Source organism: Streptomyces globisporus C-1027 (assembly GCF_000261345.2).
GTDB classification, from domain to species: Bacteria; Actinomycetota; Actinomycetes; order Streptomycetales; family Streptomycetaceae; genus Streptomyces; species Streptomyces pakalii.
Map to the genome: position 1 here is coordinate 2965356 of NZ_CP013738.1, position 461373 is coordinate 3426728.

Genomic DNA, 461373 nt, shown 5'->3' on the forward strand with positions numbered 1-461373 from the left:
CGGAGGGTCTTCCTCGGGCAGACGGACGGGCTGCCCCGGCCGGTGCCGTTCTCGGCCCGCCGGACGCCCGCGGCCCTGCCCGCGCAGGACGGGGCCGGGGCGGCCGTCGGGGGCTGACCCCCGGCCCGTGCACCGGGGTCGGCCCAGCGCCCACCCGGGTCCGCTCAGCGTTCCAGGAACGCGAACAGCTCCTCCCAGCGGCGCAGGGTCTCCGGTTCGGAGAACCGCTGGACGCCGGAGCGGGCCCGCGCGCCCATCGCGTCGCGCAGCCGGGGGTTGCCGGTGAGCCGCAGCAGCCGGTCGGCGAGCGCGGCGACGTCCCCGGCGGGGGCCAGGAGCCCGTCCTCGCCGTCCCGGACGATCTCCCGCACCCCGGGCGCGCAGTCGAAGGCGGCGCACGGCACGCCGCCGGCCATCGCCTCCAGCAGCGCGAGCGGGAAGCCCTCGCCCCGGGAGGACTGGACGAAGACGGAGGCGTCCGCGAGGGCCCGCTCCACGTCGTCGGTGCGGCCCATCCACTCCACGGAGCCGTCGAGGCCGAGGCCCGTGCACTGTGCCTTCAGCGCGGCCTCGTCCTCGCCCGCCCCGTACACGCGCAGCGTCCAGTCGGGGCGGGCGGGGGCGACCAGGGCCCAGGTGTCCAGGAGCAGGTCGATGCCCTTCTGGTCGCTGAGGCGGCCGATGCTCGCGACGGTCTTCGCGGTGCGCGGGGAGGGCACGAGCGGGAGGCGGGAGAGGGCGTTGGGCAGGAAGCCGACGTTGTTCATGCCGTCCCCGGCCCACCGGTCGGCGTCCTCCTCGGTGAGGACGAGCCAGTGGTCGAGGTCCTTGTAGTGGTTCTTGATCCAGCGGTAGCGGTGGCTCGCGCGGGAGTAGTCGTAGGACTCGTGGCTCATCCCGATGACGCGCAGCCCGGTGGTGTCGGCCTCCCCGACCCACTCCATCGCCCAGACCTGGGTGACGATGACGACCGCGCCGGGCCGGGCGGTGGCGAAGAGCTCCGAGAGCCGTCCGACGGCCTGCTTCTTCGCGGCCACCCGGGCGGCCTCCTTGCGCCGGGTGGGGATGCGGAAGCGGTCACGGACGCCGTGGGGTGTCCAGGGGGTCGGGGGGTGGGCGGGGTAGAGGGCGGTGACGGGGTGTTCGGGCTGCCGGGGCAGCGTCATCTTGAGGTCGGAGGCGTGGATGCCGACGGTGTGGACCCGGTGGCCCTGGTCCGCGAAGAGGCGGGCGGTCTGGTGCATCCAGGCGGTGACGCCGCCGAGTTCGTCGGTGCTGTTGGAGACGATGAAGATGTCGCGGCTCATCGGCCGGCCCCCCGGTCGTGGTCGGTGGTGTGGCGGACGCCCCGGGAAGCGGCGGGCCCGAAGACGGCGGCGACGGCGGCGCGGGCCGCGTCGCCCTGGTCGTAGGCGCCGAACCGCTCGGCGAAGGCCCGGCGTCGATCGGCGTACCGGGTGTCGGACTTCTTCAGTTCCACGAGGGCGGCGAACAGTTCGTCCTGGGTCGCGGTCACCGGCCCCGGGGCCTGTTCCCGCAGGTCGAAGTAGCTGCCGCGCTCGGCCGCGTACGCCTCCAGGTCGGGGGCGAACAGCACGACGGGCCGGTCGAGGAGGGCGAAGTCGAACATGATGGAGGAGTAGTCGGTCACCAACACATCGGTGAGGGCCAGGAGTTCGCTGACATCGTGGTGGCGGGAGACGTCGACGACGGTGCCGGGCGGGCAGACCGGCAGCCGGGCCGACTCCAGGTAGTGGGCGCGGACGAGCAGGGTGTGGGTGTCACCGAACCGCTCGGCGAACTCCCGTACGTCCAGCAGGAGTCGGGTCCTGCGCTGCTTTCCGGGGCCGCCCCGGAACGTCGGGGCGTAGAGCACGGTCTTCTTGTGGTCGTCGAGCCCGAGCGCCCCGGCGAGCGGCGGGCGCGGCAGCCTTCCCTCGGTCTCGGCCCGGGTGCGCTCCGCGATCAGGGCGTCGTTGCGCGGGTAGCCGGTGCGCAGGAGCTTTTCCTCGGGCAGCCGGTAGGCGCGGGCGAGAGTGGTCACGTCGCGCTCGGAGCGGACGAGGAAGTGGTCGAAGCGGTCGACGGCCTGCTGGAGCCGTTCGCGCTGCGGGGCGTTCTGGAGCCGTACGCGGGTCTCGTCGAAGCCCATCCGTTTGTACGCGGAGCCGTGCCAGGTCTGGAGGTACGTGGTGTGGCCGGGCTTGCGCAGATGCTGCGGGAAGCCCTGGTTGTCGACCCAGTACTCGGCGCGGGCCAGCGCCCACAGGTAGCGCCAGGACCAGCGGCGTACGAGACGGGCGTCGTCCGGGAATCCGGCCGGGGACGGGTCGTAGGACCAGGTGGCGTGGAGCTTCAGGCCCTGGCGGCGGATCTCCTCGTACAGGGCGCGCGGGCTGTCGCCGTAGCAGGTGCCCATGTGGCTCTCGAAGACGACGGAGCCCCGGCGCACGGGGAGGCGGGTGAGCCAGGTGTTGTAGGCGGGGGCCTTGAAGCCGCGGGAGCGGTAGCGCTCCAGGCGCTTGCGCAGGGCGCGGACGAGGAGCTTGGCCTTGCGGGCGGGCCGGAAGCGGGTGGCGTAGCGGACCAGGCGGTGAGCAGTGCGGGCCGGGCGGCGGCGGGCGGCCAGCCGGAGGGCGAAGTGGTCCTTGAGCGTGATGTAGGGCTCCCAGGTGTCCCCGGCGAGCCGCCCGAGCCGGGGCCGCGCGGCGAAGCGGACCGCTCCGGCCACCTGGTCCTGCGGGGCGAACAGGTCGCTGACGCACCGGACCCCGTCGGCCTCCACGGTCAGCCGCGCGTCCCACGCCGTGTCGCGGACGCCGACGGGGCGCAGGCGGCGCGAGACGTCGGCCCGCGCGCGCCAGGTGATCCCGTTCGCGTCGTGCCGGACCACCTCGGCGGGGAACGCGACGGCGCGCGCCCCGCCCCGGGCCCGGAACTCCAGGGTGGCGGTGAGGGGGGCGCCGGGGCGGGGCCCGGTGGGCCCGGGCAGCACGAGTCGGCCTTCGAGGAGCAGACGGCTCCCGTCGGCGGCGGTGCAGCGGGTGAGCCGGTTCATCAGCCGCATCTCACCGAACCGGCGGTAGTGGTGGCCGAGTTCGGTGATGTCGGCGACGGGCTCCTCCGCCTCCCCGCCCCAGCCGACCCGCCCGTCCGCGCCCGTCGTCAGCGGCGCGCACACGGTGGCGGGCCGGCTCAGCGCGTAGGCCGCGGCCAGGATCCCCTCGGTGTCGCCCCGGCCCAGCAGAGTCACGGCGACCCGCTCCAGCGGCGGCAGGTCCGGCGGGACGGGCCCGGTCAGCGTGCGGGCGGCAGCGGCGGCGACCCGGTCGCGGCGGGCTGCGGGCAGAGCGGGGAAGGACCGGACCAGCGGCACCAGATGGTCCCGGTGGAACGCCGTCTCCCGCTCCTCGCGCAGCTCGGGCAGCCCGCGCGCGAGGAGGGTGTTGGCGACCCGGCGGTGGGCCTCGACCAGGGCGACGAGGTCGCGGGCCCGGTCGGGAACGGCCCGGCCGGTCACGACGAGCCGGCGGACCAGGGCGATCCGGCCGACCGACGCGGCGGCGAGCGGGCCGAACAGGATCTCGCCGTGCGCCAGGTCCTCCTCGTACCGCAGCCCGTGCCGCCTGGCGGCCTCGCGACGCAGACAGAATCCGGTCACCAGGGCGTCCCGGACGACGAGTTGGGGGGCTTCGGTGAAGCGGGTGAGGGTGCGGGAGCGGGCGAACAGCTCGCCCTGCCAGGACGGCTCCCGCTCCTTGCCGGCCTCGTCGGTGATCCGGCTCCAGCGGCCGGCGACGAGGTCGGCGCGGCTGGTCTCGCCCGCCTGCCAGAGGTTGCGGCAGGCGTGCTTCTGGAGCCGTTCGCCGGTGCCGAGGACCAGGACGTACCGGCCGCTCGCCGCGTCGAGACCGGCGTTGCGCAGGGCGCCGGTGGTGCGGGCGGCCGGGTCGGCGTGGACGAGGCGGACCCGCTCGGGCGCGCGGGCGGCGAGGGCGCGGGCGGCGGTGCGGACGGCCGGGTCGGCGGCGGAGGCGAGGACGACGAGGGCCTCGGAGCCGTGCATCGACTGACCGAGGACGGACTCCACGGAGGCGCGCAGGGCGTCGGCCCCGCCCGGGCCCTCGCCGTCCCCGCCGCCGGTGATCACACACGTGAAGTCGCTCATGCCCGCTCCCCCTCGACAGCCCCGTCGCTCTTGAGCATCCGGTCCACGACCCGGGCGGCGGCGGTCCCGTCGTCGAGGTCGCAGAACGCCTCCCGGAACCGCTCGTACGCCTCCCGGTGTCCGGCGGTGGCGGCGGCCGGGTCACGGAGCGCGGCCACGATCCCGGCGGAGTCGGGGATCAGGGGCCCGGGGGCGCGGTGCTCGAAGTCGAAGCAGAAGCCGCGCAGGGTGTCGCGGTAGTGGGCCAGGTCGTAGGTGTGGAAGAGCATCGGGCGGCCGGTCTGCGCGAAGTCGAACATGATCGAGGAGTAGTCGGTGACCAGCACGTCGCTGATCAGAAGGAGTTCGGCGGCGTCCGGGTGGCGGGAGACGTCCCGGACGAAGTCGGTGTCGGGCACGCTGCCGCCGACGAGGTAGTGCCGCCGGACCAGCAGGACGTGGTCGTCGCCGAGGGTCTCGCGGGCCTGCGCCAGGTCGAGGTGGAGGTCGGGGGCGTACTTCCCGCCCTTCCGGGGCTGGTCCTCGCGCCAGGTCGGGGCGTACAGGACCACGCGCCGCCCCTCCGGGATCGCGAGCCGTTCCCGTACGGCGGCGGCGACCTTGGCCCGGTCGGGGGCGTACAGCAGGTCGTTGCGCGGGTAGCCGCACTCCAGGACCTCGCCGCCGTAGCCGAAGGCGCGGCGCAGGACGGGGGTGGAGAAGCTGTTCGGGGAGACGAGCACGCTCCACTGGGCGGACCGGCGTTCCATGGAGGCCATGTACGCGGCGTCGGCGTGCGGGCTGCCCGCGAGGTCGCGGCCGATGCGCTTGAGGGGGGTGCCGTGCCAGGTCTGGACGACGCACTGGCCCTCGGCCCGCTCGAACCACTCGGGAAGGTGGGTGTTGGTGACGATCCAGCGGCTGCGGGCCAGCGCCTGGTACCACTCGGCGCTGTGCAGGGCGACGGGCCGGACGCCGTCGGGCACGGCCGTCTGCTGGTCACGGACGACCCACAGGTGCTCGATGTCCCCTTCCCTGGAGGCGAGTTCGCGGTGGATCGCGCGGGGCGAGTCGGAGAACTGGCGGCCGTCGTAGCTGGAGTAGAGGACGGCGGGGCGCGTCGCGGCCGGGGCGACGGCACGGACCACGGCATACCGCTCGCGCCGGACGCGCTGCCCGTACGGCCCCCGGTCGACGGCCGGGAGGGCGCTGCCGGACTCCAGGACGAGCCGGTCGTGGTAGCGCCGCTGGAGGGTGAAGTCCCTGTGGTTCTGCCTCTGTTGCTGGGGCAGGGTGCTGTGCAAGGGGGTACTCAGCCGGAGCGGCCGGTACGCCTCCGGGTCCCGCTCCCCCGGTGCGCGCAGGAAGAGGTACCAGCGCCCCTCGCCGAGCGGCAGCGCTCCGCCGGGCCCTTCGACGGTGGCGGGTGCGACCACGGCCCGGAAGCCGTCGCCCTCGCCCCGCTCCACGTCGACGACGGCCTCCTCCTGGTGGCCGCTGTGGCGCAGGACGAGTTCGCGGCCGGTGCCCGTGGGCTCGGGGAAGGCTCCTTCGAGAACCAGTTCGCCCGTTCCCTTCCAGACGGCGGAGGTGACGACGGGCTGGACGGCCCGGTCGGTGAGGACGAGGTCGCCCGAGGGGTTGGGAGCCGCGTACACCTCGCGTCCGCCGGGCAGTGCGTAGCGCCCGTCCTGACCGTCGGACGGGGACGCGACGGTCAACGGCTTCCCCTCACCGATGAGTTGAACGCCCCAGATCTCGTCCTGTCCTCGGAACGCGCTGAGCGGGATGTCCGCCGCCCGGGAGCCGAGCGAGCCGCGCAGGGCGAACTCCCGGGTCTCCTTGGTGCGCCACTCGGTGAGCCGGAGTGCGACAGGACCGGAGTCCCCGAGGACCTTCACCTCCAGGCGCACGGCGTCCTCGACCGCCGACTGCCCGGTGAGGACGGCGGCGACGCGTTCGGTACGCAGTTCCAGCTTGTTGCCGGACAGGACGGGGACGATCCGGGTCCGCTCGTCGGTGTACGTCACGGCGGGCGGGGCCGGGGTGCCGACGAGCCGCATGGGGCCCCGGCGCGGGCGCCCCGCGCCGACGACGACGGCCTCCAGCTTCCAGGTCGTACGGCCGCCGCTTGCTTTCCCGGCGAGCCTGCGCGGGTCGACGACGGCGGTGAACCCGGCACGGTCGTACCGGTGCAGGGAGCGGCCGGACCGGGCGGTGGCCTCGTCGCCACCGACGGGGCGCAGCCGCAACGGGACGATCCGCTTCCCGGACCGCAGCCAGCCGAGGCGCGGGGCCCCGCCGGGGGCGTTGCGCACATAGGCGTACCCGGTCAGACGCAGCAGCCCGTCCCGCCAGACGACCTCGGTGAGGTGGGCGTGGACGGGCAGATCGGCGGGGGTGAGCGCGGTCGCGGCGGGCGGCAGCGGGTCGCGGACGGCGGGGTGGTGAGCGCGGGGTCGGAGCAGCCCGCGGACGTGGAAGGTGTCCCGGTCCTTCTTCTCGTCGGCGAGGAGGGTGAGGAGTTCGGGGAGCCGGCGTTCGCGGATGAGCTGCCACTTGACCCGCAGATGCAGGGGCAGCGAGGCGAAGACGTCGGGTTCGACGGTGGAGGCGAACGCGCCGGCGTGCTCCAGGAAGGCTTCGTGGAACTCCGCGTCGCCGTCCGGCAGGGCCTCGATGAACAGCCACAGGTCACCGGAGAGCGCGTGGGCGTCGTAGCGGCGCTTGGCCTCGGCGGCGTCGGCCGTCCCTCCCGCTTCGGCCGCCCCTCCCCCTTCGGCCGCACCTTCTTCGGATGCCCGCTCGGCGAGGAAGTTGCTGACGGTGGTCACGGCGGTGACCCGGTCGCGGATGCCTCGGGGGACGGCCCGCCGGGTGGTGATCGAGCCGTCGCGGTCGCGCCAGTGGTAGACGGGTTCCTCGACGACGTCGACCGAGCGGGCCAGGAAGTGGGCGGGGAGGACGACGGCGATGTCCTCGTACAGCACGCCGGTCGGGAAGGCGAAGGCGTGCTCGTCCCAGAAGGTGCGACGGAAGACCTTGTTGCAGGCGATGCGGTCGCCGAGCAGGATCCAGTCCCGGGTGACATGGGTGGCCGGGCGGGCCTTCTCCATCGGCTTGCGGAACATCGGGGACTGTTCGAGCTCCCCGTTGGCCCGCAGCCGCAGGACGTTGCCGGTGGCGAAGTCGGAGCCGGACCGGTCGAGTTCGGCGAGCATCCGGGCATACGCACCCGGCGGGACCACGTCGTCGCTGTCGACGAACGTCAGGAACTCCGCACCGGGATGGGCCTCGCGGACCCCGGCGTTGCGGGCCGCGCCGAGCCCGGCGTTCTCCTGCCGGAACAGCCGGAAACGGGGATCGCGTTCGGTGAACTCCTGCGCCAGCGCCGGTCCGTTGTCCGTGGAGCCGTCGTCGACGAGGACGACCTCCAGGTCCGGCATGGTCTGCTCGGCGAGCGAGGACAGGCAGGCACCGAGGTACTCCTCGACGTTGTAGAGGGGGACGACGACGGTGAGACGGGGTGCCATCGCGGCGCACGATCCTTCCGGGGACTGGGGCTTCGGGGCGTGGAGGGGCCGCCGGGGGCCATGGGGTACAACCCGTGCCGTGGTGACCGGTCACCCGAGGGGGTCCGTTCGGGTGACGGGAGGGGCGGAGTCGGGCGCCCGGGGGGCGCGCCGGTGACGCGTTCGAGCCCCGCACCGGGGAGGGCACGGGGCTCGGCACGACTGCGGAGGGCGCGGGTCAGGGCTTGACGGCGATCCGGCCCTCGTCCATGCGGAGCAGGAGGAGCCGCTCACCGGTCTTCTCCAGGAACTCGTCCACCGCCTGCCGGGATCCCTGCCAGTAGCCGTAGTCGTCGATCAGGAGGACCCCGCCCGGGACCAACCGGTCGTACAGGTGCTCCAGTTCATGCTTGGTGGAGGCGTACCAGTCGGTGTCCAGGCGCAGGATCGAGATCTGCTCCGGAGCCTGCCCGGGGACGGTGTCCTCGACCCGGCCCTGCACGTAGTGCACGCGCTCCTGGGGATAGGGCACGTTCTCGAAGCCCGCCTTGACATCCTCCAGGGACGCAACCGCCCAGATCGGCCGGTCCTTGCCCTGGGCGTCCAGCAGTTCCTGGGCCGGCCGGCCGTCGCGCCGCAGGTCCTCGGCGGTCGGCGGGGTCATCCCCTCGTACGTGTCGAAGAGGTAGAGGTCGCGCTCGGTCTCCCCGACGGACAGCAGGGTCCGGGCGCACGCCTGCATCGAACCGCCGCGCCAGACACCGCACTCGACGATGTCGCCGGGGATGTCGTGCCGGGCGATGTACCGGGTGGCGAGGATGAAGGCGTTGAGCCGCTCCGGCGAGGTCATCGAGTACGGCTTGACCGCGCGGATGATGTCCTTCGCCTCGTCGTCGTAGTCCGCCGGGAACGCGAGGGCGGGCTTCTTCGCCTTGGGCTTCGGGGCGGGTGCGGGGGCCGCCGCCGGGGCGGCCGGGGCCGGGGCGGGACCGGCGGGGGCGGTGCGGGCGGCGGGCACCGTGACACGCCTGAGCTGGTATCCGGTGAGCTGCTGAAGGACGCCGTTGACGGCGTTGCGCCAAGCCATGCCCCGGGACAGTACGCGCGGTTTGCGGCTCATGTCACTTTTCGTCAACCTGCCATTGATTCCGGCGGGGTTCCGGGGGCGGACGCCGGAGGGGACACGAAGGCCGACGCGGATGCGGGCTCGGATGCGGGCTCGGACGCGGGCTCAGGTACGGGAACGGGGGCGGCGGCGGGCCTGCCGCACCGGTCGCGGCCGTCGACCGGCCGGGGCAGCGGGACACCGTCCACGCCGCCGACCCGGTTCGCCCACCACACCGCCGACTCCCGGACGACGAACATCGTCAGCCGGGGATAGCGGCGCGGCTTGCGGAAGACACCGACGGAGTCGCCCCAGTAGGCGGCCTTCTTGTCGATGGCCCGGTAGTCGTGCCAGATACCCTTCTGCGGCGGGAAGTCGGTGTAGGCCTCGACCAGTTCGAGCCGGGAGTGGGCGGCGAGGGCGCGGAATCCGTCGGGGTAGTAGCGCCAGCAGTCCTGCGCGTCGTGGACATGGCCGCGCGAGGGTGCGGTGATGAACGCGTGTCCGCCGGGCTTCAGGATCCGGGCGATCTCCAGCATCGAGGCCCAGAAGAACGGGATGTGCTCGAACGCCTGCCCGGAGAGGACGACATCGGCGCTGTTGGAGCGGGCGGGGATGCGGTACGGCTTCTTCATCACCGCGTCGACGTTGGGGCCGTCCTGCACGTCGACCCCGAAGTAGTCGGTGGAGTGCCCCGCGAGGAGCGCCCGGTGGGTACGGGTCTGCTTGCCGGAGATGCGCGACCCCAGGTCGACGACCCGGTACGCGCCCTTGCCGGAGGCAGGCCCTTCGACGGGCAGGTACTCCTGGATGCAGAGTTCCATCTGCTCGTAGGCGGACCGGTGCATGGACGTCTCCCAACCTGGCGGTGTGCGTGAGCTGTCGGAATCAACGACTGGGCGGGGCAAAGGGGACGGCGAAGAACCGCCGTACGACCCGTTCCGCCGCGTGCCCGTCGTCGTACGGGCAGAACCGCTCCCGGAACGCGGTGCGCAGCGCGGCCGACGCGGGCGAGCGCCACTCCCCCGCACGGAACACCTCGACCAGCTCGTCGGAGGTGGCGGTGACGGCGCCCGGGGTGTCGCCGGGCCGGCCGGAGAGCAGGTCGAAGTACGTGCCGCGCGTGGTCCGGTAGGTGTCCCAGTCGGGGGCGTGGACGACGATCGGGCGGTCCAGGCAGGCGTAGTCGAACGCCAGCGAGGAGTAGTCGGTGATCAACGCGTCGGCGGCCAGGCAGAGTTCTTCGACCCGGGGATGCGCGGTGACGTCCAGGACACGTCCGGTCGGCGCGCTCCCGAGCCCGGCGGACCGGCCGTAGAAGTAGTGAGCGCGCACCAACACCACGTACTCAGAACCCAGTTCACGGGCCAGGCGCTCGGGGTCGAGGTCGGGGACGAAGCCCTCGCGGTAGTCGCGGTGGGTCGGGGCGTAGAGGAGTGCGGTCTGGTCCGCGTGGATGCCGAGTTCGGCGCGGATCTTCGCGATGTCCTCGGCGGTGGCGGTGAAGTAGACGTCGTTGCGGGGGTAGCCGAGGTCGAGCCGCTGGTACGAGCCCGGGTAGACGCGGTCCCACACCTCGGTGCTGTGCGGGTTGGCGGAGAGGCTGAAGTCCCACTGGCCCACGTGCGCGAGGATCTTGGCGAAGTCCGCCTTCCGGGCCAGCTCGGGGTAGGCCCGCTGGTCCAGGCCCATCGTCTTCAGCGGGGTGCCGTGGTGGGTCTGGAGGTAGCGCTGACCGGGGCGTTTGGTGAACCCGCCGGGGAAACTGGAGTTGTTGACCAGGTAGGTGGCGGTGGCCATCGCCCGCCAGTAGGGGCGCGAGCCCTCGATGACGTACGGCACGCCCGGGGGCATCCGGTCGCGGTGCCGGGAGGAGACGGCCCACACACCCCTGATGTGCGGGGCGAGTTCGCGGGCCTTGGCGTGGATCGCGGCCGGGTTGCAGGCGACGCCCCGGTTCCAGTACGCGCCGTAGACGGCGAGGTTCGGGTCGAGCGGGCGGCGGAGGTCGGTGCGGTAGGCGGCCCGCATGACCTGCCTGCGGACGTACCGCTTCACGGAAGCTCGGGAGGGCATGGCAGCCGAGCGTAGTCCCGGGGGCGGGGAACGGACGGCCCGAGTTCACCCGTTCGGGTCAGCGGCGGTGACCCCGGGACCCGGCCTCTGTTGACCAGGACATGAAGCCACCGCTCCTCAGCGTCGTCATCCCCGTCCACAACGTCGAGGACTACTTGGAGGACTGCCTGCGGTCGGTGGCGGAGCAGACCCTCGACGCGATCGAGGTGGTGATGGTCGACGACGGTTCGACGGACGCGAGCGGCCGGATCGCGGCGGAGTTCGCCGCCCGGGACGAGCGTTTCCGCCTGGTGAGGCAGCCGAACGCGGGCCTGAGTGCCGCCCGCAACACCGGCGTCCGGCACACCACGCCCACCGTGCCCTACCTGGCGTTCGCGGACAGCGACGACATCGTCGTTCACGACGCGTACGAGCGGATGACGGCCGCGCTGGAGTCGAGCGGCTCCGATCTGGTGACCGGCAACGTGTGGCGGCTGACCGGGCAGGGGCGGCAGCAGGCCTGGCAGTACCGCTGGCTGACGGGCCCCCGGTCGCGTACGCACATCACCCGGGACCCGCGGCTGCTGGCCGACCGGGTGGCGTGGAACAAGGTGTTCCGCCGGTCCTTCTGGGACGCGCACGGCTTCGCCTTCCCCGAGGGCAGGCTGTACGAGGACACCCCGGTGATGATCCCCGCGCACTATCTAGCGGGCTCGGTCGACGTCCTCGCAGAGCATGTCTACTACTGGCGGGTGCGGGAGGGCTCGATCACCCGGCGGCGTACGGACGTCACGGGCGTACGGGACCGGATCGCCGCGTGCGAGCAGGTCAGCGCGTTCCTGGGCGGCCGGGACGCGGCGCAGCGGCGGGCGTACGACGCGTCCTGCCTCCGCGACGACTTCGGGTACTTCCTGGACGGCCTGCCGATGGGCGGCGAGGCGTACCGGGCGGCGTTCCTGGAGGGCGCGGGGGCCTTCGTCGACCGGGCGGGCCCTGAGGTGCTGGAAGGTCTGCCGGTGGAGCTGCGCATCAAGTGGCAGCTGGTACGGGAGCGACGCCTGGCGGACCTGCTGGCGGTCCTCGCCTTCGAACGGGCCAACGGGACGGGCACGTTCGCCGTGGAGGGCCTCCCGGGGCGACGGCGGGCGGTGTACCCCGGCGTGCGCGGCGCGAGCGCCCGGCTCGCGCGCACGGACATCCCGGCGGTCGCGCGGCTCCTGGAGGCGCGGTGGGGCGCGGACGGGAAGCTGCGGCTGCGTGGGTACGCGTATCTGCGCAACCTCCCCGCCGGGTCGGCGCACCGGCGGCTGACGGTGGGCATGGTCCGGGCGGAGCGGGGACGAGCGGTGCGGCCGGTGCCGGTGCGGTCCGTTCCCGCACCCGAGGCGACGGTGAACTCCGGTCAGGAGCTGCACGGCTACGACCACGCGGGCTTCGAGATGGTCCTCGACCCGGACAGGCTGCCCGCGACGGCGGAGGGCGGCGGCTGGCTGGTGGGCCTGGTGCTCGCCGTCCCCGGAACGGTCCGCCGGGTCGCGGTGCGCGCGCAGGACGCGGGGGCGGACCAGCCGCTGGTCCAGGACCCGGGCGACGGGCGGCGGGCGGTGCTGGACTTCCGGGGCGGCCGGCTCCGGCTGACGGTGTCGCGGCTGCGGGCCCGGGCCGAGGGACACCGGACGGCCGCTGCCGGGACGGCGGGGGCCTCGCTGGAGATCACGGGCCGGCTCTTCGACGGGCCGGCGAGGGCCACGGCGGTGGTGCTGACCCGCGAGGACGGCGAGGAGTACTCCTGTGAGGTGGCGTACGGGGAGGGCTCCGGGCCGGAGACGGGCGCGCCCGGTCCCGCCGGGGGCAGGTCTGGCTCCGACGGTCGCGCGACCGGGCCCGACGGCGGCGTACCCGGGCCCGACGGACTCGCTTTCACCGTGCGTGTGCCGCTCGCCGAACTCGCCGCCGTGCCGCCCGCCGTGCACCGGGCCCCCCGTGAGGTCGAGGCGGCGGACGGGGCGCGGTGGCAGGTCCGGCTGCTGCTCGACGACGGCACCCGCGTACCGCTGCCCGCAGCCCCGGACCTGCCGCCACCCGCGTACGCGGACGCGGCGGGCGACCTGGTGCTGGACCTGGCGGGGCCGCCGTACGTGGACCGGGTGGACCCCACTCCGGAGGGGGGGCTGCGGATCTCGGGTACGTACGCCCTGGCGGCCCGGGAGGCAGGGACGGGAACGGCGAACGGATCCGGCGCCCGTCTCGTCCTGCGCCACGAGACGCTGCACGAGGTGGTCCCGGTCGCGGAGGCTGAGGTGGTCGATGCGACCGACGCGACCGGCACCCCGGGTACCCCGGGCACCCGCCCCGCCCTCCGCTTCTCCACACTCATCGCCCCACCGCTCCCGGAGGGCCGCTGGGAGGTCCGCCTGGACGGCCGCCCCGTTCGCGTCCCCGGCTCCGCCACCGCGCAGCTCCCCTGCGGCGGGGGCGAGAACGCGCTGCGCCTGGAGCGGCGGCACGGCGACCGGCTGTCCGTCGTCGCTCCGCCCGACCTCCCGGCCGCTGGGCGGAGCGCGTACAGCAGGCGGCTCCTGCGCGCCGCGCACCACCCCGGCCCGCGCACGCCCGGCGCGCCCTCCTCCGACCGGCGCACGCCCATCACGCCCCGCACATCGCGCACGCTCCCGCTCCGCGACACCGTCCTCTACACGGGCGGTGACTCCCCGCGCGCCGTCCACGCCGAACTCGTGCGCCGGGGCACGGATGCCGAGCATCTGTGGGTCACCGGTACCACCCCCGGCCGCACCACCCACGTCCCGCCCGGCGCGCGGGCGGTCCCCCTGCACAGCGCCGCCTGGTACGAGGCGCTGGCCCGCTCCCGCCGGATCGTCACGGACGAGCAGCTGCCCGTCTGGTTCGAGCGGCGGCCCGGGCAGACGGTCGTCCAGACCTGGCACGGCACCCCGCTCGGCCGGTTCGGCTCCGGCCTGGCGGACTCCCTCTACGCCGACCACCAGCACCTCGCCACCCTGCCGCAGCGGTCGGCCCAGTGGTCGGTACTGATCTCCCCGAGCCGCTTCGCCACCCCGTTGCTGCGCCGGTCGCTCGCGTACGAGGGCGAGGTGCTGGAGGCCGGATCGCCCGCCAACGACGTGCTGTGCGCCCCCGACCGGGACAAGACCGCCGAGGAGATCCGGCGCACGCTCGGCGTACCGGAGGAGCACCGCGTCGTGCTGTACGCCCCGACCTACCGCGACCACCTGGCCCATCCCCCGTCCGCCTCCCCCGACCGCACGGCCCCCGGCCCGTACCGCTGGGACCCGGCGCTCGACCCGCACGCCCTGGCCCGGGCGCTCGGCCCCGGCCACACGGTGCTGGTGCGCCGCCACCCCCGGGTCACCGGCAGCGTCCCGGCCGGCCCCGGCGTGCTCGACGTCTCCCACCACCCGGGGGCGGCGGGTCTGCTCCTGATCGCCGACGTGCTGGTGACGGACTACGCAGGGCTGATGTTCGACTTCGCGCTGACGGGCCGGCCGATGCTCTTCCACACGTACGACCTGGAGCACTACCGCGACACCGTGCGCGGCTTCTGCCTGGACTTCGAGACCCGGGCGCCGGGGCCTCTGCTGGTCACGACGGACGAGGTGGCCCAGGCCCTGCGGGACACGGGCGCGTCGGCGGCCCGCCACGCGGACGCGTACGAGAGCTTCCGCCGCGACTACTGCGACCTGGACGACGGCGGCGCGGCGGCCCGGGTCGCGGACCGGCTGCTGGCGGACGCGGAACAGGCCTGAGCCCTCCCGCGCCCGCCGCACGGAACACCCCGGAATCCCCCGGACGAGTGGCGGCGGGGAGAACGGGCCCGCCGCACGGAACCCATGAGGTGTGCCCCTCTTCTCCGCTGCCTCCGCCGCGTCCTCCGCCGCCGACGTCCCGCCCGCCGCGACCACGGGCGACGGGGCCGAGAAGGCCGCCCGGCCGCCCCTGTGGCTGCCGTCCCCGTACCTGGTGCTGGGCGGCCTGCTGTGGGCGGTGCTGTCCGCGGCGGCCTGGCAGGCTCCGCTGTGCTGCGAGGCCGGGCTCCAGGCGGCGGTCGTCGAACGGCTGCGGGTGAACCTGCTGCACCCGGCGTTCCCGATGACCGACCTGCCCGCCGTGTCGAGCGCCCACTACTCCCCGTACGCACTGCTCCAGGGTCTCGCCGCCCGCGCCACCGAACTCTCCGGCCCGTCCGTCGTGGCACTGGCCGCGTCGGTGAACCTGCTGCTCCTGCTCACCGGGATCGGCCGGCTGACCCGCCTGCTGACCCCGAACCGCTGGGTTCCGGTGCTCCTGCTCGTACCGCTGGGCCTGATCCACTGGGCGGACCCGGCCCGCTGGAGCGCGCCGACCACGTTCGCGGTCGCGGTCACCCTGCATCTGTGGGCGTGGACCGGCCGCGTGGCCGCCCGGGTGGCCGAGCGCGGCGATCCGGCACCCCGCCGGTCGCCCCGGTGGTTCGAGTCGGCCGGGATCGGGGTGCTGCTCGGGCTCGTCCTGCTGGTCCACCCGCAGACGGCGATCGGCGCGGCGATCGGGTGCCTCGCGCTGATCGCGTTCCGGACCCGGACCCGGATCCGGCCGACCGTGTGGCGGTGGGCGTTCGCCGCGGTGTGCGCGGTGACCGTGGCGGCGCTGTGGCCGTACTACAACGGGCTCACCGCCCAGCGCGCCCCCATCGACAGCCTGACCACAGCGCCTCCGGCGGCCGAGGGCGCGAAAGCGGCCGGGGAGCCGTACGCCTGGGCGACCGCGTACGTGCCCCGGGGCGAGGTGGTCCTGACGGACAGCCGTCCGGCGATGTACGCACTGGCCGGCCACGGGGCCTACGTGCTGGCCGACGCCCTGCCGGACGCGGGGCTCGCGACGACGGAGCGGCGGGACAGGAGCCGCGCGGTGGCCGCCTATCTCGACAAGTCGACCCCGCAGGACCGCCGGGACGGGATCACTGCCCGGTACGGGGTGCGGTGGCTGCTGCTGACCCGGAACCAGCAGCTGCCGGAGAACGCGACGGTGCTGGCGTTCAGCCCGCGCACGGGCGAGGTGCTGGCACGGGTGGCGGCGGGCTGAGGACTCTCAGCCGGGGTAGCGGAGTGCGGCGACCGCCGAGGCGGCCAGATCGTCCAGGTAGCCCTTGGGGAGCTCGCCCCGGACGACGACGAGCCGCCAGTACAGCGGGCCGACGATCAGATCGAGCGCCCGGTCCGGATCGCTGCCCTCCGGCAGCTCCCCCCGGGCCACCGCCTCCCGCACCACGACGGCGGCGACGCCCTGCTGCTGGTCGAGGAGGGCGGCCTTGATCGCCTCGGAGATCTCCGGATTGCGGGCCGCCTCGACCAGCAGGTCCGGGATGACCTGCGAGGCGACCGGGTGGCGCAGGGCGTACGCGGCCAGCTCCAGGACGGCGCGCACGTCCCCGTACAGCGAACCGGTGGCCGGGGCGGGCATCCCCTGGGCGGCGACGGCCGCGACCAGGTCGAGGACGAGCGCCAGCTTGGACTTCCAGCGGCGGTAGACGGCGGTCTTGCCGACGCCCGCGCGCCGGGCGATGCCCTCGATGGACATCCGGGCGAACCCCACCGCGGCGAGCTCCTCGAAGACGGCGGCGCGAATGGCGTCGGTCACGTCCTCCCGCAGGACGGCGGCTCCTGCGGGGGCGCGGCGGCGGGTTCCCCGTTCGGTGGTCATGGCCCGCAGCATAGTCGGCCGCGACGGAACGGTTGCGTTGCGACGTACAAGCGTCCTACTCTCAGCGTTACGACGATACGGTCCCGTCCCAACGAGGGCGTCCCTACGGGACCGTACCGTCCCGCCCTCCCCCCATCGCCCCATCGGTGTCGAAAGCGGTCGATCGTTGAGCCAGACAGCAGCCCCGCCCCCGGTGACCGTCCCCTCCGAGGACACCCCGGCCACCGCCGTCCCCACCTACGCCCCCGGTGAGCTGGCGGCCCTGGCCGCCCGGCACGGCCTGAAGGTCAGCGGCGCCCGGCCGTCGCTGCCCGCGTACGTCCGGCAGCTCTGGGGGCGCCGGCACTTCATCACGGCGTTCGCGACGGCCAAGCTGACGGCCCAGTACAGCCAGGCGAAGCTCGGCCAGATCTGGCAGATCATGACGCCGCTGCTGAACGCCACGGTCTACTACTTCATCTTCGGCGTCCTGATGAACACCAAGCACGGGGTGGAGGACTTCGTCCCGTTCCTGGTCACCGGGGTCTTCATCTGGACGTTCACCAGCAGCTCGATCACCGCGGGCACGCGGGCGATCAGCGGCAACATCGGCCTGGTGCGGGCCCTGCACTTCCCGCGCGCCTCGCTGCCGGTGGCGCTGGCGCTCCAGCAGCTCCAGCAGCTGCTGTTCTCGCTCGGCGCGCTGACCCTGATCCTGCTGGCGTTCGGCCAGTACCCGCGTCCGACCTGGCTGCTGGCCGTCCCGGCGCTGGCGCTCCAGGCGCTGTTCAACACCGGCCTGTCGATGGCCATGGCCCGCCTGACGGCGAAGACCCCGGACATCGCCCAGCTGACCCCGTTCGTGCTGCGGACCTGGATGTACTCGTCCGGCGTGATGTGGAGCCTGGACCACCTGCTGGCCGGCGACCGGGTGCCGCGGGCGGTGCTGCTGGTGCTGGAGTACAACCCGGCGGCGCTCTTCATCAACCTCATGCGGTACGCGCTCATCGACAGCTACACGTGGGACCAGTTGCCGCCCCTGGCCTGGGCGGCGGCGGCCGGCTGGGCGCTGCTGTGCGGGGTGGCGGGATTCGTGTACTTCTGGAAGGCCGAGGAGACGTACGGACGTGGCTGAGGACAGGAACGCCCCCGGGGACCACCGGGTCCCGACGGTCGTCGTCGACGACGTCCACATCACGTACACGGTCAACGGCGCGCGCACGGGCAGAGGCAGCGCGACCTCGGCGCTCAGCCGGCTCACCTCGCGCCGCCGCGCCCCCGGCGCACGCCAGGTGCACGCCGTGAAAGGGGTCAGCTTCGCCGCGTACAAGGGCGAGGCGATCGGCCTGATCGGCTCCAACGGCTCGGGCAAGTCGACCCTGCTCAAGGCGGTCGCGGGCCTGCTCCCGCCGACCCGGGGCAAGGTCCACACCCAGGGCCAGCCGTCGCTGCTCGGCGTGAACGCGGCGCTGATGGGCGACCTGACCGGCGAGCGCAACGTGGTGCTGGGCGGGCTGGCGATGGGCATGACCCGCGAGCAGATCCGCGCACGCTACGACGAGATCGTCGACTTCTCCGGCATCAACGAGAAGGGCGACTTCATCACGCTGCCGATGCGGACGTACTCCTCGGGCATGGGCGCGCGGCTGCGCTTCTCCATCGCGGCCGCCAAGAGCCACGACGTCCTCCTGATCGACGAGGCACTGTCCACGGGCGACGCGAAGTTCCAGCGCCGCAGCAAGGACCGCATCAAGGAACTGCGCGCGGAGGCGGGCACGGTCTTCCTGGTCAGCCACAGCAACAAGTCGATCACCGAAACCTGCGACCGCGCACTGTGGCTGGAGGCAGGCACGCTGAGAATGGACGGCCCGGCAAAGGAGGTGGTGAAGGCCTACGAGGCCTTCACCAAGCGCAAGTAACCGCCCCCGCCCGGCGTTTGAGGGCGCCTTTCCCCACCTCGCCCCGCACCATCTCCCAGCCCGCCCGGCCACACCCAGCCGACCTGGCCACCATCAGCCCGCCCGGCCCCTTCCAGCCCGCCCGGCGTTTGAGGGCACCTTTCCCGGGCGCGCCATCCGACCCAACCCCGGCCACTTCAAGCCCGCCCGGCGATTGAGGGCATCTTTCCCAGCCCGTCCGGCGCTTGAGGACATCTGTTCAGCCCGTCCGGCGCTTGAGGACGCCCCCACGCCGAGGGGCCGGCACCCACCAGGTACCGGCCCCTCAGACGTACAACAACCAACCCCTACGCGTGCGTACGCAACAACGTCCGCATCGTCCGCATGGCCACCGACAGATTCGCCAGATCGAACGCGTCCGACCCCTGGATCTCCTCCAGCGTCGACCGCGACCGAGCCAGGATCGCCGCGTTCTTCTCCTCCCACGCCCGGAACCGCTCTTCCGGCGTGGACGACCCGTTCCCCACGCTCAGCACGTCCGACGTGAGCGCCGCGTGCGCCGCGTACAGGTCCTCGCGGATGGAGGCGCGGGCCATCGACTGCCAGCGGTCGGCCCGCGGCAGCTCGATGATCCGGTCCATCAGCTGCGTGATCCGCAGCCGGTCCGCGAGGTCGTAGTAGACCTCGGCGACCTCCAGCGGATCCCGCCCCGTACGGTCGGCGATCGCCACGATGTCCAGCGCCGGGAAGGCGGAGGAGAACCCGGCCACCCGGGCCGCCAGCTCGTCCGGAACGCCCGCGGCGGTCAGCTCGTCGAGGATCGAGTGGTACCAGTCCAGATCGGCACCGCGCACCAGCTTGGGCAGCTCGTCCCAGACCCGCGCGACCCCGTCCCGGAACCCTTCGATGGTCTCGGCGATGGCGACGGGCTGCGGCCGGTTGCCCAGCAGCCAGCGCGAACCGCGCTCGACCAGCCGCCGCGAGTGCAGCCGGATCCGGGTCTGGACGTCGGCGGCGACCTTGTTGTCGAGCGCCTCGACCGCGTCCCACACCTCCGAGAGACCGAAGATCTCACGGGCGGTGAACTGGGCCCGGACGATCTCCTCGATCGACGCCCCGGTCTCCTCCCGCAGCCGGTGCAGGAAGGTCGAACCGGCGGTGTTGACCGTGTCGTTGACCAGGACCGTCGTGATGATCTCGCGCCGCAGCGCGTGCCCGTCGACCGCCTCGGGGAACCGCTCACGCAGCGCGCTCGGGAAGTAGGCGTGCACCAGCTTCTGCAGGTGCGGGTCGTCCGGCAGGACGGTAAAAATCAGCTCGTCCGCCGTCGTGATCTTCGTGTAGGCGAGCAGGACGGCCAGCTCGGGCTGGCTGAGTCCCTTCTCGTTGCTGAGCAGCTCCCGGATGTGCCGGTCGGCGGGCAGGAACTCCAGCGCCCGGTCCAGCGCGCCGTCGCGCTCCAGCCGGCGCATGAAGCGCTGCTGGGCGTGGAGCAGCGAGGGCGCCTGCGCGGAGGCGTTGGAGAGGGCGACGTTCTGCGCGTAGTTGTTGCGCAGGACGAGCGCGCCAACCTCGTCGGTCATGTCGGCGAGCAGCTTGTTGCGCTGCTTGACGGTCATGTCGCCGTCCCGGACCAGACCGTTGAGCAGGATCTTGATGTTCACCTCGTGGTCGGAGGTGTCCACCCCGGCGCTGTTGTCGATCGCGTCGGTGTTGATCCGGCCGCCGTTGCGGGCGAACTCGATCCGGCCGAGCTGGGTGGCGCCGAGGTTGCCGCCCTCGCCGACGACCTTGGCCCGCAGGTCCTCGCCGTTGACGCGGATCGCGTCGTTGGCCTTGTCGCCGACGTCGGCGTTCGACTCGGCGACGGCCTTGATGTACGTGCCGATGCCGCCGTTCCACACCAGGTCGACGGGCGACTTGAGGATGGTCTGCATCAGGTCGGCGGGCGTCATCTTGCTCACCGACGCGTCGATGCCGAGCGCCTCGCGGATGTGGGCGTTGAGCGGGATCGACTTGGCGCTGCGCGGGTGGATGCCGCCGCCCGCCGACAGCAGGTCGGTGTCGTAGTCGGCCCAGGAGCTGCGCGGCAGGTCGAACAGGCGGCGCCGCTCGGCGTACGAGGTGGCGGCGTCCGGGTTCGGGTCGATGAAGATGTGCCGGTGGTCGAAGGCGGCGACCAGGCGGATGTGCTCGGAGAGCAGCATGCCGTTGCCGAAGACGTCACCGGACATGTCACCGACACCGACGACGGTGAAGTCCTCAGTCTGGGTGTCGTGGCCCAGCTCCCGGAAGTGCCGCTTGACGGACTCCCAGGCGCCCCGGGCGGTGATGCCCATGCCCTTGTGGTCGTAGCCGGCCGAACCGCCGGAGGCGAACGCGTCGCCGAGCCAGAAGTTGTAGGCGACGGCGACCTCGTTGGCGATGTCGGAGAAGCTCGCGGTGCCCTTGTCGGCGGCGACGACGAGGTACGTGTCGTCCTCGTCGTGGCGGACGACGTCGGTGGGCGGCACGACCTCGCCGGCGACCATGTTGTCGGTGATGTCGAGCAGCGCGGAGATGAAGGTGCGGTAGGCGGCGATGCCTTCGGCGAACCAGGCGTCGCGGTCCACGGACGGGTCCGGGAGCTGCTTGGCGACGAAGCCGCCCTTGGCGCCGACGGGCACGATGACGGTGTTCTTCACCATCTGCGCCTTGACCAGGCCGAGGATCTCCGTACGGAAGTCCTCGCGCCGGTCCGACCAGCGCAGCCCGCCGCGGGCGACCTTGCCGAAGCGCAGGTGGACGCCCTCCACGCGCGGCGAGTAGACCCAGATCTCGTACGCCGGCCGGGGCGCGGGCAGGTCCGGGATGGCCTGCGGGTCGAACTTCATCGACACGTAGGAGTGCGGCGCGCCGTCCTCCGTGTGCTGGAAGAAGTTGGTGCGCAGGGTGGCCTTGATGACGGTGAGGAAGGACCGCAGGATCCGGTCCTCGTCGAGCGAGGCGACCTGGTCCAGGGCCCCGTCCAGCTCCTCCAGGAGCCCGTCGGTCAGCTCGGTGCCGGCGCTCTGGCGCCCGGGCGACATCCGGGCCTCGAAGAGCGAGACGAGCAGCCGGGTGGTGTGGACGTTGTTGCGGAGCGTGGACTCCATGTAGTCCTGGCTGAAGGTCGAACCGGCCTGCCGCAGGTACTTCGCGTAGGCGCGCAGCACCATGGCCTGACGCCAGTTCAACCCGGCGCCGAGGACCAGCGCGTTGAAGCCGTCGTTCTCCGCCTCGCCCTTCCAGACGGCGGCGAAGGCCTCCTGGAAGCGGGCGCGGGCATCGTCGGCCAGGTAGCCGCCGTTGCCGTTGACCAGGGGCATCCGCAGCCCGAAGTCGTAGATCCAGGCGTGGGTACGGTCCGCGCAGCGCAGCTCGTACGGCCGCTCGTCGACGACCTCGACACCGAGCTGCTGGAGCGCCGGGAGGACGGCGGAGAGGGAGACCTGCTCGCCGGTCCGGTAGATCTTGAAGCGGCGCTCTCCGGGGCCCGCGCCGACGGGCTCGTACAGGCTGAGGGCGAAGTCCTTCTCACCCTCCCGGAGGGTTTCGAGGTGGACCAGGTCGGATACGGCGGCGCGCGGCGAGTGGTCCGCCTTGTAGCCCTCGGGGAACGAGTGGCCGTACTGGCGCTGGAGTTCGGCGCCGCGCTCCTCGCCCAGCTCCGCGGTGAGCGCCTCCTGGAAGCCGTCGGCCCAGGAGCGGGCGGCCTCGACGAGGCGGGCCTCGATCCGGTCGGCGTCGGCGTCGGTGAGGTGCGGCAGCTCGGTACCGGCGGGGACCCGGATGACGAAGTGCAGCCGGGAGAGGATCGACTCGGTGTTCCAGGCGGTGAAGTCGACGCTGTTGCCGCCGAGCTCCTCCTTGAGGATGTCGATCAGCCGCAGGCGCACGGCGGTGGTGTAGCGGTCGCGCGGCAGGTAGACGATCGCGGAGTAGTAGCGTCCGTACTCGTCCTGACGCAGGTAGAGCCGCAGCCGGCGGCGCTCCTGGAGGTAGAGGACGGAGGTCGCGATGGCGCGGAGCTGGTCGACGGGCGTCTGGAACAGCTCGTCGCGCGGGTAGGTCTCCAGGATCTGGAGCAGGTCGCGCCCGTCATGGCTGTTGTACGAGAAGCCGGCGCCCTCGACGACCTCGGCGACCTTGCGGCGGATGACGGGCACCCGGCGCACGGACTCGGTGTAGGCGGCGGAGGAGAACAGGCCGAGGAAGCGCCGCTCGCCGACGACGTTGCCCTTGGCGTCGAACTTCTTCACGCCGACGTAGTCGAGGTAGCTGGGGCGGTGCACGGTGGCCCGGCTGTTGGCCTTCGTCAGGACGAGGAGCTTGTGCTCGCGGGCCTTGGCGCGGACGTCGGCGGGCAGCCGGTCGAAGGACGGGCTGACCGGGTGGGCCTCGTCCTCGCTGTGCTGCGGGTCGGAGCGCAGGATGCCGAGTCCGGTGCCGGGGACGGCGGCGAGCGCGTCGCTGTCCTTCAGCTCGTACTCGCGGTAGCCGAGGAAGGTGAAGTGGTCGGCGGCCAGCCAGCGCAGCAGCTCGCGGGCCTCCTCGACCTCCTCGTCGGCGAGGTCGTCGAGCGGCTCGCCCGGCAGGTCGTCGGCGATCCGGAGGGCGGCGTCGCGCATCTTCCCCCAGTCCTCGACGGTCTCCCGTACGTCGGACAGGACGCGCAGCAGGTCGGCGGTGATCTGCTGGAGGTCGGCGCGGTCGGTCTCGCGGTCGATCTCGACGTGGATCCACGACTCGACGAGCGCGTCGTGCGGCAGCTCGGCCTTGGCGTCCTTGGACTTCTTCCGGCCCTGGGCGGCGTTCGGGGTGCCGGGGCCGCCGGAGAGGACCTCGATGAGCTTGCCGGCGACATCGCGGCGGACGATGACCTGCGGGTGAATCACGAGGTGGATGCCGCGGTCCTGGCGGGACAGCTCGTTGGTGACGGAGTCCACGAGGAAGGGCATGTCGTCGGTGACGACCTCGACGACGGAGTGGCTGCACGCCCAGCCGTTCTCCTCGACGGTCGGGGTGTGCACCCGGACGTTCGCGGTGCCCTGCGGGCGGTTCTCGGCCAGCCGGTAGTGCGAGGCGGCCGCGCCGAAGACGTCGACCGGGTCGCGGCCGCTGAGGTCTTCCGGAGCCGTATGCAGGTAGTAGCGCTGGAGGTAGGCGAGCACCGAGTCCTGACCGGCGGAGGCGCCCGCGTCGGCCCTGGCGTCGGAGACCCGCGCCCGGGGGGCACCTCCCGGGCCACCGACACCACCGCCCGGACCGTTGTCAGCTACCTTGGCGGCCCCTGCGAGCAGCTCGGCCTTGGCTTCGTCCAGCTTGGTCTGCATGTCCTCTGGCTCCTGTCGCGCGCCGTTGCGTGACGTAGGTGAGAAAAGCGACGTACCGCCACGACGCGGGGTTTCCGGTCTGGGTCGACGCTATGCCGCTTCGAGAGTTCCCCGTGACCACATGAGCCATTTTTGACGGCCGGTCCGGAGTCGGGAGATCGCGGATCGCCCGGGTGCTGTGGCACTCCGGGCGGCGGCCGGGGGCTTCGCTGCCCCCGAGGCGTATCGCGCTGATCACGGCACCAGGCTATCTCTCCCGCACCCCACCGCGTCATGAGCTGCTTGTGTACAAAAGAAACCCCCGAACTTTGACACTCTGGACAGTGCGTCGCGCCGCCTTGGCGAACCCCCGGAAGCGGGGCAATCTGTGGATAACGCCCGAAATCAGGCCCCGGCGGACCCGCGAGCCGTCCCGACCCGGCCTGCCGGGGCCGATCGCCCCCGAGGAGTCCGCCATGCCGCAGAAGATCCTCATCGTCACCGGCGACGCCGCCGAGTCGCTCGAAGTGCTCTACCCGTACCAGCGGCTGCTGGAGGAGGGGTACGAGGTCGACATCGCGGCCCCCGAGCGCAAGACGCTCCGCTTCGTGGTCCATGACTTCGAGCCCGGCTTCGACACGTACACGGAGAAGCCCGGCTACACCTGGCCCGCCGACCTGTCCTTCTCCGAGGTCGACCCCGGGGCCTACATCGCCCTGGTGATCCCCGGCGGCCGGGCCCCCGAGTACCTCCGCAACAACGCCGAGCTGCGGAAGATCGTCGGCGCCTTCTTCTCCGCGGACCGCCCGGTGGCCCAGATCTGCCACGGCCCCCTGATCACCGCCGCCACCGGCAACCTCAGTGGCCGCGCGGTCACGGCGTACCCGGCCCTGGAACCGGACATGCAGAGCGCGGGCGCGACGTTCCAGGACACGGAGGCGGTGGTGGACGGCCCCCTGGTCTCATCGCGGGCCTGGCCGGACCACGCGGCCTGGATGAGGGAGTTCCTGAGGGTGCTCCGCTCAAGCCGACCGGGCACCCCTTCAAACCCGCCGAGCACACCATCCAGCTCGTCCGGCACCCCTTCAAGCCCGTCCGGCGCTTGAGGACATCTTTCCCACCGGGAAGCGCCGCACCTTCAAGCCCGCCCGAGCACACCATCCAGCCCGTCCGGCGATTGAGGACATCTTTGGGCTCAGCCACACCCCGGCCCGCAGGGGCACATTCCCACCCCGTCCGGGCAACTCCCCAGCCCGTCCGGCGCTTGAGGACCGGGGCCCGGGGCAGCGCCCCGAAAACCCGCACCACCGCACCACCGCACCGCCCCCGAAACCGCTACGCGGCGAACGTCTCCGCCAACGCCACCGCCTCCCCCAGACTGTCCACCACCGGCACCCCCGCCCCCTCCAGACTGCTCCGGCTGTGCGACCCCCCGGTGTACAGCACCGCCCGCGCCCCCACATGCGCCGCCGCCACGGCATCGTCCAGCGCATCCCCGATGACCACGACGTTCTCCGGCGAGAACCCGTCCACGCCGCCCTCCCCGGCCAGCGCGCCGAAGTGCCGCTCCATGTGCAGCGCCTTGCTCCCGCCGGACGGCCCCGTACGCCCCTCGACGCGGACGAACCGCGGCTCGATCCCGTACCCCCGCACCACCGGAACCAGCTGCTCGTGCCCGTACATGCTCAGGAGCGACTGACTGCGCCCGGCCCGCTGCCACTCGTGCAGCAGCTCCTCCGCCCCGGCGGTGAGCCCGCAGGCCACCCGCTGCTCCGTGTAGTACCGGTGGAAGACGCCGTCCATCCGCTCCCATTCGGCCTCCGTGGGCAGCCGTCCCAGGAACCGCTCGTAGAACCGGGGTATGGGGATGGTGTACATCTCCCGGTACTGCTCCAGCGTGATCGGCGCCAGCTCGACCTCCGCGAACGCGGCGTTCGTCGCCTGGATGACGGCATGCGTGTCGTCGAGCAGCGTGCCGTTCCAGTCCCAGACCAGATGTGTGCGTGTCGTCCCGGAAGCCATACAGAGAAAAATACCCGCCGGGTCCGACAGCCCCGCCGGCTCGGCGCGAGCCCGGCCCGCCTCAGCGGATGAGCTGCGGAATCTCCTGGACGCCGAACCACAGCAGCTCGTGGTCCTCGGCCCCGTCCACGGTGAACTGCGCATCGTCGTCGCCGAGGTCCGCCGCCCCCAGGGCCGCCGCCGCGGCGGCCACGTCCTTCTCCGCGTCGTCGGCGTCCACGTGCACCGCCGCCGCCTTGGCCAGCGGCAGCGCGGCGGCGATCCGCACCTCGCCGAGCGACGCCGCGCTCAGCCCGTTGTCCGGGTCGGCGACGGCGGCCCCGTCCGGTACGTCGACGGCGACGACGACCCGGCGGCGCACCTCGTCCGGATTCCCGGCGATCATCCGGAGCGAGGCGGCGGCGGCCCGGTTGAGCGCCGCGTACTCCAGCTCCTCGATGTCGTCGGAGACGTACCACTCCCGCAGCCCGGGGGTGACCGCGTAGGCGGTCAGCGGTCCGGGGCCGACCTCGCCCGCACCGTGCGCCGCTGCGAGACCGGAGAGGGTCAGGGGGACGTACACGCGCATGGCAGGCCGCTTTCGTAGGGGGAACCGTCCTCAGGATACGTGGGAGCGTCCCCTTTCGGGTTTCGGCAACCGGGGGCCTCCGTCCACGGCCGACGCCCCGTCACCCCCGCCGTAGGCCTTGTCCCGCAAGGGCCGAGCCACGGATAGGTGAAACAGCCCGCGCCGGATCGGCGCCAGGAGGCCCCTTGCGTCGCTGACGACCGCCCCCGTAGAAGATCCCCAACACAAGTTACCGCCCGGTAGAAGCCGGGCCCGGTCAACGGGGGCGTTTGATCATGAGCATGGACAGGACGAGGCCCGCAGGACGACGCGACCAGAGCGGCCCCCGATCGGCACCGGGCGGTCCCCGGTCGGCGTCGACCGGTCCGCGGTCGACACCGAGCGGCCCGCGGCCAACACCGGGCGGTCCCCGGTCGGTGCCGCCGCAGCGGTCGCGCAGGCTCCAGCCCCACCGGCCGCTGCGCCCGCACCAGTGGTTCGCCGAGCGTCTGCTCGCGGTCCTCAGCGGCCAGCGCCCGGTGCACTGGATGCTCGGCCACACCATCGGCGAGGCCTACGACCAGCTCGCCGAGCTGGCCCCCAGCACCCCGCTGCGGGCCACCCACGGCAGCCGCCCGGTCCTCCGCCACTGCCGAGGGGCCCAGCCCGCCACCGGGGTGGTCGAGGCGTTCGCCAGCATCGCCGCGGGCGACCGGGTGCGGGCGATGGCGTTCCGGCTGGAACAGGGCGCCGACCAGCGCTGGCGCTGTGCCGCCGTGGAGCTGGGCGGCGAACGCCTCACGGCCGGTGCCCCGGGCCCCCGGTGACCCGGTGGACGCGGCAGGGGCCGGACACCACGTGGTGTCCGGCCCCTGCCGGGGTACTGCCCTTGCTGCTACTTCTTGCGACGGCGACCGCCGCCACCGCTCTTCTGGGCCTTGCGGCGCTCCGCACGCGTCAGGCCGTCAACCGACCGCGTGGCGCCGGAGGCATCGTCGTTGGCGAGCTCGCCCTCGACGACACCGCCCTCGCCGTCCACCGTGGGAGCGGAGAAGTGGAGGCGGTCCGGCCGCTGCGGGGCCTCCAGACCCTTGGCCCGGATCTGCGGGGCAGCGGCGGCACCCTCCTTCTCCAGGGAGGGACGCTCGGCGCCGTCCTGCACCGGAACCTCCTCGACCTGCTGCTCGACCTGGACCTCCAGGTTGAACAGGTAGCCGACGGACTCCTCCTTGATGCCCTCCATCATGGCGTTGAACATGTCGAAGCCCTCGCGCTGGTACTCGACCAGCGGGTCCTTCTGCGCCATGGCCCGCAGGCCGATGCCCTCCTGGAGGTAGTCCATCTCGTAGAGGTGCTCGCGCCACTTGCGGTCGAGCACCGAGAGGACCACGCGGCGCTCCAGCTCACGCATGATGTCGGAGCCGAGGGTGTTCTCGCGCTCCTCGTACTGCTCGTGGATGTCGTTCTTGACCGACTCGGCGATGAACTCGGCGGTGACGCCCGCCAGGTCCCCGGCCGCCTCCTCCAGCTCCTCGACGGTGACCTTCACCGGGTAGAGCTGCTTGAAGGCGCCCCACAGCCGGTCCAGGTCCCACTCCTCGGCGAAGCCCTCGGCGGTCTCCTGCCGGATGTAGTCGTCGATCGTGTCGTCCATGAAGTGCCGGATCTGCTCCTGGAGGTCCTCGCCCTCCAGGACGCGGCGGCGCTCGCCGTAGATGACCTCGCGCTGCCGGTTGAGCACCTCGTCGTACTTCAGGACGTTCTTACGCGTCTCGAAGTTCTGCTGCTCGACCTGCGACTGGGCGGAGGCGATGGCACGGGTGACCATCTTGTTCTCGATCGGGACGTCGTCCGGGACGTTCGCCATCGACATGACACGCTCGACCATCTGGGCCTTGAACAGGCGCATCAGGTCGTCGCCCAGCGACAGGTAGAAACGGGACTCGCCCGGGTCGCCCTGACGGCCGGAACGACCGCGCAGCTGGTTGTCGATACGGCGCGACTCGTGGCGCTCGGTGCCCAGCACGTAGAGCCCGCCGAGCTCCTTGACCTCTTCGAACTCCGCCTTCACGGCCTGCTCGGCCGCCTCCAGCGCGGCGGGCAGCGCGGCCGCCCACTCCTCGACGTTCTCCACCGGGTCGAGGCCGCGCTGGCGCAGCTCCGCCTCGGCGAGGTCGTCCGGGTTGCCGCCGAGCTTGATGTCGGTGCCTCGTCCGGCCATGTTCGTCGCGACGGTGACGGCGCCCTTGCGGCCCGCCTGGGCGACGATCGTCGCCTCCCGGTCGTGCTGCTTGGCGTTGAGGACCTCGTGCTGGACGCCGCGCTTGGAGAGCTGCTGCGAGAGGTACTCGGACTTCTCGACCGAGGTGGTGCCGACCAGGATCGGCTGGCCCTTCTCGTGCTTCTCCGCGATGTCGTCGACGACCGCGGCGAACTTCGCGACCTCGGTGCGGTAGATCAGGTCCGACTGGTCGGCGCGGACCATCGGCCGGTTCGTCGGGATCGGCACCACGCCGAGCTTGTAGATCTGGTGGAACTCGGCGGCCTCGGTCATCGCCGTACCGGTCATGCCGGAGAGCTTGTCGTAGAGGCGGAAGAAGTTCTGCAGGGTGATCGTGGCGAGGGTCTGGTTCTCGTCCTTGATGTCCACCCCTTCCTTCGCCTCGATCGCCTGGTGCATGCCCTCGTTGTAGCGGCGGCCGGCGAGGATACGGCCGGTGTGCTCGTCGACGATCATGACTTCGCCGTCGATGACGACGTAGTCCTTGTCCTTCTTGAACAGTTCCTTCGCCTTGATGGCGTTGTTCAGATAACCGACGAGCGGGGTGTTCACCGACTCGTAGAGGTTGTCGATGCCGAGCCAGTCCTCGACCTTGGCGACGCCGGACTCGTGGATGGCCACGGTCCGCTTCTTCTCGTCGACCTCGTAGTCGCCGGTCTCCTCGATGCCCTTGAGCTGGTTGCCCGCCTCGCCCTTGGTGAGGCGCGTGACCAGCTTGGCGAAGTCGCCGTACCACTTGGTGGCCTGGTCGGCCGGGCCGGAGATGATCAGCGGCGTACGGGCCTCGTCGACGAGGATCGAGTCGACCTCGTCGACCACGGCGAAGTTGTGGCCGCGCTGGACGAGCTCGTCCTTGGACCACGCCATGTTGTCGCGGAGGTAGTCGAAGCCGAACTCGTTGTTCGTGCCGTACGTGATGTCGCAGGCGTACTGCTCGCGGCGCTGGGCCGGGGTCATGTTGGCGACGATGCAGCCGACGGACAGCCCCAGGAACTTGTGGACCCGGCCCATCAGCTCGGAGTCACGCGTCGCGAGGTAGTCGTTGACCGTGATCAGGTGCACGCCCTTGCCGGAGAGCGCGTTCAGATACGTGGGCAGGGTGCCGACGAGGGTCTTGCCCTCACCGGTCTTCATCTCGGCGACATAGCCGAGGTGCAGGGCGGCTCCACCCATGATCTGTACGTCGTAGTGGCGCTGCCCGAGGACTCGCTTGGCGGCCTCGCGGATCGTGGCGAACGCTTCGGGAAGCAGGTCGTCCAGGCTCTCGCCGTCCGCGTACCGTTCCTTGTACTCGTCGGTGAGCGCCCGCAGCTCGGCGTCGGAGAGGTTGACGAAGTCCTCTTCGATGGAGCTGACCTGGTCCGCGATGCGGTGCAGTTTGCGCAGGATCTTGCCTTCGCCTGCACGCATGAGCTTGTTGAAGACGGACACTGAGGCTGGTCTCCTTGCCGGTCGGGCCTGGCACTGGGTCGTGTAATGGACTCTGGCGCGGGCACGGCAGGTGGGCCCCACCGCAACGGCCATCGTAAGCGAGGACACCACCGCGTCGGGAGGGCTGCCGTCGCGTGGACCTCGCCGCACCCTTATAGGACAACGGTCCAGAGGTGCGGAAGGTGCCGGGAAGCCCGAAAGTGCTCGCATCACGGCGGCCTGCTCACGAGAATCGGCCCATGGAGCCGATCACCCTCACCACGGAACGCCTGGTCCTGCGGCCCTTCGGCCCGCAGGACACCCACCGGGTGCACGCCGCCTGTCAGGACCCGGACATCCAGCGCTGGACGGTGATCCCCTCCCCGTACCGCCTCACCGACGCGGAACTGTTCACCACGCAGCTCGCCCCGGCGGGCTGGCGGGACGACTCCGCCTACGGCTTCGCCCTGACCCTGCGGGGGAACGGGACACTCGTCGGGGCGCTCGGCATCGACCGCCGCAGCCGTCCGGGGACGTACGAGGTCGGCTACTGGTCCACCAAGGAGCACCGCGGCAACGGCTACGCCACCGAGGCGGTGCTCGGCTCCGCCCGCTGGGCCTTCGTCTCGCTCGGGGCGGACCGGCTGGAGTGGCGGGCCGAGATCGGCAATCTCGCCTCGCGGGCCGTCGCCCTGCGGGCGGGGTTCCGGCTGGAGGGCGAACAGAGGTCCGGGCTGCTCAACAAAGGCGTGCGGCGTGACGCCTGGACGGCGGCCCTGCTCCCGTCCGACCTCGGGCTCGCGGGCACCCACCCGTACGTCCCCGGACGGCACGCGCCCCGGCCCGACGGAGCCCCGGGTTCCGTACGCCGGCCCGCCTGACCACCGTGGCCCCAGGGGCGGATTCCGGGGGCCGGACTGTCAGTGGCGCCGTCTAGGGTTCGACGTATGACGCCTGTGCCTCCTCCCGCAGTCGAACTCTCCGCCGACCAGGCCCGCCGCATCGCCCTGCGCGCTCAGGGCTTCCTGGGGGCCCCGGACCGCCGGGCAGGGGTGCCGGGGGTGCTGCGCCACCTCGGCGCGGTCCAGTTGGACACGATCTCGGTGCTGGCCCGCTCGCACGAGCTGATCCCCTACGCCCGGCTCGGCTCGGTGGGCCGCCGGACGGTGGAGGACGCCTACTGGTCGGGCGGCCGCACCTTCGAGTACTGGTCGCACGCCGCGTGCATCCTGCCCGTCGAGGAGTGGCCGCACTTCGCGTTCCGCCGCCGCGCCTACCGCTCCCGCCCGCACTGGCACCACGATCTGCCCGACGGCGTGTACGACACCGTGATCAAGCAGCTGCGCGACGAGGGCCCGCTGACGGCCACCGAGCTGGGCGGCGCGAAGAACGGCGGCGAGTGGTGGGACTGGTCGGCGTCCAAGGTCGCCGTCGAGCGGGCCCTGATGTACGGCGAGGTGGTGTGCACCGAGCGGCGCGGCTGGAAGCGGATCTACGACCTGGCCGAGCGGGCCATTCCGGACACCGTGCTGCACGACGAGCTGAGCGACGCCGAGTGCCGGCGACGGCTGGTCGCGCTGGCGGGCAGGTCCCTGGGGGTCGGCACCCGTAGCGACATCGCCGACTACCACCGGCTGAAGGGCGAGGAGTTCGACGCGGTGGTGGCGGACTCGGGGCTGGTCCCGGTCGTGGTGGAGGGCTGGACGAAGCCCGCCTGGGCGGACCCGGAGGCCCTCGCCAAGGAGCCGCGCGGCCGCCATCGTACGACGCTGCTGTCGCCGTTCGACTCCCTGATCTGGGAGCGGGCGCGCACGGAGCGGATCTTCGACTTCACGCATCGGCTGGAGGCCTACGTGCCCAGGCAGAAGCGGATCCACGGCTATTTCGCGATGCCCTTGCTGGCGGGCGGGAAGCTCCAGGGCCGGGTCGACCCGGCGCGTGAGGGGACCACGCTGGTCGCCAAGCAGGCATCGTTGGCCGGCCCGAAGGCGGTGGCCCCGATGGCGGAGGCACTGGTGGAGGCGGCGGCCTGGGTGGGCTGCACGGACATCCGGGTCGACCGGGTGGACGCGCCGGAGCTGCGCGAGCCGCTCCGGACGGAGATCGGCCACGCGTTCCGGCGCGCCTTTGGCTGACCGGCTACCGGCTACCGGATCTCCAGGATCTTCTCGCGCATGGCATAGACCACGGCTTCCATCCGGGAGTGCAGCTGCAGTTTCTCCAGGATATTGCGGACGTGGTTCTTCACCGTGTTCTCGGAAATGAACAACTCCTTGGCGATATCCCGGTTGTTCATGCCGGTCGCCACGAGCTTCAGCACCTCCAGCTCACGCTCGGTGAGCCGGGGCGCCGGCACGAGCCGCCGCTCGTCGGTGCGCTGGATCATCGATTTGAACTCGGTGAGCAGCTTGGAGGCCATGGAGGGACTGATCTGGGACTGGCCGTCGGCGACCGCGCGAATGGCCGTGGCGACCTCGTCGGTGGAGATCTCCTTGAGGAGATAGCCGGTCGCGCCCGCCTTGATCGCCTCGTAGAGGTCGGCCTCCTCGTCGCTGATCGTCAGCATGATGATCTTCGCGCTGGGGGCCACCTCCTTGATGGCGGTGCAGGCCTCGATGCCGCCGCGCTTGGGCATCCGGACATCCATCAGAACGATGTCGGGCAGCAGGTCGGCGGCCTTGTCGACCGCCTCGGAGCCGTCCCCTGCCTCGCCGATGACCTGGATGTCCTCCTCCTGCGCGAGGACGATCTCCAAGCCCCTGCGGAAGAGCGCGTGGTCATCGACCACGAGGACCCTGATGGGCTCCCTGCGTGAAGCGCCGTCCACGTCCGCGCCGGTGTACGCACCAGCGTCGTCGTCGGAGTCGTTCGCATCACGCACGGGCCCGAAGGTGTCCGCCATCGTTCCTCCCCCTGAAGGCCACGGCCCAAGTGTCGGTCGTTCGCCAACGGCACCTCACGGAACACCGATTGGCTCGGTCCGCCATGATTCCATGCCCCGGCCCCGGCAGGGTGGTCCTGTGCCCGTGCGCGGGTGCCCCCGGTGGCGTGAAAACGCCCCGGGGGCACCCGCGCGATGTGGCCTCAGCCGGCGAGTGCACCGCCCGCGCCGCCTGCCTCGTCCGCGGCGAGCGGGTCGGTCCTCAGGTGGATGACGCCGTAGTCGTAGGCGTGTCGCCGGTAGACGACGCTGGGCTCCTTCGTCTCGGAGTCGACGAACAAGTAGAAGTCGTGGCCGACCAGTTCCATCTCGTAGAGCGCCTGGTCGAGCGACATGGGTGCGGCGGTGTGGGTCTTCTCGCGCATCACGAGCGGCCCTTCGCCCTGCACTTCGAGCGAGCCGATCTTCGTGGTGGGGACGGGCGCCGGCGACTGGTCACCGACCAGCTCACCGTCCTCGTCGAACGAAGCGACGCCGGGGACGACGTCCCCGACCTCGGCAGCAGACAGACGGCCGTTGCCACGGCGGCTGTAGCGCTTGTCGTGCTGCTTGCGCAGCCGGGCCTCCAGCTTTCCGGTGGCCAGATCAAGCGCTGCGTAGGGGTCGCCCGCCGCCGCTTCCGCCCGGATGACCGGTCCACGCGAGTGGAGTGTGATCTCCACCCGGTCGGAGCGGTCGGCCTGACGGGGATTCGGCTCCTTGGACACCTCGACGTCGACGCTGATCACCTTGCCGTCGAACTTCTGGATCTTGTCCAGCTTCAGCTTCTCGGCCACGTGCTTGCGGAACCGCTCGGGCACCTCGGTCTTGCGGCCCTTGACGACGATGTCCACGCAGAACTCCGTTCCCGGATCGCCCCGCTCGATGGCGGAGCATCTCCCTTTTGCACCAGGCCCCGGAGATCCCCAGGGCCTCGGACTCGGTGGCTTTCGCCTCCTCCTCCCCCGCCGGAGGGATCGCAATCCCACCGACTTTGCGTGCCTCTCTTACCGGTGAGTTACCTGCCCGAAAGCTGATGGTGCATTCATCGAGGTCCGGCCTTCACCGTTCCTCACAACCGAACATAGCCTGCGCACCCAGGTATCGGCACCCGCTACTGGCGCGTACCTCCGTTCAGGGGGTACTGGCCTCTCATTACCTGCAACGATGCAGATTCTCGGTCAGTTCCGGTTTATTTCGAAGGCGGAGGGAGAAGCTGCGACAACCGCCGCTCGGCACCCTCCGTGCACGGCAGGCTCCCGGTCGGTGCGGCACCCCTCTCCGACGGCCCGTGCCGCCTCCGCCAGCGTCGATCCCGTCGTCAACAGATCGTCGACCAGGATCACCCGGTCGTGACGGAGGAGTCCGCGCCGGAGGAGGCGCACCCCCGCCTCCGTGAGCTCCAGTGCGCCGGCCAGGTTCGCCCGCCGCTGCCGCGCCCCGAGCCCCGACTGGTCGGCGACCGTGCGCCGCTGCCGGAGCAGCGGGAGCACCCGGGCCGGCAGACCCGCACGCCGCAGCTCGCGCGCGGCCGTGACGGCGATCCTGCGCACCGGATCATGGCCACGGGCGGCGGTCGCGGAACGCGCGGAGGGCACGGGGACCAGAAGCAGAGGCACCGCGACCCTCGGAGACCCTGATCCACCGGGCGTCGCCGCAGCGCCCAGCTGCCCCGTCCCGGCCCGTACGCAACCCGCCAGAGCCCGTCCGAGCGCACCTGCCAGCCCGAGTGCCCCGCGCTCCTTGTGGGCCAGCAGAACCGCACGTACGGCGTTCTCGTACGGCGCGGCCGCATACACCGCCGGAAGCCCCGGCGGCCCGGGCGAGGGGCGGACCCGGCGGGCGGGCCCGCCGAACAGCGCGGCCCCGCAGGCCGCGCACAACTCGGTGGGCGGTCTGCCGCAGCCGGCACAGGCCACCGGCAGAATCAGACCGGACAGTTCCTGCCACACGCTCCGCATGACCCCACTGTTCCGCGCCCGCCGGAACCGGACCACCCCTGTGGAAAACCCCGGGAACCCGGCCGGAGAGCCGGCGCTCGACCCGGACTCCCGGGCGGCGAATCACCGGCTCCCGGATCAGCCGGGGTAGACCAACGCCTTGCCCTTCTTGAGGACCGTCTGCCAGTTGTCCCCCGGCGAGAGCTTCACGATGCCGTCGTCGACGGTCTCCGCCATCAGCGGAAGCTGTTCGTCGTCCGCCGCGGCGACCGACTGGACCTGGTTGACCCCGGGGAGCGCCCCCGAGGCCGACGTGGACCCGTCAGCCTGCACGTAACGCACCTGCTGGACGCCCCCCTCCTCCTTGCCGACCACCACCAGACGGCTCCGTCCCGACCAGGAGATGGCCGAAACGTCCGCGAGCTGCGGTGCGGCCTGGCGCAGATCCTCGACCGAGATCTCGGGCGCCACGGAGGACCCCCGGCGCTCGACCCGGCCGATGTTCAGCGTCGTACGGCCGTCCTTTGTCAGCAGCAGAGCGATCCGCACGCCGTCCGCGGACATCCGGAGCTCCTCGATCCGGGCGCCGTCGAGGCCGGGCACCCGGACCTCCTGGGGCTCGCCCGTGCCGTCGGCCAGCCGCAGCAGCCTGGGTCCCGCCGGATCACGGTCGGCGACCCACAGGTCGCCGCGGCCGTCCCAGCTCGGCGGCGACAGCCGGTCCGCGGCCTTCTTCGCCCCGCTGGTGACGAGGGGCTCGGCCAGTTCGCCCTCCGTCTCCAGGGAGGAGACGTAGAGGTTCTGCCCGGAGGAGGAGACCGCGGCGGCCCGTTCCTCGTCCCGGGCCACCCCGACGGATCCCATCGGGACGGTGCCCGCTCCCAGCGGACCGGTCACGGGCTCGGGGGTCCCGGTGTCGCCCGTGGCGCCGAGGACCCGCTCCACCTGGCCCTTGTCGTTGATGAAGTACTGGCTGTCGTCCCCTTCGGAACCACGGTCGGCGGAGAACTCCGGCGCGTCGTCGGCGTCCAGCGCGCAGAGCCGGCCCTGGCCGCCCTCCAGCTCCACCCGCTCGACCCGGGCCGAGGTCAGGTCCCGGAGCGTGAACAGCACCTGCGCGGCCATCATCCGGCAGGCACTCCGGCCCGCCGTGTCGGCCTTCTGGTTGAGCGGCACCTTCAGGACGTTCTGATCGTCCGGCGCCAGCGCGGTGACGCCCTTGCGCAGGGCGGTCCCCGTCGGGAACCGGGAATCGACGACGGGCCGCAGCCAGTTCGTCGGCCCGGCCAGCAGGGTCCTGACGGTCTGCGTCGCGGTGTCCATCCGCGTGACGGGATCCGTACGGTTGCGTACGTAGACGGGGTCGGCGACGAGCGTCGACCGGCCGTTCGTGGCCCCGGTGGCGTAGTAGTACTTGTTCACGGAGCGGTAGAGCCGCTTGAAGTCGGACTGCCCGAGGACCAGGCCGTCCGGCACGACGTCGATGCGCCACTCCTTCTTGCCCTCCGCCACCTGTTCCAGCACCAGGTGCAGGGGCTGGGCGTAGGCGGTGGGTGCGAGCGGCTGGTAGGAGCTCTGGGCGTCGACCGTCGCGACCTTGTCGCCGGTCAGCGTGTAGGTCGTCTCCCGGTCCCGGGTGGCCCGGTTGTCCTCGTCGTGGAGCAGGGGGCCGCTGCGATTGGGGGCCTGGGCCAGCACCGTGGTGGTCCCGCCCGGCTGCCAGGTGCGCCGGGCGTCCGCGCTCAGATATTTCCGGGTGGTCGCGAACGCGGGATCGTCACTGGTCATCGACTCCAGGAAGCCGTCGACGATCTCGCTGGGCGGCGCGCCTTCCCGGGGTGCCACCGCATACACCTGCACCTGGGAGTCCCCGGGCTGCGAGGCGTCGACCGCCTTGACGTCCCCGGTCACCGGCATCGATCCGCAGCCGGCCAGCACGACGACGCCGCAGCCGAGCAGCACGGATATCCGCACCGCCCGCCCGTGGCCGCCCTGACGGCGGTCAGTACCCACGAGTGGTGTCCTCCTGGTCGGAATTCTGTACGCCGTTGCCCACGCCACCGGGACGTTCCGGGGCCTGGCGTGCCACGACGCGTGCACCGTTGCCGGGCAGCGCGGCGGGGTGCACCGACGAGGGCGCGCCGTTACGGACGGCGGGGCCGCGACCGGGCACGGGCAGCGGGGAACGGCCGGCCGCGCCGGGCTGGGGCGGGACGGACATCAGGCGGTGATCGCCCGACGTCCCCGACCCGGCCTCGTCGCGCTCCCGGTCCTCCCGGTTGCGCCGCGAGTCCTCGGGCTCCAGCGGTATCGGCGAACCGCGCAGGGGCTCGTCCGCCGTACGCGGCAGGGTCAGCCGGAACTGGGAGCCGCCGCCGGGCTCGCCCCAGGCCTGGAGCCAGCCGCCGTGCAGCCGGGCGTCCTCGACCGCGATGGAGAGGCCGAGACCGGTCCCGCCGGTCGTCCGGGCGCGCGCCGGGTCGGCACGCCAGAACCGGTTGAAGACCCGGGTCGCCTCGCCGGGCTTGAGCCCGACCCCGTAGTCCCGGACGGCCACGGCGACCGCGCCCTGTGCGACGCCCATCCGCACCACGACGTCCCGGCCCTCGCCGTGCTCGACGGCGTTGACGACGAGGTTGCGCAGGACGCGTTCGACGCGGCGGGCATCGGCCTCGGCGATCACGGGCTGGTCGTCGCCGACGACCAGGATCCGGGTGCCCTTGCGCTCGGCGAGCGGCTCGGCGCCGCCGATCACCCGGTGCACCACGGTCCGCAGGTCTATCGGCTCGGCCTCCAGGGCCGCGGCGCCCGCGTCGAAGCGGCTGATCTCCAGCAGATCGGCGAGCAGCGACTCGAACCGGTCGAGCTGGTCGCCCAGCAGCTCGGCGGAGCGTGCGGTGACGGGGTCGAAGTCGGCGCGGGCCTCGTGGATGACATCGGCGGCCATCCGCACGGTCGTGAGGGGGGTCCGCAGCTCGTGCGAGACGTCGGAGACGAAACGCCGCTGCATCCGGGAGAGCTCCTCCAACTGCTGGATCTTCAGCTGGAGGTTCTGGGCCATCTTGTTGAAGGCCTCGCCGAGCCGGGCGATGTCGTCCTCGCCGGTGACCTTCATCCGTTCCTGGAGCTTGCCCGCGGAGAGCCGCTCGGCGATACCGGCCGCCATCCGCACCGGGGTGACGACCTGCCGCACCACGAACCAGGCGATGGCCCCGAGCAGCACGACGACGAACAGCCCGGCGGTCGCCAGGGTCGTCTTGACCAGGGTCAGGGACTTCTCCTCCTGCGTGAGCGGGAAGAGGTAGTACAGCTCGTAGGGCTGCTGATCGATGTCGTAGAGCCGCTTGCCGACGACGAGCCCCGGTTGCGACGCGTTGCCGTACGAGTACCGGATCAGGGAGTACGTCTGGTAGGCGCCCTGCCCCTTGCTCACGTTCTGCCGCAGGCGTTCGGGCACGCTGGACGCCTCGACGCTGCCGGAACCGCGCGCGGCACGGCTGCCCGCCCCCTCGGTCACGGAGTCGGCGCTGAGCGCCACCACGTTGAAGGCGTTCTTGCCGCCGCTGGCGAGCTGGTCGACGAGCTCGGTACGCCAGGAGGTGCTCCCGGTCATGCCGTCGGCGCCCTCGCTCCCCTGGCCGCCGGGGGCGAGGGGAGCGTTCGCCTTCTCCTGGGCGGCAGCGAAACCACCGGCGGCCTGGGTCTGGGCGGCCTTGCCCTTGGCGTCGAGCAGGCCGTTGCGCACCTGGCCGATGACGACGAAGCCGAGCAGCAGCACGACCCCGATCGACATCAGGAGAGTGCCCGCGACCACGCGGAGCTGCAGATTTCGCCGCCACAACCGGACGGCGGGCAGCAACGGACGGCGCACCCACCGCATCAGCAACCGCGGTACGGGCCCGCCGGGCGTCCGGTCCTCGAACAACCGGCCGCCCTGCAGGAAACGGCTCATACGTGACGCCTTCCGACCCGAGCCGGCAGCCCGCTCCGTACGGACTCCCGGCTCACCGGGCCCCGGAGCAGCGCTGCCTCGGGCCATCTCAGCTCGGTCCGGCCTTGTAGCCGACGCCTCGGACCGTCACCACGATCTCCGGCCGTTCCGGGTCCTTCTCGACCTTGGAACGCAGACGCTGGACATGAACATTCACCAGGCGGGTGTCGGCCGCGTGGCGGTAACCCCACACCTGCTCCAGCAGGACCTCACGGGTGAAGACCTGCCACGGCTTGCGGGCGAGCGCGACCAGCAGGTCGAACTCCAGCGGAGTCAGGGCGATCGACTGCCCCTCCCGCTTCACGGAGTGGCCGGCCACGTCGATGACCAGGTCACCGATGGTCAGCTGCTCCGGCGCGGGCTCTTCGGACCGCCGCAGACGTGCCCTGATCCGGGCGACCAACTCCTTAGGTTTGAACGGCTTGACGATGTAGTCGTCGGCCCCGGACTCCAGGCCGACCACGACATCGACGGTGTCGCTCTTGGCAGTGAGCATGACGATCGGCACACCGGACTCGGCCCTGATCAGCCTGCACACCTCGATGCCGTCCCTACCGGGCAGCATGAGGTCGAGCAGCACCAGGTCCGGCTTGGCCTCACGAAATGCGGCCAGTGCCTTGTCGCCGTCCGCTACGAACGACGGCTCGAAACCTTCTCCACGCAGCACAATCCCGAGCATCTCGGCCAGTGCGGTGTCGTCGTCGACGACAAGGACGCGTCCCTTCATAATCGACATCATCCCATTAGCTAATCGTTACCTGCGATGACCTGGCACACAGCTCGGCCAGTCCGACCCCCGTGACCGGGGAAATTGCCCCCTCCTCGGTGACGATCGCCGTGATCAGTTCCGGCGGTGTGACATCGAAGGCCGGGTTGTACGCCGGAGCTCCGAGGGGTGCGACGACGATCCCGCCTCCACCGGTGGCCGATACACCTTGTGGCGATGTGAGCTCCGTCACTTCTTGCCCGGAACGCTGCTCGACGACGATCGATGTGCCGTCCGGGGTCTCCAGATCCACGGTCGTCGTCGGGGCCACCACGATGAAGGGCACGTGGTGGTACTTCGCGAGCACGGCCAGCGGGTAGCTCCCCACCTTGTTGGCCACCGAGCCGTCCGCGGCGATGCGGTCGGCGCCTATGAGCACCGCGTCGACCTCCCCCGCCGCGAACAGGGATCCCGCCGCGTTGTCGGTGAGCAGGCTGTAGGCCAGCCCGTTCCGCGCCGCCTCGAACGCGGTCAGCCGCGCCCCCTGGAGCAGCGGCCGTGTCTCGTCCACCCACAGCCGTCGCAGCCGCCCCTGCCGGTGCACCCGCAACGCCACCGCGAACGCCGTCCCCTCACCCCCCGAGACCAGCGCCCCGGTATTGCAGTGGGTCAGCAGCTGGTACGCCCGGCCCGGCAGCAGCTCCTCCAGCAGCGCCTCCCCGTACTCGGCCATACGCCTGCTGGCCTGGGCATCCTCCCGGTGCAGCGTCCGCGCCTCCGCCAGCGCCGCCGCGGCGGCCGCCTCGTCGCCCTCTCCCTTCCCGGAGGCCGCCCAGTAGGCCGCCGCCACCCGCCGCACCCCGTATCCGAGGTTCACCGCGGTGGGCCGCGCCCCCTCCAGCAGTCCCGCCGCCTCCGCGACGTCGAAGCCCCTCGCCGCCGCGAGCGCCACCCCGTACCCCCCGGCGATCCCGAGCAACGGAGCCCCGCGCACCGCCAGCGTCTGGATCGCCCGCACGAGCGCGGGCACATCGGTGCACACCAGCTCGACCTCCTCGGCGGGCAGCCGCGTCTGGTCGAGAAGCACCAGCACAGGGCCTTCCGGAGGCTCGTCCCAGCGGAGTACGGAAAGCGCGGAGGGCTCGAAGCCCACCGATGATTGCGCGTCCTGATCAGCCATCTGTCCAGTCTGCCCGGTGAGCCACCCGCATATGAAGGTGCGAACGAGAAGGAGCGGCTGGTCCGCCCCGGACCAGCGCGTGGCACGATGGCTGCCAACCTGCCGCCCCGATGAGCGGTCAGGACGGTGAAGGAGCGAGAATGAACGACTCTCCGGGCTGGGCGTCGCCCGGATCTGCCCCCTCCGACGGCAAGGAGAAGGCGATCCCCCGCCCCTCCGACCCGCAGGACGGAAGCGGCCCGACGGGACAGTGGTCCCCCGAGCAGCCGCCCCCCGGGCAGTGGTCCCCACCGAGCAACCCCGGCGGCGGCCCCGGAACCCGGCCGCCCGCACCCGGCTGGGGCGGCGGCCCGCAGCGGCAGGGCTGGGCAGGACCGCCCCCGGCCGCAAAGCCCGGAGTCATCCCGCTGCGCCCGCTGAGCCTCGGCGAGATCCTCGACGGCTCGGTGTCCGCCCTGCGCGCCCACTGGCGGACGGCACTCGGCTTCAGCCTCACGATCTCGGTGGTCACCCAGATCGCCGCCATCCTCATGCAGCGCTACCTGCTGCCGGAACCGACCTCCATCGACCCGAACGCCACCGGCGCCGAGGCCCTGCGCCAGACCGCCGACTCGGCCCGATCGACGCTGCTCTCCCTGGCTCCGGTCTCCCTCCTCTCGATGATCGCCACGCTCTTCACGGCGTCGGTCGTCACCGTGATCATCAGCCGCTCCGTGCTGGGCCGCCCCACCACGCTCGCCGACTCCTGGGCCGAAGCCCGCCCCCGCGTCCTCCCCCTGCTCGGGCTGACCGTGCTGGTCGCCGTGATCATGGCCTCCGTCATGGCCGTGGGCATCGGCCCCGGCCTGTTGCTCGGCTCCGAGGCCGGAGCAGCCCTCGCCTTCCTCGGCTTCGCGGCCGCCTGCGTCGTCATGCTCTGGCTGAACGTCAGCTTCGCCCTCGCCGCCCCCGCACTGATGCTGGAACGGCAGAGCATCGTGGCCGCGCTGCGCAGGTCGGCGAAGCTGGTCCGGGGCGCCTGGTGGCGCACCTTCGGGATCCTCGCCCTGACCTATCTGCTGACCTTCCTGCTGACGTTCCTGGTCTCCATCCCGTTCGGCATCATCGCGGTCATCGCCGACGGAACCGACGTCAGCGACCTCTTCGGCGGTACCGCCCCCTCCGTCGGCTGGCCCTTCCTGATCGTCACCGGCATCGGCGAAGTGATCGTCTCGACGTTGATCTACCCCTTCGTCGCCGGTGTGATGGCCCTCCTCTACATGGACCAGCGCATCCGCCGCGAAGCCCTGGACCTCGACCTCGCACGGGCCGCCGGCCTGCCCGGCTACGGCGACAACACAAACAGGAGCTGATGCGGTGTCGGGGGCGGGGGGCATCACCGGAGCACAGCAGGACATCGCAGCGGGCGACATACCCGTGGACACGCCACGTCTCCCCGCACGGGAGGCGGCCGAGAGCGAACTGTCCAAGCCGATGTACCACGAGAACGACCCGAACTTCCTCCAGCGCGCCCTGAACCAGTTCTGGGACTGGGTCGCCGGAGTGTTCGACGCCGCCGCGGGAGCCGCCCCCGGCGGCCCGGCCGGACTCGCCGTCCTGGTCGTCATCGTCATCGGCCTCGCCGCCGCCCTCTGGTGGCGGCTCGGCACCCCGCAACGCTCCACGCGGAGCACGGACGCGCTGTTCGACAGCACAGGCCCCCGCAGCGCGGCCCAGCACCGCGCCGCCGCCGAAGCACACGCCGCGGCCCTGCGCTGGACCGAAGCCGTCCAGGAACGAATGCGCGCCATCGTCCGGTCCCTGGAGGAGCGTGCCCTGCTCGACCCCCGCCCCGGCCGCACCGCGGACGAAGCCGCAGCCGAAGCGGGCCGCACCCTCCCCGAGCACACGGCCCGGCTGCGCGCCGCCGCCCGGAGCTTCGACGACGTGACATACGGGGGCCGCACAGCGGGCCAGTCGGCATACCTGTCCCTGCGCACCCTCGACCTCGAACTCGACGAGGCGAAGCCGCTGCTGCCCGGAACCTCCCGAGGAGCCACCGGATGACCGCGGCGACCACCGCTTCGCCCACCTCGACCGCGCCCTCCCCCGGCCAGGTCTGGACCCGCGCCCGAGGCATCCTGGCCGTCGTCCTCATCCTCGTCGTCGCCGGCATCACGTTCGCCGCCGTACGCTCCGGCACGGACCACGGGCAGCTCGACCCCCGCTCCGCGGACCCCAAGGGCAGCCGTGCCGTCGCCGAACTCCTCAAGGCACGCGGCATATCCGTCGCCGTTGCCACCACTCTCGACGAGGCCACCGCCGCGACAGGACCCGACACCACCCTCCTGGTCACCGGCCCCAACCTCCTGACCCGGTCGCAACAGCTCCGGCTGGACGAAGCGGCCTCCGCCTCCGCGGGACGCACCCTGCTGGTCGCCCCGGGACCGGGAGCCACGCACCGGGTCGCCCCAGGAATCCGCGCCGAGTCGCACCAGGCCGTCAATGCTCTCGCCCCGGCGTGCGAGCTCCCCGCCGCCCGGCGGGCCGGCACAGCGGACATGGGCGGAACCCGCTACACGACGCAGGACCCCACCGCCGTCGCCTGCTACCCGAGCGCAGGCCTCCCCAGCCTCATCGTCCTCCCGACCGGAGCGGGCGGCGACACCGTCGTCCTCGGCTCCCCCGACATCCTCCACAACGAACGCCTCGACAAGCAGGGCAACGCCTCGCTCGCCCTGCAACTCCTCGGTTCCCGTCCTCATCTCGTCTGGTACCTCCCCTCTCTCACCGATCCATCCGCAACAACCGATGACGGCGCCCCCGGCGACGGGAACGAAAAACAGTCGGAAGACGGAGCGAGGGACGACGCGGCCGACGAGAGCAGCTTCCTCGACCTCGTCCCCTCCGGCTGGCTGTGGGGAACGCTTCAACTCGCCCTCGCCGCCGTCCTCGCCGCCGTCTGGCGGGCCCGCCGACTGGGCCCCCTGGTCACAGAACGACTGCCGGTGGCCATCCGCGCATCCGAATCCGCCGAAGGCCGCTCCCTGCTCTACCGCAAGGCCAACGCCCGCGACCGGGCGGCCGATGCCCTCCGAGCCGCCAGCCGCACACGCCTCGCTCCGCTCGCCGGTGTGCCCGCCCGTGACGCGCACACCCCCGATGTCCTCCTCCCCGCCGTGTCCGCACGCGTCACCGCCCCGGACCGCGACCTCAGCACCCTGCTCTTCGGTACGGCTCCCTCCACCGACGCCGCCCTGGTCCTCCTCGCAGATCAACTCGACGCCCTCGAAAGAGAGGTACGCACTTCATGAGCGCCCCGACCCCCGAGCCGGCAGAGCCCACGGCGCCCGCGGCAGCCCCCGTGATGCCCACGGATTCGGAGCCGTCCGACAGCGCCCGCGCCTCCTTGGAGGCTCTGCGCTCCGAGATCGCCAAGGCCGTGGTCGGGCAGGACCCTGCCGTCACCGGACTCGTCGTCGCGCTGCTCTGCCGAGGTCACGTACTCCTCGAAGGCGTGCCCGGAGTCGCCAAGACCCTGCTGGTCCGTGCACTCGCCGCTTCCCTCGAACTCGACACCAAGCGCGTCCAGTTCACCCCCGACCTGATGCCCAGCGACGTCACGGGTTCACTGGTCTACGACGCACGCACCGCCGAGTTCTCCTTCCAGCCCGGCCCGGTCTTCACCAACCTGCTGATCGCCGACGAGATCAACCGCACCCCTCCCAAGACCCAGTCGTCCCTTCTGGAGGCGATGGAGGAACGGCAAGTGACCGTCGACGGAACGCCGCGTCCCCTGCCCGACCCGTTCCTTGTCGCCGCGACCCAGAACCCCGTCGAGTACGAAGGCACCTACCCCCTCCCCGAAGCCCAACTGGACCGGTTCCTGCTCAAACTGACGGTTCCGCTGCCCTCGCGACAGGACGAGATCGACGTCCTCACGCGTCACGCCGACGGCTTCAACCCCCGCGACCTGAAGGCCGCCGGAATAAAGCCCGTCGCCGGCCCAGCCGATCTGGAAGCGGCACGCGAAGCTGTCGCGAAGACGACCGTCTCCCCCGAGATCGCCGGCTATGTCGTGGATATCTGCCGTGCCACGCGTGATTCCCCCTCACTCGCCCTCGGTGTCTCCCCCCGAGGTACCACCGCACTGCTGTCGACCGCCCGTGCCTGGGCCTGGCTGACCGGCCGGGACTATGTCATCCCGGACGATGTGAAGGCCTTGGCGCTCCCCACGCTCCGCCATCGCATCCAACTGCGGCCCGAGGCGGAAATGGAAGGAGTCACTTCCGACTCCGTCATCGCCTCAGTGCTCGCCCACGTCCCCGTACCCCGATGAGGCGGTGACCATGGCCCTCACCGGACGTACCGCGCTGCTGGCCGCCCTGGGGTCACTCCCCGTAGGCATCCTCGCTCCCAGCTGGACCGGGTTGCTGGCGGTCAACGCACCGCTCTCACTGGCAATTCTGTGCGACTACGCCCTGGCCGCGCCAGTGCGCACGCTTCGATTCACCCGATCCGGGGATACAACTGTTCGACTCGGTGACGCGGCCGAAGTGCAACTGACGGTGACCAACACCTCGCGCCGACGTCTGCGCGCCCAGCTGCGGGACGCCTGGCCCCCCAGCAGCTGGGCCTCGGGCACCGAACGCCGCTCTTCCCGTCACACCCTGACGGTCCCGGCCGGGGAACAGCGGCGCTTGGTCACCGTTCTGCGCCCCACGCGTCGCGGCGACCGGCAGGCGGAACGCATCACGGTCCGCTCGTACGGCCCGCTCGGCCTCGCCGCACGCCAAGGGCAGCACCGGGCGCCTTGGACCGTGCGGGTCCTGCCTCCGTTCACCAGCCGCAAGCATCTGCCTTCCCGGCTCGCCCGGCTCCGGGAACTGGACGGTCGCACCAGCGTTCTGACACGCGGTGACGGCACGGAGTTCGACAGCCTGCGGACTTACGTACCCGGGGACGACACCCGCTCCATCGACTGGCGCGCCACCGCACGCCAGTCGGCCGTAGCGGTCCGGACCTGGCGCCCCGAGCGCGATCGGCACATCCTGCTCGTCCTCGACACCGGACGAACGTCGGCGGGGCGAGTCGGGGACGTCCCCCGCCTGGACGCCTCGATGGACGCCACGCTCCTGCTCACCGCGCTCGCCATGCGGGCAGGCGACCGAGTCAGCCTCCTCGCCTACGACCGCCAGGTCCGGGCCCGCGTCCAAGGCCGAACAGCCTCGGGCAACGTCCTGGCCACCGTCATCAACACGCTGGCGACGCTGGAACCCGAGCTCATCGAAACGGACGCCCGTGGCCTGAGCAACGCCGCACTCACCGACGCCCCGCGCGGTTCGCTGATCGTTCTCCTCACGACACTGGAGGCCGCCCCCATCGAGGAGGGGCTTCTCCCGGTGTTGCCTCAGCTCACCCAGCGCCACACCGTTCTCGTGGCTGCGGTCTCCGACCCTCGGATCGAGGAAATGGCCAACGCACGGGGAACAGTGGACTCGGTGTACGACGCGGCAGCCGCCGGACAGGCCCAGGCGGACCGTCGCCGCACGGCAGACAGGCTTCGGCGCCATGGCGCCGTCGTCGTGGACGCAAACCCGGGCCAGCTCGCTCCCGCGCTGGCTGATACGTACTTGGCTCTGAAGGCCGCAGGTCCCTCAGGGTCCGGAACGCAGAAAAGCCCCGCACCACAAGGGCACGGGGCTTTCCCCAAAGATTGTTCGGCGGCGTCCTACTCTCCCACAGGGTCCCCCCTGCAGTACCATCGGCGCTGAAAGGCTTAGCTTCCGGGTTCGGAATGTAACCGGGCGTTTCCCTAACGCAATGACCACCGAAACACTATGAAACTATGAACACCGGGCAAAATCACGGCTGTTCGTTATTTCAGAACTAACACAGTGGACGCGAGCAACTGAGGACAAGCCCTCGGCCTATTAGTACCAGTCAGCTCCACCCGTTACCGGGCTTCCACATCTGGCCTATCAACCCAGTCGTCTACTGGGAGCCTTAACCCCTCAAGAGGGTGGGAATACTCATCTCGAAGCAGGCTTCCCGCTTAGATGCTTTCAGCGGTTATCCTTTCCGAACGTAGCCAACCAGCCATGCCCTTGGCAGGACAACTGGCACACCAGAGGTTCGTCCGTCCCGGTCCTCTCGTACTAGGGACAGCCCTTCTCAATATTCCTACGCGCACAGCGGATAGGGACCGAACTGTCTCACGACGTTCTAAACCCAGCTCGCGTACCGCTTTAATGGGCGAACAGCCCAACCCTTGGGACCGACTCCAGCCCCAGGATGCGACGAGCCGACATCGAGGTGCCAAACCATCCCGTCGATATGGACTCTTGGGGAAGATCAGCCTGTTATCCCCGGGGTACCTTTTATCCGTTGAGCGACAGCGCTTCCACAAGCCACTGCCGGATCACTAGTCCCGACTTTCGTCCCTGCTCGACCCGTCGGTCTCACAGTCAAGCTCCCTTGTGCACTTACACTCAACACCTGATTACCAACCAGGCTGAGGGAACCTTTGGGCGCCTCCGTTACTCTTTAGGAGGCAACCGCCCCAGTTAAACTACCCATCAGACACTGTCCCTGATCCGGATCACGGACCCAGGTTAGACATCCAGCACGACCAGAGTGGTATTTCAACGACGACTCCACAACCACTGGCGTGGCCGCTTCAAAGTCTCCCACCTATCCTACACAAGCCGAACCGAACACCAATATCAAACTATAGTAAAGGTCCCGGGGTCTTTCCGTCCTGCTGCGCGAAACGAGCATCTTTACTCGTAGTGCAATTTCACCGGGCCTATGGTTGAGACAGTCGAGAAGTCGTTACGCCATTCGTGCAGGTCGGAACTTACCCGACAAGGAATTTCGCTACCTTAGGATGGTTATAGTTACCACCGCCGTTTACTGGCGCTTAAGTTCTCAGCTTCGCCACCCCGAAAGGCAGCTAACCGGTCCCCTTAACGTTCCAGCACCGGGCAGGCGTCAGTCCGTATACATCGCCTTACGGCTTCGCACGGACCTGTGTTTTTAGTAAACAGTCGCTTCTCGCTGGTCTCTGCGGCCACCCCCAGCTCAAGCAGCAAGTGCTATCACCGGTGATGGCCCCCCTTCTCCCGAAGTTACGGGGGCATTTTGCCGAGTTCCTTAACCATAGTTCACCCGAACGCCTCGGTATTCTCTACCTGACCACCTGAGTCGGTTTAGGGTACGGGCCGCCATGAAACTCGCTAGAGGCTTTTCTCGACAGCATAGGATCATCCACTTCACCACAATCGGCTCGGCATCAGGTCTCAGACTATATGCACGACGGATTTGCCTACCGTGCGTCCTACACCCTTACCCCGGGACAACCACCGCCCGGGCTGGACTACCTTCCTGCGTCACCCCATCGCTTACCTACTACAAGTCTGGTTCATCGGCTCCACCACTACCCTCAACTCCGAAGAGATCGGGCCGGCTTCACGGACTTAGCATCGCCTGATTCAGTACTGGGCGTTTCAAAGCGGGTACCGGAATATCAACCGGTTGTCCATCGACTACGCCTGTCGGCCTCGCCTTAGGTCCCGACTTACCCTGGGCAGATCAGCTTGACCCAGGAACCCTTAGTCAATCGGCGCACACGTTTCTCACGTGTGTATCGCTACTCATGCCTGCATTCTCACTCGTGAACCGTCCACAACTCGCTTCCGCGGCTGCTTCACCCGGCACACGACGCTCCCCTACCCATCCGTACTCCCGTTGGGGATATATGTACGAATGACACGACTTCGGCGGTACGCTTGAGCCCCGCTACATTGTCGGCGCGGAATCACTTGACCAGTGAGCTATTACGCACTCTTTCAAGGGTGGCTGCTTCTAAGCCAACCTCCTGGTTGTCTCTGCGACTCCACATCCTTTCCCACTTAGCGTACGCTTAGGGGCCTTAGTCGATGCTCTGGGCTGTTTCCCTCTCGACCATGGAGCTTATCCCCCACAGTCTCACTGCCGCGCTCTCACTTACCGGCATTCGGAGTTTGGCTAAGGTCAGTAACCCGGTAGGGCCCATCGCCTATCCAGTGCTCTACCTCCGGCAAGAAACACACGACGCTGCACCTAAATGCATTTCGGGGAGAACCAGCTATCACGGAGTTTGATTGGCCTTTCACCCCTAACCACAGGTCATCCCCCAGGTTTTCAACCCTGGTGGGTTCGGTCCTCCACGAAGTCTTACCTCCGCTTCAACCTGCCCATGGCTAGATCACTCCGCTTCGGGTCTAGAGCGTGCAACTCAAACGCCCTGTTCGGACTCGCTTTCGCTACGGCTTCCCCACACGGGTTAACCTCGCTACACACCGCTAACTCGCAGGCTCATTCTTCAAAAGGCACGCAGTCACGACTGACAGCACAAGTGCTGCCAGCGACGCTCCCACGGCTTGTAGGCACACGGTTTCAGGTACTATTTCACTCCGCTCCCGCGGTACTTTTCACCATTCCCTCACGGTACTATCCGCTATCGGTCACCAGGGAATATTTAGGCTTAGCGGGTGGTCCCGCCAGATTCACACGGGATTTCTCGGGCCCCGTGCTACTTGGGTGTCTCTCAAACGAGCCGTTAATGTTTCAGCTACGGGGGTCTTACCCTCTACGCCGGACCTTTCGCATGTCCTTCGCCTACATCAACGGTTTCTGACTCGTCTCACAGCCGGCAGACTATGAAAAAGAGATCCCACAACCCCGCATGCGCAACCCCTGCCGGGTATCACACGCATACGGTTTGGCCTCATCCAGTTTCGCTCGCCACTACTCCCGGAATCACGGTTGTTTTCTCTTCCTGAGGGTACTGAGATGTTTCACTTCCCCTCGTTCCCTCCACACTGCCTATGTGTTCAGCAGCGGGTGACAGCCCATGACGACTGCCGGGTTTCCCCATTCGGAAACCCCCGGATCAAAGCTTGGTTGACAGCTCCCCGGGGACTATCGTGGCCTCCCACGTCCTTCATCGGTTCCTGGTGCCAAGGCATCCACCGTGCGCCCTTAAAAACTTGGCCACAGATGCTCGCGTCCACTGTGCAGTTCTCAAACAACGACCAGCCACCCACCACCCCGTCCTTGCAGACGAGTTCACTGGGGCCGGATCAGAAGGACAGCCACATTCGGCCGCACCCTCAGATACCCAACAACGTGCCCGGCCCGATGCCCCGTTCACCACGTTCCACGCCGAAGCAGTACTAGTAGTGACCAGATCATCGTGCCGAATAGTCAACGTTCCACCCATGAGCAACCAGCACCGGACATTCGCCGATGTACTGGCCTCTGACCAAACCGAAGCCTGGTAAGAAGTGCTCCTTAGAAAGGAGGTGATCCAGCCGCACCTTCCGGTACGGCTACCTTGTTACGACTTCGTCCCAATCGCCAGTCCCACCTTCGACAGCTCCCTCCCACAAGGGGTTGGGCCACCGGCTTCGGGTGTTACCGACTTTCGTGACGTGACGGGCGGTGTGTACAAGGCCCGGGAACGTATTCACCGCAGCAATGCTGATCTGCGATTACTAGCAACTCCGACTTCATGGGGTCGAGTTGCAGACCCCAATCCGAACTGAGACCGGCTTTTTGAGATTCGCTCCGCCTCGCGGCATCGCAGCTCATTGTACCGGCCATTGTAGCACGTGTGCAGCCCAAGACATAAGGGGCATGATGACTTGACGTCGTCCCCACCTTCCTCCGAGTTGACCCCGGCAGTCTCCTGTGAGTCCCCATCACCCCGAAGGGCATGCTGGCAACACAGAACAAGGGTTGCGCTCGTTGCGGGACTTAACCCAACATCTCACGACACGAGCTGACGACAGCCATGCACCACCTGTATACCGACCACAAGGGGGGCACCATCTCTGATGCTTTCCGGTATATGTCAAGCCTTGGTAAGGTTCTTCGCGTTGCGTCGAATTAAGCCACATGCTCCGCTGCTTGTGCGGGCCCCCGTCAATTCCTTTGAGTTTTAGCCTTGCGGCCGTACTCCCCAGGCGGGGAACTTAATGCGTTAGCTGCGGCACCGACGACGTGGAATGTCGCCAACACCTAGTTCCCAACGTTTACGGCGTGGACTACCAGGGTATCTAATCCTGTTCGCTCCCCACGCTTTCGCTCCTCAGCGTCAGTAATGGCCCAGAGATCCGCCTTCGCCACCGGTGTTCCTCCTGATATCTGCGCATTTCACCGCTACACCAGGAATTCCGATCTCCCCTACCACACTCTAGCTAGCCCGTATCGAATGCAGACCCGGGGTTAAGCCCCGGGCTTTCACATCCGACGTGACAAGCCGCCTACGAGCTCTTTACGCCCAATAATTCCGGACAACGCTTGCGCCCTACGTATTACCGCGGCTGCTGGCACGTAGTTAGCCGGCGCTTCTTCTGCAGGTACCGTCACTTTCGCTTCTTCCCTGCTGAAAGAGGTTTACAACCCGAAGGCCGTCATCCCTCACGCGGCGTCGCTGCATCAGGCTTTCGCCCATTGTGCAATATTCCCCACTGCTGCCTCCCGTAGGAGTCTGGGCCGTGTCTCAGTCCCAGTGTGGCCGGTCGCCCTCTCAGGCCGGCTACCCGTCGTCGCCTTGGTAGGCCATTACCCCACCAACAAGCTGATAGGCCGCGGGCTCATCCTTCACCGCCGGAGCTTTCAACCCCGTCCCATGCGGGACAGAGTGTTATCCGGTATTAGACCCCGTTTCCAGGGCTTGTCCCAGAGTGAAGGGCAGATTGCCCACGTGTTACTCACCCGTTCGCCACTAATCCACCCCGAAGGGCTTCATCGTTCGACTTGCATGTGTTAAGCACGCCGCCAGCGTTCGTCCTGAGCCAGGATCAAACTCTCCGTGAATGTTTACCCGTAATCGGGTGCACACACACGAGAGCGGAACAACCGGTCGGAATAAGACCCGTTGTTCACAGCGTCCTCGCTGTGTATTTCAAAAGGAACCGCGTCCCAGCGTGATGCTGGAGACGGGGTATCAACATATCTGGCGTTGACTTTTGGCACGCTGTTGAGTTCTCAAGGAACGGACGCTTCCTTCGGTCCCGTATCACCGGGGCCCTCCGGGCGCTTCCCTTCGTCTTTACTTCTTTATCCTGCTGTCTTGCGTTTCCGACTCTATCAGACTCTTTCGCGTCCGATTCCCGGTCGAAGCGGGCCCTTCAGTTTCGCTTTCCAGGTCCTTCGCTTTCGCGTTTTCCCTTTCCGGCGGTTCCAACTTTACCAGACTCTTTTTCGTTCCGTTTCCGGTCCGAATTCGATTTCCGGTGGCCTATGGAGTGGCCTTGCCTTTCAGCGGACCCAACTTTATCAGAATCTCGCGGGGCAAACGAACAACCCGGGCGATTCGATAAAGGAGAATCATGCGGCCCGGCGGAGTTAACGAGAACCCCTGCACGAGCGGAGCAGACAATATGCGCTCATCCCGAACTTGTCCAGTCCGAGGCAACCGTTCAAATCTACCTCCCCACATCTGCCGTGTCAACGGGTTTTGTGGGCGAGGAGGACACTAGCAGCTCGGCAGGGGTGAAAGCACATCGGTGGTCAGGCTGCGGTGGGAAGTTCGGCGCTGCGTTCGACCGCTGCGAGGTCTCCCGTGTCGCCGGCGCGGGCCGCGCGGCCGCCCAGGATGTAGACGTACGCGAGAAAGGCCAGCTCAGCGGCGACGCCGATGGTGATCCGAGCCCAGGTCGGGAGACCGGACGGCGTCACGAAGCCCTCGATGAGCCCGGAGACGAACAGGACCAGGGCCAGGCCGATGGCCATGCCCAGTGCGGCGCGGCCCTGCTGGGCCAGGGCGGTACGGCGTGACAGAGGGCCCGGGTCGATCACCGCCCAGCCGAGGCGTAGCCCCGTGCCCGCTGCGACGAACACCGCTGTCAGTTCGAGCAGGCCATGGGGCAGCACCAGGCCGAGGAAGACGTCGAGCCGGCCCGCGGAGGACATGAGGCCTATGCCGACGCCGAGGTTCAGCATGTTGAGGAAGAGAATCCAGATCACCGGTATGCAGAGGAACGCTCCCAGGACCAGGCACAGGGCCGCGGCCTGCGCGTTGTTCGTCCATACCTGGGCCGCGAACGACGCCGCCGGATGGCTGGAGTAGTAGGTCTCGTACTCCCCGCCCGGCCGGGTCATCGCGCGGAGGTCTTCCGGTGCCGCGATCGCGGCCTGCACCTCGGGGTGCGTACCGATCCACCACCCCAGCAGTGCCGCCACCACGGTCGAGAGCACCGCGGTGGGCACCCACCAGTGGCGCGAGCGGTAGACCGCGGCGGGAAATCCCGCGGTGAGGAACCGGGCCGCGTCCCGCCAGGAAGCCTTACGGGTTCCCGTCACGGTCGATCGGGCGCGGGCCACGAGCTGGGTGAGGCGTCCGGTGAGGAGCGGGTCGGAGCTGCTCGACTGGATTAGGGAGAGGTGCGTCGCCGTGCGCTGGTAGAGAACGACCAGTTCGTCCGCTTCCGCACCCGTGAGGCGGCGCCCTCGGCGCAGGAGGTGTTCCAGGCGGTCCCACTCCGTGCGGTGGGCGGTGACGAAGACGTCGAGGTCCATGGGCGTCTGTTGCTCCAGGCAAAGGGGCGTACGGGTCCGTACTGCTGCGGCGCGCTGGCGGTCAGCTTGGCAGACTGGGCCCGGCTGGGGCAGGGAAGGTCGGCGAAGGGTGGGGCCCGATGAGTGAGTTGGTGACCGGTGACGCGGTCGTACTGGGCTTGAGGCCCGCTCGGCTGCCCAGCCGGGCCCTGGCCTCTGCCATCGATCTGGCGGTGACGTTCGTCGTCTTCATCCTGGTCTCGGTGGTGTTGGGAATCGCTTCCGCCGCCCTGGACGAGGCCGCCGTCGCGGCGATCGGGGTCGCCTCGTTCCTGCTGGTCCTGATCGGTGGGCCCGTCGCGGTGGAGACGTTGAGCCGTGGCCGCTCACTGGGGAAGCTGGCCTGCGGACTGCGGGTGGTGCGGGACGACGGCGGGCCGATCCGGTTCCGGCACGCGCTCGTCCGTGGAGCCATGGGGCTCGTCGAGATCCTCCTGACCTTCGGTGCCGTGGCCTCCATCGCGTCCCTGGTGTCGGCGCGGGGGCGCCGGATCGGTGACGTGTTCGCCGGAACGCTGGTGATCCGGGAGCGCGTCGCCGCGACGGGCCGGTCCGTCGCCGTTCCGCCTCCCCCGCCGTGGCTGGTCGGCCGGTTCGCGGAGCTGGATCTGTCGGGCGTACCGGACGAGCTCTGGTCCGCGGTACGGCAGTACCTGACGCGGATGCAGCAGCTGGATCCCGGCGTGGGGCGGTCGATCGCGGAACGGCTGGCCGGTGAGCTGGTCGCGCGGACGGGGGCCGCCGCGCCGCAGGGTGTTCCCGCGGCCGCGTTTCTGGCCGCGGTGGTGCATGAGCGGCAGTCCCGGGATGTGCGGCGCGTGTTCGCCGGGCCTCGGGCCGGGGGGTACGCCGAGGGCCCCGTTGTCCCTGTGAACCCCGTTGTCCCTGCGACCCCCGTTGTCGCCGTGGCCCCTGTGGCCCCTCCAGCCGCTGGGGCCCGTTCCCAGGCTGGGGGCGGTGGCGCCGGTGATGACGAGCAGCGGCGCGGGGGCGGTTCCTCGGCGGGGTTCGCTCCGCCCCGCTAGTCGGCGTCCGGCCGGTCCGTGTCCGGCTCGTCGAGGTCAGCCCCGTAGGCCCGCGGGGACGGGGGTGTCTCCAGGTGTTCGAGCTCGATGCCGGGCGCCGCGAGGACCACGTCGCCGGCGATGTGGACGGTGTGCTGCTCCCCGGTGTCCAGGGCGCTGACCTGGTATTCGTCCACGATCAGGGGGCCGTTGTCAGTGGGGTGCGCTTCACTGTTCATCAGGGTCCAGGACTGGTCGACGGTCCTGGGTGCGAGGACCGGGTCCGTGAAGGTGACCACGCGGACGCGGGTCGTGGGGGAGGCGGGGGTGAGGCGCAGGAGACGGGTCATGGCGATGAGGAATGCGGGGGACGTGCCGGCGAAGGCGTGGGCGCGGACGTTGCCTTCGGTGGCGTGGCTGCCGGTGGGATCGGTCCGGACCCAGGTGACCCCTTCCAGGGCCGCTCCTCGTACCTGCCAGCTCGCGGCATGGAGTTCGAGGCGGATGGGCCGGCCCAGCTCGTCCAGGGCGAGGTCGACGGAGCCGAGGTGGTCTCCGGAGGGGGATGTGGTCTGGGAGACGTAGCGCCAGCCGGAGGGGCCGGGGGCGCAGTGGAAGTGTTCTTCGCCGAGGGAGGTGTGATCGTGAAGGTCGTGGAGCGAATACCTGCCGCGGGGCATGGGGTCCTTCGGGTTCCTCGGGCTGTGCGGGGGCGGTAACGGGAGCAGGCCCCCGGCACGGGGGTGCGGGGGCCTGCACTCGGACTGCTACGGGTCTGCTGCGGACGGCGGGGCATCTGCTGCGGAACTGCTGCTGGATGCCGTGACGCCGCTCGGCGTTCGGAAGGCCGGCCTTCCGAACGCCGCGAGTGGATCAGTAGCGGTAGTGGTCGGGCTTGTACGGGCCCTCTACCTCGACACCGATGTACGCCGCCTGCTCGGGGCGCAGGGTCGTGAGCTTGACGCCCAGGGCGTCGAGGTGGAGGCGGGCGACCTTCTCGTCCAGGTGCTTGGGCAGCACGTACACGTCGGTCGGGTACTCCTGGGGCTTCGTGAACAGCTCGATCTGCGCGAGGGTCTGGTCGGCGAAGCTGTTGGACATCACGAAGGACGGGTGTCCGGTCGCGTTGCCCAGGTTCAGCAGGCGGCCCTCGGACAGGACGATGAGGACCTTGCCGTCGGAGAACGTCCAGGTGTGGACCTGGGGCTTGACCTCGTCCTTGACGATGCCGTCGATCTGGGCGAGACCGGCCATGTCGATCTCGTTGTCGAAGTGGCCGATGTTCCCGACGATGGCCTGGTGCTTCATCCGGGCCATGTCCTTGGCCATGATGATGTCCTTGTTGCCCGTCGTGGTGATGAAGATGTCGGCCGTCTCCACGACGTCGTCCAGCGTGGCGACCTGGTAGCCGTCCATCGCCGCCTGGAGCGCGCAGATCGGGTCGATCTCCGTGATGATCACGCGGGCGCCCTGGCCGCGCAGGGACTCCGCGCAGCCCTTGCCCACGTCGCCGTAGCCGAAGACGACGGCGGTCTTGCCGCCGATGAGGACGTCGGTGGCGCGGTTGATGCCGTCGATGAGGGAGTGGCGGCAGCCGTACTTGTTGTCGAACTTGGACTTGGTCACCGCGTCGTTCACGTTGATCGCGGGGAACAGGAGGGAGCCGTCACGGTGCATCTCGTACAGGCGGTGGACGCCCGTCGTCGTCTCCTCGGTGACACCGCGGATCTCGGACGCGAGCTGGGTCCACTTCTGCGGGGCATCGCCGAGGGTGCGGTTCAGCAGGGTGAGGATGTGGGCGTACTCCTCGCTGTCCGCGGTCGACGGGTCCGGGGCGGCACCGGCCTTCTCGAACTCAACGCCCTTGTGGACGAGGAGGGTGGCGTCGCCACCGTCGTCGAGGATCATGTTCGGGCCGCCGGTCGGGGTGTTCGGCCAGGTCAGCGCCTGCTCCGTGCACCACCAGTACTCCTCCAGGGTCTCGCCCTTCCAGGCGAAGACCGGGACGCCCGCGGGGGCTTCCGGGGTGCCGTTCGGGCCGACCGCGATGGCGGCGGCGGCGTGGTCCTGGGTGGAGAAGATGTTGCAGGAGGCCCAGCGGACCTCGGCGCCCAGGGCGACGAGGGTCTCGATGAGCACGGCGGTCTGCACGGTCATGTGCAGCGAGCCGGTGATCCGGGCGCCGGCCAGCGGCTGGGCGGCGGCGAACTCCTTGCGGATCGACATCAGACCGGGCATCTCGTGCTCGGCGAGCGTGATCTCCTTGCGCCCGAACGGGGCGAGGGAGAGGTCGGCGACCTTGAAGTCCTGGCGGTTGGTGATCGTCGTCATAACGGGCTGCTCCTCGTGATGGGTCGAGGGTGGGCTGTCTCTGGGCTGACTCTGCGGCGCGGCGGGCACAGGAATGCCCGGGCGGATTCGCAGTGCAGTCCGTCGGAGGCCCTCTGTCCCTCGCCCGGCTCGCTGGTGCCAGCCGGTCGACCGCCATCAGCAGCGACGTCTGTTTTCCGTATCCGAATCTACACCGAACGGCCCAGTGGACCCCAGCCCGTTCGGAGAGAGGGGCATGTGTGAGGGGTCACCGGGCCGATCGGGGCTGGTGTGCGGTGGGTCAGTGGCCGGAATCGCTCGGGGTCTCGGCCGGGCCATCGAGTGTCTTGCCCGGGTTGGTTCCGGTCCCGGCGGCCTCAGCGTTGTAGATGTCCGGCTCCAGGTAGATGACCCGGGCGATCGGGACCGCGTCGCGGATGCGGTTCTCGGCGGCGTTGATGGCCTCGGCGACCTCGGCGGCGGTCTCGTCGTGCCGGACGGCGATCTTGGCGGCGACCAGCAGCTCCTCGGGGCCGAGGTGCAGGGTCCGCATGTGGATGATGCCGGTGACGGTGTCACCGTCCACCACGGCCGCCTTGATCTTCTGGACGTTCTCGATGCCGGCGGACTCGCCGAGCAGGAGGGACTTCGTCTCGACGGCCAGGACGATCGCGATGAGGATCAGCAGGATGCCGATGCAGAGGGTGCCGATGCCGTCCCAGACGCCGTTGCCGGTGGCGAGGGCGAGGCCGACGCCGCCGAGCGCCAGGATCAGACCGACGAGGGCGCCGAGGTCCTCCAGCAGGACAACCGGGAGCTCGGGGGCCTTGGATCGGCGGACGAACTCGGTCCAGGAGCGGTCGCCCCGGGTGAGGTTGGACTCCTTGATCGCCGTACGGAAGGAGAAGATCTCGGCGATGATCGCGAAGACCAGGACCCCGACGGGCCAGTACCAGGCCTCGATCTCGTGCGGGTGCTTGATCTTCTCGTAGCCCTCGTACACGGCGAACATGCCACCGACCGAGAAGAGGACGATGGAGACGAGGAACGCGTAGATGTAGCGCTCGCGGCCGTAGCCGAAGGGGTGTTCAGGGGTCGCTTCGCGCTTCGCCCTCTTGCCGCCGAGCAGCAGGAGTCCCTGGTTGCCCGAGTCGGCGAGCGAGTGGACGCTCTCCGCGAGCATCGACGAGGACCCACTGAAGAGGAACGCTACGAATTTGGCCACGGCGATCGAGAGGTTGGCGGCGAGTGCCGCCACGATCGCCTTGGTTCCGCCTGACGCGCTCATGAGTGCGTGGTGTCCCTTCGTCGGTGCGCGGCATGTGCCGTCGCGGTGAGGCGGCACATTGTTGCAGCCGCCCGGACGGCCCGTGGGTCAGGCCGCCACGGTGGCCCGGAAGAGTGTGCCCGGTCCCGTCGCCTCGACACGCTCGTCGGCCGGGACGTAGGCCGACTCCCCCGGCTTCAGGGTGATTTCGCCGACGGTGACCGTGCCCGCCGTGCAGAGCAGGATCTGGGGGGTGGGGGCGGTGAGGTCGGTGGGGGCCGCGCCGGACGCGAGGGTGTAGCGGGACAGGGCGAACTCGTCGACCGGGGTCTCGTAGAGTTCCTCGCCCGACGGGGCCGCTTCCGGGCGCAGCACGCCGGGCTCGGTGGCCTCGAAGCGGACGATGCGCAGGAGTTCGGGGACGTCGATGTGCTTGGGGGTCAGGCCGCAGCGCAGCACGTTGTCCGAGTTGGCCATGATCTCGACGCCGAGGCCGTCGAGATAGGCGTGCGGGACGCCCGCCCCGAGGAACAGGGCTTCGCCGGGCTGGAGTTCGACGTAGTTCAGCAGCATCGCGGCGAGGACCCCGGGGTCGCCGGGGAAGTGGTGGGCGATGCGGGCGTACGGGGCGTGGGCGCCGCCGAGGCGTTCGGCGGCGGCCGCCGCCGTCGTCACGGTCTCGGTCATCTCCGCCGGGTCCGCGCCGAGGATGGCTGTGAGCACCTCACGGAGGGCTGCTTCCTCGGGGTGGGCGCGGAGGAGGTCCACGTACGGCTTGAGGGAGTCGACTCCCAGCGCCTCCATCGCGTCCGCCGCCTCGGTGGGCGGGCGGAAGCCGCACAGCCCGGCGAAGGGGGTGAGGGCGCAGATCAGTTCGGGCTTGTGGTTGGCGTCCTTGTACGTGCGGTGGGGGGCGTCGATCGGGACGCCTCGGGCCTCCTCGTCGGCGTAACCCTCGCGGGCCTGGTCCAGGTCGGGGTGGACCTGTACGGAGAGGGGGGCGCCGGCGGCGAGAAGCTTCAGGAGGAAGGGGAGGCGAGGCCCGAACCGGGCGACGGTCGGTGCGCCGAGCTCGCCTTCCGGGTCGGCGTCGATGGCCTCGGTGAGGGCGAGTTCGATCTCGCCGGACGCGGTGGTACGGGTGATACGTGAGGGCGCTCCGGGGTGGGCTCCCATCCACATCTCGGCCTGCGGTTCGCCGGTGGGTGCGATGCCGAGCAGGGCGGGGATGGCCGTGGTGGACCCCCAGGCGTAGGGGCGCACGGTGTTGGACAGCCGGTCCATGGAGTCGTCCTCGGGTGGGGCTGGGCGGGTGGGCGGTTCAAGCTCACACCAGGGGTATCAGTGGTGCGTGAGGCCCTGGCGTCGGTGGGGTGGCCGTGGGGTGAGGGGCGGGTGGGGCCTGTGGGGCTTGCCTTGTCGGGTGGAGTCGGAGACCCCGGGCCCGTCGCGCCTCGTCCGGTGGGGCTTGCCCCTCCTGTGGTCCGTTTCAGGGCTGGGGTGCCGACGCCAGCGAGAGGTAGACCGCCGCGAAGTCGGTGATCGCGAGCAGTTCGGCCAGGTTCTCCAGTTCGCCGCCCTCCTCCGGCTCCAGCTCGCTGACGGGTGTGTCGTGACCGAGCGCCAGTTCCCTGGCCGCCGGGTAGGCGCTGAGGCCTCCCGTCGGGCGGTCCCGGAGCAGGACGACCCGGGCGCGCAGCGTCTCGCCCTCCTCGACCCGGTCACGGAAGAAGTCGTCGGGGTCCGCGCCGGCCGCGAAGTCCCCGGCGAGCAGCGTGCCGTGCGAGGGCAGCGCCTCGGGCAGTTGCGCGGCCAGGGCGGGGCGGCCCGCCAGTTCGGACAGTACGGCGGCGAAGCGGCGGCCGCCGGGCCCCGCCGCTTCGCCCTCCGTCCACAGCAGCGGCAGGCTGTCGGCGAGCTCCGCGGCGAGCGTCTTGGCCGGGTTGCTGTACGTGGCGATGGCCGGGCCGCAGCGTTCCGCGGTGCGGTCCAGGCGGTCAGCCACCTTCTGCAGGTCCTCGGGGGTCGCGGTCACCAGGCCGACCCGGTCCAGGAGCGCCAGCAGAGGGGTGAGCAGCGCCCACAGCGTGCCGGGGCCGGCGGCCGAGGTCTCGGCGTCGTACTCGCCGTGCGGGGCGGCCGCCATCGCGACGACCAGGCCGTGCACCCCGTCGACCGCCTCGCGCAGCGGTGAGCGGGTGGGGGCGACGGCGACGACGGTGCAGCCGCGGCGGTAGGCCTGCTCGGCGAGCAGGGCGAGGCCCGGTTCGGAGCCGTCGGCGGTCGCGATGAGGAGCAGGTCCACGGATCCGGCCCAGCCGGGCAGGGCCCAGCGGAGGGCGCCGGGGGCGGGGGCGACGCCCGTGGGGTGGATGCGGGTGACGGGGGCGGCCGCGCCCGCCAGTGCGCCGATCAGGTCGGCGACCCCGGAGGCGGCGGTGCCCGGTCCCGCGACGAGGACGGCGCGGGGGCGGCCCTCGGGGGTCAGGCCGCCGATGCCCGCCTCGGCGGCGTGCCGGGCGGCGGTACGGACCCGGGCGCCGGCTTCGGCTGCGCCGCGCAGTAGATCGCGGCGGTCGGCTCGGGCCAGGGCTTCCGGGGCGTCGAGCAAGGACTCGTCGAGCATGGCGGTGGGCCTCCGATCACCGGGTGGGGTGCGGGCTGCTGGTACGGGGGTGGGGCGCCCTCGCCTGGCTCGGCCTTGCCTGGCTCGGCCTGGCTCGGCCTGGCTCGGAGCCGAGGCGGTTCGCCTCTCCGGCGGCCCGCTGCCGCCCCGTCGTCCCGTACGGGTGTCGCTCGCCGTCAGGCGGGGCGGCGGGCCTCGTCGACGAGGAGGACCGGGATGCCGTCCCGGACCGGGTAGGCCAGGCCGCAGTCGTCGCCCGTGCAGACCAGTTCGGGGCTGTCGGCCGCCGAACGGTCGTCGAGCGGGGAGTGGCAGGCCGGGCAGGCCAGGATCTCCAGGAGGCCGGCTTCGAGCGCCATGGGGTGAGTCCCTTCGAGCATGCGAGTTCCGATCCGCGTGGATCAGGCGTCGTCAGCCTACCGCTGGGGTGGTGGGGGCGCGGCCTGGCCCGGGGGAGGAAACGGGGGATGGGGCGGGGATGGCGTGGGGTCCGGGTGGGCGGGGGCCTGGGCGTGGGGTGGGCGGGGCCTGGGGGTGGGGTGGCGGGGTGGGGGCGGCGCCTGCGGCGGGCTTCTCCCCCGCCCGGCCCCTTCCCGTAACCGGGGCTCCGCCCCGGACCCCGCTCTTGTCCTCAAGCGCCGGACGGGCTGGATTTCGGGGCTCCGCCCGGACCCGGCTCCTCAAACGCCGGAGCGGCTACAAAGGCCCCCGGATCAAGCCCAGGACCTCGTCCCGTACCGCCGTCATCGTCTTCTCGTCCCCCGCCTCCACGTTCAGGCGCAGCAGCGGTTCCGTGTTCGAGGCTCGGAGGTTGAACCACCAGTCGGGGGCCGTCACCGTGAGGCCGTCCAGGTCGTCGAAGGTGATGTCCTCGCGGGTGCCGTACGCCTTCCTGACCTTGGTCAGGCTGGCGGTCTGGTCGGCGACGGTGGAGTTGATCTCGCCGGAGCCGGTGTAGCGGTCGTACTCCGCGACCAGCTCGGAGAGCGGCTTCTGCTGGCCGCCGAGTGCGGCGAGTACGTGGAGGGCGGCGAGCATGCCCGTATCGGCGTTCCAGAAGTCGCGGAAGTAGTAGTGCGCCGAGTGCTCGCCACCGAAGATCGCGCCGTGCTCGGCCATCTCCGCCTTGATGAACGAGTGGCCGACCCGGGTACGGACCGGGGTGCCGCCGTTCTCGCGGACCACCTCGGGGACGGACGAGGAGGTGATCAGGTTGTGGATGACGATGCCCCGGCCACCGTTGCGGACCAGTTCGCGGGCGGCCACCAGGGCGGTGATCGCGGACGGTGACACGCCCGCGCCCCGCTCGTCGACCACGAAGCAGCGGTCCGCGTCGCCGTCGAAGGCGAGGCCCAGGTCGGCGCCCTCGGCGAGCACCCGGGCCTGGAGGTCGACGATGTTCCTGGGGTCGAGGGGGTTGGCCTCGTGGTGGGGGAAGGTGCCGTCCAGCTCGAAGTACATCGGTACGAGGTCGAGTGGGAGGCCCTCGAAGACCGTGGGGACCGTGTGGCCGCCCATGCCGTTGCCCGCGTCCACCACGACCTTCAGGGGGCGGATCGCGGTCAGGTCGACCAGGCCGAGGAGGTGGGCCGCGTAGTCGGTGAGGGTGTCGCGTTCCGTGATCGTGCCGGGGGCCGCGGCGGCGGCCGGCCTCGGGGCGCCTTCCGACCACTGCTCGACCAGGGTGCGGATCTCCGCCAGGCCGGTGTCCTGGCCGACCGGGGCCGCGCCCGCCCGGCACATCTTGATGCCGTTGTACTGCGCCGGGTTGTGCGAGGCCGTGAACATCGCCCCGGGGAGGTCCAGCGCCCCCGACGCGTAGTAGAGCTGGTCCGTCGAGCAGAGGCCGATGAGCGTGACGTCCGCGCCCCTGGCCGCCGCGCCCCGGGCGAACGCGCGGGAGAGACCGGGTGAGGTCGGGCGCATGTCGTGGCCGATCACGATCGCGTCGGCGGCCGTGACCTGGACGAACGCGGATCCGAAGAGTTCGGCCAGCGACTCGTCCCACTGGTCGGGCACCACTCCGCGCACGTCGTACGCCTTCACGAGCTGCGACAGATCAGCAACCACGGCCGGTCCTCCTGGGGTCTTTGCGGACCGCCCAAACTACCGGGCTGGTAGAGCCTGAGGAGACGGGCTCAGGAGTCCGGGGAGCGCAGCACCCTCAGGTGGCCCCGGCGGGCCACCTCCACCGGGTCGGCCGAGCGCCGTCCCCGGCCTCCGCCGTCCGGGCCCCGGTCGTGCGGGCGTGCCGCCTCGCGGACCGCGTTGGCCAGTGCTTCGAGGTCGTCGCCGCTCGGGTGCGCCGGGGCGGAGCCGTCGGAGAGCCGCACCACTTCCCAGCCCCGTGGCGCGGTGAGCCGCTCACTGTGTTCGGCACACAGGTCGTAGCAGTGGGGCTCGGCGTAGGTGGCGAGCGGGCCGAGGACCGCAGTCGAATCGGCATAGACGTACGTCAGTGTCGCGACGGCAGGGCGGCCGCACGCGGTGCGCGAACAGCGACGTACAGGGCTCACGATGTTGGACGGTACCGCACTCTTGAGCGGGCCGCGACGACTCCCCCTCGGGTCACCCCACCGTGTCGCCCTGTGACCTGCGGCACAGCGAGGCTTCCGGCGGCTACCCTGACCTGCGCCGCGGCAAGGGCCTTGTGATCGCCGGCCGGTCGCGCCGGCCGCGGGCGAGGTGGATCGCGGTGTCAGGAGCACGGCCAATGATCGGATGACGGGCCTGAAACGGGCTCAACCTTGGCCGAAATGTTCAACTGTGGACATCCGGAAGCGGGGTGCCCGCCTCCCCTCCTGAGGCCGTTGCCCGCTCCGTCCCCAGCGGGTGCGGAACGTCGGCACGGCCGCGTCGTCCCGCCGATCGTCTCGGTCCCCGGAGCGTTACGCTGCGTCGGTGATGGACAGCCCCGTACCTCCCCACCCGTTCGAGCCGCGGCCCCGGCGCCGTGACCGTCATGGCCGCGGTATGCGCGGGCCGGTCGCACCGCCGCAGGTGCCGCTGTCGGCCAGCCGGGGCGAGACCTTCCGTGATCTGGTCCAGGACTCGGTGGAGCGGCTGGAGCGGCGCTGGCCCCAGCTGGCCGAGGTCGACTTCGTCGTCCTCGATGTGCCCGGCACTCCGGAGGAGGTCGTTCCGCTCGGCAGCGCGGTCTCCGCGGAGAAGGGGCGGCCCGCCCAGATCGTCGTCTACCGGCGGCCCGTCGAGATCCGCACCAAGAGCCGCGACGAGCGCGCCCTGCTCGTGCACGAGGTCGTCGTCGAGCAGGTCGCCGAGCTGCTGGGGCTGGCCCCCGAGTCGGTCGACCCCCGGTACGGGCAGGACTGACCCCCCGGAGCCCGGGCCCCGGTACGGGCAGGACTGGCCCCCGGGAGCCCGGGCCCCGGGTAAGGGTCAGGACTCCCCTGGGGCCCGGGTGCGGCCCGGCCCCTGGGGCCCGGCTGCGGCCCGCCGCCGGACGCGCCCTCAGTCGTCCAGGACCGACAGGTCCTGGCGCGCCGACGGGACCTCGACCATGCCCCGGTCGTCGGGGAGCGTCTGCACCGTGAACATCTGGACGCCGTCCGAGGCGAGCGCCAGGGAGCGCGACGCGTGGACCGGACCGCCCGAGGTCGTCTCGACGGTCAGGGCGTAGGAGCCCTTGAGGCCTTCCGGGGCCTTCGGGGTGACGGCGAGGGTCGTACCGGCCTTGACCGTGTACGTCTCGACCGCCGGTTCGCCGCCGCCGCTGCCCGCCGACGCGGTGACCTTCACCTTCGCCGTGGCGCCCGGCGCGGTCAGCGACAGCGTCGAGCCCTTGGCCCGGTTGTCCGGGACGGTCGCCCGGGCGCCGACGGGCCCGGTGGCGGGGATGTAGGCGATCTCCTGCTTGTCGCCCTTGCCCCGGACCACGCGCAGCGCGGCCACGATCGGGGTCGCCTGGTCCTTGCGGACGGGGGTCAGGCGCAGGGAGCCGGGCTCGCCGCGGGTGAGGTCCTTGAGGTCGGCGGAGGCCGTCATCGAGGACTTGATGTGCAGGGTGGCGTTGCCGGCCGGGGAGAACCTCGCGTTCTTCCCCATGAGCTGGACCTTCACGTCCGCGTCGTCCTCGCCGGGCGCGAACGCCACCAGCTGTACGGAGGTCGCGTCGGCCGGGATGCCCGGCATCACGAGCGTGCCGGAGGGATCTTCGGACGCGGTGATCCAGTCGCTGCCCGCGCTGTCGTCGGCGCTCATGACGACCGCGCCGATCCGCCCCGAGCGGGTGGTGACGTGGGCGGTCAGCTGGTCGACGGCCTCGGCGGTGAGGGTGGACAGCAGGACGGCGACGCTGGAGCGGGCGGGCACGGTGATGCCGTCGCCGACGTCGGACTTGAGGGCGCCCTCGGGGCCGTACAGCTCGATGTCGGCCACGGCGCCGGTGTCGTCGGGGTTGGTGAGGTGGATGTAGTCCTGGCGGGACTTGGCGGTGCTCGCGCCCGGGAACCAGAAGTCGGTGTCGGGGGCGGTGCAGGTGACCCCGAGGAGCCCGCGGGAGCCGCCCGCGGTGACCTCGGTGGTCTGCTGTGCGGTCCAGCCGGGGGCCAGCTTGCCGGTGGCCGTGCCGACGAGGGCCGGGGCACTGGATCCGTTCGCCTCGGCGACGACCGGCTGTCCGGGCTCCTTCACGGCGAGGACCGGCTTCTCGGCCTTCGCCTTGGCCTTCTTCGCCGCTTCCTCGGCCTTCTTGGCCTTCTTCGGGTCGGTCTCGTCCTCGTCGCCCACGACCGGCAGCGCCGGCTTCAGCTCGGCGGCGCCCTTGGCCTCGGCGCCCTCGCCCGCCGGGGTGAACGCGGTGTACTGCGTCTCGGCGAGCTCGGAGTTGCTGGGCGCCGGGCAGACCAGGCCGGCCCGCTCGACCGGCAGCAGCGCGGCGGACTTCGCGGTGGATTCGGCCGGGGCGCCGGGCGCGGTGACCGTGGCGAATCCGGTGACGGCGGCCAGGACGGCGGCGCCCGCGATCAGGGACAGGTGGGTGGACTTCACTCGGACTCGCCTCGCGATGCGTTACCGGTCTGCCACGGGGCCTGACCCGGGGCCGGGGGGTCGGTCTGTTCGCCGTTCTCGGTGTACGGGTGCTGGTGCTGCTGCCCGCCGATGTACCGGCCGTACTCGTCGTACACGCCCTGGTTGTCGTACGCGGCGTTGTCGTACGCGGCGTTCTGGCCGTTGTACGCGCCCTGGTCGTCGTACTGCTGCGCGTACGGGTCCTGGACTCCGTAGCCGCCCTGGTAGCCGGCGCCCTGATGGCCCTGCTGCTGCTGTTGCTGTTGCTGTTGCTGTTGGGCGTACGGGTCCGGCTGCTGGTACGTCGCGTAGTAGTCGGCCGTCGGCTGCTGCTGCCCGTCCCACTGTGCGTACGCGTCGTACTGCTGCGGGACCTCCTGCTGCTGCGGGACCGCCGCATAGCCGCCGGTGGCCTCCTGCGGGTCGTGCGCCGGGGGGTTCTCGGCGTACGGGTCGGCGGTCTGCTGCGCCGGGATGTACTCCCCCGGGTCCACGGCCCGCGACGGGTCGTCGTTCCCGGTCTCCTCGGCGGCCGCCGCTTCGGCCTGGGCCGCGGCGCGCAGCCTGCGGGCGCGGCGGCCCTCGCCGTCGACCGGCTCGGCGGCGACGGCGAGCGCCTCGTCGGGCAGGTCGTCGTCGATCTCCCGGCGGCGGCCCGGCAGGGCCATCACCACCAGGACCACCAGCAGCCCGATCTGGGCCCAGATCCACGCGGTGTGGGTGATCGGGGCGTCGTGGGTGAGGTCCAGACGGCCGCCGTTCGCGGGCAGTTCGAAGCCCTGGGCCCAGCCGTCGACGGTCTTGCGGGGCAGCGGCTTGCCGTCCAGCGTGGCCGTCCAGCCCGGGTCGGCGGCGTCCGCGATCCGCAGCACGCGGCCCGCCTCGCCGGACGGGATCTCGGAGTGGGCCTCGACGGCGGCCGAGCCGACCGCGATGTGCTCGCCCTCGCCGGAGGCCGGGGTGATCATGACGCGGGCGACCGGGCGGTCCACCCGCCACAGGGCGCTGCCGTCGAGCTGGCTGAGGCGGCTGAGGCCGGGGGTCGAGTCGAGGACCCGGCTCATCTCGCGCGGTGCTCCGTCCCGGACGAGGACGTAGCGGATCGCGAAGCCGCTGAGCTGGCCGCCCTGGTCGGCGCCGGAGCCGGCGACGAGGTTGGCGACGACCTTGTCGAGGTGGCTGTTGCTGCCGCCCGCCTCGGTCAGTTCGCCGTCGCCGAGCCGGGCGCCCGAGCCGCGGACCAGGCTGTACGAGACGGTGTCGGGCGAGGTGCCGCCGAGGATGAGGGTGCGGGGCTGGTCGCGGGTGGTGCTCTCCTCCGCGACGAAGGCGGGGACCTGCACGGGGTCGCGGCGCTCCAGCGGGCCGTCGGCGCCGCCGATCATCCAGCCGGCCGCGGCCAGGACCGGGGCCAGTCCGGCGGCCAGCGCGATCAGGACGGCCACGGGCTGGCGCCAGCCGAAGCTCTGCTCGGCGACCCGGATGCGGGCCCCGTCCGCGCCGACCAGGGCGGCGGCGATCAGGGCGGTGCCGTAGACGAGGGTGGCGGGCCCGGCCCAGGTGGATCCGTTGGCGACGGCGGCGAAGAGGAAGCCGGTGAGCGCGACGCCCCAGGCGGTCCGGACGGCGAACTGCCGCTCCTCGCGCAGCAGGGCGGCGAGCGCGGCCAGCACGATGCCGAGCAGCAGGATGCCGCCCGCCGCGCCGGGGCCGCCGGGGCTGATGCCGAGCAGGTCGAGGCCCGTGGCCTCTCCCGTACCGGTGTCCAGGCCCGCTTCGGCCAGGAGCGCGGACGGGTTCGTCAGGAGGCTCAGCGACCAGGGGGCGAGGACCAGGACCGGGGTGGCGACGGCGGCGACGAAGCGGAGCGCGTACGCCGTGATGTCGCCGCGCCGCAGCACGAGCACGCCGAGGCCGAGGACCACGGCGAGCGGCCAGACGATCGGGGTGAACGCCATGGTGACGGTCAGCAGCAGCGTGTACGCCCAGGTGGCGCGCCAGCTGCCGCGCTCCCCGGCCGCGCTGTCGGCGCGCAGCCCGTGGGCGGCGACGCCCGCGCGGGCGATCAGCGGGAGGAGGACGAGCAGGACGGCGGTGCCGAGGCGGCCGGTGGCCAGGGCGCCGGTCGCGGCGGGCAGGAAGGCGTACGCGACGCTCGCCCAGGCGCGCAGCAGCCGGGAGGGGAGCAGCGGGCGGGAGGCGAAGTAGGCGGTGGCCCCGGCCAGCGGGATCGAGCAGACCAGCAGCACGCTGACGGCGAGCCCGGTCGAGCCGAGGAAGAGGGCCGACAGGGCGGCGAGCAGGGCGAGGTAGGGCGGCGCGGTCTGGGTGCCGCCGGTGCCCACCGTGTGCCAGGCGTCCGCGTACCGGTCCCAGAGCGAGCCGAGCTCGGCGGGGACGGGCAGCAGCGCGCCGCCCGCCAGTGCGCCGCCACCGAGCAGGTTGCGGCAGGCGACGAGCGAGACGACGAGGAGCAGGGCGAAGAGGACGGGCCCCGGTTTGCGGCCGATGCGCTTGAGGCGGGCGAACTGGTCGACTTCGAGGAAGTCGGCGTCGTCGCCGCCGGGGCCGGACTCGACGGCTCCGTGGCGCGAGCCGCCCGCGTCGGAGTCCGTACGGCCGCCGAAGTTGCCCGCGACCTGGTCGACGGTGGCCCGGACGGTGGCGCCGGGCGGCGGGAACAGGGCGCGCAGCTCGGCGGCGTCGACGACGCCCTTTCCGCGGTTGCGGCGGGCGGCGAGGATGCGGCCGGGGCGCAGCAGGGTGGCGAGCAGTCCGGTGACCTCGTCGAGAGCTTGGCCCGGCACCTTGCCGACGAGGTAGGCGAGGGTACGCAGGAGGGTGCCGACGACGAGCCGGAGAAGGACCCAGGGCAGGGCCTTGCCGCGGGCGTTGACGAGCATCGTGTAGACCGCGCCCGCCTTGTCGACGCGGTGCGGGCTGGCGACGGAGCGGCCGGCGCAGTCGATGGGGCGGCGTTCGCGGGCGGATGCCTCGGCGTGCCGCAGGACGGCGTCCGGGGCGACGAGGACCCGGTGTCCTGCCAGGTGGGCGCGCCAGCAGAGGTCGACGTCGTCGCGCATCAGGGGGAGCCTGCGGTCGAAGCCGCCGAGCTCCTCGTAGACGTCGCGGCGGATGAGCATGCCGGCGGAGGAGACGGAGAGGACGGTACGGACCTGGTCGTGCTGGCCCTGGTCCTGCTCGCGGCGGTCCAGGCCGGTCCAGCGGCGTCCGCTGTTGGCGATGGAGACGCCGACTTCGAGGAGCTGCTTGCGGTCGTACCAGCCGCGCAGCTTGGGGCCGACGATCGTGGCGTGCTTGTCGGTGTCGACGACGCGCAGCATCGCGGCGAGCGCGTCGGGCTCGGGTGCGCAGTCGTCGTGCAGCAGCCAGAGCCACTGGACCGGTTCGCCGTGGGGCAGCTCGGGGAGGTCGTAGTTCTCGTCGACCCAGGTCCGGGCCTGCGGGTCCCAGCCGCTGGGGCGCTTGAGGTACGGCAGGTCGTCCGGGGTGAGGATCCCGGCCGTGCGGGCCGCCTCGTCGACGGCCGTGCCGAAGCTCGTACGGCGTGCGAGGTGCAGGACGCGTTCGTCGCCGAGCGCCTCGGTGACGAGGCGGGCCGAGTCGTCGGCGCTTCCGGTGTCGGCGGCGATGACGTTCTGTACGGGGCGTTCCTGCCCGAGCAGCCCGGCCAGCACGTCGGGCAGCCAGCGGGCGCCGTCGTGGGAGACGAGCACGGCGGTGACGACGTGCCGGGGGAACTCTGGGGCGGCGGCGGCCGCGTTCGGCGCCGCCGAGTGGCTGTGCACGGACATCGGGGTACGGGCCCTCCGGCCGGGTCCGGGGGCGTCCCCGGGGGCTGCATCGGTGTACACGCGCGCCCCGGCGGGGCGTTGGCGCGTCTCGGACGGGGCCCCACACTAACGGTACGGACAGGTGGCGGGGGTCCGAGCCGGTGAAGGGGACGGGCCCGGACCTGCCGACGGCCCGTCCACCGGCCCCGGGGGGAGGGGGCGGTGGACGGGCCGTCGGAGATGATCGGAGGGGCGGCTTCGGCCGGTCTGCCGGATGGCGGGCGGCGGCGCAGCCGGATGGTCAGATGGCGGCCTTCTTGAGGCGTCGCCGTTCCCGCTCGGAGAGCCCGCCCCAGATGCCGAAGCGTTCGTCGTTGGAGAGGGCGTACTCGAGGCATTCCGAGCGCACCTCGCAGGCGAGGCAGACCTTCTTGGCCTCGCGGGTGGATCCGCCCTTCTCGGGAAAGAAGGACTCGGGATCGGTCTGGGCGCACAGTGCGCGCTCCTGCCAGCCGAGTTCCTCGTCCGCGTCCTCGACCAGCAGTTGCTGGAACAGCTCGGTCATGTGCGCCCCTCGTCTGTCTCTTGCGTCCCGTGATGCAGCCTTTTGCGGCTGAACGACACGAGTGAAATTACAAATCTGTAGCTCTGGGGCAGTCAAGCGAGGATCTGCTATTGGCCCAGGGATTCACTCTGCGGAACCAAGCGTATGCGGTAAGTGTTCAAATCAGCAAAAATCTGACATATGCCGCAGGCCCCACAGACCCGCCCCCTCTCTGGATGAAGACGAACGGGGTGGGCCTTGTGTTGCGATTCGATCACCGAAGCGACCAAGATCACAGTCAGGTCACGGAGCGTCAGCCGCGTTTGAGGGCACGGATGATGCGCCACATGTCCCCGCCCCTGGATGCATAAACCTTTCTCCCGATCCGAAGACCGGAAGGGGTGAAAGATTGCCCCCAAATCGGGCATTGGGTTGACAGCGGACGGCCGAGCCGGTCTCCTTGACCCCATGCCAGCGACCCCAGCCATGCACGTCACCCACATCCGTGGGTTCCGTAGCGCTGTCCAGGCTCGCTGTTGCTGTTCCAGCTGTCACAGCTGTTGATGCCGTAGCGCTCCAGCTCTGAATCCAGCCTCTCCGGCTCTCCGGTCGAGCGTTCTCTTTGTTCCGCTCCTCCCCGCAGCCATCGTGACTCCCCGCACGTGCAGCCCCCCATGCCGAGGAACCACCGCAGCAATGAACAGCGACAGCGACCTTCAGATCGCCGGCGACATCCTCGAGGTCCAGCACCTCCTGCAGCCCGCCCGCGAGCACCCCTCCACCGTCTCCGAGTTCGTCGGCCTCGCGCGCTCCATCGCGGCCGACCGTGCACGATGGGCGGACATCGTGCAGTACGACTCCGCATCCCGCTGGTACCACCGCCTGCACCAGGGCCCCGGCTACGAGGTGTGGCTGCTCAGCTGGGTGCCCGGACAGGGCAGCGGGCGGCACGACCACGGCCTCTCCGCCAGCGTCCTGACGGTGCTGGAAGGCGAGTTGACGGAGCACACCGAGCGCGGGACGCGGTCCCTCGGCGCGGGTGCGCAGCGGTCCTTCGCCCCGGGGTACGTCCACGAAGTGGTCAACGATTCGCTCGAACCGGCCGTGAGTCTGCACGTCTACTACCCGGGCCTGACCGAGATGCCGATGCACCCGAGCCAAAGCGCCCCGACGGCCGTGGGCGCCGTACCCGCCTGACAAACTGCTGTGCATGCGCATTGTTGTTCTGGCCGGTGGCATCGGCGGTGCCCGCTTCCTTCGCGGCCTCAAGCAGGCCGCGCCCGACGCGGACATCACGGTGATCGGCAACACGGGTGATGACATCCATCTGTTCGGGCTGAAGGTCTGTCCCGACCTCGACACCGTGATGTACACCCTCGGCGGTGGCATCAACGAGGAGCAGGGCTGGGGGCGCACCGACGAGACCTTCCGGGTCAAGGAGGAGCTCGCGGCCTACGGCGTGGGCCCCGAGTGGTTCGGTCTCGGCGACCGCGACTTCGCGACCCACATCGTCCGTACGCAGATGCTCGGCGCGGGCTACCCCCTGAGCGCGGTCACCGAGGCGCTCTGCGCCCGCTGGCAGCCGGGCGTGCGGCTGCTCCCCATGTCCGACGACCGGGTCGAGACACATGTCGCCGTCGAGATGGACGGCGAGAGCAAGGCGATCCACTTCCAGGAGTACTGGGTGAAGCTGCGCGCCTCCGTCGAGGCGCGGGCGATCGTGCCGGTCGGGGCGGAGCAGGCCAAGCCGGCTCCGGGGGTGCTGGAGGCCATCGGCGCCGCCGATGTCATCGTCTTCCCGCCGTCGAACCCGGTGGTGTCCGTCGGCACGATCCTCGCCGTGCCCGGGATCCGCGAGGCCATCGCCGAGGCGGGTGTGCCGGTCGTCGGCCTCTCCCCCATCGTCGGGGACGCGCCCGTGCGCGGGATGGCGGACAAGGTGCTCGCCGCGGTGGGCGTCGAGTCGACGGCCTCAGCCGTGGCCCGGCACTACGGGTCGGGGCTGCTGGACGGGTGGCTGGTGGACACGGTGGACGCGGGTGCGGTCGACGAGGTGGAGGCGGCGGGGATCCGCTGCCGGGCGGTGCCGCTGATGATGACGGACGTGGACGCGACCGCGGAGATGGCCCGGCAGGCGCTGGCTCTGGCCGAGGAGGTCCGGGCGTGAGGGCGGTCTCCGAGGGCGGGGGCGGTGAAGGCGTGAGTGCGGTCTCTGGGGGCGGGGGCGTCGGCTCTTCGGCTGGGGGCGGGGGCTCGGTCGGGGCCGGTGAGGGCGTGGGCGGGTCGCCCGGGGCCGTGCCTTCTTTCCGTGTGTGGGCCGTGGGCGGGATGCCCGAGGTGCGAGGCGGTGACGATCTCGCCAAGCTGATCGCCGCCGCCGAGCCGGGGCTGGTCGACGGGGACGTCCTGCTCGTCACCTCGAAGATCGTCTCCAAGGCCGAGGGCCGGATCGTCGAGGCCGCGGACCGCGAGGCCGCCATCGACGCCGAGACCGTACGGGTCGTCGCCCGGCGCGGGACGCTGCGGATCGTGGAGAACCGGCAGGGTCTTGTCATGGCCGCCGCCGGGGTCGACGCGTCCAACACACCCGCCGGGACCGTGCTCCTGCTGCCCGAGGACCCCGACGCCTCCGCCCGAACCATCCGGGACGGGCTGCGGGACATCCTCGGCGTCGAGGTCGGCGTCGTCGTCACGGACACCTTCGGGCGGCCCTGGCGCAACGGGCTGACCGACGTCGCGATCGGTGCGGCCGGGGTGCGGGTGCTGGACGACCTGCGGGGCGGGACGGACGCGTACGGCAATCCGCTCAGCGCCACGGTCGTGGCCACGGCGGACGAGCTGGCCTCGGCCGGGGACCTGGTCAAGGGCAAGGCGGAGGGGCTGCCGGTGGCGGTGGTCCGGGGGTTGTCGCATGTGGTCGCCTCTGCCGGGGACGATGAGCCCGGTGCTCGGGCATTGGTGCGGAGTGCCGCCGATGACATGTTCCGGCTGGGTACGTCCGAGGCCGTGCGGGAAGCGGTGACGCTGCGGCGTACGGTGCGCGAGTTCAGCGACGAGCCGGTGGATCCGGGGGCGGTGCGGCGCGCCGTGGCGGCTGCCGTCACCGCGCCCGCGCCTCATCACACGACGCCGTGGCGGTTCGTGCTGCTGGAGTCCGCCGAGTCGCGGACGCGGTTGCTCGACGCGATGCGGGAGGCGTGGATCGAGGATCTGCGGCGCGACGGGAAGAGCGAGGAGTCGATCGCCAAGCGGGTGCGGCGCGGGGACGTGCTGCGCAACGCGCCGTATCTGGTGGTGCCGTGCCTGGTGATGGACGGCTCCCATACGTACGGGGACGAGCGGCGGGACACCGCGGAGCGCGAGATGTTCGTGGTCGCGGCGGGGGCCGGGGTGCAGAACTTCCTGGTGGCGCTGGCGGGTGAGCGGCTGGGGTCGGCGTGGGTGTCCTCGACGATGTTCTGCCGGCCGGTGGTGCGGGAGGTGCTCTCGCTGCCGTCGTCGTGGGATCCGTTGGGGGCGGTGGCTGTGGGGCATGGGGTGGGGGTGCCTCGGGAGCGGGCTGTTCGGTCGGCGGAGGCGTTTCTCACCGTGCGGTGAGGTGGTGGGGGCCCGGGGGGGGTGCCGCTGCGCGGAGCTTGTCCCCTCCCCGCCCCTTCCCGAACCGGGGCTCCGCCCCGGGCCCCGGTCTGTCCTCAAGCGCCGGACGGGCTGGATCTCGGGGCTCCGCCCCGGACCCCGCTCCTCAAACGCCGGAGGGGCTGGAATTACCCGGAGACGCCGACGCAGCGCCGGAGGGCTGGGAGTTGCCGGAGACGCGGGGAGTGGCCGAAGGCTGGGAGTGCCCGGAGACGCTGGAGAAGGCGCCGGAGGGGCTTGAAACAGGCCCTACAGGTTCACAATGTTGCCCGGCTGCATCCTCGGGGCTCTGCGGGCCGGGATGCGGCCCGAGAGCAGGATCAGGCGCGTCGCTCGGTGGCGTTGGCCCTCGTAGGGGGTCAGCAGCCTCAGCATCTCCTCGTCGTCCGCGTCGCGGTTGTCCGCCAGGGCGTGGCCGACGATGCCGGGGAGGTGCAGGTCGCCGACCGTCACCGCGTCCGCCGCGCCGTTCGAGCGCTGGAGGGTCTCCGCCGCCGTCCAGGGGCCGATTCCGGGGATCAGCTGGAGGCGGGTCAGCGCCTCGGGCAGCGGCATCGTCGCGGCTTCTTCCAGGCGGCGGGCCACGCGTACGGCTCGCAGGATCGTCGACGAGCGCTTGGCGTCGACGTTCGCCTTGTGCCATTCCCAGGACGGGATCATCGCCCAGCCGCGCGGGTCCGGCATGACGTGCAGGCCCAGGTCGGCGGTGGGGCCGGGGGCGGGGGTGCCGAAGCGGCGGACCAGGTGGCGCCAGGCGCGGTACGCCTCGTCCGTGGTGACCTTCTGCTCCAGGACCGAGGGGATCAGCGACTCCAGCACCAGGCCCGTGCGCAGCAGGCGCAGGCCCGGGCGGCGGTGCCGGGTCAGGACCAGCAGGCGGTGGCGCGGGACGAACGCGTCCGGGTCGTCCTCCGCGCCCAGGAGCGCCGGCAGGCCCTCCAGCAGCCAGTGCGCGCCGGGGCCCCACGCCGCCGCCGCGATCCGGTCGCCGCGGTGCGCGATGCGCAGGGTGCCGGGGCCCGCGGGCGTGCGGGTCGCCCGCCAGAACGTGCCGTCCCCCACCATCCGGAACGTCGGGTCCGCCGGGCCCCGGCGCAGCGGGCCCAGCACCAGGCGGAGGTCCAGGGGGGCCGGTGGCGTCCACTCCCGGGTCAGGGGTGGTCCTTCGGGCGAGGCCGGGGCGGAGGCGGAGGCGGACTCCCTGCGGGACGCGGCAGCCCCGGACGCGGCAGCCCGCGACGCCGCAGCCCGGTCAGCAGCGGCCTGGTGCGGCAGCGCTGCCCGCGTGGTGCGGGGGGCGAATCGTCCTGCCACGAAGCCTCGGTGTCCCTGGGTGCTCGTCGGTGCGGGAGGGCTGCTGCTCCTCACACGGCTCTGTCGAGGGTACGGGCAGGCGGGGGCTACTGGTCCGAGGAGAAGCGGACCGAGCCGTCCGGCAGTGTCGCGCCGCACCAGATCCTGATCCCGTCGCGCAGTTCGTTGTCCGCGCCCACCTGGGCGCCGTCGCCGATCACCGCGCCCGCCAGGACCGTACGGCCGCCGATCCGCGCGCCCGCCCCGACCAGGGAGTCCGTGATGACCGCGTTCGGTTCGACGATCGCGTTCTCCAGGATCGTCGAGCCCTCTATCCTCGCGCCCGCGCCGATCACCGCTCCGGCGCCGACCACCGTACCGCCGGTGAGCTTGGCGTCCGGGGCCACGGAGGCGGTCGGCAGGACCAGGCGGTCGCCGCTGCGGCCGGGGACCGCCGGGGACGGGGCGCGGCCGAGGACGAGGTCGGCGGAGCCGCGCACGAAGGCACCGGGGGTGCCGAGGTCCAGCCAGTACGTGGAGTCGACCATGCCCTGGAGATGGGCGCCGGAGGCGAGCAGTCCGGGGAAGGTCTCGCGTTCGACGGAGACGGGGCGGCCGGAGGGGATCGTGTCGATGACCGAGCGCCGGAAGATGTACGCCCCGGCGTTGATCTGGTCGGTGACGATCTCCTCCGGCGTCTGCGGCTTCTCCAGGAAGGCGGTGACCCGGCCCGTCGCGTCGGTCGGCACGAGGCCGAAGGCGCGCGGGTCCTCCACCCGGGTCAGGTGGAGGGAGACATCCGCCCCGGAGACGGTGTGCGAGGTGACCAGGGCCCGGATGTCGAGCCCGGTCAGGATGTCGCCGTTGAAGATCAGGACCGGTTCGTCCGGCCCCGAGGACAGCTTCGGCGCGACATTGCGGATGGCTCCGCCGGTACCGAGCGGCTCCTGCTCGGTGACGTACTCGATGTGCAGACCGAGCGAGGAGCCGTCGCCGAAGTACGGCTCGAAGACCTCGGCCAGGTAGGACGTGGCGAGCACGATGTGCTCCACCCCGGCCGCCCTGGCCCGTGCCAGCTGGTGGGTGAGGAAGGGGACCCCCGCCGCCGGGACCATCGGCTTCGGGGTGTGCACCGTGAGCGGACGCAGCCGGGTTCCCTTGCCCCCGACCAGGAGGATCGCTTCTTTTGCCTCTGTCACAGCACCGTCTCTGCTTCCTGCTGGGGCGTGGCCTCGTATGTGACTGGTCAGTTAAGCAGACCGGTCCGGCCCCGTCCGGTCAGCGGCCCTGCAGTTTGGCGGAGCTGGTCCTGGCCTTGCCGAGCTTCTTGTAGAGACGCGCTCCGGGGCATTCGGTTGCGAAGCCGTCCCGGTGGCCCGAGATGACGTTCATCTTGACCTTCGCGCCCGCCTTGTACTTGTTGCTTCCGCCGGAGGTGAGCGTCACCTTGCCCTTGGGGTTGGCGCCGAACAGGCCCAGTTTCCAGGCGGTGAGCTTGGAGACCGCGGTCACCGCCGCGGCGGGCGGGTTGGTGGAGGAGTAGGAGCCGAGGACCGCGATGCCCATGGTGTTGGAGTTGAAGCCCAGGGTGTGCGCTCCGAGGACCGCCTTGGTGACACCGCCGGCCCGGCCCTCGTAGATGTTGCCGCACTTGTCGACGGCGAAGTTGTAGCCGAAGTCACGCCAGCCGCTGCTCTTGACGTGGTAGCGGTAGATGGAGCGGAGCACCGAGGGCGCCTGCTTGCAGGTGTAGTTGTTCCCGGTCGCACTGTGGTGCACGAAGGCCGCCTTGACGGTCTTGGTGTACGCGAACTGGCGCTCGCGGAGCTTCTCGTCCGCGCCCCAGCCCTTACGGGTGATGATCCCCGGGCGGGGTCCGATGTACGGCTTCGCCCCAGGCGCGACGTTCGCCGCCTCCTCCGTCTCCGCCTTGGTCAGCGCGGGGATGACGGACGCGCCGAGCGGTGCCAGCTCCGCGTTGACGGCCGAGGCCGCCTCGGACTCGGCCGTGAGCACCTCCGGCACGACCACCGGTGTCGTCGTGGGCGGGGACGGGTTGAGCGCGAACGCCGCCGTGGTGGCGGTCCGGCCGACGGGGGCGGCCCGGGCGGGCTCGGGGGCCGCTTCCCCGACGGGCCCGGGTGCGGGGTCCGGGCCCGGGTCGACGAGTTCGAGGCGCAGCCCGTCGGGAAGCGGTGCGGCGTCGGAGCGGTTCTGCGGATCGGCCGGCTCCGGCTGTACGCGTACCTCCACGCCGTCCGATGCGCCGACCCAGAGCGGGGCGGTCGCGCCGCGCACCGCGCCGGAGGACCGCTCGTCGCTGCCGAGGTCGGCGGCGTGTTCGGCGTTGTGGGTCTCGACGTCCTGCCAGTCCGACCAGCTCGCGGAGCCGGCCGCGCGGGTGCGGACCTGGACCGTGCCGTGGAGTTCGGCCTCCGCGTCGTCCCAGACCACCCCCACGAGGGAGAACGGCCGGGCCGTCCGGCGCTCCAGCCCCTGGCCGGCCGTCGCCGAGCCCATGGACCGGTCGGACGGTGCGGCGAGGGGCTCCAGGGGCAGGGACTGCGTCGAGCCCGCGGACTCGGCGGCGGGGAGTTGGGCGGCCCGTACCGACGGCGGGCCGGCTCCCGGTGATTCAGGAGGCAGGGCCGAGGCGGAGTGCGGGGGCGGGGCGGACAGGGCGGGGGCGGCGAGCGGCAGAGTGAGGGCCGCCGCGCAGGTGACGCCGACTGAGATGACCAATAGTGCACGCATACGGACGATATTGAACATAAGGTGACGACTCCGGCTACCCGGACACCGGCCGCCTCATGACGCACCGTCTGCCGAACCGGTGTACGTGACACCCGTTCAGCCCGCCCGGCACCGCGCCCCCGCGTACGCTTGCGCGGATGAACTCCAGCGACCGCACCCCCGCCGACCTGCTGCGATCCGCGCTCTCCGCGGACCCGGCCCGCCCCCTGGTCACCTTCTACGACGACGCCACCGGAGAACGCGTCGAACTGTCGGTGGCCACCTTCGCCAATTGGGTGGCCAAGACCGCCAATCTGCTCCAGGGCGACCTGGCCGCGGAGCCCGGCGACCGGCTCGCCCTGCTGCTGCCCGCGCACTGGCAGTCCGCGGTCTGGCTGCTCGCCTGTTCCTCCGTCGGGGTCGTCGCCGACGTCCAGGGCAACCCGGCCGCCGCCGACCTCGTCGTGACCGGCCCGGACACCCTGGAGCGGGCGCGGGCCTGCCGGGGCGAGCGCGTCGCCCTTGCTCTGCGTCCGCTGGGTGGCCGGTTCCCGCAGGCGCCCGAGGGGTTCGCGGACTACGCGGTGGAGGTGCCGAGCCAGGGCGACCGCTTCGCGCCCTTCGCCCCGGTGGACGCCGACGCCCCCGCGCTGGCCGTGGGCGGGGCCGAGCTGACGGGTGCGCAGCTCGTCGCCCGGGCCCGCGAGGACGCCGACGCCCTCGGCCTCGTACCGGGATCCCGGCTGCTCACCGGGCGGACGTACGACACCTGGGAGGGGCTGAGCACCGGGCTCTTCGCACCTCTGGCGGCGGGCGGGTCCGTGGTGCTGTGCCGTCACATCGGGCAGCTCGACGCGGACGGTCTCGCCAAGCGGGTCGAGAGCGAGCGCGTCACCAACACGGCGGTATGACAAGCGCGCTGAGGTCCACCCGTCCGGCCCACAGCGGGCCGAGTCCTCGGTGAACGGCGCGGGAGCGGGTAGATGATCGAGCGGTACAGACCACTCTCCTGGCCGTGCACAACCAAGCGCGAGTTTCAGCCGTCTACTCCTGCGACCGGCGGCCCCTCGCGCCGCCGAACGTGAAGGATGGACGCAGACGTGACCGACAGTGCTGGCCCGCCGTCCGACCCGGACCGCCCGGCCGAGGACAAACCGCAGGACAGGTCACGGGACAGATCGCGGGAAGGGGCCGGGCGACCCGAGGACGAGGCCCCCGGCGGCACGACGTCCGAAGGCCCGTCCCCCGAGGGCCCCGCCCCCGAGGACGGTCCGCCTCAGGACGACGCTCCGCAGGAGGAGAGCCCGGCCGCCCCGGAGACCGGTGAAGCCGCCGCGGAGACCGGTGAGGGCGACAGCACCGAGGACGGCCCTGCCGAGTCCGAGCCGAAGGCCGGGTCCCAGACCGGGCCCAAGGCCGCGGCGGGCGCCGACGGTGTGCGGACCTGGGCCGATCAGCCCAAGGACGGCATCGTCGCCGCCCGCAAGAGCCACTGGCTGCGCTGGACCGCGCTCGCCGCCGCGTTCCTCGTGCTGGTCGCCGCGGGGGTCGGCTGGTGGATGTACAAGAAGCTCGACGGGAACATCACCACCGACACGAGCGCCGCCGCCGAACTCAAGACGTACGAGAAGGAGCGGCCGACCCCGGTCGTCATGGACGCCCAGAACATCCTGCTCATCGGCTCCGACAGCCGGGCCGGGGACAACCGCAAGTACGGGCGGGACGACGGCGGCAGCCAGCGCTCCGACACCACGATCCTGCTGCACCTCGCGGCGGACCGGAAGAGCGCGACGGCCGTGTCGATCCCCCGCGACCTGATGGTGGAGATCCCCAGCTGCAGCACCGGGGACGACAAGAAGACGCGGGAGCAGTTCACCCAGTTCAACACGGCGTTCGAGCTCGGCGGCACCGCGTGCACGATCCGGACCGTGGAGCGGATGACCGGCATCCGTATCGACCACCACATGGTCGTCGACTTCAACGGCTTCAAGGACATGGTCGACGCGGTGGACGGGGTCGAGATCTGCCTCAAGGAGCCGATCGACGACAAGGACGCCCACCTGGAGCTCCCGGCCGGCCGGCAGAAGCTGAACGGCGAGCAGGCCCTCGGTTACGTACGGGCGCGCAAGTCCATCGGCAACGGCAGCGACACCGAACGCATGGAGCGCCAGCAGCAGTTCCTCGGCGCCCTCGTCAACAAGATGCAGAGCAACGGCGTCCTGCTGAACCCGACCCGGCTCTACCCGGTGCTGGACGCGGCCACCAAGTCGCTGACCACCGACCCGGGCCTCGACTCGCTGCGCGACCTCTACGACCTGGTGCGCGGGATGCGCGACGTACCGACCGAGCAGGTGCAGTTCCTGACCGTGCCCCGGCAGCCGTACCGTAACAACCCCAACCGGGATGAACTCGTCGAACCGGACGCGGGAGACCTGTTCAAGCAACTCCGCGAGGACAAGCCCGTCGCCGTGGTCCCGGCCGACGAACTCGAAGAGGCGGAACGGGACAAGGAAAGCGGACAGGACGGAAAGCCGGACGACGCCGGGTCCGAGAGTCCGACGCCCACACCCACCTATTCGGGGTCGAGTGCGGCGGACGACCTGTGCAAGCAGTAAAGCAATTGCCAAGACACAGAACATAATCGGCGCGGAATGGGAAGTATGCCCGGTTGTAAGGGGCGTGGAATGTGTCACGCACGTCGCTCGACCTGGAATCGGCCGGATAGTGTGACGCGATCCGGTGCTTCCGGCCGTCAGGTCGTGCACTGCTGGAGCGAAGGAACGAGCGCCCTGCCGGGGGAGGGCGCCTCGCGTGGCACCGACGGAGGACGCAGGCAACCGTGGACGCGCACAGTCGTGGACGGGCGGACGATATCGACCCCGCCGACCAGTGGGTACTCAATCCGCACACCGGTAATTACGAATTGCGACTGGACGACTCCGCTGGGGCGTCGAGCGGCAGTTCCGCGCGTACGGCGACGGCCGAGGGAACCGGCCGCCGGGAGTCCCGGACCGGTTCGTCCCGCGAGGGCTCGGGTCGCCGTGCGGCCGGTTCTCGCGGGGCCGCCACGGACGGGACGCGCCGCGAGGTGCCGGGCCAGCGCAGCCGCCGCAGCTCCCAGGGGGGCCGTGGGGCCGCCGAGCCCCCCGCGTCCGGCCGCCGGAAGCGCAAGCCCCAGAAGTCGCGCAAGAAGAAGGCGCTGCTGTGGACGGGTGGCGTGACGGCGTTCATCGTGGTGGCCACCTCGATCGGCGCGTACGCCTTGTACCAGAAGTTCAACGGGAACATCGACTCCATCGACGTCGGCGACGCCGGAAGCAAGAACGTCGTCACCGACGGCCCGATGAACATCCTGATCATCGGGACCGACAAGCGCACCGGCAAGGGCAACGAGGGGTACGGCGACAAGGGCAGCGAGGGCCACGCCGACACCACCATCCTGTTCCACGTCTCCGAGGACCGGACCAACGCGACGGCGATGAGCATCCCGCGCGACCTGATGACCGAGATTCCCGAGTGCGAGGGGAAGGACGCGGACGGCGCCGAGGTCACCATCCCCGGCACCCCGAACGAGCGCTTCAACACGAGCCTCGGCCAGGCCGGCCGTAACCCCGGCTGCACGATGAAGACGGTCGAGAACATCACCGGCCTCAAGCCCGACCACTTCATGATGGTCGACTTCAACGCGGTCAAGGAGCTGACCACCGCGGTCGGCGGCGTCGAGGTCTGCATGGCCAAGCCGGTCGACGACCCGAAGTCCCATCTGAAGCTGCCGCAGGGCAAGTCGGAGGTTCAGGGCGAGCAGGCGCTGGCCCTCCTGCGTACCCGGCACAGCTTCGGCAACGAGAGCGACCTCGACCGGATCAAGGTGCAGCAGCAGTTCCTCGCCTCGATGATCCGCGAGATGAAGTCGAGCGACACCCTGACCAACCCGAAGAAGCTCTACAAGCTGGCCGACGCCGCCACCAACGCGCTGACCGTCGACTCGGCCATCGCCGACGCGCAGAAGCTGATGACGCTCGCCCAGGAGATCTCCAAGGTCGACACGAAGAACATCACCTTCCTCACGATGCCGGTGGTGGACAACCCGGCCGAGCCGACGCCCGTCACCGTGGTCGTGGACCCGGTCAAGGGCGAGCAGCTCTTCGCGATGATGCGCTCCGACACCTCGCTGACCGAGGTGAAGAAGAAGGAGAAGGACGCCAAGAGCAAGCAGGCGGCCCTGCTCAAGGGGCCGAAGGCCGATCCCGCCGACGTACGGGTCGACGTCCTCAACGGCGGCGAGATCCCCGGTGCGGCCGGTTCGACCGTCACCTGGCTGCAGAACGAGCAGGGGGTGCTGAAGTCCACCAACAAGGCCAACGCACCCGAGAAGATCAAGAAGACGACACTGGAGTACGCGCCCAACCAGGCCGATCAGGCCCGGGCGCTCGCCGAGATGATGGGGCTTCCCGCAACGGCCATGAAGCAGGGCACCGCCGACGCCGAAGGGCTGGAGGCGATGGTGCTCACGCTGGGGGCGGACTTCAAGGGCGCGGGCCAGCTCATCACCGGACCGGCGAAGGCTCCGGAGGGCGTCGAGCAGTCGAGCGCCGACAAGGCGGTATGCGCCAAGTGACACCGGGTCACCGCGCCACAGCGGAAATCTGAACAGCATGGGGGGTCCGGTGGGACGGAGCAGCATGCCCGGGGAGGAGACGCGATCACGCGTCCGCCGCGGCGATCGGCTCGGCGGGGAGGAAGCCCGGGGTGACGCCCGGGACGCGGAGGGCGGTGACGCGTCCGGGAGCGGTGAGCGCGGCCGCCGGGCCGAGGACCACCGGCGCGGCGCATCGGCCGGCGGGCGGGGCCGCAGCGTCCGCCGCGCGCCCAAGAGCGGCAGGCGGCGCGTCCTGCGCTGGAGCGCCTCCGTGCTCGCCGTGGTCATACTCGGCACCGGCGGCGCCGGTTATCTCTACTACGAGCACCTCAACGGCAACATCAAGAAAGAGGATCTGACCCTCGGCGACAAGCAGATGGCCGATCACAAGGCCAACGCCGCCGGGCAGACCCCGCTCAACATCCTGCTCATCGGTTCCGACGCCCGGGACTCCAAGGCCAACCAGAAGCTGGGCGGCGCGAAGGAGACCTTCGGCGGGACACCGCTCGCCGATGTGCAGATGCTGCTCCATCTCTCCGCGGACCGCAGCAACCTCTCCGTCATCAGCATGCCGCGCGACACCATGCTGAAGATGCCCAAGTGCACGGCCCCGGACGGCGAGGTCTTCCCGGCCAGCACCCGCGACGTACAGACCAACGAGAGCCTGGGGCGCGGCGGTCCGGGGTGCACGGTGGCCACCTGGTACGAGCTGACCGGCATCCGGATCGACCACTTCATGATGATCGACTTCGCCGGTGTGGTGTCGATGGCCGACGCCATCGGCGGTGTCCCGGTCTGTGTCGACGCCAACATCCACTCGCGCAGCGCCGACGGCAAGGGCTCCGGGCTGAAGCTGGAGAAGGGCACCACGTCCATCAAGGGCGAGCAGGCCCTCCAGTGGCTGCGCACCCGGTACGGCTTCGAGGACAACACCGACCTGGGGCGGGCCAAGGCCCAGCACCAGTACATGAACTCGATGGTGCGTGAGCTGCGCAAGGGCACCAAGCTCACCGACCCGGCGAAGCTGATGAACCTCGCCGAGGCCGCCACCGACGCTCTCACGGTCGACAAGGGGCTGGACACGGTCAAGAAGCTCTACGACCTGGCCGAGGAGTTCAAGAAGGTCCCGACGAAGCGCATCACGATGTCGACCATGCCGAACGTGTACGGCACCGGCGTCAACAGCGGCCGGGTGTACCCGAAGGCGGGCGACGCCGAGCAGCTGTTCCGGATGGTGCGGGACGACGTACCGCTGGACGGCAAGGCCTCCAGGCGGAAGAAGCCGGAGGAGCCCAAGGACCCGTCCGCGCCGGTCGGCGAGATCGCCGTCTCCGTACGGAACGGGACCGCGACCGACGCGCTCGGACCGGCGTCGGGGCGGGCCGGCGAGGTGGCGGACCGGCTGAAGGACGCGGGATTCGGGCGGACCGGTGTCGACTCGAACAACGTGACCGGGGTGGCGCGCACGGCGATCCTGTATCCGAGCGCGGATCTGGAGGGCGACGCCCAGGCGGTCGCCAAGGCGCTCGGGGTTCCGCTGGCGCAGGTGAAGCGGTCCACCGATGTGTCGGGTATCGCGCTCGCGGTGGGCGCGGACTGGCGCGAGGACGGGGCCTACCCGGTGTCCAAGGGCACGGAGAAGACCCCGGATTCGGCGGGCGCCCTCAACGGGGACGACGAGAAGGCCTGCATGAAGGTCAACCCGAACTACACCTGGTGACGCCGTAACGGCACGCACACGCGACGAAGGGCCCCGACGCCGAGCGTCGGGGCCCTTCCGTCTGCCTGAAGTGGTCCGGCATCTGCCTGAAGTGGTCCGGCTCAGACGGTCTCGCTGCTGCCGGTCATCGCCGGGCGGCGGCTCGCGATGACCCGCTTGGCCAGGGAACGGGGGCTGGTGAGGAAGCCGAAGCCCCAGCACATGTGCATGGTCGCCAGCGCCACCGGGATCTGGGCGCGGGCCTTCAGCGAGAGGCCCTTGCCCGCGGGCAGCGATCCGGCGACGATCGCGGCGAGGTAGCCGCCGGGGACGACCAGCGCCCACGGGGTGACGGCCGCGCCGAGGACCAGGCCCGCCGCGATGGCGACGACGGCGGTCGGCGGGGCCAGGTAGCGGAGGTTGATCGAGCCGGCGTGGTAGCGGGCGACGACGTGGCGCCAGCGGCCGTAGTCCTTGTACTGCTTGGCGAGCGCCTTCACCGTGGGGCGCGGGCGGTACTGGACCTTCAGCTCGGGCGAGAACCAGATCAGCCCGCCGGCCTCGCGGATGCGGAAGTTCAGCTCCCAGTCCTGGGCGCGGATGAACTCGACGTTGTAGCCGTCCGCCCGCTCCAGGGCCTCGCGGCGGAAGACGCCGAGGTAGACGGTCTCGGCCGGGCCCGCCTGGCCGCCGGTGTGGAAGGCCGCGTTGCCGACGCCGATCTTCGAGGTCATCGCGGCGGCGACGGCGTCCTCCCAGGCGTTCTCGCCCTCGGCGTGCATGATGCCGCCGACGTTCTGCGCGCCGGTCTCCTCCAGGAGGCGGACGGCGGTCGCGATGTAGTTCGGCGAGAGCATGCCGTGGCCGTCGACCCGGACGACGACCGGGTGGCGGGAGGCCTTGATCGCCGCGTTGAGGGCGGCGGGGGTGCGACCGGTGGGGTTGGGCACCGTGTGGACGCGGGGGTCCTCGGCGACCAGCTCGGCGGCGATCTCGTCCGTCCGGTCGGCGGAGGGGCCGAGCGCGATCACGACCTCCATCTCACCGGGGTACTCCTGCTCCAGGATGTGCCGGACCGAGTTCCTGAGATGGCGTTCCTCGTTGAGCACCGGCATGATCACGGAGACGGCGGGGTACTGCGCGGCAGACATGTGGTCCTCGGGGGGTCCTCGGGGGCGCCGGGGGGGGTTCCGCGCCGCGGGCGGCGGGCACCCCGGGAGGCGGCGGTATTCGGCCGCCACGTTACCTCGAACGGGGGACGCCGGTGCGCGCCGCCGGGTCGCGGGCGGGGACGGAGATCGTATGGGCCTACCGTGCGATGGTCCCCTTGCACCGCAGAGGTGTCTCCCTTGCACCCCGGAGGTGTCTCCCCCCGTGCCCCCACCGCAGCGACCGCAACGCCCCCCGCAGCGCCCGCCGCACCCCCGCACCACTCCCCCGCGGCGCCGTCCGCCGCAGGGCACCCGGCCGGTCCGGCCCCGGAAGCAGGACGAGCGGCCGCGCTGGGGCATGCGGGTGGCCACCGGTCTCTCGGTGCTGGTGCTGGGGGCGGGTGGGATCGGTCACGCCGTGGTGAGCAGCCTGGAGGGCGGGATCGGCCGGGTCGATCCGTTCCAGAACATGAAGAACCGCCCCGAGGGGGGCCACGGCACGAATCTGCTGCTCGTCGGCACGGACGGCCGGGACACGATCACCAAGGCCGAGAAGCAGAAGTACAAGCTCGGCGGCGCGCCCTGCCACTGCACCGACACGATCATGCTGGTCCATCTGTCGGCCGACCGGCAGCGGGCGAGCGTGGTCAGCCTCCCCCGGGACAGTTACGCCGAGATGCCCGCCCACACCGACCGCACCACGGGCAAGCACCACGCGAGCCACCCGGTGAAGCTGAACGCCGCGTACGCGGAGGGCGGGCCCACGCTGACCGTGCGGACCGTCGAGAACATGACCAAGATCAAGATCGACCACTATCTGGAGGTCGACTTCACCAGCTTCATGAAGACGGTCGACGCGGTGGGCGGGGTGAAGATCTGCACGGCGCGGCCGATGAAGGACTCGTACACCGGGCTGAACCTCCCCGCGGGCACGCATGAGCTGGACGGCGGGCAGGCGCTCCAGTACGTCCGCTCGCGCCATGTGGACGTGGCCTCCGACCTGGGCCGGATGGAGCGCCAGCAGAAGTTCATGGCGGCGCTGATCAAGCAGGCGACGAGCAGCGGGGTGCTGCTGAACCCGGTGAAGTTCCAGCAGGTCTCCGGGTCGGTGCTCGGTTCGGTCCGGGCCGACAAGGGCTTCGGTACGGAGCAGATGCTGGCGCTCGGCAAGGCGATGAAGGACTTCGGTCCCGCCTCGTCGGAGTTCGCGTCCGTGCCCATCGGCAACCCCAGCTTCCCGGTCAAGGGCATCGGCTCGACGGTGCAGTGGGACGCGGGGAAGGCGAAGAAGCTGTTCCAGGCCCTGCGTGAGGACAAGCCGCTGGCCCCGGCGAAGCCGAAGCCTGCGGCGGGGCCGCAGCAGCCGCCCGCGAAGCTGGTCGACGTGGCGCCGAAGGACGTGAAGGTGCAGGTCTACAACGGGACCCCGAAGGACGGCCTCGGCCGGACCGTGGACGAGGCACTGCGCGCGACCGGCTTCACCACGACCGAGGCCCCGCTCAACGGGGAGGTGCGGGAGCTGAAGCGGACGCTCGTGGAGTACGACCCGCGCTGGGACCGGTCGGCGAAGTCCCTGGCCACGGCGCTGCCCGGGAGCGAGCTGAAGGCGGTGAAGGGCCAGGGCCCGCAGATGAAGGTGACGGTGGGCGCGGACTTCACGAAGGTGCAGCGGGTGAAGGCGGAGATCCGTCAGACGGGCGAGTTCTCCACGGTGACGGGCGACGAGGTGGTGTGCCCGTAGGGCGGTGCGCGTGCGGGCGGCGCGCGTGCGGGCGGTGGACGGCGCGCGTGCGGGCGGTGCGCGTGCGGGCGGGCGGTGCGCGTGCGGGCGGGCGGTGCGCGTGCGGGCGGTGGCCCTGTGGGTGCTGTGGGGCACCGCCCGTACGCGTGACTAGTCGTCGATGCCCTCGGCGGCGCGCTTCTCGCGCAGTTCCTTGATCGCGCGGCGGCGGGCGAGCCGGTGGGTGCGCCGGATCTGCGCCTCCTGGTAGCGCCGGTTGTCGCGCTCGGTCTCGGGCATCACCGGCGGCACGCGGCGCGGCTTGCCGTCCCCGTCGACGGCGGCGAAGACCAGATAGGCGCTGCCGACCTGCTGGGCGGGGGTGGACTCGTTCCAGCGTTCGGCCATGACCCGGACGCCGACCTCCATGGAGGACCGGCCGGTCCAGTTGACCTGGGCCTTCACATGGACGAGGTCACCGACGCGGACGGGCTCCAGGAAGACCATCTCGTCCATCGACGCGGTCACGGCGGGCCCTCCGGAGTGCCGGCCGGCCACCGCACCCGCGGCGTCGTCGACCAGTTTCATGATCACGCCACCGTGCACCGTGCCGAGGAGGTTGGTGTCGCTGCCGGTCATGATGTGGCTGAGCGTGGTCCGGGATGCCGCGGTCGGCTTGCCCGGAATCTCGCTATCCGCACGGTTGGCCGGATCTGTTACGCCGGTGGCCTGATCTGTCATACCGTCCACCTTATGCGGGGTCCGCGATCCCGCAGAATGCATCAGGTTCGCAACAGCCCTGGTGCAATTTCCCTTACACCCTGTAATTGCTGTGGGCTGGGGCGGCACACTGATCGGATGAACGATTGGCCCGATCGACGGACCGGTGACCGCAGCGAGCACTACGGGCGGGGCAGCGACAGCCCCCAGCCCGAGGGCGCCCGGTCGATGCCGCACATCCAGCGCCGCCCGGCCCGGCCCCGCACCCCGCAGCGGCCGCAGGTACCGCCGCAGAGCCAGGGGTACGACGACCGCTACCAGGACAGCGGGTACCAGGACGGCGGCTACGGCAACAGCCCCGAGCCCGGCTACGACAGCGGCTACAACACGGGCCAGGTCTACGGATCGGGCAGCGGCGGCTCCGACGGCCGGGGCGGCGGTGGCCGGCGCGGCGGCGGTGACGGAGGTTACGTCCAGGGCCGCCCGGCCCCGGACTGGCGCCGCCGGATCAAGCTCGGCGCGCTGACCCTGGTGGTCGTGGTGCTCGCGGTCTCGATCTCGACGTACTTCTGGGCCGACTCGAAGCTGAAGCGCGAGGTGGACCTCTCCAAGGTCATCGAGCGGCCGGAGTCCGGCGACGGTACGAACTACCTGATCGTCGGGTCCGACAGCCGCGAGGGCATGTCGGCCGAGGAGAAGAAGCGGCTGCGCACGGGGTCCGCCGAGGGCAAGCGCACCGACTCGATGATGATCCTGCACGACGGCTCGAACGGCCCGACGCTGATCTCGCTGCCGCGCGACTCGAACGTCGAGATCCCGACGTTCGTGGGGTCCGAGTCCGGGAAGAAGTTCCCGGGCACCGGCCGGCAGGTGAAGCTGAACGCGGCTTACGCCGAGGACGGCCCCGAACTCCTCGTCCGTACGGTCGAGTTCAACACGGGCCTGCACATCGACCACTACGTCGAGATCGGCTTCGGCGGCTTCGCGAAGATCGTGGACGCGATCGGCGGGGTCGAGATGGACATCCCGAAGGCGTTCAAGGACAAGAAGTCCGGGGCCGACTTCCAGGCGGGCAAGCAGACGCTGAACGGCGAGCAGTCCCTCGCCTTCGTCCGGACCCGTTACGCGTTCGCGGGCAGCGACCTGGACCGTACGAAGAACCAGCAGAAGTTCCTCGCGGCGCTGGCGAGCCAGACGGCGACCCCGTCCACGATCATCAACCCGTTCAAGCTGTATCCGACGATGGGTGCGGGCCTGGACACGCTGATCGTGGACAAGGACATGTCTCTCTGGGCGCTGGGCAACATGTTCTTCGCGATGAAGGGCGTCACGGGCGGCGAGGGTACGTCGATGAACATGCCGATCTCGGGCAGCGTCGGCGGCAACCTGGTCTGGGACAAGGCGAAGGTGAAGCAGCTGGTGCAGCAGCTCAACAACGACGAGAAGGTCACGGTCAAGGGCAACTGAGGCCGTTCACCCAGCCGTTGGGGGCGCCGGGCGATTGCCGCCCGGCGCCCTTTCGCCGTCCGTGGGCGCCGCTGCGTGCTACGTGCCGTGGGTGATGTTCCCGTGCTCGTCCATGAGGGGGTGGATCTGGGACGGGCCGTACTGGTCGACGTCGGACGGGCGTGACTTCTCCGGCCCGTCGGGCCCGATGCGCATCATGCGCTCCACCCGGACGACCTCGAACCGCTTTCCGCGCACGATGAGTTCGTTGGCCCGGCGGCGTCCCATGAACTTCTTCGCGGCCCGCTCGTTGACCGCCGCCTCCTTCGCGTCCACCTTCATCCACGAGGGCACCTCCGGCATGCCAGGGAGGTCCGGCAGCTCGGGAAAGGGCCGGGTGAGGTGGTCGACGAGGGCGCGCCGGGCGCCCTGCGGGGTCGAGTACTGCCCGGTCACCATCGACCAGGACATCTCCTTGCGCTGCACCACCCGGAACGTCGTCGGGAGGAGCACGACCCCCGGGTGGGTGGTCAACGCCCTTTGGGAATCGGCCCGTACGTCGGCGGGGAAGCGGTCCGCGGTGTAGGAGAGCTGGAGCAGCCCGGCCCGGCCGATCCCCTCGCTCAGCCCGACGGCGGCCGCGTGGTCGACCACGAAGCCGTCGGTGCGGCAGGGTTCGGTGGCGTCCAGGTCCCAGCCGTCGTCGTCCGGGTCGGTGGCCCGGGGCGGCTCAAGGCGCCCGTCGCCGATCCGGGCGAACTCGTCGGCGCGCACGACCCGGTAGCGCACACCGCACGCCGACACCTCGTCGGTCTTCTCGGTCTCCAGCCGCGCCACGGCCGCCAGCAGCGACCGCCGCTCCGCCCGGTCCTCGGTCTCGTCCCTCGCCTTGAACCAGAGGTGCGAATTCAGCTCGTCCCGGACCATCTGCGGGAACCCGGTGTCGAGTTCACCCATCAGCCGCCAGCGCGGCCGGTCCCCGCGCCGCTGCTCGGCGAGCCCGAACAGCGGCCCGCGAACGACGATGTTCGGATACCTGCGGACCGAGGCGAACGCATCCGCCTCGGTGACCTCGAAGACCGGGTCGTCGCGGTGGGTGACGTTGATCGTGAGGTGATCCGGCGACTTCCCCGAGTGATCGTCCATGTACTCAGTGTGCCGAAGGGGGTTGCCGGTGTCAGGGTTTCCGGGGTTTCCGAGGCAAAGGCGGGTGCCTCAGCTGCCGGAGGCGTACGGGAGGAAGTCGGCCCACGCAGCGGGGGTGAAGCCGAGCGGCGGTTGGGCGAGGTCCTTGGAGTCGCGGACGTGCACGGTGTTGCGAGCGGCGGCGACCTCGACGCATTCGGGGCCGTCATTACTGCTGTAGCTGCTCTTGAACCACTCCAGAGCGGAGGTGTCACCGCTCGGGGTCATGCGCGTCATGTCTCTCCCAGCACTTTCTCGATGAAGGCCGTCGATTCCCGTGGGCTGAGACCCTGAGCCCGGACGAGACCGAGCCGTTGCTCCAGGATCCGAATCTCTTTGGGGTCGAACGTCAGGCGGTTGAACAACTGCCCCTCCCAGTGTCCCACCGCAGTACCGTCCTTGAACTTGAGGAGCTGAAGCTGACCGCCCATGCCCGCATGGTCCTCACGGTCGGTCGGCATCACCTGGATCTCGACATTCCGTAACTGTCCGATCTCCAGCAGGTGTTCGAGCTGACGTCGCAGGACGGCGCGCCCGCCGAGGGGCCGCCGGATCGTCACCTCCTCCTGGACGAAGGTGAGCATGGTCAGGGGCTTTCGCTGGAAGATCTCCTGACGTGCCATGCGCGCGGCGACGTACCGTTCAATCTCGTCGGCACCGAAGGCCGGCCGCCGCATCTCGTAGAGCGCGCGGGCGTATTCGGCGGTCTGGAGCAGCCCGTGGACGTTGTGATTTCCGTACGCGCCGAGCTCAACCGCTTCCCGCTCCAGCTTGGCGAGATCCTTCACCTTCTTCGGGTACCGGGCCTCCGCCACGTCCTTCTTCATCGCGGAGATCTTGCCGCCCGCCCCGACGGCCACGTCCGTCGCGTCCAGGAACTCCGGTTTGGGGATGCGCCGTCCGCCCTCGACCTTGTAGACGAGGTCCTCGCCGTACCCGATCATCGAGCCCAGTTCGGCGGCGCGCAGCCCGGCGGCCTCCCGCCAGAGTCTGATCTGCCGCCCCACGGTGGCGATCACCGCGCTGGAATCGTCAGCCGGATCGATGTCGAGGTCGAGATCGGGCTCAGGCTCGGGTACGGGTACGCCTTCGTCAGCAGCCATGGTGGGCAGCGTAGGGACGGCGGGGCGGGCCGAGGGGCGGATCGCCGCAAATCCACCCGAACTCGCTGCTCACACCGGGGCGTGACGCCTCACGACCCGGTACCGGCCCACCGGATCGTGGCCGACCGCGACGCGGTGGGGCACGACATCAACTACTAAAAGAACCAAGAGAAATAACCCAACCCCACCCCACCTGATCCCGGTGGTCAGCTGCGGGGAAGGCCGGTCACTCACACGGGTGAGATTCACGAACTGAGCTGGATTTTGGCCGGGTTGGCAGGCATATGCTCACGCTGACCCAACACCCAGACATGAGACGGCCCCCGCCGGGACGGCAATCCCGAGCGAGGACCTGACCACCAAGGAAGAAACAGCTTCCCGATGGATACCCAGCACGATATCGCCCTGACCCATGCCCTGGCCGCAATTCCCGGGCCCGTCCCGCCCTCCGGCGTCCTTCACGCCGTGATCCCGCACACGAGCCGGTTCACGGTCGTCGGCAACCACCTCGCCCAGCACGCCGAGCTGTCCCTCGTCGCGATCGGGATCGGCGTCCACATCCAGTCGCTGCCGGCCGGGTCCAAGGTCGGCATCAAGGCGCTCGCGGCCCGCTTCCCCGAGGGCGAGGTGAAGATCGCCTGCGCCCTCCGCGAGTTGGAGGCCCACGGCTACCTGCACCGGACCCGCGTGAGGCTACCGAAGGGCAGGGTGGCCACCCGCACGGTGTTCTGCAACCAGCCGGGGGCGGTGCTGCGGGGCGGCGGGGTGGTACCCGTGGTGAGCCCTGCGGTGCGCAGCACCGGGCCCGCGCTCGCTCCCGTACGGGAACACCTCCGCGTACCGGAGCCGGTGCCGGTGGCGGTGCCGGAGCCCACCGCCGTACCGGAGCCCGTCCCCGTACCGGAAGCACCGCACGCCCCGGTCCGCTTACCGTTGCGAACCGCGCCCACCCAGCCGCGTAGGCCGCTCCCCCACCCCCAGGCGCTCACCCCGGAGCTGCGGCAGGCCGCAGCCGCGCTCCTCGCCGATCTGCGGCGTCACGCGGGGGAGCTGGTGCTCTCGGAGGACGCCGTCGAGGAGCTGGTGCCCGGGGTGGCCGCCTGGCTCGAACGCGACGCGACCACCGACACGATCCGGCGCACCCTCGCGGCCGATCTCCCGCAGCCGCTGAAGCACCCGGCGAGGCTCCTCAGGCACCGCCTCACGGCCCTCCTGCCACCCCCGCTCCCCGGCATCCACGACCTGGCGCCACCGCGCCGTGCGCCGGTCACCCCGTTCCAGACCTGCGACGGCTGCGAACGGGCCTTCCGCTCCCACGACCCGGGCCACTGCCGCGACTGCCGGGCCCGGTACGGGGAGGCGGCCTAGTGGGCAGGGCACGGTCAGCCGACGCAGCCGTACCGCTCGGCGAGCCTGGTGGCCACTTCCCGCATCACGGTCGCGTTGTTGGGCAGCGCAGTGTCCGGCCCTGCCGGACCAGATGTGGCGCTCGGCGTGGTCGAACGGGGTGGTCAGGGCGGCCCCTGCGGTCGCCTCGGTCACAGCGTGGTCCCCTTCGGTTCGAGTTCGGCGAAGTCCTCGTGCAGGGCGTCGAGATGGCGGCCGGTCGGTGCGCCGGCCGCGTCCAGCTCCGCCAGCCGCCAGCCGGGCAGTTTCGCCTCGACCTCGGCGGGGAGCGAGCCGTCCGCCGGGTCCGCGAGGGCGTAGAGCACGCCGAACGCGGTCTCCCTGGCGACCTCGCGGGCCAGCGCGCCGAGGTCCTCGGGGGTGAGCCCGGCCGCGAGGGCGCGATCGACGGCGTCGGCCGCCGCCCCGTCGGCGCGGTAGGCGTCCACCCACTGCGGGGCGGCCGTGGCCCAGGCGTCGACGTCCTGCCACACCGTCCGCAGCAGGCGGTAGCGGGCGAGCTGCGGCAGTCCCTCCTCGGCCTCGGACTCCGCCCAGTCCCGGGCGTCGGCGTCCGCCCCCAGGGCGCTGAAGAGGGCGGTTAGCCTGTCGAGTTCGGTCGCTTCGGTCATGGGGAGGGAGGCTACCGGCCGGGAGCGGGACAACGGTCGGCGTGGTTCGGGGGCCTGGGACCGATGAGTTTCCGCCTGGCACGCGGTCAGTACATCCGTAAGAGTGAGAAGCGACGCCGGGCGCCGAACGAGACCCGCCACGACACGCCCAGGAGACCTGATGCGCACCCTGATCAGCACCGCCTTCGTTTCGCTCGACGGTGTCATGGAGGCGCCGGGCGGGGAGCCCGGCTACCGGAACTCGGGGTGGACGTTCAAGGACATCGAGTTCCTGCCGGAGGCGTACGAGCTCAAGGCCCGGGAGCAGGACGAGGCTGCGGCCCTGATGATGGGCAGGGCCAGCTACGAGGCGTTCAGCCCGGTGTGGCCGGGCATGGAGGAGTTCACCGGGTACAAGGCGATGCCGAAGTACATCGTCTCCACCAAGCTGACCGACGGTGGCCTGGTCTCCGACTGGGGCGAGACGACGATCCTGCGGTCGCTCGACGAGGTCGCCGCCCTCAAGGAGACCGAGGGCGGCCCGATCATCGTCCACGGCAGCACCGAGCTGAACCGGAACCTCGCGGACGCCGACCTGATCGACCGGTACCACCTGCTGGTCTTCCCGCTCCTGCTCGGCGCGGGCAAGCGCCTGTTCAGCGCGACGGACAAGGACCAGCAGAAGCTGAAGCTCGTCGAGCACGAGGCGTACGCGAACGGCATCCAGAAGAACGTCTTCGAGGTCGTCCGCTGACCCGTCGGGGCGGGACGGACCGTCAGCCGGCGCGTACCCCTCGTAGGACGGTCTCCGCCACCTCGGTGGGCAGGACACCGGTCGTGTCCACCACCTGAGCCTCCCGGCGGAGCCACGGCAGGGCCCGCTCGTAGTCGCTCAGGTGGTCCAGACGCCACTGCCGGGCCCCTGCGCCATCGGGCTTGGTGTCGGTCTCGATGCGGTCGACGAGGGTGTCCCGGTCGGTGTGGAGCAGGAAGTGGTGCACGGGGATACCGGCCCGGGTCAGGCCGTCGTGGACCTCCTGCCAGTACGCCTCGACCAGCACGGTCTGGGTCACCACCAGCGTGCCGCCCACATGGTCGAGCACCTGCCGCGCGGTCTCCACGACCAGGCCCCGCCAGGGCGGGAAGTCCTGGAAGTCCTTCTCCGGCGCTCCCAGAACGTGCCGGAGCATCCAGCCGACCGTCTCGGTGTCGAAGAGCCGGGAGTCCGGGAGGAGCGAGGTCACCTCCTTCGCGGTGGTGGTCTTGCCCGCACCGAAGGTTCCGTTCAGCCAGATGATCATCGGCCCACCCTAGGGGGTGACGGGAAGCGGGATCCGGTCAATCCGCCGGCGAACTCCGCGGGCATGCACCCGAGTTCAGCCGTACCGTGGGCTGTCCGAGGATGCTCGCGGCCGATGAGAATCCGCGCCGCGTGGTCCAAGCCGGCCGCGACCGGCCGGCCCGTCCGCGCGGGGACCGACGACGCGACGGCCCCCGGCGGAGCCGCCGGGGGCCGTACAAGAGACGCGCGCGAAGGGCCGTTACGGCAGGTTGCGCGCCATCACGATGCGCTGGACCTGGTTCGTGCCCTCGTAGATCTGGGTGATCTTGGCGTCGCGCATCATGCGCTCCACCGGGTAGTCCCGCGTGTAGCCGTAGCCGCCGAGCAGCTGGACGGCGTCCGTGGTGACCTCCATCGCGACGTCCGAGGCGAAGCACTTGGCCGCCGCACCCTGGAAGGTCAGGTCGGCGTCACCCCGCTCCGACTTGGCGGCGGCCGCGTACGTGAGCTGGCGGGCGGCCTCGATCTTCATCGCCATGTCCGCGAGCATGAACTGGATGCCCTGGAAATCCGCGATCGGCTTGCCGAACTGCTTGCGCTCCTGGACGTAGCCCTTGGCGTAGTCCAGCGCGCCCTGGGCGATGCCGAGGGCCTGGGCCGCGATCGTGATGCGGGTGTGGTCCAGGGTCTTCATCGCGGTGGCGAAGCCCGTGCCCTCCTCGCCGATCATGCGGTCCGCAGGGATGCGCACGTTGTCGAGGTAGACCTCGCGGGTCGGGGAGCCCTTGATGCCGAGCTTCTTCTCCGGGGCGCCGAAGGAGACGCCCTCGTCGGACTTCTCGACGACGAACGCCGAGATGCCCTTGGAGCGCTTGGTCGGGTCGGTGACCGCCATGACCGTGTAGTACTCGGAGACGCCCGCGTTGGTGATCCAGCGCTTCACGCCGTTGAGCACCCAGAAGTCGCCGTCGCGCACGGCCTTCGTCTTCATGCCCGCCGCGTCGGAGCCGGCGTCCGGCTCCGAGAGGGCGTACGAGAACATCGCGTCGCCCTTGGCGAGCGGGCCCAGGTACTTGGCCTTCAGCTCCTCGGAGCCCGAGAGGATCACCGGGAGCGAGCCGAGCTTGTTCACGGCCGGGATCAGGGAGGAGGAGGCGCAGACGCGGGCCACCTCCTCGATCACGATGACCGTGGCGAGCGCGTCCGCGCCGGCCCCGCCGTACTCCTCCGGGACGTGGACGGCGGCGAGGTCCGACGAGACCAGGGCGTCCAGCGCCTCCTGCGGGAAGCGGCTCTCCTCGTCGACCGCGGCGGCGAAGGGGGCGATCTTCGACTCGGCGAGCGCGCGGATCGTCTCGCGGAGCATGTCGTGCTCCTCGGCCGGACGGTACAGGTCGAAATCGGTCGAACCCGCCAAGACGCTCACTCCCCAGATGCTAACTACCGTTAAGTAACTCAATTTTAGTGCGCGGACCGCCCGGCGGCATACGTGACGAGCACGTGAGCTTGCCGACAGGGGTGGGGCATGGGGGAGGTACCGGGCATATCGAGCGGTGAATTCCGGCCTCCGGGTCCCCGACTATGCTCGGTCCGCACGTCCGTCCGTACCTTCCAGGAGCACCCCATGGCCCTCAGGATCACAGTGATCGGCACCGGCTATCTCGGCGCCACCCATGCCGCGGCCATGGCCGAGCTGGGCTTCGAGGTCCTGGGGCTCGACATCGTGCCGGAGAAGATCGAGCTGCTGTCCACCGGACGTGTGCCGATGTACGAGCCGGGGCTCGAAGAGATGCTTCAGCGGCATGTCGCGGGCATCGAGGGATCCAGCGGGCGGCTGCGCTTCACCACCTCCTGGGAGGAGGTCGCGGAGTTCGGCGACGTCCACTTCGTCTGTGTGAACACTCCGCAGAAGCACGGCGAGTACGCGTGCGACATGAGCTATGTGGACAGCGCCTTCGACGCGCTCGCCCCGCATCTGACCCGGCCCGCCCTGGTCGTCGGCAAGTCGACCGTCCCCGTGGGCTCCGCCGCCCGTCTCGCGGACCGGCTCTCCGAGCTGGCTCCCGTGGGGGACGGGGCCGAGCTGGCCTGGAACCCGGAGTTCCTCCGCGAGGGCTTCGCCGTGAAGGACACCCTCCACCCCGACCGGATCGTCGTGGGCGTCACGAGCGAGAACGCCGAGAAGCTGCTCCGCGAGGTGTACGCCGTACCGGTCGCCGAGGGCTCGCCGTTCGTCGTGACCGACTTCCCGACCGCCGAGCTGGTGAAGACCTCCGCCAACTCCTTCCTCGCCACCAAGATCTCCTTCATCAACGCGATGGCCGAGGTCTGCGAGGCCGCCGACGGGGACGTCGTGAAGCTCGCCGAGGCCATCGGGCACGACGACCGGATCGGTAAGAAGTTCCTGCGGGCCGGGATCGGCTTCGGCGGCGGCTGCCTGCCCAAGGACATCCGCGCCTTCATGGCGCGCGCCGGCGAGCTGGGCGCCGACCAGGCGCTCACCTTCCTCCGCGAGGTCGACTCCATCAACATGCGACGCCGCGGCCACATGGTGGAGCTCGCCCGCGAGGCCGTGGGCGGCGGCTCGTTCCTCGGCACCCGGGTGGCGGTGCTGGGCGCCACGTTCAAGCCCGACTCCGACGACGTACGCGACTCCCCCGCGCTCAACGTCGCCGGGCAGATCCACCTCCAGGGCGGCCAGGTGACCGTGTTCGACCCGAAGGGGATGGACAACGCCCGGCGGCTGTTCCCGACCCTCGGTTACGCGGACTCGGCGCTGGAGGCCGTGCGCGGCGCGGACGTGGTGCTGCACCTGACGGAGTGGCGCGAGTTCCGCGAGCTGGACCCGGGCGAGCTGGGCGAGGTGGCCTCCCGCCGGATCATCCTGGACGGGCGCAACGCCCTGGACAGCGCGGTGTGGCGCGAGGCGGGGTGGACGTACCGGGCGATGGGCCGTCCGAAGGCCTAGGACGTGACCGGCGGATCGTGACAGGGTCCGCGACGCCTGGCACTTCCCCGAGCTCTCGGCTTCGCTCGAGCAGGGGAGGCCCCATCCCTCGCCGCGTTGCCGGACACGCCCTGGCCCGTCCCGCCGGCTCGCCCCCGATATCCGTCCGACAGCGGCTCTGCGGCTTCGGCCCCGCTTCCGGCGGACAGGCTGAGCCCATGGACGACTCGCGCGACTGGATCAGCACCCCGCTCACCGCCGACCTCGTGCGCGGCGCGCTCGAACTGGAGCACACCGGGCGCGGCGGTCTCCTCCCCCACCGGCTGCCCGCCCGAGCCCGGTCCGGCGGCGACGAGCAGGTGGTGCAGGCGGAGTCGCAGCCCTCGGGGGTGCGCGTGGTCTTCCGTACCCGGGCCACCGCCGTGGAGCTGGACGTCCTGCGCACGGTGACGGTCCACCGGGGCCTCCCGCCCCTGCCGGACGGCGCGTACGACCTGTACGTCGACGGCGAGCCGGCCGGCCGGGCCTCGGCGAGCGGCGGCAACGTGCTGATGGTCGACCTGTCCGACGGGTCGCGGGAGCTGTTCCCCGGCAGCGTCGGGGCCGTGTCCTTCACGGGGCTGCCCGCGCGGGAGAAGACCGTCGAGATCTGGCTGCCGTACACGGAGACCACCGAGCTGATCGGGCTGCGCACCGACGCGACCGTGGCCGCCCCGGAGCCGGGCGGGCGGCCGGTCTGGCTGCATCACGGCAGTTCCATCAGCCAGGGCTCCTCGGCCGACAGCTCCGCCACCGCCTGGCCCGCCCTGGCCGCAGCGGCGGGAGGCGTGGAGCTGGTCAACCTCTCGCTGGCGGGCAGCGCGCTCCTCGACCCGTTCACCGCGTACGCCCTGCGGGACACCCCCGCCGACCTGATCAGCGTCAAGATCGGCATCAATCTCGTCAACCGCGACGCGATGGGGCTGAGCGACTTCGGCCCGGCCGTCCACGGATTCCTCGACACCGTCCGCGACGGGCATCCCACCGCGCCGCTGCTCGTCGTCTCGCCCATCCTCTGCCCCGCGCAGGAGGACACCCCGGGGCCCGCCGCCCCGGACGTCTCCGACGGGCGGGTGGCGTTCACGGCGCTGGGAGACCCGGCCGACGCGGCCCGCGGCAAGCTGACGCTGCGCGTCGTACGGGAGGAGCTGGCGAGGATCGTGGCGGAGCGGGCGGCGTCGGACCCGTACCTCTTCCACCTGGACGGCCTCACCCTGTACGGCGAGGCCGACCACGCCGAGCTGCCGCTGCCCGACCGGCTGCACCCGGACGCCGCCGCCCACCGTCGCATGGGCGAGCGCTTCGGGGCGTTCGCCTTCGGTCCGGGGGGTCCGTTCGCGGGGGCGGCTGAGCGCCCCTGAAGCCCCGCCCAGGTGTCTGGGACCGGCTCCGGGTGTCAGGCGGCTGAGGCCCGCTCCGCGCCCGGACCCGTCCGGCGTCGATCACCCGGGCCCCACGCACGCGGGCCGGCCGCTGGGTGGAGCGGGCGGCCGGCCCGTGGTGCCCGGCCGGAGCGGCCGGGGGCGTGAGGCGATCAGTTGCCGATGCCGGAGCTGCCCACGCCGGTGTTGCCGATGCCGGAGCTGCCGAGGCCCGAGTTGCCGTGGCCGTGGCTGCCGACGCCCGTGTTGCCGATACCGGCGTTGCCCCAGCCCCAGTTGCCGAGGCCGGCGTTGCCGATGCCGCCGTTGAAGCCGCCCGCGTTGCCCAGGCCCATGTTCTCGATGCCCGCGTTGCCGACGCCCTTGTTCCCGATGCCCGCGTTGCCCACACCGTCGGCGGCGGCCACGCCCGCGCCGCCGATGGCCAGTACGGCCGCGGCACCGAGCGCGGTCGTGATGCGGAGAAGATTCGTGCGCATCGTTGCGTACCTCCTGTTGGGGGGATTCCTGCCCGCTATCCCTAACACGAGGTTGCTTCGGATATGGGGATGATTGCCCGAATCTTCCGTGTCGTCGGCGAGGGTGCCCGGGTCAGCGCGTCGGCTGCCCGTCCAGCTCGGCGATCGTGGCGTGGGACGGGCCGCGCCCGCTCTGCTCGTCGCGGGCCACGGCTTCCGCGTCGCGCAGCACCCGTACGGCGTTCTGCCAGGTCAGCTTGGCGAGGTCACCCTCGGACCAGTTGCGTCGCAGCAGCTCGGCGATCAGGTTCGGGTAGCCGGAGACGTCCTCCAGGCCGCGCGGGGTGAACGCCGTGCCGTCGTAGTCGCCGCCGATGCCGATGTGGTCGATGCCCGCGACCGCGCGCATGTGGTCGAGGTGGTCCGCGATGGTGGCGACGGTGGCCTCGGGGCGCGGGTGGGCCGCCTCGAAGTCCTCGTGGATGCGCATCGCGACCGGGGTGGTGTCGAGGTGGTGCAGGCCGTGCTCGCGCATGTTGCGGTCGGCGGCCAGGGTCCAGGCGACGGCCTCGGGCAGCACGAACTTCGGGACGAAGGTCGCCATCGCGACGCCCCCGTTGGCCGGGAGGGCCGCCAGCACGTCGTCGGGGATGTTGCGCGGGTGATCGCAGACGGCGCGGGCCGAGGAGTGCGAGAAGATCACCGGCGCGGTGCTGGTGGCGAGCGCGTCGCGCATGACGCCGTCGGCGACGTGGCTGAGGTCGACGAGCATGCCGACGCGGTTCATCTCGCGGACGACCTCGTGGCCGAAGGCGGAGAGCCCGCCGAGGCGCGGCAGGTCGGTCGCGCTGTCGGCCCAGTCGATGTTGTCGTTGTGGGTGAGCGTCATGTAGCGGACACCCAGGTCGTACAGGGCGCGCAGGGTGCCCAGCGAGTTGTTGATGGAGTGGCCGCCCTCGGCGCCCATCAGGGAGGCGATCCGGCCCTCGGCGCGGGCCTTCTCCAGGTCGTCGGCGGTGAGCGCCCGGCGCAGATGCGTCGGGTAGCGGGCGATCAGCTCCCCGACGACGTCGATCTGTTCCAGGGTGGCGCTGACCGCCGCGTCGCCGGTCAGGTCGGTGCGGACGTACACGGACCAGAACTGGCCGCCTACCCCGCCGGCCCGCAGCCGGTTCAGGTCGGTGTGGAGCAGGCCGCGCTGGTCGGCGGCGATGTCCCGCGCGTCGAGGTCGTAGCCGACCTGTTCGCGCAGGGCCCAGGGGAGGTCGTTGTGACCGTCGACGACGGGGTGGGCGGCGAGGAGCTCGCGGGCGCGCTGCACGTAGTCCATCGGCCGGCCCCTACTTTCCGAAGCCGAAGGAGTCGGAGCCCTGGACCTTGGAGCGCAGGCGCTTGCCCTTCTCCGTGGCCTGGGCGTTCAGATCCTGCAGGAACTCGCCCATCCGCTCCTGGAGCGCCGGGTCGGAAGCGGCCAGGATGCGGGCGGCCAGCAGGCCCGCGTTGCGCGCTCCGCCGACGGAGACGGTGGCGACGGGGACACCCGCGGGCATCTGGACGATGGAGAGCAGGCTGTCCATGCCGTCCAGGTACTTCAGCGGCACCGGAACGCCGATGACCGGCAGCGGGGTGACCGAGGCCAGCATCCCGGGCAGGTGGGCGGCTCCGCCCGCGCCCGCGATGACCGCCTTCAGGCCGCGGCCCGCGGCCTCCTCGCCGTACGCGATCATCTCGCGCGGCATCCGGTGGGCGGAGACGACGTCGACCTCGTACGGGATCTCGAACTCGTCGAGCGCCTTGGCCGCCGCCTCCATGACGGGCCAGTCGGAGTCCGAGCCCATCACGATGCCGACGAGAGGGGCGACGGGGGATCCGGTGCCGGGGGAAGTCATTCGGTGATCGTTCCTCGCAGGTAGTCGGCCGCGTGCCGGGCGCGCTCCCGCACGTCCGCCAGATCGTCGCCGTAGGTGTTGACGTGTCCGACCTTGCGGCCGGGCTTCACGTCCTTGCCGTACATGTGGATCTTGAGCTGCGGGTCGCGGGCCATGCAGTGCAGGTAGCCCTGGTACATGTCCGGGTAGTCGCCGCCGAGGACGTTGCACATGACCGTCCAGGGCGCGCGGGGGCGCGGGTCGCCGAGCGGGAGGTCGAGGACCGCCCGGACGTGGTTGGCGAACTGCGAGGTGATCGCGCCGTCCTGGGTCCAGTGGCCGGAGTTGTGCGGGCGCATCGCCAGTTCGTTGACGAGAATGCGGCCGTCACGGGTCTCGAACAGCTCGACGGCGAGGTGTCCGACGACGTCCAGCTCGGCGGCGATGCGCAGCGCGAGCTGCTGGGCCTCGCCGGCCAGCTCCTCGGAGAGGTCCGGGGCGGGGGCGATCACCGTGTCGCAGACACCGTCGACCTGGATGGACTCGACGACCGGGTAGGCGACGGCCTGGCCGTGCGGCGAGCGGACGATGTTGGCCGCCAGCTCCCGGACGAAGTCGACCTTCTCCTCCGCGAGGACCGGGACCCCGGCGCGGAACGGGTCGGCGGCGTCCGCCTCGGAGCGGACCACCCACACGCCCTTGCCGTCGTACCCGCCGCGCACGGTCTTGAGGATGACGGGGAAGCCGCCGACCTCCTCGGCGAACGCGGCGGCGTCCGCCGGGTCGCTCACAATGCGGTTACGGGGGCAGGGGGCGCCGATCTCCGCGAGCCTGGCGCGCATCACCCCCTTGTCCTGGGCGTGGACCAGGGCATCGGGGCCGGGGCGCACGGGGATGCCGTCCGCCTCCAGGGCGCGCAGATGCTCGGTCGGCACATGCTCGTGATCGAAGGTGATCACGTCGCAGCCGCGCGCGAAGGCGCGCAGGGTGTCCAGGTCGCGATAGTCGCCGATGACGACCTCGCTCACCACCTGGGCCGCCGAGTCCTGGGGGGTGTCACTGAGCAGCTTGAATTTCAGGCCGAGGGGGATACCCGCCTCGTGGGTCATGCGGGCGAGCTGACCGCCGCCGACCATGCCGACTACCGGGAACGTCACGTGTCCAGGGTATCCGCCACGCCGGTGGTCCCCGGACGGCCGTAAGGATGGCCGCTCCTCCGCCGCCCTCGCGGACTCACGGGCGTCACACGGGTGGGCTGGTTAGCATGGCCGGGTTGACGGAACCGTCGACGCCATCGAACGGACGGACTGAGCGATCACCATGAGCGAACGGGGCGCACTGCGGGCCCGGCTTGATCTGCTGGCCCGGGAGGTCGCCAAGTTCGGCGCGGTCGGTGCGGTGGGACTGCTGGTCAACATCGCCGTCTTCAACCTGCTCCGGCACACCACCGACCTCCAGGTCGTCCGGGCGAGCGTGCTGGCCACCTTCGTCGCCATCCTCTGCAACTACGTGGGCTTCCGTTACTGGACCTACCGGGACCGCGACAAGACCGGCCGGACCCGCGAGCTGACGCTCTTCCTGCTGTTCAGCGCGGCGGGCGCGGTGATCGAGAACGGCGTTCTGTACCTGGCGACGTACGGCTTCGACTGGAACAGCCCGGTCCAGAGCAACATCTTCAAGATCCTGGGCATCGGGATCGCGACCCTCTTCCGCTTCTGGTCCTACCGGACGTGGGTCTTCAAGGCCCTCCCCGCCGAGCCCTCTCCCGCCGAGGAGGCCGCACGCCCTGCGGAGCGGTTTCTGGAACAGCGGCGGCCGACGGAGACGGTAGAGCCGGATCCCGTGCGGAACTGACCCGTCGCGTCTCCCCGTACGGACTCGTCTCCTTCACCGAACTGACGTGCCGCGTCCGTTTTACGGAACTGACGCGCCGCGTCCGTCGTTGTTCAGCGCACCGGGCGCTCAGGAGTCTTACGGTCGACCGGGACGCGGCTGAGGAAGAGCGCGAAGACCGCCGGGTGCTGCTGGAGCAGTTCCAGCCGCCCGCCGTCCGCCTCCGCGAGGTCGCGGGCGACGGCCAGGCCGATGCCGGTGGAGTTGCGGCCGCTGATGGCCCGCTCGAAGATCCGCGCCCCCAGTTCGGCGGGGACGCCGGGGCCCTCGTCGGTGACCTCGACGACCACCTGGTTGCCGGTGACCCGGGTGCGCAGGGCGACGGTGCCGCCGCCGTGCATGAGGGAGTTCTCGATCAGCGCCGCCAGGACCTGGGCGACCGCGCCCGGGGTGCCGACGGCCCGCAGCCCGTGCTTGCCGGAGCAGACGAGGGCCCGGCCCGTGGAGCGGTAGGCGGGGCGCCACTCCTCGATCTGCTGTTTGATGACCTCGTCGAGGTCGAAGACGACGGCGGAGCCGGTGCGCGGGTCGCGGGAGTTCGTCAGGAGCCGCTCGACGACGTCGGTGAGGCGCTCGACCTGGGTGAGGGCGATGTTCGCCTCCTCCTTGACCGTCTCGGGGTCGTCGGTGACCGAGATCTCCTCGATCCGCATGGAGAGCGCCGTCAGCGGTGTCCGCAGCTGGTGCGAGGCGTCCGCGGCCAGTCGGCGTTCGGCGGTCAGCATCCGGGCGATCCGCTCGGCGGAGGAGTCCAGGACGTCGGCGACCCGGTCCAGCTCGGGCACCCCGTACCGCTTGTGGCGCGGGCGGGGGTCCCCGGAGCCGAGGCGTTCGGCGGTCTCGGCGAGGTCGGTGAGCGGGGAGGCCAGCCGGTTGGCCTGGCGTACGGCGAGGAGCACGGCCGAGACGATCGCCAGCAGCGCCACCGCGCCGATGATCAGGAGGGTGCGCCCGACCTCACGGGTGACGGACGAGCGGGACTCCTCGACGGTGACCTTCTCGCCCCCCTCCCCGGTCTCGGTGGCGCGCAGGACGGAGCCGGTCGGGCGATCGCCGACGGAGATGGGCTCGCGGCCGGGGATCTCGATCAGCGCGAACCGGGCCGGGTCGATCTGCTCGGCCAGCACGCCGGAGTTGATGGCCTCCTCCCCCAGCAGCCGGCTCTCGACCACGCTGATCAGCCGGAGCGCCTCGGACTCGACGCTCTCCTGGGCGCTCGCGCTGATGGTGCGGGTCTCGACGATCACCAGCGAGACGCCGAAGACGGCGATGACGACGAGCACCACGGCGAGCGTGGAGTTGATCAGCCGACGGCGCATGGCCGCCGGTCGCGTACGTCGTCAGGATGTGTGAGGCAGTCCATGGGAGCTTCGTACGTCAGCTCTTCTCGAACCGGAAGCCGACGCCCCGGACGGTGGCGATGTAGCGCGGATTGGCTGCGTCGTCGCCGAGCTTCTTGCGCAGCCAGGAGATGTGCATGTCGAGGGTCTTGGTGGAGGACCACCAGGTGGTGTCCCAGACCTCGCGCATCAGCTGGTCGCGGGTGACGACCCGGCCGGCGTCCCGGACGAGGACCCGCAGCAGGTCGAACTCCTTTGCGGTGAGCTGGAGTTCCTCCTCGCCCATCCAGGCACGGTGCGACTCGACGTCGATCCTGACGCCGTGGGTGGCGGGCTGCGGCACGGGCTCGGAGGCGCCGCGGCGCAGCAGGGCGCGGACCCGGGCGAGCAGTTCGGCGAGCCGGAACGGCTTGGTGACGTAGTCGTCGGCGCCCGCGTCCAGGCCGACGACCGTGTCGACCTCGTCCGCGCGGGCGGTCAGCACCAGGATCGGGATGGTGTGGCCGCCGGCCCGGAGCCTGCGGGCGACTTCGAGACCGTCCATCCCGGGCAGCCCCAGGTCGAGGACGACCAGGTCGATACCGCCCTGGAGTCCAGCGTCCAGCGCGGTCGGACCGTCCTGGCGGACCTCGACCTCGTAACCCTCCCGACGCAGTGCGCGGGCCAGTGGCTCCGAGATGGATGCGTCGTCCTCGGCGAGCAGTACACGGGTCATGGACTGATGGTAGTCCGGCCGGGGGCCCCGGAGTGAGGCCCACGACGTCACCTGCGGGTCAGCGCCACAAAGAGGAAAGGGACCTTTGAATATGGGAGTCTGGTTCCGTCAGGGCCTGTGATCCATCTCTCAAGTCCTTCCATATCCCGCCGTGTCGTGTCGTATGGTGTCCCGACGCCTGTTGCACTACTCAAGGACCTTTGGGCAGCCATGAGCGCCAAGGGTCCCTTTTGTGTGCGGGGCCGGTTTTCCGCCGGCCCGTTCTGAGTGAATGACCTGTGAGCCGGGCCCGGAGCGCGAGGACGCGCCCCCGGGTGTGGATCCCGACGCGGTTCTTCCCCGCTCCACCGCCGAGCCCCGCCAGGAGCGCGGTCGCACGGAGCACGTCCCCCTCAGGCGTGGGGACGGGGCACGCCGCGCCGGTGCCGGCTGCCCCCCACCGGGCGCGTACCGCTCACGAGGCGGCGCGTCCCGACCAGCAAGGATCGACCATGGCGTCCAGCCTGACGAAGGATTCGCCCAGCTCCGGCGAGAAGACCTTCTTCGGCCACCCCCGCGGCCTGGCCACACTCTTCATGACGGAGATGTGGGAGCGCTTCAGCTACTACGGCATGCGGGCACTGCTTCCGCTCTACCTGATCGCGCCCGGCGGGCTCGACATGAACGCCGGCACGGCGACCGCGATCTACTCGGTCTACCTGTCGCTGGTGTACCTGCTCGCGATGCCCGGCGGCTGGTTCGGCGACCGGGTCTGGGGCCCGCGCAAGACCGTCGCCATCGCGGGCGGCGTCATCATGCTCGGCCACCTGACCCTGGCCCTGCCCTCCGAGGGCACGTTCTTCGCCGGTCTCGGCCTGGTGGCCATCGGATCCGGTCTGCTGAAGTCCAACATCTCCACGATGGTCGGCCACCTCTACGACGGCCCGGAGGACCCGCGCCGCGACGGTGGCTTCACGATCTTCTACATGGGCATCAACATGGGCGCCTTCGCGGCTCCCCTGGTGATCGGCACCGTCGGCGAGAACGTCAACTGGCACCTCGGCTTCGCCCTCGCCGCGCTCGGCATGGGCCTCGGTGTGGTCCAGTTCCTCATCGGCACCCGCCACCTGAACGAGCGCAGCCTCGTCGTCCCGAAGCCGCTCTCCAAGGACGAGCGCGCCGCCACGCTCCGCAAGTCGATGATCTGGCTGGGCGTCGCCGCCGTCTTCTACATCGGCACGGTCGTCACCGGCGTCTACACGCTGAACTGGCTGCTGGTCCCGATCACCATCGCGGGCCTGGTCATTCCGGTCATGGTCCTGACGCGGATCAAGCGCGACAAGGAGCTCAGCGCCTCCGAGCAGTCGAAGATGACCGGATACATCTGGTTCTTCGTGGCCGCGGCCATCTTCTGGATGATCTACGACCAGGGCGGATCGACGCTCTCGATCTTCGCCGAGTCCTCGGCCGAGAACAGCGTCTTCGGCTGGGACTTCCCGGTCTCCTGGTACCAGTCGGTCAACCCGGTCCTGATCATGGCGCTCGCGCCGGTCTTCGCCGCCTTCTGGCTCGCCCTGAACCGGCGCGGCAAGGAGCCGAGCACGATCGTGAAGTTCAGCTCCGGCCTCGTTCTGGTCGGTGCCTCGTTCTTCGTCTTCCTGATGCCGCTGACCATCGCGGGCGACGGCCACAAGGCTGCCGCGATGTGGCTGGTCGCGATCTACTTCATCCAGACCGTGGCCGAGCTGACGCTCTCCCCGGTCGGCCTCTCCGTCACCACGAAGATGGCTCCGGAGAAGTACGCCAGCCAGATGATGGGTGTCTGGTTCCTCGCCGTCACCGCCGGTGACTGCACCACGGGTCTGCTCTCGCTGGCCGGTGTGGAGCTCAACGGCACCGGGGTCGTGGCCCTGGAGGCGACGCTCGCCGTCGCCGCCGGTATCGCGATCTTCATGTACCGCGGCAAGGTCAAGCAGCTCATGGGTGAAGTCCGCTGACGGACGCCCCGTAGGGCCTGCAAGGCCCTGAGAGGTCCCGCGCACGGAGTACGGCGGAGGGCCGCCGCACCGGAGATGTCCGGTGCGGCGGCCCTCCGCTCTTTCTCCGGACCGGCCGGGCCGCTCAGCGCATGCCGCGCAGCTTCCGCCACGGGGTGAACGCGAACACCGCGCCGCCCAGCAGGATCGCCGTGCCGGCGACCAGGCCGAGTGCTCTCAGCGCGCCGCCGTCCTCGGCCCCGGTGGCGGCCAGGCCGCCGCCCGAGTCCGTGCCGCCGCCGGACGCCGCGGCTCCGCCGGAGCCTGCCGCGCCGCCGCTCCCGCTGCCGCCGGACGCGCCGCCCGGCTGGGCGGAGGTGTCCAGCTCCAGGGAGACGGCCACATCGGCGGGCGGGGTGCAGGTGGTCGTCGTACCGGCGGCCATCACCGTCAGGACGCCGGGGCTGAGCGTGGACTTCCCGCTCGCGCCGGGCTTGTACGTGCCGGTGAGATCCGGGATCTCGATCGGGGCGCCGGTCTTGATGACCTCCTTGTTCAGCGGCCCCTCGACCTTGACCGTGCCCTGGTCCGCCCCGCCGAGCTTGACGTCCATGGACGGCTTGACCTGGTTGGCGGGAATGTCGATCGGGCTGTCCATCACGGACTTGCTGAACTTCACCGTCAGGTCGTAGTCGCCGCCGTTCTTCCTGGCGCTGATACGGACCGGTGAGGTGGCGTCCTTGTCCCCGATGGGGGTCTTGCACGCGTAGGCGACGGACACCTCCTTGCCGGGGAAGTCGGTCTCGCCGCCCCCGCCGCCGGTGCTGCCGCCGTCACCGCCCCCGGACGTGGTGCCTCCGGAGTCCGATCCGCCGCTGTCCGAACCGCCCGTCGTCGTGCCGCCGGAGTCCGTGCCGCCGGTGGTGGCGCCTCCGCTGTCCGTGCCGCCCGTGGTGGTGCCTCCGCTGTCCGTGCCGCCGGTGGTGGAACCGCCGCCCTCGGTGACCTTGATCGTGGCGCCCGGCCGCACCTCCTCCTTCGGCGCGCACTTGGTGTCCGTGGAGATCGGCTTGGACACGTTGATGTTGTACGCGCCCGGGGTCAGCGTGATCTCCCCGGCCTTCTCCAGCTTCAGCGTGCCCTTCATGTCGGGCAGCACCATCGGACTGTTCTTGGGGATCGGCGGGTTCTGCCGGGGGCCCTCCAGCTTCAGTTCGCCGCTCGCCGCACCGCCCAGGGTGACGGTTCCGGTCGGCTTGACCGTGTCCGCCCCCAGGTCCAGCACGTCCGGGTTCTTGGACGCGGCCTCGACCGTCTTCCAGACGACCTCGATCTCGTCGCCCACCTTCGCCTCGGCCGGAACGGTCAGCTCCACCTTCGTGGTGCCCTGCACGGCGGGCAGTCCCGAGATCGGCGGCGGGACACACTCCGTCGCGTAACTGACCTCGGCGGCCTGGGCCGGGCTCGCGGCCATCAGGATGCCCGCGCCGCCGAGCATCAGCGCGACTCCTGCCGCGCTCATCCTCCGTTGCGTTCTCACGCTTGTCCCTTCGTCGTGGGTCGGGGTCGGTTCTCTGACGGTGCGGAATCCGGGGTGAACCACGGCAGCACGGCCGTGGTCGCGTTCGTGTTCGTGTCCGTGGTTGCGTTTCGCTTCGTCTTCGTCTTCGCGATGACGGCGGGGGTCGCGGTCGGCCTCCGCAGGCGGTGCGCGCCGGCGGGGCGGGGCCGGACCTTGTCCACGACCGCCATGCCGATACGGAAGACCGCCGCCGGGACGACGAGGCAGAGCAGGACCCAGAAGAGCGTGACGCCCCAGGGCCGGCCCACCCCCCACGGCTGCTCGGCCAGCACCTTGTCCCCGTACCGCAAGGAGACCTGGTAGTCGCCGTGCGCGCCCGCGGACAGCTCGACCGGCAGCTCGATCCGCGCCTTGCCGCCGGGCGCGACCGTGCCGCGCCACTGGCGTTCCTCCCACTGCGGCGCGTAGACGCCGTGCGCGGTGCCGATCTCGAAGACGGGATCCTCGACCGGGTCCGACCCGAGATTGCCCACGGTGAGGACGAGCCGACGGGCGGGCGGGGCTCCGAACCAGGTGAGCAGGGAGCTGTCGCCCTCCAGCCTGGTGGTGGCCAGCACCGCGAGCTTCCCGTCGCCGCCCTGCCGCGGCAGATCCGCCGCGGGATGGCCCGCTACCGTGAACACCGCGTCGGCCAGGGCCTGTTCACCCGTCACCGTGGCCACGTGCACCACGCAGGGGCAGGGTTTCGGCGGTTCGGTCACCGGCAGCTTCTTGCTGAAGGCGCCCTTCCTGTCGGTCGTGACGGCACGGCCGTCGGCGTTGGCGCAGGAGTTGGTACCGCCGATGACGCCGCGCTCCGGCGTCGACTGGCCGCAGATCAGCAGCATCAGCAGCGCGTCGGGCCGCCAGCCGCTGCCGCTGACGGTGATCTCCCCGCCCTTGCCCGCCTCCTTCTTGGACAGGCTGACGGCGGGGTCGCCGTCGGCCGCCCGCGCGCCCGGCGCGCTGAGGACGAACAGGGCGGAGAGGGTGGAGAGGAGGGCGAGGAGCGCCAGGACGGCGGTCAGGGACAGGGGGCCGGTCGGCCGGGTGGAGCGGGGGGCTTCGGGTCCGGGCTGCCGGGTCACGTCTTCGCTCCCGCCTTCAGCAACGGTTCGGTGTCCACCGGGGGTTGCGCCTCGACCGGAGGTCCGGCCTGCTCCGGGGGCTCCGGCCGCACGGCAGGCGTCGCGTCCGGAGGCGGTTGCGGGGCCGCGCGCCCGGCACGCCGCCGTCGGTACACGCCGGAGGCGAGCGCGGCCAGGCCGCCGAGGACCAGCAGCCCGACGCCGACGGCCGGGGCCACCGGGAGGTACGTCGCCGAGGCCTCGGCCTCGTCCCGGGCGCCCCCCGAAGCGGTGACCCGCAGCCGTACGGTGACCGCGTCCAGCGCCGGGGCGTCGGGCCAGGGTTCGGTCCGCTCGACCCTCCGGCCGGGGGCCAGCTCCAGCGGCAGAGGCCGTTCCGGGCGGTCCAGCAGCGTGCCGAACACCCCCTCGGCGCGCACCGCCAGCCGTGGCCTCAGCATCGCGTTGCCCCGGTTGACCAGGGCGTACCGGATGGTCCCGCCGGACACCTGGACGTCCTCGACGCCGAGCGCCGCCAGCGTCGGGCCGACCGTCCGGACCCGGACCGGTACGCGGATCTCCTCGCCCCCGCCGGTGGCCACAGCCTCCCCGGAGGAGTCGCCGGGCACCGCGTTGTGCGGCACGGTGAGGGCGAGCGGCACGTCGGCGCGGGTCCGGGCCGGGACGGTGACCGTGTCCTCGGCGAACCTCATCCAGCCCCCGGCCCGGCCGTCGCCCCGGAGGCGTACGGTCAGCGGGGCCCGGCCGGAGTTGGTCACCGTGAGGCGGTCCTGGAGGACCGTGCCGGGCGTGCCCTCCAGGTAGACGTACGGCCGGGCGTCCCGGTCGGTGCCGCCGGCGGGCCGCGCCGTCCAGTCGGGCGGAGGGTCGTCGGCGGCGGCCGGCTGCACGAGCCCGCACAGCAGCGCGGCGAGCGCCGCCGTCAGAACGGGCAGCGCCCGGCGGCGCGGGGTGGGTGGCGACATGGGGGCTCCTTTGCCTTCCGGCGGCGATGGCGCTGCCGTGCGGGCCGTGATCAGCCTGCGGAGCGCTGTCCGCGCCGGGTCAGCCAGAGCACTCCGGCCGCTCCGGTCAGCAGCACGGTGCCGCCGAGCGTGCCGAGCGCCGCGGCCGAGTCCAGCGGGCCGGTGCGGGGCAGTTCGCCGCCGCCCGAGGCGCCTCCCGAAGCGCCTCCCGAGGCACCGCCGGTGGAGCCGCCGCCGGTGGAGCCGCCGCCCGACGAACCGCCCGCCCCCTGGACGTCGAGTTCGAGGGACGGTCCCGGGCTGTTCTTGGGCGTGCAGGTGGTGGTCGTACCTAGGGCCTTGATGGTGAGGACCCCGGCGGTGAAGGTGACCTTGCCGCTCTTCTTCGGGGTGTACGTCCCCGACAAGTCGCTGATCCTGATGGGGGTGTTGGCCGGAATCGCCTCGGCGTTCGCCGGGCCGGAGACCTGGACCTTGCCCGTCTCCGCGCCGCCCAGTTCGATCACGGCGCTCGGGTTCATGGCCCCCTTCCCCAGCTCGACCGGGCTGGAGGAGACGCCCTTCTGGAAGGACATGGTGAGCTTGTGGCCACCACCGCTCTTGACGCTCTTGATGTCGATGGGCGAGACCGCGCCCTTGGGCCCGATGGGCGTCACGCACTGGTAGTTGACGTCCACGACCTCGGCGTACGCGGCGGGCGCGCCCGCCACCACGATCGGGCCCGCCAGCGCGGCCGCCAGCGCGAGAGTTGTCCGCTTGTGGTTCGGCACCTCGTGTTCCCCTCTTGCCGGACGCCGCCGCGCGCCACGAACCGTACGGGCACACATTGCTGACGGCACATCAGATTGGGCGCTCAAGGTACGCCCGGGGCCTGATGGAGGGAAGACAAAGAGCGCGCCGATCCGGCGCGCTCTTCGGTGGTGCGGAGATCAGGGGGCGAGGGATGCGGCTAGGCGGGAGCGGCGAGCTCCGCCCAGACGGTCTTGCCCGCGGCCTCCGGCGTACGCAGCACACCCCAGTCGAGGCAGAGGCGCTGCACGATGAACATGCCGTGGCCTCCGGGCCGGCCAGCGCGGTGCGGCGTACGGGGTGCGGGCTGCCCCGCCCCCCGGTCGACGACCTCCACCCGCAGCCCCTTGGGGGTGCGGCCGATCCGGAGCTCCTCGGGGCCCTCCGCGTGCAGGCAGGCGTTGGTCACCAGCTCGGAGACGACCAGCAGGACGTCCTCGGCGGCGGCCCTGCGGTCCGCGGTGGACGCCGGGAGCCAGCCCCAGTCGTGCAGCGCCTGCCGGGCGAAGTCCCGAGCCGTCGGAACGATGCCGCTGGCCTGTGCGAGCGAGAGCGTGCGCCACTGCCGCCCGTCCGGGTCGGTCGAGGCTGCGCCCGCTTCGTCCGGCTCGCGACCGAGGTCGCCCGGCGGATGCTGCCGGGTGGTGCTCATCAGCGCTTCACCTCACCGATCCGCCATGTCGCCATGTCGCCCTTGAACAGATAGTGGTCAGTCATCGAGGGTGCCGGTCCCCTTGCGGGGCGCCGACGGGGTGTCTCCTGCCCTGCCATGTCGCAACAACACCCACTTGAAGCACACGATCGCGTGAGACAGCCGACATCAGGGGCACACGCGGTCGCGCGGCCGTGCCGGGGTCAGGTGGCCAGGGCCTCTTCGAGCGTGGCGTGGACGGTGAAGACCGCGTCCGCACCGGTGATCTCGAACACCCTCGCCACGACGGGCAGCATTCCGGCCAGATGAACGCTCCCCCCGGCCGCCTCCGCCTTGAGGCGGGCGCCGAGCAGCACGTTCAGCCCGGTGGAGTCGCAGAAATCCAGCCGGGAGCAGTCGACCACCAGGCGTGACCGCCCCTGCTCGACCGCACCCTCCAGAGGCTCGCGCAGCAGATCCGCGGTGTGGTGATCGAGCTCACCCACCGGGGTCACCACCTCGCTGCGCCCCTCGGTCCGGGCCTCGACCTGAAGCCGACCCCGGTTCGCACTGCCGACCGTCCCGCGGTCCATGCCTGTCCCTCTTCGCCGTTCGTCACTGTGCGCGTCACTGCCTGTGCGGCTGCATGCATAGCTACCGCCGACGTGCGCAAAACATTACGCGTTTCCCACGCCACACGGTAGTCGGAGACCTCAACAAAGCGGACATATGGCGGCAATTGGCGCTTGTCACTGCTGGTCAAGACCGGGTATGGGTAGAGGGACACCAGAAATGCGACCGGCTTTGGAGGCGCCGCTTCACCGCAAGAACACGTATGGGCATCGGCAGCCATATGCCGAGAACGATGGAGGAGAAGCATGTCACCCCGGCTCGACGTAGCGCGTACCCAGGACGCGTCGTCGGCATGTCCTCAGGGACCGACCAATTCCGACTCCCCCGCCGCGAGCGCCGTCCCCGGCCCGCGCGCAAGCACCACCAGCACGACCAGCACCACCTCAGACTTCTCCGGCGCTTCCGGCGAGGGCCTCGAAGGGCTCGAAGGGCTTCCCGAGATCCCGCCCTACGCCGAAGTGGGCGCTCTGGACGCCAGGGCCCTGTCGAAGACGCTCTTCGAGCGGCTGGAGTCCCTCGAAGAGGGCACCCACGAGTACGCGTACGTCCGCAACACCCTCGTCGAGCTGAATCTCGCGCTCGTCAAGTTCGCCGCCTCCCGGTTCCGCTCCCGCAGCGAGCCGATGGAGGACATCGTCCAGGTCGGCACCATCGGCCTGATCAAGGCGATCGACCGGTTCGAGCTGAGCCGCGGTGTGGAGTTCCCGACCTTCGCGATGCCGACGATCGTCGGTGAGATCAAGCGCTTCTTCCGTGACACCAGCTGGTCCGTGCGCGTACCGCGCCGGCTCCAGGAGCTGCGGCTCGACCTGGCGAAGGCGGGCGACGAGCTCTCCCAGCAGCTGGACCGCGCGCCCACCGTGGCGGAGCTGTCCGAGCGTCTCGGCATCACCCCGGACGAGGTCGTCGAGGGCATGTCCGCGAGCAACGCGTACACCGCGAGCTCGCTGGACGCCAAGCCCGAGGAGGACGACGGCGAGGGCGCCCTCGCGGACCGCATCGGTTACGAGGACCACGGGCTCGAAGGCATCGAGTACGTCGAGTCGCTGAAGCCGCTGATCGCCGCGCTGCCCGCGCGGGACCGGATGATCCTCTCGCTCCGCTTCGTCAGCAACATGACGCAGTCGGAGATCGGCGAGGAGCTGAACATCTCGCAGATGCACGTCTCCCGGCTGCTCTCCCGCACGCTGACCAAGCTCCGCAAGGGTCTGACCCTGGAGGAGTGACCCCGGTCGGCCCACCGCCCCTCCTCGGGGCTTCACGGGCCGTCGAGCACCGCGGAAGGACCCGCCCCGGATCGCCGGGAGCGGGTCCTTCCGCGTGCCGGGCGGTGCCCCGGCTCGGAGGGCCGGTTACTCATGCGCGCTGAGTACGCCACCGGAGGCGTCCGGTGGCCGCGGGCTCCTAGCGTTCGATCATGAACACGCCCCGGCCCCAGCTCCGCCCCTGGTACCGCACGGCACCCCGTCGGCGCCTCCTGCGCCGTCTTCCCGCATCCCGCGCCGCCCGCGCCCTCTTCGTCCTCTGCGCGACGCTGCTCGTGGCGGTGACGGTCGCCGCGCTCGCCTGGCTGTGGTTCGGGACGCCGTATCCGCAGTCCGACCCCGACCGCATCGCCGTCCGGCTCAAGGGCCAGGCCCAGCGTGCCTACGAGGAGGCCGCGCTGCCCGGCCGGCCCGGGGTGGAGCTCGGCCGGGTGGAGACGGGGACGTGCTACTACCGAGGCCTGCGGAGCGTGACCCACATCGACCGGGGCCGGTCGGACGTCAGAAGCTTCGGCCTGGACTGGCAGGTGACGGCGGTCCCGGAGGACGTCGCCCGGTCCGGCCTGCAGCGGATGCGGGCGCGGCTGGAAGCCGAAGGCTGGACCCTCGTCGACACCGGCGTGGACGACCGGCCCGGCTTCCGCTTCCGCAACCCGGCGGGCGAGGACGACGTCCAGCAGGTGCAGCACGTCGACGCGCGCTGGTACCGGGAGACGGGAACGTACGCCGTCAGCGCCTACGCGGGCTGCGGGAAGCTCCCCGACGGCTTCGACGAGTACACCTGGCCGGAGCGCGACTGGGCCCCGGCGCCGGCCACCGGGGCGCGCGTCACACCACCCGCTCCCCGCTCCGCCACACCGCGCTGACCAGCGGGACGCCCGGGCGGTAGGCGAGGTGGACGTGGCTCGGGGCGTCGAGGAGGACCAGGTCGGCGCGGGCGCCGGGGGTGATACGGCCGATGTCGGTACGGCGCAGGGCCGCGGCTCCGCCCGCGGTGGCGGACCAGATCGCCTCGTCCGGGGTCATCCCCATGTCGCGCACGGCCAGCGCGAGGCAGAACGGCATGGACGAGGTGAACGACGAGCCGGGGTTGCAGTCCGTGGAGAGCGCGACGGTCGCCCCGGCGTCGAGGAGGCGGCGGGCGTCCGGCCAGGTGGCGCGGGTGGAGAACTCCGCCCCCGGGAGCAGCGTGGCGACCGTGCTGCCCTGGCCGAGCGCGTCGACGTCCGCGTCGGTGAGGTGGGTGCAGTGGTCGGCCGACGCGGCGTCGAGCTCGACGGCGAGCTGGACACCGGGGCCGTAGCTCAGCTGGTTGGCGTGGATACGCGGGTGCAGCCCCTTGGCACGGCCCGCCGTGAGGATGGCGCGTGCCTGGTCGCCGTCGAAGGCGCCCTGCTCGCAGAACACGTCGATCCAGCGGGCGTGCGGGGCGCAGGCCTCCAGCATCGGGCCGGTGACCAGGTCGACGTATCCGGCGGGGTCGTCGGCGTAGTCGGGGGACACGATATGAGCGCCGAGGTAGGTGACCTCGTCGGTGTGACGGCCCGCGATGCGCAGGGCGCGGGCCTCGTCCTCGACGGTGAGGCCGTAGCCGGACTTGGTCTCGAAGGTGGTGGTGCCCTGGCGCAGGGCCTCGGCGAGGTAGCGGGCGACGTTGGCGGACAGCTCCTCGTCGGTGGCGGCACGGGTGGCGGCGACGGTGGTGCGGATGCCGCCCGCGCGGTAGGGCTGCCCGGACATGCGGGCGTTGAACTCCTCGGTGCGGTCGCCCGCGAAGACCAGGTGGGAGTGGGAGTCGACGAAGCCCGGGATCACCGCGCGGCCGGCCGCGTCGAGGACGTTGTCAGTGGCGGGTGCTTTGCTGGATTCACCGGTCCAGACGATGCGGTCGCCCTCGATGACGACGGCCGCGTCCTGGATCAGGCCCAGGGGGGTCCCGTTGCCGAGGGAGGGGTTATTGGTGACCAGGCTGGCGATGTGGGTGACGGCGGTGGTCGTCATCTGGAGAGTGTTCTCCTTGCGTTCCGGGGGGTCTGGGGGTTCCGGGGGTGCCCGGGGTTCCGGAGGTTCCCGGGGTTCCGGAGGTTCCCGGGGTTCCGGAGGTGCGGGGCGGTCGCGTCCGGTGGTCAGCCGTGCAGGGCGGCGATGGCTGTCGCGAGCGCCCGGGGCACGTCCTCGATCTGTGTGTGACGGCCGTCCCGGACGATGTGCCGCCCCGCCACAACCGTGTGCCGCACATCAGCGGCGGAGGCGGCGAATACGGCGGTCTCCGCTGCCAGCCGGGGCACCGGTCCTGCCGTCCTGACGGAGTCCAGGGCGACCGTCGTCAGATCGGCGGGGGCGCCCGGCTCCAGCACGCCCGCGTCGGGGCGGCCCAGCGCGGCGTGCCCGTCGGCGGAGGCGGCCCTCAGCAGGGCGGCGGCCGTCCAGTGGCCCCGGATGTGGGTGCGCAGCCGCTCGTTGAGCTCCATCGCCCGCGCCTCTTCGAAGAGGTCGATCACGGCGTGGCTGTCGCTGCCCAGCGAGAGCGGCGACCCCGCCTTCTGGAGGGCGGTGGCGGGGCCGATGCCGTCGGCCAGGTCGCGTTCGGTGGTGGGGCACATGCAGGTGCCCGTCGCCGAGGAGCCCAGCAGCTCGATGTCCGCCTCGGTCAGGTGCGTGTTGTGGATGCCGGTGGTGCGCGGGCCGAGGACCCCGTGGTCGGCCAGCAGCCGGGTGGGGGTGCGGCCGTGGGCGGCCCGGCAGGCGTCGTTCTCCGCCGCCTGCTCGGAGAGGTGGACGTGGAGCGGGGCCTCCCGCTCCTCCGCCCAGGCGGCGACGGTGGCCAGCTGGTCCGCCGGGACCGCCCGGACGGAATGGATCGCCGCGCCGATCAGCGTGTGGTCGTCGCCCTTGAGGAGGGAGGCGCGCTCGGCCCAGGCCTCGGCGGTGGTGTCGGAGAAGCGCAGCTGGTGCCGGTTGGGCCGCTCGCCGAATCCGGCGGCGAGATAGGCGGTGTCCAGCAGGGTGATCCGGATCCCGGCCTCGGCGGCGGCCGCGATGAGCGCCTCGCCCATGGCGTTCGGGTTGGCGTAGGGGGTGCCGCCGGGGGCGTGGTGCAGATAGTGGAATTCGCCGACGGAGGTGATGCCGGCCAGGGCCATTTCGGCGTACGTGGCGCGGGCCAGGTCGAAGTAGGTGTCCGGGGTGAGCTGGGACGCCGTGCGGTACATCAGCTCGCGCCAGGTCCAGAAGGTCCCGGTGCCCACCTGGACGGTGGCGCGCAGGGTCCGGTGGAAGGCGTGGGAGTGGGTGTTGGCGAGGCCGGGGAGGGTCAGGCCGCGCAGCGCGGTCGCGCCGGGCGGCGGCGCCTCGACCCCGGTCCTGATCCCGGCGATGCGGCCGTCCGCGACGTCCAGGGTGACGCCCGGCTCGACGTGCGTGCCGAGCCAGGCATGGTCCATCCAGTAGGTCGCGGTGACGGGCGCGCCCGCCGTCCGTTGTGTCAGCTGCACGCGAGACCTTCCAGTACGTCGGCGAGTGCCTCGACCCCGGCCGTGCAGTCGTCCTCGGCGGCGTGCTCGGCGGGTGAGTGCGAGATGCCGGTGGGGTTCCGTACGAAGAGCATGGCGGTGGGCACCGAGGCGGACAAAATACCCGCATCGTGGCCCGCGCCGGTGCCGAGGACGGGCACGGGCCGCCCCGTGTCGCCGACGCCTTCGAGGATCTTGGCCAGCTCGTCGCGCAGGGCGTGCTCGAACTCGACGACGGGCGTGAACGATTCGCGTACGACGTCGAGGTCGATCCCGGCCCGTTCGGCGTACTCCCGGGCGGCGCGCTCGACGCCGGTGACGACGGCGTCCAGGGTGGCCTGGTCGGCGGCGCGGGAGTCGAGCCAGCCGCGGACGAGGGAGGGGATGGCGTTGACTCCGTTGGGCTCGACCGCGATCTTGCCGAAGGTGGCGAGCGCGCCGGTCAGTTCGGCCTCGCGGCGGGCGGCGAGCACGGTCTCGGCGTACGTGAGCATCGGGTCGCGGCGGTCGACGAGCCGGGTGGTGCCCGCGTGGTTGGCCTCGCCCCGGAAGTCGAACCGCCAGCGGCCGTGCGGCCAGATGGCGGAGGCGATGCCGACGGGGTCGCCGGTCAGGTCGAGGGCGCGGCCCTGCTCGACGTGGAGTTCGACGAACGCGCCGATCCGGGCGAGCCGTTCCGGGTCGGGGCCGATGGTCCCGGGGTCGTATCCGGCCGCCTCCATGGCGGCGGGCAGGGTGGTCCCGTCCGCGTCCCGCAGGCGGTGGGCGTCGGCGACGGTGAGCTGTCCGGCGGCGAGCCGGGACCCGACGCAGGCCAGTCCGAAGCGGGCGCCCTCCTCGTCACCGAAGTTGGTGATGGCCAGCGGCCGGGTGAACTCCACTTCCCTGCGGCGGAGTTCGTCGAGCGCGGCGAAGGAGGACACCACCCCGAGCGGGCCGTCGAAGGCCCCGCCGTCCGGGACCGAGTCCAGATGGGAGCCGGTGACGACGGCGTCCCCGGCCAGGGGGTCGCCGAGCCAGGCCCACTGGTTGCCGTTGCGGTCGGTCTCGTACGCGAGCCCGCGCGCCTCGGCCTGCGCACGGAACCAGGCCCGGCAGTCGAGGTCCGCCGCCGACCAGGCGTAGCGCCGGTAGCCGCCGCTGTCGGGGTGGCGCCCGACGGGAGCCAGCTCCCGCCACATCGCGAGAAAGGAGTCACCGGCCCGCCACGGCTGGCGTCCCGGACCGGGCGGAGTGGGCCCGGCCGCTGCGGCCGGGCCCTGCCCCGAGGTGCCCGTGGGCATCAGTTGCCCTCCGTCATGGGTACGCGCACGCCCTTGTCCGCGGCGACGGACTCCGCGATGTCGTAGCCGGCGTCGACGTGGCGGATGACGCCCATACCGGGGTCGTTCGTCAGGACACGGCGGATCTTCTCACCCGCGAGCTTCGTGCCGTCGGCGACGGAGACCTGGCCCGCGTGGATGGAGCGGCCCATGCCGACGCCGCCGCCGTGGTGGAGGGAGACCCAGGAGGCGCCGGAGGCGACGTTGACCATGGCGTTGAGCAGCGGCCAGTCGGCGATGGCGTCGGAGCCGTCGAGCATGGCCTCGGTCTCGCGGTACGGGGAGGCGACCGAGCCGCAGTCGAGGTGGTCGCGGCCGATGGCCAGCGGGGCGGCCAGTTCGCCGCTCGCGACCATGTCGTTGAAGCGCTCGCCGGCCTTGTCGCGCTCGCCGTAGCCGAGCCAGCAGATGCGGGCGGGCAGGCCCTGGAAGTGGACGCGCTCGCCGGCCATCTTGATCCAGCGGTGCAGCGACTCGTTCTCCGGGAAGAGCTCCAGCATCGCCTTGTCGGTCTTGTGGATGTCGGAGGCCTCGCCGGAGAGGGCCGCCCAGCGGAAGGGGCCCTTGCCTTCGCAGAAGAGGGGGCGGATGTAAGCGGGGACGAAGCCGGGGAAGTCGAAGGCCCGGTCGTACCCGGCGAGCTGGGCCTCGCCGCGGATGGAGTTGCCGTAGTCGAAGACCTCGGCGCCGGCGTCCATGAAGCCGACCATGGCCTCGACGTGGCGGGCCATCGACTCGCGGGCGCGCTGGGTGAAGTCGGCGGGCTTCTCGGCGGCGAGGTCGGCCATGTCGTCGAAGTCGACGCCGAGCGGCAGGTAGGCCAGCGGGTCGTGGGCGCTGGTCTGGTCGGTGACGATGTCGATCGGCGCGCCCTCGGCGAGCATCCGGGGCAGCAGCTCGGCCGCGTTGCCGAGGAGGCCGATGGAGAGAGGCTTCCGCTGGTCACGGGCTTCGACGGCGAGTTGGAGGGCGTGCTCCAGACTGTCGGCCTTCACGTCCAGGTAGCGGTGCTCGATGCGGCGCTCGATGGCGCGCGGGTCGACGTCGATGCAGATCGCGACGCCGTCGTTCATGGTGACGGCGAGCGGCTGGGCGCCGCCCATGCCGCCGAGACCGGCGGTCAGGGTGATCGTCCCGGCCAGCGTCCCGCCGAACTTCTTCGCGGCGACGGCGGCGAAGGTCTCGTAGGTGCCCTGGAGGATGCCCTGGGTGCCGATGTAGATCCAGGACCCGGCGGTCATCTGGCCGTACATGGTCAGGCCCAGCTGCTCCAGGCGGCGGAACTCCTCCCAGTTGGCCCAGTCTCCGACCAGGTTGGAGTTGGCGATGAGCACGCGCGGCGCCCACTCGTGGGTCTGCATGACGCCGACCGGCCGCCCGGACTGGACGAGCATCGTCTCGTCCTGCTTGAGCGTCTCCAGCGTGCGGACCATCGCGTCGAACGAGCGCCAGTCGCGGGCCGCCTTGCCGGTGCCGCCGTAGACGACGAGCTTGTCGGGGTGCTCGGCGACCTCGGGGTCGAGGTTGTTCTGCAGCATGCGCAGGGCGGCTTCCTGCTGCCATCCCAGGGCGGTCAGCGCGCTCCCGCGCGGTGCCCGTACGGGGCGGGGTCCTGACATGGCGGTGCCTCCTCGCGACGGTGGACATCTATTCACATCCTGATGCTCTGAATAGTCGTAGTCAACAGGTGCGGTTCGCGTCGTGATCGGGCAGACGTTCTCCCTACCGAGGAGGAGGCCGGATCCGAGGGAGGATCCGGCCGCATCCCAGGCCGGACCGGAGGCACCGATGAGCACTCCCGACACACCCGTACCGTCGGAACCTGAGGGCCCCAAAGGCCACGGGGACCGGACGAAACCCGGCGGCGAGCCCCCGCTCAAGCGCGCGCTGGGCCCCAAGCTGCTGATCCTCTTCGTCATCGGCGACATCCTCGGCACCGGCATCTACGCCACCACCGGAGACGTGGCGGGCAAGGTCGGCGGCGCGCTCTGGCTGCCGTTCGCGATCGGCTTCGCCGTCGCGCTGCTGACGGCGGCCTCGTACGTGGAGCTGGTCGGCAAGTACCCGAAGGCGGCCGGGGCCGCGCTCTACACCCAGAAGGCGTTCAAGGTCCCCTTCCTCACCTTCGTCGTCGCCTTCATGGTCATGTGCTCCGGCCTCTCCTCGGCGAGCGCGGCGGCACGGGCGTTCGGCGGCGACTACCTGGGCGAGTTCACCGACGCGGTGCCGCCGACCCTGATCGCGATCCTGTTCATCCTCGCCCTCGCCGCGATCAACCTGCGCGGGGTCGCCGAGTCGGTCAAGGCGAACGTCGTCCTGACCCTGGTCGAGGTCAGCGGGCTCGCGGTGATCCTCGCGATCGGCGCGTACGCCGTGTTCAGCGGCGAGGGCGAACCCTCCCGGCTGACCCAGATCGAGACCGGCGGCACCGGATACGCCCTGCTCACCGGCGTCCTCGGCGCCACCGCACTCGGCTTCTTCGCGTTCGTAGGGTTCGAGGACTCGGTCAACATGGCCGAGGAGACCAAGAACCCCGCCCGCAACTTCCCCCACGCCATCTTCATCGGCGTGGGCGTCACCGGCACCATCTACGTCCTGGTCGCCCTGATCTCCTCGCTCCTGGTCGACTCCGAGACCCTGTCGGGATCCAGCGGCCCACTGCTGGAGGTGGTGAAGGCCGGGGGCGTCGATTTCCCGCCGAAACTCTTCGCGCTGATCGCCCTGTTCGCCGTCACCAACTCGGCGCTGATCAACATCATGATGGCCTCGCGGCTCTGCTACGGCATGGCCAACGAGCGCATCCTGCCGCCCACGATGGGCAAGGTGCTGTCCGGCCGGCGCACCCCCTGGGTCGGGATCGTCTTCGTCTCCGCCCTGGCGATCGGCCTGGTCTCCACCGGCGAGATCGAGGGGCTCGGCGACACCACCTCGTTCCTGCTGCTCTGCGTCTTCGCCGTGGTCAACATCGCCGTACTGGTGCTGCGCAGGGACCCGGTGGACCACCACCACTTCCGTACGCCCACCGCGCTTCCGGTGCTCGGCGCGCTCACCTCGCTGATCCTGGCGAGCCCGCTCGCCGACCGGGGCTCCGACGTCTACGTACGCGCCGGGATCCTGCTGCTCATCGGGATCGGGCTGTGGGTGCTCAACAAGGTGGTGATGACCGCCCGCGAGAAGTCCGGCGCCGACGCCCCCTGACCGGGCGTCACCGCACCTGTCAGCCACCACTTTTCGGCCGCTCCTTTACACCCCGGAGGGCATGTACCAAAGGAAAATGCCAGAACCTCCACCAGCCCTGAGCACGTTGCGTAGCCTCTGCGTTACAGCCGTACGCCACGTCGGGAGGGGAGATCCGCGTGCCCGGAATCGACGAGTGCCTGCTCGAAGTCATGAGGCTGCCCGGTGCCCGGGGCGCCTCGGTGGTCGACTGGACGAGCGGTCTCGCCCTCGGCACCATCGGGGACTCCCCCAACGGCGACCACGAGGCGACCGCCGCCGAGACGGCGGAGGTCGCCCGGATGACCGCCGAACAGCCCGCCTTCGCCCGCCTCGGCGGGGAGGGCGAACGGTCCGCGGAGTCACCGAGCACCCCGGTCGAGGACGTCATCGTCACCACCCATGACGGATACCACATGCTCCGATTCGTGGAGACGGCATTCGACAGCAGCGTCTTCCTCCATCTCTGGCTGGACCGCTCGGCGGGCAATCTCGCGCTCGCCCGGATGCGGCTGGGCGAACTGGCCGAGCGGCTGGTGCTGGCATGAGCGCGATAGCCGCCGACCCCGACGCACCGGAGACGGACCGGCTCCCGGTCCTCTCCCCGATGCTCCAGCGCCTGGCCGCCGAGCGCGCCACCGGCGCCCTGATGCGCGACCGCGGCACGCTCTACCTCGCCGACGGCCAGGTGGTACACGCCGAGAGCCCCGCCACCCCCGGTATCGACGTCCTGCTCACCACCGGCGGAACCCTGCGGCACGAGGGCTGGTGGGACGCCGTGGCGCAGGCCGGGGCGGGCCACCGGGTCGGCCGCTATCTCGTGGACAGCGGTCATGTGCCGGGCGGCGCACTGGAGTTGTGCCATCTGGGCGCGCTGTACGACGCCGCGTTCTTCGCGCTCGCCCCGACCGGGACGCCGGCCCGCTTCCGTTACGGGGTGGCGCACTGGATCGGTCCGGTGCGGCCCGTCCCGGTCGCCGCCGTGGAGCGCGAGACGCTGCGCAGACGGGAGTTCCTGGACCGGATCTGGCCCGACCCCGCCTGCGACAGCGCCCCGCTGCTGCGGACGGCGCACGGAACGGACGCCCCGGTCCCAACCCGGCAGCGCCGGCTCCTGGAGCTGGTCGACGGGGTCCGGACGGCCTCGGACATCGCGCAGGCGCTGGGCCGTTCGGCGTTCCACATCCTGGTCGACCTGCGGCGCCTCGCGGCGGCCGGCCTGGTCGAGGCGGTCCGCGCCCAGCCCCTGCCGGCCGCCGAGGCCCCCGGCCGGATCACGCTCCCCGAGGTGACGGCCGACCCCGATATCGCCCTGCTGCGCCGACTCCGAGACGCATTGGAGGCCCTGTGATACGCGCGCTCAGACAGCGTGCCGGGAGGAGACAGCCGATGGTGCCCGAGGCCGAAACACGTGATGTCCTCGACGAGCTCCAGCGGTTACGCGCCCGGGTCCCGCTGCTCTCCGGGGCACTGGCCGCCTCCACCGACGGGCTCGTCCTGGCCCACGACACCCCGGGCGTCGAGGCGGAGGGCGTCGCCGCCCTCACCGCGGCCGCCCTCGGTGTCTCCATCCGCATGACCGACGCCACCGGCCGGGGCGGCTTCCGGGAACTCCTGGTCCGCGGCGGCAGCGGCTACATCGCCACCTACGCCGCGGGCTCCTCCGCCGTCCTGACCCTGCTGGCCGAGGACCGCATCAACGTCGGCCGGCTCCATCTGGAGGGCCGCCGCGCGGGCGCCCGGATCGGCGAACTCGTCGACGCCGCGCTGGAGCGGGTCGAGCGCCCCGCCACCACCCCCCGCGCCGCGCCGCCGCGCCCCGCCACCGCACCCAACCGCGCCCTGCCGCAACGCCCCACGTAACGCGCCCTCGCGCAGCGGTCGCCCGATTCCCCCCACCCGTACCGCCACAACCACCGGGACTCAGCCATCACGCAGAAGCCCGAGCACCAGCCCGCACGGAAACCGGCCCAGCGGCCGGCACAGAAACGGACCCGGTCACCGCGACCGGCCAGGGAAAGGAAACGAGCCTCCATGGCGAACACCGAAGCGACACTGAAGGAAGCGATGAGCTCGATCGAGGGCGCCACGGGTGCCGCCCTCGTCGACTACACCAGCGGCATGGCCCTGGGCACGCTGGGCGGCGGCAAGGACTTCAACCTGGAGGTCGCCGCCGCGGGCAACACCGACGTGATCCGCGCCAAGCTCCGCACCATGGAGCACCTGGGGCTCAAGGAGGAGATCGAGGACATCCTCATCACCCTGAACACCCAGTACCACCTGATCCGGCTGCTCAAGACCCGTGGCGGCAACGGCCTGTTCCTCTACCTGGTGCTGGACGCCAGCCGGGCGAACCTGGCCATGGCCCGCCACCAGCTGAAGAAGATCGAGGCCGAGCTGGAGGTCTGACACGTTCGGGGCGGCGCGAGGCCGGGGCTCTCACTCCACGAACAGACCGCGCGCCGCCGCCCGTACGTCGAACTCCTCCAACCGCGCCTGGGCGTCCGGGAGTCCGTCGCACATCGCCTCCAGCAGCACCCGGCCGAGCAGCATCGGCGCACAGACGGTGTCGAAGGAGAGCCCGGAGCCGATGGCCGCCGGGAGCAGCAGATCGCTGTGCTTGGCGACGGGCGCGAACGCGGAGTCGGCGACCGTCACGACGGTCAGCCCCTGGTCCCGGGCGTACGCGAGCGCGTCCACGCTCTCCTTGGGGTGGCGCGGCAGCGCGAAGCACATCAGGGCGGTGGCCCCGGCCCGGCGGGCGGAGTCGATCCGGTCGGCCAGCATGCTGCCGCCCTCGTCGAGCACCCGGACGTCGGGGTGCACCTTGGCGGCGAAGTAGCCGAAGCCGCGCGCCTGCGAGGAGGCGGCGCGCAGTCCGAGCACCGGCAGGGGCCGGGAGCCGGCGAGCAGCCGACCGGCCCGCTCGACGGGCGCGGGGTCGGCGAGCACGTCGGAGAGGTGCTGAAGGTTCTCGATCTCGGCGCGGACGGCCTGCTGGTACTCGTTGTACCGCTCCCCCGTCTCCTCCTGCTCCGGGTCGGCGGGGGCGACCTCGCGCAGGTGCCTGCGCAGCGCCGGATAGCCGTCGAAGCCGAGGGCGACGGCGAAGCGGGTGACGGAGGGCTGGCTGACCCCGGCCAGCTCGGCCAGCTCGACGCTGGAGAGGAACGGCGCGTCGGCTGCCCGGCGGACCATGCAGTGCGCGATGCGCCGCTGGGTGGGCGTGAGCCGGTGGCCCTCGAAGAGCCGCTGCAACCGTGCGGCGGGGCTGCTCCCGCTCATGGTGTCCCCTTGCTGGATCTTGCTGGATCCGTCGCGCCCGACCGGCGCCGACCATTCTATTCAGCCAGGAAGGTCGCTGTATGTCCATATGCAGGAGCCCGGTAAGGGGGGTTAGCCCCAGGGAATTCGAGGGCTAACCCTACTGTCACGGGGGCCTGGACTCCGTACCGTCATCCGTATGGAAGCCCGTGACCACGAGCTCAAGAAGGAGCTCGCCGCCACCCTCCAGGCCCGCGGCGAGCTAGGTGCGGAGTACGAGTCCGTGCTCATCGAATCGTTCCTGGAGAAGGTCGAGCAGCGCCTCGACACCACCCTCGACCGCCGGGTCCGCCGCCAGCTCGCCGAGCAGCAGATGACCCATGCCCGAGGCGCGCGTCCGGCGCAGCCGGAGACCTTCGGGGAGCGGCACGCGCTGGGGATCGTCTCGCTGATCCTGGCGGTCCCGCTGTCCGCGATCGGCGTCGTGAACGCCGGGATGGGAGGGCTGGTGGTGGCCTGGCTCGGCATCGTCGGCGTCAACGCGTTCCAAGCGGCGCGGGGCGGGGGGCTGTTCGGCCGCCAGGACGAACGGACGTCGTCCGACTGGAAGGACTGAGCCCGGCAAGGAGTCGAGAAGGCCTGAGCCCGGCGCAGGGGCGGAGAAGGGCCGAGCCGGAAGGTTATGTCGCGGGGACCGCCGCACCCCCGGTCACCCGGGGGGCGGGACGACGGCGGTCCCCGCGAGGGACGCGGTCCGGGTCAGGGCCGGTTGCTCGCGTCCGGGCGACGGTGGAGGTCCGGGAGCCGCTCCGTAGTCCGGTGTCGCCGTTCTGGGTGCCGGCGGGTTTCCCTGCCGACACCCACCAATGTGCCGGAGCCGTGTTAAGCGGGTGCTGCGTGGACGTGACGCGCTCGTACCGTTTTCGCGAAGCCCCGCGCCCGGCTTCTCCACGGCCCCGTACCGGACTCTCGGATGCCCCGCGCCCGGCTTCTCCACGGCCCCGCACCGGACTCTCGGATGCCCCGCGCCCGGCTCGCCCGAGGCCCGTCGCCCGGCCCTGGGAGAGCCGGGCGACGGAGATGCCTTGTCAGGCCTTCGCCGTGCCCGCGTCCTTGGCGAGGAACGCCAGCAGGTCCTGCCGGCTCACGACGCCCTTCGGCTTGCCCTCGACGAGCACGATCGCGGCGTCGGCCCCGTCCGTGCCGCTGAGCACGGCCATCAGGTCCTCGACCGGTTCGCCGGAGCCGACCTGCGGCAGCGGGGCCGACATGTGCTTCTCCAGCGGGTCGCTCAGCGAGGCGCGCTGGGTGAACAGCGCGTCGAGCAGCTGCCGCTCCACGACGGAGCCGATGACCTCGGCGGCCATCACGTCCGGGTGGCCGGCGCCCGGCTTCACGATCGGCATCTGGGAGACGCCGTACTCGCGCAGCACGTCGATGGCCTCGCCGACGGTCTCCTCCGGGTGCATGTGGACGAGGGAGGGCATCGGGCCCTCCTTGAAGTCCAGGACCGCGCCGACGTTGGCGGAGGTGCCGGAGTCCTCCAGGAAGCCGTAGTCGGCCATCCACTCGTCGTTGAAGATCTTGCTCAGGTAGCCGCGCCCGCTGTCGGGGAGCAGCACCACGACGACATCGTCGGGGCCGAGCCGCTTGGCGACCTCCAGGGCGCCGACGACCGCCATGCCGCAGGAGCCGCCGACGAGGAGGCCCTCCTCCTTGGCGAGGCGGCGGGTCATCTGGAAGGAGTCCTTGTCGGACACCGCGACGATCTCGTCGGTGACGTTGCGGTCGTAGGCGCTCGGCCAGAAGTCCTCGCCGACGCCCTCGACCAGATACGGCCGCCCGGAGCCGCCGGAGTAGACCGAGCCCTCCGGGTCCGCGCCGATGACCTGGACCGCGCCGTCGCTGATCTCCTTGAGGTAGCGGCCGGTGCCGCTGATCGTGCCGCCGGTGCCGACGCCCGCGACGAAGTGGGTGATCTTCCCCTCCGTCTGCTCCCACAGCTCGGGACCGGTGGTCTCGTAGTGCGAGCGCGGGTTGTTCGGGTTGGAGTACTGGTCGGGCTTCCAGGCGCCCGGCGTCTCGGTGACCAGCCGGTCGGAGACGTTGTAGTACGAGTCCGGGTGCTCGGGGTCAACGGCGGTGGGGCAGACGACGACCTCGGCGCCGTACGCCCGCAGCACGTTGATCTTGTCCGTGGACACCTTGTCCGGGCAGACGAAGATGCACTTGTAGCCCTTCTGCTGCGCGACGATGGCGAGGCCGACGCCGGTGTTGCCGCTGGTCGGCTCGACGATCGTGCCGCCGGGCTTCAGCTCCCCGCTCTGCTCGGCCGCCTCGATCATGCGCAGCGCGATGCGGTCCTTCACGGACCCGCCGGGGTTGAAGTACTCGACCTTGGCCAGGACGGTCGCCTGGATACCTGCCGTGACGTTGCGCAGCCTCACCAGCGGGGTGTTGCCGACAAGACTGATCATCGAATCGTGGAATTGCACCGTGTACTCCGGGATCTCCGAGATGGTCCGGCCCAGAGTATGCGTACGGGACGCACTGTGCGTACGGGAAGGAGTACGCGGAGCCCCGAGCGGGGCAAGTAGGTACGTGTACAGCTGTACGGCGAGGAGGAGGTGGACCGGACTGTGTCGAGAGCAAGGGTGGCACGGCGGATCGCGGCGGGCGCGGCTTACGGCGGTGGCAGCATCGGGTTGATCGGTGCGGCGGCCGTGGGCGTGTTCCTGGCGGAGGTCCAGCTCGCGAAGAGGCAGGTCGGCGGCGGGACGGCGCCGGTTCCGCCGAGCGCGGACGGGCGGTACGGAGTGGCGTTCGCCGGGCCGAACGACGCGATGCGGCTCGGGATGCTCGGGGATTCGACGGCCGCGGGCCAGGGGGTGCGGCGGGCCGGGCAGACCCCGGGCGCCCTGCTGGCCTCGGGTCTCGCGGCGGTGGCCGAGCGGCCGGTGGATCTGCGGAACGTGGCCCTGCCCGGGGCCCGGTCGGACGATCTGGAGCGGCAGGTGTCGCTGCTGCTCGCGGATCCGGCGCGGGTCCCGGACGTCTGCGTGATCATGATCGGGGCGAACGACGTCACCCACCGGATGCCCGCGCCCCAGTCGGTGCGCTGTCTGACGACGGCGGTGCGCAGGCTGCGGACGGCGGGGGCTGAGGTGGTCGTCGGGACCTGCCCGGACCTGGGCACGATCGAGCCGGTCTACCAGCCGCTGCGCTGGCTGGCCCGGCGGGTGAGCCGGCAGCTGGCGGCGGCGCAGACGATCGGTGTGGTGGAGCAGGGCGGGCGCACCGTGTCGCTGGGCGACCTGCTGGGCCCCGAGTTCGCGGCGAACCCGCGCGAACTGTTCGGCCCGGACAACTACCACCCCTCCGCCGAGGGGTACGCCACGGCGGCCATGGCGGTGCTGCCCACGCTGTGCGCGGTGCTGGGCCTGTGGCCGGAGACCGACCGGCTGGACGGCGCCCGGCGCGAGGACATCCTCCCGGTGGCGAAGGCCGCGTCCCAGGCGGCCCGGGAGGCCGGTACGGAGGTCACGGGGGCGCGCGCGCCCTGGGCCCTCCTCAAGCACCGCAGGCGGCGGCGTCTGCCCGCCTCCACGGAACCCACCCCGCACGCCCACCCGGACGCGGCCCACGGGCACGCGTAGCGGGTGGGGTCACCCGGCAGGCCATGCTGAGCAAGCGCTTAGAAAAGAGTCCCGCATCACACGGCCTGCCGGGTGACCCCGGCGATACGTCCGGGTAACTTCCTGAGGAGTTCCGCCTGTCCACCCCGACGTGCAGTTGTACAGCCTCACAGCCCGTACAGCCTTCCAGCCCCTTGGAGCCGCGTGATGCCCGAAGCCGTGATCGTCTCTGCCGCCCGTTCGCCGATCGGCCGCGCCTTCAAGGGGTCCCTGAAGGACCTGCGCGCGGACGACCTGACCGCCACGATCATCCAGACCGCGCTGGCCAAGGTCCCCGAGCTGGACCCGAAGGACATCGACGACCTGATGCTGGGCTGCGGTCTGCCCGGCGGCGAGCAGGGCAACAACCTGGGCCGCATCATCGCCGTACAGATGGGGATGGACCACCTTCCCGGCTGTACGGTCACCCGCTACTGCTCCTCCTCGCTGCAGACCAGCAGGATGGCGCTGCACGCGATCAAGGCGGGCGAGGGCGACGTCTTCATCTCGGCCGGTGTCGAGATGGTGTCCCGCTTCACCAAGGGCAACTCCGACAGCCTGCCGGACACGCACAACCCGCTGTTCGCCGAGGCCGAGGCCCGCACCGCGGCGCGCGCCGAGGAGTCCGGCGCGAGCTGGCACGACCCGCGCGAGGACGGCCTCGTCCCGGACGCGTACATCTCGATGGGGCAGACGGCGGAGAACCTGGCCCGGGCCAAGGGCGTCACCCGTCAGGACATGGACGAGTTCGGCGTACGGTCGCAGAACCTCGCCGAGGAAGCCCTGAAGAACGGCTTCTGGGAGCGGGAGATCACCCCGGTCACCACCCCCGACGGCACGGTCGTCTCCAAGGACGACGGCCCGCGCGCGGGCGTCACGCTGGAGGGCGTGCAGGGCCTGAAGCCGGTGTTCCGCCCCGACGGCCTGGTCACCGCGGGCAACTGCTGCCCGCTCAACGACGGCGCGGCCGCCCTGGTGATCATGTCCGACACCAAGGCGCGCGAGCTGGGCCTGACCCCGCTGGCCCGGATCGTCTCCACCGGCGTCTCCGGCCTCTCCCCCGAGATCATGGGCTACGGCCCGGTCGAGGCCAGCAAGCAGGCGCTGAAGCGGGCCGGCCTGACCATCGACGACATCGACCTCGCCGAGATCAACGAGGCGTTCGCCGCCCAGGTCATCCCCTCCTACCGGGACCTCGGCCTGCCGCTGGACAAGGTCAACGTCAACGGCGGCGCGATCGCGGTCGGCCACCCCTTCGGCATGACCGGCGCACGCATCACCGGCACGCTGATCAACAGCCTCCAGTTCCACGACAAGCAGTTCGGCCTGGAGACCATGTGCGTGGGCGGCGGCCAGGGCATGGCGATGGTCATCGAGCGGCTGAGCTGAGCCGCAGCGGAGGGTAGGGGTCGCGCGAGGTACGAGTGCGGCACCTGCCCGCAGCGGAGGCGAAGCTCAGCGCGACCACAGGCACGAGCGGCTGAGCTGAGCCTTCTCGCGTGCCGCGCGGCGGGGGTTTCGAACCCCGTCGAGCCCCGACCGTGACCGAATCTCCCCCAGGATGTGATCTGCGTCCCGGGGGAGAGTCGTTTCCGCAGGTCAGGACGGTTTGAGGCTAAACATCGGACCGAAAGACCTGTCCATTTCGTGACGTAATGCACTGACAGCCCGTACCGGTACAGGCCAAGCTGATGTAGGAAGTCGGGGGTATCGATTGAGACCGGGAGTATGTCAGTGAGCGCCATGTCATTTGCCCTGTTGCTGACCACCGCCGCTGCCACGGCCGTCGGCGCCGCCGCACTGCACGCCGCTCACGGGCTGCGCAAGCAGGTCGTGGCGCTGCGTACGGAGCTGGCCGCGAGCCACATACCCGGCGCCTCGGTGCCACCGCAGAGCCGCAGTACGGCCACTCCCGCCGAGGAGATACGCGCGGCCGTCGCCGACGCGCTCGCCGAGGAGCGGGAGCGCGAGCTGGCCGAGGCGCGCGCCTTCTGGGCGGCCCAGGAAGCCCGTGACGCCGCCGACGCGCCGTCCCTGCTGGGCGGTCTGCCCGGCCTGGGCGACGACGCCCCGTACTACCTGCCCCGGCAGGCCGACTTCGCCGGCCTGGAGTCGATGGACCTGGAGGCGGCCGAGGCGATGGAGGAGCTCGTCGAGCTGAGCGAGCGGACCCTCGCGGAGCACGAGGTCGGTGAGCTGACCGATCTGCCGACAGACCTGCAGACGGAGCTGTCGACGGACCTGGCGACCGGGCTTCCGGAGACCTCGGAGTTCCCCGAGGACTCCCCCGAGCTGGCCGCCGCCCGCCGCCGCCACCCCTCGCACCCGGACTTCGTCCCCGTACAGACGCCGGTCGTCACCGACCACGAGCGCACCGTGAACCGTCTCGAGGAGCTGGCCGACACCGCGACCGAGCTGACCGATGTGCGGCCCGGCCCGCTGGGCACGCTCGATGTGTACGTCTTCGCCGACGGCACCACGCTCTGCATGACCCCGGGCCACCGCGAGACCGCCGAGCGGCTCGCGGACGCGCTGCGGGCGGGCCGGCAGCCGGTCCTGCTGGGCGGTTCGGGCGTCTCGGGCGCCTACGCGCTGACCTTCTCCTGCGGCGAGGACAACGTGTACATCCTCGCCGACCGCGTCATCGCCTCGTTCTGACCGCCGGGCGCGGGCCGCTCGAACGCGCACCCGCGCCGCTCACGCGAAAGCCCGCGCCACCGCTTCGTCGACATACCGCACGGCCTCGTCCAGCTCCTGGGACGGGGCCGTTTCCAGTGCCACGGCCAGGTCCCGACCGGCGACGGCGAGCTGGTCGCCCACCGCGAACATCCCGGCGTGCGGCAGCTCCCGCGGCTCGGCGCCCGGGCTCTCCAGCCGCTGGGCCCGTACGGCGAGCTCCCGGGCGGCGGCCAGCGCCTCGGCTGCCGCACCGCGCTGGAGGCGGCTCTGCGGGGCCGAACGCAGCCGGTCGGCGAAACGGTCCACGGCCAGGATCAGGGGCGTCGTATCGAGCACCCGGCCGACCCTACGCGCCCCTCCCGCACCCCCGCCAACGCCCCGATCCTCGTCGAGCCCCCGCACCCGCACCCGCACCCGCACCCGCACCCGCACCCGCACCGCGAACGCGGAACGGCCCGCAGGCGTGGTGCCTGCGGGCCGTTCCGGTGCTACGGGGTACTGCGGGTACTACGGGGTCGCTCAGTCGTCGCCGCTGAGGATCGCGACCAGGCGCAGCATCTCGATGTAGATCCACACCAGGGTCACGGTGAGGCCGAACGCGGCCAGCCACTCCTCCTCGCGGGGAGCGCCGTACGCGATGCCGTCCTCGACCTGCTTGAAGTTCAGGGCGAGGATGGCCGCGCCGATGACGATGGCCACGATGCCGAAGACGACGCCGAGGGCGCCGCTGCGGAAGCCGAGGCCGTCACCGCCGCCGAAGACGGCGAACAGGAGGTTGACCATCATCAGCAGCATGAAGCCGATGGCGGCCGCCATCACGAAGCCGTAGAAGCGGCGCGTGACCCGGATCAGACCGGTGCGGTAGGCGATCAGCACACCGGCGAAGACCGCCATGGTGCCGAGCACCGCCTGCATCGCGGCGCCGGGGGCGACGTACATGCTGACGATGTTGCTGACGATGCCGAGGAAGACACCCTCGAACGCCGCGTACGTCAGGATCAGCGCGGGCGAGGGCCGGCGCTTGAACGAGTTGACCAGCGACAGCACGAAGCCGATGAGCGCGGCGCCGATGGCCACGCCGTAGGCGCTGCCCAGGTTCGCCTGGTCGACCGGCATGATCCACCACGCGGCCGCAGCCGCCAGGATCACGGTGCCGAGCGTCATCGCCGTGCGCGTCACGACGCCGTCGATGGTCATCGCGTCGGTACGGGCGGGCGCCTGCGGGGCGCCCTGCATGTCCGTCTGCGCGTAGGGGTTGGTGGCGTACGGGTTGGCGGCGGTGCCCTGTGCGTACGGGTTGCCCGTCGCGGGGGCCCCGGCCTGCGGCGCCGCGTTGAAGCCCGCGTGGCCGTTGTCGCGGCTGAACCCCCGTCGCGAGAAGACCGGGTTGCTGCTCCTCATCTCACTCCTCCATGGCCACACTGCGTGGCCTTGCCACAAGAGTAATGGGTAGGCAAAGGAATCACCCTAGTGCCCGGGGAGGATCTTTCCGGCATCCGTGCCGGAGCGCCCGTCGGGGACCGGTCCGGGTTCCGAGGCGGTTCGACGGTCACGGCCGGCGGCGGTACGGCGGTCACGGTACGGGCCGTCCGGGTCACGCAGCGTGCGGCGCGTGGTGCCCGGAGCCGGACTCGAACCGGCACGCCCCCGAGGGGCAGCGAGGTTTAAGCTCGCCGTGTCTACGTTCCACCATCCGGGCGTGCCGCGCGGCTCCGCGTCTGGCTACCGACCCTATCCGGGGCTGTCCCTCGATCAGCGGAACAGTGGCGCGATGTTGTCTTATTTTATTGACCGCTTGAGGGTCCGTCAGCACATCGGGCCGGGCTGACCACACGCCCGCGGCCGATCCTGGGCGGTGTGCGCGCCGTCATGGAATGACGGAAAGTCGCCGCACTCGTACGGCCCAACGCGCCAGGTCCGCGCCACGCCTCGCCAGGGCGTCCGCCACCCTCGGCTCCGACGGCGCTCCGACCTCGGGCCCGGCACCGCTCCGCGACCGCCCGGCAGCCGCCGCGACCGGCCCCTCGTCCACGCTCCGCACACTCACGCTGCGTCACCGGCCGGCCGGCGGCGTCCGGGGGTGGTAGGACACCGCTCAGGGTCGTGTCATACCCGAGGAGGACGGAGCCACGCCCTCGATGCGACTCAAGACGGCCCCGGGAACGGGCATCGGGGGTGACGACCAGGGGCAGTCGGGCCGTAAGGATGGAGTAAGTCCCCCAGGCATGGCGTCAACGCCCGCATCGGCATGACCCAGGCACCCGCACCACCCGAACCAGGAGCGTCCCAGTGACCACCACCCCCACCGTTCACCGCGCCACCGCGGTGGCTGCCCGCGCCACGGAGCTGTCGAAGGTCTACGGCGAGGGCGAGACGCAGGTCGTCGCCCTGGACCGGGTGACCGTGGACTTCCCGCAGGGCGAGTTCACCGCGATCATGGGCCCCTCGGGCTCCGGCAAGTCGACGCTGATGCACTGCGTCGCCGGGCTCGACAGCTTCAGCAGCGGCTCGGTGCGGATCGGCGACACCGAGCTGTCCACGCTGAAGGACAAGCAGCTCACCCAGTTGCGCCGGGACAAGATCGGCTTCATCTTCCAGGCGTTCAACCTGCTTCCGACGCTCACCGCGCTGGAGAACATCACCCTGCCGATGGACATCGCGGGCCGTAAGCCGGACGCCGCGTGGCTCCAGAAGGTGATCGACATGGTCGGTCTCTCGGAGCGGCTGAAGCACCGCCCGACCGAGCTCTCCGGCGGTCAGCAGCAGCGCGTCGCCGTGGCCCGCGCCCTGGCCGCCCAGCCCGAGATCATCTTCGGTGACGAGCCGACCGGAAACCTGGACTCCCGCTCCGGCGCCGAGGTGCTGGGCTTCCTGCGCAACTCGGTGCGCGAGCTGGGCCAGACCGTGGTGATGGTGACGCACGACCCGGTGGCCGCCTCCTACGCGGACCGGGTCATCTTCCTCGCGGACGGCGCGGTCGTCGACCAGATGATGCACCCGACCGCCGACGGCGTCCTCGACCGGATGAAGGCGTTCGACGCGAAGGGCCGCACCAGCTGACGCCCGCGGCCGGTCACCGCGACCGGCCGCCGCACGGCTGACGCGTACGGCCGCCGAACCCGGCCCCGTACCCGTGCGCCCCGCCCTCCCCTTCCGGAACCCATCCCAGGACACAGACATGTTCCGTACCGCCCTGCGCAATGTGCTCGCGCACAAGGCCAGGCTGCTGATGACCGTGCTCGCCGTCATGCTCGGCGTAGCGTTCGTCTCCGGCACGCTGGTCTTCACCGACACCCTCGGCAACGCTTTCCGCAACCAGTCCGCCAAGAGCTACGACAACGTCGCCGTCTCCATCGAGACCTACGCCGGCGACGACGAGAAGACCCCCGGCATCGACGACGCCACCCTGGAGAAGATCCGGGGCCTGGACGGCGTGGCCTCCGCCACCGGCCGCGTCGACGGCTTCGCCGGGGTCGCCGACCCCGACGGCAAGCTGATCGGCAACGGCTGGTCCAACACCGGTGCGAACTTCGCCCCCGGCAAGGACGGCAAGGACGCCCAGTACACCTTCGTCGAGGGCTCGGGCCCGGCGAAGAACGGCTCGGTCGCGCTCGACAAGGACACCGCGAGCAAGGGCAAGTACAAGGTCGGCGACCCGGTGCGGGTCGCGACCAACGGCCCGGTGAAGGAGTACACCCTCTCGGGGATCTTCACCACCGAGGACGGCGCGGTCAACGCGGGCGGCAGCCTCGTGCTGTTCGACACCCCGACCGCCCAGAAGCTCTACCTGAAGCCCGGTCTCTTCCAGAACGCCACGGTCAGCGCGGCGGGCGGGGTCTCCGACCAGAAGCTGCTGGACGAGATCGAGCCGCTGCTGCCCGAGGACGCCACCGCGCAGACCGGCAAGGCGCTGGCCGACCAGCAGGCCAAGGACATCGAGTCCGGCCTGACCAGCCTCAACACCATGCTGCTGGCCTTCGCCGGCATCGCGCTCTTCGTCGGCATCTTCCTCATCGCCAACACCTTCACGATGCTGATCGCCCAGCGGACCCGTGAGCTGGCCCTGATGCGGGCCATCGGCGCCACCCGCCGCCAGGTGAAGCGCTCGGTGCTGCTGGAGGCCGCCTTCGTCGGCGTCCTCGCCTCCGTCATCGGCTTCCTCCTCGGTCTCGGCCTCGCCACCGGTCTGCGCTCCGCGATGGGCGTCATGGGCGGCAAGATCCCGGCCGGTCCGCTGGTCGTCTCGCCCACCGCCGTGATCTCCGCCTTCGCGGTCGGCGTCCTGATCACCGTGCTGGCCGCCTGGCTGCCCGCCCGCCGGGCCTCGAAGATCGCCCCGGTCGCCGCGATGAGCAGCGTCCACGCCACCGCCTCCGTCAAGTCCCTCGTCGTACGGAACTCGATCGGCGGCGTGATCACCCTGCTGGGCTCCGCCGGCATCGTCGGCGGTGCCGCGACCGGTGGCACCGGCGGTCGGCAGCTGGTCGCCGCGGGCGCGTTCTTCGCTCTGATCGGCGTCATCATCCTGATCCCGCTGCTCTCCCGCCCGGTGATCGCACTGGTCCGGCCGCTGCTGAAGAAGCTCTTCGGCGTCTCCGGGAAGCTGGCCTCGCAGAACGCGGTCCGCAACCCGCGGCGCACCGGAGCCACCGCCTCCGCGCTGGCCATCGGGCTCACCCTGGTCACCGGCATCTCGGTGCTCGGCGTCACGCTCGGCCAGGCCATCGACAAGATGACCACGGACAACATCAAGGCCGACTACCTGATCTCGATGGCCAGCGGCGACTCGCTCGACGAGTCCGCGCTCACGGCCCTGTCGAAGGCCGACGGCGTCGCCGCGCTCTCCCCGCAGCAGGCGTCCTCGCTCCAGGTCGACGGTAAGTACCACTCGGCCTCCGGCGTCACCCCGGGTGACGTGGAGAAGGTCTTCGCGCTGACGACCGAGTCCGGTTCGCTGGCCTCGCTCAAGGACGGCCAGGTCGCGGTCGGCTCCAAGACCGCGAAGTCGAACGGCTGGAAGACCGGCGACACCCTTCCGGTGACGTTCGAGGACGAGAAGAAGGGCGAGGTGACGATCGGGGCGACGTACAAGCAGAACGAGTTCCTCTCGCCCTTCGTCCTCCCGAAGGAGCTGGCCGACCGGCACAGCGCCTCCACCCGCCCGGAGATCCGCGAGATCTGGATCAAGGCGGACGGCGGCGCGAGCAAGGCCAACGAGCAGTCCATCGTGGACGCGCTCGGCGACAACCCGGCGATGAGCGTCATGGACCGGCAGGACATCCGTGACATGTTCGGCGGCTTCATCAACACCGCCCTGAACATCATGTACGGGCTGCTCGCCATGGCCCTGCTGATCGCGGTCCTCGGGGTCGTCAACACCCTCGCGATGTCGGTGTTCGAGCGGCAGCAGGAGATCGGGATGCTCCGCGCGATCGGCCTCGACCGGGGCCGCGTGAAGCGGATGATCCGTCTGGAGGCCGTCGTCATCTCGGTCTTCGGCGCGGTGATCGGGGTCGGCCTCGGGGTCTTCCTCGGCTGGGCGATCGGCCGGACCCTGTCCTCCGACATCCCCGGCTACGCCCTGGTCATCCCGTGGGACCGGCTCGGCGTCTTCCTGCTCCTGGCCGGCCTGGTGGGCGTCCTCGCCTCGCTGTGGCCCGCCCGCAGCGCCGCGAAGCTCAACATGCTGACGGCGATCAAGACGGAGTAGCCACAGGTCCCGGGTGCGGGACAACAGGGGACGACGAGGGGCCGGTGCACCGCTGGGGAGCGGAGCACCGGCCCCTCGCCCGTGCCGTACGCGTACGGGTCAGGCGTCCGTGTCCGTGTCCTCGGCGGTCTCCGTCCACGCGCGGGCGCGCAGCGGCAGCCGGGAGCCGCCGCCGTCCAGCGGGCGCACCGCGAGGATCTGGTTGACGCCGATCTTGTTGTGCTCGAAGGAGAGCGCCGAGGCCGCCATGTAGAGCCGCCAGACCCGGGCCCGGCCCGGGGAGGTGGCGCGTACCGCCTGCTCCCAGTGCCGCTCCAGGTTGGCCACCCACTGGCGCAGGGTCAGCGCGTAGTGCTCGCGCAGCGCCTCGACGTCCCGGGCCTCGAAGCCGGCCTCCTCCAGGGTGGCCAGGGTGCGGCCGACCGGGGCGAGTTCGCCGTCGGGGAAGACGTAGGCGTCGATGAACGCGTCGATGTGGTACGCGTCCTCGTCCCGTTCGGGGCGGCGGGCGATCTGGTGGTTCAGGAGGCGGCCGCCGGGCTTGAGGAGGGCGTAGAGGTCCTCGGCGTACTCGCGGTAGCGGACCGAGCCGACGTGCTCGGCCATGCCGATGGAGGAGATCGCGTCGTACGGGCCGTCGCGGACGTCCCGGTAGTCCTGGACGCGGATCTCGATCCGGTCGGTCAGGCCCTCCTCGGCGATGCGCTTACGGGCGTGGGCGGCCTGTTCCCGGGAGAGGGTGATGCCGGTGCCCCGGGCCCCGTAGTGGCGGGCGGCGTGGATGGCCATCGAGCCCCAGCCGCAGCCGACGTCCAGGAGCCGGTCGCCCTCCTTCAGGCCGAGCTTGCGGCAGACCAGGTCGAGCTTGTCGCGCTGGGCCTCCTCCAGGGTTCCGCCGTCCTGCCAGTAGGCGCAGGAATAGACCATGGAGGGACCGAGCACCAGGGCGTAGAAGTCGTTGCCGACGTCGTAGTGGTGGCTGATGGCCTCCTTGTCCCGGCGTCTGGTGTGCAGCGGGCCGGTGCGGCGGCGCACCTCCTCGGCGGGCGGGGCGGGCGGCGGCCAGGGCCCGGCGAGGCCGAGGAGGCCGCGGGCGAAGGCGCGGACCTTCGGGTCGCGGACCGGGGGGACGGCGTCCTTGGCGTCGGCGCCGCGGTCCCAGAGCAGCCCGGCGATCCGGTCGAGGACCTCGTACAGATCGCCCTCGACGTCGATCTCCCCGGCCACCCAGGCGCGGGCCAGGCCCAGTTCGCCGGGCTTCCACAGGAGGCGGCGCAGGGCGCGGCGGTGGCGGATCACGAGGGCCGGGGCGTCGGGCGGCCCCGACTCGCTGCCGTCCCAGGCCCGGATCCGGACCGGCAGGGGTTCCGAGAGCAACTCCTCGGCGAGAGCGGTCAGCCGCGACGCGGCGTCTGCCATGGCGCACACCTCCGTGGTGTTTCCCCGACAAGCACAGCAAGCACAAGATCGACGAGCACTGGCAACAGACATGCTCGCAACCCCGCCGCGACACCCCGGGCGCCGTCGCGAGGTACACCTGCGTCAACTCTTCCCGCACACTCCGTCATCCCGCTACCGGGCAACGAACGGGCAAAGTGCGTGTATGCCCCACCCACATCGGCGGGGCCGGGCCACCACCGCCCGCCGGGCCCCGGCCCGGACCCGCGCCCGGGTACGCCGAAGGGGCCGTCCGCACCACGGATGGCGGACGGCCCCTTCGGGCGTCGTACGGAGCGCTCCTCGCGGAGCGGGTCACCGGAGGGTCAGGAGGCCTTGGCCTTCTCGCCCTCGGGCTTGGCGGCGGCCGGAGCCGGGGCCGGCTTGGCGGCCTCGTAGAACTCCTCGCGCGGCGTCTCCATGGCGCCGAGCGAGACGACCTCGCGCTTGAGGAACATCGCCAGCGTCCAGTCGGCGAAGATCCGGATCTTGCGGTTCCAGGTCGGCATGGCCATGCCGTGGTAGCCGCGGTGCATGTACCAGGCGAGACGGCCCTTGAGCTTGATCTTCACCTTGCCCATGACGATCATCGCGACGCCCTTGTGCAGGCCGAGACCGGCGACCGCACCCTTGTTGGCGTGGCTGTACTCCTTCTGCGGGAAGCCCCGCATGCCGGAGATCACGTTGTCGCCGAGGACCTTCGCCTGACGCAGCGCGTGCTGGGCGTTGGGCGGGCACCAGGCGTTCGGGTTGCCGGCGCGGCGGCCGACCATGTCCGGCACCTGGGCGTTGTCGCCCGCGGCCCAGATGTAGTCGGTGCCCTGCACCTGGAGCTTCTCCGAGGTGTCCACGTGGCCGCGGGGGCCGAGCGGCAGGCCGAAGCGGGCCAGCGCCGGGTTCGGCTTCACACCGGCGGTCCACACGATGGTGCTGGAGTCGACCTCCAGGCCGTTCTTCAGGACCACGTGGCCGTCGACGCAGGAGTCCATCGAGGTGGAGAGGTAGATCTCCACACCGCGGCTCTCCAGGTGCTCCTTGCCGTAGGTGCCCAGCTTCGGGCCGACCTCGGGAAGGATCTTGTCGGCGGCGTCGACGAGGATGAAGCGCATGTCCTCGCGCTTCACGCTGGTGTAGTACTTCGCCGCGTCGCGGGCCATGTCCTCGACCTCGCCGATGGTCTCCGCGCCGGCGAAGCCGCCGCCCACGAAGACGAACGTCAGCGCCTTGCGGCGGACGTCCTCGTCGGTCGTGGAGTCGGCCTTGTCCAGCTGCTCCAGGACGTGGTTGCGCAGGCCGATGGCCTCCTCGACGCCCTTCATGCCGATGCCCTGCTCGGCGAGGCCGGGGATCGGGAAGGTGCGGGAGACCGCGCCCATCGCGATGACCAGGTAGTCGAAGGGCAGCTCGTAGGCCTCGCCGACGAGCGGCGCGACCGTGGCGACCTTGCGGTCCTGGTCGATGGTCGTGACACGACCGGTGAGAACCTCAGCCTTGGGCAGCACGCGTCGCAGCGGGACGACGACATGCCGAGGCGAGATGCTGCCGGCGGCAGCTTCGGGGAGGAAGGGCTGGTACGTCATGTACGACCGCGGGTCGACGACCGTGACGGTCGCCTCTCCGTATCGCATCTTCTTCAGAATGCGACGAGCTGCGTACAGGCCTACGTACCCACCGCCTACAACGAGGATCCTGGGACGCTCCGTGGTGCTCATGCCATCGAGTATCCACCCCGCCCCAGGGGGGTGCTCGTGAGCCCCTTCACAAGGATTGACCGACCCTCTGCTACACTTCGCCGCCCGCGTGACCCAGGTCATGGGCACGAAAGGGAACCACGACACCGCGGGAAACGTTGTTCACCGCTTGTGAGCTGGACCTTGGCCCTTCGGGCGGGGTGAAGCACCCCCCTCTTTCACCCGGCCGTAACACCCCGGGAACGCGCCCGCGACGCTCCCCCAGAACCTCGGGAGTGCCCCACAGGGGCGTACGGGGCACGAACTGCGCCCGACAGAGGCCAATTCCTTGTGAAGAAGTTCACGAACTTTCTCGCCGCGTGTCCCGGAAGGGGTCCCCCGAGCGGCCCACCGAAGCCGGTGGGCGGCTCAAAGGTGCAGGTGACGAAGCGATTGAGCGGGGGCGGTCAGACGGCCGCACTCCACGCGATCCCGTCCAGGATGTCGTGTTCGCTCACGACGACCTCGTGGGCTCCCGTCCGCTCCATCACCGCGAGCAGGACGAGCGCCCCGGCGCCGATCACGTCGATCCGGCCCGGGTGCATCACGGGGATCGCGGCGCGCTCCTCGTGCTTCGAGCGCAGCAGGTGCTCGGTGATCGCGCGGACCTGGCCCCGGGAGACCCGGGAGTGGTGGATGGCACCGGAGTCGTACTCCGCCAGCTCCAGCGCGATCCCGGCGACCGTGGTGACGGTGCCCGCGAGGCCGACGAGCGTGCCCGCGCCGGTGAGCGGCACGGTCCTCTCGGCGACGTCGAGGGCGGCGTCGATGTCCGCACGGATCGCGGCGGCGCGCTCGTGGCTCGGCGGGTCCACGACGGCCCCGTCCACGACGAGGTGACGCTCCGTCATCCGTACGCAGCCGATGTCGACGGACCGGGCCGCCTCCACCTCGTCCGAGCCGAGGACGAACTCGGTGGAGCCGCCGCCGATGTCGACGACCAGATACGGCTTCGTCAGACGGTCGCTGCCGGCCAGCTCCTTGGTGGCCCCGTCGAAGGAGAGCTGGGCCTCCTGGTCGCCGGTGATCACCTCGGGCTCGACGCCCAGGATGTCCCGCACCCCGGCCACGAAGTCGGCGCTGTTCTCGGCGTCGCGGGAGGCGGAGGTGGCGACGAAGCGGACCCGTTCCGCGCCCAGCTCCTCGATCACGGCGGCGTACTCACGGCAGGCCGCGAACGTCCGCTCCAGCGCCTCGGGGGCGAGCCGGCCGGTCCGGTCGACGCCCTGGCCGAGGCGGACGATCGTCATCCGCCGGTCCAGCTCGGTGAAGGAGCCGGTGGCGGGGTCCACGTCGGCGACCAGCAGCCGGATGGAGTTGGTGCCGCAGTCGACGGCGGCGACCCGGGTCATGCGCCCTTCCCGTCGGCGGGGCCGTCGAGCGGGCGGAAGGCGAAGTGGCCCTCGTCGCTCTCGTCGACCGTCCAGCCGTCGCCCTCGCCCGTCGGCGCGCACGGCGCGACGCAGGGGCCCTTGGCCCACCACTCGGGCAGCATCGCGATGGCCTCGTCGCCCAGCGGGTTCACGCCGGGCCCGGCTGCCAGCGAGTGGCCCACCAGGACGTGCAGGCACTTCACCCGGTCCGGCATGCCGCCCGCGCTCGGGAAGCCCTCCAGGACCTCGATGGCGTCGCGGCGGGTGATGTAGTCCTCGTGGGCGGCCCGGTAGGCCTTCGCCAGCTCCGGGTCGGTCCCCAGACGGGCCGTCATCTCCTTCATGACCCCGTTGGCCTCCAGCGTGCCGATCGCCGAGGCCGCCCGGGGGCAGGTCAGGTAGTACGTCGTCGGGAACGGCGTGCCGTCCTCCAGACGGGGCTGGGTCTCCACCACGTCCGGGTTGCCGCACGGGCAGCGGTGCGCGATGGCGCGCAGACCGCGCGGCGGGCGGCCGAGCTGCTGCTCGAACGCGGCGATGTCCGCGTCGGTGGGCTGGGTGGACTCGGTCTGCGGAGGGGGCGTTTCCATGCCTGCCTTGGTTCTGCTCGAAGCTCGTAAAGGGGGGTCGCGGGTCGGTCAGCCGCGGTCGTCACGGTCGGCGCTGTCCACGCCGTCCCAGAGGTTGGAGTGCCAGGGACGGTCGCTCGCACCGGGCTCCGACCGACGGTCCTTCGCCGCGTCGGGGTCGGCCACGGTGTAGCCGGTCTCCCCGGGAAGGACGTAATGGAGGTGCTGGCGGGCCAGGCGCATGATGTACGCGTCGTCCTGGAGCCGCGCCTTCTCGTCCCGCAGCTCCTCGGTGCGCCGCTCGGCCTCCTGCGAGAGCCGTTCCTGCTCGGCGATCTCGTCGCGCTGGGAGACGTACTGCCGCATCGGGTAGGCGAGCGCCACCACCAGGGAGCAGACGACCAGCGCCAGGAACGCGGCCCGGCCGGTGAGCCGGGAGCGGCGGGCCTGGCGGCGGTTCTGCGACCGGTACACACGGGCCGCGGTCTGCTCGCCGAGCAGCCGCAGCCTGGTCGCGGTGGAGAACCGGTCACGGTCCTTGCCGGCCATGTCTCCCCGCCTCCCCGTCACATACGTCCGTCCCCGCACACGGTACGGGACCGGGTGCGGGGACGGGCGGAGGCCACCGACTTGGCGCTGCGGGTCAGCCCTTGAAGCGCGGGAAGGCGGAGCGGCCCGCGTACACCGCGGCGTCGTCGAGGATCTCCTCGATGCGCAGCAGCTGGTTGTACTTGGCGACGCGGTCCGAGCGGGCCGGGGCGCCGGTCTTGATCTGGCCGCAGTTCACGGCGACGGCGAGATCGGCGATGGTGACGTCCTCGGTCTCGCCGGAGCGGTGCGACATCATGCACTTGAAGCCGTTGCGCTGGGCCAGCTCGACGGCGTCCAGGGTCTCGGTCAGCGAACCGATCTGGTTGACCTTGACGAGCAGGGCGTTGGCGGAGCCCTCCTCGATGCCACGGGCCAGGCGCTCGGGGTTGGTGACGAAGAGGTCGTCGCCGACGATCTGCACCTTGGCGCCGATGCGGTCGGTGATGACCTTCCAGCCGGCCCAGTCGTCCTCGTACAGCGGGTCCTCGATGGAGACCAGCGGGTACGCGGAGACGAGCTCCTCGTAGTACTCGGTCATCTCGGCGGCCGAGCGGGACTTGCCCTCGAACTCGTAGACGCCGTCCTTGTAGAACTCGGACGCGGCGACGTCGAGCGCGAGCGCGATGTCGCGGCCCGGGACGTAACCCGCCTCCTTGATGGCCTCGACGATGAGGTCCAGGGCGGCGCGGTTGGACTCCAGGTTCGGGGCGAAGCCGCCCTCGTCGCCGAGTCCGGTGGACAGGCCCTTGGTCTTCAGGACCTTCTTCAGCGTGTGGTAGATCTCCGCGCCCCAGCGCAGGGCCTCGGAGAAGGACTCCGCGCCGATCGGGGCGATCATGAACTCCTGGATGTCCACGTTGGAGTCGGCGTGCGACCCGCCGTTCAGGATGTTCATCATCGGAACGGGCAGCAGGTGCGCGTTCGGGCCGCCGAGGTAGCGGAAGAGCGGCAGGTCGGACGCCTCGGAGGCGGCGTGCGCGACGGCCAGCGAGACGCCGAGGATGGCGTTCGCACCGAGCGAGGCCTTGTTCTCGGTGGCGTCCAGGTCGAACATCGCCTGGTCGATGAGGCGCTGCTCGGTGGCGTCGTACCCGACGAGCTCCGGGCCGATCTGCTCGATGACGGCGAGGACGGCCTTCTCGACGCCCTTGCCCTGGTAGCGGTTGGGGTCACCGTCGCGAAGCTCGATGGCCTCGAACGCACCGGTGGAGGCGCCGGACGGAACGGCAGCACGGCCCGTGCTGCCGTCGTCGAGGCCGACCTCGACCTCGACCGTGGGGTTGCCCCGGGAGTCGAGGATTTCCCTGGCTACGACGACGTCGATGGACGGCACGAGGCATCTCCTTCTGGGATCTGACACTGGTTGTGCAGGGTCACTGTGGCCTTGCGACCCGAGCCTATCCGGCCCGGCCGCGTCCGTCGGCCGCCCGCCCGCCTCCTGGGACGAAAAAGGACCCAAGGGCCTGCATATCGGGGCAGAACTCTAGAAATCTACTGAGCGGTAACAACAAGAGGTGAACGCATACGGGCCCCCGGACGCGCGCCGGCCACGAAGAACCCGGCCCGGCGCGCTGGGGGGAAGAGCGCGCCGGGCCGGGAAGCCGTGCGAGGGAGAGTGCCGCCGGACACCCTCCCCCCGGGGAGGAGAGACGGCGATTACTTCAGGTGGAGCTGCTGACCCGGGAAGATCAGGTTCGCGTCCTCGACGATGTCGTCGTTGAGCTTGAAGAGCTTGCTCCAGCCGCCCTTGACGTCTTCCTTCTGAGCGATCTTGCTCAGGGTGTCGCCGGCCTTGACCTTGTACTCGCCGTCGCCCTTCTTGACCTTGTCGCCGGTCGGGGTGGTGACGGTCTTCTTGCTCTCGGCCTTGGGGGCCTCGCGCTGCTCGCTGCGCGTGGTGGGCCGCTCGGCCTCACGCTCGGGCTGCGCCTGCTCGGGCTTGCTCTCGGCCTGGCCGGAGCCGCCGGGGTTCACGCCCGGGTCCACACCGTCGTTGGTGAGGCCGCCGGCACCGGCGCAGGCCCAGGCGCCCGGGCCCTGCAGGTCGAGAAGCTTCTCGGCGGTGGCGATCTGCTGGTCCTTGGAGGCCAGATCGGCGCGCGAGGCGTACTGCGTACCGCCGGCGGCGGCCCAGCTGGACTGCGAGAACTGCAGTCCGCCGTAGTAGCCGTTGCCGGTGTTGATGGACCAGTTGCCGCCGGACTCGCACTGGGCGACGGCGTCCCAGGTCTCGACGGAGGCGGCGGAAGCGTTGGTCGCGCCCATCAGCGGGACGGCGACGGCGGCACCGGTGACACCCGCGAGGGTGGCGATACGGGCGGCCTTGGACGGGCGGCGGTGCTTGCCCTTGCTGTTCAGCAGCATGGAACGAATCTCCTCACCGACGCCTACGAGGTGAGCTGTCGGGTTCGGGCTGATGAGTTGCCCGGCCGTGCGACCTTGCGCACGGCTTCACCCCTAGCCGGTCCCGTACACCCCCTGGAGGGGCTGTGCGGACCCGGCGGCTTACCTGGGTCCCCCGCTCCTGCCTACGGCGCTTACGCGTCTGTTCCCTTCGACCGACGGCAGGATTCGGCGTGACGGTCGACGGGGCCCGCGGTGCGAGCGGCTTAGACCGTAAACACAGGCAACCCCGACATTCAAAGATGGACATAGGGGGCAATCAGCCCGAACTCGCGGCGGCCCGTGGGCCGTTTCCGCAGGTCGGGGGCGATGTGTACGAATGGGCCGGAAGGGGTGCGCGAGTTGAAGCAAAGAGACCCATGTCTCACTTACGCAAAGTGGACATAGGTCTCTTAACTGCCTCTATTTTCGGGGCATTTTCCCGAATTGGTTCAGTTGGCGGCAGGCGCCTCGGCGGACTCCTCGGCAGGCTCTTCGGCACCTTCGGGCGCGGCCTGGTCCAGGCCCAGATCCAGGTTCTGGCCGGGCAGGATCAGGTCCGGGTCTGAGCCCAGGAGGTCCTTGTTGGCCTCGTAGAGACCGGTCCAGCCGTCGGGGAGTTCCTGGGCGTCGGCGATGGCCCAGAGGTTGTCGCCAGGCTGCACCGTGTACGCGCCGCCGGTCGCCGCGCCGCCGTCCCGGGCGTCGCCGTCGCGCGAGGCGTGCCGGCCGGATCCGCGCGGGCCGTCCTCCTGGCCCGCTCCGGCCTCCTCGGGCGCGGGGGTGCCGCGGTGCTTGCCGCCCTTGCCCTTCGAGGGGTCGGTGGCGTCGGGGGCCTCGGAGGAGGGCGGAGTGGAGGGCGTCACCGAGGAGTCGGGGGTTTCGCCGCCCTTCTCCGCGTCAGCGCTGTCACCCTTGTCCGCCGGGTCACCCTTCTCACCCTTGCCGCTCTCGTCACCCTTGCCGGACTCATCGGCTTCACCGGACTTGCCGGATTCATCCGCTTCGTCGGGTGCGTCTGCTTCGTCGGTCGGGGTGGTCGTCGGGTCGGGTGCGGGCGAGGTGCCCGGGTCGACGCCCGGCAGGCTGCCGTCCACCGCGAGACCCGAGATCACCGCACAGCTCGGCCACGCCTTGGGGCCCTGGTCGTCCAGGACCTTCTCGGCGACGGAGATCTGCTGCGACCGGCTGGCGAGGTCGGCGCGGGACGCGAACTCCGTACCGCCGTAGGCCGACCAGGTCTCCTGCGACAACTGGAGCCCGCCGTAGTAGCCGTTGCCGAGGTCGGCGCTCCACATTCCGCCGCTCTCGCACTCCGCGACCCGGTCCCAGGTGGTGGCCTCGGCAGCGGTCGCGCCGCTCGCCCCGAGCAGCGGGATGGCGATGGCCGATCCCGTCACCCCTGCGGCGACGACGATGGCGGGTGCCTGGCGAGGGCGGCGGTGTCTGCCGTTCGCGGAGCCCATGGGTATGCCTTCCGTGCGACTGACAAGCGAGTGACCTGAGCGCCGCGCAGCGGAATTCCGTGCTTGCGTCGGCGCACAAGTGACGCGTGAGCAAGGTGCGACCGACGCGTCGAACCGTGAACCTAGCGGGACTCGAACGTGTGTCACAAGTCGATGCAGCGCAGATCACGTGAAAGTCACAGAGTTGACAGCCTGTCACTTTCTTCGGAACGGATTCCCGGTTCGAACGCGACCGGAAGGGTGCGCAGTCCGCGCATGATGAGCCCGCCGCGCCAGCGCAAATCGGTCGCTTCCTCGGCAAGTCGCAGGTCAGGAAGGCGCTTCAGGAGCGTGGCCAGCGCGGTCTGCCCTTCGAGCCGGGCCAGCGGCGCCCCCAGGCAGTAGTGGATGCCGTGCCCGTAACCGAGGTGCTGATTGTCACTCCGCGCAAGGTCCAGAACGTCCGGATCCGTGAACCGCTCCGGATCCCGGTCGGCGGCCGCGAGCACGACCAGGACAGGGTCCCCGGCGGCGATCTCCTCGCCGCCCAGGGTCAGCGGCTCGGTGGCATACCGCCAGGTCGCCATCTCGACCGGCCCGTCGAACCGGAGGAGTTCCTCGATCCCGGTGGCCAGCAGGCCGCTCTCCCCCGCGTGCAGAGAGGCTTGCAGCGCGGCCCGCTGCTCGGGGTGGCGCAGCAGGGCGTAGGTGCCGTTCCCGATCAGGTTCACGGTCGTCTCGAAGCCGGCGAAGAGGAGGATGAACGCCATCGCGGCCGCCTCGTTCTCCGTGAGGTGCTCGCCGTGGTCGCTGGCCCGGATCAGCCCGGAGATCAGGTCGTCGCCGGGATTCTCCCTTTTACGGTGGATGAGTTCGGCGAGATAGCCGCGCATCTTCTTCACCGACCGGGCGACCCCGCCGCGCGGCCCGCCCCCGTGCCGGATCATCATGCCCGCCCAGTCCCGGAAGTCGTCCTGGTCCTCGCGGGGGACGCCGAGCAGGTCGCAGATGGCGTAGATGGGGAGGGGGAAGGCGAAGTCATGGATCAGATCAGCCTTCCCCTCCTCGATGAAGCCGTCGATGAGCTGGTCCGTCAGCTCCTGCACGCGGGGCGCGAACTCCGCGACCCGGCGCGGGGTGAACGCCTTGGACACGAGCCGGCGCAGCCGGGTGTGGTCCGGCGGGTCGATATTGAGCAGATGCGTCATCAGCTCCGCCTTGCGCTCCCCCGGGATCCCCGTCTTCCCCTTGGCGTGCGGCGACTCGGCGTGGTTGGCGGGGTTCTTGGAGAGCCTCGCGTCGGCGAGCGCCTGCCGGGCATCCCCGTACCGGGTCACGAGCCAGGCCTCGACCCCGCTGGGCAGCGCGGTGCGGTGCACGGGGCGGTGCTCGCGGAGCCAGGCGTAGGCGGGGTAGGGGTCGGTGGCGAACTCCCAGGTGAAGAGTTCGGGGGCGGGGGCCGCCCCCTCGGGGGTGGTGGCGCTGTGGGGGCAGGCCGGGGTGTCGTTCACGCGCCCTCCGCCGCCAGGATCGCGTCCCGGTACGCCCGGGCCGCCGCGCGCAGCGCGGCCTCCGGGTCGGTGCCGTTCGCCTCGGCCTGTACGGCGAGGGCGAGGAGGTCGTAGCCGATGGAGTCGCCGGTGGGGTCTCCCGTGGGCAGGGGGACGTCGAGGGCGGCTGCGCGGACCCGGCTGCCGAGTTTCGCGGCGAGGGCCAGGCCGGGCTGGCCGAGGGGGACGCCTTCGGTGACCGAGGTGCGCTGCTTCTCGATCGCCTTGGTGCGCAGCCAGTGCGCGTGGACGTCCTCGGGGGTCTCGGCGGTCTCGTCGCCGAAGACGTGCGGGTGGCGGTGGATCAGCTTCTCGACGAGGCCGCCCGCGACGTCGTCGATGGCAAAGGGCTCCTCGGGGTCCTCCTCGGCGATGCGCGCGTGGAAGACGACCTGGAGCAGGACGTCGCCCAGCTCCTCGCGGAGTTCGTCCCGGTCGCCGTCCTCGATCGCCTCGACCAGTTCGTACGCCTCCTCGATGGCGTACTTGGCGAGGCCCCGGTGCGTCTTCTGCGAGGTCCAGGGGCAGGCGCGGCGGATCCGGTCCATGACCTGGACCAGGTCGAGGAGGCGGGCGCCGGGGAGGTCGTAGGAGCCGGGGAGCAGTTCCAGGTCCGGCATGGCGACCCGGCCCGAGCCGCCCAGGCGGGCCAGGCCGTCGGTGAGGGGGGCGTTGCCCTCGCCGCCGGTCAGGACGACGACCGTCCGGCCGCCCGCGCAGTCCGCGACCAGTTCGTCCGCGGAGGGCGTGACGTGTTCGACGCGTACGCCCGCCTCGCGGAGGTAGGGCAGCTGCGGCTGGTCCGGGTCAGCGGTGAGGACCCGGTCGGCGGCGTGCAGGGTCTGCCAGGCCGGCCAGGACAGCAGGCCGGGGGCGACCCGGTGGCTGGCGGTGAGCAGGACGATGCGGCCGGGGTCGGCGGGGGTCTCGACGGAGGTGTCGGGGGCTTCGGCGTTCACCCTGCGAACCTACCCCCGGCTCCGCGAGCGGCCGACGGGCCGCCCTGCGCAGCCCGGGCCGGTCAGGCCTCCGTCGGCTGCTCGGGGGTGAACTCGGTGCGCTGGGTGATCCAGGGCGCGCTGTAGTTGCCGAGCTGCATCTTCTGGTCGTCCCAGGTGCCGAAGCGCGGGTTGACGTCGATGTCGAGGGCCTTCGACGCCTTGGTGAGGGCCTCGCCGACGACCTGCTGGCCGGCGGGCGTGCCCAGGTCCGCGCCGAGTGCCCGGGCCAGCTTCGGCAGCTGGACCTCCTGGCGCATGTCGGCGTCGATCTGGTCCGGGGCCACCCAGCGCTGCTGGAGCATCATCGCCTCGAACTGCTCCTCGCCGCCCTGCTGGGCGCGGCTGGCCTGCCGCATCTCCTGGATCTCCTTGCGGGAGACCGTGACCCCCGCGTCCTCGGCGGCGCGGTCGAGGATCCGGCCGAAGATCAGCCCGTGCAGCTTGGCGCGGTTGAGCTGGCCCGACTTGTTCACCAGCTGGGCGGCCTGCGGGGAGCTCTCCTGGGCGGTGCGGACCTCCGCGGCCCGCTCCTGGACCGCCGACACCTCGATCCGCTCGCCGCCCACGACGGCCGCGGCACCGGGGTGGGCCTGGTTGCCGCAGGCAGACAGGAGCGGCGCGGCGACGAGCGTTGCGGCGAGGACGGAGAGCGCGGTGCGACGACGGCGGTGCAAAGGAGCCTCCCGGGGAGAGTTTGTGCATCGGTGCACAAAGCCTTGCGGTGATCGATGTTAGGCAGTGGATGTGGCCTGTGCCACTGATTCGACCAACGATTCGGGAGGAGTTGGGGATGTGGTCCGCGAAGGGCGGTGCTCCGGGGGCCGCTGTCAGCCGCCGCGGACGTCCCGCTGGTGGCTGAGGAGGCGGCGCAGGTCCAGGGGCAGCGGGTGGTGCGGCCCGTAGGTGCGCTCGGCGTCGTACAGCAGCGCCTGGAGCTGGGCCCGGCCCGCGGTGTGGTCGCCGACCGCCAGGAGCAGCTGTCCGATGCGGTGCCGGATGTCGAGGGCGCGGCCGGGGTCGGAGGTGATCGGCCCGTAGGCGTTCTCGTAGTACGGGAGGACCGCGCGGTACTCGACCAGCGCTGCCCCGGCCTCGCCGAGCTGTTCCAGGCACTGGGCCGCGTCGTAACGGAACTGGAGGGCCTGGCTGTCGGCCGGGCCCGCCTCGGCGGTGCGGTCCTCGGCGAGACGGCGCAGTTCGGGCAGGGCGCGGCGGTACTGCCCGTCGTCCATGAGCGTCGCGGCGTACTGCTTGCGCAGGATGCGGACGACCGGTGAGTGCTCGCCGTGCTCGGCCGCGGCGGCCGGGAGGGTGGCGCCGAGGACGTCCACGGCCTGGGTGATCCGGCCCTCGCCGAGCAGCTTCTTCACCTCGTCCACGGCCCGCGCGACGTCCAGCCGGCCGGGCGGCGGGGTGGTGGGGCGGGCGGGGGTGGCCTGGGCCGGGGAGGGGAAGGCGGCCGGGGGCCGGGTGAAGGACGGCGGGCCGCCGAGGGTGGGCCGCGTCGCGGCCAGGACCGGCGGCGGCGCGGCGAAGGTGGCGGGGGCGGGCACGGGGGCCGGGGTGGCGGCCCGGTCCGGCCAGGGGGCGTGCGGCCGCAGGAACGGGCGGGTCGGGTCGAGCGGCCCGGCGGGTGTCCCGTGCTTCGGCAGCAGCGGGGCCAGTTCCTCGTACACCTCCTGGGCGGAGGCGGGCCTGTCCTGCGGGTCCTTGGCGAGCAGCCGCAGGACGAGGGCCTCCAGCGCGACGGGCACCTCGGGGCGCTTCTGCCGGACCGGGACCGGGGCCTCGTAGAGGTGGCGGTGCAGGACGCCCAGCGCGGTGGAGCCGGCGAACGGCACGTCACCGCTGAGGAGTTCGTGCAGGAGGACCCCGAGGGCGTACAGGTCGGTGTACGGGCCGACCGCGCCGCCCATCGCCTGCTCGGGGGCCATGTAGGCCGGGGACCCGATGGGCGAACCGGTGTGGGTGAGGCGGGTGGTGTCGGTGTCGAGGACGGAGGCGACGCCGAGGTCGAGGACGGTGACGGTGCCGTCGGGGCGGACCATCACGTTCCGGGGCTTGAGGTCGCGGTGGACGATCGGCACGGCGTGCACCGCGCAGAGGACCGCGCAGAGCTGGGCGGCGACCGCGACGGCCCACGGCCAGGGGTAGGGGTCCTGCTCGGCCAGATGGTCGGCGAGGTCGGCGCCCTCGACGTACTGCATGACGAGGTAGAGGTCGTCGCCGTCGCTGCCCGCGTCGTGGACGGTGACCAGGCCCGGGTGGTCGACCTGGGCGGTGACCCGGCACTCGCGGACGAACCGGCGGCGCAGTTCGTCGGCCGCGTCGCTGCCGGTGGGCCCGGCGACCCGGTCGGGGCGCAGCAGCTTCACGGCGACGCGGCGGTCCAGGCGCCGGTCGTACGCCGTCCACACCTGGCCCATGCCGCCCTGGCCGAGGATGGCCGCCAGCTCGTAGCGGTCGGCGATGGTCCGCCCGCTCACCGGCCCTCGCCGTCCCTGCTGTCCCTGTTCTCCTTGCGGAGGTAGTCGCTCAGCTCGTCCAGCTCGGCGCGGACCTGGTCGAGGCGCTGGGGCGCGGGCGTGGGGGTGGGCGGGGTGGTCGGCGCGGTGTACGGGTTGGGCTGCTGGTGCTGCTGGTGCTGGTGCTGCTGGTGCTGCTGAGGTTGGGGCTGCTGGTGCTGTTGGTGCGGAGCGACGTGCTGTTGCTGGTACGGGAGCGGGGGCGCCGGGTGCCCGGGCGTGCCGTACGGGGCCGGGGCGCCGAGGGTGTTGTAGTGCCGTATCTCCGCGTACAGGTAGTACGTGATCACCCCGGCCAGCAGACCGAGGATCCAGAGCATCATGAACAGCGCGGCCGCGTCCGACATCTGGTCGGGGTCGTCCGGGGTGGCCATGATGAAGGCGAACAGCCCGATGTTGAGGGCGATCACGACCACCAGCAGGAACCAGTCGCGCGGCCTGCGGGTGACGATCGCGAGCCGCAGCATCGGCGCCCAGCCCAGCAGGCCGCAGCTCAGCACGGTCAGCGCCACGAGGATCACGCGCACCGTCGTGAGCGTCGCCGGGGACGGCCGCGATGTCGTCGGCTGCTGCGGCATGGGGCCGTAGCCGTGCATGTGCTGCTCCTGGGAGGCGTATGTCGGACGTGTGGGGTGAGCGTATACACCTCCCCCGACCGGCTGTCCCCGGTTGCCCCCAAGGTTGTCCGCACCGTTGTGTACGGCGGTCGTCCCCGGCCGGCCGCCGCGGCCGGGGGGCCCGGCGCGGTCACCTCATCCGGGCGTGACGGTGCCGTCCGTCAGGCCGTCGCACATCCCCTGGACCAGCCGGGCGGCGGTGGACGAGTAACTGTTCACGAGGGGGTTCCGCGGCCGAAGTCGACCTCGGCCGCGGGCAGGACGCGCACCCGGCGCCCCGGGAAACGGAGGTTCCGGTAGATCTCGTTGTGGTGCGCGACGGACACCTCCGGTGCGGCGTACCGGCCGGAGGCGGCGGGCCGGACGGACGTGGTGTGCCCGTCCGCGGCGAGCACCACGTCGTACCCCCGGCTCAACGCCTGCCGGGCCGTGGATTCGACGCAGATCTCGGTGGCGAACCCGGTGCCGACGACCTCGGTCACCCCTCGGGCGCGCAGGACGGCGTCCAGCTCCGTGCCGAGGAAGCTGTCGGGGGCGGCCTTGGGTACGACGGTGTCCCCGGCGACGGGGGCCAGTTCGGGCACGATCCGCCACCCGTCGGTCCCCGGTTCCAGCTCCTCGTCCTGCTGCTGCGCGAACACCACCGGGGCCCCGGCCGCCCTGGCCCGCGCCTGGAGACCGGCGACGGCCGCGACGGTGGCGGACGCGCGGTGCGCGATCGCGACGAGGGTGTTCTGCATGTCGATGACGAGGAGGGCGGGGGCGGGCGGCGTCCCGGAAGCGGGGTCCACCGTCACAGCCGGTGCCGTACCCATACGTTGGGCTCGACGTACACCGCGTACCCGTGGGCGAGCGCGCAGTGAACCGGGACGAGCGCCCCCGGCACCTCCACCGGACCGTCCGTGTCGAACGGAAGACCGGTCCATTCCCGCCACTGCGCGAGCGAACCGCTCACCGTCATCGACACGGTGGCAACCGAGTCGACCGTCCCGCCCGCCCGGGCGTGGACCCGCAGCCAGGGGTCCTCGGGCAGCCCGTCATCGGCCCGGGTCAGCCGGGCGTACTGCTCCATCGGCAGGCCGGACTGAAGGTGCTTGCCACTCGGCCGCACCGGGGCGACGACCTCCCGGAAGCCGTGCCGCCGCGCGTTGTCCCGCATCGCGGCGAGCATCCGGCCCGATATGCCCTTGCCCTGGTGGCCGGTGGCCACCGTGATCTCGATCGCGCCGACCGTGTCGGGCCTGCGCCCGCGCCGCAGGTCGGCGAAGGCCCACAGCAGCATCCGGTCCCAGCCGCCGACGGGCAGTTCACCGCGACCGGGCGCGTCCAGCACGAAGGGCACGCTGTAGGCGCGGGCGACCACGGCACCCTCGGAGTCGGTGGCGACCAGCACGTACTGGGGGAACTCGACGGCGATCCGGGCGAAGTTGGCCCAGCCGACGATGTCCTCCAGCACGAACTCCGGCCAGGTGTCCGGCATTTCGTCCAGGGCACCGGCGAGCTCGGGACGCTCGGCGAGGGTGGTGATGTTCAGCTCCATACGCGCGACCTTAGGCAGCCGGCACCGCTCCGACCAGCGAATATCGGCGTGGGCCGCCGCGCTCCGGAGGCGGCGGACGGCCCCGGCTACCCTCTCGCCGCATGACGAGAACACCACCACCGGTCTCCCCCGTACGTATCCGCCCCTGCCTGGCCGCGGACCTCGACGTGCTGGAGCGGCACATGCCCTCGCCCGGCCGGACCCGGCGGCACGCGGCCCGGTTCGAACGTCAGGAGCAGGGGCTCACCGCCTTCCTGACCGCCTGGGCCGACGACGTACCCGTGGGAACGGCGCAGATCCTGTGGCAGGGCTGCGCGGCCCCGGAAGTACAGGCCCGCTTCCCCGGCTGCCCCGAGCTGAACGGGCTCGGGATCTGGCCACCGGAGCTGCGGTCCCGGGGCATCGGCACGGCGTTGATCCGGGCGGTGGAGGAGCGGGTCCGGGCCGCCGGCCACCCCCTGATCGGCCTGGGGGTGGACGACGACAACCACGGGGCGGCCGCGCTCTACCTGCGGATCGGCTACCGGGAGACCGGCTGCCGCTACCTGGACCGGTACGCGTATCTCGACGACGACGGCGTCCGGCACGAGGTCGCGGACCCGGCCCGCTTCCTGGTCAAGGAGCTGGCCGGACGCGCTTCCGGGCCGACGTGATCCGGCCGGAACCGTGAGGTGTGCATGCCGCGTCCCCACCCGTGACTTTCCACCCCGCGCGCCACCCGGGCGTCACCCGTCGAGGCCCCGTCGAGGAGCAGAACCATGACCCAGCCCGGCAGTACGCCGAACCGCCCCCGGAGAGGCGCCGGATGCCTGCAGAGCCTGCTGGTGCTCGCGGTGATCCTCGGCCTGGGCTACGGCGCGTCCAAGATCTTCGGTGACGAGTCGCCGAAGTCGAAGGGGTCGTCCTCGTCGTCCTCCTCGTCCGCCTCGGACGGCAAGGGCGGATCGTGGGCGATCGGTGACTGCGGGGGCCCGGACCCGGAGAACAAGCCGGACGGCTACCGCGCCTTCGACTGCGACGAGGCGGGCGCGACCTTCAAGGCCCTGAAGATCGAGGACGCGAGCTTCCTGCCCAACGCGATCCAGTGCCCGGCCGGAACGGACCTGATCATCCAGGTCTCCCGGGTCTTCGGCTCCGGCGACGACAAGAAGGGCGGCGGCATCCCGACCAACACCGTCTGCGGCCGGAACCTGACGGGCGACCACCCCGGCGACGCGGGCGCCGGCGGCGGCCAGCTCGTCGAGGGCGACTGCATCTCGGTGACGGCCAAGGAGATCGCCTGCGCCTCGGCCGGGGCGAACGACTTCAAGGTCCTCGGCCTCGTCAAGGAGAAGGCGGAGTGCCCGGCGGCGACCACGGAGCCGATGGAGCTGATGATGGCGATGGGCCGTCCGTACGACGTCATCTGCGGCGGCAAGGTCTGATCGGGCGCTTCCGGGGCCCGCTCAGCCGCCGCACTGGGTGAGCATGGCCCGCTTGTCGGCCGTCGTGACCGGGAGTTCGTATTTCAGCGAGACCTGGGCGAACCGCACCGCGTAGGAGCAGCGGACCGGCTTGTACGGCGGCAGCCAGGAGGCGGGGCCGGAGTCACGCTTGGCGTTGTTGGCGGGGCCGTCCACCGGGATCAGGTTGAGCGGGTCGTTGGCGATCTGCTCGCGCTTGGACTCGTTCCAGCGGGCGGCGCCCATCTGCCAGTTGTAGGACAGCGGCATCACATGGTCGATCTGCACCTTGGTCGCCTGCTGTTTGCGCCAGTCGATGGTCTCGCCGGTGTAGGGGTCCTGGAGCGTCATCGCCATGACGACGCAGTCGGAGCCCGCCTTGTGCTCGATGCCCTTGCCGTCGCGGGCGAGCAGGTCGTTGCGGGTGTCGCAGCCGTTGCGGGCGAGCGGGATGCCGTCGACGCCGTCCTTCCAGGCGTAGCCGAACTTGTCCCGCTCGTAGCCGGTCTTCGGGCCGCGCCCCTTGGTGGCCACCTTCTCGATGAGCTGCCGGGCGGCGGCCCGGTCGGTGTCGCTGGTGAGGGGCGCCAGGCCCGGCTTCGTACCGTCCGGGTTGTCGAGCGGGCTGGCGCCGAAGCCCTCGGCGGACTGCGCGCCGCCGTTGGTCCCGCCGCTCGTGCCACCGCCGTCGGCGGAGAGCTCGTCGGGGTCGCAGCCCGCCAGGGCGAGCACGACGAGGGCGCCGACGGCGGGCAGGGCCGCTGCTCGGTGCGTACGGCGGCGGTGCGTACGGGGAGCTGTCACGGGGAGCCGTCCTGAAGGTGAGGGGAGCGGGCGCTGAGGATCCTATGGGCGCCTTCCCCGTCGGAGTGGCTTCCATGACTGCAAGGCCTCTGGAACACGTCGACTGCAAGGTCTCCGGAACACGTCTCCTGCAAGGCCTCTAGAACACGTCGCCCAGGGTCTCCAGGAGACGGGCGATGTTCGCCTCGTCGCGGCGGTAGTAGGTCCACTTGCCCCGCCGCGTGGCGACCACCAGCCCCGCCTGCCGCAGTGTCGCCAGGTACTGCGAGGTGGTCGACTGTCCGAGCCCCGCACGCTGCTGGATGTCGCTCACGCAGACGCCGATCTCGACGTCGGCGGGCTCCTGCCCCGGGAAGCTCATCGGGTCCTTGAGCCACACCAGCATCTGGCGGCGGGCCGGGTTGGACAGGGCCCGGAACACCGCCAGCAACTCCGTCTCCGAGAACACCAGGCGATCGTAACCCAATCACATATTGGCAATTCGCGATATGACGATATACTGTTGCGGCATGTCGACTTCGATGCGTGTGATGGAACTCGTCCACTTCGGCGACGCGGACACCACGTTCGCCGCCCGGGAGCTGCCGAGGCCCGCTCCGGGCCCCGGCCAGGTGCTGGTGCGTGTGCAGGCCACGTCCGTGAACCCTCTCGACCTGCAGACCCGGCGTGGCGACTACCGCGACGAGGTGGCTCTGCCGGCGGTGATCGGCAACGACGTGTCTGGCGTAGTCGTCGGGGCCGGCCCCGGGGCGGACGACTTCCGGCCGGGCGACGAGGTCTGGTATCTGGCGCCGGTGTTCGCCGGGCAGGGGACGTACGCCGAGTTCCACGTGGTCGACCAGGCCCTGGTCGCCCGCAAGCCCGAGGGGCTGTCGCACGTCGAGGCCGCCGGTCTCGCGCTCGTGGGCGTGACGGCGTGGGAGGCGCTGGTGGAACGAGCCGGGGTGCAGGCCGGGGAACGGGTCCTGGTGCACGGCGGAGCGGGTGGGGTCGGCTCGGCCGCCATCCAGGTCGCCCACGCGCTGGGCGCGGAGGTGGTGACCACCGCGCGGGCGAAGGACCACGAGTTCGTCACCGGTCTGGGAGCCGACACCGTGATCGACTTCTCGGCCGGTGACTATGTTCCGCGGGTCCGTGAGCTGGGTGGGGTGAACGTCGTGCTGGACACGGTGGGCAGGGACACCCTCACCCGCAGCCCGGAGGTCCTCGCCGACCGGGGCCGCGTGGTGTCCATCGTGGACACCCCCGAGCCACAGAACCTGCTCGCCGCGTGGGGGGTGAACGCGACCTACCACTTCCTCTTCGTCAGCCCCGGCCGGGCGAAGCTCGACGCCCTCAGCCGGCTGATCGACCGGGGCGAACTCCGGCCGGACATCGGTGCGGTGCTCCCGCTGGCCGACATCGCGGAGGCGCACACGCTGCTGGAGGGCGGTTCCGCCGGCGAGGGCCGCCGACGCCCCCGCGGCAAGATCGCCATCGCCGTCGGGCCCGAGCTCGGATGAGCCACGCCCGAGCCCCCCTCCCCCGGCCTCGGGGGGCTCGCCCTTTACGGGACGCGGGTCACACCTTCCCGATGCCGAGGGTGTTCTCGGACGGCAGCAGCCCCGAACCGACGGCCTCCAGCCACGGCTCCCCCAGCAGCTCCACCAGCCGCTCGCGCCCCGGCGCCCCCAACGCCCGCCAGGGCGCGGCGGCCTCCTCGTCGGTGCGCAGCTCCACCTTCGCGCGGAGCTCGCGTCCCGCGTCCGTGGCCGCGCCGTCCGCCGCCAGCAACCCGCGCTCCTGGAGCCGCAGCCGGGCAGCGCCCCACTCCTCCGCGCCCCACCCCCGGCTCGCGAACACCTCGGCGGGGGCCGCGCCGACCGCCGCGAAGGAGACCAGCGACTCGACCGGGTCGAGGCCGGCTCCGGTCAGGGCGGCGATGTGCCCGTCGCCCCGGTGTTCACGCAGGACGGTCGCCGCCTGCCAGAGCGTCAAGTGCGGGGCGTCGGGCCAGGGCAGGGCGGAATTGGCCACTCCGAGGCCACCGGGGACCCCTGGGGCCGCCGCCTCCGCCGCACGGCGGGCCAGGGCGGCGGCCTCGGCGAATCCCGCCCCCTCCACCCGGTCGCCGAACAGCGCCCGGTAGGTCCGGTCGACCGCCCGCAGCCGGGCCGCGAGCACGGCGTCCGGGTCGGCGACCGCCCAGCCGGCCGGGACATGGCGGTTCACCACCCTCGGGGCGAAGCTGTGGAACGTCCGCACCACCTCGTCCGCGCCCGCCGCCCCCAGCGGAGCCGCCCGCCAGGCGAAGTAGCTCGCCCAGCGCTCCTCGGTGTCGTACCCCAGCGCGGCGGCCTCCTCGAAGGCCGCGGGGGCGTAGTACAGGACGGCGTGCAGGGGCTCCATGAGGTGCCACATCTGCCGCACGCGCGCCGGTTCTCCGGTCATGATCTCCGCCTCTCCCGGACTCCCCGGACGGGAATCACACATCTAGCCAATGCCTAGATCTAACCTCCAGCATGGTCCGCACCGCCGGAACTTGTCAATGCCTAGATGCCGGGTAGGGTGCTGCCCATGACCAGCGAACGTGAGCGCACCTACCACCACGGCGATCTGCGGCGCGCCATCCTGACCGCCGCCCTCGACGTCATCGCGACCGAGGGCCCCGCCGCCCTGAGCCTGCGCGACCTGGCCCGCCGGGCCGGCGTCTCGCACGCCGCGCCCGCGCACCACTTCAAGGACCGCACGGGCCTGCTGACCGCCGTGGCCGCCGAGGGGTACGCCCTGTTCGCCGACGCGCTGGCCGGGGCGCCGGATCTACGGGAGCGGGGCGTGGCGTACGTACGGTTCGCGGCGACGCACCCCGCGCACTTCCAGGTGATGTTCCAGCCGGACCTGCACCGCGCCGACGACCCGGACCTGCTGGCCGCCCGCGCCCGGGCGACCGAGGCGTTGCGCTCCGGCGTGGCGGGCCTCCCCCCGGCCGGCCGGGGGGAGGACGACCGGCTCACAGGGGTGGCCGCGTGGTCGCTGGCCCACGGCTTCGCGACGCTGCTGCTCACCGGCAACCTGGCGGACGCGATGGAGGGCCGGGACCCGGAGGAGGCGTTCCGGTCGCTCACCGCGTTGGTCTTCGCGCCGGAGGACGATCGCGGCCGCTGACAGGCACGGCCCAGGCTGCCCCGCTGGCGTTTCCTGAGCGAGGAACGAGCTTCCGCGGCCTAGGCGTCCGCGAACCAGGAACGGCCCTCGGCCCAGCGGGCCACCCATCCCGCGAAACCGGGCGTGCCCGGCATCACGAGCGTGCCCGGCCGGGTGCCGAACGGTATCGCGCCGAACTCATCGATCAGCCAGACGTGACCGCGTTGCGGGCCCGTGGTGATCAGGTGCCAGTACATGCCGCAACCGTCCGTACCCAGCAGCAGGGAGCCGTGGTCGTACACCGCTTCCACCCGGGTGTCGAACTCCTCGTCCGACAGCTCCTCCCCGCCCGCGTCCTCTTCCTCTCCCCCTTCCCACTGCCATGTCTCCGTGAGCGGAAAAGGCTGGGCGAGCAGGCGCTCGGCGCGGCCATCACCCCAGTCCGAGGGCGCTTGCGCCAGGGGCAGCAGACCGTAGTCGGGCGGTCCCGCGCGCAGTCCGTCGCTGATCTCCGCCACGCAGGTGCGGTACGGCTCCGGGAGCACGATGCCGTGTTGCGCCTCGAACGACCGCACCGCCTCCCAACCGGCCGGCGGTGCCGCATCGGCGTGGGACGCGAAGATCTCGCGGAGGGCGGCCGCCTCCGACGGGGCGCAGGTTTCCGTGTTCATGCCGGTCATCATCCAGGACAGGGGAGAGGCGGCGTCCCGTACCTGCGGCCGGGGCACATCGGGCCCCGCCGGGTGAGCAAACCCGGCGGGGCCCGGTCGTTCGCGAGCCCTGGGGAGCTTAGGCCCCCGGGGCTCGGCCGTTCGCAGAGCTCCTGGGACCTACGACCCCAGGATCGTCGTCAGGAACTCCCCCGTCCACGCCAGCAGTTCGCGGCCGATGACCGGCTTGCCGCCGATCTTGCCCGTCGTCGGGCGCGGGACCAGGATCTGGTGGGCGGCCGGCTTGATGACCGTCTTGGGGTGCAGGCGCTTCAGGCGCAGTTCCTGGGACTCGCGCAGTTCCACCGGGGCGAAGCGGATGTTGGAGCCCTGGAGGACGACCTCGCCGACTCCGCAGGCGCGGGCCAGCATGCGCAGGCCCGCCACCAGGAGGAGGTTCTCGACCGGTTCGGGCAACGGGCCGTAGCGGTCGGTGAGTTCCTCGCGGACCGCGCGGATGTCGTCCTCCGAGGAGGCCGAGGCGATCGCGCGGTACGCCTGGAGGCGCAGGCGCTCGCCGGGGGCGTAGTCGTGCGGGACGTGCGCGTCGACCGGGAGCTCGATCTTGACCTCCAGCGGGGGCTCCTCCTGCTCGCCGCCCTCCATCTGGGCCCGGTAGTCGGCGACGGCCTCGCCGACCATGCGGACGTACAGGTCGAAGCCGACGCCCGCGATGTGGCCGGACTGCTCGCCGCCGAGCAGGTTGCCCGCGCCGCGGATCTCCAGGTCCTTCATCGCCACGTACATGCCCGCGCCCATCTCCGTGTGCTGGGCGATCGTGGCCAGGCGCTCGTGGGCCGTCTCGGTCAGGGGCTTCTCGGGCGGGTAGAGGAAGTAGGCGTAGCCACGGTCGCGGCCCCGGCCCACCCGGCCGCGCAGCTGGTGGAGTTGGGAGAGGCCGAAGTTGTCGCCGCGCTCCACGATCAGGGTGTTGGCGTTGGAGATGTCGATGCCGGACTCGACGATCGTCGTGGAGACCAGGACGTCGAACTTCTTCTCCCAGAAATCCACCACCACCTGTTCCAGGGCCTGTTCGGACATCTGGCCGTGTGCTGTCGCGATGCGCGCCTCGGGGACGATCTCGCGGAGGCGGGCGGCCGCCCGGTCGATGGACTCGACCCGGTTGTGGATGTAGAAGACCTGCCCCTCGCGCAGCAGTTCACGGCGGATCGCCGCGCCGATCTGCTTCTCCTCGTACGGGCCGACGAAGGTGAGGACCGGGTGGCGCTCCTCCGGCGGGGTGGTGATCGTGGACATCTCGCGGATGCCGGTGACCGCCATTTCGAGCGTACGGGGAATGGGCGTCGCGGACATCGTGAGGACGTCGACGTTGGCGCGGAGCTTCTTCAGCTGCTCCTTGTGCTCGACGCCGAACCGCTGCTCCTCGTCCACGATGACCAGGCCGAGGTCCTTGAACTTCGTCTCGGAGGAGAACAGGCGGTGCGTGCCGATGACCAGGTCGACCGCGCCGTCCTTCAGGCCTTCCAGGGTTGCCTTGGATTCTGATTCCGACTGGAAGCGGCTCAGGGCGCGGACGTTGACCGGGAATTGGGAGTACCGCTCGGTGAACGTGCCGTAGTGCTGCTGGACGAGGAGCGTCGTGGGGACCAGGACCGCCACCTGCTTGCCGTCCTGGACCGCCTTGAACGCCGCCCGGACCGCGATCTCCGTCTTGCCGTAGCCGACGTCGCCGCAGATCAGCCGGTCCATCGGGACCGTCTTCTCCATGTCCTCCTTGACCTCGGCGATCGTGGAGAGCTGGTCGGGCGTCTCCGCGTACGGGAAGGCGTCCTCCAGCTCCCGCTGCCACGGGGTGTCCGCGCCGAAGGCGTGGCCGGGGGCCGCCATGCGCGCGCTGTACAGCTTGATCAGGTCGGCGGCGATCTCCTTGACCGCCTTCTTCGCCCGCTGCTTCGTCTTCGTCCAGTCCGCGCCGCCGAGCCGGTGCAGCGTCGGGGCCTCGCCGCCGACGTACTTGGTGACCTGCTCCAGCTGGTCGGTCGGGATGTAGAGGCGGTCGCCGGGCTGGCCCCGCTTGGCCGGGGCGTACTCGACGAGCAGATACTCGCGGGTCGCGCCCTGGACCGTGCGCTGCACCATCTCCACGTACCGGCCGACACCGTGCTGCTCGTGGACGATGTAGTCGCCGACCTCCAGCGTCAGCGGGTCGATCGTCTTCCTGCGGCGGGCCGGCATCCGGCCCAGGTCCTTGGTGGCCGTGCGCTGGCCGGTCAGGTCGGTCTCGGTGAGCACCGCCAGCTTCAGCGCCGGGTCGACGAAGCCCTGCTCGATCGCCCCGCAGGAGACGTGGACCAGGGACGGGGTGATCTCCGTCAGGTCCGCGTCGAGGCGGGCCGGGATGCCCTCGCCGCTCAGCACCTCGACCGTACGGGAGGCGAGCCCCTGGCCCTCCGTGACGTACACCGTGCGCCAGCCGTCGGCCAGCCAGCCCTTGGTGTCGGCGAGCGCCCGGGCGGTGTCGCCCCGGTACGCCTCGGGGGCGTGCATGGAGAGCTGGAGGGTGTCGTCGTCGTGGTCGGCGGCGTCGGCCGCGAACGGCGAGACCGTCCACCACATCATGCCCAGCTCGCGGGCCCGGTCCCGGACGTCCGCGATGCCCCACAGGGAGGCCGCGCCCACGTCGATCGGGGCCTCGCCGCCGCCCGCGCTCGCCGCCCACGACGCCTGGAGGAACTCCTGGCTGGTGGCGACCAGGTCGGCCGCCCGCGTCCGCACCCGCTCCGGGTCGCAGACGATCGTCATCGCGTCCTTCGGCAGGACGTCGAGCAGCAGCTCCATGTCGTCGACGAGGACCGGGGCCAGCGACTCCATGCCCTCGACCGCGATGCCCTCCGCGATCTTGCCGAGCAGTTCGCCCAGCTCCGGGTGGGCCTCGGCGAGCGCGGCGGCCCGCTCGCGGACCTGGTCGGTCAGCAGCAGCTCGCGGCAGGGCGGGGCCCACAGCCCGTGCGCGGCGACCTCCAGCGACCGCTGGTCGGCGATCTTGAAGTAGCGGATCTCCTCGACCTCGTCGCCCCAGAACTCCACCCGGAGGGGGTGCTCCTCGGTCGGCGGGAAGACGTCCAGGATCCCGCCGCGTACGGCGAACTCACCGCGCTTCTCGACCAGTTCCACCCGGGAGTACGCGGCGGCCGCCAGCGCGTCCACCACCTCCCCCAGGTCCGCGCTCTGTCCGCCCGAAAGGCTCACCGGCTCCAGGTCGCCGAGCCCCTTGACCTGCGGCTGGAGCACGGAGCGGATCGGGGCGACGACGACCGAGACCGGGCCGGTCTCCGGGTCGTCCGCGCGGGGGTGCGCCAGGCGGCGCAGCACGGCGAGGCGGCGGCCCACGGTGTCCGAGCGGGGCGAGAGCCGCTCGTGCGGCAGGGTCTCCCACGAGGGGTACTCCGCGACCCTGTCCGGCGGCAGCAGCGTGCGCAGGGCCGCGGCCAGGTCCTCGGCCTCGCGGCCCGTGGCGGTGACGGCCAGCACGGTCCGGCCGGTCTGCCGGGCCAGCGCGGCCAGGGCGAACGGGCGCGCGCCGGGCGGGCCGACCAGGTCGACATGGGCCCGGTGCCCGTCCCCGGCGGCCTTCACCGCCTCGGCGAGCGCCGGGTCCGTAACGACGACATCCAGCAGACCGTGCAGGCTCATGAAGTTTCCGTCCGGGATCAGATCAGCGGTGGCTCGGTCGTTGCCGGCTGCCGGCCGGGCAACGCGAAGGACCCGACACGTGGGACGCGCCGGGGGTTCCAGGTTACGACCCGGGGGTGACAGCCGCGCCCGCAACCGGCCGGGAGGCCCCGGCCGCCCGTCGTGCCGGGCCCGCCGCTCGTCGACGGTCGCGCACCGTTCATCTCCGTATCGCACACAGTTGTGCCGGGGATCCTCACAGGAGTGAGCGCAGCGTCTAGTCTTTGCCCGACCCTTGCACATCAGGGTGTTCCGAGAGCGTCACACAGGCAGTACCGAGCACGGGTGGAGCGAGCAGCGGCCCGGGGCGGGCGGCGCGGGGCGGTCCCCCTCGGTGCACGGCCCCGCGGCATCAGCCATCGGGGGCGTACGTGGGCGAGAACGAGATGTCTGTCTTCGGGGTCCCGGAGGCCGAGGAAGAGATCTACCGGCACTTCCTGCGCAACCCCGGAACCCGCACCGACGACCTCCACCTCCTGCTGCACTCCCGGCCGGGCGAGACCCGGGCCCGGATCGCCCGGCTCCAGAAGCTGGGGCTGCTGCACACCGAGGACGCGGAGCGGCGGATCTTCCCGGCGGACCCCGAGGTGGCGCTCGCCCGGCTGGTGGACGTCCGGCTGGCCGCGCTCCATCAGGAGCTGCAGCGCGTCACCCGGTCGCGGCACGTCATTGATGGTCTACGCGCGGAGCAGGGGGCCCGTTCACCCCATCCGCAGGGCATCGAGCAGCTGGAGGGGCTCGCCCAGATCCGTAACCGGATCGACGACCTCGCGTTCTTCGCCCGGGACGAGATCCTGTCCGTGGAGCCGTACGCCCGGCTGTCGGCGGAGAACATCGCCCGGTCCCGCCCGCTGGACCTGCGCTGCCTGCGGCGCGGGGTGCGGATCCGCAACGTCGTCTCCAGCACGGCGCTCCAGGACCCGCCGACCGCCGCCTATCTGCGGGAGCTGGCCGAGCACGGGGCGGCGATCCGGGTGACGCCGGACACCACGGAGCGGCTGCTCGTCTACGACCGCCGGGCGGCGCTCGTCCCGCTGGACCCGCGCGACACCGCGCGGGGTGCGCTCCTGGCCCATCGCAGCGGCCTGGTCTCCAACATCATCTCCCTGTTCGAACGGATCTGGGACCAGGCCGACGACCTGTCCCGGGCCGTCGGCGGCGCGGAGAGCGGTGAGGGCGCGGCCGCCCCCCGGCCCTCCGGCATCGAGCGCCGCGTGCTGGTGTCGATGTGCACGGTGGGCAAGGACGAGGCGGGCGCGCGGGAGCTGGGGGTGTCGGTGCGGACCTACCGGCGGCATGTCGCCGACCTGATGCAGACGCTCGGCGCGGCGAGCCGGGCGCAGGCCGCGCTGCTGGCCCGCGAACGCGGCTGGATCTGACCGCCGGGGGCTCCTGGGCCCGGTGGGCCCGGCCCCTGATCGGCTGGACACCCCCTACGCCTGCGGCTCCTCCGCCCAGCCGCGCAGGGCCGTGTCCGCCAGGACGCGGGACACCGCCCGCCGCACCGCCGACGCGTCCGTCGCCCCGGCCAGCTCGAACCGCAGCACCACCCGGTCCTGCCCCACCTCGGGGTGGCAGGCCCAGTGCCCCGGGAGCAGTCCCAGCAGCCGTACGACGGTGGTCCACCCGGTCGGGGCCGCGCGGTCGTGGCGTACGACGACGACGTCGGTGACCCCGGCCCGGGTCGTCCGGGCGGTCCGGGCGGTCCGGCGAGCCGTCATGACGCCGTCCCCCGGCCCCCGGCGGCCGCCCGCTCCAGCACCTGCCGGGCCGCCGTCGCCAGGGCGGTGATGCCGACGGGCAGGGCGGCCCTGACGTCGGGGGCGAAGCCGGGTGCGTGGTTGGGCGGTACGGGCTCACCTCCGGCGCGGGCCGCCCGCCAGGGGCCGGCTCCGGTGGTCCCGAGCATCCAGTACGCGGCCGGGACCCCGCCCGCCGCGAAGTGCGGGAAGTCCTCGGTGGCCGCCGACCCGGCGAGGTCCAGCACCCGGGCGGGGCCCAGGAGCGCCTCGTGGACCCGGCGCACCCGGGCCGTGAGCGCCGGGTCGGGGCACAGGGCGGGCGAGCGGGCGGTGACGGTGAACGCGGGTGGGCGTGGGGCTCCGGAGGCGGCGGCCTCGGCCCGGACGGCCCGTTCGGCGGCGGCCACCAGCCGGTCGAGCGCCGGTTCCGTGAACGCCCGGATGGTGAGGGAGAGTTCGGCGTGGTCGGGGGTGATGTTGCCGCGCTCGCCGGCCCGTACCGAGCCCACGGTGAGCACGGCCTGTTCGGCGGGCACGGTCTCCTCGGCCACCACGGTGCGCAGCCGCAGCACGGTGGCGGCGGCCATCAGGACCGGGTCGAGGTTGAGGTGCGGGGTGGCCGCGTGCCCTCCCCGGCCGTGCAGGACCGCCTCGACGGCGATGCTGCCCGCCATCAGGGGCGGCCCGTCGGCCGGTGCGTGGGCGAGGGTCCCGGCGGGGAGCGGGACGGCGTGCTGGGCGAGGACCGCGTCGGGGACGCCGAACCGCTCGTACAGCCTGCCGTCCTCCAGCAGGGACCGGGCTCCGCTCAGCGTCTCCTCCTCGGGCTGCCCGACGACGAGGACGGTGCCCCGCCAGCCGTCCCGGGAGGCGGCGAGGAGCTCCACCGCGCCGGTGACCGCAGCGATGTGCAGGTCGTGGCCGCAGGCGTGCATGACGCCGGGCACGGTGCTGGCGTAGGGGAGTCCGGTGGCCTCGGTGACGGGCAGCGCGTCGAGTTCGGTGCGCAGCAGCACGGTGGGGCCGGGGCCGTTGCGCAGGACCCCGACGAGTCCGTGGCCGCCGCCCACGGACCGGGTGACCGTACAGCCGTGTTCCGCGAGCCGGGCGGCGAGGCGGTCGGCGGTGCGGTGTTCGTGGCCGGAGAGTTCGGGGTGGGCGTGCAGGTCGAGGTAGAGCTCGACGGCGGAGCGGAGCAGGGGGCGCGGCAGGGGCCCGGACGCGGGGGCCGTGCTCACCGGGGTCCCGGCCGCATCCCTTCCACCCGCCGTGCGGCCGTCGCCCGACGCCGTTCCGTTCCCCGCGCGCCCGTCCCCGTGCCTGTCGTCGTCCGCGTTCTCCGTCGCTCCCGCCGCTGTGACCACCGCGCACCTCATCTCTGCTCAACGAGCCTGCTCCGTACGGCTGTCACGTGCCGCGCCGTCGCCCTGTCACCGGATGTCAGCGATGTGACAGCGAAACCGCGGCCGATCTGACAGCGGCCGCCCCTGCAATGGGTCCAGCACCCGGGCACCGGACCGGATCGGCCGGCCGGACCCCCACGGGACCAGGGAGACCGCCATGACCCCCAAGACCGAACTCGCCACCCTCGCCGACGAGATCCTGGAGCTGGAGTCGGAGACCTTCGAGATCTCGGACTACTCCGACGCCTCCGAGGTCGTCCTCGCCGGTTCCACGTCGTGTTCCTCGACGTCGACCTGCTCCAGCACCACCAGCACCACCTCCTGCAGCGCCTGAGACCGCTGCTCGGCCCGCCCGTGCGCCGGCCCCCTCCGTCGGTCGGAGGGGGCTGTCGTACGTGGTGCGCGGGCCGGTCACGGGAACGGGTGCGGGACGGCCTTGATCTCCGCCTCCGGCAGGTCGTCGGCCCGCCGGCCCGCCGCCCGCGGCGCGGTCCGCAGCCGGGGCATGTGCAAAGCCCGCTGTCTGCTCCAGCCGAAGTCCAGCGGCAGCAGCCCGGGGACGACGGTGGAGACGGTGTGCAGGCCCATCCGGTGCTGCTCCGGCGTGGTCTGGTCGACGGCGATGACGTCGTACCCCGCCCCCGTCAACCGGTCCCGCAGCAGCCGCAGATCGTCCAGCAGATCGCCGGTGCGGGGGCGCAGCGGCTCCCAGTCGGCGAACACCTCCGTCAGCGGGAGCACGGCGACCGGATCCAGGTACTCGGCGGCGTGCCGGGCCATCGACGGCAGCCCGTAGAGCTGGGCGTGGTCCTTGAGATGCCGGACCTTGGTGAAGTCCCTTTCCATCTCCTCCAGTTCGGACCGGCGTTCGGCCACCTGGTAGGGCAGGTGCGGGATGTAGGTGAGCACTTCGGACAGGGCCGCCTCCACCGTGTCCGCCGGGTCGAAGCCGGCCGCCGCGCTGAAGGACAGCGTGCCGGGGCCGCCGTCCCTGCGGACCGCGAGGGCGGTGACGACGGGGACCGCCAGATCCATCCGGGTGTCGAAGGCGTGCACGTCGTAGCCGTGCAGGGCCGCCCGGTCGAGCATCGAGCGGACGGCGGGGGTGGTCGCGCCGGTGAGGTCGATCCCGGTGAGGCGCGCCCGGCCGTACCAGGCGAGGAGGAAGGCGTCCCGTTCGACGAGTTCGAGGAGGCCGAAGAGGATCGCCTCCTCCAGGCTGCCGCCGGTGGCGCAGCCGTTGGAGCATTCGAAGACGAAGTTGTCCGCGTCGACACCCGCGCTGTAGTGGGCGAGCCGGGCCGGGACGAGGATGGGAGCGTCGGCGCGCAGGGAGTGGCCCCAGACCCACGGGATCGGCCGGTCCGGGTCGAAGGGGCTGACCAGGGGGTCGGTGGCGTACGTCTGCGGGGTGTAGAAGCCGCAGTCGGCCGGGTTCAGGGCCTGGCCGGTGAGGTTGCGGTAGCTGTCGACGACCGGGGTCGTGCCGCGTCGGCGGTGGGTGCCCGCGTACCGCTCAAGGCCCTCCAGGTGGGCGAGGGTGCGGCTGGTGGCGTACCGGTTGGCCTGGCCGCTCCACGTGACGTCGTTGAGACCGGCGTAGCCGCGCACGAAGTGGGTTCCGGCGACCGGGGCGGTGGTGGTGGACGTGGGGTTGATCCAGACGTCGGAACCGAGCGCGCCGCAGACCGGGTTGGCGAGGGCGGCGGTCGGCAGCGGGTAGGAGTCGAGCGTGCGCAGGCGGTACGTGCCGGGGTCCGGCTTGGGGGCGGAGGCCAGGGTCATACGGGCGGCCTCCGCCGTGTCCGGGACCTCGTGGACGCAGGCGGGGCACAGGGGTTCGGGCAGCAGCGGGAAGGTGGCCGTGGCGAGGGTGACCAGGTCGACCCGGGTGACCTGGGGAAGCGCCCGGTCGGCGGGGGTGGCGGCGGAGCCCTCGGGGCACGTGGGTGCCTCGGGGCCGGCGGAGGGGGCAGAGCCGACGGGGCCCTCGGGGCCGGGTAGCCCCGGCCCGCTGCGCAGGCCCGTGAAGACCGCGCTGTACGTCGCCCACACCGCGTCCACCGCGTACTCCGTGAGCACCGGCCAGTCCACGGCCCCCTGCGGCTCGTACCCCAGTTCCAGGGCCTCCCGCTCCGAGCGGCTGCGCAGCCGCTGCCAGCGCATCGCCAGGCACTGACCGCAGACGGCGGTATCGGGCGCGCCGCCCCAGGGGCCGATCAGGACGGCCCGGGAGGTCAGCTGCACGGTGGCGGCGGGCCGGGTGCCCGCGTACGGGTCCGGGTGGCCGAAGCCGAGGACGTCGGCGGCCCCGAGGGGGACCACGTACGGCGCGGGCGGGCCGCCCTCACCGGGCACCTCCGCGTGGCGTGCCGACAGCGCGGACTGGAGCCGGGCGCGCGCCGCGTCCAGCGGGGCCGGGGCGGTGGCCGTCGTCATGACTTGTCGCTCCAGCGGAAGGTCTTCAGCGCCACCGCGCCGAGGACGAGGGCGAATCCGGCGAGGACGGCGCACGCGACGCCGATGTCGGCCGGGGAGCCGCCGCCGGTCAGCGCGCCGGAGACCCCGTCGTTGAGGTAGCGCAGGGGAAGGATCCGGGAGAGGGTCTGCATCCAGCCGGGCATGGCGTCCAGCGGGAAGAACGAGCCGGACAGGAACGCCATGGGAATCATCAGGCAGTTGGCGACGGCGGCGACCGCTTCGGGGGTCTTCGCATAGCTGCCGACGATGACGCCGAGCGCGAGGAACGCGGTGATGCCGAGCACCAGCACGGGCAGGACGAGCGGCCAGCGGCCGTCCAGCTCAAGACCGAAGGACGGCAGCAGGGCCACGGCGACGAAGAGGGCCGCCTGGACGGCCCCGATGGCCAGGGCCAGGACGTAACGGGAGGCGAGGACGGCGGAGACCGGGGTGGGCGTCATCCGGATCAGCCGGAGGATGTCGTCGCGCCGCCACTGCATGAGGACGAACCCGACGCCGAAGACGGCGGCGTTGGCGACGCCCCAGGACAGCACACCGGGCGCGATGTAGTTGATGTAGGGCTTGCCGCTCTCCTCGACGGTCTGGCCGTGGAAGATCAGCCCGAAGACGACGAGGAAGATCAGCGGGAAGGCGAAGGTGAAGAAGAGGGTGGTGCGGTCGCGGGTGTAGGCCCGGTACCCGGCCTGGCTCAGCGCGGTGTAGGCGCTCATGGGGTGTCTCCGTATCGCTGGATCGCTGGATCGATGCGCGTGGATGGGGCGGGTCTTCCGGGGGCCGGAGCTTCCGGGGTGCGGATCTTCCGGGGGTTACGGCTGTGGGGCGCCGGTGCCGGTGCCGGTGAGCTCCAGGTACACGTCCTCCAGGCTCGCCGTCCTGGTCTGTACGCCCTGGAGCCCCGTGATCGCGTCGACGGCTGCCAGGACCCGGCCCGCGGCGAGGGTCTCCAGCACGAGCGAGCCGCCTTCCTCGGTCACCCGGTCCACATCCGCGATGGCACGGGCCTGTTCGGGGGTGAGGCGGCCGGCCGGGACCAGCAGCCGGGTGGTCGGGGTGGCGGCGGCGATCAGCCGGCCGGGGCTGTCCAGCGCGGCGACCCTGCCCGCGACCATGATGGCGACCCGGTCGCAGAGCGCCTCGGCCTCGTCCAGGTGGTGGGTGGTGTAGACGATGGTGCGGCCCTGGCCCTTGAGGTCGCGCAGGACCTGCCAGAGCGAGCGGCGGGCCTGCGGGTCGAGGGCGGCGGTCGGCTCGTCCAGGAAGATCAGTTCGGGTTCGTGGACCAGGGCGGAGGCGATGGCGAGCCGCTGCCGCTGGCCGCCGGAGAGGTCGTCGACCCGGGTGTCGCCCTGCTCGGTGAGGCCGACGGAGGCGAGCGTGCGCTCGGCGGCCGCCGGGTCGCACCGGTAGAGGGCGGCCATGGTGGCCAGGTGTTCGCGGGCGGTCAGGCGGACGAAGAACGCGGAGGCCTGGGTCTGCACGCCGAGCCGGGGCAGCAGGGCGGTGTTGCGCGGCCAGGGGCTCTCCCCCAGGACCGCCACCGTGCCGGAGTCGGCCCGCCGCTGGCCCTCCATGATCTCGACGAGGGTCGTCTTGCCCGCCCCGTTGGGCCCGAGCAGCCCGAAGAACTCCCCGCGTTCGACGGTCAGCGAGACCCCGTCGACGGCCCGGGTGGCCCCGTACGTCTTGCGGACCTCGGTCAGGGCGACGGCGGGCCCGGCGGACGGACCTGCCGGGCGGTCCTGCGGAGGGCGGGGGGCGGTGGACGTCATGGGACTCTCCTCGATGGGGAACAGCGGGCCCGGGGCGGGCACTTCAGGCGGTCAGCAGGTGGTGGGCGCCCGCGACGACCACCGCGACGGCGGTGGCCAGGACGAGAACCGTGGCCGAGGCGTAGACGGGGTAGGCGATCCGGGCCCGGCGCGGGTAGGCGGCCGCTTCCGGGGAGCGGCGCAGGGCGAGCCGCAGGTAGCCGCCCGCGGAGGCGGCGAGGCCGGTGGCCCCGGCGAGCTGGCACGCGATCCTGTAGCCGTCCAGCGGGGGCAGCGGCACGAGCATGGTGAACGCCTGGACGCTGCCGAGGAGCAGGAGGGCGGCGAACGCCTCGTGCGTCGCGTCGTCGAGCGGGGCGAACAGCCACAGCGCGCAGAACGGGAGCAGGAAGACCAGGTTCATCACCGCACCGGCGGCGGCCGTGGCGATGCGGTGCCGGCGGGTGCCGAGGTAGAGGTAGTCGTCGACCGTGCAGTACATGATGACGGCGGGCAGCCGCCACCGCAGCCCGATCTCGGCGACCCGCCCGCCGTGGTGCCGGGCCACCACGCCGTGCGCCAGCTCATGGAGGGCGGTGCTCACCCAGAGCAGGACCGCCGTACCGGTCAGCAGGACCGGGTTGGCCACCAACCCCCGCACCGCGAGCAGCAGTTCGCCGGACCGGGCGACGACCACCGCCTCCATGGCGAGGACGAGGGCCAGCAGCGGCACCAGGGCCGCGGGCGCGAGCAGGAAGCCGAAGACCCGGTGGAGGCGGGCGGTCGTGGCGTCGGCGTCGGCCACCAGGGGGAGGGAGCCGCGCAGGAGGGTGCGCCTGTCCGGCCGCGCGGAGGTGGGGGCCTGGGGGGTGGTGGCCTGCGGGACGGGCCTCGGCTCGGGGGCGCCGGCCAGCAGGCCCTTCGCGCCCAGCAGGGCCAGGAGCCGCTGCCAGTGGGCGTCGCCCAGCCGCCGCCCGTACTCCCCCGCGTACGCCTCGCCGATCTCCGCGAGGCTCCGCTCCCCGTCCATACGGGCGATGAGGAAGTGCTCCTTGACCCCGACCTTGAAGGAGTTCCCGGTCTCGGCGTCCTTGATCAGGTGGACGGTCGCGGCCCCGTCCAGCAGCGGATCGCTGAGCAGCACGCGGGGCCGCAGCGCGGGGCGGTAGGCGGCGAGCGCCTCGGGGGCCGCGCTCACGGGGTCTCCTTGAGGACCCGGCCCAGGACGTGGCTGAGGTAGGCCTCGTCGCGGATGGTGACGTGCAGCCGGTTGTTGGTCATGTGCATGTACGGGGAGAGCAGCAGGGGCAGCGCCACCGCCGGGTCGGTGACCCGCTCGTCCCGCTCACCGTCCCAGGACCGGAACACCAGGTCCCCGTCGACGGCCAGTTTCCGGGCCCGGTCCCGCAGTTCGGCGCAGTGCTCGGCCCAGTCCGCCAGGGACCCGGGCAGCGAGCGGGCGCTCCCGGGCGGTGCCGTGGCGGCCCGCACCCGCGCGAACCGGTCCCGCAGCCCGTCCGCCGTTCGGGCGTAGTTGGTGTCGTACTCCTCGGTGCCGATGAAGCCGGTGCCGGGGAACGCCCGGTGCCAGAACGTGTAGTAGTCGTCCAGGTATTGGGCCAGCTCCGCCCGTTCCGGCAGGAAAGTGGACGACATCACCATCATCAGCTGGGCCGCCGTGCCGAGCAGTACGGTGCGCAGGTGGAGGTTCTTGGTGGCGAGGGCGTCGATCACCAGGTCGCTGGAGTGCCGGAAGTGCCACTCGGCCAGCTCGGTCCCGGCGGGCCCGCCGTACTTCCCGAACTCCGGCTCGTACGGCTCCCGGTGGCGGGAGTTGTTGGGGCGCAGGTTCATCCGGCCCTGCGCGTCCGTGTAGTGGCCGCGCTCGCTGCCGGGGAACTCGATCTCGAAGAGGGTGTTGTAGAAGTCGTTGAGGAACCCGGAGTCGACCTCGTACAGCGCGGGCCGCTCGGCCAGAAACGCGTCCACGGCCCGCTCGGTGCGGCGGGCGACCTCCGGCTCGGCGGCGGTCGTCGACGGCTTCAGGCGCAGCCGGACGTGGGGGCCCTCCAACCAGTAGTTGATGAAGAAGTACCCGGCGAGCAGGCCGTCCGCCTCCAGCTCCGCGACCAGCGGGCGGACGCAGTTCAGCAGGAAGGGGCGGGGGTTGGCGGCGTAGAAGACGTGGGTGGCCTGCCAGGCGCCGGCCGTTCCGGCCGTTCCGGTCGCTCCGGTCGCTCCGGTCGTGAGCGGTGTCATGAGGTGGTCCTCCTGTGGACGGGTACGGCCGTCTCCACGGCCAGTTCGGCGACATGGCGGCCGCGGCCCGAGACGGTGGGCAGCGCGTCCTCGTCGGGCAGCATCTCCCGGAACACGACCCGTGCGTCGGGGGACTTGATCAGCGCCTCGAAGGCGGACAGCGACAGCGGGCTGTCGAAGTCGAGGTACTGCGGCTTGGCCCCGGTCGCGCCCCGGGCACCGGTGTCCGACACGGTCGCGAAGACCCGGTCGGGCAGCCCGTGGGCCCGCCGGAAGGCGTGCCAGTCCAGGAACCAGCCGTCCTCCGGTGCGCCCGGCCGGTGCAGCGGCAGGACGGCGGCCGGGGCGCTCCAGCTGCGCCGGCTCAGGACGAGCGAGCCGTGCCGCACCCGGGGCCGCCCGGTGACCCCGCCGCGCGGCTCGCCCTCGGGGACGCCCGCCCACACGTTGAGCGGGGCCATCGAGGTCGGGGAGAGGAGGAGCAGGGTGCGGGGCAGTTCGGGCAGGGCGAGGGGGACCAGGTAGCCGAGGTAGACGGGGATCACCTCGCGGTCCAGGCGGGCCGAGCGCAGGGCGAGCCGGTCGGCCTCGGGGTCGTGCACGAGGTGGAGGTCGTCCAGGTCGATCCTGAACTCCTCTTCCAGCGTGCCGCGTTCGCCGGGGCAGACGATCTCGTACGGGGTGAGCCTGCCGTGCAGGTTGAGGTTGCTGGTGACCGGGCCGCCGGTGACCTCGGCGAGCACGGCCCCTTCGGGCACGAGCGTTCCCGTGTGCGCGAGGAGCTGTTCACCGAGGCCGTCGAAGAGCTGGGTGAACCGGCTGAACGGGAACGACACCCCGCCGTAGGACCGGTTGAGGACGACGAGCGGGTCGCCCGGGCGGTCGGCGATCTGGACGTGGTGGCTCATCGGGGCGAAGTCGGCCGGGGGGATGTCGAGTTCGCCGGCGACCGCGTCCAGGAACGCGTCGTCGAGCCACACCTCGGCCGCCCCCGGCTCCGCCGCCTCCCACAGGGCGGACATCCGGGCGGTGAAGGTGCGGCGCGCGGCGTCGAGGGCGCGCAGCCGGGGCAGGCCGAGCCAGTTGACCTCCGGGACGTAGGTGCCGTCGGCGTCGTACGGGGTGCGGGAGGCGGTGAACGTCATGTACTGGTCGAAGAAGTCCTCGTGGAAGTCGTGGACCAGCTTCAGCAGGTCGTCGCAGCGGCCCCCGCGTCCGTAACGCGCCAGGAAGAAGCCCTGGAAGGTAATCCGCTGCGGGAGGGTGAGGTCGAGGGCGGGCAGCACCCGCTCGATGGCCGCCAGCGGCCCGGCGGCCAGCTCGCGCCAGGCGTCGGGGTCCAGGGTGACGCCTGTGCCGACGCCGCCCGGCGCGCCGCCCGAGGCCGGGCCCCCCGAGGCAGGGTCGCCCAGTGCCGGGGCGCCCCGGTCCGCCGCTCGCCCCGGCCCCGCCGCCGCGTCCTCGTACAGCAGCGTCTGCGGGACCTTCGCGCGCGCGACCCCCAGCTCCTCCTCCTGCACCTCCCGCAGCCCGGCCCGCACGGCTGCCAGCAGGGCGCGCCGCTCGTCCGGGGCCGCGTCGGCGAAGCGGGCCGCGTGGGCGGCGGTCTCCTCCAGCCGGTCCGCGAGCCGGCCGGCCCAGGGGCGGTCCAGGCCACGCAGCGCGGCCTGGAAGGCCCGGAGCGGGTCGGTGTCGTGGACCTCGGTCCGCAGACACGGCACCTGGACCATGCCGACGTCCAGGAGCGCCCCGAGGTACTGCTCGCACTCCTCGCGCGCCGCTCCCCGGTCCTCTTCCAGCCAGGCCGCCAGCTCGCCGTACCGGATCGTGCCGCGTTCCTCGAACAGGCCGAGCAGCCGTTCCAGGGTGCCGCTGCGGCGCAGGAAGAACAGCCGGTCCTTCACGGCGTCGAAGGTGACGGCGGTGTCGTCGTCCCCCGCCGTGACCCAGCGCCGGACGTAGCGGACCCGGTCGTCGTCACGGCCCCAGCCGGAGGCCAGGGCGAGCGGCAGATCGGCCCGGCGCACCGGGTCGGCGATCACCGCGTCGGCGAGCCGGCCGAGCGCCACGACGTTCAGCCGGACCTGCGTCCGCCACTCCTCCCCGACCCGCACACGCAGGCCGTCCGAGCCGCCGAGGACGCCGGGGGCGACACCGGTGAAGGTGGAGAAGGGGCTGGTCTTGCACGCGGTCCGGTAGACGTAGGAGAGCAGCGAACGTTCGATCTTGCGCTGTTTGCGATCCGGCCGCGCCCCGGGGCGGGACGCCTTCTCCCGGTAGGCGTCGAGCTGGGCGTCCAGGGTCGGCGAGGCGAGCAGCAGCCCTTTGCGCAGCCGCTCGTGACCCGCGATCCGGGCCAGCTCGGTGCGGGTGCGACCGGTCTCGTCCGCCAACAGGGCGGCCCCCGCGTCCCGCTGCTCGGCGAGGGCGCGCCGGCCGGTCAGCCAGTCGGCGAGGGCCCGGGCGGCGGCCGGGTCGAGGGCGCGGACCCGGGTCAGGGCGTCCTCGGCGGCGACGGGGTCCGGCAGCCGGTTGTTGAAGACGTCGCGGCGCAGCTTCAGCAGGGCGCGGCGCAGCGGTTCGTCGTCGCTGCCGCCGATCAGCCCGTGCAGCTGGTCGGCGGCCTTCCCGGCGAGCAGGGCCAGCTGTCCGGTGGTGTCGAGGACGTCGTCGGCCCAGCGGCGGCTGTCGGGGCAGCGCAGGGCCCGGACCTCGTCGACCGGGAGCCCCGCGACGCGCAGCATGAACGCGGGCGCGGGGGCTGGGGAGTTCGCGGTGTCGGTCATCGTTGTCCCCCGGCTCAGGCGATCTCGTAGCGGAAGTCGGCGGGGGCGGGGCGCTCGTTGCCGATCATCATGATCAGCAGGGGTGCCTCGCCCGCCCCTTCGAGTCCCAGCTCCTCGATGTAGGAGATGTTGTCGAAGCCGAGGGCGACCCCGCAGCCGAGCTCCACGGCCGCGGCGGCGGTGTAGACGGACTGGGCGACAGCCCCGATGGTGGCGTTGACCAGCCGGTATCCCCGGTCGCCGACGGCGTCGAGGACGGCGGTGGTACGGACGGTCGGCACGAGAACGGCCCCGGCCTGCTCCAGGTTGTAGTTGGCGAGGAAGTAGTTCCGCTGGAGGAACTCCCCCGGCCGCCCCTCCTTCACCCGTCGCAGGCTCCGCCGCCCGGGATCGTAGACGTACGAACCGGGCTCGACGCCCTCGACATGGTTCACGAACGCGTACAGCTGCGCCAGCCGGACGTCACCGGTGTCGCCGCCGAGCCGTGACCCGGCCGAGGCGGCGGCCAGACAGGCGGCCAACTGGTCCGCGGTGACCGGCTTCTGGGCGTCGAACCGGCCGAAGCTGCTGCGGCGGGCGCGCAGCGCGGTGCGCACGTCGGCGTCCAGGGGCCGGGCGGGCGGCAGCGCCGCCTCCGGGAGTTCCGGGTCGACGGGGTGGGCGGCGGCGGGCCGGAGGGCGTCCGGGGCGGGGCGGGCGGTGGCGTCGGCCGAGGTGGCCGCCTGCATGCGCAGCAACGCGTCGAAGGTGAGGACGGTACGGGAGCGCTCGGCGTCCGCCCGCCGGACGGAGACGGGCGCGGAGACGCCTGGCCGTTCCGAACCCACCTGCCTACCGGCCCACTTGAGCGGAACGACGGCGAAGATCCCCTCCCGCGCCGGGTCCACGCCGAGCAGGGCGGCCAGGCGTTCCTCGTCGAACCAGAGGGCCGGCTCGACGGCCAGGCCCCGGGCGGCCGCCCACATCCGCCAGGTCTGGACGCAGGCCCCGAGGTCCATGGAGACGGCGTGGAAGGAGAAGCTGTTGTATTTGAAGGAGTTCTGCCAGTACTTGATGCCGAGCACCAGGTACTGGTCGGTCCCGGGACCCGGCGCGCCGTCGCCCAGGGCCTCGCGCACCTGTCCGGAGACATCGCCCGTGAGCAGCCGTTGCATGGTGTGGTGCCGGGTGGAGTAGTAGTGCACCCCCGGCGGTACGGGGGCGCTCGGCCCGGACACCCAGTGGATGCTGACCGGGTAGAGCCCGCCGCCGGAGGCGGAGCCGCGCGACCAGTTGGCCAGCGGATAGAAGGGCAGGGCGTTCAGGTCGGTGTTCGCCTGGACGCCGAGGCGGCGGCCGGTCAGACCGTACGAGTCGCGGAGCATGCCGGAGAGCGACACGAGGTCGAACTCACTCTCCGCCGGTGCCCCTTCGGGGAACAGACCCCGGTCGAGCGTCGCCCCGGCCGGATAGGGGGCGTCGGGCAGCGGGAAGCCGTCCGCGCCCGGGTGGTACTTCGCCTTGCGCGGGCCGTCCTGCCAGTTCGGTACGTAGTCGGCGGGGTCCATCGGGACCCGGCCGCGGTGCATGATCGCGGCGGCGTATTCATGGGCGTATCCCATGGCGGGCTCCTTGGTCACGGCAGGAGGGGGAAGGGAAGAAACGGGCATGGGATCGGTCAGGGAATCGGTCACGGGGATCCGTCATGGGAGTCCGCCTCGGGAATCCGTCTCGGGAATCCGTCACGGGAACGGGTGCGGGGCCGGGTTGAGACCGGCGTCGGTGAGGTCCGCCGTCCGCAGTCCCGCCTCGCGCAGGGCGGTACGGAGCCGGGGCATGCCCAGGGCGCGCTGGCGGGTCCAGCCGAAGTCGATCGGCAGCAGTCCGGGCACGAGCACGCTCACCGTGGTCAGCCCGAGATCCCGCTGTTCCGGCATGGTCTGGTCGACGACCACCACGTCGAACCCGGCGGCGGCCACGGCGTCCACACACCGGCGGAGGTCCTCGCGCAGATCGTCGGAGACGGGAAGGACCGGCCGGGCGCCGGGCCCGTCCCCGTACAGCTCGCTGAAGGTGCGGGCCGGTCGGCGTACGGAACCCGGCGCGCCGAGCAGGAAGTCCGCATGGTCGCCCATCTCGGGGATCCCGTACGCCAGCGGATGGTCGTGCAGCGCCTCGACCTTGGCGAAGTCGGTGGCCATGGCGCGCAGCCGCTCCTCGTCCCGCTGGGTGCGGCCCTGAAGGTTGACGGCGTCGGTGGCGATCTCGCAGAGCGCCCCGGCGAGGGCCGCCTCCGGGTCGAGCCCGGCCCCCGCGCCGAAGCACATCCGGCCGGGCCCGCCGTCGGGGCGGACGGCGACCCCGGTGACGACGGGGATCGGGAAGGTGATCCGGGTGTCGAAGAACCGCGCCTCGTATCCGTACATCTCCAGCCGGTCCACCATGTGCCGGGTGGCGGGGCGGCGGCTGGTGCGCGGGTCGATCTCGGGCAGCGCGGCCCGCCCGTACCAGGAGAGCAGGAAAGCGTCCCGTTCCACGACCTCCATCAGCCCGAAGTAGACAGCCTCCTCCAACGCACCGCCCGAGGCACAGCCGTTGGAGCTCTCCTGAACGAACCGGTTCTCCAGGCCCGGCGCGTGGTAGTACGTGAGCACCTCGGGGACCAGGACGGTGTGTCCGTCCCGCAGCGACCAGCCGCGCACCCAGGGGATCTCCCGGTCCGGGGTGAAGGGCCGCACCCGGGGGTTGGCCCGGTGGAAAGCGTCGGAGTAGAGGCCGCAGACGCGCGGGTCCACGACGGCCCGGCCCTCGGCGCGCAGGGCGTCCAGGGAGGCGTGCACCTGGGCGTGTCTGGCCCGGGGCCGCATCCCCGCGTACCGCTCCAGGCCCTCCAGCACTCCGATGCGCACACTGTCGGCGAAGGTGTCGGCGTGCCCGCCCCAGAACGTCTCGCGCAGATACGGTCCCGAGCGCAGGGAGAAGCAGCCGATGGTGGCGGAGGTGGACGTGGAGGAGACGTCCTGGACGACGGAGGGGCCGAGCGACCCGCAGACGGGGTTGGCGTACGGCTCGACGGGCAGTTCGTAGTCCCGGAGGTCCCGGACCCGGAAGCCGCCGGGCCGCAGCTTGGGCGCGGGCTTCAGGGCGAGGGGCGGCGGCCTCCTCGCTGTCGGGTTCGGGCTGCCCGCAGCGGGGGCACTCCGGGTCGGGTACGAGCGGGTAGTGGCGGACGGCCAGGGTCTGGAGGTCGACGAGATGGACGGCGGGGAAGGCCCCGGTGTCCGGTCCGCCGCCGGCCAGCCGGGCGGCGATCACCCCGGCGACGGCCTCAGCCGCGAACGGGGTGACGTACGGGGAAGGGCCCGCCGCCCGGGTCCCGGAACCGAGCTCCAGCGCCTCGCGCAGGGCGACGGACCGCACGGCCTGCCACCGGCGCTCCAGGCAGCGGGCGCAGGGGCGTCGGTCGGTGCCGGGCGGCGTCGGCAGGGGGCCGACGACGGCGTGCCGCCCGTAGTGGCGCACGGGCACGGCATCGGTCCGGGGCACCTCCCCGTCTGCCGCGAACGCGTCGTGTACGCCCAGGGGTTGGACGTCCAGCGGCGTGGTGACCGCCGCCGCCCTTCGGTGCCGGGCCAGCGCCTGCCGCAGCAGCTCCGCGAGCAGCCGGGTGGACTCCCCCAGCACGGGAGCGTCCGGTGCGTCGGGCCCGCCCGGCGTGCCGGGTACGTCGGGTACGTCGGGTCCATCGGCCGTGTCGGGCGCGTTGGCCACGTCGGGCGCATTGGCCGCGTCGGGCCCGTTGGCCGCGTCGGGCCCGTTGGCCGCGTCGGGCCTGTCCGGCCCGTCGGGCACCTTGGGCGCGCCCCGCAACGTCTCAACGGCCATCGGTGCCGCCCTCGCCGTCCACCGTGAGCAGCACCCGGGCCGTGGCGATGGAGCCGGAGCGCAGGTCCGCCGGGGTCGTCGGCACGTACAGGGCGTCGCGCCCGGCGGACGCCAGCGCCTCCAGCACCGCGTCGAACGAGGTCTCCGCCGTGTCCGCCACGACGGACCCGCCGCCCACCGCGATCGCGCCGGGGGCCAGGTCGGCCACCAGCGGGTCGCCGGGGTCGACCGCCGCCTCCGGGTCCTCGGCGGCGAGCTGGACCTGCCCGAGCAGGTCGCGCAGGGCGGCGGCGGCCGCCGTACGCCGGGACAACCCGGCCCCGACCGCCCAACGCGCACCGCCGACAGGCCCGTTCGCCTCGCGGGCCAGCACCACGTGGGCCGTGCTGCGGGCCGCTTCACCCAGGTCGAGGAGGTCCACGGCGATGTCCAGGTTGGCGGCGGACTTCAGCAGGAACACCAGCTCCGGGTCGTCGCCGCCGACCGCCAACGGGCTCACCGTGGTGCTGCCCCGGACCGCGCGGAGCAGGGCGTCGTGGGCGAGCGCGGACAGCAGTCCCCGGCCCGCCGCCTCCGCCGCGCTGCCGCCCGCCCCGGCTCCGGCGGTGGTCGCCAGGTGCACCCGGTCGCGGTTGTACGGCCCGAACGGGCGCAGGGCGGCGGCCGGTACGCGTACCGGGTCCTTGCCGATCAGGGAGGTCGCCACCGCCCAGGCGGCGGGCACGGCCCCGGTGCCGCCGCCGGTCGTCAGGGCGTCGGGCCCCAGCGTCCGCAGCTCCCGCGCAGCAGCGCCGCCCCGGTCACCGGCCTCGGTTCCCTGGACACCTGTCGGCGGAACCATGTGCTCCACATACGTCTCGGCCGCCGCGTACAGCGCCCGGGTCCGTGCCCCGGCCAGGTGGTGCACGTCGAACGCGGCGATCCGGCGGCGCGCCCCGCCCCCGAGGGCCACCTCGACCCGGCTGAGTTTCAGCGGGGTCTGGGTCAGCTCCTCGTCGTCGTAGCGGCGGAAGGTCCCGGTGTGCGGGCGGACCAGCGCGGTGCTGATCCGGTTCAGCTCCTCGACCAGCTCCTCCGCGTCCCGGGCGGTCTCCACGGTCGCGGTGACGGGCAGGGCGAGGGCCTCGGGCAGGGCGGCGGGACCGTCGGCGTCCTCGGCGGGGAGCGCGGAACAGCGGGTGCAACGGGGGTGGGGCCGGACCGGTTCGGCGATCACGTCCAGCGATTCCAGGTCCTGGACGAGGATCTGGCCGGCCGTCTCGGCGGGCAGCGCTCCGGTGGTCAGGCGGAAGACCTCGTAGCCGACGAGGTTGCCGACCATCGCGGCGACCGGCCCGGACAGGGCGGCCCCGTCGGACGGTACGGCCCCCGCCGCCTCGCTCCACAGCTCGGCCGCCGTGCCGGGGTCGACGTTGCCGCCCAGGCGCAGCAGGGCGCAGGACCAGCAGCCGGTGGAGCCGGCGGTGGAGAGCGGGCCGACGACCAGGCGTCGGCCGAACAGCCAGGCGGGGATGAGCGTCACACCCTCGGGCACTCCGGCGGCCAGCAGCCGGTGCGTGCGCGCCCCGGCCCCGGCTCCGCTGACGACGACGATGTCGTAGCCGTCCAGGTCGGCCCAGCCCGCGTCCGGCCCGGCGGTGACCGGGTCGACGCGCGCCCCGTTGGCGGCGGCCTCGGCTATGACGTCGTCGGAGGCCGCCGGCGCGCCGATGCTCGCGCATCCGTTGCGCACCAGGCTCAGCGCGCACCAGCGGGCCGTCTCGTCGTCACCGAGGACGGCGACACGGGTGGCGCGGTAGCGGGCGAAGCGGGCGGGGGCGTCGTCGGTGTAGTGGTCGACGTAGGCGATCTGGGCGGCGAACCGTTCGGCGGTCTCCGGGTCGACCGCGTCCCCGGCGGTGTCGGCCTCGGGGATGTCCCGGGCGAAGCCGCGCGCGTACAGCGTCTTGACCAGTTCGGCGGCCATCGCCCGCTGCGCGGGCCCGAACCCGGCGCAGAGTTCGGCCATGCGGTGCTGGCCGGTGAGGTGCGGGACGACGAGGGAGGCGAAGCGGTAGGCGGTGCGGCCGGTGAGGTGGAAGCCGCCGTCGGCGTTGTGGAACAGCACCCCGCCGGGGGTCTCGGTGAACAGCACGTCACGGCGGATACGCGGCCGGGTGCCGGCGAGCGCGTCGAACGCCGTCCTCGTGGGGGGCTCCGCGGCCGTGCTGGTCGCGGTGGTCGCGGGCCTCGCGGTGGTATCCGTCGTCTCCGTCGTCGCGGACGTCGGTGCGGGCGTGGCGGGTGCGGCGGATGTGACAGGGGCGGCGGGGGCAGCGCTCTCGGCCATGGGGATCACACCTTCTCTGTGCGGCGGTCGCGGATCCGGGCGGTTCTTCGTACGTGGGCGCGGAGCAGATCGTGGATGCGGTACGGGCCCGGCGGGCCGTCCTCCAGCAGTCCGGCGTCGGCGAGTTGTTCCCGCACGGCTTCGGGAACGGGTCCCTCGTCGTCGGGGCCCCGGTCGTCGAGCAGCGTCGGGGGGCCCTGCGCGAGGTGGGTGAACGCCTCGGACAGCCGGGGATCGAGCCGGCCGAGCGCCCGGTCGAAGAGGCCGGACACCGAGTGGTCCGGGGAGTCGGTCAGGGTGAGCCGGGCGAGCGGGTCGTCGCCCAGCCAGTCGGCGGCGTCGGCGAGCCGCAGGCCCGGCCGGGTGAGCAGCCGGGCGGTGAGGATGCGCAGGGCGGCCGGGAAGTGGCCGCACGCGGCGGCGAGCCGGTGGGCGGCACGGGGTTCGGCCTCCACCCGCTCGGCGCCCAGGGCGGTCAGCAGCAGGGCGTACGACTCGGCCTCGGTGAAGGTCGTCAGGCGCTGCACCCAGCCGCCGTGGGTCGCGATGAGTCCGCCGAGGCCCATCCGGCTGGTGACCACGACGGCGGGGCCCGGCCCGGCTCCTGCTTCCCCGCGCAGCGTGAGCAGGGGGCGCACCTGGTCGGCGTCGACCACATCGTCGAGGATCAGCAGCGCGCGCCCGTCGCCGGCCGCCCCGAGCGCGGCGGCCACGTCGGCCACCACCTCATCGGCCGGGCGGGGTTCGCCGTCCGCGCGGGTCATCCGGACGAGCAACTGCCCGGCGGGGAAGGCGTCCCGGGCGAGCCGGGCGGCGTGCTGGGCGAGCGCCGACTTTCCGATGCCGGGTGCCCCGGAGACCAGGACGGTGAGGGGCCGGTGGTCCTCGGGGCCGGGGGGCGGGGGTGCGGTGAGGCGGGCGGTCAGGGCGGCGGCCTCGGCGGCCCGCCCGGTGAAGTGCGGGACGGCGGGGACGGGTTCGATGCGGGGAGCGGCGACCGGGGCGAAGGTCGTCCCGGCGGCGGGAGCGGGTGCGGGTGCGGCGACCGGGGTGGCGCCCTGGGCCGGGACCGGGGGGCCACCCTGCGGCAGGACCGGCGTAGGGCCCGGCGCCACGACGCCCGAAGCGGCCTGGGGCGTCACGGGCGAAGCGCCTTGGGCCGTGACGGGCGAAACGCCCTGGGCCGTGCCGGTCGCGGCGCCCGGGCCCGTGGCGGATGCCGCGCCCTGGGCCGGGGCGGACGCGGCGTCCGAGACCGTTGAGGGCGTCACGGCCGAGACCATTGAGGGCGCCGCGTCCGGGACCGTGATCGGCCGGGCGGCCGGGAGGGCGGCGGTCTCGCCCCGGATGACGCGGGGCGCCGCCGGTCCTGCCGGACCGAGGTCCTCGCCGCGCAGGACGGCCAGTTCGAGCCGGCGCAGGGAGGGCGAGGGGTCCACGCCCAGCTCCTCCAGCAGGAACCCCTTGACCCTGCGGTATTCGGCGAGGGCCTGCGACTGGCGTCCGCTGCGGTAGAGGGCCTCGATGAGCTGTTCGTGGAACCGTTCGTGGCCCGGGTGGACGCGCGTAGCGGTCCACAGGTCGACCAGCGCCTCGCCGCAGCGCCCGAGCCCCAGCAGCAGGTCGCAGACCCGCTCGACCGCGCGCAGCCGTTCCTCCGCGAGCCGGGGCACCTCGTCGCGGTGCAGGACGACGGACCGGACGTTGGCGAGCAGCGCACCCTGCCAGAGTGAGAGGGCGTCCCTGAGCGCACAGAGCTCCGCCTCGGGGTCCCGGTCCAGGCCGGCGGCCCGGCGCACCCGGTCGCGGAAACCGAGGAGATCCAGGGTGGACGGTGCGGCGGTGATCCGGTAGCCGCCGGGCACCGCGTCGATGGCGGTGGTGACGCCGTGCTTGGAGAACAGCCGGCGAAGCCGCAGCACACAGGTCTGGAGGGCCGCCCTGGCGGTGGCCGGCTGCTCCTCACCCCATATCGCGCGCTGCAAGTACTCGGCGGAGACCGGAGAGTTGGCGTGCAGGAGCAGCGCGGCGAGCAGGTTCGCGGGCTTGGAGGACTGAAGGACGACGGTGTCGGGACCGTCGGCGAGGGCGAGCGGCCCCAGAAGCTGGAACCGCATCCCGGGAGGCGTCCCCGGCATGCCTCCCGCCACGGCTGCTGGGCTCGACACGTCTAGTCCCAGCCGTTGACCAGCTTGCACATCTGGACGGGCGGCGATTCCGGGGGCAGTTGGCCGATGACCCCCGCCAGCTCCGTACAGATGACGCGGGCGATCTCGTCGGCGACGGGCGGAGGGCCGGCCGGGGTGGTGGCCGATGCGGGGCCGGTGGAGAAGGTGAGGGCGGCGAGGGCGATGCCGGTGACGAGGGCGGCGGCTCTGGCCGGGCGGCGCTGCTTCTGCGCAAGCGGAGACCTTGACACGTGTTCCCCTTCGACGGTGGCGTCGGAGCCGGGGGTCGTCCCGGCACGGGAGACGATGCCAGCGCGGAACGCGCCACAAGAGAGGCCGTGATGTCAGCTTGCTGCACGGGGGCCCGCCGCCCTGTGCAGCAAGCTGACACGGTCCTCCGTGACCGACGGCCCGGGGCGGGGAACGGGCTCGGCCCCGGGGCGTTTGGAGGAACGTCCCGGGGCCTGCCCGTCATCCTACGGTGACGCCCTCGGGCTCACCCCCCGCCGGGCGGGTGCGGGCTCACCCGTCCGTCGCGATGGCGTTCAGGACGTTCATGCGACCTGCCCGGAAGGCCGGGACGAGGGCGGCGAACAGTCCGACGAGGGCGGAGCAGGCGAAGACCGTGAGGATCGTCGGCCACGGGATCTCCAGGACCTCAAGGCCCTCCAGCGCCAGCAGCTTCTGGGCCGCGGTGCCCCAGCCCATGCCGAGTCCGAGTCCGAGCAGCGCCCCGAAGAGGGCGATGACCACGGACTCCAGCCGGATCATGCGGCGCAGCTGGCGGCGGGAGAGCCCGATGGCGCGCATCAGGCCGATCTCACGGGTCCGTTCGACGACGGACAGGGCGAGGGTGTTCACCACACCGAGGACCGCGACGATGATCGCCAGGGCGAGCAGGCCGTACACGATGTTCAGCAGCTGTCCGATCTGGTCCTTCAGCTGTTCCTTGAAGTCTGCCTGGTTCTGGACCTTGTAGACCGGGTAGTCGGCGATGGCGCTCTTGAGGGCCGCGTACGCCTCCTTCTCCTTGCCCTCCTCGGCCTTGGCGAACATGACCACGTTCTGCGGCATCCGGTCGGCCGGGACGTAGGACGCCGCCGTCGTGAGGTTGGTGTACATCGCGCCGCGGTCGATGTTGGTGTCGTCGGAGGTGATGGCCGCGACCTTGAGCTTCGCGGTCTCGCCCGCCTTGAAGGCGACGGTGATCGTGTCGCCGACCTTGATCCCGTGCCGCTCGGCGTACTCGTCGCCGACGGACATGGCGTCCTTGCCGTACGCCTTCGCGAGGTCACCCGAGATGACCGTCCGGCGGACGTCCTTCTGGTACGTCGGGTCGGCGGCGGTGATCCCCTCGTCCTCCGTCCTGCCGTTCGGCGAGGTGACCTTCGCCTTGACGAAGGTGTAGTCGGTCATGTGCTCCAGGCCGGGGACGGCGCGCACGGCGTCGGCGGCCTGGGGCACGATCGGGCGGCCGGTGCTGCCGTCCTGGACGATGAAGTCCGCGCCGACCGACTTGTCGAGCTCCTCGGTGGCCGAGGCCACCATGGAGGACCCGACGACGGACAGGCAGGCCACCAGGGCGAGCCCGATCATCAGGGCCGCGCCGGTAGCTCCCGTACGCCGGGGGTTGCGCAGGGCGTTGCGCTCGGCCAGCCGGCCGACCGGGCCGAAGAGCCGCAGGACGACGACGCTCAGCCCGCGCACCACGACGCCGGCCAGGAGCGGGCCGATCACGATGAAGCCGATGAGGGTCAGCAGCACGCCGAGGGCGAGGAACATGGAGCCCTCGGTGGCCTTGTCCGCCTGGGTCGTCGCCCACAGGGCCGCGCCGCCCGCAGCCGTCAGGAAGAGGCCGATACCGGCCCTGACCCAGCCGGAGCGGCCGTCGGCGGGGGTTCCGGCGTCGCGCAGGGCGGCCATCGGGGAGACCTTGCCGGCCCGGCGGGCCGGGATGTACGCGGCGAGGACGGTGACGACGATGCCGAGCACGAGGCCGATCGTGGGCGTCGTCCAGGCGACGGTGAGGTCCTCGGTGGAGAGCGTCATACCCACGGCGCTCATCATCTTCATCAGCCCGACGGCGAGGCCGACGCCGGCCGCGACGCCGAGCAGGGAGCCGACGATGCCGAGGAGGACGGCCTCCAGGAGCACGGACCGGTTGACCTGCTTGCGGCTGGAGCCGATGGCCCGCATCAGGCCGATCTCGCGGGTGCGCTGGGCGACCAGCATCGAGAAGGTGTTGACGATGAGGAAGATGCCGACGAGGAAGGCGATTCCGGCGAAGCCGAGCATCGCGTACTTCATGACGTCCAGGAAGGCGCCCATGTCGTCCTTGTTGGCGTCGGCGGCCTCCTGCTGGGTCTGGAGCTTGTACGCGGCGTTGCCGTCGAGGGCGGCGGCCACGTTCTTCTTGAGCTGGGTGTCGCTGACGCCGCTCTCGGCCGTCACCAGGATCTGGGTGAAGACGCCCGGGGCGCCCAGCAGGTGCTTCTGCGCGGTGGCGGTGTCGAGATAGACGACGGTCGCGCCCGGGTTGGTGGCGGTGAAGGACGCGATGCCGCTGATCTTCGCCTTGAGGTCACCGGTGGCGGCGATGGTGCGCAGCTCGTCGCCGATCGTGAGCTTGTGCTTCTTGGCGGTGTCGGCGTCGACCATCACCTCGGTGGGACCGCGGGGTGCGTGCCCGGAGGTGATCTCCATCGAACGCAGGTCGTTCTTGGTCCAGTTGCTCGCGATCGTGGGGGCGCCGGTGTCGGAACCCATGTTCTTGTTGTCGCTGTTGACGACGGTGACCGCCATGGAGAAGGCGGAGCCCTCGGCCCGCTCCACCCCGTCGGCCTTCTCGACCTGCTGCACCACCGAGGCGGGCATCGAGACGGGCTTGCCGTTGTCGGGCTGCTCGCCTTCGTCGTCCGAGCCCTTCGGACTGACGGTGACATCGGGCGAGGAGATGGTGAAGAGCTTGTCGAACGTGGTGTTCATCGTGTCGGTGAAGACGAGCGTGCCGCAGACGAACGCCACGGACAGCAGCACCGCCACGGCGGAGAGAGCCATCCGGCCCTTGTGCGCGAAGAAGTTGCGCACCGAGGTCTTCCAGACAGTCATGACGTCCGCCCACGTGCGTCGAAGTGCTTCATCCGGTCGAGGACCTGCTCGGCGGTCGGGTTCTGCATCTCGTCGACGATGGAACCGTCGGCGAGATACAGCACCCGGTCCGCGTAGGAGGCCGCGACGGGGTCGTGGGTGACCATGACGATGGTCTGGCCCAGCTCGTCGACCGACCTGCGGAGGAAGGAGAGGACTTCGGCCCCGGCGCGGGAGTCCAGGTTTCCGGTGGGCTCGTCGCCGAAGATGATCTCCGGCCGGGCGGCGAGCGCCCGGGCGACGGCGACGCGCTGCTGCTGACCGCCGGAGAGCTGGGTGGGTCGGTGCTTGAGACGCTCGGCAAGCCCGACCGTCTCCACGACCTGCTGGAGCCAGGCGGCGTCGGGCTTGCGGCCGGCAATGTCCATCGGCAGCGTGATGTTCTCGAGCGCGTTGAGCGTCGGGAGCAGGTTGAACGCCTGGAAGATGAACCCGATCCGGTCGCGCCGGAGCTGGGTGAGCTTCTTGTCCTTGAGCTTGGTGATCTCGGTCTCGTCGAGGAAGATCTCGCCCGCCGTCACCGTGTCGAGCCCGGCCAGGCAGTGCATCAGGGTCGACTTGCCGGAGCCGGACGGGCCCATGATCGCCGTGAACTGCCCGCGGGCGATGTCCACATCGACATGGTCGAGCGCGACGACCCGGGTCTCGCCGGTGCCGTAGGCCTTCACTACCTGTCGCGCCCGTGCCGCGACGGCCGTACGCCCTCCAGTGCCCCCGTGCCTGGGAATGGTCACAGCCGTTGTCACGGTTTTTCTCCTATGTCGTTCGATGACTGGACGTCGCTGGGTACGTTCCGAGTCTGCGTTCCGGACCGTCCCCCGCGCGATGGTGCTCAGCGCAGTCTTCAGGTGGGGTTTTCCCCACCCACCCCCCTGCGGTGAGCCGTAGCGGCGACGTAAGAAAAGGTTAAGGAGAGGCCCCCCGCCGCCACGTCCTCCGCCGGGAGGAACGGGCCCTGGCCACTATGAGGGGGCGCCCCCTAGGGGAACTCGTCCCTCGGACGGAGACGGGTCAGGGGCTCCCCCTCGGCGCCCCTGGATGAGACAGTGCCACCGGAGATACGTGCATAGGGAAGGAATCTGGTGGGCGGCACGGACGGCAGAAGCGACGCGAACGCGGGCGGCTCGGACGCAGGCAGCACGGGCCGGGAGGGCGGCGAATCGGCCCGTGCGGCCCGCGGCGGCGACAAGGCTGCGGCGCCGCCGCCCGCCGTCACCACCCCCCGGGGCCGCCGCCCCGTCGTGGCGGCGCTCATGCTCGGGATGGCGCTGGCCGCCATCGACGGCACCATCGTCTCCACCGCCGTCCCCCAGATCGTCGGCGACCTCGGCGGGCTCACCGTCTTCTCCTGGCTCTTCTCCGGCTATCTGCTCGCCGTCACCGTCACGCTCCCCCTGTACGGGAAGCTCTCCGACACCTTCGGCCGCAAGCCGGTCCTGATCGCCGGGATCATCCTGTTCCTGGTCGGCTCGGTCCTCTGCGCGGCCGCGTGGAACATGGCCGCGCTGATCGCCTTCCGTATCGTCCAGGGGCTGGGCGGCGGCGCGCTCCAGGGCACGGTGCAGACCATCGCGGCCGACCTCTACCCGCTCAAGGAACGCCCGCGCATCCAGGCGAAGTTGTCCACCGTGTGGGCCACATCGGCGGTCGCCGGTCCGGTGGTCGGCGGACTGCTCGCCGGGTACGCGGACTGGCGGTGGATCTTCCTGATCAACCTCCCGGTCGGGGCCGTCGCCCTCTGGCTGGTCGTCCGCCACCTCCACGAGCCCTCCCGCCCGCGTCCGGCCACCCGGCCCCGGGTCGACTGGGCGGGCGCGCTCGCCGTCTTCGCGACCGGCAGCCTGCTGCTCACGGCGCTCGTGCAGGGCGGGGTGGCCTGGCCCTGGCTCTCGGCGCCCTCGCTCGGCCTGCTCGGGGCGAGCGCGGTGCTGGCCGCGCTCACCGTGGTCATCGAACGGCGGGCGGCGGAGCCGATCATCCCGGGCTGGGTATGGCGGCGCCGCACGATCGCCTCGGTCAACCTGGCGCTCGGCGCGATGGGGCTGCTGATGGTCGCGCCGACCGTCTTCCTGCCCACGTACGCCCAGTCGGTGCTGGGCCTCGGCCCGATCGCCGCCGGGTTCGTGCTCTCGGTGATGACGCTGAGCTGGCCGGTGTCGGCGGCGCTGTCCGACCGGGTCTACAACCGCATCGGCTTCCGGCGGACCGCGATGATCGGCATGAGCGCGGCGCTGCTGATCCTGCTGGCCTTCCCGCTCCTCCCCTACCCCGGCGAGCCCTGGCATCCGGCCCTCCTGATGCTGCTGCTCGGCGCGGCCCTCGGCCTGTTCCAACTCCCTTTGATCGTGGGCGTGCAGTCGACGGTCGGCTGGGCGGAGCGCGGTACGACGACGGCGTCGGTCCTCTTCTGCCGCCAGGTGGGCCAGAGCATCGGCGCGGCGCTCTTCGGGGCCGTCGCCAACGGTGTCCTGGCGGCCCGCCTCCTGGACGCCCCGGTGGACGGCCTCCCCGGCGACCTGGACGCGGTGACCCGCGCGCTGGAGGACCCGGGCGCGTTCTCCGCGGCGGCGACGGACCACGTGCGCCGGGCGGTGGACGCGGCGGTGGACTACGTCTACATCGGGGCGGCCGGAGCCGCGGCCCTGGCCCTGCTCGCCCTGATCACGCTGGCCCCGCGCCGCTTCCCGGTCATCACGGAGCCGACGGAGGCGGCCGGGACCGCCGGGGCGCCGGGCCGGCAGGACGCCGCTTCCTAGGGCGTGCCGTAGCGGCGGCGAGCACTCCACTTGATAGGCAAGTCGCTACTTGCCTATCGTGGAGTCATGGCGGACGATGTCTTCAAGGCCCTGGCCGATCCCACGCGGCGGCTCATCCTCGACGAGCTGACCGACCGGAGCGGTCAGACGCTGTTCGAGATATGCGGACGGCTGGTGACCAGGCACGGCCTCGGGCTGTCCCGGCAGGCGGTCAGCCAGCATCTGGCCGTCCTGGAGACGGCGGGCCTGGTCAGCACGCGCCGCGAGGGCCGCTACAAGTTCCACGACCTGAACACCGAACCCCTTGAGCACATCGTCACGCGATGGCTCGCTCAGCCTGATCAAGAAGGCAGGACCCCATGAGGATCAACCTGACCAGCGTCTTCGTCGACGACCAGGAGAAGGCCCTGCGCTTCTACACGGACGTCCTCGGCTTCGTGAAGAAGCACGACGTCCCGCTCGGCGGCGAGGACCGCTGGCTGACCGTGGTCTCGCCGGAGGACCCCGACGGCACCGAACTCCTCCTGGAGCCGAACAAGCACCCGGCCGTGAGGCCGTACACGACGGCCCTGGTCGAGGACGGCATCCCGGCCATCGCCTTCGCCGTGGACGACGTACGGGCGGAGTTCGGCCGGCTCAGCAAGCTCGGCGTCCGCTTCACCCAGGAGCCGACGGAGATGGGCCCCGTCACCACCGCCGTCCTGGACGACACCTGCGGCAACCTGATCCAGATCATGCAGAGCGCGTAGGGCGGGCGCCTTCACGCCCCGCCCTGAGGCCTCGCGGCCGCCACCTCCGCCCACACGATCTTCCCGATCGGGTTCCGGGGCTCCCACCCCCACTTCGTCGCCAGGCACTCCACAAGGAAGAGGCCACGCCCCGACTCCTGGTCCTCCGGGGGCAGCGTCGCGTGCTCGGGCGTCCGGCCGAGTACGGCGTCCGAGACCTCGATACGGAAACGGCTCGCCGGGCCTTCGTAATCCACCCGCACATGGAAGTTCCGCCCCCGCAACCGCCCGTGGCACACCGCGTTGGCGGCCAGCTCCGCCACCACCAGGGCCACCGAGCACGACGCGTCCGTCATCGGCCCGAACCCCCAGTACCCCAGCTGCCGCACCACCGTGCGGCGGGCGAGCCGTGCTCCCCGGGGCGTCGACGGGAACTGCCGCGACAGGCTCCCGTAGCCGTTGGCGGTCAGCCCGAAGCGGCGCGGGAGGGGTGGGGGCTCCTCCTGCCCGTCGGCACTGTTCGCCGCTGTCGTCCTCTTCCCGGTCATGCCGACCATCCGTTCACTCGACTCCTCTCACGTCACCCACACGTGCGGGTTCCGTGACTTTCCGTACTCAAGAGTCGGCCGTGCGTCCTAGCCTCGGAAGGTGACAGCGCCTTACCCCGCAGGCCGTAAGAATCGGAAGTAGCCCCATGGCCAGAGCAATTGACCCGCAGTCCTCCATGGCGGCCCTCTTCGGATCACGCCTGCGCAAGCTCCGCGTCGCGGCCGGACTCACCCAGGCCGAGGTGGGCTCACTCGCCCACGTGGTCAGCAGCCGCATCGCCCAACTGGAGCGGGCGACCGGCGCGAAGCCCACACTGGAGCTGACCCGGGTCCTGGACAAGGAGCTGGTGGCGGACGACTTACTGATCGACCTCTGGCCGTACGTGTACCGGGAGGCGTTCCCGGACTGGTCGCGGGCGTTCATCGCGTACTCCGCCCGCGCGGCTGTGATCCGCCAGTACGCCTCGCACGCCGTGCCCGGTCTGCTGCAGACACCGGAGTACGCGCGAGCGTTGCTGAGCGTGGGCCACACGCTGCGGGACGCCGAGTATCTGGAGGAACGCCTCGCGGCCCGGCTCGACCGACAGGTGCGGCTGATCGGCCCGGACCGGCCGGAGCTGTGGATCATTCTCGACGAGGCCGTGCTGCGTCGGCCGGTCGGCGGATCCGCCGTGATGCGCGGCCAGTTGGAGAAGCTGCTCAGGATGGCCGAGGAGCCCAACGTCACGATCCAGGTGCTGCCGTTCAACCAGGGCGCGCACGGTTCGTTGGGCGGTTCCCTCACCGTGCTGGTGATGCCGGACGGCACCGACGTCGCCTACACGGAGGGCGCGCACTACGGCCAGTTGACCGAGGAACCGGACGAGGTCGAACGGTTCGTTCTCACTTACGATCAGCTCAGGGCGATGGCGCTGCCGCCGCTGATGTCACTCGCCTTGATCCGATCCGTACTGGAGGCCGATTACCGTGCAGCGAGTGTCCCGTCCCGATCTGACCGCCGCCGCCTGGCGCAGCAGCAGCTACAGCAACCAGGAGGGCGGCGACTGCGTGCAGGTGGCGGACGGATTCCCCGGCGTCGTCCCGGTGCGTGACAGCAAGAACCCCACCGGCCCCGCCCTCGTCGTCCCCACCGCCGCCTGGAGCGCGTTCATCGCCGGGGTCGTCACCGACTGACGCGTGGCGCGCGGCGTGACACCCCCGCGCGCATCGGCATCACTCCATTTACTGGTGTCACTGGGCATTTACCGTCGGCATATTGGCCGAAAAGAATTCCTCGGGCTCCCAGACATCGCCGCTTCGCGGCATAACGCTGGACCGACCGGCGGGTGTCGCGCATATGCCCCGGCCATTCCCCCGGGGCTCATTCCGGCCCGATGCCGGTCAACGCGGCGCGCTGCCTCGCGATTACCACAACAGCCGGAGCCCGCTGGCCACTTCCCGACAAAATCACTCTGCCTACGGACTATGCCGCTCACCGGATCAACCGCCGCACGAGCAATGTCTACGATGTGGTCAACCCCTGACAGGAAAGGCTGCTTCCGCTTTTCTCCGATTCGCCAGGTGAACTGCACCTTCTCGGAGCGGCCGCACACCTTCTGCTCGGTAGAACTGTCGGTAGAACTGAGGGACCGCATCCATGCCAGAACCCGTACCAGCCAGTCAGCGGCGGAGGCCGATGAACGCGTCCGGGGCGGCGACGGCGCCGCTTGTGGCCGTGCTGTCCGTACTCGCCGTCGCCGGAGCCGTGGCCGTGTTCCTCGCCCCGTCCGGGGCGCGCGGCTGGGCGGTGGCGGTGGTGGTGACCGCCTGGGTGGTCCTGGCCGTCACGCTCGCCGTGGCGCACACCCTCGCCCGGCGGACCCAGCGCGCGGCCTCGGCCCGCAACGCCGAGGCCGAACGGCTCAAGACCTCGCTGACCGCACTCGAAGCGGACACCGCCCACACCGCCGACGTGGCCCTGCCCGCACTGCTCCAGCTGGTACGCGGCGGAGTACCGGCCAACGAGGCCCTCGGCCGCGTCCCGCTCCCGCGCGGGCCGCGTCAGCGCAAGCTGCTGCACGCCCTCGCGGCCACGGTCGAGGGGCAGGAGCAGCAGACCGCCGCCCTGCGCACCGAGAGCACGCGGATCCACGACGAGCTGGGCAGGGAGAACGCCCGGCTCCGCGACGAGTTGCGCGCCCTGACCTCCGAGGTCGAACGCTTCACCCGCGAGACCTTGCCGAGCGTGGCCGCCCGGCTCCGTGAGGGCGAGTCCGGCGCCGCGGTGCAGGCCGAGGTGTACCTCCCGGACCAGCCGCTGCTGCGCGCGTCCGTCGAGGCGGTGCTCCGGGAGCTCGCGCTCAGCGAACGCCGCGCCCTCGCCGCGCAGACCGCGTCCGCCAAGGCGCTCAGCCGCGTCCAGGCCAAGTCCGTCAGCATGCTCGCCGACCTGCGCACCATGCAGGAACGTCACGGCGAAGAGGTGTTCGGCGATCTGCTGAAACTGGACCACAGCACCTCGCAGCTCGGCCTGATGACGGACCGCCTCGCCCTGCTGATGGGCGGCCGGCCCAGCCGCGCCTGGAACAGGCCGATCGTCATGGAGAGCATCCTGCGGGGCGCGGTCGGCCGGATCGCCGCCTATCAGCGGGTCCGGCTGCACTGCTCGTCGAAGGTCGCCATCTCCGGCTTCGCCGCCGAAGGCGTCATGCACCTCCTCGCCGAACTGATGGACAACGCCGCCAACTTCTCGCCGCCCATCGACGAGGTGCACGTCTACGTCGAGGAGCGCGGCACCGGCATCGTCGTCACCATCGAGGACAGCGGCCTGAAGATGGCCGAAGCGGCGATGCGGCGGGCCGCGGACTCCGTCGCCGGACGGCTGACGGACCTCGCGGCCCTCCAGGGCACGCGCCTCGGCCTCGCCGTGGTGGGGCGGCTCGCGCTCAAGCACCGGATCAGCGTCAACTACCGGCCGTCCTCGCGCGGTGGCACCGGCGTGGTCGTCCTGCTGCCGAGGCATCTGATCGCCCAGGAGTCCCGCGAGAGCCATGCGGTCGTCCCGAGCCTCCGGGAAGCCGCGGCAGCCGCGACGCCGGCGCCCGCGCCCACGGCCGTACCCGCTCCCGCCCCCACGGGCACGCTCACGCCGGAACCCCTGTCGCCGGAACCCGCGACACCGGTGCCCGCGCCTGTGACGCCGCCACCCGCGCCCGTACCCGCGACGCCCTCCCTGCCGGAAGCCGTCGCCCCCGCCGCGCCGATGCCGGCCCCCGCTCCAGCCGCTCCCGACCCCCTCGTCGCCCGCCCCCGTGAGCCGCAGCAGCCCGCGACCCGCCCGGCGGCGGCCTCCACCCCCGGCGGCCTCCCCGTCCGCACGCCCGGCCGGACCATGGGCGAGGCGGAGCGCGAGCGCGGCCGGCACCGTGGCGCGCCCGCTCCCGCCTCCGCGGCGAACCCGCGGGGCGACACACCGCGGGCCACCCCGCCCCGCACCGCGGGCCAGCAGTTCGGCGCCTTCCAGCGCGGCCGGCGGCCCCAGAGCAACGCGGCGGCAGCGGAGCAGCCGGACGCCGGGACCGTACCGCCGCCGTCCGCCGCACCGTAGCCAGGAACGCCATCCACAGGGTGTCCGGGGCCACCGGACGCGCTCGCTCGAACATCCGAGATTGGAGGTACGGGCCGTCGGCCGGATCCCGGCGCCACGGTCCCGTCACTCATCATGCAGACAACGGACAACAGCCTCACCTGGCTCCTGCAGAGGCTGCTGGAGCAGACCCCCGGCACGCGGCACGCCCTGGCCCTGTCCCGCGACGGGCTCAAGCTCTGCTGGAGCGAGCACCTCACCCTCGACCAGGCCGACCAGCTGGCGGCCATCTGCTCGGGCATGCAGGCGCTGGCGCAGGGCGCCTCCATCGAGTTCGGCGACGGTTCCGGCGGCGTACGGCACTCGATGACCGAGTTCCACGGCGGCCTGCTGTTCATCGTCGAGGCCGGTGAGGGCGCGCATCTGGCCGTCGTCGCCACGGAGGAGGCCGACCCCAGCATCGTGGGCAACCAGATGACGCAGATGGTCGATCAGATCGGTGAACACCTGCGCGCCGCACCGCGCGGCACGGTACCGGGGAGCGCTTCTCCGGGACGTACGTCGCCGGGGAGTCCCTCGTGACGCCCCGGCGACCCGTCGACACCGGAGCCCCCGACCGGCTCTACACGGTCACCGGCGGACGCAGCCGCGCCGCGGACTCCTTCGACCTGGTGACCCTGGTGGTCAGCGAGTCCCGGCCGACCCCCGGCATGCAGTCCGAACACGCGCGGATCCTCGACCTGTGCAGCCACCCGACCGCCGTCGTCGAGATCGCCGCCGAACTCTCCCTCCCGGTCACCGTGGTCCGCATCCTGCTCGACGACCTCCACGTCATGGGCCGGATCACCGCCCGTCACCCCCGCGTGGCCACCTCGCACTCCGAACTCCCCGACTCCGAACTGCTGAAGGAGGTGCTCCATGGTCTCCGGAAGCTGTGAGCTGCCCGCCCAGCGCACCCCGCTGTCCGACGCGGCCGAGACCGGCCTGAAGATAGTCGTCGTCGGAGGGTTCGGCGTCGGCAAGACCACGCTCGTCCGCTCGGTGAGCGAGATCCGGCCGCTGAACACCGAAGAGGTCATGACCCAGGCCGGTGTCGGCGTCGACGAGACGAGCGGCGTCGACGGCAAGACGACCACCACGGTCGCCTTCGACTTCGGCCGCATCAGCCTCAACGAGCGCATCGTGCTGTACCTGTTCGGCGCCCCGGGGCAGGAGCGCTTCTGGTTCCTGTGGGACCGGCTGTTCTCCGGCACGCTCGGCGCGGTCGTCCTCGTGGACACCCGCCGGATGGACGACTCCTGGTACGCGATCGACCGGCTGGAACACCACGGCACCCCGTTCGTGGTGGCGGTCAACCGCTTCGACGACGACGTCGCCCACCCCCTCGAAGAGATCCGTCAGGCCCTGGCCCTGCCCGAGCACATCCCGATGATCGACTGCGACGCCCGGGTCCGGACCTCCAGCAAGAACGTCCTGATCACGCTCGTCGACCATCTGCGCACGATGGCCATCGCCCGGGAGACGACACCATGAGCACCTCCAGCCCGTCCTTCGATCCTTCCTTCGGCTCCCCCCTCGATCCGGGCACCTCCGCCCCCTCCGGCTGCCCGGTCGCCCCCGGTGCCGTACGGCTGTCCGGCTCCTCCTACCAGCAGACGCCCACGGAGCTCTACCGCTCGCTGCGGCGGGAGCACGGCGCGGTGGCGCCGGTCCTGCTCGACGGTGACGTACCGGCCTGGCTGGTCCTCGGGTACGCCGAACTCTCCTACGTCACCACGCACGACGAGCTGTTCGCACGGGACTCGCGCCGCTGGAACCAGTGGGACAGCATTCCGCCGGACTGGCCCCTGCTGCCGTTCGTCGGCTACCAGCCGTCGGTCCTCTTCACGGAGGGCGACGAGCACCGCCGCAGGGCCGGTGTCATCACCGAAGCCCTGGAGGGCGTCGACCAGTTCGAGCTGGCCCGCGACTGCCGGCGCATCGCCGAGCGGCTCATCGCGGACTTCGCCGGGAGCGGCCGGACGGAGCTGATGAGCAGTTACGTCCATGCCCTGCCGATGCGGGTTGTGGTCCAGATGTGCGGGATGCCGGTGTCGGGCTCGGACACCCAGCAGTTGGTGGACGACCTGCGGATCTCGCTCGACGCCGGCGAGGGCGACGACCCGGTGGCGGCCTACGGGCGCGTCGGCGACCGGCTGCGTCAACTGGTCAAGGACAAGCGGGCGGTACCCGGACCCGACATCACCTCCCGCATGGTGACGCACGGCGCGGGGCTCACCGACGAGGAGATCGTCCAGGACCTGATCTCGGTGATCGCCGCCGCCCAGCAGCCCACCTCCAACTGGATCTGCAACACGCTGCGGCTGCTGCTGACGGACGAACGCTTCGCGGTGAACGTCTCCGGCGGCAGGCTCAGCGTCGGCGAGGCGCTCAACGAGGTGCTGTGGCTGGACACCCCGACGCAGAACTTCATCGGCCGCTGGGCCGTACGGGACACCCAGCTCGGCGGCCGGCACATCCGGGCGGGCGACTGCCTGGTCCTGGGGATCGCCGCCGCCAACACCGACCCGGAGATCTGGCCGGAGGCGTACGTCGGGGCCGAGAACTCCGCGCACCTGTCGTTCAGCGGCGGCGAGCACCGCTGCCCCTACCCCGCACCGCTGCTGGCCGACGTGATGGCCCGTACGGCGGTGGAGACGCTGCTGGAACAGCTGCCGGACCTGATGCTGGCGGTGGAACCGGCGGAGCTGACGTGGCGGCCCTCGATCTGGATGCGCGGACTGTCGGCGCTGCCGGTGCAGTTCAGCCCGATGGCGCAGTAGTGGGGACCGGGGCCGGGAACCCTTCCGGGAGGCCGGGGCGAGCGGCCGGGCCGGGAAGCGTTCCCCGGCCCGGCCGCCCGGGTACGACGGCGTGCCGTCAGCCGGACACCGGTGTGAAAAGCACCGGCAGGCTCTTCGGCCCCCGGGTGAACACGCCGTTCTCGACCGGGTCGAAGCCGTCGGCCAGCCGCAGATCGGGCATGGCGTCCAGCAACTGGCCCACGCCGGTCTCGACTTCGGACCTGGCCAGCAGGGCACCCACGCAGAAGTGCCGGCCGAGCGCGAAGGCGAGATGGTCGGCCGCCGCCGAGAACGCGTTCGTGGCAGTCAGGTCCTCGCGGAAGATGTCGAAGACATCGGGGTCGCGGTAGCGGTCCTCGTCACGGTTGGCGGAGCCGATCAGGCAGGTCACCGTGGAGCCCGCCGGTACGGTGCCGCCGCTCAACTCCACGTCCGTCGCCGAATGGCGCATGATCATGTGGACCGGCGGGGTGTAGCGCAGCGTCTCGGCGAAGGCGCGGGCTATCAGGCTCCGGTCGGCGCGGACCGCCGCCAACTGCTCCGGGTGCGTGAGCAGGTTGGCGAAGATACCGGCGATGGCCTTGTCGGTGGTCTCCCCGCCCGCCGCCAGCAGCAGACTGCAGAACGCCTTGACGTCCTCGTCGCTCATCCGGACCCCGTCGACCTCCGCGGTGCAGAGCGTCGACAGCAGATCCTCGCCCGGCGACTCCCGCCGTTCGCGGATGATCGGCAGCATGTACTCGGCGAACTCGACGCGCGTACGTTCACCGGCCCGCGCCACGTCCTGATCGCCGGAGAGATTACCGAGAAAGGCGATGACGGCCGTATACCAACCGTGAAAACGCTCATAGTCGGACTTGTCCAGACCGAGCATGTCCGCAATGACGTTCACGGGAAATCGGGTGGCGTAGTGGGCCACCAGATCGACGGAACCGGAGTCGCGGAACCGGTCGATCAATTCGCGCGAATTGCGCTCGATGACCGGTAAGAACTTGTCCCGCAGGTCGGCACCCCGGAAGGCGGGCGCGACGAGGGCCCGGCGTACGGCGTGCTCGCGCCCGCTGAGCTGGAGAATCGTCCGCCCGTGCACGGGCTCGATCTGCCAGTCGTAGTTCTCGGTGGTGAACTCACCGGCCTTGTCCTTGAAGACGCGCTCCACGTCCTCGTAGCGCGAGACGATGTAACTCTTCGTGGCCTCGTGCCACAGGAGCGGCGCGTCCTGCCGCATCCGGCGATACGCCGCATACGGGTCTCTCTCGAACTCTGGCGACAGAATGTCCGGTGCTCGGACGGTCATGACCACTCCCTTGCAAGCAGAACGGGAAACTGCGAGGTGCATGACTTATTCAGCTCGTACCGGCGGATATATGCAAGAGCCATGGGTCGCGAAATCCCCGAGCCGGTACGGCATCCCGGCCGCTACGATCTCCGGCTGTGACGCATGACCGTGAGCGGACCGGGCCCGCGTGGGGGACCTTCCTGGAACTGGCGGATCCCGCCGACGGCCCCCTGCACACACGGCTGGCCCGCGCTCTGCGGGCCGCCGTCACCGGCGGGCGGCTCTCCGTGGGCAGCACCCTGCCCCCGAGCCGTGTCCTCGCGGCGGATCTGCGGTGCTCCCGCTGGGTGGTGACCGAGGCCTACGCCCAACTCGTCGCCGAGGGCTACTTCGAGGCCCGCAGCGGCTCGGCCACCCGGGTGCGGGCGCACGCCGGTGTCACCGCGCCCCCGGACGCGGGTGCGGGCGGATCGCGCTGGACGCCCCGGTTCGACCTGCTGCCGGGCGTCCCCGACCTGCGCGCGTTCCCGCGCAAACGCTGGGCTGACATGGTCCGGGCCGCCACCACCGAACTGACCTGGGACGAGCTGGGCTACCCCGATGCGGCGGGACTGCCGAGGCTGCGCCGGCAGCTCGCCTCCTACCTCGCGCGCGGGCGCGGAGCCCGTGTGGAGCCGGACCACCTCGTCGTCTGCGCGGGCACGTTGGACGGTGTCCTGCGGCTGTGCCGGGCGCTGCGGGCCGCCGGGCACACCCGGGTCGCGGTCGAGGACCCCGGCTGGACCCAGCTGCGCCTGACCGTGGCGGCGGCGGGCCTGACACCGGTGCCGGTCGCGGTGGACGAACAGGGTTTGCGGGTCGACCAGTTGCGCCGGGAGACAGACGTACGCGCGGTGATCGTGGCCCCGGCACACCAGTTCCCCACCGGCGTCGTCCTCGCGCCCACCCGCCGCGCGGAACTGGCCGACTGGGCCCGGGAGGTGGACGGCCTGATCATGGAGGACGACTACGACGCCGAGTTCCGCTACGACCGCCACCCCGTGGGCGCCCTTCAGGGCATGGCGCCGGACCATGTCGCCCTGCTCGGTTCGCTGAGCAAGACGCTCTCCCCCGCCGTACGGCTGGGCTGGGTCGCCGCTCCCGGCCGCTGGACCGGGGCCCTCGTCGCCCGGGACACCGGAGGCGCCCCGCCCCCCGTCATCGATCAGGACGCCTTCTCCCGCTTCGTCACCTCCGGCGCCTACGACCGGCACCTGCGCGCCTCCCGGCTGCGCTACAAACGCCGCCGCGACCATCTCCTGCGCGAACTCGCGGCGCACCTGCCCGAAGCGGCCGTCGGCGGGGCGGCCGCCGGATTCCATCTGCTGCTCCCCCTGCGCGACTGCCCGGCGGGCGACGTGGTGAAGGAGGCGGCCGGTCACGACGTACGCCTGGCGAGCCTGGACGACTACCGGATGGCGCCGGAGGACCCCGGGCCGGGCCCCTCGGTCTCGACCCTCGTCGTCGGCTACGGGAACCTCACCGACCGGGCGGTGCCGGAAGCGGTCCGGCGCCTGGCCCAGGCCGTGGAACGCGTACGGGACGGCCGGTCGGCCACGCCCGGGGTCAGTCGGCCTGACCGGAGTCCGCCGAGTCCAGGCGGGCCTTCAGCTCCTCCGGCAGCCGCAGTTCCGCCGCTCCCAGCACCTCGTCCAGCTGCTCGACCGAGCTGACGCCCACGATCGGGATGACCGGCGGGTCACCGGCCATCAGCCAGGCCAGCACCACCTGGTTCGGCGTCGCCCCCAGTTCACCGGCCACCTCGCCGAGCACCGCGAGCCGCCGCGCGCTGCCCGGGTGGTCGTACGCCTCCGGCAGCGGCTTGTCCGCCCGGGTGTACGCGCCCGAGATCAGCGCCGAGTAGGCCATCAGCGTCAGGTCGGACTCGGCCCGCAGATAGTCGAGCAGCTCCGGCGTGACGTGCACGTGCGCGCTCTCCGGCAGGCTCAGGTCGAAGCGCGGCTGGAGGTAGGAGTAGCGCTGCTGGACGCAGGTGTAGGGCGTCAGCCCGCCCGCGCGGGCCACGGCGCGCGCCCGCTCCGTCCGCCAGGTGGCGTGGTTCGAGCAGCCGAGAACGGTCGCCTTGCCGTCCTTGACCAGGGAGTCGAGGGCCTCGACCGTCTCCTCCAACGGGACGGTCCGGTCCTCGAGATGCGACCAGTACACGTCGATGCGGTCCGTGCCCAGGCGGCGCAGGCTGTCCTCGGCGGCCTTGGTGACGACCGCCCCCGACAGCCCCTCGGCCGTCTCCAGGCCGGTGCCGGGCACCGTGGGCCGCGCCCCCGCCTTGGTGGAGATCAGCACCTCGTCGCGCACGCCCCGGTCGGCGAGCCAGCGGCCGATGATCGCCTCGCTCTCGTCCCCGGTGCCGCCGGGAACCCAGAACGCGTAGGCGTTGGCGGTGTCGAGGAGGTTGCCGCCCGCCTCGACGAACCGGTCCAGGATGGCGAAGGACGTCTTCTCGTCCACCGTGGTGCCGAACGGCAGCGTGCCCAGGGCCAGAGCGCTGGCCAGGGGGCCGGTGGACCCTCCGATACGACGTCGCAGCATGCGGAACTCCTCAACAAGTGGGCTGTCGTGCCCTCCTGGACGTTTCTCCGGGAGGAACGATCACCACCGTAGGCCGCGAACGGATCGGTATCCCGGGCCAATGGGACGCCGGAAAACCGGACCGCTTTGCCGCGCCCGCGCGCTCGGTCACTCGGGGCGCTCGCCCGGGGCGCCCGGTCACCCGGGGCCGCCTGGTGCGCTCGGGCGCTCAGGCCCCCTCGTGCTCGTTCTCGTGCCCGTCCCCGTCCCCGCCCTCGTTGCCGTCGCCGTTCGACGTCACCCGCCCCGTCAGCGCCGCCAGCGAGCTGCGGACGTGCGCCATGTGCGCCTGGACCTCCTCGCGGCCCTCCTCGTGCTCCCGCAGGATCCGCTCCGTCTCCCGGACCACCCGCTCCTCCCGGAACCGCGCCTCGGCCAGCAGCTCCGCCGCCCGCGCCTCCGCGTCCTCCTGGCCGTGCCGGGCGGCCTCCTGGGTGGCGGCGAGGTGCCGGCCCGCCTCCGTGAGCAGCGCCTCGGCCCGCTCGGTCAACTCCGTGTGCCGGGCCTCCAACGCGGCTTCCTCTGCGGCCAGTTCGGCCTCGGCCGCCTTGAGGCGCTCCGCGTGCTCCTGCTCCTGGTGGGCCAGCACGCTCGCCGTACGGTCACGGGTCGCCGCCATCGCCGACGCGGCGGCCTCCCGCACCTCCTCGGCGTCCTGCCGGGCCGCCGCCAGCAGCCCTTCCGCCTCCCGGACCGCCGCGGCCACCCGCTCCTCCGCCGCCCGGTCCGCCGCCGCACGCACCGCCTCGCCCGCCTCGCGCGCCGCGTCCCCGGCGGCCCGTCCCGCCGTCTCCGCCTCGTCCCGCAGCGCCTGGCCCGCCGCCACGGCCTCGGCCTCCAGCGCCTGGGCCTCACCCTCGGCCAGGGCCAGGATCCGCTGCGCCCGCTCCCCCAGCTCGGCGTAGTCCTGCACAGGCAGCGTCGCCACGGTCTCGGCCAGCCGGGCCGCTTCGGCGTGCAGCTCCTCCGCCCGGCCGGTCAGCCGCGCGATCTCGGCGAGCGCCCCGTCACGCTCGGCCGTCAGGGCGGCCACCCTGCGGTCCACCTGGTCCGGGCGGTAGCCCTTCCCCCGGACACCGACGACGTCGAACGCGGACACCGGTCCAGCACTCATCCCTGAAGCCCTCTCTACGACCCACCGGCACGCACCGCCGCACCACGACACCCCGCGATACGTCAAGGATGCGGCAATTGGTGCCGGAAGTCGGAATCGATCAGCGCCATTCCGGCCGGAAGCGACCGGCATCACAGATCCGGCCGAACCGGCACACAGCGAAGCGCCCGAACCCGGGAAGGGTTCGGGCGCTTCGGCCGGACCATGAAGCCGGGCCGCCGGACCGGGCCGGCAGACCGGGTCAGATCAGATCAAGCCGTCCCACATCTGCTCCAGCAGCACCGACCACCAGCTCTCCGGCGACGCCAGCGCCGCCGGGTCCAGCGCCACCAGCTGTGCCTGGAAGTCGACGGTCCAGCGGCCCGCCTGCTCCGGGTTCAGCCCGTACCGCAGCCGCCACATCCGGCCCAGCAGCGCCATCGACCGCACGAACTCGGGCAGCCCCGTGTTCACGAACTGCGGTGGCACCGGCTGCCCGCCGGGGCCCGCCTCCACCGGCACGGCCACGATGTTCGCCGTCCCGTACTGCACACAGATCGCCCGGCCGAAGTCCGTACCCATCACCAGGTACGACCCCGCGTCCGGCGCCGGCTGCACCTGCCGCTGCGCGGCCAGCTCGGCCAGCGTCGGCACCACCGGCTGCCCCGGCTGCGCCCAGAAGAACGGCCCGAAATCGGCGGGCAGCCCCGCCCACACCAGGGTGCGCGCGACGATCTCCGGCACGCCCTGACGGGACACCGCCCGCTGGTCGAACCGGAGAATGCCCTGCGGACCGAACGCCTGCGCCAGCTCCTCGGCGATCGCCTCCGGCGGCAGCGCGGGCGCGGGCGGCATCTGCGGCAGCGGCGCCCGCACCGGCGCGGGCCGCGCCGGGCCGTCCGCCACCTGGTGCAGCTCGCCCTGGTGCGTCAGCAGATGCTGCATGCCCTGCTGGCGGCTGGCGTGATCCGTCCCGTACGGAGCGACGCTGGTGATCCGCACCTGCGGCCAGGTCTCCCGGATCATCCGCGCGCAGTACCCGCCCGGCAGCTCGCAGGACTCCAGCTCCGTGTGGAGCTCGATGACCTGCTGCGGCGGCACGTTCATCGCCCGCAGCTCGTGCAGCATCTGCCACTCGGGGTGCGGGGTGCCCGGCGCCGAACGGCGGATCAGCTGCTGCTCGCTGCCGTCCGGAGCCCGGAACCGCAGCACGGCCTGGTAGCCGGGGCCCACGGTCGGCTGACCGGTGGGCTGCTGCGGATAGCCGTACGCGGGAGGCGGCGGGGTGTGCCCACCGGGCGGCGGACCGGGAGGACCGGGCGGACCGGGAGGACCCGGCGGCTGCGGTACGGGACCGGGACCACCCACTGAACCGCCCGGGGCTCCGGGCGGACCGGGCGGGCCGACCTGGCCCGGACCCGCGAACATCGTCTCGGCGTGGTGCACCCCGCCACCCGGAGGCGGCGTGGAACCCGGCGGCGGACCGGGAGGCCCGGGGGGCTGCGGAGCACCCGGGGCACCGGGCGGGCCCGGCGGCCTGGGCGCGCCCGGGACGCCCGCGCCGATGCTGCTCCCGTCGGCGAGCATCGTCGCGGCATGGTGCACCCCGCCGCCCGAGGGCGGCGTGGAACCGGGGGCCGCGGGCGGGCCGGGCGGAGCGGGCGGCGGGGTGGCACCCGGCGGCGGTCCGGGCGGGCCCGGCGGGGTGGCGCCGGGCGGGCCGAGCTGCGAGACGAGCTGCGTCGGGACGTACCCACCCGCCGGGGCGCCGGGCGCACCCGGACCCGAAGGCGGCGGGGTCGCGCCGGGAGGCATGCCGGGAACCCCCGGGGCACCGGGCGGCGGCGGGGTCGACGGACCGCCCCCACGCGCCCCGCGCGGCGGCACCACGGCCTTGCTGGTGGCCGCGTCGGCGATGTCACCGGCCCCGTCCGACGCACCCTGCTCCGGCCGGAGCGCCGGGGCCACCTGCGTACGCGGCAGCTGGCTGCCACCCGACATGAGCGCGGTGGGCGCCTCCGCCGGAACGACCGGCGGCGGGGCCTCCTCGTCGTCCGTCCCCGACAGCGGCGGTGCGAACACCGTCGCGGGCAGCGGGACCGCCGCGTCGTCGGAGTCGGAATTGGTGTCCGTACCGGCCCACGGGGTCGCCCCGGCGGGCACACCGTCGGAAGCCGTGGGCTCGTAGGCCGCACCACCGTCGGCGGCGGGCCAGGAGGGAGCGGAGGGCGGCGTCGCGTCCGCGGCGACGGGACCGGGAACGGGGGTCTGACCCGACGCCGGTACGGAAGGGGACGGGGCCGAGGGCGAAGACGGGGCCTGCGACGGGACCGAGGGCGAAGACGCAGACGGCACCGGGGGCGTGGGCTGCGACGGGGCCGCGGACGCCGGCGACGACGGGGACGGCTCAGCCGCCTCCGCATCCGCAGCCGTATCCCGGCGCTCCGCGCGGTGATCCGGAATCCCCAGCTTGTCCGCCGCCTCCTGGAGCCACTCCGGCGGCGTCAGCAGGAACGACGTCTGGTTCAGATCCACCCGCTGCGGCGGCTCCGGAGCAGCGGCGGGCGCACCCGCCGGAGTCCCGTACTCCTCCTCGTACCGCCGGATCACCTCACCCACCGGCAGCCCCGGCCACAGCGTCGCCTCACCGCTGTCCCGGGCGATCACCAGCCGCTGACGGCCCCCGTCCGAGACGGGACCCTCCGGCCGGTCCTCGGCCCACACCACGAATCCGAGGTCGAACTCACGGACGCGCACCTCACGGTGCTGATACGCGGGCAGGTCACCGTTGACCCACTCGTCCGCCCGATCCTGTGCCTGCGCGAACGTCACCACCGCGCTCACCCCTCCACCGGGACGGCGCGCGCGAAGCCGCCGTCCACCATCAGGTTCGCCACGGTCTCCAGCTCCGGCGGGTTGCCCGCCAGCCGCTCCAGGAAGGCGTCGAAGTCCGTGCCGCAGGGCAGCAGCAGCCGCTCCACACGCTCCTGGACGCTCCAGCCGTCCTGGTCCCGGGCGTCGTCGTACGGGCAGAACCACACCGAACCGATGTCCTGGCCGCGTACCTTCACGGCGAGAATCCCGCCCTGGACGAACGCGACGCCCAGGTAGTCCTTGGTGAAGTGGTCCCGCAGACACTTGTTCACGTACACCAGGTCGTTCATCGCGGCCTCGTCACGCACCGTGAAGAACGGCTGGTCCACCAGCAGCCCCAGTTCCGCGTCCAGCGCCGCGCCCACGGGGGCCGAACCGCCGGCCGCCTTGAGGAAGGAGCGGTACGCGCCGGGCAGCCGGTAGCCGAGGTCCTCCTCGACGCCCTGGACCTGCTGCTCGGTCACCGCGCCAGCGCCCTTGGGCAGCCGGAAGTGCGCCGGACGGGTCTCCTGCAACGGGCGGGTGCCACGCCGGTCCTGGTCGACGTCCGTACCCGCGAGGCCGCCGTGATGACGCAGCAGCGCCTTCACCTCGACCGGCACCAGCTCCATCCGCCGGCCGCCGGGCACGTGGTGCCACGTCCAGCCGTGCGGGGTCGCCACCGCGGGAATCGTGTCCCACAGGTCGTGTCCGCTCGCCGCCATCGCCGCGTTCGCCGACACGTAGTCGGTCAGGCGCAGCTCGTCGATGCCGAAGCCCGGAGGCGGGTCGGCGATCTCGGCCGCGGCGCGCGCGTACGGCGAGAGAACCGGGTGGCCGTTCCCGTCCATCCGCACCCCACCGGGGTGCCGGGACGCCCGGACCGGATCCGGGAAATTCACGACCTGCCCGGCATAGGCGGCGTTCGGTGGCGCGGCTTGCTGCCCGAGCCGACCTGTCGTCATGGCTGATGCCCCCTGCTGCGTCCGGTGTTCCGCACAGCCTAAGCGGTGGGGCAACAGGGGGTCCCGCCCCGCCGTTTCCGTCACGAACGGTCACAGGCGTGTGACGGTGAGGGGGCAGTTTCGCACCTTCGGGCGACACGCAGACACGTTTCCCCCACCCAGCTTCCCCACCACCCGGCACATTTGGCAGGCTGTCCCCGCAACTCGGGGGATTGCAGGGAGGGACGTCAGCACGATGCATTCCACACAAACCGTCACATCAGGGGATCCGCGCCTCAGCTGGAGCGACACCGAGACCAGCCGTACGCCCCGACTGATCCACCGCCGCGACGGGATCCTCCCCGCCGTGGCCGCCGCGCTGTCCGTCCGCGGCGAGACGCTGACCTGCACCGCGGGCAAGGGGGACCAGCCGCCGGTGCTGCACCCGCTCGTCCAGGACTTCCTCGACACCCTCACCAGCGGCCAGCGCGAACGCTTCACGGGCCGCTGCCCCGAAGCGATACTGCTCTCCCGTCAGCTCACCGCCGCCGAGACCGGGCGCTCCAAACGGGCCCAGCGAAAACCCCTGACCAACGGGGAGGCGCGGCGCGCGCTCAAGCACGCACGGATCACCGCCCGGCGGATCCGCGAGGACGGCGACCCGCTGCACGGCAGCTACGCACCGCCCTGCCGGTCCTGTTCCGTCCTCCTGTCCCACTTCGGCGTACGCCCCGTCGACCTGACCTCCACCGGCGCCGCGACCACCGCCGAGAAGGGCTGACCGCCCACCGATGCACGACCGCCAGCAGCACACCTCCACCACCCGCTTCTCCGTCGCCGTCGATGCCGCCCTGCGCGAGGCGGGCTGGCAGCCCGGGCGCTGGGACATCCGCCAGGCGGAGGAATGGGCCGACGCCCTGCGCTCCCACGCCTCCCCGGCCGGCCACCGGCACGCCGTGTTCCCGGCGGCGGTCGAGGCGTGGGCGGAGTTCGGCGGCCTCCGCATCACCGCGTCCGCGCCGGGCCGGCACATCGCGCCCACGGCGGTACGGATCGACCCCCTGAGCGGGCTCCATCTGGCCCGCACGCTCGGGGACCTGGGCCGGGCCCTGGAGACCGAGGTCAGCCCGCTGGGGGCGGAGGGCGAGGAGCAGGCGGTGCTGGCGATCGATACGGAGGGGCGGGTGTACAGCATCGACCACACCGGCGACTGGTTCCTGGGCCGGGACATCGACGAGGCGCTGTCCACGCTGGTCACGGGCACGCAACCGCCGCGCCTGACGTCGGCCTGAGCCAACTCCAGCCCGCCCGCCCGACTTCCGGCCCGCCCCGGCCAATCCCAGCCCGTCCGGCGCTTGAAGGCGAACCCATCCCAGCCCGTCCGGCGTTTGAGGACGGAACCGTGGCTCGGGACGAACCCGGCACCATCACTCACCGCCACACGAGGGGTCGCCGCTCCCCACCACGAGGGTTTCCGTCCTCAATCGCCGGACGGGCTGAGAAGGCTGGCCCTCAATCGCCGGACGGGCTGGAGAGAGTGGGCCCGCCCTCACGCGCCGCACGGGCTGAAAGCCAGGCGCACGGGCTGAAAGGCCAGGCGGCACAGGCTGGAAAGCCAGGCGCACGGGCTGAAAGGCCAGGCGGCACAGGCCGAAAGCCAGGCGCACGGGCTGAAAGGGCCAGGCGCCGCGGGCTCAAGCGGCGGGCACCACCGGGAGCACCGCCGACACGCGGAAGCCCCCCGCCTCCGTCGGGCCGGAGACGAACACACCCCCCAGCCCCAGCACCCGCTCCCGCATCCCCACCAATCCGTTCCCCCCGCTCGGCAACCCCGCATCCGCCACCGCCGCGTCCGACGGGCCGTTCTCCACCTGCATCGCGACCTCGGCCTCCCGATGCGCGAGCCGCACCCACGTCTTCGCGCCCGCCGCATGCTTGTGCACGTTCGTCAGCGCCTCCTGCACCACCCGGTACGCCGTCTGCTCCACCTCCGGCGGATACGGCCGCAGGTCTCCGTGGACCGTCAGCTCCACCACCATCCCCGCCTGCCGGGACTGCGCCACCAGCGCCTCCAGCTCGTGCAGCCGGGGCCCGTCCTCCGTCGCGGCGGAGACGGCGGCCACCGCGGCCGCCTGCCGTACCGACGCCAGCGGAACCCCGCCCGCCGCGGCCGGCGCGGTCAGCGCCTCCCCCGTCCGCAGCACCCCGAGCATCTCGCGCAGCTCCGTCAGCGCCTGCCGGCCCATGTCCCCGACCAGCGCCGCGTTGCGCACGGCCTTCGCCGGATCCTTCGGGGCGACGGCCTGGAGCGCGGCAGCGTGCACCACCATCAGGCTCACCCGGTGGGCGACCACGTCATGCATCTCCCGGGCGATCCGGGTCCGCTCCTCCGTACGCGCCCACTCGGCCCGCTCCTCGGCCCGGTCCGCGAGCAGGGACAGCTCCCGCTCCAGCGAATCGGCCCGCTCCCGCAGGCTCTCCATCAGACGGCGCCTGGCCCCTATGTAGAGGCCGAGGAGCACGGACGGGGCCGTGAGCCCCACCGCCATGAAGACGGACATCAGGGGGACGTACCAGTCCCCCGGCCCGAAGTCGGCCTGCTCGGCCACGCTCTGCCGCAGCCGTACGTACGTGATGATGAACGTCCCCACCAGCGCCATGCTCGCGAGCACGACGGTGATCCGGCGCGGCACCTCGGAGGCGGCCAGCGTGTACAGGCCGACCAGGGCCATCAGGAAGCCCATCTCGGCGGGCGTCATCGCGATCGTCAGCAGCACCACGACGATCGGCCACCGCCGGCGCACCAGCAGCACCGAACCCGCCAGAAGCCCGAACACCACGCCCACCGGCACCGGAATCCCGATGTTCCGGGCGAACTCCACCCCCTCCAGGCCACACTCCAGCGCCGATACCAGCGCCAGTCCCACGTCCAGGGCGACACTCCGTCGCCGCTCCCACCACCAGTAGCCGCGGGTGGTCGATCCCGCCGCCTCCCGGTCTGCCCCCGTTGCGGTCATGGCATCCAGCCTACGGGCGGACGCATCTCAATTCCGGGTGACCGGCAACAGCTCACTTCGGGTGACCGGCGACAGCACGTTCCGCGGTCGAACAAGGAGCGCCGGACAGGAGCGACGACAGAAGCGCCGCACTCCGTCTCCCTTCTGTCGTCGCGTAGAAGGCGCTTGGTACGGCATAGTGTTGGGTGCCGATCCGGCGAACCGATCCAATGTCCGGTTTAGCCGTTATTGATCCCCCATGGTGTAATCAGGCAGCACTGCGGTTTTTGGTACCGTCTGTTCAGGTTCGAATCCTGATGGGGGAGCTTCGGCACGCGGGCCCCGACCTCACCGGTCGGGGCCCGCCCCCGTTTCCCGTGGAAACACCCCCGGTATCCTGCGGATGACCACCACCCGAAGCCGAAGGGCACATCCGTGAGCGCAACCAGCCCGGCAGCCGTCGTCGTCCTCGCAGCGGGTGAGGGCACCCGCATGAAGTCGAAGACCCCCAAGGTTCTGCACGAGATCTCCGGGCGCTCGCTCGTCGGACATGTCGTCGCCGCCGCCCGCGAGCTGGACCCCCAGCACCTCGTCGTGGTCGTCGGCCACGCCAGTGAGCAGGTCACCGCGCATCTGAACGGCGGCGACGCCCCCGTGCGCACCGCCTTCCAGGCCGAGCAGAACGGCACCGGGCACGCCGTCCGCATGGGGCTCGAAGAACTCGGCGGGGCCGTCGACGGGACCGTGATCGTCGTGTGCGGCGACACCCCGCTGCTCTCCGGCGAGACGCTCGGCGCACTCGCCGCCACCCACTCCGCCGACGCCAACGCGGTGACCGTCCTGACCGCCGAGGTCCCGGACTCCACCGGCTACGGGCGCATCGTGCGCGACCCCGCCACCGGCGCGGTCACCGAGATCGTCGAGCACAAGGACGCCACCGACGAGCAGCGGGCGATCCGCGAGATCAACTCCGGGGTGTTCGCGTTCGACGGGCGGCTGCTGGGCGACGCCCTGGGCAAGGTGCGTACCGACAACAGCCAGGGCGAGGAGTACCTCACCGACGTGCTGTCCATCCTCCGCGAGGCCGGGCACCGCGTCGGCGCGTCCGTGGCGGGCGACCACCGCGAGATCCTCGGCATCAACAACCGGCTCCAGCTCGCCGAGGCCCGCCGGCTGCTGAACGAGCGGCTGCTGGAGCGGGCGATGCTCGCCGGCGTGACGATCGTCGACCCGGCGTCCACGCTGATCGACGCGACCGTGACGTACGAGCGGGACGCGCTCGTGCACCCGGGAACGCAGCTGCTCGGCTCCACGCATCTCGCCGAGGACTCCGAGGTGGGGCCCAACTCGCGGATCGAGGACACCCACGTCGGCGCCGGCGCCCGCGTCGACAACACCGTGACGCTCTCGGCCGAGATCGGGCCCGGGGCGGCCGTCGGCCCGTACGCCTACCTGCGGCCGGGGACCCGGCTGGGGGTCAAGGCCAAGGCCGGTACGTACGTGGAGATGAAGAACGCCACGATCGGGGAGGGGACGAAGGTCCCGCACCTGAGCTACGTCGGCGACGCGACCATCGGCGACCACACCAACATCGGTGCGGCGAGCGTCTTCGTGAACTACGACGGGGTGGCCAAGCACCACACGACGATCGGCTCCCACTGCCGCACCGGTTCGGACAATATGTTTGTGGCACCGGTCACGGTCGGGGACGGGGTCTACACCGCCGCCGGGTCGGTCATCACGAAGGACGTCCCCTCCGGTTCGCTGGCCGTGGCGCGGGGCCAGCAGCGGAATATCGAGGGTTGGGTGGCCCGGAAGCGTCCGGGCAGCGCCGCCGCGCAGGCCGCTCAGGCGTCGTCGCAGGAGCCCGACGGGCAAAGCTGACCGGAAACAGGTGCGCCGGTGACGGCGTACCGTGATAGATGCTCACCCCATTTCGGCTGGCTCGTTGCACATCGGGACCTATGCGTGCAGCGCCAGATACACGTCTGAGGAGACTGTGCTGTGACCGGGATCAAGACGACCGGCGAGAAGAAACTGATGCTCTTCTCCGGCCGCGCCCACCCCGAGCTGGCCGAGGAGGTCGCCCATCAGCTGGGAGTCGGTCTCGTGCCGACGAAGGCCTTCGATTTCGCCAACGGTGAGATCTATGTGCGGTTCCAGGAGTCGGCACGTGGCGCGGACTGCTTCCTGATCCAGAGCCACACGGCTCCGATCAACAAGTGGATCATGGAGCAGCTGATCATGCTGGACGCGCTGAAGCGCGCGTCCGCCCGCTCGATCACGGTGATCGTGCCGTTCTACGGGTACGCCCGCCAGGACAAGAAGCACAAGGGCCGCGAGCCGATCTCGGCCCGTCTGGTGGCGGACCTGATGAAGACGGCGGGTGCGGACCGGATCCTCACCGTCGACCTGCACACGGACCAGATCCAGGGCTTCTTCGACGGCCCGGTGGACCACCTGTTCGCGCTGCCGATCCTGGCGGACTACGTGGGTGCGAAGGTCGACCGCTCCAAGCTGACGATCGTCTCCCCGGACGCGGGCCGCGTGCGGGTCGCCGACCGCTGGTGCGACCGGCTGGACGCCCCGCTGGCGATCGTGCACAAGCGCCGCGACAAGGACGTGCCGAACCAGGTCTCCGTCCACGAGGTCGTCGGTAACGTCGAGGGCCGGGTCTGTGTGCTGGTCGACGACATGATCGACACCGGTGGCACGATCTGCGCCGCCGCGGACGCCCTGTTCGCGCACGGCGCGGAGGACGTCATCGTGACGGCGACGCACGGCGTGCTGTCGGGTCCGGCGGCCGACCGGCTGAAGAACTCGAAGGTGAGCGAGTTCGTGTTCACGGACACGCTGCCGACGCCGGGCGAGCTGGAGCTGGACAAGATCACGGTGCTCTCGATCGCGCCGACGATCGCGCGTGCGGTGCGTGAGGTGTTCGAGGACGGTTCGGTGACGAGCCTCTTCGAGGAGCAGGGCTGAAAGAAGCAGGGTTGAGAGAGGCAGGACCGGCCGCCTGAGCGGTCCCTGTTGATCCACTTTGGGGTGCGGCCTCCCCGCCGGGTAGACTCAGCGAGTTGCTCGGCGAGGGAGGCCGTACCCGTGTGTACGGCGGTCCGTTATCGACGCGCTCTTCGTAGCAGGCCTGTCGTGGGCCGGGTGACCGATCGTGTTCCGTCTTCCGACGGCTCACCCCACTGACGAGGAGTGCAACCATGGCTGAGATCAAGCTCGCCACCGAGGTCCGTACCGAGTTCGGCAAGGGCGCCGCCCGCCGTGTCCGCCGCGCCGACCGTGTTCCCGGTGTCGTCTACGGCCACGGCGCCGAGCCCGTCCACGTCACGCTGCCGGGCCACGAGCTGCTGCTCGCCCTGCGTACGGCCAACGTGCTGATCGGTCTGAAGCTCGACGGCAAGGACACGCTGGTCATCCCGAAGGCCGTGCAGCGTCACCCCCTCAAGGGCACCATCGAGCACGTCGACCTGCTCACCGTGAAGCGCGGCGAGAAGGTCCAGGTCGAGATCGCGGTGCACGCCGACGGTGACCTGGCGCCGGGCGCCAACCTGCTGGAGTTCGTCCAGGCGACCCTGCTGGTCGAGGCCGAGGCCACCCACATCCCCGAGTCCGTCACGGTCTCCGTCGCGGGCCTGGACGCCGGTGACTCGATCGTCGCCAAGGACATCGAGCTGCCCAAGGGCGCCACGCTGGCCGGCGACGAGGACGCCATCGTGATCCAGGTCGTCGCCGCGCAGGCCGAGGAGCCGGCCGACGACGAGGCCGCCGAGGGCGAGGCCGCCGAGGGCGCCGAGGCCTGAGCCTCTCCCCTCACCGTTCCACCTGCTTGACTGACGGGGCGGTGGTTCCCTTCCCGGGAGCCGCCGCCCCGTTTGCCTGTGCCGTAAGCCGTATGTGAGGAGACCGAGCGCTGATGTCCGACGCCACCGACCCCTGGCTCATCGTGGGCCTGGGCAATCCGGGACCCGACTACGCGGCGAACCGGCACAACGTCGGGTTCATGGTCGCCGATCTGCTGGCGACCCGGATCGGCGGGAAGTTCAAGCGGGCGCAGAAGGCGCAGGCGCAGGTCGTGGAGGGGCGGATCGGTCCGCCGGGTCCGGCGAGCCGGCGGGTGGTGCTGGTGAAGCCGATGTCGTACATGAATCTGTCGGGCGGTCCGGTGACGGCGCTGCGCGACTTCTACAAGGTGCCGACGGACCATGTCGTCGCGGTCCACGACGAGTTGGACGTCGACTACGGTTCGCTGCGGCTGAAGCTGGGCGGCGGGGACAACGGGCACAACGGGCTGAAGTCGATGACGAAGGCGATGGGTCCGGACTACCACCGGGTGCGGTTCGGGATCGGGCGGCCGCCGGGGCGGATGCAGGTCGCGGACTTCGTGCTGAAGGACTTCTCGTCGACGGAGCGCAAGGAGCTGGAGTTCCTGGTGGACCGGTCGGCGGACGCGGTGGAGTGTCTGCTGGCGGAGGGTCTGGAGCGCGCGCAGAGCGCGTACAACTCCTGAGCGAGGGATGCCCCTCCCCCGCCACGTACAACTCCCGAGCGAAGGGTGCCCCTCCCCCCGCCGCGTACAACTCCTGACATTCCTGGTGCTGCTGGGGCGTTTTTCGGCCATAGGTTGACCGCGGGTACGGGTCTGGCCAAGGATCTGCCCCCATGAAGCGGAGCTCTTCCCACCGGGCGGCGGCAGCGGGGCGGCGGGTGGCCCTGGGGCTGGTCGTCCTGGTGCTGCTGGTCGCGGGTGCCTGGGCGTCGTGGGACGCCGCGCACCACATCATTCTGGCCAAGGGCCGTGACCACGGGACCGTGACGGTCACGGAATGCGGCGAGGAGAAGTGCACCGGGTCGTTCACACCCGACTCGGTGTCGCGGGAGCGCCCGCGGGTGACCGTGGACCGGTCCGTCGCGGCGCGTGAGGGGGATCGTTTCCCCGTGGTGGTGAAGCCCGGTTCCGATGCGGTCGTCCGCACGGGGTTGCCGGGCTTTCTGCATGCCTGGGTGCCGCTCGCCGGTGCGCTGGTGCTGGCCGCGTTCGTGATCGGCGGCGGGCTGCGGATGGCGCGGACGGCGTGGGGTGCGGGAACGGCGGGGGCGGCCCTGCTGGTGGCGACGTTCGTCGCGCTGTAGCAGGACCGCCCGTTCGACTACGCGGTGCTCAGCCGGTGTTGCGCAGGCCTGCCGCGACGCCGTTGACGGTGAGCAGCAGGGCGCGGGAGAGCAGCGGGTCGGGCTCCTCGCCGCGCTCGGCTGCCTGGCGCTGGCGGGCGAGCAGGGAGACCTGGAGGTAGGAGATCGGGTCCAGGTAGGCGTCGCGGATGGAGAAGGTCTGCTGGAGCACCGGGTTGGTGTCGAGCAGCTTCTCGCCGCCGGTGATCCGCAGGACTTCCCGCACGGTGAGGGCGTGTTCGGCCTCGATGCCGTCGAAGACGTGCTTCAGCTCGTCGGGGACGAGCGTGTCGACGTAGTGGCGGGCGATGCGCAGGTCGGTCTTGGCGAGCGTCATCTCGACGTTGGAGATGAAGTTGCGGAAGAAGTGCCAGTGCTCGTGCATCTCGTCGAGGACGGTGTCGAGACCGGCCTCGCGCAGGGCCTTGAGGCCGGAGCCGACGCCGAACCAGCCGGGCACGATCTGCCGCGACTGGGTCCAGCCGAAGACCCACGGGATGGCCCGCAGGCCGTCCAGCGAGACGCCCGAGCCGGGGCGGCGGGCGGGCCGCGAGCCCAGGTGCAGGTCGGCGAGCTGGTCCACCGGGGTGGAGGCGAGGAAGTACGACGGCAGGTCCGGATCCTCGACGAGCTTGCGGTAGGCGCTGTGAGCGGCGTCGGAGACGGTGTCCATGGCCGCGTCCCAGCGGGCGAGGGCCTCGTCGGACTGACGGGGTGCGGTGTGCAGGGCGGAGGCCTGGAGGGTGGCCGCGACGGTCAGTTCCAGGTTCTCGCGGGCGAGCGCGGGGATGAGGTACTTGTCGGAGATGACCTCGCCCTGCTCGGTCACCTTGATCTCGCCCTCCAGCGTCCCCCACGGCTGGGCGAGGATCGCGTCGTGCGAGGGGCCGCCGCCGCGGCCGACGGTGCCGCCGCGGCCGTGGAAGAGGCGCAGGCGTACGCCGTAGCGGTGGGCGACGTCGCGGAGGCGTCGCTGGGCGCGGTGGATCTCCCACTGGGAGGTGGTGATGCCGCCGAACTTGGAGGAGTCGCTGTAGCCGAGCATGACCTCCTGGACGTCGCCGCGCAGGGAGACGAGGCGCCGGTAGGAGGGGTCGGCGAGCATCTCGTCGAGGATGGTGTCGGCGGCCTTGAGCTCGTCGGTGGTCTCCAGGAGCGGCACGATACCGATCTTGGCCCAGCCGGCGTGGAGGTCGAGGAGTCCGGCCTCGCGGGCGAGGACGGCGGCGGCGAAGACGTCGTCGGCGCCCTGGCACATGGAGATGATGTAGGACTCGATGACTTCGGGGCCGAAGCGTTCGAAGGCCTGCTTGATGGTGTGGAAAACGCCGAGGGTCTTCTCGCCGGCCGCGTCGAGCGGGGCGGGGGTGGGGGCCAGCGGCCGGCGGGAGCGCAGCTCCTTGGCGAGCAGCTTCTGCCGGTAGTCGCGCGGCATGTCGGCGTAGCGCCAGGATTCCTCGCCGAGCCGGTCGAAGAGCTGGCCGAGGGCGTGGTGGTGGGCGTCGGCGTGCTCGCGGACGTCCATGGTGGCGAGCTGGAGGCCGAAGGCGGCGAGCGTGCGGATGGTGCGGTCCATCCGGCCGTCGGCGAAGAGGCCGCCGCGGTGCTCGCGCAGGGAGGTCTGGATGAGCTCCAGGTCGGCGAGGAGCTCGGCGGTGCCGAGGTAGTCGCAGCCGGGGCGGTGGGGGGTGCCCTCGGCGAGGCGCTCGCGGGTGTTGACCAGCTTCTGCCGGATGCAGGTGGCCTTGAGGCGGTAGGGCTCCTCGGCGTTCAGCCGCTTGTAGCGGGGGCTGATGCCGGGGAGGCGCTCCAGGTCGGCCTGGAGGGAGGTGAGGAGTTCCTCGGTGGCTCCGGCGTAACGGATGGAGTTGGAGAGGAGGCCGCGGAGGTAGTCGATCATCTCCAGGGCGTCGGTGATGCCGTGCTCGTGCTGGAGGATCAGGACGTCCCAGGTGACGGCGGGCGTCACGTTGGGGTTGCCGTCGCGGTCGCCGCCGATCCAGGTGCCGAAGGTCAGGGGGCGGGTCCCGGCGGGGAGTTCGACGCCGACGCGGTCCAGCTCGGCGGCGAGGTCCTCCAGGACGTCGCCGACGGCGCCCGCGTGCAGCTCGTCCAGGTAGTAGATGGCGTTGCGGGCCTCGTCGGCGGGCTCCGGGCGGACGACGCGGAGCTCGTCGGTCTGCCAGATGAGGTCGATGTTCTCGGCGAGGCGGAGGTCGAGGCGGCGGCGGTCGGCCTCGATGACCGGGGTCTCCAGCAGCTCGGCGATGCGGCGCAGCTTGTTGAGGACGGAGCGCCGGGCGGCCTCGGTGGGGTGGGCGGTGAAGACGGGCCGGACGTTGAGGTTCTTGACCGTCTCGCGCAGGTGCTCGGGGTCGGCGTCCTTGAGGCGGTCGGCGGTGCGGGCCAGGAGGCCGCCCTCGGCCGAGCGGCGGTCGCGCATCTCGTGGGCGCGGTGGACCTGCTCGGTGACGTTGGCGAGGTGGAAGTAGGTGGAGAAGGCGCGCACGAGCTGGGCGGCGGTCTCCAGCTCCGTCTCGCCGAGGAGCTCGGCGGCGGCTTCGCCGTCGGTGCGGGTCAGGGCGCGTACTCGTTCGACGAGGTCGAGGAGTTCCTGGCCCTCCTGGCGGACGAGGGTCTCGCCGAGGAGGTCGCCGAGGCGGCGGATGTCGGCGCGCAGCGCGGGGCTGGCGGCAGGGGTCTGGTCGGCACTGCTCACAGTGTGCGGCTCCTTGCAGTGAATGAGGAGGTGCGTTCGCTTCGCCGTCCCCCGGTGCGTGGCGGTGGGGGCGGGTGGCGGGGTCCGGGGCCCTGCGGCTGGCAGCGGTGCTGTCGCCACGCCCCGACGAGCGGGTGCGGACCGCGCTGTCCGACCCTCCCAGGATAGGTGTCGTCGCAGGCGGCGTGTCCGCTGCCCCGCAGGGGGCGCGGCCGCCGCCGCGGGCGCACCCGGGCGGTTACCCCCTACCCCGGGGGCGGACGGGCTACCGCGTGGGACGGGCTGGAGCGGCCTCTCGTGTTGTGGTGCCCGTCACTGCCATACTTACCAAGCCGTAGGTTACGGAACCGTAGCCACGGCCGTCCGAGCCTTCTCCCTCACCCTCAGAGGTATCCCCCCATGCCGAGCACTCCTCCTGTGATCGACGAGACAGAGCCGCCCGGGGCGACGGCGACACCGCTGCCCTCCGCCACGCTGGGCGGCGACAGCAAGCGGTCGATCGAGCAGTTCGCGCTGCTGGCGTTCATCGTGGTGCCGTTCGTGGCGCTGGTCGCTGCGGTGCCGCTGGCGTGGGGGTGGGGGGTGAGCTGGCTCGACATCGGCCTGCTGGTGGCGATGTACTTCATCGGCTGTCACGGGATCACCATCGGCTTCCACCGGTATTTCACGCACGGTTCGTTCAAGGCGAAGCGCCCGTTGCGGATCGCGCTGGCCGTGATGGGTTCGCTGGCGGTGGAGGGGCCCCTGGTGCGGTGGGTGGCCGATCACCGCAAGCACCACCGGTTCTCGGACGCGGAGGGTGACCCGCATTCGCCGTGGCGGTTCGGGGAGAGCCTGCCGGCCCTGATGAAGGGGCTGTGGTGGGCGCACATCGCGTGGATGTTCGACGAGGAGCAGACGCCGCAGCAGAAGTACGCCCCCGACCTGATCAAGGACCCGGCGATCCGGGCGGTCTCGCGCCACTTCCTGACCTTCACGATCGTCTCGCTGGCGATCCCGCCGCTGGTGGGCGGTCTGGTGACGATGTCGTGGTGGGGTGCGGCGACGGCGTTCTTCTGGGGGTCGCTGGTACGGGTCGCCCTGCTGCACCACGTGACCTGGTCGATCAACTCGATCTGCCACGCGGTGGGCAAGCGGCCGTTCAAGTCGCGTGACCGGTCGGGCAACGTGTGGTGGCTGGCGGTGCTGTCGTGCGGCGAGTCCTGGCACAACCTGCACCACGCGGACCCGACGAGCGCCCGCCACGGGGTGATGCGGGGGCAGATCGACTCCAGCGCCCGGCTGATCCGCTGGTTCGAGAAGCTGGGCTGGGCCTACGACGTGCGGTGGCCGGATGCCGCGCGTATCGACTCCCGGCGCACGTCCGTACCCGCCGACGCGGCATGATTGACGACGTGGCGACGGACTCCAGCACAGGCAGCGACAAGAGCAGGACTTCCCCCTCCCGCCGGGCCCGGCGGGTCCGGATGACGGGCAAGGAGCGCCGCGAGCAGCTGCTGGACATCGGGCGCGCCCTGTTCGCCGACAAGGGCTTCGAGGGCACGTCGGTGGAGGAGATCGCGGCGCGCGCCGGGGTGTCCAAGCCGGTGGTGTACGAGCACTTCGGCGGCAAGGAGGGCCTGTACGCGGTGGTGGTCGACCGCGAGATGCGCCAGCTGCTGGACATGGTGCAGGGGGCGCTCACGGCGGGCCATCCGCGTGAGCTGCTGGAGCAGGCGGCGTTCGCGCTGCTGGACTACATCGAGTCGTACACGGACGGTTTCCGGATCCTGGTGCGGGATTCACCGGTGGCGCAGTCGACGGGCACGTTCGCGTCGCTGATCAGCGATATCGCCACGCAGGTGGAGGACATCCTGGGCCTGGAGTTCAAGGCCCGCGGCTTCGACCCGAAACTGGCCCCGCTGTACGCGCAGGCCCTGGTGGGGATGGTGGCGCTGACGGGCCAGTGGTGGCTGGACGTCCGCAAGCCGAAGAAGGCGGAGGTGGCCGCCCATCTGGTGAACCTGTGCTGGCACGGGCTGGAGAACCTGGAGTCGAAGCCGCGGCTGATAGGGCACCGGAAGAGCTGATCGCGGCTGATCACCTAACCCTTCCGCACGTCGTCACCCGTTGTGATGACGCGTGCGGATTTCCCGCCGTAGGGTGGTCGGGAGGGCAGAGGATTCGTCCATGGGAGGAACCATGACCGCCGAGCCGACCACCGCGCACAGCTCCCGCTGGCCGGTGCCCCCGCAGGACGGATACACCGTGGACGATCTGTTCACGCTGCCCGATCTCCCGCCGCACACCGAGCTGATCGACGGGAGCCTGGTTTTCGTGAGTCCGCAGCGACGCTTTCACCAAAAGACGATCGACCTATTGGTGAATGGCCTGCGCAGTACCGCTCCGGCGGATCTGAAGGTGGAACGAGAGATGACAGTCGTTCTGGATCAGCGCAACGGTCCGGAACCCGATGTGTCCATCGTCAAGGCCTCAGCCACCACAGGCCTGGAGCAGACGCATTTCAAAGCTGCCGACGTCCTCCTCGCCGTCGAGGTCGTCTCCCCCGACTCCGAGGCCCGCGACCGTGAGGCCAAGCCGCACAAGTACGCGACCGCCGGCATCCCGCACTTCTGGCTGGTGGAGATTACCGGCACCGACCAGCACCCCGTCGTGCGGGTCTATGAGCTGGACCCGGTGACGAAGGCGTACGCGCTGACCGGGATCCATCACGACCGGCTGAAGACGGGCGTGCCGTTCCCGGTGGACGTCGACATCTCGGCGGAGGCGCTCGCAGCGCTGTAGAACCGCCCGGTTACGCGTCCGGCTCCAGGAACTCCAGGCGGTTGCCGGCCGGGTCGTGGGCGGAGAAGCGGCGGTGGCCGGGGAGGTCGTCGTCCCAGGTGACGGCCACGCCGTGGGACTCCAGGCGGGCCGCGTACGCCTCGATGCCCGTGACGCGCAGGCCCGGGTGGGCCTTCTTCGCGGGGCGGAAGTCCTCCTCGATGCCCAGGTGGAGCTGGACCGGTCCGGCGGCGAACCAGCAGCCGCCGCGGGCGGCGAGCACCGGGGGTTTGGGGATCTCGGTCATGCCCAGGGCGCCGGTGTAGAAGGTGCGCAGGGCGTCCTCGGAGCCGGGCGGGGCGGCGAGCTGGACGTGGTCGACGGCGGCGAGTCCGGCAGCGGCGGTCATCATTTCTCCTTGCGGGCCACGGCGAAGATGCGGCGGAACGGGAAGACCGTGCCGTACGGGCCCGGCGGGTAGGCCTCGCGGAGCAGGTCGCGGTAGGCGGCCAGGAATGCGTCGCGGGCGGCCGGGTCGTCGGCCAGGGCGGTGAGGACGGGGCGCAGGGCGGTGCCCTTGACCCAGTCGAGGACCGCGTCGTCGCCGTGCAGGGTCTGGAGGTAGGTGGTCTCCCAGACATCCGCCGCGCAGCCGAGGTCGCGGAGGCGGGTGAGGTAGTCCGTGGGGTCCAGGACGGAGGCGGTGCGGTCGCCGACGCCGTGGAGCAGGGGGCGCCAGCGGTCGGACTCGCGGAGGCCGGCCAGGAGGGTGTGGCTGGGGGCGGTGAAGTTGCCGGGGACCTGGAAGGCGAGCGTGCCGCCGGGTGCGAGGGCGTCGAGCCAGCGCGGGAAGTGCTCGGCGTGGCCGGGGATCCATTGGAGTGCGGAGGTGGAGACGATCAGGCCGTACGTCTCGGTGGGCTCCCAGGTCGCGGCGTCGGCCTCGGCGAAGTCGAGCAGGGGCGGCCGGGCGTGGGCGGCGGCCTCGGCGAGCATCTCGCGCGAGGTGTCGTAGCCGGTGATCCGGGCCTCGGGCCAGCGGTCGGCGAGGAGCGCGGTGACGTTGCCCGCGCCGCAGCCGAGGTCGGCGATACGGGGTGCGGGGTGGCCGGGAAGGTCGCCGATACGGGCCAGGAGGTCCTGGAAGGGGCGGGTGCGGTGGTCCGCGTGGCGCAGGTACTGCTGCGGATCCCAGGAGGGCTGGTGGGGTGCGGTCATGGGAAACAGGATCACGCCGATATTCTCTTGATGTCAAGACACTTGAATTCAAGAGACTTCATGTCGAGGGACCCTCTACACTGATCGACATGGAGGACGAGGTCGACCGACTGGTCGCTGCATGGCGCCGCGAGCGCCCCGACCTCGACGTGGAACCACTCGAGGTGCTCAGTCGCGTCTCCCGCCTGGCACGCCACCTCGACCGGGCCCGCCGCATAGCGTTCTCCGAGCACAACCTGGAGCCCTGGGAGTTCGACGTGCTCACGTCGCTCCGCCGGGCCGGCGCCCCGTACCAGCTCTCCCCCGGGCAGCTCCTCACCCAGACCCTGGTCACCTCGGGCACGATGACCAACCGCATCGACCGGCTCACCAAGAAGAACCTGGTCGAGCGGCTGCCCGATCCGAACGACCGGCGCGGCGTCCTCGTCCGGCTCACGGCCGAGGGGCGCGACAAGGCCGACCAGTCGCTGGCCGGGCTGCTCGCCCAGGAGCGCGCCATCCTCGCCGAGCTGTCCCGCGCCCAGCGCGGCGAACTGGCCGGGCTACTGCGCCAGTTGACCGCCCCGTTCGACAACATCCCGACCTAGGGCCTGGTCGGCCGGGCCCACCCCCGCCCGGCGGGCCAGCGCCACTGCGGCCAGCGTCGAGTGCACCCCGAGCTTGCCCAGCACGTTCTGCATATGGGTGCGCACCGTGTGCGGGGACAGGAACAGCCGCTCCGCGACCGCTTTGCGGCCCAGGCCCGCCACCATGCAGCGCAGCACCTCGCGCTCCCGGGGCGTCAGCGACTCCACCAGCCGCTCGCTCTCGGTGCGGTGCTTGCGGGCCGCGGTGAGCTCCCGCAGTACACCGGTGAGCAGGGCGGGCGGCAGATGCGTCTCGTCGCGCAGCACGCCCCGGATCACCGACAGCAGCCGTTGCAGCGAGCAGTCCTTGGCCACCCAGCCCGAGGCCCCCGCCTGGAGCGCCCGGGCGGCCGCGCGCGGGTCGTCCTTCTCGGCGAGCACCACCGACCGTACGGCGGGCCGGGCCGCGCGGACCCCGGCGACCAGCGCGATGCCGTCGACGGCGGCCGTCTCCTCCTGCCGGGGCGCGGGGACGGCGGGAAGCTCGCCGCCGCCCGTCAGCGCGCCCAGCTCGGCGTCGACCAGGAGCACGTCGTAGCCGCGCCCCTCGGCGGCCGCGCGCTCCAGGGCGCGCAGCGCGGCCGGGCCGCTGCCCGCGGCGGAGACGTCGACGTCCGGTTCGGCCGCGAGGGCGGCCGCGAGCGACTCGGCGAAGATGCGGTGGTCGTCCACCACGAGAACCCGGATACGCGCCACAGAACCCCCATCGGTAGGGGCGGACAGCTGCGGGTACGGCGTCCGGGGCCGCACGGTGGCCTGCCGCGCCGACGACCGCCGTCGTCGAACCGCCTGCCACCCTGCCCCGGACGCCGTACCCGGCTTTCTCGCTCCCCTGAATCGACACCGGCCCCCACCGGTGCTGAGCATCAGCGTACGGGCGGGGGCCACGGGGGGAAGGCGATTCGGCGAACTGGTTGTCTCAGGCGCGTCTTAGGGTGGATTCATGTTCCGTCTTGAGACAGAAGTAGACAAAGAACGTCGCATTCTGCTGAGCGGGCGTCTGCACGAGGACAACGTCGCCTCATCGGCCGGCCTGCGTGCGCTGCTCTCCACCTCCGCAGAGCACGAAGTCCCGCTGGAGGTGTGGGCGTTGGACGAGCACGGGTCCCTGGCCGGCGGGCTGACCGGGCGGACCTGGGCGTACTGGCTGCACGTCGATCTGCTCTGGGTCGACGCCCCGCACCGGGGCCTCGGCCTCGGCGCGCGCCTGCTCGCCGAGGCCGAACGGACCGCCCGCACCGAGCGCGCCTGCACCCGCTCGCGGCTGGAGACCTGGGATTTCCAGGCCCCCGGGTTCTACCGCGGACAGGGGTACGAGGAGATCGGCCGGGTCGCCGACTACCCGCCCGGCGTCACCGAGTTCATCCTGGTCAAGGACCTGTGAGCGCGGGACACCGGAACAGGCTCAGCGCAGCCGGCGCGCCCCGGCGGACGGGACGGCGTCGAAGATCCCCGGGGCCGCGTGTCCGGCCGCCGCGAACGCCTCGCTGACCGCCTTGGCCACCGTCGTGGCCGCCGCCTCCTCCACCAGGACGACCGCGGAGCCGCCGAAGCCGCCCCCGGTCATCCGCGCACCGAGCGCCCCGGCCGCGTTCGCCGCCTCGACCACGAGGTCCAACTCGGGGCAGGACACCCGCAGATCGTCCCGGAGCGAGAGGTGGCCCTCGTTCAGGACGGGGCCCGCGGCGCGGACGTCGCCCGCGTCGAGCAGGGCGATGACCTGCTCGACCCGGCGGTTGTCGCCGACGACATGGCGTACGTAACGGATGACGGACTCGTCCGCCCCGGCGTCGGCGAGAGTGGCCAGCGCCGTGGCGAGGTTCTCGTACGGCAGGTCGCGCAGCATCGGTATGCCGAGCAGCCGGGCGCCCTCCTCGCAGCCGGCCCGGCGCTCCGCGTACGCCCCGTCGCCGAGCGCGTGCTTGACCCGGGTGTCGACGACCAGGAGCGCCAGCCCCTGGGAGGCCAGGTCGAAGGGGACCTGGCGCAGCGAGAGGTCGCGGGTGTCCAGGTGGAGGGCGTGGCCCTCGGTGCAGCAGGCCGAGGCCATCTGGTCCATGATCCCGCAGGGCACGCCGACGAAGTCGTTCTCGGCACGGCGGCCGATGACGGCGAGTTCGGCGGCGTTCAGGCCGAGTGCGAAGAGGTCGTTCAGGGCGAGCGCGGTGACGACTTCGAGGGCGGCGGACGAGGAGAGCCCGGCGCCGGTGGGCACGGTGGAGGTCAGCGCGATGTCCGCCCCGGTGACCGGGTGCCCGGCCTCGCGCAGCGCCCAGAGGACCCCGGCGGGGTAGGCGGCCCAGCCGTGGCCGGAGTGCGGGGTGAGTTCGTCGGTGCGCAACGAGACGACGCCGCCGGGGACGTCGGTGGAGTAGAGGCGCAGGACGCCGTCGTCGCGGCGGGAGACGGCGGCGACGGCGGTGTGCGGGAGGGCGAGCGGCATGACGAAGCCGTCGTTGAAGTCGGTGTACTCGCCGATCAGGTTCACTCGTCCGGGTGCGGCCCAGATGCCGTCGGGCTCGCTTCCGTACAGCTCGGCGAAGGTCGCGGCGGGGTCGGCCCCCTGCCCCTCGACGGTGGTCACGGTCGGTTCGGCGTGCTGGGTCATGGGGTGGTCGTGTCCTCTCGGCGGGCGAACTGCCAGGCGTCGGCGATGATTCCGGCCAGGTCGGCGCGGGACGGCTGCCAGCCGAGGCGCTCGATGGCGGTGGCGGCGGAGGCGACGAGGACGGCCGGGTCGCCGCCGCGGCGGGGGGCGGCGGTCTCGGGGACCGGGTGGCCGGTGACCTTGCGGACGGTCTCGACGACCTCGCGGACCGAGAAGCCGTTGCCGTTGCCGAGGTTGCAGATCAGGTGCTCGCCGGGGGCGGCGGCGGTGAGGGCCAGCAGGTGGGCCTCGGCGAGGTCGGCGACGTGGATGTAGTCGCGGACGCAGGTGCCGTCGGGGGTGGGGTAGTCGTCGCCGTAGACGCTGATCGACTCGCGCCTGCCGAGGGCGACTTGGAGGACCAGCGGGATGAGGTGGGACTCGGGGTCGTGCCGCTCGCCGCAACGTCCGTACGCCCCGGCCACGTTGAAGTAGCGCAGCGAGACGGCGGCCAGGCCGTGGGCGGTGGCCTCGCCGCTGATCATGTGGTCGACGGCGAGCTTGGACGCGCCGTAGGGGCTGGTGGGTGCGGTGGGGTCGGTCTCGGTGATGGGGCTGGAGACCGGTTCGCCGTAGGTGGCGGCGGTGGAGGAGAACACGAGGGTGCGCACCCCGTGTTCGCGCATGGCGGCGAGCAGGGCGGTGGTGCCGCCGACGTTGTTGACCCAGTACTTCTCGGGGTTCACGACGGACTCGCCGACCTGGGAGAAGGCGGCGAAGTGCAGGACGCCGTCGTAGGAGGGGTCCAGATGGCGGGCGGCATCCTGGATGCGGCCCTCGATGAACGCGGCCCCGGCCGGGACGCCCGCGCGGAAGCCGGTGGACAGGTCGTCGAGGACGGTCACGGTGTGCCCGGCCTCCAGCAGATGCTGGGCGACGACACTGCCGACGTATCCAGCACCGCCGGTGACCAGGTACTTCTTGGGGTCGGCGGGGACGTGTCCGGGGTTGCTGACGTTCTGGGGAGTGCTCACTGGCTCGCTACCTCTCGCAGTCGCTCGGCCGCGGCCTCCGGCGGCACGTCGTTGATGAACACGCTCATGCCGGACTCGGACCCCGCGAGGAACTTCAGCTTGCCGGAGGTCCGGCGAATGGTGAAAAGCTCCAGGTGCAGGGCGAAGTCCTCCCGGCCGTCGATCCCGAACGGCGCCTGGTGCCAGGCGGAGATGTACGGGGTCGGCGGCTCGCCGGGTCCGAAGATCCGGTCGAAGCGCCTCAAGAGTTCCAGATAGACCTGTGGGAACTCTGTCCGCGCGCCCTCGCCCAGCTCCCGCAGGTCGGGGACGCGGCGCCGGGGGTACAGGTGGACCTCGTACGGCCAGTGCGCCGCGTAGGGGACGAAGGCGATCCAGTGGTCGGTGGCGAGGACGACGCGTGAGCCGTCCTTCTCCTCGCGGGCGACCACGTCGTCGAAGAGGTTGGCGCCGGTCTCCTCGCGGTGCCGGGCGGCCGAGCGGAGCATCAGCTCGGTGCGCGGGGTGACGAAGGGGTAACCGTAGATCTGGCCGTGCGGGTGGCCGAGGGTGACGCCGATCTCGGCACCGCGGTTCTCGAAGCAGAAGACCTGGGTGACCTGGCCGAGGGCGGCGAGGGCGGCGGTGCGGTCGGTCCAGGCGGCGAGGACGAGCGCGGCCTGTTCCTCGGTGAGGTCGGCGAAGGACGCGTCGTGGTCGGAGGTGAAGCAGACGACCTCGCAGCGGCCGGAGTCACCGGCGAGCGAGGGGAAGCGGTTCTCGAAGACCGCGACGTCGTAGCGGTCGTCGGGGATCTCGCTGTGCCGGCCCTCCCGGGAGGGGCAGAGCGGGCAGGCGTCGGCCGGCGGATGGTAGGTGCGGGCCTGGCGGTGCGAGGCGATGGCGACCGCGTCGCCCAGCAGCGGATCGCGGCGGATCCCGGACGAGGTCGAGACCGGGTCCAGGGGGCGCTGGTCGACGGCATCGCGGACGGTGTCCTCCGCGGCGTCGTAGTAGATCAGCTCACGGCCGTCGGCGAGGGTCGTCACCGTCTTCTTCACCAGGGTCCTCCACCCGATCCCTCCAACATAATCGCACATAACAAATCACAAGCGAACACCTCCGTCAATGCCGAGGGCCGGGACGATCCAGCGCCGGGCTCACGGGGTGCATACCCGGACATTCACGCGCACTCGATCACGATCGAACAAAGAACCCCAACGAGACTGTTCATTTCTCGAACATGACGGCGTAAGTTCCGTCGGGTTAAGTTCGCGATACGAAGCGAGTACCCCCCATGCAGACACTGGCCGAAGGGCTTCGGCTCCCCACGAACGGGCTCGACTACGCCATCCTGGCGATCTACTTCGTCGTCGTCCTCGGCATCGGCTTCATGGCCCGTGCCAGCGTCAAGACGAGCCTCGACTTCTTCCTCTCCGGACGGTCCCTGCCCGCCTGGGTGACCGGGCTCGCCTTCGTCGCGGCGAACCTCGGCGCCACCGAGATCCTCGGCATGGCGGCCACCGGCGCGCAGTACGGCGTCGCGGTGGTGCACTGGTACTGGATCGGCGCCATCCCCGCCATGGTCTTCCTCGGCCTGGTGATGATGCCGTTCTACTACCGCTCCAAGGTGCGCTCCGTGCCGGAGTTCCTGCTCCAGCGGTTCGACAAGTCCGCGCACCTGCTGAGCTCCGTGCTCTTCGCGTTCGCGGCGATCCTCATCGCGGGCGTCAACCTCTACGCCCTGTCGATCGTCGTCGAGGCACTCCTCGGCTGGCCGCAGTGGGTCGCGATCGTCGTCGCGGGCCTGTTCGTGCTGGTCTACATCACGATCGGCGGGCTCTCCTCGGCGATCTACAACGAGGTGCTCCAGTTCTTCGTCATCCTCGCCGCGCTGATCCCCCTCACCGTCCTCGGCCTGAAGCGGGTCGGCGGCTGGGACGCCATGAGCGACTCGCTGACCAAGCAGCACGGCGGGGACTTCATGACCGCCTGGGGCGGCACCGGCATCGGTGACGCCAACCCGCTGGGCGCCAACTGGCTGACGATCATCCTCGGCCTCGGCTTCGTGCTGTCCTTCGGCTACTGGACGACGAACTTCGCCGAGGTCCAGCGCGCGCTCTCCGCGAAGAACCTCTCCGCCGCCAAGCGCACCCCGCTGATCGCCGCCTTCCCGAAGATCTTCATCGTCTTCGCGGTGATGATCCCGGGCCTGGTCGCCGCCGTGATCGTGCCCAAGATCGGCACCCCGGACTCCGACCTGACCTACAACGACGCGATACCCCTGCTGATGCAGGAACTGCTGCCCAACGGCGTGCTCGGCATCGCGGTCACCGGTCTGCTCGCCGCGTTCATGGCAGGCATGGCGGCCAACGTGTCCTCGTTCAACACGGTGTTCACCACCGACATCTGGCAGCGGTACGTGGTGAAGGACAAGCCGGACACGTACTACCTGCGGTTCGGACGGCTGATCACCGCGATCGGCGTGCTGGCCTCGATCGGCACGGCGTTCATCGCCGCCAGCTTCTCGAACATCATGAGCTACCTCCAGACGCTGTTCTCGTTCTTCAACGTCCCGATGTTCGTCGTCTTCATCATCGGCATGTTCTGGAAGCGCGCCTCGATGAAGTCCGGCGTCTGGGGCCTGGTCGCGGGCACCGCCGCCGCGATGATCAACTACTTCTGGATCTACAAGGGCGGGATCATCGACATCCCCTCCGACCAGGGCGCCAACTTCGTCTCCGCGATCGTCGGCTTCGTCGCCGGAGCCGTCGTCATGGTCGTCGTCACCCTCTTCACCGCGCCGAAGCCCGAGGCGGAACTGGCCGGTCTGGTGTACGGGACCGAGTCGCCGAGCCCCGACGAGGAGCTGGAGGAGGCCGACAAGGCCTGGTACCGCAAGCCGGCCCTGCTCGGCTGGGGCGCGATCGTGCTCGCCGCCGCGTGCTACATCCCCTACTCGTTCTGATCGGAGGCACTCACCATGTCCGACCTGCACAAGGAAGTCTCCGAGCTGGAGCGCAAGTCCGCGACCGCGGCCCGTCTCTTCGACATCCGGCGGATCATCGGCGGCCTGTTCGTGGTCTACGGCGTGATCGTCACCATCGCCGGCCTCAGCCCGTCCGACGCCGACCTGAAGAAGGCCGAGGGCGTCCACATCAACCTGTGGACCGGCCTCGCCATGCTGGCGCTCGGCCTGTTCTTCCTGGTCTGGATGAAGATGCGCCCGGCCGAGGCCCCGGCGGCCCCGGAAGCGGAGCCGGAGCGGGAGCCGGGGTCCGGCGCGGGCTGACCCGCCGCCCCCCACTCCACGCTCAGGGGCCGTACGTCACCCGCGCTGTCCGGGAACGTGCGGCCCCTGTCGCGTACCGCCGGGGGTGTCCCCCTGGTGCGTTCCGCGCGCGCCCTCGGGGGCGTACGAGCCCTGCGGCGCACCCCCGTTCGCCGCGGCGCGCTCCAGCAGTCCGGTACGGGCGGCGAGGGCGGCCGCCTCCAGCCGGGAGCCGACCCCGAGCTTCATCAGGACCCGCTGGACGTGGGTGCGGGCGGTGCTCGGGGCGATGCCCATACCCGCCGCGATCAGCCGGGTGCCCTCGCCCTCGGCGACCCTCACCAGCACCTCGGCCTCGCGCGGGGTGAGCATCCGCAGCAGCCGCCGCCCCTCGTCGTCGGGCTGCGCCGCCGGGTTGAGCAGCTCGGCGAAGGCCCCCCGCAGCAGCTGCGGGGCGATGGCGCTCTCCCCCGCCCGTGCCTTGAGCATGGCCCGCTCGACGCCCTCGATGCGCTCGTCGTGCCGGACGTACCCCGCGGCCCCGGCGGCGAACGCCGCGGCGATCCCGCGCGGGCTGGGCACCGGTCCGAGGACCACCACCGCCACCTGGGGGCGCTCCTGGGCGATGCGCGTGATCGGGTCGAAGACGCCGGGGGCGGCGGGCGAGGCCGTACCGAACAGACAGACCTCCGGGGCTCTGCTGACGACCAGCTCCGCGGCACCGGAGGTCGGCGCGGCCGCCGCGAGCACCCGGTGCCCGCGGAGTTTCAGCGCCGAGGCGAGTGCCTCGGCGAGCAGACGGTGATCGTCGACCACCATGAGCCGCACGCCCATCGGTCCTCAGCCCCCAAAAGCCCTGTACGCCCGGCCCCCCGGACTCCTGACCCGGCAAGGTACACGCTCCCCCGACGCGGCGCGGCGCTTACGTGGGAGAAGCTCCGGGGTTTGCCGAATTCCACACGGTTCGGCCTTCGTTGACCTGCGGTCGGTGATCACGTCACGCGCAAGTGGGGCGGAAAACGATCGGCCCCGCCGGTCGGGAGATCGACCGGCGGGGCCTGCTGCCGCCCCGAAGGGGCGGGGTGATCAGCCGGTGCCGTAGGCGACGACGAGGTAGACCTTCTCGTCGGGGGTGACGGTGCTCGGCTTGTGGACCGACCTGGCGGACATGTAGAACTGCCCGTCCGAGTAGAGGAGTTCGGCCGATCCGATGCTGAAGCGCTTCTCCGCCTTGCGGACGGCCTCGTCGTCCGGGTTCTCCATCAGCGTGGTCTGCTTGAAGGTCTCGCCGTCGATGGAGACGACCTGGCCGCCCTTGTCGTAGGGGGCCTCCTTGTAGGCGATGATGCTGGTGCCGTCCATCCGGAGCGGGGTCAGGATGTGGCGGTCGCCCGCGTCCGCCCGGCCGCCGAGGAGCTTTCCGGTGTCCAGGTCGAAGGCGACGACCTCGTTCGTGTCGCCGTACTCGCTGGTTCCGTCGTGGCGCTCGGTCGGCAGGTAGAGCCGGTTGTTGCCGACGGCCATGTTCTGGCACTTCTCGACTTCGGTGGAGTCGCAGTCGCCCGCGTACTTCTCCGCGTCGGCGGGGATACGGACCTTCAGCTTGCCGGTCGCCGCGTCGAGCGAGAAGAAGTCGGAGATGCCGCTGCCGTCACCGGCGGTGTCGCCGACGTCGGCCGCGACCACCAACGGCTTGGTGGAGACGATGTGCGCGTACTCGACACCGGCGGGCATCTGGTACGAGGACAGCGGTGCGCCGGTCGTCGGGTTCAGCGCCTGCACGGTGAGCTGCGGGCTGTCGTACGTACCGCACTTGCGGACCACGGCGAGGGCCTCGCCGCCCGCGTAGCCGCGGTCGTAGCAGCCGTCCGCTCCGGTCTTCGGCTTCCAGAGCTCGGCGCCGTCGGCCAGCTTGAAGGCCGCGCCGCCCGAGGTGCCGCCCGCGGCGACGGTGGTTCCGCTGAGCGTGACCTCGTCGAAGGTGACCGGCCGGTCGCCGCCGGTGGCGGAGGTGACGCTCTTGCTCCACAGGAGCTTCCCGGCGGCCAGGTCGATCACACCGACCTGGTTGCACGCCGGGTACTTCTTCTCCTTGGTCGGCTTCGTCTCCTTGAAGACGATGGCCGTCTTGTAGTCCTTGCTCACGTGCCGGGACGTCGTGCAGACCTCGCCGGGCAGCGGGAAGGACCAGAGCTTCGAGCCCTTGTCCCGGTCGTAGCCGTTGATCTCGTCGATCCCGGTCTTCACGTACGCCTTGTCGGTGAGCCAGGAGCCCTCGACCTGCACGATGTCCTTGACCACCGGCTGCGGCACCTGGAAGGCGACCTTGGACTTGGTGTTGGCGGGCACCTTCTCGCTGCCGCCGGCCAGTCCGCTGCCCTCGCCGCCCTTGCCCTCGCCGCCGGTGGAGCCGGACGAGGAGGCCTCGTCCTTGCCACCGTCGCCGCTGGTGGCGGAGTAGATGACCCCGGCGCCGATGATCAGCACCACGGCGACGGCCGCGGCGACGATGATCTGCATCTGGGTGGAGAACTTCTTGCCCCCGCTGCCGCCCGGCTGCGGGGTCCCGTACTGCGGCTGCATCGGCTGGGTCGGGTAGCCGTACGCCTGCTGCGGCATCCCGGGCCGGCCGTGCTGGCCGGGCCCCTGCGGGTAGCCGTACCCCGGCTGCGGAGCCTGGGGGTAGCCGTAGCCGTTGGGCTGCGGCGCGGGCGGGGTGGGGTAGCTGCCCGGCGCCGGGGGCGGCGGGGTGCCGTAACCCCCGGCGGGTGCGTCCTGCGGGGCTGCGGGCGGCTGCTGCGGCTGCGGCTGCTTGCCGAACGGGTCCGCGGGCGGCGGAGTCGGCTGGCCGAAGCCCCCGGGCGGCGGGTCCTGCGGCGCGCCGAACCCACCGGCGGGCGGTGCCGGGGGCGTGTTCGGGGCTCCCGGCGTGTTCGACGGCTCGTCGGGGTGGGGTGGCTGCTGCGGCGGCTGGGTCATGGCGTGCGTACCTCGGGGGACGTGTGGGTGTGGGGGCGCGTGGGGCCGGGAGCGGCCGGCTGCGTTCGGGGGCGGGGGTGAGCCCTCACTTCTCGAACACCAGCATCGTCGTCTGCTCCAGCTCTTCCTTGTCGTTGCTCGCGCTCACGCGCGTGCTGAAGACGAAGGAACGGCTGTCCTTGTAGAGGACCTTGGACGAGAAGAAGCCGTTCTCGACCCTGCCTGCCCCCGACGGGTGCTGGAGCAGCGTCTTGGGGGTGCCGCCGGTCGGCGGGAGGGTCACGATGGCGCCGGCGGTGTCGTACTTCGGCCGCATGTAGAGCAGGACGTCGCCGCCCTCCATGCCGAGCGGCTTCAGCACGCGCTCGGCCGGGGCGGGCGCCTCCCACTTGGGCTTCCCGGTGTTCAGGTTGAACGCGACGACCTTGTTCGTCCGGGCGGTCCCGCTGCTGTCGTCCTCGGTCGCGATGTAGAACGTGTTGGCGTCGGCGGCGACGCCGCTGCACCCTTCGAGCTTCTTACCGAAGATCGCGAAGCTGTTGCCGCAGTCGGCGGTGAGCTTGTCACTCTTGCCGGGCGTGAGCTGGGAGCGGAGCTTGCCGCTCTCGGTGAGCGCGACGATGGTGTACTGCTTCTTCTCCTCGTGCTCCAGCCGCACGACGAGCGGGGTGGTGGAGTAGACCTTGCTGACCTCCCAGCCGCGCGGCGGCTGGTACGTCCACCGGGGCTTGCCGGTGGCCGGGTTCAGCTCCTGGACCTGGTTCTGCGGGTTCTTGACGTCGTCGGTGCGGCAGCTGACCGCGGCGATCAGCTTGTCGCCCCCGGAGAAGGCGAAGGGCTTGCAGGTGCCCTCGGGAGTGCCGAACAGCTCCTTGCCGTCGCTGACCCGGTAGGCGTTGGAGTTGCCGGTGCGCCCGACGGCGACGGTGTCCCCGCTGATCGCCAGCCCGATGTCCGACAGGAAGTCCCAGGTCCCGTTCTTCTTGATCTCCTTCTTCCACCCCGCCTTGCCGGTGTTGAGGTCGACCATCTGGAGGACGGAGCAGTTGGCGCGGTCCGTGGTGCCGTTCTTCACCCCGATGACGATCTTGCCGTCGGGGGTCGGGGTGTTGGGCGTGGCGCACACGTCGGCGGGGAGATCGAGCTTCCACTTCTGCTTGCCGTCGGCGACGGAGTAGCCGGACACGCTCCGGTAGATGGCCTTGGCGACGACGTCGCCGGCGAACCAGGGGCCCTGGACGGCGGAGCCGCTGCGCGGCAGGTCGATGTCGTTCTTCTGGAGCCAGGCGACCTTGGCCTCGCCCGGCTTGCGCCCGGCGTTGAGGTCGTCGCCGGCCTCGCGCCCGTCACCGCTGCCGTCACCTTCGTCGACCGTCGGCGACTCGCTGGGGGCCTTGGGGTCGTTGCTGCCGGTGGCGGCGGGCTTCTTCGGGTCGTCGTCCCCGCTGTCGCTCACGAGGAACCAGGTGCCCAGCCCGGCCGCCAGGACCACGGCGAGCGCCGCCGCGATGACGATGCCGGTCTTCCCCTTGAGGAACCCGCCGCCGGAGCCCGGTCCACCGGGGGCAGGGGCGCCCGGGTACTGCTGCTGCGGATAGCCGTAACCGGTCTGGGGCTGCTGACCGTACGGACCGGCAGCCTGCTGCCCGTACGGCCCCGGGGCCTGCTGACCGTAGGGCCCGGGCTGCTGACCATAGGGACCGGGGGCCTGCTGCCCGTACGGGCCGGGGGCCTGGCCGGGCTGCTGCGGGTAGCCGTAGCCGGGCTGCTGCGCCGGGGGCTGCTGCGGATAGCCGTACGCCGGGGCGCCCGGCGGGGGCGTCTGCGGCGGGCCGGCCGGGGGCGGCGGCGTATCGGCCGGCTCCGGCCGGCCCTGGGGCGGCTGAGGAGCTCCGTTCGGCGGCTCCTGCGGAGCCCCGAAGCCTCCCTGCGGCGGTTGCTGGCTGGGCGGCTGGCTCATATCAGCACGTCCCCCTTCGTGCGGCCCGGTGCGCGATCCGGTCTCCCCCGCATTCCCAAGAGGGTCAATCCCCCTCGGAAAGGAGCGAATCGGGCATGGCTTCCGCAGTGTTACGACAGTCGGGCGGGGCTTCTTTGTACCACCCGCCAGGCGTCAGGTACCGATTCGGGCCAACCCCTGTTCCCAAGGGAGAACCGGCTTGTGATGCCGTCGTTACGCCTCGGCCGGAGGTGATGGTCAGTCACCGAAGGCGATCATCGTCCGCGTCTCCAGCTCCTCCTCGTCGGTGTACGCGGAGACATGGGGCCGCATCAGGAGAGAGCGTCCGTCGGCGTAGAGAACGAGCGGACCGGCGACGGTGCGCTCGGCCGCCGCGGCGGACGCCGGGTGCCGCAGGACCGGTTCCAGTGCGCCGCCCTGCGGGCCGAGCGCCACGATGCCCCCGCCGGCGGCTTCCTTGGCCTTCGGCTTGGACGGGCTCAGGTACATCAGCGCCCTGCCGCCCTCGACCCGCAACGGGGTCAGGGTCTGCTCGGCGGGAGGCCGGACCTTCCACTTCTCCTTGCCGGTGCTCATGTCGAAGCCGAGCACCTCGCCGGCCATCGATCCGTCCGCGATGGGGTACCTCGAGGCGAGATAGAGCGTGTCGGCATCGGCGGCCAGGCCCGTGCAGGTGTCGAAGTTCGCTCCCAGGTCCCGCGTCGTGAAGGTGCACTGAATCGCGGGTCGGTCCTCGTCGAGGGCGAACTGGGAGCGGAAGGTCCCGTCGGTGTTCAGGACCACGATCTGCGTCTCGTCCTGCGGGTCCGGGTCTCTCACATTCTGCAGCAGGAGCACCGGAGGGTCGACGGAGTAGAACTGGCCGACCATCCAGCCCTCCTTGGGCTTGTACGTCCACACGGTCCTGCCGGTGACGGGGTCGATGCGCCGCACTTCGCCGTCGGCCTCGTCGATCGGCTGCTTGTTACAGCCGACAGCGGCGAACATGGCGGCACCACCCGTCATGGCGTACGCATAGCAGGGGCCGGTCACTTTGTCCCACAGGTGCTTGCCGTCGCTGACCCGGTAGGCGTCCGTACGGCCGATCCTTCCGATCGTCAGGACGTCGCCGCTGATCGCCATGACGATGTTCCTGAGCCCGTCCTGCGTCGGCGCCTGCGGGAAGGCCTTGGACCAGCCCGCCTCACCGGTGGCCAGGTCGATCATCTGGAGCTTGGCGCAGACCGAATCCTCCGAGGAGGTGCTGGTCCTGAGCCCGATGACGATCTTCCCGTCCGCGGTCGGCAGGGTGGGTGCCGCGCAGACGTCGGCCGGCAGCGGCAGGCTCCACTTGCGCGACCCGTCCTCCAGGGAGTAGCCGGACACCGTGCGGTACATGGCCTTGGCCACGGTGCCGTCGGAGAGCCAGGGGCCGAGGGCGGATGCACCGCGCCCCGGCAGGTCCACGCCGTTCTTCTGGATCCAGCGGACCTTGGTCTCGCCCTCCTTGCGCCCCTTGTTGATCTCAGCGGCCTCTGCGGCGGGCGTCTTCTTCCGGTCCGGCTCGGTGCCGGGCTGCTTCGGTTCGGCGCTCTCCTTCGCGACGGGCTTCTTGCCGTCGGACCCGTCATCACCGCCGACGGCGAACCAGACGCCCGCCCCGATCACGAGGACCCCGGCGAGCACGGCGGCGACGAGGCCGATGAGCCGGCCCCGGGAGCGCCCGCCGGAAGGCCGGTTCGGCGGCTGAGGCTGGTCCCGGCCGAACGGCGCGGTGGGCGGCTGGGGCGGGTAGCCGTAAGGCGGCTGAGGCGGCTGCCCGTACGGACCGGGCTGCTGACCGTACGGGCCGGGCCGAGCCTGCCCCGGATCCCCGTACACCCCGGGCTGAGGTTCGTACGGAGCACCGAAGCCCTGCTGCGGCGGCGGCTGCGACATCGGTGTGGTCCCCCTCGAACGTACGGTCACTGCCGTCCCGTTCTACCACCCGCCCCACCGGCCCCACGGGTCCGGTCAGGCGTCCTCGGCCAGTTCCAGCCAGCGCATTTCCAACTCGTCCCGCTCGGTGACGAGTTCACGCAGTTCGGCGTCGAGCTTGGCGACCTTCTCGAAGTCGGTGGCGTTGTCCGCGATCTGCTTGTGGAGCGTGGTCTCGCGCGTGGAGAGCTTGTCGAGCTGCCGCTCGACCTTCTGCAGCTCCTTCTTCGCGGCGCGGGACGCCTGCGCGGAGACGGCCGGGGCGGCGGCGGGGGCCGAGGACGAGCGTGGTGCGGCAGCGGCGGAGGGGGTCGCCGCCTCCTCCAGCTTCTGCCGGCGCTCCAGGTATTCGTCGATCCCGCGCGGCAGCATCCGCAGGGCGCGGTCGCCGAGGAGGGCCATGACCTTGTCGGTGGTCCGCTCGATGAAGAACCGGTCGTGGGAGATCACGATCATCGATCCGGGCCAGCCGTCGAGGAGGTCCTCCAGCTGGGTCAGGGTCTCGATGTCGAGGTCGTTGGTGGGCTCGTCGAGGAAGAGGACGTTGGGCTCGTCCATCAGCAGCCGCAGGATCTGGAGCCGGCGGCGCTCACCGCCGGAGAGGTCGCCGACGGGCGTCCACTGCTTCTCCTTGGTGAAGCCGAACTGCTCGCACAGCTGACCCGCCGTCATCTCGCGGCCCTTGCCGAGGTCGACCCGGTCGCGCACCTGCTGGACGGCCTCCAGGACCCGGAGGTTCGGGTTCAGCTCGGAGACCTCCTGGGAGAGGTAGGCGAGCTTGACGGTCTTGCCGACGACGACCTTCCCGGCGGCGGGCTGCTCGTCGCCCTGGGTACGGGCGGCCTCGGCGAGGGCGCGCAGCAGCGAGGTCTTGCCCGCGCCGTTGACGCCGACGAGGCCGACGCGGTCGCCGGGGCCGAGCTGCCAGGTGAGGTGGGTGAGCAGGGTCTTGGGACCGGCCTGGACGGTCACGTCCTCCAGATCGAACACGGTCTTGCCGAGCCGGGCGTTGGCGAACTTCATCAGCTCGCTGGTGTCGCGCGGCGGCGGCACGTCGGCGATGAGCTCGTTGGCGGCCTCGATGCGGTACCGCGGCTTGGAGGTACGGGCGGGGGCGCCGCGGCGCAGCCAGGCCAGCTCCTTGCGCATCAGGTTCTGCCGCTTGGACTCCTCGGTGGCGGCGATGCGTTCGCGCTCGGCGCGGGCGAAGACGTAGTCGCTGTAGCCGCCCTCGTACTCGTGGACGGCGCCGCGCTGGACGTCCCACATGCGGGTGCAGACCTGGTCGAGGAACCACCGGTCGTGGGTGACGCAGACGAGGGCGGAGCGGCGACCGCGCAGATGTCCGGCGAGCCAGGAGATGCCCTCGACGTCGAGGTGGTTGGTGGGCTCGTCGAGGACGATCAGGTCCTGCTCCTCGATGAGCAGCTTCGCCAGCGCGATCCGGCGGCGCTCACCGCCGGAGAGCGGGGCGATGACGGTGTCGAGCCCGTGCTCGAAACCGGGGAGGGCGAGCCCGCCGAAGAGCCCGGTCAGCACGTCACGGATCTTGGCGCTGCCCGCCCACTCGTGGTCGGCGAGATCGCCGATGACCTCGTGGCGGATGGTCGCCTTCGGGTCCAGGGAGTCGTGCTGGGTGAGGACGCCGAGGCGCAGCCCGCCGTTGTGGGTGACGCGGCCGGTGTCCGCCTCCTCCAGCTTGGCGAGCATCCGGATGAGGGTGGTCTTGCCGTCACCGTTGCGGCCCACGACACCGATCCGGTCGCCCTCGGAGACCCCGAGGGATACGCCGTCGAGCAGGGCACGGGTGCCGTACACCTTGCTGACCTGCTCGACATTGACCAGATTGACGGCCATTTCACTCCTGTCCCGGGGGTCCCTGCGGCGAGGACCGCTCGACGTACCAGAGTAGTCGCCGCGCGGGGTGCGCCGACGTGCCGCGATCGATCATGGGGAGAAGCCCCAGGTCGGAGCGGTGCGCACGACATCAGGGGTGGGGACTTCATGACGATGACGCGTGGGACGGGACGGGGCCGGGTTCCGGCGGCGTGCGATAGCGTGCGCGCACTGATCAAGGGCCGGGGGGCGACGTGGTGGCAGCGGCATGGGAACGGTTCATAGGTCATCGGGTTCTGCCGAAAGCGGCCCTGGTCGTCCTCGCCGCGGCGCTGGTGGCCGGGTTCCTCCTCGTACGGTCCGAGCGGCGCGACGCCCATAACGCCGAGGTCCTGGACACGGCGTGCGGGGGTGTCCTGCCGCGCGCGGCGATCAGCGGGCTGCTGCCCGGGGACGAGACCTGGGAGCTGTACCGCGACCTGGACCTGACCGGGCCGTCGGGGCGCGGGCCGCGCACCCTGCTGCGGTGCTCGGTGCAGTGGGACGCATACTGGGGTGCCGGGTCCGGGAGTCTGGACCTCGCGGCGGTGCCGGTGCTGGACTTCGCGCCGACCGGGGTGCGCCTGAGGGACATCCTCTCCGCGAGCGCCGCGAAGGAACCCCGCTGGGCCACCGCGTACCTCGACGCCACCACCCAGGTCACCGCCGACTGCCCGGGCGGCCTGCCCGGCTACCCCCGGCCGGTGACCCGCTTCCGCGTCCACGCCTCGCTGGAGGGCGACGGGGCGGAGGTCACGGGGGCGCCGGAAGAGCTGCGCGGCGCGGTGGCGGCCGCCGCCAACCACGTACGGGACCGGGGCGGTTGCGGGGGCCCGGCGGTGAAGCCCTCGGACGTAGGGCCGCCGCCGACCGGGCCCGTCGAGGATCGGGACGAGGAGTCCGACGCCGTCCCGCCGTCCTGCCGCTGGTTCCGGCCGGGGATGCTCGACGGCAAAGCCTGGGGGCGCGACGACCGGGAACCCGACGGCGTCACGGGCGACGACGTGGACGCCTGCTCCCTGAGGGTGCCGCGCGCGAAGCCGGCGAACCGGCTGGACCATGTCGCCGAGGTGGGTTCGGTGAGCTGGCGCGGCCCGCTGCTGCCCGAGGTGCGCACGGTGTACGGGGCCGAGCTGGCCGCCCTGTCCCGGGCCCCGGAACCGGAGAGCGGCGAGAAGTCGTACACGCTGGCCGTCTGGGCCGAGTCCTCGTGCTCGGGAGCCAGGACGCTGAGCCGGGTGACGGTGACGACTGCCGAGTCCGCTCTCGCGGCCGGCCGGGCCGACCGGATCCTGGCCGCGTATCTGGCCGCGTCCGACTGCCGTGCGGTGAAGGTCCTCGGAAAGGTGTGGAAGTGAGCGACGTCCGTTTCTGGCGCAGGCGGCCGGTGCGCCGCGTGGCGGCCTGGACCGTGACCGCGGCGGTGCTGGCGGGAGGACTCTTCTGGGTCTCCGGCGGCTACGACTCCTGGCGCGACGGCCGGGCGCTGGATTCGGCCTGCGACGGCGACCTGGCGGCCGGGGCGGTGCGGGAGCTGTTCGACGGTATCTCCCTGACCTCGTCGGGCCGTTGGGCCGACCGGGGGCACTGCACGGTCAGCGCTTCCGACGACGACACGGACGCGGGTCTGGTGCTGTGGTCGGGGCGAACAGAACACATGACGAACCTGGAGAACTCCGACGGATTCGACGCACCCCTGGGGCACGGCTGGACCGGCTCCTTCCGGTTCAACCCGGACACTGAGGACACGGACGAGGCGGGGGCCGTCCTGATGCTGAGCTGCGGCAAGGAGTCCGGTTACGGGCAGCTGATGACGGCGGAGGCCGACCTCGGCCGGGGCGGTTTCGACGACCCGGTGGCCCGGGAGCGGCTCGTCGCCGTCCTCACGGAGACGGCCTCCGCGTACGCCCGGCGGACCGGCTGCGAGGCTCCGGTAGGCGGTCGGGTGAAGGAGGTCGGCGTTTCGACGACCCGCGCGGACTACAAAACCGTCGCCGCGGCCACGGGGAGCTGCACGGGCCTACTGGACGGAAAGACCGCCGCCCGGTGGGGCGTACGAACGGTACGGGAGATCGCCGGGGACCCGGCGCCCTTGGAGAACTGCGTCCTGGGTGGTCGCAACGGCGCGTTCCTGTACGGGTTCACCGCGTCCTACGGGCCGTCCGCCCGGTACGCCCACATGCGGCTGGACGAGAGGCGGGACAGCCGGCGGCCCGGTACGAGTGCCTACGCGCTGGCCGCCGGATGCCCCGGCGCGGGCGGGACCGCCTTGTTCGAGGTGGAAACACTCCTTGACGATGGCACCCCCCAGCAGGCGGCGCCCGTCGTGGACCACCAGGGACTGCGGGCGGCCCTCCAGCGCTTCGCGGAGCGCTCGGCGGAGCGGCATGGCTGCGAGGCGCCGCGCCCGGCGTAGGGGGGAGGAGGTGGGCCGGCCCGGCTTCCCTCGCTGTCGCCTCTACGGCACCCTCCGCCCCGTCCGCTCCACCAGCAGCCACCCGCCCAGCGTCATCGCGACGGCGGCCGGGGCGCTGACCGGGATCGCGATCAGCAGGGCCGTGCGGCCGTCCAGCAGGCCGCCGAAGCCGACCATGGACAGGCCGAGGACGCCGAGCAGGCAGAGCACCGCGCCGAGCGCCGCGAGCGGGCCGGCCCCGGAGGCTCGCGGGGTTCCGGGGGACGTGGGGGCGGCCGGGCGTTCGAAGGTGCGGAAGGCGGCGACCAGGACCGCGGTCAGGGCCGCCGCGAGGGCGAGGCGCAGCGGGACCTGGGTCCACCAGGCGGCCGACGCGGGCTCGGGCAGGTCGACGTCGAGGGCGAGCAGCGCCCCGTACACCCCGAACATCGCCGTGAGGTGCCAGAGGAACGCGGTCATCGCCACGCCGTTGGCCGCCACCACCGTGCGCCAGACGCGCGGGCGCTCCAGCAGGCGGGCCGCCGGGGCCCGGAGCAGCTCGACCGCGCCGACCAGCCAGAGGCCGTGGGCCAGCAGGGCGAGGGTGGGCGGGGCCATGTTGCTGACCTTCTCGCCGGGCATCCCGACCATGGACAGCGGGTACGGGCCCAGCGCCACCAGCGCGGCGGCGGTGACCAGGCCGCCACCGGCGAGCAGGGCGGCGCGGCGCAGGCGGATGCGGCCGTCGGCGCGCAGGAAGCCGAGCTGGTGGACCGCCAGCCAGACGAACGCGAAGTTGAGGAACTCGACGTACGGGACTCCGGCGGCGAACCGGAGGACGTCCACCGCGACCGCCGCGACCGCCAGACCCGCGAACGCCCCCCAGCCGTACCGCTCGTGCAGCCTCAGCAGGGGCGGGGTGAAGGCGACCATCGCCAGGTAGATCCCGATGAACCACAGCGGCTGGGTCACCATCCGCAGGGTGACGCCGGTCAGCCCACCGCCCCCGCCGAGGAGTTGGACCAGCAGCGCCGCCGCGCCCCAGACCAGGACGAAGACCATGGTGGGGCGCAGCAGCCGCTGGAGGCGGGCGCGCAGGAAGGCGGAGTAGACGGAGTCCTCGGACCCCTCGGGGCGCTTGCGGAGCAGGGAGCGGTAGGACAGCGCGTGCGAGAAGCCGCCGACGAAGAAGAACACCGGCATGACCTGGAGCAGCCAGGTCAGCGGCTGGAGCGCCGGGACGACGGCGAGGAGGTTGCCCACCCCGTCCGGCGTGACCGCGGCCATCAGCCAGTGGCCGAGGACGACCGCGCCGAGCGAGCCGACCCGGAGGAGGTCGACGTAACGGTCCCGGGTGGCGGGCGTCGCCCCGGCCAGTTCACGAACACTTGATCCCATGACCGTACGGTCGCGCGAGCCGGGTGGGGTGCGGCAGCGTCCTCGTACTCAAGTGGGCGGTGAGTACGAGGACGCCGTGTACGGGTCAGATCACGTGCGCGCCCGGCGCGGGCGAGGCCGCCACGCGCGCGTTGCGGCAGGTCCCGGAGGTCAGCAGCGCGGCCGCCACCTTCTCGGCCGTCTCCGCGTCCGGGACGAGGAACGCGGTCGTCGGCCCGGAACCGGAGACCAGCGCCGCGAGCGCCCCCGCTTCCGTGCCCGCCGCCAGCGTCTCCGCGAGGGACGGGCGCAGGGAGAGCGCGGCGGACTGGAGGTCGTTGCTCAGGGCTCCCGCGAGTGCGCCGGAGTCGCCGGAGCGCAGGGCGGCCAGGAGGGCGGGGGACGCGGTCGGTTCGGGGACCTCGGTGTCGGCGGTGAGGCGGTCGAACTCTCCGTAGACGGCGGGCGTGGAAAGGCCTCCGTCCGCCACCGCGAAGACCCAGTGGAACGTGCCGCCGACCTCGATCGGGGTCAGCTTCTCGCCGCGTCCCGTACCGAGCGCGGCCCCGCCCACCAGGCTGAACGGCACGTCGCTGCCCAGTTCGGCGCAGATGGCCAACAGCTCGTCGCGGCTCGCGCCCGTTCCCCACAGGGCGTCGCAGGCGACCAGGGCGGCGGCCCCGTCGGCGCTGCCGCCCGCCATGCCGCCCGCGACCGGGATGTCCTTGGCGATGTGGAGGTGCACGGCGGGGTCGATGCCGTACCGCTCGGCGAGCGCGAGGGCGGCCCGGGCGGCGAGATTCGTACGGTCCAGAGGCACCTGGCCGGCGTCCGGGCCCGAGCAGGTGATGCGCAGCTCGTCGGCGGGGGTCGCGGTGACCTCGTCGTACAGGCCGACGGCGAGGAAGACGTTGGCCAGGTCGTGGAAGCCGTCGGGGCGGGCGGCGCCCACCGCGAGCTGGACGTTCACCTTGGCGGGAACGCGGACGGTGACAGCGGCGGTCGCGGCACTCACAGGGACGACACCTCCGGCTTGTGCTCCGCGATCGCCGCGAACTCCTCCACCGTCAGCGCCTCCCCGCGCGCCTGCGGGGAGATCCCGGCGGCGACGAGCGCGGCCTCGGCGGCGGGCGCGGAACCGGCCCAGCCGGACAGGGCGGCGCGCAGCGTCTTGCGGCGCTGGGCGAACGCCGCGTCCACCACCGCGAAGACCTCGGCGCGGGAGGCCTTGGTGGCGAGCGGCTCGGTGCGGCGGACGAGCGAGACGAGCCCGGAGTCGACGTTCGGGGCGGGCCAGAAGACGTTGCGGCCGATCGCTCCGGCGCGCTTCACGTCCGCGTACCAGTTGGCCTTCACCGACGGCACGCCGTAGACCTTGTTGCCCGGGCGGGCGGCGAGGCGGTCGGCGACCTCGGACTGGACCATGACGAGGGTCCGCTCGATGCTGGGGAAGCGCTCCAGCATGGTGAGCAGGACGGGCACGGCCACGTTGTACGGGAGGTTCGCGACGAGCGCGGTCGGCGCGGGCCCCGGCAGCTCGGTGACCAGCATCGCGTCGGAGTGGACGAGGGCGAAGCGGTCGGCGCGCTCCGGCATCCGGGCGTTCACCGTGGCGGGCAGCGCGGCCGCGAGCACGTCGTCGATCTCGACGGCGATCACCCGGTCCGCCGCCTCCAGCAGCGCCAGGGTCAGCGAGCCGAGCCCGGGGCCGACCTCGACGACGACGTCGTCCGGGCGGACCTCGGCCGTGCGCACGATGCGGCGGACGGTGTTGGCGTCGATGACGAAGTTCTGACCGCGCTGCTTCGTGGGGCGTACGCCCAGCGTCGCGGCCAGGTCGCGGATGTCTGCGGGCCCCAGGAGGGCGTCGGGCTCTGTGCTGCTCACCCGGTAAGCCTACGGCCGCAGTGGGGCCACGGACTCGCCCCCCGCTGCACGTACAGCTTCTTCGCCCGGTGCGTCTGCTCGGCGGCGGGCGCGTCCTGGGGCCGTCCGCTGCCGCCGAGGGACTGCCAGGTCTGCGTGTCGAACTGGTACAGCCCGCCGTACGTGCCGCTCGGGTCGACCGCGTCGGCGCGCCCGCCGGACTCGCAGGCGGCGAGCGCGGACCAGTTCAGCCCGTCCGCCCCGGCGACGGAGTCGGGCCGCTGCCGGGTGCCGGTGCGCACGACGCGGCTCTCCGGCAGGTGGACCAGCTCCTCGGCCGTCCGGCGCGGCTTCTGCCGGACGCCGTTGACGGTCCGGACCGCGTACGTGACCCGGCGTACGCCGTTGCGCCCGGCCCGCTCGATGACCTCGGTGCCCCGGAACAGGGCGGGGTCCTCGCTGCGTTCGACGGCGTACGGGACCGTCTCCTCGCGGACCTCGCGGGTGTCGGTGATCCGCATGACGGAGATCGTCTGGCCGTCGCGCGGGAAGCTCGCCGGGGCGACGGAGGTGGTGTCCTGGCCGTGCAGGGTGATGCCCGCCTCGGCGAGGGCCTCCTGGACGGTGGCGGCGTTGGTGCGCAGGGTGCGTTCCTGGCCGTCGGCCATGAAGGTCACGGCGCGCTCGGTGCGGACGGTGAGGGTCAGGCCGAAGCGGGCGATCCGGGTGGAGCGGGCGGCGGAGAGGTGCGCCCCCTCGGCCCGGATCCCGAACTCGCGCAGCGCCCCGGCCACGGTGTCGGCGGTCGTCCAGATCCGGTGGCGGACGCCGTCGAGGGTGAGGGTGACGGGCCGCCCGTACCGGACGACGACCTCGTCGCCGTGGTCGAGGCCGGTGCCGGGGTCCGGGGAGACGCGGTCGTGCGCGCCGACGGTGACGCCCTCCTCCGCCAGCAGCTCGGTGACGTCGTCGGCGAAGGTGTGCAGGGTGCGGGGCGTGCCGTCGACCTCCAGCCGGACGGCCTTGTCGTGGGCGACGAACGCGGTGGTGCCGCCGGCCAGGAAGGCGACGACCAGGGCCCGGGGGACGAGCCGGCTCAGCTTCAGGTTCTCGGGGTCGACGACGACGCGTCTCCGGCGGCGCTTGGCGGCCCGCCGGGCGTCGGCCCGGGTGGGGCCCTGCCGGGGCATCGCGGGCGGCGGCGGGCCGTCGGGCGCGGTGTCGACGAACGGGGAGTCGACAAGCGGGGCGTCGACGAGCGGGGCGTCGACGAGCGGGGTGTCGACGAGCGGGGCGTCGACCATGGTCGGGGCGTGCGCCCAGACCCTGTCCCCGCCACCCAGCGTCAGTTGCTCGTGGAACGCGTCGAGACGCCTGCCCTGCGAAGTGTTCACGCCGTTCACGCCGCTCCTGAAGATCCGCCCGCTGCCGCCCCGTCGTGCGCGGGGACGATAGCGGAGCGGCGGTGACTCTCCAAAGCGGCACAGCTACCGAGAGTGTCCGGCTGCGGTCAGAAGTCGAACGCCCGCGCCGTGTTGTCGTAGATCGCGGCGGCCAGCACGTCCTCCTCCAGCCCCTTCACCTCGGCCATCGCACGGAGCGTGACCGGGATGAGGTAGGGCGCGTTGGGCCGTCCCCGGTACGGCGCGGGGGTGAGGAAAGGGGCGTCCGTCTCGACGAGGACCAGCTCGGCCGGGGCGACGGCGAGGGCGTCCCGCAGCGGCTGGGCGTTCTTGAAGGTCACGTTGCCCGCGAAGGACATGAAGTACCCGGCCCGCGCGCAGATCCGGGCCATGTCGGCGTCGCCGGAGTAGCAGTGGAACACCGTCCGCTCGGGCGCGCCCGCGTCCGCCAGCACCCGCAGGACGTCCGCGTGCGCGTCGCGGTCGTGGATGACGAGGGCCTTGCCGTGCCGCTTGGCGATCTCGATGTGGGCCCGGAAGGACTCCTCCTGGGCGGCGATACCCTCGGGGCCCGTACGGAAGAAGTCGAGCCCCGTCTCGCCGACTCCGCGGACGTGGTCGAGGGCGGCCAGCGCGTCGATCTCCGCGAGCGCCTCGTCCAGCGCCGCCTTGCCGCCGGGCTCCCGGGCTCCCTGCCGTGCGGTGCCGTCCGGATCGCCGTGGACGATGCGCGGGGCCTCGTTGGGGTGCAGGGCGACCGAGGCGTGGACGGCGGGGTGGGCCGCCGCGGTCTCGGCGGCCCAGCGGGAGCCGGCCACGTCGCAGCCCACCTGGACGACGGTGGTCACGTTCACCGCGGCGGCCCGGGCGAGGGCCTCCTCGACGGTGGCGTCCTGCATGTCCAGGTGGGTGTGGGAGTCGGCGACCGGAACCCGCAGGGGCTCGGGCAGCGGCGGGGCTTCGGTACGGCTCATGCCGACGATCGTACGAGGGCCCGCCCTCGTACGATCGTCGGCATCCGGCCCGCAGGCGCCGTCACCTGCGGTGGAACGGGTGCAGCAGGTCGGACAGCCGCCAGTGGCGCCCCGGTGTGGCGGCGGTCGACACCGTACGGTCCTTCGCGCTGCTCTCCGAGGTCTGCGGCGTCCGCTGCTTCCGCAGCAGTTCCTGGACGCCCGCGACCCGCCCCGCCCGCATGATGCGCACCACGTGTCCGCCGCAGTTGGCGCAGGTGGGCGTGGAGAGGGGCGACGGCACCCGCTCACCGTCCGCCGTGTAGACGACGAACGCATGGCCGTGCACGTCGACGTGGTGCTCTATCTCGTAGGACTGCTCCCAGCCGTACCCGCACTTCATGCAGGCGAAGGCGTACGCCTCATGGACAGTGGTCGCTGCGATCTCGCTCATGCCTGCTCCTCTTGTCCGCCGGACACGCGCTCCGGGGACGGCCGGCCCGCACGAGGGGTTCGAACGGGTGGCCCGTCCCTTCCAGTGGACACCTGCACCCGGATGGACGCACCAGCTCAGAGGCATTGTTGATGCGTTCTTGGCCTCCTTTGGGCCGCCCTTTGCCGACGCATGGCGAGGGTGAGGACCGCGGCTGGAGAGCTCGTGACCGCAGCCGCACCGAGCGCCCCCGAGCGCGCCCGGCGCCAGGTGTGAACGCGCCCGCGTACCACCCCCGCCCGCCCCCCTCCTTTCCCTTGAATTGCCGGGCTTTCACCCCACCCGCCCCACATGAATTCAGCATTCAATTGAATAAGCGATTTTCCCGTCTGACGCTCCCGATTTGCGACGCCCTCATTCCTCCTTTTCACTCGTTACGTCCACCCCATTTCCCACAGGACGGGGAACAACCCATGTTCACCACGGACACCACTGCCACCGACATCGAGCTCGACCTCGACGCCGCTCTCAACCCCGGCGAGGTCGAAGGTCTGTACCGCGACTCCCGCGAGTGCGCCTACCTGGCGCTCCTCGCAGGCGGCGGAGCCCTGCTGCTCTCGCCTCCGACCCCCCGCCCGAAGAAGGGCTAGTCGCCGGCACATGGACCAGACACATGCTTCGTCGCCCCTGGCGGGTGCCGTGCATGACCTGGCAACGGAGGTGGTCCTCGCTCTTCGGAGCGGGGACCACCTCGCCACGGTGTGCGGCGCTGCGGGAATCGACGAGGAAAATCGGACCGGAATCGCGGCGGTACGGGTCATCGGGGCCGACCTGCTGCTGCCGAGTGTTCTGTACGGACGCCATCCGCATCCGGGTGATGTCGCCGTACTCGATCGGGCGGTGCGGGAATTCCCGCCCAAGCCCGACGCTCCGGCCGCCACGGCCTGGAGCCACTGGCACATGATCTCCACGCTCCAGCGCATGGCGCCGCCCGCACCGGGAGCCGCCGCCCCCGGCACGTACGCGGAGCCGGACGCCGCCTGGCTGGAGGAGGCCCCCTGGCAGGCGTTCACCCACCAGCTCTCGGTCCTCGCGCCGCTCGCCGTCCCGGCCACCCCCTCGGCCGTGCAGCGGGCCGCGGCGAACCGGGCCGTCGACCTGTCGCGCGGCTTCGTCCGCGCGGTGCGGCGGCGCGACTGGCTTCAGGCGGCGGGCGCGGGCCGCTGGCTCGCGGCGATCGGCGGCGAACCTGCGACCCTGGGCCTGGACCGCGGCCTGGACTTCGTCGAGCTGATGGGCGGGCACGACCCCCGGGTGACCCTCCATGTGCGGGCCGCCCGGCTGATGGCCGAGGCGAGGGCCCGGTGACGACGACCGCGACCCAGGACCCGCAGGGCCGCCCCGGGGCCGGGGCGGGCCCTGAGGCTTCCGGGGCCTCCGGGGCCGCGCTCGCCGTCCTCCCCGGCGTCCTGCGCTCCGCCCTCGCCTGGACCGACGCGCACCGCACCCGCTTCGCGCTCCCCGACGACGTCCTGGAACCCCACACCCAGGTCAACGCCACGCTGAAGCCGCTGGGCGAGCTGGCCCAGCTCGGCTCGACGATCCGCCGCACGACCGCCCCCGGCGCCCCGGAGCACGAACGGGCCGGGGACCTCGTCGCGTACGCCTGGGAGCAGGTGCACGAGGGCGCGCTGCTCCTGGAACTGCTGCGCGCCGAGCCGTTCGCCGCGTACCCGTACGAGATCTACGCCGCCTTCGCCGGGTACGGGCTGCGCCACGAGGGCTTCGAGGCGCTGGCCCGCCCGCTCACCGCGACCCGCGCCTGGGCCCACACCGAGCAGCACGCCAACCGCCAGCTCGGCCTGGTCAACTCCGAGCGCCGGGTGGGGGTGGTGACCCACACGGACGCGGGCGGGGTGCTGTCCCGGACCTGGCTGGGCGGTCTGTCCGAGCCGTGGATGTTCGAGGGCCCCTCCGGCTACGCGCTGACCCACACCGTCTTCCACCTCACCGACTGGGGCCGGATGCCCGACCGGGTGCCGAAGAAGATCGACGGCTATCTGCGGACCTGGCTGCCCGCGTGGGCGGACGGCTGTCTGGAGAGCGGCCAGTGGGACCTGACGGGTGAACTGCTGGCGGTGGCCGCATCGCTGCCGGGCCCGGCTCCCGTGGAGCTGCTGGACGCGGTCTGGCCGGTGCTGGCCGACGTCCAGCACCCGACCGGCTGCGTCCCGGAGACCGGTGTGCCGGCCGAGGACCCGTCGCCCGACCCGTACCCCTTCATCGACTGCTACCACTCCACGCTGGTGACGGCCTTCGCGGCGGCCCTGTCCCTCAGATCGCTGCGGCAGACGGACGAGCGGGCAGGCAAGCGGACAGGCGAAACGACTCCCGGCCGGGAAAGGCACACCCCATGAGCAGCGGCACCACCAGCGGCATCCAGCAGATCCACGACGTCGGGGCGAAGGCCCTGGGCTGGCTGTACGAACACCGCGAGGGCTTTCGGCTGGAGGCGGACCCGTCCCCGGAGGCGGGGGTGCTGGACCGGTTCAAGCCGCTGGGCGAGCTGGCGCTGATCGGGAAGGTCATCTTCCGCGAGGGGGTGGCCGGCTCCCAGCAGTCCTCCCTCGCCCACAAGCTGCTGGACCACGCCTGGCACGAGCTGCTGGGCTCCGGGGAACGGCTGCTGGAGGGCCAGCGGCGCGAACCGCTGTCGCCGGTGCCGCTGGAGGTCTACGTACCGTTCCGGGAGCTGGGCTACCGGCAGCCGGACCTGGAGTCCGCGATCCGGCTCAACCACCGCCTCGCCAGCTGGGCGGCGCTGGAGGTGCTGCCGGTGCGACGCCTCGGCCTCAGCGCCATCGAGCGGCGGTTCGGGGTGGAGCCGAGCGTTCCGGAGACGGCGGCGCTGGCCCACACCTGGCTGGCGCGCAGGCCCGAGCCGTGGACGGTCGAGGGGCATATCGGCTACGACATCACGCACACGGTGTTCCACCTCACCGACTGGGGCGAGAAACCGGCCGGGCTCCCCGCCGACATCGCGGAGTACCTGGCCCTCTGGCTGCCGGTCTGGCTGGACGACTGGCTGGACCTGAAGCGCTGGGACCTGCTGGGCGAGCTGCTGGTGGTCGACGCCTGTCTGCCGGAACCGACCCTGGACCCGGCGGCCTGGGCCGGGTTCGCGCAGGCCCAGGAGCCGGACGGGGCGATGCCGGTGGTCGGCGGGATGCCGGAGGGGGACGAGGAGTCGGTGTTCGACCTGATCTACCACCCGACGCTGGTCGCCGCGTTCGCCTCGGCGCTGGCGATGTCCCGCGCCCTGTCCGACCTGTCCGCTTCCCCTGCCCCGGCATGACCGACACGACGGCGGCCCCGGTGACCGCCCCCGTCTCCCCGGCCGCCACCGCCCGCCTCCTGGCCGAGGCCGCGCGGGCCGTCGACGCGCCCGACCTGGTGCTCGCGGTCAGCCGGAACGGGGTGCGTACGGTCCACAGCGGCGGGAGCGCGGAGCCGGGCCCGGTCCCCCGCGAGCTGACGGCGTACGAGCTGGGCTCGGCGTCGAAGCCGTACGCGGGGCTGCTGCTGGCCCGGCTGGTGGCACAGGGCCGGGTGCGGTACGAGGACCGGGCGGCGGACCTGCTGGCCCCGGGCTTCCCGGTGCACCCGGCGGTACGCCGGATCACCCTGCGCCATCTGCTCACCCACACCTCGGGGCTGCCGGGCCTGCCCGCCGACTTCTACCCGCAGGCGGTGCCCCGCTGGTCGACCGACCCGTACGGCGGCTACCCGGCCGACCGGGTGGTTCGCGCCTTCCTGCGGGCCCGCCCGCGCCACCGGCCCGGCACCCGCTGGCACTACTCGAACTTCGCCGTCTCGGTGCTCGGCCACACCCTGGCGGCGGCCACCGGGACCCCGTGGGAGGTCCTGCTGCACCAGCAGGTGCTGGCCCCGCTGGGCCTGGACGCGACCCGGGTGCGCCCGGGCCCCGACGGCACGGACGCGGTGGGCCACCGCCGGGACGGCACGCCGGTGCCCGCGCTGGACACCGGGGGCTTCACGGCGGCGGGCGCGGTCCGGGCGACCCCGCTGGACCTGCTGACGTTCCTGGAGGCGCATACGGGGGGCGCTGCGGGCTCCCCGACAGACTCCTCACTGGCCGCCGCACTCACCGAGGTGACCCGCCCGGTGCTTCGGCGGGGCCTGCGCCACGCGCACACCCACACGCTGACGTGGTTCCAGCACCCGACCCCGTACGGCCCGGTCCTCTTCCACGCGGGAGCGACCCTCGGGCAGCAGGCGTTCCTCGGGTTCCGCCCCGGGACGGGTCTGGCGGTGGCGGCGACGGCGACAAGGCGGGTGCACCGGGCGGACACGTTCGTGGCGACGGCGTACGGACTGCTGACGGAAACTCGGTAAGCACTGCTGTACGTACTAGGGCGTAGACACCGCCGTACGCGCTAAGGCTTCTGCGGGGCCTTCTCCGCGTTCTTGGCGGCGACGACCGCGTCGAACACCTCCCGCTTCGGCAGCCCGGCATCGGCGGCGACGGCGGCGATGGCCTCCTTGCGCCGCTCCCCCGCCTCCTCGCGCACCCGTACGCGCCGCACCAGTTCCTCGGCGTCGAGGTCCCCGGGGCCGGTATCCGCCGCCCCCTCCACCACGACGGTGATCTCGCCGCGCACCCCGTCGGCGGCCCAGACGGCCAGCTCGCCGAGCGGCCCGCGCTTGACCTCCTCGTACGTCTTGGTCAGCTCGCGGCAGACGGCGGCGCGGCGCTCGGCGCCGAAGACCTCGGCCATGGCGGCGAGGGTGTCGTCGAGCCGGTGGGGGGCCTCGAAGAAGACCATGGTGCGCCGCTCGTCGGCGTTCTCGCGGAGCCGGGAGAGCCGTTCACCGGCCTTGCGCGGCAGGAACCCCTCGAAGCAGAACCGGTCGACGGGCAGACCGGAGAGGGCGAGGGCGGTCAGCACGGCACTGGGCCCCGGCACGGCGGTGACACGAATATCCCGCTCCACGGCGGCGGCGACGAGGCGATACCCCGGGTCGGAGACGGAGGGCATCCCGGCATCCGTCACGAGAAGCACACGAGCTCCACCGCTCAGCGCCTCGACCAGCTCGGGCGTCCGGGCGGACTCGTTCCCCTCGAAGTAGGAGACGACACGCCCCGAGGTGTGGATGCCGAGCGCCTGGGTGAGCCGGCGCAGCCGCCGGGTGTCCTCGGCGGCGACGACGTCGGCCCGCTCCAGTTCGGCGGCGAGGCGGGGCGGGGCGTCCGCCACATCGCCGATGGGGGTCCCTGCGAGCACGAGCGTTCCAGTCGTTCCAGTCACATCAGCCATCCTCGCAGCACGGGCAGCACCCTTCGCACAGATGCGTTCCCTACGATGGCGCGGTGACGAGTACCGCACCCGAGACCCAGCGGGGCCACGACGCCGGGGACCCGCTCGGCGAACAGCCGACCTCCTGGCAACGGCGGCTGCGCCGCTTCGGCCATGTCCCCCGCCCGGAGACCTCGCTCCGCGACCGGCTGGACCCGCCGTACACGCGGCCCGGACGGCAGGTGTGGTCGGTGCTCGCGATCCCGCCGCACGTGGCGGACCGCCTGGTGCGGTGGTCGGCGTGGGGCGGCCCGCTGCTCGTGACACTCGTCGCGAGCCTGCTGCGCTTCTGGAAGCTGGACCAGCCGCATGCGGTGATATTCGACGAGACGTACTACGCGAAGGACGCGTGGGCGCTGGTCAACCAGGGGTACGAGGGGTCCTGGCCGAAGGACGTCGACAAGCAGATCCTCAACGACCCCTCCTCCGTCCCGATCCCGACCGACCCGGGCTATGTGGTGCACCCGCCGGTCGGCAAGTGGATCATCGGCTTCGGCGAGCAGCTGTTCGGCTTCACGCCGTTCGGCTGGCGGTTCATGGTGGCGGTGCTCGGCACGATCTCCGTGCTCCTTCTCTGCCGGATCGGCCGGCGCCTGTTCCGCTCGACGTTCCTGGGCTGCCTGGCGGGCCTGCTGCTCGCGGTGGACGGCCTGCACTTCGTGATGAGCCGGACCGCGCTGCTGGACCTGATCGTCATGTTCTTCGTGCTGGCGGCGTTCGGCTGCCTGGTGGTGGACCGGGACCACGCCCGCCGCAGACTGGCGGCCGCGCTGCCGGTGGACGAGGAGGGCGTCCTGCGCCCGGCCGCCCGGGTGGCGGAGACGCTGCGCCTCGGCTGGCGGCCGTGGCGTCTTGCGGCGGGCGTGATGCTGGGCCTGGCGTTCGCGACGAAGTGGAACGGCCTGTACGTGCTGGCGGCGTTCGGCCTGATGACGGTGTTGTGGGACGTAGGCGCCCGGCGCACGGCAGGCGCGGTACACCCGTACCAGGCGGTGCTGCGCCGCGACCTGCTGCCCGCGTTCGTCTCCACGGTCCCGGTGGCGATCGTCACGTACATCGTGTCCTGGACCGGCTGGATCGTCACGGACAAGGGCTACTACCGCAACTGGGCGGCCACCGAGGGCAAGGACTCCTCCTGGAGCTGGCTGTTCCCGGACTGGCTGCGCAGCCTGTGGCACTACGAGAACCAGGTGTACGACTTCCACGTCGGCCTGACCTCGGGCCACACGTACGAGTCCAACCCCTGGAGCTGGCTGGTGCTCGGCCGCCCCGTCTCGTACTTCTACGAGGAGCAGACGGGCTGCACGCAGTCGTCCACGGGCAAGTGCGCCGCCGAGGTCCTGGCCATCGGCACCCCGCTCCTGTGGTGGCTGGCGTGCTTCGCCCTCGCGTACGTGGTGTGGCGCTGGTTCTTCCGCCGCGACTGGCGGGCCGGCGCGATCGCCTGCGGCGTGGTGGCGGGCTGGCTCCCCTGGTTCTTCTACCAGGAGCGGACGATCTTCCTCTTCTACGCGGTGGTGTTCGTCCCGTTCCTCTGCCTGGCGGTCACGATGATGCTGGGCGCGATCGTCGGCCCGGCGGCAGGCAAGGGCGCCCGAGCCGAACTGGGCCTCACCACCCACGACCCCACCGGCGAACGCCGCCGCACCCTGGGGGTGATCGCGGTGGGCGTGCTGGTGCTCCTGATCATCTGGAACTTCATCTACTTCTGGCCGCTCTACACCGGGACGTCGATCCCGGAGGACCTGTGGCGGGACCGGATGTGGCTGGACACGTGGGTGTAGGCGCCGCGGTGCGACGGAAGCGAAAAGAAGAAATGCGGGCGGGCCGCGACGACAACGCGTCGCGGCCCGCCCGCATTTCACGGGATTCCGCCTTGTCGGCGGAATTCCCGGATCTCCAGAAGTCGGATCTGGAGCTGAAGCTTAGAAGAAGTGCTTTCGCCCGCCGACGGCGCGGCCGGTCGCACCGAGGATCCACAGGATGGCACCGACCAGGATGAGGATGCCGCCGATCGTGGTCAGCAGGCCCATGCCAACAAGCAGGCCGATAATCAGCAGAATAAGTCCGAGGATGATCATTTTCTATTCCCATCGTCAAGTCCGGTTCAGACACTCGCGTGCCTGCGCTTCACAACGGCCTCAGTGCACCCCACCGGTATGTCCCGGCTCCGAATGTCGCCAGGACCTCGTTGCGAAGGTCCGTGTGCCCGGCTATTCGGCGCTCACACACATCGATCACACAGATCTTCGAAATTTCTGGAACCGCCGCCTCCGGCTCGGGCTCCGGGACCGCGTCCGCCGCTCCAACGGGTTGCCGTGGGTGCGGTGGGTGCGGGGCGGCACGCGATGAGCGCGACAGAGCGCGGCGCACCCCCGCACCGAGGGCCGACGGACCCGCGCCGCCTTTCGCCGAGCACGCCGCAGGGCTTCGTCCGGAGGACACCGTCACCGCCCTGCGGGACGTCGTCGGATTGCGCTCGTTCGGGCTCGACGTCTCCGACACCCAGGACATGGTGACCAGGGCCTGGGGCCGGGTGCCCAGGCGATGGCCGCTGGACCATGGGCCCGCCCGGAGCTACCCAGGCGGTGTTTCTCCCCTCGCCCCGGACGCAGGCCTGAGCGCAGCCAGGCACCCGCCCGGCCTCGCCTCAGCCCCTGGTCACCCCGCAACTCCCGCCCCGGCCGCCGCCTTTCGCCGCTGCCGCGCCAGGAAGACCGCCGCCACGGCCGACAGCACCAGGAAGAGCAGAGCGGCACCCGCCGACATCCAGGCGAACAGGGCCGCGCCTCCGCCCCCGACATCCTCATCGCGGGCCACCACCTGGGGATCGTCGGCCTGGTAGCGGACGGTCACCGCGGCGCCCACGGACTGCTTGCCGCCGCCGCTGCCCGTCGGCAGATCCGCCACCACGGTCCGCCCGTCGGCCTCGAACTCGACCCGGCACTGGCCGATCATGCACGACCCGCTCGTGTGCAGCGTCGCGTCGGCCCGCTCGCCGTCCCGGAGGGAGCGCAGGTGCTCGGCCGCCGGAAACAACACCAGCAGCGAGAGCGTCCCCAGCAGCAGCGTGAGCGTCACTGACATCACCAGGGACCCACGGGGCCCCAGCCCGCTCTGCCCGCTCCCCGCTGCGCCCTCGTTCACTTTGCCTTGGACCTGTCCCGCCCTCCCCGTCCGTCGGCGCCCGGCAGACGTTCCCCGTTCTGGTGTACGACGCAGACTAGTTCGGGTGTCCGGGTCGGACCGGGGCCGGGAGACACCGTCGGGCCCCTCCCAGCACAGACCGCACCGGAGAGCGCTTTCCAGCCAAGCATTCCGGTCCGGTAACAACCCCCTCACCGTCCGCCACGAGCGCTTAGGGTTCCTGATGGTTGCCCCTTGAACGTGTTCAGGGGGGCTCCTGGGGAGGGGGACTGCGAGATGCGCAGTGGAGCGAAGGTCGCCGCCATCGGCGGAGCGTTCGTGCTGGTGGCCGGCGGGATCGGTTACGGGGCGTACAGCATGCTCGGGGACACGGGCGGCGGGGGCGGCGGTACGCAGAGCGCGTCCGAGTCGTCGAAGGTGAAGACGGGGCCGCCGAGCGCGGAGGAGATAGCGGAGACCTCGAAGGGCTTCTTCGACGCGTGGGCGACCGGGGACGCGTCGGCAGCGGCCCTCCTGACCAACAACGAGGCGGGCGCGGAACCGGTGCTCGCCTCGTACGGCGGGGACGCCCACATCGGCAAGGTGAAGATCACTCCCGGCCCGGCCGTCGGCACGAAGGTCCCGTACACGGTCAAGGCCACCGTCGCGTACGAGGGAAAGTCGAAGCCCCTCTCGTACGCCTCGGAGTTGACGGTCGTCCGCGGACTGACGACGGGCAAGGCCCTCGTCGACTGGGCCCCGACCGTCGTCCACCCGCAGTTGACGGAGGGCGCGACGCTGAAGACGGGCGAGTCCTCGACGCCCGCGATCGAGGCCGTCGACCGCAACGGCACGGTGCTGACGAAGGAGAAGTACCCCTCACTGGGGCCGATCCTGGACACCCTGCGCCAGAAGTACGGGGAAACCTCGGGCGGTTCAGCCGGCATCGAGACCTGGATCGAGCCCGCCGACGAGTCCCAGCCGGACGTCAACCTGCTGACCCTGTCCAAGGGCAAGCCGGGCAAGGTGCAGACGACGCTGGACGCGAACGCGCAGGCGGCGGCCGAGCGGGCGGTGAAGAAGTTCGCCCAGGCGTCGGTGGTCGCGGTGAAGCCGTCCACGGGGGCGATCCGCGCGGTGGCCAACAACCCGGTGACCGAGTTCAACGTGGCACTGCAGGGCAAGCAGGCGCCCGGCTCGACGCTGAAGATCATGACGGCGGCGATGCTGCTGGAGAAGGGGCTCGTCACGGCGAACAAGGCGGTGGAGTGCCCCAAGGACGCCATGTGGCAAAGCCGTTCATTCCACAACCTGGACAACTTCGATCTGCCGGACGGCTCCACCTTCACCCAGAGCTTCGCCAAGTCCTGCAACACCGCCTTCATCAAGCTCATCGACGACACGAAGGACGACGCCGCCCTCCCCAAGATCGCCAAGGACGTCTTCGGTATCGGACTGGACTGGAAGACGGGCGTCGTCACCACGGACGGCAGCGTGCCGGAGGAGGTGGGCGGTGAGGCGGCCGCCCAGTACATCGGGCAGGGCACGGTCCAGATGAACGTCCTCAACATGGCGTCCATCACCGCGACGGCCCGCACCGGTACCTTCCGCCAGCCCGTCATCGTCCCGCAGTCTCTGGACGACCGGGAGTTGGCGACGGCCTCGCGTTCGCTGTCGCCGTCCGTCACGCAGCAGCTGAACACGATGATGCGTGCCACGGCCGCCTGGGGCACGGGCGCGAAGGCCATGGCGGGCGTCGGCGGCGACAAGGGCGCGAAGACCGGTTCGGCGGAGGTCGACGGACAGGACACCTCGAACTCCTGGTTCACCGGCTTCAGCAACGACCTGGCGGCCGCAGCGGTCGTCCAGACCGGCGGCCACGGCGGCGACGCGGCGGGCCCGGTCGTGGCGGAGGTGCTCAAGGCGGGTGGCTGAGACCGGAGTTGGCCCGCGCGGGCGGCTGACCTGCTCGGGCCGCTGCGCCCCGCCCCCGCCCTCGGCGCGTCAGCGGCTGAGCCTGGCCCGAAGCCCCTACCCCGCCGCCCAGTCCCCCCGCCCCACGAGGTCCAGCACCAGGGCGCCGATGTTCCACGCGTCGTCGTCGCCCCGGTGGTGGCGGCCCTCCAGCGGGAGGCCGGCCGTCTCCAGGGCCTGGACCATGCCGGGGCGGCGGCGCAGACCGTACGCAGCGGTGAAGGCGGCCTTGGCGTTCGTGTAGCGCTGGCCGAAGGGGTAGGCAGCCCCCGTCGCCCGGCACTGGCGCGTGAACTGGTTACGGTCGTAGTCGCCCCAACTGGCCCACGGCAGAGGGCCCGTGCGGTGTTCGGCCGCCAGCACCCGGCAGGCCTCGGCGAACGGCAGGCCGCCGTCCACCTCCGCCTGCGTCAGCCCGGTCAGCTCCGTGCAGAACGGGCTGACCTCCGAGCGCGCGGGCCGGACCAGCAGCCGGTGCTTGGCCAGGCGCTCACCCGCCCTCAGGTCGACGACCGTGAGGCCGATCTCGATGATCTCGCTCACCTGCCCGGGCGGTGGCTGCCCCTCCCAGCAGGTCGCCTCGACGTCGACCACGTTCAGCAGGTACGCGTCCCGCTCCCCCATGTCCATGGGGTGAGCGTAGAAGCGCCGCCGCCCCGGGGCACCCGGGTTTCGCGCCCCCACTGCCCGAGCGGGTCACGGCACGCTGCGGGCTCCTGCCCGGTCGGCCCACGCTCCGGAACCCCCTCGCGTGCATAGTGCACAGACCGCTAGCGTTCAGCCATGAGCACACCCGAATCCGCAGAAACCACTCCCTCCGCACCGGCCGCCCCCGTCTCCCACGCCCACCCCCGGTTCGCGGAGGCGCTGGCCGAGCTGGGTCTCCAGGTCGAGGTCCGCCGCTTCCCCGACGCGACCAGGACCGCCGTCGAGGCCGCGGCGGCCGTCGGCTGCGCGCTGAGCGAGATCGTGAAGTCGCTGGTCTTCACGGCGGACGGCGTGCCGGTGCTGGTCCTGATGGACGGGTCGTCCCGGGTGGACGTCGAGCTGGTACGCCGCGAACTCGGCGCGCAGAAGGTCAAGCGGGCGGACGCGGACCTGGTCCGGGAGACGACGGGCTACGCGATCGGAGGCGTACCCCCCTTCGGGCACGCCACGAAGACCTGCGTCCTGGCTGACCGGCGCCTCCTCGACCACGCGGTGGTGTGGGCGGCGGCGGGCACCCCGCACACGGTGTTCCCGCTCGACCCGAAATCGCTGATCGCCCACGCGGGCGCGACCGTCGCAGATGTGCGCGAGCCCGCGAAGTGACCCCGCTGGTCGCCCTCGCGGTCCTCATAGCCGCCGTCACGCACGCCAGTTGGAACGCCATCGCCCACGCGATCAAGGACCAGCTGCTCTCCTTCACGCTGATCTCCGGTGGCGGCCTGCTGATCGGCGCGGCGATGGCGCTGTTCGCCCCGTTCCCGGCGGCGGGCGCCTGGCCGTACCTCCTCGTCTCGGCCGCGCTGCACGTCGCGTACATGCTGCTGCTGATGCGCTCGTTCACGCTGGGCGACTTCGGCCAGATGTACCCGATCGCCCGGGGCACGGCCCCGCTGGTGGTGACGGTCCTGGCGGCGGTGTTCGTCGGCGAGCGCCCGGACGCCTGGGCCACGGCGGGCGTGGCGGTGGCCTCGGCCGGACTGGTCGGCCTGGCTCTGTGGGGCATCCGGGGTTCCGGGAAGCGCCCGCACTGGCCGGCGATCGTGGCGGCCCTCGGCACGGGCCTGGCGATCGCGGGGTACACGACGGTGGACGGTGTGGGTGTACGGGCCTCCGGCACACCGCTGGGTTACGTCGCGTGGCTGATGATCCTGGAGGGCCTGGCGATCCCGGCGTACGCGTACTACCGCCGCCGCGCCGAACTGCTCCCGCAGCTACGGCCGTACGCGGTACGGGGCCTGCTCGGCGCGGCTCTGTCCGTCGTCGCGTACGGGCTGGTGCTCTGGGCCCAGACGAGGGCTCCGCTCGCCCCGATCGCGGCGCTGCGCGAGTCGTCGATCATCGTGGGCGCGGCGATCGGCACGCTGTTCTTCAAGGAGCGCTTCGGGGCTCCGAGGATCGCGGCGGCGGGGCTGATGGTGGTGGGCATCGGCCTGATGCTGCACACGAGTTGAGACCGGCTTCAGCGGCCTTCGTCGCCACTGCCGCCCGCGTATGGCACGAAGGCCGCCCATGCGGTGGGGGTGAGGGCGAGGCGGGGGCCTTGCGTGTTCTTGGAGTCGCGCACGAGGACGGCGTCCGGGGCGGCCGCGACCTCGACGCACTCGTTGCTGTTGCTGCTGTCGCTGTAGCTGCTCTTGAACCAGCGCAGTTCGGACGCGCCTCCGGCAGAGGTGTCGCTGTTCATGTCTCTCCCAGCACTTGCTCGATGAAGGCCCGCGACTCCCTCGGGTTGAGAGCCTGCGCCCGGATGATGCCACACCGCAGTTCGATGATCCGCAGGTGTTTCGGGTCGGAGACCGGCCGACTGCCGAAGTCGCCTTCGGAGCGGCCCACCGCCGAGCCGTCCTTGAACTTCAGCACCTGCATCTCACCGCCCATTCCGGCGTGCTCGTCACGACTGGTCGGCATCACCTGAATCTCGACGTGGCGCAGCTCGCTCACCTCAAGGAGGTGTTCGAGCTGTCGACGCCACACCATTCTGCCCCCGAGGTGACGTCGCAGGGTCACCTCTTCCTGGACAAAGCTCAACTCCGGCGCGGGCGATCGGCTGAAGATGGACTGACGCGCCATGCGTGCCGCCACCAGCCTCTCCACGTCGTCATGCGGGAACGCGGGCCTGCGCATCTCGAACAGCGCCCGCGCGTACTCCTCGGTCTGCAGCAGGCCGTGGATGTTGTGGTTTCCGTACGCCGAGAGCTCCACGGCGGCAGCCTCCAGCTTCGCCAGCTCGCGGATCTTCTTCGGGTACCGCACCTCCGCGACATCCGGCTTCATCGCCGCTAGCTTCCCGCCCGCCCCGACCGCCACATCCACCGCGTCCATGAACTCCGGGCGCGGGATGCGGCTCCCGCCCTCCACCTTGTAGATCAGGTCCTCGCCGTACCCCAGCAACGAACCCAGCTCGCCCGCCCGCAGGCCCGCCGCCTCGCGCCAGGTCTTGATCTGGCGGCCCACCGCCGCGACGACCGCAGCCCCCGACTCGTCGTCCGGGTCGACCTCCCAACCGGGTTCGTCCACCGCGTCGTTGCCGCGCCCCGTACCGTCATCGACCATGCTCATGCGAGCCCCCGCTTCCGACGTGCGTGCCGTTCCTGCATCAACCGCTTCCGTTCCCCGCACGTCACCGCCGACAGCCCGGACAACGCCGGACAAGCCCCGGACAGTGACCGTACGCAACGGCCGCATCACTGGGAAAGGTACGCCGGGGCGGCCACGCTGAGTGACATGAACCAGGAAGTCGCTCGCGCCCAACACACGCCCACCGAACGCGCGTTCACCGTGCTGCTCTCCCCCACCCGCCGAGGGGCCCGGCTCGCCCGGCTGCTGACCACGGCCCATCTCGGCGCGTGGGGGCTGCCGTCGGAGTCGGCCGCGCACATCGTCGCCGAGCTGGCGGCCAACGCCACCGTCCACGGCCGTGTGAAGGGCCGGGACTTCCAACTCGGCCTCACCGTCCGGGGCGGCACGCTGCGGATCGAGGTCACGGACACGCGCGGTGACAGCGTCCCGCCCGGCCCCGGGGCCGTGAAGCCGCCCGGGGACGACGCGGAGACCGGGCGCGGCCTGCTCATCGTCGAGGCGCTGGCGGACCACTGGGGCATCGTTCCCGGACCGGTCCCGCGCAAGACGGTGTGGGCGGAGATCAATCTCGTACGGTGATCGACCTCGTACGGTGATCGCCGGTTGCGCGGGCTCCTCGATGTGCCGGAGGGCGTTCCACGGCAGATGCCCCTCGCCCCTCCGTACAGGCAGGGCGAGGGGCATCCGGAGCTGTTCGGCTCAGACGGTCGCCTTCGTCGTCTCGTCGTCCGTGTCCCCGCCGGTCTCGGCGTTGCCGCCCGCCTTCCGGACCCGCACGTAGTCGAGGAAGCTGTTCAGCTCGCGCTTGACCACGGGGGCGAGGAGGTACAGGCCGATGATGTTGATGACGGCCAAGGAGAAGAGCACCGCATCGGCCAGGTCGATGAGGGTCTGCAGCGTGAGCAGGGACCCGGAGACGGCGAACAGGGTGTAGAGGGACTTGTAGATCGTCTCGCTGGTGCGGCTGCGGCCGAAGAGGTACGTCCAGGACTTGAGGCCGTAGTAGCCCCAGGTCAGAACGGTCGAGACCGCGAAGAGCAGCACCGCGAGGGTCAGGACGTACGGGAACCAGGGCAGCACGGTCTCGAACGCGTCCGAGGTGATCGTCACGCCGCCGATCGACTCCCCGTCGCGGGCCTCGCCCCAGCTGGCCGGGTTGGCGATGACGATGGTCAGCGCGGTCATGGTGCAGATGATGACGGTGTCGATGAACGGCTCCAGCAGGGCGACCAGGCCCTCGCTGGCGGGGTGCTTGGTCTTGACCGCGGAGTGGGCGATCGGAGCGGAGCCGATGCCGGCCTCGTTGGAGAACGCGGCCCGCTGGAAGCCGATGATCAGCGCGCCGAGGATGCCGCCCGCGACGCCCTCGGGGTTGAAAGCGCCCTCGATGATCGTTCCGATCGCGGCCGGCACGGCGGTGACGTTGACCAGGATGACGACGAGACAGGCGGCGATGTAGATGCCCGCCATCGCGGGGATGAGCCGGCTGGTGACCTGGGCGATGGAGCGGATGCCGCCGAGCAGGACGATGCCGACGAGCGCGGCGATCAGGATGCCGAAGAAGAGCGCACCGCCGGAGGAGCCCATCGCGCCGTCCTCACCGCCGGTGACGGAGACGACCTGGGCGTAGGACTGGTTGACCTGGAACAGGTTGCCGCCGAAGAGCCCGAAGAAGAGGATCATGATCGAGGCGAGGACGGCGAGGACCTTGCCGAGAGTCTTGCCGTTCTTGCCGAAGCGCTCGGCGAGCCCCTTGGGCAGGTAGTGCATCGGCCCGCCGGAGACGGTGCCGTCGGCGTGGACCTCGCGGTACTTCACACCGAGGGTGACCTCGACGAACTTGGTGGCCATGCCGAGCAGGCCGCAGAGGATCATCCAGAACGTGGCTCCGGCGCCGCCGATGGAGACGGCGACGGCCACACCGGCGATGTTGCCGAGGCCGACCGTGCCGGAGACGGCGGCGGTCAGGGCCTGGAAGTGGTTGACCTCGCCTGCGGAGTCCTTGTCGTCGTACTTGCCGCGCACCACGTCCACGGCGAGCCGGAACTTGCGCACCTGGATGAGGCCGAACCAACTGGTGAAGACGAGGCCCGCCAGGACCAGCCAGGTGACGATGAGCGGCACGTCGGCGCCGCCGATGCTGACGGAGTAGAAGACGATGTCGCCCAGCCAGCCGGCTATGGGCTCGAAGAACCCGCTGACGGCTTCGTCGATGTTCTCGGTGATGGAGTCGAGTGACACGTTGGATACCTCGATGACGCTGGAGCGGTGGACCGGTGGGGAATCCTGGCCGTTCGATGTGCGGTGGGGGGAGCGATTCCGGAGGAATGAGCGAACGTCGTTGTCCGGTCGGCGACCCGTGTGTCCCATGGGGTGGACGACGACGGCAGTCGCTCTGGCCTGCTTCCGGGGCGGTCCCGGCTACTCCGCCGCGGCGATGCTTACGCCTGCGAAGTTGGGCATTTGTACCACGCACTTTGCCGGATCTTTAGTGATGCAGGTCACTTTCTCGGCGCCCGCGAGGGAAGATGCGGCGATGGTGACGTCATCGTTATGCGGAACGATGGATACGTTTATCGGACACCTATCTCCAGGTCAGGGACGGTGCCCCTCGCCTACCCCTTGTGCTGCCGCGCAGACGAGGGCGGGGCGATCAGCGCTCGACGGCGTACGCGACGGAACCGGCACCTCGCAGCGCTGAAGCCGTAGCCGCTCTCACCGCATCGCGCCCACCGCGATCCGGTACGTCCCACGCAAGCCCCCACCGGATCGCACGCCACCGCGACCCCCTGCGGCGCGATATCAACTACCTAAAGAACCGGGGGAAAGAACCCCACCCGACCCCACCCCCGGTGGCCACCTGACGGACCCCGGGGGCTTTCGGGGCTTCGTCACTCACACGGGTGACATTTCCCAACTCGGCTCGCTTTCGGGCGGGTTGCCCGTCATATGCTCACGCCAGAACCACATCCCACACATACGTCGGCCCCCGACCGGGACTGCAATCCCAACCGAGGGCCTGGCCACCTAGGAAGACATCACCTTCCCGATGGATACCCAGCAGAATACTGCCCTCACCCGCGCCCTGGCGGAGGTTCCCGGACCTCTCCCGACCTCCGGCGTCATCCACATCACCTTCCCGCACGCCGACCGCTTCACGGTCGTCGGCAACCACCTCGCCCAGCACCCCGACCTCAGCTGCACCGCCGTCGGGATCGCCGTACGCATCCAGTCCCTGCCCCAGGGGGCGAAGGTGGGCGTCAAGGCGCTCGCCGCCCACTGCAAGGAAGGCGAGAAGCGCATCGCCGCCGCCCTGCGCGAACTCGAAGCCCACGGCTACCTGCGACGCGTCCGCGACCGACTGCCGAGCGGCCGGATCATCACCCGCACGGCCTTCTGCAACCGGCCCGCCGCGCTGTTGCACCCCCGCCGCCCGGCAGAGGCAGCACCGCAGCCCGCCAAGCCAGAGCCGACGCGCGAGCCTGCACCCGCGCCCGTACCCATGCAGGAGCCCGCGCCCGTACCCGTACGCATTCCGATGGCCACGCCGCCCGCGCCGGAGGTACCGGTGGCCCCGCCCGCCCCGCAGCCGACACAACCGCAGGTCTCACTCCCCGTACCGCCCTCGCCCGCCCCGCTCTTCGTGCCCCGCGTACCGCCCCCGACTGCCCCCAAGGCGCCTCGCCGGCCGCTCCCCCAGCCCAGCGACCTCACCCCGGAGCTCGACCGCGCGGCCACCGCGTTCCTCAGCGACCTGCACCGCCACGCGTCCCAATTCTTCCTGTCCGAGGACGACGTCCGTCGGCTGGTCCCCGGGGTGGCGGCCTGGCTCGAACGCGCGGCCCGCCCGGACACCATCCGCCGCGCCCTCACCGACGACCCGCCACACCCCCTGAAGCACCCGGCCAAACTCCTCGCCCACCGGCTCACCGAGCTGCTCCCGCCCGCACCACCCGGAGTCGACGACCTCGCCGCGCTGGATCGCGCCCGCCCCCGCGTCACCGTCACACCCTTCCAGACCTGCGACGACTGCGACCGGGCGTTCCGCTCCCCCACCCCCGGCCACTGCCGCGACTGCCGCGAGACCCGCGCCGCATACGCGCAGGCCGCCGCCGCATGAGCAGCCTTACCGGGTCCGCGCGAGCCGAGATCACCGCGTGCGCAGGGCCTCCGCGATCACGACGGCCGCCGGGGCGAGTCGCTGCTCGCCGTCCTCGATGTCCCAGAGGGCGTTCTGCACCAGCCGCCCCAGCGTCCAGCCGGCAGCCCGGGCGCGGTCCAGGCCGAGGGCGTCCGTCAGCAGGTCGAACCGGCGGCGCACCACCCGCAGCGGCTCGCCCTGCGCGACGACGTCGTCCCACCGGCTGTCCAGGGCGGGCCACAGGTCGAACCCCGGATCGCCGGCGAGCGGCTCGGGGTCGATGGCGACCCACGGCTCACGCTCGGCGGCAAGGACGTTGTCGTAGTGGAGATCCCAGTGCAGCAGCCGGTCTCCGGGCTCGTCGGCCAGTTCCGCGACGGCCGAGGCCCAGCCCCGCAGCAGGTCCCGGTCGGCGGGGTCGGTCAACCGGGCGACCGCCTGCGGGACCTGCTCCAGCATCGCGGCAGCGACCTCACCGAGGCCGCGCAGACCCTGCGGCGCGGGGACCGCGACCAGCCGCGCGTGCAGGCCGGCGAGGATGCCCATCGCCACGTCGTCATCGTCGATCGACGCCAGGGTGCTGGCTCCGTCGAGCCGTTCCAGGAGCATGCTGCTGCTCGCGGGGTCGTGATCGAGCAGCCGGACCATGCCGTCGCCGTTCCAGGCGCGGAGTCCGGTCAGCGCGGCGGTGGTCTCCTCCCGGGGCAGCTGGAGCTTGAGAACCGCGCGCGTGCCGTCGTGGCGCTGGACCGGCAGCACCAAGGAGGCCTGGCCGGACCGGACCCCACCGTCCCGCCGCAGCTGCCAGCGTTCCAGCAAGTCCGCAGCGAGAGAGGGCAGTCTGGCGATCCAGGCTCTCCCCTCCTGGCCGAAGCCCGTGGCGTACGACTCCACCAAGCGGTGCGGGATCTCGTCGGCGGCCAACGCGTCGGGCGCGGTCACCGGCTCTCGGCCGTCGCTTCCCAGTCGCGGCGGAGCAGGCCGAAGACCCAGGAGTCGGAGACGTCGCCGTTGACGACGCAGTCCTCGCAGAGAGTGCCCTCGCGGACGAAGCCGAGCTTCTCCAGGACCCGGGCGGACCCCGCGTTACGGGTGTCGGTCTCGGCCTGGACGCGGTTGAGGTCCAGGGTGTCGTACGCCCACCGCAGGACGGCCTGCGCGGTCTCCGTGCCGTAGCCGTTGCCCCACGTGGCCGCATCGAAGACGTAGCACAGGGACGCACTGCGGAAGTCCGGGTTCCAGTCGAACAGGCCGCACCAGCCGATGAACGCGCCGTCGGAGACGCGTTCGACGGCCAGCCGCGCTCCCGAGCCCTCCTCCTCGATCCTCCGGCAGGTCGCGAGGAAGGTCGGGAAGCGGGCCGGATCGGTCCACGGCGGGGAGTCCCAGTACCGCAGCACGTGGGCGTCGCTCTGGAGCGCGTAGAGCGGCGCCGCGTCGGCGTCGGTGAACGGCCGCAGGCGCAGGCGCTCGGTGTGCAACTCGGGGGTGGGCAAGGTCATGCGGGGCATCCTGCCGCGCGACGCCCGCCCCCGCCATCCGATTTATCCGGCGGTGCGGGCAGCGGGGGCCACGACCAGCGGTCCGCCCGGCGAAGACGCGTACGGACTCAAGCGGGCCCTGCTTGCTCGACCCGGCGGCATGGAACAGCGGGCGTCGGTCGCCCACCTCACCCGGTGACACCGCGACCGGCGGCGGAAGCCGTCCCGGCCACGGTCCACAGGGCCGTCCCCCACAGGCAGAGAGCGGAGATGAGGCCCACGGTGAAGCGGACGGCATGGTCCGGGCCGTCCGCCAGCCATACGGCCGCGCCCGCCAGTCCGGCCACCACCAGCAGGGCGGCCGGCACCCGCAGCCGGGGCTGGCCGAACACGGCGGCGAGCGGGAGGAAATGCAGCCCGACGACCAGGGCGACGAGCGGGGGAACGAGTACGGGCACTCCCGCACGCGAGCACACCACGGCGATGACGATGATCACGAGCCACTGCACACCGTTGATCTGGTTGAACCGCCGACGTCGATCGGCCGGGAAGGGCCCTCCCGCCGACGCGGGAAGGAGACGGCGTGCGGCCAGCATCAGCCCCAACGTGACCAGGCAACCAGCACCTACCGCGATCGGCCGAGCCGCGCCGCCGAAGGCGCTCGTAGCCAGCAGCCACCAGCCGAGACCGAACAAGGCGAGGAACCCCACTCCTGACTTGAACATGCCCGGGAGTGTAGATCAGGTCTCACCGCAGCTCCGCCACGATCTCCCCGTCCTCCTCCACCCCCGTCGGCCGGAAGCCGAGCGCGGTGTACAGGTGCGCGGCCGCCTTGTTCTCCGGGGCGTACGAGAGGCGTACGGCGGTGCCGGGCTCGCGGGCCGAGAGCCAGTCCGCCAGGGTGTGTACGGCTGCGCGGCCGATGCCCGCGCCCTGGTGGGCGGCGTCGATCAGCATGCCGCCGATCCAGTGCGAACCGTCCTCGTCCCGGGCCCACATGATGTGGCCGGTCACCTCGTCGCCCGCGAGGACCGCGAGGGAGTTCCAGGTGTCCTCGCGGCTGCTCAGGACGAGGTAGCGGGCGGCCAGAGCCGGGACCCAGTCGCGCTGGTCGTCGCGCGGGGCGCAGTCGGCGACCGCCCGCCAGTTGTCCGCGTCCACCTCGTGGAGGGTGACGGGGCGGCCGGTTCTGTCGGTGTGTCCGTGGCTGATCATCCGCGCAGGGTAGGACGCCTGGATGGTGTGTGGCCAAGTGGTTTACGGCTGCTGCTGCGCCATCGCCTGCCGGAAGCCCGTGTTCACCGCGAGGATCCCGCCGTCCACGCGCAGCGTCGTCCCGGTGATCCAGGCCGCGTCGGACGAGGCGAGGAAGGCCACGGCCGACGCGATGTCCTCGGGGGTGCCGATCCGGCCGAGGGGGTAGAGGGCGGCCGCTCGGGCCAACTCCGCGTCGCGGCCCGCCCAGGCGTCGGTGCGGATCGTGCCGGGGGCGACCAGGTTGACCCGTACGCCGCGCGGGCCCGCGTGGCCCGCCAGCGTACGGGTCAGGCTGGCCAGGCCCGCCTTGGCGGCGCTGTACCCGTGGCCGCCGAAGTCCTGTTCGCCGTTGACCGAGCCGATGGTGACGATCGCGCCCCGGCCCGAGGCGACCAGGTGCGGCAGGGCGGCGCGGGCGCAGCGGAACGGGCCGGAGAGGGTGATGTCCAGGTCGCGTTCCCACTGCTCGTCCGGCACGTCCTCGAAGAGCTCGGCGTCCTCGCTCGCCGCGTACGCGTTGTTGACCAGGACGTCGAGCCGGCCGAAGGTCTCGACCGCGTACGCCACCGCCGCCTCCACCGCCGCGCGGTCCGCCACGTCGCAGGCCAGTGAGTCGGCGGTGCCGCCCGCCTCGCGTATCGCCGCCGCCGTGTCGGACGCGCGCTGCGCGTCCAGGTCCGTGACGAGGACCGAGGCCCCTTCCGCCGCCAGGCGGTGGGCCGTTGCCGCGCCGATTCCCTGGCCTGCGGCGGTGATCAGGATGCTGTAGCCGGCGAAGCGGGCAGGTGTCACAGGGGTCACAGGTGTCATAGGGCTGACCGTACTGCTCTGACCAGCGCCTGGGCACGGGGGTCGGCGGTGACTCCCTTCTGGAGGCCGTTGGTGACGTAGCCGAGCGCGATGCCGGACTCCGGGTCGGCGAAGCCGAGGGAGCCGCCGCGGCCCGGGTGGCCGAAGGAGCCGGGGCTCAGCAGCGGGGAGGCCGGGCCGTGCAGCATGTAGCCGAGCCCGAAACGGGTGTTGACGACCAGGACCCGGTCCGGGCCCGCCGACTCCTCCGTGCGGGCCAGGGTGAGCGTGGCGGGGGCGAACAGGCGGCGGTGGCCGTCGACGGGGCCGATCATCGCCGCGTAGCAGCGGGCCAGGCCCCGGGCGGTCGCGATGCCGCCGGAGGCGGGGAGTTCGGCCGCACGGTAGGCGGGGTCGTTCTCGTCCGGGAACGGGTCGATCGCGCCGAACGCCCGCCGGGTCAGCGACTCCGGGTCGTTGTACGCCTCGACGACGGAGCGCTTGGGGCGCACGCGCAGGGCGCCCGACGCGGCGGCCGCGGCCGGGGGTTCCACGGGGCCGATGCGGCCGATGCGGTGGGCCTCGTCGGCGGGGAGCCCGAACCAGAAGTCGAGGCCGAGCGGGCGGGCGATCTCCTCGGCGATCCAGCGGCCGATGGTGCGGCCCGTGGCGCGGCGGACCAGTTCGCCGATCAGCCAGCTGTAGGTCTGCGCGTGGTAGCCGTGGTCGGTGCCGGGCTCCCACTGCGGGTGCTGCGCCGCCACGGCCGCCGGGCCGGAGACCCCGTCGGCGGCCTCGGCGGGGGTGAGGGTGCGGTCCAGGGCCGGAACCCCGGCCCGGTGGGCGAGGAGGTCGCGGACGAGGACGCGTTCCTTGCCGGCCGCCTTGAACTCCGGCCAGTAGGTGGAGACCGGGGCGTCCAGGTCCACCTGCCCGCGCTGGTGGAGGAGGAGCGGGACGGCGGCGGCGATGCCCTTGCCGGCCGAGCGGACGATCTGGACGGTGTCGACGGCCCACGGCTCGGTGCCGTCCACATCTCTCGTACCGGCCCAGAGGTCGACGACCTTGCGCCCGTGGCGGTAGACGGCGACAGCCGCGCCGCGCTCACCGCGCTGCTCGAAGTTACGGACGAAGGCGTCCGCGACCGGTTCGTACCCGGGGGCCACCGTGCCCCGGACGTCCACGGCCCTCTCCTCGGCCACGGTCACGGCTGCCCCCGCGCCGGATTCCGCTTCCGCGCCCGTACCCGTCGTGCTCACTCCCGCGCTCCCGCTCATCCCCCCATGGTGCACGTCCCGGCGGGGCGTTCGGGGAGCGGGTCTCCGTCACCACCGGGCTGTCACCATCTGTTTACGGTGCCGGAATGTCGACGGCTCCCGGGTCGAAGCCGAACGGCAGCTCCAGCCGGTGGGAGCGCATCAGCTCCTCGTCCCGCAGGAGGTCCTGCGTACGGTCGTCGGCGGCGATGACGCCTTCGCTGAGGATGACCGCGCGCGGGCAGAGCTCCAGGGCGTACGGCAGATCGTGGGTGACCATCAGCACCGTGATGTCCAAGGACCGCAGAATATCGGCCAGTTCTCGGCGGGAGGCCGGGTCCAGGTTGGACGAGGGTTCGTCCAGGACGAGGATCTCCGGGTCCATCGCGAGGACGGTGGCCACGGCGACCCGGCGGCGCTGCCCGAAGGAGAGGTGGTGCGGCGGGCGGGCCGCGTACTCCTCCATGCCGACCTGCTTCAACGCCCGCAGGACGCGTTCCTCCAGCTCCGGTCCGCGCAGTCCGGCGGAGGCGGGCCCGAAGGCGACGTCCTCGCGGACCGTGGGCATGAACAGCTGGTCGTCCGGGTCCTGGAACACGATGCCGACCCGGCGGCGGATCTCGGCCAGATTCCGCTTGGCCACCGGGAGCCCGGCGACGCGGACCGTGCCGGAGCCCGCCTCCAGGATGCCGTTGAGGTGCAGGACGAGCGTGGTCTTGCCCGCGCCGTTGGGGCCGAGGAGCGCGACGCGTTCGCCGCGGCCGACGGTCAGGTTCACCCCGAAGAGGGCCTGGTGTCCGTCGGGGTAGGCGTAGGCGAGGCCGCTGACTTCGAGCGACGGGGCGGCGGTGTCGGCGTCCTTCGGGGAGTTCGGGGAATCCGGGGAGTTCGGGGAGTTCGGGGAGTTCGGGGAGTTCGGGGAGTTCGGGGAAACGGTCACAGGGTCCATCCCAGCAGACAGACCACGAGCGCGAGCACGGGGAGCGTCGCCGCGTACGCCCATTGCGTCCGGTCCGCCGTCACCTCGTCGATCACCGGCATCGTGCCCGCGTACCCCCGGCTCACCATGGCCAGGTGGACGCGTTCGCCGCGTTCGTAGGAGCGGATGAACAGGGCCCCCGCCGAGGCGGCGAGCACCCGCCACTGCCGTACGCCGCGCGCCTCGAAGCCCCGGGAGCGGCGGGCGATCGCCATGCGCCGCATCTCGTCGGCGACGACGTCCCCGTACCGGATCATGAACGACGCGATCTGCACGAGCAGCGGCGGCAGCTTCAGGCGCTGGAGGCCGAGCAGGACGGCGCGCAGTTCGGTGGTGGAGGCGAGGAGCACCGAGGCGGCGACGCCGAGGGTGGCCTTGGCCAGCACGTTCCACGCGCCCCAGAGGCCGGGGACGCTGACCGGGACGCCGAGGACGGTCGTCTGCTCGCCCGGTACGACGAACGGCATGAGCAGGGCGAACACGACGAACGGCACCTCGACGACAAGCCGTTTCAGCAGGAAGCCGACGGGGATCCGGGCCACGGCGGCGACGCCGGCGAGCAGCGCCGCGTACAGGCCGAAGGCCCACACCGCCTCGCGCGGGGTGCAGACGACCACGAGCACGAAGCAGAAGACGGCGACGAGTTTGCAGTGCGGGGGCAGCCCGTGGACCGGCGAGTGTCCGTGCCGGTAGAGCGTGTGGGCGTGGCCCGCACCCATGTCAGGCGTTCTCTTGGTCGCGGTCGCGGGGCGCTTGGCCGGCCTCTTCGCCGGGCTCTTCCGTACGGCGGCGGACCACCCAGAACACCCCGGTGCCCACGACGACGGTGGCACTGACGCCGATCACCCCGGCGAGGCCGCCGGAGAGCCGGGCGTTCTCGATGTCGCCGACGCCGTAGTCGGCGAGCGGGGAGTCGGCCGCGCCGTGCTCCTCCACCTTCTCGTCGAAGCCCTGGTCGCTCGCGACCCGCTCCAGGCCGTCCGGGTTGGCGGAGGCGTAGAAGGAGACGAACCCGGCGAGGAGGAACGCCGAGACCAGCCCGGTGATCCAGAACCCTCGGGTGGACCGGCGCGCGGGAACCGGCTCGGGGTCTCGGGTGGCGGCGGGCGCGTCGACCAGCTCGCCGTCGACCCGGAGCTTGAGCGGGGCGGCGATTCCGCTGACACCGTGGACGAGGTCGGGACGTACGGCCAGGACCGCGCCCACCGTCAGGGCCGTGATGACCGCTTCGCCGATGCCGATCAGCACGTGGACGCCGACCATGGCCGTGAAGACCTTGCCGATCGGGATGTCCGTGGTTCCGCCGATCCAGTAGAGCAGCGTGAAGGCGGCGGCCGACGCCGGTACGGAGACGAGCGCGGCGACGAACGCCGAGGCCGTCGCGGACCGGCGGGTGCGCGGCAGAAGGCCGGTGAGCAGGCGGAACACCCCGTACGCGACGACGACGGTGACCACGCCCATGACGGTGATGTTCACGCCGAGCGCGGTGAGGCCGCCGTCCGCGAAGAAGATGCCCTGGAGCAACAGCACCACGGACAGGCAGAGCACGGCCGTACAGGGCCCGACAAGGATCGCGGCCAGCGCCCCTCCCATCAGGTGGCCGCTGGTACCGGCGGCCACCGGGAAGTTGAGCATCTGCACGGCGAAGATGAAGGCGGCCACCAGACCGGCGAGCGGGGCGGTGCGCTCGTCCAGCTCACGGCGCGCGCCCCGCAGGCTGACGGCGACCGCGCCGACCGCGAACACCCCGGCGGCGACGGAGACAGGTGCGTCGATGAATCCATCGGGTACATGCATGACAGAGACTCCGCTTCCTGCGGTTCCGCACGGTGTCCGCGTCCGCGCGGGCACGGACCTGCGGGCGGGGTCATGAACCCATCAATAATAGTGCTCTCTTGCGAACTGTGCGCAAGAGCAGAGCGAGGGCAGAACGAGGACATCCGTGCTCACCGTGCCGCGCCTGCGAAATATGGGACATTAGAGGGCAGAGCTACACATATAGGAGGAGCCGGCCTATGTCCCCTGTGATCGAAGAACACGCACGCGCCCGGCTCATCACCGATGGCCCCCTCACCCGCCCGGTCCCCGTCGACCTGCGCTACGACCTGGCCGACGAGCGGCGCACCGTCCACATAGGACTGCCCGACGGCACCGACTGGGCGTTCGGCCGCGACCTCCTGGAACGCGGCCTGCGCACGCCGATCGAGCGCGGCGCCGTCCGTATCTGGCCCTGCGGTCGTACGCAGCTGATCGTGGAGCTGCACTCGACGGACGGGGTCGAGGTGTTCCAGTTCGAGATCCGGACGCTGATCCGCTTCCTCGCCCGGACCCGTACGCAGACACCGGCGGCATCACCGGACGCGGACCGCACACCGCAGCCGCCGTCCCGCACGACCCGTACGGACACCTCCCGCACGGACATGCCCCGCACCACCCGCCCGGACAAGAGCGCCCAGCAGGAAGAGGGCGCCCCGCAGGAGAGTGGCGCGCAGCCGGCCCACGGCTGAACAGCAGGTCCGCAGAGATGCGGAAAGCCCCCGTGCCGCTCGCACGGGGGCTTTCGCATGCCCCGGTCCCCGTCCCCACAGGTAACCGGCGCTTCCGGGGCCACGCTCCGCTCAGACGCGGACCCGGAGCTGGGAGGGCTCCGTCAGGACGGACGGGTCAGACGCGGACGAGCTCACGCTCACCCTCGCCGCCACCGTCACCGGACCCTGCGGAACCGGGCTCGTCGGCCAGCTGCTGCTGGAGCTTCTCGCCCTCCACGTCCACGTTGGGCAGCGCCCGGTCCAGCCAGCGCGGCAGCCACCAGGCCTTCTTGCCGAGCAGCGCCAGGACGGCGGGCACGATCGCCATGCGCACCACGAAGGCGTCGAAGAGGACGGCGATGGCGAGCGAGAAGCCGATCATCTTGATCATCTGCTCGCTGGAGCCGATGAAGCCGGAGAAGACCGCCATCATGATCACCGCTGCGGCCGTGACCACCCGCGCGCCGTGCTTGAAGCCGGTCACGATGGCCTGACCCGGGCTCTCGCCGTGGACGTACGCCTCACGCATCCGGGTGACGAGGAAGACCTCGTAGTCCATCGCGAGACCGAAGACCACACCGACCATGAAGATCGGCATCATGCTCATGATCGGACCGGTCTGCTCGACGCCGAAGAGCGAGCCGAGCCAGCCCCACTGGAAGACCGCGACGACCGCGCCGAGGGCCGCGACCACCGAGAGCAGGAAGCCCAGGGCCGCCTTCAGCGGGACGAGGATCGAGCGGAAGACCAGCATCAGCAGCAGGAACGCGAGGCCGACGACGAGCGCCAGGTAGGGCAGCAGCGCGTCGTTCATCTTCTGCGAGAAGTCGATGTTCATCGCGGTGGCGCCGGTGACCAGGACCTCGGCCCCGGTGTCGGCCTTGATGTCCTTGCCCGCGTCACGGATGTCGTGGACGACCTCCTCCGTGGCGTGGGAGGACGGGCGGTCCTTCGGGATGACCGTGATCGTCGCGGTGTCGCCGGCCTTGTTGAAGGCGGGCGGGAGGACGGCGCTGACGCCGAGCGCCTCGATCTCCTCGGCGACCCGGTTGGCGGCGGCCTTGCCGTCGGAGCTGTTCTTCACGTCGACGACGGTCATCAGCGGACCGTTGAACCCGGGGCCGAAGCCGTCCGAGAGCATGTCGTACGCCTGGCGCTGCGTGGTCGACTTCGGCTGGGCGCCGTCGTCGGGCAGGCCCATCTCCAGCGAGGCTGCCGGTACGGCGACGATGCCGAGGCCGAGGACGCCGACGAGCATCACCCAGACCGGCTTGCGCAGCACGAACCGCGCCCAGCGGGTGCCCATGTTCGGCTTGGCGTCGGGGCTCTTCTCCGCCTCGGCGGCCTTACGGGCCTTGCGCCCCATGATCCGCTTGCCCGCGAAGCCGAGGGCGGCCGGGACGAGGGTGAGCGCGATGAGGACGGCGATGGCGACCGTACCGGCGGCGGCGAGGCCCATCTTCGTCAGCATCGGGATGTTGACGACGGCGAGGCCGGCCAGGGCGATGACCACGGTCAGGCCCGCGAAGACGACCGCGGAACCGGCGGTGCCCACGGCCCGCCCGGCGGCTTCCTCGCGCTCCCGGCCCTCCGCCAGTTCGGCGCGGTAGCGGGAGACGATGAAGAGGGCGTAGTCGATGCCGACCGCGAGGCCGATCATCATGGCGAGGATCGAGGTGGTGGAGCCCAGGTCCATCACGCTGGCCAGCGCGGTGATCGTGGAAACCCCGATGCCGACCCCGACGAGCGCGGTCACCAGCGGCAGTCCCGCCGCGATCAGCGAACCGAAGGTGATGACGAGGACGATCGCCGCGATGACGACGCCGATGATCTCGGCGGTCCCGGTGTGCGGCATGACCTGGAGGGCGTCACCGCCGATCTCCACCTTCATGCCGCTCTTCTGGGCATCCTTGCCCGCGTCCTCCAGGGCGTCCCGGGTCGCGTCGGTCAGCTCCATGGAGTTGACCTTGTAGGAGACCGAGATGTACGCGGTCGAGCCGTTCTGGCTCACCGCCTTCTGCTGGAAGGGGTCGGCGACCATCGCGATCTGGTCCGAGCCGGACTGCAGCTCCTTGACGATCCCGGTGATCTCGCGCTTGTTCCCGGCGTCGGTCACCTTCTCGCCCTCGGGCGCCTGGAAGACGACCCGGGCGGTCGCGCCGTCGGCACTGCCGCCGGGGTTGCGCTCTTCCAGGAGGTCGAAGGCGCGCTGCGCCTCCGTACCGGGGATGGAGAAGGAACTGGAGGTGGCGGTGGACGCGGTGGCCGCACCGATTCCGGCGACCGCCAGCAACGCCACCCAGATCAGGGCGACGAAGCCGCGGCGGCGGAAGGTGAGCCGTCCGAGCTTGTAGAGGAAAGTGGCCACGGGGGCGTACTCCCGGTCAGGTCGTATGAGTGGAGATCGGGCATGAGGAACCAGCCCGACGACGAGAGCGGCGCGTCAGGTGGAGCTTCGGGGAGAGGGCCGTACAGGTGTAGCGGGGACGTCAGACGCCGAGGGCGGGGAGAACCACGGAGTCCACGTAATCGATGAGGAACGCCTGGTCGACAGGACGGTCCTCGATCAGCTGCCGGGCGGCCAGCGCGCCGACCAGCATGTGCGGGATGTACTTCAGCGCCGGATTGTCCGGGCGCAGCTCACCCCGGTCCACCGCCCGTTGCAGCATCTGGTCGAACCCGGTCATCTCCGGTTCGATCAGCAGCTCGCGCAGGGCCTGGAGCAGCTCGGGGTACTCGTGGACGGCATGGCTCAGACCCCGCATCAGCGCGGCGTCCTTCTCCATCTGGCAGTCGTCGGTCCGGCTCAGCGCGGTATGGAAGTCCCCGCGCAGCGAACCGGTGTCGATGTCCGCGAGGTTCCCCGGCTTGTTGTGCCGCAGAGCCATCGCGACCAGCTCGGGCTTGGAGCCCCACTGGCGGTAGAGGGTGGCCTTGCTCGAACGGGTACGGGCGGCGACGGCGTCCATGGTCAGGGCGTCGTAACCGACCTCGCGGAGCAGGTCGAGGACGGCCTCGTAGAGCTCGCCCTCACGCTCGGGGGTCAGCCTGGTGCGTGCCATACGCCGACCTCCTTCGCGCTCGTTTCACCTGCCGACGGCTTCACTCAGCATCGAACGAAACCGTTTCGTACACCTGAACCGTACCCCCGTCCGCCAGCGAAACGAAATCGTTTCGCTTGTGTCCTGCACCACAAGTTGCCCCGGGCCCCACGCACCGAAAACATTGGGGGGTGAGTGACGACGTCGCGTATCTCCGTTTCCCGCACCTCCACCAGGACTTGCTGTGCTTCGCGGCCGAGGACGACCTCTGGGTCGCGCCCCTCGCCGCCGCGGGGCACCGGCCCGGACGCGCCTGGCGGGTGACCGTCGACCGGACCCAGGTCAGCCATCCCCGCTTCTCGCCCGACGGCACCTCCATCGCGTACACGACCTGGCGGACCCTGGACCCCGAGATCCACCTCGCCCCGGTGGACGGCGGCCCGGCGCGACGGCTCACCTACTGGGGCTCGACGGACGCCCGGGTCTGCGGCTGGAGCCCCGATCCGGGCGAGGCCTGCCAGATCCTCGCCGTCTCCTCGCACAACCAGCCGTTCTCGTACTTCTCCTGGGCCTACAGCGTCCCCACCGACGGCAGCCCCGGCGGCAGGCTCCCCTGGGGCCCGGTCTCCGACATCGCGGTCGCCGACATCGACGGCGAGCGCCGCACCCTGCTGCTCACCGGCACGCCCCCGCACGAGCCGGCCGCCTGGAAGCGCTACCGGGGCGGGGCCATGGGCCGCCTGTGGCTGCACGGCGAGCGGCTGCTCCCGGACATCGACGGGCACCTCGCCAACCCGATGTTCGTCGGCCGCCGTATCGCGTTCCTCTCCGACCACCAGGGCGTCGGCAACCTCTACTCCTGCCGGACGGACGGCACCGACCTGCGCCGCCACACCGACCACGACGCCTTCTACGCCCGCAACGCCTCCAGCGACGGGCACCGGGTGATCTACCAGTGCGCGGGCGAGCTGTGGCTGGTCGAGGACCTGGAGTCGCCCGACGCCACCCCGCGCAAGCTGGAGGTGCGCCTCGGGGGCCCGCGCACCGGCCGCCGCGTCCACCAGGTGCCCGCCGCCAGCAACGTCGACTCGCTCTCCGTCGACGAGACGGGCCGGGCCAGCGCCGTCACCGTACGCGGCAGCCTCTACTGGCTCACCCACCGCGACGGCCCCGCCCGCACCATCGCCGACACCCCGGGCGTGCGGGTGCGGCTGCCGGAGATGCTCGGCAGCGGCGGGCAGGTCGCGTACGTCACCGATGCGGACGGCCCGGACGCGGTCGAGATCGCCTATCTGCCGCGCGCCAGCGGCGACCGCCCGCCGCGCAGGCTGGCCTCCGGGCTGCTGGGCCGGGTCCAGGAGATGATCTCCGACCCGGACGGTAAGCGGCTGGCCATCGCCTCGAACGACGGCCGTCTGCTGCTCCTGGACACGGGCGAGGAAGAGACGGAGCCCGTGGAGAAGGCTCCCAGCGGCTCGACCCGCGCCGACCTGCACGCGGCCACCGGCGCGGCGACCCCGGACAGCGCCGTTCCGGCCGACGAGCACCCCGGGCTCAGCGAGCTGATCCGCTCGGTCAACGGCCCGGTCCGCGATCTGGCCTTCTCCCCCGACGGCGACTGGCTGACCTGGTCGCACCCGGGCGTCGGCCGCTCGCTGCGGCAGATCAAGCTGGCCCGGATCTCCGGCCCCGGTGCCCCGGCGATCGTGGACGTCACCAATGGCCGCTTCGAGGACGAGAACCCGGTCTTCACGGAGGACGGCCGCTATCTGGCGTTCCTGTCCTGGCGCGGCTTCGACCCGGTGTACGACGTCCACACCGGCGACCTGTCCTTCCCGCTCGGCTGCCGCCCCTATCTGGTCCCGCTCTCCTCGGCGACCCCGTCCCCCTTCGCGCTCTCGCCCGACGGACGCCCGGCGGCGGGCGGCCTGGACCCGGTGGACGTGCCGGACGGGGGTATGTCGGAGGGGTCGACGGTGATGGTGGAGTTCGAGGGGCTGGAGAGCCGGGTGACGCCGTTCCCGGTCTCCGCCTCCAAGTACTCGGCGCTCGCCCCCGTGAGCGGCGGCGGTCTGGTCTGGCTGCGCTGGCCGATCTCGGGCGCGCTGGGCGAGACGTTCGCCAACCCGGCCGACATGTCGGGGCGGCCCACCCTGGAGCACTTCAACATCGCGAAGGCCCGCAGGACCGAACTGGTCGACCACCTCGACTGGTTCGCGGTCAGCGGCGACTGCTCGCGCCTCGTCGTGATGGACGACGGCGAACTGCGCGCCCTCCCCGCCACCGAGCCCGGCGACGGCGACACCACGGTCTACCTGGACCTGCGCCGCATCCTGCACGAGGTCGACCCGGGGGCGGAGTGGCGGCAGGCGTACGGGGAAGCGGGCCGGATCATCCGCGACTACTTCTGGGAACCGGACATGTGCGGCATCGACTGGGACGGGGTGCTGGACCAGTACCGCCCGCTGGTCGAACGGGTCGCGTCCCCCGACGAGTTCGCGGATCTGCTGCGCGAGGTGCTGGGCGAGCTGGGCACCTCGCACGCGTACGTCTCCCCCGCCCGCCGCAACGAGGGCCCGCCCCACTACCAGCGGGCGATCGGCCTGCTGGGGGCCAACCTGGTCTGCCGGGACGGCGCGTGGACGATCCAGCGCATCCTGCCCGGCGACTCCTCGGACTCCAAGGCGCGTTCACCGCTCGCGGGCACGGGGATCAGGGAGGGCGCGGTCCTCACCCATGTCGACGGCCGGCCGGTGGACCCGGTGGCGGGCCCGTACCCGCTGTTGACGGCGGCGGGCGGCACCACGGTGGAGCTGACGTTCTCCCCGGCGGGCGGCGGCCCGTCCCGCCGGGTGGCGATCATGCCGCTGGTGGACGAGCGCCCGTTGCGCTACCAGGACTGGGTGGCCAAACGGCGTGACGTCGTACGGGAGTTGAGCGGCGGCAAGTGCGGCTATCTGCACATCCCGGACCTGGGCGGATCGGGCTGGGCCCAGTTCAACCGGGACCTGCGCCTGGAGGTGGCCCGGCCCGCGCTCATCGTGGACGTACGGGGCAACGCGGGCGGCCACATCAGCGAGCTGGTCGTGGAGAAGCTCACCCGCACGATCCTCGGCTGGGACCTGACCCGTAACGCGCAGGCGGTCAGCTACGCCTCCAACGCGCCGCGCGGCCCGGTGGTGGCGCTGGCGGACGAGGCGACCTCCTCGGACGGCGACATGATCACCGCCGCGTTCCGGCTGCTGAAGATGGGGCCCGTGGTGGGCCAGCGCACGTGGGGCGGGGTGGTCGGCATGACCGGCCGCCACCGGCTCGGCGACGGCACGTCGATCACGGTCCCGATGAACGCCGCCTGGTTCGACACGTACGGCTGGTCGGTGGAGAACCATGGCGTGGAGCCGGACGTGGAGGCCCTGCGCACCCCGCTGGACTGGGCGGAGGGCCGGTACGCGGTCCTGGACGACGCGGTCCGCCTGGCGCTGGACCTGCTGGCGGCCCACCCGGCGGCGACGCCCCCGTCGTACGACACGGCCCCCGACCTGCGCAGGCCACCACTCCCCCCGAGGTGACGCCCGGTCACACCGGCCCGGGGTCCCCCGTGCGTGGGAGGTGAGCACCCGTCCGGGCGTTCCGGCGGGCGCTCGTGCGTGGGCGGCGGACACGATGGAAGGGGCTGCCCACGTACGAGGGAGAAGCATGACCGAGAACCGCTCGGACCAGATCGCCCGCGGCCGGCCCGGGGAGGACCCCGGCGCGGCCCCCGCCCCGCCCGACCTGCGGCGGATCGGGGCCCACCCGGACTTCTGGTACCCGGTCGCCCTCTCCCGGAGCGTACGGAAGGAAGGGGTGGCCGCGGCCGTGTTCGCCGGGGAGCGCATCGCGCTCTACCGCGCCCGGAGCGGTGCCGTCCACGCGCTGGAGGACCGGTGCGCCCACCGGCAGGTGCCGCTGAGCATGGGCGTCGTGGACGGTGAGACGCTCCGCTGCTGCTACCACGCCTGGGCCTACCGCGGCGACGGCCGCATCTCGCAGATCCCCTACCTCGCCAAGGGCGACGCCCGGCCGCCGCGCGGGGTGCGTGCCTATCCGGTGCGCGAGGCGTACGGCCTGGTGTTCGTCTTCCCGGGCGACCCGGAGAAGGCGGCGGTCACCCCGCTGCCGGACGTGCCGGCCTTCGCCTCACCGCGCTACCGCACGATGACGTTCTCCCGGACGGTGCGCTGCCACTACTCGTTCCTGCACGAGAACCTGCTCGACATGAACCACCAGTTCCTGCACCGGGGCGTGGTCGGCAAGCTCCAGCCGAAGCTGCTGGGGTACGAGAGCGGCCCGGCGTCGGTGGAGGCCCGCTATCTGTTCACCCATACCGGCGGCAAGCGCAACCGCAGCGCGAGCCTGCTCGCGGCCGAGGGCCTGGGGGGCCAGCCCTCCAGCGACGTCATGACGATCCGCACCGAGTACCCCTACCAGACGCTGGACCTGGTCCCGGAGAAGGCCGACCACCCGGCGCTGCGCCTCTGGGCGGTGTACGTCCCCGAGGACGCGGAGCAGCGCGTCTGCCACGCGTACGGTCTGCTCATGATCGAGAAGCCGAGGATCCCCGCCGCGTTGAACGTGGCCTGGCCCTTCATCCGGCACTTCACCGAACGGGTCTTCGCGGAGGACCGCATGGCCGTCGAGGCCGAGCAACGGGCGTGGGAAGAGCAGGGCGAGGACCGCAACCACGAGGTCTTCAGCCTGATCCTGGACGTCCGCGACGTCCTGCGCGCGAACGGAGTCCCGCTCGCCCCGCGCACCACGGCGGACACCCGCCCCTGCGAGGGCCTGGTGCCCTGACCCGGGCCAAAGATGTCCTCAATCGCCGGACGGGCTGGGCTGTCTCAGCCCACCCGACACCCCAGGGTTGGAGGGCATCCTTCCAGAACCGGTCCGGCACCCCCAGGGTTGGAGGGCATCCTTTTCAGCCCGCCCGGCACCCCCAGCCCGCCCGGCGTTTGAGGGCACCTTTCAGCCCGTCCGACGCCCCCAGCCCGCCCGGCGATTGAGGGCACCTTTCCCAGCCCACCCGGCACCCCCAGCCCGCCCGGCGATTGAGGGCACCTTTTCAGCCCGTCCGGCGCTTGAGGACATCCTTTGACCCGCGCCCCGGGGAGGGCAGGCCCCCGCGCAAAGAAGGAGGCGCACCCGGTCACCCGGGTGCGCCTCCTGACGCGACGCGTACGCACGCGCTGACCGCAGCACGCACGCGTCACACCTCAACGACCGTCAACGGTCAAAACGCTCGCGCGCCTGGTCCGCAGCGTCCTGGGCACGGTCCTGCATGCCCGAGGAGGAGTCCGACCGCTGGTCGCGGGCCTGCTGGCCGCGCTCCTTGGCCTGGTCCTTGCCCTGGCCGGCCTTCTGCTTGGCCTGGTCGGCGAGCTCCTGCGCCTTGTCCTTGAACTGGTCTGCGATACCCATGCTGTTCACTCCTGTGGAATGCGTGGGACGGATGTGGGGGTGACCCCCAGCGGGGCCGTGCTCAGCGTTACACGCCCCGACATCCCGCGCATTTCGGACCGTTACCCACCGTGAGGTGGGGCCCGTCCACCCCGCTACACCCGGTCCGCACGCTCCGCCCGCGCGTCCTGGTCCGCCGCTCCCCCGGCCCCCACCAGGCCCTTCGACACGGTGTGGAGGCGCGGTTCGAAGCGCCGCATCTCGCGCTGTCCGCCGAGCGCGATGACCGAGGGCAGGTAGCCCCGGACCGACTGCATCCCGCGCAGCCACCACTGGGCGTAGACGTGCGGGGAGCGCCGCGCGATGCCGTCCACGATCCGGTCGACGGCCGGGCCGAGCGGGTAGGTGCGGTTCATCGGCCACGGCAGCCGCTGCCGCAGCTCGCGCATCACGTCGTCCTGGTCGGCGCCGCGCACCATGTCGGTGTCGGTCCAGGAGAGGTAGCCGACGCCGACCTTGACGCCCTTGTAGCCGACCTCGGCGCGCAGGCTGTGCGCGAAGGCCTCGACACCCGACTTGGACGCGCAGTACGCGGTCATCATCGGGGCGGGGGTAATCGCGGCCAGCGACGCTATCTGCAGGAAGTAGCCGCGGCTCTCCATGAGCACCGGCAGGAAGGCCCGCCCGGTGACCGCGCCGCCGATGAGGTTGACCTCGATGACCCGCCGCCAGGCGGCCGGGTCGGAGTCGGCGAACGGGCCGCCCGCGGCGACGCCGGCGTTGGCGACGACCACGTCGACCTTGCCGAATCGTTCCTTGACCTCGCGCGCCACCTGGGCCATCGCCTCGTGGTCGGTGACGTCGGCGAACCAGTGGTCGCTCTCGCCGTGCAGCCGGTCGGAGACCTGCTTCAGCTCGTCCGGCTCCAAGCCGACGAGCGCGAGGGTCGCCCCGCGTGCGGACAGCTTGCGCGCGAGCAGTTCGCCCACGCCCCGGGCCGCGCCGGTGACGACGACGACCTGGCCCTCCAAATTCCGCTTGCCGCTCATGCGACATCCTCCTTCTCCGCCGTGGCGGCCGCGCCCGTGGTGACGTACCGGGTGACCAGCTCCCTGATTTTCGCCGAAACGGCCTCCGGGGCCTCGACCGGCGTCATGTGTCCCATGCCCGTCAGTTCGGTCAGCCCCAGGCCGACCGGCAGGGCGTCCGCGATGGCCCGCGCGTGGACCGGCGGGGTCAGCCGGTCGTCCGTGCCGGCGATCACCGCGGTCGGCACCCGCAACGCCCGTACGCCCGCGGCGAGATCGAGCTCGGCGAGCACATGGCCCCACTCCACCCGGGCGCGGCGCGGGCAGGCGTGCACGATCCGGGCGCAGGCGTCGACCCGGTCGGGGGCCGAACCCCGCCCCATCGTGGCGTACTTGAGGATCTTCCTGGAGACCGGGGTCACGGGTCCGAGGGGGGCCTTCGCGCCCAGTACGGCGGTGGTGAGCCGGGTCCGCAACGCCCCCGCGCGGAGCGGCAGGACCAGGGCCTCGGCGGCCAGCCGCGTAACTCCGGTGGAACAGAGCAGCACGGCGGCGGCGTGTTCGCGCAGTCCGGGGCGGGAGGCCGCCGCCATCACGGTCATCCCGCCCATGGAGTGCCCGGCGAGCACCGCCTTCTGCCCCGGGGCGAGGGTCGCGCCGAGGACCGCTTCGAGGTCGTCGGCCAGGGCGTTCGTGCTGTAGCCGCCGGGTCCGGGCTCGGGGGTGAGCCCGTGGCCGCGCTGGTCGTAGGCGATGACGCGGTGGCCGGCGGCCAGATCGCGGATCTGGGCGTCCCAGAAGCGGGTGTTGCAGGTCCAGCCGTGGGCGAGGACGACGGCGGGCGCGTCCTCGGGGCCGTGCAGTTCGACGTGGATCCGCGCACCGTCGGCGGACCGTACGGTCAGCTCGGCGGCGGGCACGGGCGGGACGGTGTCGCGGTGCAGGAGCCGGCTCATCGCGTGGCCTCCTCGGCGACGGGCCCGGCCTCAGCGGCGGCGGTCACGGTCTCGCGGTCGGTGCGGCCGGGCTGCTCGGGTACGCGACCGGTGCCGACGGCCCGCTGCGCTCCCCCCGCCCCACCGGCCCGGACGACGTCGTACTCCGCGAGGTCCACCGACCGGGTCTGCCGCCGGAACTCACCCGTCGTGCCCGGCCAGACGGTGGTGTTGCGGCCCGCCTCGTCCAGGTACCAGCTGGTGCAGCCGCCGGTGTTCCACACCGTGCGCTTCATCCGCTGCTGGACCTTGTCGTTCCACGCGGTGACGGAGGCCGACCGGGCGTCGAGCGCGGCGCGTCCGCCCAGCACGTTCAACTGGCGGAGGTAGTCGGCCATGTAGTTCAGCTGGGACTCGATCATCAGGATCATCGAGGAGTTCCCCAGGCCCGTGTTGGGGCCGATGATCGTCATCCAGTTGGGGAACCCGGAGGCGGTCGCGCCGCGCAGCGAGTTCATCCCGTCCTTCCAGGTCTCGGCGAGGGAGATGCCCTCCGCTCCGACGACCCGCTCGGCGATCGGCATGTCCGTCACATGGAAGCCGGTGCCGAAGATGATCGCGTCGACCTCGGCCTCGGTGCCGTCGGCGGCGACGACCGTGGAGCCGCGTATCTCGCTGAGCCCGGAGGCGACCACGTCCACGTTGGGCTGGGCGAGCGCCGGGTAGTAGGTGCTGGAGAGCAGGATCCGCTTGCAGCCGATGCGGTAGTCGGGGGTCAGCTTGGCCCGCAGGGCCGGGTCCTTGATGGCCCGCGCCATGTTGGACTTGGCTATCGTCTCCACCAGGCCCAGCTGGTCGGGGTGCTTGGTGAAGGCGCTGACCTGCAACTCCCGTATGCCCCACAGCAGTCCGCGGCGCGCGGTGCCGGTGACGGGAACCGCCCGGTGGAGGGCGCGCTCGGCCTTGCTGATGGTGCGGTCCATGCGCGGCATGACCCATGGCGGGGTGCGCTGGAAGAGCGTGAGCTTCGCGGTCTTCGGCTGTATCGCGGGGACGATCTGGATCGCGGAGGCGCCGGTGCCGACCATCGCGACGCGCTTGCCGGCCAGGTCGTAGTCGTGGTCCCAGCGCGCGGAGTGGAAGACCTTGCCGGGGAAGGAGTCGAGCCCGGGTATGTCGGGCATCTTGGGGTCGGAGAGCGGACCGGTGGCGGAGATGACGACGTCCGCGTGGAGCGTGGTGCCGTTGGCGGACTCGATCACCCAGTACAGGTTCTCCTTGTCCCAGCTCATCAGCTTCACCTCGTGGTTCAGCCGGATGTGCGGGCGGAGCCCGAAGGTGTCGGCGACGCGCTCCAGGTAGGCCCGGATGTGCTCCTGGCCGGAGAAGGTGCGCGGCCAGTCCGGGTTGGGCGCGAAGGAGAAGGAGTAGAGGTGGGACGGTACGTCGCAGGCGCAGCCGGGATAGCTGTTGTCCCGCCAGGTGCCGCCCACCGAGCCGGCCCGCTCCAGGACGACGAAATCGGTGATGCCTTCGCGGCGCAGCCGGACGGCGGCCCCCAGGCCCCCGAATCCGGTTCCGATCACCGCCACACGTACGTGCTCCTGCTGGGCCATGCTGCCGCCTCCCGCGGTACGCGACTTTGCCAGCAATCACTGGCATGGTTCGGAGAGTAGAGCAGGACCGTACTGATGGGTAGGGGGCGGACCAAGGAAAGTTACCGGCGGTACAACATAGGGTGCCCCTGTGGCTGAAGGACGCGAGCACCGCGAATACCGCATGGAGGAGCTGGCCAAGGAGGCCGGCATCACCGTGCGGACCCTGCGCTTCTACCGGGAGCGCGGTCTGATCCCGCCACCGCGCCGCGAGGGCCGGATCGCCTGGTACGACGACCACCACCTGGCCCGGCTGCGGACCATCGCGGGCCTGCTGGAGCGCGGCCACACACTCAACGGCATCGCCGATCTGGCGGCCACCTTCGAGAGCGGCCGCGATGTCGCCGAGGTGCTGGGCCTCGGCGAACCGACCGAGGAGACCCCGGTCCGGCTCACCCCGGAGCAGCTCGCGGACTACTTCGAGGGCGAGGTCACACCGGAGAACCTCGCCGCCGCACTGGACCTGGGCTATCTCGCCACCGACGGGGACGAGATCGTGCACATCAGCCGCCGCCTCCTGGAGGTGTCGGCCGAGCTCGTACGGGAAGGGGTGCCGCTGTCCACGGTGCTCTCCTCGGGCCGCCGCGTCCGCGAGCACGCGGAGGCGCTCGCGGAAATCTTCGTACGCGTACTGCATGCCCATGCGCAGGAGACCGAACCCGCCCAACTCCGGCCCCTGGCCCGCGCGGTGGTGGACGCGGAGCTGTCGATGGCCCTGGACCGGAGGCTGCGCCGCGAGGACGGTACACAGCCTCCGAAGGCGTAAGCACCCCCGGAGAAGCGGGGGCCACCGCTCCGGGACGCCCCTGACGGGACCAGCGCCTGCAGACCATCGTGACGGGGCTACCGCTCGTAGACGACGGTCACCGGCGCGTGGTCGCTCCAGCGCTCGCCGTGCGTGGCCGCCCGCTCGACCCAGGCCTTCACCGCGCGCCCGGCCAGCCCCGGGGTGGCCATCTGGTAGTCGATGCGCCAGCCGCTGTCGTTGTCGAAGGCCCGCCCGCGGTAGGACCACCAGCTGTACGGCCCCTCGACGTCCGGGTGCAGCGACCGGACGACGTCCACGTACGCGGCCTCCTCCAGGACCCGGGTCAGCCAGGCCCGCTCGTCGGGGAGGAAGCCGGAGCTCTTGCGGTTGGCCTTCCAGTTCTTCAGGTCGGCCTCCTGGTGGGCGATGTTCCAGTCACCGCACACCACGACCTCGCGGCCGTCCGCAGCCGCCCGCTCCTTCAGGCCCTGGAGGTAGGGCAGGAAGGCCGCCATGAAGCGCTCCTTCTCGTCCTGGCGCTCGGTGCCGACCTCGCCGGAGGGCAGGTACAGGCTCGCGACCGTGACCCCGGGAAGGTCGATCTCCGCATACCGGCCGCTCGTGTCGAACTCCTCCGCCCCGGGCACCCCGTGACCGCCGAAGCCGATCTGGACCCGCTCGGGGGCCTGCCGCGAGTAGAGCGAGACGCCCGCGCGGCCCTTGGCGGCGGCGGGCGCGTGAACGGTGTGCCACCCTTCGGGGGCGCCCAACCCTTCGGGCAGCTGGGCGAGCTCGGCGCGCACTTCCTGGAGGCAGACCACATCGGCGTCGGTCCCGGCCAGCCACTCGACGAAGCCCTTCTTGGCGGCGGCCCGGAGCCCATTAACATTCACACTGGTAACGGTCAGCATCCCCGAACAGTACCTACTCCACCCCCACGCACAGATATACGATGTTCAGCATGTTTATTCACCCTCGGCCCTTCGACCACCCCGACGCCGTCAAACTCAACGACCAGGTGCAGCTCGAATACGCCGAGCGCTACGGCGACGAGGGCGATGTCACACCGCTCGACCCGTCGATGTTCGTCCCGCCGCACGGTCTGTATCTGCTCGCCTACGACGAGCAGGAGCGCCCGGTGGCGACGGGCGGCTGGCGGACCCAGAACCTCAACGCCGACGGCTACGAGGACGGCGACGCCGAGATCAAGCGGATGTTCGTGATCCCCGAGGGCCGGGGCCGGGGTCTGGCCCGCCGGATGCTCGCCGCCCTGGAGGAGGACGCCCGGGCCGCGGGGCGGACCAGGATGGTCCTGGAGACCGGCGACCAGCAGCCCGAGGCCGTCGCGCTGTACACCTCGTGCGGTTACACCGTCTGCGACGTGAAATTCGGCCACTACCGGACGTACGACAGCAGCATCTGCATGGCCAAGCCGCTGCGGCAGCCGTAGGGGCCCGGCCGGCCACCCGGACAGGGCGACCGGCTACACGCTCCGGACCGGGCGGCCGGTCACACGCTCCGAGCCGGGCGGCCGGTCACGCACCCCCGCCGAGCACCAGGACCACATGCTCGTCCTCCCCGTGCCGCACCGTACCCGTCGCCCTGAACCCGCACTTCTGCAGCAGGCGCACCGAACCGGTGTTCCCGGCCGCGGGGTCCGCGTACAGCGGCCGGGCCGGCTCCCGCTCCAGGAACGCGGTCAGCGCCCGCGTACCGATGCCCCGGCCCCAGTACGCACGGCCCAGCCAGTAGCCGATGAAGCGCCGGTCCTCCTCCCACCAGGCCACGATGCTCCCCGCCGTCTCCCCGTCCACGACGACCGTCTGCACGAAGTTGGCGGGATCCCCCAGCACCCGCGTCCTCCAGTGCGTCATGAACGCGTCCCGCTCCCGGGGGGCGAACCGCGACCGCCGGACCGCCTCCGGATCGTGCTCGTACGCGAGGAACGCCTCCAGGTCCTCGGGCACGACATCCCTGAGCTGCACGCTGTTCTCCATGCCGACCGAGTCTGGCACCCGCCACTGACAATCGGCCCGGCCGCTCACCTCGGAGTGGCCAGCACCTGGGTCCAGTAGGGGCCGCGCGGGGAGTCGGCGATGCCCACACCCACGTGGACGAAGTCGCAGTTGAAGATGTCGTCGTCGCGGCCGGGGCTGTTGCGCCACTCCTCGACGACCGCCGCCGGATCGCTCATGCCGGTCGCGATGGTCTCCCCGACGGCCGACCACGCGTAGCCGGTGGCGCCGACCCGGTCACCCGCGCCCCGGCCCGAGGAGTCGGTGTGGTCGAAGTAGTTCCGCGCGGCCATGTCCTCGGAGTGCCGCTGGGCGACCTCGGTCAGCCGGGGGTCGGTCTCCAGCTCCGGGCAGCCGTTCGCGGCGCGCAGGGTGTTGACCCGGGTGACCACGCGGGCGTCCGGGCCGGGGCGCGGCGCGGGCGCGGGCGAGGCGGAGGGCGACGCCGAGACGGTCGGCGGCCGGGTGGCGGCGGTCCGGCTGGGGGTGGGCGTCGGCGTGGGCGAGGCCGTGGAGGGGCTGGGGGTCGGCTCGGCCGGGGCGGTCACCGGCGGGGGCGCGGGGCTGGAGGTGACGGGGCCGCCCCGGGACTCGGGCTCGGCCGGGGCGGAGGGCCAGATCAGTACGGCGAGGGCGGTCACGGCGGCCGCCCCGGCTATGAGCCCCACCGCCTTCCCGGCCGAGAAGGCGGCCGGGGCGGCGTGCGCGGCGGCCGAGGGCGCGGCGGCGGTGGCCGGGGCGGCCGAGGAGGCGACGGCCACCGCCACCTGCTGCCCGCTGTCGTAGAGCGGCACCACGAGGGCGAGCCCGGACAGCAGGCCCTCCGCCGGGACCAGCCCCGCACTGCCGTCGGAGCACGAGGCGCAGCCCCGTACATGGCGGGCGATCCGCTTGCGCCACAGCGGCGTCGGCGTACCGTCCCAGTCGCCCAGCAGGTCCTCCAGGGCCGGGCAGCGGGGGTCGGAGGCCAGGGCCCGGACGACCGTGCGGCCGACGTCGAGCTGGTTCTTCACCCGCTGGACGCGTACGGCGGCGTGCTGCGGGGAGAGACCCAGCGCCTCGGCCAGCTCGGACCGGGTCAGGTCGCCGGCCGTCTCCAGCCACCACAGGGACAGCACATCGCGCTCGGCGTCGTCCAGCCAGCGGGTCGCCTCGGCCGTCTCGCGCCGCTGCCCGGAGAGTTCCAGGCGCAGGATCGTCAGGTCGACGAAGTCGGCGGCGGGATCGGCGGGCTCGTTGGTCTCCTCCAGTGGGGCGGGGCGGTGGCCGAGGTTGGACCAGCGGCTGCGGACCTGGTTCATGGCGATGGCGACGAGCCAGGAGCGGAAGCGGGCCGGATCGCGCAGGGCGGGCAGGCCGGAGAGCGCCCGGAGCATGGTCTCCTGCACCACGTCGTCCACGTCGGGATGGCCGTTGAGGGCGCGCCCGACGACGTTGTAGACCAGCGGGAGGTACTGGGCGGCCAGCCGCTCCCCGGCGGCCCGGTCGCCGTTCCTCGCCGCGATGACCAGAGCGGTGCTGTCCACGCCGTTCACGCCCTTCGTTCGGTTCACCACGGGAATGTGGGCCAGGTCACCCCTGGGGGGATTTCGTTATCCGCCCCCCGCCCGGTGGTCAACCAGTATGCGGGGGCCGGCAGGCAGTCCCGCCGAGAGAGTGCGGGAGCGGGGAGAGACATGTCGAGCGACACGGACACCGACGAGGCGCACGCCACCGGTCCGGGCTCCACCGGATCGCAGGCCACGCATCCGCGGGCCACCGAGGCGCACACCACCGCGGCGCGGACGGGCGAGGCCATCACCACCTCGGCCCTGCACGCGGCGGCGACCGGCGCCGACACCTTCCCCGGGGTCCTGCGGGAGGCGCTGAACCGCCGCGGCCTCTCCCTGGAGCGGGTGAGCGAACGGCTCAGGGTGCGCGGCATCACCATCAGCCAGGCCACCCTGAGCAGCTGGCAGCGCGGCCGCAGCCAGCCCGAACGGGCCCGCTCCCTCCAGGCGGTGGACGTACTGGAGGAGATCCTGGAGCTGCCCGCCGGAGCCCTGCGTTCGCTGCTCGGCCCACGCCGCCCGCGCGGCCGGACCACCCCGCCCGACGCGGAGGGGGCGGCACTGCAGATCCTCGGCGAGGACTCGGTGGTGGAGAAGGCGCTCGGCGCCCGCTTCCGCCACTTCAACCAGGAGACCAGCTCGCTGATGGTCCACGACATCGTCAGGGTCGGCGAGACCGGCACGCTGAGCGGCATCTCCACCACGAACGTGCTGCGCGCCAAGCGGGCCGGCGCCGACCGGGCGATCTTCGTGCTCAGCTTCGACGACGAGGCGGCCGAACCCGTCGACATCAAGGTCACCTGCGGCCGCCTAGCGGAGGCCACGTACCTGAAGGGGCTCAAGTCCCTGGTGCTGGAGATCCACTTCGGCCGGGAACTGGCCAAGCTGGATACGACGGTGGTGAGTTACGCGGTCGAGGTGAGCCCGTCCGAGACCCCGGCCACGCACTACGAACGCTGGTCGCGGACGAACCTCCACGAATACCTCCAGCAGGTCTTCTTCCACCCCGGCGCCCTGCCCGCCGACTGCCACCGCTACGTCCGGGACAAGGTCGGCGACCCGCCCCGCGGCCGCCGCCGTATCCCGCTGAGCGACGCGCACGACGTCCATGTGCTCACCTCCCGGTGCAAGCCGGGTGTGCACGGAGTGGCATGGGAGTACGGAACGGGAACCGGTGGCACGGGGCCAAGTGGAACGGGAGACCGCCCAGGATGAGTGGACGGTCTCCCGCGTCTGGGGGGTGGCCTTTTCTGCCGGTCTGTTTCTGCGGTGGGACTACTTCGTGTTGAGCGTCAGCCCGTAGTACGCGAGGGCGTCGTCCAGCGGCTGGAAGTAGGAGGAGCCGGGCGAGTTGACCTGCCCGTTGCAGCGCTGGTTGGTGGGACCGCCGGACGTCATGCCCTGGGCCTGGTCACCGGAGACGTACGCGCCGCCGCTGTCCCCTCCCTGGGTGCAGACGCTGGAGCTGGCCAGCCCGGTCACGACGGTGTCGGGGCCGCCGTTCTGGTCGGTGTAGGTGACGCTGACGTTGTACGAACCGACCTTGCCGCAGGTCCAGTTGGTGGTCTGGCCGGACTTGCAGAGTGCCGCACCGGAGGGGGCCCGCTTGCTGCCCTTGACCGGGACGGTGCCGGCCTTGCCGTACGTGGTGATGTCGAGGCCGATGGAGTTCCCGGCGTCGACGGCGGCGATGCCCATGTCGACGCTGCGGGTACCGAGCGCGAACCGGGTGTGGGTGCCCTTGGCGAACCGGGTGCCGTTGTAGGCCAGTGCGGGCAGGTCCTCGATGCAGTGCCCGGCGGTCACGAGCACCTGCTTGCCGTTACGGTCCTTGGCGCCGTAACCGACGGAGCAGAGGTAGCCGTTGAAGGTCATCCGGCTGCCGGGCGGAACGACGGCCTGGGTCTCCAGCTTCTCCTGCCCCTTGACCACGCGCACGGCGTCGCCGTTGCTCTGCGCGGCCTTGATGAAGCTGCGGGTGGCGGCGTCGGTGGCGCCGTTCACCTCGACGGTCACGGTGTCCGACGCGAGGTCGACGGACCAGGCGGAGACCCCGGCCGGGGCGCTCTTGAGCGCCTTGGCGTCGAGCTCGGCCTTGATGCGGTCGAGCGCGCTCTCGCCACGCTCGGGAACCCGGGCCTTCAGGCCCGCGGCCCGGACGTCCTTCGCCGCCTCGGCGTCGGCGGCGTTGACGACCAGCGAACCGTCCTTGGCGAAGAAGGCCCCGAGCGTGTCGACCCGGTCCTTCCGCAGCTCCGCGAACCGGTCCTGCTGCTCGGCCTCACGGTCCAGCCGCTCGACGGCGGCCTTCTCGCTGACACCCAGGGTCACGGCGAGCGCCTTGACCATCTCTGGCTGGTACGCCGGCGCCGCCGCGGGCGCCGAGGGCTCCTCCGTCGTACCGGCGTAGGCCCCTGTGGCGACTCCGGCCGACAGAAGGGCGCCGATCGAGGCGGCCACGATGTATCTGCGCGCGTTCTTCTTTCCGTGCTTCACGCGATTCCTTCCGCTACGCAGGCGAGCGTCCAGACAATGGGGGGGTGGCCACACCGCGCCTGGGGAAGCGCGATGTGTTCCATGGACACTGCCCGGCGGCGATGACATGTTCCTGTCGCCGCGCCTCGAACTCTGTCGTAGCCGGAACTGCCGCGACAAGAAGTGGCGGTGGGGCTCTTTTCTACAGAACTGGCCGAGAACTGTAGAGAAAAGACCGGCTGTTCACCGCGCCGCACCCAGCCGGACCTGCGCAACCGCCCTCGATGGCCACCACGGCGATACGGACGCCCTTCGACCACGTCAATCGCTGGCGTCGGACGGAGCGAGTCATGAAGTATCAAGCTCATGAGCGAACTTGTGGACCATGTCGACGAACACGACCGGGTCATCGGCGTCGTACGCCGGAACGAAGCCGTCGCCGCCGGATTGCTCTATCGCATGTCCATGGTGCTGTGCCGGGACGAGACCGGCCGCTATCTCGTTCACCGTCGCCCCGAGAACAGCTCGCGCTTTCCCGGCGAGTACAGCTGGCTGGTGGCCGGTGCCGTAGAGGCGGGGGAATCGTACGAGGCGGCCGCCGCTCGTGAACTCGACGAGGAGATGGGAGTCACGGCACCGGTCCGCCCGCTGTTCAAGTTCCTCTGCCGGGGCGAGCTGAGCCCCTATTGGTTCGTGGTGTACGAAGCGACCGTGGACCACGAGCGGGTCGCTCCGCGGGTGGCCGAAGTGGCCTGGCACGGCTGGCTGTCCGGCACCGAGTTGCAGCAGGCGATGGCGGACTGGAATTTCGTCTCGGACAGCCGCGACGCCTACGACCGCTACCTGCGTCTGCCCGCGGACACCAAACCGCTCTGACCTCTGGGCACCCGCTTCATGCATCCGCATCGCACGAAGCCTGAAACGACGAGATCCCGCCCGATCTTTCGATCGGGCGGGATCTCGTCACCGTTCCCGAGAGCTACTCGCGAACTGTCGTTTGTGGACCTGTGGGGATTTGAACCCCAGACCCCCTCGATGCGAACGAGGTGCGCTACCAGACTGCGCCACAGGCCCTTGCGACGTGTGAAACTCTAGCACCCTCACAGGGGTGCTTGGAAATCCGTTCCTCCGCTGGTCAGCGGTGTCGGGTTTCCCCGTGCCCCCGGGCATCCCCGGGGGCCTCACTCATTGGCCGCACGCGGCCGGTCCTCGTCGTCGTACTGGTCGAAGAGCGGGGTCCGGCCCCGGTCGCGGTTGCGGCGGGACTGGTTCGTGCGCTGGCGCGGGGCCGGGTCGACCTCGGGGGCCGTCGGGTGCGACGTGCCCGTCTGGGTGGGCTCGGCGGTGCTGGAGCGGGCCGCGCTCCAGGTCTCCGGGTCGCCGACCTCCACCCCGCCCGTGGCCCGGGGGGCGACGGGCGCGGTGACATAGGTGGGCAGCGGTACGGGAACGGGCTCCCAGCTGTCGCCCTGGACGCGGCCGCGTTCGCGCTGCTGGTCCACCCACTCCGCGTGGTCCGTCTGCTCGACGAGGGCGCGGCGGCCGGCCTCCTGGGGGGAGACCGTGGGGGTGGGTTCCGGCTCCACGTGGTGCTCTTCGGAGTCGTCGTCCGGCTCGGCGGAGTCGGAGGCGGCGGGCTGGTTCCGGCGCGGGCGGTTCTCCCGCAGCCGCTGTGCCGCATCCTCGGCCCGGCGGCGGTCCATCGTGAAGGCGAACCGGCGGCGCTCCTGGGCACGCAGATGCACGATGTACGTGCTCAGCAGTACGGCCGGCACCGCGGGGGCCCAGAGGAAGCCGAGGCCGCCGACCGCCGCGACGATCGCGCCGAGGGTGAAGGCCAGGAAGAGGACGACGGTGGTCCGTCTGCGCCGCGCCAGGACCTGGGAGCGCTGGGCGCGCCGGGCCCGCTCGGCGTCGGCCGCACCGGAGCGCGGGCGTCGCCGGGCGGGGGGCACGTGCTCCCCGGGGCGCTCGCCGGACCGGCGTTCGTGCGCCGGGCGGTCCGGGTGCTGACGGTCGTGGGGCTGGTGCCCCGGAAGCCGGTCGTGCGTCGGGCGGTCGGATGCCTGGTGGCCCGGGGCGCGCTCGGGCGCGCGCGCCGGGTCGCTCAGCCGGGCTTCCGTGTGCGCCGGAGGCGCGGCAAAGGCCCGGACGTCCACGGACTCCATACGGTCCGTTTCCCGGTCCGGGTCGACCTCGGGCCCCGCCTCCTCGGCGGTGCGCTCCCGCAGCTCCTTGGCGTAACGGCGCTCCATCGCCGCCCGGCCGGACAGCAGCCGGATGGCGGTGCTGAAGCGTTCCGTCGGACGGGCTTCGTTGAGCTCGTCCTGCCTGCGGAGCCACATCGGCACCAAGTAGGCGGCCCAGGCCCCGACGATGACTGCGTAGATGAGGCCGCTGCTGCTCACGCTCACACCGTAGAGGGGTTTGCGCGGAAGGATCCGCCAATTGGCCCGGTGTGTCGCACGATCCGGCTGATATCACGGACTTTTTTTGTGATTGTTCGGATCAACAGATGCCGATAGCCCTATGTCATGCGGTCACCAGGCGACCAAATTCGAACACTTATTTTATTTCCTCGGTCGGCCCGGCGCGTCCCGGCGTCATCGGCCGCGACCGGCGCCAGCGCCGGAGCATCCCCTCGGGCACTTCCTCGGCGGTGAGCGCGAAGATCAGGTGGTCGCGCCAGGCGCCGTCGATGTGGAGATAGCGCGGGCGCACGCCCTCCGAACGGAATCCGAGTTTCTCCACCACCCGGCGGCTGGGCGCGTTCTCCGGGCGAATGCAGACCTCGATCCGGTGCAGGCCCACCGTGCGGAAGCAGTGGTCCACCGCGAGCGCGACCGCCGTCGGCATGACGCCGCGCCCGGCGACGCTCCGGTCGACCCAGTAGCCGATATGGCCGGAGCACATCGAGCCCCAGGTGATCCCCGCGACCGTGAGCTGGCCGACCAGCCGGCCCTCGTACTCGATGGCGAACGGCAGCATCCGCCCCGCGTTCGCCTCGGCACGCAGGTGGCGGACCATCTGCCGGTACGTGGGGCGCTGCGCCGTCGGGCCGCCGGGGGCGGGCGGCGGGACGGTGGCCTCCCAGGGGCGCAGCCAGTCGCGGTTGCGCCGGTTGACCTCACGCCAGACCCGCTGGTCACGCATCTTTATCGGACGCAGGACGATCTCGCCGTCGGTCAGCGTCACCGGCCAGGTCGCGATGTTCAGCTCGGGCTCCCCGGTCGGGGGTGGTCGCCGCCGCGGAGCTGGTCGACGGCGTGCACCAGGAGCCGGCCGAGGACGGCGAGCCCGTCCTTCACCCCGCCGGTGGAGCCGGGGAGGTTGACGATGAGCGTGCGGGAGGCGACGCCCGCGAGGCCCCGGGAGAGCGCGGCGGTCGGAACCTTGGCGAGGCCCTCGGCCCGGATCGCCTCCGGGATGCCGGGGATCTCGTGGTCGAGCACGCGGCGGGTGGCCTCGGGAGTGGCGTCGGTGGGCGAGATGCCCGTACCGCCGGTGGTGACGATCACGTCGTACCCGGCGGCGACGCCCGCGCGCAGGGCCGCCTCGACCGGGTCGCCGTCCGGGACGACCTGCGGTCCGTCGACCGTGAAGCCGAGGGCGGTCAGCGCCTCGGCGATCAGGGGGCCGCCCTTGTCCGCGTACACGCCGGCGGAGGCCCGGTTGGAGGCGGTGATGACGAGAGCGGCGTACGGGGAGAGCAACGCGGCTCCAGTGGGCTCCGGCCCCCGCACCGGCTGCTCGTGGCCGGCGGTTCCCGTGGGCTCGGGCGGCGTCACGCGTCCGATCCCGACGGTCCGTCCGGCGTGGTGCGCCGGTAGTCGCCGGACTTGCCGCCCGACTTCGCCTCGACCCGTACGTCGGTGATGACGGCGCTCTTGTCGACCGCCTTGATCATGTCGACGACGGTCAGGGCCGCCACCGACACCGCCGTCAGGGCCTCCATCTCGACGCCCGTGCGGTCCGTCGTCTTCACCGTGGCCGTGATCTCCACCGCGTCGTCGGCCACGCTCAGGTCGACCTTCACACCGGAGACGGCCAGCGGGTGGCAGAGCGGGATCAGGTCCGGGGTGCGCTTGGCCCCCATGATCCCGGCGATCCGGGCGGTGGCGAGGGCGTCACCCTTGGGGACTCCTTCGCCGCGCAGCAGCTCGATCACGCGCGGGGCGACGAGCACCCGGCCGGATGCGCGGGCGACGCGGGTGGTGACGTCCTTCGCCGACACGTCGACCATGCGGGCCGCGCCCGCCTCGTCGATGTGCGTCAGCCTGTTCTGCGTACTCAACTCACTCCGCCTAGCGGTAGGGGCACCGATGGGCCTCGGACCCGGAGGGGGTCCCCCGGAAGGCACGGCGGCAGATACCGTACCGCCACGGGGCGGTGGTCAGCGGAGCAGGACCACGTCCGTCTCCGTGCCGGGCTCGACCGATGTGACGTCCTCGGGCACCACGATCAGCGCGTCGGCCTGGGCCAGCGCGGCGATCAGATGCGAGCCGGAACCGCCGACCGGGGTGACCGTGCCCGCCTCCGCGTCGTAACGGCCGCGCAGGAACTGGCGGCGGCCGGCCGGCGAGGTGAGCGCCTTGTCGGCGCGCAGCTCGGCGCGGGCCGTGGGGCGGTGCACATCGGGCAGGCCCATCAGGGCCCGGATGGCGGGGCGGACGAACAGCTCGAAGGAGACGTAGGCGGAGACCGGATTGCCCGGCAGGGCCAGCAGCGGAGTGTGGTCCGGGCCGATCGAGCCGAAGCCCTGGGGCTTGCCCGGCTGCATGGCGAGCTTGCGGAACTCCACCCCGCTGCCCGGCTCGTCCGCGTCGCCGACGGAGGACAGCGCCTCCTTGACGACGTCGTACGCGCCGACGCTGACGCCTCCCGTGGTGACGACGATGTCCGCGCGGATCAGCTGGTCCTCGATGGTGGCGCGCAGCGTCTCGGCGTCGTCGGCGACCGCGCCGACCCGGTAGGCGATGGCTCCGGCGTCCCGGGCGGCGGCGGTCAGCGCGAAGCTGTTGGAGTCGTAGATCTGGCCGCCCGTCAGCCCCTCGCCGGGCTGGATCAGTTCGCTGCCGGTGGACAGGACGACCACGCGGGGGCGGGGCCGTACGACCACGGTGGAGCAGCCGATCGCCGCGAGCAGCCCGATCTGGGGCGGGCCGACGACCGATCCGGCGGCCAGGGCCAGCTCGCCCGGCTCGACGTCGCTGCCGCGCTCGCGCACATGGGCGCCCGCCGTGACCGGACGGTGGACGCGGACCTCACCGGTGGCGCCCTCCGGCGCGTCGGCGTGGGCGCGCATCCCCTCGGCGGGGCCCTCGCCCGTGCCGCCGTCCGTCCACTCGACCGGGACCACGGCCTCCGCACCGGCGGGCAGCGGGGCACCCGTCATGATGCGGGCGGCCTGACCCGGTCCCACGACCTGGTCGTCGGCGAGCCCCGCGCTGCCCGCGGCGACGTCCCCGATCACGGTGAGGACCGCGGGGAACTCCTCGCTCGCGCCCTCGACATCGGCGACGCGGACCGCGTAACCGTCCATGGAGCTGTTGTCGAAGGGCGGCAGGGCCACCTGCACGACGACGTCCTTGACGAGGACGCAGCCCTGGGCGTCGGGCAGCTGCAGCTCGATGGGCTCCAGCGGCCTCACCGCGGCGAGGATGTCGTCCAGGTGCTCGTCGACCGACCAGATCGTGCTGCTCACGGGGTTACATCTCCTCAGCGACGTACTTGCGCAGCCAGGTCCGGAAGTCCGGCCCCAGGTCTTCACGTTCGCACGCCAGTCTGACAATGGCGCGCAGATAGTCGCTGCGGTCGCCGGTGTCATAGCGGCGGCCCTTGAAGACGACGCCGTGCACGGGGCCGCCGATCTTCTCGTCCGCGGCGAGCAACTGGAGCGCGTCGGTGAGCTGGATCTCGCCGCCGCGGCCCGGCTCGGTGTGTCGCAGTATGTCGAAGACCGCGGGGTCCAGGACGTACCGGCCGATGATGGCGAGGTTGCTGGGGGCGTCGGCCGGGTCGGGCTTCTCGACCAGGTCGGTGACGCGGACGACGTCGCTGTCGACGGTGGCGTCCGCGGCGGCGCAGCCGTACAGGTGGATCTGCGAGCGGTCGACCTCCATCAGCGCGATGACGCTGCCGCCCTCACGCTCCTGGACCTCGACCATCCGGGCCAGCAGCGCGTCCCGCGGGTCGATCAGGTCGTCGCCGAGCAGCACCGCGAAGGGCTGGTCGCCCACGTGCGGGGCGGCGCACAGCACGGCGTGCCCGAGGCCGCGGGGGTCGCCCTGGCGCACGTAGTGCATGGTGGCCAGGTCGCTGGACTCCTGGACCTTCGCCAGGCGTTCGGCGTCGCCCTTGCGGGTGAGCGCGGACTCCAGCTCGTAGTTGCGGTCGAAATGGTCCTCAAGGGGACGCTTGTTGCGACCGGTGATCATCAGTACGTCGGAGAGACCCGCTGCCACGGCTTCTTCGACGACATACTGGATGGCCGGCTTGTCGACGACAGGCAGCATCTCTTTCGGAGTGGCCTTCGTGGCGGGCAGGAACCGGGTGCCGAGACCTGCTGCCGGGATGACGGCCTTGCTGATCCTGGAGGGCGACTGAGTCATGTGCCGACCTTAACGGGTGCACACGGCCGGAAGCTGATATTCCGGTTAACTTCGTCCTTAAATATGCCCATACGAGAACCGTGCGAGTAACCAATGAACACCGACAAGTCCGGAAAGGCGTCCGAGAAGGGCTCTCTGCGGCGCGAACTGCTCGCCGCACGGGCCCTCCTGACGAAGGAGGACGCGCTCCGGGCCGCGGCGGTTCTCGCCGATGCGGCGCTGCACCTCCCCGAACTGGCCGACGCCCGTACGGTCGCCGCGTACGTCTCCGTGGGCCGCGAACCGGGCACCCGCGCCCTCCTGGAGGCGCTGCGCGGCCGGGGTGTGCGCGTGCTGCTGCCGGTCCTCCTGGCCGACAACGACCTGGACTGGGCGGCCTACGAGGGTCCGGCGCACCTGCTCCCGGCCGGGCGGGGCCTCCTGGAGCCGGACGGACCCCGCCTGGGTCCCGACGCCGTCCTCGCCGCCGACGCGGTGCTGCTGCCCGGCCTGGCGGTGGACGGGGCCGGGATGCGGCTGGGGCGGGGCGGCGGCAGCTACGACCGGGTGCTGGCCCGGCTGAGCGCCGCCGGGGCACACCCGTCGCTCGTTGTGCTCCTGTACGAGAACGAGGTGGTCGCGCGGGTCCCTGTGGAACCGCACGACCACCCCGTGGACGCCGTCGTCACACCGGCCGGAGCGCGGCGCTTCGCGAACCCTCTGTAGGGCCTACGGTTTCAGCGTCAGCGTGTCGACGGTGGACGCGTCGACCGCTTCGGTCCCGAAGGACCAGTCGAGCAGTTCGCCGTCGACCCACTTGTCGGTCTGGTCGGTGTAGTGCGCGTTGAACGCGTGCCCGGAGGCCCCGCTGAGGTTGATCCAGCGGGACTTGTCCCAGTCCCCCACGTTGACGACCATGCGCATCGACGGCACCCACACGACCTCGTAGCCGCTCGCCGCGTTCCAGCCGGTGGCGTTGACCGCCGCCTCGCCGCCGCCGAGGTTCCAGGGGCCGCGGTTGAGCGCCCGCTGGAGCAGGCCGGGGCCCTCGGTGCCGAGCGTCTGGTTCTTCAGCGTGAGCCGGTGCAGCCGGCCCCAGCTCCAGGTGGAGATGTTCTTGCCGAGCTTGGAGGTCAGCTCCCAGCGGGCGTCCTCCATCGCCCGGGCGAACAGGTCGTCCCGGTTCTCCAGGGCGTCCTCGCGGCCCCGGGCGGGCGCCTTCCACCACTCGTTGTCGGGGTCGTCCATGATGCCGTCGACCACCTGGAACCAGCGGTCGCCGCCGTCCGGCTGCGCGGTGTCGCCGTCACGCTGGCCGCACTCGCGGACGAGCTTCTTCTGCGCATCGGCCGGGCCGCTGTTCTTGGCCGGCGGTACGTTGAGGCAGTCGCCCTTGACCCGCATCTCCTTGGGCAGCTTGTTGCCGAAGGCGAGCTTCAGGATGTTGCGCCAGACGCCGTTGAAGTACGCGGCGGCGGCGGAGTCGGGCTCCTGGGTGTAGTCCCAGCCATCCAGCAGCTTCTGGGCCTCGCGGACGCTCGGGTCCGGGATGTTGATCTTCTTCAGCTCGGGCACCAGCAGCGCGGCGATCTCGCTGAAGTTGTCCATCTGCATCTTCTGCATGTCATCGGTCGAGACCTTCTCGCCGCCCTTGATCTTCTGGGCGAGGAGGTCGTTGATCCGCTGGCTGCGGGCGCCGTAGCCCCAGTCCTTGGTCAGCAGGTGGGGGTACTTCTTCTCGTCGATGACGGCCTGGTTGGCGGTGACGATGTAGCCGCGGTCCGGGTTGTACTCGTAGGGAAGCTCGTCGAAGGGGATGTAGCTCTTCCACGCGTACTTCGGGTCCCAGCCGGGCGCCGGGACCGTACCGTCGAAGCCCGCGGAGCGGACCGGGATCTTGCCGGGGGCCTGGTAGCCGATGTTGCCCTCGGTGTCGGCGTAGATGAGGTTCTGCGAGGGGACCTCGAAGTTCTGGGCGGCCGCCCGGAAGGTCGTGAAGTCCTTGGCCCGGTTGAGCGCGAAGACGGCGTCCATGGACTTGCCCGGCTGCAGCGCGGTCCACTTCAGCGCCACCGCGTACCCGTCGGCCCGGTCGGGGGCCGCGTTGCTGACGGGGGCCTTCTGGCCGACCTTGTCCAGTTCCTTGCTGCGGTCGGAGACCAGCGGGCCGTTGTTCGTCTCGCGGACGGTGATCGTCCGGTCCCGGCCGCCCGCGACCTTGATGGTCTCCTCGCGGGTCTTGAACGGCTTGGTCTCGCCGTCGTACAGGTAGCCGTCGTCGGAGACCTTCTCCAGGAAGAGGTCGGTGACGTCGGCGCCCAGGTTGGTCAGGCCCCAGGCGATGTCCTGGTTGTGACCGATGATCACACCGGGCATGCCGGAGAAGGTGTAGCCGGCCGTGTCGTACTGGCAGCTCGCCGAGACCTTCCGGCAGTGCAGACCCATCTGGTACCAGAGGGAGGGCAGCATCGGCGCGAGGTGCGGGTCGTTCGCGAGCAGCGCCTTGCCGGACGTCGTGTGCGCGCCGCCGACGACCCAGGAGTTGGAGCCGATGCCGTTGCCGTTCGGGCCGAGCAGCGCCGGGATCTCGTCGAGGGTGTCGGAGAGCGCGGAGAGCTGGGTGTTCAGGCCCTCACCGGCGCCCTGAGGGGTCGTCGAGCCGACGGAGTCCGACGGAGTCGCCTCGGGGTCGAACTTCCCGGTGACGGGCGAGATCGCACCCTGCTCGACGATCGGCTTGTTCTGCTTGTACGGGTAGCCGGGGTACAGGTCCTCGATCTGGTCCTGGTCGAGGCGGCTGGTCAGCAGCGAGCGGTCGATCTCGTCCTGCATGTTGCCGCGCAGGTCCCAGGCCATCGCCTTGAGCCAGGCCACCGAGTCGACCGGGGTCCACTCACCGGGCTTGTAGTCGTTGGTCAGGCCCAGCGCCGCGTACTCGACCGAGATGTCCCGGCCTTCCTTGCCCTTCAGATACGCGTTGACGCCCTCCGCGTACGACTGGAGGTTCTTCTTGGTGCTCTCGTCGAGCACCTTGTCGTACTCGTCCTGCGCGACCTGCCGCCAGCCGAGCGTGCGGAGGAAGGCGTCGGTCTCCACCTGCCCGGAACCGAACATCTCGGAGAGCCGGCCGGACGTCATGTGCCGCCGGACGTCCATCTCCCAGAAGCGGTCCTGAGCCTGGACGAAGCCCTGGGCACGGAAGAGGTCGGCGTCGGAGTCCGCGTAGATCTGCGGAATGCCGTAGGAGTCGCGTTTGACCTCGACGTCGCCGGAAAGACCGTCGAGCGCTATCGACCCGGTGGTCTGCGGGTACGAGGCCCGCACGGTGGATACGGACCAGTACGCCCCGTACCCGACACCCGCGACGAGCGCCAGCACCAGGACGAGCACGAGCAGGCGGGCGCGCCGCCCCTTCTTCCTGCCGGGCTTCTTCGCGTCGGAAGGGCCGGAAGAGTCGGTTGTGTTGGCGGGCATCGCTGTCCTTCGAGGGGGCAGGGTGGTCCTGGGAGTGCAGGAGCAACCATAGGCGCAGCGGAGAAGCCACTCGGACGCGGTATAGGGATGCATCCATTTGCGTCTTCCTCGTACGAATGGTCGAAGCCGTCAAGGAATCGTTAACGATTAGGTAAGGTAACGAAGTACCTGGCTGCCGGGGGCCGATCCGGCAGGCGCACGCAGGGAAGGAACGGACCCTGACTGTCCACGCGCTCAACGAACTCCTGCTCGTCTGCTCGCTCGTCCTGCTCGTCGCCGTGGCGGCGGTACGGATCTCCTCGCGCAGCGGGCTCCCCAGCCTGCTCCTGTATCTCGGCATCGGGATCGCCCTGGGGCAGGACGGCATCTTCGACGTCAAGTTCGACAACGCCGAGCTGACGCAGGTGATCGGCTACGCCGCCCTGGTCGTCATCCTGGCCGAGGGCGGACTCGGGGCGAAGTGGAAAGAGGTCAAACCCGTCCTGCCCGCCGCCGCGGTGGTCTCCACCATCGGCGTCGCGATCAGCGTCGGCATCACCGCGTCCGCCGCGCATTACCTCGTCGGCCTGGACTGGCGTCAGGCGCTCATCATCGGGGCGGTCGTCTCCTCGACCGACGCCGCGGCCGTTTTCTCCGTGCTGCGCAGGGTGCCGCTGCCGCCCCGGATCACCGGTGTCCTGGAGGCCGAGTCCGGCTTCAACGACGCTCCCGTCGTCATCATGGTCGTGGCGCTGTCCGCGGTCGGCCCGGTCGAGCACTGGTACATCCTGGTCGCGGAGATCGCGATGGAGCTGGCCATCGGCGCCGCGATCGGCATCACGGTGGGCTGGCTGGGGTCCCTGGGGCTGCGGCACGTGGCGCTGCCCGCCTCCGGCCTCTACCCGATCGCCGTGATGGCCATCGCCGTCTCGGCGTACGCGGCGGGCGCCATGGCCCACGGCTCCGGGTTCCTCGCCGTCTACCTGGCCGCGATGATCCTCGGCAACTCCAAGCTGCCCCACTGGCCCGCCACGCGCGGTTTCGCCGACGGGCTCGGCTGGCTGGCTCAGATCGGCATGTTCGTGCTCCTCGGCCTGCTGGTCACCCCGCACGACCTGGTCGACGACTTCTGGCCCGCCGTCGTCGTGGGTCTGGTGCTGACCATGGTGGCGCGGCCGGTGTCCGTCTTCCTCAGCCTCGCGCCGTTCCGGCTGCCGGCCCGCGAGAAGGCCCTCATGTCCTGGGCCGGACTGCGCGGGGCGGTGCCCATCATCCTGGCGACCATTCCGATGGTGTCCGGGGTGCAGGGCAGTACCCGCATCTTCAACATCGTCTTCGTCCTGGTCATCGTCTACACCCTGATCCAGGGCCCGACGCTGCCCTGGGTCGCGAGCAAGCTGAACATCGCCGAGGACCCGGCCGAGGCCGACGACCTGGGCATCGAGTCGGCGCCGCTGGAGCGGCTGCGCGGCCATCTGCTGTCGGTCGCCGTCCCCGCGAAGTCGAAGATGCACGGTGTCGAGGTCGGCGAGCTGCGGCTCCCGGCAGGCGCCGCCGTCACGCTGGTGGTCCGGGAGAACCAGAGCTTCGTGCCCTCCCCGGCGACGGTGCTCCGGCGCGGGGACGAGCTGCTGGTGGTGGCCACCGACCCGGTGCGCGACCGGGCGGAGGAACGCCTGCGGGCGGTCGCCGAGGGCGGCAAGCTGGCCGGCTGGCTGGGCACGGGCGGATCCGCCGTCTCCGGGGCCCCCGGCACCCCGGGCCCCCAGGGCGGGTCGGCCATCCCCCAGGCGATGAAACTGGCCAAGAAACTCGGCGGCGCCGGTGCCGACACCCGTACCGGCGTGAACGGGAACGGCGGCAGCGGCACGAAGACTCGTCCCTGAGTCCCTCATGAGCCCCTTCAGGGGTGACGACTGAGCTCCCTCTGAGGTGACGACGAAGGTGACCTGCGACGAACGCGTTGTAGATCACAGGCTGATACGGAAGCTCTGTGCGCATTCACAGGCGCACAGGGTTTCCTGCCTGTAGCATGAAGGCAACCTGATCGACCAACTCTGTCTGAAGCAGAGCTGGCGCGACCGTATGGCGGTCGTGGTGTCTCTTCGCCCGGCGTTTCTTCGCCGATGGCAGCGAGTCGCCCGGCATCTACCGCAGTTCCGCGCGAAGAGGACAGCTCTCGGCCGCTTCCGTCCGGCCCGCCCCACAAGGGCGCCGGGAAGCAGTGCCACCAGGCGGCAGAAAGGCAAGGACCGTGGCGACCACGGTCTCCGACCGCCCCGGATACGGGCAACTGCTGCGCACCCCCGGTGCGTGGACCTTCCTCCTCCCCGGCTTCGCCGCACGGCAGCCCTTCGCGATGCTCACCATCGGCATCGTCCTGCTCGTGCAGCACACGACCGGCTCGTACGGCAGCGCGGGCGCCGTCGCGGCGGTCTCCGGCGTCTCCATGGCGCTGTTCGCCCCGCAGAGCGGCAAACTCGCCGACCGGTTCGGCCAGCGTGCCGTCCTGGTGCCCGGGGTCCTGCTCCACGCCGTCTCGGTGAGCGCCCTGACCGTACTGGCGCTGGCGGACGCGCCCCTGTGGGCGCTGTTCGCCGCCGCCGTGCCGACCGGTGCGTCGATCCCGCAGGTCGGCCCCATGGTGCGGGCCCGCTGGGCGGCGATGCTGGGGGCGACCCCCGACCGGCCCGCCTCCCCTCTGATGTCCACCGCGGCCGCGTTCGAGTCGGTGACGGACGAGTTCACGTTCGTCCTGGGGCCGGTGATCGCCACCGCGCTGTGCACCGGCGTGCACCCGGCGGCCGGACTGATCACGGAAGCCGCCCTGACGCTGGTCGGCGGCCTCCTCTTCGCCGCGCAGCGCGCCACCCAGCCCGCCCCGCGCGCCAAGGCCACCGCGGCCGAGCCGCACGCGTCGGCGCTCTCCGTTCCTGGCGTGCGCGTCCTGGCCGTCACCTTCCTGGGTATCGGCGCGGTCTTCGGCGGGATGCAGGTGTCGCTGACCGCGTTCTCCGAGGAGATCGGCCACCCCGGGGTCAACGGGGTCCTCTACGGGATCTTCGCGGCGGGCAACATGCTGGCGGGCATCGCCTGCGGCGCCATCGCCTGGAAGAGCAGCCCGCGCCGCCGGCTGATCGTCGGGTACGTGGCGCTGACCCTGACCGCGTCCGGCCTGTGGGCCGTGCACTCGGTGCCGCTGCTGGCCGGGCTCGGCCTGCTGGTCGGCCTCTGCATCGCCCCGGCCCTGATCAGCGGCTACACCCTGGTCGAGGCGCTGGTACCCGCCACCGCCCGCACCGAGGCCTTCACCTGGCTGACGGGCGCGGTGGCGCTCGGCCAGGCGGCGGCCGTGACCGTGGCGGGTCGACTCGCCGACGCCCACGGCGCGAGCACCGGGTTCCTGGTCCCCCTGGCCGGAACAGCCCTGGCTCTGATGACCCTCCTCGCCCTGCGCTCCCGGCTGACTCCGAAGTCCCAGGGACGCACGGTGGCACGTGGGATCGGTCACCGCGAGCCGGTCACGGTGGACTGATCCGACGGAATACGTCAGTATGGAGCGTCGTTAGCACTCACTGAGTGAGAGTGCCAGGAGGAGCAAGTGCCGACCTATCAGTACCAGTGCACCGAGTGCGGCGAGGGCCTCGAGGCGGTGCAGAAGTTCACCGATGATGCCCTGACCGTGTGCCCGAGCTGCGACGGACGCCTCAAGAAGGTGTTCTCCGCGGTCGGCATCGTCTTCAAGGGTTCCGGCTTCTACCGGAACGACAGCCGCGGCTCCTCGTCGAGCAGCACGCCGGCGTCGACGGGCTCGAAGTCGTCCGACTCGGGTTCGTCCTCGTCGTCGACGGGCTCGGACACGAAGTCGAGCGCCTCGTCGCCCGCCTCCTCCTCGTCGTCGGCCCCCGCGTCGGCCTCGTCGAGCGGTACGTCGGCCGCCTGAGCCCACGTACGCCCGCACCACCCGCCTTTCACCGGACCCCGCCGAGACCGCTCGGCGGGGTCCGGGTGTTTCCCCCGGACGGCACCCCTGCGGATACGGTGACCGCATGGTGAACGCACTTACGGAAACGAACTCCGGTACGGGTACGGCGGGGGCCGAGGGGTCCGCGGAGATCGGTGTCATCGGCGGCTCGGGCTTCTACTCCTTCCTGGAGGACGTCACCGAGGTCGCCGTGGACACCCCCTACGGCAAGCCGAGCGACTCGGTCTTCCTCGGCGAGCTCGGCGGCCGCCGGGTGGCCTTCCTGCCCCGCCACGGACGCGGCCACCACCTGCCGCCGCACCGCATCAACTACCGGGCCAACCTGTGGGCGCTGCGCTCCGTCGGGGTCCGGCAGGTGCTCGGGCCGTGCGCGGTGGGCGGGCTGCGGCCGGAGTTCGGGCCGGGCACCCTGCTCGTCCCCGACCAGCTGGTGGACCGCACGAAGGCCCGCGTGCAGACCTATTACGACGGTGAGACCCGGGCCGACGGGGCCGTGCCGAACGTCGTCCACCTGGGCTTCGCCGACCCGTACTGCCCCGAGGGCCGCAAGGCGGCGCTCGCGGCGGCCCACGGCCGGGACTGGGAGCCGGTGGACGGCGGCACCCTGGTGGTGGTCGAGGGCCCCCGGTTCTCGACCCGCGCGGAGTCACGCTGGCACGCGGCGATGGGCTGGTCCGTCGTGGGCATGACCGGGCACCCCGAGGCGGTCCTCGCCCGGGAGCTGGGGCTCTGCTACACCACGATGACCCTGGTGACCGACCTGGACGCGGGGGCCGAGGCCGGCGAGGGCGTCTCGCACGAGGAGGTGCTCCAGGTGTTCGCGGCCAATGTGGACCGGCTGCGCTCGGTGCTGTTCGACGCGGTGGCGGGGCTGCCGAAGAGCGAGAGCCGCAACTGCACGTGCGCCCACGCGCTGGACGGGATCGACACGGGGATCACGCTGCCGTAGCGGGTACGGCAGCCGCTAGGGCAGGGCGGAACTCACCGATCGGGTGACGGAGTTGTCCACAGTTCGGGGACTGTCCACAGGCCTCGGCGGGATCTGCTCGGACGGGGGAAAGTGAGGGGAGTCCGGCCGGGCGACACCGGTCCGGACTCGCCTTTCCCTTGCGCATTTCCTTGCGCATTTCCTTGCGCTCGTCCGCACTGATCCCGGGTGGTGCCATGTCCACTTCTTCCTCTCCCCCCTCCTGTCCTGCCCCGGTGCCCGCCCCGTGCGGGGTGGGGCCGTTCGGTCCTCTGCGGGTGCGGGGCGGTGGCGCGGACCGGCTGCGGCGGATGCTGCGCCGCCAACGGCGAGCGGCGGCCGCAGGGCTCGCGCTGGCGGGCGCGGCGCTGGCCACCACGGGCCTGAGCAGCGCCGACGGAGGGGCCGGCCCGCCGGACGATCCGCCGGGGGCGGTCCGGTCGCCGGTGCGGCTGGTCTCCGCGCCGGTCCGGATCGCGGACCCGGAGACCGTCCGGCTGCTGCGGCCGGGAGACCGGGTCGATGTGATCGCGGTGGGCGATGCGGGCGGCGGGGACGCGCGCGTGGTGGCCCGAGGAGCGCGGGTGGCGAAGGTGCCTCCCGCCTCCACGGGGGCCGGGGCACTGGTGGTGTTGTCCGTGGAGCGGCCGACGGCCACGACGCTGCTCGGTGCGGGCGCTTCGGGGCGGCTGGCCGTGGCGGTGTCCGATGCGCACTGACGTCTCGTCACCGCACCTGGGGGAATCAGCGGATTGGACAGTCCCGCCTTCTCCCGCCTTGGGTGGTGGGGCAGTGTGCTCCCCTCACCGTCCATGCGAAGAAAGGCTCACCCGTGAGCGAGAAGAAGGTCAGTCTGCTGGAGGGCTTCAAGGCCTTCCTGATGCGCGGCAATGTGATCGACCTCGCGGTGGCTGTCGTCATCGGTGCCGCCTTCACCAACATCGTGAACGCGGTCGTCAAGGGCATCATCAACCCCCTGGTCGGCGCGTTCGGCACGCAGGACCTGGACAACTACAGCTCCTGCCTCAAGAGTCCGTGCACCACGGACCCGAAGACCGGGCAGGTGGACGGGATCGAGATCCTGTGGGGCTCGGTGCTCAGCGCCACCCTCAGCTTCCTGATCACCGCCGCCGTCGTGTACTTCCTGATGGTGCTGCCGATGGCCAAGTACCTGGCCAGGCGGGCGGCGATGCAGGCCGCCAAGGAAGGTGTGCAGGAGACGATCGAGGTGAGCGAGCTGGAGGTGCTGAAGGAGATCCGCGACGAACTGGTCGCCCAGCGCACCGGTGGCGCGCCCGGACCGGACTCGGGCGACGGCCCGGGCGGAGCCGGCGGGGCCGCCGTCGGCCCGCGCGAGGACCGGTAGCCCTCCGGGCGGCCGGTCAGATGCGGCGGGGCGGCTTCGCTCAGATGTGGTGGGGCGGCTTCTCGTCCAGGAAGCGCGCGAGGTCCGCGGCGGTGCCGCCGGCCGGAGGCCGCTCGCCCCACCCCTGGTCCGTATCGTCCGCGGACTGCCGGTCCAGCGGATCGTCGAAGATCAGAACCGGCTTGGGCTTCGGTTCCCGGGGCGGCTGCTCCTGGGGCTGCTGCTTCTTCGCATCACGCGGGCTGGGGGCGGGGGCGGCGCTCATGTCTCCAGGGTACGGCGGCTCACCACGGGGGGTGAGCCGCCGTGGGGGCGGGCGGCGGGCGTCAGCGGTCCTTCGGGTCGACGAGCCACAGGCCGAGCACGACGAGGAACGACAGGCAGAGGAAACCGGCCCCCCACCAGGCCGTGCCGGTGTTGCCCTCCATCCACTCGTCGACCAGGATCGTCAGCCCCCAGAGCTGGCCGATGACGACGGACATGGCCAGGGCGAGGCGGGCGGTCAGCTTCGAGGAGCGCTCGGGGTCCTGGTCGGTGCCCGCTCCGGGTCCGGGGCCGGTGTGCCGGACCCGGGGGTCCCCGTATCCGCTGGTGGGGCGGATCTGCGGATACCGCTCGTGGACGGGCCGGTTCAGCTCGGGGTCGGCGCTGCCGGGGTGGTAGGTCGGGTAGTGGGTGCCCGGGGGCGGCAGCGGCTGCTCGGGGTGCGGGGTGTCGCTCATGCCCGCCCGCCCGGGTCCTCGGCGGTGGCGGGCGCCGCGCCGGCTCCGCGCCCGGGGCCGGTGACGCGGCTGCCGGCATCCCTGGCGCCGTCGGCCCGGGGTGCGGGCCGTTCACCGGTGGTCCGGTTCCGGGCTCGTGTCCCGGCGGCCCGGGGCGGGGCCTCGGCTCCGCCGCCGGCGCCCGGGCAGCCGATACGGGCGGCCAGCTCGGGGCGCTCCCCGCCGAGCTGACGGCAGAGGCCCTCCTCGATGCTCTCGCCGGACCGGGTGGTCCCCACGGCCCAGACGCTGCCGTCGTCCTGCTCGACGACCACGACCTTGGGCAGGCCGCGCGGTGGCGGGCCCGCGGTGACCTCGCCGGACCGGGCGTCGAAGACTCCCTCGTGGCACGGGCAGTACAGCTCGCCCTCGGTGCCCCGGTCCTTGCGCCAGAGCACGGCGCAGGCGAGGTGGGTGCAGACGGCGGAGTAGCCGACGAGGGTGCCGTCGTCGAGGCGGACGGCGACGGCCCGGTCCTCCTCGCCCGGGTAGCGGAAGGCGATCGATTCGCCGGGCGGGAGCCCGCCGGCGATGCGCTTGGGCTCGGGGGCCCTGCCCTGCTCGCGGTCGCCGTGGCGGTGGAGGATGCCCGCGGCCACCCCGATACCGCCGACGGCGAGACCGCCCGAGACGGTGGTGACGATCCGGAGGTAGTCCCGCCGGGTGGTGAGGGAGTCGGCGGCGATCCGGTCCTGAAGCGCCTCGCGCGGGTCTCCCCCGGCGGGATGCTCGCCGGCCGGCTGCTGGTCGGTGACGCTCATCGGCGGACGTCCTTCCCGTTGATCTCGACGACCGGAAGACCGCCGGGAACCGGCCACTGGACCCGTTCGGCGGGGACGACCATGGCCACGCCGGTGCGGACCTCGGTCTCGCCGAAGACGAAGGTGTCGGCGACCTGGACGCCGGGGCGCTCCGCCTGGAGCTCCTCGACGGTGCCGTAGAAGAGCGCTCCGGTCGGGCAGACGGTGGCGCACATGGGGGCGAGGCCGTAGGCGGTGCGGTCGTAGCAGAGGTTGCACTTCATCTGCAGCTTCGCCTGGAGGTCGATCTTCGGTACGCCGAAGGGGCAGGCGTTGACGCAGTTGGAGCAGCCGATGCAGCGGGTGGTGTCGGCCTGCTGCACCACACCGTCCGCGGTCACCAGGATCGCGTCGGCGGGACACACCTCGGCGCACGGGGCGACCGGGTCCTCGCAGTGCATGCAGACGGTGGGGAGGGAGGCGACGGACTGGCCCTCGTCGGTGTAGTCGAGGTGGATCATCGATTTGCCGCGGTGCGAGTCGCATTCACGGCAGGCGGAGACACAGGCCTGGCAGCCGATGCAGCGCCCCGGGTCGATGAAGATCGTTCTGCCCATCATGGGCCTCAGCTCCTCTCCGAGGTGCCACGGCCCTGGGGGGCCGTGGGAGGCAGCGGGTCGGTACGGGAGACCTGGGTCTCCGGGTAGGCGACATGGCCGGGGGCGACCGGCGGGGCGGGGACCTCGTCGATCCGCTCGGCGTGCTCGATGCGGCAGGCGCACACCTTGTACTCGGGGATCTTGGAGCGGGGGTCGAGGGCGTCGATGGTGAGGGCGTTGGCCGCGGTGGGGACGGGCCAGTGGTACGGGACGAACACGGTGTCGGGGCGGATCGCCTCGGTGACCAGGGCGGGGAAGACCTCGCTGCCGCGCCGGGTGACGACGCGGACGGGTTCACCGTTGCGGAAGCCGTGGGAGGGGTGGATCTCGGCCCAGGGGCGCGGGGTCTGTTCGACGAGGGCGCCGAGCCTGCGGGTCTGGTTGCCGGAGAGGAAGTGGGCGACGGTGCGGCCGGTGGTGAGGGACATGGGGTGCTCGTCGTCGTACGGGTCCATCGGCGGGTGCCATTCGACGACCTGGAGGTGGATCCTGCCGTCGGGGTGGTAGGTCTTCCCGTCCTCGAAGAGGCGGGGGGTGCCGGGGTGGTCGGTGGTGGGGCAGGGCCAGGCGATGCCGCCGGTCTCCTCCAGCCGTTCGTAGGTGATGCCGTAGTAGTCGTTGACGGTTCCGGCGGAGGCGACGCGCAGCTCGTCGAAGACCGACCGCGAGTCGGGGAAGTCGAACTTGTCGCCCGCGCCGAGGCGGCGGGCGAGTTCGCAGATCACCCAGGTGTCGGTCCGGACGCCTGGAGGCGGGTCCTGGGCCTTGTTGTGCTTGACCACGCGGGCTTCCGCGTTGGCCATCACGCCTTCGTCCTCGGCCCAGGTGGTGACGGGGAAGACGACATGCGCGTTGGCGGCGGTCTCGGAGAGGAAGAAGTCGAATTGGGCGTGGAACTCGGTGGTGTCGTACCCCTCCTTGACCACCCGGTAGTTGGGCAGGGAGACGAAGGGGTTGTTGCAGATGCCGATCAGGCCGCGGATCTCCCGGCGCTGCATCTGCCAGACCATTTCCATCATGGAGGTACCGGCGGGCGGGAGTTCGGACTCCTCGATGCCCCAGATCTCGCAGATCTGACGGCGGTGCTCCTCGTTCATGATGGAGCGTCCGCCGGGGAGGAGGTCGGACTTCTGGCCGTGCTCGCGGCCGCCCTGCCCATTGCCCTGGCCGGTGATGGTGCCGTAGCCGGCGCCGGGTTTGCCGATGTGGCCGGTGGCGGCGCAGAGGTTGATCACGGAGAGGCAGTTCTCGACGCCCTGCGAGTGGTGTTCGATGCCTCGGGCGTGCCAGGCCATGGCCTTGGGGGCGCGGGCGAAGGCCCGGGCGACCTGGACGATCTGCTCGGCGGGGATGCCGCAGATCGCTGCGGCACGGGAGGGTGGGTATTCGGCGGCCTTGGCCTTGAGCTCCTCCCAGCCGGTGGCGTGGTCGGCGAGGAAGTTCTCGTCGGTGAGTCCTTCCTCGATGACGACGTTCAGGACGGAGGTGAAGAAGGCGGAGTCGGTGCCGGGTTTGAGGGCGACGTGGATGTCGGCGGTCCGGGCGATGGCGGTCTCGCGCGGGTCGACGACGATGAGGCTGGCGCCGCGGTCCCGGGCTCCCCAGACGTACTGGGTCATCACGGGGAAGCACTCGCCGACGTTGGAGCCCGCGATGAGCAGGCAGTCGGTGAGCAGGATGTCGGAGAAGGGGTTGCCGGCCCGGTCGATGCCGAAGGCCAGCTTGTTGGCGCCGGCGGCGCTGACCATGCAGAGGCGGCCGTTGTAGTCGACATGCCGGGACTTGAGCGCCACCCGGGCGAACTTGCCCACCAGGTAGGTCTTCTCGGAGAAGAGGCTGGCCCCGCCGAGGAGCCCGAAGGCGTCGTTGCCGTACGTCTGCTGGATGCGCTTGATCTCGGAGACGGTGAAGTCGAGCGCCTCCTCCCAGGAGACCTCCCGGAACTCCTCGTCGCGGGAGCGGCGCATTAGCGGGGCGGTGAGCCGGTCGGGGTGGTTGACCTGCTGATAAGCGTTGATGCCTTTGGGGCAGAGCCGCATCCGGTTGATGTCGTGGTTGCGGGGTTCGACGCCGAAGACCTTGCCGCCCCGGTCCACGCGCAGATACATCCCGCACTGGACGCCGCAGAAGCAGCAGTGGGTGGGCACCAGCGTCTCGCCGTTCTGGTCGGCGTGCCACTGGTCGGCCGGGATACCGCCCGCGTCCCGGAAGGCGCGGGTGCCCGGCGGCGCGAGGGAGGGGTCCAGGGGGATGAAGGTGCGGCGGTCGGCAGCAGCTCGCGGATCCGCGGTCACTTGAAGCCCTTCTTCACATGGGAAAGGTAGGCGCTGCCGCGCAGCACCCGCTTGCAGCGCGGGCAGTATTCGGCCCAGGCGTCGAAGTCGAGGCGGAGGTCGCGCATGGTGCCGCGCAGGTTCTCGACGTAGGGCCCGGTGTCGATGGGTTCCTCGCAGCGGCGGCAGGCGAACACCTCGTCGTCCTTGCGGCCGGTGTACTTGAACAGCTGCATGCCGACCGCGGCCGGGCGCTGGACGATGTGGAAGAACTTGCCGAACGGGATGTAGATCAGGGTGAAGACGACGGACACCATGTGCAGGATCGCCAGGAACTGGTAGCCGCCGCCGTGCAGGAAGACCGAGGAGAAGGTGAGCAGCAGGCCGGTCACGGAGATGACGATGAGCGCGATCAGCGGCACCAGGTCGTAGGCGAAGCGCTGGCCGGTGATAGCGCCGCGGTCCTTCATCCGGCGCCACAGGAAGTACGAGGCGCCGGGGATGACGAGGACGGCGGCGATGTCCAGGCCGTGGAACATCAGCCAGCCGAGCAGGTTCAGGGAGTCGAAGCCGAGGATCTTGAAGCCCCAGATCCGCATCTCGTAACCGGGTCCCGAGCCGGTGCCGGAGGTGAAGGTGAACCAGCCCCAGGTGAGCGGGAAGGTGATCAGGGCGGCGAGGACGCAGCCCCAGAAGATGAGCTGGTGAGCGGCCCAGCGGGCGTGGGAGCGGGCGCCGAGGAACTTCTGGAAGCCGAGGTAGGTGGCGATCATCCTCGGCAGGGCGGTGGGGGCCCTGCGGAAGTTCTCCATCGAGAAGAGGCTGCGCCAGCCCTGCTTGAAGAGGCGTCGGGCACCGGGGGCGGAGATCCAGACGGTGTAGCGGTAGGCGACGCCGAAGGCGAGGAAGACGGTGGCCACGGCGTACGGGAGGAGGGCCGAGTCGAAGTTGCGGAGCATACGGCTGCCGAGCACGATCGCGACGATCAGGAGGGCGGAGACAGCCACTCCGGCGAGCGTGGCCCGGGTGGTGACGGACCGGGGGCCGGTCGGCGCGGGAGGAGTGGCCGCGGGGTCGCCGGGGGCGGGGGGCTCGGCTGCTGCGGTGGCTTCTGAGGGCTCGGTCACCCGTCCACCGTAGGGCTGTTTGGGTAGATTGAACCCGTTTTGGGCGATGGGAGGGTGAGCGGGTCGCCCGGACAGTCGCAAGGGCCGCCTTGCCGGGACGGGGCTGCTGGGGCGGCTGCGGGGGCCCTCGCGCGGGCGGGGCTGGGGCAGGGCTGCAGGGGCGCCCTCGCGCGGGCCGGGCCGCGCAGGCCGCCTTGCCCGGGCGGGGCTTGCCCGGCCGGGGCTTGCCCGGCCGGGCCGCCCCCGGTGGGACCTTGCGCACCGGCCCTCCGGAGTCTCGCGCACCGCCTTCGGCTCGCCGGTACGTTCGAGGCATAGCGGCCCGTGCTCTTCGGCGGGCCCCGATGCCGACCGGAGGAGCCGCACGATGACGCGCGAGGACAAGGCCCCCGAACTCCCGCCCCTGCTGGACGCGCTGACCGATGTGGCCGGTATCCGCGTCGGCCATGCCGAGGTCGCCGGTGCGGGTGCGCTGAGCGGCACGACCGTCGTCCTGGCGCCCGAGGGCGGGGCCGTGGCAGCCGTGGATGTACGGGGCGGCGGGCCGGGCACGCGGGAGACGGACGCGCTGGATCCGCGCAACCTGGTGCAGCGGGTCGACGCGGTCGTCCTCACGGGCGGGAGCGCCTTCGGGCTCGACGCGGCGTCCGGCGTGATGGCCTGGCTGGAGGAGCAGGGCCGGGGCGTCCGGGTCGGCCCCGGACCCACCCAGGTGGTACCGGTCGTTCCGGCCGCCGCCCTCTTCGACCTCGGCCGGGGCGGCGACTGGCGGGCCCGCCCCGACGCGTCGACCGGTCGCGCCGCGGTGGAGGCCGCGGCTGCCACGGGCCTCGGGGGGCCCGTCGCCGAGGGCTCGGTGGGTGCGGGCACCGGCGCGGTGGCCGGGCAGCTCAAGGGCGGCATCGGCACGGCGAGCGTCCGCCTCGCCTCCGGGGTCACGGTGGCCGCCGTCGTCGCGGTGAACGCGGCGGGCTCGGTGGTCGACCCCCGGACCGGGGTGCTGTTCGGGGAGTACGGGGCCGGGGAGCCGCCGGTCCATCCCCCGGCCGAGGTCCACGCGGCGGCGGAGCGGCGTCTCGCGCTGGAGCGGGAGGCGGCGGAGGCGGCCGGGGGCGGGGCCCCGCCGTTCAACACGACGATCGCGGTCGTCGCCACGGACGCGGACCTGACGCGGGCGCAGGCCCAGAAGCTGGCGGGCACCGCGCACGACGGCCTGGCCCGCGCGGTGCGCCCGGTCCATCTGCTGACGGACGGGGACACCGTGTTCACCCTGGCCACCGGGCAGGTGCCGGTGGAGCCGGGAAACCCGGTCGTCGTCAACGAGATCCTCGCGGCCGGCGCCGACGTCCTGGCGCGGGCCATCGTGAAGGCGGTGCGCGCGGCCCGGAGCACCGAGGGGCCGGGCGGCAGGCTCCTCTCGTACACGGAGTTGTACGGAGGCGGGACGCGGTAAGACCGAGGCGAAGGGGGCGTGCGGTGTGAGCCGGGGGCGCGCGCGGGTGGCCGACTCACCGCCCACGTAAGGGAGTTCCTCCCAACCGTCCGAAATGCACCGGGAACGGGCGGGGAACTTTCGGCGTGCGCCTTACGTTTTCACCCAACCCCGGTCACGATGTCAGGCCCAGGGACTACGTTGAGCACGCATCGAGTAACACGCGGCGACGGCCTGGAGACACCACCTTGAGCGATCCGTGCGAGACAACCGAGCACCACCTCGACCGACTCCTGCGACGCGCCCTGAACTCCTTCGACCTTCCCGACAGCACGGTCGACCGCCTCGGCACGGCGCTCGCCCACAGCAGTTCGCTGCACTCGTCGCACCACAGCTCCGTGCTGCACCGCGAGACCTACCGTCACACGTATCTCCTCGCCGACGGCTCCGCCCTCACCCTGTGGGAGCTGGTGCACAGCGGCGGCCGGGACGTGCGGAGCCCGCGTCGGCACGAGCTGTACGACGACGAGGGCGACGCCCGTATCGCCGCGTCCCGGCTGGCCGGGAGCTTCTCCGACTCCCCGGCCTTCGGCGACGAGGGGATGCAGGAGGCGCCGGGGGACCTGGAGATGCTGACGGTCCTGATGTCCGCCCCGCCGGCCCCGTTCCCCCGGACGTACGCCCCCGACAATTCCGCGGACCACGCCCGCCGCGTGCTGCGCCGTGCGGAGAACGCCGACCGGCCGGGCGAGGAGAGGGCACGGCTGCTCCGGGCCGCCTTCGCCCACCACATCACCCAGGTCTTCGGGCGGCAGTGCGACGTCGACGGCCGGCCCGCCGGATTCACGCTCTACGAGCACGCGTTCCTGCTGCTGGACGGCAGCGAGACGAGCCTGTGGGAGGTCGAGCACACGGCGACGCCCGACGGCCGCCACATGTGCGAGGTGTACGAGGACGAGCACACCGCCCGCGCGGCGATGGAGAGCCGCACCCGGATCTGCTGACCCGAACCCCCGGGCCGCCGCCCTCGGGCCCGCCTCCCCGAGGCCCACCTCCCCGAGGCCAGTACCTCCGGGCCCACCGCCCCCGAGGCCGGTGCATCCGGGCCCGATTCCCCTGCCGCGCGGGTCAGTTCGGGCTGCGGGGCCGGTCAGTTGGGGCCGGACTCCCCGTGGGCGCGCGGCCGGGCGGGCAGCGCGAACATCACCAGGAAGATCACCGAGAGCACCCCGGCCACCCACCACAGCGACTGCTGGAACGCGTCGACGAACGCCGGGCCGACCGCTTCGGGGAGCAGCCGGTCGCCGATCGCGCCGAAGAAGACGACGGACACCAGACCGAGGCCGAGCGCCGTCCCCATCTGCTGCACGGTGTTGATCAGGCCGGACGCCGAACCTGCATGCTCCCTGGGCACTTCGGAGAGCACCATGTCGGTCAGCGGAGCCACGATCAGACCCATGCCCGCGCCCATGACCACCAGCGGGACGGCCATCTGCCAGGAGCTGATGCCCATGCCGTACTGCTCGCTCTCCCAGAGGTAGATCAGCAGCCCGGTGATCATGAGGAGCGCACCGGCCTGGAGGACCTTGCGGCCGAAGCGGGGCACGAGCTTCTGCACGGAGATTCCGGCGGCCACCGAGACCGCGACGGAGAAGGGGACGCCCGTCACGCCGGCGCGCAGCACGCTCCAGCCGAGGCCCGTCTGCATGTAGAGGGTCCAGACCAGGAAGAAGATGCCGAGGCCGACGCCGAAGGTCAGCTGCACGGCGATGCCGGCGGCGAAGCTCTTCACCCGGAACAGGGACAGTTCGATCAGCGGCGAGCCGTCGGTCAGGGCCTTCCGCCGCTGGTGGATCACCAGCGCCGCGAAGACGAACAGACTGCCCGCCATCGAGAGATGACCCCAGAGCGGCCAGCCCAGCTCGTGTCCCCGGGTGAGCGGATAGATGAGCATCAGCATCGCCAGGGTGATCAGGGCGACGCCGGGCAGGTCGAGACGGACCGCCTCGGGGGCCTTGGACTCGCTGATGAACTTCGCGCCGAGGATCAGTCCGGCGATGCCGACGGGCAGGTTGATCAGGAAGATCGGACGCCAGCCGAGCCCGAAGAGGTCCCACTCGGTGAGCAGGGCTCCCAGCAGCGGACCGGAGACGGCGCCGAGTCCGACGACCGCGCCGAAGAGGCCGAAGACCTTGCCGCGCTCGTGGGCCGGGAAGGTGGCGTGCACGATCGAGAGGACCTGGGGCACCATCAGGGCCGCCGTCGCGCCCTGGAGAATGCGGGCGGCGACCAGGATCTCGGGGTCGGGCGCCACGCCGCACAGGGCCGAGGCGAGCGTGAAGCCGCCGATGCCGATGAGGAAGAGCCGCTTGCGCCCGTAGATGTCGCCGAGCCGGCCGCCCGTGATCAGCCCGGCCGCGAAGGCGAGCGCGTAACCGGCGGTGATCCACTGGATCGCGGAGACGGAGGCTCCGGTCTCGCGCGTGATGCTGGGGATGGCGATGTTGACGATCGTGACGTCGACCAGGTCCATGAAGGCCGCGGTCATCACGATGGCGAGCGCGAACCAGCGACGCCGGTCGGCCGGGACGGATACGGGTGCGGGTGCGGCTGCGGGTGTACCCGGTGTCTTGGCCGGTACGACCGGCGTCTTCACCGTCGCGGGCGACGTGGGCGGTACGAGCTGCGAGGCCGCGGGCGGCGGCGGTGCGGAAGAAGGCATGGGAAAAACCTATGCAGCCATTAGGTCAGATCATGACCTGATGGCCCGCCATCCTGAGGCCATGTCCGATACCCCGGCACGTCTGCTGAAGTTGCTGTCCCTCCTTCAGACCCCGCGCGAGTGGCCCGGCGGCGAACTGGCCCAACGGCTCGACGTCAGCCCGCGCACGATCCGCCGCGATATCGACCGGCTGCGCGACCTGGGCTATCCGGTCGAGGCCTCGCGCGGCTCGGTCGGCGGCTATCGCCTGGTCGCGGGCGCCGCCATGCCGCCCCTCCTGCTGGACGACGAGGAGGCAGTGGCCATCGCGGTGGGGCTGCGGGCCGGGGCGGGGCACGCGATCGAGGGCGTCGACGAGGCCTCCGTACGGGCGCTGGCGAAGCTGGAACAGGTACTCCCCTCCCGGCTGCGCCACCGGGTCTCCGCGCTCCAGAACGCCACGGTGCCGCTGACCCGGGGCGACGGCTCCACCATCGACCCGCGGACCCTGACGACGCTGGCGTCCGCGGCCACCGGGCGGGAACGGCTGCGGTTCGCGTACCGCAGCGGCGACGGCACCCGGACGAAGCGGCAGGTCGAGCCGTACCGGCTGGTGAGCACCGGGCAGCGCTGGTATCTGGTGGCGTACGACCTCGCCCGGGAGGACTGGCGGACGTTCCGGGTGGACCGGGTCGGCGAGCCGTACGCCACCGGGGCCCGGTTCACCCCGAGGCCCCTGCCCGTCGAGGGCACAGGGAGCGATACAGACGGCGGTACGGGCAGCGGCGACGCGGCGACGTTCCTGGCCCGGTCGATGCGGCGGATGCAGCCGGAGCTGCGCCTCGACGTGTGGTTCGGCGCGCCGGCGGAGTTCGTGACGGCGCGCCTGCCCGCGCACCTCGGGGCGCCACAGCCGGACGGGGAGGGCGGCTGCCGGCTGCGGGCCTCGTGCACCGACTCGCTGGAGTGGGTGGCGCTGCGGCTGGCGCTGGTGGACTGCGAGTTCTCGGTGGCGGGGCCGTCGCAGCTGGTGGCGTACCTGGAGGGTCTGGGCGCCCGGCTGACCCGGGCCGCCGCCGGGGCCGGGACGGAACCACGTCCGGGGGCGGGCCCGGAACAGGGATGAGCCCCGACGCCGGGGGGGGGGTGGGCGCCGGGGCTCAGCTCGTGGACCGGTCAAAAACCGGTCGGGTAACCGGAATGACCCGGTCGGTCGGCCGGTGCGAACCGGCTTGATGGGGAGATTACGGGTTAATGGCTCACGCCGCAGCGTCAAAGCCCGTGTCGTGAGCCATTCGCTTCAATTCGAGCAGCGCGTGCTTCTCTATCTGCCGGATCCGCTCCCGCGTGAGGCCGTGCTGCTTGCCCACTTCGGTCAGGGTCCGCTCGCGCCCGTCCTCGATGCCGTACCGCATCTTGATGATCGAGGCGGTCCTGTTGTCGAGCTTGCCGATGAGGTCCTCCAGCTCCTCGCTGCGGAGCAGGGTCATCACCGACTGCTCGGGCGAGACGGCGGAGGTGTCCTCCAGCAGGTCGCCGAACTGGGTGTCGCCGTCGTCGTCCACGGACATGTTGAGGCTGACCGGGTCGCGGGCCCAGTCCAGGACGTTGCCGACGCGCTCGGCGTTGGAGTCGAGCTCGGCGGCGATCTCCGCGTGCTCCGGGTCGCGCCCGTGCTCGCGGTTGAACTCGCGCTGGACCCGACGGATCCGGCCGAGCTCCTCCACCAGGTGGACGGGGAGCCGGATCGTGCGGGACTGGTCGGCGATGGACCGGGTGATGGCCTGGCGGATCCACCAGGTCGCGTACGTGGAGAACTTGAAGCCCTTGGCGTAGTCGAACTTCTCGACCGCGCGCACCAGGCCGGCGTTGCCCTCCTGGATCAGGTCGAGCAGAGGGAGCCCCGCGCGCGGATAGCGGCGGGCCACGGCGACGACGAGCCGGAGGTTGGAACGGATGAATATGTCCTTGGCGCGCTCGCCGTCGGCGACCAGCGCCTCCAGCTCCTCACGCTTCGCGTCACCGGCATCGCTCTCGACCTCGCCGTCGAGGATCTGCTGGGCGTAGACGCCCGCCTCGATGGTCTGGGAGAGGTCGACTTCCTTGGCGGCGTCGAGCAGCGGTGTGCGGGCGATCTCGTCCAGGTACATGCCGACCAGGTCGCGATCGGCGATCTCCCCGCCCACGGCGCGAACACTGCTTGCCCGGTCGGTCTCACCGGAGGCGGTGGACTTACGACGGGCGACGGCACGGGTTGCCATGCGTGCTCCCTTGCTGAGTAGGTCGCGACACCCTTCCGGGTGCCCTGCATCCGATGGAAACAACGACTGGAATCCGGACAGAATTCCCATGCGGCACATTCATTTTCGTGATCATGCAGTACCCTGTTCCGCTTCGACCGCTGGCCATCGCTTCCGGATCCCATCGGACGCGCAGGTCAGAGCCGGTACGGAGGGGGTTCCGGCCCCTGGTCGGCCCCCTTGCCGACTCTTCGGCCGGGTACCCGGAATCGGCGCGTCCACCCGAAGCGCCCTGCTCCCGCCCGGAACTCCCTCGCTCCCACCCCGAGAGACGGCTGCGGTGGCGTTCGGGTTGCTCAGGTGCATCCGCGGCGGGAGGGCCGGACAGGCCGGCCCTCCCGCCCGTCAGCCGGCCCTCCCGCCCGTCAGCCGGCCCTCCCGCCCGTCAGCCGGCCCTCCCGCCCGTCGGCCGGCCCTAGGGGGTGTCCGCAATGTCCGCGGGGAGCCAGAGTCGTAGGCAGGCGATGGTGACGAGAGCTTGGTAGTGGCGGGCGCGTTTGTCGTAGCGGGTGGCGAGGGCTTTGTTCTGCTTGAGCTTGTTGAAGCAGCGTTCGACGACGTTGCGGCGTCGGTAGGCGGTGCGGTCGAGGCGGCAGGGGGTCTCGCCGCGTCGTCGGCGGCCGCTGATCTGGTCGGTGCGTTCGGGGATGGTGCAGGCGATGCCGCGTCTGCGCAGGTAGGCCCGGATCTTTCGGGAGGAGTAGCCCTTGTCGCCGGCTACCCGGTCGGGCCGGGTGCGGGGCCGGCCGGGCCCGTCCCGCTTGATGGCGATGCGGGCCATGACCGGCTCGAACTGCGTGCAGTCGTTGACGTTTCCGCCTGTGATCGTGAAGGCGAGCGGTCGGCCCTGCCCGTCGCAGGCGAGGTGGATCTTCGTGCTCAGCCCGCCGCGGGACCGGCCCAGTGCCTCGCCGGTGCAGGGCCCCCTTTTCGGGCCCCGGCCGCGTGCTGGTGGGCCCGCACGATCGTCGAGTCGACGCAGACGATCGACCAGTCGACCTTCCCGACCGCATCCGAGTGCTGCTGGACATGAGCCAGGAGCCGGTCCCACGTCCCGTCCGCCGACCAGCGACGGAACCGTTCGTAGACTGTCTTCCACGGCCCGTACCGATCCGGCAGATCCCGCCAGGCCGCCCCCGTGGACAGCTTCCACAGGATCCCGTTGAGGACCTGCCGCCGGTCCCGCACCGGACGACCCATCCGAGGCGGAGCCAGCAACGGCCCGACCACTTCCCACGCTTGATCAGTCACTTCATGACGACGCACCACGAACGGCCCAACGACCAAACGACATTGCGGACACGCCCTAGGTCCGTCGGCCGATCCGACCGGTAACCGCCGACCCGTCGTACCGGGCCCCAGGTCCGAGGCCGACCGGGACTGCGGCCCGTCCGCTCCGGCCCGCGCCTGCCTAGCGTGACCGGCATGGACGACACCACGGGCACCCTCGACGAAGCACTGGAGCGCATCCACCTCTCGGGGCCGGAGCGCGACGGCTGGCTCAGCAATCACGCACCGATGGCCGTGGAGGCGCTGGTGCGGCACGGCCAGGCGTCGGCCGTGCACCGCTGGCTGGACCGCTACGGTCCGAAGCTGGAGGAGATGCCGGCCGGCACCGGCTCCCCCGTGACCGCGCGGAACTGGCACGAGGCGCTGGGCGACCCGCGCCGCATCGCCGACTGGACGGCGCACTTCGAGCGGGAGACGGCCGGGCGCCCCTGGCGCGACGTGCTCGCCGAGTGGTGGCCCCGGCTGCTGCCGGGCATCGCGGCGGGCGCCACGCATCCGGTGATCCGGGTGGGCCACTCCGTACGCACCCTGCTGGCGGGCGAGGAGACCGCCCCGCGGGTCCGGGAGCTGGCCCACGCCCTCGGCTACTGGGCCGCCCGGCACCAGCCGCTGCCCGCCCTGACGCTGCTCGGCCCGGCCCCGAGTGCGGCGACGGCGCTGGACCGGGTGCCGCTGGTGCCCGAGCAGAGCGGCGGCATCCGGGAGCGGTTCGCGCAGCTGACCGCCTTCCCGGACTGGCCGGGGCCGCTTCACGGGCACGGGCCGGGCCAGGGCCCCGGCCGGTCCGGGAAGGGCCGGGAGGCCCTCTCCGCCGAGGCGGCCCGGTCCGCGCTCCGGGAGCTGGTGCGGGCCTCGACGCACCGGTACGCGACCCACGCGCACGGCGCGCCGATCATGCTGGTCCACGCGGCGACCGCGCCCAACGCGGTCCTGCGCACCCTGCCCGCCCTGCCCCGCGAGCTGTGGGCGCCGAGCCTGCGGGCCTCCTGGGCGGCGAGCGCGGCGGTCACCGCCGCCTACGCACCCCGGGAAGCGGCCCCGGCCCCCGCGTCGGCGACCGGCGCGACGGACTCCTCGGAGCTGTTCGCCCGGGCGGCGGAGCACGGCGACGACCACACCATCAAGTTCACCGACACGGCCCTGGACGTGGGCGACGCGCTCGCGTTCTCCGCCGCCCGGCGCGCGATCGAGCTGAACCCGCCGGTGTTCTAGCCGGCCGGTGTTCCAGCCGCAGGCCCCGACACGTACGGGGTGTTCCAGCCGCAGGCCCCGACACGTACGGGGTCAGCCGAACTGCACCGAGCGTTTCGCCAGCCCCATCCAGAAGCCGTCGATCACGCTCCGCCCCCGGTCCAGCTCGTCCTCGGCCGCGCCCAGCGTCACGAACAGCGGCGCGAAGTGCTCGGTGCGCGGGTGGGCGAGCTTTCCGGCCGGGGACGTGTGCTCGAAGTCGATCAGCGCGTCGATGTCCTGGGCCCGCAGCGCGCGGTCCCCCCAGTCGTCGAACTCCGCCGACCAGCCGGGCACCCCGCCGCCCTGGTGGCGCAGGGCGGCCAGGTTGTGGGTGAAGAAGCCGCTGCCGACGATCAGCACGCCCTCGTCGCGCAGGGGCGCGAGCTTGCGCCCGACGGCCATCAGCTTCTGCGGGTCGAGGGTCGGCAGGGAGATCTGGAGTACGGGGATGTCGGCGTCCGGGAACATCTCCACCAGCGGGACGTACGCCCCGTGGTCCAGGCCCCGGTCCGGGATGTCCTGGACCGGCGTACCGGCACCGCGCAGCAGTTTGCGGACGCTGTCGGCGAGACCGGGCGCGCCGGGGGCCTCGTACCGCACCCCGTAGTAGTGCTCGGGAAAGCCCCAGAAGTCGTACACGAGCGGCACCGTCTCGGTGGCCCCCAGGGCGAGCGGGGCCTCCTCCCAGTGGGCGGAGACCATCAGGATCGCGCGGGGGCGGGGCAGGCCCGCGGACCAGGCGGCGAGTTCGCCGGGCCAGACGGGGTCGTCGGCCAGGGGCGGCGCGCCGTGCGAGAGGTAGAGGGCGGGCATGCGCTCCGCGGTGGCTGTCATGGCACTCCCCATCCACTGGGCGCCGGATCCCGGGCGGCCGGGCGCCGCGCGGGGCGTCCGGGTCACCGGATCCGGTCACGAGTTCGTCAGAGCGGTAGTTCCCCGAGGTCATCCGAGGGATCGTTGTGCAGGAGTCCTACGGAATTCCGCGGGAGGCCCCTCGGATCCCCCGTGGGGACCTCCCGGGAAGGATTCTTGAAACTTCAAGGTCCTACCTTGTGGAGACCTTAGCTCTATCTAGTTCAACTTTCAAGAAAAGGTCGTACAGTGGAGTCCATGACCACGGCATCCACCAGCGCACCGCGTTGGCTCACCGACGAGGAGCAGCGCGTCTGGCGCGCCTATCTGCATGCCACCACGCTGCTGGAGGATCACTTCGACCGCCAGTTGCAGCGCGATGCCGGTATGCCGCACACCTATTACGGGCTACTCGTCCAGCTCTCGCAGGCACCCCGCCGCCGGATGCGGATGACGGAGCTGGCCCGGAACGCGAAGATCACCCGCTCCCGGCTCTCGCACGCCATCGCCCGGCTGGAGAAGAACGGCTGGGTCCGCCGTGAGGACTGCCCCTCCGACAAGCGCGGCCAGAACGCGGTGCTCACCGACGACGGCCTCGGCATGCTGCGCCGCTCGGCGCCGGGCCACGTCGAGGCCGTACGGCAGGCGATGTTCGACCGGCTCACGGACGAGCAGGTGAAAAGCCTCGGGGAGATCATGCGGACGCTCGCCACCGGCCTGGAACCGGAGGGCACGGACGCGGATCTGCCCTGGCTCCGCTGAGCGGAACCAGGGCAGATCACGGGCCGGTCCTCGTCAAGGGCCGGTTCGTCGCCGAAGGACTGCCGGCGACGGCCGTCGTCAGTGGGCGACCACCGGAATCCTGAACTCCTCCTCGGCTCCCGCCTCGGACGCGCTCTCCGTGCCGCCCGACCCCGTTCCGGGGCGGCCGGTGTTGATGAGGGCGATCGCGATGGCGGCCGCGGCGACGAGGATGCCGACCGCCCACCAGATCGCGGAGGCGAAACCGCTGACCATGGCCTGGAGCTCCAGGAGCTTCGGGTCCGTGGCGCGGGCCGCGTGATCGGCGACGTACGCGGTGGTGGCGCTCGCGGCGATGGTGTTCAGCAGCGCGGTGCCGATGGCGCCGCCCACCTGCTGCGAGGTGTTGACCATCGCGGAGGCCACACCCGCGTCACGCGGCTCGATGCCGTGCGTGGCCAGGGACATCGCCGGCATGAACGCCGTACCCATACCGAGGCCGAGCAGCAGCATGCCGGGCAGGATGACGGCCGCGTAGCTGGTGTTCAGGTCCAGCTGGGTCAGCAGCAGCATGCCGACCGCGGCGACCAGGAAGCCCGGGCCCATCAGCAGGCGCGGCGGGACCCGGGTCATCAGCCGGGTGCCGATCTGGGTGGAGCCGGTGATCATGCCCGCGATCATCGGGAGGAACGCGAAGCCGGTCTTGACCGGGGAGTAGCCCTTCACGACCTGGAGGTAGTAGGTCAGGAAGAGGAACAGCCCGAACATCGCGATGATGGCGAGGCCCAGCGAGAGGTAGACCCCGCCGCGGTTGCGCTCGGTGAGGACGCGCAGCGGCAGCAGCGGCGACTTCACGCGCGCCTCGGTCACGACGAAGGCCAGCAGCAGCACGGCGGCGGCGATGAACATCGAGACGGTCAGGGCGTCCGACCAGCCGGCCGACTCGGCGCGGGTGAAACCGTAGACCAGGGCGACCAGGCCGAGGGTGGAGAGCACGACGCCGGGGATGTCCAGCGGTGCGCGGTTGCGGGTGCCGGAGGGCTCACGGATCACGAAGTACGCGCCCACGGCGGCGACAACGGCGAACGGGATGTTGACGAAGAACGTCCAGCGCCAGTTCAGGTACTCGGTGAGGAAGCCGCCGAGGATCAGTCCGACGGCGCCACCGCCACCGGCGATGGCCCCGTAGATGCCGAACGCCTTGGCGCGCTCCTTGGCGTCGGTGAACATCACGGCGAGCAGCGAGAGCGCGGCCGGGGCGAGCAGGGCGCCGAAGACACCCTGGAGGGCCCGGGAGCCGAACATCATCGCCTCGTTCTGGGCGGCCCCGCCGAGCGCGGAGGCCAGCGCGAAGCCGATCAGGCCGACGACGAAGGTGCGCTTACGGCCCCAGAGGTCGGCGATCCGGCCGCCGAAGAGGAGGAGACCGCCGAAGGCGAGGGCGTAGGCGGTGATGACCCACTGCTTGTTGCCGTCGGAGATGCCGAGGTCGGTCTGGGCGGAGGGCAGCGCGATGTTCACGATGGTCGCGTCGAGGACGACCATCAGCTGGGCGAGCGCGATGAAGGCGAGGGCTTTCCAGCGGCTCGGATCGGGAAGGGCGGTGTCGGCTGTTCTGGACAGATCGGCCGTTTTTGACATGCGTGTAGCCACCTAAGGACGTGCGAGGGCGCCGAGGCGTCGCGAAGTGGGCGTCGGCGGTACGTGCTGTGGCGTACGCGCGACGGTTACGTGGGCCGCCCGCGCGTGACAGGGACGTACGGGCCGGTGTTCGGGTGGGGCGGGACGGTGGGGCCGATGGAGTCGGCGGGTCCGGGAAGGTTCAGGTCGGTGCGGCCGTCAGGAGCGCCGCAGATCCTCCAAGGTCGCCGCCGATCCGGGCAGTTCGGAGCGGGCCGGGGTCTCCAGGCCGTCCAGGAACAGCTGCAGATGACGGTGGGTGAACCGGTCGATGCCCTGGCAGGCGATGCCGGGGAGCGGCCGGGTGAGCTGGGAGAGGGCGACGAGTACGTCACCGACGGCGATGTCGGTACGCAGCCGCCCCGCGGACTGGGCGCGCGACACGAGCCCCGCGACGGTCTCTTCGAGGCGGTCGCGCTCGGCGAGCAGATCAGGGTGGTCCTTGTCGAAGACGCCGGAGATCATCGGGCACAGGGCGCCGATCCGTTCGTCGGCGGCCGCGTGCACGAAGCGGCTGAGCGCGGCGAACGGGTCGGACTCCGCGGTGACGGCCTCCTCGGCCCTCAGAGTGGTACGGGAGGTGACCGCGAGGACGACCTCATGGGTGAGGGCGGCGCGGTCGGGGAAGTTCCGGTAGAGCGTGGCGTTGCCGACGCCCGCACGGCGGGCGACGTCGTCCAGCGCCACGTCGGGGCCGAACTCGACGAACAGCTCGCGCGCGGCCGAGACGATCCGCTCACGGTTGCGCAGCGCGTCGGCCCGCGGACGAGCGGCGCGGCACGATGCCGTGGGCGCGGCGCTCTTCCCGGCGGCGGCCTCCGCGACACGTCCGGTACGGGTGCGCGTGACGCTGCCGGTGCCGGTCCGGGTGACACTTCCGGAGTCGGTGCCGGAGTCGGTGCCTGTGCCTGTGCCTGTGCCTGTTCCTGTTCCTGTCAGCGTGGCACTTCCCGTGCCGGGCTGCGCGGTGTTGCCGGTGACGGCTGCCTGCGCGGCACCCTTGGCGACGGTCTCCACTGCGACCCTCACCTCCCCTTCCCCTGCGTAGCCGGTCGGACCCCATCCGTAACCGGGGACCGCTTCCCCGCTTAGCGGGGACACGTAGGCAAACGGGGAGAGCTTCCCCGGTTATTTCCGATCCTCCATGTGACCTGCATCACATCGCTCCGGGGCGGAAACCCACCGATCGGCGCACCCAGCGAGCGGCCCCGGACCACCCGGCAGAGGCTGATCGCCAGAGCGCAGTCAGGGCTCGGCCGACTGCCGCGGACCCCGAAGGCGCCTCTATGCAGCAGCCCCGCCACCGGATACGCAGACACCGCCGCCCGGTCGCCCTGGCCGGAGCGACCGCGCTGGTCATAGCCGCCATGGCCTCGGCCAGCACCACCCTCCACTCCGGCGGCCGCGCCTCGGCGGGCCCGGCGGCCACCGCCCAGGACTCCGCGCTCGCCCCGTGCCGGATCTCCGCGACCATGGGCGTGCAGATGTCCGAGGGCCTGCCGACCCCGCCCGGCTACGCCCGGTCGACCGGCGAGATCAGGGCGCTCAACCTGATGATCGACTTCCCGGACGCGGAGGGGACGGAGCCCGCGGCGGACCGGTTCGCGGAGTTCTTCCCGCAGACCTCCGACTGGTTCCGGACCAGTTCCTACGGCCGGCTCGTCTACCGGCCCGAGGCCCCCGTCAAGGACTGGCTGCGGATGCCGATGGCGTTCACGGAGTACGGGATAGAGCGCGGTTCACCGTTCGAGCCGGGCTACCGCCAGCTGGTGAAGGACATCGTCGCGGCCGCCGACCCCCGGGTCGACTTCTCGGAGTACGACCTGGTCAACATCCTGGTCAGCCCGAACGCCGGGCCCTCCGCGCTGGACACCGTGCTCTCCGTGACCTTCTCCGGCAACGACGAGGCCCCGGAGGCGGACGGCGTGCCGCTCGCCAACACCTCGTTCGTCTACAGCCGCCAGGACGACGGATCGGGGTCGTACGCCGAGACCGGCTACCGCGTCCTGCCGCACGAGAACGGCCATGTCTTCGGGCTGCCCGACCTCTACACGATGGAGGGCGGCGGCTCGGTCGGGCACTGGGACATCATGTCCGAGGACTGGGGCGCCAACAACGACTTCCTGGCCTGGCACAAGTGGAAGCTCGGCTGGCTCGACAACGAGCAGATCAGCTGCGCGTCGCAGCCCGGCGTCAGCGAGCACACGCTCGGCCCGCTGGCCACCGAGGGCGGCACCAAGCTCACCTTCGTCCCGCTGAGCGCCCAGTCCGGCTACGCCGTGGAGGTCCGCACGGCGGCGGGCAACGACGAGGCGGTCTGCCGGCCCGGGGTGCTGATCTACAAGGTCAGCTCCGACGTGGACACCGGCCAGGGCCCGGTCTCCGTCGCCGACGCCACCGAGGACAGCGGCGGCTGCACCCAGCGCCCCAACGTGCACGCGGAGCTGTCCGACGCCCCGTTCCGGCCCGGCCAGACCTTCACCGATCGGGCCAACGGCGTACGGATATCCGTGCTGGACGAGGACGACGACGGCAACTACCGGGTACGGGTCACGCGCCCGTGAGCCGGCCGACGACAAAGACCCACCCGTCACGGCGTACGGCACGGTCCCCCGAACGGAACCAGCCGCCGTCAGCGAAGGCGGCCCCGGTCGCCGCCGCGTCGCGCCAGTAGCCGCGGAACAGCGACTGGCCGCGCAGCCACAGCTCCCCCGGCTCCCCGTCGGGCAGTTCCTCGCCCGACGGCCCGGCGATCCGCACCTCCGTGACCGGGGCGGGCCGGCCCGCGCCACCGGACTCGGCGCGGCGGATATCACCGATCGGCGCGAGAACGACGCCGCAGGTCTCGGCGAGGCCGTAGCCGGCCGGCCCGGCCCCGGGGGCGGCGTCGTCCTTCAGGGCGAGGGCGCCACCGGCCGCCATCGCACCGTAGAAGCCGCTGAACGCGGCGGCATCGGAGAACGGGACCGCCACCGGGGCGACCGGGACGGGCTCCAGCCCCGGGATGGCGCCGCGGGCCCGTGCTGAGGCCGCCGCGTGGTAGCGGGCGTTGAGCGCGGCACCGGCCTGGGCGAGATGGGTGGCGACCGCGCCCCGGAGGCGGCCGGTGGCGCCGGAGGTGTAGAGGATCGTGGCGTCGTCCTCGGGCCGGGGCTCCACGTCGGGGGGCGCGGCCAGCGGGTCGGGAGCGGGGAAATCCTCGTACCGCTCGACACACAGGCCGTCCGCCGCCTGATCCCCGCCGGGGAACTCGACACGCGGCCCCGAAGCGCTCTCGTCGCCGGAGCCGGGGAAGAGGACGACGCGCGTCCCGGTCCGCCGGGCCCAGCCGGCGACCCGCCCCAGCCGCTCCCCGTCCACCAGCAGCACCCCGGGCTCGCAGTCCTCCAGCGCGTACGTGAACGCGTCCTCGGCCCACCCGGCGTCCAGGGGTACGGCGACGAGACCGGCCAACTGGGCGGCCCAGAAGGCGATCTGCCACTCGGGACGGTTCCCCGACGCGATCACGGCACGGTCGCCGGGGCGCAGCCCGTACCCCTCCCGCAGGCGCACCGCGAGCGCCGAGGCGGCGGCGAAGAACTCGCCGTAGGAGCAGGCCCGTTCCCCCGCGATCAGGAACGGGGCCTCCCCGTAGGCCCAGGTGGTCTCGACGAACTCCCGGAGCGTACGGGGGCCGTCGGCGTACTCCGGCGTCCCCCGCTCGCCGAGCACCACCGCGAAAGGAGCGCCGGGCGCGGTGAGGGAGGTCTCGGCGCGCGCGGCGCGGCGGGCGAGCTCAGCCGATGCGGCTGCTTCGGGTTCCGGGGACGGGAGGGTGTGCGGCACGGACGGCCTCTCTCGCGTCGGCTCTGACGCCGGCTCTGACGCTGACTGACACGCGAGACGCTATGCGGGCGGCGGCCCGGCGCCAAGGCAGTCGCCGGGACTTCGCGGCGGGCGGGCGCAGCGCACCGGACGCGTGGCGGGTTCGACCGGGATACGGGGTTGGCAAAACATTGCCAAGCATTTGACGTCACTGGCAATATCTCAGGCGTCATTCGCAGCGCCAGCCCCCGGGGAGGACCGGCCATGACCTCCGCCGTACCGTCCGCAGCACCGCCCGCCGCACCGTCCCGTTCCGGCCTGGGGCGACCCGCCGCGCTGGCGTTCGCGGGCGCGGGCGCGCTCACGGTCTCCAACATCTATTTCCCGCAGCCCCTGCTGGACGCCGTCGCGTCGGGACTGGACGTCTCCGGGTCTGCCGCGAGCCTGATCGCCACCGCCGCCCAGGTCGGGTACGCACTGGGCATCGCCCTGGTGGTGCCGCTCGCCGACGTGGCCCGGCTGCGGCGGCTCGCGACCACGTTGCTGCTGCTGACGACGGCCGGACTGCTGGTCGCGGCCGCCGCACCGAATCTGGCCACCCTCACCGTGGCCACGCTCGCCCTGTCCACCACGACCGTGCTGCCGCAGACGGCCGCCTCCCTGGCCGGGCCCGGCCACAGCGGGCGCGCCGTGGGGGCGATCGGCATCGGCATCACCCTGGGCTCGACGCTCTCGCGCACCCTCTCCGGTGCGGTCGCCGGGCTCAGCGGTGACTGGCGCATCGCCTATCTGGTCGCGGCGGCGCTCACCGGCGGCCTCGTGTTCGTCCTGCCGCGGCTGCTTCCCGCGTCACGCGACGGCCGCTCCGTGCCGTACCGGGAGCTGATCGGATCGCTGCCCCGGCTGGTCCGCGCCCATCCCGGACTGCGGTTCTCGGCCTTCCTGGGCGCGACCGTCTTCGCCGCCTTCAGCGCCTTCTGGGCGACGCTCGCCTTCCACCTGGCCGGGCCGCCGTTCGACCGGGGGGTGGCGTGGGCGGGGCTGTTCGGCCTGTTCGGCCTGCCCGCGGCGCTGCTCTCGTACACGGCGGGCCGGCTGAGCGACCGGCGCGGACCGCGGTACGTCAACACGGTGGCCCTGGTCTGCGTCAGCGCCGCGTTCCTGGTCGGAGATCGTGGTCCCGGGCCAGCGCGTGGGCCGCCGTGGCCATCTCGACGGCGGGGACGATCTCCCCGCCGGCACGCAGGCAGCGCGCCAGCCGGGTCAGGCCGCGGGCCCGCAGGGCCGGCAGACCGAGTTCGTCACCCAGCGCGACGAGTTCCTCCAGAACGACCCGCTCCCTGGCGTGATCACTGTGCTGCCGCCTCCCCTGCGCGACGAGCCAGAGGCCCTGCCAGCGCAGCAGGGGGTCCTGCCCCTCGCCCGGGTACAGCACGCGCTCCAGCGCTTCGAGCGTCGTGTCGGACGTGGCCGAAGCGGCGATGGCCAGAGCCTGCGCCAGCGAGTCGGCGGGGCTTTCCTCCTCGAAGGCGGCGACGCCGATGCCCAGCCGGGAGGCCAGGTGCTGCGCGGCGCGCGCGGTGGGCTGCCGTGCGCCGGACTCCAGCCGGGACACATAGCCGGTGGACATGCCCTCGCCCGCGAGCGCGGCTTGGGACAGGCCCCGCTCGCTCCGCAGCTGCTTGAGTCGCCGCCCGAAGTGAGGCTGTTCCGACACGTGATCAACCCCATTGGTCGCACTGGGAGGTGGGGAGCGGGAGGAGGGCGCCCGCAGGCGCGCCTTGGGCCGGTGATGGGGGACGAGGCTAGCCAGCGTCGGGGCGGCTGGGCAAATTATTGACCAGATGGGGATGGAGTTGGCGGGGAATGCACACCCCTCCGTTCGGCTAGAATTGCCACGGCATTGGCAATGCATTGCCAAGCCGGACCGGCAACTAGGCAGGCGCAGCCCCACCACCCCCGTCCTGCTGTCCCGCAGCGCCCTGGACGACGTGGCGCCCCAGAGGGCCGACAGGACCCTCGCGGCCTCCCACTCGCCCGAGCAGTCCCCGCCAGGCCCTATCCCGACCACCGTCCGGACCGCCATCCGCTACGCTGGTCCCTGGTCAGCCGTGGAAACGGCCGGGCGCGCCACCACCGGTGGGGACCCGTGCAGGAACCACGTCTGACCGGCGGGCCCGGCTTCCTCGCCGAAGATCCACTCACTGGATTTTCTCCGAGGGTTCCTCCAGGCCCCGGCCTTCGTAGCTCAGGGGATAGAGCACCGCTCTCCTAAAGCGGGTGTCGCAGGTTCGAATCCTGCCGGGGGCACAACGCGTTACCACCTCACCCCGGGGTTCTCCCCGGAGGGGGAGTTCCGCTCGGCCCTGGACCTGCCGTCCAGGGCCGTTCTGTTTGAGCAGGGCGGCCGGCCGTCCTGGGAGGCCCCGTGCTGAACGCCAGGTACGACTGATTCATCTCGCATGCCTCGGGGACAAGGAGGAATTCGTACGCCCTCTGGCCGCGTCTTTGATGCAGCTCGGGGTGAAGACCTGGTACGACGAACACTCACTCGCCATGGGCGACAGCCTCTCCGAGTTGATCGACAAAGGACTTCAAGAAGCAAAAGGAAGCCCCGAGCTGTCGAACGACGCGTTGCGGTGCGGTGCCGTCGGTCAGAGCTCCCACACTTGAACCGGGTCGTCCAGCGCCGCCCGCACCTGGGAGAGATCTCCGATATCCACGAGCGGCGAGCTCTTGGCGATGTCGACGATCCCGCGCACGACGGTCTGCAGCGCTTCACCGTTGCCCTCGTCGAGCGCCTTGTCCAGTCGGGCGAACAACCCTTCGGGATCGTCGTCGGCACGGCCTCGTAGCGCCCTCAGGTCGCCCCGGGTGATCAGCCGGTCTCCGCTCGGCCCGTTCACGGATTCCGTGCCGAACCCCAGAACGTGCCCGGCCCCGTGCGAATCCAGCCATCGCCGCCAGGTGCCGGGACGAAACCGCACCGGCCCCTGAACGCGCCCGGCGTGGGCCTGCCCGGCCTCCCTTGGTCGGCGCTCCACCGCCTACGGAAACGCGCAGTTCAGGGAGGAGCGGAGGTCGCTTACGGCAAGAGCATGGGCCTGGGATTGGTTGCCGACTAGAGTCGGCTCATCACTACTGGTTATGGGGCCAGGGGCTTGGTACACGCATGTCGAGCTGCTGGTGGGGAGGGCCTGTAGAGCATGAGTCGTCGCTCCAATGGGTTGGTCGGTGTCTGGGCTGAGGCGCAGCGCCAGCAGCAACGTCAACGTGAGGCGCAAGCCCGATACCAGCGGGATTTGGAAAGGCAGCAGCGCGCCTACCAGCGTGAGGTGGCCCGCGGATACCGCGAGCAGAAAGCCGCTTACCGGGAACAGCGTGAGGCGGAGGCCCGGCGGCGTACGCAGGAACTCGACGCACGGGTCGAAACGCTGCAGGGGTTGTTGGCGGCGGGGTGCCGCACCCCGGCGTTCAGGGCCGAATCGTTGACGCGGGCGGAGCAGATCGAGACATTCTCCCCGGGGCAGCTGGCGCACCCCATTCGGATGCCCGACCCCAACCAGTATCAGTCGCAGGGCGGTTGGGGCGCCGCCCGACGGGCCCAGGCGCAGGCCGAGGCCCGGTCCAGGTTCGAGCGCGACTGGCACGCCGCACAGGCCGCGGAGGCGCAGCGCCAGCAGCAGTTGGCCTCCCATCAGCAGCAGTACCAGCATTGGGCCGACCAGCAGTTGAGCGAGATCCGGCGGCACAACGCCGGAATCGAAGAGATGAAGGCGGGGCTGCGCAACGGAGACCCCGAGGCCACGGTGGAGTACTTCTCCGCCGCCCTCTACGCCTCCACCGGCTGGCCGGAGGATCTGCCCCGCCAGGTGTCGGCGGCGTACGACCGCGGCGCACGTCAGTTGGTCATCAACTGGGAGCTGCCCACGTACGACGTCGTACCGGAGGCGATGTCCGTCCGCTACATGATCAACGCCGATCAGGAGAAGGAGAAGCCCCGACCGGTTACGCAGCGCCGCGCCCTGTATCGGGACGTCCTCGCCCAGTGCCTCCTGCTGGTTCTGCGTGACCTGTTCGCAGCCGATGAGTTCGGCGCGCTGGAATCGGTCGCCTTGAACGGATTCGTGGACGCCCCCGATCCGACGACAGGACGACGCGCGTCCATGTTCCTCGGCACGGTCATGGCCCCGCGCTCGGCCTTCGCCGAACTGCATCTGGAGCAGGTGAACGCCGTCACGTGCCTGGTGGACGGATTGCGGGCGCAGTTGTCGACGCGCCCCGACCAGTACGCGCCCGTGCGGCCCGGCCGCCTGCCCGAGGACGTCGGCAACGGTGTCGTATCGCATGGAGGTGACGAAGAGCCGAATCTGTACGAGATGGACCCCATCGCCTTCGAAGCGCTGGTCGCCGACCTGTTCCGGGCCATGGGCATGCAGGCCGTGACCACCCGGCGCTCGAACGACGGCGGCGTGGACGTCGATGCGCTGGACCCGGCCCCGATTCGAGGCGGCAAGATCGTCGTCCAGGTGAAGCGCTACCGCAACACCGTGCCTCCGACAGCCGTCCGCGACCTGTTCGGAACCGTCCAGGACGCCGGTGCCAACAAGGGTGTCCTGGTCACGACTTCTTCGTTCGGTCCCGGCTCGCACACCTTCGCCAACGGCAAGCCCCTGGAGCTGGTGGCGGGCTCCGAACTGGTCGACCTGCTGCACCGTCACGGACTGCGCGGGCGGCTGGGCAGCCGCGAGGCTCCTGTGCCGGCTCAGCGGACAGCGCCGGACAGCGAGACCAGCACGGGTGACCACAACGTGTTGGGCATGTACTGGTCGGGCGACGTCACCCTCGACGTGTGCGCGCTCGTGTGCCACGGGAGCCGGGTTCTGGATGACGAGCACTTCGTCTTCTACAACAACCCCCGGACACCGGACGGCACGGTCCGTGCGCTCGTTCCGGTCGCGCCGGACAGGGCCGCCATCCAAGTCTCCTTCGACGCCCTGCCCGCGCGCGCCGACCGTCTAGTCGTCATCGCAGCGGTCGATCCTGTCATCAACCCCACGGCCGACCTGTCCGGGTTCGCCGACGCCGGCATCCGGCTGCTGGACGCCGAGGGGACCCCGCTCGACCAGTTGGACGTCTCCGACGGTCGCACCGGCGAAACCGCCCTCGTCCTGGGGTCGTTCCGTCGCCGCGCCAACGGGGACTGGGAGTTCGTCACCGGAGGCAAGGGGTACCGAGGCGGGTTGGAAGAACTGGTCCAGGAGTACGGCATCGACGTGGAGTAGGCGCCGGCACCCCGCCTACGCCCCCTTCGCGGCCTCCCCCACGATCTCCCCGATCACATGCGCCGCAATCCGTGCCATCACCGGGTTCGTCTCCCGGTAATGGGCCAGCTCCAGCAGGGCGATGGACAGCGCCCAGCCCCTCCCCCGCGCCCAGGTGGCCTCGTCGGCAGCCAGCGCCGTGCGGAACGTCTGCCGGGCCCCCGCCGTCAGCAGGTACCAGGCCGCGATCAGGTCGACGGCCGGGTCGGCCAGGCCTGTGCAGCCGAAGTCGATGACCGCGGTGAGGCGGCCGTCCGCCACCAGGACGTTGCCCGGCTGGAGGTCGCCGTGGACCCAGACGGGGGCGGCCGTGAAGGGCGGGGCGGCCAGGGACTCCTTCCAGGCTGCGGCGACGGCCTCCGCGTCCACGATTCCGGCCACGGTCGCCAGCGCCTCGCGGGTCGCCGGGTCGCGGGAGGCCAAGGGCTCGCTGCGGTACGCGGGCGGGGCGTCCTCCGGGGTGATCCGGCGGAGCGCAAGCACGCATTCCGCCAGGTCCGCCGCCAGGAGGTCCGAGGACGAAGAGGCGTCCCCGGGGGCCGGGTTCGTGCCCTCCAGCCAGGTACAGACGGACCAGGGGCGGGGGAACGCCTTGTCCGGGGTCCCCTGGGCGAGCGGGAGCGGTACCGGGAACGGCAGTTGCTCGGCAAGTCGCGGAAGCCACCGGTGTTCCGTCGCCACATCCGCCGCACTGCCCTCGGTACGGGGCAGCCGTACGGCCTTGTCGGCGCCCAGGCGGTAGATCGCGTTCGCCGTCCCGCTCGCCGCGACCGCCTCCACGGGCAGGTCCGCCCAGTGCGGGAACTGGGCGGCGATCAGGCCGCGTACGAGCGTCGGTTCAATGATCATGTGGTGATCGAACCAGTTGGGGCCGGGGCCGCACAACGTTTCGGCCCGCTCTGCCCCGTTGCCTCCTCGCCGCCCCTCCGCGGTACGCCACTCCTCGTCCGAAAATCGGTGCGGCGCCACGTATCCGTACGAGAGGATCTGCGGCCATGACGTATGCATCGCGCACCCTCGTGATTCCGCCCCAACTCAATGCATCTGCAAGGAAGTTACGCACCACCGCGCTGCGGCGCGGGCTGCGGGTCGTGGAGGCGACAGCCTCCGCGGTGTCCGGGGGGCCGGGAAGACCGGGGTGGGCGGCGAGCACCGGGGACATGGCGCACGCCGTGCATCTGCATGCCGGGCCCTCCTTCGCCGACGTCGTGGCCCCCGCGCTCGGCATCGCCCTCCTGGAGGCTCCCGCCGACTGGCTCGCCCGGCTCCCCCGGGCGCTCACCCAGCGGGAGATCCGGGCGATGCCCATCGGCGAGGCGTACCGGCTGCGCCGCCCCGCCTTCGTCAAGTCGCCCAACGACAAGGGCATTCCGGCTCTTGTGTACGCGGACGGGTCCCGGCTGCCCGGGCCGGATGCCGTGGACCCGGCCACCGTGGTGCTGGTGAGCGACGTGATGACCTTCGCCGTCGAGTACCGGCTGTTCCTCCTCGACGGGGCCGTCCACACGGCCGGGCAGTACGCCGAGGCCGGCCGCCTCCGGTTCGGGCCGCCGGGCCTTGCCGCGCTCGCCTTCGGGCGCGAGGTGATCGAGGCCGCCGGGGACCGTCTGCCCTCGGCGGTCGTCGTCGACATCGGCCGGGACGACGACGGCCGGTGGGCTGTCATCGAGGCCAACGCGGCCTGGGCCAGCGGGTGTTACCAGGTCGACCCGGGCCGTGCCCTCGACACCGTCCTCCGCGCCGCCGGACCCGCCACGGCCCTGTCGCCGCACGACCGTGCCTTCGTGCGGTAGGGCCCAAGCCTGCATGAACGCATGCCATCCAGTCCTCAGCCCGCACGGCCGTACGGGCCCGCGTCCTCCAGCCCGCATGACCGCGAGCCCGCACGGTCATACGGGCCCGCGTCCTCCAGCCCGCGCCCCGTACGGCAACCGGCTCAGCTGCAGGACGCCCTCATCTGCGCCGCCGCGTGATGCGCGCCGACCCGTCGCGCATCTCCCCAGTCCCGGCCACGGTCGATGAGCTGGACCGCGAAGACGTCCCCCTTGACCGGGTAGCTGCGCACCGGCACCGCGCTCCCCCGGTGTTCCGTCTGGAGCACCGCGAAACCCGTGTACGCGGAGTCCGCGTCGGCCGGGTCCGAGAGCACCCGGTAGACGGTCGGCTCCCCCGCCGCGTCGCGGGGGCGGCCGCTGTCGGGGACGAAGACGGTCAGCGCGCACTCGCTGAAGCCCCGGCCCAGGTGCCAGGACCAGGTGGCCGTGGAGCCCCGGTCCTCGGTGGGGCTGCCCGACATCGGGATCGCGCTGAACCGGCCGTCGCACCCGTCGCCGTCGAAGCCGCCGTTCTCGACCGTGTACCAGCCGGCGTCCCCGCTCTCGAACCGGCCGCGCTCCTCGTACGCGCCCGTCGCACAGCCGGGGCCCGCCCACTGGGTGAAGCGGTCACCGTCCGTCGGGGGCGGCGGAGTGTCCGGGGACTCCGTGTCCGTCCCCGGGCCGGGGACGATCCTCGTGGGGGCCGCGCCGCCGATCCGGTCGGGCACCGCGCCCGCCCGGCCCGCCGCGTCCGTACGGCTGCTGCCGCCGCCCACGCTCCCGCCGCCCGAGAGCAGCAGCGAGGCGACGGTGACCAGGCCTCCGGCCGCCACCACGACGCCCGCCGCGAGCAGGGCCTTGCGTCGGCGCGGCAGGGTGGAGAGGCGGCCCGCCAGCGTCTCGCGCGCGACCCAGGACCCGTCCACCCCCGCCGCGCCGGCCGCTCCTGCCCCGCAGCCGGGGCAGACCATTCCGGGCAGCGGTCCCCGGCGTCCGCCGCCGCACTGTTGGCACCTCGTCGCGTTCATGGCAGAACACCTTGCCAGTGCGCCGCCCGCAGAGGGAGATCCCGCACCCGATGGCCCGTACACGGGACGGGCCCGAACGGGAAGGGCGAGGGCCCGTCAGCTCAGTTCCTCCGGGCAGGGCGTGCCCGGCTGGAGCTGGTACGGGGCCGCCAGCCGGTACGTTCCCGGTCGCGGCGCGAGCAGTTCGGTCCACTCGTCGCCGTACGGGCCCTCCTCGACCTTGTTCAGGCAGCCGTGGGTGTTGAGATACGTCTTCGGCGCGGTGTCGTCCAGCTGCGACCGCTCCTTCGACTCCTCGGTCTCCAGCGGGCGTTCCACGCTCTTGCCGTCCTCGTCGACGAGCGCGAGCCAGCGCGTGTACGGGATCCGGATCAGCACCCGGCCCGCCGACTTCACCGTGATCGTCAGCTCGTCCGCGCCCGCCCGCTCCACCGTCGCCGGCGGATCGGCCAGCGGCACCGGGTCCAGGACGCGGAAGAGCTTCCAGTTGGCGTCGCCCCAGATCTGGCGCAGGTACGGCTGCCCCTGCTCGACCAGTTCCGCCTCCTGGACCGCCCCGTTGTCCGGCCGGTCCTTGGGCAGCACCACGTAGTGCACGGCCCAGCGGTCCAGCCACTCCCGATAGTTCACCGGGTCGAGCGTGTCGTCGTAGAAGAGCGGGTTGCGCTTCATGTCCGCCTGGCGGTTCCAGCCGCGCGCCAGGTTGACGTACGGGGCGAGCGCCGACGATTCGCGGTGACTGCTCGCGGGCACCACCTCGACCCGGCCGCGCTCCGCCTCCACCTGCTGGAGCTGGTTGATCAGCGGGGCCAGTTCGCGGTTCCAGGACGCGGCGGGCGCGGTCCGGACGATGTCGTCGACGCCCTTGAAGCCGATCCAGAAGTTGAGGCCGACGAAGGCCAGGACCAGGGCGTACCAGCGCCGGCTGCGCAGCGCGGTGTACGGCAGGGCGGCGAGCAGCGCCACCCCGGCGAACAGCATCGCCATGCGCGTGATGTTCGACCCGATCTGCGAGTCGACGACGTACGTGAGCAGCGTCCCGAGTCCGTACACGGCGGCGGCGGTGCGGACCGTGCTCCAGTCGCGGGGTACGAGGAAGAAGACCAGCACCGCGAAGATGAACGGCAGCGACAGCGTCCCGAGTGACATCGGCTGCGTACCCGAGAACGGGAACAGCCAGGAGGACAGACCGACCACCGCCACCGGGGCAAGGCCGATCGCGTACGCGCCGGGGCGTCGTTTGTGCAGGAACAGCGCCGCCGCGACGACGCCCAGGAAGAGTCCGGCGACCGGGCTGGACGCGGTCGCGAGCCCGGCGAGCGGGGCGGCGACGGCGGCCTTGGCCCACCGCTTGTACCGCCAGCGGTAGGGCCAGCAGAACACCGCGGCCACCGCGCCGACGGCGAACATCATGCCGAGACCGAACGTCACCCGGCCCGACAGCGCGTTGCACAGGAACGCGAAGACCCCGGCGAGCGAGCAGGCCAGCGGATTACGGACGGCCGGGACCCGCACCAGGATCAGCGCGGTCAGCCCGGAGGAGACCGTACCGACGATCATCATCGTCGTCCGGACGCCGAGCAGCGACATCAGGTAGGGCGAGACCACGCTGTACGAGACGGGGTGCATGCCCCCGTACCAGGCCAGGTTGTACGCCGTGCCGGGGTGACGGCCGACGAACTCGGCCCAGGCATCCTGCGCGGCGATGTCCCCGCCGGTGTTGGCGAAGAAGAAGAACCAGAGGAGGTGGAGCACGGCCGCGGCCGCCGTCGCGATGGTGACGGGGTGGCGCAGCAGCCGGTGGGCCCGGGCGTGCGGGGCCTTGGCGCCGCCCCCGCCCCCGCCCTCGGACGAGGCTGTGGCGGAGACCTCGGTGGGGGACTCGGGAACGCGGGGCGACGGCACGCGCACGTGCAGCGCGTCGCCCCCGGCACCGGTGGTCCCGTCCGCCTCGCGGCCGGGCTTCGGCTCCGCGGTGGTCACTACGGCTCTCCCCGTCCTCCGCCGGCCCCCGTGCCTGTGCGTACCTCTTGGTACGTCCTCCAGGACGCGTCCCGGCATCCTTGAGTTGTCCGGGGACGCTAACACGTACCTTCGGCACGCTTCTCGGTCATGAACGGCCACCGGAGCGGTGGAGGGCGGGCCCGCTCCCCACCGCTCCGGTGGCCCGGCTCTCAGCCGATCCGGGTCATCTTGTCGCCGAAGGCCGCCTCGGGCAGATCGCTCTGCAGCACCACCGGCGCCGTCACCTTTCCGGTGCCGGTGCCCACGGTCACCGAGCCGACCTCGGTCCCGGCCTTCGACGCCTGGTCGATGCCCTTGCCGTTGTCCGTGACCTTGAGCTCGACCTTCAGTCCGGACCAGCCGACCGCCTTGAGGTTCTTGGTGGCGACCACCGGGGCCTGTCCGCCGAATCCGTTGTCCACGTACCCGACGACCTCGCCCTTCTTCACCACCGTCGTGGAGGTGGCCGCCTCCTGAGCGTCCCTGATCAGCTTCAGGCTGTTCTGGAGCGACAGTTCCAGGCTGTCGTAGACCCGGCCGGTCCCCGCCTGCTGGCCCATCACCGCTCCGTAGATCCACAGCACCTTGCCGTCGACCTTGGTGTTCGCGGACCAGAGCAGATTGCCGCCCGCCGGGGTGGAGGACCCGGTCTTGATACCGCTCACGCCCGGCTGGAGCAGGAGGTTGTTGTTGTTGTAGATCTTGCCGTCTATGCCCTCGATCTCGACCTCGGGCATGTCCACGATCTTCCGGAAGACGTCGTTGCGCATGACCGCCTGCGCCAGCTTCAGCTGGTCGGTGGCGGTGGAGACGGTGGTCTTCTCCAGCCCGCTCGGGTCCGTGTACGTCGACCCGGTCATGCCGAGGTCCTTGGCCGCGCCGTTCATCTTGTCGATGAACTTGTCCTCGGATCCGGCGTCCCAGCGGGCGAGCAGCCGCGCCGCGTTGTTCCCCGAGGGAATCATCAGCAGCTGGAGCAGCTGGCGCTGGGTGAGCTCCTGCCCCTTGGTCAGCGGGGCCGTCGACTCGTCGGGGCGCTTGGACTCGTCCTCCGCCTTCTGGTCGACGGTGATCTTCTCGCCCTCCTCGTCACCCTTGAGGGGGTGCCCCTGGAGGATCACGTAGGCGGTCATGACCTTCGCGACGCTGGCGATCGGGGCCGGCTTCTGCGCGCCCTCGGAACCGAGCGATCCGACGCCGTCCACCATCACGGCCGACTGCCCCTGGCCCGGCCAGGACAGCTCGGTCCCGCCGCCCTCGAAGGTGTACGTCGGCTTCGCCGTGAGTTCCAGCGAGGGCTCCGGGAGCGGGCGCATCACCTGCACGATCGCAAAGACGATCAACAGGAGGAGCACCAGCGGGGTCCAGATCTTGACCCGTCGCACGGCGGTCCGGACCGGGGTCTCCGGCGGCGGCGGGGTGTTCGTCAGCTCGGCGAGCAGGTCGAGCGGCGGCTTCGGCGGCAGGGGCTGCTGCCGGGTCCGCTCGGCCGCCGCCCAGGACGGCGCGGCGGCCGCCGGGGAGGCCGTCTCCGGCGTGCGCTCGGGCGCCTCGGGTCCGGCCGCGGACTCGGACTCGGACCCGGTCTCCGGCTTGCGGGGCGCGGGGGCGGTCCGTACGTCGTCGGAGCGCAGCGGCACGAAGGTGCTGGTGCGCTCGGCCTCGCTCTCGGGCTTGGCCCCGGGCTTGGACTCAGCGCCGTCCTTGGGCTTGTCCTCGCGGGGCGGGAGCTTCAGCGCGGTCGTCGCCTGGTCGACCCGGTCGGCCGGCTTGACCGCCTTGAAGATGGCGGTGGGCTGATCGATTCCTCGCAGGCCGGAGGCGTCGTCGGCGGCCGGCTCGGAGTCGGCGGCGGGTGCCGGGGCGGCCTCGGAGTCGGAAGCCGTTGCGGGCTCGGCCCCGGCCTCGGTGGCGGGTGCCTTGTCCTGCTCCGAGCCGGACCCCTTGTCCGGCTCAGCGTCGGACTTCGGTTCGTCGTCCTGCTCGGCCTGCGGCTCGGACCTCGGCTCCGCGCCCGGCTCCTTGTCGGCCTTCAGCTCGGCCTTCGCCTCCGCGTCCGGCTCGGGCTCCGGCTTCGGCTCCGCCTTCGCGGCGGGCTCGGGGTCGGGGTCGGGCTCGGAATCGGGCTCGGGGTCGGCGTCCTCCGCCTCCGGCTTGTCCTCGGCCGCGGCATCGACCCAGGCGGCCACGGCAGCACGCAGTCGGCCGTCCCCGTCCCCGTCGTCTTCCTTGACGGTCTCCGGCTTCCCGGCCTCCGGCGCGTCCGCCGGGCTTTCCGCAGGAGTCCCGGCCGACTCCTCAGCCTGCTTCTCCGCGTCCGCCCGCGCGGCCTCGGGCGCCTCCACATCCACGTCGGGGCCTGAGCGGCCCTCCACGGCTTCCGCGGCCTGCGAAGGCGCGTCGGCGTCTCCAGGGGCCGCAGAGGCCGTCACAGGAGCGCTCTCAGGCTCGGGGGCGGCCTCGGCCTCGGCGGCATCGCCCTCGGGCTCGACGTCGCTCCCGGACTCAGGCTCGGCCTCGGGCTCACGCCGGGCAGCGTCCTCCGGCAGCCGGGGACGGAACACCGCGGTCGCCGTGTCGGACGTGGCTCCCGAGTCCGCACCCGTACCCGTACGGGCATCCGTACCGGCGTCCGTGTCCGCGTCCGCATCCGTGTCGGCGCCGGGGTCACGGAACACGGCGAAGCGCGGGTCGCGTTCCTCCGCAGCCGTCCCCGACGACTTCCGCTGCTCCGTTTTGTCGGGGGACTCGCCCGCCACCGATGCCTCCTCATGCGCTGCGGGGCCACCCCGCGCTGTCCGAACCATCTACCAGTGTCCTGTGTGAACCCCTGGCCGAGCTGCTAGACGAGAACGACATACCTACTGGTTCCCGTACAAAGCGACCAGGCGCTCTCGACAGATGAATGTGAGAGGGGTCACCCTGTCAGACATCCACGCGGGGAGGCATGGATGGGCAGGAGCCGCAGAACAATCCCGGAGGAGCTTCTGTTGCTCGCTCTGGACCCGACCACGGGTACCACAGCGCAGCCGCAGTCGCTCGACCTCGGCCTGGCCGGGGCACAGCTAGTGGAGCTGGCTCTGGCAGGACGGATAGCCCCTGACGGGGATCGTATCGCCGTGGTGATGCCACGGCCGACAGGAGATCCGACTCTGGACTCCGCACTGGAGCTGCTGCGCCGTCGTGGCAGCCCGGTCCGGGCGGTCCACTGGATCGGCGGGCCCCGGCTGGGGCTGCGTCAGATCTATCTCGCTCATCTGGAGCGGTGCGGCATGGTTCATGCCGTGGCGGGCCAGATGTGCGGGGTGCTGCCGACGACGCGCTACCAGGCGACGGAGACGGCGATCAGCCGGGACATCAGGAACCGGCTGGACAGTGCGATCCGCACCGGCGTACCGCCGGACCCGCGGACCGCGGCGCTCGCCGCACTGGCCCACGCGGTCGGACTCGGCAAGCACCTGTACCCCGGGAACGAGGGGCGCTCGTCGCGCTCCCGGCTCCGGGACCTGATCAGGCACGACCCGATGGGCGGACTCGTGGCGCACGCCGTGATGGACGTCCAGAACGGAGTGGCGGTCCAGCCACGCCGTTCGCAGCAGGCAGCGGGTGTTCCGTTGCAGCCGCAAGCACAGGCCCGTCGCGGGAGCATGGCGCACACCGCCGCGAGCTGACCGCACGGCCCCGGCACACCACGGCGACAGCCTGGTGCGGCCGGGAACAACAGCACACCGCCGTACCGCCGTCAGTCCTCACCGACCCGGTCCGGGAGCCGCACCACGCACGGGGCAGCCGGTAGTCACCGGCTGCCCCGTGCGCTTGCGCGCCGCCCCGCGCACCGGTGCGTACGCCCCCGGGCTCCGCGTGTGGCCATTTCCCAGCGCGGCCGGGGCCAGGGGTGGCAATCTGCTGAGCAGTAGATACGCACAGCTACATAGCCGGAGGTGCCGTTTCCGTGCCGTCCAACGTCAATCCCACTGTCAGGCGACGCAGGTTGGGCCAGGAATTGCGCCGCCTGCGCGAACTCAAAGGCATGACGGCCGAGGAAGTGGCGGAGCGACTGCTGGTCTCGCAGTCGAAGATCAGCCGCCTGGAGAACGGCCGCCGCTCCATCAGCCAGCGCGATGTGCGTGACCTCTGCGGGGTGTACGAGGTCGAGGACCACCGCATCGTCGACTCCTTGATGCAGATGGCCAAGGACTCGCGCCAGCAGGGCTGGTGGCACGCCTTCGGCGACATCCCGTACAGCGTCTACATCGGTCTGGAGACCGACGCGGAGTCGCTGCGCGTGTACGAACCCCAGATGGTTCCGGGGCTGCTCCAGACCCGGGCGTACGCCGAGGCGCTGATCAGCGGCGCGCTGCCCGAGGCCCCGCCGTCGGACATCGAGAAGCGCGTCAACGTACGGTCGCGGCGGCAGGACCGGGTCAACGCGCCGGAGAATCCCCTGCGGCTGTGGGCCGTGATCGACGAGTCGGCGCTGCGCCGGGTGGTCGGCGACAAGCAGGTGATGATCGACCAGCTGGAACACCTCGTCGAGCAGTCGCACCTGCCGCATGTCACGGTGCAGGTCCTGCCGTTCGACATGGGCGCGCACCCGGGCATCAACGGCCAGTACGCGATCCTGGAGTTCCCGGACGCCGCGGACTCCAGCGTCGTCTACATCGAGGGCGTCACGAGCGATCTCTACCTGGAGAAGGCGAACGACGTGCAGCGCTACAGCGTGATGTACGAGCACCTGCGGGCGCAGGCGCTGAACGTGGAGCAGACCCGGGAGTTCATCAGCAAGATCGCCAAGTCGTACACCAGCTGAATCCGGACAGTGGAGCGAGCGGCGGCGGGATTATACACCGCCGCCCACGCACAGCAGAAGGCTTACTGGAGAAAGACCATCCGGTCGAGTGAACGGCCATCTCATGGACGGGGCTTGGCGAGTAGCGTCGATCACGCCAATCGGAATCAGGTTGGTGCGACTCCCCACAACTCTCGGAACCGGAGTGAACATGGCAATTCTTCAGGGTGCTACGGACCAGTGGACGAAGTCGTCGTACTCCGGGGGCAACGGCGCGTGCGTCGAGGTCAAGTCCCCGGTCGCGCTGTCCATCGCCGTGCGTGACTCGAAGGCCCCCGAGGGCCCCTCGCTCACCTTCGTCCCCGGTGCGTGGAACGCATTCGTGCGCGATGTCGCCACGGGCTCCATCAACGCCTGACCGGGCACCGTTCACGTATCGCCGCGCCACTCTGCATCACCGAATCACCGAATCACCGCACCACCGCACCACCTGATGGAGCCCTCTCGACCGGTTCGCCGTCCTGGCCGAGGGGGCTCGGCACGATCCGGTGTCAGCGCAGCCGGTCGACGTAACGGTCCGTCCCCGGCACGGTCGGCACGAACGGGGCGACCAGCTCGACCCGCCCGAGGCCGGTCTCCGCGACCACCGCGTCGAGGCCGGTGAAGCGGCTCGCCCAGCAGCTCCGCGGGTCCTCCTGGAGGAACCACAGCAGCGTCAGCCGGGTGTCGACCCCCTCGACCTGCTTCACGTATGTCATCCGGTCGCCGGGCAGAGGTGTCGGCCGGAACACCGTGACCATGGCCGCGGGCGACCTCTTCAGCCGCTTGGGGAGATGGCGCGAACGCAGCCATTCCAGCAACTCCGCCCGCTGCTGCGGACCTTCGGCGTCGACGACCTGGAGGACGAGGCCCGCGTAGGGGTGGTCGAGGGCGTGGAAGTCCCGGGGGCCGGCGGCCCCGTCGCGGTAGACGGTGGCCTCGTGGTCCTGGAACGAAGTGAAGACGTGGGTCCGGTCCTGGTAGACCCGGCCGTCCCGGTTCAGCCGCTTGTTGATCGCGACGGTCCACTTCATGTGGTCGTCGTAGCGCCCCTCGGTCACCCAGTACGTCGACAGATAACATCCCGCGCCGACAGGCTGGGCGACCGCCGACTTCTCCGGATACCGCAGCTCCTGGAGGTCCTTGGTGGCCACCCAGCGGCGTCCGGCGAAGATCCACGGCATGGCTGTGGCGCCCGCGTAGTAGTGGTCGTCCTCGTACCAGCGGTTGTACGCGTACTCATGGCCCGGATGCGGTTCGACCATGGTGATCAGCGCATGCCCGGGACGGACCCCGTACGGCCCCGCCCCCGCCAGCTCCGCATACCGCTGGCTCCCCGTTCCGGCGTCTTCACTCCCCGTTCCGCCGTCTTCGCTCATCAGGTCTCCCTTCCCCTTCCATCGGATCCCAGGCCCCTCTACCCTGACGGACCGTCAGATGAACTGCCAGAGCCGGGAGGCGCCGATGTTGCTCACGGGGAAGACCGTCATCGTCTCGGGTGTCGGGCCGGGGCTCGGGCACCGGGTCGCGGAGACCGTCGTCCGGGACGGCGGGTGCGCGGTGCTCGGCGCGCGTACGGCGGCGAATCTCGCCAAGTCGGCGGCCGGGATCGATCCGGACGGCGGCCGCACGGCCTTCCTGCCCACCGACATCACGGACGAGGCGCAGTGCGAGGCGCTGGCCGCGCTGGCGGTGGAGCGGTTCGGGAGGATCGACGCGGTGGTCCATGTCGCCGCCTGGGACAGCTACTTCGGCGGGCTCCAGGACGCGGACTTCGCCACCTGGCAGTCGGTCATCGACGTGAACCTCCTGGGGACGCTGCGGATGACCCGAGCCTGCCTGCCCTCGCTCAAGGAGCGGGGCGGTTCGGTGGTGGTGATCGGCACGCAGTCCGCGGTGGCCGCGCCGTCGCAGGTGCGGCAGGCGGCGTACGCGGCGTCCAAGGGGGCGCTCACCTCGGCGATGTACTCGCTGGCGCGGGAGCTGGGCCCGGACCGGATCCGGGTCAACACGGTGCTGCCGGGCTGGATGTGGGGGCCGCCGGTGGAGGCGTACGTCCGGTTCACCGCGGACTCCGAAGGCGTACCGGAGTCCGAGGTGCTGGCCCGGCTCACCGAGCGGATGGCGCTGCCCGAGCTGGCCACGGACGGGGACGTGGCGGAGGCCGTCGCCTTCCTGGCCTCCGACCGGGCCCGGGCGATCACCGGCCAGTCGCTGCTGGTCAACGCGGGCGAGCTGATGCGCTGACGACCCCGCCCCCGTGCACGGACACGGACACCCTCCCTCTCGACTTCTCGGCCGCACGGGACCCGCATCCCGTGCGGCCTTCGCGCGTCGTCGCACGCTCCCCGACTTCTCCGGGCTTCTCTTCACTTCTCTTCCGCACAGCCTGACGAAGTGCCCGCTCATCGTGTGGCCGCGGTCACGTCGGCGACAACGCCCCACAAGGTCAAGAACAAGTAAAATCGTTCGCCTTACTGACCTTCGTTCACATCCATGACCGTTGGCGGCCTTGACCGAGCCCTTCGGAAGGGGTTCAATCCCCGAAGTCCCCGCTCCCGCACGGGGACACCGCTGAACGGCCGTACCGACGAAGTGCGTTCCCGTTCACAAGGCGGACCCCTGGAGGGGGACATGAACAGTCTCGACTGGGCTGTACTCATCGGATACTTCGGCGTGATGGTCGCGATCGGACTCTGGTCGCACAAACGCGTGGACAACGTCAGCGACTTCTTCACGGCCGGCGGCAGGATGCCGTGGTGGCTGTCGGGCATCTCGCACCACATGTCGGGCTACAGCGCGGTGATGTTCACCGGGTACGCCGGCATCGCGTACCAGTACGGAGTCACGTCCTTCGTGACCTGGTCGCTGCCGATCGCCATCGGCATCTTCATCGGCGCGAAGCTCTTCGCACCCCGGCTGAACCGGCTGCGTTCGCGGCTCCATGTCGCCTCGCCGCTGGAGTACCTCAAGAACCGCTACAACCTGCGGACCCAGCAGGCGCTCGCCTGGTCGGGACTGCTGCTGAAGATCGTGGACGTCGGCGCCAAGTGGGCGGCCATCGCCACCCTGTTGTCCGTGTTCACCGGTCTCTCGATCTCCCAGGGCATCCTGATCACCGGGGTCGTCACGGGGATCTACTGCACCGTCGGCGGTCTGTGGGCGGACGCGCTCACCGAACTGGGCCAGTTCATCATCCAGTTGTTCGCCGGACTGGCGATGCTCCTCGCCGTGATGAGCGAGCTCGACGGCTTCTCCACCCTGTGGACGGTCTGGGACAAGCTCCCCGACGGGCACGCGGAGCCGACCGCCGGACCGTACACGGTGACCTTCCTGCTGGCGTTCCTGTTCATCAAGACCTTCGAGTACAACGGCGGCATGTGGAACCAGGCCCAGCGGTACATGGCCACCGACTCGGCTGCCTCCGCGACCCGTTCGGCGCGGCTCTCGGCGGTGCTGTGGTTCGTCTGGCCGCTCGTGCTGTTCTTCCCGATGTGGTGCGCGCCGCTGCTGGTCGAGGCGCAGAAGCCGGACGCCTCCGACAGCTACGCCCTGATGACCGAACAGCTCCTGCCGCACGGCCTGTTGGGCCTGGTCATCGTCGGGTTCTTCTCCCACACGATGGCCATGTGCTCCTCGGACGCCAACGCCATCGCCGCCGTCTTCACCCGGGACATCGCCCCGACCCTGTCGAAGGCGGCCCGCGGCTGGAGCGAGCGGGCCGGGCTGATCGCGGCCCGTTGGACCACGGTGGCCTTCCTGGCTCTCTCCATGGCCATCGCGACCCAGGTCAACTCGCCCACATTCAAGGACATCATCACCGTCGTGATCAAGTGGGTCGCCGGTCTGATGGGCCCGATCGCGATCCCGTTCATGCTGGGCCTGCTGCGCCCGTTCCGGAAGTCCGGTCCGACGGCGGCGCTGGTCAGCTGGGCGGCGGGGCTGATCGCGTTCTGGCTGGTCAACTACCCGGTCAACTGGGCCGTCGAGGGCGGGGTGCCGCTCCAGTACCAGGTGTCCGTACCGCTGGCGGTCTCGCTCGTGCTGTACATCCTGATCGGCTTCGTGAAGCCGGAGGACACCCCGGAGCGGGACGCGGTCCTGGCGCGGATCAACGAGGGCGACGGGGACGGGGGTCACGGGGACGGTACGGGAACGGCCGCGACCGTCCCCGCGCAGGACGGCGGCCCGACCCCCGCGCCTCAGCCGCGCGGGTAGCGGGCGGACGGCCGCTCGGCCGGGCGGGCTTCAGCGGCTCGGGCTGCTCAGCCGCGCGGGTAGCGGGCCAGCCAGCCCGGGGCGACGGCGGCCGGGCTGTGCAGGGCGGGGCCCTGGGTCATCTCCATCGCGAAGTCGTCGGCCAGTTCGAGGAGGGTGGCCCGCCCCTCCAGCTCCGCGAGCCAGGCCGGCGGCAGCGCGGTCTCCCCGTGCAGGGCGCCCAGCAGCGCCCCGCAGACGGACCCGGTGGCGCGGGAGGGGCCGCTGTGGTTCACCGCGAGCCGCAGCCCGTGCCGGATGTCCTCGCTGACCAGCGCGCAGTACACGGCGACGGCCAAGACCTCCTCGGCGGCGTCGCTGGCGCCCAGCGCCTCGATCAGGGCCGGGCCCGGGATGCCCTGCCGTACCGATCCGAGAGCCTGGCGCAGGGCCTCGGTAACCGGCTCGTGGCCGGGGCGTTCGGCGAGGAGGGCCAGGGTGTTCTGGACGGCGCCGTCCAGGCTCTCGCCGCGCGCCAGACCGTGCACGAGTACGGCGAAGGCTCCGGCGGACAGCTGGGCGGCGGGGTGGCCGTGGGACTGGGCCGCGCACTCGACGGCGAGCTGGAGCACGAGGCCCGGCTCCCAGCCGACGAGGAGCCCGAAGGGCGCGGACCGGGTGAGGGCTCCGGCGTCCCGGGCGGCAGGGTTCTTCGGCCGGTCCAGGGTGCCCATCACGGTGTCGCCGAAGCCTCCCAGGCACTCCCGGGCGGGATCGCGGCGGGCGTAGAGCCATTCCTCGGCGGCCAGCCAGCCGTTGTCCTCGCGCCGTTCGTCGGGCCCCCAGTCGTGCTGGGTGGCGGCCCAGCGCAGATGGGCCCGGTGCACATCGGTGGGCGGGTGCCAGGCGCCGGTGTCGCGGCGGACCTGGGCGCGGATCAGGCCGTCGACGGTGAACAGGGTGAGCTGGGTGAGGGCGGTGACGGCGCCGCGTCTGCCGTGCGCGGGAACGTAGTCGACGACCCCTTCGACCCCGTGGGCGGCGCGGATCTCCTCCAGCACGAGCCCGCTGACCCCGGCCCCGAGCGCGTCCCCGACGGCCCCGCCGAGCAGGGCCCCGCGGACCCGGCTGCGGAAGTCCTGCTGCTCGGCCCGGCCCCAGACCGCCGCGGTCCCTGTGCTCACCCCGCCGCCTTCCCGTCACCACGTGCTCTGATGCGCGGGCCTCTGCGGGCGACCGCGCAAGCACTGTAATCGAACGGGGACGGGCGGTAGAGGGGGCGACCGGGGTACGTACGGGTATGTCGACGGACGTCCTTGAGGTCGTTTTTGGGCGGTGGGCGAACGGCCCCTAGGGCAGCTCCCCGCCCCGGGGCCCCCTGCCCATGATCCGGCGCACGTCGTCACGCGTGACGGGGCCTCCCAGGTCGTGCGTCTCCTCATCGGTGACGAAGGGGCTGGCCCAGGTCCCATCTCCACGTCCCGGTCGTGCCTGAGCCGCCGCCGCGGTGAGCACGGCGTCGGCCAGCTCCGCCACCGTACGTCCGCCGCCGGTGTCGATCTGGTCCAGGCCGAGCGCCTCGACCGCGTCCACCATCAGCTCCTGATAGCGGACGGTGCGGTCCAGGAACCGGTCCATGAGCCTCCGCTCCCCCGCCGTCGCCTCCTTGTACCGCCCCGCCGCCCGCACCCGGTCGCGTACGACCGTGTCGTCTGCGGTCAGCCACACAGCGGCCGTACGGGGCACCGTCAGCCGCGCGACCCACGCGGGCCAGAGGGCCGAGCCCTCCAGGACCAGGCCCGGCGACCCGGCCTGCGCGCGGTCGGTGACCAGCTCCTCGATACGCGGCCGGAGCCGTTCGTAGTGGGCGAGGACCGAGGCGATGAGCCCGTCGGTGGTCAAGGTCCCGTAGTGCTCGGCGACATGCGGCGGCACCTCGTGCTCCGGGGTCCGCCAGGGCCGTCCCGGGTGCCGGGCCAGACCGTCCGTGGAGCGGTGCTCGAACCCGAGCCGCTCCGCCACCGCCTCGGCGACGGTCGACTTCCCGGTGTTCGAGGTCCCGCCGATCAGCACCACCCGCACATCGCGCATACCCGCGACCCTACGACCCCGCATGGGAGGCCCCCAGCCGCTCCCGATGCTCCCGCGCCCACGTGTAATCGGGGTCCAGCTCCACCGCCCGGTCCAGGTCCGCCCGCGCCTCCGGAAGCCGCCCAAGCGCTTCCAGTGCGAGGGCCCTGCTGCCGTGGGCCCAGGCGTAGTCGGGGTCCAGGGCGAGGGCCCGGTCGTAGCAGGCGACGGCCTCCTCGTACCGGCCGGTCGCGCGGTACACCTCGCCCCGCTCCCCCTCCGTCCCGGGCAGCCCGGGGTTCAGCTCCTCGGCCCGGTCCAGGTCGGCGAGGGCGCCCACCGGGTCGCCCAGGACCGTGCGGACCCGGGACCGCCGCACCAGCGCCCAGGCGTACTCCGGCCACAGGGCGATCGCCCGGTCGAAGTCGTCGAGCGCCTCCTCGGGGCGGCCCAGCACATGGCGGACCAGGCCCCGGCTGCCCAGCGGCACGGCGTCGGACGGGTCCATCGCGTGCGCCCGGTCCAGGACGGTCAGGGCCTCCGCCAGGCGGCCCATCCGCCGGTACGTCTCGCCCCGTTCCCGTACCGCCCAGGCCCAGGCGGGGGCGATCTCCTCGGCCCGGTCCAGGTCGGCGAGGGCCTCCTCGTAGCGGCCGAGCGAGCGCAGGATCACCGCCCTGCCCTGGTGGGCGCGTTCGCTGCGCGGGTCCACGGCGATGGCCCGCCCGTGGTCGGAGAGCGCGGCGTCCAGCTCCCCCGCCCGGAAGCGGTCCCAGGCCCGCGCCACGAGGGCGGCAGCCCGGTCGGTGTCGGTCAGCTCGGCCCGGGTCAGCAGGAGCCCGAGGGCGGCGGTGGGGCGGGGGCCGTGGTCGGTTATGGCGGCGAGCAGGTCCCGGCCCCACTCCCGCAGTACGGCGTTGTCGGCGTCCTCGCCCGCGTCCACCAGGGTCCGGGCCCAGTGCCGGGCGCGGGACGGCCGCTGGGCGAAGAGTTCGATACCCGCTCTCAGGGCCTCGGGCAGCGCGGTGCGGGGGCGGGCGCACAGCCGGTGGTAGAGCACGTCGAGGGCCGCCCGGCGCCAGGGCTGCTCGGCCCAGAGCCGTTCCGGGTCGATGCCCTCGGCCGCCGCGTCCCGGCGGGCGGCGAAGGCCTCGGCCAGCCGGTCGTGCGCCGCCTTCCACCGCCGCGGAGAGCCGGTGCGCTGGAGGCGGAGCATGGGGGCCCGGACGACGGCGTGATAGCGGGACCGCCCGCTGTACGGCTCGGCGACGAAGGGCAGTTCGAGCAGCCAGTCGTAGAGCCCCGGCACGGCGTGCGGCCCGTCCTGCGGCACGGCGACGGCGACCAGGTCCTCGTCGAACCGGCGGGGCAGCGCGCAGGCGAGCGCGGCCGCCCGGCGGGCCGGGTCGCTCTCCCCGGCCAGGAAGCGTTCGACGGCGGTCGCGTTGGCCTCACCGGCGGCGCCGGGGTTGGCGGCGAGCGTCGACACCAGGACCGGAAGCCCGCCGGAGAGCCGCAGCACGTCCCGTACGACGGGCTCCGCCACCACCCCCCTTTCATGGAGGAGTTGGCGCGATTCGGCCTCCGTGAAGGGCCCGAGCGGCACGTCGGCGACCAGTCGGCCCCGGTCGCCCCAGTGCGCGGGGTCGAGGCGGCGCTGGCCGGCCAGGGTCAGGACGAGGTTGGCGGGCAGTTCGCCGTAGCGCCCGGGGGTGAACAGGTCCGCGAGCCACCGGTCCAGCTGGGGTGCGGTGCGCTCGTAGGTGTCCAGGAACAGGGCGACCCAGGGCACGGCGTCCGCGACCCGGTCGAGCTCGGCGACGAACACCGGGGTGAGGACCTGGACCGGTTCCGCCAGCAGCCGGGCCTCCTCCACCTGCCGGACCCGCCCGCCGAACACGGCCCGCAGCCCGCCCGCACCCCGCGCCAGGACCGCCGGGTCGATGCCCCCGGCCAGCGCCCCGACGACCGGGATCGCCCCGGCGGCGATCAGCCCGGCCTGCGCCGCCGCGAGCGCCCCGGCCGAAGGCCCCGCGCCCTCGTTGTCCGCCGCGAGCCGGCCCGCCGCCTCGTGGAGCGCGCGCCGGTAGGTGGCGAGCAGCCGGTCGAGCGCCTTGAGCGGATGCCCTTGCTCGGCGAACTGCGCAGCGAACGCGGCGAGTACGTCCGGCGCGGAGTCGGCGCTCTCGTCGGCCGAGGCGGTCAGCGCCCCGAACTCCCCTGCGGCCTGCCGCCATTCCCGTAGCAGCGAGGTCTTGCCGACCCCGGCGTTGCCCCGCACATGAAAGACGAACCGGTGCCGGGGATCCTCGGGCGGCAGCATGAAGTTGGCGCGGAAAAGGCCGAGTTCGGCCTCCCTGCCGACGAAGGCGGCACGCCGCCGACTTTCGACGACCTGCTGGAGGGAGAGACGGCGGGGGGTGGACGGAGGCATGGGGCCAGTCTGTCAGCGGCCGCCGCCCCACGGGGGGCCGTACGCCTTCCGGCCCGGGACCGTCATACGCCATGCTCAGCTCGATCATCCACGCCGGCGAGGCGACACCGGCGGCCGCGCGGCCTGCGTCACGGGCGCCTTCGTGCCTACTCAACCGGCCCCTTGAGTACCAGCGCTCATGATCGAGCACCCGCCGCTGCCTAGCGTGGCCAGCATGGACACGGAAGAAGCAGCCACCGCGACAGATCCCTCACCCGTCGCAAGCCCGCGGGGGTTCTACGGCTGCGCGATCGCCCTGATCGTCCTCTTCACGCTGATCGCGCTGGGAGCGTATGCGGTCACCGAGTTCGAGAAGGGCCTCGACGGCGACGGCCAGCTGGAGCAGCCCGGCCCTCCGGGCAGCGTGTCCCAGCCGCTCGGTCCGGGGATGACGGCCCGGTACGAGGACGGGCTGTGGGTCACCGTCGGCCGCCCCGAGCGGCATGACGACGGCACCTACGGCGTCACCGTGACCTTCAAGAACGGCACGGACGGAGAACTGCGCCTCGGCGATGAGGAGTTCTCCGGCACGCTCGGCGTCGAGCCCGGCGAGTCCGGCGAGGATTACGCCTCCGGCGACGGCGTGAGCTGGCTGAACTGGGACGAGGTCGCCTCCGCCCTCGCGCCGCCCCTCCCCGACGGCGAGGAGCGCACCGTCCCGGTCCGTCTGAAGCCGGACCGGAAGGGTGCCCCGGTCACGCTGGAGGTCGCCCCTCCGCACCCCGGCTACCGGGAGACGGCCTACTTCCAGCTCACTCTGGGCTGACGTGCTGATGTACTGACGGGCAGCCCGCCACCGGTATCCGGCGGGACCGGCCCGAAGCCAGCCGCAAGACCTGCCCCGGAGGACTTCAGGCCCAGGGATCGAACGGGATTCCGGCGGGCTTGGAGTTGTTGAGGAGGTTGCGGAAGCGGTCGTCCTTGTCGGTGACCTTGATGGTCGCGGACCCGAAGTCGGCGTTCATGAGTTTGTCGCGCAACTCCGTGCTGGGGAAGCCGTTCCAGTCGACGACCGGGGGGTAGCGCCAGTTGCCGTAGTGGTTCTCCGGAGGCTCGTCGTTGCCGTTGGCGAGGCGGAAGAAGTGCGTGCTCGGCCCGTCCTTGTGGTAGACGGCCTTGGGGTGCGAACCGTCGAACCGCACCTGTGATCGCGGATAGGTCTTGACGGTGCTGTGCTGGGTGGTCGAGACGTAATCCACCTGGTTGGAAGCCTGGTTGACCCAGGAGATCACATGCTCGAAGTCATGCCGGTGCCCGCCGAGCCCACTGCCGTGGACGGCCTGGTCCTTCTCGAAGTAGCTCGCGTAGACGATGCCGCACCAGCCGTTGTTGCACTTCGAGCGGGCGTACGTCTGGGAGTTGTCCAGGTCCCACTGGTCCCGGCAACTGCCGTTGATCGCGCCGCTCGTCTTCAGACCGGGGGCGAGGGTGCCGTCCGAGCCGATGGCGGGAGTCGCGTAGCAGCCGTCGCCGTCGTAGTCGTAGGCGGGCGAGAAGGCCTGCTCGTAACCGCCCGCGTTCTGGGGGAGGCTGCCCGGCGGGTCGGCGTGGGCGGCGGAGGCGGTGCCCAGCACGAGGATGCCTGCGGCGGCGAGGATGGTGGCGGTGCAGCCGACTTTTCGGTTGCGTACGGGAACTGAGTCGGCCGGGGGCATCTTCCTACGGACCTTGCGGGGGAAATCCGACATCGACGGGCTTCGCATGACTTATATCGCTCCTGACTCAGCAGCACGTCACGACAGGTGTGACTCCCGCAAGAATTGCCCGGGTCATGACAGAAGGAAACGGAAGACCGCGCCTCATCTGACCGGCACCATCCGGCAGTCACCCACCCAGCAAACGATCAAGAAGCAAAGATAACGTGGGGGAACAGGCAGCCGCAGAGCGGAAGAAGACTCGACATAAAGCTTCACGGAGGACCTATGGCGTGGGACGAGTGGGAGCAGGCCAAGGCGAGGGCGCAGCAGGGCACAGCCATGCAGCTGAACGAGGTCGCTCCCGAGCGCAGCGGTGGTGGTGACGGAGACATGGTCGTGCACGACAACGTGCTCGGTGCGCTGGGAAACGCGGCCCACAGCCTGCGACAGCACTTCTCCACCGCGTCCGACCACGCCCGGCAGAACACCTTCGACGCGTCCATCCAGCTGTTCAACGACGGGCTGGACATGGGTTCGGCTCTCACCGAACTCCACGACGCCTGGAACACGAAGGCGGGAACGCTCAAGGAGGCATGCGCGCACATCTCCAACCACCTCGACTACTCCCGCGCCCAGCACGCGAAGGACGCGGTCAAGATCGCGACGGACATGCGCACGGTCGGCGGGGACGAACTGTCCGTGTCGCGCATCCACGACTACTACAAGTAGCCAGAACCCAGGGCCGACAACGCCGTGGTGTCCCACACCCGGTCCGTGGTGATGGCCCCGTGCCCGAAGGCCGGGAGGAACTACATCCTCGACCTGGAGCTGCCGAACACCGAGGGCGACCACAGCGACGACATCGAGCGGTTCGTCCGGTCGTACCTGCCGACCGGGCTCGCCGCCACGGGCTGCTGAGCGGGGAGGGGGTGGAAGGCAAAGCCCCCGGCCCCTCCCCCTCCATCAGTTCGGCAGCACCGGCAGCAGCTCCGGCAGATGACCGTCCGACGCCGTGGCCGCCGCGACGCGTTCGGCGGGGACCTCGCCGTAGAGCGTCGTACGGGGACGGGACGGGCGGCCCGCCAGGTCGGCGATGGCCTTCAGGTCCTGGATGGAGCGGTACGAGCCGTAACTCGACCCCGCCATGCGGGAGATGGTCTCCTCCATCAGCGTGCCGCCCAGGTCGTTCGCGCCCGAGCGGAGCATCTCCGCCGCCCCCTCCGTGCCGAGCTTCACCCAGCTCGTCTGGATGTTGGTGATGTGCGGGTGGAGGAGAAGCCGCGCCATCGCCGTCACCGCCCGGTTGTCCCGGTCCGTCGGGCCCGGGCGGGCGATGCCGGCCAGATAGACCGGGGCGTTGGTGTGGATGAAGGGGAGGGTGACGAACTCCGTCAAGCCGCCCGTCTCCTGCTGGAGTTGAGCCAGCGTGCGGAAATGGCCGAGCCAGTGGCGGGGCTGGTCGACGTGCCCGTACATCATCGTCGAGGACGACCGCAGCCCCACCTCGTGCGCCGTCCTGATGACCTCCAGCCAGGTGGCCGTGGGCAGTTTGCCCTTGGTGAGGACCCAGCGGACCTCGTCGTCCAGGATCTCCGCCGCCGTACCGGGGATCGAGTCGAGTCCCGCTTCCTTGGCAGCCGTCAGCCAGTCGCGGATCGACATCCCGGTGCGCGTCGCCCCGTTGACGACCTCCATCGGCGAGAACGCGTGCACGTGCATGCCGGGGACGCGCTCCTTCACCGCCCGCGCGATGTCGAAGTACGCCGTGCCGGGCAGGTCCGGGTGGATCCCGCCCTGCATGCAGACCTCGACCGCGCCGACGTCCCACGCCTGCGCCGCCCGGTCCGCGACCTGGTCCAGGGAGAGCGTGTACGCGTCGGCGTCGGTGCGGCGCTGGGCGAAGGCGCAGAAACGGCAGCCGGTGTAGCAGACGTTGGTGAAGTTGATGTTCCGCGTGACGATGTACGTGACGTCGTCGCCGACCACGTCCCGGCGCAGCGCGTCCGCGATCCGGCACAGCTCGTCCAGTGCCGGGCCGTCCGCGTGGAGCAGGGCGAGGGCCTGGCCGTCGGTGAGCTTCGTCGGGTCGTCGGCGGCCTGGCTCAGCGCCTGGCGTACGTCGACGTCGATGCGGGACGGGACCATCCCGGGGGCCGCCGCCTCGCGGAGCGCCTCCCAGTCCCCGTACACCTCGTCGAAGTCGTCGCGGCGGTCGCCCGTGCGGCCCTCGGTGTCGATGGTGGCGTGCAGATCGGTACGGCCGGAGGAGGTGAACCCCTCGTCGGGCTCCTGCCAGGGCAGTCCGGCCGGAATCGCACCCTCGCGGGCGAGGCCCGTCTCCGGGTCGGCGAGCGCACGGACGTGCGGGAGGAGCCGGGGGTCGAGCCAGGGCTCGCCGCGCTGGATGAACTCGGGGTAGATGGTCAGGCGTTCGCGGAGCGTGAAGCCCGACTCGGCGGTACGCGCGGCCAGTTCGTCGATGTGCGGCCAGGGGCGCTCGGGGTTGACGTGGTCGGGGGTCAGCGGCGAGACCCCGCCCCAGTCGTCGATGCCCGCGCCGATGAGCAGCGCGTACTCCGCGTCCACCAGGTTCGGCGGGGCCTGGATCCGGGCGGACGGGCCGAGGATGTGCCGGGCCACCGCGATGGCGGCGGCCAGCTCCTCCAGCTCCGCGTCGGGCATCCCGCGCATCGCCGTGTCCGGCTTGGCGCGGAAGTTCTGCACGATGACTTCCTGGATGCCGTGGTAGGCGCGGGCCGTCTTCCGCAGCTCGAAGAGGGAGTCGGCGCGCTCCTCGTACGACTCGCCGATCCCGATCAGGATGCCGGTGGTGAAGGGGACGTTGGAGCGCCCCGCGTCCTCCAGCACCCGCAGCCGTACGGCCGGCTCCTTGTCCGGGGAGCCGTGGTGGGGGCCGCCCGGCTCGGACCACAGGCGGGTCGCCGTCGTCTCCAGCATCATCCCCATCGACGGGGCCACCGGCTTCAGCCGCTGGAGGTCGGTCCAGGTCATGACGCCCGGGTTGAGGTGGGGCAGCAGGCCCGTCTCCTCCAGGACCCGGATCGCCATGGCGCGTACGTACGCGAGGGTGTCGTCGTACCCCTCCGCCTCCAGCCACTCCCGCGCCTCCGGCCACCGGTCCTCGGGGCGGTCGCCGAGCGTGAACAGGGCTTCCTTGCAGCCCATCGCCGCGCCCTCGCGGGCGATCTTCAGCACCTCGTCGGGGGACAGGAACATCCCGTGGCCCGCGCGGCGCAGCTTTCCGGGGACGGTGACGAAGGTGCAGTAGTGGCACCGGTCGCGGCAGAGGCGGGTGAGCGGGATGAAGACCTTGCGGGAGTACGTGATCACGCCCGGCCGGCCCGCCGCCTCCAGGCCCGCGTTCCGGACGCGGGCGGCGGACGCGGCCAGATCCTTCAGGTCGTCGCCGCGCGCCTGGAGCAGGACGGCGGCCTCGGTCACATCGAGGGCGACACCGTCGCGGGCACGTTTGAGCGCGCGCCGCATGGCGTTGGAGGTGGGACGTCCGCTCTGAGGATCGGGATCGGGATCGGTCATGAACCGAGCATACGAGCGAGGCGCGGGTACCGGACCAGGGCCCGGGACCTGTATGTGCAGGCCGTGGGGTGCTCCAGGTCACTCGTGCGGGCCGACTCACCCGGATGATGCCCCGTCGGCGGCGTCCTCGCGCCTAGTGTCGGAACGGTGATGGAAACGATCGTCCTCGACATCGGCGAAACCCTCGTACGCGACGACCGGTACTGGGCGTCCTGGGCCGACTGGCTCGGCGTACCGCCGCACACGCTCGGCGCCTTGGTGGGTGCGGCCGTCGCCCAGGGCCGCGAGGCCACGGACGCGCTGCGGATCCTGCGGCCCGACATGGACGTCGAGGAGGCCTACCGCGCGCGGGCCGCCGCCGGGCGCGGCGAACACCTCGACGAGTCGGACCTCTACCAGGACGTCCGGCCGGCACTGGGCGAGCTGCGGGCCGCGGGCGTGCGGGTCGTGGTGGCGGGGAACGGCACGGTCCGGGCCGGGGAGCTGCTGCGGGCGCTGGACCTGCCCGCCGACCTGGTGGTCACCTCGGACGAGTGGGGCGTACGGAAGCCCGACCCGGAGTTCTTCGCGCGGGTGGCCGAGGCGTCGGGCGCGGCCCCGGAGGCGACGCTGTACGTGGGCGACCACCCGGCCGACGATCTGTTCCCGGCCGCCGCGGCGGGGATGCGGACGGCGCATCTGCGGCGGGGGCCGTACGGGCACTGGTGGGCGGACCACCCGGACGTGGTGGAGACGGCGGACTTCCGTATCGACGCGTTGACGGAGCTGGTGGGGCTGGTGGGGTCGCCGGACCCGGGCGGGACGGCGGCTCCGGACGCGTCGGCGGACGAGGAGCCGAAGGTGGTGCGCCGGGGCGCGTTGAGGTCGGTGCGCTGACCGCATCCGCCGGTCCGGGGTGGCTCCTTCCAGCCCGTCCGGCGTTTGAGGACGGAGCCCTTGTCTCGGAGGGCGTGAGGACAGACAGGGACCTGGGGCTCGGGACCCCGTAGCGTCACCCGGAACCGCCTGCACGGTTCCGTCCTCAAACGCCGGACGGGCTGAGGGGGTCACCCGCACAGGCGCGGTCGGCCCACGCCGGCCGGGCTGGGGTGGGCACCCGGCCCAGGTGGGGCGGACGCCCGGAACGGCTGAGAAGCCCCCAAGACACCCCCTAGTCCCCCAGCACCGCCTGCATCACGCTCTTCGCGATCGGGGCGCCCAGGCGGCCGCCCGAGATGTCCGAGCGGGAGATGTCCATGTCCGTCGGGTCGATGAACACGGCGACCGCGACCGAGCGGCCGTCGTCCTTCTTGCCGTAGCTGACGAACCAGCCGTACGGGACCTCGTCCTGGACGTTCACGCCGCGCTGGGCGGTGCCCGTCTTGCCGCCGACCGTCACACCGTCGATCAGGGCGCGCTGGGCGCTGCCCTCCTTCGCGGTGTGCTCCATCATCTCCTGGACCTTCTTCGCCGTCTCCGGCGAGACGGCCTGGCTCATCTCCGTGGGCTCGTTCTTCTCCAGCGTGGAGAGGTCCGGGCCGCGCAGCTCGTCGACGATGAAGGGCTGCATGAGCTTGCCGTCGTTGGCGAGGGCCGCCGTGACCATCGCCATCTGCATCGGGGTGCTGGTCAGGCTGCCCTGGCCCATGCCGGTGAGGGCCGTGCCGGGCTTGTCGAGCTTCGGCGGGTAGAGGCTCTTCGTGGCGAGCATGTCGCCGAACTCCTCCGCGTACACGTCCTCGTTGAAGCCGAACTTCTCCGCCGTCTCCCGCATCCGGTCCTCGCCCAGTTCGGCGGCCGCGTCGAGGAAGACGTTGTTGCAGGAGTACTGCATGGCGGTCTTCATCGACGCCTTGCTGCACACGGCGTCGCCCGCCTCGCTGCCGATCTTGTTGGTCGAGAGCGGCAGGGGGTACGGCGAGACCGCGTCCGTCTTCGCGTCCACATCGGTGACCACACCGTGCTCCAGCGCCGCCGCGGCCGTGAGGATCTTGAAGGTGGAGCCGGGCGGGTAGGTCTCGCGCAGCGGGCGGTTGGCCAGCGGCTTGGCCTTCTTCTTCTCCAGCGCGGTGAAGCGGTCGCTCTCCTTGAACGAGATACCGGCGAAGACCTCTGGGTCGTACGAGGGCGTCGAGACCAGGGCCAGCACCTTGCCGGTGCTCGGGTCCAGGGCGACGACCGCACCCCGGGCGCCCAGGTCGGTCAGCCCCTTGTAGCCGGCCTTCTGCGCCTTGGCGTCGATCGTGGTGATCACGTCGCCGCCGCGCCGGGGCTGGCCGGTCAGGACGTCCTTGGCGTGCCGGAAGGCGAAGCGGTCGTCCTGGCCGCTGAGGACGCTGTCGTAGGTCCGCTCCAGCAGTGAGGTGCCCCGGGACTGGGAGGCGTACCCGGTGACGGGGGCGTACATCGCCCCGTCCTTGTTGGTCCGGCGGAACGCGTAGTCCCGGCTGTCGGTCTCCTTCGAGCCGGTGATCGCCTTGCCGCCGACGATGATGTCGCCGCGCGGGGTGGAGAACCGCTCGAACCGCACCCGGGCGTTGTGCTCGTTCTGGGCCAGCTCCTGGCGGTCGACGTGCTGGAGCCAGTTCGCCCGCAGCAGCAGGGCCAGCACCAGCAGCCCGCAGAAGATGGCTATGTGCCGCAACGGCCTGTTCATTCCACTCCCCACCCGGGCGGGCCTGTGGCCCGCGTATAGCGATCCCCGATGAATAAGGATGCCCTGTACGCGGGCCCGGTTGCACCGGCGGCCCCGGAGGGCCCCTTCTCACAGGTACGCGGCGTACGCGTCCAGGGTCCGCAGCACCTCCGCTTCGTCCGCCGGGGGCAGCTGGAGCACGACCTCCTCGATGCCCAGCTCCGCGTAGTGGGCGAGCTTCCCGGGGCTCGGCTGGACCGCGTACGGCACCACCTGGAGGCCCTTCGGATCGCGCCCGGCCTCCTCCCAGGCCGCCCGCAGCTTCGGCAGGGACTCGGTGAGACCCCCGCCGCCGATGGGCAGCCAGCCGTCCGCGTACTCTGCGATGTGCGCGAACAGCTTCGGGCCCGCCCCGCCGCCGATCAGGGTGCGCGGGCCGTTGACCGGGCCGCGCGGCCGCTGGAAGGGCTTCGGGTGCGCCTCGCTGGCCTGCACCGACCCGAACGCGCCCGTGTACCCGGTCGGCTCGTCCGCCCACAGGGCCCGCATCAGGGCCATCCGGTCCCGGACCCGGTCCCGGCGCGTCGGCCACTCCACCCCGTGGTCGGCGGCCTCCTCGACGTTCCAGCCGTAGCCGACGCCGAGCGTGAACCGGCCGCCGGAGAGGTGGTCCAGGGTGGCCGCCTGCTTGGCCAGGTCGATCGGGTCGTGCTGGGCGACCAGCGTGATGCCGGTGCCCAGGGTGAGGCGCTCGGTGACGGCGGCGGCCTGGCCGAGGGCGACGAACGGGTCCAGCGTCCGGCCGTACTCGCGGGGCAGCTCACCGCCCATCGGGTACGGCGTGCGGCGGCTGACCGGAATGTGCGTGTGCTCGGGCAGATACAGCCCGCCGAACCCCCGCTGCTCCAGCTCGCGGGCGAGCCTGACCGGGGTCACCGTCTCGTCGGTGAGGAAGATCGTGGTGGAAATCCGCATCGAAGCCACCTCCGTGGTCGTCGTCGTTCCGTACGTCGTCTTGTACGCCGTCCCGTTACGCCGTCTTGTTACGCCGTCCTTCTGTACGTCGTCCTTGCGAAGCGCCAACGTAAGCCGTATGTCGGCGAAATCCGAGACCGTGACGGCCATGAACACCGCCATGAACACCGCCGTGAACCGGCGCGGCCTCCTCGCCGCGACCGCCGCCACCGGCCTGACGTTGGCCCCCGTGGACTTCGCCCGAGCCGAGGACCGCCCCGGGCCGGGCTCCGACGGCCCCCACCGCACCCGGACCGTGCGCGGGACCCTGCCCGTCGGATCGCCCGACTATGTGTACCTCCCGGTCGAAGTCCCGCGCGGCGTGGCCGAGTTCGCCGTCTCCTACACGTACGGCAAACCACCCGTCCCGCCGGGCGTCCAGGGCAACGCGCTCGACATCGGCCTCTTCGACGAACGCGGTACGGCCCTGGGCGGGCGCGGCTTCCGGGGCTGGTCCGGCGGGGCGCGCACCGGGTTCTTCGTCCGGTCCGACGCCGCGACCCCCGGCTATCTCCCCGGCCCGGTACGTCCCGGCACCTGGCACATCGCCCTGGCCCCCTACACCGTGGCCCCCGAGGGCCTCCCGTACGAGGTGACCGTCACCCTCCGCTTCGGGGATGCGGCCCCGACCCCCGAGCCTGTCTACCCGCCCGAGCGGGGCAGGGGGCGCGGCCGGGCCTGGTACCGGGGCGACTGCCACGTCCACTCCGTCCACTCCGACGGGCGGCGCACCCCGGCCGAGGTCGCCGCCGCCGCGCGGGCCGCCGGGCTCGACTTCATCAACAGCAGCGAGCACAACACCACCTCCGCGCACACCGCGTGGGAGGGGCTGTGGGGCGACGACCTGCTGATCCTGACCGGTGAGGAGATCACCACCCGCAACGGGCACGTGCTGGCCGTCGGCACCGACCCGGGCGTCTTCGTCGACTGGCGCTACCGGGCCCGCGAGAACCGCTTCGGCCGGTACGCGCACCAGGTGCGCCGGGCCGGCGGGCTCGTCGTGCCCGCCCATCCGCACGCCACCTGCATCGGCTGCAACTGGAAGTTCGGCCTCGCCGAGGCGGACGCGGTCGAGGTGTGGAACGGGCCCTGGACCCCGGACGACGAGGTCGCCCTCGCCGAGTGGGACAACGCGTTGGTGGCCTCCGTACAGAACGCGGACGTACGGAACACGGACGTACGGAACACGGACGACGGGCGGACGCGCTGGCTTCCCGCGATGGGCAACAGCGACGCCCACCGCGAGCCGGACCGGCTGGGCCACCCGCAGACCGTCGTCCTGGCCGAGTCGCTGTCCCGGCGGGCGATCCTCGCCGGCATCCGGGCGGGCCGCTCCTACCTCGCCGAGTCCGCCGCCCTGACCCTCTCCTTCGCCGCGACGGACGGGCGGGGCGGGCACGCGGGCATCGGCGAGCGGCTGCGGGCGGCGGCCGACGCCCCCGTGACCGTACGGCTGGAGGTGTCGGGTGCGGCCGCCGACTGCACGGTGCGCCTGGTCACCGACCAGGGGGTCCTGCTGACCACCTTGCTGCCCGCGACGGGCGCGGGCGTGGTGGAGTGGCGTACGACCCCCGCCCACGCCGCGTACGTACGCGCCGAGGTCCGGCACCCGCCGGCCGTTCCCGGGCTGCCGGGCGCGTTCGCGGCGCTCACCAATCCGGTCTTCCTCGACGTGGCGGCCGGTGCGGGGGGCTGAGCAGCGGGACCGGTACGGCGGGCCGGGAAGCGGGAAGGGACGAAGCACGCGCGGCGGAGAGGCCGGGCGGAGAGGAGCGGGCATGGGACCGGGGCTGGGGTACTTCCTGCTGCCGGCGGGCGGCGCGCTGAGCCTGACCGGGGTGGTCACCGGCAACGGCACGCTGATCAGCCTGAGCTGGATCATGTGGGTGCTGGGGATTCTGCTGATCCTGGGGAACCGGTACCGCCGCCCCGCCGATCCGCGCGCACTGGCGGTCGCGGCCGCCGCCGGGGACGCCCGGGCGGTACGGGGCCTGCGGACGCTCGCCCTGACCGCGCGGGCCGAGGGGCGGCCCGACACGGCCGAGCGGCTGCTGCGGCAGGCGGTGAAGGCCGGTGACGTGGAGTCGATGTGGGAGCTCGGCCGCCTGGTCGAGCACCGCGAGGGCCTGGCGGCGGCGGAGCCGTGGTTCCGGATGGCGGCGGAGCGCGGGCACGCGGTGGCCAAGCGGCTGTTCCGGCCGGGCGGCGCCCTGCACCCGGACGGGGCGGACCCGGCGCCGTGACGCCGGGCGGGCACAGCGCCGTCGGCCGGGCGGGTCCCCCGTCTCGCAGGACCCGGCCCGCTCCGCCCCGCGCGAGCGGTTTCCGTTACGCCAGCCCCAGCGCCGCCCTCGTCAGGAACGCGAGCCGGGCCGTCTTCTCCGGCTTCCGGATCTCCGGGCCCAGCTCGAACCCGACCCGGACCATCCGCGCGAGGGCCTTCTCGTTGCGGGCGTCGGGCTCCACGACGACCCGCACGTGGGCCGGGTCGCTGAAGACGTAGGCGATGAACGCGGTGAGCAGGGCCTCCGTGTACCCCTTCACCGCTACCTCGCCCTCGGCGGGTGCGATCAGCAGGTGGATGCCGAAGTCCCCGGGCCGGACGTCGTAGCACTCGCCGACCGGGTCGGCGTCCGGCTCGTATGTCTGGAAGAGCGCGGCGGGAACCCCGTCGCGCAGGGCGAGGTAGGCGTGGTGCGTCGGGAGCGAGTCGACGAACTCGTAGATCTCCCGGACCTGTTCACGGGTGTGGTCGGCCATGCCCCAGAAGCGGGCCCGCTCCTCGGTGACCCAGCCGTGCAGCAGTTCGGCGTCGGCCGCCGGGTCGACCGGGACGAGACGGACGGTGCCGAAGCCCTCGACCTTCTGCTCGTGGACGGCCGGGCGGAGGGCGGGCGCGACGGGCTCGGGGCCTGCGGTCATGGCGGGGTTCTCCTCGGGGCGGTGCGACGTGCGGCGGTGCGTCGTGCGGTGGGGCGTCGTGCGGTGCAGCAGGTTCCAGTCCGTGACGACCGGGGCGAGCGCGCCCCGCGCCCACAGGGGCGTCTGGTCGCGGTGGTGTGCGGATCCGGGGACTCCGGACGCGCCGAAGGGGACCGCCCACCGGCTGCCCTCGCGGCGGGCCAGGTCCCAGACGTAGCGGGCGGCCGGGCCCCGGGCGAACAGGTCGGTGACGCCGGGGACGCTGGAGGTGGACAGCACGCAGTCGTGGTCGCCGGCGGCCCCCGGCCGGATCGCCTGCGCGTCGACGCCGTCGGGTGCGAGGTCCGGCAGGGCCTGCCAGGGGGAGAGCCGGTGCAGCTCGCCCCACGGGGCGGGCGGGGTCTCCTCGGCCGCCGCCGCGACGGCCTCGGCCGAGGCCGCGACGAGCGCCAACCGGTCCTCGTACGACAGGAGTCCGACGGTGAGCAGGCTCTCCAGGGCGTAGCCGATCCGGGGGACGGCGGCGAGCCAGGGGCGGAAGAGGGCAGGGTAGGCGGCCGAGCGCCAGGGGTCGTCCGCGCCGGTGACGCCCTTGAGCGCGGGGTGGGCGGGCAGCCGGTGGACGACGTCGGTGCGCAGGCGGGCGTACAGGGTCGCGTCGGTGCTGTCCGCGTCCATGTGGCGGTCCCAGCGCAGCAGCCGGTCCCGGAGGCGTTCGGCGGCGGGGCCGAGTCCGGGGGCCCAGGCCAGCAGGGACAGCAGCGGGCGGGAGGAGGCGAGGAGGGTGTCGGTGTGGACGGCGGCCTGGGCGTCGGGGGTCCAGTCGGTGTCCGCGCCGAGCAACTCCCTTATCCGGCGGGCCCGGTGCTGGGGTGCGAACTCGACGCCGAGCGGGGCGGCGAGGCCGCGCTCGTTGGCCATCACCGCGATCCCGGCGGGGCCGTCGACCTCGGTACGGGGCAGCGGGACGGTCTCGCCCTCGCGCCAGGCGTACGCCGGGTCCTCGGCGGGAACGACCCGCAGCCGGTTGGCGTACGGGCGCACCGGGACGTGTCCGGCGACCCGGTGCAGGGTGGACCCGGCGGTGTCGGCGGCGAGCACCACGTTGACGGGTTCGACCCAGCGGTCGAGTGCGGTGTCGACCTCGGCGACCGTACGGGCCCGGAGCAGCGCGGGCAGCGCGTCGAAGCCGAGATCGCCGGTGACGCGGGGCGGGTAGCGGAGGCTGACGAAGTCTCCGTCGGCGGCCGGGGCCACGTCGGCTGCCTCCTTCCCGGCCACGTCGGCCGCCTCGTCCCCGGCCCCGGGGTCGCCGCCGATGATCACCGGCCCCCGGTCCGTCTCGATCACCTCGACCTGCTCCGGGGCCGCCCCCGCCACCTCGATCGTCTCGGTGTGCGCCTGGACCCGGTACCAGCCGTCCGAGCCGAGGGCCTCCACTCCGCCGTCCGGAGTGCGGCGCAACCGCTCCCGGTAGAGGTCCTGGTAGTCGGCCATGGCGTTGGTGATCGCCCAGGCGACGTGGCCGGTGTGCCCGAAGTGGGCGATGCCGGGGATGCCGGGGACCGCGAGGCCGACGACGTCGAACTCGGGGCAGGCCAGCCGGATCTGCTGGTAGACGCCGGGGTCCTCGATGAAGCGGTGCGGGTCGCCCGCGAGGAGCGGGGCTCCGGTGGCGGTGCGGGCGCCGGTGAGCAGCCAGCCGTTGCTGCCCGCCGTACCGGGGCCGTCGGTGGCGAAGAGGGTCATCCGGTCCTCGCCGAGCCGGCGGGCCACCTCTTCGCGCCAGAGTTTGGTCGGGAACCCCGCGAACAGGATGTGGGTGGAGAGCCAGACGCCGAGCGGGGTCCAGGGCTCCCAGCGGCCGGGCGCGAGGCCCACGGCGGCGAACTCGGGGGCTCGCTCGGCCCCTTCGGCGAGGCCCTCGTTGACGCCGTCGACGTACTCCGTCACCCAGGTGGCGGTCTCCGGTGCGAGGCGGTCGAAGCAGCGGCGGGCGGTGTCGGCGATCCGGGCCCGCCGGACGAACCGGTCCCAGTCGACGGCTTCCGCGCCCAGGTGGGAGGCGCTGGTGCCGAACACCCGGTGCCGTTCGGTCTCCAGCTGCCAGGCCCGGTCGAGGGCGGTGGCATGGCCCTGGGCGCGGGCCAGTGCGAGGGCGTCGGCGGCCCGCAGGTGGGGTATCCCCCAGTCGTCCCGGAAGAGTTCGTAGTCCTCGGAGCCCTCCCCCGCCCCCCGGCCCCGTGTCTCGCCGGGCTTCTCGCCCCGACCCCCGCCCCGACCCCCGCCCGGGCCCTCGGCCGGTCTCGCTCCAGGTCTCTCGCGGTCGACGTCAGCGGTCATCGCTCTGCCCATCCCCTGCTCCCGGTGGTTTTCAGCCACTCCCCAATCCCTGAGATTTAGGTTAGCCTAACCTAAAGAGACCCTTGGGGCAGTGGGCCGGGGCGGCAGGAGAGGGCGGGGAGCACCGTGGGGCATGGCTGGGAAGGCGTCGTTCTCAAACTGTTCCGGGGACGGGATTTCACGTTCACCGTGACCGGCGCCGAGCAGGTCACCGAACGGTTCCGCCGGGTGCATCTGACCGACGGCGGGCTGCTCGCCGCGACCGGCGGGGCGCACCCCACGATGTGGGTGCGACTCTGGTTCGAGAAGGACGGCAAACCGCATCAGCGCGCCTTCACCCTGGTCGACCCGGACCCCGAGGCCGGGACCTTCAGTCTGGAATTCGCCCTCCATGAGGGCTCCGCCTGCGACTGGGCGAAAGCGGCCGAGCCCGGCGACACGATCGACGCGACGCTTCAGGGCACCGGTTTCACGCTGTCCGACCCGGCGCCGAAGCGGCTCTTCGTGATCGGTGACGCGGCGGCGCTGCCCGCGGTCAACTCCCTGCTGGACGCGATCCCGTCGACCCCGGCGACGATCTGGTTCGAGACCGCGCACGACGAGGACCGGAAACTCCCGTTCCGCCTCGACGAGGCCCACCACACCCTGCACCACGTGGAGCGCCGCGAGGCGGGCGCGCACCTGGTCGCCGAGGTGAAGGCGGCCCTGCCGGAACTGCTGGGCGCCGACCACGCGGACGCGTACGTCTGGGTCGCCTGCGACACGTCGACGACCCGGACCCTGTCGGCGTACCTCCGCAAGGAGCTGGGCCTGCCCAAGGACCGGGTGAACGCGCTGGGTTACTGGCGGCCGTAAGCGCGAGAAGGACACGACGGAGGGCCCCGGCGAGAGCGAGCTCGCCGGGGCCCTTACGCGCCCGTGGACCGCAGCGACCTGCGCAGCAGCACCCCGCCGATCCCCACCAGGCCCGGGAAGCCGCTCTTCGGCATGGCGACCGTGCCCACCGCGCCGACGGCGGCCAGGACGGCGCCCGCCGCGCGCTGGGCCGGCAGGTCCCCGTGCTTCTCCTCAGTCCTGGACCACCAGCGCCGGCGTCTCCTTCGTCAGCACCTCGCCCCGGAAGAACGCCGGGCTGCGGCGCTCCATCGCGACCATCAGGACCACGCCGAGGAGCAGCAGCCCCACCCCGATGACGAACACCGAGCCGACGCCGAACACCGAGGAGCCGGAGCCGTACGCCGGGTCCCACATGTCGTAGAGGGTCTTGGCGAAGACGGCGGCGAGCAGGATGCCGCCGAGCAGCGGGAAGAGGCCCTTGAAGACCAGGTCCCGGGCGGAGCGGGTCAGTTCGGCCCGGAAGTACCCGGCGCAGGCGAAGGCGGTCAGCGCGTAGTAGAAGCAGATCATGAGGCCGAGCGCGTAGATGGTGTCGACCAGGACGTGCTCGCTGACCAGGGTCATCACGGTGTAGAAGACGCCGGTGCCGATGCCCGCCGTGACCGTCGCCCGGCCGGGTGTCTTGAAGCGGGGGTGGACCTTGGCGTACGAGGCCGGCATCGCCTCGTACGCGGACATCGCGAGCACCGTGCGGGCGACCGGGATGAACGTGGTCTGGAGGCTGGCGGCGGCCGAGGCGAGGACCGCGAGGAAGAGCAGGATGCCGAGGCCGGGGCCCATCACGGGTCCGGCGAGGGCGGCGAAGACGTTGTCGGAGGTGTCCGGGTTGGCGAGGCCGAGCCCGGACTCGCCGGAGCCGACGGCCATCTGCGCGGCGATGCCGGTGGCGAGGTAGGAGCCGACCAGGACGACCATCGCGATGAGGGCCGCGCGGCCGGGGGTCTTCTCGCTGCCGGTGGTCTCCTCGTTGGCGGTCAGACAGGCGTCCCAGCCCCAGAACATGAAGATGGAGAGGGAGAGGCCGGCCGTGAAGGCGGCGAAGGACTGGACGGCGAAGGGGTTCAGCCAGGACCAGGAGAAGTCGAGCGAGGACGCGAAGTCCGGGCCGCCGCTGCCGGCCTTGCTGAGAGCCATCGTCACGAACAGGGCCAGGACGACCAACTGGAGCCCGACCAGGGCGTACTGGATGCCCTTGGTGGCGGTCATGCCCCGGTAGCTGATCGCGGTGGCGACGGCGATGAGGGCGAGGCAGGTGATGATGTGGACGGGCTTGCTGTCGTCCAGGGCGGCGACCGAGGCGCTGTTGGTGATCTCGCCCGCCAGCAGCCAGAAGTACGAGGTGGCGACGCCCGCCAGGTTGGACAGCACGATGATCGTGGCGATGACGAGGCCCCAGCCGCACATCCAGCCGACGCGCGGACCGAACGCCTTCACCGTCCAGGTGAAGGAGGTGCCGCAGTCCGGCATCGCCTTGTTCAGCTCGCGGTAGGCGAACGCCACCAGCAGCATCGGCAGGAACCCGGCCAGGAAGACGGCGGGCATCTGCACGCCGACCTCTCCGGCGGTGGAGCCGAGGGTGGAGGTCAGGCAGTAGACGGGCGCGACGGTGGAGACACCGATGACCGCGCTGCCCATGAGGCCGACGGAGTTCCCGCCGAGCCCTTTTCCGCGTACGCCGCCGCTGCCCGTGCCGCCGTCGGCCGGGGCGCTTCCCCGTACCGTGTCTCCGGCCCGTGGCCGCGCGTCCAGCTGAGTCATGAGAAGGACGCTATGCGCTGCGATATCCACATCCGGAGCGTGAGACTCCAACGTCTCACCCTTGGATGTAGCAGCCAACCACCCGTGAACACTTCATCAATTCAAGGTCACATTCACGTGAAGCCTTGCAATGCATGCCACTCGACCGAGCGTGACGACGTACGGTAACCGTAGCCCCGTCCGTTTTGTGTAGGTTCAAAATTTTCCCACGCCGTTCCGCGCCCGCTGCGCCGCAGGTTCATCCGGGCCACACGATCGCCTGTGTCTCGCTGTAGGCGTGCAGCGCGTACGAGCCCACGTCCCGCCCCACCCCGCTCTTCCTGAACCCGCCGAACGGGGCCTCCATGTTCCGCCCGACCGTGTTGACGCCGACCCCGCCCGCGCGCAGCCGCCGGGCGATACGGAAGGCGCGGGCGACATCGCCGGACCAGACGTAGTCGATGAGGCCGTAGTCGCTGTCGTTGGCCAGCGCGACGCCCTCCTCCTCGTCATCGAAGGGGACGACCACGACGACCGGCCCGAAGATCTCCTCGCGGACGACCCGCATGTCGGGAGTGCAGTCGGCCAGCAGGGTGGGCGCCACGTAGAAGCCCCGGTCCAAATGGCCGGGCCGGGCGCCGCCCGTGACGACCCGCGCGCCCTCCTTCCGGCCCAGCTCCACGTACGCCTCGACGCGGTCGCGGTGGGCGGCGGAGATGACCGGGCCGACGACCGTGGCCCGGTCGGCGGGGTCCCCGACGGTGAGCGCGTTCGCGTATGCGGCGAGCGCGCCGATCAGCTCGTCGTACCGGGACCGGTGGACGAGGACGCGGGTCGGAGCCGTACAGATCTGTCCGCTGTAGAAGGAGAAGGTGGTCCCGATCCCCGCGACGGCGGAGCCCAGGTCCGCGTCCTCCAGCACCAGCGCGGCCCCCTTCCCGCCCAGCTCCATCAGCTGCCGTTTCATCCCGCGCCCGCACACCTCCGCGATGCGCTGCCCGACGGCGGTGGACCCGGTGAAGCTGACCATGTCGATGTCCGGCGAGTCGACGGCGGCCTCACCGGCTTCCGCGCCCGACCCGGTCACGACGTTGACCACGCCCGGCGGAACGCCCGCCTCCGCGAGGGCGGCGGCCATCCGGTGGACGGAGAGCGGGTCCTGCGGGGCGGGCTTCACGACGACCGTGTTGCCCATCGCGAGCGCGGGCGCGATCTTGCCCGCCGGGTTGGCCCAGGGGTTGTTGTACGAGGTGATGCAGGTGACCACGCCGACCGGCTGGCGGACGGCCAGCGCCCCGAAGACCCCGGCCTTCCCCATCGGCCCGGCCTCGTTGACCTGCGGCGCGACGGCCTCCTCGACCGGCTCCAGCGCGCCCCGCGCGTACCGCCGGAAGCGGGCGATGCCCACCCCCACCTGCATGCCCCGGGCGGTGGAGGCGGTGGCTCCGCTCTCCCGCCGGGCGATCTCGGCGTGGGCCAGGAAGTCGCGCTGGACGAGGTCGGCGGCCCGGTCCAGGATCGCGGCGCGCTCCTCGGGCCGGGTCCGCGACCAGGCCGGGAAGGCCGCCTTCGCCGCCGCTGCCGCCTCGTACACCTGGGCGCGGCTCGCCTCGGGGGCGAGGCCGACGACCTCCTCGGTGGCGGGGTCGACGACCTCGTAGTGCCCGCCGGCGGGCTCGACCCACTCACCGCCGATGAACAGCCGCTCCGGTGCGGGGCTCACGCGGTACTCACCGTCCGGGTGTCGCGGCCCGAGCGCAGCACCGTCCCCGGCACGGCCCCCGTCACCTTGTCGTCCCGCAGGGTCTCGACCCCGTTGACGCGTACGGAGACGATCCCGATGGCCTTGGAGTCCAGGCGCGGGCTGTCCCCGGGCAGGTCGTGGACGAGGGTGGCGGGTCCGGCGTCGATCCGCTCGGGGTCGAAGAGGACGAGGTCGGCGTGGAAGCCCTCCTCGATCCGGCCGCGCTCGCGCAGCCCGAAGAGCCGGGCGGGGTCGTCGGTGAGCATCTTGACGGCGGCGGTCAGCGGAACGAGCTTCCGCCCGCGCAGACAGTCGCCGAGGAAGCGGGTGGTGTACGGGGCCCCGCACATCCGGTCCAGGTGCGCGCCCGCGTCGGAGCCGCCGAGCATGACGTCCTCGTGCTCCCAGGTCCGTTGCCGCAGCGCCCAGGAGTCCGGGTCGTTGTCGGTGGGCATCGGCCACAGGACCGTACGCAGGTCGTCGGCGGCGCAGATCTCCACCAGGCAGTGGAAGGCGTCCTGGCCGCGCTCGGCCGCGATGTCGTCGACGACCCGCCCGCTGAGCCCTTCGTTGGCGGCGCTGTACGTGTCCCCGATGACGTACCGGCCGAAGTGGGCGAGGCGGCGGAAGACCCCGGCCTCCTTGCTGTCGGCGCGGCGCAGCATCTCGGCGCGGGTGGCGGGGTCCCGGAGCCGTTCGATGCGCTCGGGCACGGGGAGGGCGAGGATCTCGCCCCAGCCGGGGATGAGGTTGAGGGCGCAGAAGGTGCCGAGCGACATGTTCATCGGGGTGAGGATCGGCATGGTGAGCGCGACGATCCGCCCGCCGGCGCGGCGAGCGCGTTCGCTGGGGATCAACTGGCGCGGTACGCGTTCGGGGACGGCGGCGTCGATGGTGAGCACGTTCCAGTTGAGGGGGCGTCCGGCGGCGGCCGTCATGTCGACGAAGAGGTCGATCTCCTCGTCGGAGAACTGGTCCAGGCACCCGGCGACGATCGCCTCCAGTTGCGTCCCCTCATGCTCGCCGACCGCCCGGGAGAGGGCGAGGAGTTCCTCGGGCAGGGCGTGCCGGGAGGCGACGGGTTCGCCGTCACCGTCGGAGTGGGTGGACGACTGGGTGGTGGAGAGCCCCCAGGCTCCGGCGTCCATCGCGTCGTGGAAGAGGGCAAGCATGGCGTCCAGTTGGGCGGGGGTGGGCTGCCCGCCGACGGCGTCGGGGCCCATGACGTGCCGCCGCAGGGCGCAGTGCCCGACCATGAACCCGGCGTTGACGGCGATGCGCCCTTCGAGGGCGTCGAGGTACTCGCGGAAGGTGGACCAGGTCCAGTCGACGCCTTCCTCCAGGGCGGCGAGGGCCATCCCCTCCACCCGCGACATCATCCGCCGGGTGTAGTCGGCGTCCTCGGGCCGGTCGGGGTGCAGGGGCGCGAGGGTGAACCCGCAGTTGCCGCCCGCGACGGTAGTGACGCCGTGGTTCATGGAGGGGGTGGCGTAGGGGTCCCAGAAGAGCTGGGCGTCGTAGTGCGTGTGCGGGTCGACGAACCCGGGGGCGAGGACCAGCCCGTCGGCGTCCTCGCTGGTGACGGCCTCTTCGGTGACGGTTCCGGGCTCGGCGATGACGGCGATGCGGCCGCCGCGGATGCCGATGTCGGCGGTGTACGCGGGCCCGCCGGTGCCGTCCACGACGGTCGCGCGGCGGATGAGGTGGTCGAGCATGACGGTTCCCTTCTGGGGGTTCCTTCTTCGGCTCGGTCGGGACAGCCGGGGTACGCACGCTTTTGGCCGCGGTGCGTACCCCGGCTCTTCGGGGCGACGGTCCGGGAAGACGCCGCCCGGTTCCACCGGCGGGGGCTCCGCCCCCACACCCCCGCTCCTCAATCGCCGGAGGGGCTGGGTGGTCAAGCCCCTCCGGCGATTGAGGAGCGGGGTCAGGGGCAGCGCCCCGAATCAGTTCGCGGACGCCCGGAACCGCGAGGTCCGATGGACCGGATCCGTATCGATCTGCGGAATCACATGCTCCCCGATCAACCGAATCGTGTTCATCGTGTCCTCGGGACTGATCCCGATCGGCAGCCCGAAGCTCAACTGATCCGCCCCCGCCCGATCCCACCGCCGGCACTGCTTCAGCACCTCGTCCGGGTCACCGCAGATCATCAGCTCCTCCGCGATCAGCAGCTCCACGATCTCCTCGGTGTACTCCGGCAGAAGCTCCGGCCACTCCGGAATCCCCTCCGGCCGCGGGAACGTGTCGTGGTAGCGGAACAGCAGCGACTGGAGGTAGTTCAGCCCCCCGCCCACCGCGATCTCCACCGCCTTCGCGTGCGTCTCGGCACAGATGGCCGTGGACGTCACCATCACGTTGTCGTTGACGAACGCCCCCACCGGCTCCGCGTCCTTGACCGCGTTCTTGTAGGACTCGACGACCCACTCCATGTCGGAGACCTTCTGCACGCTGAAGCCCAGCACGCCGAGCCCCTTCTTCCCCGCCATCGCGTACGAGGACGGCGACCCGGCCGCGTACCACATGGCGGGGTGCGCACCCCCGTACGGCTTCGGCAGGATCTTGCGCGGCGGCAGCGACCAGTGCTTGCCCTGGAAGCCGACGTACTCGTCCTGGAGCCACATCTTGGGGAACTCGGCGATCGTCTCCTCCCACAGCTCCTTCGTGTGGTTCATGTCGGTGATGCCCGGCATGAACCCGAGGATCTCGTGGCTGCCCGCACCCCGCCCGGTGCCGAACTCGAAGCGTCCTTCGGAGAGATGGTCGAGCATCGCGACCTTCTCGGCGACCTTCACCGGGTGGTTGACGGGCGCGAGCGGGTTGAAGATGCCGGAGCCGAGATGGATGCGCTCGGTGGCGTGCGCGAGATAGCCGAGATAGACGTCGTTGGCGGAGAGGTGCGAGTACTCCTCCAGGAAGTGGTGCTCGGAGGCCCAGGCGTACTTGAAGCCGGACTTGTCCGCCTGGATGACGTACTCGGTCTCCTCGATCAGCGCCTTGTGCTCTGCCTCGGGGTCCACCTTGGCACGCGCGGCGGGCACGTACCCCTGAACAAAGAGCCCGAATTCCACGGAGGTTCACCGTCCTCAAGTTTTCCCGGCGACTTATCTGACGACCCGTCAGATAGCGATGCGACCGACTGTTCCACCACGGCCGCACCCCGTCAATACCTGACGCCCAGTCAGGCACGCTGCTTCAGAAGGGGCTGACGCCCGCCAGCCACCCCCCGTCCACGACGAACGGCTGACCGGTGATGTACGAGGAGTCCTCGCAGGTCAGGAACAGCACCAGCGCGGCGACCTCCTCCGGCCGCCCGATCCGGCCCATCGGGAGGAGCTTGCGGTAGTACGCCTCCAGGGCGGCGTGGGACGTCGCCAGGTCGGCGTCCGGGTCCAGCAGGGCCGGGTTGCTCATCGCGGTGTCGACGGCCCCCGGACAGACGGCGTTGACCCGGACCCCCTTCCCCGCCAGCTCCATGGCGGCGACCCGGGTGAGCCCCAGCACCGCGTGCTTGGTCGCGGCGTAGGCGCCGACCAGCGGCATCCCGGTCAGACCGGTGTACGAGGACGTGTTGACGATCGTGCCGCCGCCCGCGGCCTCGATCTCGGGAGCCACGGCCCGTATCCCGAGGAACGCGCCGGTCATGTTGACCCGCACCACCTGCTCGAACTCCGCCAGCGGGGTGTTGACCAGTTCGTTGAAGCGCAGGATGCCCGCGTTGTTGACCAGCCCGTCGATCTTCCCGAAGGCGTCCTTGGCGGCGGCGACAGCGGCGGCCCAGTCCTGCTCGTCGCCGACGTCCAGCCGCACGAACCGAGCGACGTCCGCCCCCAGCTCCTCCCTCAACTCCGCGGCCAACGCCTCCCCTTGCTCGACCAGTACGTCGGCGACGACGACCCGCGCCCCCTCGGCCGCGAAGAGCCGCGCCTCCTGCTCGCCCTGCCCGCGCGCCGCCCCGGTGACGAGGACGACCCGCCCGTCCAGCTTGCCCATGTCCGTCTCCTTCACGTACTTCACGTACCGAGGTGAGGGGCAACGTCCGCACCGAACGCCGCCAACTGATCGGTCAGTTCGTCCACGCTCCGGCTCCGGAAGCGCACCTGGATCTGGTGCACGCCGATCGCCGCGTACTCCCGCAGCGACTCCGCGAGCGCTTCGGGCTTCCCGGTGAGCGTGCGCCGCCCCACGGACCACCCGGGCTCACCGATGTACAGCGGCTCGGTGATCGCGCCGACGACGATCGGCGCTTCGACGCCCGCCTCCTCCCGCAGGGCGTGCAGCCGGGCGATCTGCGCGGGCAGCCGGTCCCGGGGGTCCCCCTGCGGCAGCCACCCGTCGCCGCGTACGGCGGCCCGGCGCACGGCGGCGGGCGACGAGCCGCCCACCCAGACCGGCACCCGCTCCTGTGCGGGCCGGGGCAGCTGCCCGAGCCCGCTGAACGAGAACCGCTCCCCCGCGAACTCCGGGTACTCCTCCGGCCCGAGCGCGGCCCGCAGCGCGTCGATCGACTCGTCCAGCACACTCCCGCGCCCGTCGAAGTCCGCCCCGACCGCCTCGAACTCCTCCCGTACGTGCCCGGCCCCGACCCCGAGGACCAGCCGGCCGCCGCTGAGGTGGTCGAGGGTGGCGTACTGCTTGGCGGTGATCAGCGGATGGCGCAGCCCGAGGACCGCGACATGGCTCATGAGCAGGACACGTTCGGTGACCCCGGCGAGAAAGGAGAGCGTGGCGACGGGGTCGTACCAGACGGTGCTCATGCCCGCCGCGAGCCGCCGGGGGATGGCGACATGGTCGCAGCCGGCGATGTAGGCGAAACCGCCGCGATCGGCGGCGCGGGCGATGCGGACGAGATCGGCGGGGGTCGCCGCCGCCTCCCAGGGTTCCGCGTAGATGGCACTCTGCGACTGGACCGGCAGCTGCATCCCGTACGAGAGCGGCCCGTCGGGCGTGATGGGCAGTCTGGGCGATACCGGCACGGCGGCCTTCCTTCCCCTCCGCCCCGGGGCGCTGCCGCCCCGGGTGACGGCCGCCATCGTCATACCTGACGGGTCATCAGACAAGGGGTGCGGCCCATCGGGCGCATCGGCGGCAGGCACCGATGAGTTTCACGGCCGGGGGCGGTCATGCCTGGTAGGCAGGACAGAACGAGCCGCCTGGGCGACCCCGGCGGACACGGCACGCAGAGTGAGGGATCAGCCATGACAGCGCCCACCGACGACAGCAACAGCATCGGCGTCACCGGCCTCGGGGTCATCATCGGCAGCACGGACAGCGAGTCCCTGATCTCCTGGTACCGCGCCGCACTGGAGCCGCTCGGCGCCCGCTGGGCGGAGCACCTCCTGATCGTCGGCCCCGGAGCGATCATCGGCTTCGACGAGCGGGACGACGTCGCGGACAGGGCGGCCGAGCCGGGCCGGCAGATGATCAACATCACCGTGCGGGACGTCCGGGCGGCCGAGAGGCACCTCAACACGCTCGGGGTCACGTGGGTGCGGCCGGTCGAGGAGGTCGGGGACGGCTGGTTCTTCTCCACGATCGTGGACCCGGTGGGCAACTACCTCCAGATCCTCCAGGGCCCGAAAACGCCCTGACCTTCCCCGAAATCCCCCCTAGATTGTCAAACGCATCCGAACGAGGGGGAGTTCAGCGAGCATGCCATCGACGACGTTCCGTATCGGCGGAGACCTGCCCGTAGGCCGGTTGGGCTTCGGCGCGATGCACCTGCCCACCGAGAAGCCCGAGGGCCTACCGTCGGCCGTCGCGGTGGCCCGCCGGGCGGTCGAGCTCGGCATCACCCTGATCGACACGGCCCACATGTACGGGAACGGGGCCAACGAGGAGGTCCTGGCCGAGGCGCTCCACCCGTACCCGAAGGACCTCCTGATCACCACGAAGGTCGGGGTCATCCGCTCCGCCGAGACGGGCGAGTGGGCCCTGAACGGCCGTCCGGAGTCCCTGCGCGCGGAGGTGGACCACGCCCTGCGCCGCCTCCGCGTCGACCGCCTGGAGCTGCTCCAGCTCCACCGCATCGACCCGGAGACCCCGCTCGCCGACCAGCTCGGCACGCTGCGGGACCTGCGGGACGCGGGCAAGGTGGGCCGGATCGGCCTGTCCGAGGTGACGGCCGCCGAGCTGGCCGAGGCCCGGGAGATCGTGGACATCGCGAGCGTCCAGAACCGCTACAACCTCACCGACCGCGAACACGAACCGGTCCTCGCGGCGTGCGAGGCGGCGGACATCGCGTTCCTGCCCTGGCGCACGGTGGCCTGGGGCAAGGCGGGCGACCGCGCGGAGGTGGCAGCCATCGCCGCCGAACTCGACGCCACCCCCACCCAGGTCTGCCTGGCCTGGCTGCTGGACCACTCCCCGGTGATGCTCCCGATCCCGGGCACGTCGAGCATCGCCCACCTGGAGGAGAACACGGCGGCGGCGGACCTGGTCCTCACGCCGGAGCTGCGGGGGCGGTTGGACGGGATCGCGGGGGCGGCATGACGGACAGGCGACCGACGGACACGACAACCGACCCCGAGCTGAGCGGGCCAGCTGAGGCCGTCGAACGGGCTCGTCGTTTCCAAGCCCTTCGCGACCTGCAGGACATCGCCCGGGACGGTGGCCTGGACATGAATATCCTTCTCGACAAGCGCCGCTACCGAAGTGGTCCGCCGGCGTAACTGTTGCCGGCCACGCCGCCCCCGGGGTCCGTCACCAGGTCGCGGACGACCCCGTCCGGATCGGCGGCGGCCTCCTCGGCGAACTCCGCAAAGTCCACGTTCGCGAGCAGGAGGTTCCCGTGGACCATGTGCACAGCGTCCGGCGCGACACGCACCTCGCGGGGCGGCGGGGAGTCCATGAGCTCCTGGTAGTACACCGGGTCGAGGCCCTCGTCGTCATCGGCGCCGAGGTCGAGGGCGTGCAGCGGACACAGGGGCGAGCGCATGGTGACCTCGTCGGCGAGGAACACCACGCTCAGCTCCTCGTCCCGCGCCACGGCGGCAAGAGCCTCGTCACCGGTGGCCCCGTCCCACCGCCGGTCCTCGACGAGATGCACCGTGGCCTCCCACTCTCGCTCCCCCTCGACGGCACACGCCAACGCTGCGAGGACCTCACCCCACGCGGCGTCATCGGTGTAGTCGGTCCGGATGACGAGCGGCGCCCACTCGTCGGCCCGAACGATCTCCGGCAGCTCTTTCCTCATCTGTTCCCCAACCCTTTTCCCTCCGGTCGACTCCGCTCTCGCGCACGGACCTTCTCACGCCTCACTGACACCGGCCCACGCGCCTACAGCACCGAGCCGGGGACAGTGGCGAGCGCCGTGAGCCGTGCCATCTCCTTTTCACGGAAGGTGGAGGCCTCACCGGCAGAGCTGACCTTCTGTGAGTCACCCTTGCCCCTAGGGAAAACGCAGGTCCGAGATGCGCTCCAGGTCGATCCCGTACCTGGCGTAGACCTTGGTCGTGTTCTCGCTCGTCAACTCCCGCACCGCGATGGACAGCCGAGCCGCGATGCCATGGACGTCCTCCACGCAATCACCCTCGATCTCCAGGTACGGAGGGATAAGCGGCCATGAATCGATCTCCAGCCGGACACTGTCCAGCGTCCAGGAATCCCGGTGGTTCTCCTGATATGAGCGGTGTGGAAGACCCATGCGCCCCAGCAAGGCGTGCGTGGTCTCGAAGTCTCCGACCACGGTCTCGGTCTCGCTGGTTCCGTCGATCGCGTCAGAAGTGATCTCCTTGACGCACAAGGTCGTCAGTGATCCGTCGTCGCGGAGGCGTACCCAGCGTCCGGCCGCCGGAGGCACGGTGTCGTAGACGTACCGACGCATCAGCCGGCCGCCCTTGTACTCACCACCGGCAGAGGCAATCCGGGACGCCATGGCGGCGCGGTCGACGTCCAGATACTTCGCTTCATATTCGACGACGGGCATGGCTCTCCCGATGATCCGATGGGACAGGGTGCATCTCGTCGGCCCGGAAGGCCGGACGCTGATGAAGCTAGGGGACAGCAGGACCGTTAGGCCACGGAATTGCGGGGAATTGCACGCACCTTCACCCGAGGCTCCGGATCTTCGAGGACTCGCTTGACCTGGAAGGTCCTGCCCCGGCGATGCTCGCCACACCAAGCTGAGCATCCCTCGAAGGAGCGCAGAGCCAGGGCGGAGCGCCGGGACGCGAAGATCGGACGGCTTCGCGCCGTGCCGCTGGTGACCGGCGACGGCCCCAAAGCCTCCCACCTCATCCCTGACGTGCCCCGCGCCATCCAGCGATGGAACGGGTACGCCTGGGAACCGCACGGCACCGCAGCCACCCTCGCCGAGGCCCAACGCCTCGTGTACCCGCACGTCGAGGAACGGCCGCCGGTGGCCGCTTCGACTCCCCAGCCGCTCAGGACCGATCGGGGCAGACACCGTAAGCCCTAAAGCGCCTTGTAGTAGCGGACCAAGGGCAGAGCTGTGTTGCCCGCCTTCTCGTACGTTCGGCAGGCAGGCGCATGGCCCGGGTCGCCACCTGTCCAGATGGATGCCAGGGTCACCCCGGCCTCCTTCATCCAGGTGGAGGCGAACTCCGTCAGCGTCGTCCCGGCATCCCGGCCCTGGTGGTCGGGGTCGACCGCAAGCAACTCGACGGAACCGGCGCCACCCTCGGGCTCCAGCACCACGGCGACGAACCCGACGACCTCCGCCCCGGCTTCAGCGACCCAGACATGTGCCTTGCCCTCCGTGCAGGCGGCTTCGATTTCCTTTCGCTGAGACGTACGCCAATCCGGGTACTGCCGCCGGAAGACCTCCGGGCCAAGTACTTTCGCGAAGCTCTCGTAAACAGGCAACCAAGCGCGGAGGGAAAGATCGACGATCGGGCCCAGATCCCGTGACTTGTACGGACGGACATGTATCTGCATCTCTTCACTCCCCGGCCGTACGCAACCCGACCGGCGCGCATCCTGTGTGGTCCCGAGCCGGGATGATCGCAGGGCGCTGAGATCCGTGCAGAGATTTTCGGACCGGCCGCCTGCCCGGACCTCAGATCGGGGAGCCACAACAGTCGCTGCCCGGTGCTCTGACCGCGCAGGCCCACCGGGTCGGCAGATCAATTCTGCTCGGAAGCCACGGCGAGGTGACGCAGGCAGGAGTCGGCAGCCGTGAGGTGGGGCGTGTGCAGCGCATCGCTGTAAAGCCGCATCTCACGAGCTGCCCGGTCCATGTGCTGCCAGAAACGGAGAGGTAGACCGAGGTCGTCGGCGAGATCGACCAGGCAGTCGAAGGCGAGTCCCAGCTCGTTGTGTTCCAGGAACTCCGTTGTCGTCGAAAGATCGATGCCTGGCAGATGCGCGAGGTGGGCCCGGGCGGCCTCAAGGTGGGCCCGGGTCTGCTTCCAACCGGCCTGCAGGGCCTCACGATCATCGGTCATGGCATCAGTGTTGCCGGTTGCCAGGTCCTCCCGCCAACCGATTGGCGTCCACGCTGCGTCCACCCTAGGACGATGGCCTGCCCGACGCCTCAGAACGCCCTCGGCGGCCGGGCCCGCGCAGCCTCACATCCGGGATCTCAGCACGTCGACCTCGCAGCCCGGCAAGAACGGGTCGAAGCCGTGCTCGATCAGCCAGCGGACTGCCAGCAGGCTTCGCACCGCCCACCACCCACGGATGACTTCGAGGTCGATGTCACCGCCGTAGCCGACGAGGACGTCGTCGAGATGCTCCTCGTTTCCGAGCGTGAAGGTGGCGAGGTCGTACAGCGCATCGCCCCAGCCCGCCTCGGACCAGTCGATGATGCCCGTGACCGCGTCGCCTTCGACGAAGATGTGCGCGATCTGCAGGTCGCCGTGCGTGAACGCCGGAGTCCACGGCCTGAGCGCGGCCTCGGCTACCTGGCGGTTACGGGTGACCAGGTCGGCGGGCATAAGGCCGTTCGCCACGAGCAACGCGCACTCGGCGTCGAGCTCCGTAGCAAGCTCGCCGACGCCTCGGCCTGCCCGGCCGACCCTCGGCGGCAGTGGCGCGTCGTGCAGCTTCCGGATAGCGGCACCGGCCGCGGCCCACGCCGCCGGTGATCCGGGCGAGGGCCCGCCGAGGCGCCCGAGCGTCGCCCCCGGGACGGCGGCGATCGCCAGTGCGGGCGGCCTGCGCCAGAGGACCTTCGGGGTCGGGACCGGCGCGAGCGACATTGCCTCGACTTCGGCGTCGATACGCGCCTGGTCGGCGTCCACCACTTCGGCGGAACTGCGGGCCGCACTCAGCGAGGCCGGTCTGAGCGCGCGCGTAACGGCACCGGATGCCGATGGGCAGAACCCCGTGCGGGTCAACCTCCTCAGCCCCAGCGACGCCCGCCAACTGGCCCGCCTCATCCGCACCGGAACCAAGCGCACGCTGAAGGCCGCCCGAACCCTGCGGGAGATCTGCGACGGGTACCGGATCGAGCTGCCCGGCCTCCGGGTCGAGCACGGCCGCATCACCCTCGGCCCCATCCGGATCGACGACGCGGCACGGCTGGCCCGGATGCTCGACGCCGTACCGCAGGCCACCGAACAGCCGAGCACGACCGCAGACGCCGCCACCGTCGAAGCCCTGCTCGCCCACGCTTTCCCGCAGGCCACCGGCGGCGGCACCGTCCCCGTATCCGTACGGGAAAGCACCCCGGACCCTCTACCCCTGGGCTCGATCGACGCCAGGACCGCACGGCGCCTGATCCGCGCACTCCAGTTCTGACCGGCCTTCCACCCCCCGGTCGTCAGTGGCCTTTACGGCGCTCCACGTCGAAGCGGTACAGCACCCGCACCAGTCGCCACACTCCGGCCGCCCCACCCACCAGGGCTCCCCCCGTCAGTACGCCTTTGGACGCTGAACCGGAGAGATCGAAGGCGAGAGTCAGCACCAGCGCGGGGACGAAGACCGCTGCGGCAAGAACGGCAGCAGTCACCAGGGCGAAGACGATCTCCACCGTCATCGCGTCCTTCTCCCACCGTGACTCGCGCCCCATGCCCATGCCGGAAGTCTCGCACCACGGTCCAACCCAGGAGCTGCGCGACGCCCGATCGGCCCAGCTCCCTTCGCGAACTACCGTCCTCTCCAACACCATTGACACGGGCAACCCCTGGCGAGACTCTGCAAGAGCGCTCTTCCATCGATGTAAATCGATCTCCCGTCGAAGGCCCCCAAGGCCCCCACCAAGGAGCGAGCCCGCATGAGCGACGCCACGCGCACCCCCCGAAGACCCCTCCGCCGCTCGTCCGCCCTCGGCGCGCTCGCGCTGGCCGCCGCCCTCGCCGCGACGCTCTTCCTCTCTCCGCCCGAGACCGCCCAGGGCGCGCCGCCCGCCCGTGAGGCGGCTCCGCAGGGGCAGACCAGTCTGCGAGCGGCCGACCCCAGCGTGCTGCGGGTGGGCAGTACGTACGTCGGCGTCCAGTCGACCGGCGGCGGCATCGTCGTACGGCAGGCGTCGTCCACGGACGGTCTGGCCACCGCGCCCGCGCGGCAGGTCTGGGCCGACAGCCGGGGGCGCGGGGAGGTCTGGGCTCCCGAGATCGTGATGGACGGCGGGCGGTACTACATCTACTTCACGGCCGGCGTCGGAGCCGCCCACCGCATGTTCGTCATCAGCTCCGCCTCGTCGGACAGCGGGTACGGGGCCGAGACCCAACTCGCCCTGCCCGACGGCAAATGGGCCATCGACGGCACCCTGTTCACCTTCGAGGGGCAGCGCTGGTTCGTCTGGTCCGGGTGGGCGGGCGACACCAACGTCGAGCAGAACCTCTACATCGCCCGGATGAGCAGCCCGACCCAGCCCACCGGCGCGCGGTACGTCATCTCGCAGCCGCGCGAGAGCTGGGAGCGGGTGGTCGGGAACCCGTTCATCAACGAGAGCCCCGAGGCGATCAAGGACCCGAACGGTCAACTGCACATCGCGTACTCCGCGAACGGCAGTTGGAGCGAGCAGTACTGCCTGGCGGACCTGCGGCTCCGTAAGGGCGGCGATCCCACCTACGTATGGGACTGGTACAAGTCGAACGGCTGCCTGTTCGGCTCCAACCGCGCGACGATGATGGCGGGTTGGGACCCGACGCTGCACGTGAACGGGCCCGGCCACCACACCTTCGTCCTGCTCCACGGCGACATCAACACCAGCCCGCCCGCAGGCCCGCGGTTCCCGTCGATGTACCACGCGGTCGCGAAGGGCACCCCGTACTCCTGGGCCAATCGCCACTGGTACACCGGCACGTTCGTCTGGTGGGGCGACACGACGTACTCGCGGGCCAACGTTCCGGGACCCACGTCCGACAAGGGGTGGAGCCTGAAGTTCTTCGAGTGACGCGCCGTCCCGCAGGCGTACGGGGCGGCGCGGGACGTCACGTCTCCGCCTCGCCCCACTCCTCCACCGCTACCTCGTCGCCCACCGACAGCTTGCCCGGCCGCACCACGGCGAACTTCGCGCCGAACACGACCCCGCCCGCCGAGAAGCGCCGGTAGCCCGCGAGCGTCCGCAGCGGCTCCGGTCCGCCCCGGGCGCCGGCCTCCTGGTCGACCAGGGTGACCGCGCAGCGCACGGCGAGCTTGGTGTAGCCCAGCTCGGCCGCGCCGATGGTCGCGCGGCGGATCCGGTCCTCGGCGTGGGGTTCCGCCGCCCAGCCCGCCGTCTGCTCCCCCTGGCGCCCCTCGGGGAGGCTGTCGATGACGATGTTCGGGCGGAAACGGTCCATGGCCAGGGGCCGGGCGCCGCGCTCGGCCATCCGCGAGTGCAGGTGGGCGAGGGAGGCCCGGGAGAGCACGTGGACGGCGCTGCTGTCCGCGTAACCGGAGGTGCCGGGGGTCAGGCCGTCGGTCTTCCGGTCGTGCTCCGGCGGTACGCGGACCAGACGGCTCGGGGTGCCGAGGAAGTCCGTGAGCCAGGCGGCAGCCTCGTCGCCCTGGTCGATGCCCTGGTACGTCGCGCCGAACAGGTCGACGTCGCGCCGGGGCGCGGAGGTGGTGACGTCGAGGTGCAGCGCGCCGTGACCGCTCTCCGGCTCCGCCGATGCGAGCGTGAGCCTGCTGCCGTCGGCGCCGACGGTGGGCCGGACGAGGGCGAGGCGGGGGTCGCGGCGCTGGGTGCGGTAGACCCCGTCGACGCTGACGACCATGAAACTGCGGTCATGGGCGAGACCCGCCGGGGTGAGGTGCGTACTGTCCACGGACGTTCCCGCGCAGCCCTTGACGGGATAGGTGATCAGATCGACGACCGCGGCCATGTGGCCTCTCCTTCGCAACGCCCTGCCCGCGGATCTGCTGCCGACGGGCCCTTGGGCCCAGGGTGCCAGGCCGCGCGGACGATGATCGACGGGTTTTGCGCCAGGCTGCGAGGAAGCCGAGGCACTGCGGTACCGGGGCTCCGTGCCGACCGCGCGTCATCGGCCTCGCCCAACCGGCTCCGGGAGCCTTGCCGGCCCCGTCGGCCGCGCCGCCTCCCCGGACCGGCCCCGGCTCGTTATGGCCCATTCGGTCCAGAACTGCGTACCATGCAGGCATGGCCCGGCCCCGGAAATTCGACGAAGAGCGTGTGATGCTCGCCGTCCGCGACACGTTCTGGGACAAGGGATACGCGGCGACGTCCCTGGATGACCTGTTGCAGGCCAGCGGGCTCGGCAAGGGCAGCCTGTACGGCGCCTTCGGCGACAAGCACACCCTGTTCCTGCGGGCGCTGCGCGAGTACGACAACACCAACCTGCTGGCGCTTCGCGAGAGCCTGGAGTCCGCGGCGCGCGGCATCGACATGGTGCGGGATTTCGTGCTCGGCCCGGCCGCCGATCACACCGGGACGGCCGCGCGCCGGGGGTGCCTGCTGGCCAACAGCAACGCCGAACTCGCCGCCAGTACCCCGGAGGTGGCCGCCGAGGCCCGCCGGAGCTACGACGCGATCACCGCCATCCTCGCCGAGGCCCTGGAGCGGGCGCGCCGCGAGGGCGACCTCGCCCCGGACGTCGACCCCGCCGACACCGCCCGCGCCGTCCTCGTCGCCCAGCTCGGCCTGGTCGCCCTCGGGCGCACCGGCGAAGCCCCCGACACCCTCGCCGCGGCAGCCCGGTCCGTGCTGACCCGGCTCCTGCCCGCCGCCGCGCGGTAGCACCAGGGCCGCGACGCGGCACCCGTACATCCGAGCACCGCAGCGCCGGCGGGCTCGCGCACGCGCGCCGGACGAGGTGTGCCGCTGCGCCACACCCCCTCTGCGGACGATCATCGCTCCCGCACGGGTCCGGGCCGAGCCCGCACGCCCCGGACGGACGAGCGGTCTGCCCCGACCTAGTTCTTGACTGATCGGTCCATATCAAGGATGGTTGTTGACCTAGCGGTCCATAACTATCGAGGAGGACAACATGGCCGTCCTGACGGACAAGGTCGCCGTGGTCACCGGCGGCAGCAGCGGCATCGGCTTCGCCACAGCACGCGCACTACGCGACGAAGGCGCCCGGGTCTTCATCACCGGACGCCGAAAGGACGCACTGGACGCCGCCGTCGCCGAACTCGGAAGCGGCGTGACCGGCACGGTGTGCGACGTCTCGGCTCCCCCGCAACTCGACGCCTTCTACCAGGCCGTACGCGACCAGGCCGGGCGCATCGACGTGCTGGTCGCCAACGCCGGAATCGCCACCACGGCCCCGCTCGGCGAGGTGACGGAGGAGGTGATCGACTCCCTGTTCGCCACCAACGTCAAGGGGACGATCCTCACCTTCCAGCAGGCACTGCCCCACCTCAACAGCGGCGCTTCGGTGATCCTCACCGGCTCGACCGCGGCGACCCGGCCCGACGAGGGGCTGGAGGTCTATGCGGCGTCGAAGGCCGCGGTGCGCAGCCTCGCCCGGGGCTGGGCCCTCAGCTCGCGGGCGCGCGGCTTCCGCGTCAACGTCGTGTCGCCGGGCGGCACCCGCACGGCGGGCCTGCGGGATCTGCTCCCGGCCGAGGCGCTCGAACAGGCCGGGGAAGGCGTCCCGCTGGGCCGCCTCGCCGAACCCGCGGAGATCGCCGCGGTGACGACCTTCCTCGCCTCGGACGCGGCGAGCTACGTCAACGGCGCGGAGTTCTTCGCCGACGGCGGATACGCGCAGGTGTGAACATCACGATGTCGGAAATCCGGCGACGGGACTTATCGGTGGCGAGTCGGCGTGCCGGGGCCGGGGCCGCGCGTCAGCAGTTCGGGATGACCGTCCCGTTGTTGTCGCGGGCCTCGTCGTTGCCCCAGCGGGAGAGGTAGTACGCGGAGACGTACGCGTTGCGGCCGTTCTTGCCTGCGTACACGACGTCGAGGTCGGTGCGCAGCCACCAGTGGTTGAACTGGCTCGCCGTGCCGACCCGCGCTCCCCACACCTTGCAGTAGACGTAGTTGGTACCGGCGTTGAGGACGCCCTGCGCGTCGGCGGTGTTGGCGGCGGCGTAGCCGGTGGCGTTGGCAAAGGTGTCGACCCAGTACGTGCCGCCCCCGCCGCCACCGCAACCGTTGTCGCTGGTCAGGTACTTGCCGTAGTACGAGCCGGGATACGGCGCGAGGGACTGGCCGTTGATCACGATGGTCTGGCCGACGCCGTTGTAGAGCTGCTCGTAGTGGATGTGCGCGCCGGAGCTGTTGCCGGTCGAGCCGGTGGTGCCGATCTGCTGGCCCTGGGCGACCTGGGCCCCGTTGGCGACGGAGAACGCGGCGAGATGGAAGTAGTACGTCTTCCAGCCGCCGCCGTGCTCGACGGCGATGTAGTTGCCCGCACCGCTGGGCTGGGAGTAGCGGTACGCGGTTCCGGCGGCCGAGGCGAGGACCGGGGAGCCGGCCGTGCCCCCGCCGTCGGTGCGGACGAAGTCGAGAGCCTGTCTGACCTCGGCGGAGTGATGGCTGTAGGTCCACTGCTGACCGCAGGCGTAGGGCGCCTTGAAGTTCGGGGCGGCCGCGGCGGGGGACGCGGTGGCGGTGACGGTGAGCAGGCCTCCGAGGAGCGCGAGCAGGGCCAGGAGGCAGGTGCGGGGCGAGCGTCGCATGGGCGGGGACGTCCTTCGGGTCGACAACCGGGCGGTGGAGCGCGAGGTGCGAGTACGAAGTGCCGTGCGTGCGTGATGCCTTGGCGCGAAGCGCCCGGGAATCTACGCGAGTTGAACGGGCACCAGAGTGCCGCAACTTCGGTGGCGGGAACAGGGGGCCGAGGGCCTCCCGCGCCGCCTGCTCCGCAGACTCGGAGAGGCGAGCACCGCTCGCCTAAGAGGCCATCTCATTTGGGCGACTCGCCACTCTGTAAGTCATGGTGGGGATCGTTGAGCGGCTGGTGCCGGACGAGTTGTGGGAGTTGTTCCAGCGGGTGGTGCCGGAGGCGCCGTCGCGGCCGCAGGGCGGTGGTCGGCGTCGGCACGGCGACCGGGAGGTGCTGGCCGCGATCGTCTTCGTGGCCCCGTCGGGTTGTACCTGGCAGCAGTTGCCTTCGGCGTCGTTCGGCCCGTCCGGAGCGACCGCCCACCGGCGGTTTTCGGAGTGGTCGAAGGCCAGAGTGTGGGCCAAGCTCCACCGCCTGGTCCTCGACGAACTCGGTGCCCGCGGCGAGCTGGACTGGTCACGGTGCGCGATCGACTCGGTGAACATGCGCGCCCTGAAAAGGGGGACCTGACGGGTCCGAATCCTGTCGACCGGGGCAAGTACGGCTCGAAGATCCACCTGATCACGGAACGGTCCGGTCTGCCCATATCCATCGGCATCTCCGGGGCCAACCTGCACGACAGCCAGGCCCCGATCCCGCTCGTCAAGGGCATCCCGCCGATCCGCTCACGCCGCGGACCCCGGCGGCGCAAGCCCGCCAAACTCCACGCCGACAAGGGCTACGACTACGTCCACCTGCGGCGATGGTTACGCCAGCGCGGCATCACCCACCGCATCGCCCGCAAGGGAATCGAGTCCTCACAACGGCTGGGCCGCCACCGCTGGACCGTCGAACGCACCATGGCCTGGCTCGCCGGCCACCGTCGCCTACACCGACGCTACGAACGCAAAGCCGACCACTTCCTCGCCTTCACCAGCATCGCCTGCACTCTCATCTGCTACCGCCCACTCACCAAATGAGATGGCTTCTAAGGCGGGTGTCGCGCGCGACGACACCCGGGGGTCGGGGCCCACATCCGCCTTGCAGGCGGGTGATGCGTTAGCCACGATCGACCGCCCATCCCCCCATGTAGTATCATGTACTACATGGAGACCACGGCCCGCGAGTTCAACCAGCGATCCTCACAGATCCTTGCTGCGGCGGCACGCGGCGAGACCATCACCGTCACCAAGAACGGCACCGCCGTAGCGCGCGTCGTTCCCATCACCGACGACGACATCCCTCCCTACCCCACCGACCCGATGGGCGCCATAGACCTCCCTGACCTCGGCCTCCCCGACCTCACGGACGAGGACATCGAGGACGTGCTCAAGGGGATGGGGTCGTGAGCCTGATCGCCATTGCCGACACCAACGCCCTCTACAGGCTCCTCGACCCACGGCTCACCGGCCACGAAGCGCACAAGAAGGCGCTGTCGACGATCAGCCATCTGATCGTCTCCCCGTTCGTCCTTGCCGAGCTGGACTATCTGATCACCACCAAGGCAGGCGCCGGCAAAGCTCTGACGGCAGCACGGTTCATCGAGCGCAACGTGGCCACCCGCCGCTTCGAGATCCCCGCCGTCGGAGCGCACCTGAGTGCGGCGATCGCCGTCGCGGAGGGATACGTGGATGCGGACGGCGGCAAGGGCATCGGCCTGGCAGACGCGATGAATGTCGCCCTGGCCGCCGCGTACCGGACCGAGGCCATCTTCACCTCGGACCGCCACTTCCGTATGGTCCGGCCCCTGACCGGCCACAAGGCGTTCAGGTTGCTTCCCGACGACATGTGACAAGGGCCCGGCCCCCACCGAAAGCCCTACCTCCGGTACAACCCCTCGATCTCCCCCGAGAAGTCCCGCGCGATCGCGTCCCGTTTCAGCTTCAGCGACGGCGTCAAGTGGCCGTTCTCCTCCGTGAAGTCCACCGGCAGCACCGTGAACTTGCGGATCGACTCGGCGCGCGAGACCAGGCGGTTCGCCTCGTCCACCGCCTTCTGCAAGGACGTGCGCAGGTCCTCGTCGTGGACCAGGTCGCGCATCGGAATGTCCTGCTTCTTGGTCATCTGGCGCCAGTGCTGGAGGCCGTCCGGTTCCAGGGTGATCAGGGCGGTGACGAACGAGCGGTTGTCGCCGACCACCATGCACTGGCTGACCAGGGGGTGGGCGCGCAGCCAGTCCTCCAGCGGGGCAGGGGTGACGTTCTTGCCGCCCGACGTGATGATGATGTCCTTCTTGCGGCCCGTGATCGTCAGGTAGCCGTCCTCGTCCAGCGCTCCCAGGTCGCCCGTCGGGAACCAGTCCTCCGCCAGCAGCGCCGGGGTCACCTCCGCCCGCTCCCCGTCCCAGTAGCCCCGGAAGACCTGGCCGCCCTTCAGCAGCACCTCGCCGTCGTCCGCGATGCGCACCGACGTCCCGGGCAACGGCCAACCGACCGTGCCCAGGCGGGGTTTGAGGGGCGGGGTCACCGTGTGGGCGGCCGTGGTCTCGGTGAGTCCGTAGCCCTCGAAGATGCCGATGCCCGCGCCCTCGTAGAACGCCGCGAGGCGCCGGCCCAGCGGGGAGCCGCCGCAGATCACGTACCGGACCTTGCCGCCCAGCGCCGCCCGGATGCGGCGGTAGACCAGCGGGTCGTACAGGGCGCGGGCCGCGCGCAGGCCGAGGCCCGGGCCCGGGCCCGTACCGTGTTCGGCGGCCTCCACCGCCTTGCCGTAGCGCTGGGCGATCCGCGCCGCACGGTCGAACGACGAGGCGCGGCCCATCTTCTCCGCCGTCGCCCGGCCCGTGTTGTAGACCTTCTCCAGGACGTACGGGATGGCCAGGAGGAAGGTCGGGCGGAAGCCGGCCAGGTCGGCCAGGAGGTCTTCTGTCTGGATGGAGGGGGCGTGGCCCAGGCGGACCCTCGCCCGCATGCAGCCGATCGCCACCATCCGGCCGAAGACGTGGGAGAGGGGGAGGAAGAGGAGAGTGGAAGCCGGCTCCTTCGAGACCGACTTGAAGACCGGGTGGAGGAGTTCGATCGCGTTGTCCACCTCGGCGAAGAAGTTGCCGTGGGTCAGGACACAGCCCTTCGGGCGGCCCGTCGTGCCCGAGGTGTAGATGAGGGTCGCCGGGCTGTGCGGTTCCAGGGTGGCGCGGCGGGCCGCGACCGCCGCGTCCGGGATGTCCTTGCCGAGCGACTTCAGGTGGCCGATCGCCCCCGTGTCGAACTGCCACAGGTGCGCCAGGTCGCCGAGTTGCTTGCGCTCCTGGCTGATCAGGCGGCCCTGCTCCTTCGTCTCCACCGCGCACGCCACCGCGCCCGAGTTCTGGAGGATCCAGCGGGCCTGGAACGCGGACGAGGTCGGGTAGATCGGGACCGTCACCAGGCCCGCCGCCCAGGCCGCGAAGTCCAGCAGCGTCCACTCGTACGTCGTCCGGGCCATGATCGCGACCCGGTCCCCCGCCCGCAGCCCCTCCGCCATCAGGCCCTTCGCCACCGCCAGCACCTCGGCGGCGAACTCGGCGGCGCTCACGTCCTGCCACGCGCCCGCAGCGTCCTTACGGCTGAGGACCAACTCCCCGGGCGCTTCCCGGGCGTTGTCGAACGGGATCTCGGCCAGCGAGCCGCGCTCCACGACCGGCGCGAACTTCGGTACGGAGACCTCCTGGACCTTGCCGTCCGGGCCGCGCTTCTTCGTCGGTTCGATCAGGACGGGCTGCGGAACAGCAGTTGCGGGTACGGCGGAAGGTGGCGTTGACACGTGCGGCTCCTCGGTTCGGGGGTCGGGCGGGTCGGTTCGCCGGGTCGTCCGTCCGGCAGGGAAACAGCGGAAGAGGCAGGCAGGTCAGGGGCGTTCCAGGATCGCCGTCACCCCCTGGCCCCCCGCCGCGCAGATCGAGATCAGGCCCCGGCCCGGGCCCTCCCGCTCCGCCAGCAGCTTCGCCAGCGTCGCCACGATGCGGGCGCCCGTCGCGGCGAACGGGTGGCCGGTGGCGAGGGAGGACCCGGCCACGTTCAGGCGGGTGCGGTCCACCGGGGCGAGGCCCTGCTTCTCCCAGGCGGCGAGGGTCGCCAGCACCTGGGAGGCGAACGCCTCGTGGATCTCGTACAGGTCGAAGTCCTCGATGCCCAGACCGGCCCGCTCCAGCAGGCGCGGCCCCGCGTAGGCCGGGGCCATGAGGAGGCCGTCGTCGCCGTCCACGTAGTCGACCGCGCCCGTCTCGTACAGGGAGAGATACGCCAACGGCTCCAGGTCCCGCTCCCGCGCCCACTCCTCGCTCGCCAGCAGGACCGTCGCCGCGCCGTCCGTCAGCGGCGTCGAATTGCCCGCCGTCATGGTCGGGTTGGGGCCGGACGTGCCGAACACCGGCTTCAGGCGCGCCAGTTTCTCGGCCGTCGAGTCCGGGCGCAGGTTCTGGTCGCGGTCGAGGCCCCGGTACGGGACCACCAGGTCGTCCAGAAAGCCGCGTTCGTACGCGGCGGCCAGGCGCTGGTGGCTCGTGGCGGCCAGCAGGTCCTGGTCCTCGCGGGTGACCGCCCAGCGGCGGGCGGTGACGGCGGCGTGGTCGCCCATCGACAGGCCGGTGCGGGGTTCGGCGTTGCGGGGGATGTCCGGGACGAGGTGGCGGGGGCGGACGGCGGAGAGGGCCTTGAGGCGGGCGCCCGTCGTCTTCGCGCGGCGGGCGGCGAGCAGGATGCGGCGCAGGTCGTCGTTGACGCCGAGCGGGGCGTCGCTGGTGGTGTCGGAGCCGCCCGCGATCGCGGAGTCGACGGACCCGAGCGCGATCTGGTTCGCGGCGGCGATGACCGCCTGGAGGCCGGTGCCGCAGGCCTGTTGGATGTCGTAGGCGGGGGTACGCGGGTCGAGGGCGGAGCCGAGGACGGTCTCGCGGGCCAGGTTGAAGTCGCGGCTGTGCTTGAGGACCGCGCCCGCGACGAACGCCCCGACCCGCTCGCCGGTCAGGCCGTACCGCTCCACCAGGCCGTTCAGGGCGGCCGTCAGCAGGTCCTGGTTGGAGGCGGTCGCGTACGGGCCGTCGGAGCGGGCGAAGGGGGTGCGGCTGCCGCCGAGCACCGCGACGCGGCGCGGCTGGGGCAGGGAGAGCGGCTCGAACGGGTCCTGGCGCGTCATCGTGACCATCTCGTCTCGGTCGGTCCGGGATTGTTCATCTCGACCAGCTCCTGACTCTTCAGTAACCTTACTCAAGAGTAAATCTACGACCGAGCAGGGAGTCAGGACAATGGCCGATCGCTATCTGCACCTCACCGGCACAGCACCCGGCCGCTTCCTCACCCGCCGGCTCGGCCTGCCGCAGCCGGCCCCACTGCGCCGCTGGACCCTGGAGACCCCGCGCCTGGACGGGCCGCTGCTGCATCTGACCGCCGGGGACTCGGCGATCACGGACGAGCTGGCGAAGGCGCTGGCCGCGACCGGGCTGACGGTCGACGCCCAGGCCGCACGGCCGGCCGGGATCGTGCTGGACGCCACCGGGGTCACCTCCGCCCGGGGTCTCGCCGAGGTGCACGCGGCCCTGCATCCTGTCGTACGGTCGCAGGCTCCCGGTGGCCGGATCGTCGTCATCGGCACGGCCCCGTCCTCCGAGGACCACCATCAGGCCGCTGCCCAGCAGGCGTTGGAGGGTTTCGTCCGGTCGCTGGGCAAGGAGATCGGGCGCGGCTCCACCGCCCAGCTCGTGCGGATCCCGGCCGGGGCCGCGCCGGGGGCCGCCGAGTCCACCCTCCGCTTCCTCCTCTCCCCCCGGTCCGCCTACGTCAGCGGCCAGGTGATCGAGCTGACCACCGCCGCCCCGGACCCCGTGGCCGACCAGGACGCCCCGCTCGCCGGACGTACCGCCCTGGTCACCGGCGCGGCGCGGGGCATCGGCGCGTCCGTCGCCTCGGTGCTGGCCCGCGACGGGGCGCACGTGATCGTGCTGGACGTCCCCCAGGCGCAGGACGACCTGGTGCGCACCGCCGACCGGCTCGGGGCCACCGCGCTGCCGCTGGACATCACCGCACCCGACGCCGCCGCCCGCATCGCCGCCGCCGCACCGGACGGGCTCGACGTCCTCGTCCACAACGCGGGCATCACCCGCGACCGCCGCCTCGCCAACATGCCGGCCGACCGCTGGGCCCAGGTCATCGACGTCAACCTCGACAGCGTGCTCCGCACCACCGACGAACTGCTGACCTCGGGCACCCTGAACCGGGGCGGCCGGGTCGTCGCCACCGCCTCCATCGCGGGCATCGCGGGCAACAACGGCCAGACCAACTACGCGGCCAGCAAGGCCGGTGTCATCGGCCTCGTCCGCTCGCTCGGCCCGCGCGCCGCCGCCGAGCACGGCGTCACGGTCAACGCGGTGGCCCCCGGGTTCATCGAGACGAAGATGACCGCCGCCGTGCCGCTGTTCATCCGCGAGGCGGGCCGCCGGATGAACTCCCTTTCCCAGGGCGGGCTTCCGGTGGACGTCGCCGAGGCCGTCGCCTGGTTCGCGCAGCCCGGCTCCGCCGCCGTCAACGGCCAGGTGCTGCGCGTCTGCGGCCAGAGCCTGCTGGGGGCGTGAGACCGATGACCTCACTCAGCGCCTCGCTCGTACGCGGGGCCCTCTCCTCACCGTTCAAGCGCGCGGGCCGGCCGGACGCCGTCCTGCCCCCGGGCCGCCTGACCCGCCCGGCCGCGCCCGTCGCCCCCGGGCCGCTCGCGGCGTACGGGAGGATCTGCGGATTCGCGGAGTCCGGCCCGCTGCCGTTGACGTATCCGCATGTGCTGGCTTTCCCGCTCACCATGCGGCTGATGACCGGGCGGGCCTTCCCGCTGCCGGTCCTCGGGCTCGTCCACACCTGGATCGAGATCACCCCGCACCGGGCCGTGCGGCGGACGGAACCGCTCGAACTGGCCGTGTACGCGGGCGGGTTGGCCCCGCACCGGCGGGGCACCGAGGTCACGATGGTCACCGAGGCGCGGGTGGGCGGGAAGCTGGTGTGGGAGTCCCGCAGCGGCTATCTGTCCCGGCACGCGACGACGGATGCGGCCGCCTCACCTCGCTCCGCCCCGGACGCCGTCGGCGATCTGCCCGCCGTCGCCGAGTGGCGGCTGCCCGGTGACCTCGGGCGGCGCTACGGGGCCGTCTCCGGGGACCGCAACCCCATCCACCTCCACCCGCTGACCGCCCGGCTGTTCGGCTTTCCCCGGGCCATCGCGCACGGCATGTGGACGGTCGCCCGCTGCCTGGCCGAGGCGGGGGACGGAACCGAAGTTCGTTCCGTACGGGCCGAGTTCAGGGCCCCTGTCCTGCTGCCCGCCACCCTGACGTACGCCGCCGACCCCACCGGGGGCTCCTTCGCGCTCCGTGGGGCGAAGGGGCGCGTGCACCTGGTGGGGACGGTGACGAAGTAGGCCGGGGGTCAGCGACGGGGGGACCGCTCCAGGCCGAGGCGGCCGAGGGCACGGTCGTGGACACGGCTCAGGAGCAGCAGGGCGAACGTGGCACCGATCAGGGCGCAGAACATGTCCCACTGGGTGTCCCACACGTCCCCCTGCGTCCCCAGGAACGCGTCCGCGGCCTCACCGCCGGTGACGGCCGCCAGCCATTCCAGCATCTCGAAGACGGCGCTGAAGGCCAGGCAGGCGCAGACGGTGAGGACGGGAAGCCAGCGGCTGCCGCGCAGCGGGGAGGTGCGGACGAGCAGCTCGCGCACCAGGATCGCCGGGACGAAGCCCTGCATGAGGTGGCCGAAGCGGTCGTAGGGGTTGCGTTCCCAGCCGAGCCCGTCGCGCACCCAGTCTCCGACGGGCACCTCCGCGTAGGTGTAGTGGCCGCCGACGATGAGCACCAGGGCATGCGCCGCCAGCAGCCCGCAGAGCAGGCCGCTCAGCGGGAAGCGGTTGCGGAGGAGGATGACCAGCGGCAGGCCCGCCATCACCCACACCGTCTCCAGCAGCCAGGTGGTCGGGTCGGCGGCGCCGAACCTCGACACGACGAGCGCCGCGGTCACCGCGACGGCCAGGGCGGCCGGCAGCCGACGGCTCGACGACAGCCTCATGTCCAGCGACGGGGCGGGGTTCGGGGTGATGGCGGCCATCGCCTGCTCCTAGGAGGTCGGTTCGGGCCTCCAGTCTCAGCCGCACCGACAGGCTCCTTCTTGAGTACGCCTACTCAACCGGCCGCTGTTGAAGTTGAGTTGCTACCCACCCTTGACGGGGTTGCCCTCTACGCAGCCGGAGGCGTCCAGGGCCGGGCGTGCATCAGGTTCTCCAGGCCCGCCCAGGCGAAGTTCATCAGCGTCGCCGCCGCCTCCCGCGCCGAGACGTCCGGGGTGTCGTTGGCCCAGCCCGCCAGCGACTCCGCGGCCCCCACGAGGGCCTGGGCGAGGCCCGCCACATCCCGGTCCGCGAGGGCGGGGTCGCTGTGGGCCTCGCGGGCGGCGGCTCCGATCAGGCCCGTCACGAACGCGACGATCTCGTCCCGCATGCAGCCGACCTCGCTGACGAACGGCTCCCCGTGCGAGCGGGCCTGACGGTGCAGGACCGACCAGGCGTCCGGGTTCTCGGCGGTGTGGACGAAGAACGCCCGCAGCCCCGACCAGAGTTGGGCGTCGGCGGGCAGCTCCGGGTCCACCCCGGACCGCACCGCCTCCAGCAGGGACTGCGCCTCACGGCGGATACAGGCGGAGAACAGGTCCTCCTTGGAATTCAGGTACAGGTAGACCAACGGCTTGGAGACGCCCGCCAGCTCCGCGATCTCGTCCATCGAGGCGGCCCGGTAGCCGCGCTGCCCGAAGGTCCGCACGGCGGCGTCCATCATCTGCTGCTCGCGCACGGCGCGCGGCATCCGCTTGCCCTTCACAGCACCCACGTCCGGCTTCCTCCCCGCCCCCACTGCCCTGCTCCGCTTCCCACCCTACGGCGGCGGGCGGCCCGGCGTCGCAGGGAGCGATCAGCGGGGCGGGACGGCGGGCCTCGCACACAGGAGCAGCGGGCCCCCGGCCACGGCGGCGTACAGGGTCCCGGCCCGGCCGGCCAGGGCCGTGCAGCCGCCGGGGGACGCCGGGTCCCGCGGTGGGCCCGGTACGCCGGCGCCGGTGAAGGGGACGGGTCCGTCCGCCGGGCCGGCCGGGAGGCGGGTGCGCAGGCGGCCGTCCCCGGTGACCGCCCACAGTCTGCTGTTCAGCGTGGTGAGCGCGACCGCGCCGCCCGCGTCCCCCAGCACCTGCCACGGCTCGTCGAGGGCGAGCGCGGAGAGATGGTGCAGGGTGTCGTCGTGCGGGGTGACGGCGAAGATCCCCGCGTCGCAGAGCGCGATCCCGGTCGTCCCCGGCGGGACCGTCCCCACCTCGGCCCACTCCTCGCGGCCCTCGACCGGCTCCGGAAGGGGGTCGCGGCGCAGCAGCCTGCCGTCCTCCGTGGCCGCGTACAGCTCCAGCGGCAGCCCGCCCGCCGCCTCCCGGGCCGAGGCCAGCGCCCGTACACCGGGGGCCTGTCCGACGGGCCGCCACGGCAGGTTCTGCCCGGACGGCTCCCGGCACAGCAGCCGGCCCCGGGCGTCCACGCCGAACAGCACCGACGCGCAGACGGCGAGCGCGTGGACCTCGTCCGGGGACCCGGCGGCCTCCCACCCGTCACCGGGGGCGGTCCCGCCCAGCCGGTCCAGCACGTTGCGCGTGACGCGGTCCACGACCGGGTCGTCCGCCAGGACGCTGCCCCAGTTGATCGTGCCCGCGTTGAAGACCGTTCCCGCGCCCAGCCGGAAGACGCCCATCGTGGCCGACCCGCCCTGCCCGTACTCCCGCCAGTGCCGCAGATCGGCGGTGGCCAGGACGACGAACGAGGGCGGAGTGCCGTCCACGCCCGTCGCCCGGGGCACCTCGCCGGTCCACTCCAGGGCGCAGGAGTCCGTCTCGTAGCCGAGGGCGCCCCGCGCGAAGGGTTCACCGTCCGCCAGCCCCGTACCGGCGAAGGCCCAGTGCCCGGCGAAGCGGGCCGTGTAGGCGTCCTTGCGCATCACCGTCATGCCCTCGCCCCACGCGCCCGCGCCCCGGCGGAAGCTGAGACCGGTCATCGAGTTCTCCGGGCGGTCGACGGGCGAGCTGGACCACTCGACGGTGGTCCGGCGCGGGTCCGTGGCGGTGACGGGGTCGGTGAGCGCGTCCCGGTGGCAGACCATCGTGCGCCCGTCGTCCTCCAGCCGCATCTGCCACCAGGCGGTGTTGGCGGCGAAGAAGGCCACGTTGCCGCCCCGGCGGGCGAAGGTCTCGACGCTGTCGCGCATCTCCATCGACCAGTACTCGTCATGGCCGTTGACCACCAGCAGGCGGTAGTGGGAGAGGAGTTCACCGCCGTCGTGCAGGTCGAGGCCGGAGCACAGGTCGACCGGGTAGCCCGCCGAAGGCAGCCACCGCAGCAGCCCTTCCTCCCAGCGCTCGGGCGGCGGCCCGCCGCCCGGGGATGCGAAGGAGACGCGGGCGGCGCGGTGGGGCTGCTCGGAGTAGTAGAGGCCCCGGTGCGGGCGGCCCGCGTGGGTGTAGGCCCGCCAGGTGGGGAAGGGGATCGAGACGAGGATCCGGGAGGCCGTACCGGGGCGGGCGGCCCGGACGACGAACCAGACCTCGTGCTCCGCCTCGTCCGTCGCGGGCCGGGTCTCCTCCGGTACGTCGAAGACGGCGCGGCACAGGGCGCTGGGCCACTCGGGCGGCACGTCCAGGGTCCAGTCGGGTCCGGTCACCGCGGCGATGAGGAGCACCTCGCCGCTGATGACGTCGCTGATCCGCACCCGGACCGGGGCCGACGGGCCGGCACCGGTCAGGTGGAACGGGAGCCTGCCGCCCTGGACGCACGAGGTGCGGTCCGCCCAGGCCCGCAGGGGTTCGCCCGAGGCCGGGGCCCGGGCGGGCTCGGCGGTGGTCACGGCCGGCCGCCTCCCGCCGTCTCCAGCAGGGTGCGGAGCTCCGTCAGCGGGGGCGGCGCCCCGGCCGCGCTCGCCACGATCAGCTCCTCCATCGCGTACAGGTGCGCGCGGATCGCCTCCGGCGGCAGATACGCGGTGTCGGCGGTCAGCGACACCGCGAGCGCGTCGCCCTCCTCGGTGACGTGGAGGCAGTAGCGGCACGCCACCCGGTCCTGGGTCGCCGGGAAACCGAAGGTGGTCCGCCGCCGGGCCTCGGCCAGCTCCGCGGCGGTGGCCGAGGGGCCCTCGGGCCGTGCCCGTTCGACCAGGCGCATGTCGTTGAAGCAGCAGTACGGGTGCACGTCGGTGCCGTACTCCGCGCTCAGCCGCTCCCCCAGCGCGTCCCACTCCACGGGGTCGTACACCGCGGCCCGGTACGCGCGCAGGGCGGCCCGGTAGGCGGCGGGGAGGAGGCCGGTGAACGTGCCCGCGAGACCGGACGGTTGCCTGGGCCCGGGGGACTCCGCGGGACCGGACGGTTCCTCCGGCCCGCCCGCTTCCGCGAGACCGGACGGCTCCCTCGGCCCGCCCGTTTCCGCGAGACCGGCCGCTTCCGCCAGGTCGAGGACGAACAGGCCGTCCTGCGACAGCGTCGAGACCAGGTCGCGCAGCGCCCCGGCGGTGCGGTTGCCGACGATCGGCAGCACGGCCGCCGTGCGGTGTCCCTCTCCGGCCGCGACCAGGGCGGCCGACGCGGTGAGCAGCACGGTCGAGCCGCTGACCCGGTGCGCCGCCGCCACCGTGCCGACCGCCCGGGCCAGGGCGGGGGACACCAGTCGCCCGGTCCAGAAGCGCGGGTTGCGGGGCTCCGCGCGCGGGTCGGGGAACATCGTGGGGGGCGCGGCCCGGTAGCCCGCCTCCCAGTGCGCGAGGGCCGCCGCCCCTCGCCGCCGGCCCGCCGCCGCGTGCTGGTCGCGGGCGAGGTCCAGCGGGGTGGTGGCGGGCGGCCGGCCGGCCGAGCCGCGCCGGACCAGCAGGCGCAGATCCCGTACGAGGATCTCGGCGGCGTGCCCGTCGGCGGCGAGGTGGCACAGGACCAGCACGGCGTGGGTCACCCGGTCGCCCGCGGTGACGAGGGCCGCGCGGACGGGCCACTCCGCCAGGTAGTCGAAACGGGTGGAGGACAGCCGGCCGAGCAGCGCGTCCGCCTCGGCCGCCGCCTCCGGGAGCCCGGCGGCCCGGGTGATCGTCACGGTCAGGGTTCCGGCGTCCGCGAGGCTCTGGGCGGGCTCCCCGTCCTGCGGCGGCAACAGCAGCCGGGTGCGCAGGGACTCGTGCCGCTCCATCAGGTGCGCCAGCGCCTTCAGCGCCTCGGGGACGGTCACCGGCCGGCCCCGGTCGGCCAGCGGGAGGACGCGGCCGATGTTGAAGTAGTGGTCGTTGGGCGCGGTGCGGCGGATCGCGTGCCAGATGGCCCGTTGGCCCCAGGTGAGCGGGGCACGGCCGGACCGCTCCCCCTGGAAGGCGACGTCGCGGCGTGTATCGGAGCACGCCCCGGAGGGGACCGGGCCGCCGGGCACCCCGGCCTTCTCCGGCTCCGTGCCCGCCGGCACCGTCGCGGCCCGCCGCCCGGCGGCCGTCGCCGTCCCCTCAGGCATCGTTCCCTCCGTCCGCCGCCACGCCCAGCTCGGCCAGGTGGCCGACCAGGCCGTCGAGGTCGTCCAGGAACCGGAACGGACCGTCCAGGTCGAGGACGATCCCGAACTCCTCCTCCACCGCGTCGATCAGCCGCAGAAGCGCCAGGGACGTCACGCCGAGAGCGGTCAACGAGGCTCCCTCACTCAGCAGTTCCTCCTCCGTGACCTCGCCGTCGGTGGCACGGGAGACCAGGACGGCGACCCTGCCCCGCAGCGCGGCCTCCGCGGCGGCCGGGGCCGTCACCGGCCCTGCCCCGCGAGGCGGCGGCGCAGACTCAGCGGGCGGATGTCCTCCCAGACCCGGTCGACATGGGCCATGCACTCCTCCTCGGACCCCGTGAACCCTTCCGCCCGCCAGCCGGCCGGAGGCTCCGTCCGGGCGGGCCACAGGGCGTGCTGCTCCTCGTCGTTGACGACCACCTGGTATGCCGTCGCGTCGCTCATCGCTGTTCTCCTTCTGCTGCTGCCCGGGCCGTCCGTCCCGTCCCCGCCGGTGGTCGGCGGAGTTCGCCCACCACGGCCGAGATCTCGGCGAGCGTCGGGGTGTCGAAGAAGGCGTCGAGGGGCACCTCGACGCCGAGCCGCTTGCGGATCCGGGCGGCGATGGCGGTGATCGTCAGGGAGTGGCCGCCCAGGTCGAAGAGGTCCTCGTCCGGGCCGATGTCGTCGAGCCGCAGCACCTCCTGCCAGATCTCCCGCACCACGGCGGCGTCCCCCTCGGGTGCGGCCGTGGGGCCGTCGGCCCCGTCCGGCCCGGCCACGCCCGCCCCGCCGTCCGGCCGGGTCCGGAGGGCCGCCGGCAGCCGGGCCCGGTCCACCTTGCCGTTCGGGGTGAGCGGCAGCGCGGCCAGCGGAACCCAGGCGGCCGGGATCATCGCGGCGGGGAGCGTACGGGCGAGATGGGCGCGCAGGTCGTCGGCGGCCGGGGCGCCCGGGGCCCCGACCGTGTACGCCACCAGCCGCTCCTGGCCGGACTCCTCGGCGCCCTCGCCCTCCCCCGGGTCCAGCACCACCACCGCCTGCGCCACCCCGGGATGCTCGGCGAGACGTGCCTCGATCTCACCCAGCTCGATCCGGTGGCCCCGCAGCTTCACCTGGGTGTCGAGACGTCCCGCGAACTCCAGCCGCCCGTCCGGCAGTCGGCGTACCAGGTCACCCGTGCGGTACATCCGGGAACCCGGCGGCCCCCACGGGTCCGGCACGAAGCACCGGGCCGTCAGCCCGGGGCGGCCCCGGTATCCGTGCGCCACGCCCGCGCCCCCGAGGTGCAGTTCGCCGGGAAGGCCGTCGGGGACGGGTCCGCCGTGCTCGTCCAGCACGTACGCCCGGGTGGCGGCCAGCGGGCGGCCGATGGTGACCGGTTCGCCGGGGGACGGTTCGGCCAGCGTGGACCAGACGGTGGTCTCGGTCGGCCCGTACACGTTGACCAACCGGCCGACGACGAAACCCAGTTCGGCGGCGAGCGGCCCGGGAAGCGCCTCACCCCCGGCCAGGGCGACGAGTCCGGGGCGGTGCAGCCCGGCGGCCAGCATCAGCCGCCAGCCGCTCGGTGTGGCCTGGACATGGGTGACGTCATGGGCGTCGATCAGCTTCAGCAGGGCCGCGCCGTCACGCTGCCGCTCCTCCGGCACCAGGACGACCCGGCCGCCGGTGGTCAGGGGCAGCAGCAGTTCCACGGTGGAGATGTCGAAGGACAGCGAGGTCAGCCCCAGCCAGCGGTGGCCCGGGGCCGCCTCCAGCCGGTCGGCCAGTGAGCCGAGCAGGTTGGCGAGCGCCCCGTGCGGGACTTCGACGCCCTTGGGGCGGCCGGTGGAGCCGGAGGTGTAGAGGACATAGGCGGGGTGATCGCCGGTCGGGGCCGCCGTCCGCCCACGCGGCGGTGCGGCGGTCGCCGAGGCATGCGGGGACAGCACGGGCAGCCCGGCCGGCAGCCCCTCCGGTACCGGCCCCTCGACCACGAGGGCGGACAACCGGGCATCGGCACGGACGAAGGCGAGCCGGTCGGCCGGGTAGCCGGGATCCAGCGGTACGTAGGCGGCTCCGGCGGACAACGTGCCGAGCAGGGCAGTCAGTTCGGCCGCCGAACGGGACACCTGGACGCCGACGAGGTCTCCGGCGCCGATGCCCTCGGCGGCCAGCCGGTCGGCGAAAGCCGCCACGGCCGCGTGCAGTTCACCGTAGGAGAGTTCCGTGCCGTCGGCCGCCGCCACGGCCACCGCATCGGGTGCCGCGGCGGCCTGCTCCGCGAACATGCCCACCACCGTGGCGTCCGCCGGGCGGGCCGCAGCCGTCCCGTTGCCCGCGTACAGCGCCCGGTCCAGCTCGTCGCCCGGCAGCAGCGGCAGGTCGGCGAGACGGACACCGGGGTCGGCGAGCACCGCGTCCAGCAGGGTGCGGAAGTGGCTGACGATCCGGGCGGGCGCACCGGGCGCGAAGGCGTCGGCCCGGTACTGCAACGAGGCGTCCAACCGGTCCGGTCCTGAGACCAGGTGGAGGTGGGCCAGGTTGCGTACGGCGTGCGGGAAGCCGATCCAGTCCACCTCGACGTCCGGGGCTTCCAGCGCCTCCCAGCCGGTGCGGCGGCGGTAGCTGACCGAGAGCGGGGTGAGCGCGGTGCGCGGGGTGAGGCCGCGCACCGCCCGGCCGAGCGGGACCGGGCGGTGGTCGTAGAGGGCCGCCAGCTCGGCCCGGACGTCCCGGGCGAAGTCGGCGAAACTCCGGTGCGGGTCGGGGTGGGTGAGAACGGGCAGCTCGTTGACGTACAGGCCGATGTGCTCGGGGCTCCCCGGGCGGCGGGTGGACAGTTCCACGGCGGTGGCGGGCGAGCTGTCGCCATAGCGGAGCAGCAGGGTGTGCCAGAGGGCGAGGAGCAGTTCGAAGCGGGTGACGCCGAGGGAGCGCGCGGTGTCGGCGAGACGGGCGAGGGGCGATCCCTCAAGGGTGAACGGCACGGCGTCTCCGGGCGCGGGTGCGGTGGCGTCCCGCGCGTCGACGAGAAGGCCGGGCAGCGCGGGGGCGGCCGGGTCCGTCCAGCGGTCCGCCCAGAACTCCCGTGCCGCTTGCGCCTCTTCGGCGGTCGGCTCCGGCTGACGGGTGGGCTCGGCCTTCTCCGGGCCGGCGTGCGTCTTAGGGCCGGCATGCGTCTTAGGGCCGGCATGCGTCTCCGGGCCGGCATGCGTCTCCGGGCCGGCATGCGTCTCCACACCCAGGATCTCGGCGAGCAGGATGTCCTTCGAGGTGCCGTCGAACACCAGGTGGTGGGCGACGGCGTGCAGGACCGGATGGCCGTCACCGGTGCTCACGAGCGCGAACCGGACGAGCGGGCCCTCGGCCAGGTCGAAGGGTCGGGTGCTCTCCGCCGCGAGCAGGGCGTCGAGGGCGTCGGACGCGCAGGTCAGGCGGCGCAGTCCGGGGGCCGGTCCGGCGGCCGGGACGAGCACGGGCCCCTCCGGGTCCACCCGGGACAACAGCACCGGATGCCGGGCGAGGAGCCGGGCGCACCCGGCGGCGAGGGCCGCCGCGTCGGGTGCCGTCGGGCCGGTGAACCGGGCGGTCACCACCAGGTGGTGGGCGGCCCCGGGGCTCAGCACCTGTTCGGTGACCCACATGCCGTGCTGGGCGGGACCGAGCCCGGCGGGCAGGGCGAGGGCTGAAGAAGCGTGCGGAGAAGGGGAGTTCGGGTTGGTCATCGCAGGGCCTCGTCGTCCAGGAGCAGGCGCAGCTCGCGCTTGAGGATCTTGCCGCCCTCGTTGCGCGGCAGGGAGGGGCGGAACAGCAGGCGCGCGGGGAGTTCGTGGGCCGCGAGCCGGTCGAGCAGGAAGGTCCGCAGGGCCGGTACGGTCAGCTCGCCGCGTGGCACGACGACGGCGGCGACGACCGCGCCCAGGACGGGGTGCGGCACACCGAACGCCGCCGCGTCCGCGACCGCCGGGTGGGCGTGCAGCGCGTCCTCGACCTGGAGCGTCGAGACCTTGTGCGCACCGGACTTGATGACGTCCCGCTCCCGGTCGAGCAGGTGCAGGTACCCGTCCTCGTCCACCCGTCCGAGGTCGCCCATCCGCACCCAGCGGCCCCGGAAGACCTCCGGGCCGCTGTTCGCGGGCCCGCGGACGGCGGCCGCCCCGCTGCCGGCTCCGTCGAGGTAGGCGCGGGGGGCGGTGGGGGTGCGGAGCCAGACCTCGCCCGGCTCGCCGGGCGGCAGGGGCGTTCCGTCGGGGGCCGTGATCCGCAGGTCGCGCAGGTCGGCGGGGCGGCCCGGGGAGTCGGGGCGGTCGGGGTCGAAGAGCAGGGTGATCTGGGCGGGCGCGGCCTCGGTGGAGGTGTAGTAGTTGACGACCTGGGCGCGCGGGAAGGCCCGGGCCAGGCCGAGCGCCACGGGTCCCGGCAGGGCGGCGGCGGTGGAGCCGACGAGCCGGACGGTGTCGGTGGCGTACCGGCGGGCGGCCGGTGAGCCGAGCAGTTCGATGGCCATGGCCGGGACGAGGAACACGCTGCCGATCCCGTACTCCTCGATGAGCCGCGCGAACCGCCCCGGAGTGAACTGCGGGGCGGCCACGGCGGTGGCCGCCGAGTCCAGGGCGTTGACCAGCATGGTCTGCCCGGCGTTGGTGCCGACGGGGAAGGCGTGCAGGAAGTGGCGGGAGTGCCGCAGGGGGCGGCGGCGTTCGTCGGAGGTGCAGCCGTGCACCAGGTTGGCGTGGGTCGCTGTGACGCCCTTGGGGGTTCCGGTCGTGCCGGAGGTGTAGAGGATCTGGGCGAGGGCGGCGGGGTCGGGCGGGTCCGGGAGGCCGTGGTCGGTGTCCGGTCCCGCTCCGGATCCCGTTCCGTCTTCCCTTTCCGCCCCGGTCCCGGCTGGGATTCCGCTTCCCGCTCCCGTCCCGGTTTCCGCCCCGGTCCCGGCCCGGGTTCCGCTTCCCGCCCACGTCCCGGCTTCCGACCCGATCTCCTCCTCCGTCGCCGACCACACCCCCGCCGGAAGCAGCTCCGGCGGCAGGACCGCGCCGCCCGGGTGCAGCAGGGCCGTGGCCCCGCTGTCGGCGAGGACATGGGCGCTGGTCGCCGGGGACTGCCGGTCGGAGAGGGGTACGGCGACGCAGCCGGCGCGGAGGACGGCGCAGTACGCGACGGCGTACGCGATCCAGTCGCCGCTGCCGTAACGGAGCACGACCCGTGCTCCTGGTCCAAGACGCCGGTGGCACAGCCCGGCGGCGAGGGCCACGGACCGGTCGCGCCACGCGGCAAAGGTCAGGGTCCGGGTGCCGCAGATCAGCGCGGTACGCCCGGGTTCGGTGGCGGCCCGGAGGTCGAGGAGGGCGGGAAGACTGCGGGGCGGCGGCACTGCGGCTCGCGCCCGGCCCCCGGGGGAGGCGGCGCCCGTCGGACGGCTCCCGGGGATGGCGGCGCCCGTCGGACGGCTGCCCGGAGTGGCGGCGCTCACCGGACTGCCTCCGCAGCGGCCGGGTCGCCCTCGACCGCTCCGGCCCCGCCGTCCTGCGCCGCCCGTGTCCGGCGGTCGCGTTCCTGGATGCCGACCAGGTCGTCCGGCAGCGCGTCCGGGACGTCGAGGTCGAACCGGGCCAGCACCGGGAGCCGGAGGCCGATGACCACCAGGGCGAGCATGGCCGCGCCGAACAGCAGGTACATGAACCCGATACCGCGCCCCGGCCCCGTACCGATCAGGGCGCCCACCGTCGAGGCCAGCGAGCCGCCGTCCTCGAACATCGGGCCGAAGACCGCCGAGCCCACCGGGGCGATGACGCCGTGCCCGATCGGCAGGGTGGACCAGGCGACCAGGGTGTTCAGCGCGAACACCCGGCCGTGGAACCGCTGGGGCACCTTGATCTGCACGATCGTCGTGTAGACGCCGTTGACCATGGACAGAGCGCAGGACATCCCGAACGCGCCGATGCCGATGATCCACAGGTCAGCCCGCACCCCGACCAGCGCACAGGCCAGCGCGAGCAGTCCGGCCAGGCCCAGCATGCCGCGCATGCGGTGGTTCTTCGGGCCGCCCCAGAAGCCCATCGCGATACCGCCGAGGATGGCGCCCGCTCCCCCGGCGACCGAGATCCGCGCCACCGCCGCCAGCGAGTCGAACGACAGCACCAGCGGGGTGATCAGCAGGAACAGCGGGGACAGGAAGATGTTCAGGGCCGCGAACCACAGGAGCATCGCCCGGAAGCCCCGGTTGCGCCAGGAGTGGGCGAAGCCGTGCTTGATCTCCGCGACCAGCGACTCCTTCCGCTTCCAGGGGAGGGTCTTCGGGAACCTCACGAACGACAGCACGCCGATGGCGATGGTGTAGCTGACGACGTCGAGGATGAGGATGCCCTTCAGGCCGATCCCCGCCATCAGCGCCACCGCCGCCAGGGGAACGATGAACTGGGCGAACCCGAAGGCCATTTGGGTGATGCCGTTGGCGTGACCGAGGTACTGCTTGGGCACCAGCTGCGGTACGGAGGAGGCGTAGGCCAGCCGCTGGAAGGTGAGCGCCACCGACAGCACGCCGAGCAGGACGTAGATGTGCCAGGAGGCGAGGTTGCCGCTCAGCAGGAGCGTGAGCAGCGCCGCCTGGGTGGATCCGGCGACGATGTCGCTGGTCAGCATCACCTTGCGGCGGTCGAGCCGGTCGACGACCGCTCCGGCCAGCGGTCCGACGAGGATGCCGGGCAGCATGCCGATGACGGCGTAGAGGGCGTATTTGCCCATCGAGCCGGTCTCCATGTAGATCCACACCGGCAGGGCGAACTCGGTCAGCGCGGATCCGGTGATGGACAGCAACTGGCCGAAGGCGACGGCCAGGAAGCGGCCCATGCCGGGCGCCGGACCGGAGTCGGGGGCCTCGTCCGGCGCGTGGGTAGCGCCGCGCGGTCCGCCGGCGTCGGCGGCGGGCACCCCCGCGCTCCGCGCGTCGGCGGCCTCGGCCCGCTCCTCGTCCCGTGCCCCGCCCGGCAGGCCGCTCCGTGCGCTGTCCCGTCCGCTCACCTCGTGGAACCACCAGGAAGCGTCGTCCGCCTCCCGCGGCAGCTCGCCCGCCGCGTCCGGGCCGGCCAGGACCGCCGGGTGCGTGCGGGTGATGATCTCGGCGAGTTCCCGCGCCCGGTACTTGAGGAAGAAGTGGCCGGCCTCGTCCAGGACCGCCAGCGCCGAGCGCTCGGCGAGCATCTGCCACTCGCGGTACCGCTCCTCGTGGAAGTCGGTGGCCGGGTCCCGGTTGCCGATCACCGAGATCACCGGGGCCTTCAGCAGCGCGCCGCCCGCCTCGACCTCGGCCAGCGCCTCGGTGAAGTAGGCCTCGGCGGCCCGGGAGTCCGCGCGCATGTTGCCGATCATGAACTTCATCTGGGCCTCGTCGAGGTCCCCGACCTCCGCCCCCATGGAGCGCAGCCAGGTGAAGTAGACGCGGTCGCTCAGCAGGGGGTCCAGGGCGGAGATCCGGCTCAGCAGCCCCAGGACCCGGCCGCGCGGGCGGGCGAAGGGGAACTGGGCCCCGATGTAGACGGCCTCCACCGCCCGGCCCGACGCTTCGAGGAGCCGGGAGACGGCGACGGTGAGCGCGCTGCCGACGGCGCAGTGCCCGTACAGGGCCACGGGTCCCTCGACCCGTTCGCGGATCTCGGCGGCGATCTTCTCGGCCAGCTCGTCGAACGGCAGGTGCTCCTCGGTGACGCCCATGTCGTGGCCGGGGATGGCGACGGACCACAGGTCGTATCCGGCGGGCAGTTCATCGGCGACCGGCTGGTAGACGACCGCGCTGCCGCCGCCGTACGGGACGCAGACGAAGGAGAGCGTCCGCTCCCCGGGCGGTGCGGGGCGGGTCAGCCGGTGGAGCAGGTGGCGGGGGCCCCGCTCGGACTCGTCCAGGTCGGCGAGGGCGGCGAGTTGGCGGACCGTGCGGGAGGTGAACAGGTCCATGACGCTGACCGGCCGCGCCCCCGCCTCGGGCAACCGCTTGCGGGCGCGGGCGATGACCTGGGTGGCGAGGAGCGAGTGCCCGCCCAGGTCGAAGAAGTCGTCGTCGACACCGACTTCGGGAAGTTGCAGGATCTCGGCCCAGATCGTGGCCAGCACCTGCTGGGTGGCGGTCTCCGGGGCAGCGAGCGCTTCACCGGAGCGGCGGGCGGCCTGCGGTGCGGGCAGGGCGCGGCGGTCGAGCTTGCCGTTGGGGGTGAGCGGGAGGGCGTCCAGGGTGACGAAGGCGGCCGGGACCATGTAGTCGGGCAGCGTGCGGCGCAACGCGGTGCGCAGGGCGGCGGGGTCCGGCCCGGCGGACCCGCTCCGGCCGGGTTCACCGCCTTCGGCCCGGTCGTCGCCCCCGCCCGGAGCGGGGCTCGCGCCCCCGGCCCGGTCGTCGCCCCCGCCCGGACCGGGGCTCGCGCCCCCGGCCCCGTCCGGTACGACGTACGCCACCAGGCGTTTGTCGCCCGGACGGTCCTCGCGGACGATCACCACCGCGGCGGCGATGCCGTCCTCGGCGCGCAGGGCCGCCTCGATTTCGCCGGGTTCGATGCGCAGGCCCCGGATCTTGACCTGCTGGTCGATCCGGCCCAGGTGCTCCAGCTGCCCGTCCTCCCGCCATCGGGCCAGGTCTCCCGTGCGGTAGAGCCGGGCGCCGGGCGGGCCGTAGGGGTCGGGGACGTAGCGGGCGGCGGTGAGGCCGGGGCGGCGGTGGTAGCCCAGGGACACCTGGACGCCGCCGATGTGGAGTTCGCCGGGAGTGCCGACGGGGACAGGGCGCAGACCGGCGTCCAGGACGTACAGCCGGGTGTTGTCCACCGGGGCACCGATCGGCACCGACCCGAGGTCGCCCGCGCATTCCCAGCTGGTCACGTCGACGGCGGCCTCGGTCGGCCCGTACAGGTTGGCGAGGGCGCAGTGCGGCAGCCGGGCGGTGAAGGCGCGGGCGGTGTGCGGGGCCAGTTCCTCGCCGCTGCACACGACGCGGCGCAGGGTGGTGCAGCGCTCCACATCCTCCTCGGCCAGGAACACATCCAGCATCGCCGGTACGAAGTGGGCCACGGTCACCCCGTGCCGGCGGATGGTGTCCCGCAGGTGGGCGGCGTCCTTGTGGCCCCCGGGCTGCGCGAGGACCAGCCGGGCCCCGGTGATCAGCGGCAGGAACAGCTCCCAGACGGAGACGTCGAAGCCGGTCGGGGTCTTCTGGAGGACGGTGTCGCCCGCCCCGACCTCGTATCGGCGGGCCATCCACAGCAGGCGGTTGACGATCGCCCGGTGGGTGTTGGGCACGCCCTTGGGCCGGCCGGTGGAGCCCGAGGTGTAGATCATGTACGCGAGGTCGTCGGCTTCCGGTCCCACCGGGTCCGCCCCTTCCCCATCGCCGTCCCACTCGGCCGGGTCGTCCAGCAGCAGGACACGGGCCGCGCAGCCGTCCGGCACGGGCAGTCGCCGCTGGGTCAGGAGCACCTCGGCCGCACTGTCCGCGAGCATGAACGCGAGCCGCTCGGAGGGGTATTCGGGGTCCAGCGGGGTGTACGCCGCCCCGGTGCGCAGAACGCCGAGGAGGCCGGGAAGCAGGTCCGGGGACCGCTCGGCGCTGACCGCCACGAGGCTTCCCGGTCCGACGCCCTCCCGGGCCAGCCGCCGGGCGACGCGGGCGGCGGCCCGCTCCAGCTCGGCGTACGTCAGGGTCCCGTCGCCGAAGCGGACGGCGACGGCGTCGGGGGTACGGGCGGTCTGTGCGGCTATCAGACCGGGCAGGGTGGCGCCGTCCGGCAGGCCGACGGCGGTGTCGTTCCATGCGTGGAGCAGCCGGTGCCGCTCGCCGGGGTCCAGGGTGTCGTGGGCGGAGACCGGCAAGTCGGGCCGGTCGGCCACGTCGTGCAGCAGCCGGTCGAGGGCTTCGGCGATCCGGGCGACGGCGGACTCGTCGAAGAGGTCGGTGTTGTAGTTGAACGCGCCCCGCAGACCACCCTCCCCCTCCATCAGGAACAGTTCGAGGTCGAACCGGGTCCCGGCGGCGTGCAGCCCGAACGGTTCGACGCGCAGAGGGAGTTCGGCATCCGGTGCGGCCGATGCGTAGTTCTGGACGGCGAGGACCGCCTGGAAGACCGGGGAGCGGGACACATCGCGTTCGACGTTCAGCTCGGAGACCAACTGGGCGAAGGGCAGCTCCTGGTGGGCGTACGCCTCCAGACAGGTCTCCCGGGTCCGGGCGAGGAGTTCGGTGAACGCCGGGTCGCCGTCCAGACGCGCCCGCAGTGCCAGCACGTTGACGAACATGCCGATAAGACCTTCGAGTTCGGGCTCGGGCCGGCCCGCGACGGGTGATCCCACGGCGAAGTCCCGCTGCCCGGAGAACCGTGACAGCACCAGCTGGAACGCGGCGAGCAGCACCATGTGCACGGTCGCGCCGTGCTCCTTGCCCAGGGCGGTGAGCCGGTCGAGGAGGTCCCGGTCGACATCGAAGCCGTAACCGGCTCCGTCGAAGGTCTGCTGCTCGGGGCGCGGCCGGGTGGTGGGGAGCTCCAGCGGCCGGACCCCGGCCAGCTCCCGCCCCCAGTAGGCGACCTCGTCCCTCAGGCGCCCGCCGGTCAACCGCCCACGCTGCCAGAGCGCGAAGTCCCCGTACTGCACCGGAAGTTCGGCGAGCGGGTCGGGTTCGTCCCGGGCGTGGGCGGCGTAGCCGCGCAGCACATCGGAGACCAGGACCTCGCTCGACCAGCCGTCGCTGACACTGTGGTGGACCACGAGGAGCAGGACGTGGTCGTCGGCGGCGATGCGGGCCAGCAGGCCGTGGATCAGGGGGCCGGCGACCAGGTCGAAGGGCAGGGCTCCCAGCTCGTCGACCAGCCGGGCCGCGTGCTCCTCGTCGTCCGCATCGGCGGTGCGCAGGACGAACGGGGCCGGGGCGGCGATCTCCAGGACCGGGCGTCCGTCGTCGGTGGCCGGGTAGCGCGAGCGCAGCGTCTCGTGGCGCGCGATCACCGCGTCGAGGGCGCGCTGCAGGGCCGGACGGTCGAGCGGGCCGCGCAGCCGACGGGCGACCGGGATGTTGTACGCGGCGGTGCCGGGCGCGAACTGCTCCATGAACCACAGGCGTTCCTGGGCGAACGACAGCGGAGGCACCGTGCCCTCGGGCCGCCGGGGCACGGTCCGGGATGCCGGGTGGGCGCGGCCGCGCAGCCGCTGGGCGAGCAGGGCGCGCTTGGCGTCGGAGAGCGGGGCGGCGGCCCGTCCGCGGGGTTCCGCGGTGGCCCGGGTGCTGCCGCCGGATCTCCCTCCGGGCTCCCGGGTGCCGTCGTCGGGTCCCTCGGCGGGTTCCCGGGTGCTGTCCGCGGGGCGGGTCTCGGTGCTGCTCATGCGGTGGTCGTTCCGTTTCTCTCCGGGCCGGACTCGGCCGCGAGAAGCCGCTCGGCGTCCTCGTCGGTCAGCGCTTCGATCTCCGCGAGCAGCAGGTCCTCCACCGCGACGGCGAACGTCTCGACGGTGCGGTGGACGAACAGGGTCCGCAGCGGCACGGTGACCCCGGCGGCGGCCCGGATCCGGGCGACGACGCGGGTGGCGAGGAGCGAGTGTCCGCCCAGGTCGAAGAAGTCGTCCAGCGCGCCCGCCCGGTCCAGACCCAGCACCTCCGTCCACACCTCGCCGACGAGTGCCTCCGCATCGGTGCGCGGGGCGACGTATCCGGGTCCGAGGTCGGGCCGCCGCTCGGGCGCGGGCAGGGCGAGGCGGTCCACCTTGCCGTTCGGGGTCAGCGGCAGGGCGTCCAGTACGACCAGCGAGTTCGGGACCAGATGGGCCGGGAGCCGGGCGGCCAGCGCGGCCCGCAGCGCCCCGGCGGACAGCCCGCCCGCCGCGTGCCCGGCCGGGGCTTCTGCCGCAGGCCCCGTCGGAGCGCCTGCGGTCGGCGGCGCGCCCGGGTCGCCCTCGCCCCGCTCCGGGACCACGTAGCCGACCAGCGCCCCGTCCCGTACGGTCACCACCGCCCGGCCGACCCCGTCCAGGGCCAGCAGAGCGGTCTCGACCTCCCCGGGCTCCACGCGGAAGCCGCGTACCTTGACCTGGTCGTCGATGCGGCCCAGGAACTCCAGCCGCCCGTCAGTCCGCCAGCGGACCAGGTCGCCGGTGCGGTAGCGGCGGGAGCCGGGCGGGCCGTACGGGTCGGGCACGAAGGCCCGCGCGGTGGCCCCGGCCCTGCCGCCGTAGCCGTACGTCACCCCGGCGCCGCCGACGAGGAGTTCACCGGCCGCCCCCTGCGGCATGAGCCGGCCCAGCGGGTCGCAGACGGTGAGCGTGGTCCCGCCGATCGGGCTGCCGATGGGCGGGCGGTGACGGGCGTCCGCGTGGCCCAGGTCCGCGGTGGCGGCGATGACGGTGGTCTCGGTCGGACCGTAGGAGTTGACCACCCGCACGGTGTCCCCGAACCGGGCCCGCCATGCGGCGACCGCCCCGGGCTGCACCTGGTCCGCGCCGAGGATCAGGAGCCGCAGGCCCGGGGGCCAGGTGACGGCGTCGAGGTCGTCGGCCAGCTCGTGCCAGTACGGGGTGGGCAGGTCCAGGACGGTCGGGCCCGTGCCCCGTCCGGCTGCCAGGTGGAGGTGGTCGGGCAGAGTGCTGTCCGGATCGGCGACGACGAGGCGGGCTCCGGCGACGAGGGCGGGGAAGATCTCCTCGGCGTGGGTGTCGAAGCTCAGCGACGCGAACTGCAGCACCTCGTCGTCCGCCGTGATGCCGTAGTGCTCCCGCATCCAGCCGGCCCGGGCGGCCAGTGCGCGGTGCGGGACGACGACGCCCTTGGGCCGGCCGGTGGAGCCGGAGGTGTGGATGACGTAGGCCGGATGGTCCCGGCCCGCCGCCCAGCGCGGATCGGGCACACCGGCCGGGCCGGACGCCTCGGGCGCGAGCACGACGGGGGCGGTCGTCGCGGCGTCCGGCGCCTCGGGGCCGCTCGCGGGGCCGCCCTCCGCGACATCCGCGACCTCGGCCACGGCCGCGCGACCGCCCTCCGCGGCATCCAGGACCTCGGCTTCGTCCGCGCGCCCGCCGCCCGCGACATCCGGATCGGCCACGACCACCCGTACGCCGGTGTCCGCGACCATGAAGTCGAGACGGGCGGGGGGATAGGCCGGGTCCAGGGGCAGATAGGCCGCGCCGGCCCGCCAGGCGGCCAGCATCGCGGTGATCGCCCGCGTACCGCGCGGCAGGCGGACGCCGACCGTGTCTCCGTCCCGCACCCCCGCGCCCCGCAGCCGCACCGCGAGCGCCCCGGCCGCCTCCCACAGCTCCCGGTAGGTCAGCGCCCCGGCCGCGTCACGCACCGCCGTCCGGTCGTCGCCGTACGTCCGTGCCGCACGCTCCAGCGCGGCGGGCAGCGCCTCCGTGTCGTCCTCCGGTACGGCGCAGCCGGTGCCCAGGGCCAGCAGCTCGTCCTCCTCCGCCCCGGTCAGCAGCGGCAGTCCGGGCACCGGGGCGTCCGGGTCCGCCAGCGCCCCGCGCAGCAGCGTCTCGAAGTGCCGGGCGAACCGGGCCGCCCAGGGGCCGTCGAAGAGGTCGGTGCGGTAGCCGAACACGGCGATCAGGTCATCGCCCTCACGGCGCAGGTCGAGCATCACCTCGAACTTGCTGGCCGCATGGCCGCCGTCCGCCTCGGCACAGCCCAGTCCCGCGAACTCCGCCGCGTGGCCGTCCGGTTCGTCCTGGGTGTGAACGGTCAGCAGAGTCTGGAAGAGCGGACTGCCACCGAGCCGCCGCTCGACGCCCAGTTCGTCGATGAGCCGCTCGAAGGGGACCCGGTCATGGGTGAACGCGGTCAGCACCGAGCGGCGCACCCGGCGCAGCAGCTCCGCGAAGGACGGGGCTCCCGCGAGTTCGGCGCGCAGGACGAGCGTGGTGGAGAAGTAGCCGATCGTCTCCTCCAGTTCCGGCTCCCCGCGGCCGGCCGCGGGTACTCCGACGCAGAAGTCGTCCTGGCGGGTCCAGCGGTGCAGCAGCACCTGGTAGGCGGCGAGCAGCACCATGAACGGGGTGCACCGCTGCCGGCGGGCCAGGGCGTCCACCGCAGGGCCCGCACCGGTGAGCCGACGGGTGTGGAAGGCCCCGCCGGGTCCTTCGTCCGTTGCCGTGGCGGTGGGGCGCAGGTCGAGCACGGGGGCACCCGCCAGCCGCTCCCGCCAGTGGGCCACGGCCGCGTCCGCCTCGGGACCATCAGTGAACTCCCTCTCCCTGCGGGCGAATTCGGTGTACGGGAACGGTTCGGGCAGTTCGACCGTGCGACCGTCCAGGTGGGCGGCGTACCGGGTGGCCACCTCGGCGCGCAGGAGGTTCAGCGACCAGCCGTCGGCGACGATGTGGTGCAGGACGAGGCACAGCAGGTGTTCGTCGTCGTCGGTCCGCAGCAGGGCCACCCGCAGCAGCGGACCGCGGGCGAGGTCGAAGGCGGCGTTGGTCCGCTCGGCGAGCAGCCGGGGCGCGCGCCCCGGGTCGCGGCGCAGGTCGACGCTCTCGACCGGGACGGGAGCGGGCGGCTCCACGAGGACGACGGGGCGGCCGTCCCGGTCGGGGAAGCGGGTACGCAGGGCCTCGTGCCGGGCGGCGGTCGCGTCGAAGGCGGAGCGCAGAGCCGGTTCGTCGAGCGCGCCGGTCAGGCGGAGCACGAGCGGGATGTTGTACGAGGCGTCGCCGGGGTCCAACTGGTGCAGGAACCACAGGCGTTCCTGTGCCGGACTCAGGGGGAGGCCGGCCTCTTGCCCGTCTCCCGCCACCGCCGGATCGAGGGCGCCGTCCGCGCCCGCCGTGGCCCCACCTGTCGTACCGATCATGTGCGGTGCTCCCCTGTGTGCCGACCGTCGGCACCGCACCACCGAGGGCGGCGGGCAGCACCGGACGCATGCGCCGACGGGTCGTCAGAAAGCAGCGCAGGGGGCCGCAGTGGCGCGTTTCGGCCTCCCCGCGATCTCGGCCCCGGGCAACGGTCACGGTAGGAGGACGAGGCAGGGCAAGTCAATGGTCTGGACCACGCAAGGGTGGCTGGTACCGGCCACACAGCCAGCGACATACGACCAGGAAAGGGGCGTCCTATCCTTTCCTGCTGGCTGAAACAGCCGTTCCGGCGATCGAAGGGCAGCGGTTCCCGCAGCGCCTCCTCGCCCGTGAGCCCGTGGCGTGACCTCCTCCGCCTCCTCCTCCGGGCGGGCCCGTCTCCACCCGGGGTCCGACACGGCTCCACCCGCCGTCCGATGCGCCCCGCCCGGGCAGCCGCCTAGCGTGGCGGACATGACGATCTTCCTGCGTAATCGACGGGCCGGGGCCGCCGCGACCGCCACGGCGCTGGCCCTGGCCTCCCTGGCGGCGCTCGCCGGGACAGCCACGCCCGCCTCGGCGTCCGGGCGGGCGACGGCGTCCGGTCCGGCGGCAACGGCTACGGCTACGGCTTTAGTGCCTGCGTCGGCCGCTGCCTTGAAGCCCGCTTCCCCGGCCGCCTTCGCCTCGCCCGCCTCCGGCGACCCCGCCGTCCCCGCCGCGCTCACGCTTCCCCGCCCCACCGGCCCGTACGCCACCGGCCGCGACACCCTGTTCCTCACCGACCACGAGCGGACCGACCCCTGGGTCCCGGCCGCCGGGGCACGCCGGTTGCTGGTGTCGCTGCACTACCCGGCCCGCCCGGGCAGCGGCGGTGCCCCGGCCCCGTACATGCCGGAGGCGGAGGCGCGGCTGATGCTCGCGCAGCGCGGTCTCGACGCCCCGGAATGGCCCGGCCTGGTCGCCGCCACCCGGACCTTCTCCCGTACGGACGCACGGCCGGCCCCGGGACGCTTCCCGCTCGTGCTGCTCTCCCCCGGCTTCGGCACGCCCCGGGCCACGCTGACCGGGCTCGCGGAGCAGCTGGCGAGCCGGGGTTACGTCGTGGCGACGGCGGACCATCCGTACGAGTCGACCGGTACGGAGCTGCCCGACGGCCGGGTCCTGACCTGTGCCGCCTGCGACGAGGTGGCCGCGCAGCCCGACGACGCCGGACGGCGCAAGGTGCTGGCCGCCGTCTCCGCCGGGCGGGCCGCCGACTTCTCGTTCCTGCTGGACCGGCTGACCGGGCCGCGCCCCGCGTGGCGGCACGCCCGGGCGATCGACGCGCGGCGGGTGGGCATGGCGGGCCACTCCATCGGGGGCGACGCGGCCGCCTCCACGATGGCCGCCGACCGCCGGGTGGACGCGGGCGTCAACATGGACGGCACGTTCTTCGACCCGGTCGCCGCCCGCGGGCTCGGCGGTCGCCCCTTCCTGATGCTGGGGACCGACCCCGGGCACGCCCCCGGTGCGGGTGACTTGTCCTGGGACGAGGGCTGGGCCCGGCTGGACGGCTTCAAGCGGTGGCTGACGGTCCGGGACTCCGGGCACTTCACCTTCACGGACACCCCGGCGATCGGGGAGCAGCTCGGCATCGTGGACCCGGACGCGCCGCTGTCCGCGGCCCGTTCGACGGCGGTCACCCGCGCCTATGTGACCGCGTTCTTCGACCGCAGCCTGCGCGGCCGGCCGGCCCGGCTGCTGGACGGCCCGACGCCGGCCCACCCCGAGGTGCTCTTCCAGCGCCCCTGACCGTACGGGGGTCGGTCGGGGTCGTCCCCGGAGAGGGACAACACAGCGCCCCCGGCCCACGTCGCACAGGACGTGGGCCGGGGGCGCTGTCGCGTCCGCCGGAGCGCTACGCGGTGGCGGGCACCGCGGTCTTCGGCTCCGCCTCGCGGATCTCGTCCCGGTCGGCGTCGTCGCCGAAGGAGTCGATCGGGGAGGGCGAGGCGGAGTTGTACGCGTCGTGGTCGAGGATCTTCTCGCGGGCCGCGACGATCACCGGGACGAGCGCCTGGCCGGCCACGTTGGTGGCGGTGCGCATCATGTCCAGGATCGGGTCGATGGCCATGAGCAGGCCGACGCCCTCCAGCGGGAGGCCCAGCGTGGACAGGGTGAGGGTCAGCATGACCGTCGCGCCGGTGAGACCGGCGGTGGCGGCCGAGCCGATCACCGAGACGAAGGCGATCAGGATGTAGTCGCCGATACCCAGCTGCACGTCGAAGATCTGGGCGATGAAGATGGCCGCCAGCGCCGGGTAGATCGCGGCGCAGCCGTCCATCTTCGTGGTCGCGCCGAACGGCACGGCGAAGGAGGCGTACTCCTTCGGAACGCCGAGGCGCTCGGTGACCCGCTGGGTGACCGGCATGGTGCCGACCGAGGAGCGGGAGACGAAGGCGAGCTGGATCGCGGGCCAGGCACCCTTGAAGAACTGGAGCGGGCTGACCTTGGCGACGGTGGCCAGAAGCAGCGGGTAGACGCCGAACATCACCAGGGCGCAGCCGATGTAGACGTCGGCGGTGAACGTCGCGTACTTGCCGATGAGGTCCCAGCCGTAGTCGGCGATGGCGTAGCCGATGAGGCCGACGGTGCCGATCGGGGCGAGCCGGATGACCCACCACAGGGCCTTCTGGAGCAGCTCCAGGATCGACTGGCTGAGGGTGAGGATCGGCTTGGCCTTCTCGCCGAGCTTGAGGGCGGCGATACCGGCGACGGCGGCCATGAAGACGATCTGGAGCACGTTCAGCTCGGTGAACGGCGTGATCACGTCGCTCGGGACGATGCCGGTCAGGAAGTCGATCCAGCTGCCCTTGGTCTCGGAGAGCTCGCCGTCCTTCGGCGTGAGGCCGGTGCCGGAGCCCGGGTTGGTGATCAGGCCGATCGCGAGGCCGATGGCGACGGCGATCAGCGAGGTGATCATGAACCAGAGCAGGGTGCGGGTGGCCAGCCGGGCGGCGTTGTTGACCTGCCGCAGGTTGGTGATCGACACGAGGATCGCGAAGAAGACCAGCGGGGCGACGGCCAGCTTCAGCAGCTGGACGAAGAGCGAGCCGATCTCGTCGAGGGTGGTGACGAGCCAGCCGAGGTCCTGGCTGCGGGCAAGCCAGCCGAGCAGCACACCGAGGACCAGACCGGCGACGATCTGGGCCCAGAACGGGACCTTGGGTATACGGGGACGGGACCCGGAGCCGGAGCCTGTGGGCTGCTCGGCCTCGGGGGCGGTGGACGCGGGGTTCGCGGACACGGACACACTCCAGTGAGGACGCATCGGGACACACGGAAGCCATCCGTGCGGTCGTGCGGTGGAACGGGGACGGGGTCGCGGCGCCCGCGTCGAGGGGCGGCGCCGCTGCATGATGCCGTATCAGACCTCGCGGCAACAGACCGCGGACATACAGCGGCAGAGATCGACATGCAGGCGCGCCACGAGCGGGATGCTCGCGGCATGACGGAGGCGCACAGCTGTCTTCACGTCGAATACGTTAACACTTGAACTTTGAGAAGCTCAAAGCCTTTCTTTGGCTCAGGGGTGGCGCTCCCTGTCGCGCACCTGTCCGGAAAACGCCGCGGACCCCGTACCGGAGCGGTTCGCTCCGGACCGGGGTCCGGCGGAAAGGAAGGGGTCGCGCGAGGCGCGTGTGAGGAACCTTACTGAACGGCGTCCTCGCGGGTGCGGTTGGCGTCCAGGCGCGCCTTGGTGCGGTCGACGCCGGCGACGATCTGCTGGGACATCTCGTCACGCTGCTTGCGCAGCAGCACATAGCTGAGCGGCGCGGAGAGGACGAGGCCGAGGAGGATCACCCAGATCGCGTTGGAGCCACCGAGGCCCGAGGGGATCAGCCCGAAGTGGACGGCGACACCGGCGACGAAGAAACAGCCGACGAAGATCAGCAGGCGCAACGCCGTGTAACGGATCAACGCGCTCGGCTTGGCAGCGGACACGGCTGGCCCTCTCTTCCCATCAACGGTCGGCACACTTCTGCCCGTCCAGTGAAGCATGGCCCGAATTCTCTCGGTTCAGGGGGTTGCCGGGCCTCAGAGCGGCAGCAGCATGATGATGTCGTCGCGGTCGTCCCCGGGGGCGACGCGGATCGCGTCCGGGACCCGGCCGACCTCCTTGTAGCCGCAGGCGGTGTAGAAGCGGTCGGCCCCGGTGCCGCCCCGGCAGGTGAGCCGGATGGCCTCGATGCCCTCGATGGAGCGTGCGGCGTCGGCGGCGGCCGCCATGAGGTCGCGGCCGCAGCCCTGGCCCTGGAGGCGGGGGTGGACCATGACCGTGTAGAGCCACAGCCAGTGCTTCATCAGCCGGTGGGTGTTGAGGTTCAGGAAGGCGGTGGCGACGACCGCCCCGCTCTCGTCCCGGCCGGCCAGCAGCCGGGTGCGGCCTTCCTCGATGGCGACGAGATGCTTGAGCAGCTCGGGCCGGATCTCCTCAGGGGTGACGGGCGGGACGAAGCCGACGGCCCCGCCCGCGTTGGACACATCGGCCCACAGGGCGGTGATGCCGTCGCGGAGGGCCGGGGTGAACGAGGGATCCAGTTCAAAAGTAAGGGCCATAGGGGAACAGTAACTATTACCTCCGGGGAGGCTCAACCCTGTCCGGAACATGAGAAAGCCCCGGCCGGGGACGGCGGCCGGGGCTTTCGTGGGTCACGCGATGCGTCTCAGACGCGCATCGGCTGCGGCGACTCGCGCAGGTCCGCGTCCGGCCCCGGGTACTCGCGCAGGATCTCGTACCGGGTGTTCCGCTCGACCGGCCGGAAACCGGCGTCGCGGATCAGGTCCAGCAGGTCGTCACGGCCGAGCTTGTTCGGCGTACCGAAGTCGTCCGCGTCGTGCGTGATCTTGTACTCGACGACCGAGCCGTCCATGTCGTCCGCACCGTGCTGCAGCGCGAGCTGGGCGGTCTGCACGCCGTGCATCACCCAGAACACCTTCACGTGCGGCACGTTGTCGAAGAGGAGACGGGAGACCGCGAAGGTCTTCAGGGCCTCCGCGCCGGTCGCCATCGTCGTGCGCGCCTGGAGCTTGTTGCGGACCTTGCCGTCCTTCATGTCCACGAAGTCGTGCTGGTAGCGCAGCGGGATGAAGACCTGGAAGCCGCCGGTCTCGTCCTGCATCTCCCGCAGCCGCAGCACGTGGTCGACGCGATGACGGTGCTCCTCGATGTGCCCGTACAGCATCGTCGCGGGGGTCTTGAGCCCCTTCTCGTGCGCCAGGCGGTGGATGCGCGACCAGTCCTCCCAGTGGGTGCGGTGGTCGACGATGTGCTGGCGGACCTCCCAGTCGAAGATCTCCGCGCCGCCGCCGGTCAGCGATTCGAGACCGGCCTCGATCAGCTCGTCGAGGATCTCGGAGGCCGAGAGCCCGGAGATCGTCTCGAAGTGGTGGATCTCCGTCGCCGTGAACGCCTTCAGCGCCACGTCCGGCAGGGCTTCCTTCAGCGCGCTGAGCGAGCGCGGGTAGTAGCGCCACGGGAGGGTCGGGTGGAGCCCGTTGACGATGTGGAGCTCGGTGAGGTTCTCGTTCTCCATCGCCTTGGCGAGGCGGACGGCCTCCTCGATGCGCATCGTGTACGCGTCCTTCTCGCCCGGCTTGCGCTGGAACGAGCAGTACGCGCACGAGGCGGTGCACACGTTCGTCATGTTGAGGTGCCGGTTGACGTTGAAGTGCACCACGTCACCGTTCTTGCGCGTGCGCACCTCGTGCGCCAGGCCGCCCAGCCACGCCAGGTCGTCGGACGCGTACAGGGCGATCCCGTCCTCGCGGGTCAGCCGCTCGCCGGCCCGGACCTTCTCCTCCAGCTCGCGCTTGAGTCCCGCGTCCACCCGTCGCCTCCCAGATCTCCGTGTATCAGCCTCCGACCAACCGTACTCCCCCACCCTTCGGGCGGGAGGTGCCCCCTCTACGGCGCTCCGCGCCTACGACTCCTCGGGAAGTTCCCCGACCCGGTTCTCCCACTTCGTGGAGAGCACGATCGTCGTACGCGTCCGCGAGACGCCCTTCGTACCGCTGAGGCGGCGGATCGTCTTCTCCAGGCCGTCCACGTCGCCGACGCGGACCTTGAGCATGTACGAGTCGTCGCCCGCGATGAACCAGCAGTCCTCGATCTCCGCCAGGTCCTTCAAGCGGCGTGCGACGTCCTCGTGGTCGGCGGCGTCCGAGAGCGAGATCCCGATCAGCGCGGTGACGCCGAGGCCGAGCGACGCGGAGTCGACGGTGGCGCGGTAACCGGTGATGACACCGGCGGTTTCCAGCCGGTTGATGCGGTCGGTGACGCTGGGCCCGGAGAGCCCCACGAGCCGTCCCAGCTCGGCGTACGAGGCCCTGCCGTTCTCCCTGAGGGCCTGGATGAGCTGCCTGTCCACCGCGTCCATATGACTGAAACCTTCCATTGTTCAGCAGTACCGCGAGTCTACGTGTAGAATCTAAGGCATGCAGGGCCGACGCCCTGCAAATCTTCTAGAACATCCAAGAAACGCTTTCGAATCTTCAGGAGTGAACTTCACCGTGTACACGATCGAGATGGCCTACGCCCGGATGCGCGAGCTGCAGGACCTGGCCAACCGCTCGCGTGCCCACCAGCCCGCCGCCGCGCACCGCGTCGACAAGACCCGCTCCCCGCGCTCCCCCAAGAAGCGCTGACCCGGACCTCTCAGTCCTCCGGGCGGCGGGAGCCACCACCGAGCTCTCCCTCCCAGCGGCGGTACAGGCGATGCGGCACGGATGCCGCGTCCAGCACCCGCCCGGCGACGAAATCCACCAGGTCCTGGATGTGCGTCGCCCCCGCGTAGAACGCCGGAGAGGCGGGCAGCACGACCGCGCCCGCCTCGTCCAGGGCCACCATCTGCTTCAGCGTCTGGCCGCTCAGCGGAGTCTCGCGCACCGCGACGACGAGCGGGCGGCGCTCCTTGAGCGTCACGCTCGCGGCCCGCTGGAGCAGATCCTTCGACAGACCGAGCGCCACTCCGGCCACACAGGCCGTCGAGGCCGGCACGATCAGCATCCCCTTCGCCGGGTACGACCCGGAGGACGGCCCGGCGGCCAGATCCCCGGCCGGCCAGTGGCGTACGCGCTCCAGCTCCGCGTCCCCCACCGCGAACGCGTCCGGCTTCCCGTCGGCGCCGCGACCCAGCCAGGCCCGCAGGTCCTCGCGCCAGTGCGCGTCCCGGAACGCGATGCCGGTCTCGTCCAGCAGCGTGAGGCGCGAGGCCCGGCTCACCACCAGGTCCACGCTCTCGCCGGCCGACAGGAGCCCGCGCAGGACGGCGGCCGCGAACGGGGTACCCGAAGCACCGGACACCCCGACAATCCAAGGCCGCCGCTGCTGCTGAGTCACTGAAGTCCTGGATTCCACATGCGCGAGCCTATCCGGCGGCCCTCCGCGCGCGGCACCCGGAACCGGGCGGGCGCCACAGACGTTCTCCGGATGACGGGCAACCCGGGGGCAGGGGCAGACCATGGGCGACTACTGGACCACCGACCGCACCACGGACCACGGCACCACCGGCAGCGCGCGGGCCCTGACCGCCGGGCTGCTGATGGCGGGCTGGGTGGCCCTGCTGTGGGTCCTCGAAGGGATCGACGTGGCCACGGGCCACGCGCTCGACACGTACGGCATCAGCCCGCGCCAGATGTCCGAGCTGCGGGACGTGGTGCCCGCCGCGTTCCTGCACAGCGGCTGGGAGCACGTGGCCTCCAACAGCGTCCCGCTGCTGGTCCTCGGCTTCATAGCCGCCCTCGCGGGGCTGCGCCGGTTCGCGGCCGTCGTGTGCACGATCATCGTGGCCAGCGGCCTCGGCGTCTGGGTGACCGCCCCGGAGAACACGATCACGCTCGGCGCGTCCGGCGTGGTCTTCGGGCTGCTCGGCTATCTGCTGGTCCGCGGCTTCGTGGACCGCCGCCCCTGGGACATCCTCATAGGCGTCGGCGTCGCCGTGGTCTACGGCTCGCTGCTGTGGGGCGTCCTGCCGACCCAGTCGGGCGTCAGCTGGCAGGGGCACCTGTTCGGGCTCATCGGCGGCGTGGCGGCGGCGTTCCTCTTCCGCCGCCCGTCCGCGCGCCGCGGACCGGACAACCTGGTCACGGTCTGAGGCTCCCTCGACGTACCAGGGGCGTTACGGGGTCAGGCCCCGCGCCAGCAGATCCAGCAGCGCGCAGGCGAACAGCGCGATGCCGATGAAGCCGTTCACCGAGAAGAACGCCCGGTTCAGCCGGGACAGGTCGTGCGGCCGCACGACCCGGTGCTCGTAGACGAACGCCACCGCGACGATCGCCATGCCGATCCAGTAGAAGACCTCGGCGTCCGTCACCAGACCGAACCACACCAGCAGCCCGGTCGTGACCGCGTGGCACACCCGCGCGCCCCACAGCGAGGCCGGGATCCCGAAGCGCGCCGGGAAGGAGAGCACCCCGTGGGCCCGGTCGGCGGCCACGTCCTGGCAGGCGAAGATCAGGTCGAAGCCGCCGATCCAGATCCCCACCGCGAGCCCGAGGATCACCGCGTCCCACGACCAGCTGCCGGTCACCGCGAGCCACGCGCCGACCGGGCCGATGGCCTGGGCGAGCCCCAGGATGGCGTGCGGGAAGTTCGTGAACCGCTTGCCGTACGGGTAGACCACCATCGGGACGACGGCCACCGGTGCGAGCACCAGGCAGAGCGGGTTGAGCAGGGCGGCGGCGCCCAGGAAGACGGCCAGCGCGACGATCGCGCCGGTCCACGCGGACTTCACCGACACCGCGCCCGTCACCAGCTCACGGCCCGCGGTGCGCGGGTTCCGGGCGTCGATCTCCCGGTCGATGATCCGGTTGGCGGCCATCGCGAACGTCCGCAGCCCCACCATCGCCAGCGTGACCAGCAGCAGGACACCCCAGTGGATCGTGCCGTCCAGCTGGAACATCGCGGTCAGCGCGGCGATGTAGGCGAAGGGCAGCGCGAAGACCGAGTGCTCGATCATCACGAGCCGCAGGAAGGCCTTCACCTTGCTGCTGGAGGGTGCGGGGCCCTGGACGGACGCCGCTTCTGCCGCACTGCTCACAGCCCGTATTCCTTCCAGCGGCGGTCGACCTTCGCCGCCGTCTCGGGGTCGGAGACGACCATCTCCGGCCAGCCGCCGTCCCGGGTGTAGCCCTCGGTGGGCAGCTTCTTCGTGGCGTCGATCCCGGCCTTGCCGCCCCAGAACTGCTGGTAGGAGGCGTGGTCGAGGTGGTCGACCGGGCCCTCGGCGACCGTGAGATCGCGGGCGTAGTCGGTGTTGCCGAGCGCCCGCCAGGCGACCTCGTGCAGATCGTGGACGTCGCAGTCGGAGTCGACGACCACGATCAGCTTGGTCAGCGACATCATGTGCGCGCCCCAGATCGCGCTCATCACCTTCTGGGCGTGCTTCGGGTACTTCTTGTCGATCGAGACGATCGCGCAGTTGTGGAAGCCGCCCGCCTCGGGGAGGTGGTAGTCCACGATGTCCGGCACGATGATCTTCAGCAGCGGCAGGAAGAACCGCTCCGTGGCCCGGCCCAGCGGCCCGTCCTCGGTCGGCGGCCGGCCCACCACGATGGACTGGAGCAGCGGCCGCTTGCGCATGGTGACGCAGTCGATGGTCAGTGCGGGGAACGGTTCCTGCGGGGTGTAGAAGCCGGTGTGGTCGCCGAACGGGCCCTCGGGCAGCATCTCGCCCGGCTCCAGCCAGCCCTCGATGACGACCTCCGCCTGCGCGGGGACCTGGAGCGGCACGGTCTTGCAGTCGACCATCTCGATCCGCTTGCCCTGGACGAACCCGGCGAAGAGGTACTCGTCGATGTCCCCGGGCAGCGGCGCTGTGGAGGCGTACGTGACGGCGGGCGGGCAGCCGAAGGCGATGGCGGCGGGCAGCCGCTCACCGCGCCTCGCCGCGACCTGGTAGTGGTTGGCGCTGTCCTTGTGGATCTGCCAGTGCATCCCGATGGTGCGCTTGTCGTGGCGCTGGAGCCGGTAGAGGCCCAGGTTCCGGACGCCGTTCTCGGGGTGCTTGGTGTGGGTGAGGCCCAGGTTGAAGAACGATCCGCCGTCCTCGGGCCAGGTGAACAGCGCGGGCAGCTGGTCCAGGTCGACGTCGTCGCCGGTCAGCACCACTTCCTGGACGGGCGCGTCGCCGGACTTCACCTTCTTCGGCGGCACGTGCACCATCGAGCCGAGCTTCCCGAAGGCTTCCCGTACGCCGACGAAGCCCTGCGGCAGCTCCGGTTTGAGGAGCCCGCCGATCTTGTCGCTGATGTCGCTGTACGACTTCAGCCCGAGGGCCTTGAGCAGGCGCCGGTCGGTGCCGAAGACGTTCATGGCCAGGGGCATCGAGGACCCCTTGACGTTCTCGAACAGCAGGGCCGGACCGCCCGCCTTGTTCACCCGGTCGACGATCTCGCCGACCTCCAGGTGGGGGTCGACCTCGACCTTGACGCGCTTGAGATCACCATCGCGCTCAAGAGCCCGGAGCAGGGAGCGAAGATCGTCGTAAGCCATGCGGTCCAGTTTGTCATCCCCGCCCCCGCGGGCCCGCCGGGGCTCCCCCGTCCCGCGCCCCGGATCCTTCATGACGAGCCGGTACCCTGGCGGCGATACGGGGCAATCGTCCCGCCCGCCGCCACTTCCTGGGGGACGCACCCATGAGAGCCCTGATGTTCATCGTCCCGCTGGCTCTGACGATCTACGCGTTCATCGACTGCCTGAACACCTCGGAGGAGGACACCAAGCATCTGCCGAAGATCGCCTGGGTCTTCATCATCCTGCTGTTCTGGATCGTCGGCCCGGTCGTCTGGCTCGTCGCCGGCAAGAACCGCCGCAACCGGGCCGGGGGCGCCGGGCCCTCCTCGTGGCAGCGGGGCAGGCGGCAGCAGTGGGTGGCCCCGGACGACAACCCGGACTTCCTGAAGTCCCTGAAGGACGACAAGAAGCCCGATGCGGAGGCCGGGGAGGAGCCGGGCAGGCGCGACGGCACGAGCCCCGACGACAAGACCCCGCCCACGTCCTGACGGCTCACCACCGGCACACGACGCAACGGCTCCCCGGACGAGAATCCGTCCGGGGAGCCGTTGCGTGTCCGGTCGGGCTTGCTCAGACTCCCGCGTAGGAGTGCAGGCCGGAGACGAAGATGTTCACGCCGTAGTAGTTGAACAGCCAGCAGGCGAAGGCGAGGAGCGCCAGGTAGGCGGCCTTGCGGCCCTTCCACCCCGCGGTGGCGCGGGCGTGCAGATAGGCGGCGTAGGCGACCCAGGTGATGAAGGACCAGACCTCCTTGGGGTCCCAGCCCCAGTACCGGCCCCAGGCGTCGCCCGCCCAGATCGCCCCGGCGATGATCGTGAACGTCCACAGCGGGAAGACGGCCGCGTTGATCCGGTAGGAGAACTTGTCCAGCGAGGACGCCGAGGGCAGCCGCTCCATGACCGAGGACGCGAACTTCCCGGGCGTGCCGCCGGAGGCGAGCTGGTTCTCGTAGCTGTCGCGGAAGAGGTAGAGGATCGTGCCGACCGCGCCGAGGTAGAACACGGCGCCGCAGAGGATCGCGGTCGAGACGTGGATCCACAGCCAGTACGAGTGCAGGGCGGGCACCAGCTGGTCGCTGTCGGTGTAGAGCGTGGTGACCGCGATACCGAGGTCCAGCAGGACGGTGGTGACCAGCGGGAGGCCGATCCAGCGGACGTTCTTCTTCAGCGCGAGCAGCACCAGGTAGGAGCCGACCGCCACCGTGGAGAAGGTGATGGAGAACTCGTACATGTTGGCCCAGGGGGCCCGCTGCACCGACAGGGCGCGGGTGATGACCCCGCCCGCCTCGACGAGGAAGGCCACCACGGTCAGCGAGACCGCGATCCGGCCGTACAGGTCGCCCTTGAACGTGCCGCCCGCCGCACCCGGGCCGTCGGGCACGTCACGCGTACCGGCGGCGGACCGGGTGATGACCTCGGGCCGCTCCAGCACGGCCGTGCCACCGGCCTGCGCCTTCACCGCGGGGGCGGCGGAAGCCTTGGCCGAGGAGGTGGACAGCGCGGCGGCGGTGCGGCCGACCTTGCTGCGGCTGCCGAAGACCCACTCCGCGATGTGCGCGAAGAACGCCAGGGTGTAGACGGCCATCGACGAATAGATCAGCACATTGCTGGCTTCAGCCAGGCTCTCGTTGGTTGCGGCGGCGAGATTCACTTCTCAGCCCCTTCGGCAGGTGCTTCGGCAGGGTGTACGGGCCGGCTCCCGGCCTCGTTGGTGGCATCGGTCCCGGCGGAACCGTCCGGCGTGTCCGCCGCGTCCGGTTTCTCCGGCGCGACGGGGGCGACGGGCGCCGTCGTGACGAGGGCGGCCGACAGGTCGCCCAGTTCCTCGGGGAGCTTCGCGGACTCGCTGCGGCCCAGGCCCGCCATCTCCACGACCGTGACGCCGTCGGCGCCCCGGACCGCCCGCACCCAGACCCGGCGGCGCTGGATGAACAGCGATCCGGCGAGTCCGGCGATGGCGGCGACCGCTCCGCCGAGCGCCCAGCCGTTGCCCGGCTGCTGCGAGATCTGGAAGCTGGCCCACTCCTCGGTGCCCTCGTAGGTGATGGAACCGCCGCCGTCGGGCAGGTCCAGCTTCTCGCCGGGCATCAGCATCTTCTTGAGCAGCTCGCCGTCCTTGTCCTTGAACTCCTTCATCTTGGACGTGTCGAGCTGGTAGACGTTCTGCGCGAGCCCGGAGTCGACGCCGAGCGAACCCTGGTAGGCGCTGAGCGCCAGCACCGGGAAGTCCAGCGCCGGGAACTGCGAGAACATCTGGCCCTTGCCGTGACCGGCGAAGGTCGGCACGAAGAACGCCTTGAAGCCCAGCTGGGTCTTCTTGCCGTTCTTGTCCTTGTAGCCGTCCATCACCTTGATCGCACCGGACGAGGTGATGTTGTTGTCGATCGGCAGCAACGGGACGGCGGACTTCGAGACGACCTTGCCCTTGCCGTCCCGGACGGTGACGACGGGCGCGTAACCGTGGGCGATCAGATAGACCTTGGTGCCGTCCACGACGAGCGGTTCGTTGACCTTGATGACGCCCTTGCGCTCCGTGCCCTCGGCCCCCTCGGCGTACGTCACCCGGGCCTCGAAGGTGCGCGGGGTGCCGCGCTGCGGGCCGCTCTTCTCGTACGTACCGACGAAGTCGTCCAGGACGAAGCTGAACGGGGCCAGCGAGTCGGAGTCGTAGAGCGAGCCCGACTTGAAGTCGTCGTACTGGGTGAGGGTGTTGGAGAAGCCGTCGCCCTCGACAACCAGCTTGCCGCCCTCGGACTTGAAGAGCTGCCCGGAGGCGAAGGCGATCAGCATCACGATCAGGGCGATGTGGAAGACCAGGTTCCCGGCCTCGCGGAGGTAGCCCTTCTCGGCGGCGACCGCGTCGCCCACCTCGTGGCCGCGGAAGCGCCGCCCCCGCAGGAGCCGGAGAGCCGTTGCCCGGACCTCCTCGGGATCGGCCTCCGTGCGCCACGTGGTGTACGCGGGCAGCCGGGTCAGCCGCTTCGGCGCGCCCGGCGGGCGGCTGCGGAGCTGGCCGACGAACTGGCCGGTGCGCGGGACGATGCAGCCGATGAGCGAGACGAACAGCAGGATGTAGATCGCGGAGAACCACACCGAGCTGTAGACGTCGAAGAGCTGGAGCGCCTCGTAGACCGGGGTGAGCGTGGTGTGCCGCTCCTTGAAGGCCTGCACCTTCATGTCGTCGACGCTGGTCTGCGGGATCAGCGACCCCGGGATCGCCCCGAGGGAGAGCAGGAAGAGCAGGATCAGCGCCACCCGCATCGAGGTCAGCTGCCGCCAGAACCAGCGCACCCAGCCGATCACGCTCATCGCGGGGACGCCCGCCCCGGTGTCGGGGCGCTCCTCGCGGGGCGCGGTGGAGAGCTGTTCCCCGGCCGCGCCGTGGGCGGAGCCCTGCTCGTCCTCCTCCTCGCGCTGCCGCGTGCTGGTGCTGTTCGCCTTGCTCATTGGACTCAGATCCCTACAACGAAGCCGCTGGACCAGCTCTGCATCTGCTGCATGAGCGTGGCCCACACGCCGGTCAGCAGCAGGATTCCAGTCACGATCATCATGCCGCCGCCGATCCGCATCACCCATGCGTAGTGGCGCTTGACCCAGCCGAACGCGCCGAGCGCCCTGCGGAAGGCGACGGCGGCCAGGACGAACGGGACACCGAGTCCGAGACAGTACGCGACGGTCAGTATCGCGCCGCGTCCGGCGGTGGCGCTCTGGGTCGAGAGCGCCAGCACGGAGGAGAGCGTCGGGCCGATGCACGGGGTCCAGCCGATTCCGAACAGGGCGCCGAGCAGGGGTGCGCCGGCCAGTCCGGTCACCGGCCGTTTGTGGAAGCGGAACTCGCGCTGCGTCACGCCCGGCAGGAGCCCCATGAAGAAGACGCCCATGAGGATCATCAGGACGCCGAGGACCTTGTTGAGCACCTCGGAGTGCGCCTGGAGTTCTTGGCCGAAGTAGCCGAAGAGCGCGCCGGTGGAGGCGAACACCACGGTGAAGCCGAGGACGAACAGCGAGGCGCCGGCCACCACCCGGCCCCGGCGGGCGTCGGCCAGGTCGGTGCCGCTGACTCCGGTGACGTAACTCAGATAGCCGGGGACCAGCGGCAGGACGCAGGGCGAGAAGAAGGAGATGAGACCGGCCAGCAGGGCGAGCGGCAGAGCGACCAGCAGCGCCCCGGACAGGACGGTGTCGTTGTACGCGGCCAGCGTGACGGTCTCGTGGTGGGCGGCGAGGGGGATCACCGGATCACTTCTCCGCGATGATCGGGTCGATCATCTTGCGCAGCTCGTCGCCGTTCAGCGCCTGGAGCGTGCGGGCCGCGATCTTCCCGTCCCGGTCGATGACCACGGTGGACGGGATGGCCTGCGGGTTCAGGGTGCCCTTGGGGAAGCGGAGGATGAGCTTGCCGATCGGGTCGTAGAAGCTGGGGTACTTCACCCCGTAGTCCTTCTCGAAGTTGATCGCCTTGTCCCGCTCGGGGTCCCGGGTGTTTATCCCGACGAACTGGACGCCCTTGGCCTTCGTCGCCTCGGAGACCTGCGCGAAGTACTTCGCCTCCAGCCGGCAGGGGCCGCACCAGGAGCCCCAGACGTTGAGCACGACGACCTTGCCCCGGTAGTCGGCGAGGTCGAGCGGCTTGCCCTCCAGGCTGTTGCCGTCGAGCTTCGGTGCGGCCACCCGGTCGGCCTTCGCGACGGTGGAGACGCCCCCGCTGCCGGTGATGAAGTTGGTGTTGCCGCCACCCCCGGCCTTGTTGCCGTCGCCGCACGCGGACAGCGTGAGGGCACCGGCCACGGCGGTGGCGGCGAGCAGGGTGAAGCGGCGTCGGGACGCGCGGCCAAAGCTCATGTGAAAAGTTTCGCATGGCAGTTTCCGGGGATCTGCGCGCCCCCCTCGGTGCCCGTAAAGCCCCTTGTCAAGCCTGTTTAAAGAAGGAGTTCCAGCCGCCTGCGGGCGCCTGTCCGACCTCCAGTGTGCGGAGCTTGGCGAGCACGGCGGGGTCCTGGGCGTCGAGCCAGTCGACGTACTGCCGGAACGAGACGAGACGGACGTCGTCCTTGTCCGCGACCTTCTTGATCACTTCTTCCACGGCGTCCATATAGATGCCGCCGTTCCACTCCTCGAAGTGGTTGCCGATGTAGAACGGCGCGCGATTCGACTCGTAGGCGCGCTGGAATCCGGCGAGATAGGCGTCGGTGGCCTGCTTGCGCCAGCCCGGATAGCGCGAGGGCATGCCCTTGGTCGAATTCTGCGACTGGTTGGCGAGGATGTTGTAGTCCATCGAGAGGACCTCGAAGGAGTGGCCGGGGAACGGCATCGCCTGCAGCGGCAGATCCCAGACTCCGCCGCGCTTCACGGGCCACGTCTGGCGGCCGCCGGGCGAGCTGGCGTCGTAGCGCCAGCCCAGCTTGCTCGCGGTCGGCAGGAGATTGTCCTGGCCGAGGAGACAGGGGGTGCGGCCGCCGACCAGTTCCTTGCGATAGTCGAACGGAAGCGGTTCCTCGTTCTCCCAGCCGGTGTTGGTCCGCCATTCCGTGACGAACGACACAGCCTGATTGATCTCGCTGTGCCATTGCGCCGGAGTCCAGCGCTCCACGGAACCGGAACCGCCGCAGAAATGCCCGTTGAAGTGGGTGCCGATCTCATGGCCGTCCAGCCACGCCTGACGTACGTACTTCAGTGTGTCCTTGACGTGATCATCGGTGAGATAGCCGATGTCGGAGGCGCCCCGGGGGTTGTTCGGCGGACGGTAGAGGGACTTCTTCGACTCGGGCAGCAGATAGAGCCCGGAGAGGAAGAACGTCATCGCCGCGTCGTGTTCCTTGGCGAGTTCGAGAAAGCGCGGGAAGAGCCCGTTGCCGACCTCGCCCGCACCGTCCCAGGAAAAGATCACGAACTGTGGCGGCTTCTGGCCGGGTTCGAGCGGGACGGGGGCCTCGGGCTGGTGGGGCTGCTTGCCGGTGTCGGCCGTCGAGCCGTCACCGATCAGCCGGACCTTGTTCTTCGGCGAACCGTTTCCGCTGCCGTTGCCTCCGGTGCCGGCGTCGCCCTTGTCACCTCGGTGGGACCCTCCGTCACCGGAGGATCCGGAGGTGCCACAGCCGGCGAGTCCGATCGCGGCTGCGGCCCCGAGCCCTGCGCCGAGCAGGCCCCTTCGATTGATGTCGCGCATACCGTCCCCATCTGCGGTCGTTTTATCTCAAGCCCATACAAACTGCTGAAGGGTTAGATGAGGCGTGTAACACGTCGGTTCCGTATATTTGGGGACTTTCTTTACGCTTTACCTTCCGGTCGCGACGAGGCGCCCGTACGGCTCTCGCACGCCCTCACGGGCAGCCCTGAAGGGGGACGCGGGAACGGCCCTCCGCAGTTCTGCCGCAGGCCGACGGATCGGGATCGCGGATCGGGCGGACAGCGGTTCGACGGGTCGGCTTCCCCGGCCCGTCGAACTCATGCGCGGACGCGAAGACCGTTCGCGGGCCGCTCCTCCCGGAAGGTCTCCACCAGGGCCTCGGTGAGCAGCCCCTGCCAGCAGGCGTGGTCGCGGCCGCCGTTGTGGACCGTGCGGTGGACCCGGTGCCCGCGGGCGCGCAGCGCCCGGACGTGGGCCTCGCCGTGCTCGGCCGAGGCGGGACCGTCGTGCAGCCCGAGGCCGAGGTGGACGACGGGGGCGGGGCCCGGTCCTTCGCCGCCGTACGCCCGCTGCCCGGAGGCGGGCGCCGCGCTCCCGTCGTCGTACGTCCCGTCCTCGGGATGCCCGCCGGGCGAGGGCGACTGGGCGAGGACCCGGCCGAAGCGGCCGGGCCGGGTGAGGCCGGCGTACAGCGCCACCGTCCCGCCGGACCCCTGCCCGGCGACGACGGTCCGGTCCGCGTCGGCGGTCAGCGGCCACCGGGCACGCGCCCAGGGCAGCAACTCCTCGGCGAGGAAGGCGGCGAACGCCTCCCGCCCGCCCAGGTCCCGCCGCCGGGCCGCGGCGTCGACGGCGTCCGGGGAGAGGACGACGAGCGGCGGGAGGGCCCCGTCGGCGATCAGGGCGTCCAGCGTGTCCTGGAAGCCGAGCCGCCCGAACCACATGTCGCCGTCGCCGAGCACGAGCACCGGCAGCGGGCCACTGTGGACATCGGCGTCGCCGCCGCTCGCGGGTTCCGGCGGGAGATCCACGCCTTCCGGTGGGAGGTACGTCCAGACCTCGCGCTCCTCGCCCAGGGCGTGGCCGGTGACGGTGTGCCGCTCGACGGTCCCCCGCCGGATACCGTCCCGGCGGCCCGCCCACGGCTGGGGCGGGGCCTCCGGCAGGGCGAACACCGAACTCTCCACCGCACGCCGGCGGACCGGCAGGCGGCGGGGGTTGAGCGGGTCGGCCACCCCGTGCGCCATCAGCCCGGCCAGCCGCCGCTGGAGCCGTACGGGATCGGCGGGCGCGGGGCCGGGTGAGATGTCGGCCACCAGGCGGTAGGACCCGCGGTGGTCGGCGCGCAGCCGGTAGCCGAGGTACCAGATGTCGGTGCCCGGGAGGTGGTGGAGGAGGCTGTCGGCCGGCCGGTCGCGGTCGCCGATGCCGGTCGCCATCAGGAGGACCTGGCGGGTCGCGCGGTGGCCGCGCCAGAGGAAGGCGACGGCGCGGTGGCCGGGGGCGTCGTCGAGCGTTTCGACGAGCGGGGTGCCGGTGCGGGCGGCCTCGTCCCAGAACGCCTCGGTCAGGGCGGTGCGGGCGACGGCATCCCGGGCGGCTTCGAGCTGCCGGGCGAGCCGGGCGAGCCGGGGGCCGGTGGCCGGGCGGGGGCGGCGTCCGCCGAGTTACGGATCATCGTTCCACCGTTTCGTCGCAGGCGTCCGTGACCACGACGAGCCCCACGGGAACCGGCAGGGCCCGGCAGGCCGTCGGCCTGCCCGCCTGGGGGTGAGTTAGCTTAGCCTGACCTAACTCACCGTTAGCTGGTACGGGAAACCGTTAGCTGGTACGGGAAAAGGGACGGGACCGCCCGCCGCGGTGTGCGGCAGCCGGTCCCGTGGGTCCGTCTCGTCCTGTCGTCGTCCCGTCCGGCGTCGGCTACGCCCCGAACGCCTTCGACTGGCCCTTCGCGGCCTTCCCCTTCACCGGCTTGGCCCCGGCCAGCAGATGCACGGGCACCAGGTCCCGGGCCGGCTCCGAGTAGCCGACCGAGACGATCGTGTCGCCCCGGTAGGTGAAGCTGGTCAGCGAGGCCAGCGTGCACTGCCGCTTGCGCGGGTCGTGCCACAGGCGGCGGCGCTCCACGAAGGACCGCAGGATCCAGATCGGCAGCTGATGGCTGACGCAGACCGCCTCGTGCCCGCGCGCCGCGTCCCGCGCCGTGTCGATCGCGCCCATCATCCGGACGACCTGCTCGATGTACGGCTCGCCCCAGGACGGCTTGAACGGGTTGGTGAGGTGCTTCCAGTTGTCCGGCTTGCGCAGCGCGCCGTCGCCGACGCCGAAGGTCTTGCCCTCGAAGACGTTGGCGGCCTCGATCAGCCGGGCGTCGGTCGCCAGGTCCAGGCCGTGCGCCTGCGCGATGGGGCCGGCGGTCTCCTGGGCGCGCTCCAGCGGGGAGGCGACGACATGGGTGACGTCGCGCTTCTCCAGGTGCTCGGCGACCCGGTCGGCCATCTTCCGGCCCAGGTCGGAGAGGTGGTAGCCGGGGCGGCGGCCGTAGAGCACGCCGTCCGGGTTGTGCACCTCGCCGTGCCGGACCACGTGCACCACGGTCAACTGCTCGTCGCGGTCGACGCCTTCGGGTCCGGTGGTCTTCTCGCTCATGCGGTGGCCTCCGATGCGGCGCGGGCGGCGGCGGGCAGGGCGGCGGCGATGCGCTCGATCGCCCGCTCGTCGAGGGCCGTCGAGACGAACCAGGACTCGAACGCCGAGGGCGGCAGGTAGACGCCCTGCTCCAGCATGGAGTGGAAGAACGCGGTGAAGCGGAAGACGTCCTGCTGCTTGGCGTCGTCGTAGTTCCGGACCGGCTGGTCCGTGAAGAAGACGGAGAACATGTTGCTCGCGGCGGACACCGTGTGCGCGACGCCCTCCTTGCCGAGCGCGTCGCCCACCAGGGAGCGCAGCTCGGCGGAGACCGCGTCGATCCTCGCGTACGCCGCGTCGTCCAGCAGTCGCAGCTGGGCGAGCCCGGCGGCGGTGGCGACCGGGTTCCCGGAGAGGGTGCCCGCCTGGTAGACCGGGCCGGCCGGGGCCAGGTGCGCCATCACGTCGGCGCGGCCGCCGAAGGCCGCGGCGGGGAAGCCGCCGCCCATGACCTTGCCGAAGGTCATCAGGTCGGGCCGGACGCCGTCGACGCCGTACCAGCCGGCCTTCGACGTACGGAAGCCCGTCATGACCTCGTCGGAGATGTACAGCGCGCCGTTGGCCGCGCACAGCTCCTTGAGCCCGGCGTTGAAACCGTCCGCCGGCGGGACGACGCCCATGTTGCCGGGCGAGGCCTCGGTGATCACACAGGCGATCTCGCCCGGGTGCGCGGCGAAGGCGGCGCGGACCGCGTCCAGGTCGTTGTACGGCAGCACGACGGTGTCCCCGGCCGTGGCGCCCGTGACACCGGGGGTGTCGGGCAGCCCGAAGGTGGCCACGCCCGACCCGGCGGCGGCCAGCAGCGCGTCCACGTGGCCGTGGTAGCAGCCGGCGAACTTCACGACCTTGGCCCGGCCCGTGAAACCGCGGGCCAGCCGGATCGCCGACATCGTCGCCTCGGTACCGGAGGAGACCAGGCGCACCTGCTCGACGGGCTCGATCCGCGCCACGATCTCCTCGGCGAGCGCGACCTCGCCCTCGCCCGGCGTACCGAAGGAGGTCCCCCGGGAGACCGCCTCCTGGACGGCGGCGATGACCTCGGGGTGAGAGTGGCCGAGAATCATCGGCCCCCACGAGCAGACGAGGTCGACGTACTCACGGCCGTCGGCGTCGGTGAGGTACGGACCGGCGCCGGAGACCATGAACCGGGGCGTACCGCCCACGGCCCGGAAGGCACGCACGGGAGAGTTCACGCCGCCGGGCGTCACGACGGACGCCCGGTCGAACAGCGACTGCGAAACTGGGGCTTCGTATGAATACGCCACTTTGGTCCTGATCTGCGATTCGGGTGTCGGGAGGCCGGGCCGGGAAATCCCAAACAATCTCGGCCACCGGTGAGCAGGGAGGGCTCTCCCCTCGTATCACGAAAGAGCGTCAGCGCTCTCACGTCTGCGAAACTGGGGCGTCATAGGGAAAGCTCACCCATGCCATGGTGTCAGAGGCACGGACGGTCTTTGCGGACAGGTGTTTCACCGCACGCCCGCGGGGGAGGTCACTGACACGATGATCGGGTTGCGCGGCGGGGGCTGTGTCTCCTAAGAAGTAGTCGGGTGGATGAGATATGCATCGCGGTGGCGGAGTGGGCGAAGGGACCGACGACCTGGGGCCCGAGCCTGCCCGGCGAGGGCGGCACCGGCGCAGGGCCGAGCGCGCACAGAGCAGGGGCGCGGAGAGTACGCCGCCCCCCGGGACCAGGAGCGGGGGCGGGATGGGGGTGACGTACAAGTACTTCGGCGCGCCGGACGGCGCCACCGCCGCGCGGGTGCCCATCTCGATGCGCCCGGAGGAGCTCGGCGGCGACGAGCTGGGCATGGGCGGCATGTTCACCAAGATCAAGCCGGAGACCGTGGCCGCCATGGTCCTCACCGGCATCCAGGGCATACCCCTGCACAAGGTCCCCCCGCTGGAACTGGTCGTCCTCCACCCCGACTACGCCGTGGTCAAGCTCCCGATGACCGTCGTCGACCCGCTGCGCGGCGTCGGCGAGGAGTCGGTCGGCGCGGCGGCCTTCATCTGGTCCACGGTCCCCGACCGCGGCGGCCCGCGCGACGCGTTCAACGTCTACCAGCTGCTCCACGAGTGGCAGGACTTCTCCCACCGCCTGCACGACGCGGGACATCAGGCGTACTGCCTGGTCTGGCCCTGATCCGCGGATCACCCAAGCCCGGCCGCACAGCCGGTCGAAGCGTTCAAACAGACGCACCCACGTGCACACATCCGGTCAAATTCCAGCCAGAACCACGGGAGATTTGGCCGACGGCAGGTCTTCAGCCAACCTGCCCCGCGCGCCGATGGACAGGACACCGACCCATCGAGGAGGTCCGCCGTGGGCGACGTTCTGCTGGCCCTGTCCATCCCCGTGCTCGTCTTCGGCGGCGGCATCTACGCCGCCTGCGACTGCTGGTGGCGCCGCAGGCATCCGGCGCCACCGTCCCCGTACACCCACCGGGCGGCCCGGCTGGCGGAGCAGGACATGCTGCTGCTGGCCGAGGAGATCGTCGACGACGCGTACGCCGCTCTCGGCCCCCTCTACGACGCCCCGGCCACTTCGTCCGCTCCGGGCCCCGACGGCCCGCCCGCCGCGCTCAGCTCCCGGCCGTCCCGCCCGGCGTCCACCCCGGATCGCGCCCCGTCACCGCCAGCAGCCGTTCAAAGGCCGTAGCGCTCTCCGGCACCGGGAACGGCTCAGCGAACACCTTCATCTCCCGGGCCTGCGGAGCCATCGCCGCCAGCCCCGGGCCCACCTCGTCCAGCACGCTCCGCTCCGGCACGAAGTCCCCGCCCGTCGCCCGCGCCAGGTCCCAGGCATGCACGGTCAGATCGCCGAGCACCATGAGCCCCACCGTCCGGGCCGGCAGCCCCATCTGCCCCGTCGTGCCCTCCTCGGCCCCCGGCACGCTCCACGCCTCCACCAGCCGGGCCGTCTCGTCACCGAACCTGCCCCGCCAGTCGCCGTCCGCCACGAAGTCCGGCTCCTGCGTGAAATCCACGTCCTCGCGGGCCGCGAGCGCCTGGAAGTTCACGACCACCAGGAACAGGTGGTTCAGCAGCGCCCGTACGTCGTACTCGGCACAGGGCGTACGGCCGCCCAGCCGCGCGTCGTCGATCCCCCGCACCACGGGCAGGGCCCGGGCCGCGGCGGTCTCCAGCAGTTCACCGATCGTCTGAGTCATGCCCCCACCCTGCGCCGCCCCGCTGCCCGCGTCTTGAAGAAACACGACAGCCGTCCGGAGCCGCACTGACATCGGAGTCTCACTACCATCGTGGTCATGGCTGCCGGACCGCGCCGCGACACCCGGGGCATCGTCGACGCCCCGGACCTCTTCGCGCACGTCCGCTTCCGCCGCCGCGAGCCCGCCGCCGCGCTCCGCCCGTACCTGGAGCACTACTGGCTGATCGACTGGGACCTCGCCGAGCCGTACGCCGCCCATGTCGTCCCGCACCCGTCGGTGAACCTGGTCTGCCAGCGGTACGAGGCCGGGGACAGCCTCCGGGAGCGCTCCGGGTACGCCGAGGTGGCGGGCGTCGACCCCGGGCTCTTCACCCGGAAGCTGGCCGGGCGCGGCCGGGTCTGCGGGGTGCAGTTCCGGCCCGGCGGCTTCCGCCCGTTCGCCCCCGGGCACCCGGTCTCCGCCTGGACCGGGGTGCACGCCGACGCCGCCGAGGTGCTGCGGCTGCCGCCGCCCGTCGACGCGGTCCTCGGCCCGGACGACGAGGACGCGCGCGTCGCGGCGCTGGACGCCTTCCTGCTGGCGCTGGAGCCGCGCCCCGATCCCCGGGCGGCTCTCGCGATGGCCGCCGTCGACCGGGTGCGCACGGACCGCACGGTCCGCCGGGTGGACGGGCTCGCCCGGGACACCGGACTCTCCGCCCGCTCCCTGCAACGGCTGTTCTCGGCGTACGTCGGCGTCGGCCCCAAGTGGGTCATCCTCCGCTATCGCATCCACGAGGCGCTGGAGGCCGCCGAATCCGGCCCGGAGGTCGACTGGGCGCGACTCGCCGCCGACCTCGGCTACAGCGACCAGGCCCACCTGGTGCGGGACTTCACCGCGACGGTGGGCGTACCCCCGACGGCGTTCGCCCCGCACTGAACCGGCCAGGACGCACACCCGCGCGCCCCGCCGCGCCCCCGCCAAATGCCTGGCAGGCCCTCCCGCCCCGGTGGCATCCTGACCGGGTGAACGGACCCGAGATCACCCTCGAAGTAGCCCCTGAGCTGCGGCTCTTCGTCCCGCACGAGCGGCGCGGCGGGCCCACGCCCCTCGTCACGGACGGCGTCTCGACCCTCGGCCATGTCATCGAGTCCCTCGGCGTCCCGCTCACCGAGGCCGGGTCGCTGCTGGTGAACGGCGCCCCGGTGGCCCGCTCGCACGTGCCGGGCCCCGGCGAACACGTCGACGTACGCGCGGTGGAACGCCCCCAGCGGGTCCCCGGCGCGCCCCTGCGCTTCCTCCTCGACGTCCATCTCGGCACCCTGGCCCGCCGGCTGCGGCTGCTGGGCGTCGACGCGGCGTACGAGAGCGAGGACATCGGCGACCCCGCCCTGGCCACCCTCTCCGCGCGCGAGCGGCGGGTCCTGCTCTCCCGGGACCGCGGGCTGCTGCGCCGCCGCGAGATCTGGGCGGGGGCGTACGTCTACAGCGACCGTCCCAAGGAGCAGCTCCGCGACGTCCTCGGCCGCTTCGCCCCGGCCCTGGACCCGTGGTCGCGCTGCACCGCGTGCAACGGAATCCTGGTCGGGGCCGCCAAGGACTCCGTGAGCGGTCTGCTGGAGCACGGCACGCAGGAGGCGTACGACGTGTTCGCCCAGTGCACGGAGTGCTCCCGGGTGTACTGGCGCGGCGCCCACCACGGCCATCTGGAGACGATCGTGTCCGAGGCCGTCCGCGAGTTCGGGGGCGCGCCGGCGTAGAGCCGAGGCGCTCAGCCGAGGATGTGCCGCAGGTAGGCCTGCGGGTCGGCGAGGTAGCGGCGCCAGTGGTCGACGAGCTCCAGGTCCGCCCAGCCCACCCGCTCCATGCCGCCCTCCCCCAGCTGCACGATGTCGGCACCCGGCAGCGCGGTGAGCAGCGGCGAGTGGGTGGCGCACACCACTTGGCCGCCCGCCTTGACCAACTGGTCGAGGTGTCCCAGCAGTTCGAGGCACGAGGCGAAGGAGAGCGCGGCCTCGGGCTCGTCCAGGACGTAGAGCCCCGGCACGGTGAACTTCTCCCGGAACGCGGCGAGGAACCCCTCCCCGTGGCTGCGGGAGTCCGGATCCAGGCTCTCCCGCTCCAGCGCGTCGAGGGCGGTCTCCGCGCGCAGGAAGAACCCCTTGCGCGCGGCGCGGCTGCCGATCATCCGCCGCCCCCGGGGTGCCGAGTCGAAGCGGACGCGTTCCCCGAGCACGGACTTGCCCCGCGAGGTGGCGTACTTCCAGTCGGCGGAACCGCCGTACGAGTCCAGCCCGAACCCCTCGGCCAAGGCCTCGACCAGCGTCGACTTCCCCGAGCCGTTCTCGCCGACGAGGAAGGTCACCGGGGCCCGGAACCGCAGCCCCTCGGCGAGGAACTGCCGCACACCGGGCACGGTCCACGGCCAGGCGTCCGGGTCGGGGTCGTACACATGGGCGTAGGCGCGTTCGACGATCATCCGCCCATGATGACGGGGCCCGCGGCTCACCCGGAGGCGCCTGCCTATCCTTGGCCCGTACCCGATCAGCAGTCCACATCAGCGTTCCGCGTCAGCAGCACGCATCAGCAGTCCGCATCAGCAGTCCGCATCAGCAGTCCGCATCAGCAGTCCGAGGAGAGATCCGCCATGGCCGCCACCCCCATCGCCGTCGTCACCGGCGCGAGCAGCGGCATCGGCGCCGCGACCGCCCGTACGCTGGCCGCCGAAGGCTTCCGGGTCGTGCTGACCGCCCGCCGCAAGGACCGCATCGAGGCGCTGGCCGCCGAGCTGAACGAGGCCGGCCACCAGGCGACGGCGTACGCGCTGGACGTCACCGACCGGGCGGCGGTCGACGAGTTCGCGACCGCGTTCCGCTCCCTCGCCGTCCTCGTCAACAACGCGGGCGGGGCGCTCGGGGCCGACCCGGTGGCGACCGGCGACCCCGCCGACTGGCGGCAGATGTACGAGACGAACGTGATCGGCACGCTCAACGTCACCCAGGCCCTGCTGCCCGCGCTCACCGCGAGCGGCGACGGCACGATCGTGATCCTCTCCTCGACCGCCGCGCTGTCGTCGTACGAGGGCGGCGGGGGTTACGTCGCGGCCAAGCACGGCGAGCACGTCCTCGCCGAGACCCTGCGCCTGGAGATCGTCGGCACCCCGGTCCGCGTCATCGAGGTGGCCCCCGGCATGGTCAGGACCGAGGAGTTCGCCACCACCCGCTTCCGCGGCGACACCGAGAAGGCCGCCAAGGTCTACGCGGGCGTCGACGCTCCGCTGACCGCCGAGGACGTGGCCGACACGATCGGCTGGGCCGTCACCCGCCCCAGCCACGTCAACATCGACCTGCTGGTGGTCCGCCCGCGCGCCCAGGCCTCCAACACGAAGGTGCACCGGACGCTGTGAGCCCGTGAGCCGGTGAGCAGAGGGGCCCAGGACCGGCGTACCGGTCCCGGGCCCCGTCCGCCGCGCCTCGGCCTCAGCCCACCGTGAACGTCGTCAGCACCGCCGCGTGGTCCGTCGGCCACGCGTTGCCGGCCTGGTCCGGCACCGGCTTCGGGTCGCCCTCGACGAAGGACACCGAGTCCTTCACCGTGAGCTTGTCGCCCGCGTAGTCGATGAAGTCGATCCGGTCCTGCGGCTCGTCGACGCCCGTGGAGCCCTCGTGCTTCGGGTAGACGGGCGACCAGGTGTTGCCCGGCACGGCCGCCGGGTCCGGGTTGGCCTCCCGGAAGGAGTCCTGGAGACCGGCCTTCTCGAAGATCTTGGTCACCGGCCAGTCGACCTGCCCGTAGCCGCAGTGGCTGTCCTTGGTCGCCTCGGTCCAGTCCAGGTGCGACGGCGTGTTGAAGTCGCCGACCAGCAGCACCGGCGTCTCGTCGGCGGCGGCGATCTTCGGCGCGAGGTCCTTGGCGATGGCCTCGGCCTGCGGGGTGCGGCCGGACTGGGCCTCCCGCTGGAAGATGTCCTCCACGGCCATCCCGTCGAAGCAGGCGTCGTACGGGCCGTACGGGTCGTAGCCGAGGTGCGCCGTCCAGAGCTCGACCTCCTGGCCGGTGGCCTCGTCGATCCGGATGCGGACACCCGCCGCGGCCTGGCTGGTCTCGACCTCGGAGGTGAACGGGAAGCGGCTGATGATGCCCAGGTCGGCGTCCGACTGCCAGTGGTCCCAGCCGAGTTCCTCCGCGATCTCCTTCGCGGAGTGCCCGGAGGTCTCCTGGAGGCCGACCACGTCGGGCCGGTGCTTCCTGATGACGGCCAGCTGCTTGGCCAGACCGTCGTCGACCTTGGCACCGCCGTGCCAGAGGTTCAGGGTCATGACGCGCAGCTCGCTCGCGGCGGCCGGCTTTCCGGGCTTTCCGGACCCGGAGGGCCCGTCGGGCTTCGCCTCGGGCCCGGCGACCGCGACGGCCGCGGTCGCGGCGAGGGCGACCACCGCTCCGGTGGCGGACAGGAACACACGACGCTTGGCGCTCACTGGTTGCTCACTCCTTCACTTACACCTTGAGGGACGGGGCACCGGCTCGCTCGGCGACGAGCACGGGGTTCTCGTGCGGGGTGATCGTGCAGCGGGCTCCCGGGGCCAGCGCTGACGCCTCCCAGCTGGGCAGGTCGGCCTTGCACACGGCTCCGGAATCGGTGGTCAGGTGCAGCCGGGTGGTCGCGCCGAGGAAGGTCGCCACCCGTACGGTCGCGGGGGCGCCCGCACCGTCGTCGGCGGCGCCCACCGCCAGCCCCTCGGGGCGCAGCAGGACGTCGACCTCGGCGCCGACGGCGGGCCGCTCGCCGTGGATGGGCAGCCTGCGCCCGAACAGCTCGACGACCCCGCCGTCCCGGACCGTGCCCGGCAGCCGGTTCATGGTGCCGACGAACTCGGCGACGAACGGGGTGGCCGGGCGGTCGTACAACTCGCCGGGCGCGGCGCACTGTTCGAGCCGCCCGTCCTTCATCACGGCGACGCGGTCCGCCATGGACAGCGCCTCCTCCTGGTCATGGGTGACGAAGACGGTGGTGATGCCCAACTCCAGCTGGATGCGCCGGATCTCCTCGCGGAGCGTGAGCCGCACCTTGGCGTCGAGCGCCGACAGCGGCTCGTCCAGCAGCAGCACCTTGGGCGAGATCGCCAGGGCCCGGGCGAGGGCGACGCGCTGCTGCTGGCCGCCGGAGAGCTGGTGCGGGTAGTCGCCCTCGCGGCCCGGCAGCCCGACCAGCTCCAGCAACTCCCCGGCCCGCGCCGTGCGTTCGGCGGTGCCCCGGCCCCGTACCCGCAGGCCGTACGCGATGTTCTCGGCGGCCGTCATGTTCGGGAACAGGCTGTACGACTGGAACACCATCCCGATGTCACGGCGGTTGGCCGGGACGGAGGTGACGTCCTCGCCGTCCATCAGCAGTTCGCCGCCGTCGGCGGTCTCGAAGCCCGCGACGATGCGCAGCGCGGTCGTCTTGCCGCAGCCGGACGGGCCGAGCAGGGCGACCAGTTCGCCGGGGGCGATGTCCAGGTCGAGTCCGTCGAGCGCGACCGTGGAGCCGAACTCCCGGCGCAGATTCCTGAGATGCACGGAGACGGTCATGACACGGTCTTCTTTCGGTTGTCGCGGCTCTCGCGGTTCTCGCTGCCGGATTTCAGGGGCGTACGGCGACGGCCGCGGCCGCCCGCCAGGGTGGTGAGCAGGAGCAGCAGCCCCCAGGTGATCAGCAGGCTCAGCATGGCGGCCGCCACCGAGAGCTGGGCCTCGGAGTCCTTGATCTCCACCATCCAGACGGAGAACGGGCGGTAGGAGAGCACGGAGGCGACGGTGTACTCGCCGAGCACCATGGCCAGGCTGAGGACCGCGCCGCCCACCACGGCGGTCCGCAGGTTCGGCACGATCACCTGCCACAGGGTCTGCAGCCGGGACGCGCCCAGGCTGCGGGCGGCCTCGACGAGCGTGCGCAGGTCCACGGCGCGCAGCCCGGCGTCCAGCGAGCGGTACAGGAACGGCAGGGACATCACCGTGTAGACGAGGACCAGGACCAGCGGGAAGTTCTCGTCCCGCAGCATCTGGAAGGTCATGTAGAGGGGCGTGTCCGCCAGGTCCTGTTCCCAGGACAGCACCGTCGTGACGCCCGCGACCAGCGCGATCGGCGGGACGACCAGCGGCATCATGCACAGGATCTCGACGGTCCGGCGCAGCCCCGGCAGATAGAGCGCGACCGCGACCAGGGTCGGCACCATCAGGAGCAGCCCGCAGACGATGGTGGCGAGGCCGAGGCGTACCGAGAGCATCAGGCTGGTGGTCAGCCCCTCGGTGCCGAGGCCCTGGGTGTACGCGTCGAAGCTGATGCCCTCGACCTCGTTGACGCTGAACCAGATCGAGGCGCCGATGGGGACCAGGAAGTACAGCGCGGCCAGCGGCAGGACGACGGCCCGCGAGGTGAACTTCATCCGAGCCATCGGGCACTCCTGCGCTGCAGCGGTATCTGTACGGCCATCACGAGCAGCGCGATCACGACCATGTTGAGGCTCATGGCGAGGGCCAGGTTCTCCTGGCCCACCAAGACGTTGCCGTTGAGGGCGTTGGCGATCTGGATGGTGATCAGCGGCTGCGAGGAGCCGACCATCACGGCCGCGGTGGCGTGCGAGGCGAACGCCGTACCGAACATCAGCACCGCGCCGCCGAGCAGCGACGGCGTCAGCACCGGGATGCCGACGTGCCGCCAGTACTGCCCCCGGGTCGCCCCGCAGGACGCGGCGGCCTCCTGCCACTGGGAGCGCAGCCCGTCGAGCGCGGGCAGCACGGTCACCACCATCAGCGGGACCATGAAGTAGAGGTAGGCCAGCACCAGGCCGGTGAAGCTGTAGAGACTGAAGCCGGTCCGGTCCAGGTGGAACAGCTGGGTGACCGTGCCGGTCGTGCCGAGCGTCGCGATGAACGCGAAGGCGAGCGGGGCACCGGAGAAGTTGGCGAGGACCCCGCTCGCGGAGACGACGATCCCGCGCAGCGCCGGCCGCGGCGAGGTGACGACGGCCTGGGCGATCAGGGTGCCGATCACGGTCGCCAACAGAGCTGTGAAAAGGGAGAGTTCGACGCTGCCGGTGAGCCCGGTGGCGTACGCGCCGGAGAGCGAGCCGCTGACGTTCTCGGTGGAGAAGCGGCTCGCACCGCTCTCCGGGTCCAGGACGGTGAACGCCCCGTACACCATGGTTCCGGCGGGCAGCCCGAAGCACACCGCGAGGAACGCGAAGAACGGGACGACGACGGGCCACCGGTGGGGCCGCGCGCCACGGCGGCGAGGGGCCCCGCCGCCCCGGACGTCCGGGGCGGGAGGCGCGGGGGCGGCCGCGCCCGCCACGGGCACGGAGCCCGCGGCGGGGGCGGGAAGTGCGGTCTGGTCGGGCATGGTCAGCTGACCGCCTTGCCCCAGCCCTGGACGACGGTCTCCTTGGCCTTCGCCTCCTGCTCCACGGTCGGCTCCTCGGGCACCCCGTCGACCTCGGGGATCGCGGCGACGGCGGCCTTGTCGGCGGTGCCGTCCTTCTTCATCGCGTCGAGGAGCGCCGGGCGCGAGAAGCCCTTCAGCCAGATGTTCTGGCCCTCGGGGCTGTAGACGAACTCCAGCCACAGACGGGCGGCGGCCGGGTGCGGGGCGTGCTTGTTGACGCCCTGGTTGTAGTAGCGGGAGTACAGCCCGTCGGCGGGCACCGCGACCTGCCAGTCGACGCCCTTGGGCTTCAGCTTCTCGCCGTAGCCCAGGTTGAGGTAGTCCCAGTCGATCGAGATCGGCGTCTCGCCCTGCTGGATGGTGGCGAGCGTGGACTTCGCGGGGACGAAGTTGCCCTTCTTCTTCAGCTCCTGGAAGAAGTCGAGCCCCGGCTGCGCGTCGTCGAGGGAGCCGCCGCTCGCCAGCGAGGCCGCGACCACCGCCGCCAGCGCCGAACTGGACTCGGTCGGGTCGCCGTTGAGCGCGACCTTGTTCCGGTACTCGGGCTTGAGGAGGTCCTTGAAGGTCTCCGGGCAGTTCTTCACGGCCTTGGCGTCGCAGCCGATGGAGATGAAGCCGCCGTAGTTGTTCATGAAGGAGGCGTCCGGCTGCTTCTGCGCGTCCGGGATGGCGTCCCAGCCCGCGACCCGGTACGGAGCGAGCAGTCCCTGCTTCTTGGCGTCCTGCATGTACGAGGTGCCGAGGTCCAGCGCGTCGACGGCCCGGGCCTGGCCCTTGCGCTTGGCCGCCGCGTTCAGCGCGCCCTGGCTGCTGCCGCCCGGGTCCTCGTTGTTGACCTCGATGGCGTACTTCTTCTCGAACGCCGCGATCATCTCACCGTAGTTGGCCCAGTCCGGCGCGAGGGCGTAGACGTTGAGCTTGCCCTCCTTCTCCGCCGCCGCGACGAGCTTCTCCATACCGCCGAGGTCCGCCGCCGACTCCGCCTTCGCCGCCTTGCTGTTCTGCCCGCCGGCGTTGTCGGGTGCGGAGCCGCAGCCGGTGGCCACCAGGGCGGTGAGGCCGACAAGGGCCGCGGCGGTCAGGACGCGGCGGGGATGGTGTGCCTTCACGATGCGTACTCCTGGGTCTGAGGCGAGCCACCTGTATGGACAAGCCATCGTCAGTAAGCCAGCCGAAGCTAGCAGCCAGGCAACCGGCAGGTAAAGGTTTGGAGCTGGAAAAAGTGCAGGTCAGAAGCGTTATGAAGACGTAGGTTTACCTTCCCCCAAACTGGTAAGGCGCAGGGTTCGCTCTTCACGGGGGGTATCCATTGCGCACAGTCCGGAAGATGCGGAACACCTCGCGCGAATGACATGATCGCCCCGGGCATCCACCCCCGCGCCACCCCGAAGCCCCAGGACGCCCCGTGACTCCCCCAAGTCCGCTGACTCCCCCGACTCCCCGAGGAGAGACGTGACCCGACGGCACCAGCAGATCGCCGAGGAGCTGCGCCGCGCCATCGCCGACGGCACCCACCCCGTGGGCTCCGAGCTGCCGTCCGAGTCCGAACTCGCCCTGGCCCACGGGGTGTCCAGGGGTACTCTCCGCCAGGCCTTCGGCACCCTCCAGTCGGAGGGTCTGATCGGCTCCCGGCAGGGCGCCCGCCGGACGGTCCTGTCCACCACACCCAGCCAGAGCTTCACCGAGCTGCGCAGCTTCGCCCAGTGGGCCAGGGCGGGCGACCGCGCCCCCGGCGGCCTGGTGCTCCGATCGCACCGCGCGAAGGCGACCGAGGCGCAGGCCGCCCAACTCCAGCTCGTACCAGGCGAGACGGTCCTCAACGTCCTGCGGCTGCGCACCCTGGACGGCGAACCGGCGCTCCTGGAACGCACGGTGTACGCCGGGTGGGCCGCGGCGGCCGTCGAGGCGCTGCCGGACGACTGCGAGTCGGTCACCCAGAGCCTGTACGAGACGGCCGGCGTGGTCATGAGCCACGGCGAACACCACCTGGACGCGGTCGCCGCGGGCACCACGGACGCCCGGGAGCTGGGCGTGCGACGCGGCTCCCCGCTGCTGCGGGTGCGCCGCACGACGACGACGTCCGAGGGCCGCCCGGTGGAGACCTCGGACGACCGCTACCGCCCCGGCTCGGTCGTCTTCACCGTACGCAACTCGGTGCAGGCCAACCCGTTGGTGCGAACGGCGGCGGACTGACGGCAGGACGGCGCACGCCGAGTCGCGTACGAGGAAGCCCCCGGCCCCGCCGAAGCAGCCACCCCAGGAACAGCCACTCCCAGGAACAGCGAGCCCCGCATGCCCCCGCTCCCCCGCCCCGCCGCCCTGCTCTGCGACATGGACGGCACCCTCGTCGACACCGAGCACGCCTGGCTGGACACCGTCGCCGGCTTCCTGCGGACGCAGGGCTCCCCGGCCGGCGCGACCACCCTCGCCCCGTTCGCGGGCGCCGCCCTGGCCGATGCGGCCGACCGCCTCGTGCGCGACGGCCTCACCGCGCTGTCCCCGGCGGAAACGCTCGCACGGCTCGACCAGGAGTTCACCGCACGGGTGGCGGCCGGGGTGACCGTCCAGCCGGGCGCCCTCCGGCTCCTGGACCGGGCGCGCGCCCTCGGCGTACCGACGGCCCTGGTGACCGCGTCCGAGCGGCATGTGGCCGACCTGGTGCTGGACACGCTGGGCCGGCACCGCTTCGACACGTCGGTCGCCTCGGGCGAGACGACGCGCGGAAAGCCGCACCCCGACCCGTACCTGGCCGCGGCGGCCGCACTCGGGGTGGCCCCGCAGGACTGCCTGGCCGTCGAGGACACCCCGACGGGCGCTTCCGCCGCCCTGGCCGCGGGCTGCCGCCTGCTCGCGGTCCCGTCGGTACCCGGCATCGAACCGGGCCCGCGCACGGTCCTGGTCGCGTCCTTGACGGAGGCGGACCTGGCGGACGCGGTGGGGTAGGAGCCGCCCGGCGATCCCCGCGGCCCGCTCACACCGTGCTAGGAAATACGGACAGAAGGTGCCCCGACCGCCGAACCGACCGGCGGCAGCCCCACGCAGAAGAGGCGCGCGATGAAGCTGGTGGTGCAGGAGTTCCTGACGCTCGACGGCGTGTCCCAGGGCCCGGGGGCGCCGGACGAGGACACCAGCGACGGGTTCACCCGGGGCGGTTGGTTCGTGCCGCACCTGGACGAGGCGTTCGAGCGGCTGGCCGGTGAATGGCTGGCCGAGGCGGACGCGTTCCTCTTCGGCCGCCGCACCTACGAGAACTTCGCCCGGGACTGGCCGAGGATGACCGACCACCCCTTCGCGGGCATCTTGAACGGTCTGCCGAAGTACGTGGCCTCGAACGCCCTGACCGCGGCCGGGGCCACGTGGAACCCGACGACGATCCTCTCCGGCGACGTCCCGGCCCAGGTGGCCGCCCTGAAACGGCACCCCGGCCGGGACCTCCAGATCCACGGCAGCGCACGCCTGACCCAGTCCCTCCTGGCCGCGGGCCTGGTCGACGAACTCCGCCTCGCCATCGCCCCGGTCGTGCTCGGCGAGGGCCGCCGCCTGTTCCCGGCCGGCAGCACCCCGACGGGCCTGCACCTCACCGAACAGCGGACGACCCCGGCGGGCGTCTCCGTCCACATCCTCACGGTGACGGGGACGCCGGACTACGCGACTTACGGGGCCCGGGAGTAGGCGGGTCCGGCGGACCCGCGCCCCACTCCAATGCCCCCGATCACTCGTGCGGGTGCTCGGGCCGCAGCGCAGCCTTCTGTTCCGTACGGCTGTAGCGGCAGACCGCAAAGGGGCAGCCTCGCAGACACGTAAGCCGGGCGCTGTGAGGGGCGCGCCGCTGTCCGCGGCGCGCCCCTCACCTCAGCCCTTGATGCAGATGACCTGCTTGAGCTTCGCGACGACCTCGACCAGGTCCCGCTGCTGCTCCATGACCTGCTCGATCGGCTTGTACGCGGCCGGGATCTCGTCCAGGACGCCGGAGTCCTTACGGCACTCCACGCCCCGCGTCTGCTCCTCCAGGTCGCGCACCGTGAACCGGCGCTTGGCCGCGTTCCGGCTCATCCGGCGACCGGCGCCGTGCGAGGCCGAGTTGAACGCCTTCTCGTTACCGAGGCCCTTCACGATGTACGAACTGGTGCCCATCGAGCCGGGGATGATCCCGTACTCCCCGGAACCGGCGCGGATCGCTCCCTTACGGGTGACGAGCAGGTCCGCCCCGTCGTACCGCTCCTCCGCCACGTAGTTGTGGTGGCAGGAGATCTCCTGGTCGAAGACCGGCTTCGCCTTCTTGAACTCCCGGCGGACCACGTCCTTGAAGAGCGCCATCATGATCGCGCGGTTGTACTTGGCGTACTCCTGCGCCCAGTAGAGATCGTTCCGGTAGTCGGCCATCTGCGGGGTGTCCGAGACGAAGACCGCCAGGTCCCGGTCGACGAGGCCCTGGTTGTGCGGAAGCTTCTGGGCGATGCCGATGTGGTGCTCGGCGAGTTCCTTGCCGATGTTGCGGGAGCCCGAGTGCAGCATGAGCCACACCGCACCATCACTGTCGAGGCAGAACTCGATCATGTGGTTGCCCGAGCCCAGCGTTCCCATCTGCTTCGTGGCACGCTCCTGACGGAACTTGACCGCGTCCGCGATCCCCCCGAACCGCCCCCAGAAGTCGTCCCAGCCCGCCGTCGGAAACCCGTGCAGCCTCCCCGGGTCCACCACGTCGTCGTGCATCCCCCGGCCGACCGGAATCGCCTGCTCGATCTTGGAGCGCAGCCGGGACAGGTCGCCGGGGAGATCGTTCGCGGTGAGGGACGTCCTGACGGCGGACATCCCGCAGCCGATGTCCACCCCCACCGCCGCAGGGCACACCGCGCCCTGCATCGCGATCACCGAGCCGACCGTCGCCCCCTTGCCGAAGTGGACATCGGGCATGACGGCCAGACCCTTGATCCACGGCAGCGTCGAGACGTTGCGCAGCTGCTGCATCGCCACGTCCTCGACCGACGCGGGGTCCGTCCACATCCGGATGGGAACCTTCGCCCCCGGTACCTCTACGTACGACATAACTCCTCGATTCCCCCGAAAAGACTGAAAGCGCAAAACCGGTGCCAAGGTCGGCAAACCCGTCGGCCGACCGGCATTCACAGCAGCGCGTGCGATACACATTGTGTCCATCGGCCGCCTTCGCGCGGCAACTCGTTTTCCGTACCGAAGGGAGCCTGGGACGGTGCGACACATGGCGTACGTACCCGGCGTCGCGCTTCTCGCAGCGCTCGTCGTCGGCTGCAGCGCCGGCGACGACGGCAACGCGAACGGCGCCGACAGCAAGGCGGGCAGCCCGACGGTCAGCCCCGCGCCCCCGGGGAAGTACCTGACCCTGCCCGCCCCCTGCCGCGCCGTGCCGCGCTCCACGCTGAAGGATCTGCTGCCCGGCGCCGCGGAACTGCCCGGGGACCAGCAGGACAAGGTGTTCCGGGGCTCGGCGGCCGTCACGTACGACACGGACCGCAAGGTCGGCTGCAGCTGGAAGTCCGACGCGCCGAGCGCCACGCGGAGCCTCTCCATCGACTTCGAGCGCGTCGTCTCGTACGACCCCGCCGTCAGCGACGACGACCGCGCCGACACCGTGTACGCGAAGAAGGAGAAGGCCGCCGGGCTGTCCTCATCGGCGACCTCCGGGCCGCCCGACGAGGAGGACAAGAAGAGCGAGGAGAGCGAGGAGAGCGAGAAGGCCAAGGATCCGGCCGATGCCGACGCCACGGGTTCCGCCGACCCCTCACCCTCCGAAAGCAGCGGTGGAAGCACCGACGGGGCCCCGGGAAGCAGCAGCAGCCCGGAGGAAGCCCTCCCCTCGCGCATCCTCGACAACCTCGGAGATGCCGCATTCCTCCAGGATCTTCCCAAAAAGGCAGATTCCACCGCCCAGCACCACACGGTGAGCGTGGTGTTCCGCACATCGAACGTGGTCGTGACCGTCCGGTACGCCGAGCAGCCGGCCCTCATCACCCAGGTGCCCGACGGCAGGGAACTTCAGGAGAAGGCCCAGGCACTGGCCCGGAAGCTGGCCGAGACGCTCAGCGAGTAGACCCCTACGACGGGCCCCCACCGGCCGGAATTCAGGTCTCCGGGGTCCCTCGGCGGGGGCGCGGCCCATCGGCCGCCCGTCGTACCGTGGCTGTCCGGAAGACGTACCGACCCGCGACCGAGCCCGCCCGTACACCGCACGAACCGAGACCTCCAGCACCGAGGGCTCCCCCGTGCCATCCGAGTGAAGGAACCATGCACCGATCTGCCCCGCGCCTGTCCCGCATCCTCGCCTGCGCCGCCGTACCGGTGATGCTCGTAGCCGTCGGCTGCTCGTCGGACTCCGGCTCCGACGGCAAGAAGAACGCGGGCTCCTCGTCGTCCGGCACGGCCAGCTCCAAGCCCTCGGAGCCCACCGTCGAACCGGCGAAGTTCACCGATCTGCCCGACCCGTGCACCTCGATCGGGAAGAAGACGATCGAGGACCTGGTGCCCGAGGCCAAGAAGAAGGGCGGCACGGCGGGCGGGTCCACGGACCTGTCGGTCCGCGGCAGCTGCTCCTGGAACGGCCTGGACGACCAGGGCGTCAAGGGCTCGCAGTACCACTGGATGGACGTCGGCTTCACCCGGTTCGACTCGGACCAGGCGCTCGGCAGCGGCGCCAAGCGCGCCACCGAGGACTACGGCAAGCAGGTCACCAAGACGAAGGCGGTCGAGGGCGCCAAGAAGCTCGCCGCGGAGCCGGCGGCCGGGATCGGCGACGAGGCGACCCTCGTCACGTACGGCCTCAGCAAGACGGACGAGGACTTCGTGTACGCCACCGTCGTGGCGCGTACGGGCAACGTCGTCGTCACCCTGACGTACAACGGCGCGGGCTACGCCGGAGCGAAGACCCCGTCCTCCGGGGACATCGTCAAGGGCGCCCAGAAGGCGGCCAAGGAAGCGATCGCCGCGGTCGCGAAGGCCTCCGGCTCCGGGGACGCCTCCCCGGCGAAGGACGACGCGAAGACCGACGCCGAGGACACGAAGAAGGACGACGCCGACGCGAAGGGTGACGCCGACAGCGGGGACAGCCCCAAGTCCAAGGCCACGCCCAAGTCGTGACCTGACGGCCCTGCGGATCGCCAATCCGCAGGTCCAGCACGTGCGTTGGAAAGCCCGGAGCTCCTCGGAGTCCGGGCTTTCCCCCTCCCCGCGCAACGAAACTCGTACACATGTGCCAGGCTGTGCCATCGCTGGACGTGGGTCGTCCGGTTGAACGCCGAAGGTGAACAACGGAGCCGGGCACGGAAGTCGGTTCGGGTACGAGGTCGGGGAGGGGATCGCTGGTGGCCGCGATGCAGCTGACACGCACGCACCGCATACTCATCGGGGTCGTCGTCGCGGGTGCGGTGGTCATCGCCGCGATCGGGTTCGCGGGTTCCTACGCCGCCGTGCGCGAACTCGCGGAGGAGAAGGGCTTCGGGACGTTCTCCCTGGTCTTCCCGATCGGCATCGACGCGGGCATCTGCGTCCTGCTCGCCCTGGACCTCCTGCTGACCTGGATGCGGATCCCGTTCCCGATGCTGCGCCAGACGGCGTGGCTGCTGACGGCCGCGACGATCGCGTTCAACGGCGCCGCATCCTGGCCCGATCCGCTGGGCACCGCGATGCACGCGGTGATCCCGGTGCTGTTCGTCGTCTCCGTCGAGGCCGCCCGGCACGCGGTGGGCCGGATCGCGGACATCACGGCCGACAAGCACATGGAGGGCGTCCGCCTCACCCGCTGGCTGCTCTCGCCGATCCCCACGTTCAAGCTGTGGCGGCGGATGAAGCTGTGGGAGCTGCGCAGCTACGAGCAGGTCATCAAGCTCGAACAGGACCGGCTGATCTACCAGGCCCGCCTCCAGGCCCGCTTCGGCCGCAACTGGCGGCGCAAGGCCCCCATCGAGTCGATGATGCCGCTGCGGCTGGCGAAGTACGGTGTGCCGCTCGCCGAGACCGCCCCGGCCGGCCTCGCCGCCGCCGGCATCGAGCCGGCCCTGCTGCCGCCGGTGCCCGTGGAGGCCGACCGCCCGAAGGCCGAGCTGAGCCCGGTCGGGCCGAACCACGCCGAGCCGGTTCACGCCGAGCTGCCGTACGGACCGCAGCAGGAGCACGGCCAGGAGCCCCACCAGCAGCCCGGGCAGGAGCACACCCGGCAGCACGCCCAGGGGCAGCACCAGGAGCACGGGCCCCAGCCCGAGCAGGCCCAGCCCCACCCCCAGCAGCAACAACAGCCCATGTCGCTCCAGAAGCAGGACCCTGCCGTCCCGCCCACCCACGACAGCCCCTGGTTCGCCGCCCAGAAGCTGCCGGACAACGTCCACGAGAGCACGTACGACCCGCAGTACGCCGAGGGCCCCCAGCACACCCCGGTCGAGATCCCCGCGGGCCCCGGCCGCACCCGGCCGCTGGGTGACGTCGGCACGATCGGCGCGGTCCCGCGCCCCCGCCAGGAGCAGGCGCCCGAGCCGCCCGAGGTTCCCGAGGTCCCCGACCCCGAGGAGGCGCCGCAGGTGGAGCAGTGGCCCATGGAGGACACCGACTTCGCCCGGGAGGCGTACGAGGTGTTCAGCGAGTACACGGACGCGCAGGGGCAGTACCCGTCCGTGGAGGTCCTGGACATCCACCTCGCCGACACGCGCAACGTCCGCCACCCGCGCTCGACGGAACTGCTCCAGCAGCTGATGCCGGAGTTCAGGCAGGCCTACGCGCAGCGGCCGACCGCCGACCAGCCCGCCTGACCCGGCCCCGCACACACGCCGCACGAATAACGACCTCTCCGCGGCCACCAGCGCCCGCCGAGAGGTCAGCCTCTCCCTGAAGCCTGAAGCGGACTCAGCAACCGCCACCGCCGGCCCGAGTGACTCTCGACCCGCCGCATTCCCGACGACGCGTCAGAATCAGCCAGAACAGTAGGTTTTGTCTCTTTCGGGACTGAAGCCCTGAATCTTATCTAGATCACATAGATCCCTTCCAGCCGTGGTGCCGCATATGCCAGAGTCTCAGCGGGGGCACCTCGTGCAGGTATCACCCCTTTTTCACGTGAGTCGGAGCGCGGACCGGAAACCTTCCGGTCCGCGCTCCCACGCTCAGGTATTCGCTCAAGTAGACAAGTCTCGGGATCGCACACATGAATAGCGTCAGTCGCTCCCGCGCCACCGCGGTTTCAGGGATAGCCCTGCTGACCGCCGGCGCGGTCCTGATCGCCACGCCGCACGTCGCCGTCGCCGACGATGAGCCGACGGCGACCACCACGCAGGAAGACCAAGCGATGGTGGAGTTGGAGAGGGCTCTGGAGACCTTCACCACCAACCCGATCAAGGAAGCCGAAACTGTCGAGGCGGCACTGACGGCCGCGGCAGCCCAGGACCGGAAGGTCGAGGTCCTGCAGATGCGCACAGAGACCGACACCACCTTCGCCAATCCCGACGGCACTCTGACCACAGAGACGGCCGCCGGCCCGATCCGGATGGTTGAAGACGGCAAGTGGGTTCCGGTCGACCTCGACCTTGAGCACGCCGGGGACGGCGCTGTCGAGGCCAAGGCACACCCCGAGCATCTGAAGATCGCCGGCAAGGAAGGCACCTTGCCCAAGTCGATCGAGGCCGTCGCCAAGGCCGCTCCCTCCCAGGCCAAGGACCTGATCTCCCTGGGCCGGGGCCGTGACAAGCTCGCCCTTCAGTGGAAGGGGGGCCTGCCGACGCCTGAACTGTCCGACAACGTGGCCACCTACAAGAACGCCGTCCCGGGTGGCGATCTGATCGTGGAGGCCACCCGCACCGGGTTCGAGCAGTACCTGAAGCTGAAGCACGCCCCCGGGAACGGGGCGCCGATGGTGCTGCCGATAACCGTCCCGCACGGCACCAAGGCCAGCCAAAACCTGGACGGATCAGTCACGTTCACCGATGCCGACGGCGAGAAGTCCACGGTCATGCCGTCGCCGGTGATGTGGGACGCCCAGCGCGACCCCAAGTCGCTGGAGCACACCAACAGTCACCCCGTGGACATGAAGGTCTCCCAGTCCGGCGACACCGTCACTCTGACCCTTACTCCCGACGTCGACTGGCTGAACGACGCCGACACTCAATACCCGGTGACGATCGACCCCGCCGCCGACGTACTGGATGTCCTCTTCGACACGTTCGTTCAGGGCGGTGATACCACCGACCAGTCTGCCAACACAGACCTCAAGATCGGCTGGCCGGGAGACTACTCAGGTTCCACCAAGCGCACTGCCCGGTCGTTCCTCACGTTCAATACCGCCGGCTTCGCCGACTCACTCGTCTCCAAGGCGAACCTCAAACTGTGGAACTACCACTCCTGGTCCGCCGAGGCACGCGGCTGGGAGGTGTGGGCTGCCGACCCGGCGACCAAAGACACCCGTTGGACGAAGCAGCCGGCGATGAAGGAGAAGATCGCCGCTTCGACCCAGACCAAGCCCGGCACCAACCCGGGCTGGGTGAGCGCTGACATCACGAAACTCGCCCAGGCCTGGTCCTCCTCGAAGGCCACGACCGGCTCCATCGCACTCAAGGCCGCCAACGAGTCCGACACCTACGGCTGGAAGCGCTTCTCCTCCTCCGAGGCCCCCGACCAGAACCAGGTCCCGACCCTCGAAGTCACTCACAACTACCGCCCAGGGACCGGTGCCAACCTCCAGGCCGGCGCCCCGTTCATCTCCTCCGGCGGCATCTTCAAGGTCAACTCCACCACCCCGACACTCCGGGCCTCGATGGCCGACACCAACCCCGACGACGCCGTCCAGGGCACCTTCGAGATCACCGACGACGCCACCGGCAAGGTCGTCACCACGGTCAACTCGGCGAAGGTCCCCGGCAACACCACCGCCTCGGTCAAGGTCCCGGCGGGCAAGCTGACCTCAGGCAGGACCTACAGCTTCCGTACCACCGCCTACGACGGAACCCACTACGCCACCGGCTGGTCGTCGCCAGTGAAGTTCCACGTCGATACGGACTGGAAGCTCACTGCCGCGGAACAGTCCCTCGGCCTGGCCAACGCCTACTCCGAAGCCGCCGACATCACCGCCGCGACCTCTTCCGACGACAAGTACGCCGCCATCGCCGCCACCGACGAGAACACCGTCGGCGTCCCCTGGAACGGCAAGGGCGGCACCATCGACGTCCAGAACGGCAAGATGCCGCCCCAGTTGGGGCTTCCCGCGGCCGACAGCAAAGGCTCCGTGATCGGCGGCAACGTCGTCTACAACTCGACCGGGCCGGTCGACACCGTCGTGCAGCCCACAGTGGACGGTGGCAGCCGCACCCTGCAGATCATCAAGAACAGCAGCGCACCGCACGACTACGAGACGAGCTTCATCATCCCGGCCGGGATGAAGGCGGTCACACATGACGACGGCTCCGTCTCCATCCTCCCCGAGGACGACAGCAAGGAGCAGGCAGGCTTCTTCGAGGCTCCGTGGGCCAAGGACGCCCAGGGCAAGGACGTACCCACCAGCTACAAGGTCGTCGGGAAGAAGCTGGTACAGCATGTCGAGTTCAACGAGAACTCCCAGTTCCCCATCGTGATCGACCCGTCCTGGTGGTCCACGGCTTGGAAGATCACGAAGTGCGCCGCGTCCATCGCCGGCTTCATCTATGGATTCACCCCGGCAGGCTCCAGCAAGAAGATCATCGTGGCCGTGCGGCTGATCAAGAAGATCGGCTTCAAGAAGACCGCCAATCTCATCAAGACCTGGAAGAAGCGTCGCAAGCTCACCGCGGACGGCCGCAAGATCGTTGCTGCGATCATGGGCTACGCCAGCATCCAGAACAACTGCAAGTTCTGACCGGAGCCGAAGATGTTGATCGCTCTTGCCTTCATTGTCACCGAAGCGGTGATTCTGATCACCTATATGCTGCGTCGCGCCAAGGGCGCGGAACTGCCGGCGCTGAACACGGTGAACATCAGGAACCTGCTTCTCGCAACCATGTCCACCGCTTCCGGTTATGCGCTCACCCGCCACTACGACCTCGGTGGGACCGACGTGGTACCGCTGCTGCTCCTGGGGTGCGTACTTCCGACGCTGGCAGGTACCGCGCTGGGTAACACCTCCCAGTCCTGGGCCCGGCTCACCTGGCTGCCTGCCGTTCTGGGCGGCCTGGCCGTCGGATCGGTCAACCCGGACGCGCCCTGGCCCTGGTAGACGTACGACGGACGACAAAGGGCCGCAGCCCGGGAAGATTCCCGGGCGGCGGCCCTTTCGTCATGGACAGGGTGTTACGCGCCCAGCAGCCTGCGCACCCGGTCCGCCCCCACCGCGAGCAGCAGCGTGGGCAGGCGCGGGCCTGTGTCGCGGCTGACGAGCAGCCGGTAGAGCAGGGCGAAGAAGGACCGCTGCGCGGCCTTCAGCTCGGGCGTCGGCTTGGCGTCCGGCTCCAGGCCCGCCAGCACCTTCGGCACGCCGTAGACGAGCGTGGTGAGGCCGTCCAGCGACCAGTGCGTGTCCAGGCCCTCCAGGAGGAGGCGCAGGGACTCGCGGCCCTGGTCGTCGAGCGAGCCGAGGAGCTCCTTGTCGGGCTCGTCCCGGACGATGGTGCGGGCCTCGGCCGGGACCTGGGTGGTGATCCAGTTCTCGGCGCGGTCGAGGCGCGGGCGCGCCTCGTCCAGCGAGGTCAGCGGGTTCTCCGGGTCCAGCTCGCTGAGGATGCGCAGCGTCTGGTCCTCGGCGCCGGCGGTGATGTCGGCGACCGAGGCGAGCGTCCGGTACGGCAGCGGGTGCGGGGTGCTCGGAAGCTCCCCGGCGGCCGTGCGGACGGCCCGGGAGTGCGCGGCGGCGTCGGCGGGCAGCACCGTGCCGTCGGCGACCTTGCGGCCCAGCGAGTCCCACTCGTCGTACAGCCGCTGGATCTCCTGGTCGAAGGCGATCTTGAACGACTGGTTGGGCTTGCGGCGGGCGTAGAGCCAGCGCAGCAGCGGCGCTTCCATGATCTCCAGCGCGTCGGCCGGGGTGGGGACCCCGCCCTTGCTGCTGGACATCTTGGCCATGCCGGAGATGCCGACGAAGGCGTACATGGGCCCGATGGGCTGCACGCCGTCGAAGACCTCGCGGACGATCTGGCCGCCGACGACGAAGGAGGAGCCGGGCGAGGAGTGGTCGACGCCGCTGGGCTCGAAGATCACGCCCTCGTAGGCCCAGCGCATCGGCCAGTCGACCTTCCAGACCAGCTTGCCGCGGTTGAACTCGCCCAGCCGTACCGTCTCGGCGAAGCCGCAGGCCGAGCAGGTGTAGTTCAGCTCGGTGGTGTCGTCGTCGTAGGAGGTGACGACGGTGAGGTCCTTCTCGCAGTTGCCGCAGTAGGGCTTGTACGGGAAGTAGCCGGCGCTGTTGCCGCTGCCGTCGTCCTCGTCGGCGGCGCCGGAGCCCTCGGCGGCCTCCAGCTCGGCCTCGTCGACCTTCTTCTGCTGCGGCTTCTTACCGCCGCCGCCCTTGCCCTGGGCCGCCGGGTCCTTCTTGGTCCGGTAGCGGTCGAGGACGGCGTCGATGTCGGCGCGGTGCTTCATCGCGTGCAGGATCTGCTCGCGGTAGGTCCCTGCGGTGTACTGCTCCGTCTGGCTGATTCCGTCGTACTCGACGCCCAGCTCGTCCAGGGCCGCGGTCATGGCGGCCTTGAAGTGCTCGGCCCAGTTCGCGTACGCCGAGCCGGCCGGGGCGGGCACCGAGGTCAGCGGCTTGCCGATGTGCTCGGCCCAGGAAGCGTCCACCCCGGGGACCCCGTTGGGGACCTTGCGGTAGCGGTCGTAGTCGTCCCAGGAGATCAGGTGGCGCACGGTGTAACCGCGGCGGCGGATCTCGTCGGCGACCAGGTGCGGGGTCATGACCTCGCGGAGGTTGCCCAGGTGGATCGGGCCCGACGGGGACAGACCGGAGGCGACGACGACCGGTTTGCCAGGCGCACGACGCTCCGATTCGGCGATGACATCGTCCGCGAAGCGGGAGACCCAGTCGGTCTCGGTGCTGGTCTGACTCTCGGCCACGGTCGGCACGTCCTTCTCTCGTTCTGTCGATTCCCGGTGGGTTACCGACCATTCTCCCAGCTACACCCCGCAGCGCGAAAACGGCTTTACGCACCGTGGGATACTGGACCGATCCCTTGTACCCCTACGGAAACGGCAGCCCGTCCCATGCCTGAGCACGGCTCGGTCCCTTCCCTCGCTTCCACGCTCCAGCAGCAGCTGGCGGACGCCCTGACGGCAGCCCTGCCGGATGCCGGCACCGCGGACCCGCTGCTGCGCCGAAGCGACCGGGCCGACTTCCAGGCCAACGGCATCCTGGCGCTCGCCAAGAAGCTCAAGGGCAACCCCCGGGAGCTGGCCGCCCAGGTCACCGCCGCCCTTCCGGCGGGTGAGCTGATCAAGGACATCGAGGTCTCAGGACCCGGCTTCCTCAACATCACCCTCGCGGACAGGGCGATCGTCGAGACGCTGGCCGCCCGGGCCGCCGACCCCGAGGGCCGCCTCGGCGTGCCGGTGGCCGCGGACGCCGGAAAGACGGTCATCGACTACGCCCAGCCCAACGTGGCCAAGGAGATGCACGTCGGCCATCTGCGGTCGGCCGTCATCGGCGACGCGATGGTCAGGATCCTGGAGTTCACCGGCGAGGACGTCGTCCGGCGGCACCACATCGGCGACTGGGGCACCCAGTTCGGGATGCTCATCCAGTATCTGATCGAGCACCCGGGCGCCCTGGAGCACGAGGGCGGCGCGAGCGACGGCGAGGCGGCGATGTCGACGCTGAACCGGGTCTACAAGGCGTCCCGGGCCCTGTTCGACGCGGACGAGGAGTTCAAGGCCCGGTCCCGGGACCGGGTAGTGGCGCTCCAGGCCGGTGACGCGGAGACGCTGGAGCTGTGGCAGGGCTTCGTCGACGAGTCGAAGATCTACTTCCACTCGGTCTTCGACAAGCTCGACATGGAGGTCCGCGACCCCGACATCGTCGGCGAGTCCGGCTACAACGACATGCTGGAGGAGACCTGCCGGATCCTGGAGGAGACGGGTGTCGCCGTCCGCTCCGAGGGTGCGCTGTGCGTGTTCTTCGACGATGTGAAGGGCCCGGACGGCAACAAGGTCCCGCTCATCGTGAAGAAGACAAACGGCGGTTACGGCTACGCGGCGACCGACCTCTCCGCGATCCGGAACCGGGTCCAGGACCTCAAGGCCGACACCCTGCTGTACGTGGTGGACGCCCGGCAGTCGCTGCACTTCAAGATGGTCTTCGAGACGGCCCGGCGGGCCGGCTGGCTGGGCGACGGCGTCAAGGCCGTGCAGCTCGCCTTTGGCACGGTCCTCGGCAAGGACGGCAAGCCGTTCAAGACCCGTGAGGGCGAGACGGTGCGGCTGGAGGACCTGCTCGACGAGGCGGTCGAGCGGGCCACCGCGGTCGTCCGGGAGAAGGCCGGGAAGGTGGGCCTGTCCGAGGAGGAGATCGTCGAGAACGGCCGGTACGTCGGCATCGGCGCCGTGAAGTACGCGGACCTGTCGACCTCCGCCGTGCGGGACTACAAGTTCGACCTGGACCAGATGGTGTCGCTGAACGGCGACACGTCGGTCTACCTCCAGTACGCGTACGCGCGGATCCAGTCGATCCTGCGCAAGGCCGGGGACGCGGTTCCGGCCGCCCACCCGGAGCTGGCGCTGGCCCCGGCGGAGCGGGCGCTCGGCCTGCACCTGGACCAGTTCGGCGAGGTGCTCTCCGAGGTGGCCGCGGGCTACGAGCCGCACAAGCTGGCCGCGTATCTGTACCAGCTGGCGTCGCACCTGACCACGTTCTACGACCAGTGCCAGGTGCTCAGCCCCGACAACGCCCCGGAGGTCGTCGAGAACCGGCTCTTCCTGGTCGAGCTGACCGCCCGGACCCTGCATCAGGGGATGGCGCTGCTGGGCATCCGGACGCCCGAGCGGCTCTGACAGCACCGACTGTCCTGCTGTACGTACGCGATCGGCCCCGGCGCCTGTGACAGGTGCCGGGGCCGATCACGTACCTACGAGGTCACTGCGGGCGGCCCAGCGCCCATCCCGACACATCGGAGAGGCGTCCGCGCCACAACGGCAGGGAGACG

384 protein-coding genes, 4 tRNA genes, 3 rRNA genes, 5 pseudogenes and 1 riboswitch (2 of these 397 running past the window's edge) are annotated in these 461373 nt (G+C 71.7%); of the genes and pseudogenes, 156 read left to right on the forward strand and 240 right to left on the reverse strand.

Annotated elements, in window-relative coordinates; genetic code table 11:
• Positions 1-117, forward strand: the 3' end of a protein-coding gene (locus WQO_RS12760) for a bifunctional glycosyltransferase/CDP-glycerol:glycerophosphate glycerophosphotransferase (RefSeq protein ID WP_058953971.1). It extends 2115 nt beyond the left edge of the window; only the last 117 of its 2232 coding nucleotides appear in the window; its start codon lies off the left edge, out of view; it ends in the stop codon at positions 115-117.
• 47 nt (positions 118-164) lie between these two features.
• Here WQO_RS12760 and WQO_RS12765 read toward each other — a convergent pair whose 3' ends face one another.
• The 6 genes from WQO_RS12765 to WQO_RS12790 all read right to left on the reverse strand — a co-directional run bounded on the left by WQO_RS12765 (position 165) and on the right by WQO_RS12790 (position 10840).
• A complete protein-coding gene (locus tag WQO_RS12765) occupies positions 165-1307 on the reverse strand; it encodes a glycosyltransferase (RefSeq protein WP_010062156.1) in 1143 nt (380 codons plus the stop codon).
• Entirely contained in the window at positions 1304-4168 is a 2865-nt protein-coding gene (locus tag WQO_RS12770) for a bifunctional glycosyltransferase/CDP-glycerol:glycerophosphate glycerophosphotransferase (protein ID WP_010062157.1), read from the reverse strand. The genes WQO_RS12765 and WQO_RS12770 overlap by 4 nt, the downstream gene beginning before the upstream one ends.
• A complete protein-coding gene (locus tag WQO_RS12775) occupies positions 4165-7680 on the reverse strand; it encodes a bifunctional glycosyltransferase/CDP-glycerol:glycerophosphate glycerophosphotransferase (RefSeq protein ID WP_010062158.1) in 3516 nt (1171 codons plus the stop codon). The genes WQO_RS12770 and WQO_RS12775 overlap by 4 nt, the downstream gene beginning before the upstream one ends.
• Positions 7681-7897: 217 nt before the next feature.
• Positions 7898-8779 (reverse strand): TylF/MycF/NovP-related O-methyltransferase, encoded by an 882-nt coding sequence (locus WQO_RS12780; protein ID WP_010062159.1) that lies wholly within the window; start codon positions 8777-8779, stop codon positions 7898-7900.
• Positions 8780-8790: 11 nt separating this feature from the next.
• A complete protein-coding gene (locus tag WQO_RS12785; RefSeq protein ID WP_010062160.1) occupies positions 8791-9612 on the reverse strand; it encodes a methyltransferase domain-containing protein in 822 nt (273 codons plus the stop codon).
• A gap of 40 nt (positions 9613-9652) precedes the next feature.
• Positions 9653-10840, reverse strand: coding sequence for a CDP-glycerol glycerophosphotransferase family protein (locus WQO_RS12790; protein ID WP_079055549.1), 1188 nt, complete (start codon positions 10838-10840; stop codon positions 9653-9655).
• A gap of 101 nt (positions 10841-10941) precedes the next feature.
• Here WQO_RS12790 and WQO_RS12795 point away from each other — a divergent pair, with 101 nt between their 5' ends.
• Positions 10942-14601: a bifunctional glycosyltransferase/CDP-glycerol:glycerophosphate glycerophosphotransferase gene (locus tag WQO_RS12795; protein ID WP_010062163.1), complete on the forward strand. Its 3660-nt coding sequence runs from the start codon at positions 10942-10944 to the stop codon at positions 14599-14601.
• A gap of 91 nt (positions 14602-14692) precedes the next feature.
• Positions 14693-15916 carry a hypothetical protein gene (locus WQO_RS12800; protein ID WP_010062164.1) on the forward strand — a complete coding sequence of 408 codons (1224 nt, stop codon included), beginning with the start codon at positions 14693-14695 and terminating at the stop codon, positions 15914-15916.
• A gap of 6 nt (positions 15917-15922) precedes the next feature.
• Here the strand turns inward: WQO_RS12800 and WQO_RS12805 are convergent, their stop codons facing one another.
• Positions 15923-16546 (reverse strand): TetR/AcrR family transcriptional regulator, encoded by a 624-nt coding sequence (locus WQO_RS12805; protein ID WP_010062165.1) that lies wholly within the window; start codon positions 16544-16546, stop codon positions 15923-15925.
• 154 nt (positions 16547-16700) lie between these two features.
• On the opposite strand from WQO_RS12805, the gene WQO_RS12810 reads away from it, so the two are divergent.
• Both WQO_RS12810 and WQO_RS12815 read left to right on the forward strand, forming a co-directional pair.
• Positions 16701-17648 (forward strand): ABC transporter permease, encoded by a 948-nt coding sequence (locus WQO_RS12810; protein WP_050992331.1) that lies wholly within the window; start codon positions 16701-16703, stop codon positions 17646-17648.
• A complete protein-coding gene (locus WQO_RS12815) occupies positions 17641-18432 on the forward strand; it encodes an ABC transporter ATP-binding protein (protein WP_058953972.1) in 792 nt (263 codons plus the stop codon). The genes WQO_RS12810 and WQO_RS12815 overlap by 8 nt, the downstream gene beginning before the upstream one ends.
• Before the next feature lie 326 nt (positions 18433-18758).
• On the opposite strand, the gene WQO_RS12820 is transcribed toward WQO_RS12815, so the two are convergent.
• A complete protein-coding gene (locus WQO_RS12820) occupies positions 18759-23765 on the reverse strand; it encodes an NAD-glutamate dehydrogenase (protein ID WP_010062168.1) in 5007 nt (1668 codons plus the stop codon).
• A 455-nt stretch (positions 23766-24220) separates the two neighbouring features.
• Here WQO_RS12820 and WQO_RS12825 point away from each other — a divergent pair, with 455 nt between their 5' ends.
• Positions 24221-24850 carry a DJ-1/PfpI family protein gene (locus tag WQO_RS12825; RefSeq protein WP_010062170.1) on the forward strand — a complete coding sequence of 210 codons (630 nt, stop codon included), beginning with the start codon at positions 24221-24223 and terminating at the stop codon, positions 24848-24850.
• A gap of 229 nt (positions 24851-25079) precedes the next feature.
• Here the strand turns inward: WQO_RS12825 and WQO_RS12830 are convergent, their stop codons facing one another.
• Together WQO_RS12830 and WQO_RS12835 are read right to left on the reverse strand one after the other, a co-directional pair.
• Entirely contained in the window at positions 25080-25766 is a 687-nt protein-coding gene (locus WQO_RS12830) for an HAD family hydrolase (protein WP_010062172.1), read from the reverse strand.
• A gap of 61 nt (positions 25767-25827) precedes the next feature.
• Positions 25828-26334: a DUF6912 family protein gene (locus WQO_RS12835; RefSeq protein ID WP_058953973.1), complete on the reverse strand. Its 507-nt coding sequence runs from the start codon at positions 26332-26334 to the stop codon at positions 25828-25830.
• A gap of 275 nt (positions 26335-26609) precedes the next feature.
• Between WQO_RS12835 and WQO_RS12840 the strand changes: the two genes are divergently transcribed.
• Complete coding sequence (locus WQO_RS12840; RefSeq protein WP_029182446.1) at positions 26610-27140, forward strand: Rv3235 family protein; 531 nt, start codon at positions 26610-26612, stop codon at positions 27138-27140.
• Positions 27141-27208: 68 nt separating this feature from the next.
• Here WQO_RS12840 and secA read toward each other — a convergent pair whose 3' ends face one another.
• Positions 27209-30025, reverse strand: coding sequence for a preprotein translocase subunit SecA (gene secA, locus WQO_RS12845; RefSeq protein WP_010062176.1), 2817 nt, complete (start codon positions 30023-30025; stop codon positions 27209-27211).
• Between the two features lie 239 nt (positions 30026-30264).
• Here secA and WQO_RS12850 point away from each other — a divergent pair, with 239 nt between their 5' ends.
• A complete protein-coding gene (locus tag WQO_RS12850; RefSeq protein ID WP_010062177.1) occupies positions 30265-30885 on the forward strand; it encodes a GNAT family N-acetyltransferase in 621 nt (206 codons plus the stop codon).
• Positions 30886-30951: 66 nt separating this feature from the next.
• The gene (locus WQO_RS12855; RefSeq protein WP_032748829.1) at positions 30952-32139 is read left to right on the forward strand and encodes a winged helix-turn-helix domain-containing protein; all 1188 of its coding nucleotides are present in this window, start codon (positions 30952-30954) and stop codon (positions 32137-32139) included.
• Between the two features lie 11 nt (positions 32140-32150).
• Here the strand turns inward: WQO_RS12855 and WQO_RS12860 are convergent, their stop codons facing one another.
• The 7 genes from WQO_RS12860 to mtnA form a co-directional block, all read right to left on the reverse strand.
• Complete coding sequence (locus tag WQO_RS12860; protein ID WP_010062179.1) at positions 32151-32906, reverse strand: response regulator; 756 nt, start codon at positions 32904-32906, stop codon at positions 32151-32153.
• 182 nt (positions 32907-33088) lie between these two features.
• Entirely contained in the window at positions 33089-33778 is a 690-nt protein-coding gene (hpf, locus tag WQO_RS12865) for a ribosome hibernation-promoting factor, HPF/YfiA family (RefSeq protein ID WP_010062180.1), read from the reverse strand.
• 327 nt (positions 33779-34105) lie between these two features.
• Entirely contained in the window at positions 34106-34885 is a 780-nt protein-coding gene (locus tag WQO_RS12870; protein WP_029182447.1) for a ComF family protein, read from the reverse strand.
• A 117-nt stretch (positions 34886-35002) separates the two neighbouring features.
• Positions 35003-36838, reverse strand: a complete 1836-nt coding sequence (locus WQO_RS12875; protein ID WP_029182448.1) for an LpqB family beta-propeller domain-containing protein — start codon at positions 36836-36838, stop codon at positions 35003-35005.
• A 28-nt stretch (positions 36839-36866) separates the two neighbouring features.
• The gene (mtrB, locus tag WQO_RS12880; RefSeq protein WP_032748831.1) at positions 36867-38903 is read right to left on the reverse strand and encodes an MtrAB system histidine kinase MtrB; all 2037 of its coding nucleotides are present in this window, start codon (positions 38901-38903) and stop codon (positions 36867-36869) included.
• Position 38904: 1 nt separating this feature from the next.
• Positions 38905-39594 carry a two-component system response regulator MtrA gene (gene mtrA / locus WQO_RS12885; protein ID WP_007448372.1) on the reverse strand — a complete coding sequence of 230 codons (690 nt, stop codon included), beginning with the start codon at positions 39592-39594 and terminating at the stop codon, positions 38905-38907.
• Positions 39595-39598: 4 nt separating this feature from the next.
• The gene (gene mtnA, locus WQO_RS12890; RefSeq protein ID WP_029182449.1) at positions 39599-40741 is read right to left on the reverse strand and encodes an S-methyl-5-thioribose-1-phosphate isomerase; all 1143 of its coding nucleotides are present in this window, start codon (positions 40739-40741) and stop codon (positions 39599-39601) included.
• Between the two features lie 140 nt (positions 40742-40881).
• Between mtnA and WQO_RS12895 the strand changes: the two genes are divergently transcribed.
• The 5 genes and pseudogenes from WQO_RS12895 to WQO_RS12915 all read left to right on the forward strand — a co-directional run.
• Entirely contained in the window at positions 40882-42093 is a 1212-nt protein-coding gene (locus tag WQO_RS12895) for a DUF7847 domain-containing protein (RefSeq protein WP_010062186.1), read from the forward strand.
• A 4-nt stretch (positions 42094-42097) separates the two neighbouring features.
• Positions 42098-42787 (forward strand): DUF4129 domain-containing protein, encoded by a 690-nt coding sequence (locus tag WQO_RS12900; RefSeq protein WP_010062188.1) that lies wholly within the window; start codon positions 42098-42100, stop codon positions 42785-42787.
• Complete coding sequence (locus tag WQO_RS12905; RefSeq protein ID WP_010062189.1) at positions 42784-44034, forward strand: DUF4350 domain-containing protein; 1251 nt, start codon at positions 42784-42786, stop codon at positions 44032-44034. The genes WQO_RS12900 and WQO_RS12905 overlap by 4 nt, the downstream gene beginning before the upstream one ends.
• Entirely contained in the window at positions 44031-45059 is a 1029-nt protein-coding gene (locus WQO_RS12910) for an AAA family ATPase (RefSeq protein ID WP_010062190.1), read from the forward strand. The genes WQO_RS12905 and WQO_RS12910 overlap by 4 nt, the downstream gene beginning before the upstream one ends.
• 10 nt (positions 45060-45069) lie before the next feature.
• A pseudogene (locus WQO_RS12915) lies at positions 45070-46374 on the forward strand (DUF58 domain-containing protein); the annotation flags it as partial.
• Between the two features lie 64 nt (positions 46375-46438).
• Here WQO_RS12915 and rrf read toward each other — a convergent pair.
• The 4 genes from rrf to WQO_RS12935 form a co-directional block, all read right to left on the reverse strand.
• A 5S ribosomal RNA gene (gene rrf, locus WQO_RS12920) occupies positions 46439-46555 on the reverse strand.
• A gap of 78 nt (positions 46556-46633) precedes the next feature.
• Positions 46634-49758, reverse strand: a 23S ribosomal RNA gene (locus WQO_RS12925).
• A gap of 302 nt (positions 49759-50060) precedes the next feature.
• Positions 50061-51586, reverse strand: a 16S ribosomal RNA gene (locus tag WQO_RS12930).
• Together the 16S, 23S and 5S rRNA genes form the textbook arrangement of a ribosomal RNA operon.
• Positions 51587-52282: 696 nt before the next feature.
• Positions 52283-53290 carry a stage II sporulation protein M gene (locus WQO_RS12935; RefSeq protein ID WP_010059948.1) on the reverse strand — a complete coding sequence of 336 codons (1008 nt, stop codon included), beginning with the start codon at positions 53288-53290 and terminating at the stop codon, positions 52283-52285.
• A gap of 119 nt (positions 53291-53409) precedes the next feature.
• Between WQO_RS12935 and WQO_RS12940 the strand changes: the two genes are divergently transcribed.
• Complete coding sequence (locus WQO_RS12940; protein ID WP_010059947.1) at positions 53410-54354, forward strand: RDD family protein; 945 nt, start codon at positions 53410-53412, stop codon at positions 54352-54354.
• On the opposite strand, the gene WQO_RS12945 is transcribed toward WQO_RS12940, so the two are convergent.
• From WQO_RS12945 to WQO_RS12980, 8 genes are all read right to left on the reverse strand, one after another.
• Positions 54351-55013 (reverse strand): hypothetical protein, encoded by a 663-nt coding sequence (locus tag WQO_RS12945; protein ID WP_010059946.1) that lies wholly within the window; start codon positions 55011-55013, stop codon positions 54351-54353. The genes WQO_RS12940 and WQO_RS12945 overlap by 4 nt on opposite strands.
• Positions 55014-55206: 193 nt before the next feature.
• Positions 55207-56664, reverse strand: coding sequence for an adenosylhomocysteinase (gene ahcY / locus WQO_RS12950; protein ID WP_058953974.1), 1458 nt, complete (start codon positions 56662-56664; stop codon positions 55207-55209).
• Between the two features lie 280 nt (positions 56665-56944).
• Complete coding sequence (locus tag WQO_RS12955; protein WP_010059944.1) at positions 56945-57931, reverse strand: cation diffusion facilitator family transporter; 987 nt, start codon at positions 57929-57931, stop codon at positions 56945-56947.
• A gap of 87 nt (positions 57932-58018) precedes the next feature.
• Positions 58019-59194: a mannose-6-phosphate isomerase, class I gene (gene manA, locus WQO_RS12960; protein ID WP_010059943.1), complete on the reverse strand. Its 1176-nt coding sequence runs from the start codon at positions 59192-59194 to the stop codon at positions 58019-58021.
• A 205-nt stretch (positions 59195-59399) separates the two neighbouring features.
• Positions 59400-60536, reverse strand: a complete 1137-nt coding sequence (locus tag WQO_RS12965; protein ID WP_058953975.1) for an SIS domain-containing protein — start codon at positions 60534-60536, stop codon at positions 59400-59402.
• 176 nt (positions 60537-60712) lie between these two features.
• A complete protein-coding gene (locus WQO_RS12970; protein ID WP_003968734.1) occupies positions 60713-60895 on the reverse strand; it encodes a Trm112 family protein in 183 nt (60 codons plus the stop codon).
• A 337-nt stretch (positions 60896-61232) separates the two neighbouring features.
• On the reverse strand, positions 61233-62606 hold the full coding sequence (locus WQO_RS12975; RefSeq protein ID WP_010059938.1) for a phosphomannomutase/phosphoglucomutase: 1374 nt from the start codon (positions 62604-62606) through the stop codon (positions 61233-61235).
• A 68-nt stretch (positions 62607-62674) separates the two neighbouring features.
• A complete protein-coding gene (locus WQO_RS12980) occupies positions 62675-63052 on the reverse strand; it encodes a DUF3499 domain-containing protein (protein ID WP_029182223.1) in 378 nt (125 codons plus the stop codon).
• 388 nt (positions 63053-63440) lie between these two features.
• Between WQO_RS12980 and WQO_RS12985 the strand changes: the two genes are divergently transcribed.
• Complete coding sequence (locus WQO_RS12985) at positions 63441-63869, forward strand: metallopeptidase family protein (protein ID WP_073779769.1); 429 nt, start codon at positions 63441-63443, stop codon at positions 63867-63869.
• 138 nt (positions 63870-64007) lie between these two features.
• Here the strand turns inward: WQO_RS12985 and WQO_RS12990 are convergent, their stop codons facing one another.
• The 3 genes from WQO_RS12990 to WQO_RS13000 form a co-directional block, all read right to left on the reverse strand.
• Entirely contained in the window at positions 64008-65546 is a 1539-nt protein-coding gene (locus tag WQO_RS12990) for a DUF5719 family protein (protein WP_010059934.1), read from the reverse strand.
• Positions 65543-69382: a glycosyltransferase gene (locus WQO_RS12995; RefSeq protein WP_010059932.1), complete on the reverse strand. Its 3840-nt coding sequence runs from the start codon at positions 69380-69382 to the stop codon at positions 65543-65545. The genes WQO_RS12990 and WQO_RS12995 overlap by 4 nt, the downstream gene beginning before the upstream one ends.
• Positions 69383-69662: 280 nt before the next feature.
• Complete coding sequence (locus WQO_RS13000; protein WP_003968728.1) at positions 69663-69926, reverse strand: WhiB family transcriptional regulator; 264 nt, start codon at positions 69924-69926, stop codon at positions 69663-69665.
• 675 nt (positions 69927-70601) lie between these two features.
• On the opposite strand from WQO_RS13000, the gene WQO_RS13005 reads away from it, so the two are divergent.
• From WQO_RS13005 to WQO_RS13015, 3 genes are all read left to right on the forward strand, one after another.
• Entirely contained in the window at positions 70602-71102 is a 501-nt protein-coding gene (locus tag WQO_RS13005) for a cysteine dioxygenase (protein ID WP_010059931.1), read from the forward strand.
• 13 nt (positions 71103-71115) lie between these two features.
• Positions 71116-72072, forward strand: coding sequence for a 2-phospho-L-lactate transferase (gene cofD / locus WQO_RS13010; protein ID WP_010059930.1), 957 nt, complete (start codon positions 71116-71118; stop codon positions 72070-72072).
• A gap of 107 nt (positions 72073-72179) precedes the next feature.
• Positions 72180-73502 carry a coenzyme F420-0:L-glutamate ligase gene (locus WQO_RS13015; RefSeq protein WP_335339648.1) on the forward strand — a complete coding sequence of 441 codons (1323 nt, stop codon included), beginning with the start codon at positions 72180-72182 and terminating at the stop codon, positions 73500-73502.
• A 288-nt stretch (positions 73503-73790) separates the two neighbouring features.
• On the opposite strand, the gene WQO_RS13020 is transcribed toward WQO_RS13015, so the two are convergent.
• The 3 genes from WQO_RS13020 to WQO_RS13030 all read right to left on the reverse strand — a co-directional run bounded on the left by WQO_RS13020 (position 73791) and on the right by WQO_RS13030 (position 77588).
• Entirely contained in the window at positions 73791-74855 is a 1065-nt protein-coding gene (locus WQO_RS13020; protein WP_029182222.1) for a DNA-3-methyladenine glycosylase family protein, read from the reverse strand.
• Between the two features lie 86 nt (positions 74856-74941).
• Positions 74942-76033, reverse strand: coding sequence for a mannose-1-phosphate guanylyltransferase (gene manB, locus WQO_RS13025; RefSeq protein ID WP_010059926.1), 1092 nt, complete (start codon positions 76031-76033; stop codon positions 74942-74944).
• 79 nt (positions 76034-76112) lie between these two features.
• On the reverse strand, positions 76113-77588 hold the full coding sequence (locus WQO_RS13030) for a peptidoglycan recognition protein family protein (RefSeq protein ID WP_029182221.1): 1476 nt from the start codon (positions 77586-77588) through the stop codon (positions 76113-76115).
• A 137-nt stretch (positions 77589-77725) separates the two neighbouring features.
• Here WQO_RS13030 and WQO_RS13035 point away from each other — a divergent pair, with 137 nt between their 5' ends.
• The 4 genes from WQO_RS13035 to WQO_RS13050 all read left to right on the forward strand — a co-directional run bounded on the left by WQO_RS13035 (position 77726) and on the right by WQO_RS13050 (position 83926).
• Positions 77726-78478: a TIGR03089 family protein gene (locus WQO_RS13035; RefSeq protein WP_010059922.1), complete on the forward strand. Its 753-nt coding sequence runs from the start codon at positions 77726-77728 to the stop codon at positions 78476-78478.
• 177 nt (positions 78479-78655) lie between these two features.
• Positions 78656-80182 carry an LCP family protein gene (locus WQO_RS13040; protein WP_032748255.1) on the forward strand — a complete coding sequence of 509 codons (1527 nt, stop codon included), beginning with the start codon at positions 78656-78658 and terminating at the stop codon, positions 80180-80182.
• Positions 80183-80406: 224 nt separating this feature from the next.
• Positions 80407-82185 carry an LCP family protein gene (locus WQO_RS13045; protein WP_382796714.1) on the forward strand — a complete coding sequence of 593 codons (1779 nt, stop codon included), beginning with the start codon at positions 80407-80409 and terminating at the stop codon, positions 82183-82185.
• A gap of 37 nt (positions 82186-82222) precedes the next feature.
• Positions 82223-83926 carry an LCP family protein gene (locus tag WQO_RS13050; RefSeq protein ID WP_193407191.1) on the forward strand — a complete coding sequence of 568 codons (1704 nt, stop codon included), beginning with the start codon at positions 82223-82225 and terminating at the stop codon, positions 83924-83926.
• Between the two features lie 101 nt (positions 83927-84027).
• On the opposite strand, the gene WQO_RS13055 is transcribed toward WQO_RS13050, so the two are convergent.
• Positions 84028-85056, reverse strand: a complete 1029-nt coding sequence (locus tag WQO_RS13055) for a glycosyltransferase family 2 protein (protein WP_010059914.1) — start codon at positions 85054-85056, stop codon at positions 84028-84030.
• 151 nt (positions 85057-85207) lie between these two features.
• Here WQO_RS13055 and WQO_RS13060 point away from each other — a divergent pair, with 151 nt between their 5' ends.
• The gene (locus WQO_RS13060; RefSeq protein ID WP_470433556.1) at positions 85208-86797 is read left to right on the forward strand and encodes an LCP family protein; all 1590 of its coding nucleotides are present in this window, start codon (positions 85208-85210) and stop codon (positions 86795-86797) included.
• A gap of 150 nt (positions 86798-86947) precedes the next feature.
• On the opposite strand, the gene WQO_RS13065 is transcribed toward WQO_RS13060, so the two are convergent.
• The gene (locus WQO_RS13065) at positions 86948-87517 is read right to left on the reverse strand and encodes an acyl-CoA thioesterase (RefSeq protein ID WP_029182219.1); all 570 of its coding nucleotides are present in this window, start codon (positions 87515-87517) and stop codon (positions 86948-86950) included.
• Positions 87518-87634: 117 nt separating this feature from the next.
• Between WQO_RS13065 and WQO_RS13070 the strand changes: the two genes are divergently transcribed.
• The gene (locus tag WQO_RS13070) at positions 87635-88963 is read left to right on the forward strand and encodes an LCP family protein (RefSeq protein ID WP_079055550.1); all 1329 of its coding nucleotides are present in this window, start codon (positions 87635-87637) and stop codon (positions 88961-88963) included.
• Between the two features lie 78 nt (positions 88964-89041).
• Here the strand turns inward: WQO_RS13070 and WQO_RS13075 are convergent, their stop codons facing one another.
• The 3 genes from WQO_RS13075 to WQO_RS13085 form a co-directional block, all read right to left on the reverse strand.
• Positions 89042-90088 (reverse strand): DUF5954 family protein, encoded by a 1047-nt coding sequence (locus WQO_RS13075; protein WP_010059910.1) that lies wholly within the window; start codon positions 90086-90088, stop codon positions 89042-89044.
• A gap of 69 nt (positions 90089-90157) precedes the next feature.
• On the reverse strand, positions 90158-90355 hold the full coding sequence (locus WQO_RS13080; protein ID WP_010059909.1) for a DUF397 domain-containing protein: 198 nt from the start codon (positions 90353-90355) through the stop codon (positions 90158-90160).
• A gap of 5 nt (positions 90356-90360) precedes the next feature.
• On the reverse strand, positions 90361-91230 hold the full coding sequence (locus WQO_RS13085) for a helix-turn-helix domain-containing protein (RefSeq protein ID WP_010059908.1): 870 nt from the start codon (positions 91228-91230) through the stop codon (positions 90361-90363).
• Between the two features lie 381 nt (positions 91231-91611).
• On the opposite strand from WQO_RS13085, the gene WQO_RS13090 reads away from it, so the two are divergent.
• Positions 91612-92598 carry a hypothetical protein gene (locus tag WQO_RS13090; RefSeq protein ID WP_010059906.1) on the forward strand — a complete coding sequence of 329 codons (987 nt, stop codon included), beginning with the start codon at positions 91612-91614 and terminating at the stop codon, positions 92596-92598.
• A gap of 170 nt (positions 92599-92768) precedes the next feature.
• Here WQO_RS13090 and WQO_RS13095 read toward each other — a convergent pair whose 3' ends face one another.
• Positions 92769-93248, reverse strand: a complete 480-nt coding sequence (locus tag WQO_RS13095) for a hypothetical protein (RefSeq protein WP_010059904.1) — start codon at positions 93246-93248, stop codon at positions 92769-92771.
• Between the two features lie 160 nt (positions 93249-93408).
• Here WQO_RS13095 and WQO_RS13100 point away from each other — a divergent pair, with 160 nt between their 5' ends.
• The gene (locus tag WQO_RS13100; protein ID WP_010059902.1) at positions 93409-93981 is read left to right on the forward strand and encodes a dihydrofolate reductase family protein; all 573 of its coding nucleotides are present in this window, start codon (positions 93409-93411) and stop codon (positions 93979-93981) included.
• Positions 93982-94003: 22 nt separating this feature from the next.
• On the opposite strand, the gene WQO_RS13105 is transcribed toward WQO_RS13100, so the two are convergent.
• A complete protein-coding gene (locus tag WQO_RS13105; protein WP_010059901.1) occupies positions 94004-94528 on the reverse strand; it encodes a P-loop nucleotide/nucleoside kinase family protein in 525 nt (174 codons plus the stop codon).
• A gap of 240 nt (positions 94529-94768) precedes the next feature.
• On the reverse strand, positions 94769-95926 hold the full coding sequence (locus tag WQO_RS13110) for an acyl-CoA dehydrogenase (RefSeq protein WP_010059900.1): 1158 nt from the start codon (positions 95924-95926) through the stop codon (positions 94769-94771).
• Between the two features lie 207 nt (positions 95927-96133).
• On the opposite strand from WQO_RS13110, the gene WQO_RS13115 reads away from it, so the two are divergent.
• Positions 96134-97477 carry a UDP-glucose dehydrogenase family protein gene (locus tag WQO_RS13115; protein ID WP_010059899.1) on the forward strand — a complete coding sequence of 448 codons (1344 nt, stop codon included), beginning with the start codon at positions 96134-96136 and terminating at the stop codon, positions 97475-97477.
• A gap of 197 nt (positions 97478-97674) precedes the next feature.
• Entirely contained in the window at positions 97675-98856 is a 1182-nt protein-coding gene (locus WQO_RS13120; protein WP_010059898.1) for a GDSL-type esterase/lipase family protein, read from the forward strand.
• A 173-nt stretch (positions 98857-99029) separates the two neighbouring features.
• Here the strand turns inward: WQO_RS13120 and WQO_RS13125 are convergent, their stop codons facing one another.
• The 4 genes from WQO_RS13125 to WQO_RS13140 form a co-directional block, all read right to left on the reverse strand.
• Positions 99030-99356: a pentapeptide repeat-containing protein gene (locus WQO_RS13125; RefSeq protein ID WP_010059897.1), complete on the reverse strand. Its 327-nt coding sequence runs from the start codon at positions 99354-99356 to the stop codon at positions 99030-99032.
• 112 nt (positions 99357-99468) lie between these two features.
• Complete coding sequence (locus tag WQO_RS13130) at positions 99469-100665, reverse strand: dipeptidase (protein WP_010059895.1); 1197 nt, start codon at positions 100663-100665, stop codon at positions 99469-99471.
• Positions 100666-100675: 10 nt separating this feature from the next.
• Positions 100676-101224, reverse strand: a complete 549-nt coding sequence (gene purE, locus WQO_RS13135) for a 5-(carboxyamino)imidazole ribonucleotide mutase (protein WP_010059894.1) — start codon at positions 101222-101224, stop codon at positions 100676-100678.
• Complete coding sequence (locus WQO_RS13140; RefSeq protein WP_073824111.1) at positions 101221-102360, reverse strand: 5-(carboxyamino)imidazole ribonucleotide synthase; 1140 nt, start codon at positions 102358-102360, stop codon at positions 101221-101223. The genes purE and WQO_RS13140 overlap by 4 nt, the downstream gene beginning before the upstream one ends.
• 163 nt (positions 102361-102523) lie before the next feature.
• On the opposite strand from WQO_RS13140, the gene WQO_RS13145 reads away from it, so the two are divergent.
• On the forward strand, positions 102524-103057 hold the full coding sequence (locus WQO_RS13145; RefSeq protein ID WP_010059891.1) for a GtrA family protein: 534 nt from the start codon (positions 102524-102526) through the stop codon (positions 103055-103057).
• Positions 103058-103149: 92 nt separating this feature from the next.
• Here the strand turns inward: WQO_RS13145 and WQO_RS13150 are convergent, their stop codons facing one another.
• Positions 103150-104415, reverse strand: coding sequence for an ATP-binding protein (locus tag WQO_RS13150; RefSeq protein ID WP_010059889.1), 1266 nt, complete (start codon positions 104413-104415; stop codon positions 103150-103152).
• A gap of 58 nt (positions 104416-104473) precedes the next feature.
• Positions 104474-105151, reverse strand: a complete 678-nt coding sequence (locus WQO_RS13155; protein WP_007450117.1) for a response regulator transcription factor — start codon at positions 105149-105151, stop codon at positions 104474-104476.
• Positions 105152-105642: 491 nt separating this feature from the next.
• On the opposite strand from WQO_RS13155, the gene WQO_RS13160 reads away from it, so the two are divergent.
• Entirely contained in the window at positions 105643-107127 is a 1485-nt protein-coding gene (locus WQO_RS13160; RefSeq protein WP_010059887.1) for an oligopeptide:H+ symporter, read from the forward strand.
• A 124-nt stretch (positions 107128-107251) separates the two neighbouring features.
• Here WQO_RS13160 and WQO_RS13165 read toward each other — a convergent pair whose 3' ends face one another.
• The 6 genes from WQO_RS13165 to WQO_RS13190 form a co-directional block, all read right to left on the reverse strand.
• A complete protein-coding gene (locus WQO_RS13165) occupies positions 107252-108628 on the reverse strand; it encodes a hypothetical protein (protein WP_029182217.1) in 1377 nt (458 codons plus the stop codon).
• A gap of 14 nt (positions 108629-108642) precedes the next feature.
• Positions 108643-109755, reverse strand: coding sequence for a hypothetical protein (locus tag WQO_RS13170; protein WP_010059885.1), 1113 nt, complete (start codon positions 109753-109755; stop codon positions 108643-108645).
• Positions 109752-110720, reverse strand: a complete 969-nt coding sequence (locus WQO_RS13175) for a COG1470 family protein (protein WP_010059884.1) — start codon at positions 110718-110720, stop codon at positions 109752-109754. The genes WQO_RS13170 and WQO_RS13175 overlap by 4 nt, the downstream gene beginning before the upstream one ends.
• A 50-nt stretch (positions 110721-110770) precedes the next feature.
• On the reverse strand, positions 110771-111490 hold the full coding sequence (locus tag WQO_RS36235) for a hypothetical protein (RefSeq protein ID WP_010059881.1): 720 nt from the start codon (positions 111488-111490) through the stop codon (positions 110771-110773).
• A gap of 179 nt (positions 111491-111669) precedes the next feature.
• Positions 111670-112161 carry an ATP-binding protein gene (locus WQO_RS13185; protein WP_010059879.1) on the reverse strand — a complete coding sequence of 164 codons (492 nt, stop codon included), beginning with the start codon at positions 112159-112161 and terminating at the stop codon, positions 111670-111672.
• A 203-nt stretch (positions 112162-112364) separates the two neighbouring features.
• Positions 112365-112733, reverse strand: coding sequence for an STAS domain-containing protein (locus tag WQO_RS13190; protein ID WP_010059878.1), 369 nt, complete (start codon positions 112731-112733; stop codon positions 112365-112367).
• A 285-nt stretch (positions 112734-113018) separates the two neighbouring features.
• Here WQO_RS13190 and WQO_RS13195 point away from each other — a divergent pair, with 285 nt between their 5' ends.
• On the forward strand, positions 113019-113999 hold the full coding sequence (locus WQO_RS13195) for an RNA polymerase sigma factor SigF (protein WP_010059877.1): 981 nt from the start codon (positions 113019-113021) through the stop codon (positions 113997-113999).
• Between the two features lie 191 nt (positions 114000-114190).
• Positions 114191-114904, forward strand: a complete 714-nt coding sequence (locus tag WQO_RS13200; RefSeq protein WP_010059875.1) for a hypothetical protein — start codon at positions 114191-114193, stop codon at positions 114902-114904.
• Here the strand turns inward: WQO_RS13200 and hutI are convergent.
• The 4 genes from hutI to hutU all read right to left on the reverse strand — a co-directional run bounded on the left by hutI (position 114867) and on the right by hutU (position 120491).
• The gene (gene hutI / locus WQO_RS13205) at positions 114867-116039 is read right to left on the reverse strand and encodes an imidazolonepropionase (protein ID WP_010059873.1); all 1173 of its coding nucleotides are present in this window, start codon (positions 116037-116039) and stop codon (positions 114867-114869) included. The genes WQO_RS13200 and hutI overlap by 38 nt on opposite strands.
• Before the next feature lie 125 nt (positions 116040-116164).
• The gene (locus WQO_RS13210) at positions 116165-117532 is read right to left on the reverse strand and encodes a formimidoylglutamate deiminase (RefSeq protein WP_010059871.1); all 1368 of its coding nucleotides are present in this window, start codon (positions 117530-117532) and stop codon (positions 116165-116167) included.
• Positions 117523-118833, reverse strand: coding sequence for an allantoate amidohydrolase (locus WQO_RS13215; protein WP_010059870.1), 1311 nt, complete (start codon positions 118831-118833; stop codon positions 117523-117525). The genes WQO_RS13210 and WQO_RS13215 overlap by 10 nt, the downstream gene beginning before the upstream one ends.
• Positions 118833-120491 carry a urocanate hydratase gene (gene hutU / locus WQO_RS13220; RefSeq protein WP_010059869.1) on the reverse strand — a complete coding sequence of 553 codons (1659 nt, stop codon included), beginning with the start codon at positions 120489-120491 and terminating at the stop codon, positions 118833-118835. The genes WQO_RS13215 and hutU overlap by 1 nt, the downstream gene beginning before the upstream one ends.
• Positions 120492-120660: 169 nt before the next feature.
• Between hutU and WQO_RS13225 the strand changes: the two genes are divergently transcribed.
• The 5 genes from WQO_RS13225 to WQO_RS13245 all read left to right on the forward strand — a co-directional run bounded on the left by WQO_RS13225 (position 120661) and on the right by WQO_RS13245 (position 124497).
• The gene (locus WQO_RS13225; protein ID WP_010059868.1) at positions 120661-122070 is read left to right on the forward strand and encodes an APC family permease; all 1410 of its coding nucleotides are present in this window, start codon (positions 120661-120663) and stop codon (positions 122068-122070) included.
• Between the two features lie 158 nt (positions 122071-122228).
• Positions 122229-122636 (forward strand): hypothetical protein, encoded by a 408-nt coding sequence (locus tag WQO_RS13230; RefSeq protein WP_010059867.1) that lies wholly within the window; start codon positions 122229-122231, stop codon positions 122634-122636.
• Positions 122633-123439, forward strand: a complete 807-nt coding sequence (locus tag WQO_RS13235; protein WP_010059865.1) for a helix-turn-helix domain-containing protein — start codon at positions 122633-122635, stop codon at positions 123437-123439. The genes WQO_RS13230 and WQO_RS13235 overlap by 4 nt, the downstream gene beginning before the upstream one ends.
• Positions 123440-123477: 38 nt before the next feature.
• The gene (locus WQO_RS13240; RefSeq protein ID WP_010059863.1) at positions 123478-123951 is read left to right on the forward strand and encodes a roadblock/LC7 domain-containing protein; all 474 of its coding nucleotides are present in this window, start codon (positions 123478-123480) and stop codon (positions 123949-123951) included.
• Positions 123952-124122: 171 nt separating this feature from the next.
• Positions 124123-124497 (forward strand): roadblock/LC7 domain-containing protein, encoded by a 375-nt coding sequence (locus tag WQO_RS13245; RefSeq protein WP_010059861.1) that lies wholly within the window; start codon positions 124123-124125, stop codon positions 124495-124497.
• A 30-nt stretch (positions 124498-124527) separates the two neighbouring features.
• Here WQO_RS13245 and WQO_RS13250 read toward each other — a convergent pair whose 3' ends face one another.
• On the reverse strand, positions 124528-125373 hold the full coding sequence (locus tag WQO_RS13250) for a MurR/RpiR family transcriptional regulator (protein ID WP_030710333.1): 846 nt from the start codon (positions 125371-125373) through the stop codon (positions 124528-124530).
• Between the two features lie 178 nt (positions 125374-125551).
• On the opposite strand from WQO_RS13250, the gene WQO_RS13255 reads away from it, so the two are divergent.
• Positions 125552-125968: a hypothetical protein gene (locus tag WQO_RS13255; RefSeq protein WP_010059858.1), complete on the forward strand. Its 417-nt coding sequence runs from the start codon at positions 125552-125554 to the stop codon at positions 125966-125968.
• 472 nt (positions 125969-126440) lie between these two features.
• Here WQO_RS13255 and WQO_RS13260 read toward each other — a convergent pair whose 3' ends face one another.
• Positions 126441-127847, reverse strand: a complete 1407-nt coding sequence (locus tag WQO_RS13260; RefSeq protein WP_029182216.1) for a cystathionine beta-synthase — start codon at positions 127845-127847, stop codon at positions 126441-126443.
• 159 nt (positions 127848-128006) lie between these two features.
• Here WQO_RS13260 and WQO_RS13265 point away from each other — a divergent pair, with 159 nt between their 5' ends.
• The 3 genes from WQO_RS13265 (at position 128007) to WQO_RS13275 (ending at position 131684) form a co-directional block, all read left to right on the forward strand.
• Complete coding sequence (locus tag WQO_RS13265; RefSeq protein ID WP_010059855.1) at positions 128007-129008, forward strand: SGNH/GDSL hydrolase family protein; 1002 nt, start codon at positions 128007-128009, stop codon at positions 129006-129008.
• A gap of 186 nt (positions 129009-129194) precedes the next feature.
• Positions 129195-130415: an acetyl-CoA C-acetyltransferase gene (locus WQO_RS13270; protein WP_010059854.1), complete on the forward strand. Its 1221-nt coding sequence runs from the start codon at positions 129195-129197 to the stop codon at positions 130413-130415.
• A 369-nt stretch (positions 130416-130784) separates the two neighbouring features.
• Complete coding sequence (locus tag WQO_RS13275) at positions 130785-131684, forward strand: hypothetical protein (protein WP_010059853.1); 900 nt, start codon at positions 130785-130787, stop codon at positions 131682-131684.
• Positions 131685-131723: 39 nt separating this feature from the next.
• On the opposite strand, the gene WQO_RS13280 is transcribed toward WQO_RS13275, so the two are convergent.
• The 3 genes from WQO_RS13280 to WQO_RS13290 form a co-directional block, all read right to left on the reverse strand.
• Entirely contained in the window at positions 131724-132041 is a 318-nt protein-coding gene (locus tag WQO_RS13280) for a hypothetical protein (protein ID WP_029182215.1), read from the reverse strand.
• Between the two features lie 183 nt (positions 132042-132224).
• Positions 132225-133106 (reverse strand): Bax inhibitor-1/YccA family protein, encoded by an 882-nt coding sequence (locus WQO_RS13285; RefSeq protein ID WP_029182214.1) that lies wholly within the window; start codon positions 133104-133106, stop codon positions 132225-132227.
• Between the two features lie 212 nt (positions 133107-133318).
• A tRNA-Leu gene (locus WQO_RS13290) sits at positions 133319-133404 on the reverse strand.
• Positions 133405-133994: 590 nt separating this feature from the next.
• On the opposite strand from WQO_RS13290, the gene WQO_RS13295 reads away from it, so the two are divergent.
• Both WQO_RS13295 and WQO_RS13300 read left to right on the forward strand, forming a co-directional pair.
• Positions 133995-134765 carry an ABC transporter ATP-binding protein gene (locus WQO_RS13295; protein ID WP_010059849.1) on the forward strand — a complete coding sequence of 257 codons (771 nt, stop codon included), beginning with the start codon at positions 133995-133997 and terminating at the stop codon, positions 134763-134765.
• A gap of 118 nt (positions 134766-134883) precedes the next feature.
• A complete protein-coding gene (locus WQO_RS13300; RefSeq protein ID WP_010059847.1) occupies positions 134884-137415 on the forward strand; it encodes an ABC transporter permease in 2532 nt (843 codons plus the stop codon).
• 99 nt (positions 137416-137514) lie between these two features.
• On the opposite strand, the gene WQO_RS13305 is transcribed toward WQO_RS13300, so the two are convergent.
• From WQO_RS13305 to WQO_RS13375, 15 genes are all read right to left on the reverse strand, one after another.
• On the reverse strand, positions 137515-138834 hold the full coding sequence (locus WQO_RS13305; protein WP_010059845.1) for an SAM-dependent methyltransferase: 1320 nt from the start codon (positions 138832-138834) through the stop codon (positions 137515-137517).
• A gap of 344 nt (positions 138835-139178) precedes the next feature.
• Positions 139179-140564, reverse strand: coding sequence for an NAD(P)/FAD-dependent oxidoreductase (locus tag WQO_RS13310; protein ID WP_010059843.1), 1386 nt, complete (start codon positions 140562-140564; stop codon positions 139179-139181).
• Between the two features lie 425 nt (positions 140565-140989).
• Positions 140990-141934, reverse strand: coding sequence for a Ppx/GppA phosphatase family protein (locus tag WQO_RS13315; RefSeq protein ID WP_010059842.1), 945 nt, complete (start codon positions 141932-141934; stop codon positions 140990-140992).
• The gene (locus WQO_RS13320) at positions 141931-142545 is read right to left on the reverse strand and encodes a DUF501 domain-containing protein (RefSeq protein ID WP_010059841.1); all 615 of its coding nucleotides are present in this window, start codon (positions 142543-142545) and stop codon (positions 141931-141933) included. The genes WQO_RS13315 and WQO_RS13320 overlap by 4 nt, the downstream gene beginning before the upstream one ends.
• 48 nt (positions 142546-142593) lie before the next feature.
• On the reverse strand, positions 142594-143073 hold the full coding sequence (locus WQO_RS13325) for an FtsB family cell division protein (RefSeq protein WP_010059840.1): 480 nt from the start codon (positions 143071-143073) through the stop codon (positions 142594-142596).
• Between the two features lie 94 nt (positions 143074-143167).
• Positions 143168-144448 (reverse strand): phosphopyruvate hydratase, encoded by a 1281-nt coding sequence (gene eno / locus WQO_RS13330; protein ID WP_003968663.1) that lies wholly within the window; start codon positions 144446-144448, stop codon positions 143168-143170.
• Between the two features lie 323 nt (positions 144449-144771).
• Positions 144772-145479 carry a transglycosylase family protein gene (locus tag WQO_RS13335; protein ID WP_010059836.1) on the reverse strand — a complete coding sequence of 236 codons (708 nt, stop codon included), beginning with the start codon at positions 145477-145479 and terminating at the stop codon, positions 144772-144774.
• Between the two features lie 5 nt (positions 145480-145484).
• A riboswitch (cyclic di-AMP (ydaO/yuaA leader) is annotated at positions 145485-145661 on the reverse strand.
• Positions 145662-145949: 288 nt separating this feature from the next.
• Positions 145950-146963, reverse strand: coding sequence for a transglycosylase family protein (locus tag WQO_RS13340; RefSeq protein WP_010059834.1), 1014 nt, complete (start codon positions 146961-146963; stop codon positions 145950-145952).
• A 176-nt stretch (positions 146964-147139) separates the two neighbouring features.
• Positions 147140-148453, reverse strand: a complete 1314-nt coding sequence (locus WQO_RS13345; protein WP_010059832.1) for a cytochrome P450 family protein — start codon at positions 148451-148453, stop codon at positions 147140-147142.
• Entirely contained in the window at positions 148450-149451 is a 1002-nt protein-coding gene (locus tag WQO_RS13350; protein ID WP_010059829.1) for a nucleoside triphosphate pyrophosphohydrolase, read from the reverse strand. Before WQO_RS13350 ends, WQO_RS13345 begins: the two co-directional genes overlap by 4 nt.
• A 62-nt stretch (positions 149452-149513) precedes the next feature.
• Positions 149514-150167, reverse strand: a complete 654-nt coding sequence (locus WQO_RS13355; RefSeq protein ID WP_010059828.1) for a SurA N-terminal domain-containing protein — start codon at positions 150165-150167, stop codon at positions 149514-149516.
• 153 nt (positions 150168-150320) lie between these two features.
• A complete protein-coding gene (locus WQO_RS13360; RefSeq protein WP_237274211.1) occupies positions 150321-151919 on the reverse strand; it encodes a serine/threonine-protein kinase in 1599 nt (532 codons plus the stop codon).
• Between the two features lie 56 nt (positions 151920-151975).
• Positions 151976-152614, reverse strand: a complete 639-nt coding sequence (locus WQO_RS13365; protein WP_010059826.1) for a hypothetical protein — start codon at positions 152612-152614, stop codon at positions 151976-151978.
• Between the two features lie 236 nt (positions 152615-152850).
• On the reverse strand, positions 152851-153432 hold the full coding sequence (locus WQO_RS13370; protein ID WP_010059825.1) for a cysteine hydrolase family protein: 582 nt from the start codon (positions 153430-153432) through the stop codon (positions 152851-152853).
• On the reverse strand, positions 153429-154175 hold the full coding sequence (locus tag WQO_RS13375) for a GNAT family N-acetyltransferase (RefSeq protein WP_010059824.1): 747 nt from the start codon (positions 154173-154175) through the stop codon (positions 153429-153431). The genes WQO_RS13370 and WQO_RS13375 overlap by 4 nt, the downstream gene beginning before the upstream one ends.
• 101 nt (positions 154176-154276) lie before the next feature.
• Between WQO_RS13375 and WQO_RS13380 the strand changes: the two genes are divergently transcribed.
• Positions 154277-154828 (forward strand): GNAT family N-acetyltransferase, encoded by a 552-nt coding sequence (locus WQO_RS13380; protein WP_058953978.1) that lies wholly within the window; start codon positions 154277-154279, stop codon positions 154826-154828.
• 105 nt (positions 154829-154933) lie between these two features.
• Positions 154934-155599 carry a hypothetical protein gene (locus tag WQO_RS13385; protein WP_010059819.1) on the forward strand — a complete coding sequence of 222 codons (666 nt, stop codon included), beginning with the start codon at positions 154934-154936 and terminating at the stop codon, positions 155597-155599.
• A gap of 21 nt (positions 155600-155620) precedes the next feature.
• Here the strand turns inward: WQO_RS13385 and WQO_RS13390 are convergent, their stop codons facing one another.
• Both WQO_RS13390 and WQO_RS13395 read right to left on the reverse strand, forming a co-directional pair.
• A complete protein-coding gene (locus tag WQO_RS13390) occupies positions 155621-156421 on the reverse strand; it encodes an HNH endonuclease family protein (protein ID WP_010059817.1) in 801 nt (266 codons plus the stop codon).
• 139 nt (positions 156422-156560) lie between these two features.
• Positions 156561-156869: an ArsR/SmtB family transcription factor gene (locus WQO_RS13395; RefSeq protein WP_010059815.1), complete on the reverse strand. Its 309-nt coding sequence runs from the start codon at positions 156867-156869 to the stop codon at positions 156561-156563.
• 61 nt (positions 156870-156930) lie between these two features.
• On the opposite strand from WQO_RS13395, the gene WQO_RS13400 reads away from it, so the two are divergent.
• Positions 156931-157923 (forward strand): zinc-binding dehydrogenase, encoded by a 993-nt coding sequence (locus tag WQO_RS13400; RefSeq protein ID WP_029182213.1) that lies wholly within the window; start codon positions 156931-156933, stop codon positions 157921-157923.
• Between the two features lie 58 nt (positions 157924-157981).
• Here WQO_RS13400 and WQO_RS13405 read toward each other — a convergent pair whose 3' ends face one another.
• The gene (locus tag WQO_RS13405; RefSeq protein WP_010059812.1) at positions 157982-158851 is read right to left on the reverse strand and encodes an SCO6745 family protein; all 870 of its coding nucleotides are present in this window, start codon (positions 158849-158851) and stop codon (positions 157982-157984) included.
• A gap of 126 nt (positions 158852-158977) precedes the next feature.
• On the opposite strand from WQO_RS13405, the gene WQO_RS13410 reads away from it, so the two are divergent.
• Positions 158978-159565: a TetR/AcrR family transcriptional regulator gene (locus tag WQO_RS13410; RefSeq protein WP_010059810.1), complete on the forward strand. Its 588-nt coding sequence runs from the start codon at positions 158978-158980 to the stop codon at positions 159563-159565.
• 59 nt (positions 159566-159624) lie between these two features.
• Here WQO_RS13410 and WQO_RS13415 read toward each other — a convergent pair whose 3' ends face one another.
• Both WQO_RS13415 and mfd read right to left on the reverse strand, forming a co-directional pair.
• Complete coding sequence (locus WQO_RS13415; protein ID WP_029182212.1) at positions 159625-160227, reverse strand: SMI1/KNR4 family protein; 603 nt, start codon at positions 160225-160227, stop codon at positions 159625-159627.
• A gap of 147 nt (positions 160228-160374) precedes the next feature.
• The gene (mfd, locus tag WQO_RS13420; RefSeq protein ID WP_010059807.1) at positions 160375-163908 is read right to left on the reverse strand and encodes a transcription-repair coupling factor; all 3534 of its coding nucleotides are present in this window, start codon (positions 163906-163908) and stop codon (positions 160375-160377) included.
• Positions 163909-164318: 410 nt separating this feature from the next.
• Here mfd and WQO_RS13425 point away from each other — a divergent pair, with 410 nt between their 5' ends.
• A complete protein-coding gene (locus tag WQO_RS13425; RefSeq protein ID WP_010059806.1) occupies positions 164319-165326 on the forward strand; it encodes a hypothetical protein in 1008 nt (335 codons plus the stop codon).
• A 54-nt stretch (positions 165327-165380) separates the two neighbouring features.
• Here WQO_RS13425 and WQO_RS13430 read toward each other — a convergent pair whose 3' ends face one another.
• On the reverse strand, positions 165381-165668 hold the full coding sequence (locus tag WQO_RS13430; RefSeq protein WP_010059805.1) for a hypothetical protein: 288 nt from the start codon (positions 165666-165668) through the stop codon (positions 165381-165383).
• Positions 165665-167065 carry an amidohydrolase gene (locus WQO_RS13435; protein WP_029182211.1) on the reverse strand — a complete coding sequence of 467 codons (1401 nt, stop codon included), beginning with the start codon at positions 167063-167065 and terminating at the stop codon, positions 165665-165667. The genes WQO_RS13430 and WQO_RS13435 overlap by 4 nt, the downstream gene beginning before the upstream one ends.
• A gap of 184 nt (positions 167066-167249) precedes the next feature.
• Here WQO_RS13435 and WQO_RS13440 point away from each other — a divergent pair, with 184 nt between their 5' ends.
• Positions 167250-167426, forward strand: a complete 177-nt coding sequence (locus WQO_RS13440; protein WP_010059803.1) for a thiazolylpeptide-type bacteriocin — start codon at positions 167250-167252, stop codon at positions 167424-167426.
• A gap of 77 nt (positions 167427-167503) precedes the next feature.
• On the opposite strand, the gene WQO_RS13445 is transcribed toward WQO_RS13440, so the two are convergent.
• The 13 genes and pseudogenes from WQO_RS13445 to WQO_RS13505 all read right to left on the reverse strand — a co-directional run bounded on the left by WQO_RS13445 (position 167504) and on the right by WQO_RS13505 (position 188620).
• Complete coding sequence (locus tag WQO_RS13445; RefSeq protein WP_010059802.1) at positions 167504-169531, reverse strand: TOMM precursor leader peptide-binding protein; 2028 nt, start codon at positions 169529-169531, stop codon at positions 167504-167506.
• Positions 169528-170283, reverse strand: coding sequence for an ABC transporter permease (locus WQO_RS13450; protein ID WP_010059800.1), 756 nt, complete (start codon positions 170281-170283; stop codon positions 169528-169530). Before WQO_RS13450 ends, WQO_RS13445 begins: the two co-directional genes overlap by 4 nt.
• Before the next feature lie 96 nt (positions 170284-170379).
• Complete coding sequence (locus tag WQO_RS13455) at positions 170380-171342, reverse strand: ABC transporter ATP-binding protein (protein WP_010059799.1); 963 nt, start codon at positions 171340-171342, stop codon at positions 170380-170382.
• Between the two features lie 43 nt (positions 171343-171385).
• Positions 171386-172519, reverse strand: coding sequence for a metalloprotease (locus tag WQO_RS13460; protein ID WP_010059798.1), 1134 nt, complete (start codon positions 172517-172519; stop codon positions 171386-171388).
• Positions 172516-173580 carry a lantibiotic dehydratase C-terminal domain-containing protein gene (locus WQO_RS13465; protein ID WP_010059797.1) on the reverse strand — a complete coding sequence of 355 codons (1065 nt, stop codon included), beginning with the start codon at positions 173578-173580 and terminating at the stop codon, positions 172516-172518. The genes WQO_RS13460 and WQO_RS13465 overlap by 4 nt, the downstream gene beginning before the upstream one ends.
• A complete protein-coding gene (locus tag WQO_RS13470) occupies positions 173577-176366 on the reverse strand; it encodes a lantibiotic dehydratase (protein WP_010059796.1) in 2790 nt (929 codons plus the stop codon). The genes WQO_RS13465 and WQO_RS13470 overlap by 4 nt, the downstream gene beginning before the upstream one ends.
• Before the next feature lie 14 nt (positions 176367-176380).
• Positions 176381-177967 (reverse strand): nitroreductase family protein, encoded by a 1587-nt coding sequence (locus WQO_RS13475; protein ID WP_010059793.1) that lies wholly within the window; start codon positions 177965-177967, stop codon positions 176381-176383.
• A 120-nt stretch (positions 177968-178087) separates the two neighbouring features.
• Positions 178088-180230 (reverse strand): annotated as a pseudogene (locus tag WQO_RS13480) (TOMM precursor leader peptide-binding protein).
• Positions 180220-182559 carry a TOMM precursor leader peptide-binding protein gene (locus WQO_RS13485; RefSeq protein WP_010059790.1) on the reverse strand — a complete coding sequence of 780 codons (2340 nt, stop codon included), beginning with the start codon at positions 182557-182559 and terminating at the stop codon, positions 180220-180222. The pseudogene WQO_RS13480 and the gene WQO_RS13485 overlap by 11 nt, the downstream one beginning before the upstream one ends.
• Positions 182560-182564: 5 nt before the next feature.
• Positions 182565-184676 carry a BTAD domain-containing putative transcriptional regulator gene (locus WQO_RS13490; RefSeq protein WP_058953979.1) on the reverse strand — a complete coding sequence of 704 codons (2112 nt, stop codon included), beginning with the start codon at positions 184674-184676 and terminating at the stop codon, positions 182565-182567.
• Between the two features lie 53 nt (positions 184677-184729).
• Entirely contained in the window at positions 184730-184978 is a 249-nt protein-coding gene (locus WQO_RS13495; protein ID WP_010059788.1) for a hypothetical protein, read from the reverse strand.
• Between the two features lie 271 nt (positions 184979-185249).
• Positions 185250-187835, reverse strand: coding sequence for an ABC transporter permease (locus WQO_RS13500; protein ID WP_010059787.1), 2586 nt, complete (start codon positions 187833-187835; stop codon positions 185250-185252).
• Positions 187832-188620, reverse strand: coding sequence for an ABC transporter ATP-binding protein (locus tag WQO_RS13505; RefSeq protein WP_010059786.1), 789 nt, complete (start codon positions 188618-188620; stop codon positions 187832-187834). The genes WQO_RS13500 and WQO_RS13505 overlap by 4 nt, the downstream gene beginning before the upstream one ends.
• Positions 188621-188956: 336 nt before the next feature.
• On the opposite strand from WQO_RS13505, the gene WQO_RS13510 reads away from it, so the two are divergent.
• The 3 genes from WQO_RS13510 to WQO_RS13520 all read left to right on the forward strand — a co-directional run bounded on the left by WQO_RS13510 (position 188957) and on the right by WQO_RS13520 (position 191379).
• Positions 188957-190630 (forward strand): MFS transporter, encoded by a 1674-nt coding sequence (locus WQO_RS13510; protein ID WP_010059785.1) that lies wholly within the window; start codon positions 188957-188959, stop codon positions 190628-190630.
• 66 nt (positions 190631-190696) lie between these two features.
• Complete coding sequence (locus WQO_RS13515; protein WP_010059783.1) at positions 190697-190993, forward strand: ArsR/SmtB family transcription factor; 297 nt, start codon at positions 190697-190699, stop codon at positions 190991-190993.
• Entirely contained in the window at positions 190990-191379 is a 390-nt protein-coding gene (locus WQO_RS13520) for a VOC family protein (protein WP_010059781.1), read from the forward strand. The genes WQO_RS13515 and WQO_RS13520 overlap by 4 nt, the downstream gene beginning before the upstream one ends.
• A gap of 11 nt (positions 191380-191390) precedes the next feature.
• Here WQO_RS13520 and WQO_RS13525 read toward each other — a convergent pair whose 3' ends face one another.
• Positions 191391-191915: an ATP-binding protein gene (locus WQO_RS13525; RefSeq protein WP_010059779.1), complete on the reverse strand. Its 525-nt coding sequence runs from the start codon at positions 191913-191915 to the stop codon at positions 191391-191393.
• A 137-nt stretch (positions 191916-192052) separates the two neighbouring features.
• Between WQO_RS13525 and WQO_RS13530 the strand changes: the two genes are divergently transcribed.
• The 7 genes from WQO_RS13530 (at position 192053) to WQO_RS13555 (ending at position 198293) form a co-directional block, all read left to right on the forward strand.
• Positions 192053-192997, forward strand: a complete 945-nt coding sequence (locus WQO_RS13530; RefSeq protein ID WP_237274125.1) for a helix-turn-helix domain-containing protein — start codon at positions 192053-192055, stop codon at positions 192995-192997.
• On the forward strand, positions 192960-193079 hold the full coding sequence (locus WQO_RS36120; protein WP_237274126.1) for a DUF397 domain-containing protein: 120 nt from the start codon (positions 192960-192962) through the stop codon (positions 193077-193079). Before WQO_RS13530 ends, WQO_RS36120 begins: the two co-directional genes overlap by 38 nt.
• 502 nt (positions 193080-193581) lie before the next feature.
• Positions 193582-195492: an ATP-binding protein gene (locus WQO_RS13535; protein ID WP_010059775.1), complete on the forward strand. Its 1911-nt coding sequence runs from the start codon at positions 193582-193584 to the stop codon at positions 195490-195492.
• 114 nt (positions 195493-195606) lie between these two features.
• Positions 195607-196053: a roadblock/LC7 domain-containing protein gene (locus tag WQO_RS13540; RefSeq protein ID WP_010059774.1), complete on the forward strand. Its 447-nt coding sequence runs from the start codon at positions 195607-195609 to the stop codon at positions 196051-196053.
• Positions 196050-196409 (forward strand): DUF742 domain-containing protein, encoded by a 360-nt coding sequence (locus WQO_RS13545; protein WP_010059773.1) that lies wholly within the window; start codon positions 196050-196052, stop codon positions 196407-196409. Before WQO_RS13540 ends, WQO_RS13545 begins: the two co-directional genes overlap by 4 nt.
• On the forward strand, positions 196390-197004 hold the full coding sequence (locus WQO_RS13550) for a GTP-binding protein (protein ID WP_010059772.1): 615 nt from the start codon (positions 196390-196392) through the stop codon (positions 197002-197004). Before WQO_RS13545 ends, WQO_RS13550 begins: the two co-directional genes overlap by 20 nt.
• Complete coding sequence (locus WQO_RS13555; RefSeq protein WP_010059771.1) at positions 197001-198293, forward strand: cytochrome P450; 1293 nt, start codon at positions 197001-197003, stop codon at positions 198291-198293. The genes WQO_RS13550 and WQO_RS13555 overlap by 4 nt, the downstream gene beginning before the upstream one ends.
• A 97-nt stretch (positions 198294-198390) precedes the next feature.
• Here the strand turns inward: WQO_RS13555 and WQO_RS13560 are convergent, their stop codons facing one another.
• The gene (locus WQO_RS13560; RefSeq protein ID WP_010059769.1) at positions 198391-199542 is read right to left on the reverse strand and encodes a cytochrome P450; all 1152 of its coding nucleotides are present in this window, start codon (positions 199540-199542) and stop codon (positions 198391-198393) included.
• A 206-nt stretch (positions 199543-199748) separates the two neighbouring features.
• Between WQO_RS13560 and pdxR the strand changes: the two genes are divergently transcribed.
• The gene (gene pdxR, locus WQO_RS13565) at positions 199749-201305 is read left to right on the forward strand and encodes a MocR-like pyridoxine biosynthesis transcription factor PdxR (RefSeq protein ID WP_010059767.1); all 1557 of its coding nucleotides are present in this window, start codon (positions 199749-199751) and stop codon (positions 201303-201305) included.
• On the opposite strand, the gene WQO_RS13570 is transcribed toward pdxR, so the two are convergent.
• The 4 genes from WQO_RS13570 to WQO_RS13585 all read right to left on the reverse strand — a co-directional run bounded on the left by WQO_RS13570 (position 201199) and on the right by WQO_RS13585 (position 207132).
• Positions 201199-202182 (reverse strand): aldo/keto reductase, encoded by a 984-nt coding sequence (locus WQO_RS13570; RefSeq protein ID WP_010059765.1) that lies wholly within the window; start codon positions 202180-202182, stop codon positions 201199-201201. The genes pdxR and WQO_RS13570 overlap by 107 nt on opposite strands.
• Before the next feature lie 208 nt (positions 202183-202390).
• On the reverse strand, positions 202391-203335 hold the full coding sequence (locus tag WQO_RS13575; RefSeq protein ID WP_050992296.1) for a coiled-coil domain-containing protein: 945 nt from the start codon (positions 203333-203335) through the stop codon (positions 202391-202393).
• Between the two features lie 246 nt (positions 203336-203581).
• Positions 203582-206149, reverse strand: a complete 2568-nt coding sequence (locus WQO_RS13580) for an SUKH-4 family immunity protein (RefSeq protein ID WP_010059762.1) — start codon at positions 206147-206149, stop codon at positions 203582-203584.
• Between the two features lie 5 nt (positions 206150-206154).
• On the reverse strand, positions 206155-207132 hold the full coding sequence (locus tag WQO_RS13585) for an SMI1/KNR4 family protein (RefSeq protein ID WP_010059761.1): 978 nt from the start codon (positions 207130-207132) through the stop codon (positions 206155-206157).
• 235 nt (positions 207133-207367) lie between these two features.
• On the opposite strand from WQO_RS13585, the gene WQO_RS13590 reads away from it, so the two are divergent.
• Both WQO_RS13590 and WQO_RS13595 read left to right on the forward strand, forming a co-directional pair.
• Positions 207368-207892, forward strand: a complete 525-nt coding sequence (locus tag WQO_RS13590; protein WP_010059760.1) for a YwqJ-related putative deaminase — start codon at positions 207368-207370, stop codon at positions 207890-207892.
• 10 nt (positions 207893-207902) lie between these two features.
• On the forward strand, positions 207903-208403 hold the full coding sequence (locus tag WQO_RS13595; RefSeq protein ID WP_010059758.1) for an SUKH-3 domain-containing protein: 501 nt from the start codon (positions 207903-207905) through the stop codon (positions 208401-208403).
• A gap of 402 nt (positions 208404-208805) precedes the next feature.
• Here the strand turns inward: WQO_RS13595 and WQO_RS13600 are convergent, their stop codons facing one another.
• Positions 208806-210128, reverse strand: coding sequence for a sensor histidine kinase (locus WQO_RS13600; protein ID WP_029182207.1), 1323 nt, complete (start codon positions 210126-210128; stop codon positions 208806-208808).
• Positions 210129-210360: 232 nt separating this feature from the next.
• Between WQO_RS13600 and WQO_RS13605 the strand changes: the two genes are divergently transcribed.
• From WQO_RS13605 to WQO_RS13630, 6 genes are all read left to right on the forward strand, one after another.
• Positions 210361-210433, forward strand: a tRNA-Gln gene (locus WQO_RS13605).
• Positions 210434-210542: 109 nt separating this feature from the next.
• The gene (glmU, locus tag WQO_RS13610) at positions 210543-211991 is read left to right on the forward strand and encodes a bifunctional UDP-N-acetylglucosamine diphosphorylase/glucosamine-1-phosphate N-acetyltransferase GlmU (RefSeq protein ID WP_010059755.1); all 1449 of its coding nucleotides are present in this window, start codon (positions 210543-210545) and stop codon (positions 211989-211991) included.
• Between the two features lie 120 nt (positions 211992-212111).
• Entirely contained in the window at positions 212112-213089 is a 978-nt protein-coding gene (locus WQO_RS13615) for a ribose-phosphate diphosphokinase (RefSeq protein WP_006125162.1), read from the forward strand.
• Positions 213090-213322: 233 nt separating this feature from the next.
• A complete protein-coding gene (locus WQO_RS13620) occupies positions 213323-213922 on the forward strand; it encodes a 50S ribosomal protein L25/general stress protein Ctc (RefSeq protein WP_010059754.1) in 600 nt (199 codons plus the stop codon).
• 113 nt (positions 213923-214035) lie between these two features.
• The gene (gene pth, locus WQO_RS13625; RefSeq protein ID WP_010059751.1) at positions 214036-214629 is read left to right on the forward strand and encodes an aminoacyl-tRNA hydrolase; all 594 of its coding nucleotides are present in this window, start codon (positions 214036-214038) and stop codon (positions 214627-214629) included.
• 152 nt (positions 214630-214781) lie between these two features.
• Positions 214782-215252, forward strand: coding sequence for a hypothetical protein (locus WQO_RS13630; protein WP_010059749.1), 471 nt, complete (start codon positions 214782-214784; stop codon positions 215250-215252).
• A 28-nt stretch (positions 215253-215280) separates the two neighbouring features.
• Here WQO_RS13630 and ppc read toward each other — a convergent pair whose 3' ends face one another.
• On the reverse strand, positions 215281-218010 hold the full coding sequence (gene ppc, locus WQO_RS13635) for a phosphoenolpyruvate carboxylase (protein ID WP_010059747.1): 2730 nt from the start codon (positions 218008-218010) through the stop codon (positions 215281-215283).
• Positions 218011-218409: 399 nt separating this feature from the next.
• Here ppc and WQO_RS13640 point away from each other — a divergent pair, with 399 nt between their 5' ends.
• From WQO_RS13640 to WQO_RS13650, 3 genes are all read left to right on the forward strand, one after another.
• Positions 218410-219396, forward strand: a complete 987-nt coding sequence (locus WQO_RS13640; protein ID WP_010059746.1) for an acyl-CoA desaturase — start codon at positions 218410-218412, stop codon at positions 219394-219396.
• Complete coding sequence (locus WQO_RS13645; protein ID WP_030710457.1) at positions 219393-220079, forward strand: TetR/AcrR family transcriptional regulator; 687 nt, start codon at positions 219393-219395, stop codon at positions 220077-220079. The genes WQO_RS13640 and WQO_RS13645 overlap by 4 nt, the downstream gene beginning before the upstream one ends.
• Before the next feature lie 112 nt (positions 220080-220191).
• Positions 220192-220794: a Uma2 family endonuclease gene (locus WQO_RS13650; protein WP_010059744.1), complete on the forward strand. Its 603-nt coding sequence runs from the start codon at positions 220192-220194 to the stop codon at positions 220792-220794.
• A 10-nt stretch (positions 220795-220804) separates the two neighbouring features.
• On the opposite strand, the gene WQO_RS13655 is transcribed toward WQO_RS13650, so the two are convergent.
• Positions 220805-221182, reverse strand: coding sequence for a VOC family protein (locus WQO_RS13655; protein ID WP_010059743.1), 378 nt, complete (start codon positions 221180-221182; stop codon positions 220805-220807).
• A complete protein-coding gene (locus tag WQO_RS13660; protein ID WP_029182205.1) occupies positions 221182-221991 on the reverse strand; it encodes a trans-aconitate 2-methyltransferase in 810 nt (269 codons plus the stop codon). Before WQO_RS13660 ends, WQO_RS13655 begins: the two co-directional genes overlap by 1 nt.
• Before the next feature lie 89 nt (positions 221992-222080).
• On the opposite strand from WQO_RS13660, the gene WQO_RS13665 reads away from it, so the two are divergent.
• Entirely contained in the window at positions 222081-222578 is a 498-nt protein-coding gene (locus WQO_RS13665) for a MarR family winged helix-turn-helix transcriptional regulator (protein WP_010059740.1), read from the forward strand.
• Here WQO_RS13665 and WQO_RS13670 read toward each other — a convergent pair.
• Positions 222534-223313, reverse strand: coding sequence for a response regulator transcription factor (locus WQO_RS13670; protein ID WP_010059739.1), 780 nt, complete (start codon positions 223311-223313; stop codon positions 222534-222536). The genes WQO_RS13665 and WQO_RS13670 overlap by 45 nt on opposite strands.
• A gap of 247 nt (positions 223314-223560) precedes the next feature.
• On the opposite strand from WQO_RS13670, the gene WQO_RS13675 reads away from it, so the two are divergent.
• Positions 223561-224001 carry a GNAT family N-acetyltransferase gene (locus WQO_RS13675; protein ID WP_010059736.1) on the forward strand — a complete coding sequence of 147 codons (441 nt, stop codon included), beginning with the start codon at positions 223561-223563 and terminating at the stop codon, positions 223999-224001.
• A 21-nt stretch (positions 224002-224022) separates the two neighbouring features.
• Here the strand turns inward: WQO_RS13675 and galK are convergent, their stop codons facing one another.
• Genes galK through galT form a run of 3 tightly spaced genes read right to left on the reverse strand, consistent with a single transcriptional unit; the run spans position 224023 to position 227278 of the window.
• A complete protein-coding gene (gene galK, locus WQO_RS13680) occupies positions 224023-225225 on the reverse strand; it encodes a galactokinase (RefSeq protein ID WP_010059735.1) in 1203 nt (400 codons plus the stop codon).
• Complete coding sequence (galE, locus tag WQO_RS13685; RefSeq protein WP_010059733.1) at positions 225222-226238, reverse strand: UDP-glucose 4-epimerase GalE; 1017 nt, start codon at positions 226236-226238, stop codon at positions 225222-225224. Before galE ends, galK begins: the two co-directional genes overlap by 4 nt.
• Positions 226235-227278 (reverse strand): galactose-1-phosphate uridylyltransferase, encoded by a 1044-nt coding sequence (gene galT, locus WQO_RS13690; RefSeq protein ID WP_010059732.1) that lies wholly within the window; start codon positions 227276-227278, stop codon positions 226235-226237. Before galT ends, galE begins: the two co-directional genes overlap by 4 nt.
• A gap of 236 nt (positions 227279-227514) precedes the next feature.
• Here galT and WQO_RS13695 point away from each other — a divergent pair, with 236 nt between their 5' ends.
• Both WQO_RS13695 and WQO_RS13700 read left to right on the forward strand, forming a co-directional pair.
• The gene (locus WQO_RS13695; RefSeq protein ID WP_010059731.1) at positions 227515-229185 is read left to right on the forward strand and encodes a sodium:solute symporter family protein; all 1671 of its coding nucleotides are present in this window, start codon (positions 227515-227517) and stop codon (positions 229183-229185) included.
• Between the two features lie 15 nt (positions 229186-229200).
• Positions 229201-229509, forward strand: a complete 309-nt coding sequence (locus WQO_RS13700; RefSeq protein WP_010059730.1) for a hypothetical protein — start codon at positions 229201-229203, stop codon at positions 229507-229509.
• Positions 229510-229545: 36 nt separating this feature from the next.
• Here the strand turns inward: WQO_RS13700 and WQO_RS13705 are convergent, their stop codons facing one another.
• The 5 genes from WQO_RS13705 to WQO_RS13725 all read right to left on the reverse strand — a co-directional run bounded on the left by WQO_RS13705 (position 229546) and on the right by WQO_RS13725 (position 238240).
• Positions 229546-230322 (reverse strand): response regulator transcription factor, encoded by a 777-nt coding sequence (locus tag WQO_RS13705; protein WP_010059729.1) that lies wholly within the window; start codon positions 230320-230322, stop codon positions 229546-229548.
• 252 nt (positions 230323-230574) lie between these two features.
• Entirely contained in the window at positions 230575-232467 is a 1893-nt protein-coding gene (locus WQO_RS13710; protein WP_010059727.1) for an outer membrane protein assembly factor BamB family protein, read from the reverse strand.
• Positions 232468-232552: 85 nt separating this feature from the next.
• Positions 232553-234427, reverse strand: a complete 1875-nt coding sequence (locus tag WQO_RS13715) for an outer membrane protein assembly factor BamB family protein (protein ID WP_010059725.1) — start codon at positions 234425-234427, stop codon at positions 232553-232555.
• Between the two features lie 237 nt (positions 234428-234664).
• Complete coding sequence (locus tag WQO_RS13720; RefSeq protein WP_058953981.1) at positions 234665-236344, reverse strand: outer membrane protein assembly factor BamB family protein; 1680 nt, start codon at positions 236342-236344, stop codon at positions 234665-234667.
• A gap of 75 nt (positions 236345-236419) precedes the next feature.
• Positions 236420-238240: an ABC-F family ATP-binding cassette domain-containing protein gene (locus WQO_RS13725; protein ID WP_010059721.1), complete on the reverse strand. Its 1821-nt coding sequence runs from the start codon at positions 238238-238240 to the stop codon at positions 236420-236422.
• Between the two features lie 233 nt (positions 238241-238473).
• Between WQO_RS13725 and WQO_RS13730 the strand changes: the two genes are divergently transcribed.
• Together WQO_RS13730 and WQO_RS13735 are read left to right on the forward strand one after the other, a co-directional pair.
• A complete protein-coding gene (locus tag WQO_RS13730) occupies positions 238474-239616 on the forward strand; it encodes a hypothetical protein (RefSeq protein ID WP_029182203.1) in 1143 nt (380 codons plus the stop codon).
• Positions 239613-240674 carry a hypothetical protein gene (locus tag WQO_RS13735; protein WP_010059719.1) on the forward strand — a complete coding sequence of 354 codons (1062 nt, stop codon included), beginning with the start codon at positions 239613-239615 and terminating at the stop codon, positions 240672-240674. The genes WQO_RS13730 and WQO_RS13735 overlap by 4 nt, the downstream gene beginning before the upstream one ends.
• Positions 240675-240716: 42 nt before the next feature.
• Here the strand turns inward: WQO_RS13735 and WQO_RS13740 are convergent, their stop codons facing one another.
• The 6 genes from WQO_RS13740 to WQO_RS13765 form a co-directional block, all read right to left on the reverse strand.
• Complete coding sequence (locus WQO_RS13740; protein ID WP_010059718.1) at positions 240717-242051, reverse strand: acyltransferase family protein; 1335 nt, start codon at positions 242049-242051, stop codon at positions 240717-240719.
• Positions 242052-242136: 85 nt separating this feature from the next.
• Entirely contained in the window at positions 242137-243045 is a 909-nt protein-coding gene (locus tag WQO_RS13745; RefSeq protein WP_010059717.1) for a 4-(cytidine 5'-diphospho)-2-C-methyl-D-erythritol kinase, read from the reverse strand.
• Positions 243042-243917, reverse strand: coding sequence for a 16S rRNA (adenine(1518)-N(6)/adenine(1519)-N(6))-dimethyltransferase RsmA (gene rsmA / locus WQO_RS13750; RefSeq protein ID WP_010059716.1), 876 nt, complete (start codon positions 243915-243917; stop codon positions 243042-243044). Before rsmA ends, WQO_RS13745 begins: the two co-directional genes overlap by 4 nt.
• Positions 243914-245299: a resuscitation-promoting factor gene (locus WQO_RS13755; RefSeq protein WP_010059715.1), complete on the reverse strand. Its 1386-nt coding sequence runs from the start codon at positions 245297-245299 to the stop codon at positions 243914-243916. Before WQO_RS13755 ends, rsmA begins: the two co-directional genes overlap by 4 nt.
• A 107-nt stretch (positions 245300-245406) precedes the next feature.
• Positions 245407-246273: a TatD family hydrolase gene (locus tag WQO_RS13760; protein WP_010059713.1), complete on the reverse strand. Its 867-nt coding sequence runs from the start codon at positions 246271-246273 to the stop codon at positions 245407-245409.
• A gap of 61 nt (positions 246274-246334) precedes the next feature.
• Positions 246335-246706 carry a hypothetical protein gene (locus tag WQO_RS13765; protein ID WP_010059712.1) on the reverse strand — a complete coding sequence of 124 codons (372 nt, stop codon included), beginning with the start codon at positions 246704-246706 and terminating at the stop codon, positions 246335-246337.
• Between the two features lie 452 nt (positions 246707-247158).
• Here WQO_RS13765 and WQO_RS36395 point away from each other — a divergent pair, with 452 nt between their 5' ends.
• Genes WQO_RS36395 through WQO_RS13785 form a run of 5 tightly spaced genes read left to right on the forward strand, consistent with a single transcriptional unit; the run spans position 247159 to position 251101 of the window.
• Entirely contained in the window at positions 247159-247335 is a 177-nt protein-coding gene (locus tag WQO_RS36395; RefSeq protein ID WP_007455151.1) for a hypothetical protein, read from the forward strand.
• 10 nt (positions 247336-247345) lie between these two features.
• Positions 247346-248053, forward strand: coding sequence for a hypothetical protein (locus WQO_RS13770; protein ID WP_010059710.1), 708 nt, complete (start codon positions 247346-247348; stop codon positions 248051-248053).
• Positions 248050-249102, forward strand: a complete 1053-nt coding sequence (locus tag WQO_RS13775; protein ID WP_010059708.1) for a DUF6895 family protein — start codon at positions 248050-248052, stop codon at positions 249100-249102. Before WQO_RS13770 ends, WQO_RS13775 begins: the two co-directional genes overlap by 4 nt.
• Positions 249099-250040 (forward strand): DUF6895 family protein, encoded by a 942-nt coding sequence (locus WQO_RS13780; RefSeq protein ID WP_010059706.1) that lies wholly within the window; start codon positions 249099-249101, stop codon positions 250038-250040. Before WQO_RS13775 ends, WQO_RS13780 begins: the two co-directional genes overlap by 4 nt.
• Complete coding sequence (locus tag WQO_RS13785) at positions 250037-251101, forward strand: serine hydrolase domain-containing protein (RefSeq protein WP_010059705.1); 1065 nt, start codon at positions 250037-250039, stop codon at positions 251099-251101. Before WQO_RS13780 ends, WQO_RS13785 begins: the two co-directional genes overlap by 4 nt.
• 41 nt (positions 251102-251142) lie before the next feature.
• Here the strand turns inward: WQO_RS13785 and rsmI are convergent, their stop codons facing one another.
• The gene (gene rsmI / locus WQO_RS13790; protein ID WP_032748223.1) at positions 251143-252024 is read right to left on the reverse strand and encodes a 16S rRNA (cytidine(1402)-2'-O)-methyltransferase; all 882 of its coding nucleotides are present in this window, start codon (positions 252022-252024) and stop codon (positions 251143-251145) included.
• Between the two features lie 53 nt (positions 252025-252077).
• Here rsmI and WQO_RS13795 point away from each other — a divergent pair, with 53 nt between their 5' ends.
• Complete coding sequence (locus tag WQO_RS13795; RefSeq protein WP_058953982.1) at positions 252078-253847, forward strand: dolichyl-phosphate-mannose--protein mannosyltransferase; 1770 nt, start codon at positions 252078-252080, stop codon at positions 253845-253847.
• A 141-nt stretch (positions 253848-253988) separates the two neighbouring features.
• On the opposite strand, the gene WQO_RS36400 is transcribed toward WQO_RS13795, so the two are convergent.
• Together WQO_RS36400 and WQO_RS13800 are read right to left on the reverse strand one after the other, a co-directional pair.
• Positions 253989-254144, reverse strand: a complete 156-nt coding sequence (locus tag WQO_RS36400; RefSeq protein WP_010059700.1) for a hypothetical protein — start codon at positions 254142-254144, stop codon at positions 253989-253991.
• A gap of 580 nt (positions 254145-254724) precedes the next feature.
• The gene (locus WQO_RS13800) at positions 254725-255150 is read right to left on the reverse strand and encodes a DUF3592 domain-containing protein (protein WP_167552035.1); all 426 of its coding nucleotides are present in this window, start codon (positions 255148-255150) and stop codon (positions 254725-254727) included.
• A 336-nt stretch (positions 255151-255486) separates the two neighbouring features.
• Between WQO_RS13800 and WQO_RS13805 the strand changes: the two genes are divergently transcribed.
• Positions 255487-257124 (forward strand): penicillin-binding transpeptidase domain-containing protein, encoded by a 1638-nt coding sequence (locus tag WQO_RS13805; RefSeq protein WP_058953983.1) that lies wholly within the window; start codon positions 255487-255489, stop codon positions 257122-257124.
• Positions 257125-257220: 96 nt separating this feature from the next.
• Here the strand turns inward: WQO_RS13805 and WQO_RS13810 are convergent, their stop codons facing one another.
• A complete protein-coding gene (locus WQO_RS13810; protein WP_010059693.1) occupies positions 257221-257793 on the reverse strand; it encodes a 3'-5' exonuclease in 573 nt (190 codons plus the stop codon).
• 153 nt (positions 257794-257946) lie between these two features.
• Between WQO_RS13810 and WQO_RS13815 the strand changes: the two genes are divergently transcribed.
• Entirely contained in the window at positions 257947-258474 is a 528-nt protein-coding gene (locus tag WQO_RS13815) for a YbaK/EbsC family protein (protein ID WP_010059692.1), read from the forward strand.
• The gene (locus WQO_RS13820) at positions 258471-259322 is read left to right on the forward strand and encodes a DMT family transporter (protein ID WP_010059690.1); all 852 of its coding nucleotides are present in this window, start codon (positions 258471-258473) and stop codon (positions 259320-259322) included. Before WQO_RS13815 ends, WQO_RS13820 begins: the two co-directional genes overlap by 4 nt.
• 8 nt (positions 259323-259330) lie before the next feature.
• Here the strand turns inward: WQO_RS13820 and WQO_RS13825 are convergent, their stop codons facing one another.
• Together WQO_RS13825 and WQO_RS13830 are read right to left on the reverse strand one after the other, a co-directional pair.
• Positions 259331-259555: a DUF397 domain-containing protein gene (locus WQO_RS13825; protein WP_010059688.1), complete on the reverse strand. Its 225-nt coding sequence runs from the start codon at positions 259553-259555 to the stop codon at positions 259331-259333.
• Entirely contained in the window at positions 259552-260430 is an 879-nt protein-coding gene (locus WQO_RS13830) for a helix-turn-helix domain-containing protein (protein WP_010059686.1), read from the reverse strand. The genes WQO_RS13825 and WQO_RS13830 overlap by 4 nt, the downstream gene beginning before the upstream one ends.
• A 165-nt stretch (positions 260431-260595) precedes the next feature.
• Here WQO_RS13830 and WQO_RS13835 point away from each other — a divergent pair, with 165 nt between their 5' ends.
• Positions 260596-261030, forward strand: a complete 435-nt coding sequence (locus tag WQO_RS13835) for an ATP-binding protein (RefSeq protein WP_010059685.1) — start codon at positions 260596-260598, stop codon at positions 261028-261030.
• A gap of 120 nt (positions 261031-261150) precedes the next feature.
• Here WQO_RS13835 and WQO_RS13840 read toward each other — a convergent pair whose 3' ends face one another.
• On the reverse strand, positions 261151-262692 hold the full coding sequence (locus WQO_RS13840) for an alanine/glycine:cation symporter family protein (RefSeq protein ID WP_010059684.1): 1542 nt from the start codon (positions 262690-262692) through the stop codon (positions 261151-261153).
• Positions 262693-263500: 808 nt separating this feature from the next.
• Between WQO_RS13840 and WQO_RS13845 the strand changes: the two genes are divergently transcribed.
• Entirely contained in the window at positions 263501-264571 is a 1071-nt protein-coding gene (locus tag WQO_RS13845) for a hypothetical protein (RefSeq protein ID WP_010059683.1), read from the forward strand.
• Positions 264572-264601: 30 nt separating this feature from the next.
• Here WQO_RS13845 and WQO_RS13850 read toward each other — a convergent pair whose 3' ends face one another.
• The 9 genes from WQO_RS13850 to WQO_RS13890 all read right to left on the reverse strand — a co-directional run bounded on the left by WQO_RS13850 (position 264602) and on the right by WQO_RS13890 (position 272151).
• A complete protein-coding gene (locus WQO_RS13850; RefSeq protein ID WP_079055647.1) occupies positions 264602-265516 on the reverse strand; it encodes an aminoglycoside phosphotransferase family protein in 915 nt (304 codons plus the stop codon).
• 14 nt (positions 265517-265530) lie between these two features.
• Positions 265531-266094, reverse strand: coding sequence for a GNAT family N-acetyltransferase (locus tag WQO_RS13855; protein WP_010059681.1), 564 nt, complete (start codon positions 266092-266094; stop codon positions 265531-265533).
• Between the two features lie 167 nt (positions 266095-266261).
• Positions 266262-266798 carry a hypothetical protein gene (locus tag WQO_RS13860; RefSeq protein ID WP_029182202.1) on the reverse strand — a complete coding sequence of 179 codons (537 nt, stop codon included), beginning with the start codon at positions 266796-266798 and terminating at the stop codon, positions 266262-266264.
• A 22-nt stretch (positions 266799-266820) separates the two neighbouring features.
• A complete protein-coding gene (locus WQO_RS13865; protein ID WP_010059677.1) occupies positions 266821-267288 on the reverse strand; it encodes a GNAT family N-acetyltransferase in 468 nt (155 codons plus the stop codon).
• A gap of 42 nt (positions 267289-267330) precedes the next feature.
• The gene (locus tag WQO_RS13870; RefSeq protein WP_032748220.1) at positions 267331-268140 is read right to left on the reverse strand and encodes an SDR family NAD(P)-dependent oxidoreductase; all 810 of its coding nucleotides are present in this window, start codon (positions 268138-268140) and stop codon (positions 267331-267333) included.
• A complete protein-coding gene (locus tag WQO_RS13875) occupies positions 268137-269303 on the reverse strand; it encodes a serine hydrolase domain-containing protein (RefSeq protein WP_029182201.1) in 1167 nt (388 codons plus the stop codon). Before WQO_RS13875 ends, WQO_RS13870 begins: the two co-directional genes overlap by 4 nt.
• A gap of 166 nt (positions 269304-269469) precedes the next feature.
• Positions 269470-270324: an energy-coupling factor ABC transporter ATP-binding protein gene (locus tag WQO_RS13880; RefSeq protein ID WP_079055554.1), complete on the reverse strand. Its 855-nt coding sequence runs from the start codon at positions 270322-270324 to the stop codon at positions 269470-269472.
• Positions 270312-271073 (reverse strand): cobalt ECF transporter T component CbiQ, encoded by a 762-nt coding sequence (gene cbiQ, locus WQO_RS13885; protein ID WP_010059673.1) that lies wholly within the window; start codon positions 271071-271073, stop codon positions 270312-270314. Before cbiQ ends, WQO_RS13880 begins: the two co-directional genes overlap by 13 nt.
• 1 nt (position 271074) lies before the next feature.
• A complete protein-coding gene (locus WQO_RS13890) occupies positions 271075-272151 on the reverse strand; it encodes an energy-coupling factor ABC transporter permease (RefSeq protein WP_010059672.1) in 1077 nt (358 codons plus the stop codon).
• A gap of 218 nt (positions 272152-272369) precedes the next feature.
• On the opposite strand from WQO_RS13890, the gene WQO_RS13895 reads away from it, so the two are divergent.
• A complete protein-coding gene (locus tag WQO_RS13895) occupies positions 272370-272861 on the forward strand; it encodes an SsgA family sporulation/cell division regulator (protein WP_010059670.1) in 492 nt (163 codons plus the stop codon).
• A gap of 157 nt (positions 272862-273018) precedes the next feature.
• Here the strand turns inward: WQO_RS13895 and WQO_RS13900 are convergent, their stop codons facing one another.
• A complete protein-coding gene (locus WQO_RS13900) occupies positions 273019-275250 on the reverse strand; it encodes an MMPL family transporter (RefSeq protein WP_058953984.1) in 2232 nt (743 codons plus the stop codon).
• A gap of 121 nt (positions 275251-275371) precedes the next feature.
• Positions 275372-275944: a TetR/AcrR family transcriptional regulator gene (locus WQO_RS13905; protein WP_010059666.1), complete on the reverse strand. Its 573-nt coding sequence runs from the start codon at positions 275942-275944 to the stop codon at positions 275372-275374.
• A gap of 170 nt (positions 275945-276114) precedes the next feature.
• Here WQO_RS13905 and WQO_RS13910 point away from each other — a divergent pair, with 170 nt between their 5' ends.
• Together WQO_RS13910 and WQO_RS13915 are read left to right on the forward strand one after the other, a co-directional pair.
• Complete coding sequence (locus WQO_RS13910) at positions 276115-279492, forward strand: S41 family peptidase (protein WP_010059664.1); 3378 nt, start codon at positions 276115-276117, stop codon at positions 279490-279492.
• 127 nt (positions 279493-279619) lie between these two features.
• Positions 279620-280759: an aromatic ring-hydroxylating oxygenase subunit alpha gene (locus WQO_RS13915; protein ID WP_010059662.1), complete on the forward strand. Its 1140-nt coding sequence runs from the start codon at positions 279620-279622 to the stop codon at positions 280757-280759.
• Between the two features lie 429 nt (positions 280760-281188).
• Here WQO_RS13915 and WQO_RS13920 read toward each other — a convergent pair whose 3' ends face one another.
• The 4 genes from WQO_RS13920 to WQO_RS13935 all read right to left on the reverse strand — a co-directional run bounded on the left by WQO_RS13920 (position 281189) and on the right by WQO_RS13935 (position 284941).
• On the reverse strand, positions 281189-281383 hold the full coding sequence (locus WQO_RS13920) for a hypothetical protein (RefSeq protein WP_010059661.1): 195 nt from the start codon (positions 281381-281383) through the stop codon (positions 281189-281191).
• 134 nt (positions 281384-281517) lie between these two features.
• On the reverse strand, positions 281518-282411 hold the full coding sequence (locus WQO_RS13925; protein ID WP_010059660.1) for an SDR family oxidoreductase: 894 nt from the start codon (positions 282409-282411) through the stop codon (positions 281518-281520).
• Positions 282408-283346 carry an alpha/beta fold hydrolase gene (locus tag WQO_RS13930; protein ID WP_010059659.1) on the reverse strand — a complete coding sequence of 313 codons (939 nt, stop codon included), beginning with the start codon at positions 283344-283346 and terminating at the stop codon, positions 282408-282410. Before WQO_RS13930 ends, WQO_RS13925 begins: the two co-directional genes overlap by 4 nt.
• Positions 283343-284941 carry a flavin-containing monooxygenase gene (locus WQO_RS13935; protein ID WP_010059658.1) on the reverse strand — a complete coding sequence of 533 codons (1599 nt, stop codon included), beginning with the start codon at positions 284939-284941 and terminating at the stop codon, positions 283343-283345. The genes WQO_RS13930 and WQO_RS13935 overlap by 4 nt, the downstream gene beginning before the upstream one ends.
• A gap of 163 nt (positions 284942-285104) precedes the next feature.
• On the opposite strand from WQO_RS13935, the gene WQO_RS13940 reads away from it, so the two are divergent.
• Complete coding sequence (locus WQO_RS13940; RefSeq protein ID WP_010059657.1) at positions 285105-285746, forward strand: MerR family transcriptional regulator; 642 nt, start codon at positions 285105-285107, stop codon at positions 285744-285746.
• A gap of 77 nt (positions 285747-285823) precedes the next feature.
• Here WQO_RS13940 and WQO_RS13945 read toward each other — a convergent pair whose 3' ends face one another.
• On the reverse strand, positions 285824-286639 hold the full coding sequence (locus tag WQO_RS13945) for an exodeoxyribonuclease III (protein ID WP_010059656.1): 816 nt from the start codon (positions 286637-286639) through the stop codon (positions 285824-285826).
• Positions 286640-286689: 50 nt separating this feature from the next.
• On the opposite strand from WQO_RS13945, the gene WQO_RS13950 reads away from it, so the two are divergent.
• Positions 286690-287178 carry a GNAT family N-acetyltransferase gene (locus tag WQO_RS13950; protein ID WP_029182200.1) on the forward strand — a complete coding sequence of 163 codons (489 nt, stop codon included), beginning with the start codon at positions 286690-286692 and terminating at the stop codon, positions 287176-287178.
• An 85-nt stretch (positions 287179-287263) separates the two neighbouring features.
• Here WQO_RS13950 and WQO_RS13955 read toward each other — a convergent pair whose 3' ends face one another.
• On the reverse strand, positions 287264-287725 hold the full coding sequence (locus WQO_RS13955) for a GNAT family N-acetyltransferase (protein ID WP_010059652.1): 462 nt from the start codon (positions 287723-287725) through the stop codon (positions 287264-287266).
• 44 nt (positions 287726-287769) lie between these two features.
• Positions 287770-289299, reverse strand: coding sequence for a sigma-70 family RNA polymerase sigma factor (locus tag WQO_RS13960; protein WP_107115817.1), 1530 nt, complete (start codon positions 289297-289299; stop codon positions 287770-287772).
• 120 nt (positions 289300-289419) lie between these two features.
• Here WQO_RS13960 and WQO_RS13965 point away from each other — a divergent pair, with 120 nt between their 5' ends.
• Positions 289420-290508, forward strand: a complete 1089-nt coding sequence (locus WQO_RS13965) for a helix-turn-helix domain-containing protein (RefSeq protein WP_010059649.1) — start codon at positions 289420-289422, stop codon at positions 290506-290508.
• A gap of 60 nt (positions 290509-290568) precedes the next feature.
• Here WQO_RS13965 and WQO_RS13970 read toward each other — a convergent pair whose 3' ends face one another.
• On the reverse strand, positions 290569-291789 hold the full coding sequence (locus WQO_RS13970; RefSeq protein ID WP_010059647.1) for a S1 family peptidase: 1221 nt from the start codon (positions 291787-291789) through the stop codon (positions 290569-290571).
• Between the two features lie 345 nt (positions 291790-292134).
• On the opposite strand from WQO_RS13970, the gene WQO_RS13975 reads away from it, so the two are divergent.
• A complete protein-coding gene (locus WQO_RS13975; protein ID WP_029182198.1) occupies positions 292135-292644 on the forward strand; it encodes an NUDIX hydrolase in 510 nt (169 codons plus the stop codon).
• A gap of 124 nt (positions 292645-292768) precedes the next feature.
• Here WQO_RS13975 and WQO_RS13980 read toward each other — a convergent pair.
• The 7 genes from WQO_RS13980 to galU form a co-directional block, all read right to left on the reverse strand.
• A tRNA-Ala gene (locus WQO_RS13980) sits at positions 292769-292842 on the reverse strand.
• A 107-nt stretch (positions 292843-292949) separates the two neighbouring features.
• Positions 292950-294176, reverse strand: a complete 1227-nt coding sequence (gene sepX, locus WQO_RS13985; RefSeq protein WP_029182197.1) for a divisome protein SepX/GlpR — start codon at positions 294174-294176, stop codon at positions 292950-292952.
• A 157-nt stretch (positions 294177-294333) separates the two neighbouring features.
• On the reverse strand, positions 294334-294963 hold the full coding sequence (locus WQO_RS13990) for a GNAT family N-acetyltransferase (protein WP_010059644.1): 630 nt from the start codon (positions 294961-294963) through the stop codon (positions 294334-294336).
• Between the two features lie 17 nt (positions 294964-294980).
• Positions 294981-295511 carry a MogA/MoaB family molybdenum cofactor biosynthesis protein gene (locus WQO_RS13995; protein WP_237274215.1) on the reverse strand — a complete coding sequence of 177 codons (531 nt, stop codon included), beginning with the start codon at positions 295509-295511 and terminating at the stop codon, positions 294981-294983.
• 41 nt (positions 295512-295552) lie between these two features.
• Positions 295553-296062 (reverse strand): cyclic pyranopterin monophosphate synthase MoaC, encoded by a 510-nt coding sequence (gene moaC / locus WQO_RS14000; RefSeq protein WP_010059642.1) that lies wholly within the window; start codon positions 296060-296062, stop codon positions 295553-295555.
• A 99-nt stretch (positions 296063-296161) separates the two neighbouring features.
• Positions 296162-297472 carry a molybdotransferase-like divisome protein Glp gene (gene glp / locus WQO_RS14005; RefSeq protein WP_010059641.1) on the reverse strand — a complete coding sequence of 437 codons (1311 nt, stop codon included), beginning with the start codon at positions 297470-297472 and terminating at the stop codon, positions 296162-296164.
• Positions 297473-297476: 4 nt separating this feature from the next.
• On the reverse strand, positions 297477-298379 hold the full coding sequence (galU, locus tag WQO_RS14010; protein ID WP_010059639.1) for a UTP--glucose-1-phosphate uridylyltransferase GalU: 903 nt from the start codon (positions 298377-298379) through the stop codon (positions 297477-297479).
• A 93-nt stretch (positions 298380-298472) separates the two neighbouring features.
• On the opposite strand from galU, the gene WQO_RS14015 reads away from it, so the two are divergent.
• The gene (locus tag WQO_RS14015) at positions 298473-299084 is read left to right on the forward strand and encodes a 5-formyltetrahydrofolate cyclo-ligase (protein WP_010059637.1); all 612 of its coding nucleotides are present in this window, start codon (positions 298473-298475) and stop codon (positions 299082-299084) included.
• A gap of 3 nt (positions 299085-299087) precedes the next feature.
• Here the strand turns inward: WQO_RS14015 and WQO_RS14020 are convergent, their stop codons facing one another.
• Positions 299088-301832 (reverse strand): penicillin acylase family protein, encoded by a 2745-nt coding sequence (locus WQO_RS14020; protein WP_010059635.1) that lies wholly within the window; start codon positions 301830-301832, stop codon positions 299088-299090.
• A 278-nt stretch (positions 301833-302110) separates the two neighbouring features.
• On the opposite strand from WQO_RS14020, the gene WQO_RS14025 reads away from it, so the two are divergent.
• The 6 genes from WQO_RS14025 (at position 302111) to mscL (ending at position 308129) form a co-directional block, all read left to right on the forward strand.
• A complete protein-coding gene (locus tag WQO_RS14025) occupies positions 302111-303697 on the forward strand; it encodes a potassium/proton antiporter (RefSeq protein WP_010059633.1) in 1587 nt (528 codons plus the stop codon).
• A gap of 368 nt (positions 303698-304065) precedes the next feature.
• Positions 304066-305346 carry an MFS transporter gene (locus tag WQO_RS14030; protein WP_010059631.1) on the forward strand — a complete coding sequence of 427 codons (1281 nt, stop codon included), beginning with the start codon at positions 304066-304068 and terminating at the stop codon, positions 305344-305346.
• 66 nt (positions 305347-305412) lie between these two features.
• Positions 305413-305754 (forward strand): FmdB family zinc ribbon protein, encoded by a 342-nt coding sequence (locus WQO_RS35020; RefSeq protein ID WP_010059630.1) that lies wholly within the window; start codon positions 305413-305415, stop codon positions 305752-305754.
• Between the two features lie 106 nt (positions 305755-305860).
• Entirely contained in the window at positions 305861-306745 is an 885-nt protein-coding gene (locus tag WQO_RS14040; protein WP_010059629.1) for an S-methyl-5'-thioadenosine phosphorylase, read from the forward strand.
• A gap of 215 nt (positions 306746-306960) precedes the next feature.
• Complete coding sequence (locus WQO_RS14045; RefSeq protein ID WP_063897877.1) at positions 306961-307482, forward strand: hypothetical protein; 522 nt, start codon at positions 306961-306963, stop codon at positions 307480-307482.
• Positions 307483-307595: 113 nt separating this feature from the next.
• Entirely contained in the window at positions 307596-308129 is a 534-nt protein-coding gene (mscL, locus tag WQO_RS14050; RefSeq protein ID WP_010059627.1) for a large conductance mechanosensitive channel protein MscL, read from the forward strand.
• Positions 308130-308169: 40 nt separating this feature from the next.
• On the opposite strand, the gene WQO_RS14055 is transcribed toward mscL, so the two are convergent.
• The 6 genes from WQO_RS14055 to WQO_RS14080 all read right to left on the reverse strand — a co-directional run bounded on the left by WQO_RS14055 (position 308170) and on the right by WQO_RS14080 (position 313689).
• On the reverse strand, positions 308170-308394 hold the full coding sequence (locus WQO_RS14055) for a hypothetical protein (protein ID WP_010059626.1): 225 nt from the start codon (positions 308392-308394) through the stop codon (positions 308170-308172).
• A 61-nt stretch (positions 308395-308455) separates the two neighbouring features.
• Positions 308456-308851 (reverse strand): hypothetical protein, encoded by a 396-nt coding sequence (locus WQO_RS14060; RefSeq protein WP_010059624.1) that lies wholly within the window; start codon positions 308849-308851, stop codon positions 308456-308458.
• On the reverse strand, positions 308848-309651 hold the full coding sequence (locus tag WQO_RS14065) for a QcrA and Rieske domain-containing protein (protein WP_010059622.1): 804 nt from the start codon (positions 309649-309651) through the stop codon (positions 308848-308850). The genes WQO_RS14060 and WQO_RS14065 overlap by 4 nt, the downstream gene beginning before the upstream one ends.
• Positions 309648-310250: a 4Fe-4S dicluster domain-containing protein gene (locus WQO_RS14070; protein ID WP_010059620.1), complete on the reverse strand. Its 603-nt coding sequence runs from the start codon at positions 310248-310250 to the stop codon at positions 309648-309650. The genes WQO_RS14065 and WQO_RS14070 overlap by 4 nt, the downstream gene beginning before the upstream one ends.
• A 5-nt stretch (positions 310251-310255) precedes the next feature.
• Positions 310256-312583: a molybdopterin oxidoreductase family protein gene (locus WQO_RS14075; protein ID WP_010059618.1), complete on the reverse strand. Its 2328-nt coding sequence runs from the start codon at positions 312581-312583 to the stop codon at positions 310256-310258.
• The gene (locus tag WQO_RS14080; protein ID WP_010059616.1) at positions 312580-313689 is read right to left on the reverse strand and encodes a hypothetical protein; all 1110 of its coding nucleotides are present in this window, start codon (positions 313687-313689) and stop codon (positions 312580-312582) included. Before WQO_RS14080 ends, WQO_RS14075 begins: the two co-directional genes overlap by 4 nt.
• A gap of 367 nt (positions 313690-314056) precedes the next feature.
• Here WQO_RS14080 and WQO_RS14085 point away from each other — a divergent pair, with 367 nt between their 5' ends.
• Both WQO_RS14085 and WQO_RS14090 read left to right on the forward strand, forming a co-directional pair.
• Complete coding sequence (locus WQO_RS14085; RefSeq protein ID WP_010059613.1) at positions 314057-315142, forward strand: P1 family peptidase; 1086 nt, start codon at positions 314057-314059, stop codon at positions 315140-315142.
• 227 nt (positions 315143-315369) lie between these two features.
• On the forward strand, positions 315370-316125 hold the full coding sequence (locus WQO_RS14090; protein WP_010059612.1) for a DUF6227 family protein: 756 nt from the start codon (positions 315370-315372) through the stop codon (positions 316123-316125).
• A gap of 146 nt (positions 316126-316271) precedes the next feature.
• Here WQO_RS14090 and WQO_RS14095 read toward each other — a convergent pair whose 3' ends face one another.
• The gene (locus WQO_RS14095; RefSeq protein WP_029182196.1) at positions 316272-317843 is read right to left on the reverse strand and encodes an MFS transporter; all 1572 of its coding nucleotides are present in this window, start codon (positions 317841-317843) and stop codon (positions 316272-316274) included.
• Between the two features lie 61 nt (positions 317844-317904).
• Between WQO_RS14095 and WQO_RS14100 the strand changes: the two genes are divergently transcribed.
• Positions 317905-318948: a helix-turn-helix transcriptional regulator gene (locus WQO_RS14100; RefSeq protein ID WP_010059610.1), complete on the forward strand. Its 1044-nt coding sequence runs from the start codon at positions 317905-317907 to the stop codon at positions 318946-318948.
• Between the two features lie 133 nt (positions 318949-319081).
• On the opposite strand, the gene WQO_RS14105 is transcribed toward WQO_RS14100, so the two are convergent.
• Together WQO_RS14105 and WQO_RS35025 are read right to left on the reverse strand one after the other, a co-directional pair.
• The gene (locus tag WQO_RS14105) at positions 319082-320083 is read right to left on the reverse strand and encodes a sigma-70 family RNA polymerase sigma factor (protein WP_006125304.1); all 1002 of its coding nucleotides are present in this window, start codon (positions 320081-320083) and stop codon (positions 319082-319084) included.
• Positions 320084-320537: 454 nt separating this feature from the next.
• Positions 320538-321388 (reverse strand): annotated as a pseudogene (locus tag WQO_RS35025) (IS5 family transposase).
• Positions 321389-321547: 159 nt separating this feature from the next.
• Here WQO_RS35025 and WQO_RS14120 point away from each other — a divergent pair.
• Entirely contained in the window at positions 321548-322624 is a 1077-nt protein-coding gene (locus WQO_RS14120; protein WP_010064548.1) for a questin oxidase family protein, read from the forward strand.
• A 72-nt stretch (positions 322625-322696) separates the two neighbouring features.
• On the opposite strand, the gene WQO_RS14125 is transcribed toward WQO_RS14120, so the two are convergent.
• Complete coding sequence (locus WQO_RS14125; RefSeq protein WP_010064549.1) at positions 322697-323479, reverse strand: dioxygenase family protein; 783 nt, start codon at positions 323477-323479, stop codon at positions 322697-322699.
• A gap of 267 nt (positions 323480-323746) precedes the next feature.
• Between WQO_RS14125 and WQO_RS14130 the strand changes: the two genes are divergently transcribed.
• A complete protein-coding gene (locus WQO_RS14130; RefSeq protein ID WP_010064550.1) occupies positions 323747-324259 on the forward strand; it encodes a MarR family winged helix-turn-helix transcriptional regulator in 513 nt (170 codons plus the stop codon).
• 78 nt (positions 324260-324337) lie between these two features.
• On the opposite strand, the gene WQO_RS14135 is transcribed toward WQO_RS14130, so the two are convergent.
• Positions 324338-325879, reverse strand: a complete 1542-nt coding sequence (locus WQO_RS14135; RefSeq protein WP_010064551.1) for an MFS transporter — start codon at positions 325877-325879, stop codon at positions 324338-324340.
• A 198-nt stretch (positions 325880-326077) separates the two neighbouring features.
• Complete coding sequence (locus WQO_RS14140) at positions 326078-326947, reverse strand: TetR/AcrR family transcriptional regulator (RefSeq protein ID WP_418082108.1); 870 nt, start codon at positions 326945-326947, stop codon at positions 326078-326080.
• Between the two features lie 257 nt (positions 326948-327204).
• Here WQO_RS14140 and WQO_RS14145 point away from each other — a divergent pair, with 257 nt between their 5' ends.
• Entirely contained in the window at positions 327205-328482 is a 1278-nt protein-coding gene (locus WQO_RS14145) for a M6 family metalloprotease domain-containing protein (RefSeq protein WP_010064553.1), read from the forward strand.
• Here the strand turns inward: WQO_RS14145 and WQO_RS14150 are convergent.
• Entirely contained in the window at positions 328469-329743 is a 1275-nt protein-coding gene (locus tag WQO_RS14150) for a class I adenylate-forming enzyme family protein (RefSeq protein ID WP_010064554.1), read from the reverse strand. The two genes, WQO_RS14145 and WQO_RS14150, sit on opposite strands and share 14 nt — an antisense overlap.
• A 243-nt stretch (positions 329744-329986) precedes the next feature.
• Here WQO_RS14150 and WQO_RS35030 point away from each other — a divergent pair.
• Positions 329987-330826: pseudogene (locus tag WQO_RS35030) on the forward strand (MFS transporter); the annotation flags it as partial.
• Positions 330827-330869: 43 nt separating this feature from the next.
• On the opposite strand, the gene WQO_RS35035 reads toward WQO_RS35030, so the two are convergent.
• Positions 330870-331439, reverse strand: coding sequence for a helix-turn-helix domain-containing protein (locus WQO_RS35035; RefSeq protein WP_010064557.1), 570 nt, complete (start codon positions 331437-331439; stop codon positions 330870-330872).
• A 520-nt stretch (positions 331440-331959) separates the two neighbouring features.
• Between WQO_RS35035 and WQO_RS14170 the strand changes: the two genes are divergently transcribed.
• A tRNA-Arg gene (locus WQO_RS14170) sits at positions 331960-332032 on the forward strand.
• A 344-nt stretch (positions 332033-332376) separates the two neighbouring features.
• On the opposite strand, the gene WQO_RS14175 is transcribed toward WQO_RS14170, so the two are convergent.
• A complete protein-coding gene (locus tag WQO_RS14175) occupies positions 332377-332628 on the reverse strand; it encodes a hypothetical protein (RefSeq protein WP_032749372.1) in 252 nt (83 codons plus the stop codon).
• A 300-nt stretch (positions 332629-332928) separates the two neighbouring features.
• Here WQO_RS14175 and WQO_RS14180 point away from each other — a divergent pair, with 300 nt between their 5' ends.
• Entirely contained in the window at positions 332929-335007 is a 2079-nt protein-coding gene (locus tag WQO_RS14180) for a restriction endonuclease (protein ID WP_193407193.1), read from the forward strand.
• A gap of 15 nt (positions 335008-335022) precedes the next feature.
• On the opposite strand, the gene WQO_RS14185 is transcribed toward WQO_RS14180, so the two are convergent.
• Entirely contained in the window at positions 335023-335895 is an 873-nt protein-coding gene (locus WQO_RS14185) for an aminoglycoside phosphotransferase family protein (protein ID WP_029182748.1), read from the reverse strand.
• 146 nt (positions 335896-336041) lie between these two features.
• Between WQO_RS14185 and WQO_RS14190 the strand changes: the two genes are divergently transcribed.
• Positions 336042-336839, forward strand: coding sequence for an ATP-grasp domain-containing protein (locus tag WQO_RS14190; RefSeq protein ID WP_029182749.1), 798 nt, complete (start codon positions 336042-336044; stop codon positions 336837-336839).
• Between the two features lie 143 nt (positions 336840-336982).
• Here WQO_RS14190 and WQO_RS14195 read toward each other — a convergent pair whose 3' ends face one another.
• From WQO_RS14195 to WQO_RS14205, 3 genes are all read right to left on the reverse strand, one after another.
• Complete coding sequence (locus tag WQO_RS14195) at positions 336983-337834, reverse strand: hypothetical protein (RefSeq protein WP_058953985.1); 852 nt, start codon at positions 337832-337834, stop codon at positions 336983-336985.
• A gap of 153 nt (positions 337835-337987) precedes the next feature.
• Positions 337988-339874, reverse strand: coding sequence for an MFS transporter (locus WQO_RS14200; RefSeq protein WP_010064564.1), 1887 nt, complete (start codon positions 339872-339874; stop codon positions 337988-337990).
• A gap of 191 nt (positions 339875-340065) precedes the next feature.
• A complete protein-coding gene (locus WQO_RS14205) occupies positions 340066-342654 on the reverse strand; it encodes a serine hydrolase (RefSeq protein WP_010064566.1) in 2589 nt (862 codons plus the stop codon).
• Positions 342655-342846: 192 nt separating this feature from the next.
• Here WQO_RS14205 and WQO_RS14210 point away from each other — a divergent pair, with 192 nt between their 5' ends.
• The 3 genes from WQO_RS14210 to WQO_RS14220 all read left to right on the forward strand — a co-directional run bounded on the left by WQO_RS14210 (position 342847) and on the right by WQO_RS14220 (position 345102).
• Positions 342847-343566: a GOLPH3/VPS74 family protein gene (locus WQO_RS14210; protein WP_006125323.1), complete on the forward strand. Its 720-nt coding sequence runs from the start codon at positions 342847-342849 to the stop codon at positions 343564-343566.
• A gap of 281 nt (positions 343567-343847) precedes the next feature.
• Positions 343848-344705, forward strand: coding sequence for a helix-turn-helix domain-containing protein (locus tag WQO_RS14215; RefSeq protein ID WP_010064569.1), 858 nt, complete (start codon positions 343848-343850; stop codon positions 344703-344705).
• Positions 344706-344895: 190 nt separating this feature from the next.
• Positions 344896-345102, forward strand: coding sequence for a DUF397 domain-containing protein (locus tag WQO_RS14220; protein ID WP_006125325.1), 207 nt, complete (start codon positions 344896-344898; stop codon positions 345100-345102).
• Positions 345103-345235: 133 nt separating this feature from the next.
• Here the strand turns inward: WQO_RS14220 and WQO_RS14225 are convergent, their stop codons facing one another.
• On the reverse strand, positions 345236-346102 hold the full coding sequence (locus WQO_RS14225) for a hypothetical protein (RefSeq protein WP_010064571.1): 867 nt from the start codon (positions 346100-346102) through the stop codon (positions 345236-345238).
• Positions 346103-346187: 85 nt separating this feature from the next.
• Here WQO_RS14225 and WQO_RS14230 point away from each other — a divergent pair, with 85 nt between their 5' ends.
• Positions 346188-346970, forward strand: coding sequence for an SDR family oxidoreductase (locus WQO_RS14230; RefSeq protein WP_010064572.1), 783 nt, complete (start codon positions 346188-346190; stop codon positions 346968-346970).
• 387 nt (positions 346971-347357) lie between these two features.
• Positions 347358-348941 carry a sodium:solute symporter family protein gene (locus WQO_RS14235; RefSeq protein ID WP_010064573.1) on the forward strand — a complete coding sequence of 528 codons (1584 nt, stop codon included), beginning with the start codon at positions 347358-347360 and terminating at the stop codon, positions 348939-348941.
• Between the two features lie 47 nt (positions 348942-348988).
• On the opposite strand, the gene WQO_RS14240 is transcribed toward WQO_RS14235, so the two are convergent.
• The 3 genes from WQO_RS14240 to WQO_RS14250 form a co-directional block, all read right to left on the reverse strand.
• Entirely contained in the window at positions 348989-350104 is a 1116-nt protein-coding gene (locus tag WQO_RS14240; RefSeq protein ID WP_010064574.1) for an ADP-ribosylglycohydrolase family protein, read from the reverse strand.
• 166 nt (positions 350105-350270) lie between these two features.
• Entirely contained in the window at positions 350271-351011 is a 741-nt protein-coding gene (locus WQO_RS14245) for a hypothetical protein (RefSeq protein ID WP_010064576.1), read from the reverse strand.
• 10 nt (positions 351012-351021) lie between these two features.
• Positions 351022-353424 carry a tetratricopeptide repeat protein gene (locus WQO_RS14250; protein ID WP_010064577.1) on the reverse strand — a complete coding sequence of 801 codons (2403 nt, stop codon included), beginning with the start codon at positions 353422-353424 and terminating at the stop codon, positions 351022-351024.
• Positions 353425-353638: 214 nt separating this feature from the next.
• Here WQO_RS14250 and WQO_RS14255 point away from each other — a divergent pair, with 214 nt between their 5' ends.
• Positions 353639-354229, forward strand: coding sequence for a hypothetical protein (locus WQO_RS14255; RefSeq protein WP_237274127.1), 591 nt, complete (start codon positions 353639-353641; stop codon positions 354227-354229).
• Positions 354230-354314: 85 nt separating this feature from the next.
• Here WQO_RS14255 and WQO_RS14260 read toward each other — a convergent pair whose 3' ends face one another.
• Positions 354315-355118, reverse strand: a complete 804-nt coding sequence (locus WQO_RS14260) for an NPP1 family protein (RefSeq protein ID WP_418082109.1) — start codon at positions 355116-355118, stop codon at positions 354315-354317.
• 267 nt (positions 355119-355385) lie between these two features.
• On the opposite strand from WQO_RS14260, the gene WQO_RS14265 reads away from it, so the two are divergent.
• On the forward strand, positions 355386-355829 hold the full coding sequence (locus WQO_RS14265) for a hypothetical protein (RefSeq protein ID WP_010064580.1): 444 nt from the start codon (positions 355386-355388) through the stop codon (positions 355827-355829).
• Between the two features lie 27 nt (positions 355830-355856).
• Entirely contained in the window at positions 355857-356018 is a 162-nt protein-coding gene (locus WQO_RS36125) for a hypothetical protein (protein ID WP_158073239.1), read from the forward strand.
• A 45-nt stretch (positions 356019-356063) separates the two neighbouring features.
• Here the strand turns inward: WQO_RS36125 and WQO_RS14270 are convergent, their stop codons facing one another.
• Entirely contained in the window at positions 356064-358658 is a 2595-nt protein-coding gene (locus WQO_RS14270; protein WP_058953986.1) for a bifunctional FO biosynthesis protein CofGH, read from the reverse strand.
• A gap of 150 nt (positions 358659-358808) precedes the next feature.
• On the opposite strand from WQO_RS14270, the gene WQO_RS14275 reads away from it, so the two are divergent.
• A complete protein-coding gene (locus WQO_RS14275; protein WP_010064584.1) occupies positions 358809-359534 on the forward strand; it encodes an HAD family hydrolase in 726 nt (241 codons plus the stop codon).
• 274 nt (positions 359535-359808) lie between these two features.
• Here WQO_RS14275 and WQO_RS14280 read toward each other — a convergent pair whose 3' ends face one another.
• Positions 359809-361293 (reverse strand): peptidoglycan D,D-transpeptidase FtsI family protein, encoded by a 1485-nt coding sequence (locus WQO_RS14280; protein ID WP_010064586.1) that lies wholly within the window; start codon positions 361291-361293, stop codon positions 359809-359811.
• Positions 361294-361401: 108 nt separating this feature from the next.
• Positions 361402-362247 carry an LLM class F420-dependent oxidoreductase gene (locus WQO_RS14285; RefSeq protein ID WP_010064587.1) on the reverse strand — a complete coding sequence of 282 codons (846 nt, stop codon included), beginning with the start codon at positions 362245-362247 and terminating at the stop codon, positions 361402-361404.
• 118 nt (positions 362248-362365) lie between these two features.
• Here WQO_RS14285 and WQO_RS14290 point away from each other — a divergent pair, with 118 nt between their 5' ends.
• On the forward strand, positions 362366-363982 hold the full coding sequence (locus tag WQO_RS14290; protein ID WP_010064588.1) for a CehA/McbA family metallohydrolase: 1617 nt from the start codon (positions 362366-362368) through the stop codon (positions 363980-363982).
• 82 nt (positions 363983-364064) lie between these two features.
• Positions 364065-364529: an SEL1-like repeat protein gene (locus tag WQO_RS14295; RefSeq protein WP_058953987.1), complete on the forward strand. Its 465-nt coding sequence runs from the start codon at positions 364065-364067 to the stop codon at positions 364527-364529.
• Positions 364530-364614: 85 nt separating this feature from the next.
• Here the strand turns inward: WQO_RS14295 and WQO_RS14300 are convergent, their stop codons facing one another.
• A complete protein-coding gene (locus WQO_RS14300) occupies positions 364615-367551 on the reverse strand; it encodes a GNAT family N-acetyltransferase (RefSeq protein WP_010064591.1) in 2937 nt (978 codons plus the stop codon).
• A gap of 126 nt (positions 367552-367677) precedes the next feature.
• On the opposite strand from WQO_RS14300, the gene WQO_RS14305 reads away from it, so the two are divergent.
• Positions 367678-368406 (forward strand): siderophore-interacting protein, encoded by a 729-nt coding sequence (locus WQO_RS14305; RefSeq protein ID WP_010064593.1) that lies wholly within the window; start codon positions 367678-367680, stop codon positions 368404-368406.
• 53 nt (positions 368407-368459) lie between these two features.
• Here WQO_RS14305 and WQO_RS36765 read toward each other — a convergent pair.
• The 7 genes and pseudogenes from WQO_RS36765 to WQO_RS14335 all read right to left on the reverse strand — a co-directional run.
• A pseudogene (locus WQO_RS36765) lies at positions 368460-368609 on the reverse strand (DUF6463 family protein); the annotation flags it as partial.
• Positions 368610-368619: 10 nt separating this feature from the next.
• The gene (locus WQO_RS14310; RefSeq protein ID WP_010064595.1) at positions 368620-370206 is read right to left on the reverse strand and encodes an APC family permease; all 1587 of its coding nucleotides are present in this window, start codon (positions 370204-370206) and stop codon (positions 368620-368622) included.
• A gap of 238 nt (positions 370207-370444) precedes the next feature.
• Positions 370445-371908, reverse strand: coding sequence for an aldehyde dehydrogenase family protein (locus tag WQO_RS14315; protein ID WP_010064596.1), 1464 nt, complete (start codon positions 371906-371908; stop codon positions 370445-370447).
• On the reverse strand, positions 371905-373644 hold the full coding sequence (locus WQO_RS14320; RefSeq protein ID WP_010064597.1) for an N-acyl-D-amino-acid deacylase family protein: 1740 nt from the start codon (positions 373642-373644) through the stop codon (positions 371905-371907). The genes WQO_RS14315 and WQO_RS14320 overlap by 4 nt, the downstream gene beginning before the upstream one ends.
• Before the next feature lie 231 nt (positions 373645-373875).
• On the reverse strand, positions 373876-375000 hold the full coding sequence (locus tag WQO_RS14325; protein WP_010064598.1) for an LLM class flavin-dependent oxidoreductase: 1125 nt from the start codon (positions 374998-375000) through the stop codon (positions 373876-373878).
• Between the two features lie 124 nt (positions 375001-375124).
• Complete coding sequence (locus tag WQO_RS14330) at positions 375125-375922, reverse strand: SDR family NAD(P)-dependent oxidoreductase (RefSeq protein ID WP_029182754.1); 798 nt, start codon at positions 375920-375922, stop codon at positions 375125-375127.
• A 20-nt stretch (positions 375923-375942) separates the two neighbouring features.
• Positions 375943-376887: an LLM class F420-dependent oxidoreductase gene (locus tag WQO_RS14335; protein ID WP_029182755.1), complete on the reverse strand. Its 945-nt coding sequence runs from the start codon at positions 376885-376887 to the stop codon at positions 375943-375945.
• A gap of 240 nt (positions 376888-377127) precedes the next feature.
• Here WQO_RS14335 and WQO_RS14340 point away from each other — a divergent pair, with 240 nt between their 5' ends.
• Together WQO_RS14340 and WQO_RS14345 are read left to right on the forward strand one after the other, a co-directional pair.
• Positions 377128-377520, forward strand: coding sequence for a VOC family protein (locus WQO_RS14340; protein ID WP_010064601.1), 393 nt, complete (start codon positions 377128-377130; stop codon positions 377518-377520).
• A 61-nt stretch (positions 377521-377581) separates the two neighbouring features.
• Positions 377582-378421 (forward strand): aldo/keto reductase, encoded by an 840-nt coding sequence (locus WQO_RS14345; RefSeq protein ID WP_029182756.1) that lies wholly within the window; start codon positions 377582-377584, stop codon positions 378419-378421.
• 154 nt (positions 378422-378575) lie between these two features.
• Here the strand turns inward: WQO_RS14345 and WQO_RS14350 are convergent, their stop codons facing one another.
• Together WQO_RS14350 and WQO_RS14355 are read right to left on the reverse strand one after the other, a co-directional pair.
• Complete coding sequence (locus WQO_RS14350) at positions 378576-379124, reverse strand: DUF6924 domain-containing protein (RefSeq protein WP_010064603.1); 549 nt, start codon at positions 379122-379124, stop codon at positions 378576-378578.
• Positions 379125-379319: 195 nt separating this feature from the next.
• A complete protein-coding gene (locus WQO_RS14355; protein WP_010064605.1) occupies positions 379320-379856 on the reverse strand; it encodes a CYTH domain-containing protein in 537 nt (178 codons plus the stop codon).
• 267 nt (positions 379857-380123) lie between these two features.
• On the opposite strand from WQO_RS14355, the gene WQO_RS36770 reads away from it, so the two are divergent.
• Positions 380124-380348 carry a DUF6087 family protein gene (locus WQO_RS36770; RefSeq protein WP_010064607.1) on the forward strand — a complete coding sequence of 75 codons (225 nt, stop codon included), beginning with the start codon at positions 380124-380126 and terminating at the stop codon, positions 380346-380348.
• Here WQO_RS36770 and WQO_RS14365 read toward each other — a convergent pair.
• From WQO_RS14365 to WQO_RS14375, 3 genes are all read right to left on the reverse strand, one after another.
• The gene (locus tag WQO_RS14365) at positions 380345-380827 is read right to left on the reverse strand and encodes a GNAT family N-acetyltransferase (protein ID WP_010064608.1); all 483 of its coding nucleotides are present in this window, start codon (positions 380825-380827) and stop codon (positions 380345-380347) included. The genes WQO_RS36770 and WQO_RS14365 overlap by 4 nt on opposite strands.
• 188 nt (positions 380828-381015) lie before the next feature.
• Positions 381016-381336 (reverse strand): MafI family immunity protein, encoded by a 321-nt coding sequence (locus WQO_RS14370; RefSeq protein WP_010064609.1) that lies wholly within the window; start codon positions 381334-381336, stop codon positions 381016-381018.
• Between the two features lie 123 nt (positions 381337-381459).
• The gene (locus WQO_RS14375) at positions 381460-382092 is read right to left on the reverse strand and encodes an aminoglycoside phosphotransferase family protein (protein WP_107115884.1); all 633 of its coding nucleotides are present in this window, start codon (positions 382090-382092) and stop codon (positions 381460-381462) included.
• 127 nt (positions 382093-382219) lie between these two features.
• On the opposite strand from WQO_RS14375, the gene WQO_RS14380 reads away from it, so the two are divergent.
• The gene (locus tag WQO_RS14380) at positions 382220-382633 is read left to right on the forward strand and encodes a hypothetical protein (RefSeq protein ID WP_010064611.1); all 414 of its coding nucleotides are present in this window, start codon (positions 382220-382222) and stop codon (positions 382631-382633) included.
• 22 nt (positions 382634-382655) lie between these two features.
• On the opposite strand, the gene WQO_RS14385 is transcribed toward WQO_RS14380, so the two are convergent.
• Complete coding sequence (locus WQO_RS14385; protein ID WP_010064612.1) at positions 382656-382910, reverse strand: DUF6332 family protein; 255 nt, start codon at positions 382908-382910, stop codon at positions 382656-382658.
• A 198-nt stretch (positions 382911-383108) separates the two neighbouring features.
• Between WQO_RS14385 and WQO_RS14390 the strand changes: the two genes are divergently transcribed.
• Complete coding sequence (locus WQO_RS14390; protein ID WP_010064613.1) at positions 383109-384233, forward strand: glycoside hydrolase family 43 protein; 1125 nt, start codon at positions 383109-383111, stop codon at positions 384231-384233.
• A gap of 37 nt (positions 384234-384270) precedes the next feature.
• Here the strand turns inward: WQO_RS14390 and WQO_RS14395 are convergent, their stop codons facing one another.
• Positions 384271-385149 carry an MOSC domain-containing protein gene (locus WQO_RS14395; protein ID WP_010064615.1) on the reverse strand — a complete coding sequence of 293 codons (879 nt, stop codon included), beginning with the start codon at positions 385147-385149 and terminating at the stop codon, positions 384271-384273.
• Positions 385150-385424: 275 nt separating this feature from the next.
• Between WQO_RS14395 and WQO_RS14400 the strand changes: the two genes are divergently transcribed.
• Both WQO_RS14400 and WQO_RS14405 read left to right on the forward strand, forming a co-directional pair.
• Positions 385425-386021: a TetR/AcrR family transcriptional regulator gene (locus WQO_RS14400; RefSeq protein WP_032749376.1), complete on the forward strand. Its 597-nt coding sequence runs from the start codon at positions 385425-385427 to the stop codon at positions 386019-386021.
• A 250-nt stretch (positions 386022-386271) separates the two neighbouring features.
• Positions 386272-387006: an SDR family NAD(P)-dependent oxidoreductase gene (locus tag WQO_RS14405; RefSeq protein ID WP_010064617.1), complete on the forward strand. Its 735-nt coding sequence runs from the start codon at positions 386272-386274 to the stop codon at positions 387004-387006.
• Between the two features lie 73 nt (positions 387007-387079).
• Here WQO_RS14405 and WQO_RS14410 read toward each other — a convergent pair whose 3' ends face one another.
• The gene (locus tag WQO_RS14410) at positions 387080-387916 is read right to left on the reverse strand and encodes a M23 family metallopeptidase (protein ID WP_010064618.1); all 837 of its coding nucleotides are present in this window, start codon (positions 387914-387916) and stop codon (positions 387080-387082) included.
• Positions 387917-388173: 257 nt separating this feature from the next.
• Between WQO_RS14410 and WQO_RS35040 the strand changes: the two genes are divergently transcribed.
• From WQO_RS35040 to WQO_RS14425, 3 genes are all read left to right on the forward strand, one after another.
• Positions 388174-388982, forward strand: a protein-coding gene (locus WQO_RS35040; protein ID WP_107115819.1) for an IS5 family transposase whose coding sequence is annotated in 2 segments (ribosomal slippage) — positions 388174-388522 and positions 388522-388982 — 810 coding nt in all. Because the reading frame shifts where the segments join, the coding sequence is not laid out codon by codon here.
• Positions 388983-389108: 126 nt separating this feature from the next.
• Positions 389109-389351: a type II toxin-antitoxin system Phd/YefM family antitoxin gene (locus tag WQO_RS14420; protein WP_029182663.1), complete on the forward strand. Its 243-nt coding sequence runs from the start codon at positions 389109-389111 to the stop codon at positions 389349-389351.
• Complete coding sequence (locus WQO_RS14425; RefSeq protein WP_010063910.1) at positions 389348-389794, forward strand: PIN domain-containing protein; 447 nt, start codon at positions 389348-389350, stop codon at positions 389792-389794. The genes WQO_RS14420 and WQO_RS14425 overlap by 4 nt, the downstream gene beginning before the upstream one ends.
• 26 nt (positions 389795-389820) lie before the next feature.
• On the opposite strand, the gene WQO_RS14430 is transcribed toward WQO_RS14425, so the two are convergent.
• Together WQO_RS14430 and WQO_RS14435 are read right to left on the reverse strand one after the other, a co-directional pair.
• A complete protein-coding gene (locus WQO_RS14430) occupies positions 389821-391743 on the reverse strand; it encodes an AMP-dependent synthetase/ligase (RefSeq protein WP_010063912.1) in 1923 nt (640 codons plus the stop codon).
• Positions 391744-391827: 84 nt separating this feature from the next.
• Positions 391828-393123 carry an acetyl-CoA C-acetyltransferase gene (locus tag WQO_RS14435; protein ID WP_032749247.1) on the reverse strand — a complete coding sequence of 432 codons (1296 nt, stop codon included), beginning with the start codon at positions 393121-393123 and terminating at the stop codon, positions 391828-391830.
• Between the two features lie 100 nt (positions 393124-393223).
• Here WQO_RS14435 and WQO_RS14440 point away from each other — a divergent pair, with 100 nt between their 5' ends.
• Positions 393224-394546, forward strand: coding sequence for a 3-oxoacyl-ACP reductase (locus tag WQO_RS14440; protein ID WP_010063914.1), 1323 nt, complete (start codon positions 393224-393226; stop codon positions 394544-394546).
• A 5-nt stretch (positions 394547-394551) separates the two neighbouring features.
• Positions 394552-395379, forward strand: a complete 828-nt coding sequence (locus tag WQO_RS14445) for a MaoC family dehydratase (protein WP_010063915.1) — start codon at positions 394552-394554, stop codon at positions 395377-395379.
• An 8-nt stretch (positions 395380-395387) separates the two neighbouring features.
• On the opposite strand, the gene WQO_RS14450 is transcribed toward WQO_RS14445, so the two are convergent.
• The 10 genes from WQO_RS14450 to WQO_RS14495 form a co-directional block, all read right to left on the reverse strand.
• On the reverse strand, positions 395388-396065 hold the full coding sequence (locus WQO_RS14450; protein WP_010063916.1) for a DUF2238 domain-containing protein: 678 nt from the start codon (positions 396063-396065) through the stop codon (positions 395388-395390).
• A gap of 128 nt (positions 396066-396193) precedes the next feature.
• On the reverse strand, positions 396194-396838 hold the full coding sequence (locus WQO_RS14455; RefSeq protein WP_029182664.1) for a TetR/AcrR family transcriptional regulator: 645 nt from the start codon (positions 396836-396838) through the stop codon (positions 396194-396196).
• Positions 396839-396919: 81 nt separating this feature from the next.
• Positions 396920-398887 carry a N,N-dimethylformamidase beta subunit family domain-containing protein gene (locus WQO_RS14460; protein WP_010063918.1) on the reverse strand — a complete coding sequence of 656 codons (1968 nt, stop codon included), beginning with the start codon at positions 398885-398887 and terminating at the stop codon, positions 396920-396922.
• Positions 398884-400524, reverse strand: a complete 1641-nt coding sequence (locus tag WQO_RS14465) for a condensation domain-containing protein (protein ID WP_010063919.1) — start codon at positions 400522-400524, stop codon at positions 398884-398886. Before WQO_RS14465 ends, WQO_RS14460 begins: the two co-directional genes overlap by 4 nt.
• Positions 400517-400807, reverse strand: coding sequence for a phosphopantetheine-binding protein (locus WQO_RS14470; protein ID WP_010063920.1), 291 nt, complete (start codon positions 400805-400807; stop codon positions 400517-400519). The genes WQO_RS14465 and WQO_RS14470 overlap by 8 nt, the downstream gene beginning before the upstream one ends.
• Positions 400804-401007 (reverse strand): MbtH family protein, encoded by a 204-nt coding sequence (locus WQO_RS14475; protein WP_010063922.1) that lies wholly within the window; start codon positions 401005-401007, stop codon positions 400804-400806. Before WQO_RS14475 ends, WQO_RS14470 begins: the two co-directional genes overlap by 4 nt.
• Positions 401004-404252 (reverse strand): non-ribosomal peptide synthetase, encoded by a 3249-nt coding sequence (locus tag WQO_RS14480; RefSeq protein WP_107115820.1) that lies wholly within the window; start codon positions 404250-404252, stop codon positions 401004-401006. The genes WQO_RS14475 and WQO_RS14480 overlap by 4 nt, the downstream gene beginning before the upstream one ends.
• A complete protein-coding gene (locus WQO_RS14485; RefSeq protein ID WP_382795419.1) occupies positions 404249-406000 on the reverse strand; it encodes a class I adenylate-forming enzyme family protein in 1752 nt (583 codons plus the stop codon). Before WQO_RS14485 ends, WQO_RS14480 begins: the two co-directional genes overlap by 4 nt.
• A complete protein-coding gene (locus tag WQO_RS14490) occupies positions 405997-411882 on the reverse strand; it encodes a non-ribosomal peptide synthetase/MFS transporter (protein WP_010063926.1) in 5886 nt (1961 codons plus the stop codon). The genes WQO_RS14485 and WQO_RS14490 overlap by 4 nt, the downstream gene beginning before the upstream one ends.
• Positions 411879-415340: a non-ribosomal peptide synthetase gene (locus tag WQO_RS14495; RefSeq protein WP_010063927.1), complete on the reverse strand. Its 3462-nt coding sequence runs from the start codon at positions 415338-415340 to the stop codon at positions 411879-411881. Before WQO_RS14495 ends, WQO_RS14490 begins: the two co-directional genes overlap by 4 nt.
• Before the next feature lie 454 nt (positions 415341-415794).
• Here WQO_RS14495 and WQO_RS14500 point away from each other — a divergent pair, with 454 nt between their 5' ends.
• On the forward strand, positions 415795-417114 hold the full coding sequence (locus WQO_RS14500) for an alpha/beta hydrolase family protein (RefSeq protein WP_029182668.1): 1320 nt from the start codon (positions 415795-415797) through the stop codon (positions 417112-417114).
• A gap of 106 nt (positions 417115-417220) precedes the next feature.
• On the opposite strand, the gene WQO_RS14505 is transcribed toward WQO_RS14500, so the two are convergent.
• From WQO_RS14505 to WQO_RS14525, 5 genes are all read right to left on the reverse strand, one after another.
• Entirely contained in the window at positions 417221-418609 is a 1389-nt protein-coding gene (locus WQO_RS14505) for a dicarboxylate/amino acid:cation symporter (protein WP_010063930.1), read from the reverse strand.
• A gap of 404 nt (positions 418610-419013) precedes the next feature.
• Entirely contained in the window at positions 419014-419307 is a 294-nt protein-coding gene (locus tag WQO_RS14510; RefSeq protein ID WP_010063932.1) for a DUF4229 domain-containing protein, read from the reverse strand.
• 93 nt (positions 419308-419400) lie between these two features.
• Positions 419401-419922, reverse strand: coding sequence for a GNAT family N-acetyltransferase (locus tag WQO_RS14515; protein ID WP_010063933.1), 522 nt, complete (start codon positions 419920-419922; stop codon positions 419401-419403).
• Positions 419923-420029: 107 nt separating this feature from the next.
• Positions 420030-421193, reverse strand: a complete 1164-nt coding sequence (gene mqnE / locus WQO_RS14520; RefSeq protein ID WP_010063934.1) for an aminofutalosine synthase MqnE — start codon at positions 421191-421193, stop codon at positions 420030-420032.
• A gap of 93 nt (positions 421194-421286) precedes the next feature.
• On the reverse strand, positions 421287-421742 hold the full coding sequence (locus WQO_RS14525; RefSeq protein ID WP_010063935.1) for an Lrp/AsnC family transcriptional regulator: 456 nt from the start codon (positions 421740-421742) through the stop codon (positions 421287-421289).
• A 121-nt stretch (positions 421743-421863) separates the two neighbouring features.
• Between WQO_RS14525 and WQO_RS36130 the strand changes: the two genes are divergently transcribed.
• Positions 421864-422010, forward strand: coding sequence for a hypothetical protein (locus WQO_RS36130; protein WP_010063936.1), 147 nt, complete (start codon positions 421864-421866; stop codon positions 422008-422010).
• 10 nt (positions 422011-422020) lie between these two features.
• Here WQO_RS36130 and WQO_RS14530 read toward each other — a convergent pair whose 3' ends face one another.
• Positions 422021-422704 carry a UbiX family flavin prenyltransferase gene (locus tag WQO_RS14530; RefSeq protein WP_029182669.1) on the reverse strand — a complete coding sequence of 228 codons (684 nt, stop codon included), beginning with the start codon at positions 422702-422704 and terminating at the stop codon, positions 422021-422023.
• Between the two features lie 121 nt (positions 422705-422825).
• Between WQO_RS14530 and WQO_RS14535 the strand changes: the two genes are divergently transcribed.
• A complete protein-coding gene (locus WQO_RS14535) occupies positions 422826-423458 on the forward strand; it encodes a rhomboid family intramembrane serine protease (RefSeq protein ID WP_010063938.1) in 633 nt (210 codons plus the stop codon).
• 24 nt (positions 423459-423482) lie between these two features.
• On the opposite strand, the gene mqnP is transcribed toward WQO_RS14535, so the two are convergent.
• Together mqnP and WQO_RS14545 are read right to left on the reverse strand one after the other, a co-directional pair.
• On the reverse strand, positions 423483-424403 hold the full coding sequence (gene mqnP, locus WQO_RS14540; RefSeq protein WP_010063940.1) for a menaquinone biosynthesis prenyltransferase MqnP: 921 nt from the start codon (positions 424401-424403) through the stop codon (positions 423483-423485).
• Entirely contained in the window at positions 424400-425857 is a 1458-nt protein-coding gene (locus tag WQO_RS14545) for a menaquinone biosynthesis decarboxylase (RefSeq protein ID WP_010063941.1), read from the reverse strand. Before WQO_RS14545 ends, mqnP begins: the two co-directional genes overlap by 4 nt.
• Positions 425858-426012: 155 nt before the next feature.
• On the opposite strand from WQO_RS14545, the gene WQO_RS14550 reads away from it, so the two are divergent.
• The gene (locus WQO_RS14550) at positions 426013-426366 is read left to right on the forward strand and encodes a PLD nuclease N-terminal domain-containing protein (RefSeq protein WP_010063942.1); all 354 of its coding nucleotides are present in this window, start codon (positions 426013-426015) and stop codon (positions 426364-426366) included.
• An 82-nt stretch (positions 426367-426448) separates the two neighbouring features.
• Here the strand turns inward: WQO_RS14550 and ccsB are convergent, their stop codons facing one another.
• From ccsB to WQO_RS14580, 6 genes are all read right to left on the reverse strand, one after another.
• Entirely contained in the window at positions 426449-427528 is a 1080-nt protein-coding gene (gene ccsB, locus WQO_RS14555) for a c-type cytochrome biogenesis protein CcsB (protein WP_010063943.1), read from the reverse strand.
• Complete coding sequence (gene resB / locus WQO_RS14560; protein ID WP_010063944.1) at positions 427525-429324, reverse strand: cytochrome c biogenesis protein ResB; 1800 nt, start codon at positions 429322-429324, stop codon at positions 427525-427527. The genes ccsB and resB overlap by 4 nt, the downstream gene beginning before the upstream one ends.
• A 5-nt stretch (positions 429325-429329) precedes the next feature.
• Entirely contained in the window at positions 429330-430112 is a 783-nt protein-coding gene (locus WQO_RS14565; RefSeq protein WP_010063945.1) for a cytochrome c biogenesis CcdA family protein, read from the reverse strand.
• A 4-nt stretch (positions 430113-430116) separates the two neighbouring features.
• Entirely contained in the window at positions 430117-430719 is a 603-nt protein-coding gene (locus tag WQO_RS14570) for a TlpA family protein disulfide reductase (protein WP_010063946.1), read from the reverse strand.
• A 67-nt stretch (positions 430720-430786) separates the two neighbouring features.
• Entirely contained in the window at positions 430787-432043 is a 1257-nt protein-coding gene (locus WQO_RS14575; protein ID WP_010063948.1) for a polysaccharide deacetylase family protein, read from the reverse strand.
• Between the two features lie 278 nt (positions 432044-432321).
• Positions 432322-433443: an alpha/beta hydrolase-fold protein gene (locus WQO_RS14580; protein WP_058953989.1), complete on the reverse strand. Its 1122-nt coding sequence runs from the start codon at positions 433441-433443 to the stop codon at positions 432322-432324.
• A 24-nt stretch (positions 433444-433467) separates the two neighbouring features.
• Here WQO_RS14580 and WQO_RS35990 point away from each other — a divergent pair, with 24 nt between their 5' ends.
• On the forward strand, positions 433468-433713 hold the full coding sequence (locus tag WQO_RS35990; protein WP_073823705.1) for a hypothetical protein: 246 nt from the start codon (positions 433468-433470) through the stop codon (positions 433711-433713).
• 211 nt (positions 433714-433924) lie between these two features.
• On the opposite strand, the gene WQO_RS14590 is transcribed toward WQO_RS35990, so the two are convergent.
• Both WQO_RS14590 and hemL read right to left on the reverse strand, forming a co-directional pair.
• Entirely contained in the window at positions 433925-434653 is a 729-nt protein-coding gene (locus WQO_RS14590) for a histidine phosphatase family protein (RefSeq protein ID WP_010063951.1), read from the reverse strand.
• Positions 434650-435957, reverse strand: a complete 1308-nt coding sequence (gene hemL / locus WQO_RS14595) for a glutamate-1-semialdehyde 2,1-aminomutase (RefSeq protein WP_029182670.1) — start codon at positions 435955-435957, stop codon at positions 434650-434652. Before hemL ends, WQO_RS14590 begins: the two co-directional genes overlap by 4 nt.
• Before the next feature lie 296 nt (positions 435958-436253).
• On the opposite strand from hemL, the gene WQO_RS14600 reads away from it, so the two are divergent.
• Together WQO_RS14600 and WQO_RS14605 are read left to right on the forward strand one after the other, a co-directional pair.
• Complete coding sequence (locus WQO_RS14600; RefSeq protein WP_073780093.1) at positions 436254-436838, forward strand: hypothetical protein; 585 nt, start codon at positions 436254-436256, stop codon at positions 436836-436838.
• A gap of 180 nt (positions 436839-437018) precedes the next feature.
• Positions 437019-437354, forward strand: a complete 336-nt coding sequence (locus WQO_RS14605; RefSeq protein WP_010063954.1) for a hypothetical protein — start codon at positions 437019-437021, stop codon at positions 437352-437354.
• Here the strand turns inward: WQO_RS14605 and WQO_RS14610 are convergent.
• Positions 437278-437865 carry a TIGR03086 family metal-binding protein gene (locus WQO_RS14610; RefSeq protein WP_029182671.1) on the reverse strand — a complete coding sequence of 196 codons (588 nt, stop codon included), beginning with the start codon at positions 437863-437865 and terminating at the stop codon, positions 437278-437280. The genes WQO_RS14605 and WQO_RS14610 overlap by 77 nt on opposite strands.
• A gap of 96 nt (positions 437866-437961) precedes the next feature.
• Here WQO_RS14610 and WQO_RS14615 point away from each other — a divergent pair, with 96 nt between their 5' ends.
• Together WQO_RS14615 and WQO_RS14620 are read left to right on the forward strand one after the other, a co-directional pair.
• Complete coding sequence (locus WQO_RS14615; protein ID WP_029182672.1) at positions 437962-438783, forward strand: AraC family transcriptional regulator; 822 nt, start codon at positions 437962-437964, stop codon at positions 438781-438783.
• 86 nt (positions 438784-438869) lie between these two features.
• Positions 438870-439604: a Mut7-C RNAse domain-containing protein gene (locus tag WQO_RS14620; protein WP_010063957.1), complete on the forward strand. Its 735-nt coding sequence runs from the start codon at positions 438870-438872 to the stop codon at positions 439602-439604.
• 11 nt (positions 439605-439615) lie between these two features.
• Here the strand turns inward: WQO_RS14620 and WQO_RS14625 are convergent, their stop codons facing one another.
• Complete coding sequence (locus WQO_RS14625; RefSeq protein ID WP_010063958.1) at positions 439616-440323, reverse strand: AAA family ATPase; 708 nt, start codon at positions 440321-440323, stop codon at positions 439616-439618.
• Positions 440324-440491: 168 nt separating this feature from the next.
• Here WQO_RS14625 and WQO_RS14630 point away from each other — a divergent pair, with 168 nt between their 5' ends.
• Entirely contained in the window at positions 440492-441250 is a 759-nt protein-coding gene (locus WQO_RS14630; protein WP_010063959.1) for an SDR family NAD(P)-dependent oxidoreductase, read from the forward strand.
• A gap of 73 nt (positions 441251-441323) precedes the next feature.
• Here WQO_RS14630 and WQO_RS14635 read toward each other — a convergent pair whose 3' ends face one another.
• From WQO_RS14635 to WQO_RS14655, 5 genes are read right to left on the reverse strand one after another with little or no spacing between them, the layout of a single operon-like run.
• Entirely contained in the window at positions 441324-442322 is a 999-nt protein-coding gene (locus WQO_RS14635) for an endonuclease/exonuclease/phosphatase family protein (protein WP_010063960.1), read from the reverse strand.
• Between the two features lie 19 nt (positions 442323-442341).
• Positions 442342-443415, reverse strand: coding sequence for an ABC transporter ATP-binding protein (locus tag WQO_RS14640; RefSeq protein WP_010063961.1), 1074 nt, complete (start codon positions 443413-443415; stop codon positions 442342-442344).
• Complete coding sequence (locus WQO_RS14645; RefSeq protein WP_010063962.1) at positions 443412-444269, reverse strand: ABC transporter permease; 858 nt, start codon at positions 444267-444269, stop codon at positions 443412-443414. The genes WQO_RS14640 and WQO_RS14645 overlap by 4 nt, the downstream gene beginning before the upstream one ends.
• Positions 444266-445225: an ABC transporter permease gene (locus WQO_RS14650; protein WP_010063964.1), complete on the reverse strand. Its 960-nt coding sequence runs from the start codon at positions 445223-445225 to the stop codon at positions 444266-444268. The genes WQO_RS14645 and WQO_RS14650 overlap by 4 nt, the downstream gene beginning before the upstream one ends.
• A 2-nt stretch (positions 445226-445227) precedes the next feature.
• Positions 445228-446376 carry an extracellular solute-binding protein gene (locus tag WQO_RS14655; protein WP_010063966.1) on the reverse strand — a complete coding sequence of 383 codons (1149 nt, stop codon included), beginning with the start codon at positions 446374-446376 and terminating at the stop codon, positions 445228-445230.
• A gap of 343 nt (positions 446377-446719) precedes the next feature.
• Between WQO_RS14655 and WQO_RS14660 the strand changes: the two genes are divergently transcribed.
• The 3 genes from WQO_RS14660 to WQO_RS14670 all read left to right on the forward strand — a co-directional run bounded on the left by WQO_RS14660 (position 446720) and on the right by WQO_RS14670 (position 448939).
• Positions 446720-447460: a GntR family transcriptional regulator gene (locus WQO_RS14660; protein ID WP_010063967.1), complete on the forward strand. Its 741-nt coding sequence runs from the start codon at positions 446720-446722 to the stop codon at positions 447458-447460.
• A gap of 99 nt (positions 447461-447559) precedes the next feature.
• Positions 447560-448210, forward strand: coding sequence for an HAD family hydrolase (locus WQO_RS14665; RefSeq protein WP_010063968.1), 651 nt, complete (start codon positions 447560-447562; stop codon positions 448208-448210).
• A 111-nt stretch (positions 448211-448321) separates the two neighbouring features.
• Positions 448322-448939 (forward strand): dihydrofolate reductase family protein, encoded by a 618-nt coding sequence (locus WQO_RS14670; RefSeq protein ID WP_010063969.1) that lies wholly within the window; start codon positions 448322-448324, stop codon positions 448937-448939.
• A gap of 180 nt (positions 448940-449119) precedes the next feature.
• Here the strand turns inward: WQO_RS14670 and WQO_RS14675 are convergent, their stop codons facing one another.
• Positions 449120-450313 (reverse strand): RtcB family protein, encoded by a 1194-nt coding sequence (locus tag WQO_RS14675; protein WP_010063970.1) that lies wholly within the window; start codon positions 450311-450313, stop codon positions 449120-449122.
• A gap of 172 nt (positions 450314-450485) precedes the next feature.
• Between WQO_RS14675 and WQO_RS14680 the strand changes: the two genes are divergently transcribed.
• The 5 genes from WQO_RS14680 (at position 450486) to WQO_RS14700 (ending at position 457460) form a co-directional block, all read left to right on the forward strand.
• Positions 450486-451334: a DUF3558 domain-containing protein gene (locus tag WQO_RS14680; RefSeq protein WP_010063971.1), complete on the forward strand. Its 849-nt coding sequence runs from the start codon at positions 450486-450488 to the stop codon at positions 451332-451334.
• 194 nt (positions 451335-451528) lie between these two features.
• Positions 451529-452377, forward strand: coding sequence for a hypothetical protein (locus WQO_RS14685; protein ID WP_010063972.1), 849 nt, complete (start codon positions 451529-451531; stop codon positions 452375-452377).
• Positions 452378-452601: 224 nt separating this feature from the next.
• The gene (locus WQO_RS14690; protein ID WP_010063974.1) at positions 452602-454038 is read left to right on the forward strand and encodes a DUF2637 domain-containing protein; all 1437 of its coding nucleotides are present in this window, start codon (positions 452602-452604) and stop codon (positions 454036-454038) included.
• A gap of 389 nt (positions 454039-454427) precedes the next feature.
• Entirely contained in the window at positions 454428-457103 is a 2676-nt protein-coding gene (locus WQO_RS14695; protein ID WP_010063976.1) for a DNRLRE domain-containing protein, read from the forward strand.
• A gap of 12 nt (positions 457104-457115) precedes the next feature.
• Positions 457116-457460 (forward strand): hypothetical protein, encoded by a 345-nt coding sequence (locus tag WQO_RS14700; RefSeq protein WP_010063977.1) that lies wholly within the window; start codon positions 457116-457118, stop codon positions 457458-457460.
• 74 nt (positions 457461-457534) lie between these two features.
• Here the strand turns inward: WQO_RS14700 and lysS are convergent, their stop codons facing one another.
• Complete coding sequence (lysS, locus tag WQO_RS14705) at positions 457535-459301, reverse strand: lysine--tRNA ligase (RefSeq protein WP_058953990.1); 1767 nt, start codon at positions 459299-459301, stop codon at positions 457535-457537.
• Positions 459302-459439: 138 nt separating this feature from the next.
• On the opposite strand from lysS, the gene argS reads away from it, so the two are divergent.
• Positions 459440-461221, forward strand: coding sequence for an arginine--tRNA ligase (gene argS / locus WQO_RS14710; protein WP_058953991.1), 1782 nt, complete (start codon positions 459440-459442; stop codon positions 461219-461221).
• 82 nt (positions 461222-461303) lie between these two features.
• Here argS and WQO_RS14715 read toward each other — a convergent pair whose 3' ends face one another.
• A protein-coding gene (locus WQO_RS14715; protein ID WP_010063981.1) for a hypothetical protein crosses the window boundary here: on the reverse strand, positions 461304-461373 show its final stretch. The gene runs 371 nt beyond the window's last position; only the last 70 of its 441 coding nucleotides appear in the window; its start codon lies beyond the right edge, outside the window; it ends in the stop codon at positions 461304-461306.

Bases quoted from the DNA above. Each gene is read 5' to 3' on its own strand.
- WQO_RS12765 (WP_010062156.1), bottom strand. From the start codon at position 1,307: ATGAGCCGCGACATCTTCATCGTCTCCAACAGCACCGACGAACTCGGC.
- WQO_RS12770 (WP_010062157.1), bottom strand. From the start codon at position 4,168: ATGAGCGACTTCACGTGTGTGATCACCGGCGGCGGGGACGGCGAGGGC.
- WQO_RS12775 (WP_010062158.1), bottom strand. From the start codon at position 7,680: ATGGCACCCCGTCTCACCGTCGTCGTCCCCCTCTACAACGTCGAGGAG.
- WQO_RS12780 (WP_010062159.1), bottom strand. From the start codon at position 8,779: ATGAGCCGCAAACCGCGCGTACTGTCCCGGGGCATGGCTTGGCGCAAC.
- WQO_RS12785 (WP_010062160.1), bottom strand. From the start codon at position 9,612: ATGCACCGGTCCGCCTACGAGCAGATGGAACTCTGCATCCAGGAGTAC.
- WQO_RS12790 (WP_079055549.1), bottom strand. From the start codon at position 10,840: ATGCCCTCCCGAGCTTCCGTGAAGCGGTACGTCCGCAGGCAGGTCATG.
- WQO_RS12795 (WP_010062163.1), top strand. From the start codon at position 10,942: ATGAAGCCACCGCTCCTCAGCGTCGTCATCCCCGTCCACAACGTCGAG.
- WQO_RS12805 (WP_010062165.1), bottom strand. From the start codon at position 16,546: ATGCTGCGGGCCATGACCACCGAACGGGGAACCCGCCGCCGCGCCCCC.
- WQO_RS12820 (WP_010062168.1), bottom strand. From the start codon at position 23,765: ATGCAGACCAAGCTGGACGAAGCCAAGGCCGAGCTGCTCGCAGGGGCC.
- WQO_RS12825 (WP_010062170.1), top strand. From the start codon at position 24,221: ATGCCGCAGAAGATCCTCATCGTCACCGGCGACGCCGCCGAGTCGCTC.
- WQO_RS12830 (WP_010062172.1), bottom strand. From the start codon at position 25,766: ATGGCTTCCGGGACGACACGCACACATCTGGTCTGGGACTGGAACGGC.
- WQO_RS12835 (WP_058953973.1), bottom strand. From the start codon at position 26,334: ATGCGCGTGTACGTCCCCCTGACCCTCTCCGGTCTCGCAGCGGCGCAC.
- WQO_RS12840 (WP_029182446.1), top strand. From the start codon at position 26,610: ATGAGCATGGACAGGACGAGGCCCGCAGGACGACGCGACCAGAGCGGC.
- WQO_RS12850 (WP_010062177.1), top strand. From the start codon at position 30,265: ATGGAGCCGATCACCCTCACCACGGAACGCCTGGTCCTGCGGCCCTTC.
- WQO_RS12855 (WP_032748829.1), top strand. From the start codon at position 30,952: ATGACGCCTGTGCCTCCTCCCGCAGTCGAACTCTCCGCCGACCAGGCC.
- WQO_RS12860 (WP_010062179.1), bottom strand. From the start codon at position 32,906: ATGGCGGACACCTTCGGGCCCGTGCGTGATGCGAACGACTCCGACGAC.
- WQO_RS12870 (WP_029182447.1), bottom strand. From the start codon at position 34,885: ATGCGGAGCGTGTGGCAGGAACTGTCCGGTCTGATTCTGCCGGTGGCC.
- mtrB (WP_032748831.1), bottom strand. From the start codon at position 38,903: ATGGCCCGAGGCAGCGCTGCTCCGGGGCCCGGTGAGCCGGGAGTCCGT.
- mtrA (WP_007448372.1), bottom strand. From the start codon at position 39,594: ATGATGTCGATTATGAAGGGACGCGTCCTTGTCGTCGACGACGACACC.
- mtnA (WP_029182449.1), bottom strand. From the start codon at position 40,741: ATGGCTGATCAGGACGCGCAATCATCGGTGGGCTTCGAGCCCTCCGCG.
- WQO_RS12895 (WP_010062186.1), top strand. From the start codon at position 40,882: ATGAACGACTCTCCGGGCTGGGCGTCGCCCGGATCTGCCCCCTCCGAC.
- WQO_RS12905 (WP_010062189.1), top strand. From the start codon at position 42,784: ATGACCGCGGCGACCACCGCTTCGCCCACCTCGACCGCGCCCTCCCCC.
- WQO_RS12910 (WP_010062190.1), top strand. From the start codon at position 44,031: ATGAGCGCCCCGACCCCCGAGCCGGCAGAGCCCACGGCGCCCGCGGCA.
- WQO_RS12935 (WP_010059948.1), bottom strand. From the start codon at position 53,290: ATGGACCTCGACGTCTTCGTCACCGCCCACCGCACGGAGTGGGACCGC.
- WQO_RS12940 (WP_010059947.1), top strand. From the start codon at position 53,410: ATGAGTGAGTTGGTGACCGGTGACGCGGTCGTACTGGGCTTGAGGCCC.
- WQO_RS12945 (WP_010059946.1), bottom strand. From the start codon at position 55,013: ATGCCCCGCGGCAGGTATTCGCTCCACGACCTTCACGATCACACCTCC.
- ahcY (WP_058953974.1), bottom strand. From the start codon at position 56,664: ATGACGACGATCACCAACCGCCAGGACTTCAAGGTCGCCGACCTCTCC.
- WQO_RS12955 (WP_010059944.1), bottom strand. From the start codon at position 57,931: ATGAGCGCGTCAGGCGGAACCAAGGCGATCGTGGCGGCACTCGCCGCC.
- manA (WP_010059943.1), bottom strand. From the start codon at position 59,194: ATGGACCGGCTGTCCAACACCGTGCGCCCCTACGCCTGGGGGTCCACC.
- WQO_RS12965 (WP_058953975.1), bottom strand. From the start codon at position 60,536: ATGCTCGACGAGTCCTTGCTCGACGCCCCGGAAGCCCTGGCCCGAGCC.
- WQO_RS12970 (WP_003968734.1), bottom strand. From the start codon at position 60,895: ATGGCGCTCGAAGCCGGCCTCCTGGAGATCCTGGCCTGCCCGGCCTGC.
- WQO_RS12985 (WP_073779769.1), top strand. From the start codon at position 63,441: ATGGACAGCCCCGTACCTCCCCACCCGTTCGAGCCGCGGCCCCGGCGC.
- WQO_RS12995 (WP_010059932.1), bottom strand. From the start codon at position 69,382: ATGTCCGTGCACAGCCACTCGGCGGCGCCGAACGCGGCCGCCGCCGCC.
- WQO_RS13000 (WP_003968728.1), bottom strand. From the start codon at position 69,926: ATGACCGAGCTGTTCCAGCAACTGCTGGTCGAGGACGCGGACGAGGAA.
- WQO_RS13005 (WP_010059931.1), top strand. From the start codon at position 70,602: ATGAACAGCGACAGCGACCTTCAGATCGCCGGCGACATCCTCGAGGTC.
- cofD (WP_010059930.1), top strand. From the start codon at position 71,116: ATGCGCATTGTTGTTCTGGCCGGTGGCATCGGCGGTGCCCGCTTCCTT.
- WQO_RS13030 (WP_029182221.1), bottom strand. From the start codon at position 77,588: ATGCGTGCACTATTGGTCATCTCAGTCGGCGTCACCTGCGCGGCGGCC.
- WQO_RS13035 (WP_010059922.1), top strand. From the start codon at position 77,726: ATGAACTCCAGCGACCGCACCCCCGCCGACCTGCTGCGATCCGCGCTC.
- WQO_RS13040 (WP_032748255.1), top strand. From the start codon at position 78,656: ATGGACGCAGACGTGACCGACAGTGCTGGCCCGCCGTCCGACCCGGAC.
- WQO_RS13050 (WP_193407191.1), top strand. From the start codon at position 82,223: ATGGGGGGTCCGGTGGGACGGAGCAGCATGCCCGGGGAGGAGACGCGA.
- WQO_RS13055 (WP_010059914.1), bottom strand. From the start codon at position 85,056: ATGTCTGCCGCGCAGTACCCCGCCGTCTCCGTGATCATGCCGGTGCTC.
- WQO_RS13060 (WP_470433556.1), top strand. From the start codon at position 85,208: ATGGGCCTACCGTGCGATGGTCCCCTTGCACCGCAGAGGTGTCTCCCT.
- WQO_RS13065 (WP_029182219.1), bottom strand. From the start codon at position 87,517: ATGACAGATCAGGCCACCGGCGTAACAGATCCGGCCAACCGTGCGGAT.
- WQO_RS13070 (WP_079055550.1), top strand. From the start codon at position 87,635: ATGAACGATTGGCCCGATCGACGGACCGGTGACCGCAGCGAGCACTAC.
- WQO_RS13075 (WP_010059910.1), bottom strand. From the start codon at position 90,088: ATGGACGATCACTCGGGGAAGTCGCCGGATCACCTCACGATCAACGTC.
- WQO_RS13080 (WP_010059909.1), bottom strand. From the start codon at position 90,355: ATGACCCCGAGCGGTGACACCTCCGCTCTGGAGTGGTTCAAGAGCAGC.
- WQO_RS13085 (WP_010059908.1), bottom strand. From the start codon at position 91,230: ATGGCTGCTGACGAAGGCGTACCCGTACCCGAGCCTGAGCCCGATCTC.
- WQO_RS13090 (WP_010059906.1), top strand. From the start codon at position 91,612: ATGGATACCCAGCACGATATCGCCCTGACCCATGCCCTGGCCGCAATT.
- WQO_RS13095 (WP_010059904.1), bottom strand. From the start codon at position 93,248: ATGACCGAAGCGACCGAACTCGACAGGCTAACCGCCCTCTTCAGCGCC.
- WQO_RS13100 (WP_010059902.1), top strand. From the start codon at position 93,409: ATGCGCACCCTGATCAGCACCGCCTTCGTTTCGCTCGACGGTGTCATG.
- WQO_RS13105 (WP_010059901.1), bottom strand. From the start codon at position 94,528: ATGATCATCTGGCTGAACGGAACCTTCGGTGCGGGCAAGACCACCACC.
- WQO_RS13115 (WP_010059899.1), top strand. From the start codon at position 96,134: ATGGCCCTCAGGATCACAGTGATCGGCACCGGCTATCTCGGCGCCACC.
- WQO_RS13120 (WP_010059898.1), top strand. From the start codon at position 97,675: ATGGACGACTCGCGCGACTGGATCAGCACCCCGCTCACCGCCGACCTC.
- WQO_RS13125 (WP_010059897.1), bottom strand. From the start codon at position 99,356: ATGCGCACGAATCTTCTCCGCATCACGACCGCGCTCGGTGCCGCGGCC.
- WQO_RS13130 (WP_010059895.1), bottom strand. From the start codon at position 100,665: ATGGACTACGTGCAGCGCGCCCGCGAGCTCCTCGCCGCCCACCCCGTC.
- purE (WP_010059894.1), bottom strand. From the start codon at position 101,224: ATGACTTCCCCCGGCACCGGATCCCCCGTCGCCCCTCTCGTCGGCATC.
- WQO_RS13145 (WP_010059891.1), top strand. From the start codon at position 102,524: ATGAGCGAACGGGGCGCACTGCGGGCCCGGCTTGATCTGCTGGCCCGG.
- WQO_RS13150 (WP_010059889.1), bottom strand. From the start codon at position 104,415: ATGCGCCGTCGGCTGATCAACTCCACGCTCGCCGTGGTGCTCGTCGTC.
- WQO_RS13155 (WP_007450117.1), bottom strand. From the start codon at position 105,151: ATGACCCGTGTACTGCTCGCCGAGGACGACGCATCCATCTCGGAGCCA.
- WQO_RS13160 (WP_010059887.1), top strand. From the start codon at position 105,643: ATGGCGTCCAGCCTGACGAAGGATTCGCCCAGCTCCGGCGAGAAGACC.
- WQO_RS13165 (WP_029182217.1), bottom strand. From the start codon at position 108,628: ATGAGCGCGGCAGGAGTCGCGCTGATGCTCGGCGGCGCGGGCATCCTG.
- WQO_RS13175 (WP_010059884.1), bottom strand. From the start codon at position 110,720: ATGTCGCCACCCACCCCGCGCCGCCGGGCGCTGCCCGTTCTGACGGCG.
- WQO_RS13185 (WP_010059879.1), bottom strand. From the start codon at position 112,161: ATGAGCACCACCCGGCAGCATCCGCCGGGCGACCTCGGTCGCGAGCCG.
- WQO_RS13190 (WP_010059878.1), bottom strand. From the start codon at position 112,733: ATGGACCGCGGGACGGTCGGCAGTGCGAACCGGGGTCGGCTTCAGGTC.
- WQO_RS13195 (WP_010059877.1), top strand. From the start codon at position 113,019: ATGTCACCCCGGCTCGACGTAGCGCGTACCCAGGACGCGTCGTCGGCA.
- WQO_RS13200 (WP_010059875.1), top strand. From the start codon at position 114,191: ATGAACACGCCCCGGCCCCAGCTCCGCCCCTGGTACCGCACGGCACCC.
- hutI (WP_010059873.1), bottom strand. From the start codon at position 116,039: ATGACGACCACCGCCGTCACCCACATCGCCAGCCTGGTCACCAATAAC.
- WQO_RS13215 (WP_010059870.1), bottom strand. From the start codon at position 118,833: ATGCCCACGGGCACCTCGGGGCAGGGCCCGGCCGCAGCGGCCGGGCCC.
- hutU (WP_010059869.1), bottom strand. From the start codon at position 120,491: ATGTCAGGACCCCGCCCCGTACGGGCACCGCGCGGGAGCGCGCTGACC.
- WQO_RS13225 (WP_010059868.1), top strand. From the start codon at position 120,661: ATGAGCACTCCCGACACACCCGTACCGTCGGAACCTGAGGGCCCCAAA.
- WQO_RS13235 (WP_010059865.1), top strand. From the start codon at position 122,633: ATGAGCGCGATAGCCGCCGACCCCGACGCACCGGAGACGGACCGGCTC.
- WQO_RS13240 (WP_010059863.1), top strand. From the start codon at position 123,478: ATGGTGCCCGAGGCCGAAACACGTGATGTCCTCGACGAGCTCCAGCGG.
- WQO_RS13245 (WP_010059861.1), top strand. From the start codon at position 124,123: ATGGCGAACACCGAAGCGACACTGAAGGAAGCGATGAGCTCGATCGAG.
- WQO_RS13250 (WP_030710333.1), bottom strand. From the start codon at position 125,373: ATGAGCGGGAGCAGCCCCGCCGCACGGTTGCAGCGGCTCTTCGAGGGC.
- WQO_RS13255 (WP_010059858.1), top strand. From the start codon at position 125,552: ATGGAAGCCCGTGACCACGAGCTCAAGAAGGAGCTCGCCGCCACCCTC.
- WQO_RS13270 (WP_010059854.1), top strand. From the start codon at position 129,195: ATGCCCGAAGCCGTGATCGTCTCTGCCGCCCGTTCGCCGATCGGCCGC.
- WQO_RS13285 (WP_029182214.1), bottom strand. From the start codon at position 133,106: ATGAGGAGCAGCAACCCGGTCTTCTCGCGACGGGGGTTCAGCCGCGAC.
- WQO_RS13300 (WP_010059847.1), top strand. From the start codon at position 134,884: ATGTTCCGTACCGCCCTGCGCAATGTGCTCGCGCACAAGGCCAGGCTG.
- WQO_RS13305 (WP_010059845.1), bottom strand. From the start codon at position 138,834: ATGGCAGACGCCGCGTCGCGGCTGACCGCTCTCGCCGAGGAGTTGCTC.
- WQO_RS13310 (WP_010059843.1), bottom strand. From the start codon at position 140,564: ATGAGCACCACGGAGCGTCCCAGGATCCTCGTTGTAGGCGGTGGGTAC.
- WQO_RS13315 (WP_010059842.1), bottom strand. From the start codon at position 141,934: ATGACCCGGGTCGCCGCCGTCGACTGCGGCACCAACTCCATCCGGCTG.
- WQO_RS13320 (WP_010059841.1), bottom strand. From the start codon at position 142,545: ATGGAAACGCCCCCTCCGCAGACCGAGTCCACCCAGCCCACCGACGCG.
- WQO_RS13325 (WP_010059840.1), bottom strand. From the start codon at position 143,073: ATGGCCGGCAAGGACCGTGACCGGTTCTCCACCGCGACCAGGCTGCGG.
- WQO_RS13335 (WP_010059836.1), bottom strand. From the start codon at position 145,479: ATGCTGCTGAACAGCAAGGGCAAGCACCGCCGCCCGTCCAAGGCCGCC.
- WQO_RS13340 (WP_010059834.1), bottom strand. From the start codon at position 146,963: ATGGGCTCCGCGAACGGCAGACACCGCCGCCCTCGCCAGGCACCCGCC.
- WQO_RS13360 (WP_237274211.1), bottom strand. From the start codon at position 151,919: ATGGGCCAGGTGTGGACGGCGTACGACCGGCGCCTGGACCGCCGCGTC.
- WQO_RS13365 (WP_010059826.1), bottom strand. From the start codon at position 152,614: ATGCACGGCTACGGCCCCATGCCGCAGCAGCCGACGACATCGCGGCCG.
- WQO_RS13375 (WP_010059824.1), bottom strand. From the start codon at position 154,175: ATGGAGCTGAACATCACCACCCTCGCCGAGCGTCCCGAGCTCGCCGGT.
- WQO_RS13380 (WP_058953978.1), top strand. From the start codon at position 154,277: ATGACGAGAACACCACCACCGGTCTCCCCCGTACGTATCCGCCCCTGC.
- WQO_RS13385 (WP_010059819.1), top strand. From the start codon at position 154,934: ATGACCCAGCCCGGCAGTACGCCGAACCGCCCCCGGAGAGGCGCCGGA.
- WQO_RS13400 (WP_029182213.1), top strand. From the start codon at position 156,931: ATGTCGACTTCGATGCGTGTGATGGAACTCGTCCACTTCGGCGACGCG.
- WQO_RS13405 (WP_010059812.1), bottom strand. From the start codon at position 158,851: ATGACCGGAGAACCGGCGCGCGTGCGGCAGATGTGGCACCTCATGGAG.
- WQO_RS13410 (WP_010059810.1), top strand. From the start codon at position 158,978: ATGACCAGCGAACGTGAGCGCACCTACCACCACGGCGATCTGCGGCGC.
- WQO_RS13415 (WP_029182212.1), bottom strand. From the start codon at position 160,227: ATGATGACCGGCATGAACACGGAAACCTGCGCCCCGTCGGAGGCGGCC.
- mfd (WP_010059807.1), bottom strand. From the start codon at position 163,908: ATGAGCCTGCACGGTCTGCTGGATGTCGTCGTTACGGACCCGGCGCTC.
- WQO_RS13430 (WP_010059805.1), bottom strand. From the start codon at position 165,668: ATGACGGCTCGCCGGACCGCCCGGACCGCCCGGACGACCCGGGCCGGG.
- WQO_RS13435 (WP_029182211.1), bottom strand. From the start codon at position 167,065: ATGAGGTGCGCGGTGGTCACAGCGGCGGGAGCGACGGAGAACGCGGAC.
- WQO_RS13440 (WP_010059803.1), top strand. From the start codon at position 167,250: ATGACCCCCAAGACCGAACTCGCCACCCTCGCCGACGAGATCCTGGAG.
- WQO_RS13445 (WP_010059802.1), bottom strand. From the start codon at position 169,531: ATGACGACGGCCACCGCCCCGGCCCCGCTGGACGCGGCGCGCGCCCGG.
- WQO_RS13450 (WP_010059800.1), bottom strand. From the start codon at position 170,283: ATGAGCGCCTACACCGCGCTGAGCCAGGCCGGGTACCGGGCCTACACC.
- WQO_RS13455 (WP_010059799.1), bottom strand. From the start codon at position 171,342: ATGACGTCCACCGCCCCCCGCCCTCCGCAGGACCGCCCGGCAGGTCCG.
- WQO_RS13465 (WP_010059797.1), bottom strand. From the start codon at position 173,580: ATGACACCGCTCACGACCGGAGCGACCGGAGCGACCGGAACGGCCGGA.
- WQO_RS13470 (WP_010059796.1), bottom strand. From the start codon at position 176,366: ATGACCGACACCGCGAACTCCCCAGCCCCCGCGCCCGCGTTCATGCTG.
- WQO_RS13475 (WP_010059793.1), bottom strand. From the start codon at position 177,967: ATGGGATACGCCCATGAATACGCCGCCGCGATCATGCACCGCGGCCGG.
- WQO_RS13485 (WP_010059790.1), bottom strand. From the start codon at position 182,559: ATGGCCGAGAGCGCTGCCCCCGCCGCCCCTGTCACATCCGCCGCACCC.
- WQO_RS13490 (WP_058953979.1), bottom strand. From the start codon at position 184,676: ATGCGGTTCCAGCTTCTGGGGCCGCTCGCCCTCGCCGACGGTCCCGAC.
- WQO_RS13500 (WP_010059787.1), bottom strand. From the start codon at position 187,835: ATGACTGTCTGGAAGACCTCGGTGCGCAACTTCTTCGCGCACAAGGGC.
- WQO_RS13515 (WP_010059783.1), top strand. From the start codon at position 190,697: ATGGCGGACGATGTCTTCAAGGCCCTGGCCGATCCCACGCGGCGGCTC.
- WQO_RS13520 (WP_010059781.1), top strand. From the start codon at position 190,990: ATGAGGATCAACCTGACCAGCGTCTTCGTCGACGACCAGGAGAAGGCC.
- WQO_RS13525 (WP_010059779.1), bottom strand. From the start codon at position 191,915: ATGGTCGGCATGACCGGGAAGAGGACGACAGCGGCGAACAGTGCCGAC.
- WQO_RS13530 (WP_237274125.1), top strand. From the start codon at position 192,053: ATGGCCAGAGCAATTGACCCGCAGTCCTCCATGGCGGCCCTCTTCGGA.
- WQO_RS13535 (WP_010059775.1), top strand. From the start codon at position 193,582: ATGAACGCGTCCGGGGCGGCGACGGCGCCGCTTGTGGCCGTGCTGTCC.
- WQO_RS13540 (WP_010059774.1), top strand. From the start codon at position 195,607: ATGCAGACAACGGACAACAGCCTCACCTGGCTCCTGCAGAGGCTGCTG.
- WQO_RS13550 (WP_010059772.1), top strand. From the start codon at position 196,390: ATGGTCTCCGGAAGCTGTGAGCTGCCCGCCCAGCGCACCCCGCTGTCC.
- WQO_RS13555 (WP_010059771.1), top strand. From the start codon at position 197,001: ATGAGCACCTCCAGCCCGTCCTTCGATCCTTCCTTCGGCTCCCCCCTC.
- WQO_RS13560 (WP_010059769.1), bottom strand. From the start codon at position 199,542: ATGCGGCAGGACGCGCCGCTCCTGTGGCACGAGGCCACGAAGAGTTAC.
- WQO_RS13570 (WP_010059765.1), bottom strand. From the start codon at position 202,182: ATGCTGCGACGTCGTATCGGAGGGTCCACCGGCCCCCTGGCCAGCGCT.
- WQO_RS13575 (WP_050992296.1), bottom strand. From the start codon at position 203,335: ATGAGTGCTGGACCGGTGTCCGCGTTCGACGTCGTCGGTGTCCGGGGG.
- WQO_RS13585 (WP_010059761.1), bottom strand. From the start codon at position 207,132: ATGACGACAGGTCGGCTCGGGCAGCAAGCCGCGCCACCGAACGCCGCC.
- WQO_RS13590 (WP_010059760.1), top strand. From the start codon at position 207,368: ATGCATTCCACACAAACCGTCACATCAGGGGATCCGCGCCTCAGCTGG.
- WQO_RS13595 (WP_010059758.1), top strand. From the start codon at position 207,903: ATGCACGACCGCCAGCAGCACACCTCCACCACCCGCTTCTCCGTCGCC.
- WQO_RS13600 (WP_029182207.1), bottom strand. From the start codon at position 210,128: ATGACCGCAACGGGGGCAGACCGGGAGGCGGCGGGATCGACCACCCGC.
- WQO_RS13620 (WP_010059754.1), top strand. From the start codon at position 213,323: ATGGCTGAGATCAAGCTCGCCACCGAGGTCCGTACCGAGTTCGGCAAG.
- pth (WP_010059751.1), top strand. From the start codon at position 214,036: ATGTCCGACGCCACCGACCCCTGGCTCATCGTGGGCCTGGGCAATCCG.
- WQO_RS13630 (WP_010059749.1), top strand. From the start codon at position 214,782: ATGAAGCGGAGCTCTTCCCACCGGGCGGCGGCAGCGGGGCGGCGGGTG.
- WQO_RS13640 (WP_010059746.1), top strand. From the start codon at position 218,410: ATGCCGAGCACTCCTCCTGTGATCGACGAGACAGAGCCGCCCGGGGCG.
- WQO_RS13645 (WP_030710457.1), top strand. From the start codon at position 219,393: ATGATTGACGACGTGGCGACGGACTCCAGCACAGGCAGCGACAAGAGC.
- WQO_RS13650 (WP_010059744.1), top strand. From the start codon at position 220,192: ATGACCGCCGAGCCGACCACCGCGCACAGCTCCCGCTGGCCGGTGCCC.
- WQO_RS13655 (WP_010059743.1), bottom strand. From the start codon at position 221,182: ATGACCGCCGCTGCCGGACTCGCCGCCGTCGACCACGTCCAGCTCGCC.
- WQO_RS13660 (WP_029182205.1), bottom strand. From the start codon at position 221,991: ATGACCGCACCCCACCAGCCCTCCTGGGATCCGCAGCAGTACCTGCGC.
- WQO_RS13665 (WP_010059740.1), top strand. From the start codon at position 222,081: ATGGAGGACGAGGTCGACCGACTGGTCGCTGCATGGCGCCGCGAGCGC.
- WQO_RS13675 (WP_010059736.1), top strand. From the start codon at position 223,561: ATGTTCCGTCTTGAGACAGAAGTAGACAAAGAACGTCGCATTCTGCTG.
- galK (WP_010059735.1), bottom strand. From the start codon at position 225,225: ATGACCCAGCACGCCGAACCGACCGTGACCACCGTCGAGGGGCAGGGG.
- WQO_RS13695 (WP_010059731.1), top strand. From the start codon at position 227,515: ATGCAGACACTGGCCGAAGGGCTTCGGCTCCCCACGAACGGGCTCGAC.
- WQO_RS13700 (WP_010059730.1), top strand. From the start codon at position 229,201: ATGTCCGACCTGCACAAGGAAGTCTCCGAGCTGGAGCGCAAGTCCGCG.
- WQO_RS13705 (WP_010059729.1), bottom strand. From the start codon at position 230,322: ATGGGCGTGCGGCTCATGGTGGTCGACGATCACCGTCTGCTCGCCGAG.
- WQO_RS13710 (WP_010059727.1), bottom strand. From the start codon at position 232,467: ATGACCCAGCCGCCGCAGCAGCCACCCCACCCCGACGAGCCGTCGAAC.
- WQO_RS13715 (WP_010059725.1), bottom strand. From the start codon at position 234,427: ATGAGCCAGCCGCCCAGCCAGCAACCGCCGCAGGGAGGCTTCGGGGCT.
- WQO_RS13720 (WP_058953981.1), bottom strand. From the start codon at position 236,344: ATGTCGCAGCCGCCGCCGCAGCAGGGCTTCGGTGCTCCGTACGAACCT.
- WQO_RS13725 (WP_010059721.1), bottom strand. From the start codon at position 238,240: ATGGCCGTCAATCTGGTCAATGTCGAGCAGGTCAGCAAGGTGTACGGC.
- WQO_RS13740 (WP_010059718.1), bottom strand. From the start codon at position 242,051: ATGGGATCAAGTGTTCGTGAACTGGCCGGGGCGACGCCCGCCACCCGG.
- WQO_RS13760 (WP_010059713.1), bottom strand. From the start codon at position 246,273: ATGAGCCGTACCGAAGCCCCGCCGCTGCCCGAGCCCCTGCGGGTTCCG.
- WQO_RS13765 (WP_010059712.1), bottom strand. From the start codon at position 246,706: ATGAGCGAGATCGCAGCGACCACTGTCCATGAGGCGTACGCCTTCGCC.
- WQO_RS36395 (WP_007455151.1), top strand. From the start codon at position 247,159: ATGTTCACCACGGACACCACTGCCACCGACATCGAGCTCGACCTCGAC.
- WQO_RS13770 (WP_010059710.1), top strand. From the start codon at position 247,346: ATGGACCAGACACATGCTTCGTCGCCCCTGGCGGGTGCCGTGCATGAC.
- WQO_RS13780 (WP_010059706.1), top strand. From the start codon at position 249,099: ATGAGCAGCGGCACCACCAGCGGCATCCAGCAGATCCACGACGTCGGG.
- WQO_RS13785 (WP_010059705.1), top strand. From the start codon at position 250,037: ATGACCGACACGACGGCGGCCCCGGTGACCGCCCCCGTCTCCCCGGCC.
- rsmI (WP_032748223.1), bottom strand. From the start codon at position 252,024: ATGGCTGATGTGACTGGAACGACTGGAACGCTCGTGCTCGCAGGGACC.
- WQO_RS36400 (WP_010059700.1), bottom strand. From the start codon at position 254,144: ATGATCATCCTCGGACTTATTCTGCTGATTATCGGCCTGCTTGTTGGC.
- WQO_RS13800 (WP_167552035.1), bottom strand. From the start codon at position 255,150: ATGTCAGTGACGCTCACGCTGCTGCTGGGGACGCTCTCGCTGCTGGTG.
- WQO_RS13805 (WP_058953983.1), top strand. From the start codon at position 255,487: ATGCGCAGTGGAGCGAAGGTCGCCGCCATCGGCGGAGCGTTCGTGCTG.
- WQO_RS13810 (WP_010059693.1), bottom strand. From the start codon at position 257,793: ATGGACATGGGGGAGCGGGACGCGTACCTGCTGAACGTGGTCGACGTC.
- WQO_RS13815 (WP_010059692.1), top strand. From the start codon at position 257,947: ATGAGCACACCCGAATCCGCAGAAACCACTCCCTCCGCACCGGCCGCC.
- WQO_RS13825 (WP_010059688.1), bottom strand. From the start codon at position 259,555: ATGAACAGCGACACCTCTGCCGGAGGCGCGTCCGAACTGCGCTGGTTC.
- WQO_RS13830 (WP_010059686.1), bottom strand. From the start codon at position 260,430: ATGAGCATGGTCGATGACGGTACGGGGCGCGGCAACGACGCGGTGGAC.
- WQO_RS13835 (WP_010059685.1), top strand. From the start codon at position 260,596: ATGAACCAGGAAGTCGCTCGCGCCCAACACACGCCCACCGAACGCGCG.
- WQO_RS13845 (WP_010059683.1), top strand. From the start codon at position 263,501: ATGGATACCCAGCAGAATACTGCCCTCACCCGCGCCCTGGCGGAGGTT.
- WQO_RS13855 (WP_010059681.1), bottom strand. From the start codon at position 266,094: ATGACCTTGCCCACCCCCGAGTTGCACACCGAGCGCCTGCGCCTGCGG.
- WQO_RS13860 (WP_029182202.1), bottom strand. From the start codon at position 266,798: ATGTTCAAGTCAGGAGTGGGGTTCCTCGCCTTGTTCGGTCTCGGCTGG.
- WQO_RS13865 (WP_010059677.1), bottom strand. From the start codon at position 267,288: ATGATCAGCCACGGACACACCGACAGAACCGGCCGCCCCGTCACCCTC.
- WQO_RS13870 (WP_032748220.1), bottom strand. From the start codon at position 268,140: ATGACACCTGTGACCCCTGTGACACCTGCCCGCTTCGCCGGCTACAGC.
- WQO_RS13880 (WP_079055554.1), bottom strand. From the start codon at position 270,324: ATGGACCCTGTGACCGTTTCCCCGAACTCCCCGAACTCCCCGAACTCC.
- cbiQ (WP_010059673.1), bottom strand. From the start codon at position 271,073: ATGGGTGCGGGCCACGCCCACACGCTCTACCGGCACGGACACTCGCCG.
- WQO_RS13890 (WP_010059672.1), bottom strand. From the start codon at position 272,151: ATGCATGTACCCGATGGATTCATCGACGCACCTGTCTCCGTCGCCGCC.
- WQO_RS13895 (WP_010059670.1), top strand. From the start codon at position 272,370: ATGTCCCCTGTGATCGAAGAACACGCACGCGCCCGGCTCATCACCGAT.
- WQO_RS13905 (WP_010059666.1), bottom strand. From the start codon at position 275,944: ATGGCACGCACCAGGCTGACCCCCGAGCGTGAGGGCGAGCTCTACGAG.
- WQO_RS13915 (WP_010059662.1), top strand. From the start codon at position 279,620: ATGACCGAGAACCGCTCGGACCAGATCGCCCGCGGCCGGCCCGGGGAG.
- WQO_RS13920 (WP_010059661.1), bottom strand. From the start codon at position 281,383: ATGGGTATCGCAGACCAGTTCAAGGACAAGGCGCAGGAGCTCGCCGAC.
- WQO_RS13925 (WP_010059660.1), bottom strand. From the start codon at position 282,411: ATGAGCGGCAAGCGGAATTTGGAGGGCCAGGTCGTCGTCGTCACCGGC.
- WQO_RS13930 (WP_010059659.1), bottom strand. From the start codon at position 283,346: ATGAGCCGGCTCCTGCACCGCGACACCGTCCCGCCCGTGCCCGCCGCC.
- WQO_RS13935 (WP_010059658.1), bottom strand. From the start codon at position 284,941: ATGGCCCAGCAGGAGCACGTACGTGTGGCGGTGATCGGAACCGGATTC.
- WQO_RS13940 (WP_010059657.1), top strand. From the start codon at position 285,105: ATGGAGGAGCTGGCCAAGGAGGCCGGCATCACCGTGCGGACCCTGCGC.
- WQO_RS13945 (WP_010059656.1), bottom strand. From the start codon at position 286,639: ATGCTGACCGTTACCAGTGTGAATGTTAATGGGCTCCGGGCCGCCGCC.
- WQO_RS13950 (WP_029182200.1), top strand. From the start codon at position 286,690: ATGTTTATTCACCCTCGGCCCTTCGACCACCCCGACGCCGTCAAACTC.
- WQO_RS13955 (WP_010059652.1), bottom strand. From the start codon at position 287,725: ATGGAGAACAGCGTGCAGCTCAGGGATGTCGTGCCCGAGGACCTGGAG.
- WQO_RS13965 (WP_010059649.1), top strand. From the start codon at position 289,420: ATGTCGAGCGACACGGACACCGACGAGGCGCACGCCACCGGTCCGGGC.
- WQO_RS13975 (WP_029182198.1), top strand. From the start codon at position 292,135: ATGAGCGAACTTGTGGACCATGTCGACGAACACGACCGGGTCATCGGC.
- galU (WP_010059639.1), bottom strand. From the start codon at position 298,379: ATGACTCAGTCGCCCTCCAGGATCAGCAAGGCCGTCATCCCGGCAGCA.
- WQO_RS14015 (WP_010059637.1), top strand. From the start codon at position 298,473: ATGAACACCGACAAGTCCGGAAAGGCGTCCGAGAAGGGCTCTCTGCGG.
- WQO_RS14020 (WP_010059635.1), bottom strand. From the start codon at position 301,832: ATGCCCGCCAACACAACCGACTCTTCCGGCCCTTCCGACGCGAAGAAG.
- WQO_RS14040 (WP_010059629.1), top strand. From the start codon at position 305,861: ATGGTGAACGCACTTACGGAAACGAACTCCGGTACGGGTACGGCGGGG.
- WQO_RS14045 (WP_063897877.1), top strand. From the start codon at position 306,961: ATGTCCACTTCTTCCTCTCCCCCCTCCTGTCCTGCCCCGGTGCCCGCC.
- WQO_RS14055 (WP_010059626.1), bottom strand. From the start codon at position 308,394: ATGAGCGCCGCCCCCGCCCCCAGCCCGCGTGATGCGAAGAAGCAGCAG.
- WQO_RS14060 (WP_010059624.1), bottom strand. From the start codon at position 308,851: ATGAGCGACACCCCGCACCCCGAGCAGCCGCTGCCGCCCCCGGGCACC.
- WQO_RS14065 (WP_010059622.1), bottom strand. From the start codon at position 309,651: ATGAGCGTCACCGACCAGCAGCCGGCCGGCGAGCATCCCGCCGGGGGA.
- WQO_RS14070 (WP_010059620.1), bottom strand. From the start codon at position 310,250: ATGATGGGCAGAACGATCTTCATCGACCCGGGGCGCTGCATCGGCTGC.
- WQO_RS14085 (WP_010059613.1), top strand. From the start codon at position 314,057: ATGACGCGCGAGGACAAGGCCCCCGAACTCCCGCCCCTGCTGGACGCG.
- WQO_RS14095 (WP_029182196.1), bottom strand. From the start codon at position 317,843: ATGCCTTCTTCCGCACCGCCGCCGCCCGCGGCCTCGCAGCTCGTACCG.
- WQO_RS14100 (WP_010059610.1), top strand. From the start codon at position 317,905: ATGTCCGATACCCCGGCACGTCTGCTGAAGTTGCTGTCCCTCCTTCAG.
- WQO_RS14105 (WP_006125304.1), bottom strand. From the start codon at position 320,083: ATGGCAACCCGTGCCGTCGCCCGTCGTAAGTCCACCGCCTCCGGTGAG.
- WQO_RS14120 (WP_010064548.1), top strand. From the start codon at position 321,548: ATGGACGACACCACGGGCACCCTCGACGAAGCACTGGAGCGCATCCAC.
- WQO_RS14125 (WP_010064549.1), bottom strand. From the start codon at position 323,479: ATGACAGCCACCGCGGAGCGCATGCCCGCCCTCTACCTCTCGCACGGC.
- WQO_RS14135 (WP_010064551.1), bottom strand. From the start codon at position 325,879: ATGTCAAAAACGGCCGATCTGTCCAGAACAGCCGACACCGCCCTTCCC.
- WQO_RS14145 (WP_010064553.1), top strand. From the start codon at position 327,205: ATGCAGCAGCCCCGCCACCGGATACGCAGACACCGCCGCCCGGTCGCC.
- WQO_RS14180 (WP_193407193.1), top strand. From the start codon at position 332,929: ATGAGTCGTCGCTCCAATGGGTTGGTCGGTGTCTGGGCTGAGGCGCAG.
- WQO_RS14185 (WP_029182748.1), bottom strand. From the start codon at position 335,895: ATGATCATTGAACCGACGCTCGTACGCGGCCTGATCGCCGCCCAGTTC.
- WQO_RS14190 (WP_029182749.1), top strand. From the start codon at position 336,042: ATGACGTATGCATCGCGCACCCTCGTGATTCCGCCCCAACTCAATGCA.
- WQO_RS14195 (WP_058953985.1), bottom strand. From the start codon at position 337,834: ATGGTCTGCCCCGGCTGCGGGGCAGGAGCGGCCGGCGCGGCGGGGGTG.
- WQO_RS14210 (WP_006125323.1), top strand. From the start codon at position 342,847: ATGGGCAGGAGCCGCAGAACAATCCCGGAGGAGCTTCTGTTGCTCGCT.
- WQO_RS14220 (WP_006125325.1), top strand. From the start codon at position 344,896: ATGGCAATTCTTCAGGGTGCTACGGACCAGTGGACGAAGTCGTCGTAC.
- WQO_RS14225 (WP_010064571.1), bottom strand. From the start codon at position 346,102: ATGAGCGAAGACGGCGGAACGGGGAGTGAAGACGCCGGAACGGGGAGC.
- WQO_RS14230 (WP_010064572.1), top strand. From the start codon at position 346,188: ATGTTGCTCACGGGGAAGACCGTCATCGTCTCGGGTGTCGGGCCGGGG.
- WQO_RS14235 (WP_010064573.1), top strand. From the start codon at position 347,358: ATGAACAGTCTCGACTGGGCTGTACTCATCGGATACTTCGGCGTGATG.
- WQO_RS14245 (WP_010064576.1), bottom strand. From the start codon at position 351,011: ATGCGCGATGTGCGGGTGGTGCTGATCGGCGGGACCTCGAACACCGGG.
- WQO_RS14250 (WP_010064577.1), bottom strand. From the start codon at position 353,424: ATGCCTCCGTCCACCCCCCGCCGTCTCTCCCTCCAGCAGGTCGTCGAA.
- WQO_RS14255 (WP_237274127.1), top strand. From the start codon at position 353,639: ATGGACACGGAAGAAGCAGCCACCGCGACAGATCCCTCACCCGTCGCA.
- WQO_RS14260 (WP_418082109.1), bottom strand. From the start codon at position 355,118: ATGCCCCCGGCCGACTCAGTTCCCGTACGCAACCGAAAAGTCGGCTGC.
- WQO_RS14265 (WP_010064580.1), top strand. From the start codon at position 355,386: ATGGCGTGGGACGAGTGGGAGCAGGCCAAGGCGAGGGCGCAGCAGGGC.
- WQO_RS14270 (WP_058953986.1), bottom strand. From the start codon at position 358,658: ATGACCGATCCCGATCCCGATCCTCAGAGCGGACGTCCCACCTCCAAC.
- WQO_RS14275 (WP_010064584.1), top strand. From the start codon at position 358,809: ATGGAAACGATCGTCCTCGACATCGGCGAAACCCTCGTACGCGACGAC.
- WQO_RS14280 (WP_010064586.1), bottom strand. From the start codon at position 361,293: ATGAACAGGCCGTTGCGGCACATAGCCATCTTCTGCGGGCTGCTGGTG.
- WQO_RS14285 (WP_010064587.1), bottom strand. From the start codon at position 362,247: ATGCGGATTTCCACCACGATCTTCCTCACCGACGAGACGGTGACCCCG.
- WQO_RS14290 (WP_010064588.1), top strand. From the start codon at position 362,366: ATGTCGGCGAAATCCGAGACCGTGACGGCCATGAACACCGCCATGAAC.
- WQO_RS14295 (WP_058953987.1), top strand. From the start codon at position 364,065: ATGGGACCGGGGCTGGGGTACTTCCTGCTGCCGGCGGGCGGCGCGCTG.
- WQO_RS14300 (WP_010064591.1), bottom strand. From the start codon at position 367,551: ATGACCGCTGACGTCGACCGCGAGAGACCTGGAGCGAGACCGGCCGAG.
- WQO_RS14310 (WP_010064595.1), bottom strand. From the start codon at position 370,206: ATGACTCAGCTGGACGCGCGGCCACGGGCCGGAGACACGGTACGGGGA.
- WQO_RS14320 (WP_010064597.1), bottom strand. From the start codon at position 373,644: ATGCTCGACCACCTCATCCGCCGCGCGACCGTCGTGGACGGCACCGGC.
- WQO_RS14330 (WP_029182754.1), bottom strand. From the start codon at position 375,922: ATGGGCAAGCTGGACGGGCGGGTCGTCCTCGTCACCGGGGCGGCGCGC.
- WQO_RS14340 (WP_010064601.1), top strand. From the start codon at position 377,128: ATGACAGCGCCCACCGACGACAGCAACAGCATCGGCGTCACCGGCCTC.
- WQO_RS14345 (WP_029182756.1), top strand. From the start codon at position 377,582: ATGCCATCGACGACGTTCCGTATCGGCGGAGACCTGCCCGTAGGCCGG.
- WQO_RS14350 (WP_010064603.1), bottom strand. From the start codon at position 379,124: ATGAGGAAAGAGCTGCCGGAGATCGTTCGGGCCGACGAGTGGGCGCCG.
- WQO_RS14355 (WP_010064605.1), bottom strand. From the start codon at position 379,856: ATGCCCGTCGTCGAATATGAAGCGAAGTATCTGGACGTCGACCGCGCC.
- WQO_RS14365 (WP_010064608.1), bottom strand. From the start codon at position 380,827: ATGCAGATACATGTCCGTCCGTACAAGTCACGGGATCTGGGCCCGATC.
- WQO_RS14370 (WP_010064609.1), bottom strand. From the start codon at position 381,336: ATGACCGATGATCGTGAGGCCCTGCAGGCCGGTTGGAAGCAGACCCGG.
- WQO_RS14375 (WP_107115884.1), bottom strand. From the start codon at position 382,092: ATGTCGCTCGCGCCGGTCCCGACCCCGAAGGTCCTCTGGCGCAGGCCG.
- WQO_RS14385 (WP_010064612.1), bottom strand. From the start codon at position 382,910: ATGGGCATGGGGCGCGAGTCACGGTGGGAGAAGGACGCGATGACGGTG.
- WQO_RS14390 (WP_010064613.1), top strand. From the start codon at position 383,109: ATGAGCGACGCCACGCGCACCCCCCGAAGACCCCTCCGCCGCTCGTCC.
- WQO_RS14395 (WP_010064615.1), bottom strand. From the start codon at position 385,149: ATGGCCGCGGTCGTCGATCTGATCACCTATCCCGTCAAGGGCTGCGCG.
- WQO_RS14400 (WP_032749376.1), top strand. From the start codon at position 385,425: ATGGCCCGGCCCCGGAAATTCGACGAAGAGCGTGTGATGCTCGCCGTC.
- WQO_RS14405 (WP_010064617.1), top strand. From the start codon at position 386,272: ATGGCCGTCCTGACGGACAAGGTCGCCGTGGTCACCGGCGGCAGCAGC.
- WQO_RS14410 (WP_010064618.1), bottom strand. From the start codon at position 387,916: ATGCGACGCTCGCCCCGCACCTGCCTCCTGGCCCTGCTCGCGCTCCTC.
- WQO_RS14420 (WP_029182663.1), top strand. From the start codon at position 389,109: ATGGAGACCACGGCCCGCGAGTTCAACCAGCGATCCTCACAGATCCTT.
- WQO_RS14435 (WP_032749247.1), bottom strand. From the start codon at position 393,123: ATGGTCACGATGACGCGCCAGGACCCGTTCGAGCCGCTCTCCCTGCCC.
- WQO_RS14440 (WP_010063914.1), top strand. From the start codon at position 393,224: ATGGCCGATCGCTATCTGCACCTCACCGGCACAGCACCCGGCCGCTTC.
- WQO_RS14445 (WP_010063915.1), top strand. From the start codon at position 394,552: ATGACCTCACTCAGCGCCTCGCTCGTACGCGGGGCCCTCTCCTCACCG.
- WQO_RS14450 (WP_010063916.1), bottom strand. From the start codon at position 396,065: ATGGCCGCCATCACCCCGAACCCCGCCCCGTCGCTGGACATGAGGCTG.
- WQO_RS14465 (WP_010063919.1), bottom strand. From the start codon at position 400,524: ATGCCTGAGGGGACGGCGACGGCCGCCGGGCGGCGGGCCGCGACGGTG.
- WQO_RS14475 (WP_010063922.1), bottom strand. From the start codon at position 401,007: ATGAGCGACGCGACGGCATACCAGGTGGTCGTCAACGACGAGGAGCAG.
- WQO_RS14480 (WP_107115820.1), bottom strand. From the start codon at position 404,252: ATGACCAACCCGAACTCCCCTTCTCCGCACGCTTCTTCAGCCCTCGCC.
- WQO_RS14490 (WP_010063926.1), bottom strand. From the start codon at position 411,882: ATGAGCAGCACCGAGACCCGCCCCGCGGACAGCACCCGGGAACCCGCC.
- WQO_RS14495 (WP_010063927.1), bottom strand. From the start codon at position 415,340: ATGATCGGTACGACAGGTGGGGCCACGGCGGGCGCGGACGGCGCCCTC.
- WQO_RS14500 (WP_029182668.1), top strand. From the start codon at position 415,795: ATGACGATCTTCCTGCGTAATCGACGGGCCGGGGCCGCCGCGACCGCC.
- WQO_RS14515 (WP_010063933.1), bottom strand. From the start codon at position 419,922: ATGGCCCTTACTTTTGAACTGGATCCCTCGTTCACCCCGGCCCTCCGC.
- WQO_RS14525 (WP_010063935.1), bottom strand. From the start codon at position 421,742: ATGGACGCGGTGGACAGGCAGCTCATCCAGGCCCTCAGGGAGAACGGC.
- WQO_RS14535 (WP_010063938.1), top strand. From the start codon at position 422,826: ATGGGCGACTACTGGACCACCGACCGCACCACGGACCACGGCACCACC.
- WQO_RS14545 (WP_010063941.1), bottom strand. From the start codon at position 425,857: ATGGCTTACGACGATCTTCGCTCCCTGCTCCGGGCTCTTGAGCGCGAT.
- WQO_RS14550 (WP_010063942.1), top strand. From the start codon at position 426,013: ATGTTCATCGTCCCGCTGGCTCTGACGATCTACGCGTTCATCGACTGC.
- resB (WP_010063944.1), bottom strand. From the start codon at position 429,324: ATGAGCAAGGCGAACAGCACCAGCACGCGGCAGCGCGAGGAGGAGGAC.
- WQO_RS14570 (WP_010063946.1), bottom strand. From the start codon at position 430,719: ATGAGCTTTGGCCGCGCGTCCCGACGCCGCTTCACCCTGCTCGCCGCC.
- WQO_RS14575 (WP_010063948.1), bottom strand. From the start codon at position 432,043: ATGCGCGACATCAATCGAAGGGGCCTGCTCGGCGCAGGGCTCGGGGCC.
- WQO_RS14580 (WP_058953989.1), bottom strand. From the start codon at position 433,443: ATGGCGACCGGCATCGGCGACCGCGACCGGCCGGCCGACAGCCTCCTC.
- WQO_RS14590 (WP_010063951.1), bottom strand. From the start codon at position 434,653: ATGAGCGAGAAGACCACCGGACCCGAAGGCGTCGACCGCGACGAGCAG.
- WQO_RS14600 (WP_073780093.1), top strand. From the start codon at position 436,254: ATGCATCGCGGTGGCGGAGTGGGCGAAGGGACCGACGACCTGGGGCCC.
- WQO_RS14610 (WP_029182671.1), bottom strand. From the start codon at position 437,865: ATGACTCAGACGATCGGTGAACTGCTGGAGACCGCCGCGGCCCGGGCC.
- WQO_RS14615 (WP_029182672.1), top strand. From the start codon at position 437,962: ATGGCTGCCGGACCGCGCCGCGACACCCGGGGCATCGTCGACGCCCCG.
- WQO_RS14625 (WP_010063958.1), bottom strand. From the start codon at position 440,323: ATGATCGTCGAACGCGCCTACGCCCATGTGTACGACCCCGACCCGGAC.
- WQO_RS14630 (WP_010063959.1), top strand. From the start codon at position 440,492: ATGGCCGCCACCCCCATCGCCGTCGTCACCGGCGCGAGCAGCGGCATC.
- WQO_RS14640 (WP_010063961.1), bottom strand. From the start codon at position 443,415: ATGACCGTCTCCGTGCATCTCAGGAATCTGCGCCGGGAGTTCGGCTCC.
- WQO_RS14645 (WP_010063962.1), bottom strand. From the start codon at position 444,269: ATGAAGTTCACCTCGCGGGCCGTCGTCCTGCCGCTGGCCGCGCTGTAC.
- WQO_RS14650 (WP_010063964.1), bottom strand. From the start codon at position 445,225: ATGCCCGACCAGACCGCACTTCCCGCCCCCGCCGCGGGCTCCGTGCCC.
- WQO_RS14665 (WP_010063968.1), top strand. From the start codon at position 447,560: ATGCCCCCGCTCCCCCGCCCCGCCGCCCTGCTCTGCGACATGGACGGC.
- WQO_RS14670 (WP_010063969.1), top strand. From the start codon at position 448,322: ATGAAGCTGGTGGTGCAGGAGTTCCTGACGCTCGACGGCGTGTCCCAG.
- WQO_RS14675 (WP_010063970.1), bottom strand. From the start codon at position 450,313: ATGTCGTACGTAGAGGTACCGGGGGCGAAGGTTCCCATCCGGATGTGG.
- WQO_RS14680 (WP_010063971.1), top strand. From the start codon at position 450,486: ATGGCGTACGTACCCGGCGTCGCGCTTCTCGCAGCGCTCGTCGTCGGC.
- WQO_RS14685 (WP_010063972.1), top strand. From the start codon at position 451,529: ATGCACCGATCTGCCCCGCGCCTGTCCCGCATCCTCGCCTGCGCCGCC.
- WQO_RS14695 (WP_010063976.1), top strand. From the start codon at position 454,428: ATGAATAGCGTCAGTCGCTCCCGCGCCACCGCGGTTTCAGGGATAGCC.
- WQO_RS14700 (WP_010063977.1), top strand. From the start codon at position 457,116: ATGTTGATCGCTCTTGCCTTCATTGTCACCGAAGCGGTGATTCTGATC.
- argS (WP_058953991.1), top strand. From the start codon at position 459,440: ATGCCTGAGCACGGCTCGGTCCCTTCCCTCGCTTCCACGCTCCAGCAG.